We start from the raw sequence: 440827 nt of genomic DNA, 5'->3' as shown, positions 1-440827 counted from the left end.
CTCGAATTCGACGCCGACGGCACCATCCAGGTGCAGTTCACAACAATCCGACCAGGCATCTACACATGGTCCGTCCCAGACCTCGCCGACAAAGGCATGAAAGGTACAATCACAATCAAGTAAGTCGGGAGCAAATGGTCTGGCAGCAGTCCATCCCGGAAGGCGCCATCCTCGGCGACGCGATCCGGGAGAACTCGTTGAAGCAGGCCTGCGCGTTCCATTCGTGACAAGCTCTGGAGCAGCCATCTTGCGCGACAGCGAGCAGTCAAAGAAAGGGCGTTTCACCGGATGATGAAACGCCCTGAGTTGGGAAGCGCGGTCCTTGCTCGGACCAGATCAGTTGCCCATCTGCGTCAGCCAGTGGCGGGGCTTGTTGTCAGCCCGAAAGTCGACGCTTTTGACTTTGGCCTGCATCGCCCAGGCGATCGGCTGCTGGTGGAGCGGAATGAGGATCGTGTCGTCCTTCGCGATCTTGAGGGCCGCTTCTTCCAGCTGTAGACGCTTCGCGTTATCCGCTTCCTGAACCGCCTGCTCGACCGCTTTGTCCAGTTCTGGATAGGACCATCCGCCGTAGTTGGACACGCCGACTTTGCCGGTCTTGGTGGAGAGTACCTGGGCGAGCAGCGAATAGGCGTCCAGCGTGGGTTCATTCGCCCAGCTCAGGTTGAAAACATCCGCCTTGCCGTTTGTGCGCTTCGGCGATTGAACGGCTCGCGGCGCTATGTCGATCGCCGGATCGAATCCAGCCCGTTTCAGCATGTTGGCAATGCCTGTGCAGAAGTCTTCTTCGTTGATGCTCTCGTCGTTCATGCACATGTAGGTGAACTTGAGGCCTTCATGACCGGCCTCGGCGAGCAGCTTCTTCGAAAGTTCCGGATCAGCTGGACTGAAGGTGTCGAGCGCCTTCGCATAGCCGGCGATTTCCGGAGCGATCAGCGAGCCGGACGGACGGGCCAGTCCGCGCATGACCTTCTTGTTGATCAAGTCGCGGTCGATGGCTGCCTCGATCGCCTGGCGGACGCGAACATCGTTGAAGGGGTTGTCGCGCCCATCCTCGAGCTTCTCCTTGCGGTTGAACCCGATGAAGACGGTCCGCAGTTCGGCACGCTTCTTGACGACGATATCCGGCGAGGATTCGAGACGGGGAAGATCCTGGATCGGCGCGGAATCGACCAGATCGACTTCACCCGACAGCAGCGCCGCCACGCGGGTCGCCGGCGAGGCGATCGGCAGATATTCGATGCGGTCGATATTGTGCTTCTTCTCGTCCCACCAGCCATCGTTGACGACCAGAACGGTCTTGCTGTCCGGCATGCGGCTTTCCAGCTTGAATGGGCCTGTGCCGTTCGTGTTATGGGTCGCGTAGCCCTCAGCCTTCGTCGCAACGTCGGTCGGCTTTTCGGTGTTGTTGTCCTTCAGCCATTTCGCGTTGAACATGAAGATATTCGTCATGTCGTTGAGGAAGAGCGACGTAGGCGCCGACACTTCTACATCGACGGTATAGTCGTCGACCTTCTTGCTGCTCACATAGAGCGGAATGTTTCCCCGCAGCGGCGAGGTGGGATCGCTGACGCGAGCGAGCGAGGCAACCACATCGTCGGCGGTGAAGTCCGCCCCGTTGTGGAACTTGACGCCTTTACGCAGGGTGAAGCGCCAGATCTTGTTATCGATCAGCTTCCACTCGGTTGCCAGCGCCGGCTCGATCTTGAAGTTCGCGTCGTAGCGGACCAACCCCTCATAGATGTGATTGAGGAAGGCGAGATTGGATGTCGAGGCGACCGAGTCCGGGTCGAGCGAATAGATGTCGGCACGGCTGCCCCATCGCAGGGTCTCCGCGCTGGCTGGCACGGTAAGCGCGATCGCCGCCGTCGCACCGAGAACAATCCGTTTCAAGCGAGACATGTAACCTCCCAATATCCTATCTCTGCTTTTTCAACATCATGATGATCGATCATATTGTCAACAATATTGTTGACGCAAATTGCTCATATCGATAGCAAATTGTTGTGCGCGCCTTGATCCGCCACCGGACGCTCATTGCTCTGGGCGATGCGGATCGCAGCTCAACAGATTGACTCGAATGGAGAAAATCGCTTGGACGATCTGCTGCTACTCCATGGAACCATCGTGACTGTCGATGCCGAGCGGCGTATCATCGAGGACGGTGCGATTGCCATTTCGGGCGACAGGATTGTCGACATCGGCTCCGCCAGCGACCTCGAACCCAGGCACCAACGCAAGAAGATTGTCGACTGCCGCGGCAAGCTCATCATCCCCGGCCTGATCGACGCGCATGGCCATGCCGGTCACGCGCTGATCCGCAGCATCGCGACCGACACCAATTCCCTGTGGATGCGCATCGTCACGCCAATGTACTACCACTACGCCACCCGAGACTATTGGTACGCTGACGGGCTGGTCGGCGGCCTGGAGCGGCTACGTGCCGGCGTGACGACGGGCGTCAGCATCATCTCGTCCATGCCGCGTAGCGACGACCCCGTCTTCGCGATCAACCATGCGAAGGCCTATGGCGAGATCGGGCTGCGGGAGATCATCTGCGTCGGGCCAGCGGGCTTGCCTTGGCCGCATCGGGTCACCCGCTGGGAAACCGGCCAGCCGGTGCGCCACGACGTCACTTTCGAGGAGATGATCGAGGGCGCCGAAGCGACGATCGAGGCGATCAACGGCAGCGCAGATGGACGCATCAATGTGTTCCTCACGCCCTTCACCATCGTGCCGTCGCTCGATCCCTCCAATCCGACGACGCCCGACCTGGCGGTCAATCTGACCGAGAACGACCGCATGCAGGCCCGGCGCGTGCGCGAGACGGCGCGCAAATGGGGCGTGCGCATCCATTCGGACGCTTTCGCGGGCCAGATCCGCATGGCGTTTCAGGACAAGGAGAATGCGCTGCTCGGACCCGACATACACCTGCAACATTGCTGGGGAATCTCGCACGAGGAGGTCGACATCCTGGCCGAGACCGGCACCTACGTCACTCACGCCCCGCCCGGTCGGTCCACGCCGATCCTCGACATGATGTCGAAGGGAGTACCGGTGGCGATCACCACCGACGGCGTCTCCCCCAGCCGTCATTTCGATCTCCTGCAGACGGCGCGCCTTGCCCAGTTCACGCAGCATCTGCTGCACAACCATGACCGCTATTTGCTGCCTCCCGGCAAGGTGTTCGAGATGATCACCATCGACGCCGCCAAGGCGCTTGGCATGGATCACGAGATCGGCTCGCTGGAGACCGGCAAGAAGGCCGACATCGCCATCATCAACATGCGCCAGCCCCACCTGGTGCCCAACTGGATGGTTGTCCACCGCCTCGTCCATCAGGTGCTGGGCAGCGACGTCGATACTGTCATCGTCGACGGTAAGATCCTGATGGAAGCCGGCAAGGTGCTGACGACCGACGTCGAACAGGCGCTCGAGTTCGGCGAACGCGAAGCGCGGGCAATGGCCGACCGCGCCGGCCTGAAGGCCCATATGCACGACCCGGGCTGGGGCCAGATTAGCCGGACCTTCCGCGAGCCGGTGGTGCCGCCTGCCCCACCGGTCTGATATGCCCTAGCCGCTGACCCGCAAGCGCTCGACGTTCGCGTCGGGTGCCCCCTTCTGGCGCGGATAGTCGTAGGCGCTGACCTTCGAAGTAGCGTAGCCGGCGCCGACCAGCGCTTCCGCAATCTTCAGTGCGGCGGTGACGCCATCGATCACGAGCACGCCGGTCGCGGCGGACAGCCGCTCGCACAGCTTCGACATGCCCGCGCAGCCCAGAATGATCGCTTCCGCCTGATCCTCGATCTTGGCGCGCTGGATCATGTCGAGCAGCAGGCGCTCCGCCGTTTCCGGATCCTCTTCCAGGCCAAGCACCGGCAGGTCGATGGCACGCACGGCGCGACAATGATTGCCCGCGCCGTAGGCTTCCACGATGTCCTCTATGATAGGCACGGAGCGCGGCAGCGTGGTTACCACCGAAAAGCGGCGGCTGATGGTCATCGCCACCTGCACGGCCGCCTGGCAGATGCCGATCACGGGACCCTTCGCCACTTCCCGGGCTGCGTGGAGACCGGGATCGTCGAAGCAGGCGATGACATAGGCGTCGACGCCTTGCGCCTCGCCCGCCCGTATTTCCAAAAGCATGGCCGGCACGGCCATCGCTTCGTCGGCATAGCCTTCGATGCTGACCGGCGTTCCGATCGGATTGACGGCTGTTACGCGAGTTCCGGCACTGGCGACGCGCAACGCGCTTTCGAGCGCCTGTGCCGTCATCGAAGCCGTCGAGTTTGGATTGATGAGACGAATATGCACTCTGGATGATCCCTATTCCATATTTTCCGATGCCTTAAGGACATCGGCGATCGCGGGTGCCTTGAGCACGAACTGGCGATCGGAGGTGATGTAGTTGTCGGCGTGAAGACGTGCGATCGGTTGGTAAGCGTGCGCATCGACGTAGCGGCCGTCCGCATCGAGGCAGTCGCGGCGCACGTGCATGTGAACGACTTCTCCCAGCACCAGCACCCGGCGCGGATACTCGATCAGCCGTTCTACGCGGCACTCGAAGGTGCAAGGCGAGCTGGTGACGTGATCGACATCGATCTGGCTGCACCGCGCAGTCGGCAACTTGGCTATTTCGAGTTCGTCAACATCGCTGTCGAAGGCGAGACCACAGACGAGCATCTGTTGCGACAGCGCCATGTCGACCATGTTCACAGCGAACTCGCCAGTCCGGCGGATATTGACGACAGTGTCCTTTTCCTCGCCGGAGAGCCGAGGCTGGATGCCGAGCACGACGATCGGTGGCTCGTGTGAGAACACGTTGAAGAAACTCATCGGCGCTGCGTTGCTACGCCCGGTCGTGGAGCGGGTCGTGACAAGCGCGATCGGGCGCGGGCCGACGAAATTGGTCAGCAGGCGATAGCGGCTCTCCGCCTCCAGCGCTGTGAAATCAAATTCCATTGTATCCTCTGCTTGAAAATTCATCAGGATGCCTACAATATTCGCCGAGATTGTCGGCAAACTGAGCTGATGTTGAGCGGCCTGGAGTTGACTTTTAGTGGGTGGCGGCGATTGTCCGTCGCGGTGGCAGGGACAAGAGCATGGTCGAACAAGCAGGCATCTCGATCCAGCAGATCGTTGAAAAGGTATGGCTCTCGATCGCCGAGCGCAGGCTGCGGCCGGGCGTCCAGCTCAAGGAAGGCCAGATGGCCGAGATCTTCGAGGTCAGCCGCGCTCGGATTCGCCAGGCGCTCACAGCTTTGGAGCGTGAGGGCCTGGTGACGATCGTTCCGAATCGCGGCGCATTCGTGTGCCAGCCGTCGGTCGACGAGGCCCGGGACGTATTCTTCGTGCGCCGCTCGGTCGAGCGCTGCGTTGTCGAGCGCATCGGCAAGTCGATGTCGAATGCCGACATCGCACGGCTGCGCAGCCATGTCGCACGCGAGAGGGTGGCGAACGCGAATGACGCGACCACCGACATCATAAAGCTGTCCGGCGGCTTCCACCTCTTGCTTGCCGAACTCTCCGGCTCGGACTTCCTCTTCGGCATGATGCGCGACCTGATCTCGCGCACGTCGCTGATCACCGCAGTCTATCGCAACACGGCGCGCTTCAACTGCGGGCCGGACGAACATGACGAAATCGTTGAGGCTATCACCGCCGGCGATATCGAAAAGGCTTCGCGGCTGATGCAACATCATCTCGAGCATGTGGAGTCCGAACTGGATCTGAGGGAGGTCCGCGACATGTCGCACGACCTGAAGGCCGCCTTGGCGTGATACCGCCCCGACATAGTCATTGCTCCGTTACGAAGTGACAGGCGACACGCGTTCCGCTCGCGAGCGTGCGTACTGGCGGGATCTCCTCCGAACAGCGCGCGGTGGCGATCGGGCATCTTGGATGAAACGGGCAGCCTGACGGCGGCTTGAGCGGGCTCGGCACCTCTCCCCCGGCGACGACGCGATCACGATGCGGATGCTTGACGTTCGGAATCGTCTCGAGCAGCAATTGCGTGTAGGGGTGGCGCGGCTTGGCGAACAGATCCTCGGTGTCGCCTTCCTCGACGATGCGACCGAGATACATGACCGCTATGCGATCGGACATGTGCCTGACCACGCTCAAGTCATGGCTGATGAACAGATAGGTCAGTCCGAATTCATCCTGCAGCCGCCGCATCAGATTGAGCACCTGGGCCTGCACCGACACATCCAGCGCTGAGGTTGGCTCGTCGCACACCAGGAAGCGCGGTTCTCCCGCCAAGGCGCGCGCGATGGAGATTCGCTGCCGCTGCCCGCCGGAGAATTCATGCGGGAACTTCTCGCCATCCGAAGCTGACAGGCCGACCGTCTTGAGCAATTCCTCGACCCGCTCGGTGATCTCGGCCTTGGAGTTTCGCAGCTTCAACTCGCGCAGCGGCTCGGCGATGATGTTCTTCACGCGCCAGCGTGGATTGAGCGACGCATACGGGTCCTGGAAGATCATCTGCGCGGACAACGGCTTGCCGTCCTGGCCAGGGGCGAAGCGAATGTCGCCGGTGTCGGGCTTGTAGAGCCCGGTTACCAGGCGGGCGACGGTGGACTTGCCGCAGCCGCTTTCCCCGACCAGGCTCAGGCATCCGCCCATCGGCACGTGGAACGTGATGTCGTTGACAGCCTGCAGAACCTGTCGGGGCTTGCGTTCGATCAGCCGATTGAGCCACGGCGCCGATACGTCGAATGTCTTGACGAGTCGGTCGACGCTGAGTGCCGGCATCTTCTGAATTGACATGACGGTCATGCCGTTCCTCCCGCATTCAGCCAGCAGGCGCTGGCGGCCGCGCCCGCCGCCAGCAGAACCGGTCGCTCTCGCGTGCAACGCGGCCCGGCCTCGTTGCAGCGTGGATTGAATGCGCAGCCTGCCGGGATGGCATCGAGCCGTGGCATCGAGCCATCGATCTGGTTCAGCCGCTGGACGCGCGCGCCAAGCGCCGGTATCGAAGCCATGAGCCCGCGTGTGTAAGGATGCGTGGGTGCGCTCAGCACCTGGTCCACCGGCCCGATCTCGACAAGGCGGCCGGCATACATCACGGCAATCCGGTCAGCCGTCTCGGCAATGACGCCCATGTCGTGCGTGACCAGCATCACAGCGGTCTGCTTCTCCTTGCACAGGCGGCGCAGCAATGACGTGATCTGGGCCTGGATCGAGACATCGAGGGCGGTGGTGGGTTCGTCAGCGATGATCAGCCTGGGTGACGCCGCGAGCGCCAAGGCGATGACCACGCGTTGGCGCATGCCGCCGGAGAACTGATGCGGATACTGATCGAAGCGTTCCTCGGGCGAGGGAATACCGACATCGTTCAGCAGGGAAATTGCGCGCGCCCTCGCCTCGCCCTTCTTTAAGGTGAGATGCTGCCGTATCGTTTCGGTCAGCTGCGCGCCGACCGTGAAGAGCGGATTGAGCGAGGTCAACGGGTCCTGAAAGATGGCGCCGATCTCACGGCCGCGAATCTTCTCCATGGAGCGGTCGTCGAGATTGTCGATACGACGACCGGCAAGCCATATCTCGCCCTCGGCGATGCGCCCCGGCTGTTCGAGCAGGCCCTGGATTGCCAGCCCGGTCATCGACTTGCCGGCGCCGGACTCGCCGACAACCCCAAGAATTTCGCCCGGCCGTATCGACAGGCTTATATCGGAAAGCACCGTGGCAACGGCTCGGCGACCCGGGAACTCAACCCTGAGGTTATGCACCTCAAGCACGGGTTTCTCGATTTCAGCCATCAGCTTTGACCTCGACTGGATAGCTTGGCGGGAACAATTTGGACACCGGCGGATGACCCCAGCTACGATCCGGGTATTTCGCAACGAGGCCTTCGAACTGGCGTTGTGCGCGTTGGCGTGCAGCCTTCATGTCGATCCCGGCGACCTCGCCGAAGCGCATGGACAGCCGCCCGTCCACGAAGACGGCCTGCGTGACCTTGCCCGACCCACCGGTGACCAGCGTGGTGATCGGATCGACACCCGGGGCCATGATCGGGTCGTCAAGACTGAACACCGCGATGTCGGCGCGCGCGCCTGCGATCAGCCGGCCGAGGTCGTCGCGCCCGAGCGCTTGGGCGCCACCAAGTGTGGCAGCATCATACAGGTCGGCGCACCTAACGCGGTCAGGTGCGCGATCGTTGATGCGGCACGCAATCAGGCCAACCAGCAGATTCATCAGCATGTCGGCGGGCGTGGTGTCCGTGCCCATTGCGATGTTGATGCCACGCTCCCGGCACTTCGAGAACGAATTCAGCGTGCTGCCGCTCCGCGCCGAAACCAGCGGACAATGGACGATCGAGACGCCGTTGGCGGCATAGAGATCGAGGTCTTCGTCGGTGGCGTTGGTGGCGTGCGGCGCGATCAGCCGGTCGTCGAGCAGGCCAGCACGCGCCAGCCAGACGGGAGCAGTCGTATCATGCAGCTTGCGCACGGTCTCGACCTCCATCGAGCCCTGCGCCATGTGGAGGCGAATTTTGCAACCGAGATCGCCCGCCGCCGCCTGGGTCTGGCGCAGCAGTTCCTCGGTGCAGGTCTCGACGCGATCCGGCGCCAGCAGGCCGCGCACCAGATCGCCGTAGCGGCCCGTCTGGCGGCCGATGTAGTCAACGGCGTCCCGCAACCCTTCCAGTCCGCGTTGCTCGTCGAACACCGGCTCCATCCGGCCAGGCGCTTCCAGCACCATACCGCCGGAGCGGTAGGCAGGGCTGAGGTAGACCCGCAAGCCCATTTCGCCGGCGGCATCCGCCGCGGCATCGAATTCGGCGACCGTTTCGCCCCACTGGCGGTAGAACAGCGAGGCAATGGGCGCGGCCGTCGTGATGCCATTCAGCAGGAGCTGGCCGAAGGCAAAGCGCTTCTGCAGCGCCAGCTCTTCCTGCGAATACATTTCGTAAGGGCCGGCCTCGACATAGGAACGCGGCCACACCCGGCCCTTGGCCCAGCCGGGATGATTGTCGATGCTGAGGATCGTGGTGTCGAGATCCGACAGCGCATCGAGGTCGATCAACCCTGGACTGACCAGCGCATTGCCGAAGTCGATCCGGCGCGCTACCTCGCCGGCAAAACCGCTGCCGACGAACACCACTTCGCCGCCGTCAATGACGACTTCGCCATCGGGAACAAGCCGGTGGCCGCCATCGCGATGACCGAGCACCCATGCGGCGGTGATCAGCGTGCGCCCTTCCGGGCGCTTGCCGAGTTCAAGCGTGTCCAGTGTTTGGCGGGTCATGGCATGTCCACCACTGGAACGCCGGCGCGCGCCGTGACGCGCCCCCCTTTGACGACCAGCGGACGCGGCGCGACATCGACGACGGCATGAGCCAGCGTCTCGCCGGTCAGCAACGTCAGGTCTGCGTTGCAGCCTTCGGCGAGGCCGTAGCCGTCGATGCGCATGACGTCCGCGCCGCCTTGCGAGACGATATGGAGCAGGTGCTCAAGCTCATTGTCGGACCGCAGGCCATTCTTCATGCCGACGATCTTGGCGCGGTCGAGCATGTCGGGCTGGCCCCAGGGCCCCCAGGTGTCGCGAATGCCGTCGCAGCCTGCGCCGACGCGCACGCCGGCCTGCTTCAGCCGCATGATCGACGGCACGGTCGCGGATGGCGCACCCGTCGTGACGATCGCCACGTCTAGGTCGGCGATCTGCTCGATGAGCTGGCCGACGCGCAGATAGTCATTCATGCCGAGCGCGAAAGCATGACTGATGGCGACCTTGCCCTGCATGCCATTCGCCCGGATGCGCTCGAACATCAGCTCCATCGTGAAGGCGCCGAGGTCGCCTGTCTCATGCAGATGGATGTCAATCGGTCGCTGGTGTTTTACCGCCAGCGCGAAGATGGCGTCGAGTTGACCCTTGGGGTCGCGGTCGATGCCGCACGGGTCGATGCCGCCAAGAACCTCGCAGCCTTTGCTCAGCGCCTCGTCGAGTAGTTCCAGCGTGCCAGGCATCACCATGACCCCGGACTGGGGGAAGGCGACGATCTCGATGTCGATGATCCCCTTCAGCTTTTCCCGCGTCTCCATCACGCCCTCGACGATGGAAAGGCCATGAACCGGGTCGATGTCGACATGGCTGCGGATATGGGTTGCCCCGTGGGCTGCAAGCCCGATCGCGTGGCGCATCGACTGGCGGTGCGGGTCGATGCCGATGGCAAGCCGGTTCTCACGCTCGAAGTCGATGCGATCACGCAACACCGCGCGCCGGTTGTTCTCGTGCCAAGGCATGCCCCAGGTCGTCTTGTCGAGGTGGGTGTGCGCATCGATGAGGCCAGGAATGGCAATGGCGCCGCCGCCGTTCTCGACCGGCATGCCGGCGTCCGGATCGAAATGTCCGATCCCGGCAATCCGCCCGTCGCGGATCAGCAGGTCGCTTGCCGCGCCTCCATAGGGCCGGACGTCGCGGAGCAATAGGTCGGTCATGCTTACCTCAGTTTCGGATTGAGTACGTCGCGCAGCCAGTCACCCAGGAGATTGACGACGACGACGAGCAGGCAGAGCTGGATCACCGGAAAGAGGACGATCCACCACGAGCCCGAGAACAGGAACTGGTTGCCGATACGGATCAGAGTTCCCAGTGACGGCTGTCCCGGCGGCATGCCAATGCCAAGGAATGATAGCGTCGCCTCGGTGAGGATCGCCATGCCGAAATTCAGCGTTGCGGCGACCAGCACCGGCGTCAGCGTGTTGGGCAGGATATGGTGCGCTAGGATGCGGCGGGCGGGCACCTTCAGCAGGCGGGCCGCCTGAACATATTCCTTGTTGCGCTCAACAATGGTCTGCGCTCGCACAGTGCGCGCATATTGCACCCACGACGACAGCGAAATCGCGAAGATGAGGACAGCCGAAGCGCCGATCTCGCGCAGGTCGGCGGGCAGCAGCTGTCGCACAACGGTCGAGACGAGAATGGCTATCAGGATTGTCGGGATCGACAGAGTGATGTCGCCGATGCGCATCAGAATGTTGTCGATCATGCCACCGAAGAAGCCGGCGACCAGCCCGGCAGTCATGCCGATCAGCAGCGACAGCGCAACCGAGGCGAGGCCGATCACGATCGATATGCGGGTGCCGTAGAGGATCGCCGACAGCAGGTCGCGGCCTTGCGTGTCAGTGCCGAGCAAGAACGGCCACTCGCCGCCCTCCTGCCAGACCGGCGGCAGCTCCGCCTTCCACATGTCGAGTTGCGCCGCGTCATAGGGGTCTTGCGGCGCAATGAAGGGCGCGAAGACGGCCGCCAGGATCAGCACGGCCAAAACCGTAGCGGCGAACATCGCCGACTTGCTGTGCGTGAACGACCACCAGATATCGCTGTCGCGCACGCGCTGCAGCATGGTTGGGGGCGGTATCGCGCCCGGCTTTGAAGTATCGCTCGTCATCGAGGCGCCCTTCCGTGGTCAGTGCGCGTTGCGCAGGCGCGGATCGATCACCGCGTAGGTGATATCGACCAGCGTGTTCAGCGCGACGAAAATGAAGGAGATGATGCAGAGGTACGCCGCCATCACCGGGATATCCAGGAAGGTGACCGCCTGGATGAACAGCATGCCCATGCCTGGCCACTGGAAGACGGTCTCGGTGATGAGGGCGAAGGCGATCAGCGAGCCGACATTCATCGCTGTCATCGTCACCACCGGCATCAAGCAGTTTCTCAGCGCGTGACGGAAATAGATGCGCCAGCGCGGTATGCCTCTTGCACGCGCGAACTTCACATAGTCGGAGCGCAGCACTTCCAGCATCTCGGCGCGAACGAGGCGCATGATGAGGGTGATCTGATAGAGCGAAAGCGCCACGGCAGGCAGAAGCAGGGCTGCGCGGCCGGATGGCGTCAACAGGCCTGTCGACCACCAGCCGATCTGGACGACCTCACCGCGACCAAAGGCTGGCAGCCAACCCAGGATGACTGAGAATACCAGGATGAGCAGGATGCCGACCACGAAGCTCGGCAGCGAGACTCCAACAATAGACAGGAATTGCAGCGACTCCGTGTACCACTTGCCGCGTTTGATCGCCGTGAGCACGCCCAACGGTATGCCGAATATCAATGAGATCAGCGTGGCTACGAGCACCAGTTCCAGTGTTGCCGGGAAGCGCTCGCCAATCAGCGTCAGCACGTCCTGGCCATTCCGGTAGGAGATGCCGAAATCGCCCTGCGCGGCACTGGCGACAAACCGCACGAACTGCGTCGCGGTGCTGTCATTGAGGCCGAGCCGCTCGCGCAAATTGTCGCGATCCTCCTGTGTCATCTGTTCATTGGCCATCAGTTCGACCGGATCTCCCGCAAGGCGGAAGATCAGGAACGCGAGCATGGCCACGGCGAGCATGACCATGATGGCGTTGGCGATGCGGCTTATAGTGAAGACCAGCATGTGAACCCCTGCAGGATGAATGGAGCCGGAGCGCTTGCCGCGCTTGCTCCACGGAGGTGTTTACTGCGCGAAATGGGTCAGCCAGTGCCGCACCTTGTTGTCGGCGAGCTGCGCGATTCCATCGATCTTGTCGCTCATCACCCAGGCCATCGGCTGCTGGTGCAACGGCAACATGATGATATCATCTTTCGCCATCTCTAGCGCCTTGGTCTGCAATTCGAGACGCTTCGTTCTGTCCATCTCGGTCGACGCCTCTTCGATCAGCTTATCGATCTCCGGATAGCTCCAGCCGCCCCAGTTGAAGACGCCGGCCTTGTCGGTCTTGGTCTTTATCATCTGGAGGAGGATCGAGTAGCTGTCGAGCATCGGCTCATTCGCCCAGCCGATCAGGTAGACGTCGGCAAGGCCGCCGGTGCGCTTGGGCGCCTGCGCAGCGGACGGCGCGATATCCAACTGCGGCTTGAAGCCGGCGCGGCTCAGCATGTTGACCAAGCCCTGGCACAGCTCCTCCTCGCTCACATAGGCATCGTTGGTGCAGACGAGCGTGAAGGGCAGATCGCTGGCGCCGGCTTCCGCGAGCAGCTTCTTGGGCAGTTCCGGATCGTAGGGAAGCACGGCATCCAGCGCCTCCGTGTAGCCTGGGATCTCAGGTGCGATGATCGCGCCTGCCGTCCTCGACTTTCCGCGCATGACGCGCTGCTGGATGAGATCGCGATCCAGCGCATGTGCCACAGCCTGACGCACACGCAGGTCGTTGAACTTGTTGTCGGCGCCAGACGCCAGCTTCGGCTTGCGGTTGAATCCGATCATGACCGTTCGCAGGTCGGTGCGTTGCATCACCTTGAGTTCAGGCACCGCGGCGAGCCGCGGCAAGTCCTGGGACGGCGCATTCTCGGTAAAGTTGATCTCGCCGGACAGAAGTGCTGCGACACGCGTCGCCGCCGAGGTGATCGGCGTGAACTCGATGCGGTCTATGTTGGATTTCGATGCATCCCACCAACCGGGGTTCTTGACCAGCACCGTCTTGGTGTCGGGGACGCGGCTTTCCACCGTGAACGGCCCGGTGCCGTTGGCGTTGTAGGTCGCATAGCCCTCGATCTTGGCGCCGACGTCGGTCGGCTTCAGCGAATTGTTGTCAGTCAGCCAGGTCAGGTCGAAGATGTGAATGTTCGTCAGGTCGTTGAGCAGCAGCGGATAGGGACCGACCAACTCGATGTCGATGGTGTAATCATCGACCTTCTTCGCGGCCTTGTAGGCCGGAAGGTTGCCGCGCAGCGGAGAAACCGGATCGCTGACACGGGTAAGCGAGGCGATCACGTCATCCGCGGTGAAGTCCGCGCCGTTGTGGAACTTTACGCCCTCGCGCAAATGGAACCGCCAAATCGTGTCGGATACCGTTTCCCAGGACGTCGCCAGCGCCGGCTCGATCTTCAGATTGGCGTCGTAGCGGACGAGGCCTTCATAGACGTGGTTGAGGAAGGACAGTGTGTAGCTGTCCCCATAGGAATACGGGTCGAGCGAATAGATGTCGCGCGAAGAACCCCATTTGAGGGTCTCCGCAAGGGCGGGCATCGACAGGCCTGCCGACATGACGACCGCAAGGGTCAGCTTTCTGAGCATGTAAGTTCTCCCATTTTGGTACGCAGTGTCCCCTTTGCGGGGATCTTCCTGAAGCACGGCGGTCCGAAGACTGCCGATTCGTTCGCCGCATCATCAATCAACGGCGTCGTCTGCATCGGCGCGGTCCACACTTCGAAGCTTTGTCGACTGGCACCTACATTCCAGAAGCTACAGAAGTCGTCACCTCAATGTCAACGATATTGTCGACAATATTTGAGATTTTTGCTGACAAGCGTTGAAAGCTCAGCCTCACGGGACTAGCGCCGGGCGAAAGCTAGGCTCGCTATCAAACCTGATCAAAGCCCTTCAGACGAAGTACTGAGGTTGCGGGGACGCCGGACAGGATTGCCCCGAATGACGCACAAGTTCATGACGCACGCCGCCATGTGTCTCCCAACGGTGCTACCGGGTGACGAGCTCGGCGGAGTACAACGAGGCTCTTCGCCGTCGTGGAGGTCTGACGATCTGGTTTGAGGTAGGCGTAGCCGATTTAGGTCAGCGCCATGCGGCCTGACGCCGGGCGATCAGGCGCGGTATTCGGATCTGGCGATCGAGCTTTGCATGACCTGCGGCTCCCGGTGCGGTTCAACCGGCATTGTGGGTGCCGCTGACTACGCTAGCGGTTCTTCCAGACTGGCTTGCGCTTTTCGGCAAAGGCTCTTGGACCCTCTATGAAGTCTTCGGTGCTGCTCAGGGTCGAATGGATCGGATAGGTCGCCCTGATGGCGTCTTCGAGTGTTGGCTTGTCCAAGGAAGCATAGACCGCCTCCTTGGCAGCGCGGACTGCTACCGGAGCCAGTTCGAGAATTTGGTTCGCCCAGGCCAGAGCCGCGTCGAGCGCCTTCGATGTCGGAACCACCTCGTTGACAAAGCCGAGCCTGCGTCCCTCCTCCGCCGTCACGCGGCGGCCGGTCAGGATAATGCCGAGCGCCTCCTTCTGGGGAATGACGCGAGGCAGGCGCTGTACGCCGCCACCGGCGGCCATCATGCCGACCTTGCCTTCCGGCAGACCGAAATAGGCGTTTTCGGAGGCGATGATCAGGTCGCACGCCAGTGCCAGTTCGAACCCTCCGCCGAGGGCCAGGCCGTTCACCGCGGCAATGACCGGCTTGGTCAAGTCGCAGCGCATCGCCAGCCCGCCGAAGCCGGTGTGCGGACGCGGGCCGCGCTTGCCGGCTGCCTGAGCCTTGAGGTCGTTCCCTGCCGAGAAGGCACGGTCGCCTTCGCCTGTTACAATGCCCACCCAGAGATCGTCGTTGGCGGCAAAATCGTTCCACACCGCTTCGAGTTCGTGGCTCGCTTCACGGTTGAGCGCGTTTGCCACTTCCGGCCGGTTGATGGTCACGATCCGGATACGTCCCCGATCCTCGACCTTGCTGTAGAGCAACCCGTCCATCTCTTTCCTCTCCCTCGGCAATCGAACCCGTCAGGCGCCGTTATCAGCCGGTGACCAGTGAATGAGCGTCATTTCCTCGTCCGGTCCGGCAGTCACGAACCGTCCCTCAAGCGCCATACCGATTTTCACCGCCGACGGATCGATATCGACGATATTGCCGATGATCCGCACATGCGGCACCTCGTCGAGCGCAACGAAGCCGACGGCATAGGGCACGGAAGAGAACCCCTTCGCCGTTGGGCGACCAACGACCGTGTAGGTGTAAAGCGTTCCCCGCGGTTCGACGGCCACCCATTCGACATTGGTCGACCGGCAGCTTCGACAGGCGATGCGCGGCGGCCAACGATAGGTTCCACAGTCGCTGCATCTCTGGATCTTCAGCTTGTGTTCGCGGGTTCCCTCCCAGAACGGAACGAAATTCGGATCGCTGAGGTCCGGCACCGGAATCTGGTCGAGATCAAACATTGTGTCCTCCCAGAACGGCGAAGCTTCCGTCACCAAGTTGTCCCCAACCGGTCACTGCGATGAGGCGGGCGTTCTCGACCTGGCGCGCGCCGCATTCCCCACGCAATTGGCGGACGGCCTCGACGACATGGTTGAGGCCGGCCTGATGCGCCTCGGACAACATCCCGCCATGGGTGTTGATTGGCAGCTTTCCACCCAGCCGGATGCCTCCATCGGCAATCAATGCGGCAGCCTCGCCATGCCTGGCGAAGCCCGCTTCCTCGATCTGATGCAAAACCTCGAAGGTAAAGCAGTCGTAGATCATCGCCGCGTCCATATCGTCAGGCCCCATGCCGAGATCGTTCCAGACGCGATCGGCTGCCTGCGTAAGGCCGATGTCCAGAAAAGGGTCGCGGTTGGACGTATCGTCGGGGGAAATTCCCTGCGCTTCGGCAACCGAAAGGATACGGACATCACGCGTCTCGTTGCGGGCGGAGACGATGACGGCACTGGCTCCATCGGTTTCCAGGCAACAATCAAAGAGCGTGTATGGATCGGCGATCATGCGGCCTGCGAGGTAGTCTTCCATCGTCAGGTCACGCCCATGCATCTGGGCATTCGGGTTGAGATTGGCGTGGGTGCGCGCTGCAAGCGCGATTTCGCCGAGGGTGCGACGGTCGAGGCCGTATTCGTGCTTGTAGCGCTGACACAACACCGCATAGCGCTGAGCCGGCGTATTCATTCCGTGCACGTATTCAAGGTGGCGACGGAAAGGCTGTCCGGGCAGGAAGGAAGGACGGTCGGCCTTGCGTACACCGGAACTGCCCTTGAGGCCACGGAAGAGCAGCACGTGATTGGCTGCTCCACTCAGCACCGCCAACGAGGCGACCCGGAGAGCCGAAACCGCGCCGCAACCGCCCATGTCGATGGTAACGCGAAAACGCGGATTTAAGCCAAGCTCGGCCTGGATGACGTCATCACCGATATGACCCGGATAGGGAATTATCCCATCGATCTGCCTGGGATCGATCCCGGCATCTGCGGCCGCTGCCAGCGCTGCCTCGATCGCCAGCACTTCGGCAGGACGGTCTATCTTCTTGCGATATTCGGTGTTGCCGACCCCTGTAATGCAGGCTTGATACTTTCCGCCGAGCACTGGCTGTTCTCCCCGTGTCCTTGCTTGCTTTCAGTTCCATATGGCCCGTGCGTCGACGATCGATATCTTCCCGCCGGATACCATGACGGGGTTCAGATCGACCTCCTGCAGTGCCTCGCCCTTGCCGAGCGCCCAGCGGGCGAAATCCGCAAGGAACGATACCAGCGCTTCGCGGTCTGCGGCGGGCTGGCCCCGATAGCCATCGAGAAGCATGTTCAGCCGGCTGTTTCGCGACAAGAGGTTGCGCAGCATGAAGGGCGTGGTCGGCAAGACCGTCGCGGCGACCTCGCTGTGTAACTCGGCGAGCGTGCCGCCAAGTCCGACAACTAAGACCAGACCGAAGGACGGGTCGCGCTTGATCCCGACAAGGAGCTCGACGCCATGTTCCATCTTCTGGACCAGAGCGGAAGTGTCGGTCAGCCTCTTGCGCGAGGCGATCGCCTTGAATGTCTCGACAGCAGCCTCGACGGCTGGCCCGTCGGCCAGACGGATGGCCACGCCGCCGTCGTCGGACTTGTGATTCAAATCGGGCGAACTAAGCTTCAGCGCGACCGGAAAGCCGATCTTCGCGGCGCGCGCAGCGACCTCTTTTGGATCAAGCTCGTCCACGACATCGAAAGCTGCACAGGGCAGGCCGGCCTTGCGCAGGTCGCCAAGCGCTTCGGCTACGGTCCAGATCGATGGTTCGGCTATTGGCGCCGCCGGCGGCTGCGTCGGCATCTCGGACAAGACCTGCAGCAGCACCGCTGCCTCCGTCAGGTCCGCCTGGCTCTCACTGAATGTCGCGCAGGCTTCGGCGGCGCGCACCGCCAGCGGAAAGTCGGCGAATGCCGGAATGTCGGCGTCGTCGAAGATTTTCCTGACAATATCCGACATGCCCACCCAGGCCACGAACACATCTTGCGTGATTGCCTTGGCGGCTTTCACGATTGCCTGCGCGACGCCTTCCGCGAAGACGCCTCCGGCACCCATCGAAAGGAAGATCGTGTCGATGCCGTCGTCCTTGGCGATCGCGCGGATCGCGTGCGTCATCTTCTCCGGGTTTCGCCAGGTACCGCCGATATCGGCGGGATTGCGGACGCCTGCCTGTCCCGTGGCATCGGCGATAGCCGCGACCATTGATGGCGAGAACTCGGGCAACTCCCAGCCGAGCGAATAGATCTGATCGGCGCTGAGCGAGGCGGCGCCGCCGGAAACCGACACAACCGCGGCCCGCCGGTTGCGGGGCAGGGCGCCCGGTCGCCGGGGGCGCTGCGCCATCGTCCGCGCTGTTCCGAAAAATTCGACAAAACTCTCGGTTTCGATGATGCCGGTCTCGTGTGCAATCGCGGCGAAGACTTCGCGTGTTCCGGCCACGCGCCCGGTGTGAGATTTGACGGCCTCGCGCCCCTTTTCGGACTTGCCGACCTGCAGCATCGTCACAGGTTTGCCCGCCATCCTGGCCGCCAGCGCCGCCCGACGGAAGGCGGCACCATCACCGATCCCTTCCAGGAACAGCATGATCGATCGGACTTCCGCATCGTCGACCATCGCCTGCATGAGCTGCTCGATTCCCGTCGCGCTCTCATCGCCGGTGCTGATCAGCCACGAGAAGCCGACCTTGGAGTCGCCGAACCACTGCAACATGGCAGAGAGTGTCGCGCCGCTCTGGGAGAGGCATGCGATGTTGCCGGGTGGAACACGCCCGCCGATCGTGCCCGACGCGAAGCTCCCGTTCAGACTGAGCGTGCCATTCATGAGCCCCATCGAATTCGGCCCGATGACCCTCATCCCGGATGTTCGACCGATTTCGGAAATCCGGTCGCGAAACCTGCCCCGCTCGCGTTCGCTGCCGCCTTCGGCCGTCACCACGACACTCGTGGCCACACCCAATTCAGCAGCTTCTTCCAGTGTGGGGATGACGAATTTGATGGGTATCACCACGAACACCATGTCCGGTGGCGAAGGCAGATCGGAAAGAGATGCATAGACCGGCAGATCGTATAGCCTGGAACCTGCCAATCTTGGATTGATCGGATAGATCGTCGCCCTTGTTCCACCTTCGACGAGATTGGCCAGCACCCGAGCGCCGTAGTAGTTGCCTCCTTCGATATCGGAGGCTCCCGCGACCGCGATCGACTTCGGAGAAGACAGCGTATCGTTCGCCGCAGGTGCGTCCGCAAGGGAGGATTTCAAAGACATTTCCGATGGAATACCGATATAGACAACGTTGTCTTGTCAATTAGCCCGGGAATTCGGGACTGTCAAGAATTCAGGAAATCGTGACGCCCACGTGCTGGGTATCTTCAGCGCCCGGCTCCGCCGGGCCGTTGAGCCGGGCGAAGGAATCACGGACGACCAACGAATGAGAGATGACTTCTCCCGGCATGCTGACGGCCGAGGCGTCGTGGGACGTAATGAAATCCAGGGCTGCGCTGCCTGCGCGATCGAAGTTCATTTCGACCGTCGTCAGCGCCGGCGTACACAGTGTGGCAAGCCGCGTGTTGCCCAGTCCCATGACGGAGATCCGGCCCGGGATATCGATCCCTTCGCCGCGAAGGTAGCTTATCGCTCCGAAGGCGATTGCATCGGATCCGCAGATCAACGCACTGAAATCCGGATTGCGGGCCAACATTTCGGCGGCCCCGAGCGCCCCGGCCTCCGGGGTCGAATCGATGTTGGCAATCGCGTAGTCCACCATGTAGCCCGACAGGTGGCTTGTCATCGCCTGCATTCGCTGCTTGGTCATGTCGTTGCGCGCCGGGCCAAGCAGGATGCCGATCTTGGTGTGTCCGTTCTGTACGATGAAATTCGCCTTGGTTATCCCGATCGCCTCATTATCTGCTGAGAAAACAGGCACTTCGATGTTCCTGGGCATAAGGGACGCGACAATCGTGCCTGCCCGGTTCAGTTCGTCCACGGTCTCGGCCAATGCGTCGCGATGCGTCCATTGGTCGAAGCCGCCGCCGGCGAGTATGATGCCGTCCACCCGATACTCGAGCAGCTTACGCAGATATTTGATTTCGAGCAGCGGGTCGCGCTGCATGTTGCAGACGATGGCAAAGGTGGAGTGTGCGGTTTCCGCCCGTTTCGTCACGCTTTCCGCGATGATGCCGTAATGCGAGTCGAGCATGTCGCCGATGACGAGGCCGACCACGCCTTGTTTGCCGCCGCGCAGCCGCCTCGCCACCAGGTTGGGTACGTAGCCAACGGCTTTCGCCGCCGCATTGACTCTCTCCTTGAGCTTCTGATCGACTGGATAGCCGGAATTGCGCAGGACGCGTGCAGCCGTACTGACGGAAACCCCCGCTGTCTTTGCCACGTCGACCAGCGTGGCGTTCTTCGTGTCTTTCTCTTCCGTCGCTTTGCTCAATTTATTATCCATGCTGTGGGCGTAGGCCGTTCCGGCCGAAATGGCCTGCGCCGTTCCGCAGTATGACGTAACATAGCGTACCGAAATAGCATAGACAACGTTGTCTCAGTTCGCTAGTGTCTCCTGGCTGCTCGTTGCGATGCCGTGATGAGCATGAGGGAGGCTGCGGCGGCATCCATCACGCCATCGGCGTGTGGCCTTGCCGCTTGGCCCGCAGAAATAACGCACGTCCATAAGCTGGGAGGAGTGAATGGGACAGATTATCCGCACCTTGACGCTGGCCGCGACCCTGGTCGTGGCTTCTGCCGTGTCGATCGGAACCGCCATTGCGCAGAGCGCGGACTATCCGACGAAACCGATCAAGTTCATCATTCCATATGCTCCGGGGGGCGGGACGGATGCTGTCGCCGCAGTCTTCTCGGACAAGCTGGCGCAGAAGCTTGGCCAGCCGATCATCAAAGAGAACCATCCGGGCAGCAACTCCGTCATAGGCACGGCATTGCTCGCGAATTCCGCGCCTGACGGCCAGACGCTGCTGGTCGTGACCGGAGCCATCGCCAACAACCCCTTCCTCTATGCCAATCTGCCTTATCAAACGGAGGCCTTGACCCCGGTTTCGATTCTGACCGCTTATCCCTTCGTGCTGGGTGTTCGCAGCGACCTGCCGTTCAAGGACGTGAAGGAACTTGTTGAATATGCCAAGGCCAATCCAGGCAAGCTGACCGCCGGCACCTCGGGGCGTGGCGCTGGTGCCCAGCTCGCGCTTGGCCTCCTCAACAAGAGCGCTGGTATCCAGATCCGCGAAATTCCGTTCAAAGGAGCCGGAGAAAGCCTGAACAATGTGGCGGGCGGGTTCGTCGACATGGTGTTTTCCGGTTACGAGACCGTACGTCCGTTCGTCGAGGCCGGAAAGATGAAGTTCTTCGCCCACACCGGCACCGAGCCGATGGGAACCGAGAAGATCCCGCCGATTGCCGCGACCATTCCGGGGTTCGAATATCAGAACTGGCTGGCACTCATCGGCCCCGAAGGCACGCCGGCCGCGGTCACAGACAAGCTCAACAGCGCACTCACGGAAATCTTTGCGGAGCAGGAGGTCAAGGACAGGCTTGCTGGCCAGAACATCGAGGCAATCGCAAGCACATCGGCCGAAGCAAAGGACTACCTGGCAAAGGAGATGGCGACCAGCAAGACCATCATCGAGAGCATCGGACTGAAGCCTGAGTGAGTTTCCGATAGTAGACCGGCATCGAGCGACTTGCGCATTCGATGCCGGCTTGTGCAGGCTATTCCAGTGGATGCGAGGTGAGGTCGGTAAGGTGATTTTCAAACTGGACAAGCAGGCTGATGTCGAGGCCGGTTTATTTTTCACACTATTCGGAGGGCTTACAGCGGGGCTGTCGCTGCAGTACCGGCTAGGCACAATTGCCGAGATGGGCCCCGGAATGTTCCCGCTGATCCTGGGAATCATATTGGCAATCCTCGGGCTGGTGATCCTGACCAAAGGCTTGCTGGGAAGTGGTGAAAAGGCCAAGAGCCTGCCGCTAGGGCCGGCGATCCTGATCACGGCATCGCTTCTGGTGTTCGCGTTCCTCCTGCTGTCGGTGGGTCTCGTTGCGGCCATCCCGGCGCAGGTTGTCGTTGCGCTGTGGGCGTCCGAGCATTTTACCTGGAAGCGGGCGGCTGTGCTGAGCGCGGGGTTGCTCGCCTTCTGCTACGTGGTCTTCGTCCATTTCCTCGGCATCGCGGTGCCGATGATCGCGGTCTGACCAGATGGAATTCCTGCACAATCTTGACGTCGGTTTCGAAGCGGCGCTCTCGCTCACCAATCTGACTTTCTGCTTCATCGGCGTGCTGGTCGGAACCGCCATCGGCATCCTGCCTGGCCTCGGCCCGCTGGCCACGATTGCCATGCTGCTGCCCCTTACCTATTCGCTGGAGCCGGTCTCCGGCCTGATCATGATCTCCGGGATCTACTATGGCGCGCAATATGGCGGCTCGACCACCGCCATCCTCGTCAATCTGCCGGGCGAATCGTCGGCGGTCGTGTCCTGCCTCGACGGGCACCAGATGGCGCGTAAGGGACGCGCCGGTTCCGCCCTCGCCATAGCGGCGTTGGGATCATTTTTTGCCGGCACAGTCGCCACGGTGCTGATTGCGGCGTTCTCGCCAGTGCTGGCGGAGGTGGCCTTCCTGTTTGGACCGGTCGAGTATTTCGCCATGATGGTACTGGGGCTGACCGCGGCGACGCTGCTTGCCCACGGTTCGTTCATCAAAGGCGTGGCAATGGTCCTGACCGGGCTGATTCTCGGTCTTGTCGGCGGCGACGTGAACAGCGGAACTTACCGCTTCACCTTCGGCTCCTTCGCCCTGACCGAAGGAATCGAATTCGTTGCGGTGGCCATGGGCCTTTTCGCATTCACCGATATCGTGGCCAACATCCGCAATGACCAGGCCCGCGAGGTGACCGCACCATCATTCGGCAATCTCTGGATGACCGGAAAGGAGTTCAAGGAGGCCGCACTTCCAGTGGTGAGGGGCACGGCGGTCGGATCGGTGCTTGGCCTGCTGCCCGGCGGTGGCGCCATGATCTCGTCCTTCGCGGCCTACGCAATCGAAAAGCGCGTGTCGAGGCGACCCGAGGAATTCGGACATGGCGCCGTGGCGGGGCTTGCCGGACCTGAGGCCGCGAACAATGCCGGGGCCCAAACCTCCTTCATCCCGATGCTGACCCTGGGCATTCCCAGCAACGGTGTGATGGCCCTGATGATCGGTGCGCTGATGGTGCACAATATCGCACCCGGACCTTACGTCATGGTCTCGAACCCGGAAATCTTCTGGGGCCTGATCGCGTCGATGTGGATCGGCAACGCGATGCTGGTGGTGCTGAACCTGCCGCTCATTCCGTTATGGGTCCGGCTGATCCGCGTAAACTACTGGATACTCTACCCGATCATACTCGCGGTATGCTGTGTCGGCCTCTACAGCATAGAGAACCGTGTGCTGCCGATATACTTCGCCGCCGGATTCACGCTGGTAGGTTGCCTGTTCTGGCGCATGCGCGCCGAAGCGGCGCCACTGCTACTTGGCTTCATCCTGGGGCCGTTGATGGAGGAACACTTTCGTCGGGCGCTTCTCCTGTCGAATGGCGATCTGGCCATCTTTTACCAGAGCCCACTCTCGATCGCGATGCTATCCATTGCGGCTGTGATGTGTCTGGTCGTTCTATTGCCGCAGATCCGTCGTGGCCGCCGAGCGGCCTTCGGCGAGGAGGCCTGATAGAGGCCATAAAGCGCAAACGGATCCAGCCTTACTGGCGCGTCGCCGGCGGCGAAGATTAGATGATGGCCTCAGCAGTCAGACGGCAGAGATCCTCTTCGCTGTAGCCAAGCTCCGTCAGAACGGCATGGGTATCAGCCCCGAGTTCCGGCGGAGCGATACCCGGCGCGATCACCTCGCGATCAACCTTGAAGCCCAGCGTCGGCAGGTGGATATCGCGCGGCTCACGGCCCCATTGCAAGGTCTGGGTGAAAGCGCGGGTGCGCGCGTGGCTCTCCGCCAGCGTCTCGTCCAGCGATCGCACCTTCGCGGCGGGAACGCCGGCGGCGTCGAGTGTCTCTTCCCATTTCAGCGCGCTGCCGGAGCGGAAGATACTCACGAGCTCCGTCCTAAGTGCGCCAGCGTTCTCACGGCGCGATCCCGGATTGCTCCATCGCTCATCTTCCAGGATATCGGCTCGCCCCAGCCCGACGCAGAGCGCCCGGAATTGTTTGTCATTGTTGGCGGCCACCATTAGCAACCCGTCCTTGGTCTCGAAGGCGCCGGACGACGGGCTCTGGCTCCAGGCCTCGTTGCCGGAAGGTTGCGGCGACCAGCCACCGGTCAAATGGCTGGTGACGAGCGACGCCATCAGCAACATCGAGGTGTCCAGCATCGCCACGTCGAGATGGACGGCTTTGCCGGTTCGCTTCGTCTCGTGCAGGGCGGAGACGATGGCAAAGGCTGCATTGAGGCCGGTGGCGTAGTCGACGTAAGGCGCTCCGACCTTCTGCGGACCCGTGTCGAGCGTGCCGGTGGTCTTCATGATGCCACTCATGCCCTGGATGACATGGTCGTAGGCGGGACGATGGCTCAGTTCTCCATCCTGCCCGAATGCAGAGATCGAGCAATAGACGATCCGGGAGTTGATCTCGTGCACCACCTCGAAGGGCAGGCCGAGCCTGGCGACCGCGCCGGGTCGGAAATTCTCGATGAAGACGTCCGCGCCTTTGATCAGGCGCTTCATGATGGCGAGACCTTCTTCGGACTTGAGGTTCAGCGTGACCGATTTCTTGTTGGCGTTCTGGGTCAGGTAGGCCAGCCCCATGCCTTCGGCATTCAGCTCGGGCAACACGCCGTTCGTGCGCGACCAGTCGCCTGTGCCGGGCGTTTCGATCTTGAGCACCTCCGCACCCATGAGACCAAGCTGATAGGCGGCGTACGGACCGGCAAGCACCTGTGTGAGGTCGATGACACGAATGCCGGCGAGAGGTTGGAACATCAGGCTGGTCCTACTTGCGTTTGAACAGGAGGCGGCAATCGCCGACTTCATTGTCGATCGACCCGAGCCAGTCGCGCGCCGCCTTGCGGTCGCGCAGATGGGCGTCGAGGAAGGCGAGCGTGATTTGCTTCACCGCCTGCTGTTGGACAGGCACGTGCCGCTGCGCATCGCAGTCGGTGAAGCCGCCGAGATAGTGGTCGCCGTCTTCAAGCACCGCGAGATATTTTCCGCCCACAGGCGCCAACTCGAAGGGCTCCGACTTCCAATGCCAGTCGCCACCCTTGGCGCCCCGGTCAAGGGTGCCGGTCACGGTCAGCGCCGGACCAGTCATCGCGTCCCACGAGCCGTCGCTAAGACCCTGCTGGTCGCGCCCCTGGGCGCTGAGCAGCACCGCCGCCTTGAACCGTTCGTCGCCAAACTGGCGGGCCGGATCATCGGGCATGTCGATTTCGGCGCCGGCGAGAAGCTGTGCCGTGTAGGCGCCGAATGAATGGCCCGCGATGGCGCTAGGGATCGTTCCCTTCGGCCTGCCGCACGTGGCATCGAATATCGCCGGAAGCGCGTCCATCACTGCATGAACGACCGCCACGCGCTCCAGCCACCGTTCCGGCGAGTGGAGTATTTCGTGCAGGCGAGCCCGGATCGCCGGCAGGCCGGTCCACGCCGACAGGTCGGCGTCTGGATCAAGCCCGAGCTGGCGCTCCTCCCGCGCGACGATGCCGATCGCATCGCGGAAAGTCGGATGTATCACCAGATAGCCATGCGCGGCCCAGTGCGCCGACAGCGCGGCATATTCTCGACCGTTGGAGCCTAGGCCATGGCAGAACACCGCCACCCCCTCCGGTGCGCGGTCCTGCGGCCAGCGGCAAACGAGCGCTCGCGCGCCGACGGAGGGATGGCCCGCCAGAACATTGCCATCCTCGGCCACGGCTGTTGCTGCGATGTCTGGCTGATAGGCAGGATATCTCATGCCGTCTCCCCGATCGCAGGTGCGTGCCGGACGGCGCCGCCATCGAACAGGAAACAGCTCGCCGTGCCGCCGCCGTTGACGGGATAGGCGGGCGGCATCGCGTCCTGGCAGCGCGGCATCACGCTCGGGCAGCGGTTCTGGTAGGGACAGCCGGTGGTCGACACGCGCGGCGCATCGATCGCAGGCGCGGACTTGCGGGCGGCGCGCCGCCTGCGTTGCGCCTCGGGATCGAGCAGCGGCACCGCATCCAGCAACGCCTTTGTGTAAGGGTGGGCCGGCGCCTTGTAGACGCGGTCCGACGGTCCTTCTTCAACGATATGGCCCAGATACATGACCGCGATCCGATCCGAGATGTGATGGACCAGCGCGAGATCGTGGGCGATCAGCAGATAGGCTATGCCGAGCGCGTCACGGCGTTCGTAGAGCAGGTTGATGATCTGGTTCTGGGTCGATACGTCCAGCGCGCTCACCGGCTCGTCAAGCACGATCAGCTTCGGCTCCAGCGCCAGCGCCGAGGCGATGGCGATGCGTTGCCGCTGGCCGCCGGAGAACTGATGCGGATGCCGGCCGAGGTGCTCCTCGGACAGCGACACCAGTTCGAGGAGTTCGACCGCCCGCGTCCGCCGCTCGCTCCGGTTCATGCCGGTGTGCACCCGAAGCGGCTCGGTGACGATGTCCTCGACGGTCATCGACGGGTTGAGCGAGGAATAGGGATCCTGGAAGACCGCCTGGATCTGGTTTCGCACCGCTGGGGGATAGTGCGTCCTCATCGACGTAAGTTCGACGTCGCCGAAGCGGATCGAGCCGCTGGTGGCCGGAACCAAGCCGAGCACGGTGTTGGCAATCGACGACTTGCCCGAGCCGGACTCTCCCACCAGACCCAGCGTTTCGCCCGGACGGATCGACAGGTTCGCCCCCTTGACCGCGTGGAACGGCTTGCCCTTCAGGCCGAGAAGCGAACGCCTCCAATAGGTGACCCACAGATCATTGATCTCAAGGAGGATGTTTTCGCTCATGACGCGACTTCCATGGCGAGTTCGCCGGCCCGGACGCAGCGGGCGAGGCGGTCGGTTCCGACGAGCGGGACGCGCGTATCGCAGGCCGCGATCCTGAAATCGCAACGGTTGGAGAAGCGGCATCCGGCCGGCCAGAAGCCTGGCCGGGGAACGTTGCCGCGAATGGTCGGCAGCGGCGGATTGCGGTCCGACGCATGCGGCATCGCCCGCAGCAGGCCGCGCGTGTAGGGATGGCGCGGGTTGGCAAAAAGTGCATCGACCGGCGCCATCTCCACCATCTCGCCCGCATACATGACGCTGATCCGGTCACAGACGTCGGCAGCCACGGCCAGATCGTGCGTGACGAACAGCATCGCCATGCCGAACTCCTCCTGAAGGTCGCGGAAGAGGTCGAGAATCTCCTGCTGCACGGTCACGTCGAGCGCCGTGGTCGGCTCGTCGGCAATCAGGAGCGAAGGGTTGCAGCTCAAAGCGCGGGCGATGGCCACACGCTGGGCCATGCCGCCTGAAAGCTCGTGCGGATAGGCGCGTGCGCGCTCCTCCGGCCGGGGAATGCCGACGCGATGGATCAGTTCGACCACGCGCTCCCATGCCTCCTTTTTCGAAACACCTTTCTTGGTCAGCAGAACCTCGGCGATCTGGCTGCCCACGGTGAAGGCGGGATTGAGGCTTGTCGTCGGGTCCTGGAAGACCATGGCCACCTCGTTGCCGCGCACCTTCTCCATCTGCTTCTCCGTGAGAGAACTGAGTTCCCTGCCGTTCAGCGTGATGGAGCCATGCGTCGTGCGCACCCCCGCACCCATCAGGCCGAGGATCGCAAGCCCTGTCAGGGTCTTGCCGCTTCCCGATTCGCCTACCAGTCCAAGCGTCTCACCCTTCGCGATAGCGAGCGACAGGTCGGTGATGATGGGAACCTCGTTCCCTTCGCGCGAGGAGACCATCACCTGCAGGCCTTCCACACGCAGCACCTCGTCCTCGCGTCTCGGCGGCAATGGACTGTCCGCGGCGACGGAAGCGAAGGTCTCGAAACGTGCCGCGGGTGTTTGCGGCTTGACCCCGACCACGATTCCGCGTCCAACCGCATCGCGAATGACGTCGCCCAGCAGATTGACTGACAGCACGGTGACGATGATGGCAATGCCGGGCGGGATGGCCAGAAACCAGTTCAGGTCCATGAAAGCCGCGGCCGTGTTGAGCATCGTGCCCCAGCTCGCGTCGGGCGGCTGGACGCCGAGGCCGATGAAGCTGAGCCCGGCCTCCGACAACAGCACCGCGCCCACCGTCAGCGTGACCTGCACGATCAACGGCGGCGCGATGTTGGGGAATATGTGGCGCAGCAGGATACGGCCGTCGGAAGCGCCGATGACACGCGCCGACCGCACATAGACTTCCTCGCGCTCAGCCAGAACCACGCCACGCGCGAGGCGCAGGAACGATGTCGAGTACAGAATGCCCAGCGCGATCATCGCCTTGTGCAGGCCCGCGCCAAGTATGGCGATAATGACGATCGCCACCATGATGCCGGGGATAGAGACAATCGCCTCGACGGTGCGCATGACAACCCAGTCCCACCACCCCCCGCGATAGCCGATGAACAGGCCAATCGGGACGCCCAGCAGTACGGCGATTGTAGTCGCTTCGGCGGCGGCGATGACGGCGATGCGGCAGCCGTGGATCAGACGGGAGAGCACATCGCGGCCGAGATCGTCGGTGCCGAGCCAATGCGCGGCGGACGGCGACTGCAAGGCTTCGATCAGGTTCTGCTTCAAAGGGTCGTACGGCGCGATCCAGTCCGCGAAAATGGCGAGGATGGCGAGTAGTACCAGCACGGAGGTGGCAATGACCGTGATCACGAGCGATGCGCTCAGCCGCCTGCGGGGACGCCGCGCGGTTTTGAATTCCTTGGCGGATTGAACAGTCACGAGGGTCGTGCCTTTGGATTGAGCAGGCCATACATGACGTCGGTGGCAAGCTGAACGATGACGACGAGCGCGACCATGACGAGCACAAGGCCCTGGATCATGGGGATGTCCTGCTGCCGGACCGCCGTGATCGCAAGCGTGCCGAGCCCGTTGATGGCGAAGACCTGTTCCACGATCAGCGAACCGCCGAGAAGCACCGTGATCTGGAAGGAGAGCACCGCGACCACCGGCACCATGGCGTTGGTCAGGGCATGCCTGAAGAGCACGCGCCGCGCCGGAAGGCCCTGGGCGCGGGCCGCGCGGATATAGTCCTGCTGGAGCACGCCAACCATGGCGGAACGGACCTGACGGGCAATGGCTGCGCTGGCGGAAAGGCCGAGCGCCACCGCCGGAAGGGTGACACTGCGCAGCCATTCCCACGGCGACGCCGAAATCGGCGTGAGGCCCGTGGCCGGGAACCAGCGCAGGTTGACCGCGAAAAAGGCGACCAGGATCAGTCCGAACCAGAAGTTTGGCACGGCCTGGCCGAAGGTGGCGCCCAGGGTCGCGAAGCGGTCGACCCAGGACCGGGGCCGCAGTGCCGCCGCTATGCCGGCGGCGATGCCGACGACGATCGCGATGAGCGCCGAAACGGCCGTCAACGAGAGCGTGACCGGCAGCCGCTGCATGACGGCTCCCGTGACGCTCACGCTGTTGAAGAAGGACGTGCCGAGATCCCCCTGCACCGCCCTGCCCAGCCATTGGAAATAGCGGACGACGACAGGCTCGTTCATGCCAAGCCGCTCGCGCACAATTTCGTACTGCTCCTGCGTGCCCGTGTCGCCGATGATGAGGTCGACAGGATCACTCGGCAGCAGAGACGTGAACGAGAACGTCAGCACCGAAACGATGAACAGCAAAGGCACCAGGGCGAGAAGCCGCTGGAAGATGAGCCGAAGCATGGGGACCGGGTATCAGTCGTTGGCCTTCAGGCCACGCAGATTGATCGAGTCCTCGCCGAAGCGATAGACTACGGTCGGATTGTTCGCGGTCTTCTCGCTGACGCCGATCAGGATCGGTGTGTTGGTAACGAAGATCAGGAACGCATCCTCTGCGAGCCGGGCCGCCATCTTCTTGTAGATGGGACCGCGCACCTCCGTATCCACCGACTCCAGCCCTTGCTGCGCAAGTGCCAGCAATTCCTCGGTTGGCTTTGCCTTGAAGGGATTATAGGCCGCATCCGCGTAGATGTAGCGGAGCGCCAGGAACTTCGGATCGGTATTGGTCGCCCAGACGAGGTTGGTGGCCGGGAAGTTCGTCGTGCGGCTGATACGGGCGAGCGTGCCCGGCTCCTGCGGCACGATGTTCATGGTGATGCCGATTTCCTTGAAGAACCCGGCCAGCGCCTCCAGACGCGACTGGTAGATCGGGATGGACGGCATGTCGAAGGTGAAGCCGTCGGGGAACTTCGACTGCGCCATCAGTTCACGGGCCTTGTCGAGGTTGAACTCGTAGATGCCCTCGAGCGCCGGATCATAGGCCCAGTCATCCTTCCCATAAGGCTGGAACGATTTCTCGGCGAGACCGAACTGGACCGCCTTGCCGAAGGCTTCGCGATCGATGGCGTGCGCCATCGCCTTGCGCACATTGAGATCCGCAAAGGCGGGAACGACCGTGCCTTCCCGATCGGAAAGGATCACATGATAGTTCAAGCCGCCGGTGCCACGGATGAGCTTCAGCCCAGGCGTGCGGTCGATGATCGCCGACTGCGGGTTTGCCAGCCAGTTGCCGGCGTCGATCTGGCCGGTCTTCAGCGCGTTCAGGCGGGCGGTGTCGTCGGGAAGCTCCCACACCTCGTAGCGGGCGAGCCCGATCTTATCCTTGTCCCAGTAGGTCGGATTCGGCGTGTAGATGCGGACTTCGCCTTCGCGTGACGCGGCCTTGTCGTAGACGTAGGGCCCGGTGCCGATCGGATTGCGGTCCAGTGCGGGGTCGGCGATCGCCGCCGGCGCAAGCATCATGCCGCCTGTGTGGCAAAGACTGTCGATGATGGCCGGGTCAGGCTCCTTGAGCTTGATCCGGAGAGTGAACTCGTCGACGGCCTCGGCGCTGGCGACGGTCTTCAGGCCTTCGATGATGGCGAGCTTGACGCCGCGGTTGATGTTGGCGGCTGCGACCTCGGCGTTGAACGCCTCGCCATTGCTGAAGGTTACGCCCTGGCGCAGCTTGATCGTGACATTGAGCCCGTCGACCTCATAGCCGGCCGCCAGCAGCGGCACGGGCTTGCCGTCGGGACCTCTCTCGAACAGCGATTCGTAGACCGGCCGCAAATAGGGAACGCCGCTGCCGCTCTGCTGCTGCGGGTCCATGGTGATGAGCTTTACCTGCTCGGCATACTTGAACGTACCGCTCCCCTGCGCCGACGCCGAGGCGAGCCCCAGCGCCATTGCAACTAAAAATGCCGATCCTGCGGTCCACTTGGTCATCTCGGCCCTCCCAGCCTGAATCTGTAGCGCGATCACTCACCGCGCCGTAACCTGGTCTCTCCCCCTCTCAATCGAATAGACCCGATTGTGATTTAATGATAGCACTTTATCACTATGCTGGTATGACCACAAACAAATTTTGTCCATTTTGGACGCGTTCGTGGCCATTGCATGCTCTCAAGGGAATGCAATAACGAAAGCAAAGAGACGTTTGAGAAAGCCCTGCCATTGCCGCTTGCTGACGAACAGAAACAGACGCTTCGGGAAGACGGGACGCCCTATTACGTCCAGCTTGCGGCGATCATCCGCCGGCAGATCGCCGACGACACCTGGAACATCGGCGACAGGCTCCCGACGCTCAAGCAGTTGGTGGCAGCCTTCGGCGTGTCACCGATGACCGTGAGGCATGCATTGGCCGGGCTTGAAACGGAAGGACTGATCAGCGCCGAACGCGGGCGCGGTACTTTCGTGACCGCCAAACCGGAGACGACGGGAACGGTGCCTTACCTTCTCACCCGCTCGCCGTCGCAACGCGGGGGCGAACTCAGTTTCCGGGTCGTCGCCTCGCGGCCGGCTCAAGGCGAACTGCGCATCGTGCCGGAGGATGGTGGGCCGCTCGACAGCTATCGCTACATGAAGCGGATTTTTTCCCGCAACGGCGCACCGTTCACCGTGGGCGAGTATTTCGTCGCGACGGACATTTATAATTTCATTCCCGAGAAGCTCTGGGCCAGCGAACTCATCAGCACCCTGCTCTACGACACCAAGGAAAGCGGCCTCGCCAACGTCCGCCAAACATTTCGCGTGGTATCGTCCATGCCGCAGGAAGCTGCCGAGTTGGGCATCCGCGTGCACGACCCGGTTGTGCGGGTCCGCCGCATCTTCCAGAACACGCATAAGGAGGTCATCTGCTTGGCGCAGTTGGTCTACCGCACTGATGGCGTCGTCTTCGACATCAACATCGATCTCGAAGACCGCAACCGCCTGCTCGAACTGGGTGGCTTCCCCGAGTCCTGATCCGGCCGCTCCGCGTTGTGGCTCGCGCGCAGCACCGTCGCCCCGGATGGAGTTCGGCAGCACGCCGGTCACACCATCGCGCTTATGCCGCAAATCGCTGACCCCGCAACTGTAATGCTAGGTCCAAATGCCTTCGCTGTGCTTTTCAACATAGGCGGCCAGACCGAGCGTATGATCCCGGCACAGCTTTTCGGCAGCTTCGGTATCGCGCTTTTCCAGCGCATCAATAATCGCTAGATGATCTTTGATCGACCGGGAGGCGCGATCGTCACGGCCTATCGTGATTTTTCGGATCCCGCGGACGTGAAGCAGAATGTTCTCGGTCATTTCCGCCAGAATTTTCGACCCGGTCATCTGAATTAGGGCTTGGTGGAACTGGATGTTGGCGTCCGAATATTCGCCCAGATAATCCGCCGGCTTGTGGCCGTCATTGAACTTGTCGAAAATGGCCCTGAGGCCGTCGATATCACGACGGCTCGCGTTGCTCGAAATCAGCCGTGCCGCCATCGCTTCCAGCGCCGCCCAGACCTGGATCATCTCGATCACTTCGCGTTTTGTCTTGCGCAAGACGATGATGCCCCGCCGGGGGATCGACTTCACGAACCCTTGCTGTTCCAGCATGGCGATCGCCTCGCGGATCGGCGTGCGGCTGACGCCTAGTCGCTCCGCAAGCTGGCGTTCATCAAGCCAGGTGTCTTCGGATATCCCGTAGATGTCCATATTCGTGATCGCGTGTTTCAGCGTCTCGTAGATACGGGTCTTGAAGTTCGGCTCCGCTGCGAACGGCTCCAAGACAAGCTCAGGAGTTTCCGCATTTGGTTGCGGCCAGCGTGCCTGGGTTCTTGGGCTCAAAACAAGTTGCCTTCCGTAGTTGGTATGAACAATGCCATACAAAAACTTCCCGGCCAATTCCAGTAAGCGCCCTAGTTCTTTGGCCCAACGTTGCCGTTCGGGAAGAGTTCCGGGTCCATGAACTCACATCCGCGGAAAACGCAGCGCCCGAGCTTCCGGATACATATCTCAAGTCCGGCCGCTGATGGTGGACCGGCCGGGCTCCATTCTTGCGTTTTACGGAGGGAGCCGAAACGCTTCACCGTTCAGCAAATCGCGCTTCGGGCCTCCTCGTTACCCTATGGGTTACAGGAGGCCTGCGCCTCGCGCCCATTTGTATTTCGCGCCCAGCACTTCGACGGGAAGCTCCGTCGAATAGGCATAGGCCGGGATGCCATGCTGGTAAAGATATTCCGCGGCTTCCTCGACCTCGACGTCACCGGCGAGCGAGGCAACCATCGGCTTTTCGATACCCTTGGCTGCCATCTCTTCCTTCACCTCGACCATCAGTTTCGCAAAAACCATCGGCGGCGTCACGATCGTGTGCCAATAGCCAAGGATGAGGGCGTGGATGCGCTCGTCCTCAAGTCCCAGCTTCACGGTGTTTTTGTAGGTTTGCGGCGGTTCACCACCGGTGATGTCCACAGGGTTGCCCGCTGCGCCAAAGGGCGGAATGAATTTGCGGAAAGCAGCATCGAGATCGGACGGCATTGCCATCAGGTTCAGCCCGTTGTCCACGCAAGAATCCGACAGCAGCACGCCCGACCCACCCGCACCGGTAATGATGACGACATTCTCGCCCTTGGGAGTCGGCAGCACCGGTATTCCGCGTGCAAATTCGAGCAATTGCCGCAGCGAGCGGGCACGGATGACACCGGACTGCTTCAGGACATCCTCATAGATCTTGTCGTTGCCCGCCAGCGCCCCGGTATGGGACGACGCCGCCTTCGCGCCAGCCGACGTACGACCCGCCTTCAGGACGACGACAGGCTTCTTCTTGGACACCCGCTTGGCCGCTTCAGCAAAGGCGCGACCGTCCTTCAGGTCCTCGCAGTGCTGGGCGATGATGCTGGTGTTGTCGTCCTGCTCGAAGAAGGCGAGTAGGTCGTCCTCGTCAATGTCCGACTTGTTGCCGAGACCGACGATTGCCGAAACGCCCATCTTTGCCGAACGGGAGAAGCCGATGATGGCCATGCCGATGCCGCCCGACTGCGAGGAGAGCGCTGCAGACCCCTTCACGTCATAGGCCGTGCAGAAGGTGGCGCACAGATTGGCGGGCGTGTAGTAGAAGCCGTAGATGTTCGGCCCCATCAGGCGGACGTTGTATTTCTGACCGATCTTGACGATCTCTTCCTGCAGTTCCGGCGCGCCGGCTTCCGCAAAGCCGGACGGGATCAGCACCGCGCCTGGAATACCTTTCTCGCCGCATTCAGTGAGCGCGCCGGCGACGAACTTGGCCGGAATGGCGAAGATTGCCGTGTCGATTGTGCCGGGCACGTCCTTGACGCTGCGATAGGCCTTGTAGCCGAGGATTTCGTCGGCCTTCGGGTGAATCGGATAAATTTCGCCCTTGTAGCCGCCATTGATGAGGTTCTTCATCACGGAATTGCCGATCTTGCCGTCCTCTGCGGAGGCGCCGATGACGGCAACGGCCTTCGGCTTCATGATGCGATTCATCGCGGTGACGATGTCTTCCTGGCTTGGACGCGGGCGCGGCGCGGGCTGGTTGTAGTCGACCACGATGCGGACATCCGCGGCGATCGCACCATCCTTGGTGGCGAAGACCGGATTGAGATCGAGCTCGGAGATCTCCGGATAATCGTTCACAAGCTGCGAAACGCGCACGATCATATCGGCGAGCGCGGCGCGGTCGACCGGATCGCCGCCGCGCACGCCCTTCAGCATCTCGGCCGCCTGGATGCCGTCAAGCATCGAGAGCGCCTCCTCCTCCGTGACCGGGGCGAGGCGGAAGGTCACATCCTTCAGGACTTCGACGAGAACGCCACCCAGGCCGAAAGCGACGAGCTTGCCGAAGGAACCGTCGGTTACGGCGCCGATGATGACTTCCTGGCCGCCGGTCAGCATCTGCTGGACCTGCACGCCGGTGATGTTGGCGTCGGCCTTGTAGGACTTCGCGCTGGCAATGATCTTCTCGTAGGCGGCCTGCGCATCCTCGGCCGATTTGACGCCGACAATGACGCCGCCCGCCTCGGTCTTGTGAAGGATGTCCGGAGAGACGATCTTCATGACCACCGGAAAGCCCATGCCTGAGGCCAGCTTGGCTGCCTCTTCAGCGTTGCCGGCGACACCTTCCTTCGGAACCTTTATGCCATAGACATCGCAGAGCACCTTGCCTTCCGGCGCGGTGAGCGCCTGGCGTCCTTCCGCCTTCACCTTGTCCAGCACGTTGCGGGCGGCCGTTCTGTCCAGCATGTCTTCCTCCATGAATGTCACGCGCCCTTCTATGGCAGCGGTCTCGCATAGGCTCCCCGGGCGGTTCTGTTTCGGATCCCGCTTATGCCGGCATTGGCATTTTGTATACCAGGGCAATCGTTGTCAACCAAGGAAAGGAGTACTCGATCACCCTTCCGAAATTTCGCCTTTCGCGGCAAGTTCAGAGCGGAACAATGCTTCCGACGCAACCACCCTTACGCCACCGGAGCTTCGGTCCGGCTAATGCAATTTCCGCGGCCGCCGGTCGACGCCGCCGCGAGCGGCATGATCTCGACGCCCAGATCTCCAGCCGATCTGCCCAGGAGGCCGAGGAGCCGAATTCCACAGTTACACTCTCCCCGTCTCGCCATGCGTTCCGAGCTTGCCGTTGCGCGCCTTGTCAATGAAGAACGCGATCAGCGGCCAGAAGAGCATGACCATCGCCAATGCGCAGATCGAGCCCACGAGCCAGTTGGACCAGAAGATGGAAATGTTCCCTTGCGACAGAAGCATTGATTGCCGGAACGAGCTTTCCGCCATGTCACCCAGTACGAGCGCTAAAACCAGCGGAGCCAGCGGGTAATGAAGCTTCTTGAACACGTAGCCGACGACGCCGAAGAACAGCATGATGACGACATCGAGGAAGGCGTTGTGGACGGTGTAGGCGCCGATGCAGCAGAGCACGATGATGATCGGTGCGATGATCGAGAAGGGAATACGCAGGATCGACGCCCAGAGGGGCACAGTGGTCAAGACGATCAGGAAGCCGACCACATTGGAAAGATACATCGAGGCGATGAGACCCCATACGAAGTCCTTTTGCTCGATGAAGAGCATGGGGCCTGGCTGCAGACCCCAGATAAGCAGACCGCCGAGCATGACCGCCGCCGTGGGCGAGCCGGGGATGCCGAGCGTCAGCATCGGCAGCAGCGCACTTGTGCCAGCCGCATGTGCGGCCGTTTCCGGCGCAACCACGCCCTCGATCTCGCCCTTGCCAAAGCCGGCGCGATTCTTCGAGAAGCGTTGGGCGAGACCGTAGCTCATGAACGAAGCCGGCGTTGCGCCACCCGGAGTAATGCCAAGCCAACAGCCCACGGCCGCCGAACGGAGATAGGTGATCCAGAAGCGCGGCAAGCGAACCCAGGTATTCATCACCGAGCGCAGCGTGATCTTCGTGCTCTTGCCCCGGAACGACAGCCCCTCCTCCATGGTGAGCAGTATCTCGCCGATGCCGAAGAGGCCGATGACGGCAATCAGGAAGTCGAAGCCGCGCATGAGTTCGACCGTGCCGAAGGTCATGCGCAGTTGTCCGGTGACCGAGTCCATTCCCACAGCCGCGAGCGCAAACCCGAGCATCATGGCGGCCAGCACCTTGAATGGCGACTCGCGACCCATGCCGACGAAACTGCAGAATGTAAGAAGTTGCACGGCGAAGAACTCGGCAGGTCCGAAACGCAGCGCGAAACCCGCTACCACCGGTGCGAGGAAGGTGATGACCGCAACGGCAAGCAGCGCGCCGATGAAAGATGAGGTAAAGGCGGCGGTCAGCGCCTGGTCGGCCTTGCCTTGCTGCGCCATGGGGTGTCCATCGAAGGTGGTGGCTACCGACCACGGCTCCCCCGGAATGTTGAAGAGGACCGAGGTGATCGCGCCACCGAACAGCGCGCCCCAGTAGATCGAGGATAGCATGATGATCGCCGCGGTGGGCGACATCGAGAAGGTGAGCGGCAGAAGGATGGCAATGCCGTTTGCACCGCCAAGTCCCGGCAACACGCCGATCAGCACGCCGAGCACGACGCCAACGCACATATAGACGATATTCATAGGGTCGGCGAGAACGCCAAAGCCGTGAATGAGCGAAAGCAGTGCATCCATGGGGATTTCGTCCTCGAAATTGGCCTAGGAGTCTTGAACCTCAGTAACCGAACGCTGCTTCCAGCGGTCCCTTGGGTAGCGGGATCAGGAACGCGATTTCGAACAGCCAGAAGAGAATGAGGGGAATCACGATCGCGACGGGCGCGGCCTTGCGGATCGAATACTTGCCCAGCCACATCATGAAGAAACAGATATAGATCGCGGAGGCGACGTAGATGCCGAGGAAATACATCACTCCTGCATAGACAACGGTAGGCACCAGAACTTTGATCACCAGCCGGAGGGCAGAACGCTCCACGAAATTGGACGTATCGGCATTGCGCCCTATCAGGTTGACCCCGAATGTCACCGCGCTCGCCAGGAACATGATGAGACCGATATAGAAGGGGAAATAGCCTGCCTCCGGACCGTCGAACGCCCAGCCGATGCCGACGCGCACGCTGTCGAGCATAACGACGCCGGCAAGCACCATGAGGACGGCCGCAACCACTAATTCCATGACCCTGGTGGTGACGGTGGACTGGTCTTCGCCAGGCACAGCCTCAGGCATCACATCATGTTCGGGTGCCATGATGATCTCGCTTTCATGAATTTGTTGCAAAGGGAAGTGGCATCCGGAGCCGGGCCCCGGATGCCACTGAGGGTCACTCGGCGAGGAACCCCGCCTTGGTCATCAGATCCTTGTGCTGAGTCTCGGCATTCGCCACCCACGCCTTGAATTCGTCACCGGACATGAAGGACTGTGAAAAGGCGCCTTTGGCCATGAAGTCCTTCCACTCGGGTGTCTCCCGCACCTTCTGGAACAGCGCGACGTAGTAGTCGACCGCCTCCTGGCTCACGCCCGGCGACGTGAATATGCCGCGCAGCATCTGGTACTCGGTATCGACACCGGCCTCCTTGCAGGTCGGAACATCGCCCCATTTCGCCGCGCCCTGCGTCTCCATGCGCTCGGCTGCGAACACGCAGAGTGCGCGCGTGTTGCCGGCCTGCCAGAAGGAGACCTGCTCGATCGGGTTGTTGACGGAAGAGTCGATATGGCCGCCGACGAGCTGCTTGGCGACATCACCGCCGCCCTTGAAGGGCACGTAGGTGAATTTCTTGCCGGTCACCTGTTCCAGCGCGACCGTGACGATCTGATCCTCCTGCTTGGAGCCCGTTCCGCCCATCTTGAACTGGTTGTCGGCGCCGGCCTTGATGGCACCCACATAGTCCTGCGCCGTCTTGTAAGGCGAATCCGCGTTCACCCAGAGGACGAAATTGTCGAGCGCCAGCATGGCGACCGGCGTGAGATCCTTCCAGCTGAAGGGCACGCCTGTCGCGAGCGGCGTGGTGAAGAGGTTCGACAAGGTGATGATGATCTTGTGTTCGTTGCCGTCCGATTCCTTCACGTCCATGAAGCCTTCGGCGCCGGCGCCGCCGGACTTGTTGATGACCACCATGGACTGATCGGCAAGCCCATGCTTCTGGATAATGCCCTGGATCATTCGCGCCATCTGATCGGCGCCGCCGCCTGTACCGGCGGGAACAATAAATTCGATTGTCTTGCTGGGTTTCCATTCGGCCAAGGCCGGCCCTGCCGCTGCAAAACCAAAAATAGCCACCGTTGTAAGCGCCGTTGCCAACGTCCTTGCAAGTTTCATGATAGCTTCCTCCCAGGTTGCTGATTGGCCACGGCCGCCCGTTGTTTTTTCCGTGCCGCTGTTAGTCGTGCCTCCCGTTGCTCAAAGCCCGACTCTCCACGGGGCTAAATTTCCTCCTCGGTTCTTGGTATACTAAATGCCAAGACGACGGACTGTAACAGACATCAGCCGCGAATCAAGCCCAGTTTTTGGTCGATTTCGTATGTTTGACTTTTGGCATTTATTATGCCAGTGCTGAGAAAGATGCCGCGACCTGCTGAAAGCGGTTGGGCATTTTTCGTTGAGTGAACCTTCATCAGACGCGGAGAAGGTTCAGGGAGGAGACCACAATGGTCGTCGCAGAAGCTGTACGCATTGGGTTGGCAGCCGACGACGCCACGCTGGGGTGACGGACGCGCTGTCGACATCCACGGGGATTGCTCCGATCTGAGAAGTGGGGTTGTCCGGGTGCAATAGACCGCCATCCGCGCTCCAGGAATGAGAGCCGAAAAATCGATACCGCGAAGAATTGGGAGAAGCGGAATGTCCGCGATGGTACAAAGCCTAGATGCAAATCAAGCTGGCGCAGAGCCGGAACTGACGGACGGCTTTCACCTCATCATCGATGCGCTGAAGCTCAATGGCCTTGACACTATCTATGGCGTGCCCGGTATTCCGATCACGGATTTCGGCCGCATGGCGCAGGCGGCTGGCATTCGTGTGCTTTCCTTCCGCCACGAGCAGAATGCCGGCTATGCCGCCTCGATCGCCGGCTATCTCACGCAGAAGCCCGGCATCTGCCTAACTGTCTCGGCGCCCGGTTTCCTGAACGGCCTGACGGCACTCGCCCACGCCACCACCAACTGTTTTCCGATGATCCTGATCTCCGGCTCCTCCGAGCGGGAGATCGTCGACCTGCAGCAGGGCGATTACGAGGAGATGGATCAGCTGGCGGTTGCAAAGCCACTCTGCAAGGCGGCATTCCGTGTCTTGCATGCACAGGACATCGGCATCGGTCTGGCGCGCGCGATCCGCGCCGCCGTGTCGGGACGTCCGGGCGGTGTCTATCTCGATCTGCCTGCCAAACTCTTCGGTCAGGTGATGGACGCGGAAGCCGGAGCGAAATCGCTCGTCAAGGTTATCGATGCAGCGCCCGCCCAGCTTCCTGCTCCAGCCGCTGTCAAGCGCGCTCTTGACGTCCTGAAAGATGCCAAGCGGCCGCTCATCATCCTCGGCAAGGGCGCTGCCTATGCACAGGCAGACGACGCGATCCGCCAGCTTGTCGAAAAGAGCGGCATTCCGTTCTTGCCGATGAGCATGGCCAAGGGCCTGTTGCCGGACACGCATCCGCAATGCGCTGGAGCAGCGCGCTCGACTGTGCTGAAGGATTCGGACGTCGTCATGCTGATCGGCGCGAGGCTCAACTGGCTGCTCTCGCATGGCAAGGGCAAGAACTGGGGCGACGCTCCGAAGAAGTTCGTCCAGATCGACATCGAGCCCAAGGAGATGGACTCGAATGTCGAGATCGTCGCGCCCGTGGTCGGCGACATCGGCTCCTGCGTGGCGGCCCTGGTCGCCGGCATCGACGGCGCATGGCCGGCGCCGCCGGCGGACTGGACCGACGCGGTCGCGAAAAAGCGCGAAGAGAACGTCGCCAAGATGGCGCCACGCCTTATGAACAACAACGTGCCGATGGATTACCACGGCGCGCTCGGTGTGCTGCGCACGATCATAGCCGAACGGCCCGACGCCATCCTCATCAATGAAGGCGCCAACACGCTCGATCTCGCGCGCGGCGTCATCGACATGTATCAGCCGCGCAAGCGTCTCGACGTCGGCACCTGGGGCGTCATGGGCATCGGCATGGGCTATGCCATCGCCGCCGCGATCGAGACCGGCAAGCCGGTGCTCGCGGTCGAAGGCGATTCTGCCTTCGGCTTCTCCGGCATGGAGGTGGAAACAATCTGCCGCTACGATTTGCCGGTCTGCATCGTCGTCTTCAACAACAACGGCATCTATCGCGGTACCGACGTCAACAATGCGGGCGCGGATCCAGCCACGACTGTCTTCGTCAAGGATGCGCGTTATGACCGCATGATGGAGGCCTTCGGCGGCGTTGGTGTCAATGCGACCTCGCCGGACGAGCTAAAGCGCGCCGTCAACGCGGCCATGGACAGCCGCAAGCCGACCTTGATCAATGCGGTGATCGACCCGACCGCCGGCAGTGAAAGCGGCCGCATCGGCAATCTCAATCCGCAAAGCGCACTGAAAAAGAAATAGGGGAGCATGCCCATGAAAGCGCTCGAAGGCGTCAAGATTCTCGACTTCACTCATGTGCAATCGGGGCCGACCTGCACGCAATTGCTCGCCTGGTTCGGCGCCGACGTGATCAAGATCGAACGACCCGGAACCGGCGACATCACGCGCGGGCAATTGCAGGACATTCCGAAGGTGGACAGCCTCTATTTCACCATGCTGAACCACAACAAACGCTCGGTTACGCTCGACACCAAGAACCCCAAAGGCAAGGAAGTTCTCGAGCGGCTCATCAAGGAGTGCGACGTACTGGTCGAGAATTTCGGGCCAGGGGTTCTCGATCGCATGGGCTTTCCGTGGGAAACGATCAACAAGCTGAACCCCAAGATGATCGTTGCTTCGATCAAAGGCTTCGGTCCCGGACCCTATGAGGACTGCAAAGTCTATGAGAATGTCGCGCAATGCACCGGCGGCGCGGCATCAACCACCGGCTTCCGCGACGGCCCGCCCTTGGTCACCGGCGCGCAGATCGGCGATTCCGGCACCGGGCTGCATCTCGCGCTCGGCATCGTCACCGCACTTTATCAGCGTACCCATTCCGGCCGGGGCCAGCGTGTCACCTGTGCCATGCAGGACGGCGTGTTGAACCTCGCACGCGTCAAACTGCGCGACCAGCAGCGCCTCGCGCACGGACCGCTGAAGGAATATAGCCAGTTCGGCGAAGGGGTTCCCTTCGGCGAGGCGGTCCCACGTGCCGGTAACGATTCAGGCGGCGGCCAACCCGGGCGCATCCTGAAATGCAATGGTTGGGAGCAGGATCCTGACGCCTACATATATTTCATCACGCAGGCGCCGGTGTGGGAGAAAATCTGCGACATCATCGGTGAGCCGACCTGGAAAACCGACCCGGACTACGCGACGCCGCCGGCCCGCCTGCCAAAGCTGAACGCGATCTTCGCGCGCATCGAACAATGGACGATGACCAAGACCAAGTTCGAGGTGATGGAGATCTGCAACGCCGTCGATATTCCGGTAGGCCCGATCCTCTCCATGAAGGAACTCGCCGAGGATCAATCTCTGCGCGCCACCGGGACGGTGGTCGAGGTCGACCATCCGGCACGGGGAAAATATCTTTCCGTAGGCAATCCGATCAAGCTGTCGGACAGCCCTTCGGAGGTGAAACGTTCGCCGCTGCTCGGAGAGCACACCGAGGAAATACTCAGCCAGGTCCTCGGTTATGACGACCAGGGGATTGCCGAATTGAACGCTTCCGGAGCTCTCGGCGTCCCCAAGCAGATCGCCGCTGAGTAGTTTTGATGGCCAACCCGAAAAGCCGGACGGCAGAAATGCCGTCCGGCTTTGCCTGTTTGTAGCTCCCCTCATCGAGGCGGGCCGCGCCGGTCGCATGCCGGCGAAGCGATTGACAGTTTCGAGCGGTATTGGCATTATGTATGCCAGAATGATCCAAAGGAGGCGGTGAAGTCAGCCTGAGGCTCGATTTCCTCGCTTCGACGGCAGGAGGAGGCGAGCGTGAACCTGCACGAGTTCCAGTCCAAGATGCTGTTGTCGCCGCGCGGCGTAAACGTGCCCGAGGGACAAGTCGCTTCCACGAAGGAGGAGGCACGGGATATTGCCGGCAACCTCAAGGCGACCGGGTTTGCGGTCAAGGCGCAAATCCAGGCCGGCGCGCGGGGCCGCGCCGGCGGCGTACGTATCGTCTCCTCACCGGAAGAGGTAATGGCCGCGGCAGGCGATTTGCTTGGTCGGCGTCTCGCAACGGAACAGACCGCGCCAACCGGCCATCTTGTCAGCAGGGTCTTGGTCGAGGCCGCCGTCAGGCCACAGCAAAGCCTCTATCTTTCACTGTTCGTCGCGCCTTCGACTGCCGAAATCGTCGCTCTCGCCGCGGCGGAGGGGGGAGACGATATCGAGCGGCGCGTTCTGAGCGGGCAAGCCCGGTTCGAGCAACTCCCCCTCGGCACCGAGCGTTCGTTCGACAGATCCGCAGCTGCGGGGCTCGGCGCGAGGCTCGGTCTTGCCAACGGCCTGATACCATCGTTCGTCGCGCTTCTCGAAAGGCTGCGGCAAGCTTTTTTGGAACTCGATGCCACGCTGATCGAGATCAATCCCCTGGCTGTCACCGCGCCGGGAGATTTCGTGGCCGTCGACGCCAAGATCACCATCGACGATAACGCTCTATTCCGGCAGCCGGAATTGCTGGCGTTGCGGGAGCCGTCAGAAAGCGACGCGATCGAGATCGCGGTACAGAACCGCAACCTCAACTATGTCGCGCTGGATGGCGATATCGGGTTGGTGGCGAACGGCGCGGGACTGGGCCTGGCGACGCTCGACATGGTGCGCGTCGCCAATGGCAGACCAGCCAATTTCATGGATATCCGCACCACCGCCACGAGCCTCGACGTGGCGCATGGTTTTGCCCTGCTGCTCGACAATCCGGCGGTACGGTCTGTCCTCGTGAATGTTCACGGTGGCGGCATGCAGCCTTGCGACACGATCGCCGATGGCCTCGGCATCGCCATGCGCAGAAACAAGCGGACATTACCCATCGTGGTGCGCCTGGCAGGCAACAACGCCGAATACGCACGGTTCCGTTTCGCCAACTTCGGCTGCAAGGTGATCGACTGCCCCGACATGTGGACTGCGGTGACTCGTGCCGTTAGCGCCGCACAATCCGGAGAAGGCCAGCCATGACCATTCTCGTCGACCACGATACACGGGTGATCTGCCAGGGCATGACCGGCTGGGCCGGGACGCACTATTCCGCCGCGATGCTCGAATATGGCACGCGCATTGTCGGTGGCGTTACTCCGGGCAAGGCCGGCACCCGTCATTTGAACCTGCCGATCTTTGGCACGGTGGCCGAAGCGATGGCCGAAACCGGCGCGAATGCCAGCATGGTGTTCGTGCCGCCGGGCAATGCGGCGGCGGCCATGATCGAGGCGATCGAGGCGGGCATGCCGCTGGTCGTGGCGCTGACGGAGCGCGTTCCGGTACGGGATATGATCCGCGTGCGCGATGCCCTGAAGCAAAGTTTGACCATTCTGGTCGGGCCGAACTCGCAAGGGATTCTAGCGCCCGAAGTGTGCAAGATCGGTGTGATGACGACCGGCCAGGCCCGTAGCGGCAGCATCGGCATCATGTCGCGCTCGGCGTCGCTGACCAGCGAGGTGATTGCCCAGGTGAGCGACGCCGGCCTTGGCCAGTCGACCACCGTCGGCATCGGCGGCGACGCCATCCATGGTCTGGGAATGCGCCGATGCCTGGAACTTTTCCTGGCGGATCGAGACACGCGCGGCGTCATCGCCATTGGCGAGATCGGCGGTTCGGACGAAGAGGAACTGGCGGATTTCGTGGCGGCCGTGAAGCCTAAAATTCCGGTGGTCGCGCTCATCGTCGGCCGTTATGCGCCGATCGAACATCGCATGGGGCATGCAGGCGCCATCGCGCAAAACCTGGCCGGTGACGCGGAGAGCAAGATACGCGCGCTTCAGGCGGCGGGCGTCATCATAGCTGAGCGTCCGCATCTGGTCGGGGCGACGATGCGTGAAGCACTGCTCGTCACCGCCTGAAATCCCCGAGCACGCCCGGGCCTTCGCTCCGGGCGCTTCGTTCAGTGGGTTTCTTGCTTCGACCGCTTCAGGATCTGGCGCGGTTGAGCCACCTTGGATCAATGCCAAGCCGGTGCAGATCGCGCGGACGCGGCTGGCGACCAGCCTCGACGGCCGCCGCGGTGTTGATCGCGCTGCCCATCATGTTGAAGAACTCGCCGATACCGAGATTGCGGATCATCCTGCTCATCGCATTATCCTCTAATTGTGCGTTGCAGCATATATGGCGATTCCTTGAGCTTTCAGGGAGAGGGATTGGTGCATGTGAGCCATGCACTGGTTGCAAAGCTTACCCGAGACCCTTGGTCACGCGTCTGGCGAATAGCGAACGCGATATCGCGCCTATCCTTGGCGGGAGTTGGTGCGGAAGCAGTCAATGACGACTTCTGGCGGAAGGTGAGAGCGGGAAACTCCGCGGACTAATTCGCAGGCTAGTCTAGTTCGCCTTTTAGTCTGCGGTGCCCTGCTAAGTCCTTGAAATAAATGGCGCGCCCGAAGAGATTCGAACTCCTGACCCCCAGATTCGTAGTCTGGTGCTCTATCCAGCTGAGCTACGGGCGCGCAACGGGCCATACATTACAGCCCTCGCATGCCGGTCTTTCGACCCGGCCGCGAATGTGAGGTGCTACCTAGCGATTGACGGTTCGAAAAGCAAGCTGCCTGAACCGAAAACTTTTGCGGCAAAGAAACGCGTCCATATCCGCAACCAAACTCGTCCGCAGCCGGCCTATGCAATGTCCGACGCCGCTGTCTAGGCGGGGCGACGCAATACCGTCCGCGCCTCGTCGAGCCGCACGGGCTGATCGGGAATGGTTATGGCGAACACGGTGCGGCCGCCGATGCTCTCCACCAGTTCCAGCGAACCACCGTGCGCACGCACCAGTTCATGGGCAATTGCCAGTCCCAACCCGGTGCCGCCGCTTCGTGCCGAACCACGAAAGGCGGCAAACAGGTTTTCACGCGCCTTCTGCGGCAGGCCCGGCCCGGTGTCGCTGACCAGGATGCGGCAAACGCTGCCGGTACGCTCGGCCGACACGGCAAGCCGGCGGACAAGGGCTGCCTCGCGGTCGGCCGCCATCGCCTCGATGGCGTTTCGGCAGAGATTGGTCAGCACGCGAAACAGCTGGTCGGAATCGGCATCGATCTCGAAGCCCGGGTCGACGCCATTTTCGAACTCGATGCTGCCATCCGGATCGTATCCAAGCAGCCCGTGCACTTCGTCGACCAGTTGCCGCAGACGCAGGCGGCGGCGAACCGGCGCGGCCTCCTGCGTCCTGCCATAGGCAAGAACGCCCTCCGTATAGGCGACGGCACGGTCCAGCGTGCGCACCAGCTTGGGCGCAAACGACTGCACCGAAGGATCCTTCACCATGGCGAGCCGGTCGGACATCAATTGCGCCGAGGCCAGGACGTTGCGCATGTCGTGATTGATCTTGGAAACGGCGAGCCCGAGGTCGGCGAGATGCTTCTGCTCGGCCAGGGTCTTCTGCAGCCGCGTCTGCATGTCGGCGAGTTCGCGTTCGGCGACGCCGATCTCGTCACTGCGGTCTTCCGGCCGGATGATCCTGCCCGGATCGTCGGGTGCTTCGGAAAAAGCCAGCATCGAACGCGTCATGTCGCGCACCGGGCGGATCATGATCCAGTTGATCGCCAGGAACACCAGCGCCGCGGTGATCAGTGAGATCAGCAGCGACAGGAGCGCCACATTGCGGGAATAGATCAGCATCGCGCCGCGCAGCTTCTTGTCGGGGATGATCACCTCGAATTCCTTGGCGCTGTCGCCGACCTTGCCGAAGACGCGCAACATGCGGCCGCCTCCGAACAGGGCGGTATCCAGCGCACCCATCATCGCCCTCAGCGGTCCGGCGTGGGCGAGATCGATGTGTTCATCGACATGCAGCGGCATGTCGGCAACGACGAGCAGCCGGGAAATGTCGCCGTCGCGCACAGCCACCGCCTTCACCCCGAGAGACATCAGAACATCGTCCTGCGCCGCGCGCGGCAGGCTAGCCGGGTTGCCTTGCATCAGTACCGCGCTCACCGTCGCAGCGGTACCCAGTCGCTCCTCCAGCCAGCGCAGCCGGAAATTAGCGATCGATGGAATGAAGATCAGCACTTCGGCAAGCAGCACGAACAGGATCGTCAGCAGCAGCAACTTGGTCGAGAGCCCGCGCGACAACGGCACCACGCGCCGGTCGCTGTCGCTCGCCTTTCCCGCAGCCGGCGCAAGTTGATCGGTCATTGCATGATCTCGGGCCAAATCTTTCGCCAATCCACAGCCGCGGCTGTTGCTAGCCGAAAACGCGCAGCCAGCGAACCACCCGGCGAACCAGCGGCTTGCGGGTTGCTTCCATAAAATAGGTGATTGCGGCGCGTCTGCCAATTTCGCCCATGGTCGGATAGGGCGGCACGTAGGCCGCCACATCCTTAACTGTCATGTCCTTGGTGAGCGCCAGTGCCCACATGTTGATCATCTCGCCGGCATTGGCACCGACAATGGAGACGCCGAGTATCCTTCCGCGCTTGCCCGCCACCAGCTTCACATGGCCTTCCGTCCGGCGCTCGGCCTGGGCCCGGTCGTTCTCGGCGTAAGGCCAGCGCAGGATGCGGATGGCGCCGTGTTTTGTCGCTGCCTCGGCCTCGCCGAGGCCGACGTCGGCAAGTTCGGGATCGGTAAAGGTCACCCGCGGGATGATCTGGCGATTCTCACGCGCCGGCAGGCGGAACAGCAGCGCACGGACGACCAGGCCGGCGTGGTAGCCGGCAACGTGTGTGAACTGCAGCGAGCCGGTCACGTCGCCGACGGCGTAGACGCGGCGGTTGGTCGTCCTCAGCTTTGCCGTTACCTTGATACCTTGACGGTCGCAGGCGATGCCGGCCTTCTTAAGGTCCAGCCCGGCGACATTGCCGGTGCGGCCGGTGGCGACCAGCAGATGCGTGCCGTCGACGATCTCCGCGCCGGCACGGCTTTCGATGTGAACGCGAACCCCCGACCTGCCGCGGCGTTCGACGCTTTTCACCAGTGTTTCTTCGTGGATCTCCACGCCCTCGGCGCGAAGCTCCTTCACCACGATCGCCACCATTTCGGGATCATGCTTGCCGAGCGCCGCAGCGGCCTCGATCACGGTCACGGCGGAACCCAGCCGCCGATGCGCCTGCGCCATCTCCAGGCCGACCGGGCCTCCGCCAATGACAACCAGATGTCTTGGCCTGCTGGTTTGTTCGAACAAGGTTTCGTTGGTCAGGTAACCGATGCCGTCGAGGCCCGGTATGGGCGGTATGGCTGGAGATGAGCCAGTTGCGATAACGAAGCGCCGGGCGCGGATTTCGACATCGCCCGCAACCACCGTGCGCGCGTCCTTGAACCTGGCTTCCGCCTTGATCACCTGGACACCGAGTGCGGTGAACCGCTCGACGGAATCGTTGGGAGCAATCGCCGAAACGACGGCTTGGATGTGCTGGTTGACCTTGCTGAAATCGATGTCCGGCTCGACATCGGCGATGCCGAACTGCGCGCCGTGCCTCAACGCATGGGCGTGCCTGGCCGCGGCAAGCATGGCCTTTGAAGGCACGCAGCCATAGTTCAGGCAGTCGCCGCCCATCTTGCCCTTCTCGATCAGCACGACCGGTACGCCGAACGCGGCGGCCGCCGCCGCGACAGACAAGCCGCCGGATCCGGCGCCGATAACGCAGATGTCGGGCGTAAGGAGCTTCGCCATCAGTTACTTTCTGAAAACGGGGCTATGAAGAACTGTCCCTGTCCGCGACATCGGCACAATGGCCGCGTTTCCAGCGCTTCTTTACGACGGCGGCGATCAGCGCCACAAGCGCAAGCGCGACAAAGGCGATGGTGATCTGCGGTGTCACCAGATCCTTCACGGTGGCATAACGACCGGCTGCCTTGGCCGCAGCGAGCACGCTGTCGACCCCCTCACCCAGCCAGGCGTAGGCGATCGCCCCCGGGATGATGCCGATCGCCGTTGCCGCGACGAATGTGCGCAGCCGCACGTGGAAGAGCGCCGGCGCTACGTTGACGACGACGAATGGGATGAAGGGGGCAAGTCGGAGCACAAGCAGGAAGCTGAACGCATCCTTCTCGAAACCATCGGCGAGACGGGCCGAAACGCCACCCAGACGGCGCTTGAGATAGCCACCGACAGCGGTGCGGGCGGCAAGAAACAACAGCGTCGCACCACAGGTGGCGGAAATCACCGCGAGCACGGCGCCCAGCGCCCAACCGAACAGGAAGCCGCCGAAAATCGTAAGCACGGAAGCCGCCGGAAACGACGCCGCGACCACGAACGTGTAACAGGCCACGAAACCGAGCGGCGCCAGCACCGGGTGCTCCGCCACGAAGGCTTTCAGCATGTCCTGGCTTTTGCCGAGATAGCCGAGTGTCAGATAATGATGCCAGCCCATGGCATAGCCGAGCAGCAGGCAGGCCATGACCAGGACGATGGGCGCAAAACGCCAGAGAGGAGATTTCGGCGCTCCATCCTGGTCACGATCGGTCGTTGCGGCCGGAACCGCGCCCTTGGTCATTATTTCCGCCCCAACGGACGGGATATCGCCATCGGTCGATGACACACCCGCTTTTCCGATCAAATGACCCCATGGGAGTTGCCGCGGCAAGTGCTTTAGCCAGGCTCTCACCGGGTTTTGACCGTCCGACACAATTCGCTCACCCTTGCGTGACGCGAGCAGGGCAGACGATGCACAGTATCGCCTGTCGATCCGCCGGCCGAAAGGCTACGGTTGCTTCATCCAGCCCCGGCCACTGCTTCGCAGCCGGGAATTGACTTCCCCAAACCTTCTTTCTATAAGCCCGCTCACGCTCGGGCCGTCGGTCCGGCGCAGTTTCGATTGCGCCACGCCATGCCCGGCACAGCTCCTGTTCATAGCGACAGTACCAAGAAGGGCCGCACGCCGCGGTATCAAAACAAATGAAGCGCACCTATCAACCCTCAAAGCTCGTCCGCAAGCGCCGGCACGGTTTCCGTGCGCGCATGGCCACCAAGGGTGGTCGCGGAGTGGTCGCCGCACGCCGCAACCGCGGCCGCAAGCGGCTGTCCGCCTGAGCGGAAGCGTAAAACCTTGCCGGAAACCGGCAAGCCCGGGAGCGTTGCTCCACAAAGGCTTCGCAAACGCGCGGAGTTCCTGGCCGTCCGGCGTGGTGAAAAGCGCCGCGGGCGGCTTTTCCTGTTGGAAGTGATGGACCGCAATGATGACGGGCAGCCGCGTGTCGGCTTCACCGTCACCAGGAAAGCCGGCAATGCCGTGCAGCGCAACCGCATCAAACGCCGGCTCAGGGAAGCCGTCCGTCTCCATGCCGCAGGTGACATGGCACCGGGCAATGATTATGTCATCGTCGGACGGCCGGAGATCCTGACCGCCCCTTTCGGAATGTTGACGTCCGAACTCTCACGACGAATTCGCGGAACGCGTTAGGACGACTTTATGGAAAACAACCGCAATTTCTTCATCACCATTGCGCTTTCCGTGCTGATCCTAACGCTTTGGCAGGTCTTCTACATGAATCCGCGCATCGAGACGCAGCGCGAAGCCGCGCGCATCGAAGCCGAGCGGGTGGAAGCGGAGAAGAAAGCGGCAGCTCCTGCCACGCCTGGCGAGGGAGTGGCGCTGCCCGGGGCAACGACGCCCGGCGCTGTTCCCGGCGCAAGCGTGCCCGGCACCGACGGCGCCCTTGCGCTGGACCGTGAGTCGGCGATCAACGCCACCGCCCGCATCAAGATCGACACACCCAGCCTTTCCGGCTCGATCAACCTCACCGGCGCCCGCATCGATGACGTGCGGCTGAAGGATTACCATCTGACGGTGGATGACGATTCACCGACAATCGAATTGCTCAGTCCATCGGCGCTGCCAAACGGGCAGTATGCCGAAATCGGCTTTGTCGGCAGTGAAGCGACCGGCGCGGTGCCGGGCCCGGATACCGTGTGGACCGTCGAAGGCAACCAGACCCTGACGCCCTCGACCCCGGTGACGCTGGTCTTCACCAACGACAAGGGCCTGACCTTCAGGCGCAGCATCGCCATCGACAACAATTACATGTTCACCATTTCCGATACGGTGACCAATGACGGAGGCGAGCCTGTCTCGCTGTCCAATTATGGCCGCGTGACCCGTTTCGACAAGCCGACGCACGCCAGCACCTATGTCCTGCACGAGGGCCTGATCGGTGTCACCGGCGAGGAAGGTCTGAAGGAGGTCGACTACTCGGAAGTCGAGGAGGACAAGCAGATCACGCCTGGCAAATCGAAAGACGGTTGGCTCGGCATCACCGACAAATATTGGGCGGTCGCGCTGGTGCCTTCCGGGCAGCAGGAATTCCAGCCGCGCTATGCCTACTTCCAGGACGGCCGGCCTCGCTACCAATCCGACTATCTGAGCGATCCGATCACGGTGGCGCCCGGTCAGTCCTCGACAGTCGAGACATTGGTTTTTGCCGGCGCCAAGGAAGTCGCCAAGATCCAGGCGTACGAGTCCGAGCGCAACATCCGCCAGTTCGACCTTTTGATCGACTGGGGCTGGTTCTATTTCATCACCAAGCCGATGTTCTGGCTGATCGATACGCTCTATCGCTTCCTCGGCAATTTCGGCCTCGCCATCCTGGCGACCACCGTCATCGTCAAGGGCATCTTCTTCCCGCTCGCCAACAAGTCCTACAAATCCATGGCGAACATGAAGATGGTGCAGCCGGCCATGCTGGAAATCCGCGAAAAATACGCGGACGACAAGATGAAGCAGCAACAGGCGATGATGGAGCTCTACAAGAAGGAGAAGATCAATCCGCTGGCGGGCTGCTGGCCGATCCTGATCCAGATCCCTGTGTTCTTCGCGCTTTACAAGGTGCTCTACGTCACCATCGAGATGCGGCACGCGCCGTTCTTCGGCTGGATCCAGGACCTTGCCGCGCCTGATCCGACCTCACTGTTCAACCTGTTCGGACTGCTGCCGTTCACGCCACCGGCCTTCCTGCCGCATCTCGGCGTCTGGGCGCTGGTCATGGGCCTCACCATGTTCCTGCAGATGCGCATGAACCCGGCGCCGCCGGATCCGACGCAGGCGATGATCTTCAACTGGATGCCCGTGGTGTTCACCGTGATGATGGGCAGCTTCCCGGCCGGCCTCGTCATCTACTGGGCGTGGAACAACTTCCTGTCGATCCTGCAGCAGGGCGTCATCATGAAGCGCCAGGGCGCCAAGATCGAGCTCTGGGACAACCTGGTCGGGCTGTTCAAGAAGAAACCCAGTCCGGCGGAATAGGCCGGGCAGCATCGAAAAGGCCCCGGCAAGTCCGGGGCTTTTTTCATGGACGCTACCGGTTTGGGATTCTATAACCCATTCATCCAACAGGAGTTTTCGATGGTCATCTAAGCAAGATCCGTTCCATCGGGTGTCGACGCACCAGAGCGGATCGCATTTCAATTTGCGAACCTTTCTCACAACGGAACTTGCCATGACCGAACACGACCAGGGTCCCAATCCCTCAATCAAGCATCCCATCCCGATGCATCCGCGCGTCGGCTTCCTGAAATCGCTCGTTACCGCTCCCAACATCGAGATCGGCGACTTCACTTATTACGACGATCCCGACGGACCGGACCGCTTCGCCGAGAAATGCGTGCTGCACCATTATCCGTTCATCGGCGACCGGCTGATCATCGGGCGGTTCTGTGCCATCGCGGAAGGGGCACGGTTCATCATGAACGGCGCCAATCATGCGATGTCCGGGTTTTCGACCTACCCGTTCAACATTTTCGGCCATGGCTGGGAAAAGGGCTTCGACGTCAGGACCTGGGAAGCGGAGAACCGCGGCGACACGATCGTCGGCAACGACGTCTGGATCGGCATGGAGGCTGTCGTCATGCCCGGCGTGACGATCGGTGACGGAGCCGTGGTCGGCGCCAAATGTGTCGTCACCCACGACGTGCCGCCCTATGCTATCTTCGCCGGCAACCCCGGCAAGGTGGTGAAGACGCGGTTCGACCGGCACACCGTGCAGCGGCTGCTGGATATCGCCTGGTGGAACTGGCCGGTGGACAAGATCACCCGCAATCTCGACGCGATCCGCGGCGCGGACATCACCCGCCTGGAGGCTGCCGCCTGACCCGCCAGCAACTCGCCGGTTGACAAGGTGGCGCGGAATGCCGATGCCATCCGCGGAACGGACATCGGCAAGGCTGGGCGGGCAGAGTGAGCGAAATCGACAAAGCAGCGGGACGTTCCGAGCAATTGGACCCCGCATTGTTCACCCGGACCTGGATCTTCATCCGAGGCGTGCCGGCAATGAAGTTCCTGCCGCCCGAAGGGCCGCCGGAGATCGCGTTCGCCGGCCGCTCGAATGTCGGCAAGTCGTCGCTGATCAACGCTCTGGTCGGCCAGAAAGGCCTCGCCCGAACCTCGAACACGCCGGGGCGCACCCAGGAGCTCAACTACTTCGTTCCCGACGGCTATACCGGCACCGATGGCGACCTGCCGCCAATGGCCATGGTCGACATGCCGGGCTACGGCTATGCGACGGCTCCGAAAGAAAAGGTCGACGAGTGGACGAAACTCGTCTTCGACTATCTGAAGGGCCGGGTGACGCTGAAACGTGTCTATGTGCTGATCGATGCGCGCCACGGCATCAAGAAAAACGACGATGAGGTGCTCGCCCTGCTCGACAAGGCCGCCGTCTCCTATCAGATCGTGCTGACCAAGACCGACAAGATCAAGGCCGCGGGCGTACCGCGGCTGATCGAGGACACCCTCGCCAAGATCAAGAAGCGTCCAGCGGCCTTTCCCGGCGTTATTGCCACCTCGTCGGAAAAGAGCGACGGCATGGACGAGCTTCGCGACGCCATCGTGCTCGCCGCGCGCGGCGGCTGAGAAGAAGACCACCGTCCAAATGCGGAAAGTCCGCTAAGCGGTCGCCGGCTTGAAGGTCAGCGCCAGGCCGTTCAGGCAATGGCGCTTGCCGGTGGGCTGCGGACCATCGTCGAAAATGTGTCCGAAATGCCCACCGCAGCGGCGGCAATGGCATTCGACGCGTGTCATGAACAGCGAATTGTCCTGCTTGGTGCCGATGGCGTCGGGCAGCGAATCCCAGAAGCTCGGCCAGCCGGTGCCGGACTCGTATTTCGTTTCCGACGGATAGACGGCAAGATCACAGCCGGCGCAATGGAAGGTGCCCTTGCGCTTTTCATCGAGCAGCGGGCTGGTGCCGGGGCGTTCGGTGTCTTCCTGGCGCAGCACCGCGAACTGCGGCTCGGACAGGGTGGCGCGCCATTCGGCGTCCGTCTTGGTCACTTCGAAGACCTCTTCCTCCGCCTCCGCGACCGCACCCATGTGGCGGAAGGCCGTCGAAATGGCGAGAACCGCAACAGCGGCCCCGCTTGCAAGCAGAAATTGACGGCGTTTCATCCTGGCATTCTCCCTTGGCCGACACCTTAGCCGGCCCGCGGCTCACGGTGAAATCAACTCCGATTGAGCAGCACTTCTCTGCATACGCAATTACGCCCCGTACGCGCCACGGTTTGCTGATGGCGGGTACGGGGGCGCTTGTGTGATCGCACCCAGGTTTCACGGGAGCGAACGTTGGCGCAATCTCAGCCTGAGACGGCTCACATCTTGGGCAACAGCACCTTGTCGATCACATGGATGACACCGTTCGACTGCTCGACATTGGCGATGGTCACATTGGCGACGTTGCCGTTCTCGTCTTCGACCGTGATCTTGTCGCCTTCGTATTTGGCGGTCCAGGTGCAGCCGCCGACGGTCTTGACCGGATGCGCGCCCTTGTCGTCGTCCACCATCTTCATGATGTCGGCGGACATCGCCTTGGCGCCCACCACGTGACAGGTCAGGATCTTGGTGAGCTGATCCTTGTTTTCCGGCTTCAGAAGCGTCTCGACAGTGCCGGCGGGCAGCGCCTCGAAAGCCGCGTTGGTCGGTGCGAACACGGTGAACGGCCCGGCGCCCTGCAGCGTTTCGACCAGGCCGGCGGCCTTGACGGCGGCGACCAGCGTGGTGTGGTCCTTCGAGTTCACGGCGTTCTCGATGATGTTCTTGTCAGCCGGCATCGCCGCGCCGCCGACCATCGGGTTTTCCGCATATGCAACAGTCGCGAATGCGGAAAGCGCGAGCGCGCCGGCAAAAAGCGAAGAAGTGAATTTACGCATCGTCAAACTCCTTGGTTATTTCCCTTCTTGAGGGGGCACAAGGAGTTACGAGGATGTATTTTTAAAGTTTCCAGTCTCACAAAAACGTTATTCTTCCTTAAAATCTTTCAGAAAAATTTCAAAAAGAAAATTTATTGAAACTCTCCAGGCGATATATTCGTTTTTTTCCCCCTTATCCATCAGATATCTTTCAAATCGCCCGCCGCCACAACAGGCCCGGTCGGCTGGCCGGTCGGCGAACCGCCGGTCGGCTCGAGGCTGATCGCCAGCACCGCGCCGGATGCCAGTTTCTCGCGGATTTCAGGAGTGATCACGATATGCGACGTTGCCCCCACGGGGACAACGCCCATTGAGACCGGCGGATTCTGGCCTTCGATCATCCAGAGTTCGAAGTCGCGGTCGGATGCCCTCTCGCCGGAAACATGCGACAGGGATACCTGGCCATGAGCCGCATCGTAGACAGCAAGGTATTTTACATCGCTGTTGTCGGCGGCAAGCGAGGCGACCAATCGCATCTGCGGCGCTTCGGCGGGCGGATTGATGAACGGGACAGCGGCATAAATCACCATCGCGGCAATCGCCGCGGTGGTGAGGCCGCGCCAGAAAGCGAGGCTCGCCCACAAGCCGCCAGTCGGCGCCACAGCACCTGCACCTCCGGTAAAAAGCCGCCTGTCGATGGCCGGCTTCACCGTGGCCGGCGGCTCGACTGGTTGATATGCATTCGCCATCGGCGCCAGATGCACTTCCCACTGGTCGACGAGACGCGCAAAAGCGGCCTCGCTGTCGATGCGCCTGCTCGCGGCCTGCCGTTCGTCAGCCGGCAGGACACCGACAACGTATTCGGCGGCGAGAATCTCGTCGCCTCCACGTTCCGGTCCGTTGTCTTCCGCCAGGCTCATCGCTCCAGGCATTCCCTGAGTTTCATCAGGCTGCGGCGCAGCCAGGTACGCATCGTGTTGAGCGGCACACCGTGACGCTCCGCCAATTCCGAATAACTTTCGCCCTTGAGATAGGCACCCCGAACCGCTGCGGCCCGATCCTGTTCGAGCTCATCGAGGCAGCGGTAAATTCTCTCGTTTTCACCACCCGCTACGGCCATTGCTTCCGGACCGGGCGCCGGATCGGCTATGTCCAGCGCGGCATCTATGTCGGACGCCGGCTGACGGCGCGCGCGGACGCGATCGATCGCATGATTGCGGGCAATCGCCACCAGCCAGGAAATCGGGCTGAGATCGGAGACCGCAAAACGATCGGCCTTCGTCCATATCTTGACGAAAACCTCCTGCAATGCCTCTTCCGCCTCTGCGCGATCGCTCAAGACACGAAGGCAGACACCAAAGAGTTTCGCGCTGGTCTGGCGGTACAGCATATCGAAAGCGGCCCGATCCTTCATCGAGACCCTTACGATCAGCTTGGTGATATCCTGCGGCGTCATTGCAGCCAACCTAGGGCGCTTCACCGCCGATTTGCAACTGATGAAATGGGCGAGCGTTGCGGCTTGCCACCCGCGTTGCGTGTCCACACCCGTCCGGATAGGCTGCCGCCCTCAGGGCGGAGAAAAGTATGTCGGTCGAAAAAGTTCTTTGGCAACAGGACGCAACCGGCCTTGCCGGGCTGGTGAAGAAGGGCGACGTTTCGCCGGTGGAACTTGTCGATGCCGCCATTTCGCGAGCCGAGAAGACGGCGCACGATATCAACGCCATCGCTGAAAAGCTTTTCGATCAAGCCCGGGAACGGGCAGACGGCATCGATCGTGCGTTGCCTCTGGCTGGCGTGCCGTTCGCAATCAAGGATCTCGGCATCGCCATGAAAGGGGTGCCTATCCATTCCGGCAGCAGGGTGCCCGTTCTCGTTACAGATTTCGATTCCGTGCTGATGGAACGCTATCTCGCCGCCGGGCTGGTCCCGATCGCCACCAGCACCTCGCCGGAACAGGGGCTGCGTCTGGTCACCGAATCCGCCGCCTTCGGCATTACCCGCAATCCGTGGAATACCGGACACGTCACCGGCGGTTCCTCGGGCGGCGCAGCCGCGCTGGTGGCGGCCGGCGTCATACCGGTAGCGCACGCCTCGGATGGCGGCGGCTCGATCCGCGTGCCGGCCGCCTGCACTGGGCTCGTCGGCTTGAAAACCTCGCGAGGTCGCATTCCGATGTCGCCACTCGCTTCGGAGCCCTGGTATGGTTTCGTCGTCAATCATGCAGTGACGCGCTCGGTGCGGGATTCGGCACTGCTGCTCGACCTGACCCACGGTCCGGACAGCCTGGCGCCTTACGCGGCGCGACCGCCGCAAGGCAGTTTTGCCGCCGCAGCGGCACGCGATCCGGGCAAGCTCAAGCTCACGGTCTATCGCAAATCACCGCTCGGCCTGGACATTTCCGCCGAAACTTTGAAGGCGCTCGACACCGCAATTGCCCTGGCGCGCGAAGGCGGCCATTCGGTCGAGGAAATCGATCTGCCATTCATCGGTCGCGACTTCATGATGGATTTCGTCACTTGCGTGGCCTCGGCGGTCGCCGGTTCGCTGCGTTATGAGGCCGAGCGCGTCGGACGTCCTGTCGGTGGCGACGTGGAGCGCGCCACGCGTGTCATCGGCCGCTTCGGCGAACTCATATCGGGTGGCGCCATTTATGCGGCACTCGAACGCCTGCAGATGGCATCGCGCCAGTTGCTTGCCCATACCGCCGCCTATGACGCGGTGCTGATGCCCCTGATCGCGCATCCGCCGTTGAAATGCGGTGCGATGGACCCGGCCGGCGCCGACGATTTCATCGAGAACATGCTCGACAGATTGCATCTGACCCATCTTCTCAAGATGAAATCGCTGCTCGGCCAGTTCATCGACAAGAGCCTCTGGTTCACCCACTGGCCGGCCATCCAGAATGTTTCCGGCCAGCCGTCGATCGCCCTGCCCGTCCACGTCACGGCGGAAGGTCTGCCGCTCGGCATTCAGGCGGCCGGCCGCCACGGCGACGAAGAGACGCTGCTCTCTCTCGCCGCGCAGATGGAAAAGCTCTCCGGCTGGAACGAGCGGCGAGCGCCGCTGCAAGTGCCAGCCTGACGTCGCTTATCATTTGCCCGTCACAATCTTTGCGGCTAAGTAACCGCCGATTCTTCCCACAGAGGTCTTCCATGACGACGGACATCGCCGCCACCGCCGAAATGCAGGCCGCCCTGCTCTCCCGGGCGCTGCCTTACATGCAGCGATACGAGAACAAGACCGTGGTCGTGAAATATGGCGGCCATGCCATGGGCGACGCCGCACTCGGACAGGCCTTCGCCCGCGACATCGCGCTTCTGAAGCAGTCCGGCGTCAACCCGATCGTCGTGCATGGCGGTGGGCCGCAGATCGCTGCCATGCTTGCCAGGATGGGTATTGAATCGCGTTTCGAAGGCGGCCTGCGCGTCACCGACGAAAAGACCGTCGAGATCGTCGAGATGGTTCTTGCCGGCTCGATCAACAAGGAGATCGTCGCGCTGATCAATGCGGAGGGCGAATGGGCGATTGGCCTTTGCGGCAAGGACGGCAACATGGTCTTCGCCGAAAAGGCGCACAAGACCGTCAAGGATCCCGATTCCAACATCGAGCGCGTCCTCGATCTCGGTTTCGTCGGCGAGCCGGTCGAGGTCGACCGCACCCTGCTCGATCTTCTCGCACGCTCGGAAATGATTCCGGTGCTGGCTCCGGTCGCACCCGGCCGCGACGGCCATACCTACAACATCAACGCCGATACCTTTGCCGGCGCCATCGCCGGCGCGGTCAAGGCCAAGCGCCTTTTGTTCCTGACCGACGTGCCCGGCGTGCTCGACAGCAACAAGAAGCTGATCGACGAACTGACGGTGGCCGAAGCCAAGGCGCTGATCGCCGACGGCACGGTGTCTGGCGGCATGATCCCCAAGGTCGAGACCTGCATCGAGGCGATCGAGCGTGGCGTCGAGGGCGTCGTCATCCTCAACGGCAAGACGCCGCATTCGGTCCTGCTTGAACTGTTCACCGAACACGGCGCCGGCACACTGATCGTGCCCTGAGGGCTGGCGCTCGACATCGTTCTTCGGATGGGCTTTGATCGCACGTTGCGGCGATCGGGGACTTGGTCTCGGAGGACAAACGATGGCACGCATGAGTGTACGCTACATCGTCGACGATATCGACGCGGCGGTCTCGTTCTATACGGAGAAGCTGGGCTTCACTGTCGAGATACGGCCCGGTCCGGGCTTCGCGGCATTGTCGAAGGATGGCATGCGCCTGCTCCTCAATCAGCCCGGTTCGGGCGGTGCCGGACAGGCGGTCGCGGGGCGGGAACCGCAACCCGGTGGCTGGAACCGCATTCAGATCGAGGTCGAGGACCTTGCCGGTCTGGCTAAGAAGCTGAAGCATGCCGGCTGCCGTTTCCGCGGCGAGATCGTGCTTGGCCGCGGCGGCAAGCAAATGCTGATCGAGGACCCGTCGGGCAACGCGGTCGAACTTTTCGAACCGACACCGCGGGCGTAGCGGCGGACCGCTACGCGTTTCGGCCTCAAGCCACGATCTTGTGGCTCAGGTGATCACCCAGTCGGCAGGCAAGCGCGGTGATCGTCGTCGTCGGGTTGCATTGGCCTGATGTGGCGAACACCGACGAACCGCCGACATAGAGGTTCGCCATGCCGTGGACCTTGCAGTTGCGGTCGACGACACCCTTCAGCGGATCGTCGTTCATGCGGGTGCCGCCCATATGATGATGCCCGGCCAGTTCCTGGTCGGTCGGATAGTCGTCGCCGTTCAGGACCCAATCGGCTATGCGGACACGGCCGAGATTTTTCGCGGCGAAAGTTTCGCCGAACAGCCGCAGTCCTTCGAGCAAGGTGCGGTGTTCCAGTTCCGACTTCTTCCAATGCAGTTCGAGGCGCGGGATTCCCGCGTGATCCTTTTCGGTTGTCGAAAGCTGGATATGATTGGATGCGACTGGAGCCTGTTCCCAGCCCACATAAAGCTGCGCGGCGCAGCGCAGGTTCTGGCCAAGCTTCTCCGCCACCCACTCGGCGGCATCCGGCGCGGTGCAGGCAAGGTTGGCGATCAACTGCTTGACGCCGCCGTAGGGCATCTCGATCAGGCGTACGCCGAAGTTCATGATCTGGCGGCGTGCCATGGCCTCGGGCGACGGCGAGAAGAAGACTTCCTTGCTGTCGTCCGTCTCGAACTCGTCATAGTCCGCAAGGATGGCGTTGCCGCCTTCGAACTGCGGATGCTCCATCCAATAGCGCCCCAACGCTGCGGCATTCGGAACCACGCCGCCGTTCGACTGCTGGTTCGACCACAGGAGAAGCCGCGAATTCTCGAGCCCGCCCGTGCAGGGGACGTAGTACTCTGCCTCGATGGTGCCGGCGTCCTGGTTTTCCGACCACAGCCGGGCGCCGGTGATCTTCGTGCCATCGCCGACCAATTCAGTCACGTAGGTGTTGAGGACGACCGCGATATTGGAACTCTTTTCGAGCTCGTCATGGAATTTTTCCCCGAAGCGGACGGCGGGGCTCTTGATCAGTTGGACCCATCGGATGTCGTCCGAAATCGGCACATCAGGGCGGAACTGAACCAGATCAAGAATATCGTGCACTTCGTCGAGATAAGGATCGATATCGCCACGACCAATCGGCCAACCGGTATCCGGAACCCACGGCTTCGCCGCAAAGTCGTGGGCGTCCATCACGCGGCACCAACCCGCCCAGTGGTTCGAGGAGCCGCCCAAATACCTCAAGCGGGTTATGTCGAGATCGAAATAGGGATCACCGATCGTCGTGCCGCGATAGAAATCCTGCGATTCCTCGCTCCAGTCGCCACCGCCGGCTTCCAAGACGACTACCGGGATGCCCGCGGAACCGAGCTTGCGGGCGATGGTGATGCCGGCCGGCCCCGAGCCGACGATGCAGACCTTCGGTTTGAAACCGGCATTGCGAAACGCCGTCACGTTCTCGAAAATCATGCCAGATCACTCCGCCTGAGGATCCAACCGTCGATTTCGACGATCTGGTCGCCGGGAGCCGAGGCAAGCTGATGCCGGGCGACGAGCGCCAGCACCGAAACGGTCGTCAATGCCTGAATGAAGCTTCGCCGGGTAAGGTTTGTGTCGGTTTTGCCCGCCATGATCGCGATCCTCTTGCAACAGTTCGTTGCGCGCCGGTTCATTTCGGCACACGCACCCTTCCCCCGAAATCTTCGAAGCGAGATCCGTGCCATGTATCGCGGATTGGTTTGCCGTCAGTTGACAATCAGCAGGATGAGGATGCCGCCGACGATCAAGATGCAGCCGATGGTTTCCAACCAGTTAATGCGCTCGCGGAAGAAGAACACCGACGAGGCGAAGGTAAAGATCATCTCGATCTGCGCCAGCGATTTGACGATTGCCGCCTGTTGCAGGGTCATCGCCATGAACCAGCCAAAAGACGCGCAGGCGCCGGCCAGGCCGACCAGCAGGGACGGCTTCCAAGCCTTGGCGATGCGGCCGATCTCGGCCCGGTCCTTCCACAGCATCCATGCACCCATCACGACGGTCTGGAAGACAATGACGAAGGCCAGGGTGACGGCGGCCTGCATCATGAAGTTCGGCCCTCCGAGCGCCAGCGATGCGGCGCGATAGGCGACCGCCGATACGCCGAACAAGGTGCCCGACGCCAGCCCGATCAGCGCGGTGCGGCTGCCGACGGACGTCAGCAGCGCCCGCCAGCTGAACTCGGTGCGGGCAACCGATATCAGCATCACGCCGAACATCGAGACGACGATCGCCAGGATGACGCCGGGCGTCACCGTTTCACTCAGGAACAGCAGGCCGAAGAGCGCGGCCTGAGCGGGTTCGGTGCGCGAATAGGCGGTGCCGACGGCGAAATTGCGAAACGAGAACAGATGAACCAGGAGAAATGTCGCGGCGATCTGGCCCAGACCGCCGATCACCGCCCAGACGAAGAAACCCGCATTGAGGGCGGGCAGTTGGTAGCCGACCACCTGGTTGAGTATCCAGACGAAGAACAGCGCGAACGGGAAACCGAAGCCGAAGCGGACGAAGGTCGCACCGGTCGTGCCCATCACCGCCTTGAGATGCTTCTGCATCGCCGACCGGACGTTCTGCAAAAACGCAGCGGCAACGGTGATCGGGATCCAGAGTTCCATGAATGGTGATGTCCGGCTGAAGACGCCCGTCGAACTGCCTGGCGCCAGGCCGCGTTTAAGCGAACCTACGCGGGAATGGCAAGGTCATGTTGGCAACGCTGGATGGGCCAATGTCCGTTCCGGGCACCGATCCGCCGGGAATAGCGCTCAGGCCGCGGCCTGAAAGGGTTCGAGCACCGCCCGGTTGCGGCCGCGCCGCTTGGCCTCGTAGAGCCGCCGGTCCGCGACCCGCATCAGGTCGGAAACAGTGGCGCCGGCTTCGCAGTCGATCCCGCCGATGCTTACGGTCAAAGGCACCGTCCGTTCGTCCGGCCGGAAGCGTATCTGCTCCACTTCCTTCCTGATCCGCTCGGCGACCTGCAGCGCTTCTTCGTCGGTCGCGCCGCTCAGAAGCGCCGCGAATTCCTCGCCACCGATGCGGCCCAGTATGTCGCCGGCGCGGACACCACGACGGATCGCGGCGGCGATTTCCAAAAGGGCCTTGTCGCCGGTCAGGTGACCGTAACTGTCGTTGATACTCTTGAAATGGTCGGCATCGATGATGAGCAAGGCGCCACGACTCGCATGCTGGCGCGTGCCATCGAGCACGGCGAAGAAACTTTCGCGGTTGAGCATGCCGGTCATGTCGTCGCGGCGCGCCTTTTCCGCCAGTTTCCTGTGGGTGGTGGCAAGCTCGGCGTGCGTGGTTTCCAGTTCGCCCAGCGCTTTGGCCAGCTTCTCTTTCTGCAAGAAAGTATAAGCGCTGCACGGCAAGACGATCGCAAGGATCAGCCAGGCATTGCCGTCCACCATCCCACCAAGCGTCGGGGCGATCGACGCGGCGACCGAAGAATATGCGAAAATTGCAAAGAGGGCGACCAAGGTAGACTTTAGAATTACACGAATCATCTGCTACTCCCATGCCCCGCGCGGAACATGGCCGAGAGCCTTGAACGTCTCCTTTCGGCGGCCGTTAAAATTTGAATCTTCTTCCGGTTTTCCACAGCTGCCTCGACGAACAACAGCAAGGAAGGCCGTTCACATAGCGCCGTTCCATGCGATAAGACGCCCATGACCGAGCACGCAAATCCGGACCGCTTCGCCCACGTCACCGACTGGGTATTCGATCTCGACAATACGCTTTATCCGCATCACTCGAACCTGTTCTCGCAGATCGATGTGAAGATGACGTCATATGTGTCGGAGCTGTTGCAATTGCCGCGCGAAGAGGCGCGCAAGCTGCAGAAGGAACTCTATCTGGAGTACGGCACCACGCTGAATGGACTGATGGAGCGCCATCAGATCGATCCGGACGATTTTCTCGAGAAGGTCCACGATATCGATTATTCGTGGCTGGTGCCCGATCCGGTTCTCGGCGTGGCGATCCGCCAATTGCCCGGCCGCAAGTTCATCTTCACCAATGGCGACCGTGGCCATGCCGAACGCACAGCGCGGCAGCTTGGCATCCTCGATGATTTCGACGACATCTTCGATATTGTCGCGGCCGGCCTGACGCCGAAACCGGCGCGCCAGACCTATGAGAAATTCGCCGAGCTTCATGCCATCACCGGGCCGAACGCGGTGATGTTCGAAGACCTGGCGCGCAATCTCAGCGTCCCCAAGGCGCTGGGCATGACGACCGTGCTCATCGTGCCACGCAATTTCGAGCCGACATTCTCGGAAATCTGGGAACGCGACCCGAAATTCGACGACGATGTCGATTTCGTCACAGACGATCTGGCGACTTTCCTGACGAGCATCGTCAAGGCTCCTACCGTTTGAGACGATTTACCTCTCTCGAAGCTCGCATCGACGCAGCCGCGCATGGCGTGCTCGATCGCCTACCCGCTGGCGGTCTGTATGGCGGGCTTATCGAATTCCTCGTGTTCGGGCTGAAGCAAGCCTGGGCCTGCCTGTTCGGCGGCGTCATCCTGGCCTTGATGATAGCGACCAGACTACTGTGGCCCGACGGCATCGCTTTAGCGCGCTATGATTTTCTGTTCCTGGCGATTTTGGCGATCCAAATCGCCATGCTGGCGTTCCGGCTTGAAACATTGTCGGAGGCCAAGGTCATACTGATCTTCCACGTCGTCGGCACGGCGATGGAATTGTTCAAAACTTCGGCCGGCTCGTGGATATACCCGGAGGAGAGCCTCTTTCACATCGGCGGCGTGCCACTTTTCTCCGGCTTCATGTATGCGGCCGTAGGCTCCTATCTTGCCCGGATTAGCCGCATCTTCGACATGCGCTACTCGAACTATCCGCCTCTATGGGTGACGATCCTTCTGTGCGTCGCCGTCTATGTCAATTTCTTCGCTCATCATTTCGTCATCGATATCCGCTACGGCTTGTTCGTGGCAACGGCATTCATCTATCTGCGCACCACGGTACACTACCGCGTCTTCCGCTTCCGCCACAAAATGCCGTTGCTGCTCGGTTTCCTGCTGATCGCGTTGTTCATCTGGTTCGCCGAGAACATCGGCACGTGGTCGCGCGCCTGGATTTATCCCAGCCAGGACGAAAGCTGGACGCCGGTATCGATCCAGAAACTCGGCGCATGGTATCTCCTGATGATCATTTCCTTCGTGCTGGTAACGTTGGTGCACCGGCCAAGGCCCCTGGCAGAGGGCGAGGACCCAGCCGGCACCGAACGCCTTAGCTCTCAGGCGCGCGAGATAAATTGACGGCCGACACAGGACCGGCCGTCAATACGGCCGTGTCAATGCTGCGAATGGTCCTCGCCGCCTGGTTTGGCCTGCACCGGCAACATGACGTCGACCTTGCCGGCCTTCTCGAACTCGAGCGTCACCGGCACCGAACCGCCTTCCTTGAAAGGCTCCTTCACCGCCATGAACATCAGGTGCAGGCCGCCGGGCTTCAGTTCCACCGTCGCCCCGGCGGGAATGTCGAGGCCACCCTCGACCGGCCGCATCACCATGACGTCGTTGACGACCTCCATCGTGTGAACCTCGACCTTGCCGGCGTTCGCAGACGCCGCCGAAACGAGCTTGTCGGCGGTCTGGCCGTTGTTGGTGACGGTCAGGTAGCCGCCGCCGGTCGGTTGTCCCGGAAGCATGGCGCGCGCCCACCCGCTGGTGATGGCCAGGTCGCCGGCCGTCACCGCTTGCGGCGCGGCCCCGTGACCTTCGTGACCGCCACTCTCGGCAGCCAGGATGGTGAGCGACGGCGCCGGATGCTCCAGCGAATGCGGGTTCTGTCCCTCGGCAGGTTCCTCGGTCCAGGCGACCTCGGCACCATCGCATTGCTGAAGCGTCTTGAAGAACAGCGTCTGGCCCGCTTCCACTCCGGCGAGCGTGCCGCTCAGCGCGAATTCGTCGTAGAATTCGTCCGGCAGGGAACCGCCGCTCCAGGTGACCAAGGTCACGCCAGAGGCCACCTCCTCGCCGTGAAGATCGTATTTCTTGGCATAGTCGCCCTTCTTGGTTTCCAGCGTCCAGCCTGCCTTGGGCATCGGCTTCACGCCGATATAGCCTTCCGGAATTTCCACCCGCACCAGATTGGTGGCCTTGCCGTCGCAGCCGTGCGGAATCTTGAGTACGGCCTTGTAGGAACCAGCGGCGGTTTCGCCCGTCTCAAGCGAAGCGTGGGCAAAGGCCGTGACGATCGAAGCAGCCGTCAGCACAGAGGCCGCGGCAAATTGCAGAAAAAGTCGGCGCATGGTTTTTCCTTTCAGCGTCCGAAACAGAATTCAGGCCCCGCGTGGCAGGACCGGTCCGGTTCAGGCGATGAAGGGCGGCGCGCGTATTGCCGGCGGCGGCTCGTTCAGCCGACCGGGGGGTATGTCGTCACTGAAGACCGAAGCGATCGTGTGGCGAAAGGCGACCGGCGCCGGAAACGCGAACTCGATCGCCGACGGCAGCTTTTGCTTGACGGCAATTCCGCCGCAGGCGCCGATGCATTGCGGGCAATGATCGGCGGTTCCGGGTGCCGGCAGGTTCTTGCCGTCCGGCGAAACCGTCTCCATGCCAAGCGTGGTGCAGATCACCCAGCCGTTCGCGGTGCTTGCGGCGTGTGCGGCAGCCAAGGGCTGGAAAGCATGGGAGAGCAGGACAAATGCACAGACGAACGCGAACAGCACGCGGTCACGCCGCAGCGCCGCAAACCATCCTTTTGCTTTCTGCCGATGTCCCATGGGTAAAGCGTTAGCCCAAACGGCGCGCTCTTTCCAGCTTCGTGGCCTGCGGCATCGGCGACCGCCGGCCATCAGGCCCTGGCGTGGGCTGGGCTCATATGTCGTAGAAACGGCTGATGATGCCCCACGCTTCGTCGGCGGTTTCGGCATAGTCGATGATGTCCTGGTCGCCTGGCGATATGGTGCCCTGCTCGGCCAGGAAATCGAGATCTATTGCGCGTTCCCAGAACGCCTTGCCGAAAAGAATGATAGGCACCCGTTCCATGCGGCCGGTCTGGATCAGCGTCAGCGTCTCGAAGAACTCGTCCATGGTGCCGAAGCCGCCGGGAAACACCGCGACCGCCTTGGCGCGCATGACGAAATGCATCTTGCGGATCGCGAAATAGTGGAAATTGAAGCACAGCTCCGGCGTCACATAGGCGTTCGGCGCCTGTTCGTGCGGCAGGACGATGTTGAGGCCGATCGACGGGGCTCCGACGTCGTCGGCACCTCGGTTTCCGGCCTCCATGACACCCGGCCCGCCGCCGGTCACCACGACATATTCGCGGTAATAGGATGCCGCCGACTGCTGCGAGCAGAGCCGCGCGAACTTGCGTGCTTCCTCGTAATATTTGCTGTTTTTCTCGAGGTTCTTCTTTTGTGTTTCGTCCTTCGCGGCCCAGGCTTCACCGCCCGGCTCTGGTATGCGCGCGCCGCCGAACATCACCACCGTCGAGCGGATGCCCCGCTCGGCAAGAATCATCTCCGGTTTCAGAAGTTCGAGTTGCAGGCGCACCGCGCGCAGTTCGCGCCGGGTCATGAACTCGTCGTCGGTCCAGGCAAGCCGATAGGTCGGCGCGCGCGTCTGCGGCGTATCCGGCGCGTTTTTCGCCCTTTCCAGATCCTCGTCCGAATGCGGCAGCGGGGACCAACCCGCCTTCTCCATGGGATTCATATTCAGGTCCCGTCCGATCTTGTCTCATGCGGCGTCCCGTGACGCATGGCGCGATTGACCCCCACCAAGCCTTGACATAGGGTCCGCGCGATTTTCCAACAGCCTAAGGCCCTCGGCCTTAACAGCACGTGTAGCGGAGCCTCTTGCCATGCCGAAGACCGATCTGACCAGCCTTGAAAAGACGGTCGAGAAGGCATTCGACGAGCGCGATAGCATTTCCACGTCGACCCGCGGCGAAGTGCGCGAAGCCATAGAGGCTGCGCTCGATCTTCTCGACCGCGGTCAGGCACGTGTCGCCGAACGCCAGCCGGATGGCAAATGGCAGGTGAACCAGTGGCTGAAGAAGGCCGTCCTTCTGTCCTTCCGGCTCAATCCGATGGAAATCATCAAGGGCGGCCCCGGCGACGCTGTCTGGTGGGACAAAGTGCCGTCGAAATTCGACGGCTGGAGCGCCAACGAGTTCGAAAAAGCCGGCTTTCGCGCCGTGCCTTCATCGATCGTGCGGCGCTCGGCCTATGTCGCGCCGGGCGCCGTGTTGATGCCGTCCTTCGTCAATGTCGGAGCCTATGTCGATAGCGGCACCATGGTCGACACCTGGGCTTCGGTCGGCTCCTGCGCTCAGATTGGCAAGAACGTGCATCTTTCCGGCGGTGTCGGCATCGGCGGCGTGCTGGAGCCGATGCAGGCCGGACCGACCATCATCGAGGACAATTGTTTCATCGGCGCGCGCTCGGAAGTCGTCGAAGGCTGCATCGTCCGCGAAGGTTCGGTACTTGGCATGGGCGTCTTCATCGGCCAGTCGACCAAGATCGTCGACCGCGCCACCGGCGAGGTTTTCTACGGCGAGGTTCCGCCGCATTCGGTGGTGGTCGCCGGTTCGCTGCCCGGAAAGCTTAATCCAAACAACGAACCAAGTCCGAGCCTGTATTGTGCGGTGATCGTAAAACGTGTCGATGAAAAAACCCGGTCGAAAACCTCGATCAATGAACTCCTCAGAGATTGATCTTTGGGTGAATCGGTCGCACCTTCCCACACGCGCGGCGGGAACCGCGCAATATTTCAACGGAGGGGTGACATGGACTGGAAATATCTCTTCACGAGTTTCGACGGTCGTATCAATCGTGCCAAGTTCTGGGCCGGCGTCGGCGTTCTTTTCGCGATCGGTATCGTCGCTCAGATCATCGACGCCTTGCTCGGAACCACGGGTGAGAGCGGATTGGGCATCGTCGGGGTCATCGTCATGCTCGCATCGATCTATCCGGCGCTTGCACTCTACGCAAAACGCTGGCACGACCGCGACAAGTCGGGCTGGTGGAGCCTGATTGCATTGATACCGCTGATCGGGGCTGTCTGGCTGCTCGTCGAACTCGGCATTCTCGAAGGCACCAGGGGTGCCAATCAATACGGACCGGATCCTCTTGCCTGACAGTTCACAATTAACATGGCTTTTCTTCAGTCTTTCTGGCCGCGTCAGCCGCGCGGCCTATTTTCTTGCCGGGCTGCTTCTGGCAATTGCGCAGGCGCTGCCGCTCTACCGCTTCATGCTGGTGCCGGAGGACAGTCCGCAGGGTCAGATGTGGGCGGTCATCTTCGGCCTGGTCTTCTTCGCGTCGTTGTGGTGCAACGTGGCGCTCGCCGTGAAGCGCCTGCACGATTTCGGCAAGCCAGGCATCCTCGCCCTCTCCTTGTTCATACCGGTCGTTTCGATGGTCGCGTTTCTGGTCCTGTGCTTCCTTCCCGGCGACAGGGGCGCCAATCAGTACGGCGCCAGGACCAACGCCCCTTCGTCTGATTAGACCATGACGAGCACGGCGCGTGATGAAAGGATGATGCATTACCGGGCGCTGAACCCGGAGCTCATCCTGGCCACGGCCGAACTGCTGCAGCAGCGGGTGTCGGAGCGTTTTCCGGATTCAGGACTGCGCAAGGTCGCTACCGAGCTGGTCAGCCTCGCGCACGACATGGCGAAATCGGCCAAGGCGCTGGAAACGCCGATCTGGTGGCTCCGCATCCTCATCGGCATCGTGATCGCCGGCGGCGGAGCGGTCTTCTTGTTTGTCGGCACCCTGCTTTCCTTCGATCGCATCTCGACCGGCGCGTTTGATTTCGTGCAGGGCATCGAGGCGTCGCTCAACACATTCCTGCTTGCCGGGCTTGGCTTCCTGGCCCTGGTGCGCGCCGAAGAACGGATCAAGCGCAAGCGGGTCTTCGAGGAACTGCATAGCCTGCGCTCGCTCATCCATGTCATCGACATGCATCAGCTGACCAAGGATCCGGCGGCTCTGTCCACTAACTTCAAGCCGACCAGGAATTCGCCGCAGCGCATCACCAACAGCGCCGATCTCGCCCGCTATCTCGATTATTGTTCGGAGATGCTGTCGATAACTGGCAAGCTTGCCGCGCTCTTTGCCCAATCGGTCAACGACGATGTCGTCGTCGACGCCGTCAACAGCGTCGAGGAACTCGGCTCGAACCTGTCGCGGAAGATCTGGCAGAAAATCACCATGATCGAGACGTCGGGGCGGCTCAGGTCCAACCCGAAGACGGGATGACGATCCCGACCTCACCTGGCCCAGTGCGAACGGACTGTTAAGCCTGTCGCTCATTTACCAAAAGTGCTTCTCTCCGAACGCCGCATCCCGGTGACAGTCCTTTCGCTTTCCGATAATTCTCCGCTCCATGAGTCTGCCCACCGATCCTGCCGCCAATCTGGCCACCCTGATCCGCTGCCCGTCGGTCACGCCCGCCGAAGGCGGTGCCCTTTCGGCTCTCGAGGACATGTTGAAGCCGGCGGGCTTCGCGGTCGAACGCCCTGTCTTCTCCGAAGACGGCACGCCGGATATCGAGAACCTCTATGCGCGCCTGTCGGGCAACGGCCCGCACCTGATGTTCGCCGGGCACACCGACGTGGTACCGGTCGGCGATGCAGCCTCCTGGACGCATCCGCCCTTTGCGGCGGAGATCGCCAACGGCGAAATGTACGGGCGCGGCGCCGTCGACATGAAGGGCGGCATAGCCTGCTTTGTCGCGGCCGTGGCCCGCCACATCGAAAAGCACGGCAAGCTGAAGGGCTCGGTTTCTTTCCTCATCACCGGCGACGAGGAGGGACCGGCGATCAACGGCACGGTGAAACTGCTCGAATGGGCTGCCGGTAAGGGCGAGAAATGGGACGCCTCGATCGTCGGCGAACCGACAAATCCCGAAAAGCTCGGCGACATGATCAAGATCGGCCGGCGCGGCTCTATCTCGGGCATTGTCACCGTCAATGGCCGCCAGGGCCATGTGGCCTATCCGCATCTGGCCGACAATCCGGCGCGCGGCATCGTCACGCTGGTCGAGGCGCTGCTGTCGCCGGCCTTCGACAAGGGCACCGGGGATTTCCAACCGACCAATCTCGAGGTGACGTCGATCGACATCGGCAACCCGGCAACCAACGTCATTGCGGCGAAGGCAACCGCAGCGTTCAACATCCGCTTCAACGACACGTGGACCGCCGAGACCGTCCAGGCCGAAATTCACAATCGTCTCGACCGCGCCGCCGGCCGCCGCAAGTTGAGGCCCGGCCGCAAGCAACCGATCGACTATGAGATCGTCTGGCGCGACCGGCCGAGCCATGTCTTCCTGACACGTGACGACCGGCTGATCGAGACGCTTACCGGCTCGGTCGAGGCAGTCATCGGCAGGACGCCGGCGCTCTCCACCTCCGGCGGCACTTCCGACGCGCGCTTCATCAAGGATTATTGCCCGGTGGTGGAATTCGGTCTGGTCGGGCAGACCATGCATATGGTCGACGAACGGGTAGCACTCGCCGACCTCGAAACCCTGACGCAGATCTACGAGCGCTTTCTCGAAGACTGGTTCGGCTGAGCAACCAGATGCCGCCCGCCGAAGATATCCAGCAATATCTGACCGGCGCCTGGCGCCTAATGATGGGCAAGCCCGACGGCATCCGGCTGCTCGACATCTCCGCCGACGGCTTCTGGAACTCGTTCTTCGCGATCGTCGTCTCGCTGCCGGCCCTTGTCGTGGGCTGGGTCGCGGTCGCCAACGAACTCAGCCAGGACCCGGACATCGCCGGCGGGCGCTTTTCGATCTTCCTGCGGCTCGGCCTGGTCGACATCGGCGCATGGGTGCTGCCGCTCGCCGCACTTGCTCTGGTGGCAAAACCTGCCGGCATCGGCGGCCGCTTCGTCCATTATGTGGTGGCCACCAACTGGGGTTCGGCGCTGATCGTCTGGTCGATGCTGCCGCCGGCATTGCTGCGGCTGTTTTTCCCGTCCGCAAGCGACACGGCATCGGTCATTTCACTGGTGCTCTTCGTGCTTTCACTGGTGCTGTCGTGGCGGCTCACCAACATGGCATTGGGCCGGGGACCGGCGATCGCCTCCGCCGTGTTCGCCGGCATGTTTGCCGTATCGCTCGCCGTGCTGTTCGGGCTGCAGGCGATGTTTGGCCTCGCCGGTTAGCGAAAAGCACCCGCCAGCGCTGCAACCAGGGTCAGCGCCATGGCTACGAAAGCAACCGCGGCAAAGCCATGGTTGGCATAAAGCGGGCCAAAGGAACTGGTCCCGACGAACACCGCCAAATAGGTGACGGCGCTGTTCAGGCCCATGATCGTGCCGCGCTGCGACGGATCGATTGCCGTCAGCCGCATGATCAGCAGGTTGAGGCCGAAATGGTTGAACAAGCCCCACAGGAAAACCATCACCAGAACCGCCGCGAAACTGTCGCCGGTCAGCGCGAAGAGAAGATAGACGGCCGCCACGGCCATAAAGGCGATCGGCATCAGGCGACGCGCCCCCACCCGGTCGGCGAAGCCGTCCAGAAAAGCCGCACCGCCAAAACCCAGGCCGTAGACGAGGGCGACCAGCCCGTTGGCGCTGACCGGCTCGCCCAGGTCGTTGTGGAGATGGGCGCCAAGATATCCGTAGACACCGTAGAACGCCGCCATGAAGGCGCCGCACGCCAGCAGCAGCGGCTTCACCCCGGTTATCGCCAATGCCGCGAAGGGGGACGGCGCCGCTCCGGCGGCCTGCTCCCTTCCATGCGGCAGCAGTGACAACCCGGCAATCGCGACAACCGACAGCAGCGCGACGGCGACATAAACGGCGCGCCAATGGATGAAGTCGGCGAGCACCGCCGACAGCGATACGCCGGCGATCATGCTCAAGGTCCAACCAGTCAGCACCACGCCGATGGTGCGGCTTTCGCGGCCGGGCGGCGCGATGGCGGCAGCGCTGGCATAAATCGCCGGCAAGGCGACGCCCGAGGCGATGCCGGCGACGAGCTGTGCGGCAATCAGTGCCGACACAACCGGAGCCGCGGCGCTGAGCAGCATCGCGGCAGCCAGCAATGCCATGACGAGCCGCAAGACACGGCGCGCGCCGAGGCGGTCGACATGGCGGGCAAGAAACAGCGCGCTTGCCGCCGTGCCGAGGCCGAAGGCTGCCGACGCCATCATCACGGCTGGGACTCCCGCGCCAAGCGATTGCGCCACTTCCGGCGCGATCGGCCCGAGCACCAGTGAGTTCGAGCCGATGACGCCGATACAGCCGGTCAGCACATAGGCAGCGCGGGGGATGCCGCCCTGTTCCGCGGCATAGTTGTCGAATGGTTGATCTATCTTCGCCATATCTGCATGATGGCAGAATGACATTCGGCGACAAGAAGGAATCCGACTATGGATCAAGAAACAGATAGCATTCGGCAGAGCAGGCTTCCGAGCCGGGAACTCGACGCCGCCGACCGAAGATTGTTAGGCGTTCTGGTCGAGGACGCGACCGTCAGCTATGCCGAGCTCGGCGAGCGGGCCGGACTTTCCGCACCCGCCGCGCATGAACGTGTTAAGCGTCTGCGCCGCTCCGGCGCCATCCGTCGCACCGCCGCGATCATCGATCCGAAGGCGATCCACAAGCCGCTGCTCGCCTTCGTCCACGTCGATACGCGGGGCTGGGGCAAGACGCCCGAACTGATGGCGATCTCGGAATGTCCGGAAGTCGAGGAGATCCATTCGGTCGCCGGCGACACCTGCATGCTGCTCAAGGTACGCACCGAAGACACCCGCGCACTCGAGGGTCTGCTGTCGCGTCTTTACGAAACGCCGGGCGTGGTGACGACCCGCAGCTATGTCGTGCTGTCGACCTATCTCGAGCGCACGGTACAACCCGGAAGCACGAAGGAATGGCCGGCGCCGCGTCACATGGCGCAGCCGATCTATTGATTTGCTTCTCAGGCTTCCGGGTAGTCGACCTTGACCAGGTAGAGCCCGTCGGGCGGCGCTACCTGGCCGCAGGCCGCGCGGTCGCGCGCCGCCAGCGCCTTTTCCAGGTCCGCGGCCGTCCAGCCGCCTTCACCTACCCGCTTCAGCGAGCCGACCATCGAGCGGACCTGGTTGTGCAGGAAGGAGCGCGCCGACGCCCGCACCTCGATCGCATCGCCGGAGCGTGTCACGTCGAGCCGGTCGAGCGTCCTCACCGGAGAAACTGCCTGGCATTGCGTCGAACGGAACGTAGTGAAATCGTGCTTGCCGATCAGCAATTGCGCGGCGTCATGCATGGCTGCGTGGTCGAGCCGCTTCGGCACCCACCAGGCCTTCTTCTGCTCCAACGTGAGCGGCGCGCGGCGGTTGACGATGCGATAGAGATAATGACGTCCGGTTGCTGAAAACCGCGCATCGAAATCGTCGGCCGCGAGCGAAACGGCGGTGATCGCCACAGTCTCCTTCGCAACCTGCAAATGCGCGTTGACGGCATCGCGCACCTTCTGCGCCGGCCACTCCTTTGCGAGGTCGACATGCGCGACCTGGCCCGTCGCATGCACGCCGGCATCGGTGCGGCCGGCACCACGCAGCGACACCTGCTCGCCGCAAAAGCTCAGGAATGCCCGCTCGATCGCCGCCTGCACGGAGGGCTGGTCGGCCTGCCACTGCCAGCCGGCATAGGCGCTGCCGTCATATTCGATGTCGAGACGATAGCGCGGCATTCCGGAGCCAGTGTGCCGATCAGGCTGCGAGCGCGGAACCGAAGGCCGGGGCGTAGTCGAGCCGGCCGGTCTCAGGTGCCTCGCCCCAGGCCAGCGCTTGCAGCGCTTCGCCCTGATAGTCGCTCTGGAATTTTCCCGCACGCTGATGCGTGTAGCCGAAGCGGCCATAATAGGCGGGATCACCAAGCACGACCGACAGTGTCTCGCCGGCATCCTTCAGCTTGAGATGTGCCTCGCGGATCAGCGCGCCGCCAATGCCCGTGCCGTGAAACGACGGCTCGACCGCCAGCGGCGCCAGCGCGACCGCTGCGAACTTCTTGCGACCCTCAGCCACGTAGAGCCGCGAGAACAGGATGTGGCCGACGACCTGGCCTTCTTCTTCGGCCACCAGTTCGACGACCGCGTCGCCATCTGTGATCAGCGCATCGACCAGCCCGGCTTCCGACTTTTGCCCGAACGCATGCTCTTCGACGAGGCGGATCGCAGCGCGATCCCTGGGCGTTGCCGCCCTTATCGACATCATGCTCATGACAGTTTCATTCCTTTTTCCAGTTTCGTACCGCGCAGGAATTCTTCCGCGCCCGCAGGCTTTCCGCCTGCCCGTTGAACTTCGACCAGCCTGACCGCACCGTCTCCACAGGCGATTGTCAGCCGGTCGTCGAGTATCCTCCCGGGATTCCCGTTCCCATCGGCCAGCGCGGAACGCAGCAGCTTCAACCGTTCCATTTTGCCGCCGGCTTCCATTTCAGACCACGCGCCGGGAAAGGGCGACAGCCCGCGGATATGGTTATGCACATCCTTTGATGGAAGGCTCCAGTCGATCCGCGTCTCCGCTTTGTCGATCTTTTTGGCGTAGGTAAGGCCATCGGCCTTTTGTGGTGCCAGCGTCACCTCGCCTCCCTCCAGCGCTTTCAACGCCTCGACCATCAAGGGCGCACCCGTCTCCATCAGCGCGTCGTGCAACTCGCCGGCCGTCATGTCCGGTCCGATGGCGACGCGGCTGGTCAGTGCCACCGGCCCGGTATCGAGGCCTTTCTCCATCTTCATGATCATCATGCCGGTCTCGGTATCGCCCGCCATGATCGCCCGCTGGATGGGTGCGGCACCACGCCAGCGCGGCAGCAGCGAGGCATGGCCGTTGTAACAGCCAAGCCGCGTGCCTTCGAGAATGGCTTTTGGCAGCAGCAGTCCGTAAGCCACCACCACCGCGACGTCGGCATTCAACTCGCGGAACGCCGCCTGTTCTGCCTCACCCTTCAGCGAGATCGGCGTCCGCACCTCCACGCCCAGCCTTTCGGCCTCGCGCTGCACCGGCGACGGCGTCAGCTCAAGCCCGCGCCGTCCTGCCGGCCGTGGCGGCTGCGTGTAGACGGCAACGATCTCGTGACCCGCGTCGGCAACGGCGCGCAGCATCGGCACCGAAAAGTCCGGCGTTCCCATGAAGATGACGCGCAGGGGCATTTTCCCTTATCCCACCATGCGCGTGGGCGGCTTGTCCTTGGCGAGCTTCTTGAACTTCTTCATCACCATGTCGCGTTTCAGCTTCGAGATATGGTCGATGAACAGCACGCCGTTGAGGTGGTCGATCTCGTGCTGCAGGCAGGTCGCTAGCAGACCTTCCGCCGCTACTTCCTGCTGTTTGCCATCGCGGTCGAGATATTTCACCCGCACCGACGCCGGGCGCTCGACTTCGGCATAATAGTCGGGGATCGACAGGCAGCCTTCCTCGTAGACCGAACGCTCGTCCGAGCTTGCGAGGACTTCCGGGTTGATGAATACCTGAGGTGCCGGCTCCTCGCCCTCCTTGGCGAGATCGATCACCAGCATACGCAAGGGTTCGCCGACCTGGATCGCGGCCAGCCCGATGCCGGGCGCGTCGTACATCGTATCCAGCATGTCGCCGGCGAATTTTCGCAATTGCGCATCGACCCGCTCCACCGGCTTGGAAACCTGGCGCAGGATCGGATCGGGAAGAATGATGAGCGGCTTGATCGACATCACGCTCACCTAAGGTTTCTCGGCAAAAGCGTCAACCGGAACGGATGTTCACTGTTCTCGTTTTGATCTGTCACGGCAGGCCGAATCGGCTATGCTCGCGCGATGAACGATCTTTTCACGATCCTCGCCGAACCCGTCGCCCGCCTCGGCGCCACCACGATAACACTCGGCCAGGTGCTGAGCTTTATCGCGGTGCTTTTTGTCGCGCTTCTCATCGCGCTGGTCGTGTCGCTCTGGCGCTCGGCCAAGGCGCGCGCGGTCGCGGCGGCGGAGGCAGCCGATCACGCCCGCGACACCGAAGCGCGCATGGCGGGCATCCTGCAGTCGCAGGCGGAAATGCAGGGCAGGCTCGGCGCGGTCGCCGACGTCTTCGGCGCGCGGCAGGCGGAACTGACGCAGTCGATCGGTCAGCGCCTCGACGCGATGACTGGACGGCTCGGCCAGACGATGACCGAGCAGACCCGCTCGACCCACGAGAGCCTGGCCAAGCTGCAGGAGCGGCTGGCCGTCATCGACACAGCGCAGACCAACATCCAGTCGCTCGCCGGCCAGGTGGTGCAATTGCAGGCGATCCTCTCCAACAAGCAGACGCGCGGCGCCTTCGGCCAGTCGCGCATGGAGGCGATCGTCGCCGACGGGCTGCCGCACGGCGCCTACGAATTCCAGGCGACGTTGTCGAACGGCAGCCGACCCGATTGCCTGGTCCGGATGCCGAACGACACGCCTTCGCTGGTGGTTGACGCCAAGTTTCCCTTGGAAGCGTGGAATGCTATCCGCGCGGCGGAAGGCGAGGCTGCGCAGAAGTTCGCCGCGCAATCCTTCCGGCGCGATATCGAAGTTCACATTCGCGACATCGCCGACAAGTACCTCATCTCCGGCGAGACGCAGGACACCGCCTTCATGTTCGTGCCGTCGGAATCGGTGTTCGCCGAGATCCACGAGAATTTCGAGGCGCTGGTCCAGCGCGCCCACCGCGCCCGCATCGTCATCGTCTCGCCATCGCTGTTGATGCTGTCGATCCAGGTCATCCAGTCGATCCTGAAGGACGCCCGCATGCGCGAACAGGCGCACCTGATCCAGGGCGAAGTCATCCGCCTGATGGAAGATGTCACCCGCCTCGATGAACGGGTACGGAAACTGCAGAACCATTTCGGCCAGGCGACACGCGACATCGACGACATCCTCGTCTCGTCGTCCAAGGTCACAAAGCGCGGCCAGAAGATTGAAGCGCTCGAGTTCGGCGCCGCGCCGGCGGAGGCCGAGGGCGACACGGCGGGGCGAAACAACGCAAAGCCGGATGCCGTCCGCATCGCCGATTCCAAGACAGGCCAACTGCGCTTGCGCGTGGTGGAAGAAGGCGACGCCTGACCGGCGCGATCAGACGTCGGCTCCGGACGGCGGCGCCACGACCTTCATCTTGCGCTTTTGCCATGTCCCGGTCGTCTGCGGCTTGATGAACAGCGCGGAGATTTCCGGCCTGGCCGCGCGTATCCCGGCCTCCAGCCGCTCGACGCAGGTTTCGATTTCCGGCGCGGTAAGCCTATCCTCGAATTCTATGCTCAGCGCCGCGACGATTTCTTCGGGACCCATATGGACGGTCAGGATGCCGTTCGCCCGCTGCACATCCGGATCGCCTTGCACGATCGCCAGCACCGCGGCCTCAACCTCCGGCAGGGCCGGCTCGCCCATCAGCAGGCCCTTGCTCTCTCGTGCCAGGAAGATGGCCGTCGAAGCGAGGATCAGGCTGATGCCGATCGATGCGATGCCGTCGAATTCCGGCATTGCCAGCAGGTCGGCTGCGAGAATGCCTGCAAAGGCGATGAAGAGACCAAGCAATGCGGCGCTGTCTTCGAACAGCACCGTGTAGACGCTTGGATCCTTGCTCCGGCGCACCGCCGCGAAATAGCCGAGCCCGCCCTTGGACTTGCGGAATTCCTTCAGCGCCACCCACCAGGAACCGCCCTCGAAAAGCATGGAAAGCCCGAGCACGACATAGTTCACCATCGGATTGGTGACCGGCTCAGGTTCCAGGATATGAAGAACGCCCTCGTAGAAAGAAACGCCGGCGCCGAGCGCGAACACCAGCAGCGCGACGATGAAGCTCCAGAAGTACAGTTCGCGACCGTGGCCGAGCGGATGCGTCCGGTCGGCGGGGCGTGCCGCGCGGCGCAGACCGTAGAGCAGCAGCAGCCCGTTGCCGGTGTCGACGAGCGAGTGAACGCCTTCGGACAGCATGGCGGAGCTGCCCGTGAAGAAGGCCGCGGCGAACTTCGTCGCCGCGATCAGCAGGTTGCCCGCCACTGCAGCATAGATGACCTTTTTGGAACCTGAATGTGCGGCCACTGGCGTCTCCGAGCTCTCCGGAACTTAATCTTCCGCCACTGGTAGTCCAGCAACTTGCCGACGGCCAGGCTGCGGTTCGCCGCCGTCATTTCTCCCCTTTTGGGGGATGGCCGGTAAAGCCTCTTGAACCGGCGAATATATTCGGCATGATTCGCGTCGCCAATCGGAGGACGAATCATGGCAAAAGGTGCGATGAGACCGAACAAGGAAGCCAAGAAGCCGAAGAAGGACGCCAAGAAGCCGGCAGCGGCGAAAGCGGCTCCTGCAGCGGCTGCCAAGAAGGCGAAGTAGAGCCGGGCATCCAAACGGAAAACAGTCTCGTCCGGTCGCGAGACCCGCGACCGGACTTTTGTTGAACGGCCGGAGACAAAGCCTATATATCAGACGCGCAAGGACGGCCTTGCGTTTGCCATAGCCCCGGCCGGGACGACCCGCCAAGAAAGCGAGTCCTGATCATGGCTTGGATTTATCTGTTCTTCGCAGGCATCTTCGAAATCGGCTGGGCCATCGGTCTCAAATACACGGTCGGCTTCACCCGCCTCATGCCCACATTGCTCACCGTCGCCAGCATGATCGTGAGCCTCGGCCTGCTCGGCTTGGCGCTGAAGACACTTCCTGTCGGCACCGCCTACGCGATATGGACCGGCATCGGTACGGTGGGCACCGCCCTGCTCGGCATCTGGCTGCTCGGCGAGCCGGCGACCGCGGCGCGCCTCGCCTGCATCGCGCTCATCGTTTCCGGTATCGTCGGATTGAAACTGGTCGCGTGACGCAGCAAACACCGCGGCCGAACGGGTCGCGGTGTTTCATCCTGCATAAGGAATGCCCGGCGATGCCGGACAACTTTACTTGCCGCCGAAACCCGGAGGGACGCGGCCGACACGCGACTTGCGTGCCGCGTAACGCGCGTCGCGCTTGGCCTTGCGTTCGGCCTCGTCGGCCAGCAGGCGCGCGATGCGCTCGTTTTCCTCGGCTTCGCGCTGCTTGGCCTCGGCCTGGGCGGCCTCTTCGGCGGCAAGGCGTGCTGCCTCGGCAGCCGCCTCACGCTCGGCGCGTTCCTTTGCCTCGCGAGCCAGTCGTTCCTGCTTCTGCTTTTCCCTCTCGGCCTCGCGGATGGCGCGTGCCTCGAGGATCGCCTTGCGCTCGGCCTGCCTTGCCAGTACCGCCGGATCGTCGGCTGCCGGCTTGGCCTTGAATTTTTCGAGCATTGCCCGCTTCGCTTCGTTCGCCGCACCACGGCGTTCGAAAATGTCTTTTTCTCGGTAGATAGCCAAATCTCACTTCCCTGGAGTCATGTCGCGACGCTTACATACGCGTGGAAATCGAGAGTTCAAGCGCCAAATCAGCACAGCTGCCATGATTTCCGACCGTGTTGCCGTAAGGAAACGCAGGTGGCAGCGCAACAGGCCATAAGTCGAAATACACTGTTCACTCGCTTGCCTCTGGCGGCTTGACCCCACCGTCGCTACCTGTAGTGGCAACAACCATTTCAGGATGATCCCATGGAACTCGGCCTCTACACCTTCGCCGATGTCAGTCCGGTGCCCGGCCCGGGCGCGATCGGCCCGCATCAGCGCTTGCGCAACCTGATCGAGGAGATCGAACTCGCCGACCAGGTCGGCCTCGACGTGTTCGGCCTCGGCGAGCATCACCGCCCGGACTATTCCGCCTCGGCGCCTGTCGTGGCTCTCGCCGCGGCGGCTGAACGCACCAAGCGCATCAAGCTCACCAGCGCCGTCACCGTGCTTTCCTCCGACGACCCGGTGCGTGTCTTCCAGCAGTTCGCGACGCTGGACCTCCTGTCCGGCGGCCGCGCCGAGATCATGGCTGGTCGCGGCTCGTTCATCGAATCGTTCCCGTTGTTCGGCTACAATCTGGAAGACTACGACGAGCTTTTCGCCGAGAAGCTGGACCTGCTTCTCGGCCTCAACGAAAGCGAACGTGTCACCTGGTCGGGCACGCATCGTGCGCCAATCAACGACCGTGGCGTCTATCCCCGCCCCCATAACGGCACCCTGCCGATCTGGATCGCCGTCGGCGGCACGCCGCAGTCCGTTGCGCGCGCAGGCGCCCTCGGCCTGCCCTTGGCACTTGCCATCATCGGCGGCGAGCCGGCACGTTTCGCGCCGTTGTTCGATCTCTACCGCGAAGCCGCCAGACGCGCCGGGCAGGATCCGCAAAAGCTGGCGACCAGCATCAACGTGCACGGCTTCGTCGCCGAAACCACCGACAAGGCGGCCGACGATTTCTACGGACCGCAGGCCGAGGTGATGAACCGCATCGGCCGCGAACGTGGCTGGGGTCCGACCAACCGCGCACATTTCGACCAGGCGCGGTCGCCCGCCGGCGCGCTGTTCGTCGGCGACCCGGAGACGGTGGCCGAGAAGATCGTGGCACAGCACAAGATCTTCAAGAACGATCGCTTCCTGCTGCAGATGGCGATCGGCATCATGCCGCACGACAAGGTCATGAAGGCGATCGAACTCTATGGCACCAAGGTTGCGCCGATCGTCCGCAAGGCGACGGCAGGTATGCCAGCCGTCGCCGCGCAATAAGTCTTCGTCAGGCTGGAGTGCATTGTACCGCTTCGTTGCGGAGGCGGTGACCCGTCCCTATATCGGACGGGTCACCCTTCGGATAATCCACGCATGACTGACGCTTCCTTCGACCTCGACGTCTATTGCGCCCGCATCGGCTACGACGGTCCGCGCGAAGCATCGCTGGAGGTGTTGCAAGCGCTTCATCTGCTGCATCCGCAGGCTATCCCGTTCGAAAATCTAAACCCGTTTCTCGGGCTGCCGGTAAAGCTCGACATTGCTTCGCTCCAGGCGAAACTGGTCGATAGCCGGCGCGGCGGCTACTGCTTCGAGCACAATCTTTTGTTCATGCGCGCACTGGAGGCGCTGGGGTTTTCGGTAACCGGCCTCGCCGCGCGTGTGTTGTGGGGGCAGCCGGATGACGCGATCACGCCGCGCGGCCACATGCTGCTGCGCATCGAACTCGACGGCAGAACCTATCTCGCCGACGCCGGCTTCGGTGCGCTGACGCAGACAGGCCCGCTGCTCCTGGTGCCAGATCTCGAGCAGGAAACCCCGCACGAGCCGTTCCGCATCGCGGAGACCGGCGATCATTTCCGGATCCAGGCCAGCGCCGGCGGCGAATGGCGCACGCTCTATCGCTTCGACCTGCAACGGCAATACGAAGTCGACTATATCGCGGCCAACTATTTCCTGTCGAGCAGCCCGGACTCGCATTTCCGATCGTCTGTCGCCGCCGCCCGCGCGGTCCCCGGCAAGCGCTATGCGCTGCGCAACAACCGGCTTTCAGTCCATCACACCGGCAGCCGCTCCGAACAGCGCGAGATCGAAACTGCCGCGGAACTCGCCGAAACGCTGGAAACCCTGTTCGACATCGAAATTCCCGACCGCGCCGCCTTCGAAGCGAAGGTTCAGGCCGCCAACATCTTGGAGACCAGGATATGATCCCCCTTTCCGTTCTCGATCTGTCACCGGTCGGCGAAGGCAGCGATGTCAGCCAATCACTGAAGAACACGCTCGACCTCGCCCGTCATGCCGAGCGTCTCGGCTACAAGCGCTACTGGCTCGCCGAACACCACAATATGCCCGGCATCGCAAGTGCGGCCACCTCCGTTGTCATCGGGCATGTCGCTGGCGGCACCTCGACCATCCGCGTCGGCGCCGGCGGCATCATGCTGCCCAATCATGCGCCGTTGGTGATCGCCGAGCAGTTCGGTACGCTCAACGCCCTCCATCCCGGCCGCATCGACCTCGGCCTCGGCCGCGCACCCGGTACGGACATGGGCACGGCGCGCGCTCTTCGCCGCAACATGGACGCCGGCGTCGACAGCTTCCCGCAGGATGTCGTCGAACTGATCGACTATTTCCGCCCGGCCGAACCCGGCCAGCGGCTGCGCGCCGTTCCTGGCGAGGGCCAGAACGTGCCGGTCTGGATACTCGGCTCGTCGACCTACGGCGCCCAGCTCGCCGCCATTCTCGGCCTGCCCTATGCCTTCGCCTCGCATTTCGCGCCGGCCGAACTGGAGCACGCGATCGACATCTACCGCTCGCGTTTCCAGCCGTCTGAACATCTCGACAAGCCTTACCTGATGCTCGGCCTCAACGTCTTCGCCGCCGCGACGGACGCCGAGGCGAAGCTGCTGTTCACGTCGCTGCAACAGGCCTTCGTCAACCTGCGCACCGGGCGCCCCGGCAAGCTGCCGCCGCCGGTGGAAGGTTATGACACGCAGATTGATACCGCCGCCAAGGTCATGCTCGAGTACGCTCTCTCCTGCGCCATCATCGGCTCGCCGGAAACCGTGCGCAGCGGCCTCGACGCCTTCATCCGCCGCACCGGCGCCGACGAGCTGATGGTCACCGCGCAGATACACGACCACGCGGCCCGGGTTCGCTCGTTCGAAATTCTCGCCGATGTGCATCGGGAGTTGGCCAAGGCGGCTTGAGGCGCCGCCTCTTCCCTTCTCCCCTTGTGGGAGAAGGTGGATTGGCGCGCAGCGCCAAGACGGATGAGGGGTTTGCCGCAGATACCCCTCACCCGGATTGCCATCGACTTGCTTCGCAAGTTCGGGCAATCCGACCTCTCCCACAAGGGGAGAGGCAAAAGCTACCGCACCGCCTCCACCAAACCCTTGTCCGGAAAACACGTCGCCGCCTTACCGTTCTTCGCCTGCCATGCGCCGATCGAGCGGCGGGTCTTGAAGCCGGGCAGACCGTCGGCGCCGCCGACATCGTAGCCGAGCTTTTCCAGCCCCCGTTGCAGGGCCGCGACATCCGACCGGTAAAGCCCGCCGACCTTGCCCCACGAGCCGGCAAAATTCCTGTCGCCATGCGCAATACGGTCGGCGCCGTGGCCGATGAACAGCGCGTAGAGATCGCTCTCGTTGTACTCCTTCAGCACGTAGAAATTCGGCGTCACGATGAAGGCGGGACCGCTGCGTCCGGCCGGCATCAGCAGGAACCCCTCGGCGCGTGCCTCGTTGGCCGGAAACGGCTTGCCGTTGACGCGCGAGATGCCCATCGCCGCCCATTCCGAGATCCGCTTGCCCTGGTCCGGACCTTCCAGCGCACAGGAAACGTTCTCCGGCACCGCCACCTCGAAACCCCAGTCGCGGCCTTTCACCCAGCCATAGTCGACCAGATAATTGGCGATCGAGGCCAGTGTGTCGGGTGTGGAGTTCCAGATGTCGGCGCGGCCGTCTCCGTCGAAATCGACGGCGTGTTTCAGGAATGAGGTCGGCAAGAACTGCGGCTGGCCAAGCGCACCCGCCCATGACGACTTCATCGCCTTGGGGCTCGCCAGCCCGCGTTCCACCATCTCCAGTGCAGCCAACACCTCGGTCCGGAACATGTCCTTGCGCGTGGCGAGAAACGCCTTGGTGCCGAGCACCTCGAATGCGTCGTAGGGGATCTTCGCGGCGCCGAAGCCGGATTCGCGACCCCAGATCGCCAGCACCACGCTGCCCGGTACGCCGTATCTTTTCTCGATCGCCGCGAGTGTCCTCGCATTCTGCCCCGCCCGTGCCCTGCCGCCGCCGGTGACGCCGCCGATCTTGCCGAAATAACTGCCGGGCGAACCGAACTCCGCCTGATGCTGCTTCTTCGGCGTCGTCGGCTTGGCGCCCGGCATCACCAGGTCCGGCAGTTTCAAATTGGGCTTCACGCCGGCGAATGCCGTGTCGAACGTGGCCTTGGAAATTCCCTTGGTCTTCGCCTCCGGCCACAAATCGTTGGCAAGCCAGGCGCGGAACTGGTCGTCGATTTTTGCTGCCGAGGCGGGATAGGCGAAAACCAGCGACAGGCACGCGAGCATGATCAGCGGCAGTACCCCACGTTGCCCCCCTCTGTCCTGCCGGACATCTCCCCCACAAGGGGGGAGACTGGCTCGAAATTTCGCTTTCGCCAATCGCCAAGATCGCAGAAAGGGCGGCAACGCCGAAGCTGCCAATCTCCCCCCTTGTGGGGGAGATGTCCGGCAGGACAGAGGGGGGCGCCGTAGAGTGCTGTTCATGAAGGCCTCTTTGCCCATGAAATACGTCAAAACGCCGTCCGCGACCGCAGCGCTGCCGCCAAGGTTCCTTCGTCGAGGTAATCCAGTTCGCCACCCACAGGCACGCCATGCGCCAGTCGCGTCACCTTGATCTCGAAACCTTCCAGCTGGTCTGTCAGGTAATGCGCCGTGGTCTGGCCCTCGACGGTGGCATTGACGGCGAGGATCACTTCCGCGACATCGCCCTCGGCGGCCCGCGCCACCAGTTGCTTGATGTTGAGCTGGTCGGGACCGATCCCGTCGAGCGGCGACAGCGTGCCGCCGAGCACATGATACCGGACATTCATGGTGCCTGCGCGTTCCAGCGCCCACAGGTCGGAAACGTCCTCGACGACGATCAGGATAGTGCTGTCGCGACGCGGATCGGTGCAGATGGTGCAAGGGTCGATCGTATCGACATTGCCGCAGGTTGAGCACACCCGCACCTTGTCCACCGCCTCGGCCATGGCGCCGGCGAGCGGCACCATGAGTTGGTCCTTCTTCTTGATCATGTGCAATGCTGCGCGCCGCGCCGAGCGCGGCCCGAGCCCCGGCACCTTGGCCAGCAGCTGGATCAGACGTTCGATTTCGGGACCGGCGACTCGCTTCGACATCGGTCCGGTTTATGATTTTTCCGGCACGAAGGGAATTGCCCGCCGCTCGTGCATTCAGGCGGCAGGCTTCGCCTGTTCGAGTATCCAATGCCTGAATGCGCGAATCTGTGCCTCCTCCCGGCGGCTTGGCATGATGACCAGTTGATATTGCAAATCGGAAACGACGCTCTCCGTGAAGCATCTCACCAGCCGGCCGGCCGCCAGGTCGTCCGTGACCAGCGAGCTTCGCACAAGAGCGAAGCCGGCACCGCTACGGCAGGCATCCAGCATTTCCGGGAACGTACGGTATGAGGGACCGCCATCGAAATCGTGCTTGTCGCTGTCACCGTAGATCTGGCCATGCCAGCGGCGCCAGTCGAGCACCGTATAGCGGGCACCCTCATAGCGCAGCAGCGGTGCCGTTCGCATCCCTTCCCTGCGCGGCAGCTCGCGCGCAAGTTCCGGCGCGCAGACAGCGAACTCCTCGTCCGCCGTCAGTCGCTCGGCGCCCCGTTCCAGCATTCCGCCCGACAGCCATATGGCAACGTCGATATCGTCGTTGACGACAAGGGCGCGCCGATACTGCACCGTCACGCTGACATCAACCTCCGGATGCGCATCGCAAAAGCCGGTCAGTCGTGGCGTCAGCCACTGCGTCGCAAACTCCGGAGACGTCGAGATACGGAGCTTCGGACTGCCCAGCGACCGGCGCGCGCGGCCCAGTGCCTGTTCCAGGTTTTCAAGAGCCCCCACAACATCCGGAAGAAGCCCCTGCCCGAGCGGCGTCAGTTCAACGCCACGCCGGTCGCGTACGAACAGCCGTCCGCCGATCCAGTCCTCGAGCTGCGCGATCTGATGGCTGACCGCCGTTTGGGTGACAGCCAGGTCGTCGGCGGCCATCGTGAAACTTTTCAGGCGCGCGACAGCCGTGAAGGCGCGCAGCGTCTGCAATGGCGGCAATCCCGAAGGCAAGGTCTGCATGAATTTTCCTCATGCATTAGGTGACGAACGTTCGTTTTACGCCGCTCAAGCTTGCCAGCAAACTGCCTTCCATGAAAGGACGCCGGTCAACATTCATGAAGAAAATCGCTAGAGCCTGGAGGATTGCGCGAACAAGCCTCGGATCGCGTGCAAGCGAGCGGTGTAGAACACCACCTGCATTTCTGCACGACGATCTCGGCCTACTTCGCAAGCCGGAACGGCGGCCGTGGCAAGACTACTTATGAGATTGCCGGCCCAAGAGCATTTCGGCCAGCCGTCAGGCGCAGAGATCTATTCGAACGGCCGGTCCTGCGTCATGAGCAAGGCGCCGATGGCGTCTGCCGACTCGGCGCTGGCTTCATAGGACATCACCGGCTCCTGCGGCGCCGACAGGCTGCTTGCCTGGAAGTCCGCCGGCAGCGTTGCCCGCATGGGCGCGGCTGCAAACCGGTCGCTGTTCGGCTCGGCCGAGGCAAGCTGGGTCGATTGCGATTCCGCCGAAGGCTTCGCCGATGCCGGCAGGGGTGCCGCTTTCGGCAATTTCTGCGGCGCCTGCTCGGCCGACGCAACCATCGTCTCGGCGGCTTCCGGCGCCGTCGGCTGCGTTACCTTGCGACGGCTGCGCTTCTCGTAGAAGGCGTTGCCGCCGGCGACCGTCACGTAATGCATGTTCTTGTAGGGGAATTTCAGCCCGGCGGTGTGGAAGAACATGACTTCTTCCTTCACCTTGGGATGGCGCTCGCCCTTGAGCACCGCGTCGGCGGCCGCGGTCACGTCAGGCAACGCCTTGGAATTCATCTTGCGGGTCATAACGCCCGGCGCGAACTGGCCCTTGGCGCCGACGACATCGCACACGTCGTCGCCGTATTTGCCGGACTTCAGCCGGTTCATCACCACCGAGCCGACAGCAACCAGCCCGTCGCGGCTCGAGCGGTTGGATTCGAAGAACATCGCCCGCGCCATGCACTCCTTGTCCTTGGTCGTAGCGGCGTAGGGTTTCGTGGTGCTGCTGGAAAGGGAAATCGCATCCGTCAGCTTGCCGGTGCTCTGAGTGCAGCCGGCCAGCAGGAACGGGGAGGCAGCGACGACGAGCAAAAGCGGCGTCTTCCATCTCCCGGCGATCACGAACAACCCCTCATCATCTCTCCGGTGGCAGTTTCCGTTGCGGCGAGAATGGGACACTTTCAGGCGAAAAGATGGCCAAAACAATCCCTCTGCCAGTCTAGATAGAAAGCGTTTACCAACCTTTACCTCCCTGGATTGCGGGCCTTGCCACACCGGAAAAGCCGAAGCGAAGCGTTTTCCCCCCGCCGCGGCCACACAAACCGCTTTGGCGGCATGCCATTTTCGGCACCAGTGCTGAAAATCCAGCAGGATCAACTTTGATTAACGCTGGAGACAAATACGCAAAAGACCGCGGCGTTCTCTCGAGTGCCCGATCCAAAGAAGCCGACTCGCGCAAATGGCTCAGCGTCCACGCGCAACGCGTTGGCCCAGGGTCACTTCCGGCGGCTGCTCTCCGTGAGGATTGTGGTATGGATGGCAGGAAAGCCTTGCCCACCCCGACGTCAGGAAAATCCGTGAAAGCCGTTCTGTTCGAAGAATTCCGCCAGCCGCCTGCCGTTCAGAACGTCGCCGATCCCGCCCCGTCCCCAGATGGTGTCGTCATCAAGGTGGAGGCGACCGGCCTCTGCCGCAGCGACTGGCATGGCTGGATGGGCCACGACGCCGACATCCGGCTGCCGCATGTGCCCGGTCACGAACTCGCCGGCACCATCCGGGCCGTCGGCAGCCGGGTGACGCGCTGGCGGGAAGGAGACCGGGTCACGGTGCCGTTCGTCGGCGGCTGCGGCCACTGCGCGGAATGCAACTCCGGCAACCACCAGGTTTGCGAGCGCCAGTTCCAGCCCGGCTTCACCGCCTGGGGTTCGTTCGCCGAATATGTCGCCATCGACTTCGCCGACACCAATCTGGTGCGCCTGCCCGAAACGCTCGACTTCACCACGGCGGCGAGCCTAGGCTGCCGCTTCGTCACTTCGTTCCGCGCCATCGTGGACCAGGCCCGCGTGCTGCCTGGCGAATGGGTCGCCGTCCACGGTTGCGGCGGCGTCGGCCTCTCGGCCATCATGATCGCTTCGGCGATGGGCGCCAATGTCGTGGCAATCGACATCGCCGACGACAAGCTGGACTTCGCCCGGCAGATTGGCGCCGTCGCCACGGTCAACGCATCCGGCAACCGTGACGTCGTGGAGGCGGTCAGGGACATCACCAAAGGCGGCGCGCACGTGTCGATCGATGCCCTCGGTCATCCCGCGACCTGTTTCAACTCCATCGCCAATCTGCGCCGGCGCGGCCGCCATGCGCAGGTCGGACTGATGCTCGGCGACCACAGCCATCCCAAAATTCCGATGGACAGGGTGATCGCCTGGGAACTGGCGATCCTCGGCAGCCACGGCATGCAGGCGTTCCGCTACGGCGCCATGATGGACATGATCGCAACCGGCAAGCTTTCGCCGCAAAAGCTGGTCGGCAAAAAGCTCAGCCTCGACGAAGCGCCCGCCGCGCTGATGGCGATGGATACATTCGACGGCATCGGCATCGGCGTGGTGACACGGTTTTAGAGAGTAGAGAGTAGAGAGTAGAGAGTAGACTGATCTATCGCAGCTGCCTCGGACGCAAGCCTCTCCGACTGCCTCCCCTATTTCCCTATTCCCTCAACTCAGAACGGCAACTTCATCCCGGGCGGGATCGGCAGGCCGGCGGTCAGCGCCTTGGTCTTCTCCTGCATGACCGTCTCGACCTTGACCTTGGCGTCGTTGTGGGCGGCGAGCAGCAGGTCCTCGAGGATCTCGACATCGTCTTCCTTGAACAGCGACGGGTCGATCTTCAGCGATTTCATTTCGAACTTGCCGGTAAGCGTCACCTGCACCAGGCCGCCACCCGCCTGCCCGGTCGCCTCGAGCGTCGCGATTTCTTCCTGCATGGCCTGAAACTTGGCCTGCATCTCTTTCGCCTTGCCCATCAGGCCGAGCAGATCTTTCATGGTCGTCTCCTACGCGGGAACAATCTTAAATTTCGTCGTCATCGTCGGTGGCCGGCTCGACCGGCACCTGCTGGTCTTCCTCAACCGCTTCCGGCGCGTCGGGAATGCGCACGTCGATGATCTTGGAACCGGGGAAGCGGGCGAGGATCGCCGCCACCGTCGGGTCGTTGCGCGCATCGCTGAAAGCCGTCTCGCGGCGGCTCGTCTCCATCTCGGACAGCGTCTGGCCGCCCTCCTCGCGCGACACCGAAACGATCCAGCGGCGACCGGTCCATTTCTGCAGATTGGCGTTGAGATCAGTGATCAGCGTCTTCGGCGCCTCGGCCGTCAGGCTGATGTCGATGCGGCCGTTCTCGATCTTCACCGGCCGCACGCAGCGCTTGAGCAGCACCTTGAATGCCATGTCGCGATGCTGGTCGGCGAGTGCCGCGATGTCGGCCAGCGAGCGTATCGCCACCTCAGGCGCCTCGGCGACCGGCTCCGGCTGCGCAATCATTTCCGGCGCAGGTTGCGTTTCCACCAGCCGCATCGTCTGGCCGCCGGCCGAACTCGCCGCGACGCGCGTCTGCGCCACAGCACTGGCGCCGCCGCCATTACCGGCAGGCGCGGAGACGGACGGACGCGCCGGGGCGCGTGAGCCCTGCCCGTTGCCGGACTGGTCGAGCGACTTCAGCGCCTCGTCCAGCGTCGGCAGGTCGGCGGCGTGGGCGATGCGGATCAGCACCATCTCGCCGGCGCTGACCGGCCGGTTCGAAGCCTGCACCTCGGGAATGCCTTTCAGCAGCATCTGCCAGGTGCGCGACAGCACACGGACCGACAATGATTGCGCAAACTCGAGCCCGCGGCGGCGCTCGTCTTCCGACAGCGACGCATCGTCGGCGGCCGACGGCACGAAGCGCAGCCTGGTCACCAGATGGTTGAATTCGGCGAGATCGGTAAGCACCGTTGCCGGGTCGGCGCCGGTGTCGTACTGCGCCCGGAATTCGTCGAGCGCGGCCCCGACTTCGCCCTTCATCAGGTTTTCGAACAGGTCGATGATGCGGGCGCGGTCGGCAAGGCCGAGCATGGCGCGCACGGCTTCCGCCGTCACCGTGCCGGCGCCGTGGGCGATCGACTGGTCGAAGATCGACTGGGCGTCGCGCATCGAGCCTTCGGCGGCGCGCGCAATCATTGCCAGCGCTTCATCCTCGACGTCGATGCCTTCCAGCCCGGCTATGCGTGCGAGATCTCCCTTGATGACCGCAGCATCGATGCGACGCAGGTCGAAGCGCTGGCAGCGCGACAGGACGGTGATCGGCACCTTGCGAATTTCGGTGGTGGCGAAGATGAACTTCACATGCGGCGGCGGCTCTTCCAGCGTCTTCAGCAGGCCGTTGAAGGCCTGCGTGGAAAGCATGTGCACCTCGTCGATGATATAGACCTTGTAGCGGGCCGATACGGGCGCGTAACGCACCTGCTCAATGATGTCGCGGATGTCGTCGATGCCGGTGTGCGAGGCAGCATCCATCTCGATAACGTCGGGATGGCGACCTTCCATGATGGCACGGCAGTGCTCACCTTCGATCGACAGATCGACGGAAGGCTGGTTCACTTCGGCAGTCCTGTAGTTCAGCGCACGAGCAAGGATGCGGGCGGTCGTCGTCTTGCCGACGCCGCGCACGCCGGTCAGCATCCAGGCCTGTGCGATCCGGCCTGCGGCAAAGGCGTTGGTCAATGTGCGGACCATCGGCTCCTGGCCGATCAGTCCGGAAAAGTCGGAGGGGCGGTATTTGCGGGCGAGCACCCGGTAGGCGCCGCCAGCTTTGCCCTTCTCGGAATTTCCGGCTTCGCTCATCCGCCCGTCTGCTCCAGTGGCCGCGTCGGTGGCCGATTCCTCGAAAAGAGTTTCACCCGCATCGTCCGGCCCCGTCAATGACGCGGCGGGCTGTCGGGGCGAATGGGAAGAGGTGGGAGGCTGGAACAATGACCCGTTCCGGGCTCGTTAGGGCTGCTTCCTTCCGGACCTGACCCGGTTGGCGAGTGGATCGTCCACCACCAACCTCCCGGTTTTCATATCGGCAATTGCGCCGGGAATTGCAAGTCCCGTCACCGAAACCGCGCGACCGTCCCGCCGCTTCCAATGATTCCCTTGCAGGCAAAGGGCCGGCACTCTAGCCTCAATCAAAATTCGAGAGGAAACGCCATGCTGCCGGGCCAGAAGGCCGGATTCGAGCTCGACCGCAGGCTGGAAGCCGACAGCGAGCAGGTCATGTGGCTGGGTCTTTGCGAGCTGCGCGTCATGAACGACCGCCGCTGGCCGTGGCTGATGCTGGTGCCGCAGCGGCCGGGCGCGGAAGAAATCCACGACCTCACCCCGCTCGACCAGGCCATGCTCACCTTCGAAACCAACATGGTCGCCCAGGGCCTGAAAAAAGTCACCGGCTGCACCAAGATCAATTCGGCCGCCCTTGGCAATATCGTGCGCCAGCTGCATGTCCACGTCATCGCGCGCAACGAGGGCGATGCAGGCTGGCCGGGCCCTGTGTGGGGGCACGGCATCCGCGAACCCTACCGCCGCGAGGACCTGCACCGCTTTGCCGACCAGGTTCGCAAGGCGCTGTAAACTGCCAGATTTTCAGATTGAGAAACCGTGAGAATGGTTTCCGAGAGGATTGCATGAGTTTTTCCCTATTCGATGCGCCGCCGCACGAGCCCAGCCAGTTCGTCGGCTTCGCCGGCAATCCGATCGACCGGCAGTCCGAGCAGCGGGCCGACGATTCCGTCGAAAAAGCGCTCGCCGATCCCAGCGCGCGCGTTCTTCTCGTGCGCGCTGGGCGCGTCTACCTGAAAGCCAACGGCACGGGCTTCAGTTCTTATTATACCGTCACCGCCACCTCGGCTCTGGCGGCCCGGCTCGAACACGCCGTCCTGCTCGGCTTCACGCCGCAGGGTCCGGTGCTTGCCGCACCCGCCGGGCTCGACCCTGAAGAACTGCCGGAAGGCATCAAGGCGATCGACTATCGCTCCGTCTATATACAGGGTCTGCTCGAAGCGCCGGACCTCGGCATTCTGGCGCAAGGCGCATCGTTGCTCGCCTGGCACAGTTCGCACCGCTTCTGCAGCAAATGCGGGCAGCAGTCGGAAATGCGCGCCGGCGGCTACAAGCGCCTGTGCCCGGGCTGCGGTACCCTGCATTTTCCACGCACCGACCCGGTCGCCATCATGCTGACGGTGACGAAGGATCGATGCCTGCTCGGCCGCGGTCCGCATTTCGGCCCCGGCATGTATTCCGCGCTCGCCGGCTTCATCGAGCCCGGCGAGACCATCGAGAATGCGGTGCGCCGCGAGACATTCGAGGAAGCCGGCATCCGCCTCGGCCGCGTCGTCTATCATGCCAGCCAGCCCTGGCCGTTTCCCTATTCGCTGATGATCGGCTGCTTCGGCGAGGCGCTGAACGAGGACATCACCATCGACGCCGAGTTGGAAGCCTGCCGCTGGTTCTCGCGCGACGAGGTGCTGGCGGCGCTCGCCGGCACGCATCCGGACGGCATCTTCACGCCGCCGAAGGGCGCCATCGCCCACACGCTCATCCGCGCCTGGGCCGAAAGCGCCTGACACCGTATATTCCAGCGAGAGAAACCATGATCCGCCACACCGTCGTTTTCACGCTCAAACACCCGGAAGGCTCGCCGGAGGAAGCCGCTTTCCTCGACAAAGCGAAAATCCTGGCAAAAATCCCCGGCGTCGAAAAGTTCGAGCAGCTGCGCCAGGTCAGCCCCAAGAACGACTATCGTTTCGGCTTCTCGATGGAATTCGCCGACCAGGCCGCCTATTCCGGCTACAACGACCATCCCGACCACGTCGCCTTCGTGCGCGACCGCTGGGTGCCGGAAGTCGCAGCCTTCATGGAAATCGACTACGCGCCGCTCGGCTAGGATCAGGGATGGCAAGCGCCGACCTCTCCTCCCGCCTGGCCGCCATCGTCGATGCCTTGCCGTTGCGCGACGGGCTGCGCGTACTGGAGATCGGCTGTGGTCCCGGTGCTGCTGCCCGCGCCGTCGCGGAGAGGATCGGCAATGGCCATGTCCTGGCCATCGACCGCTCCGCCAAGGCCATCGCCCAGGCGCGCGAAGGATCGGCCGGACTCATTGCCGCCGGCAAGCTCAGCTTGCGGTGCGTGGCCGCGGAAGATTTCGTCCTTGAAGCCGGCGAAGCGCCGTTCGACATCGCCTTCGCGGTCAGGGTGGGCGCGCTCGACGGACGCCACCCCGCCGCCGGCGCCCTGGCACTCAAACGTATTGCCGCCGCGCTGGTGCCCGGCGGCAGGCTGTTCATCGACGGCGGTTCACCTTTGAAAGAGCTGCGGCTGCCAGCCGAGCATGCGCCTCGATGATCCATCTAAACCATCGTCGAGCCACTGGAAATTTTGATTATCGGGAGGTGGTCGAATCATGGCGAGAAGCGAACTTCGTGTCGTTGTGGTTGGCGCAGGCATCATGGGCGCCTCGATCGCATGGCACCTTGCGCGGACGGGCGCCCGCGTCACGGTTCTCGAGAAGCTGTCCGCGCCTGCCGGCGGCGTCACCCACTGGTCTTTCGGATGGGTGGGCACCGGCGGTTCGCTGCCGTCGGGAGACGCCTCGTATTTCGCGCTGGAAACCGAAGCCGTGGCCGAGTTCGCACGCTTGCGAAGCCAGCTTGGTTCCCTGCCCATCGCGGCGCGGGGCGCTCTCGTCTGGCTGGACACGGAGGAAGAAACCTCGACGCTGATCTCTGAGCAGCAAACGGCAGGCGTGCGCATCGAGGCCTTGAGCTCCACGCGGTTTGCCGAAAAGGAGCCGCGTGTTGCCGTGCCGCCCGCATTGGCTGCTTTCGCACTGGATGACTTCGCCGTCGAGCCGGTCGACTTGACCCTTCAACTTCTAGCAGGTGCGCAAGCCGCCGGAGTCGAGGTCGTCTGCAACACCACCGTGGATGCCATTGAAACGCGGGGTGGCCGTGTCGTGGGAGTGCGCGCCGGCGAGAACAGATTTGCGGCCGACACGGTGGTCCTCGCCAGCGGGGCGTCGGCGCTTCCGCTCGCGGCGGCTCTCGGAATTAGCCTTCCCATCAGGGAAGAGCCCGCCGTGCTGATGCGTTTTGCAGCCGAGCCAGGGCTTGTACATCATCTGCTCTGCGGGCGCGGGCTGGAGCTTCGCCCCGGCCTGTCGGGCGGCCTGGTTTCGGCTGCCAGCTTCCCGGACGAGGGAGAGAGCGGGCTCACAGGGCTTGCCGAGCGCACCACCGGGAAAATCGCGGGACAGTTCGCGCCGGTTCCAGACCTGTCCCTGCTTTCGGTCAACGCGGCGTATCGTCCGTTGACAGGCGACGGACTGCCGCTGCGGACGTTTTTGCCGGGCATAGCCGGGCTCTACACCGTCGTTGCCCATCCCGGAGTGATCCTGGCGCCATATCTCGGCAGGCTTGCCGCACACGATATCGTCGAAGCCTAGCGGAAGCCTTGTGCAGCGCCGTTCAGTTTCCTAATCCGCGACCTTCCACTCGTCGCGCGAGTCGCTTGCTGGATACACACCGAGGATGCGCACTTCCTTGGAGAAGAAGCGCAACTCTTCCAGTGCATTCCTGACGCCGGGATCGTCGGGATGGCCTTCGATGTCGGCGTAAAACAGCGTCGCGGTGAAGGCGCCGAGTTGGTAGCTCTCCAACTTGGTCATGTTGACGCCATTGGTAGCGAAGCCGCCCATCGCCTTGTAGAGCGCCGCCGGCACGTTGCGCACGCGGAAGATGAAGGTCGTCATCATCTTCGTCTCCGCGCTCGGCCGCGCGATCCACTCCTTATTCTTGGTCAAGACGACGAAGCGGGTGACGTTGCTGTCGGTGTCCTCGACATTCTCCTCGAGGATGTCGAGGCCGTAGAGCGAGGCGGCCAGGCGCGGCGCCAGCGCCGCCATCGTCCGGTCGTTCAGCTCGGCGACGAGCTTCGCGGCACCGGCGGTATCGCCGGCCACGATCGGCTTCCAGCCGTTCTTGCGGATGTATTTGCGGCACTGGCCGAGCGCGTGGATGTGGCTGTGGACGGTCTTTATCTCCTTCCGGTCCACGCCCGGCAGCACCATCAGGTGAAAATGGATCGGCAGGAAATATTCGCCGATGATGTGCAGCTTCGATTCCGGCAGCAAATGGTGGATGTCGGCGACGCGGCCGGCAATCGTGTTCTCGATCGGGATCATGGCAAGATCGGCCTTGCCGGTCTCCACCGCGTTGAAGGCATCCTCGAAGGTCGCGCAGGGCAGCGGCTCCATGTCGGGAAACATGTTGCGGCAGGCGGTGTCGGAATTGGCGCCCGGCTCGCCCTGGTAGGAAATCCTGTTGGTGTTCGATGCCATGTCGTTTGTCCTGTCAGGCTTTGTCGAGCAGGGTCCACGCCCGCTCCAGATCTTCCGGCGTGTCGACGCCAAGCGGCACCGCCGCGACGATTTCGGCGTCGATGCGCATGCCGGCCTCCAGTGCCCGCAACTGTTCCAGCCGTTCGCGCTTCTCCAGCGGCGATGGCCGCAGCGAGACGAAGCGCTCGAGCGCTGCCCGGCGATAGGCATAAAGCCCGATATGATGATAGAGCGGCCCGTCGCCCCAAGGCGCCGTCGCCCGCGTGAAATAGAGCGCCCGCAGCCGGACCTGCGAGAGCGGCGAGCCGACGATCTTCACCACGTTCGGATTTTTCTTTTCGTCCTCGCGGGTGATTTCCACCCCGAGCGTCGCGATATCGACCGCGGCATCGTCGAGCGGCCGCAGAGCGGCGCGGATGGTCTCCGGGTCGATCGTCGGCAGGTCGCCCTGCACATTGACCACGACCTCCACCTCGCCGCGCGGATCGAGCTTCTCCAATGCCTCGAAAATGCGGTCCGAGCCCGATTCGTGGTCGGCCCGCGTCATCACCGCCTCGAAGCCGTTGGAACGCACCGCATCCGCGACCGCTTCCGTGTCGGTCGCCACGACGACACGGCCGAGCCCGCTTTCCGCTGCGCGGGCGGCGACATGGACGATCATCGGCTTGCCGGCGATATCGGCCAGCGGCTTGCCCGGGAGCCGGGTAGAGGCCATGCGGGCGGGGATCAGGACAAGGGTCGACATGAGCGGTGAAAACAGGCTGAAATGGGTGGCTGGAAAGTGTCAAAAGGTCTCACTGGAACCGCCCTTATATGTGTTGCAACCGGATAGCAAAAGACCTAGTTTCCGCGCGATTTGACCGGCACTGTCCGGGGATGGGACAGTGGACGCGGTTTGATGAAGCGTTGCTTCCTCAAGCCAGCCGATAGGGAGCCTCAGGCGTATGGACTCTTTTGAATTCAACAAGTTGATCGGTGCGCTGCTTGGCGTGGTTTTTGTCGTGTTCTCGGTCAACCTCATCGGCGACGCGATATTTGCCGCTCCCGTCCCCGAAAAGCCGGGCTTCATCATCGAGGCCGCGGAAGAGGAAGGCGCGGAAGGTGGCGCCGAGGCGCCGGCCGCGGTTCCGATCGCGACGCTGCTTGCCACGGCCGACGCAACCGCCGGCGAAGCCGTGTTCAAGAAGTGCGCCACCTGCCACACCCATGACAATGGCGGCGCCAACAAGACCGGCCCGAATCTCTGGAACATCGTCAACCGCCCCATCGCCTCGCATGAGGGCTTCTCCTATTCCGGCCCGATGAAGGAGTTCGCGCAGGGCGGCTCGGTGGTCTGGGATTTCGATCACCTCAACCACTTCCTTGCCGGCCCCAAGGCCTACATCAAGGGTACCGCGATGGGTTTCGCCGGCGTCAAGAAGGACGACGAGCGCGCCAACCTGATCGCCTATCTGCGCACCCTGTCCGACAGCCCGGCGCCGTTGCCGGAAGCCGCCGCACCCGCTCCGGAAAATGCTTCGGCTCCGGCCGATGGTGCTGCCAAGCCCGCCGATGGTGCCGCTCCCGCGGCTGCCCCCGCAGGCGAAGAAAAGCCGGCTGAGGGCGGTGCTGCCGCACCTGCGACGGAAGGTGCCGCTCCGGCAGGCGAGGCAAAGCCCGCCGAACCGGCCCCAGCGCCCGCTCAATGACAAAATTGTAATCGTCACGATCACGAAAAAGCCGGGTTCTACCCGGCTTTTTTGTTAGAACTGATGCATATGAGGCTGGAAATCGGCGGCGACCGGTTTCCATGCCGGGCGAATGAACTACATTGGCCGGGCAGAACGGCAACGAGGTTTGGATGACGGTGCGCTTCAGCAGGTTTTTTGGAATTGCAGGCCTTGCCGCGGTTTTTCTCTCGGCGGCAACCCTCACCATCCGCGCCGAGGACAAATGGCACACGACATCCTCGTTGATGGGCGAATCCAAATACGGCGAGGACTTCAAACATTACGACTACGTCAATCCCGACGCACCGAAAGGCGGCACGTTGAATTCCACGGTCGTCGGCACCTTCGACAGTTTCAACCCCTATATCGTCCGCGGCACGCCGGCAGCCGGCCTGGTGGGATTCGGCGGCGGCCACCTCTACGACACGCTGATGGAACAGGCGTTCGACGAGTCGGGCGTCAGCCATCCGCTGGTCGCCGACGCGTACAAATATCCGGACGACTATTCCTCGGCCACCTACCGGCTCAACCCCAACGCCCGGTGGCATGACGGCAAGCCGATCACCGTGGATGATGTGATCTGGACGTTCAATACCCTGAAAGCCAACAGTCCGATGTACGGGCGCTATTACGCCAATGTCACCGAGGCGGTCGCCGTCAACGACCGTGAAGTGGAGTTCCGCTTCAACCAGAAAGGCAACCGCGAACTGCCGCAGATCATCGGCGACATGGCCGTGCTGCCGAAACACTGGTGGGAAGGCACCGACGCCTCGGGCAACAAGCGTGACATCACTCAGCCGACGCTGGAGCCGCCGCTGGGTTCGGCCGCCTACAAGATCAAGAGCTTCAAACCTGGCTCCGAAATCGTCTGGGAACGCGTGCCCGACTACTGGGGCGCCAAGCTGCCTGTTAAAATCGGACGCGAGAACGTCGACACACGCCGCTATCTCTATTTCCTCGATAACAACGCCGCCTGGCAGGCCTTCACCAAAGGTGGGTTCCAGGACATCGAATCGGAGGCCAGTGCCCGCGACTGGATGACCAAATACAAGTTTCCGGCGCTGGATGCCGGGGATGTCATCAAGAAGGAATTCAAGGCGACCGGCCGTGCCAACTTTCAGGGCTGGATCATGAACTCGCGGCGTCCGATCTTCGCCGACCGCAACGTCCGCCGTGCGCTGACGCTGGCCTATGACTTCGAAACCATCAATCGCACGATGTCGTTTGGCCTCAACAAACGCGTCAACAGCTACTTCGTGGGAGGCGATCTCGCCTCACGCGGTTTGCCGGAAGGCAAGGAACTGGAACTCCTGACGCCGTTCAAGGACCAGTTGCCGCCCGAACTGTTCACCCAGGAATTCAAGCTGCCGGTCTACGCAACGCCGCAGGACGAACGCGTGCATCTGCGCGAGGTGGTGAAGCTGTTCAGCGAGGCCGGCTGGCACCTCAAGGACGGCAAGATGACCAACGACAAGACCGGTCGGCCACTCGAGTTCGAGATTCTCAGCAACAGTGACTCGATCGAGACGATGGCGAATTCCTACATCAACTCGCTGCGCAAGATCGGCGTGACGGTGCGGCTGCGCGTCGTCGACCCCAGCCAATATGTCGAGCGCGTCAACAACTTCGACTACGACATGATCATGCTCTCATTGGCGCAGTCGGAATCGCCCGGTAACGAACAGCGCGACTTCTGGAGTTCGAAGGCCGCCGACTCGCCTGGTTCCCGCAACTATTCCGGCATCAAGAATCCGGTCGTCGATGCTTTGGTGGAGCGAGTCATCTTCACCACCGACCGCGAGGATCTCGTGGTGGCGACACGCGCGCTCGACCGGGTTCTGTTGTGGAATTTCTATGTCGTGCCCCAGTTCACCCGCGATGTGGAATGGCTCGCCTACTGGAACAAGTTCGGCATCCCGGAAAAGCAGCCTGACTATATCGGCGCGGACACCGAGTCCTGGTGGATCGATCCGGAAAAGGAAAAGGCGCTGGCCGCCAAATACAAGAGCGTCAATTGAGTACGCGTCTTCCGCGACGTGACTTCCTGGCGCTGGCCGGCGCGGCGGCGGCTGCACCGCTGCTGCCTGCCTTCGCCGCCAGCCCCACCGGCAAGCCGCTGCACGGCCTCTCGGCTTTCGGCGACCTGAAATACCCGGCCGGCTTCAAGCATTTCGACTATGTGAACCCGGACGCACCGAAGGGCGGCACGTTCAATCTTTCGGTGCCGAGCTGGGTGTACAACCAGAGCCCGCTCACCTTCAACACATTGAATTCCTTCACGCCCAAGAGCGATGCGCCGCCGCGCATGGAGATGTGTTTCGATGCATTGATGATGGACGCCTTGGACGAGCCGGACGCCGTCTACGGCCTTCTGGCTGAAACCGTCACCATTTCCGAGGACCGAAACAGCTTCGAGTTCAGGCTGCGGCCGGAGGCACGGTTCCATGACGGCAGCCCCGTTACCGCCGCCGACGTCGCCTTCACATTTTTGACCTACAAGGAAAAGGGTCACTACGATCTGCAGTTGCCGCTGCTGGAGCTTGTTTCGGCCGAAGCCGTCAACCCGCAGACAGTCAAGCTGACATTCACCGGCAAGCATTCGGAACGCACGATCTTGTCGGTGGTAGAATTCCCGATCGTCTCGAAGGCGTTTTTCGAGGCGCATCCCTTCGAGGACGCGATCATGACACCGCCGCTCGGGTCAGGCCCCTACAAGGTCGGACGCGTGGTCGCCGGGCAGACGATCGAATATGAACGCGTCGCCGACTATTGGGCCCATGATCTCGGCGTCAGCCGCGGCCTCTACAATTTCGACCGCATCCGCATCGAATTCTACCGCGAACGGCAGGCCAGCTTCGAGGCCTTCAAGAAGGGCGACATAACCTTCCGGCAGGAGGCCGTCTCCAAAACCTGGGCGACCGGTTATGATTTCCCGGCGGTGAATGAGAAGAAGGTCGTCAAGCGCACCTTTCCCGGAGACAAGCGCCCCACTATGCAGGCGATGACGCTCAACCAGCGCCGCGAGCGCTTCCGCGATCCGCGTGTTCGCCGAGCCATCGCGCTCTGCTTCGACTTCGAATGGACCAACCGCAATCTGTTCTACGGCGTCTATGTGCGCTCGCATTCGACCTTCGAAAAATCCGACTATCGGGCCGAAGGCCTGCCGTCGCCGGATGAACTGGCCATTCTCGAACCGTTGCGCGGCAAGATACCTGACGAAGCATTCGGCGAGGCGGCACTTCAGCCATCCTCCGACGGCTCCGGCCGCGACCGCAAGCTGCTCGGAGCGGCTACGAAACTGCTGGCCGAGGCAGGCTGGAAGCGTGTCGGCAACACCCTGCAAAACGAGAAGGGCGAAAAGCTTTCGCTGGAGATTCTCGCCGAAGAGGACGCGCTGGTTCGCGTTTTCAGCCCTTTCGTCGAAAACATGCGCGTCATCGGCATCGACGCTACCATCCGCCAGGTCGATTCCGCCCAGTATAATTTGCGCCAGAACGAGTTCGACTTCGACCTGGTCTCGGCAGCGTTCTCCTTCGAGGCGACGCCGACACGCGACACGATGGAGCTTTTCTTCCACTCCCGCGCCGCGGCGAGCCCCAGCGCGCGAAATTACCCGGGTATCAAGGATCCCGGGGTCGATGCGCTCATTGACGCGGTCGGGCGGGCACAGGACCGCCCGGCGCTTATTGCGGCCATGCGCGCGCTCGATCGGGTCTTGCGTGCGCGCATGGACTGGATTCCAAATTGGCATTCCGCGAATCACTTGGCGGCGTTCTGGGACATGTTCGGTTTCAAGGAGCCCAAGCCCGATTACGGTTTCCCCGTCGAGGCGCTGTGGTGGTTCGACAAAGACAAGGCGAAGGCAATTGGCAAGGGGTGAAGCAGCTTTCCTCTCCCGGCTCGCGGTGAGAGGATGCCGGCAGGTAGGTGAGGGGCAGCGCGAACTGGCCCGGGTTGAATGCTGCCCCTCATCCCCCCTTCGGGCACCTTCTTCCCGTTCACGGGGAGAAGGGAGAGTCTGATGGGCGCCTATATCCTCCGCCGCATCCTTTTGATGATCCCGACGCTGTTCGGCATCATGGCGGTGTCCTTCGCGGTGATCCAATTCGCTCCGGGCGGTCCGGTGGAGCAGATCATCTCCAGGCTGCAAAATCCAGGTGGCGGCGGGGATGTGCTTTCAGGCGGTGGTAGCGATGTGGCCGCCAACTTCGATGCAGGTGGCGGCGCTTCGTCCAGGTACCGCGGCGCGCAGGGCCTGGACCCGGAATTCATCGCCAAGCTCGAAAAGCAGTTCGGCTTCGACAAGCCGCCGCTGCAGCGCTTTTTCGGCATGCTCTGGGATTATGTGCGCTTCGACTTCGGCGAGAGCTTCTTCCGCAAGATCTCGGTGCTCGACCTGATCATAGAAAAGATGCCAGTCTCCATCTCGATCGGTCTCTGGATCACGCTGCTTTCCTACCTGATCTCGATTCCGCTCGGCATCCGCAAGGCGGTACGGGACGGCTCATCCTTCGACGTCTGGACCAGCGGTGTCGTCATCGTCGGCTACGCCATCCCCGGCTTCCTGTTCGCCATCATGCTGATGGTGCTGTTCGCCGGCGGCTCCTTCTACGACTGGTTCCCGTTGCGCGGCCTCGTCTCGGAGAACTTCAGCCAGCTTTCCTGGTATGAGAAGATCATCGACTATTTCTGGCACCTGGCATTGCCGCTGACGGCCATGGTGCTGTCAGCCTTCGCCACCACCACCCTGCTCACCAAGAATTCGTTTCTCGACGAGATCCGCAAACAGTATGTGGTGACGGCGCGTGCGAAAGGCCTGTCGGAACGGCGCGTGCTCTACGGCCACGTCTTCCGCAACGCCATGCTGATCGTCATCGCCGGCTTCCCGGCCGCCTTCATCTCCGCGTTCTTCACCGGCTCGCTGCTGATCGAGAACATCTTCTCTCTCGATGGACTGGGCCTCCTCGGCTACAAGTCTATCCTCGATCGCGACTATCCGGTTGTATTTGCCACACTCTTCATCTTCTCCCTGATGGGGTTGATCGTCAGCCTGATCTCCGACCTCATCTATACCTGGATCGATCCGCGCATCGATTTCGAGCGGAGAGACGTCTGATGCCCGACATGCAGACGGCCTCGGAAGTCGAAGCGGCGCGCAACACAGCAGCGCGGCCGTGGCTGTCGCCGATCAACCAGCGGCGGTGGCAGAATTTCAAGGCGAACCGGCGCGGCTACTGGTCCCTGTGGATATTCCTTGTCCTGTTCGTCCTGTCGCTCGGCTCCGAACTCGTCGCCAACGACAAGCCGCTGCTGATCCGCTTCAACGGCAATTTCTATTCGCCCATCGTCACCGACTATGACGAGGCGACCTTCCTGGGCGACGAAGGCTTCCTGCCGGTCGCCGACTACCGCATGCCGATCATCCAGGATGCGATCGCCGCAAACGGATGGATGATCTGGCCGCCGATACGCTATTCCTACCGCACCACCAACAACGAGATTCCCGACGCCGCGCCCGCAAAACCCTCCTGGCTCTACGACAGGGCGAAGCGTTGCGAGCGTTATCCGCAGGGCGCCGACGATCCCAACTGCGTCGTCGGCAACTGGAACTGGCTCGGCACCGACGACCAGGCGCGCGACGTGCTCGCCCGCGTCATCTACGGTTTCCGCATCTCGGTGCTGTTCGGGCTGATCCTGACGCTCGCCTCGACGGTCATCGGCGTCGCCGCCGGCGCCGTGCAAGGCTATTTCGGCGGCTGGACCGACCTTCTCTTCCAGCGCTTCATCGAGATCTGGTCGGCGATCCCCGTGCTCTACCTGATCCTCATTATTTCGGCCGTGCTGCCGCCCGGTTTCTTCATCCTGCTCGGCATCATGCTGGCCTTCTCCTGGGTGGCGCTTGTCGGCGTCGTGCGGGCCGAATTCCTGCGCGCCCGCAACTTCGAGTACGTCAACGCCGCCCGTGCGCTGGGCGTGCCCAACCGCACCATCATGCTGCGCCATCTGCTGCCCAACGCCATGGTGGCGACGCTCACCTTCCTGCCGTTTATCCTCAACGGCTCGATCTCGACGCTGACGGCGCTGGATTTCCTCGGTTTCGGCCTTCCGCCCGGTTCCGCCTCGCTCGGCGAACTCCTGAAGCAGGGCCAGCGCAACCTCAACGCGCCATGGCTCGCCATGACCGGCTTCTTCACGCTGTCGATCATGCTGTCGCTGCTGATCTTCATCGGCGAGGCGACCCGCGACGCCTTCGATCCGCGGAAGACGTTCAAATGAGCGACACCCCCCTCCTCTCGGTCCGCGATCTTTCCGTCGCCTTCGAACAGGGCGGCAAGCTCTCCACCGCCGTCGACCACATCTCCTTCGACATCGCCAAGGGCGAGACGGTGGCGCTGGTCGGCGAGTCCGGCTCCGGCAAGTCGGTGTCGGCGCTGTCGGTGCTCAAGCTGTTGCCCTACCCGCCGGCCAGCCACCCGTCCGGCCAGATCCTGTTCAAGGGGGACGACCTGCTCGCCAAGAGCGAGAAGGAGTTGCGCAAGGTGCGCGGCAACAGGATCACCATGATCTTCCAGGAGCCGATGACCTCGCTCAATCCGCTGCACACGATCGAGCAGCAGGTCGGCGAGGTGCTCAAGCTGCACCAGGGCCTGCGCGATGCGGCGGCGCGCAAGCGCACGCTCGAACTCCTGAATGAAGTCGGTATCCGCGAGCCGGAGAAGCGCCTGCAGGCCTATCCGCACCAGCTTTCCGGCGGCCAGCGCCAGCGCGTCATGATCGCCATGGCGCTCGCCAACGAGCCCGAGCTTCTGATCGCCGACGAGCCGACCACCGCGCTCGACGTCACCGTGCAGGCGCAGATCCTCGAGCTCTTGGCCAACCTCAAGACGAAGAACGGCATGTCGATGCTGTTCATCACCCATGACCTCGGCATTGTCCGCAAGATCGCCGACCGGGTCTGCGTGATGACCAAGGGCAAGATCGTCGAAACCGGCCCGACGAAGGAGATATTCGCCAACCCGCAGCATGAATACACGCGCCACCTGCTTGCGGCCGAGCCCAAGGGCAAGCCGCCGAGGGCCGATCTGTCGGCTGCAACCGTGATGCAGGGCGAGGACATCAAGGTCTGGTTCCCGATCAAACAGGGTTTCTTCCGCACCACCGTCGACCATGTGAAGGCGGTCGACGGCATCGACGTCACCGTGCGCGCCGGCCAGACGCTGGGCGTCGTCGGCGAATCCGGCTCGGGCAAGACGACGCTCGGCTTGGCGCTGTCGCGCATGATTTCGTCGGAGGGGAAAATCCATTTCAACGGCCGCGACATCGACCGTCTCTCCTTTAACGAGATGCGGCCGCTCCGGCGCGAATTGCAGATCGTCTTTCAGGATCCGTTCGGCTCGCTCTCACCACGTATGTCGATCAGCGAAATCATCGCCGAGGGGCTCGGCATCCACGAGCCCAACCTGTCCGCCACCGAGCGCGACAAGCGCGTCGTCGACGTGTTGCGCGAAGTCGGGCTCGACGCGGAAACCCGCCACCGCTATCCGCATGAATTCTCCGGCGGCCAGCGCCAGCGCATCGCGATTGCCCGCGCCATGGTGCTCAACCCCCGCTTCGTCATGCTGGACGAGCCCACCTCGGCGCTCGACATGAGCGTGCAGGCGCAGGTGGTCGACCTGCTGCGCGGCCTGCAGGCCAAGCATAACCTCGCCTATCTCTTCATCAGCCACGACCTGAAGGTCGTCCGCGCGCTGGCCAACGACGTCATCGTCATGCGCAACGGCAAGATCGTCGAATACGGTCCTTCCGAACAGATTTTCGAACGGCCCGAGAGCGACTACACCAAGGCGCTGCTCTCGGCTGCCTTCCGCATCGAGACGGCGCCGGCAAACGTCGTCAGCCAGTAATCCGGGAAAATCATCATGGACAAAGGCCGTATCCTCCTGGCGGTGACCGGATTTCACCCGCAGCGCTGGCACGAGCTTCTGTCGGCCGAGCGCGACGTCGTGCTCGAACCCGACGGGCCGAACGATCCTTCGATCAACTACGCGGTGGTGTGGAAACAGCGCCCCAATCTGCTGACCGGCCTGCCGAACCTGCGCGCCATCTTCTCGATCGGCGCCGGGGTCGATCACCTGTTCCAGGACCCGAGCGTGCCGGACGTGCCGATCGTGCGCGTCGTCGCCGACAATTTGTCCCGCCACATGACCGAGTATGTCGTCTGGCGTGTGCTCGACCACCATCGCCAAGGCGCTCTCTACCGGGCGCAGCAGGCCAGGAAAGTCTGGCACGAGCCGCAGCAGCGCGTCGCCCACGATATTTCCGTCGGCATCATGGGCCTCGGCCAGCTTGGCCGGGCCGCGGCAAATGCCCTGCTTGGGCTCGGCTTCTGCGTCAACGGCTGGACCCGGCGCGAGACCCGCGTTGAAGGAGTTTCGACCTTCCACGGCGAAGCCGGCCTGATCCCGTTCCTCAACGCCACCGACATTCTCGTCGTGCTTTTGCCGCTGACGCCCGATACGCAGGGCATCGTCAGCTACGACCTCCTGCGCGAGTTGCGCCGCCGCAACGGGCTCGGCGGCGCGGTGCTCATCAACGCCGGTCGCGGAAAACTGCAGCGCGACGCCGACATTCTGCGTGCACTGGACGACGGCACGCTGAAGGAGGCGAGCCTCGATGTGTTCGAGACCGAGCCGCTGCCCGAGACCAGCCCGCTGTGGAACCACCCGAAGGTGTTCGTCACCCCGCACGCCGCCGCGACCTCGGATCCGGCGCACCTGGTCAAGCCGATGCTCGACCAGATGAGCGCGTTCGAGCGCGGTGAGCCGCTGCTGAACCTGGTCGACAGGGCGGCTGGTTACTAGCGCTTCCGCCCTGGCAGGAACTTGATGCTACGCTGACGCCCCCTCTCCCCGTTCACGGGGAGAGGGTAAGGGTGAGGGGCAGCTTGGGCCACGTCGATACCTAGGAAGGAAACGAACGATGCCCATCGAGATCAGGCAAGTCGGCCCTCGAGACGAGGCGCTTTTCGAACGCATCGCCGTCGAGGTCTTCGACGAGCCTGTCGACCCGCCGCGCCTTGCTGCCTATCTCGCCGAGCCCGGTCACCTCATGCTGGTCGCCATCGATAACGGCCAGATCGTTGCGCAATGCGCCGCCGTCATCCACCGTCATCCCGACAAGGCGACCGAACTCTATATTGACGAGGTTGGCGTCTCGCCAAAATGGCAACGCCAGGGCATCGCCCGGACGATGCTGGATGAAATGTTCGCGCTCGGCCGCTCGCTGGGCTGCGGCGAGGCTTGGGTCGGCACGGAGATTGACAATGATCCGGCCCGCCACCTCTACGAAGGTCTCGGGAGCGAGGCGGAAACCTTCGTCATGTACGAATACCAGTTGTAGGCACCGCACGGGCCGATTGGCCGCAACATCCTTCCCTTCGTCATCCTCGGGCGAAGCAGGCCGTAGGCCGTCGCGGAGACCCGAGGATCCATGCCGTGACTGTCCAGCAGCGCAGTTGCGGTGCAATACATGGTCCTTGGGTCGTCTCACCGAACGGTTTCCTGGTCCGTCTCTGCTCTCATCGACCTCACGGTGCGGAAGCGCAAGGCAGTGCAGGCGCGGCCCCTCACCTCCCCGTTGAGGGGAGGTCGGCGGTCGAAGGCCGCCGGGTGGGGGTACTTCGGAGATATTCAAACGTGACCTGTCAGGCGTTCGCCCTGCTGGGATGTGAACAGATCCCCCGGTTTCGCGCCATTTTCCTCCGCCATCGAAGATTCTTCCGCAGCGATTTCAATTGCTTGTACGATTCCTGCAAAAATCTCATCCTTTTTTTGTCCACGCCCCTCCGGCCCCGCTTTACCCTTTTGCCTATTCTCATTTTTCGAGGCGAGGCGTGGTGGAAAAGCAGGATTGGCAGGACAGGGAGACGGAACGCCATCGCGCAACACTGATGCGCCTTCTCGCCTTTATCTTCGTCTATGCCGGGCTGGCCGACGACACGCATTCCGCCGCCGCCGACACAGGCCGCGCCGGCCGCGCCGGCCGCGCTTTTGAAGCAAGCCGCGAGGCCTGGACGCTGTCGCGCCGGGCCTGCCGCAGGCTGCTTCTGCTGCTGAGGCCCGTCGAGGCCGCGACGCGCCGCCTGATCGTCGTTCTGGCGAGCGGCCTGCCCATCCTGAACCCGCGCGCCGCAGCCGCCGAACGCCCGGCGCCGGGCGCCGGCGAGGCGCCGATCCAGGTGCAACGCGTCGCCGAGCCAACCGCTCCGCCCGGCGACAGCAAAACTTCCGATGCACGTCTGCCGGTCTTCGCGCTGGCCGACCGGCCCAAGCGCTACGAGTGGTTCTTTTCGGGAAAACCGCATGGCGCGGGCTGGAAAGGTCCGTCGCCGGCCCTGCCCGGTAACGACGAACTCGACGCCGCCGGCATCTTGCGCCGCATCGCAGCGCTGGCGCGGGCGCTCGACGATTTGCCGGCACAGGCCGATCGTCTGGCGCGCTGGCGGCTCCGGCGCATGGCTGCCCGCGCTGCGGGCAAGGCCAGAGCCCTGTCGCCGCTCAGGCCCGGAATTCCGCCGGGCTCGCTGCCGCGCCGGGCTCCGAAACGGGAGCGCCGCGAAGAGCACGACCTTTTGTCCGAAACCCACGCGCTCGCCCGGGACGCTCTGGCGCGCCTCGACACGTCATGACCTGGCGCTGCCTGTCTCAAAATCCGCAATATCGAGCCAGGCCGGCGAAAAAGTCCGGGCGTGGCGACGATGGCGCGAGCGCCTTTGTTTTGCAGGGCAGACTTGACGTTACGGTCTGCGAAATCCTGTCGGCTTGCCGTAGAGATAGCCGATACGCTCGACCGCCGCATCGAGCGGCTCGCGCGAGACCAGCATGGTGTGGCCGTTGGCGTGAACCATGTTTGCGGCATCGGTCATGATCGCCACATGGCCCTTCCAGAACACCAGGTCGCCCCGCTGCAGGTTCTCGTAGGCCGGCCCGGCGTCGATCGCGACCCCGGCGGTTTCGCCCTGCTGGTCGGCGTCGCGCAGCACCGCGCGGCCCGCCATGCGCAGGGCAAGCTGCACCAGGCCGGAACAGTCGATGCCGAAGCCGCTGCTGCCGCCCCACAGATAAGGCGTGTTCAGCAGCGTTTCGGCCACCGCCACGTAATCCCCCGCGAAGACATCCTTCGCCGCCAGATGTCGTGCAACGATCGCTTCGCCCGAAGCCAGGACCGCATATTTCGTGCCGCGCGTTTCGGCATGGCCGGTCACGGTGATCCGCGATCCCATCGACAATTCACCGCTGCGAGGCAATTTCATGTCGGGACCGGGGTAGATGAAGGTCCGCGGTGCGCTGACCACATGTGTCGCGTCGGTGGCGATCGGCGCAACCGCCGTGCCGGCGACGTAACCGACATAGCCGTCGCGCTCGGCCTGCACCCAGGCCCAGCCTTCGCTCTCCTCGAAAACGCGAATGCCTTCGCCAAAAAGCAATTGCGAATCCATCTCGGCGTCCGGGCGAGGTGCCCTGCGCAGATCGGCGATGGAAGCCGCGATGCGGGCCGGGCGTCCCGGCACGAAACGCTCGGCTTCAACGCTGCCGCGCAACCGCTCGTCCGCGAGATCGGCGCGGAAGGCATGCAGCCGGCTGTCGTGAACACTCATATCGGCAATTCTCCACCTTTGGCGATGATAGCATCGCCAAAGCGCTCGACAAACAGGGCGCCTTCGACCGTGCGCTTGACCAGCACGTTGCGCTTGTCGCGCTCGTCGCGATGCCGCGAGACAAGCTTCAAGGCGCCCATCGTGTCCAGCGCCCGCGTGATCACCGGCTTCGTCACCCCCAGTTTCTCAGCAAGGCCGCGGACAGTATGAGGCGGAGGGTCGAGATAGATGATCAGGAGGATCGCCATCTGGCGCATGGTGAGATCGGGCACGTCGCTGCGCACCTCGCTCAGGGCTACCTGTTGCCAAAGCCGCAAGGCCTGGCTGGGACGCATGTGAACCGCCATGGGTCCCATGATCTCCGAAAATTGTTTCGGTTCCGTTTCATCCACTGTGGAATGGTAGAACACGGCAATCTCCTAGACGTAGCGCTTTGACAAGACCCGCTCGATGGCGCGGATCGCCTGGGCTTCGCCGCCCACGGGGCAATGCGGCCGCTCGGCGGGGCTCCAGGCAAAAATGTCGAAATGCGCCCAGGCGGATGTCTTTTCCACAAAGCGCTTCAGGAAAAGCGCCGCCGTGATCGACCCGGCAAAGCCGTCCGTGGTGACATTGTTCACGTCGGCGATCTTGGACGAGAGCTTGGCGTCATAGGGTTTCCACAGCGGCATGCGCCACAGCGGATCGGCGGTCGCCAGCGCTGCGTCGGCCAGTTCGGCGGCGAAATTGTCGTCGTCAGTGTAGAAGGGCGGCAGGTCCGGTCCGAGCGCCACCCGCGCGGCGCCGGTCAGCGTCGCCATGTCGATCAGCAATTGCGGCTGCTCGTCATCGGCCAGCGCCAGCGCATCGGCCAGCACCAGCCGGCCCTCGGCATCGGTATTGCCGATTTCAACCGTGATGCCCTTGCGGCTCTGCAGCACGTCGCCCGGCCGGAAGGCATTTGCCGAAATGGCGTTCTCAACCGCCGGGACGAGGACCCGCAGCCTCACCGGCAATTTTGCCGCCATGATCATCGAGGCAAGCCCAAGCACGTTGGCCGCGCCGCCCATGTCCTTCTTCATCAAAAGCATGCCCGATGCCGGCTTGATATCGAGGCCGCCGGTGTCGAAGCAGACGCCCTTGCCGACCAGCGTGATCCGCGGCGCATCCTTCGGCCCCCAGGCCATGTCGATCAGCCGCGGCGCCTCTGCCGATGCCCGGCCAACCGCGTGGATCATCGGGAAGTTGTTAGCGAGAAGGTCGTCGCCCTTGGTGACAGTGATTTCCGCGTTGTGAAGCTTGCCGAGCGCCCGAACCGCGGCTTCCAGCCCATCCGGCCCCAGGTCGTTGGTTGGCGTGTTGACGAGATCCCGGGTCAGGAAAACGCCTTCGGCGATGCGGTTCACACGGGCGCCGTCGGCGCCTTCCGGCAGCGTGAAACGCAGTTTCGTGCCGGGCTTCTTGCCGTAGCGCGTGAAACTGTAGCCGCCGAGCGCCAGCCCGATCGCCGCCTGGTCCGCATCACCGGGCCGGGTTGCGAAGAACCAGTCGCCCTCGGGCAATTTGCGGGCAAGCGTGCCGGTCGCCAGGGTTCCGTAGCCTTCATCGCCGGCGCCGGTACCGAGCAAGGCACCCGCAACGACGCCGTTCTCCCCCGGCACGATCAGGACCCGGTCAGCCTGCCCCTTGAAGTCGTTGGCGCTCGCCCACGCCTTTGTGGCGTCGTCGACGCCCGCGTCGTTCAGCCCATCCTTGGCAACCAGATAAACAGGCTTGGCGTTGCCGGGTTTCTTATCGGTGAATTCGACAGGCATGCGACGTCATTTCCTATGGCGACTGGGAGGTATCGAGAATCGCTTCTTAACCATCCGTTAGGGTTAACAGAATATTTCTCCGGGTGGGTAGATGGCTGCAAAAGCCGCTTGGGGAAATTGGAGACCCGGTTCCGATGTTGACCAACCGTCATGTGAACGCAACCGGAAAACGCCTGCTCACGGTATCGCTGGCACTCCTGCTCGCAGCAAGCGTTGCCGGCTGCGCGAAGGACCGCATGACCACAGGGTCGCTTTCGCGCGCGGACGGCAAGCGGATCGACCAGATGTCGAGTGGCGAACTGCACAGCGCGGCGAATTCGCTCGGCGAAGCCTACACGCGCAACCCCAACGACAAGCTGACGGCACTTCGCTACGCCAACGTGCTGCAGATGAACGGCAATTCGGACCAGGCACTCGCCGTGATGCGCAAGCTTGCGATCGCGCAACCCAAGGACCGCTCAGTGCTCGCAGCCTACGGCAAGGCACTTGCCGCGACGGGCCAGTTCGAACCGGCTCTCGACGCGGTCCGCCGCGCCCAGACACCGGAATACCCGGATTGGAAGCTGCTTTCCGCGGAGGGCGCTATCCTCGACCAGCTCAACCAGGCGCCGCAGGCCCGCGAGCTTTATCGCAAGGCCCTCGACCTGAAGCCCAACGAACCGTCGGTGCTGTCCAATCTCGGCATGTCCTATGTGCTCGAAGGCGACCTGAAGACTGCCGAGACCTACATGCGCTCGGCCGCGCAGCAGCCCGGCGCCGACAGCCGCGTGCGCCAGAATCTGGCGCTTGTCGTGGGATTGCAGGGCCGTTTCCCGGAAGCTGAACAGATTGCCAGCCAGGAACTCGCGCCCGAACAGGCGGGGGCCAACGTCGCCTATCTGCGCTCGATGCTTTCCCAGCAGAACGCATGGAACCAGCTCAAGGACGACGACAAGAAGAAGAAGAATTAACGCGCAAGCGCCAAGGACGTTTCGAATTAAGCGCCGCTCCCGCGGCGCTTTTCCATTTTCGGCTTGAGCCTGTCAGCCGTTCTTGAGCGCCAGGGCCTGCATGATGGCCGGTCCGAGAATAACCGCGAACAGCACAGGCAGGAAGAACAGGATCATCGGAACGGTGAGCTTCGGCGGCAATGCGGCAGCCTTCTTCTCGGCCTCGTTCATGCGCATTTCACGGCTTTCATCGGCCAACACGCGTAACGCCGTGGCGACCGGCGTTCCGTAGCGCTCGGCCTGGATCAACGCCTGGGTGACCGACTTGACCGTTTCCAGCCCGGTCCGGCTGGCGAGATTTTCGTAGGCTGCCTTGCGTTCCTGCAGGAAGGACAGTTCGGCATTGGTCAGCACGAATTCTTCCGCCAGTTCCGCCGACTGAGACCCGATCTCTTCGGAGACCTTGCGAAACGCCGCCTCCACCGACATGCCGGATTCCACGCAGATCAGTAAAAGGTCGAGTGCATCCGGCCAGGCCAGCTGGATCGACTTCTTCCGCTTCGTCGCGCGGTTGGTGACATAGAGAATAGGCGCGTAGAATCCCGCGTAGGCGGCAAAGATGCATACAAGCAGCTTCACGAACGACGATTGCTCGGGCAATCCTCCCAGCACAAAGAGGTAGGCTACGGCGAGTGCAAACCCCACGAACGGCAGCACCAATCGAAAGAAAAGAAACTTCGTCAGTGGATTCTGGCCACGGAAGCCCGCCGTTTTCAACTTGTTGAGCGTACCCTCGTCAACGAGCGCACGACGCAGGTCGAGCTTGTCGACGATGCTGCGCATGCCGACCGACTCCTCTTCCCGCAATCCTTTTCGGCGGCGGTCGGATTCCGCGGCCAGACGCGCGCGCTGCTTGGCGCGCAACTCGTCGCGCTCGATCGCCACCGCCTTCATACGCGCCTTCATCGGATCTCCGCTCAGGGCAGGCAGCACCGTGAAAACCGTTGCGAAGACGGCAATGGCGACAAGCATCGCTATCAGGAAAGACGGATCTATGAGCGAGTTTACAACCTGGTCGGTCATTCCGAATTCCTAAACTTCGAAGTTCATCATCTTGCGCATCACGAGGACGCCTATCAGCATCCACACCCCGGAGCAGCCGAGGATCAGGTTGCCCGTACTCGTCGTGAAGAGAGGCATGATGTAGTTCGGGCTCGACAAATAGACGAGGCACGCCACGATGAACGGCAATGCGCCGATGATTACCGCCGAAGCCTTTGCTTCCATCGACAGCGCCTGCACCCTTGCCTTCATCTTCTTACGATCACGAATGACGCGGGAAAGATTGCCGAGCGCTTCGGAAAGATTGCCGCCCGCCTGCTGCTGAATCTGGATGACGATGCCGAAGAAACTTGCCTCCGGACATGGCATTGTTTCGCCCATGCGCAGCGCGGCTTCGGGGATCGATAGACCCAGCTGCTGAGCTTCGACTATGCGGCGAAATTCCGAGCGAACCGGCTCGGCGGACTCTACAGCGATGAGGCGGATGCCATCATTCAGCGGCAAGCCTGACTTGACGGCGCGCACGATGACATCGAGCGCGTTGGGAAACTCGTTCAGAAATGCCTTTACCCGTCGCGATCGCATGAAGCTGATGATCCAGCGCGGCAAGCCGACAGTGCCGGCGATCAGTGCACCCGGAAGCACAAGCAGCGGCGCGCCACCGAAATAAGCGAGCACGGTCACCAGTATCCCGCAGATCACCGAATAAACGTAGAACCGCTCGACCGAAATCTGAAGGCCTGCCTGGCGGATCTGCATCCGGAGTGGCGGTTTCTTGATGTTGCGGTCCTTGGACTTCTGCTTCTCGTCCAGTTCCTTCAACGTGTCCTGAACGGATTTACGGCGCTTGGCGACTTCGGCAACCTTGTCCCGAGAGGACTTTATCAATGCCCGGTCGGCTTCGGATCTCTTGACTACTTCCAGCCGTTTTCCGACATTTTTTTCGTCGGCGATGGTGTTGAACAAGAATGCATAAGCGACCGCGCCGGCGCTGCCGCCTGCCAGCAGAATGAATGCCAAAATCGAATTATCGATACCGAACATGCCCGCAAACCCCTAGAGCGCGACGAATTTTTCGCCGGGTCGTCATCTCGCTCCAATTCCCGTTTCCAATGCCCAAAACGTTGTTCTACTGGACGCGTTTCTCCATCGCTTCGAGTGCAGCGGCGAGCCGCTGCTCCTCGCCGTAGTAGCGGGCACGGTCCCAGAATTGCGGACGTCCAATGCCTGTCGAAATGTGCTCGCCAATCAGTCGGCCCGAGGCGTCCTCGCCCTTGATATTGTAAAGAACGAGGTCCTGGGTGATGACCACATCGCCTTCCATGCCGATCACTTCGGTTATGTGCGTGATGCGACGCGAGCCGTCACGAAGACGGGCCGCCTGGATGATGATATCGACAGATCCGACGACAATTTCGCGAACGGTTTTCTGCGGTAGCGAATAGCCGCCCATGGCGATCATCGATTCAATGCGGTTGAGGCATTCGCGCGGCGAATTCGAGTGGATCGTGCCCATCGAGCCGTCATGGCCTGTATTCATCGCCTGCAATAGATCGAACACCTCAGGTCCGCGAACTTCGCCGACGATGATGCGCTCGGGACGCATACGCAGGCAGTTCTTGACCAGATCCCGCATCGTGACCTCGCCCTCACCTTCGAGGTTCGGCGGACGGGTTTCCAGACGCACCACGTGCGGTTGCTGCAGCTGCAGTTCCGCGGAATCCTCGCAGGTGATGACGCGTTCGTCGCGATCGATGTAGTTGGTCAGGCAGTTCAGCAAGGTGGTCTTGCCGGAGCCCGTGCCGCCGGAAATGACGATGTTGCAGCGGACGCGGCCGATGATCTTCAGTATCTCGGCACCTTCAGGGGAAATCGCGCCGAATTTGACGATCTGGTCGAGCGTGAGCTTGTCCTTCTTGAACTTTCTGATGGTGAGTGCCGTTCCATCGATTGCGAGCGGCGGCGCAATCACGTTGACACGCGAGCCGTCCGGCAGACGCGCGTCGCAGATCGGACTTGATTCGTCGACACGCCGGCCGACCTGGCTGACAATTCTCTGGCAGATGTTCAAAAGCTGCTGGTTGTCCCGGAAGCGGATTCCGGTCTGCTCGACCTTGCCGTTGACCTCGATGAAGACCTGCCTCGACCCATTCACCATGATATCGGCGATGTCGTCGCGCGCCAGCAGCGGTTCCAATGGGCCGTAGCCAAGAACGTCGTTGCAGATATCCTCGAGAAGCTCTTCCTGCTCGGCAATCGACATCGCGAAGTTCTTGATCGCGATGATGTCGTTGACGATGTCGCGGATTTCCTCCCGAGCACTTTCCGGCTCGAGCTTGGCGAGTTGCGAGAGATCGATCGTGTCGATCAGCGCGGAGAAAACCTGCGACTTGGTATCGTAGTAGGTTTCGCTGCGTTCGCGCTGCGCCGTGCGGGGCTCGGGCGCCAAAGGCGGGGATGAAACCGCCTTGCGCGGTTGAACAGGAGCCTGGGACGGTGGCGGACTTGCGGTTCGCGACAGAGTCGCTGTTTCGGCGGGCGCCGGATCGATCGGCGCCGATGGCGTCGGTGGCCGGAACTCCGGCGTACCCCGGCTTCCGCTGTCGTTGCCTCGTTTGCCAAACATGCTCGATTACCCGCCCCGGAACCGTTATTTCTTTTTCAGCTTCAGCTTGCCGAGGAGGCTTCCCAGGCCCGGCTTTTTCTTCACCTTGATCTCGCTTCGGCCCGTCAATACGTGCGCCATCTCGTTGACCATCTGCACGATGGGATGTTTGGCATCCATCTCGCCGAGCATGCGTCCATTGTTCGAGGAATTTCCGAACAGCTGGGGATCGAAAGGGATCACGGCCATCGGCTGAATTCCGAGCGGTTCTGCGAAATCGACCGCGGTGATTTCAGGGCGCTTGGGAATACCCGCCTGATTGATGACCAGTTTTGGAGGACCGTCGTTCGGCCGCAGCTTTTTGAGCATATCGACCAAATTCTTCGTATTGCGCAGATTGGCGAGTTCCGGTGTCGCGGTGATGACGATTTCATCGGCTCGCGTCAGCGTGCTCTTCGTCCAGCCGTTCCAGGCATGAGGAACGTCAAGGACCAGCAATGGCGCGCTGCGTTGTGCCGTGTCGATAAGATGGGCAAACGCATCGGCGTCAAAGTCGTAAACGCGGTCGAGTGTCGATGGCGCGGCGAGCAGTGACAGATGCTGAGCGCATTGAGCGAGCAACCGGTCGAGATAGACTTCATCGATCCGCTCGGGTGCAAAAACTGCTTCGGCTATGCCTTGCGCCGGATCCTGGTCGAAATTGATATTGGCAGTGCCGAACGGAAGGTCGAGATCTGCAACGACCACCTCGGATCCGAACAGTGTCGACATGCTCCATGCCAAATTGTGAGCGATCGTCGAGGAGCCGACGCCGCCCTTCGCTCCTATGAAAGCGATGGAGCGGCCGATCGGTTCAGCTTCGGGATCTATGAAGATGGAGGAGATGACACCGACGATGTCGGCCATCGATATCGGCGCCACGACATATTCGGAAATGCCCGACCGGATAAGTTCCCGGTAGAGCCAGACGTCATTGTAGTGGCCGATGACCACCACTTTGGTGCTTGGATCGCAATACTCGGCCAGTTGGCGGAGCGCCTCGATCAGTTCCCGCGGCTCGCGGCGCGATTCCAGAATGATCAGATTGGGCGTCGGCGCGGTCTGATAGAACTCCAGCGCGGTCACAACGCCGCCCATGTGCACCTTGAGGTGAGCCTTTGCCATGCGGCGGTCTTCGCCAGCGCGTTCGATCGGATTGGCAACGCTTTCCGTCTCGCAGAAGGCCTGTATGGAGATCCGGGGAATCGGCCGCAGGGCATTCATCGCGGCAACGTCCTGCTGCCGCGCGGCCTCGCCGTTTTCCGGATCGGTATCGTAAGCCAGGTTCGTCATGTTCATTTACCCCCCGTGAGGCGGCGGTTAGTAATCAACTTCTTGGCTCGGTACCGCCACGAACACCGGTGCATTCCGGTATTCGTCGATGACCTGTCCACGCCGTTCGGCATCGATGGTCGTCTCCTTGCGCGGACCAAGCAGATCCGCCGGATTGGCTATCTGGGCGGCAAGGTTGTTCTGATAGGAGCAGCCGAAATTGGCGTAGTGCTTGTTGTCTGCGCTGTTGTTGAGGATGTCTTCCGGCCAGCGGCCGCACTTGTCGGTCTGCGCCTTCATTGCGGTGAACGATACCCTGACCGGCGCCGACACGTCGGGCGAACCCGCCTGGTACGAGGTGATCATCACCCTGGATGCGGGAACGCCGGCCCGCTTTGCCATCCGGGCAAAATCATCGGCGGCGTAGGATGCCGCTACTTCATTTGCCGCCCCGGACGGCGTCATGATCCTGAGCACCGGCGACGCGCTCCTGTCGTAACCGGAAAGAAAGCCCTCGAGCGTCTCCCGCTGCTGCTTGGTCATGCCGCGATCGCTGGCGCTCACCGGCAGATCGAGTACTTCCTCTTTCTCGGCGATGACGATCGGGTGGTTCGTGCGGTAATCGTCGGGAACAGATCCCACCGTGATGCTGTCGCGCTTCGCGCACCCCGCCAGGAGGGCGGCCGCTACGATCGCGAGCACCGAGACGGTGCGCAAAGAGGGCTGGCGGCCAGAGCTGGAGGCTCCCGCAGCATTCTTGAAAAGGTCGAACATGCCACCACCCTCGATCATTTGTAGATGTAGCCGACCACACCGTGGTAGCGGCCGTTTGGTTTGTCAGTCTGCATGGTGCCGTAGACGCGGTTGACCCGGCCAAGGAACATTCCGGCGCCATCGCTGGCCGCGTTGAAATTGTCATCGGGCTTGGCCAGCGCATTGCGCGCCACCGGCTTGGATAGATACGGCGTCACGATGATGACGAGTTCCGTCTCGTTGCGCACGAAGTCACGGCTGCGGAAAAGCGTCCCGAGCACGGGAACCTTGGACAGGCCTGGAAGTCCGTTGACGGCCTGCCTGATGTCATCCCTGACAAGCCCGGCAATCATCATGGAGCCGCCGGACGGCAGTTCCACGGTGGTGTCGGCCAGGCGCTTGCGTATGGACAGCATGTTGGTGTTACCGATGGCGACCGAGCCCTCGGTGGTCGGTTCGGAAACGGACGTCCTGACCTTGAGGCTGATGCGTCCGGGCGAAAGCACCACAGGTTGAAACTCCAGGCCGATGCCGTACTCGAGCTTGGTCATCTCGTACGTTCTTAGACCGGTCTGGTTTTCGTCGGAGACGGCTTCCGAAACCCCGGTGATGAGGTTGAATTCGCCGCCTACCTTGAATGTCGCCTTTTCGCCCGAAACCGCCGTCAGCGTCGGCTCGGCGAGCGTCTTCATGACCCCTGACTGCTCCATCGCATTGAGGTAGGTGTCGAGCATGGAGGTGCCTATGTGCCCGCCGGAGCCTGATATCGGCTTGCCGAGGCCTGCGAACGTTTCGCTGATAGCGCTCCAGCTGATGCCGTTGCTGTCGCCCGATGCGATCATGCTGACGCCGAGCTGTTTCATGACCGAGCGGCTCACCTCGGCCACCGTCACTTTCAGTGTAACCTGATCCTCGCCGATGATTTGTATCAGGTTGATGATCGCGCTTTGCTGCCGCACCTGGTCAGGGTTGTCGATAGCGACGCCGCTGTCGCTGGAACCGCCGGCGGCGGTCTGTGAATACTGGCCGGTGGTCGCTTCGCCGCCCGTCACGAAGGCGGTTGCCAGTTGAGCGGCACGCGACGCATCGAGCGGCGTCTCGACCGTGCCGGTCAGGACGACGTTGTCGTTCAGAAGTTCGACGGTGATGTCGGAATTCGGTATGAACCGCTTCAGGTAATCTTCGAGACCGGCGACATCCCGCTCGATGGCAAGGTCGAGACTGGCCACCTGCTCGCCGTTTGGACCGAAGACGAAGATGTTGGTTTCGCCCACCTGTTTGCCGAACAGATAGATACGTCGCGCCGAGCGGGTGACGGCATCGGCTACACCGGGGTTTGCAACCAGGATGTCGTAGGCGTCGCTTGGCAGGTCGATGACCACGGATTTGTTGAGGCCGAGCTTGATGCGTTGCGCTCCCGCCGTCGTCCCGATCTGTGTGGTGCCTGCTGCGGCAGCACCATTGCCACCAACAACGGTCGTCAGTGCGAGAAAGGCCGCGGTCGCGAGTGCGGTCGTCCAGCGAAACGCACGGCGTTGTTCCCTGTCGTCTGACGTAACCGCGTCCTGGCGGGTCTTTGACATCATTTCCTTGCCCCCACTTCGGAAACTTCGCCGGATTTGATCAGCCGAACAGTGCCCCGGCGACCATTACCTGAAACCAGATAGTCGGCTTCACCGTCGGACTTCTCCTGGGCGTCGGCGATCGGGCGAAGGGCGAGTGTCAACCGGTCAGCCATTTGCTGCGCAACCGTGATGATCTCGGCCTGCTGCGGTGTAAGTTCCAACGTGGCCGTTTCGCCCACCTTGACCTTGCGACCTTCTTCGTCTTCCTGGATCGCCTGGTCGATCGCCAGGACCCGTATGTTCTTCAGTATGGTTTCGGTGATGAAACCTTCACCGCCACCCGTCGCCTGCGAGCGGCGCGTCATGATCACGTCGACATAGTCGTTGGGAAGGATGAAGCCGCCCGCGGAGGTGTCGGCCGCTATCTGGGTGGCAATAGCCCGTTTGCCGGACGGCAGAATGGACGACATGAAACTTTGGCCGTCACCAATCAGCTTCGAGCGACGAAGCGGCTCACCTTTGAACATCGCGATGCGGGCAATGGATCCCTTGAGCTTGTCCATCGCGTCAGCTTCGCCGTCGCGTGTTATGAAATTCTCGCCGACCGCGTCGGTGGGCCACTGCTGCCAGCGGATCTGGCCGTCGACCGTCGCCCCCAGCGGTACGTCGCCAGACAGGACGAGGACTTCCGTCAGAGCAAGCGCCGGTTCCGCCGCGACGACGGATGCCTCCTGCTGAGGCGTGCCTGCCATGTTCTTTGCGATGTAGCCGGCCCCGCCGGCCGCAGCCACCGCAACACTCAAGATTATCAGTCGTGACGCCGCCATCCCCGGATCCTTGCTCCGACCACCTAGCCCAGGGGGAGATTGCAGCGCCAATCGTCAAATTACGGTTAATGCAATCCTTACGATCGTGATTAATTTAAAGTTTATGCAAATACGTTCGACTTAACGATCGGCATTGCTGCCGGCTGCCGCATTAACAGAACTTGATGAGTAGGAGATCAGTCGACTGATAAGCGGCTGACGGCCCAGAGCATCATCGGAGAGTTCGGATACGCCATCAACCCGCCAATACCCAAGGCAATCCCATAGGGGACGCCCGACTTTTCATCTGCGAAGTGCCGAAGGAATATGTTTCCTCCCGTACGGGCCGACAAGGGCGACCAGCGGTACAAGAGGATGAAAAGCGTCAGCAGCCCTCCCAGGAAGGCTGAATTGATCAGGTACCCCAGGAGCTGTTGATCGAAACCCATCCAGACGGAGGTGGCGGCAAGCAATTTCGCGTCTCCGCCTCCCATGCCGCCTAGAGCAAAAAGGCCGAACGCTACCAGGAGCACGACACCGCCTGCCGCGAAATGCCAGGCATAAGTTGACCATTCCATTCCGGTGAAAGGGGCGACAACCGCAAATGTCAGCAACAAAATTGCCGAAATCCGGTTGGCGATCGTCATCGACACTATGTCGGAGAGTGCCGCGTAAACCATGCAGAACGGAAAGACGACGAAGATGAGCGCTTCAAGCATGATTTGTCCTGTAGCAATGCTGAACAACCGCATCCTAAGGCGCCACGCTTAAGCAACGGTGAAGCATTTATCGTTCTAGAAAATTGAAAAAGGCCGCCCAAACTGAGCGGCCTTTTTCGTTCCGGACTAACCGGAATCTACATCGTTAATTAGCCTCGTTTGCGGTGTCGAGCGTCGAACCAATACTCGTAAAGGTCAGGTCGAGCGCGCTACCGATCTGAGTTGCACCAGCCATGATCGCCAAGGCGATGAGGGCGGCGATGAGGCCGTATTCGATGGCGGTGGCGCCGGATTCGTCTTTCAGAAAACGTGCGAAAAGCTTAGTCATACGAGAGCTCCTTACTCCACATGTTAACAGCACTTCCGTCGACTGTTCTGCATGCGCCGATCGGATGTGGCCAATTTATGAGAGAGCTCTTTCATTCGGCTTAAGAAATAGCCTTACCGAATTCTTTCCAGAATGTTCGACGACTGTTGGTTAAGCGTATCCTAAAATGCCAATCGTTTGCGAGTTTCAGTTCTCGGTCTCCCACATGGACCGAATGGAGATTGAATCCAGCGACCGACAATTCCGTGCTTAACCGTTGGTTCACCAATATCGTTCATTTTCCCTGAACACTTTCTGCGGGGAAAAGTAGTATGCGCCTGACCCAATCTTTCAAAGTCTTCTTTCTGCATGCCGCGATTTCCGTTGCTGCATTGGCTGCGGCTACCGGCGCCCAGGCGGAGCCGGGCATCGAAGTGATCATGAACCAGGCAAGGATCGTGAAGCTCGCGCGCGCTGCGGACACGATCGTCGTGGGTAATCCGGCCATCGCCGATGCTTCGGTGCAGGATGCCAACACTATCATCCTCACGGGCAGGGGTTTTGGCGTTACCAACCTCGTCGTCCTGGACAGCGATGGAGCAGCCGTCATAGATGAACAGGTGACGGTCGTGCGGCAAACGGCCCAATCCGTGCGCATCTATAGACGCGCGGATATTCAGACATTGTCCTGCACGCCTTATTGCGAAGGCTCATACAAGAGCGATGCCGAGAGGATGTCCGAAGCCGAAATCGGCCAGTGACACGATGCTCTATATATACGGATATCTTTGGTCAGCTTTTTGGTTAGTCGCCAGTAAATCTGACGGCTAATCTTTTAGAGATCATCCAAACCGGAACGCAACAGGTTTGCGATATCGTCCTGGCCTTACTGCTCGATGTTGGCTGGGGCTGAAAATGGGCACTGAACGCAGACCCGATCGTAAGCGGCAAAACGCTGCGAGGCGACGTTTTCGTATTTTCTCGCGATTTTACCGCGACCGCGACGGCACCACCGCAATCGAGTTCAGCATGCTGGCGCTGCCGTTTCTGCTTCTGCTTTTCGCTATTCTTGAGACCTGCATTTCCTTTGCGGCTCAGCAAGTGATGGCGAATGCCGTCGATGATATCTCGCGGCAGATACGAACTGGCCAGCTCAAGGGCGACGACTTGAAGACCGACACAAAGGTACGCGACTTCATCTGTGGAAGGCTGGAGGTAATGGTCGCAAGCAATTGCCCCGGTCTGGTGATCGATCTCAGGCATGCGGACACTTTTGACGAACTGGCAGAATTCAAAATGCCTCTCAAGGGCACCAATCGTCTCGACAGGGAGATCGATGACAGTTTGGCTGATTTCGACCCGGGTAAAAATACGCAAAAGAACAGGCTGCGCGTGCTCTACCCATGGCCGATCATGACCAACCTCATGCAGAAAAGCCTGTCGACCTTGAAGGACAACAAAATACTGCTTCTCGCCACCGCCATTTGGCAAAACGAACCGTTTAACGAATGAACGGGGAGCGAACGGATATGGTTCAGGTATTGTCTAATCTGGTGAAGGCAGTGGCTATGCGGGTCCGTGTCCTGGCACACAACCGCATCGGGCGCCTTGTTCACGACCGACAAGGTGTCGCCGCGATTGAATTCGCGCTGGTCGTTCCCTTGATGCTGGCGATGTGCCTTGTCACCTGGGAACTGGCACTCGCTATCGATACCAGCAGGAAAGTTGGGCGCGCGGGAAGCACGATCGGCGATCTGATCGCCCAGCAGCCAAAGATGAGCCCAACCGAGCTCGAAGGCATTACGGAGATGGGCGGCGGGATCATTCAACCCTACAACAGATCAGATCCGACAATCGTCGTCACAGCGCTCGAAACAGTGGAGGACGCAGGGGCAATAAAAACCAACGTCGCCTGGTCGTACAAATATGGTTCCGGCACGCTGGAGGGAGACCCGACAATCATCCCCGAAAAACTCAGAACCCCTGGCAGCTTTATTATTCGCGTGGATAGCATACTGGACTATCTGCCGGTCATTTCCTGGGAGGGTGGCAAGGAAGCCGTGCTCGGCTTGAAGGCGTCTCGTCCGGTGTACTCAATGGGGGAAACCTACTACCTCCGGCCACGCGTGAGCCAAACGATCCCCTGTGACGACTGCGCCAAGTGAGGCGCGGATACTTCTCGTCCTCGTGCCTCGATCTGCGCCAGTGAGATGTCAGCTCTCATTGCAGAGTGCCGGCTTTCGAATTGCCAATCACATCGATCAATCCTATGTCTGGAGGTCTCCAAATAGCCCGACCCGGACATATGACACGCGCTTTTATTTTTGTTCTGGATTCATTCGGCATTGGCGGAGCCGCTGATGCGGCGCGTTTTGGCGACCAGGGCTCAAATACTTTCGGCCACATCGTGAAAGCGTGCAGCAGCGGTGAGGCGGACAGGGACGGCGTGCGGTCGGGTCCGCTGAAAGTGCCAAACATGATGGCCCTGGGCCTTGCAAAGGCCGCCAGCATTGCGGACGGAAACATTTCTGGAAACCTAGATGAGATCTCGGTAGCCAAATCAGCGTTCTTTGGAGCGGCGGATGAAATATCGAGTGGGAAAGATACGCCATCCGGCCATTGGGAAATCGCCGCGGTACCAGTCCGGTTCGATTGGGGCTATTTTCCGCAAACCATACCGACTTTCCCCGCATCCCTGACCTCCGCTATCGTGGAGCAGGCCGGACTGCCGGGAATTCTCGGGGACCGCCACGCCTCCGGAACGGAGGTCATTGCGGGGTTCGGGGAAGAACACATCGGGACGGGGAAGCCGATCTGCTATACGTCCGCCGATTCCGTGTTTCAGATCGCCGCGCATGAAACCCGTTTCGGCCTCGAGCGGCTTTACGAGCTCTGCAGGATCGTGCGCAAGCTGGTCGATCCGCTGAATATTGGCCGGGTCATCGCGCGGCCATTTATCGGCGAAACGGCAGCAACCTTCGAACGTACCGCCAATCGGCGTGATTTTGCCGTGCCACCGCCCGAGCCGACGCTGCTCGACCGGCTGGTCGAACGTGGAAGCCGGGTGATCGGTATCGGCAAGATCGGTGACATATTCGCCCATCGCGGGGTTTCCGAAGTGCGCAAGGCCGCTGGAAACATGGCGATGTTCGATGCCGCGCTTGGTGGTATCGACGATGCCGAAGATGGCGATCTGGTATTCGCGAATTTTGTCGATTTCGACACGCTTTTCGGCCATCGCCGGGATATTGCCGGATACGCCGCCGCACTTGAGGCCTTCGACCAGCGGCTACCGGAGGCGATTTCCAGGCTTCGCAAAGGCGACATCCTTCTGCTGACGGCAGATCACGGCTGCGATCCTTCCTGGAAAGGCACGGATCACACACGGGAGCGCGTTCCGGTCATAGGTATTGGGCCAGGCCTGCGCGGTGGAGATATCGGGGTGCGCTCTACCTTCGCCGACATCGGTGAAACGGTCGCCCAGCATCTGGTGCTTGCCCCCGGCCCCCACGGCACTTCCTTCTATCAGGCCATCGCTGCAAATGCCTGAGCTTCCCGAGGTGGAAACCGTCCGGCGCGGCCTGCAACCGGTCCTCGAGAACGCTTTTATCGAGCGCGTCGAAATGAGGCGCCCTGATCTGCGCTTTCCGTTTCCGGAGCGGTTTGCCGAGCGATTGACCGGGCGTACGGTCACGGCACTTGGCCGCCGGGCCAAATATCTGGCTGCTCATACCAATGAAGGACCTATCCTCATCTGCCACCTCGGCATGTCCGGATCCTTTCGCATCGAGAACGATAACCACTCGGATACACCGGGCGTCTTTCATCACGAGCGCTCCAAGGATGCCGCGCATGATCATGTGGTGTTCCATGTGCGCTCTTCCGGTGGAGAGGAATCTCGGGTTGTCTTCAACGATCCGAGACGCTTCGGGTTCATGCTCTTTGCGGAGAATGGAGAACTCGATCAGCACCCCATGCTTGCCAATCTCGGCGTCGAACCAACGGGAAACACGCTCGATGGCGCACTGCTGGCCGATTTGATGCGCGGCAGGAAAGCGCCGCTGAAGGCCGCGCTCCTGGACCAGACCATTATCGCCGGGCTCGGCAACATCTACGTCGCCGAAGCTCTATGGCGCGCCGGCCTGTCGCCGCGCCGCATAGCCGGAACGATCGCCGCTACGCCTGGCAAGATGTCGGAACGCAGCAACAGGCTTGCCGAGGCAATCCGCAATGTGATCGCGGATGCGATCGACGCGGGCGGCTCGTCACTCAGGGATCACATCAGGACGGACGGGTCGCTTGGCTATTTCCAGCATTCCTTCTCCGTCTACGACCGCGAAGGCCAACCTTGCCTCAAGCCGGGCTGCGGTGGGACGATCCACCGCTTCGTGCAAAGCGGCCGTTCCACTTTTCATTGCCCGACCTGCCAGCACTAGGCTAAGCGACTGGCATCCAGTTTGCCCGGAGATTTGCCATGACTTATGAAACGATCATCGTTGAAACGCGCGGTAAGGTCGGCCTGATTACATTGAACAGGCCCAAAGCACTCAACGCCCTCAATTCACAGGTGCTTGGAGAAGTTGTCGGCGCGCTGCAGGCGTTCGACGCCAACACGGAAGTCGGCGCAATCGTCATAACCGGCTCTGAGAAGGCGTTTGCAGCAGGCGCCGACATTAGAGAGATGCAAGCCAAGAGCTATATCGAAGCCTATCTGGAGGATTTTTTCGCGGGCTGGGAAGGTCTCACCCGGACCCGCAAACCAATCATCGCTGCAGTTGCAGGCTATGCGCTCGGCGGCGGTTGCGAACTGGCGATGATGTGCGATTTCATCATTGCAGGCGAAAACGCGAAATTCGGTCAACCCGAGATCACGCTGGGCGTCATGCCGGGCATGGGTGGCTCGCAGCGGTTGACGCGCTTTGTCGGCAAGTCGAAGGCGATGGACATGTGTCTGACCGGACGCATGATGGATGCGGCGGAAGCCGAACGTTCTGGCCTCGTCTCCCGGGTGGTTCCGACGGCCGATATCGTCGACGAGGCGCTCAAGGCGGCATCCAAGATCGCGGACTTCTCGCTACCGTCCGTCATGATGACGAAGGAAGCCGTCAACCGCTCCTACGAGACGACGCTGGCGGAAGGCCTGCGCTTCGAACGCCGCGTCTTCCACTCGATGTTCGCGCTGGAAGACCAGAAAGAAGGCATGACGGCATTCACCGAAAAACGCGCAGCGAAATTCGAGAACCGATGATCCGTGGCAGGCCGAAAAAGAAGATGAGGCGGCGTTGACGCCCCGCAAAAGCTACACTATAAGCCGCCTCAACTGAGGTGGCCCTCCGGCTGCCCATTTGTTTTTTTGTGCTTTGCGGCTAATCGCAGCACAGTTCTAATATAGACAGATAGAGAGGCACCATGGCCAACACCTCTTCGGCCAAAAAGGCAACGCGCAAGATCGCCCGCCGTGCGGCGACTAACAAGACCCGCCGCTCGCGCGTGCGCACCTATGTCCGCAAAGTCGAGGAGGCTCTTGCAGCCGGTGACAAGTCTGCAGCCGAGGCTGCCTTCCTGGCCGCTCAGCCTGAATTGATGCGCGCGGCCACCAAGGGCGTCATCCACAAGAACACAGCCTCGCGCAAGGTTTCTCGCCTCGCGCAACGGCTGAAGACGCTGAGCGTCTAAACGTCCTTTTTGCATTTTCCATTTCAGGAACCCGGCCTAACCCGCCGGGTTTTTTCGTTTGCCGGACAACACTTACAAAACTGACCCAACGGCAGCCGGTCCGGGCGGAAAAATCCTTTGCCGGCACATGCGCGATTTCTGATATTTGAGGCCGTCACACAGGATCGTCGTCCAAATGACGCTTGGCACTATTTATTCAATATCTTCAGGCGCTTACACGTGGTTATCCACATGTTGTTCATGTCATCCACCGGCCGTGTAGAGTGCGGATGTGTCAAGCACTTTTTTTAAATTTATTTCGCCGCCAGCGGCCTGAAAAATTGCACCGCGAAAAGGTTTTGAATCAAAACGGTTTATTGGATTTCTACCCAAGATCGATCCGTCTAGGCCTAAGCAGATTCGTTAAAAATCCGTTAGCCGTGGCCTTGCCCTTTCCACAACGTTTTTTGTAGTGTTCAAGCATCGAGAGGGACGGGCCGACGGCCTGAAGACCTAGCTAAAAATGGCTGAATTTGCAGCGCGGATCAATTCCGCGGGTGGCTATGTTTTGCTCTTTCGATGCGACTGAGTGATGCGGTTATCTGGATCGGAGTTCGACACATCGCTCCGGCGTTCTCGCCGGAGCGTGGGTAAATCTTTGTCCTGAGACACCCATTGCGAGAGGGGAGTTCCCGGCTCAAGCCAAATATGGCGTTCGGGAATGAGAGGCTAACAGCTGCCGGCAAGTGTCTTTCCGGCGGCAAGGAAATGTTGCCGATCGGCTGCCTGGCGGAGGGCAGAAGCGGCGGCTTAAAACAAAGGACAGGGACGAAATCATGCAGAGTGCAATCGAAAGGGAAGCGGGGGTCAACTTTCCTTTTCACAACATTGTCGAGGGACAGGGCATGGCGGCTACCATCTCGGGGGGCGAAGACAAGACTTTTGAACGCGTAAAGGCACAATTGAAGGCACGGCTGGGCAGCGATGTCTATTCCAGCTGGTTTGGCCGGATGAAATTGACGGAGGCGTCTAAAGGGGTAGCGCGCATCTCCGTTCCGACCGCATTCCTGCGGTCGTGGATCAATGGTCACTATCTGGATCTGATCAATGAGCTCTGGAGACAGGAAGAACCGGACATCCTGAAGATAGAGATCATCGTCCGCAGCGCGACCCGGCACGGGCGCGCCGTTCCGGAGTTGGAGCAGCCGCTCGTGCGCAAGGCACCACGACCTGTGCAGACTGCTCTCGGGTCTGGGACACTCACCGCCCAACGTCCTGATCGGGCCAACGTCCAACGAAACAGCGCGGTGCTGGAGACCGATTCCCGTCAGCCGGTGCTCGGTTCGCCTTTGGACGCACGCTATACATTCCAGTCCTTCATTGATGGACCCTCGAACCGGGTGGCGTTCGCGGCGGCCAAGGCGGTTGCCGAATCCCAGTCGAATGCCGTTCGTTTCAATCCGCTTTTCCTGCATGCCACGGTCGGGCTCGGCAAGACCCATCTCCTGCAGGCCATCGCCGCTGAATCGCTCAAGCAGAATCCGCAGTCGCGGGTGGTCTACCTCACTGCCGAGTATTTCATGTGGCGCTTCGCCACCGCCATACGCGACAACAACGCATTGACCCTCAAGGAGCAGTTGCGCGACATCGATCTGCTGATCATCGACGATATGCAGTTCCTGCAGGGCAAGTCGATCCAGCACGAGTTCTGCCATCTGATCAACATGCTGCTGGACAGTGCAAAGCAGGTCGTGGTTGCCGCCGACAGGCCGCCTGCGGAACTGGAATCGCTGGAACCGCGCGTGCGCTCGCGGCTGAATGGCGGCGTGGCACTGGAAATGTCGGCGCCTGATTTCGGCATGCGCCTGGGCATGCTGAAGCTTCGGCTGGCGAGTGCCAAGACCGAAGATCAGTCGCTCAACATCCCCGACGAAATTCTCAATCATGTGGCGAAGACTGTTACCGGCAGCGGCCGCGAACTCGAAGGGGCGTTCAACCAGTTGCTGTTCAGGCACTCCTTCGAGCCGCAAATCACCATCGACCGCATCGACGAGATCTTGGGGCACATCTATCGCTCGGGCGAGCCGAAGCGCGTGCGCATCGAGGACATCCAGCGCATTGTCGCCCGGCACTACAATGTCTCGAAGACCGAACTCCTGTCCAACCGGAGGACCCGAACGATCGTCAAGCCGAGACAGGTCGCAATGTATCTTTCGAAGGTGATGACGCCGCGATCGCTTCCGGAGATTGGACGTCGTTTCGGCGGTCGCGACCACACGACGGTGCTGCACGCGGTACGCAAGATCGAGGACCTTTCGGGATCGGACAACACACTTGCGCAAGAACTCGAACTGCTCAGAAGACTGATCTCCGATCAGGCCTGAAAACTGCTTCTAAACGGGGATGCGGCGAACCTCCCGCCTGCAATGCAGGCATTATCCCCAGAAAGCCCGCGGAAGCGCCTATGAAGCCTTCCGCGGGCTTGCCTTTGCAGGCGTTTTCCTGTCAGTTTGCTTCGATTCTGACCCTTTTGCGGTCCTTCGCGACACAGCAGCTCGCGGATTGCCGCTCCTTCATTGAAGCGAGATAAACTCGACATGCGTGTAGTCATCGAACGCTCCAATCTTCTGAAGTCGCTGAACCATGTGCATCGTGTTGTCGAGCGCCGGAATACCATTCCCATTCTGTCCAACGTGCTGCTGTCGGCTACGGGCGCGAGCCTCGAGATGAAGGCCACCGATCTGGACCTGGAAGTTACGGAAGCAACCGCTGCAAAGGTCGAACAGGCCGGTGCCACCACCGTTCCGGCGCACCTTCTCTATGACATCGTCCGCAAGTTGCCGGATGGCGCCGAAGTCATGCTGAAGATGGACGAGGAAGGCCATGCCATGTCGGTGATTTCCGGCCGGTCGAGCTTCCGCCTGCAATGCCTGCCGCAGTCGGACTTCCCGGAACTGACGGCAGGATCGTTCTCGCATATTTTCCGCGTGGAATCGGCGGCGATAAAGGGCCTGATCGAAAAGACCCAATTCGCCATCTCGACGGAAGAGACCCGCTACTATCTGAACGGCATCTACCTGCACGCACATGAAACGAACGGAAAGCTGAAGCTGCGTTCGGTGGCGACCGATGGCCACAGATTGGCGCGCGCCGAAGTCGATGCGCCTGCCGGTTCTGAAGGAATGCCCGGCATCATCATCCCGCGCAAGACGGTCAGCGAATTGCAGAAGCTTGTCGACGATCCGGATGTCGCCGTGACCATCGAATTATCGGACACCAAGATCCGTTTCACCATCGGCAGCGTTGTCCTGACCTCGAAGCTGATCGACGGCACGTTTCCGGACTATCAGCGGGTCATTCCTACCGGCAACGACAAGAAGCTCGTCATCGACAGGCAGAGTTTCGCCGCCGCGGTCGACCGCGTTTCCACGATCTCTTCAGAGCGCGGACGCGCCGTGAAACTGTCGATTGCCGAAGGCCAGGTGACGCTTGCTGTCAACAATCCGGATTCCGGCAGTGCAACCGAGGAACTCGCGGCCGCCTATTCCTCCGATCCGATCGAAATCGGCTTCAACGCCAAGTACCTGCTGGACGTCGCCGCTCAACTCTCCGGCAGCGAGGCCGAATTCATGCTGGCGGATGCCGGATCACCGACCCTGATCCATGACACTGCCGACGAACACGCGCTTTATGTGCTCATGCCGATGCGTGTCTAGAAGATAGAACGGCAATGCCGGATTCAGCGCTGGCGGACCGTCAAGGCGGCGGGCCACCGCCCCATGTGAGCAGGCTTGTGCTCACGGAGTTCCGCAACTATTCGAGCCTTTCGCTCGACCTGGAGCCCGGCGCGGTTGTTTTTACCGGAGAAAACGGCGCCGGAAAAACCAACCTGCTGGAAGCCCTCTCCTTCCTGACGCCAGGGCGCGGGCTGCGTCGCGCAAACTACGGCGAAGTGGCGCGCGAGGGCAGTGATGGCGGTTTTGCAGTCCATGCCGAGGTTACCGGCCCAATGGGCGACTGCACCATCGGCACCGGCACAGCCGGCACCGCCGTCGATGGTGAAGCAGGGCGCCGAATTCGCATCAACGGAGCGCCTGCCAGATCGGCCGAAGCCTTGCTGGAGTGGCTGCGCGTCACCTGGATCACACCATCAATGGATGGGCTTTTCACCGGACCTGCCGGGGATCGCAGGCGTTTCTTGGACCGCCTCGTGCTCGCCATCGATCCAAGCCACGGCCAGCGGGCGCTCGATTATGAAAAGGCGATGCGCGGCAGGAACCGGCTGCTCGCCGAAAATTCCCGCGACAGCGCGTGGTTCGATGCTATCGAAACGCAAATGGCCGAAACCGGAACCGCGATCGCTGCCGCGCGCGCGGAACTTGTCGGCTTGCTGACATCCATGATCGCGCGTTTGCCGGAGGGCAGCCCGTTTCCCAAGGCCGTAGTCGCGTTGGCGGGCTCGCTTGAGGAGGCGGTCGGCCATCGAGCCGCAGTCGATATCGAGGAAGGCTTCCGCAATCGCCTGGCCGACGGGCGCGACCGCGACCGCGCCGCCGGTCGCACGCTCGATGGCCCGCACCGGTCCGATCTGCTGATCCGCCACCTGCCCAAGGACATGCCGGCCGAACAATGCTCGACCGGTGAGCAGAAGGCGCTGCTTGTCGGCCTCATCCTCTCGCATGCGCGGCTTTGCGGCGAGATTTCCGGGCTGGTTCCGATCCTCCTGCTCGACGAAATCGCCGCTCATCTGGATGCAGGCCGGCGAGCTGCATTGTTTTCCATCCTGGACGAACTCGGCTGCCAGGTCTTCATGACGGGGACTGAAGCGGCATTGTTCACGGCGCTACAGGGGCGGGCACAATTCCTTGCTGTCGACCACGGGCGGGTTTTTGCCGCCGATGACGCCTGACAAGGGCGGCCAGGGTCACTATGTTCCGGTAATGAACCGACACGAGGCCACCGCCCTTTCGAGCGAAGAACTGGAGCGATACGCAAGGCACATCATCCTGCCGGAGATCGGCGGGAGCGGCCAGCAGAAGCTCAAGCGTGCCCGCGTGCTGGTGATCGGAGCGGGTGGTCTCGGCGCGCCCGTGCTGCAATATCTGGCCGCCGCCGGTGTCGGCACCCTCGGAATAGTCGACGACGACGCTGTTTCGCTGTCCAACCTGCAGCGGCAGATTGTTCATGCAACGCCTTCCATCGGTACCGCCAAGACGGATAGCGCTGCCCAGACCATCAAACAGCTGAACCCAAATGTGCATGTCGAAACCCACAAGACCAGGCTCGACGCCACGAATGCGCGCAAACTGGTTGCGGAGTTCGACATCGTCGTCGACGGTTCGGACAATTTCGATACCCGCTATGCCGTTGCGGATGCGTGTGAAGCCGAGGGGCGGCCTCTGGTGCACGCGGCGGTAGGGCGGTTCGACGGCTCGCTTACAGTTCTGAAACCTTTCGAACGCGGCCCGACCGGAGAACCCAACCCATCGTATCGCGATCTCTTTCCCGAAGCCCCGCCCGAGGGATTGGTTCCTTCGTGCGCCGAGGCTGGGATTGTCGGCGCCTTGACCGGCGTCCTGGGAACCTTGCAAGCTATGGAAGTGATCAAGCTGATCACCGGTATCGGCGAACCTCTGGTTGGCCGCCTGCTGCTCTATGACGGGCTGGCCGCGCGGTTCGACACCGTTCGCTACAAGAAACTCAAATGAGTGCCGCTGCGCGCGAAAATATCCGTACCGAACGGATCGACCAGCGGTTCGAACGTTGGGAGGAGTTGCTCGATCTCATCCTGCGCTCGTTCGCCTACATGGATGGTGTGATCGACCCACCCTCCTCGGCACGCCGTCTCACGGTACCTGCGCTGAAAGAAAAGGCGTTGCGAGAAATCGGCTTCGTCGCCGTTGAGGAAGACCGCCTGCTCGGCTGCGTTTTCGTCAACGAGCGCGTTGACGACTTCTACCTCGGCAAGCTGGCGGTCGAGCCACAAGCGCAGGGTTCGGGAATTGGCCGAAAACTTCTGGAGATCGCTGAATTTCAAGCAAGAAAATCCGGAAAACCGGCCATAGAATTGCAAACAAGGGTCGAGCTTTCGGCGAACCAGGACACGTTTCGGCATTTTGGCTTCACGGAGGTCGCCCGTACAGCCCATCAGGGATACGACCGTCCAACTTCGGTAACCATGCGGAAGGCCCTTTCTTGAGCCTGGAGCTGTCACCGAACCAGCGTAGCGTCGCCGCCGGACGTGACGGCGATGGCGCAGCGATGGCAATGCGCATTGTTGCCGAAGCGGGTCGGCTGCTGGCAGCGCGGTACCTCATACCGATCCAGTCAGCGCATATCGATGGAGCGCTCTATCACGGCGATTCAGGCACGCTTTTCGCCGAAAAGCTGGTCGCCGGGGGTGCCAGGGTTTCCATTCGTTCCACCCTGAACGTCGGCGCCCTCGATTTGACGGGCTGTTCGCGCGTTCTTCTTGAAGAACCACAGCGAACGATGGCGCGGCGCATGATGGATGCCTATCGCAAGCTCGGCTGCGAGCCGACATGGACCTGCGCGCCCTATCAGGCCGGGCATCGCCCTCAAAAAGGCACCGATGTCGCATGGGGCGAATCCAACGCAGTCGTCTTCTGCAACTCGGTGCTTGGCGCCCGCACCAACCGTTACGGCGATTTCCTCGACATTGCCTGCGCAATCAGCGGGCTGGCTCCTGACGTCGGATTGCATCGATCGGAGAACCGCCATGCAAAGCTGGTCTTCGACGTCAGTGGACTTTCAAGGGCATTTCTCCAATCCGAGATCGCCTGGCCGATCCTGGGGACGCTCTACGGGCGCGAAACGGGCAGCACGGTCGGCGTAGTCCTAGGAATACCCCAACACCCGGGTGAGGACCGGTTGAAAGCTTTCGGAGCGGCAGCCGCCTCATCCGGAGCGGTTGGCCTGTTCCATATTGCGGGCGTCACTCCGGAGGCGCCGGATCTCGACGCCGCGCTGGGCGGCCAGCCTCCCGAAACGACCATCCACGTAACACCCGACATGGTCAGAGACGCCAGGGCGCATTTGTCGACTGCCACCAAACCCGACGAGGTCGACGCAGTTGCCATAGGCAGTCCACATTTATCGGCCGAGGAATTCAAGCAGCTCGAACACTTGATCGCCGGACGCAAATTGCGCGTCCCCATTCATGCCTGCACCGGGCGCCACACCATCACCGGGTTGCAGGAGAGCGGCGCACGCAAACGGTTGGAGGAATGCGGCGTCGTCATCGTCGCGGATACCTGCGTGGTCGTCACCCCGATCCTGCCCAACAGGGCTGAGGGCGTGCTGATGACCAACTCCGGCAAGTTTGCGCAATATGCGCCGGGCAACACAGGCTACGGCGTCCTCTACGGTTCGCTGGCCGATTGTGTGGAGAGCGCCGTGTCCGGCAAGCCGACAGTTACGGGCATGGCCATATGACCGCGCTGCAGGCCAAAGTGCTGATCCCAGGCGGCCCCGCAAGCGGGAGAGCCCTGGTGCTCGACGCGCCAATCAGCTTCTGGGGCGGTGTCGACCCTCGGTCCGGGAGCATCGCCGATGTCCGCCATCCGCAGCATGGTGTAGCCATCGGCAACCAGGTGCTGTTCCTGCCGGGTACGATCGGTTCGTCGTCGGCGTCCGCCGTGCTCATGGAACTCGTGCACAATGGCAACGCCCCGGCGGCGATCATCCTGCATGAGCCTGATGCGATCCTGCTGCTGGGCCTTATCGTCGCGCGCGAAATGGGGTGGCCGACACCCCCCGCCCTGCAACTGGATCGCATGCGGCATGCCGAATTTTCCGGATTTGAGGTCGTGGTTTCCGACGAAGGGGGCGTTTCAGTACGCCGGTAGGCGTATCTGCCTCAAACCCGATTCGGCAAAACCCGGTCTGGCGGCCGGTGGCCATCGAAAAATGTGCGGATGTTGATGATGACCTTCTCGCCCATGTCGATACGGCCCTCGATGGTCGCCGAACCCATGTGAGGCAGGAGCACGACCTTGCCTTTGTCGACCAGCTTGACAAGCTTCGGATTGACCGCCGGTTCGTGTTCGAAGACGTCAAGGCCGGCGCCGGCGAGCTTGCCGTCCTGCAGCATCTGGATCAGCGCATCCTCGTCGATGATATCGCCACGGGCAGTGTTGACGATGTATGCGGAAGGCTGCATCAGCGCCAGCCGTCGCGCTGACAGAAGATGGAATGTGGCGGGGGTGGACGGGCAGTTGACCGAGATGATGTCCATGCGGGCCAGCATCTGGTCAAGGCTCTCCCAATAGGTTGCCTCCAATTCATCTTCGATGACCGGCGCCACGCGGTTGCGGTTGTGGTAGTGGATCGACAAGCCGAAGGCTTTTGCCCGTCGTGCCACCGCTGTGCCTATGCGTCCCATGCCGACGATGCCCAGGCGTTTGCCCCAGATGCGGCGCCCAAGCATCCAGGTCGGCGACCAGCCTACCCATTTGCCATCCGATTTGAGGATATTGGCGCCTTCGGTGAGCCGGCGTGGCACCGTCAGCAGCAACCCCATCGTCATGTCGGCGGTGTCCTCGGTCAACACGTTCGGCGTGTTGGTGACGGTCATGCCTTTCTTGGCGGCCGCCCCGACATCGATGTGGTCGACACCGTTACCGAAATTGGCGATCAGCTTCAGATTCGGCCCGGCCTGGGCGATCAATGCGGCATCGATGCGGTCGGTGATCGTCGGCACGAGAACATCGGCCTCTTTGACCGCCGCGACCAACTCGGGCTGGCTCATCGGACGATCTTCAACGACCAGCCGGGCATCGAAAAGCTCGCGCATCCGCGTTTCCACCTGATCCGGCAGCTTGCGCGTGATGACGACGAGGGGCTTTTTCCTGCCGGCCATTGTTTCCTCGAAATCCGGGTCTTGTTGAGACCTCTTTAACCAAGACAGGCGAAACTTGAAACCATCTCCGGCTTCCCTTTCTCATGTAACAAGCGGTGCGGCCGAAGACAAAGAAAAAGGCTTCCGAGCCGGACCGGCAGAACCCGGTCAGGCGTGAGTAGAGGAATGAAGGTGTCTGGTTTCGCGTCGCTTTGCCGGGTCGTCAGCGCGGCCATGTTCGGTCTTGTCGTCATTTCTACGGGCACGCTCACAAGTGCAATCGCGGCGGCACCCGCCGCGCCGGAGGTCACCCGCGGGCCAAGCGGGCTGCAACTGCCACGTTTCGTCAGCCTGAAATCCGGGCGCGTGAACTCGCGTATCGGACCGGGCGTAAATTATGCGGTCGGCTGGATGTACATGAAGTCCGGCCTGCCGATGGAGATAATCCAGGAATACGACAACTGGCGCCGCGTCCGCGATTCGGACGGCGTGGAGGGCTGGATAAACCAGTCGCTGCTGTCTGGCCGCAGGACAGGCATTGTTGCGCCATGGCAAAAAGGCAAGCAGACCCAGATTTCGCTGATGGCAGAACCTGGCAGCGGCGCGGGCGTCGCGGCCATCCTCGAACCGGGCGTTATCGGCACGATCAAAACCTGCAACGGCGAATGGTGCGAAATGACCTTCGACGGCCATACGGGTTGGGTCAGCCAGTCGCTGGTCTGGGGTGCTTACCCGGGCGAAACCGTCAAGGACTGACGCGGGCCGTCAATCAGCCTCGTCCGATCCGGCCGAGATGTGTGTCGCGAAAATCCGATAAATGCTTCAAGCCGTAACCCATCGCGCGATCGATGCCGATATGCGCGAGCCAGATCAACCCGATGCCGATCAAGGTCGGCGCCGCTGAAAAATAACCCGCCACGACAATGGCAAGCGGCCAGACCGTAATGTGGGCAGCGTTGTAGCAATGTGCGCCGATTCGCGGCCCTGCGAGATAACCCAGCATCGAAATATCCGGCACGAGAACAAGAGCGGCGAACAGCAGCCAGCTTTGTCCGCTCATTGCATAAGCCACGATCGCGGCTGCAAGAAGCGCGGCACCCTCAATTCTAAGCAGGATTATCGGCATCAGGCGGATACCGAAAAGAAGCGCTACCGCTTCGGCCGCAGCCGCACGATGATATCCACATTGGCAATCTCCATCCCTTCCGGCGGCTCGGGGAGGTTGATCACCTTCACCGGCCCGCTGGCGATGTCGAATACCTTGTTCTCGCCTTCGACGAAGAAGTGATGATGGTCGCTGGTATTGGTGTCGAAATAGGTCTTTGACCCCTCGACAGCCAGAATGCGCAGCAAACCAGCGTCCGTGAACTGGTGAAGCGCGTTGTAGACAGTTGCTAGCGAAACGGGAACGCCGGCGGCTAGCGCCTCCTCATGCAATTCCTCGGCCGACAGATGTCGGTCACCCTTGGCGAACAGCAGATCGGCCAGGGCGACGCGCTGGCGCGTCGGACGCAAACCCGCGTCGCGCACCCGCCTGTCTACGGCAATTCTGTCTTTTGGATTGACCGATACCATCAAGCCGAACTGTTTCCCGCTGCCTCATAAAAATACGCAAAGCATATATTTTCATCCTGACATATATTCGGTCGCCGTCCAGCGATCAATAGCGGCACATTGACCCCAGCAGGCGGGCACGTTAAGCGCAGACGGCGGTTTCCGGCGGGAAACGGACTGTGGTAGTGAATTACCGAAACGATAACAGGGTGCGGTTTCCGAGCACCGACGGGATGGGAAAATTCTGATGGCGGAACAGAAGTCCAGCTACGGCTATGAGGATCTGCTCGCGTGCGGCCGTGGTGAACTTTTCGGCCCCGGCAACGCGCAGTTGCCCGCCCCGCCGATGCTGATGTTCGACCGTATCACCGAAATTTCGGAGACCGGGGGCGAATTCGACAAGGGCTTCATTCGCGCCGAGTTGGATATCAAGCCGGATCTTTGGTTCTTCCCGTGCCATTTCATCGGCAATCCGGTTATGCCTGGCTGCCTCGGCCTTGACGCCCTCTGGCAGATGACCGGCTTCTTCCTCGGCTGGCTCGGCGAGCCAGGCAAGGGCATGGCGCTGTCGACCGGCGAAGTCAAATTCAAGGGCATGGTGACGCCGAATACCAAAAAGGTGGAGTACGGCGTCGATTTCAAACGCGTGATGCGCGGCAGGCTGGTGCTGGGCATCGCGGACGGCTGGCTTAAGGCCGATGGCGAGACCATATACAGAGCCACGGACCTCCGGGTCGGCCTCGCCAAGCAGGAAGCAGCCTGACCGCAGGCACGTGTAGCCACGAAGGAGCACTTATGAGACGCGTCGTTGTCACGGGCCTGGGTATTGTATCATCCATTGGGAATAGCGCGGCCGACGTCACCGCTTCGCTGCATGATGCCAAGTCGGGCATCAGCTTCTCCAGCGATTTCGCGGAGCACGGCTTCAGGTGCCAGGTGTGGGGCGCGCCAAACCTCGACATGACCGAACTCGTTGACCGCCGGGCAGCCCGCTTCCTGTCACAGGGCGGCATGTGGAACCATGTCGCGATGAAGCAGGCCATCGCCGACAGCGGACTGGAAGAGAGCGATATTTCCGGCAACCCGCGCACCGGCATCATCATGGGTTCGGGTGGCCCTTCCACGCGCACCATCGTGGAAGCCTCCGAAATCACGCTGAAAAACAACAGCCCCAAGCGCATCGGGCCTTTCGCGGTGCCTAAGGCGATGTCTTCCACAGCCTCGGCAACGCTCGCCACCTGGTTCAAGATCCACGGCGTCAACTATTCCATCTCGTCGGCTTGCTCGACATCGGCGCACTGCATCGGCAACGCCGCCGAGATGATCCAGTGGGGCAAGCAGGACGTGATGTTCGCCGGCGGTCACGAGGATCTTGACTGGACGATGTCCAACCTGTTCGACGCCATGGGCGCCATGTCATCGAAATACAACGACACACCCGCGACCGCTTCGCGCGCCTATGATGCGACGCGGGACGGTTTTGTCATTGCCGGCGGCGCTGGCGTGCTGGTTCTCGAAGAACTCGAGCACGCAAAGGCACGCGGCGCTAAGATCTATGCAGAAATCGTCGGATACGGCGCCACGTCGGACGGTTACGACATGGTAGCGCCATCAGGCGAAGGTGCGGTGCGCTGCATGCGCCAGGCGCTGGCGACGGTGAAGGACGATGTCGACTATATCAACACGCACGGCACCTCGACGCCGGTTGGCGATTCAAAAGAAATCGCCGCCATCAGTGAAGTCTTTGGCAACAAGATACCGCACATCCAATCCACCAAATCCTTGACCGGCCACTCGCTCGGCGGTGCTGGCGTGCAGGAATCGATCTATTCTATCCTTATGATGCAGGCGGGCTTCATCGGCGAGAGCGCCCACATCACCGAACTCGACCCCGAATTCGAAGGCATGCCGATCGTGCGTAAGCGCATCGACAACGCCAAGATCGATACGGCCCTGTCGAACTCCTTCGGCTTTGGCGGCACCAACGCCACGCTCGTCTTCCAGCGATACAACGGCTAAGGCTTTCTTCATGGACGGATTGATGAAAGGCAAGCGCGGCCTGATCATGGGAGTCGCCAACGATCATTCGATTGCCTGGGGCATCGCACGCAAGCTTGCCGAGCATGGCGCTGAAATGGCTTTCACCTATCAGGGCGACGCATTCGGGCGGCGTGTGAAACCACTGGCCGAGAAGGTCGGCGCATCGCTGGTGTTGCCCTGCGACGTGGAAGACAGCGCATCGATCAACTCGGTTTTCGATACACTCGCCGGCGAATGGGGCAAGCTCGATTTCATCGTTCACGCTATCGGCTTTTCGGACAAGAACGAGTTGAAGGGGCTTTACGCCGACACCACCCGCGAAAACTTCATCCGCACGATGGTGATCTCCTGCTATTCGTTCACCGAAATCGCCCGCAAGGCGGCAGCGATGATGAATGATGGCGGGTCCATGGTTACGCTCACCTATGCCGGCTCGGTGCGGGTGATGCCTAACTATAATGTCATGGGCGTTGCCAAGGCAGGGCTGGAAGCAAGCGTGCGCTATCTTGCCAACGATTATGGTCCGCGCGGCATCCGTGTGAACGGTATTTCAGCGGGTCCGGTGAGAACATTGGCCGGCGCCGGCATTTCCGATGCGCGCTACATGTTCTCCTATCAGCAGCGCAACGCACCGCTCAGGAAAACCGTCTCGCTCGACGACGTCGGCGGGTCGGCGCTTTATCTTTTGTCGGAACTTTCGGGCGGCGTCACCGGCGAAATCCACTATGTGGATTCGGGCTATCACATCGTGTCGATGCCGACCCTGGAAGAGCTGAAGCGTACCGACGACGGCAAGGAATAGCACGCGTCGCGTCGCAAGCGCTTTAACGCGTTGCCGACAACACCTTGAAGCCGCCGTCGCGGGCAATTTCCTTGTGGCCACCGAACTGCCCATTGAGCACCGCCTCGTAGGGCAGCGCAGTGTTTGCCACCATCAGCAGCCTCCCGCCACGCCGCAGCGCGGCTGCCGCGGCCTTGATCATGCCTTGCCCGATTAGCGGATCGGCCGCACGAGCCTTGTGGAAGGGCGGGTTCATGACGATGGCGTCGTAGTGTTCGGCGACCTTCTCGCCGAGAAGGTCGTGCCAGAAGAAGTTTCTTGCAGCCGAATGACCCGCTTCGGCGAGGTTGAGCTTCGCGGCCTCCAGCGAGGCGAAATCCGCCTCGTAAAGATCGATCTGCTTCACGCCAGGCGCCCGCCGCAGCACTTCGGCGGCCAGATATCCCCAGCCCGCGCAGAAATCCGCGACTTTGCCGGAAAGGTCGGCAGGCAGGTTTTCCGCAAGCAACTCCGATCCGGTGTCGATACGGTCATGCGAGAACATCCCGGGCATGGTGCGGAAGCGGCCCTCGACAAGCGTCTCGCCATTGCCCTCGCGAAGCGCAGCCAGGATTTGGGCAGCATCCTCCGGACGGCGGAGCCAGAATGCGATGCCATGATATTTTGGCATCTGGCCTTCGAGTTCCATCAGACCCGCAACGCGTTTGCGCAAGGAGGCGATGCCATCCTCCTTGCTTCCGGCGACGACGATCAGGCCATCTGAGTTCACCCGCTCGATTGCATCCGCGATGCGGTTTTCATTTTGCCCGCGATGCCTGCCGACGAGAACCAGGGCAGCGTCGAACCCATCCCCTTCGGGCGTCGGTGTGACACGGAAGCCGGAGGCCAGAAGCGAGCGGTAATCGGGCCGAAAACCCTGGACAAGCGCCAGATCGGCTTGGAAGCCGGTAGTCAGCCGAAATCCAGGTTCGGTCCCCAGGAAAAGCACCCGGTCACCGGGATTCGGCAAGGCGATCTCACCCGTCTCGAGCGGATGAAACAGTGTCTTGAGTGCTTCGTGCGTCATCGCGGAAACCGTACCCGGTCAGGAATTCGAAGTGAACGCCGCAAAGAAAACGGGCGCCGCCTCGCGGCAGCGCCCGTCGATCTCATGCAGTCCGGATCAGGCGGCGTCTTCTTCGCCTTCGGTCTTCTTCTCGCGGACGAGTTCCTTGCCGGTGGTCTGGTCGACAACCTTCATCGAAAGGCGGACCTTGCCGCGCTCGTCGAAGCCCATCAGCTTGACGAATACCTTGTCGCCTTCCTTGACAACGTCGGTGGTCTTGCCGACGCGCTCGTTGGACAGCTGCGAGATGTGGACGAGGCCGTCCTTGGGACCGAAGAAGTTCACGAAAGCGCCGAAGTCGGCGGTCTTGACGACCGTGCCTTCGTAGATCTCGCCGACCTCCGGCTCAGCCACGATGGTGTGGATCCACTTCTTGGCCGCCTCGATCTCCTTGGCGTTGGACGAAGCGATCTTGATGGTGCCGTCATCCTCGATGTTGATCTTGGCGCCGGTCTTTTCGACGATCTCGCGGATGACCTTGCCACCGGTGCCGATGACGTCGCGGATCTTGTCGGTCGGGATGTGCATGACCTCGATGCGCGGCGCGAATTCACCCAGTTCGGCGCGGGCACCGGAGAGGGCCTTGCCCATTTCGCCCAGGATGTGCAGACGCCCATCCTTGGCCTGGCCGAGCGCGACCTTCATGATCTCTTCGGTGATGCCGTCGATCTTAATGTCCATCTGCAGCGCGGTGATGCCGTTGACAGTACCGGCCACCTTGAAGTCCATGTCGCCGAGATGATCCTCGTCGCCGAGAATGTCGGAGAGCACAGCGAAGCGTTCGCCTTCCTTGATCAGGCCCATGGCGATGCCGGCAACCGGCTTCTGCAGCGGAACGCCGGCATCCATCAGCGCCAGCGAGGTGCCGCAAACGGTCGCCATCGAGGACGAGCCGTTGGACTCGGTGATCTCGGAGACGACACGCAGCGTGTAGGGAAACTGTTCGGCAGCCGGCAGCATCGGCCGGATGGCGCGCCAGGCGAGCTTGCCGTGACCGATCTCGCGGCGGCCCGGCGAACCCATGCGGCCGGTCTCGCCAACCGAATAGGGCGGGAAGTTGTAGTGGAGGAGGAACTTCTCCTTGTACATGCCGGTCAGCGAATCCACGTACTGCTCGTCCTCGCCGGTGCCCAGGGTGGCGACGACGATCGCCTGGGTCTCGCCGCGGGTGAACAGCGCCGAGCCGTGCGTGCGTGGCAGGATGCCGACTTCCGACTCGATGCGGCGCACGGTCGAAAGGTCGCGACCATCGATGCGGGAAGAAGTGTCGAGGATGTTCCAGCGAACGATCTTGGCCTGGAGTTCCTTGAACACCGAGCTGACCTGCTCGCTGGTCCATGCCGGATTTTCGGCGCCTTCCGGCAGCAAGGTTGCCTTGACCTTGGCCTTGGCGGCGTCGACGGCCTTGTAGCGGGCCTGCTTGTCGACATTCTTGTAGGCGGCGCGCAGCTCGTCCTCGATCAGGCCGAGCATCGTTGCTTCAAGTTCAGAATAGTCGGGTGCCTTGAAGTCGCGCGGATCCTTGGCGGCGACTTCGGCAAGCTTGATGATCGCGTCGATAACCGGCTGGAAGCCCTTGTGACCGAACATGACGGCGCCGAGCATGACATCCTCGGGCAGCTCTTTCGCCTCGGATTCCACCATCAGGACGGCTGCGTCGGTACCGGCGACCACCAGGTCGAGCTTCGATTCCGGCAGCTCGTCGACATGCGGGTTCAGAACATATTCACCGTTGATGTAGCCGACGCGAGCACCACCGATCGGGCCCATGAAAGGAACGCCGGAAAGCGTCAGCGCAGCAGAGGTGGCGACGATCGCCAGGATGTCGGGGTCGTTTTCAAGGTCGTGTTGGACGACGGTGACGACGATCTGCGTGTCATTCTTGTAGCCGTCGGCGAAAAGCGGGCGGATCGGGCGGTCGATCAGGCGGGAAACCAGCGTTTCCTTTTCGCTCGGACGGCCCTCGCGCTTGAAATAGCCGCCCGGGATCTTGCCGGCAGCGTAGGTCTTTTCCTGGTAGTTGACGGTCAGCGGAAAGAAATCGAGGCCGGGCTTGGGCTCCTTCATCGAAACGACGGTCGCCAGAACGACGGTTTCGCCGTAGGTGGCGAGCACTGCGCCATCAGCCTGGCGGGCGATCTTGCCGGTTTCGAGAATGAGCGGACGTCCGCCCCATTCGATTTCCACTTTGTGGTGGTTGAACATGTCTTGTCCTTCATATGCGGGAAGGCCGCGCCGTATTCCACCGCGCGGATACCCCTTCCCTCAGCTTCGTTGTCGGACGAGCCACGGGCAAGACAGCGGGAAACTTGACTGGCACGGCGCGGTTCGGCCCCAAGTGTCCTGCAATCCTGCCCCATGACCTGCCCATGGGCGGCTCCGGCTGCCATCATGGACAGGACGGAACCTCGTCTGGCACGACCCCTTCGGAATTTGTTCGGGGCGATGCCGTGTGGACCGCTCGAACGAGCCTGTCCGGAAGTACAATCGGCGGGCCTCCCGAAAGAGACCCACCGATCAAGTCTTAGCGGCGCAGGCCGAGCTTTTCGATCAGCGTCGAGTAGCGGCCTTCGTCTTTGCCCTTGAGGTAGTCAAGGAGACGGCGGCGCTGCGAAACGAGTGCCAGAAGACCACGACGGGAATGGTTGTCCTTCTTGTGGTCCTTGAAGTGCTCGGTCAGGTTCTTGATGCGTTCGGAAAGAATAGCCACCTGGACTTCCGGAGATCCGGTATCACCCTTGGCGGTTGCAAATTCGGTCATCAGCGCCTGTTTACGCTCTGCAGTAATCGACATCGTGCTTTTCCTTTCTGCTTTTTCTAGGAAACGGGACGCCCACGGCCGGGATGTCGTCCAGCGGGGGCCGGTGTACATGGCGCAGCTTTGCGCGATGCTGCGGCGCATATAGTGGAATTCAGAGGAAAAAGCCAGCTGCAATTCACAACAGGAATTTATCCGGCTTCAGCCCACAGCATAGGCGGTTCGGAAGCTTCTCGCGACATTTCGAATACCGGTCATTCTACAGCCATTTCTTCCAGCGGAAAAACATCACCATGGCAAGCGCGACCACCGCCATGAAGCCGAGTGCGACAGGATAGCCGTAATAAGAGAGCAGTTCCGGCATGTTCCACGGTGAGGCGCCCGGATCGAAATTCATGCCCCAGATGCCGGCCAGGAAGGTCAGCGGAATGAAGATCGCCGAGACGATCGTCAGCACCCCGATGATCTCGTTGGTGCGCGACTGCGACAGCGACAGGTGCATCTCGATCAGGCCGATCATCATTTCCCGCTGCGACTCCACAGTCTCGGTCAATCGGATCGAGTGATCGAGGGTATCGTTGAAATAGACCTTGGTTTCCGCCGAGATGAACGACGCATCGGAGCGGACCAGCGTGGTCAGCGCATCGCGCAGCGGCCATAGAGTGCGTTTGAGCAGATTGGTAGCCCGCCTCAGGCCATGAAGCTGCCCGATCTGGTGCTTCCGCGGCGAAGCGAGCAATTCGTCTTCGATGCGGTCGACCGTATCGCCGGTCGCATCGACGATGGGGAAATAGCTATCCACCACCGCGTCGATCAGCGCGTAAGCGAGATAGTCGGCCTTGCGATGGCGCAGACGGCTTGGATTGGATTCGCGAATACGCCGCCGCACCGGCTCGAAGGGATCACCCTCGCGCTCCTGGAACGTGACGACGAAGTTCTCGCCAAAGAAAAAGGATATCTGTTCGTAACGAGCGCTTTTTGCGTCATCGATCATGCTGAGCACGAAGAAGGCATGATCGTCGAAGAAATCAGCCTTGGAGCGCTGGCCCGTGTTGACGGCATCCTCGAGCGCCAGTGGGTGCAGGCCGAAGATCTTTCCAATCTCTTCGATCAGGCCGATATTGGCGAGACCGACACAGTCGAGCCAGATCAGCGGCCATTTCTTGCAGGCAGCTGACACATCGTCGAGGCTGGCATTGTCGACAAACTTGCACTCGTCGGGCGAAATCAGGGTGAGGTTGAGCGCGGACTGGCGGGCCGAAGGGTCAGCGATCAGGGTGCCGGGCGATGAGCCCACCGGCGAGCGCTTGCGGTGCGGCCTGGCCCGGTTGCCCTTGGTTTCAGCCTCTGCCATCGCTTTTCGCCAGTTGGATCATCGGCGTCGATCCAATCGGAAACGTCGCGCGCCGGCAAGTCTCAAGCGGCAAACACACGTTTCGGTTTAAACATGCCGGCCTCGATCGCGCCGATCGCCACCAGCTTGCCACGTGCGGTGGCGCAAGCTTCATCGGCTTCCACCGGTGCATCGCGGCCGCGAATGATCACCGGATTGCCGAGCCTGATCTTCGCAGCCGCATCGTCGGTGAGCGCCACTTGCGGCAAACATTCCAGTGCCGCGCCCGTATCGATCAGCAGGGCATCCAGATCCGCATAACGGGTTCTGAAATCCTGAACGGGAGGAGCTTCGGCCTCACCTTCTCCGGCACTGACGATCGGAGCCGGCGCGGCCGCTTCCAACTCATCGAGCGTCACGAAGTCCTCAGCGGTAAAAGGTTCGACCTCGGTACGGCGCAATTCGGCGATATGGCCGAAGCAGCCGAGATCACGGCCCATATCACGCGCCAGCGAACGGACGTAAGTCCCCTTGCCGCACTCCACCTCGAAGATCGCATGGCCTTCGACGGTCGTTCCGACGAGGTCGAGCCGGCCGATTTCGACCTCACGCGCAGGAATGTCGACCGTCTCGCCCTCGCGGGCCAGGTCATAGGCGCGCTCGCCGCCGATCTTGATCGCCGAGAACTGCGGCGGCGTCTGCATGATGACACCGGTATATTTCGGCATCAGGGCGCGAATCTCCACTTCGGCCGGCCGCCGGTCCGAACTCCTGGTCACCGGCCCTTCGAGGTCGTCGGTCGAGCGCTCCTCGCCCCACGCGACGGTGAAGCGATAGACCTTGGCGCCGTCCATCACGTAAGGCACGGTCTTGGTCGCTTCGCCAAGCGCGATCGGCAGCATTCCCGATGCCAGCGGATCGAGCGTTCCGGCATGGCCGGCCTTCTCGGCATTGAACAGCCATTTGATCTTGGAGACAGCCTCGGTCGACCCCATGCCGACGGGCTTGTCGAACACCAGCCAACCGGAAACCGGCCGGCCCCTCTTCTTGCCGCGGCGCGCCATTATCCGGCATCCTTGTCGTCATCGGCATCCAGATCACGCGCCACTTCGGGCGAGCGCAGCAATTCGTCGATCCTGGCCATGTTGTCGTAGCTGGTATCCAGCCTGAACCTGAAGTCGGGCATGTATTTCATCTGTCGCAGAGCACCCGAAACCCGGCCGCGAATGAATTTGGCGTTGTTCGCCAAGGCCTTGATGACGGCATCATTGTCTTTGGCGCCGAGCGGCGAGACGTAGGCCGTGGCGATCTTGAGATCCGGCGACATGCGCACTTCGGAGACTGAAATCACCGCCGCCTCGATCACATCGTCACGCACCTCGCCGCGCGCAAGCACGTCGGACAGTGCATGGCGCACCTGCTCCCCGACGCGCAACTGGCGCTGGGATGGACCGGAAGATGATGTTCGAGGCATGGTTGGAAATCCTGAAATCGTGGAGCGAGGGATAGGACCGCGCCCACGTCTCGTGGTTGCGGACGGCGACAGGAGCCGCCGTCCATGATCGTGCGAAAAGGCCGACTAGAGCGTACGCGTCACCATCTCGACGCGGAAACATTCGATGATGTCGCCGACCCGCATGTCTTCGTAGTTCTGGAAGGCCATGCCGCATTCCTGGCCGCCCGGCACCTCCGCAACTTCGTCCTTGAACCGCTTCAGCGTCTTCAAGGTACCTTCGTGGATGACCACGTTGTCGCGGATCAGGCGAACGCCGGCACCACGTTCGACCTTGCCCTCGGTAACGCGGCAACCCGCGACCTTGCCGGTCTTGGTGATGTTAAACACTTCGAGAATCTCGGCATTGCCGATGAAGGTCTCGCGACGTTCCGGCGAAAGCAGACCCGACATCGCTGCCTTCACGTCATCCACAAGGTTGTAGATGATGTTGTAGTAGCGGATATCGATGCCTGCGGCTTCCGCCGCGGCGCGTGCCTGCGGATTGGCGCGCACATTGAAGCCGATCATGGCGGCGCCGGACGTCTCGGCGAGCGAAACATCGCTTTCGGTGATGCCGCCGGCGCCAGAATGGACGATCCGCGCCCGTACCTCGTCGGTGCCGAGCTTGTCGAGCGCCGAGATAATGGCTTCGACCGAGCCCTGGACATCGCCCTTGATGAGCAATGGGAACTCTTTCAGCCCGCTGGCCTGCAACTGCGACATCATCTGTTCGAGCGAACCGCGCTGCCCGGCATGCTTCGCCACCGCCTTGTCGTGGGACAGGCGCTGACGATACTCGGTGATTTCGCGGGCCCGAGCCTCGTTGTTGACAACGGCGAACCGGTCACCCGCCTGCGGCGTTCCCTGCAGACCCAGAACCTCGATCGGCATGGCCGGAGGCGCCTCCTTGATCTGCGCGCCCCGGTCGGTGATCAGGGCGCGGACACGGCCCCACTCGTTGCCGGCGACAAGAATGTCGCCGGGCATCAGCGTGCCAGTCTGCACCAGCACCGTTGCGACCGGGCCGCGGCCTTTGTCCAGCTTGGCTTCGATCACGACGCCTTCCGCGGTACGATCCGGATTGGCCTTGAGGTCGAGCAGTTCGGCCTGCAGCAGGATCGCTTCGAGAAGCTTGTCCAGGTTGGTGCCCTTGGTCGCCGAAACCTCGACGTCCAGCACTTCGCCGCCCATCGATTCGACGAACACCTCATGCTGGAGGAGCTGGGTGCGCACCTTCTGCGCATCCGCCGACGGCTTGTCGATCTTGTTGATGGCCACGATGATCGGAACACTAGCAGCCTTGGCATGGCTGATCGATTCGATCGTCTGCGGCATCACGCTGTCGTCAGCCGCCACCACCAGGATTGCGATATCGGTGGCCTGCGCGCCGCGGGCTCGCATTGCGGTGAATGCGGCGTGGCCGGGCGTGTCGATGAAGGTGATCTTCTGGCCGTTCTTCTCGACCTGATAGGCGCCGATATGCTGGGTGATGCCACCGGCTTCGCCCGACACCACATTGGCGTTGCGGATAGCGTCGAGCAGCGAGGTCTTGCCGTGGTCGACGTGGCCCATGATGGTGACCACCGGCGGCCGCGCGACAAGATCTTCCGGCCGGTCGGCGATGTTGAACAGGCCTTCCTCGATGTCGGACTCGGCGACGCGGCGAACCGTATGGCCGAATTCGGACGCCACCAACTCAGCGGTGTCGGCATCGATCACGTCGCCGGGCTTCATGATCTGTCCCTGCTTCATGAAGTATTTGACGACATCCACAGCACGCTCAGACATGCGCTGTGCGAGTTCCTGGATGGTGATCGTTTCGGGCAGGATCACTTCGCGCATCACCTTTTCACGCGGCTCATTATGCATCGCGCGCTTGAATTTCTCTTGGCGGCGGCGCATCGCCGAGAGCGAACGAGCACGCGCGTCGCCGTCTTCCGAAGACAGCGCGCTGTTGAGCGTCAGCTTGCCGCGGCGACGGTCTTCCTCGCCCTTGGTCTTCGTCGGACGCGTCACCTCCGGAGTGACGATGCGGCGCACAGGCGCCCCGGCACCGCTCCGTTTTGGCTTGGCGTCGTCTTCATCGGCAACCGCCAGGTCGGCGGCCAACGGTGCGCGGCGGCGCGCTTCTTCCTCGGCCCGGCGGCGGGCTTCGGCCTCGGTCTGCAGGCGCGCTTCTTCCTCGGCCTGGCGACGTGCGGAGTCGTCGCGTTCGCGACGGCGGCGTTCGTCTTCCTCGGCCCGGCGCTTGGCGTCTTCGGCTGCCCGCTTGCGCTCTTCGACCTCGCGTATCTTCGATCCCTCGAGCGCGCGGCGCCGAGCTTCCATCTCTCCCGTCGAGAGTTCATTCAGCACGACAACAGGGCCCTTGGCCACTTCCGGGACCGGAGGCTTGGGTGCTTCCACAACTGCTGGCGCAACCGGTGGCTTCGGCTTGAAGACGGTTACAGCAGGGGCTGCCTCAGGCTTCTCGCCAGGTATGGAAAACTTGCGCTTCTTGGTTTCGACGACGACCTGCTTGGTGCGCCCGTGCGAGAAGTTCTGACGTACCGTACCCTGCGTCACGCCGGCCGGCTTCAGGCTCAAGGTCTTCTTCACGTTGACGCTCAGCGTCTTGTCGTCGTCGGATTTCGTATCGCTCATTCCGTATCCTCTGCGGCGGTCGCCGCAACCGTCAACCGGTTCTCCGGGGTGCCGCCCCGGTATCGGTCAAGCGCAACCATGCGCTTCAGCGCCGCCTTTCCCGCGTCTCCCGCGAGAACGGCAGCATGTATCACATTTGTACCGCCCAATGCCAAACCCAATTCGGCCTCCGAAAAAAGTTTGTAGGCGGGTATTTCCGGGCCTTCCGCATGCAGTACGGCCCGACGCGCCTGTGCGATCTTGCGAACGCCGTCTTCGGATGCCTCGTCGGCGTGAAGCACTGCCGCAGCCTTGCCGCTGCGCACCGTGCTCTCGACCTTGGCGGCACCCAGGGCGATGGCACCGCCCTTTCGTGCAAGCCCCAGCGCTCCAAGCGCCGATCTGGCGAGAAGCGCGTCGACCATCGCGCCAAGTTCCGGAGGAACGCTGACTTTCGTCTTCAGCGCGCGTTCGAAATGGTTCTTCGAGGCGGCCCGATCGACATGCGCCCGATCCGCCAGCACCCAGCAGCCGCGGCCGGGAAGATTTCTCTTCAAGTCAGGAACGATGGCCGAATCCGGCCCGACAACGAACCGGATCAGTTCATCCGGCGAAGCCGCCTTGCGCGTTACAATACATGTGCGCTCGTTCATGTCTTTCAAGAGCGTCTCCGGTTCGATGCGCGCTCACGTCACGCACCGACAACCTCTTCGGCGGCAGCCTCTTCCTCGGCTGCAAGATCTTCCTCGGTGATCCAGCCGGCCTTCAGCCGCGCCGTCATGACCATCTGCTCGGCGTCGGCGCGCGACACGGAATGCGCTGCGAAAACGCCCGGAAATACCTTGGTCTCGCCGTCCTTGCGTTCTTTCCAGCCGGTGAGGTCGTCGACGGCGTAGCCGGCAAAATCCTCGATCGTCTTCACGCCGTCTTCGCCGAGCGTAACCAGCATCGCGGTGGTGATGCCGGGGAGTTCACGCAATTCGTCGGCGACACCGAGTTCGTTGCGCTTGGCATCCTGCTCCGCCTCGATCTTCTCCAGATATTCGCGGGCGCGCTGCTGAATTTCGCTTGCCGTGTCCTCATCGAAGCCATCGATCGAGGCGATCTCTTCGGCGTCGACGTAGGCCACTTCCTCAACGCTGGTGAATCCTTCGGAAGCCAGCACCTGGCCGACCATCTCGTCGACGTTCAGCGCCTCCATGAACAGCGTCGAACGCTCGACAAATTCCTTCTGGCGGCGCTCGGATTCTTCCTGCTCGGTCAGAATGTCGATGTCCCAACCGGTCAGCTGCGAGGCGAGGCGGACATTCTGGCCGCGGCGACCGATGGCCAGCGAAAGCTGGTCGTCGGGAACCACGACCTCGATCCGCTCGGCATCCTCGTCGAGCACGACCTTGGCGACTTCCGCCGGCTGCAAAGCATTGACGATGAAAGATGCAGCATCCTGCGACCAGGGGATGATATCGATCTTTTCACCCTGCAACTCGCCGACAACGGCCTGAACGCGGCTGCCGCGCATGCCGACGCAGGCGCCGACGGGGTCGATCGAGGAATCGCGGGAAATCACGGCGATCTTGGCGCGCGAGCCCGGGTCGCGGGCGACCGACTTGATCTCGATGATGCCGTCGTAGATTTCCGGCACTTCCATGGTGAACAGTTTCGCCATGAACTGCGGATGCGTGCGCGACAGGAAAATCTGCGGGCCACGCTGTTCGCGCCGCACGTCGTAGACATAGGCGCGGACGCGATCGCCGTATTTGTAGTTTTCACGCGGGATCAGTTCGTCGCGACGGATGATCGCTTCGCCGCGGCCGAGATCGACGATGACGTTGCCGTATTCGACACGCTTGACGGTGCCGTTGACGATCTCGCCGATGCGGTCCTTGTACTCGTCGTACTGCCGGTCGCGTTCAGCCTCGCGCACCTTCTGCACGATCACCTGCTTGGCGGATTGCGCGGCGATGCGGCCAAAATCCATCGGCGGCAGCTGCTCGGCGATGAAGTCGCCAAGCTGCGCATCCGGATTGCGTTCACGCGCCGAAGTCAGCGCGATCTGGCGCGCGTAATCCTCGACATCGTCGACCACTTCCATCAGCCGCTGGAGCTTCATCTCGCCGGTGTTCGGATTGATGTCGGCACGGATGTTGGTCTCCTGACCGTAGCGCGACCGCGCGGCCTTCTGGATCGCATCGGCCATCGCCGCGATCACGATCGACTTGTCGATAGCCTTCTCGCGAGCCACCGCGTCGGCGATCTGCAAGAGTTCCAGTCTGTTTGCACTGACTGCCATTGTCGTCTCCCTGATGCTCGGATGGCCATCATGCGGCCGCGGCATCTATTCAAATTTCGGTTTCGGTTCGTCTTCTTCGATCGTATCCGGCTCGCCGCGGCGCTTGCGCGCTTCCTGACGTGCCTTCTTGTCCTTCGTCAGCGCCTCGCGAACGAGGTCGTCCGTCAGGATCAGCCGGGCTTCGGCGATCGCCTCATAAGGCACGCGCACTGTCGGTTCGTCGCCATAGGCGGGCTGGTCCCGTTCGATCAGAACATCGTCGGTGCCAGCCTCGGCAATCTTGCCGCGAAAGCGCTTGCGCTCCGCGACGAGGATAGAGGTTTCCATCTTCACCAGGTGACCGGTCCACGTCACGAAATCCGATTTGCGGACCAGCGGGCGGTCGATCCCCGGCGAGGACACCTCCAGGTGGTACGCCTTTTCGATCGGATCCTCGACGTCGAGAACTGGCGAAAGGGCGCGGCTCACCGTCTCGCAATCCTCGACAGTCATGGTGCCGTCTTCACGCTCAGTCATGATCTGAAGGGTCAGTCCATTCTGTCCGGAGAGCCTGACCCGAACCAGCCTGAAATCGATGGCGCGAAGCACAGGTTCGACGATCATGGCGACACGCGCATCGACACCGCTCTCGCGGATGATGCGGTCGTCGCCGATTTCGCCTGCTGGCGCCATTGAGGTCATTCCGTCTCCAAACCTGCGGCAGGTAACAAAAAAGAGCGGGACCGGGTGGACCCACTCTTCGTCATACCGACCAAGAATTTGAGCCAGATATAGACGAAGCCATGGTTTCTTTCAAGCCCTTGGCGCAGCCGGCCTGCCGGCGCGGTTAGTATCGTGACTGATGCGTATAGCGCATGGCACCGATGCAACAACCCCACTGTTTGTAACCCCACGAACTTACTATCTTTGCTGCAATGCAGCAGGCGACTAGTGCGCCGCACAATGCGCAAAGGAGAATTCCATGACCACTCGCAAAACTTTTTCGGCGATCGGCGGCTTTTTCAGCACGTTCGGCAGCGCCGTAGCGGTATCGAGGGCTGTGAATGCCGGTCGCAAGCCGCATAGCCGCGACCTGCGCATTCTTGGCATCGACCCGGCCCAGTTCGATACGATTCGTCGATTCTAAGTCGGCCACGCCGCAGGAATTTCCGCGGCCGAAGGAAGGGCGCGCTATTTCCTCACGAATGTGAGGTATGCCGGCGTACGCCCTTCACGCAGGGCCTTCGCTTCATAGCGGGTCCCCGGCCAGCCGGTATAAGGCTGGTGCCAGTTGTTCGCTTCCACCGCCTGCCATTCGAATGCCCGATGGGCGCGGCAATGAAGCAACGTCCAGTTCACATAGGTATCGATGTCCGAGGCAAAGCGGAAAACGCCGCCGGGCTTCAACGCGCGCGCGAAACGGTCGAGATTGGTCGAACTGACGAATCGGCGCTTCCAGTGCTTTTTCTTCGGCCAGGGGTCGGGATAAAGCAGCGCCAGGCCGTCGAGCGAAGCATCCGGCAGCCAATCGAGCAGGCGGGTCGCGTCGTCGTCAAAAATCCTGACATTTCCGCGTGGGTGACCCGCGAGAGCCATCATCAGCTTCGCCATGCCGTTGACGAAGGGCTCGACGCCGATCAGCCCCGTCCGCGGATTGGTCTCGGCGTCGTGCAGGAGGTGTTCGCCACCACCAAAGCCGATTTCGAGGCGTACTTCGGATACATCAGCCTGGAAAAGCGCACTGAGGTTTCCCGGCGCGGGAACAGACAGATCTATCCGATATCGCGGTAGAATTGTTTCGAGCGCTTCGGCCTGCATTGGCCGAAGCGTCTTGCCGTGCCGGCGACCGTAAAACGCTTCCGTGGATCGGCTGCGCCGCTCGCCGGTCGTCATCAAGTTCAGGCCGCTGCGCGTTCCTTGCCGTTCACCGCATCCTTGAGGGCTTTTGCGAGATCGGTCTTTTCCCAGGAGAAGGAACCATCGCGGCCAGCCTTGCGGCCGAAATGGCCGTAAGACGATGTCTTGGCATAAATCGGCTTGTTGAGATCGAGATGCTTGCGGATGCCGGACGGCGAAAGGTCCATGACCGTCCGCAGAGCGTCTTCCAGCTTGCCCTCGTCGACCTTGCCGGTGCCGTGAAGGTCGACATAGACCGACAGGGGCTGGGCGACGCCGATGGCGTAGGAGAGCTGGATGGTGCAGCGGTCGGCGAGGCCGGCCGCCACGACGTTCTTGGCAAGGTAGCGCGCGGCATAGGCCGCCGACCGGTCGACCTTGGTCGTGTCCTTGCCGGAAAACGCGCCGCCGCCATGGGGCGCCGCGCCACCGTAGGTATCGACGATGATCTTGCGGCCCGTGAGGCCCGCATCGCCGTCGGGGCCGCCGATGACAAACTTGCCGGTCGGGTTGATGAACCAGTTGCAATCCTTGGCGATCTCGAGGTCTCCAAGCGCTTCGAGAATGTAAGGCTCGACGACCTTGCGCACCTTCTTCGAATCCCAGCTTCCATCGAGGTGCTGGGTCGAGAGCACGATTTGGGTAACTTCCTTGGCCTTGCCGTCGACATAACGGACGGTCACCTGGCTCTTGGCGTCGGGACCGAGCTTGCCGGCTTCGCCCTTGCCTTCGTGGCGGGCGGCGGCGAGCAATTCGAGGATCTTGTGGGCGTAGTAGATCGGCGCCGGCATCAGGTCAGGCGTCTCGCGGCAAGCATAGCCGAACATGATGCCCTGGTCACCCGCGCCCTCCTCGCCCTGCTTGTCGGCGGCGTTGTCGACGCCCTGGGCGATATCGGCGGACTGGCCGTGCAGCAGCACGTCGATCTTAGCGGTCTTCCAGTGGAAACCGCTCTGCTCGTAGCCGATGGCGCGGATCGCTTTGCGGGCGACCGACTTGAACTTCGACGGGTTGATGATCGGAAATTCCTTGGCATCCTCGAGGATGTTGCCGTTCTTGTCCTGCTTGAGCAGAGACTTCGGGACGCGAACCTCGCCGGCGATCACCACGCGGTTGGTGGTGGCCAGCGTCTCGCAGGCGACGCGGACGTCCCAGGCGTCCATGCCTGACTTCTTGGCCTCACGGTAGACCAGATCGACGATCTCGTCGGAGATGCGATCGCAAACCTTGTCGGGATGGCCTTCGGAAACGGATTCACTGGTGAAAAGGTAATTCTGGCGCGCCACGGGTGTCCCCTCTTGAAAAAATGCCGGCAGCAGCGCCGGATCAGGCGGAGACCGTGTAGCGAACGCGGATCGAACTCGTCAAGCCATCTTTGGGGAACATGCATCATACCGCCGGCACCAACCGGCGGTAAACCGCGTCAACATCGAGCGCCTCCGGCCCTCGACGAATCCTGATTCACTCTTCGTCGTCGGCAGCCAACGCCTTTACCAGATCAACGACCTTTCGCCGAACCTTGGCATCGTTGATCCGTACAAAAGCCCGGTTGAGCTGGAGGCCCTCCGGGCTGTTGAGGAAATCAACGACATATGTTGTCGAACTGTCTTCGGCCAAACCTCCAGCAGGACCCGCTTCGTGCCCGGGCGCATCTTCGAAAAAGAAGGCTACCGGCACGTTGAGTATCGAAGCGATCGCTTGCAACCGGCTCGCCCCGACCCGGTTGGTCCCTTTTTCGTATTTCTGGATCTGCTGGAATGTTATGCCGAGGCTTTCGCCAAGTTTTTCCTGGCTCATCCCCAGCATGTTTCGACGAAGCCGTATACGGCTGCCCACGTGAATATCAATCGGATTCGGTTTCTTCTTGTTTTCTGCCATTTTTTCCTCGCCGTTCGGACGGCTTTTTTATTTGCTTATTCCCGGCTTCCGGGCTGGTCGATCCAAAAGCCCCTGGTTATTAGATGGATACCAAACCGAAAGTTCCCAGAACAATACAATATGAGTTTCTAATATACATCCTGTCAATTCGGTCGTAGGCGCTGCCGCAAGCGCATTCCACAGGCAAAACCGAACAGGACGAGCAAAACGAGCGGGCCAACGAATCGCTGATCCGCGAAACTCATGCTGGACTGGTTGGGAAACGACACCGTCACATCCAGCACGCCCGCGGTGTTGATCGCCAAAGCGTCAACGACGCGCCCTCGATCGTCGATGAACCCCGAGATGCCGGTATTGGCGGCGCGGACCAATGGCTGGCTGGTTTCGACCGCCCTGATCTGAGCCTGCCGGAAATGCTGGTAGGGTCCTGGCGTATCCCCGAACCAGGCGTCGTTGGTGACGTTCACGATGAGGTCCGACATCGCGGTATCGTGTTTCACCATGTCGGGAAAAATGATCTCGTAGCAGATGAAGGGCACCGCGCGAATGGCGCCGGCAAGCGTTACGGCATGGCGCTGGTTGCCAGCCGAAAAGGTCATCGGGAATTGTACGATCTTCTCGATGCCGATGCTCGCAAGCATATCTTCGAACGGCAGATATTCGCCGAACGGAACAAGATGCACCTTGTCGACCGCATCGACGATCTCGCCGGCATCGTTGATAGCGACGACGGAGTTGTAGTAGCGCGCATTCGCGTTGGAACCAGAACTTCCCTCCGCCCGCACGGCGCCTGCCATTAATATCTGACCGTCCCCGAGCAGTTCCCCGATCGCCACCAGTGCGTCCGGGCGTTCGGTGAAGAGAAAAGGTACCGACGTTTCCGGCCAAAGGATCAATTGCGGCTTCTTGCCATCTGCGAGCGCTGGCTGTGCCGACAGGTCGAGCATCGTCCTGAAGATGCGGTCGCGGACCTCGCCATCCCATTTCTCGGTCTGCAGGATCGAGGGCTGGACAATTCTCACCGCCAGCGAACGTGCCGACGCACCCTCCGGTCCGGAAAGGCGCCAATAACCGAATCCGACGTGAGCGATGGCCAACGCCGCCGCCAGAACGAGGCCGGTTCGAAGATGCCTGTTCGATGCGAGCAGCGCCGGCATCGAAAAAACGAAAACGGCGAGTGCGTTCATGCCGATGACGCCGACCACGGAAACCGATTGCATCAGTAGCGGGATCGGCATGGCCGCATAGCCAATCGGGTTCCACGGAAAGCCGGTAAAAACAACGGAGCGCAGCCATTCCGCCACCCCGAACCCGACCGCGAGCGATGCGATCCGGCCAATATCGCCAGTCCAGAACAGTCGTGCCAGAACAGCCGCCAGGCCGTAAAAAACAGCCAGCAGCGCCGGCAAAGCAAGGACTGCGAGCGGCAGTGCCCAGGCAAAATCGTCCGCCTCGACCAGCAGCGCGCCGCCGACCCACCACAATCCGGTGACGAAATAACCAAAGCCGAACCACCAGCCGACCGCGAAGGCCGGGACGAGCCGCTTCAGGAAGCGGGCGGGCGGTTCGGCGGTGGCCCCGTCCAGCAGCCAGACGAGCACCGGAAAGGAGACGAAGCAGACGGCAAAAAAATCATAGGGTGCCTGGGCGAGGACTGCCAGCGCGCCAGCGGCGAATGCGACAAGCGCCCGGCGCCAGCCCCACAGCAATATTATCCTGCCGGCAAGCCGGTCCATGCCCATATCCCGTAGAATCAACCCCCGAGAGATGTATCAGGCGGGGGCCAAGGTTCCAAACTCGTGGTGATTTGTTTTGCGGTTCAGGCTTGCTGTTCGCGAACCCGGCGGCGGCGCTCGCCCTTGGGATCATGGACGATACGCACACGTTTGACCCGTCGCGGATCGGCGTCGAGGACATGGAACTCGAAACCCGGAATGGCCTGAACAACTTCACCCCGTGCCGGGACACGGCCCAGCGTGTTGAAGATCATGCCGCCGATCGTGTCGACATACTCGCCATGCTCGCCGGGCTTGAAGTCCTCGCCGATCTTGGCGGCGACATCGTCGATCTCGGCCTTGGCGTCGACGATGAACACGCCATCGCCGGTCTGGGTGATCAGCGGCTCGTCGTCATCGTGCTCGTCTTCGATGTCGCCAACCACCATTTCGACGATGTCTTCAAGCGAGACGAGGCCGTCGGTGCCGCCATATTCATCGATCACAAGCGCCATCTGAGTTCGCGCCGCCTGCATGCGCGCCATCAGGTCGGAGGCCAGCATCGACGGCGGCACGAACAGCACGCTGCGGATCAGGTTCAACTCGCCGATCGATTTGGTGAGATCGACATTGGCAAGGTCGAGCGCCGCGGGCCGCGCCGCGGCCGCCTTGGTCGCACGTCCCTTCTTCACCCGTGCAAGCCGGGTGATATGGCCCATGATATCGCGAATATGGATCATGCCGCGCGGATCATCGAGCGTTTCGGCGTAAACCGGCATGCGCGAATGTCCCGATTGCTCGAAAACGTTCAACAGCGCGCCAAGCGTTGTCGATATCTCCACCGCCTCGACATCGGCGCGCGGCACCATCACGTCCTCGACCCGGACCTCGCGCAGCCGCAGGATGTTGTTGAGCATGGCCCGTTCGCCGGGCGAGAACGCAGCTTCGTCCGCCGCACTCTCGGCCAGGGCATCAGCCAGATCCTCACGCAGGTTGGAGCCGTTGCGCGGCTTGAAAAGGCCGGCTAGCCGCTCGAATAAGGAAGGACGCTCGGGGGAAGGCTGGTCGGCCGGACTCGGACCGTCGTCAGACTGGCCGGAGGCCCGGGATTCCTCGCCCTTCTCGGATTCGGGGGCAGATTTGATGATGTCGTTCATCTTCGTCCGTGAATTACCATTTCCTGTTACGCGTAGGGATCGGGAATGGCAAGCCGCGCAAGCGCCCGCCTCTCGACCAATTCCATCGCCTCCGCGTCCACCTCGACCTCATGATCGTACCCGAGAAGATGCAGAAGGCCATGCGTAATAAGATGTGTCAGATGGTGCTCGAACGGCTTCTCTTCCAGAGCCGCCTCCCGTGAAATGGTCTCCGATGCCAGGACGATGTCGCCCAGCATCGGCGGCAATGCGCCCCCAAGCTTCGGCGGGAATGCCGGAAAGGACAGCACGTTGGTCGGCTTGTCCTTCTCCCGCCAGCCGGCATTGAGCGCGCGGATGCTGGCGTCGTCGGTGAAGACGAGGCTCAGTTCGGTAGCCGGAGCCTCGATCCCGGCTTCGGCAAAGACGGCTGCGATCGCGCGCCGCGCCAATCCGAGGAGATTGGCTTCGACGGGCCAGTCGCCCGCCTCGATCAGGATATCGATCTCGACGGCCGCGATGAGTGACAGGTCGATTTCCGGCGCCAGCGGTCGGCCAAGGGTATTCTTCATGGCATTCCGCCGGTCAGCCCTTGCTCATCCTGCTCCGCGTGCCTTTTTACCATCACGATCGTAAGCCTGCACGATTTCGGCGACGAGCGGATGACGGACCACGTCGGTCTCGTTGAAGCGCACGGTGACGATGCCCGGCACACCTTCGAGGATGCGCAGCGCCTCGACGAGCCCGGACTTCGTGTTGGGCGGCAGGTCGATCTGCGACGGGTCGCCGGTGACGATCATGCGGGCATTCTCGCCGAGGCGAGTCAGGAACATCTTCATCTGCATCGGCGTGGTGTTCTGCGCCTCGTCGAGGATGACGGCAGCATGCGCCAGCGTGCGGCCACGCATGAAGGCCAGCGGCGCGATCTCGATGACCTCGGCGGCGATCGCCCGCTCGACCTTGTCGGCCGGCATCATGTCGTAGAGCGCGTCGTAGAGTGGGCGGAGATAAGGATCGACCTTTTCCTTCATGTCTCCCGGCAGGAAACCCAGCCGCTCGCCGGCCTCTACCGCCGGTCGCGACAGCACAATGCGCTCGACCAGCCCGCGCTCGAGCAGCATCGCCGCATAGGCAACCGCGAGATAGGTCTTGCCGGTGCCGGCAGGGCCGACGCCAAATACCATTTCCGACCGTTCGAGCGCCCGCATATAGGCGTCCTGGTTGAGCGAGCGGGCATAGATGGTGCGCTTGCGGGTGGCGATCTGCGCCGCCGCCATCTTGCCCTTGCGCTCCAGCGTCGGCAGAGTCAGCTGGTCGTCGGCAGCGATCGCCATGCGCACCGCCCCGTCGACGTCGGACTGGGCGATCTCGGCGCCCTTCTGCAGGATGCTGTAGAGATGGTCGAGCGCCCGGCGGGCCTGTTCGGCGGCGGCGGCGTTTCCCTTTATGGTCAGCTGGTTGCCGCGCGAACGGATGTCCACGCCGAGCTTCTGTTCCAGCCGGGCCAGGTTTTCGTCGAACTGACCGTAGAGCGAACTTGCAAGCTTGTTGTTGTCGAAGGTCAGAACGATGTGCGCCATGTCAGATGCCCCGGAGGGCACGTTCTTCAATTCCGTGGTGGCGCTCAACCGTCTCTCCTCATTGGCCGGCATCACACCGGCTCGGCGAACAGGCTGGCGGGACCTGCCTTGGTGATTCGCACCTGGATAATGTCACCGATTTCACCGGCCTTTTCATCAACAATCACCGGCTGCAGCCAAGGCGACCGCCCGACCCGCTGGCCTGCCTGACGGCCCGGCTTTTCGATCAGCAAATCCATCGTCTTGCCGACCGATCCAACGGTGAAATCGCGCAGTTGTTCCGCGAGCAGCGCCTGCAGACGCTGCAGCCGCTCGTCCTTCACATCCTCGGGCACATGATCCGCCATGTCGGCGCCCGGCGTACCGGGACGCGGCGAATATTTGAACGAGAAGGCCTGCGCGTAACGAACCTGCCGCACCAGGGCCAGCGTCGCTTCGAAATCCTGCTCCGTCTCGCCGGGGAAGCCGACGATAAAATCACCCGACATGGCGATGTCCGGCCGCACTGTCCGGATACGATTGATCAGCCGGAGATAATCGGCGCCGGTGTGCCGGCGGTTCATCGCCTTCAGGATGCGATCGGAGCCGGACTGAACCGGCAGATGCAGGTAGGGCATGACGGCGGAAAGGTCGCGATGCGCCGCGATCAGTTCGTCGTCCATGTCGCGCGGGTGGCTGGTGGTGTAGCGCAACCGGGCAAGGCCGGGGATTTCGGCGAGGCGGAACAGCAGGCGGCCGAGACCCCATTCGCTGCCGTCAGGCCCCTCACCATGCCAGGCATTGACGTTCTGGCCGAGCAGGGTCAGTTCGCGCACGCCGGCTTCGGCAAGCTTTTCCGCCTCGGCAACAATCTGCGCCACCGGGCGGGAGACCTCGGAACCGCGCGTATAAGGCACCACGCAGAAGGTGCAGAACTTGTCACAGCCTTCCTGTACGGTGAGAAACGCAGTCACGCCGCGGCCGATGATCTCGTTGCGCCTGGGCTGGGGCAGGTGCTCGAACTTGTCCTCGATCGCGTATTCCGTCTCGACGACCTTTTCACCGCCGCGCACTTTTCTCAAAGCGTCAGGCAGCCGGTGATAGGTCTGCGGGCCGATGACAAGATCGACCACTGGTGCGCGCCTGAGGATTTCCCGGCCTTCTGCCTGCGCCACGCAACCGGCGACGCCGATCATCATCTCGCGGCCGTGTTCGGCGCGCTCGGCCTTGATCTTGCGCAGCCGTCCGAGTTGCGAATAGACCTTTTCCGCAGCCTTCTCCCGGATATGGCAGGTGTTGATCAAGACCAGATCGGCATCCTCGACCGTTTCGGTTGCCACATAGCCGTCGGCCGACAACGCATCGCTCATGCGCTGCGAGTCGTAGACATTCATCTGGCAGCCATAGGTCTTGAGGAAGACCTTCTTCGGCGCCACGGGCTTTTCCAAATGGGCAACCGGCACGGCCGGCGCCATCTCTTCGGTGATTTCGTTCAAATCCATGCGGCGGCTTTTAACGCTTCCCGATGACAAAAAACAGACGATTCTGCCGCCTCGCGCATCATCGTGCCCGCTGCCGCGTCCGCAGCGCCTCGAGCATCATGGTACGCACCTCGCCTTCGACGCGCCGGGTGACCTGTTTGCGATCGCTGCCTGCCTTGAACTCCAGCGGCTCGCCGAACTGCACCTCGACATCCATGGCGCGCTCGCGCAACACGTCCAGCAGGTGCGGCACGAGATCGGCATCGCCGATCCACGACGCCGCGACCCGGTGCTGGCGACCCATCGGCATGCCCTGCAGTTTCGTATAGGCGATCGCCACCGGCTGTATGTAGACCGTTTCCGCATTGCTGTTGCCCAGCGCCAGGCGTGCGGCGCCGAACAGCGTGCTCTTGAACGGCAGCAGATGATTACCGTCGCCGGTGCTGCCCTCGGCAAACAGCACGACCGCGTCGTTGCCGGCCAGACGGCCGGCGATCTCGCCGGCCTGGTCGCCTGATCTGCCCTTGCGCTCACGCTCGACGAACACCGTGCGCTGCAAGCGGGCCAGCGAGCCGAACACCGGCCAGCCGGCGACGTCCGACTTGGCGATGAACGCGACGTCGGCCAGCGAGCCGATGACCATGATGTCGGTCCAGGAAATGTGGTTCGAGGCGATGAGCAAGGGGCGCTGCGGGGCGATCGTCCCCCGAACGTGAACGCGCAGACCCAAGGCCTTGAGGACTATTCGGTGCCAGAACCGGGGGACCGTCCCCGGGTTGAAAAGCCCGGTTTTCAACACCAGCATCTGCAAGGGCGCCATGACCAGCGTGGCGATGCAGATCAAAAGCAGGGCGAGCCCAATCCGGATCGAACCGATCATCCCGCCGCCACGCTCCGTCTCCCCGGGGATTCCGCTAACGAAGATCACGCCGCATGACAAGCGCATTGGACTTCCGGTTGTCCTCACCCTGATAATAGGCCGGGCGCTTGCCGACCTCGCGAAAACCCAGGCGGCGGTAGAGCGCGATCGCCGGCGCGTTGGTCTCGTCGACTTCGAGGAACAGCGCCTCGGCGCGCTGTGCATGCAGCCGGCGCAGCACGGCATCCATCAATTGCCGGCCAAGGCCCTGCCGGCGATGCGCGCGCGACACTGCGACCGTCAGGATTTCCGCTTCGCCGACAGCCAACCGCGCCAGAACGAACCCCACCGGTCCCGCCCTGCCCTTGCCGGTCTCAAAGGCGGCGAAGCCGAAGACGGTGTTCTGGGCGAGCAGGTCTGAAAACTCGTTTCCCGTCCACGGCCTTGCGAAATCCTCGCGATGCAGCACCGAAAGCGCCGCGCTGTGGCTGCGCGCCAGTGGCAGGATCGAATAGTCGCGCATCCGTGGCTGGATGAAAGGCAGCCGCATTATCCAGCGCTCCTCGGCAGGATGAGGCCAGCTTGAGGTTTCGCATCCGGCTCGCGCAAATAGACCGGCTTCGGCTTTTCGGCGTCTGGGTCTCTTGCTGCGGCCAGGCTCGCGTAGACGCCGATATCGGCAGTCGCGGCGAGCGACCCGACATCGAAGATATCGGATGCGGCGGCTTCGGCGGCCATGGCAGCGGCGGACCCGGCAAGCACGGGGCGATATTCCCTGGCCAGCAAGGCCGCATCCTGCAAGTTGATCACCGCCGGAGCGTACAGGATGTTCCCGAATTCATCGTAAATTGCCGCATAGAGTTCCTCGCGCCGGGCATCGATGGCGACCATGACGGGCCGTGCGGGAAATTGCCGGCGCGTTTCCGCGGCTATGGCTTCAAGGGTGGTGATCCCGGTTGCCGGTATCCTGAGCGCAAGTGCGAGGCCCCGCGCGGTCGCGACACCGACGCGGACGCCGGTGAACGAGCCCGGACCGGTGGAGACCGCGATGCGGCCGAGAGAGGGGTAACCGACATCGGCCGCCTTCAAAGTTTCCTCGATCACGCCCATCAGCAATTCGGCGTGGCCCTTGCCGATATCGCGCACGACCCGGCCGCGTTCGCGGCCGGTGTCAATGTCGAGGACGCAGGCAGCGCAGAGATTAGCTGATGTGTCGATGGCAATGAGGTTCATGGGAGGGCGCGCTCGAGGGCAGCGCGGAAGGCAAGCGCCCTACGTTGCCCCCCTCTGTCCTGCCGGACATCTCCCCCGCAAGGGGGGAGATCAGCCGTCCGCTTGGTCGCATTTTTCTTTGCAACGTTCGAGATTGTTGAATTCGAGAATGAAGGCCAATCTCCCCCCTTGCGGGGGAGACGTCCGGCAGGACAGAGGGGGGCAACGTAGGGTGCCATCTATCGCATCCGGGTTCCTGCGCGACCCTATCCCGCCGCCTTCAGCTCCAGCCGCCGTTTATGCAACACCGGCTCGGTGTAGCCGTTCGGCTGGGCGCGGCCCTGGAGCACAAGGTCGCAGGCGGCTTGGAAGGCGATCGAATTGTCGAAATCCGGCGCCATCGGCCGGTAGAGCGGATCGCCCTCGTTCTGCCGGTCGACGACCGCCGCCATGCGCTTCATCGTCTCCATCACCTGGTCGCGCGAACAGACGCCGTGATGCAGCCAGTTGGCGATGTGCTGCGAGGAGATGCGCAGCGTGGCGCGGTCTTCCATCAGGCCTACATCGTTGATGTCGGGCACTTTCGAGCAGCCGACGCCCTGGTCGATCCAGCGCACGACATAGCCCAGAATGCCCTGGGCGTTGTTGTCGAGTTCCTTCTGGATCTCTTCCGGCGTCCAGTTGGGGCGCACCGCGACCGGAACGGACAGGATGTCATCGAGTTTCGCCTTCGGGCGGTTCTTGAAACCTTCCTGCACGGCGTGCACATCGACCTTGTGGTAGTGCGTAGCGTGCAGCGTAGCTGCGGTCGGCGACGGCACCCAGGCCGTGTTGGCGCCGGCTTTCGGATGGGCGATCTTCTCAACCAGCATCGCCGCCATCAGGTCGGGCATCGCCCACATGCCCTTGCCGATCTGGGCATGACCGGCAAGCCCGCATTCCAGGCCGGTGTCGACATTCCAGGCCTCGTAGGCGGAAATCCATGCCGCCTGCTTCATGTCGCCCTTGCGGATCATCGGGCCGGCTTCCATCGAGGTGTGGATCTCGTCGCCGGTGCGATCGAGGAAGCCGGTGTTGATGAAGACGACGCGCTCCCTGGCGGCGCGGATACATTCCTTAAGGTTGACCGTGGTGCGGCGCTCCTCGTCCATGATGCCCATTTTCAGGGTGTTCGGCTGCATGCCCAGTGCCTGTTCGACACGGCCGAAGAGTTCGACGGCGAAAGCCACCTCCTCCGGCCCATGCATCTTCGGCTTGACGATATAGACCGAGCCCGCCCGCGAATTGGCGCGGCGACCGTTCGGCCCGACATCATGCAGCGCGATCAGGCTGGTCAGCATGGCGTCCATGATGCCTTCCGGCACCTCGTTGCCGTCACGGTCGAGGATCGCCGGGTTGGTCATCAGGTGGCCGACGTTGCGCACCAGCATCAGGGAGCGGCATTTCGCAACGAAGGTGGAGCCGTCGGGGGCGTTGTAGTCGAGGTCCGGATTGAGCTTGCGGGTAAAGGTCTTGCCGCCCTTGCTAACCTCTTCCTCGAGATCGCCCTTCATCAGGCCGAGCCAGTTGCGGTAGACGGCGACCTTGTCTTCCGCGTCGACAGCGGCGACGGAGTCCTCGCAATCCTGGATGGTGGTCAGCGCCGCTTCCAGCCAGACATCCGAGATGTGGGCGGGGTCGTCCTTACCGATCGTGGAGTCGGGATCGATGAGGATTTCGATGTGCAAACCGTTGTTCTCAAGCAGGAACTGGGTCGGCGATGCCGCATCTTCCAGGTAGCCTGCGAACTGCGCGGGACGTTTCAGGCCGGTTGCGCGTCCGCCATCAAGGGTGACGGCAAGCGCGCCATCCTTTATCGAAAAACCTCTGGCGTCCTGCCATTTCGCACCGTCGAGCGGTGCGGCTTCGTCAAGGAAGTCCTTCGCCCAGGCAATGACCTTGGCGCCGCGCTTCGGGTTGTAGCTCTTGCCCTTTTCCGCGCCGCCGGTCTCGGGAATGGCGTCGGTGCCGTAGAGCGCATCATAAAGCGAACCCCAGCGCGCATTGGCGGCGTTCAGCGCATAACGCGCATTCATGACCGGCACGACGAGTTGCGGGCCGGCGATGGTGGCGATCTCGGGATCGACATTCTCCGTGGTGACGGTGAAGGCGGGACCTTCTTCGAGCAGATAGCCGATCTTCTTCAGGAACGCCTTGTAGGCCGCCATGTCGGAGGGTGCGCCGTTGGCGCGGTGCCAGGCGTCGATTTTTTCCTGCAGTTCATCGCGTTTGGCCAGCAATGCGCGATTTTTGGGAGACAGATCGTGGACTATCGCCGAAAAGCCTTGCCAGAAGGCGGTTTCGTCGACTCCAGTGCCGGGAAGCGCTTCCTTCGACACGAAGTCGGCGAGCTGCCTTGCCACCTGCAAACCAGCCCGGTCAATGCGATCCGTCATCCGTTCGTCTCCAAGAAATCCAGCCAAAGGACCTAGTTTCCCCGGGCGTTTGGCATGTCGCGCCGCAAGGGTCAATTCATCGGAAGTTTCAGAAGATCGTTCCATCCCCTCAATATAGGCCCACGGAAGGCGACGTGGATGGATTGCCCGAATTTACACGGCGATGCGTGGCCGCCCCGATGCAACGGCAACCACATGCGCCTCGACGAAGGTGCGCTGGCCCTCGACGGTGGCGGTGCGCAGGTCGCGCGTCACCTCGATCTCGGCCGCATCGGTGCCGGCGGCAAGCGCCCGGCCGGAGGCGATCGCGCGGACATCCTTCTCCGCGTAGGCAAGCGCCTCGTCCTCGTCGAGGAAATCGCGCACGGTCTCGCCGACCGACACCCGGAACAGCCCCTGCTTGGGCTGGGCGACCTGCGCCTCGGCGGTCACCCGCACCTGGCCGACGACCGCACCCAGCGCGTTGGCCACATCGGTGTCGTCCGGGACGACGCAGCGATTGCCGACCAGCGGCGGCAGGCCGGCATAATGCAGCGGCGCCGAGGCGCCGAGGCCGATCACCGGACGGTCGAGCGCCACCGACAGGCGGGCGATGCCGGCGTGGGCGTCGACAGCGCGCTGCACCAGCGCATGGGCGACGGTGGCGGCGCCGTCGAGGCCGTCCTCGGCAAAGGCGGTCTCGAGGATGACTTCCGCCGACCAGCGGGTGAGTGCCGCAAGCACGCGCTCCGAGAACGCCTCCGGGTTCGCCGCGATTGGCTGGCCGCGGCCGTCGCGCTTGCGGGCGAACAGCTCGGCGCCGAGGCGGGCGGTCTCGGTGTTCCAGTTCGCCTGCCTGCCGAGCGCATGGGCGGCGTCGGAGGGCGTGAAGCCGGCGATATGAACCAGCCCGCGCGAGACCAGCCGGTTGAGCGTGGCGTTCTGCGCGGTGGAGGAAAGCAGCGCGTCGAGCGGCAACGGCACCGGGCCGATGAGATCGTAGAGCTTTGCCTCGGGGCCGGTGAGGCCGGCGGCAAGGCGTTCCGGCACGCCGGTGCGCAAGGCGAAGCGGCCGTCCATGCGGCCGGTGTTGGGCGCGCGGAGCTGGCGCTCCAACTGCTCGACGACCGCGTCGCGGTGGGCGACGCCGGCAAGCGCCAGCGGCACCAGCCGGCGCGGGCCGAGCACGAGGCGCGGATTGAGGCCGCCGTCCTGCAGGGCGACCTCGGAGTCGCCGCCGAGGCCGAAGGTGCGCATGGCGACCGCCTCGACCATGGTGCGATAACCACCGACGGTGGCGCCTTCGGGGTCGAGGCGCGGGCGGCCGTTGTCGAGCACGGCGACGTCGGTGGTGGTGCCACCGATGTCGGAGACGACGGCATTGTCGAGGCCGGTCATGTGGCGGGCGCCGACGAGGCTGGCGGCGGGGCCGGAGAGGATCGTCTCGATCGGCCGCGCGCGGGCGAAGGCGGCGGAGACCAGCGCGCCGTCGCCGCGCACCACCATCAGGGGCGCTGCGATCTTTCGCTTCTCCAGGAAACCTTCGGTGGCGGCGACGAGGCGGTCTATCATCGAGATGAGGCGGGCGTTGAGCAGCGTGGTGAGTGCACGGCGCGGGCCGCCGAGTTTTGCCGACAGCTCGTGGCTGGCGGTGACCGGCAGGCCGGTCCGCTCGCGGATCAAGTCGCGGGCGGCGATCTCGTGCGCCGGATTGCGGACGGCGAAATAGGCGCAGACGGCGAAGCCGGAAACGGACTTCTCCAGCTCGGGCAGCGCCGCTTCCAACCCGTCCAGTATAAGCGGGTGGGCGTTGCCGTGGACGTCGTGGCCGCCGGGAAGAAAAATGACCGGGTCGGTGCCGAGCGCGGCGCGCAGGCCGTCGCGGGAAAGGTCGGCCTCGGAGAAGCCGATCATCACCAGCGCGACGCGGCCGCCCTGCCCCTCGACCAGCGCGTTGGTGGCGAGCGTCGTCGACATCGAGGCGAGCTTGATCGCCGCCGGGTCGACGCCGGCCTTGTCCAGCACCGCGTCGACGGCGCCGGCGATGCCGACCGCCAGATCGTGGCGGGTGGTCAGCGCCTTGGCCTTGGCCGCGACACCGCCCGCCTCCGACCACAGCACGGCGTCGGTGTAGGTGCCGCCGGTGTCGATGCCGAGGAAGAGCGGGGCGGGTTTTTTCTGTCCGGGGGAGTTTGTCATGCGGGGCTTCGTTGCTTCGACCCCGCCCCATAGAGCATCGCGGCGCGAGGGGGAAGCGCCGAGCGCCTAGCCCGCCTGCTCTTCCTGCTCCTGGACCAGCGGTTTTATTGAGGGGTCGAGCGGTTCGGCCTCGGCGCCCACGTCGCCCTGCGGCAACGGCCGCGGCGCGGTGGCGCAGGCGGCGAGCAGGAGAAGCAGAATCAGGGCGGAACGGCGGAGCATGGCGCGGCAGCAATAGCGCACGGATTTGGGCGGGAGAAAGGCGGTTTTCCGCCATCCCCGGCAAACGGCGCGAAACGGAGCGCGACCCGGCTAGCTTTTTCCTGGTGACGGGCGCGCCGTCAGGACGTGTCGTTTCGCAACTCCAGCGCCCAGAAGGCCAGGCCGTGCAGGTCGTTCAGGGTCTCGTGTACCGCGCTGGCATGCCGGGAGCCCGGTGCGCGCCAGCCCGGCGGACGGCCGGGACGCATGGGCCACAGGCGGTGGAGCTTTCTGCCTTGCACGCCGGCGCCGGGATCCTGGACCGATGCTGCGTCGCGACAGGCCCGCCAGCGCGCGAAGCGGCGGGCGGCGCGCGGCAAATCATCGAGTGCGGCGGCCAGTGCCGCGAGCCGGCGGTGAAGGCGGCCGGCGTCGAGCGGGTCGCCGGGCGACAGCGGACGCCGCGCCGCCACGGGAAAAGGCACACTGATGCCGGGCGCCAGGATGCGCGGCACGCTGTTGGCGGCCGGCGGCCGTGGACGAATATTCCAGCGCGGCAGCCGGTCGAACAGCGGCAGGGCAAGCGCGCGGGGCGCCGGGCGCGCGGCCGGCAGCCGCATGCCGCGCGGCAACAGGATGCCGGTGCCGCCGGGTTTTCTGAGGAAGGCGGAAGTGGGCTTGCGCTTGCCGGGCCGCCGCCGGCGCGGCGCGGAAAGCTCGACCACCAGAGAGCGCGCGGCCACGATGACCAACCGCCGCACAGCTGACTCGGCCGGCCGCAGCAGGCGGAGCACCGCGCGGTGGAGATGGCGCGGAAGGGTGGCGGGGGAGGTGAAGGCGGTTCCGCCGCCGGCCATGGCGACGAGCATGGCAAGCACGCTTTTCAGCGCCTCACGGTGTTTCTCGATCGCGAAATTCCAGTCCATTCCCGCCTCCTCGGGGTTAACCGGGAGATTATCGCGCGGGCTGAGAGGGAGGTGGATGGAATTTTTTGCGGGGGGAGGTGGCGTCGGCTCGGGCTCGGCGGCCTGAAGCGGGCGGTGCATTACTGGCTCGCCTGGCACAACAAGGACCATGCCGAACGGCTGTCCAAACGCACCGGCAGGTCGGCAGGCCACTCGCTGCGGCCGGCGTTTGTAGGGCTGGCGATGCTGCTGGTAGGCGTGGTCGGGGCGGTTAGATTCTTGAGCCGAGATAGCCGAATTGACTAATTTGGTAAGGATAGCAGAGTAGTCTCTCGACGTATTCCTTGTTTTTCTCCACTTTCTAAATCTTATTCTAGGATGACTGGGCGACTTCGCCAATTTCTATTGACTCCAGAATACCTCCAAACGTTCGACTACTCGACGCAATGGAAGCAAATCTCCCCTCGCATCGTATACTCGCCCTACGGTTTCTGAGAGCAACATCGGATCCTTATCCATACGCACCAGTTGCCATCCCCACTGTTGAGCAATTTGCTGCTTTATGGCATCCCAGTTATCTATTTCAGAGGCAAGCGTTGATTGGATGTTGCCATACCAACCAAAAAACAGATTTCCATGAAATTCTGCGTCAATAATATTAGGTATCTCATCTCCAACATCCGCTGCGTAAGTCCGCATCTCGTCGTTAGCCTGGTTCTCAGCCGGCTTATCCATGTCCAAATCGAATAACGAGAATATCTCTATTGAGAACCCTCGACATAGGGCGATAAGCATAGGCATCTTCGTCTTTCCGCCGGCAGCTACAAAGTGGCATCCAGATCTGTAAAACGCCGAAAGCATCCCTCGTTTTGCAAGGTAAGACTCTATTATTGCCGTATCTTCGACGCCTTCGACTAATACTACTTTTCCAGCAAAAAATAACTCTGCCACAGATCCTTGCAAAGACCGGTCCATACCCGAAAGAGCGGCTCCCGCACCAATCGGCGCAACTCCTTTTCGTTGCGCACAATAGTCGCGCTGTTGATCGATAGTCCAACAACTAACTTGGGTGATATTTTCCCTTTTTCTCAATGATCGGATACTTTCAAAGGTGCGACCACTTACAAAGTGCGGACTATGAGTGGTGACTATCACCTGGCAGTTACCTGCCGACAGATCAGCTAGCGCACTGGATAGGAACTTCCCTTGAGGAGGATGTTGGTAAAGCTCGGGCTCTTCTATCCCTAATAAAAGCTGAAAGTTGACATCAGCCTTTTGGACTCGTGAGGCCAGACTTAAAAGTGCCATAAGGTACGTTCGCTGAAGCCCATGCCCAAACACTTCAGGTGGGCCGAAAACCCTCCCGTCTTTGAAGACGGAATTGATTACTGGCTCTCGTACAGAAATTCCCTCAATTGGGCCCCATTCGATAGCGACATCAATGGGCGTTGTAGTAAGGTTCTTGAACTCGCGATCTATTTCACCTCCCACTTCAGTCATAATTTCACGGGAGCCTGCCAGGACCTTTTGCAATGCAACTGACGCGTGATCTCTTATTTCGTTCAATTGTTCAGCGAAATTGCACCGATTGCGAACCGCAAAAAGTATAAGCTTCGAGAATGCCGACTCACGCTGCTCAGACGCTTCGGTAGACGCATCTTTTACCGCTGGGACATAAATCCAATCAATATACTTACGAAGAATTGGAACGGGTCCCGTTGCGCCATAGGCGTTTTCCTCACTAGGAATTTCAATATGTTGATCAGGTCGAGCCGCTTCAAAGGCGCGAACTGCGGCCTCGGCATCTGCCATGTTTCGCCAAACAGGCAACTCATCGCCGTTTTCCGCACGGAGCTGATCGTAAATCGGCCTTCGATCACCCGCTCTAGTCGCTGCGAAAAATTGGGCTAACGCAGGGATGCCATGTCGAATTCCTTTGCACTGCACGGAAATGATTCCGCTATTCCTCTGTGCTTTCAGTTCAAACGTGACGCGACCATTACGCACATAGTGACCAAGTTCGTTCGCGGCTTCCCCTTCAACGCCCGAGAATTGAAATTTCAGAGAAAGCTCTTCTTCTTCTTCCGTTCCAATGTAGAAATCGGCAGAGGAAATTGTGTTTGATTTTGCGCTCCCACCGAAGAATATGCTGAGCGCCCTGAGAGCTGTAGATTTTCCGCAATTATTGGGACCTACAAGAGAGGTATAGCGCCCAAATTCAAGGACTTCAGACCGAAAACACCGAAAATTTGTGAACTCAACCTTATCAAGGCGCATTATCGTTCCGAATAATTATCTTTGATATGATCGTTAAAAAAACCGCCTTTCGATGATGAAGCAAGAAAATCCTCATAAACCTCTCTCGGAACGTCGTAGTAATTATAAATACGGCCGGACTTAAATGTAATTTCCATCGTTCGTGAAATATCATGATATTCGACGAATGAAATGGCTGAGGATCGAATCGGCGGCATGGTGAATATTATAGCCAGAAATAACACTTTAATATAAAAAAAATTCGCTCTGAATACAGCATCGCTTATTGAATCATCACCTCGAATTCGCCTATCCTCTACATTCGGCGTTTCGATGAAGGCGACTCAAAAAATATCGACCTCGCCGAATGGCAATGCGTGCCTTCGTAAAGGTTCTCCCGCTACTCGAGTGTGACTCGGCGCCCTCTCTTGGATTTTCTACGACTTAAGCGGCTTGAAGATCAGCCCTTCGACCGTTCGACAAGCTCACGACTCAGGACTGAACGCCGCCAAGATCGTGAAAATCCTTTCTCCCCCACAAAGGGGGAGATGGGGGTGGTGCGCTGCCGAGACGACCCCACCCGGCCGGCTTCGCCCGCCACCCTCCCCCTCGAGGGGGAGCGGGACGTCGCGCGCTGGCTCGAAGAACCCCCTCTCCGTCACGCTTCGCGTGACACCTCTCCCCCGCTTTGCGGGGGCGAGGAAATCCGCGTTCAGCCTTGCACCGCGATCACCGCGCGGCGAACCGGCGTTCGCCGGGCTGCTCCCGTTCGCGGCAGAAGAACAGCAGCATGCAACAGGCGGCGATCAGGACGATCGCGGCGTAAAGCGTGAAGGAGACCACGCCTTCGGCCTGTTCCAGCGTCGCCGGCAGGCCCTGGTTGACGCGGCGCGTCATCGCGGCAGTCACCATGGCTTCGCGGCTGAACAGCATGTTGACCGCGAAGGCGGCCATGGCGAAGACGAGCAGAGCTGCGTTGAAGAGTTTTGCCCCGCGCATGAACAGCAGGAGCATGATGCCGGCCAGCGCGACGGCCGCGCCGAAGAGCATGAGCGCCGCGATCTTGAGCGGCGTTTCCTCGACCATCAGCAGGAACGGCAGGCCGTTGCCGGGCTCGACCCAGCGCACCATCTCCTTGAGGCCCGACAGGAAGGCGAGCGTGCCGAGCACGAGGTTGGGCCACTGGCGCAGCGTGACGCCGGCCTCGCGCTCGTCGGCCGCCCAGGACAGGAGCCAGCCGCCGACCGACACGCCGAGCAGGCGGCCGAGGCCGAGCAGCAGCAGCGAAACGGCGATCGAGGCTGCCCACGGCAAAGGCTGCCCAAACAGCGCCTGCGACAGCCACGGCAGCACATGGTCGGCAAGGCCGACCAGCGCGTTGATCCAGATGAAATCGAGATAGAGCGAAAGAAGCGGCAGAACAGATTTGCGCATGAGACCCCCCGGTGCCCGGCGGCAGGATAGCGGGGACGGGGCGGAGTGCAAGGTGGGGATTTTGAGGGGGAGCGGCGGCCAATTGGGAGATGGAGGCGGGACAGCGCCCCCCTCTGGCCTGCCGGCCATCTCCCCCACGGGTGGGGAGATCAGTCGCTTCGCCGGCTTCGCTCGATCGCCAACCTTGCAGAAGGCGCGCCGCCCTTAGTGACAGCCAATCTCCCCACCTGTGGGGGAGATAGCCGGCAGGCCAGAGGGGGGCGCGAAGGAATACGGACGGGGCAATGCCAAGTGAGAGGCAGTTTCGAGCGCTGCAGAGCCCCTCTCTTGGATTTTCTACGACTTGGGCGGCGTAAAGATCAGCCTTCGGCTGAACGCCGCCAAGATCGTGAAAATCCTTTCTCCCCCACAAGGGGGGAGATAGAGGCGCTGCGCTTTTCCAGCCTGGGTTCCTCGCCCCCATGAAATGGGGGAGAGGTGGCGGGGCCCGGAGGGCCGCGACGGAGAGGGTGTTGGTGGAGGAATGCGGACAGGGCGGGGTATTGGTGGCCCCCTCTCCGTCACGCTTCGCGTGACACCTCCCCCCGCTTTGCGGGGCGAGGAACAGCGGCTCAGTTATCCCCCATCTTCAGCGCCTGGATGAAGGCTTCCTGGGGGATGTCGACCTTGCCGAACTGGCGCATGCGCTTTTTGCCCTCTTTCTGCTTGTCCAAGAGCTTGCGCTTGCGGGTGACGTCGCCGCCGTAGCACTTGGCGGTGACGTCCTTGCGGAGCGCCGAGATGGTCTCGCGGGCGATGACCTTGCCGCCGATCGCCGCCTGGATCGGGATCTTGAACAGATGGTGCGGGATCAGCTCCTTGAGCTTCTCGCACATGACGCGACCGCGCTTTTCGGCGGCCGTGCGGTGGACGAGCATGGAGAGCGCGTCGACCGGCTCCTCGTTGACCAGGATCGACATCTTGACCAGATCGCCCTCGCGGTAGTCGGTGAGCGCGTAGTCGAAGGAGGCGTAGCCCTTGGAGATCGACTTCAGCCGGTCGTAGAAATCGAATACGACCTCGTTGAGCGGCAGGTCGTAGACCAGCATGGCGCGTTTTCCCACATAGGAGAGGTCGGCCTGGATGCCGCGGCGGTCCTGGCAGAGCTTCAGGATCGAGCCGAGATAATCGTCGGGCGTCAGGATGGTGGCGCGGATCCACGGCTCCTCGATCGAGGCGATCTTCATCACGTCGGGCATGTCGGCCGGGTTATGCAGCTCCTTGCTGGTGCCGTCGGAGAGGTTGAGCCGGTAGACGACGGAGGGCGCGGTGGCGATGAGGTCGAGGTTGAACTCGCGCTCCAGCCGCTCCTGGATGATTTCGAGGTGCAAGAGGCCGAGGAAGCCGCAGCGGAAGCCGAAACCCAAGGCAGCACTGGTTTCCATCTCGAAGGAGAAGGAGGCGTCGTTGAGGCGCAGCTTGCCCATGGCGGCGCGCAGTTCCTCGAACTCGGCGGCGTCGACCGGGAACAGGCCGCAGAACACTACCGGCTGCGCCGGCTTGAAGCCGGGGAGTGCTGCGGCGGTCGGGCGGCGGTCCTCGGTGATGGTGTCGCCGACGCGGGTGTCGGCCACTTCCTTGATCGAGCCGGTGAAGAAGCCGAGCTCGCCCGGGCCGAGCTCGTCGACGGCGAGCTTGTTGGGGGTGAAGACGCCCGTGCGCTCGACCGAATAGCGGGCGCCGGTGCCCATCATGCGGATGGTCTGGCCCTTCCTGAGGCGGCCGTCGATGACGCGCACCAGCACGATGACGCCGAGATAGGCGTCGTACCAGCTGTCGACCAGCATCGCCTTCAGCGGCGCGTCGATGTCGCCCTGGCGCGGCGGCGGCAGCTGGTTGACGATCGCCTCCAGCACGTCGGGAATACCGAGGCCGGTCTTGGCGGAGATGTGGACGGCCTGGCTGGCGTCCAGCCCGATGACCTCCTCGATCTGCTCCTTGATGCGCTCGGGCTCGGCGGCGGGCAGGTCGATCTTGTTGAGCACCACGACGATCTCGTGGTTGGCGTCGATGGCCTGGTAGACGTTGGCCAGCGTCTGCGCCTCGACGCCCTGCGAGGCGTCGACGACCAGCAGCGAGCCCTCGCAGGCGCGGAGCGAGCGCGACACCTCGTAGGCGAAGTCGACATGGCCTGGCGTGTCGATGAGGTTGAGGACGTAGTCCTCGCCGTTGTTGGCGCGGTAGTTGAGGCGCACGGTCTGCGCCTTGATGGTGATGCCGCGCTCGCGCTCGATGTCCATCGAGTCCAGAACCTGCTCCTTCATGTCGCGCTCGGCCAGCCCGCCGGTCATCTGGATGAGGCGGTCGGCGAGCGTCGATTTGCCATGGTCGATATGGGCGACGATGGAGAAATTGCGGATGTGGGAAAGCGGCGTTGTCATGGTGCGCGGCCTTTAGCAGGGCGGCCGTGCGGCGGCAAGGCTTGGCGCGGGGCTGCGGTGCCGCACGCCGACGGAGGACGGCGAATGCCGGTCCGAACAGGGCAAAACTGGCTTTCGGGCCGAAAATGCCTATCTAAAGAGGAATGGCATTTTCATTCTTCGTTTGAAACACAAGGAATAGATCAATTGGCTGACGACAGACAGAACATCATCGACAAGGCCGAGACGCGCTTCCTGGAGACGCAGAAGAAGAACGCCGACAAGGCGCGGGCCATGACCGAATACCAGACCCAAGCGAAGCTGCGGGCGCAGAAGACCGCAAAACTGCGCGAGCTGCGGCTCGCCAGGGACGAAGCCGACCGCGCCGCCGAGGCGGCGAAGCCGGCTCCCGTCAAGAAGAAGCGCGCGGCAGCCAAGGCCGTCAGCGCCTGACGCCAGAGCCTTTCCGGCCTAGCCCAGCCGCCTCTCCCGGCTGACCGCATCAATCAGCAACTTCGCGGCGACCATTGCCCCGTCGGCGCGCATCGTGCCGGCCACGCCGGCCGCCCGCGCGCGGGTTTCGGGCGCCAGCGCCGTATTCAACGCGACTGACAGGGACTCGAAGGTCGGCGCCGGACCGTCGTGGGCGACGCCGATGCCGAGGCCGGCCACGCGCGCCGCCCAGAAGGGCTGGTCCACGATCTGCGGCACGACCACCTGCGGCGCGCCGGCCCGCGCGGCGGTTGTCGTAGTGCCCGCGCCGCCATGGTGGACGACCGCGGCAACCCGGCGAAACAGCGCCTGCTGGTTGACCTCGCCGACGAGCAGGCAGTCGTCCCGGTCGTCTATCGGGGACGCGTCGACCCAGCCGCGAGCCAGAACCACGCGGCGCCCCCGTGCCCGGATCGCCTCGATCGCCGTCCGGGCGGCGTCCTTCGTGCTCTGCAAGGCGATGCTGCCGAAACCGACATAGACCGGCGGGGCGCCGGCTTCGAGAAACGCTTCGAGTTCGGCGGGGAGCGGGCGTTCGTCAGGCAAGATCCACGCGCCGGTCTGTACGGCGTCGCAAAGCTCCGTCCTTTCCCACGGCCACAGGACCGGGTCCGACGCCAGCAAGGGACGATCGGTGAAGACATGGTCGCGGACATTCTCCACGGCGGGCAATCCGATCGATGCGCGGTGGGCGTTAACTGCCCCACCGAACAGCGCGTTCATGTGTTGGGCGTTCAGATCCCACAAAGCACGGGGGTCGGTCACCTCCGGCGGCAGCGGATGGCCGGGATACGGGTACGGCCGGTGATGATGCGACGGCAGGAACAGCGGACAGAAGGTTGCATGCGAATAGGGGACGCCCAGTTTCTCGGCCACGCACTGCGCGGCGGCGGCGGACGGCATCAGGCCGGTCCCTACGATCGCATCGCACCCCCCGGCGGCCGCGCCGATTGCTTCGTATTGCGCGGCGATCATTTCGGCCGTGAGCATGGAAAAGTCCGCCGGTGCCGACGGCTTCGCCTTCTCGCTTATCCACTGGCGAATGGGCATGAAGGAAGGCGCCAGTTCCGCGCCGGCGCGCTCCAGCAGCTCGACGAATTCCTGATCCGCCGGCGCGCTTACCACCGCCTCGGCGCCGAGCGATTGCAACGCCGCCGCGAGCCCAGCCATCGGCTCGACGTCTCCGCGGGATCCGTAGGTCGACAACACTATGCGCATCTGGTGATTTCCTTTCCGTGCCTCGAGCTTAGGCCGGCGGTTCTACGGCAGCGGCAGGGTCTTGCCGCAAGTCCCTTGTGCGCCATATGTATAACCAGAGAGGGAGCGGTTACCCCCCTTCCCCTTCATTGTCCGCATTGAACGAACAGCCTCCCGAAGCCGGGCGGAACCCACCAAACGCATGCACGACACCGGGCGGCGGCGGAACGCGGCGTCCGTTTTTCATTTTCCCACGACGGATTTTCACTGACCCCGGCGATGCGACCAGCCAGCGCCACGATAAGGGGCGCACGGGCAGTTCCGGCAAGATTGAAGCAGTGCAGTTGCTGGACGATATGGATCATCCACACCGATTGTTTCTCCTCTAAGTTGTATTCAGCTCATTTTTACACAATCTATAGTTGACAACAAATACAACTCGGGGACATTATCGCGGCTCCACTTCATGCGCTGATGCAGCGTCCAAGCTTGGAAGGCGATTGCGTGAACCAGGCCCGAATGCTTGCCACTTTGGACACGGCGCTGCCGGGCGGCGGCGACCGACGCGTGTGCATCGCAGTGCTCGACGGGCCGGTCGACCAGGCGCATCCCTGCTTCGCGGGCGCCGACCTGACCGTGCTGCCGACGCTGGCGGCGCAGAGCATCGGCGAAGGACGCGCGCTGGCGCACGGAACGCATGTCGCCAGCATCATCTTCGGCCAGCCCGGCGGGCCGGTGCGCGGCATCGCGCCGAATTGCCGGGGGCTGATCGTGCCTATATTCTCGGACGCGGGCCAAGGCCTCGCCTGCTCGCAGCTCGACCTGGCACGGGCGATCTCGATAGCACTCGATCACGGCGCCGATGTCATCAATATCAGCGGCGGACAGTTCGTCACCGAATGCGCCGCCGAAGCCGACCTCGCCAAGGCGCTTGCCGCCTGCGAGGAACGGCGCGTCCTCGTCATCGCCGCTGCAGGCAATGATGGCTGCGACTGCAATCATGTGCCCGCCTGTGTCTCGACAGTACTTGCTGTCGGCGCCATCGGCCTTGACGGACAACCTCTGGCGGCGGGCAACTGGGGGCTCGCTTACGCGATGCACGGCGTGATCGCGCCGGGCGAGGCGATCATTGGCGCCATACCAGGTGGTGGGGTTGCGGCGCGGACAGGCACCAGCTTCGCAACGGCCATCACCAGCGGCGTGGCCGCGCGGACGCTTGAGGCAAGCAGAACCAATGGCGGGGCGAACGACCCGCTGACCGTACGCGCCAAGCTTGCAGGGACCGTGATCGGGGGTGACCGGCGAGGTGCACAGCCCCGGGCACCGGTCGCGTTGCGCCCACCCATTTATCCCAACCAGACAGGCAATAGAGGGAGAGCAATCATGACCTTGTCAGGCAACGAACATCCATCAGGAGGCTTTTCAATCGACGATACGCAGGGGGTTCCATTGCCGCCCGAGGGCGAACGAGGCCGCGCCATCGGGCTGTCGGAAGTCTTGCCGTCCACATCCGAAAGCGACGTAACGGCTTCCTGCGCGGATGGGAAATGCGGATGCGGCGGAGCCCCGAAGGACTGTGGCTGTGGATGCGGTGGCGCCAAAAAAGCGGCCGCAAGTCCACCTCAACTGGTCTACGCGCTGGGGCAGATCGGCTACGATTTCGGCTCGGTTACCCGACGCGATTCGATCGCCCAGTTCAACCAAGGGGTCTGGCCGGAAACCGACGAAGCGCTGATCGAATATCTGCGGAACGAGGGCGCAGAAGATGTCGAGCGGCTCATCTGGGTGTTGAAGCTGGACGGCACGCCGATCTACGCGCTGAAGCCGGTTGGCGCGTTTGCTCCTCACGTCTACACGCGCATCCTCAACGCGTTTGCGGGACAAATCGGCATCGAGCCGGTTGAAGAGCCGACACCAAAAAAAAGGATGGGAAGAAGAAAAAGACCGAAAGGGTGCTGCTCACCGCGGTGCCGGGCTACATCGCCGGGAGTGTCCAGCTGATCTCGGGAGAGACCGTTCCGATCCTGGTTCCGGTTGCGCGCGGCATCATGCCTTGGAACATCAAAAAGGCGATCGACGATTTCTTCATCGAGGCCAAGAAACGCGCTGAAGGCGACGAGGCAATCAGAGCGCGCCTGACAGATATCCTGAACGACGAAAAACGGCTGCGTGACTTCCTGGAGGATTTCCGGAACCTGGCGACGCGCAAATACCGGAACCTCGGCATCACCGGGCGCGACCGGGCGCTCAACTACGCCACCACCTCGACCTTCCGCGTGTTCGAGGCGCTCAACCACATCGCGCTGACCCACTTCCTTCTCGACGACATCGAAATCACGAGGAGCGCGGCATGCCGGTCCGGCTCGGAATGCTACGACGTGCGTCTCCGGCTGTTCATCGCCTCCGGCATCAATGCCGCACTGCGGATCCTGCAGTTCACCGTCGATGTGAGCGACACGATACCGGTCAACATCGGCGAGGTTTCCGCCTGGAACGAGCGTCCGACCTGACATCCAGCAAACCCAGAACGTCGGCGAGAGCGTTCTGTGGAGAGATCGGGGCTCTCGCAACAGGAAAAGGAGAAAACATGTCACTTCTACCGACTGTCAGAACCAACAGCACACGGAACCTGGGACCTGTGAGCCGAGCAAGCTCGCATTCGTCGGGCAGCAACAGGGTAACCGCTTCGGGCGGCCTCGAATGCTCCCTTTGCCATCTTGCCTGCGAGGCAATCGGCGATCCGGTCGGCAAGCAGGCGTGCCACATCGCCTGCGATCAACTCGCCTGCTGAGCTGGACTCGGGCGGGCGGCCTCGGCCTCCCGCCCGATCGTCTTTTAGCGGGCGTTAATCGTAGCGCAGGTCCGCCGCCTTGCCGCCGAAGACGCGGTAGACGTAGATGGTGGCGCCGATCATCACCGGCAGCACGAAGGCGGTGCCGACAAGGATGAGGCCGAGGCTGCCGGTGGCCGACGCCGCCTGCCAGATGGTCAGCCTTTCCGGCACCACGAACGGATAGAACGACCAGGCGAGGCCTAGAAAGCCCAGCGTGAAGATGGCGGCGAGCGCCAGGAACGGCTTCAGGCTGTGGGTGTCGCCGGTTTCCGCGAGGCGGAAGGTGAGCCGCCACAGCCACAGGAACAGCAGCGCCGAGAGTATCGGTAGCGGCGCCAGGTAAAGCATCTCCGGAAACACGAACCAGCGGGCGAAGATGCGCGGCGAGGCGAGCGGCGTGGCAAGCGAGACGGCGCCCATGCCGAGCACGGTGAACACCAGCGCCGAGCGCAGCCACAGGATGGCTTTTTGCTGCAACTCGCCCTCGGTCTTGTAGATCAGCCAGGCGGCGCCCATCGCGGCATAGGCGGCGGCGAGACATACCGCCACCAAAAGGCCGAAGGCAAATGCCGCAAGGCCGGTCTGCAGGCCGAGCACATAGACGCCGAGCATGTAGCCCTGCGCCAATGCCGCGAGCAGCGAGCCGGCGAGGAAGGCAAAATCCCAGCGCGCCTTGCGGTGCGTCGGCACCTTGGCGCGGAAATCGAAGGCGACGCCGCGCAGGATGAGGCCGACCAGCAGCAGGAACACCGGAATGTAGAGCGCGGTGAGAATGACGCCATGCGCCATCGGGAAGGCGACCAGCAGCAGGCCGACAGCCAGCACCAGCCAGGTCTCGTTGGCGTCCCAGAACGGACCGATCGCGGCGATCATAGTGTCCTTCTCGTGATCGCCGGCGGCGGCGAACAGGATGCCGATGCCGAGATCGAAACCATCGAGCACCACATAGACCAGGATGGCGATGCCCATCAGGCCGGCGAAGATCAACGGAAGGAGTGTCGGCCAGTCGAGGGTCATGTTTTTCTCCCCGCAATAGTCGGGAAGGCTCGTGCTCTATGTTGCCCCCCTCTGTCCTGCCGGACATCTCCCCCACAAGGGGGGAGATTGGCTATCATCTCGGCTTTCGCTGATCGCAAACGTTGCAAAATGAAGCGCCGCGAAAGCGGCAAGCCTGATCTCCCCCCTTGTGGGGGAGATGTCCGGCAGGACAGAGGGGGGCGCGAAGGAACGCCAGCACTTTTAATCAAGACACCTACCGCCAGCATCACCTCACTCCTCAGTTCTGCGCCGGCTGTGACAGCGGCGTGTCGAGCACGGCCGGCAGCGGCGAGGTGTCGCCATCCTTGGCCGCCTTCATCGCGAGATAGTAGAGCACGCTGAGATAGGCCAGGAGCAACACCGCATAGAGCACCAGGTAAACGGCAAGGGTGAAGGCCACCTGACCGCCGGCGACCGGGCCGACGGCATCGGCGGTCTTGAGGACGCCGGTGACAAGCCAGGGCTGGCGGCCGATCTCGGTGGTGTACCAGCCGGCAAGCACGGCGACCCAGCCCGACAGCGCCATCGGCACCATGAGCAAGGCAAGCGGTTTCGGCAGCGTCTGCCGCCGCCACAGGAAGAAGCCGGCAGTCCACGACACGACAAGCATCATCACCCCGACGCCGACCATGATGCGGAAGCCCCAGAAGACCGGGAACACCGGCGGGTGGTTGCCCGGATAGTCGTTGAGGCCGGGCACGATGCCGTCGGTGCTGTGGCGCAGGATGAGGCTGGCGCCGTTGGGGATGGCGAGTTCGAACCGGTTCTCGCGGGCCTTCTCGTCCGGGATGGCAAACAGCACCAATGGCACGTTGGCGCGCGTCTCCCAGTTGGCTTCCATCGCCGCTACCTTCTGCGGCTGGTGCTCGAGCGTGTTCAGGCCATGCTGGTCGCCGACGAAGATCTGCACCGGGATGAGGATGGCGCCGGCGAAGACGCCGGTGCGCAACGCCCGCCACATGGAATCGGAACGGTCGCCGGCCAGGAAGCGCAGCGCCGAAAACCCGGCGATGAGGAACGAGACCGTAAGCCCGGATGCCAGCAGCATGTGGATGAGGCGGTACGGGAAGGACGGGTTGAAGACGATCGCCCACCAGTCGACGGCATGGGCGACGCCGTCGCGCATCTCGAAGCCGGTCGGCGTCTGCATCCAGGAATTGAGCGCCAGGATCCAGAAGGCCGAAAGCGTGGTGCCGAAGGCGACGAGGAAGGTGGCCAGCGTGTGCACGCCGTTGGAGACCCGGCTGAAGCCGAACAGCATGATGCCGAGGAACACCGCCTCGAGGAAGAACGCGGTCAGCACCTCATAGGCGAGCAGCGGGCCGGCGATGTTGCCGACGGTTTCCATGTAGCCCGGCCAGTTGGTGCCGAACTGGAAGCTCATGGTGATGCCGGAGACGACACCCATGGCAAACGACAGCGCGAAAATCTTCACCCAGGTGAAATAGGCGCGCATCCACGCGGTGTCGCCGGTGCGGTTGTAGCGCCATTTGAAGAAGAGCAGCACCCAGCCGAGCGCAATGGTGATCGACGGAAACAGGATGTGGAACGAAATGTTCGCTGCAAACTGAATGCGTGACAGGATAAGCGGATCCATGGTCGGCTGCTCCGGCTTCTCTGATTGGCAAGATAGGCCGCAAGGGCGGGCTGGTCAAAGCGGCGCAGCGCCGCGCGGGGCGCAGTGTCGCAGGCCAGCCGGAATTTGCGTCGCAACCCTGTTTCGGTGAACATACAGTCGCCGTTTGAGGCCTTCGCCGGCCGCCGGTGCATACCGATATGTGGCGCAACATCCCATACGGACAGGAGCCGACCATGACCTTGCAGCTTACCGGCATTCACCATCTGACCGCGATCACCGCCGAAGCACCGGCCAATGTGGCGTTCTACACGAAGACGCTGGGGCTGCGGCTGGTCAAGAAGACCGTCAACCAGGACGACACCAGCGCCTACCACCTGTTCTACGCCGACGGCGAAGCAACGCCGGGCAGCGACCTGACCTTCTTCGACTGGCCCACAGCGCGCGAGAACCGGGGCACGCACAGCATCGCCCGCACCGGCCTCAGGGTTTCGGGCGAGAAAACGCTCGGCTGGTGGCAGGACCATCTGAAGGCGGCCAAGGTGACCACCGGCGAGATCGCCGACATCGCCGGCTACCGCTCGCTCGACTTCGAGGACGCCGAGGGCCAGCGCTTCCGGCTGATCGACGACGGCGGCAGCGGCGCTTCGCACCCATGGGCGAAAAGCCCGGTGCCGGCCGAACACCAGATCCGCGGCCTCGGGCCGATCACGCTGAGCGTGCCGGACCTCGCGCCCACCGAGAGCGTGCTGACGCAGGTGATGAACATGCGCAAGGCGCGCGACCACGCCTCGCCGGACGGCAACGGCCATGTGCATGTGTTCGAGATGGGCGACGGCGGCCCGGCGGCCGAACTGCATGTCACGGTCCAGCCCGGGCTGCCGCCGGCACGGCAGGGCGCCGGCGCGGTGCACCATGTGGCGTTCCGCACCCCCGACCTGGAACAGATGCACGAATGGACCGAGCGGCTGACAAAACTGCGGGTGCCGTCGAGCGGCGAGGTGGAGCGCTATTATTTCCGCTCGCTCTATTTCCGCGAGCCGAACGGCATCCTGTTCGAGATCGCCACCGACGGTCCCGGCTTCACCGCCGACGAGCCGCTGGAAAGCCTCGGCGAAAGGCTGGCGCTGCCGCCGTTCCTCGAGCCGAGGCGGGCGCAGATCGAGGCCGGCCTGAAGCCGCTCGCCTGAGCCGCTCGTGAAAATAACGCGAGGCCGCCCCGAATATCCGGCGGTCTCGCATCCATGCGTGTCATTTGGCTGTCATATATATCCATTAGTCTGGATTTATGGATACCAACGACGCGATAGCCGCATTTTCCGCGCTCGCCCAGCCGACGCGGCTCGAGACATTCAAGCTTCTGGTGGGCGAGCAGCCCGAAGGCGTCGCGGCGGGTGAACTGGCGCGACTGATCGGCGTGCCGCAGAACACGATGTCTGCCCACCTCGCCGTGCTGACGCGGGCGGGGCTGATCGAGGGCGAGCGTGACGGCCGGTCGATTGCCTACAAAGCCGATTTCGCGGGACTGCAGCGGCTGATGCTGTTCCTGCTCAAGAATTGCTGCAACGGCAGGCCGGAAATCTGCGCGCCGCTGATCGCCGAACTTTCACCGTGCTGCAAACCCCTCCAGGAGATTCCGTCATGAGCGCCCCTGTCTTCAACGTGCTGTTTCTATGCACCGGCAATTCCGCACGTTCGATCATGGCGGAGGGCATCCTGAAGCAGGACGGCGCCGGACGGTTCAACGCCTTTTCGGCAGGCAGCCAGGCCAGCGGCGAGATCAGCCCGATCGCGCTGAAGGTGCTCGAAAGCTACGGCTACGCGGCGGACGGGTTCCGCTCGAAAAACTGGGATGAATTCGCCAAGCCCGGGGCGCCGCAGATGGATTTCATCTTCACCGTCTGCGACACCGCTGCCGGCGAGGCCTGCCCGGTATGGCCCGGGCATCCGGCGACGGCGCATTGGGGAATAGAGGATCCCAAAGCGGTGGAAGGCACCGAGATCGAGAAGGAAACCGCATTCGTCGAGGCGTTCCGCTTCCTGAAGAACCGGATTTCGGCCTTCATGGCGTTGCCGCTCGACAGCATCGACCGCATGGCGATGACGCACCATCTTTCCGAGATCGGCAAGCAGGAAGGCGCCTCGCCGCACGCCAGGGGTTGACGGCATTGGTACAAGGGGGATTGGCGCGACGCCTTTGCGGCGAGGGGCTGGGCACGATGTTGCTGCTGGCGGCGATCGTCGGCTCCGGCATCATGGCGGAACGGCTTGCGGGCGGAAACGATGCCCTCGCGCTGCTCGGCAACACGCTGCCGACGGGCGCCATGCTCGCGGTGCTGATCCTGATCTTCGCACCGGTTTCGGGCGCGCACTTCAACCCGGCGGTCAGCCTGTGCCTGGCGTTGCGCGGCGATTTTCCGTGGCGCCTGCTCATTCCCTACACCGCCGTGCAGATAGCGGGGGCGATAGCAGGCGCGTGGATCGCGCACCTGATGTTCGAATTGCCGGTGCTGCAACTGTCGGTGACGGCGCGCACCGGCAGCGGGCAATGGATCGCCGAAGCGGTGGCGACCTTCGGCCTGGTGCTGACCATTCTTGGAGCCTCGGCGCGGCGGCCCGATGCGGTGCCGTTCCTCGTCGGTCTCTACATCGCCGCCGCCTACTGGTTCACCGCGTCGACATCGTTCGCCAACCCGGCGGTAACCGTTGCGCGAATGCTTTCGGATACGTTCGCGGGCATCCGCCCCATCGATGCGCCGGCATTCATCGCCGCGCAATTGCTGGGCGCACTGGCCGGCCTGGCGGCGAGCCGACTGCTGTTTTCGCCGGACGCAAAGCCTGTGGCTGGCTGAAGCCACGACAGATGCAGACTGGCCCAGCGACAACACCTTGACGCCCGCGCGGCTTTCTCCGAGAACTCGCGGAAGGCGGCTCGCCATTTCGGCGGGCGCGGGGGCTGCGAACGTGAACACATCAGGCATGATGCAACTCGGCATTTCGACCGTGGTCTTCCTGGCCGCGGCCAGCGCGGCAAAGGCCTGGACGCTGGCGCCGAATTTCTGGCGGCTGGCGCTGGTGCTGGCGCTCTATTCGCTCGGCAATTTGATCATGCTGCGGCTAATCCGCGAGTTCGGCATGGGCGTGGCGCTCAGCCTCTCCGGCGTCATCCAATTGCTGGCGGTGAACCTGATCGCGTTTTCGGTGTTCGGCGAAAAAGTGACGGCAGTGCAAGGCGCCGGACTGACGCTGGCCGTGCTCGCTGTTGCGCTGATCACCATCGGGCCCTATTTCACGGCGCGATGACCGACCCTGCTTCGAACGACCGGCCGATCTGGCGCCGCATCGAATTCAACGTGCTTCTGGCCGGGCTGGTGATTGCCGGCGGCCTGTGGGGCTTCGTCGAACTCCTGGAAGTGGCGCGGGCGACGACACCGCACAGCTTCGATACGGATATCCTGCTTGCCTTCCGCGTGGCGGGCAATCCCAACGACCCGATCGGGCCGCTGTGGGTCGAGGAAGCGATGCGCGACCTGACTGCGCTTGGCTCGACCAGCGTGCTGGTGTTGATCGTCCTGTCGGTGATCGTTTACCTGCTGCTCGCCGGCAAGGCCAAGACAGCGCTGTTCATCTTCGTTTCGATCACAGGCGGGCAGTTGCTCTCTAGTCTCCTGAAGCTCGGCGTCGACCGGCCGCGCCCCGATCTCGTCTCGCATCTGGCAGAAGTCTATACGCTGAGCTTCCCGAGCGGCCACGCCATGCTTTCGGCGGTGACCTATCTGACGCTCGGCTCGCTGCTGGCGCGGGTGCTGCCCGGACGGCTGCTCAAGAGTTACGTGCTGGCGGTGGCGGTCATCGCCACGCTGCTGGTCGGCATCAGCCGGGTCTATCTCGGCGTGCACTGGCCGTCGGACGTGCTCGCCGGCTGGTGCGCCGGATCGGCCTGGGCGATGCTGTGCTGGCTGGTCTCGCGCCGAGTGCTGCCGCGGGCGCAAACGGACGAGGCGAACGGCTAAGCGATCTGGCCCAAACATTCATGCTTGAAACATCAATATGAATGAATGATACATTCATATTGCAGACTGAGACGGGGTTATTCCGATTATCACAGCCGCACAAATGCGCGCCGCCAGGGCACTCGCAGGCATCGACCAGAAGACGCTGGCCGAACGCGCCGGCGTCTCGGTGCCGACGATCCAGCGCATGGAGGCCAGCGAGGGCGTGGTCCGAGGCGTGGTCGACACGCTGATGAAGGTCATCCAGGCGCTCGACGAGTGTGGTGTTGAACTGATCGCGGACAACCAGGCAAGCGAGCGCGGTGGCAGGGGCGTACGCCTCAAGCTGACCGCACAGGGCGGCTGAACGCCACAATCTGCACCGAGTCGCGACGGCGACCGCCGACAATTCTGCCGACGATCCCGCCGCATTGGAGCGCCGTGCGTGCCCGACGCGCACAAGGATGCTCCATGACCTGAGGTCCAGGCATCGTGCTTTGCGAAAAGCCGATGCCGCAGCGGGGCGGAAGTGCGAGCATGAAATCCAGCAGGAACCCGGTCCGCGGGCATTCCAAACCGACATTCGCCGAACTGTTCACACCGAAACTCGTCACCGTGCTGCGCGAGGGCTATCGCCTGCCGCAGTTCCAGGCAGACCTGATCGCCGGACTGACGGTGGCGATCGTCGCCCTGCCCTTGTCGATGGCGGTCGCCATCTCGTCCGGGGTTTCGCCCGACCGCGGCCTCTTCACGGCGGTCATCGGCGGCTTCCTGGTTTCGGCGCTCGGTGGCAGCCGCTTCCAGATCGGCGGGCCGGCCGGGGCCTTCATCGTGCTGGTCGCCGCCACGGCGGAACGTCACGGCATCGACGGGCTGCTTCTCGCCACGATGATGGCCGGCATATTCCTGGTCGCTATCGGGTATCTGAGGGTCGGCACCTACATCAAATTCATCCCCTATCCGGTGACCGTCGGCTTCACCGCCGGCATCGCCGTCATCATCTTCGCCAGCCAGATCAAGGAGCTGTTCGGTCTGACCCTGACCGGCAAAGAGCCCGGCGAACTGCTGCCCAAGCTCGACGCGCTGGCGAGTGCGGCAGGCAGCGTCAATCCATCGGCAGTCCTGGTCGCAGCGCTGACGATAGGCATCATCATCGGGCTGAAGCACATCAGGCCGAGCTGGCCGGGTATGCTGATCGCGGTCGGGGCGGCTGCGCTGGCCACGGCGCTGCTGACCTTGCCGGTCGAGACGATCGGCACGCGCTACGGCGGCATTCCGCGCATCCTGCCGGCCCCTGCGCTGCCCGCTTTCAGCCTGGAGATGGCCGAGGCGGTGCTGCCCGACGCCATCGCGTTCGCGCTGCTCGGTGCAATCGAATCGCTGCTCTCGGCGGTGGTCGCCGACGGCATGACCGGGCGCCGCCACCGCTCCAATTGCGAGCTGGTCGCGCAAGGCTTCGCCAATATCGGCTCGGCGGTGTTCGGCGGCATCTGCGTCACGGGCACCATAGCGCGCACCGCGACCAATGTGCGGGCGGGCGCGCACGGGCCAGTATCAGGCATGCTGCACGCGCTGTTCCTGCTTCTGTTCATGCTGATAGCTGCGCCGCTGGCGAGCTACATCCCGCTGGCGGCACTGGCCGGCGTGCTGGCCGTCGTGGCGTGGAACATGGTGGAGAAGAACGCCTTCGCGTCGCTGCTCAGATCGTCGCGCGGCGACGCGGTGGTGCTGCTCGTCACCTTCGGGCTGGTGGTCTTCCGCGACCTGACCGAAGGCATCGTCGTCGGCTTCGCACTCGGTTCGGTGCTGTTCATCGACCGCATGGCAAAATCGATCGCAGTGGAGACCGACGTGCCGCTGGTCGGGGAAGACGTCGCGGATACGGAAAACGGCGGACGCACAGCCTACGATCCGGACCAGGCCGGCAACGCCGAGACCGTGGTCTACCGCATCTCCGGCGCCTTCTTCTTCGGCGCCGCCTCGACGGTCGGCACCGTGCTCGACCGCATCGCCGACCAGCGCAGGAACTTCATCCTCGACTGCTCCGCGGTGCCCTTCCTCGATTCGACGGCGGCGAACGTGCTGGAGGGAGCGGCGCGCAAGGCGCAGCGCAGCGGGGTGCGCTTCATCATCACCGGCGCCTCGCCGCAGGTCAGGCGCACGCTCATCAACCACGGGGTGAAACGGCCGCTGGTCACCTATGCATCCTCCGTCAAGGACGCGCTGGCGCAACTCGGCAAACGGGAACACTGAAACCGCTTGCCACGGAAAGAGCGCAAGCCGATGTCACACTTCCACCTGCCATCTCGTCGAGAGGCAAAGAGGTGATCTCATGCGACCACGCCCTGTGGCATGGACGCGCGGCGATCGAGAAAGTGTTGTGAAACATGCCTGAAGCTACCGACCAAATGAAAGAGCAGCGGCTCGCCGCCTATCTCGGCGAACGCAAGCGGCTGGTCCGGCTCGCCTATCGCTATCTCGGTTCGGTGAGTGAAGCGGAAGACGCCGTGCAGGACGCCTGGCTGCGCTTTGCTGATGCGGAGGCACCGGACGATGCCGGCCGCTACCTGTCGCGCATCGTCACCAATCTCTGCCTCGACCGGCTGAAATCGGCCTCGCGGCGGCGCGAGACCTATGTCGGGCCATGGCTGCCGGAACCGATCGTAGCGCAGGCCGGCACCACCGATCCGGAAGCCGGCGACGCCGCTCTGGACATCTCGTTCGGCATCATGCGGGCGCTGGAACTGCTGTCGCCGCTGGAGCGCGCGGCGCTGTTCCTGCACGACCTCTACGACGTGCCTTTCGAGGAGATCGCGGAGACGCTGAAACGGTCGCCGGCGGCATGCCGCCAGCTGGCGTCGCGGGCACGCAAGACGCTGCAGCAGGCCAATCCGCGCTTCCACCCGACGGAAAGCGATGTCAGCCGTTATGTCGCCGGCTTCACCGAGACGGCGCGGACAGGCAGCATCGAGCCGCTGAAGCAAATTCTGGCCGCCGACGTCGAATTCATCTCCGATGGCGGCGGCAAGGTGCCGGCTGCCCGCGACGTGCTGTCGGGGTTCGACATGGTCGCCGGCTTCCTCGTCGTCATCGCACAGAAGTTCCAGCCACCGGAGCGGACGCGGTTCCAGCCGGTCAGCGTCAATGGAGAACCGGGACTGGTGCTGGTCGTCGATGGAAAGATCGAGCAGACGATGAGTTTTGCGCTCGACGAGCACGGCGCCATCAACGGCATCTACATCGTGCGCAACCCGGACAAGCTTTCAGGAATTGGCCTATCGCCCAAGGGTTAACGGCCAATCGCCACCGCTTCATATCTTCACCAGCATCGCCGTCAGGAACATGAACCCGATACCGGCTGCGAACCCCGCCATCGCCGCCGGTTCGACGAGTGCCCGGGATCCCGCTCCGTTCGAGCGGATGAGAAGCATGCTCACCTCGACAATGACCTGCAATATGGCGCCGGCCCCGATCGCCAGCGCCAGGGCTGACCATTGCGGGGCGAAAGCAAGGCTGCCGATCCACAGGCCGATGACGGCGGGACCGCCGGCGAGCAAAGCGAGACCAACGAAGGCCAGAAGCGGCGGGCGCTTTTTCAGGATCGGCGCGGCGATGCCGATGCCTTCGGTGATGTTGTGCAAGGTGAAGCCGACAACGAGGAAGGTACCGAGGCCCGCGGCGCCGGAGGCGAACGCCGCGCCGATGGCCAACCCTTCGCCGAGATTGTGCAGGCCGATGCCAAGCGCGATGAAGGTCGCCAGGGCCAGGCCAGCCGGTGCGCCATGGCGGCGGCCGACAGCGATCAGAAGGAGGAAGGTGGCCGCTGCCGCCAGCACCACCATGACATGACCCTGGAAAAGTGCCGCAGCCTCGCCGGCCAGCTCGAGCGCGTCTTCCAGCGCATCGACCAACAGGTAGGCGAGCAAGCCGACGGTCAATGCCAGGAGAAAATTCATCCCACTTTGGCCGACGCCACGAAGCGCGGGATAGAACATCAGCCCGATCGCGACGGGGACAATGCCGACGAAAACTCCGAGCAGGCCCTGGTGAAACAGGTCGCCTGCCCCGTGCGTCGGCGTGGATACGGCAACCGCGATCTCGTGATCGAAGGTGGCTCCCGTATTGGTGACGATCCTGATCGCATGCGCTTCGCCGACGACCCAGGGAAAAGGCAACCGAATCCAGGCCGTTGCGCCACGGGCAATCGGACCGGGCGGATCCTGCGTGAACTGCCAATAGGCATCGTCGACTTGAACCTGGGCGACAGTCAGCGGCTCGGAGCCACCGGCGCGGACGAGGACACTGATGCCGTCAGCAGCGAGGATTGTCCGCTCGAAGGTGAGGTTCTCGACCGGCGGAGCGCCATTGTTGAAACTCCGCAAGGGATTGGTGGCCAGCAGCCAGGCGATCGCCAGCGCCAGGACAGCAAGCGGGAGCACCAGCCACAACAGGTTCCATGGCGACTTTTGCGCTCCGACGAGTGCCATCCGGCCAGCCTCGGCGACGGGATTCGGCGTGTCGTTCATGCGACGGCCTCCACCACATCGAACATCCCGGCCCAACCCAGTTCGGTGAATTCCGACTGGTGAGGGTGAAACATGTAAAGACCGGTCTCATGGTCCCTGTAAGTGAATTCGAGGATGCCGCGCTGCGCCTGCACCTGGGTGATCAGGTCCACGGTCCTCAACGTCGGAACAAGCGTGGTTCCCTGCTCGTAATAGTCGAAAAAATTGGCGTGCAGATGGAATGAATTGATCGGATCGAACTCGACGACGTTGACGAGGTAGATGCGGACGGGCCTGTCGCGGACAATCTTGATCGGACGCTTCATGAACGCATGCGCGACCGTGTTGACGGCGTAGACCTCGTTCTCGTTGTCGAAGTTCGTGTCGAAGGCGTTCATCACCATCACGAATTCCTGCCAGCCGGCATTCTCCAGCGTGCCAAAAAGGCGGGAGCGGGCAATTTCGGCCTGATCCGGATGCCGGGCAGGATCCGGGTCGATGACGAACGCGCCATACATCCCCTTGTGGATGTGCCGCTTCAGCGGCAGCGCGTGGCAGTGGTAGAGGTGGCAGCCGAACGGCCTCGCATCGAACTCATAGACGAACTCGTCGCCAGGATCGATCAGCCCTGCCCCGGGAACCCCATCCATGCGCGCGGCATGGATGCCGTGGAAATGCATGGAATGCGGGTGCGAGCCGGAATTCTTGAATACGATCCTGAGGTGGTCGCCTTCCGTCGCTCGCAGTGACGGCCCGGGGACCCGCCCGTTGTAGGTCCAGGCCGGGAACATGATGCCCGGCGCAATCTCGATCTCCTTGTCTTCGGCGGTGACCTCGAAGGTGCGCAGCGTACGCCCGTCCGGCAGCCGGGAGACCGTCCCAATGTCCCATTCGGTCAAAAGCACGGAGGGGTCGAAGCCGTTCCGGGCGTCATCCACCTCGCCGACGGTGATCATGGCGCCGTGAGCACCAGCATGATCAGGGGGAGGCCCCGCAGCTGCCGCCTTGTGCTGCCCATGCGTCGATTGTCCAAGCGCGACACTCGTCGCGCAAATGGTGGTTCCACCTGCCGCGGCAAGGCCTCCCGAAAGCAGGCCGCGCCGACTGATCCGGTCCCGCAGCCAGATTGAAATATCACCCATGGCTACTTCCTGCAAATGAGAATGATTTGCAGTATGCGCCAAGACGGTATCGTTCTCAATCGATTTTTTAACGAGGCTATGTTGGCATTCACCCGGAGGCGAGCCGCTGGAGCCGGACGTCACTGAAAGCAAAGGTCCCGAAAACCGGTCAGCCGGCGTGTGGCTTTTCCACCGTGATCGGTACGGGCTCCGGCGCCGGCGCGTTCGCCGGTTCATCGGCGCCGGCACTCCAGATGAGCGTCTTGTAGTCGAAGCCGTACTGCAGCGTCGGCTTGACGATCTCGAAATAGGGCGACAGGTCGAAATCGCGCGGCGTGTAGAGCGAATGATGGCGGATGTGCAGGATCTCCTGCCGTGAATAGTGGGATTGCGCCGAGGCACGGCCGGGCGCGCGGGTGATCTCGGGCAGGATCGGATAGCGGATGCCCTCGTAGGCTTCGGCGATCAGCGTCGAGCAGATCGAGCGGGTCGGATCGCCGGAGCCGAAGGCGATCAGGCGACGGCGCCAGCGCACCGGGATCGGCGGCGCGGGAAAGAAATAGCGCAGCATGTCGAAGATGTTCTTCATGTCGTATTTCAGACCGAGCCTGCCTATCATGAAGTCGACCACCGCCGAGCGGTCCTCAGGGGTCAGGCCTCGTGCCCGGCAGATGCGGGTGTTGTAGGTGCGGTATTTCGACAACGGCACGGCGATGCACCCCTCGCCGAGATTGACCTCGATGAGCCGGGGGTGCTCCGAGCCGTCATCGGGTTCCGGCAAGGCATCGCCGACATAGAGAGCGGCATGCGACCAGGTCGACTGCGTGAGATATTTGATGACCGCGGAAACCCGCTGGTTGCCCTCGATCAGCAGGATATCGCCCGGCTCCAGCGCGCGGCGCAAGGTGACCGGATCGGACGGCGTATAGGGTTCGTAGCCTGACGATTCCGTCTTCAGTCGGCCTGCGATCCATCGGCCGAAACGGTCGAGGGGCGTGTCGTCAGGCTGGGACATTGGCCGGCTTCGCCTTCCCGGTATCGGCATCCGCCCGGTAATTGCCGACGATCTTCCTGACGGTCGGCTTGCGCTTTTCGCGGAACAGTTTCCCCGCTTCCTTGAGGCAATCCTTGCGCAACGGCCTTTCGCTGCGTTTGAGCAGCCGCCGCATCAGGGCGATTGCCTTCTTGCCGCCGAGCGCCTTGCCTTCCGCCTCGATCAAGGCGCGCATGACAAAAATATCGTTGAGATCACCCAGACGCTCGGCGAGCGTCTCGACCGCCTTGCGGCGTGATTTCAGAGGGCGCGGCCAGACCCCGCGCAACAAAGACAGATGCATCCAGTGGGCCTTCACCGCCTTGCGCAGAGTGTGGAAATCGTCCGGCTTGCCGCGCTTCGCAGCCGTGCCGAGAGCCCGAGCCGCGTGGCGCATGGTCTTGCGGGCGCCGTCGGCAAGCACATCGGCCGGCAGTTGCGGGTCGTCGGGCAAGGCGATGCCAGCGAGCGCGATGCGGCCACTGCCGCACGCGGCGATCGCAGTGTCGATGACGGGGCCGAGGTCGGCGCGGTCGTGGGCGATGCGCTCGCGACGCGCCTCAAGGGCAGCCCGGATACCGTCGAGTTCGCCCGCGGAACAGGCCTTCGGGAATTCCTTGACCAGCCGGTCGAGGGTTTCGATCAGGGCGGTCGCCTCGCGGGCGCCGGCTATGGTACGAGCGATGTCGCGGTAGCGAATTCCCTCCTTGCGGGAGAAAGCACGGTCGCCGGAACGCACAAGCCGAAAGAGCGCGCGCAATTCCTTGAAGCGCTTGCGGGCGTCGTGCAGGCCCTTCTCGGGCGTGGTGCGGGAGGTTTCGAGGCTGTCGACCGCCTTGCCGATGCGGCCGCCCGCGATACGGCGGATTTCTCCGGTGAGCGGCAGGTGGGGATCGATGCGGTAGTTCATGCAGCCGCCACCGGCAGGCCATGACGCGCGAGCGAGGCATTGTAGAAGGCGCTGTTGCCGGTCACCTCGCGACCGAGCCAGGCCGGCAGTGCGGCGTACGGCACGGTGTCCGGCGTTTCGAGTTCGGCGATGACCAGGCCCGCCAGAGCGCCCCCGAAAACATCGACCTCGTAGAGATAGCCGCCGTGCCTGATGTGGTGGCGGGTCTTCTCGATGACGCGGCCAACCGCGAACTCGACCAGTTCTTCCGCGTCCTCGAGGGGGATCGGATATTCGAACTCGTCGCGTTCCCGTCCATGGCTGCCGAACTTCAGCGTCAGCACGGCCGATCTGCCGTCGTTCACCCGCACCCGCACCGAACGGCCGGTGTTTGCGGCGAGATAGAATTGCCGGATCGGAACCGCCGCCTCCGAAAGGCTGCGCCAGCCATCTCCCTCCACCAGAAACTTGCGTTCCACTTCCTTGGCCATGGGCGTGAATAAAGCGCAGGCTTGACGGCAGGGCAAGGCATCACTTGACTTTAATCATTCGATTGATTAAATACCGTCTCATGATCAAGAAACTCGATCCCGCGCCCACCGTCCAGACCCCGCCGTCCTCGGCGGACATGACCCGCCTCGCACTGATCCGCGCGGCCCTGACGCTGTTCGGATCCAAGGGGTTCGACGGCACCTCGACGCGCGACATCGCGGCGCTCGCCAATGCCAACATCGGCAGCATCGCTTATCATTTCCGGGGCAAGGACGGACTGCGGCTCGCCGCTGCCGACCACATCGTGCAGACCATCCAGGCGATCGCCGGCCAGGCGATGGGCAATCTCGACGCGACAATTCCGGCGCGGCTCGAGCCGGACGCCGCGCGGGCACAACTCATCGGCGCACTGGAGCGGATGATCACCTTCATCGTGGCTTCGCCCGAGGCGGGCGAGGTTGTCCAGTTCGTGTTGCGCGAACTCTCGCAGCCGACAGCAGCGCTCGACCGCATCTACAGCGGCGTGTTCGAGCCAGTGCACAAGCGCCTCTGCATGCTGTGGGAGCAGGCGACGGGCGAGCCGGCCGAAAGCGACCGCACCAAACTCACCGTGTTCACACTGATCGGACAGGTCGTCTATTTCCGTATCGGCCGCGAAGCGGTGCGGCGACGCATGGGCTGGACCGAGATCGGTCCGCAACAGGCGTCGGACATTCTCGATGTCGCCAGAAGCAACCTCGTCGCGGTTCTCGAAGGCCGGAAGGGCCAACCATCATGAGCATGTTCTGCGCCATCCCGTTCGCCGCCTGGCTGTTTTCGGCCTGCGGACCCGCCGCGCCGCTGGCCGTGGGTTATGTCGAGGGCGAATATGTGCTTCTGGCGCCGATCGAGGTGGCACAGGTCGAAACCGTATCGGTGCGGCGCGGTGATCGCGTCGAAGCCGGCCAGCCGTTGGTGACGCTGGAGACGGCCGACGCGCGGATTGCCGTCGCCCAGGCGAAATCGGCGGTGGCGCAGGCAGAGGCGCAACTCGCCGACCTGAAGATCGGCAAGCGCCCGGAAGAGATCGCGGTGCTGGAGGCGGCGCTGAAATCGGCGATGGCACAGAAGACCGAGGCCGACCGCGTGCAGAGCCGGCTAAACGATCTGCTCATCAAGGGAACGTCGACCCAGGCCGAATACGACAAAGCGGCGACCGCCGCCGAACAGGCGGATGCTTCTGTCGGCCAGGCGAAAGCAAACCTTGCCGTGGCCCGGCTGCCGGCGCGCGCCGAAACCATCAAGGCGGCCGAAAACCAGGTCGAGCAGGCGAAGGCCGCGCTCGAAAAGGCGGAATGGCAGCTTTCCAAGCGGGTGCTCACGGCGCCCTCGCCCGGCCGTATCGACGACGTCATCCGCGATCCCGGCGATATCGCCGGTCCGTCCGCGCCCGTGATCTCGATGCTGCCAGACGGCGCGGTGAAGCTGAAGGTCTATGTACCGGAAGCCAGCTTCTCGGCGGTGAAGGTCGGGGCGCTGCTCGACGTGCGCTGCGACGGCTGCCCTCCGGGCCTGACAGCGCGGGTCAGCTATGTTTCGCCAGATCCCGAGTTCACGCCGCCGGTGATCTACTCGCTGGAGACGCGCCAGAAGCTCGTCTACCTCGTCGAGGCGCGACCGGAAGGCGACGCGACGCCACTGCAGCCGGGGCAGATCGTGGATGTGGATTTGGCAGTAGTGAGTAGTGAGTAGTGAGTAGTGAGTAGTGAGTAGTGGCTATGTACCGGACGAACGACATGTCAACGGCATCCTCCCCTATTCACTATTCACTACTCACTACTCACTCGCGAGCCGAAGGCGCAGCGTCATGAACGCGATCGACGTCAAAAACCTGGTGAAGCGTTTCGGCACCAAAACTGTCGTCGACCATGTGACGATGACGGTCGCCGAGGGCGAGATCGTCGGTTTCCTCGGGCCGAACGGCTCCGGCAAGACGACGACGATCCGCATCATGTGCGGGCTTCTGACACCCGACGAGGGCGACGGCGAGGTGCTGGGCTACAACCTTCGCACCGAGAGCCTGAAGATCAAGCGCGAAGTCGGCTACATGACGCAGAAGTTCTCGTTCTACGAGGATCTGACGATCGAGGAGAACCTCGAATTCGTGGCGCGCCTCTACCGGCTGAAGCCGGTTGGCGAGCATGTCGCACGCACCCTGGAGGAACTCGGCCTGACGACGCGCAAGGACCAGCTTGCCGGTACGCTTTCGGGCGGCTGGAAGCAGCGGCTGGCGCTCGCCGCCTGCATCATGCACAAGCCGAAACTGCTGCTGCTCGACGAGCCGACGGCAGGCGTCGACCCCAAGGCGCGGCGCGAGTTCTGGGACGAGATCCACCGGCTGGCACGCGGCGGGCTGACGGTGCTGGTGTCGACCCACTACATGGACGAGGCGGAGCGCTGCCACCGCATCAGCTACATCTCCTACGGCAAGATGCTGGCGTCCGGGACCGTCGACGAGGTGATCAGGAACGCCGGGCTGACCACCTTCGTGATCAGCGGCCCGAAGCTGAACGAGATCGCCGACGAACTGGAGGGCAAGCCCGGCGTCGAGCAGGTGGCGCCGTTCGGCACCACCTTGCATGTGGTCGGCTCGGACAAGAAGGCCCTGACCGCCTCGCTGGCAGAACTGAAGAAACGCAAGGACATCACCGTGCAGCCCGGCGAAACCAGCCTGGAGGACGTCTTCATCCAGTTCATGGCCGGCTCGAAGGACAACATGGCATGAACACGGTGTTTTCCTTTGCCCGGCTCGGCGCGCTCCTGATGAAGGAATTTATCCAGATGCGGCGCGACCGCATCACCTTCGCCATGATGCTGGGGGTGCCGCTGATGCAATTGCTGCTGTTCGGCTATGCCATCAACAGCGACCCGAAGAGCCTGCCGGCGGCGCTCGTCGCCACCAGCAACGACCACTACACGCGCGCCATCGTGTCGGCGCTGCAGATGACCGACTACTACCGTTTCGACCACGTGGCGGTGAGCGCCGAGGAAGCCGAAAAACTGATGGCCAACGGCACCGTCGCCTTCGTGGTGACCATACCTTCCGATTTCGCCCGCCGCGTGGAACGCGGCGACAACCCGCAGATCCTGATCGAAGCCGACGCAACCGACCCTTCGGCCTCCAGCGGCGCCGTGTCGACGCTGGGAACGGTCGCGAGCCAGGCGCTGCTGCGCGAACAAGGCATGCAGCAGGCGGCGGCCGAGGCGGCCAAGAGCCAGTTGCAGGTGGTCGTGCACCGCCGCTACAACCCGGAGGGCATTTCGCAATACAACATCGTGCCCGGCCTGCTCGGCGTCATCCTGCAGATGACGATGGTGATGATGACCTCGATCGCGCTGACGCGGGAAACCGAGCGCGGCACGATGGAGAACCTGCTCGCCATGCCGGCCAGCCCTCTGGAGATCATGATGGGCAAGGTGCTGCCCTACCTCGTGGTCGGCGCGGTGCAGGTGGCGGTCGTGCTGGTCGCGGCGAAGGGTCTGTTCGCCGTGCCGTTCACCGGTTCGCTGTCGTTGCTTTTGTCGGCGATCCTGATCTTCGTGCTGGCGCTCGTGCTGCTCGGCTACACGATCTCGACTATGGCACGCACCCAGATGCAGGCGTTGCAACTCACCTTCTTCTTCTTCCTGCCGTCGATCCTGCTGTCGGGTTTCATGTTCCCCTACCGCGGTATGCCGGGCTGGGCGCAAATCTTCGGTGAAATCCTGCCGCTGACACATTTCCTGCGCATCATCCGGGCCGTGATGCTGAAGGGCGCGGAATTTTCCGCGGTTGCCGTGGAAATCGGCTGGCTGGTGCTGTTCGTGGCGTTGTTTGCGGGCCTGGCGCTGCTGCGGTTCAGGCGCACACTGGATTAGCTTCCCGGTAGCCTGTCGTGCTGATAGCTTCCAGCGGCCAGTCGAAAGGGTACGGTGTGATCCAGAATTCCAGGCTTTTCCGGCCGATCGTCCAGATCGTGCTGTTGCTGCTTTTCGGCCTCGGCACCGCACATGCGGCACGCATCGACCATCTGTACCGCGCGCAGGTGGTGGTCAGCGGGCAAGGAGAAGCGAACAGGAAGGCCGGCTTCGCGATCTGCCTGGAGGACGTGCTGGTCAAGCTGTCGGGCGACCCGCGCCTGATCGGCGATCCGAAAGTCGCCGAGATCGCCGCAAAGGCCGGGGATCTGGTCGCCGGTTACCAGTATCGCGACCGGATGAGCGGCGTGCCGATCCACGACGAGCAAGGTTCCTACGACCGGCCGCACGACCTCACCGTCGATTTCGACCAGGTCAAGACCGATGCGGTGCTGGAGAAGCTTGGCCGGGAGCCGTGGCTGTCGCAGCGGCCGCCCGTCGTCGTTTTCCTCGATGTCACGCCGCGAAAAGGAACCGCATTCAGGCTTGTTCGCGCAGGCGATGATCGCGGCGAGGCCGATATGCGCGTTTCGCTGGCCGCCGCGGCGGAGAGAGCCGGCATGGTGATAGCCCTGCCGGTGCAAAACACGGCAAAAAGCATGATCCAGGATGCAACCGATCTCCCCGGCCTCGATGCGGAAGCGCGAAACAATGGCGGAAATCTCGCCCTTGCCGGCAGGCTGACATGGAGCGATGAGGCGAAGGGCTGGATCGCCGACTGGTGGATGGCTGCCGAAGGCAAAAACCATGAGTGGCAGGTGCGCGGTGTCGGCTTCGACGAAGCATTCCGCAACGGAATGCGCGGCGCCGCACAAATACTCTCCGGCAACGGACAGCCGGAGTAGACAATTTTTCTTTCGGGCTGTCACCGGCTAACCCATTGTTCGAACATGGATCCTTCCAGGAAGCCATCTCGCGCCACAGGATCGTGCCGGGCACGCAAGCCCGGCTGATCCCGCCCTGCCCAAGAAACGACACGGTCTCTTGAAACCCGGGGCCTCTCAAATCGTTGTGTTCCCGAATGGAGGATTGTTATGCGCAATTTCCTGATCAACTCCGCCCTTGCGCTGGCCATGGGCGTAACCGGCATGCCGCTTTTTGCCGCCCCGTCGCTGGCGCAGGATACCCTCGAACTCCAGATCGGGCCCGACGGCGCGCGTGTCAGAACCCGGGATCGATGCAACCCCGATTTCGAGGATTGCTACCGTCGCGACCGCTACGAGCGAGACCGCTATGACGACGACTTCGACGAAGAGAGAACAGCTGTTTATCGGCGGCGTGGGTGCAGCGAGGACCGCGCGCTAGACAAGGCGGAGCGGATGGGCATTCGCCGTGCGCGCGTCGTTTCAGCCGGCCGCCGCACCATCGAGGTGCGCGGACGCGCACGTGGTGGCGACAGGGTTTCCGTCGTCTTCGGTCGCGAGCGCGGCTGCCCGGTCTACAACTAAGCCGCTTCGACCGAGCCATTGTCACCGCGCGTTAAGACGTTACGCGTGGTGACACGCTTCAGTGAGAAGAGATGATCTCGGCGTATGCGCCGAGATCGGCGTTGCCGCCGGACAGAACGACGGCCACGCATTTACCGGCCAGATCGATCTCGCCCGAACTCAGCGCGGCGAAGGCCACCGCGCCGCCCGGCTCCACCACCAGCTTGAGATAGGCCGCTGCGTCGCGCATGGCGGCAGCGGTCGCCTTGTCGGAAACGGCGATGCCGCCGGCCAGCGTCCTGCGGTTGATCTGGAAGGTCAGTTCCCCCGGTTCGGCGGTCAGGATGGCGTCGCAGATGGAGCGATGACCCGCTTCATTCGCCACCCGCGACCCGCTCTCCAGCGAGCGGCGGGTGTCGTCGAAGTTCTCGGGCTCGGCGACCCACACATCGGTATCCGGCGAGCCGGCCTTCACGGCGAGCGAAATGCCGCTGGAAAGCCCGCCGCCACCGCAGGGGATAATGACCGCGTCGAGATGCACGCCGAGGCTTTTCGCTTCGGCGACGAGTTCCAGACCGATGGTGCCCTGCCCGGCGATGATAGCCGGATCGTCGAACGGCGGCACCAGCACCATGCCGCGATCCCTGTAAGGCTTCACAACAGTCGCGCGATCCTCGCCGAACCGATCGAAGAGGATGACTTCGGCGCCCATGCGCCGGACATTGTCCACCTTGATCGCCGGCGCGTCGGACGGCATCGCGATGACCGCCTTGACGCCGAACATCGCCGCCGACGCCGCCACCCCCTGCGCATGATTGCCCGAGGAATAGGCAACGACGCCACGGCTGCGCTGTTCGGCGGGTATCGAGGAAATCTTGTTGTAGGCGCCGCGGAACTTGAAGGAACCGGTGCGCTGCAGGATTTCCGGCTTGAACAGGATGCGGCCGCCGAATTTTTCGTTGAGGGCGGGCGACTCGACCAGTTTCGTGTCGACGATCAGTCCGCGAAGCCGCGCCGCCGCGGCGCGGACATCCTCAATTCCGGGGAGCGATTGGCTGGCGTCGGGCATGACAGGGCCTCGTGAAAAACTCTTTCCTCTGGTTAGGCGCGCGCGCGGCCAGGAGGCAAGCGCTATTTTGTCCGGGAAACAATGCTGGATGGGTAGCCCCCCTTGCCGCATTGACGCTTCGGCACCGAATCCTTAGTTTAGAATAATTCTAAACTGGATCACTGCCATGCTTTCGCGCTTCTTCGGCGGCCGCCGCGCCTTCGATTCCCTGTCGGAACAGGAAATCCTCGCCCTCGCCATCTCGTCGGAGGAGGACGACGGCCGCATCTACCGTGCCTACGCGGACGGACTGCGCGACGGCTTTCCGCAATCGGCGAAGGTCTTCGACGCGATGGCGGACGAGGAGGACGGGCATCGCGCGGCGCTGATCGAATTGCATCGCGCGCGGTTCGGCGAACGCATCCCGCTGATCCGCCGCGAGCATGTGCGCGGCTACTTTGACCGCAAGCCCGACTGGCTGGTGCGGCCGCTCGGCATCGACCATGTGCGCAACCAGGCCGAGGCGATGGAACGGCAGGCGCAGCGCTTCTACGAAGAAGCCGCCAAGCGGACCGGCGATGCATCGACACGCAAGCTGCTTGGCGACCTCGCCGCGGCCGAGCAGAGCCATGAATCGCTCGCCCACCGGCTGGAGCAGAAATTCGTGCCGGACAATGTGCGGCAGGAGGAGCGGCTGAGTGAAAAGAGGCAGTTCATCCTGACCTACGTGCAGCCGGGACTGGCCGGACTGATGGACGGCTCGGTGTCGACGCTGGCGCCGATCTTCGCCGCCGCATTTGCCACGCACGACACCTGGCAGACTTTTCTCGTCGGCCTCGCCGCCTCGATCGGTGCCGGCATCTCGATGGGTTTCACCGAAGTGGCTTCCGACGACGGCAAGCTCTCCGGGCGCGGCTCGCCCGTCAAGCGCGGCTTCACCACCGGCATCATGACGACGGTCGGCGGGCTCGGCCACGCGCTGCCTTATCTCATCCCGCATTTCTGGACCGCGACCGGGCTGGCGGCGGCGATCGTCTTCGTCGAGTTGTGGGCGATCGCCTGGATCCAGAACCGCTACATGGAAACGCCGTTCTGGCGCGCTGCCTTCCAGGTGGTGCTCGGCGGAGCGCTGGTGTTCGGCGCGGGCGTGCTGATTGGCAATGCCTGACCCGTTCCAGCGATCACGACCGGATCAAAGGCGCGTGGGGGCCGGATGCCAGCTTCAGGAAGATGCGATCCTCCTTCAGGATGAATTTTTCGCGCTTCGAGAATTCATAGTTTTCCCGGCCGAGCGGGTGGTCCCTCAGACGTTCCCGGTAGGCCTCGTAGGCGGCGAGGCTGTCGACGGTGTAGACGCCGTAGGCAGTGGTCGCGGAGCCTTCATGCGGCGCGAAATAGCCGATCAGGTCGGCGCCGCAGGCCGGTATCGCCTGCCCCCAGGTGCGGGCATAGCGCTCGAACTCCGGCTTCTTGAACGGGTCGATCCGGTAGCGGATGAAGCAGGTGATGGCCAAGGTCGTCTCCTTTGTTCTTGAAAGACGGGACGGTTCGATCCCGATCGAAACATCCGAGGAGGCGGACGCGCTAGACAGATGCATGTCAGGAGCCTGGCGCCGTCTCCTTGAACTGCCGCCAGAATAGTAATTGTCTGCCGATAATGCTTCGATGAGGATCGAACTATGAAAGACGGACCCGACATTGCGAGAATAGCCAATCTGGTCGGCGACCCCGCCCGCGCCAACATGCTGACGGCGCTGATGGCCGGCGGCGCGCTGACGGCGAGCGAGCTGGCACTGGAGGCGGGCGTGACCGTGCAGACGGCGAGTTCGCATCTCGCCAAGCTGATGGAGGGCGGCCTGCTCAGCCTCGCGGCACAAGGCCGCCACCGCTATTACGGGCTGGCCAGCCCGCAGATCGCCGGCATGCTGGAAGCGATCATGGGTGTCGCCGCTTCGGTCGGCCCGAAACGCGCCCGGCCCGGTCCGCGCGAAGCGACCATGCGCGAAGCACGGATCTGCTACGACCATCTCGCCGGCGACCATGCGGTGGCGATGCTCGACGGCTTCCTGGCCCGGGACATCCTGGTGAAGTCCGGCGACAGCATCCGGATCGGCAAGGCAGGGCCGCGCTATTTCGAGGCGGTGGGCATCGACGCGGAAGGACTGACGACGAACCGCCGGCCGGTATGCCGCGCCTGCCTCGACTGGAGTGTGCGGCGTTCGCATCTCGCCGGCACGCTTGGCGCTGCCATCTACGACAAGATCCTTGCCGAGAAATGGGCGCGGCGCGATGCCGAAAGCCGCGCGGTGATCTTTTCGCCGAAAGGCAAGCAAGCTTTCGCCAAGGCTTTCCTGCCAGCGGCCTGACGGGCGGGCGGCACGAAAAACCCACGCCGGAGCGCGGGTTTTTGGTCGATCAATGCGAAAATTATTCGGCGGCCTGCAGGTTGATCTTGCTCTCCGCAAGCACCGTCAGCTTCTTGTCGGTCGCCTTTTCCTCGTCGAGGTTCTGCTTGAGAACCGCCGCGCAGTCGTCGCGGCCGAGTTGTTTCGCCCACTCGATCAGCGTGCCGTAGCGGGTGATCTCGTAGTGCTCGACCGCCTGTGCGGCAGCGATCAGCGCGGAATCAAGCACCTGCTTGTCATCGACCTCGCCGACAACCTCTTTGGCCTCCTCGAGAATGCCGTCGATCGCCGGGCAGTTGACAGCCTTGGCCTTGACGCCGTGCATCTCGAATACCTCCTCGACACGATCGATGTGGCCCTCGGTCTGCTTCAGATGCAATTCGAAACCCTTCCGCAATTCCGGGTTCGTCGCCTTGTCGATCATGTCGGGCAGCGCCTTCTTGATCTCCATCTCGGCGTAATAGATATCGCGCAGCGTGTGCACGAAGAGATCGTCCAAAGATTTGATGTCCTTCGAAAAGAAGCCCATGATTCTCGTCCTTCCTGATGATGCGCGGCGACGTCATTGCCGCCGTGGCCGGCGTGTAGCTCCACCTTGCCCAACCAACGTGTCCGCGCGGCCACGGTTCCAGAAAAACCCGCGGCGCGGAAATTCGCATTCGGCGTGATCCAGTCCGCTGCCCGAGCCACTGCCGGCTGACGGGAATGTGGCCGAAAAGCCACAATCGGAAAAGAGATGAGCGGGGGCATCGAAAGACCGCGAATCAGCCCGATTTCGGACATGGTTTCAAGGACTTTTGGGGAAAGATTAACATCGCGTTCACGGAGTATTCACTCCTCGTCGCTATGGTACGCCCACATTCGGAAGGGACATCCGAAGGGACAGGGACTGGGAAAATGACATTCTGGAATCAGATCACATTCTATGCATCGGCGTTGCGCGAGTTCGTCGCGCCGACCTACCGCCCGGAGCGGCACTACATGCGCGGGCCTGGCCCGGCTTACGCGCGCCGCCACAGGGGGTCGTTCGAAACACCGGCCACGTTTCACTGACGTGACGACAGACGCGTTCGCGCCGACGCGGACGCGTATCCGCCGCAAACGGCGTTAGCTGAACAACCGCCCGCATTCGCGCATCCTGCTGTGACAAGATGCGGCTCGTTTGCCGGCCCTGGAGCCGCTAATCTGCGGCACATGAGCGGCCAGGATCATAAAGCCACCACTCGCGACGCCGACAGCCGGATCCCGAGGGATCTCGACGGCAGCCACCCGCTCATCGTTTTCGACGGCGTCTGCGTGCTTTGCTCCGGCTTCGCGCGCCTGGTGGTGCGGCTCGACCGCGAAAAACACTTCCGTTTCGCCACCGCCCAATCGCCGCTCGGCCAGGCACTGTACCGCCGTCACGGGCTGCGGACGGACTTCTACGAAACCAATCTGGTCATCATCGACGGCGTTGCCTTCACGCGGATGGACAGCCTGCTTGCCGTGTGCGACGCGCTCGGCTGGCCATGGCGGGCGGCGCGGCTGATCAGATTGCTGCCGCGCCGGGCGCGCGACCGGCTCTACGCGTGGATCGCCAACAACCGCTACGCCTGGTTCGGCCAGAAGGACCGCTGCGAAATTCCGGCCCGCGAACTGCGCGAGCGCATCATTGGCTGAGCGCGTCCTGATCCTTGGCGGCTATGGCGTGTTCGGCGGCAGGCTGGCGCGCCGGCTGGTACGCGAGACGGCAGCCGAGGTGCTGGTGGCCGGACGCTCACAGCAACGCGCCGAGGCGCATTGCCGGAAATTCGGCGGCACACCTTTGCGGCTGGACCGCGATGCCGGCTTGGTTGAAGCGCTCACGGGCCTGAAGCCGGCGATCGTCGTCGATGCGGCTGGGCCATTTCAGAATTATGGCGACGACCCCTACCGCGTTGCCAAGGCGGCGATCGCGGCCGGCGCGCACTACATCGACCTTGCCGACGACGCGTCTTTCGTCGCGGGCATCGGCGAACTCGACGCCGTGGCGCGGACCGCCGGCCTGTCGGTACTCTCCGGAGCGAGCAGCATACCGGCGATTTCCGCCGCAGCACTCGACGAACTGGTCCGGCCGCTCGTCTCAGTGAGCAGCGTGGACTCGACGATCCTGCCCGGCAACCGGGCGCCGCGCGGCCTTTCTGTGGTTCGCGGCATCGTCGCGCAGGTCGGCCGGCCACTCAACATCTGGCGCGGCGGACGATGGATGAGTGAACCAGCCTGGGGCGACATCAAACGATTGACGCTGTCGGTCCATGGCGCGGCTCCGGTGAGCGCGCGGCTGGCGAGCCCGATCGGCGCTCCGGACCTCCTGATCTTTCCCGAGCGCTACAAGGCACGCTCGGTGCAGTTCCATGCCGGACTGGAGCTTAAAATCATGCATATAGGGCTGTGGCTGCTGTCGTGGCCGGTGCGGTTCGGCCTGGCACGCTCCGTCGGCGGACTGGCGCCCTTGCTGAAATGGATCGCCGACCGGCTGGAACCCTTCGGCTCCGATCGCGGCGGCATGGTGGTGATCGCCGCGGGCCGCGACCAGGAAGGGCGCGCCGTCGAGCGGTCATGGACAGTCATCGCGGAAGCCGGCGACGGCCCGGAAATCCCGCCGACTCCGGCCTTCCTGCTGGCGAGGCGTCTGCTGGGCGGCAATTCCGGCATCGCGCCGGGTGCGGCACCAGCCGTCGGCGTGCTGAGCCTGGCGGAGATCGAGGCCGGATTTTCGCCGTTCGCCATCCACTGCGGACAGGAGGAGACCGCCGCGCCGCCACTGATGGAACGGGTGCTGGTTCAGGATTTCGGCCGCCTGCCCGAAGCCTGGCGGCGATTGGCCGAAATCCACGACATCGATCATTTCGCAGGCACGGCATCGGTCGAACGCGGTCAGGGCTTTTTATCGCAGCTGGTGGGGGCGCTGTTCGGGTTTCCGCCGGCTGCCAATGCCGTGGCCGTCGAGGTGACCAAGGAAAGAACCGTCGCAGGCGAGCGCTGGACGCGGTGCTTCGGCCGCCGCCGCTTCGTTTCGCATCTGTCGCGCCGCGACGGCGACGCGGCAGGCGTGCTGCGCGAACGGTTCGGGCCGTTCAGCTTCATGCTGCGGATCAACGCCCACGAGGGCAAGGTATTCTGGCCGGTCGAAAGCTGGACGGCGCTTGGCGTTCCGATGCCACGTTGGCTGATGCCGAAAAGCGAAACCGTCGAGTTCGTCGACGCGAAAGGACGGTTCAATTTCGATGTGGCGATATCGATGCCGGGGATCGGCCGCGTGGTGCGTTATCGCGGCTGGCTGGAGCCCGGCAACGGTCAGCCGTCGCAGGCGCGCAGCACGACCGGATCGGAGGATTCCTCGCCGACGGTGACGCAGGATCCGCCGCCGCAGACCGACCAGCCGGCTCCGGTGGCGCCGGACGCGGCAAGCGTCAGCGACGGGCGCGGCGGGATTTTGGGCACATAGGTCCACCAACCGTCCCTGAGCACTGCATCCTCGGGTGGCTCCATGCCGGCTCCCGAACCCTTGACGCGTGCCTCGACTATTTGAAGACCGGCCGGCGTGATGCGCCAATCCTCCTCCCAGCGGGTCTTCTCGACCGAATGCGTCCACGACAGCGTGAACGCGGCTGCCGCAAGCACGGTCGTCTTGCCGGCGGCAAGAATGCAGAGCGGCATCAGGCCGCCCCCTCCACCACGCTTCGCGTGGTCCCCCTCCCCCGTGAACGGGGGAGGATCCAGGTCGCAGCAACGGCACCGCAGCCGATCCTCCCCTGCGATGCGGGGGAGGGGGACCGCCGAAGGCGCTGGAGGGGGCGGCCTGCGTAGGACGAGCGCTTCATCCTTGCGCCAACGGAGCAGTCGCCCGCGACTTCCACCAGTGGAAGCCGATCCACAGAACCGCGAGCGCGAAGCCGGCCTCATCTGTCAGCGGCAGGGCCATGACCAGGAGCACGCCCGCGGCGAAAGCAATGATGCGCTCCCACAACGCCATGCGGGCGAACAGGAAGCCGACGACCGCCGCCCCCCACAGGACGATGCCGAGGCAGGCCTTCAGCACGATATAGACCACCTCAACCGGATAACCGTAGGCAGCCGCCATCGGGCCGGCATCCTGCAGCATCAGGGCCGGCGTGTAGACGGCCATGAACGGCACGACGAAGCCCGCGATGGCGAGCTTGGACGCCTGAATGCCGATCTTCAGCCCGCTTTCCTTGGCCATGGGCGCGGCGGCGAAAGCGGCCAGCGCCACCGGCGGCGTCAGGTCGGCCATGATGCCGAAGTAGAATACGAACATGTGGCTGACGATCAGCGGCACGCCGAGGTCGAGCAACGCCGGGCCGGCGAGCGACGAGGTGATGATGTAGTTGGGGATCGTAGGGATGCCCATGCCCAGCACCAGGCAGGTGAGCATGGTGAGCACCAGCGACAGGAACAGATTGTTCTCGCCGATCGAGATGATGAAGCCGATGAAGGTGGAAGCGATGCCGGTGAGCGTCAACGTGCCGATGACGATGCCGACGATCGCGCAGGCAATGCCGACCGGCAGCGCATTCTTAGCGCCTTCGGCCAGGGAGTCGATGCAGATCCGGATGGTTTCGCGACCGCCCTTGAACATGGCGCATGCGATAACCAGCGCGATGATGACAAGGCCAAGGATGTCGACACCGTATTCCACGAACGATGCCGCGGCGAGGCCGAGCGCGATCCAGAACACGATGCGGAACGCCAGCGGGCCGATGAGCGCGGCGAGCGGCGTACCGAGGATCAGAACGATGGTCAGCGCCAGGCCCATGGTGCCGGCGAAGATCGGCGTATAGCCGGCAAACAGCAGATAGACGAGCGCCGCCAGGGGCAGCACCAGCGGCCAGTGCAGGCGCACAGCCTCCCACGGGTTGGGCAGCGTTGCTTTGTCCATGCCGCGCAGGTTGGCCTTGCCGGCCTCGAGATGGACCTGCCAGAAGCAGGCGCCGAAATAGAGCAAGGCGGGAATGATCGCCGCCTTGACGATGTCGGCATAGGGCACGTTGAGCGTCTCGGCCATAATGAAGGCGACAGCGCCCATCACCGGCGGCATGATCTGGCCGCCCATCGACGACGTCGCCTCGACGCCGCCGGCGAAGGCCGAACGGAAGCCGAACTTCTTCATCAGCGGGATGGTGAACTGGCCGCTCGCCACGACATTGGCAACGCCGGACCCGGAAATGGTGCCCATCAGCGCCGACGACAGCACGCAGACCTGCGCCGGACCGCCGCGCCAGGACCCTACAAGGCCCAGCGCGAAATCGTTGAACAACGCGATCATGCCGGCCTTTTCGAGAAAGGCGGCGAACACCACGAAGATGAAGATATAGGCAGCGGACACGTAGATCGGCGTGCCGTAGATGCCTTCGGTGCCGTAGGCGAACGTCTCGATGATCTGGACGAAATCGTAGCCGCGATGGATGAAGGGCGGCGGCAGATGGTTGCCGAAAAAACAGTAGGCAAGGAAGATGCCGGCGATGATTGTCAGCGGCAGGCCCATCAAACGGCGCGCACCCTCGAAGACAAGCAGGATAACGATGGTGCCGACGACGATGTCGGGCGTCGTCAGAAACCCGGTGCGGCGCAGGAGCGCCTCGTAGAAGACCCAGTTGTAGACGCCGGTGAGAAAGCCCAGCACGCCAAGGGCCCAGAACCAGGTTTTCGCTGCCGCCGAGGACGTCTTTAGATTGGCGATCAGTGCGAATCCGAGCAGCAGCAGGAATCCGACATGCATGGCCCGCACCACCTGGCTCGGCAGGTTGCCGTAGGCGGCGGTGTAGAGCTGGAAGGCGGAGAACGCGACGGCGATCGAGAACGCCGCACGACCCGCAAAACCATCGCCCCAGCCCGGCGGCAGACCTTCAGTCGGAATTTCGTCTGACGGCGCGGGGGAAGAAGCGGATTGCAAGTCGGTGGCGGTCATTCGAAAAGCAAGCCTTTCTCGATTCAATTCCCCCTCTGGCCGTTGGGCAAGAGGGGGCGCATGACGGGTTCAACCTGTGAAAGAGGTGGAAATCCGCCTATTTCAGAATGCCGGCTTCCTTGTAGTACCGCTCGGCGCCCGGATGCAGCGGGATCGGCATGCCGTCGAGTGCCTTGGCCGGGTCGATCGCCTTGGCCGCCGCGTGGGCGGCCGCAAGTGCCGGCAGGTTTTCGAACAGCAACTTGGTCATCTGGTAGGCTGCTTCTTCGGAAACGCCGTCGTGGGTGATCAGGAAATTGCCGACCGCGGCGGTCTGGACGTCCTCGGCCTGGCCGTCATAGGTGTTTGCGGGGATGACGACCGAAACATAGGGCGAGCCGATCTTCTCGACGTCGGCCGCGGGCACCGCGACAACGTTGATCTTGAGCGATGTCGCCAGGTCGCGGATCGAGGCGACGCCAAGGCCGGCCGACTGCAGGGTCGCGTCAAGCTGGCGGTTCTTGATGAGCTCGACAGACTCCGCGAAAGGCAGGTACTCGATCTTGCCGAGATCCTCGTACTTCATGCCGGCGGCGGCGAAGATGGCGCGCGCGTTGAGCTCGGTCCCGGAGGCCGGCGCGCCGACCGACAGGCTCTTGCCCTTCAGGTCCGCGAGGGTCTTGATGCCGGACTCCTGGCTGGCAACGATCTGGATGTAGTTGGGGTAAATTGCGGCAATGCCGCGCAGCTTGTCCAGCTTGCCGGGGAAACCGGCCTCGGTGTTGCCCTTCCACGCCTCCTGCACCGAATCGCCGAGAGCGAAGGCGATTTCGCCCTTGCCCTGCTGCAGGAGATTGAGGTTTTCGACCGAAGCCTTGGTCGCCTGCACCTGGGTGCGCGCGCCTTCGATACCCTTGCCGTAGATTTCCGACAGCGCGACGCCGAGCGGGTAGTAGACGCCCGAGGTGCCGCCGGTCAGCACATTGATGAACTCCTGCGCCACGGCCGGGGCACTGCCCAGGCTCAGCGACAGCGCCATCGCGCCCGCGGCAAGAATTTTCGACTTGAAATTGAACATTCCGTATTTCCTCCCTGAGAACTCTTTGCCGCGCCGACCCCACCTGCGGCGAGCCGCGCGAGTTTAGTCGGCAGGCGTCAAATGCCAACCCGCAATCGTTTCGACTAGACAAAGGATTTATGCAAGGGCTTGCGGAAGGCTCCGGCCGGGTAAAAGATTTTTCGACGGCCTGTCGAATTGCGGCATGCTCGCGCGACATTCGTCCGGCACGCAGCAAGCGGCCGACCAAGCGATGGAGACGACCATGCAGTACATGCTCTTGATCTACGGCACCGAGACCACCACGACGCCGGTGCCGAAGGAGGCAATCACCCAGATGTCGGCGGGCTATGCCGCGTATACGCAGGCGATGAAGAAGGCCGGCGTCTGGCTCGGCGGCGAAAGGCTGAAACCGACGCAACTGGCGACTTCGGTGCGCGTGTCCGACGGCAAGACCAACGTGCTCGACGGTCCCTATGCCGACACCAAGGAGCAACTCGGTGGCTATTACCTGATCGAAGCGCCCGATATGGACGCCGCGATCGCCTGGGCCGCACGCTGTCCGGCCGCCAGCACCGGCACGATGGAAGTGCGGCCGATCTGGCCGACGGAAATGTAGGCAGGAATGCAGCCCTCGGACGATCTGGCGCGGGCGGCGGCCGAGGCCACCGCCCGCCAGAGCTACGGCAAGCTGATCGCCTTTCTCGCGGCGCGCACGCGTGACGTCGCCGGCGCCGAGGATGCCTTGTCCGAAGCCTTCGCGGCGGCGCTCGCCACATGGCCAAAAACCGGCGTTCCGCGACATCCGGAAGCCTGGCTGCTGACCGCGGCGCGCCGGCGCGGCATCGATGCGGGTCGCCGTCTGCGCACGAGCGCGGAAGCCGCACCGCAGCTCAGGCTGATGGCGGAAGAGGCTGCAGCGGCAATGGACAGCGAAACACTACCCGACGAACGGCTCAGCCTGATGTTTGCCTGCGCGCATCCCGCCATCGACGCCGGCGTGCGGGCACCGCTGATGCTGCAGACCATCCTCGGCTTCGATGCGGCGACGATTGCCTCGGCCTTCCTGGTGGCGCCGGCCACCATGGGACAGCGGCTGGTGCGCGCCAAGGCCCGCATCCGCGATACCGGCATTCCTTTCCGCATTCCCGAACGCGCCGACCTCGGCGAACGGCTCGGTGCCGTGCTGGAAGCGATCTACGCCGCCTTCGCGGAAGGCTGGACCGATCCGGCCGGAACGGAGACCCGGCGGCGCAACCTTGCGACAGAGGGCATCTGGCTCGGGAGGCTGGTGGCATCGCTGATGCCGGACGAGCCGGAAGCGCTCGGCCTTCTGGCGCTGATGCTGTTTGCCGAGGCGAGGCGAGGCGCCCGGCGCAACGCGACGGGCGACTATGTACCGCTGGCGGACCAGGACACAAAGCTCTGGGATGCGGCGTTGATTGGCGAGGCGGAAGCGTTGCTGGGCAGGGCGAGTTCGCTGGAAGGTGTTGGCCGCTACCAGCTCGAAGCGGCCGTTCAGTCGGCGCATGTCGCGCGGCGGCTCTGCGGCCAAACCGACTGGGCCGCCATCGCCATGCTTTACGAGGCGCTATCGGCGATTTCAGGTTCGCCCGTGGTGGCCATCAATCGGGCCGTGGCGATCGCCGAGGCCGAGGGCGCCGAGAAGGGTTTGCGGGAACTCGATGCCATCGCCGGCGATCCGCGGCTGGCCGACTACCAGCCCTACTGGGCAGCCCGTGCGGATCTGTCGGCCCGGCTGGGCGATACGGCGGCTGCCGATGCGGCCTATGAGCGGTCGATCGGCCTGGAACGCGATCCCGCCGTGCGGCGGTTCCTGAAGCAGCGCCGTGCCGCCCTCGGCCTGTTGTCCTGAGGCCGGCCTCATGGTCCAACAGGAAGTCGCCTGCGGCTCTCGACGGAAACGCCACCCGGCGGGAAGCTGGCGGACCCATTCCGGAAGGGAGACACCGTGAGCAGCCTCGACCAGGACGCGCTCGTCCGTGAAATGACCGCTTGGCGGCATGACCTGCACGCACATCCGGAATTCGGCTTCGAGGAAAGCCGCACGAGTGCCTTCGTGGCGCAGAAGCTGCGCGAGTTCGGGCTGGACGAGATCGCCGAAGGCGTCGGCGGGACGGGCGTGGTCGGCACGCTGCGGCGCGGATCGGGCAACCGCGCCATTGCACTGCGCGCCGACATGGACGCGCTGCGCATCACTGAGCAGGGCACGCCGGCCTATCGTTCGTTGAACTCCGGCGTGATGCATGCCTGCGGCCATGACGGGCACACGGCGATGCTGCTGGGCGCCGCCAAGCTGCTTGCCGCCGAAGGCGGTTTCGACGGCACCGTGCGGTTCATCTTCCAGCCGGCGGAGGAGTGGGGCAAGGGAGCGCTGGCGATGCTCGAGGACGGGCTGATGCGGCGCTTTCCCTTCGACGAGATCTACGGCCTGCACAACATGCCGGGGGTGCCGGTCGGGCAGTTCGAGACCCGACCCGGGCCGATCATGTCGGCCGAGGACAATTTCGAGGTCGCCTTTCGCGGTGTCGGCGGCCACGCGTCGCGCCCGCATGAGGGCCGCGAGGTGCTGATCGCTGCGGCAGCGTTCGTCGTCAACCTGCAGACGATCGTGTCGCGGCGGCTTTCGCCCGCCGACATAGCGGTGGTCTCTGTGACCGAGCTGTTGACCGACGGCACCCGCAACGCATTGCCGGGGTTCGCTCGCGTGCTTGGCGATGCGCGCAGTTTCAGGCCGGAGGTCAGCGCCGCAATCGAGCGCGAAATGCGTGTCATCGCCGAGGGCACCGCGCGCACCTATAATTGCGATGTCGAGATGACCTACACGCGCGAATTCGTGCCGCTGGTCAACGACGCCGAGGCGACGCGGGCAGCGCTCGCGGCGGCGGCGACGGTGTTCGAGCCGGAGGCGATCAAGGCGGAACGCGAGCCGATGACGGCGTCGGAGGATTTCGCGCGGTTCCTCGACCATGTGCCCGGCTGCTTCGCCTTCATCGGCAATGGCGAGAATTCGCCACCGCTGCACAATCCCGAGTTCGACTTCAACGACGCCGCGCTGGTGCATGGCACCCGCTTCCACGTGGCGATCGCGCGCCAGCGCCTGCCACAGGCCTGAGCCGGAAAGCGGTTACCCGCCGAGCCCTTCGAACAGCGCGGTCGACAGATAGCGCTCTGCAAAGGACGGGATGATGACAACGAGGTTCTTGCCGGCATTTTCCGGCCGCGCACCGACGACGGCCGCGGCCTGCAAGGCTGCACCTGACGAGATGCCGACCGGGACCCCTTCCAGTCGGGCGACGAGACGGGCATTGGCGAAGGAATCGTCGTTGGAGACGGTGACGATCTCATTGTAGATCGAGGTGTCGAGGATCTTCGGGGCGAAGCCGGCGCCGATGCCCTGGATTTTGTGCGGTCCCGGCTGGCCGCCCGACAGGATGGGCGAGGCCTCCGGTTCCACCGCGATGATCTGGATATCCGGATTACGGCTTTTCAGCACCTGGCCGGCGCCGGTGATGGTGCCGCCGGTGCCGATGCCCGAGACGAAGATGTCGACCTTGCCCTGCGTATCGTTCCAGATCTCCTCGGCGGTGGTGCGGCGATGGATTTCCGGATTGGCCGGGTTCTCGAACTGCTGCGGGATGATCGCGTCGGGCAGTGTCGAGACCAGTTCCTCGGCCTTGGCGATGGCGCCCTTCATGCCCTTGGCGCCCTCGGTCAGCACCAGTTCGGCGCCGAGCAGCAGCAACATCTTGCGGCGCTCGACCGACATGGTCTCCGGCATCGTGAGGATCAGCTTGTAGCCCTTGGCCGCAGCGGCGAAGGCCAGCGCGATGCCGGTGTTGCCCGAGGTCGGCTCGACCAGCGTCGTCTTGCCCGGCTTGATGCGGCCCGAGGCTTCCAGCGCTTCGATCATGGCGACGCCGATGCGGTCCTTCACCGAGGCGATGGGATTGAAGAATTCGAGCTTGGCCATAAGGTTGGCGACGATGCCCTTTTCGCGCGCAAACTTGTCGAGCCGCACCAACGGCGTATCGCCGATGGTCTCCGTGATCGAATTGTAGATGCGGCCGCGACCCGGCTTGGATGTGCTCATCGCTTCACTCCCTGATGCTGCCTGCCAGTTAGCATACAGCGCCGCCGGAAGAAAACAGGCTGCGGGCGGTCACGCAAGCGCAAGGACGGCATCGGCGAAAGCTTCTGGCGCCTCTTGAGGGATGTTGTGGCCGACGCCGGCGACGGTGCGCTTTTCGTATTTTGTGAAGTGCACTGCATCGGTGTCCGGTTCCAACGGCGGGTCGACGCCATCGTCCGCGCCTTGCAGCACGATGCTGGGAACGACAATGTCGGGCTGTGCCTCGAGCTGCTTTTCGATCGCGTCGAGCATTGGATCGCCCGGTATGCCGCCAAAGCGATGGCGGTATGAATGGATGACCACGTCGACGAAATCGGGATTGTCGAACGACGCGGCGGTGCGCGCAAAGGTTTCCTCATCGAACGCCCATGTCGGCGACCAGAGCTTCCAGAGGAGACGGCAGAGGTCGCCGCGGTTCTGTGCCAGCCCGGCGCGGCCACGCTCGGAGTGGAAATAATATTGATACCAGAAACGGTGTTCATCCTCCGGCGCGGCAGGATTCCCCGCTTGCGGAATGTTCTGGATGTTGTAGCCACTGCCGGAACTCACCAGCCCATGCGCCCGCTGCGGCCAGAGTGCCGCGACGATGCAAGCCGCCCGGCCGCCCCAATCGTAACCGGCAAGCACGGCGCTGGAGATGGCCAAGGCGTCCATGAGCGCGAGCAAGTCGGCAGCCAGCGCCGCCTGCTGGCCGGAACGTGGCGTCGCCGGGTCGAGAAACCGCGTCGGTCCATATCCACGCAGGAACGGGACGATGCAACGCCGGCCGGCAGCAGCAAGAATTTCCGAAGCCGCAGTGTAAGCATGGACGTCGTAGGGAAAACCGTGAAGCAGGATGACCGGTGGCCCGTCTTCGGGACCTGTCTCCAGATAGGCGATGTCGAGAACGCCGGCGACGATGCGCTTCATGTCTACTCCCATTGCGCGAGGCCGACACCGAGGTAGTACCTTGCAACGGCTTCAGCCAGTCTTCAATACGAAGCCTATTGCCACCTACTGCCGCGCGGCGATGGCGGCGGCCGCACCGGCCATGAAAGCCGCCGCGGTGCGGTTCAGTGCCTTCAGGCGCGCGGCGTCTGCAGGAACCAGCGCGCCTTGGCCGCCAGCGCCAGATACGGCACCAGGACGACGAGCAGCACGACGATGGTGCAGAGCGCGAGGATGCCGTAGTCGGCCATGGTAATGGTGCGCAGGTCGACCAGCGTCGGGGTCAGCGCCAGATAGAAGATCATGGTCTTCGGGTTGCCGAGCGTAACGGTAAGGCCGGCGAGGAAGCTGGAGATCGCGCCGCCCTTGCCTTTCTTCGCCTCGACCGTCTCGGCGGTGATGCCGGAGTTCCAGAAGCTCCAGGCCAGCCAGGCGAGATAGGCGACGCCCAGCCATTTGATGACCAGGAACACCATGCCGAAGGTCTGCGCGACGAAGGCAAGGCCGAGCACGACAGCCGTGAGATAGGTCAGGTCGCCGACCACCAGCCCAAGCGCCATGAACAGCGACGAGCGGAAGCCGGAGCCGAGTGCGCGGGCGACAAGCGCGGTGACGCCAGGTCCTGGAATCGCCGCGGCCAGCGCCAGCGCGCCGCTGTAGGTGATGAAACCGGCAAGGGTCATGGGTGAAAACTCCGAACGGACGGCCTTGTATCCCAGTTGGGCCGCGGTGAGGAGTTCGATTTTGCGATGCGAACCATCAACGATTTTGATCGATGGCGCTGCCAGAAGGATCTATCGCACCAGAAACCCGCCGCCGAGCGGATCGTCGCTTTCGACCCGGAACTCAGCTTTGCCGGAGTAGAAGGCGCGGCCGCCGACGCGGGCGACAATGGCGGGGTTGCCGTCCGCGAGCTTGGCCTGGCGCGCCACCTGGCCGGTGAATTGCGAGCCGACGATACTCTCGAAAAGCCGCGTCTCGCCTTCCGCGACCAGACCCTTGGCGTGCATGGCCGCAAGCCGCGCGGTGACGCCTGAACCGGTCGGCGAGCGGTCGACCTCGGCGTCTGCGAAGACGCAGACGTTTTTCGTCGGCAGGCCGTCCGAACCATCGCCGCCATCGTCGAGAATGGTGCCATAGAGAAAGGCCAGGTCGGCGGAATCCGGGTGCGACAGCGGTAGTTCCGCCTTGAGCTTTTCGGTCAGCGCGGTGGCGGCGTCGACGAAATCACGCGCCCTGTCGCGGCCGAATTCGAGGCCGAACTGGCGGCAGTCGGCAAGCGCGTAGAAGGCGCCGCCATAGGCGACGTCGAAGGCGACGGCGCCATATCCGGCAAGATCGGTTTCCGCGTTGCGCGCAAACAGGAACGCCGGCATGCTTTCGAACGAAACGGCACCTGCCTTGCCTTTCGTCACTTCAACTGAGGCGACGACCATGCCGCACGGGCATTCGATGTTGACCGTTGTCAGCGGTTCCTTTGCCACCACGATGCCCTGATCGACGGCGTAGCGGCCAAGCGCGATCACGGCGTGGCCGCACATGGTCGAATAACCCTCATTGTGCATGAACAGAACGGCAAGGTCGGCGCCCGGCAGGTCAGGTTCGACGAGAAGCGCACCGTACATATCGTAGTGGCCGCGCGGCTCGAACATCAGGATTCTGCGCAGATGGTCGAGGTTGTCGCGCACCCAGGCGCGTTTTTCGAGGATGGTGCCCGGGGGAACAGCCGGATAGCCGGCGGTGACGATCCTGACCGGTTCGCCGCCGGTATGCATGTCGATGACGGAAAGTGCTTGCATCGCGGCCTTCTCCAATGGAGCCGGAATGCACAGGCAGCGCGCAAAATTGTCAAGCAGAAGCGGCGCGTCTGCACCGCTTCCGCTTGGCGTGTCAGGCTTTCGTGAACATGCCCTGGAGCTTTGCGAACGGCATGCCGTCGCGAGCGAAGTCGAACGTGCCCTTCTCCAGCATCTCCTGCGATGCCTTCTGCAGCATGCCGAAAGCGTAGGTGGTCAGCTTGGAGCCGAGCGAAATGCGCTTGGCGCCGGCTTCGGCAAGGTTTGCCAGCGTAAAACCCGGCACCACCAGCACGTTGACCGGCTTCGATACGGCCGAACAGATCGTGCGCACCGTCTCGACGTCGGTGAGGCCCGGCGCGTAGAGCACGTCGGCGCCGGCCTTTTCGAAGGCCTGCAACCGCTTGATCGTGTCGTCGAGATCAGGGCGGTTCCAGAGGAAGTTCTCGGCCCGGGCGGTGAAGACGAAGTCGCGCTTCAGGGCGCGCGCGGCTTCGACCGCCGCCGCGACGCGCTCGACCGCATGCGAGAACTCGTAGATCGGCTTGTCGGGATCGCCGGTGTGGTCTTCGATCGAGCAACCGGCAAGGCCGGCCGCTTCCGCGGCGAAGATCGTCTCGCCGGCGCTGGCCGGGCTGTCGCCCTTGCCCTTTTCCAGATCGGCCGAGACCGGCACGCCGACTGCGCCCGCCAGTTCACGGCAATGCTGGATCATCGCCTCGAAACCGACGCCGCCATCCGGCAGTCCGCGCGAAAAGGCATAACCGGCGCTGGTGGTGGCGAGCGCCTTGAAGCCCGAGGATTCCAGCAGCCTGGCGGTGCCGATGTCCCACGGATTGGGAATGATGAAGGTGGAGGCGTGAAGGTCGCGGAAAATCTTGCCCTTGTCCATCGGACGGCCCTCGTTAATGGGAGTGAAGATGGAATGAGCCTAACGGCGCGTATGGGGCGCTGCAAACCTCGTGGGTTGGTCCAGACCGATCACTCCTGACAATTGCCGCACATCATCGAACAGGACGCCGCCGGCAGCGGCGCCATCAGGCGGTGCCGGTGGAACCGAACCCGCCAGCGCCGCGCGCGGTGGCGCCGGCGAGGCTGCGCTCATCGGTCGCCATGCGGCTGACCGCGGCAAAGACGATCTGGGCTATGCGCATGCCGCGGATGACGGCAAAATCCTCGTCGCCGAGATTGATCAGCAGCACCTTCACCTCGCCGCGATAGTCGCTGTCGATGGTACCCGGCGTGTTGAGACAGGTGATGCCGTGTTTGAACGCGAGACCGGAGCGCGGACGGACCTGGCCTTCGAAACCCTCCGGGATTTCAAGCACGAGGCCGGTCGGCACCAGTGCACGCTTGCCCGGCAGGATCAGGATCGGGCGGTCATCGGCGACCGCCGCCCGCAGATCCATGCCCGCCGCACCCGCCGTCTCATAGGCCGGCAAAGGCAGGTCCTCGCCGTGCGGCAGGCGGACGAAACCGACGGCCGGTTCGGAAACGGGCGAAGTGTAGGACGGAGCGAGTCGCATGGCGACGATCCTATCTAGGCTGCGGCCGGCGCGGTCAATTGGCAGCCGGTTCTTTCAACGGGATTCTTTCAGCATGGTTCCCGCGCGCCATGTACGGCGGCGCAAACGTCACTGCACCTCACAGGCCTCGGGCAGCTTTCCAGCCGGCCAGTCCGCAAACTTCACCGGCGTGAATTTGCCTTCGATCGGGGTTTCCTCCTCGTCCAGCCCTTGCGACGCGACCGCTTTGCCGGTCAGGAAGTCGATGTCGCAGCCGCCAATGGCCGTCTCAACGTCCAACGTTCCGTCTGCCTTGCGGACTTCGTTGGCCCACTCCCAGTCCTTTGCATAGCCGCCGACCAGAAAATCGCCGCCACGATGGACGATCGTCAGGCTCTCGCCCCATGATTTGCGGGCACCCCAGCCATAAACGGAGGTGAGGACAAGCGACCCATCGTCGTTCTTTTCGAGCGGCTGGACCCAGTTGGTTTCATCACGATCGATAATCGCCTTCTTCATGAAGGTCGGCGCGCGCGACAGATCGAGCTTGTCGTCGCCGGTGCCCAGATAGATGTGGAGGTCGACGTTCTCCTCCTCGCTCAGCCCGTAGCGCTCCTGGGTCAAGGGGTTGAAATCGGTGCGGCCGGGGCCGACGAGCACCAGCACGGCCCGATCGCTCTTGCCGTCCTTGTCGATGTCGAGCGTGATCTCGTATAGCGCCTCGGACTTGTCCCCGGCGAACGCCGGCGCCGGGATTATGGCGGCAACCATCCACGGCAACACCACATGGCGAAACACAGTTTTCATGAGCAATCGCCTGTCCAGAGTTCATCAAGGATAGCACCGGGCGGCTAAAGAGCAACCGGCGGTGGCAGGCTCAGCGCAGTTCCACCGGCACCACCGTCGTTTCCTTGATCTCCTCCATGACGAACGAGGCGGAAACGTCCGACAGCGGCACCTTGGCGATCAGGCGCTGGTAGAGCCTGTCATAGGCCTTCACGTCGGCAACACGGGCCCGCAGCACGTAGTCGAGGTCGCCGGACATGCGGTAGACGCCAGTGATCTCCGGAAAGGCGATGACGGCGCCGCGGAACTTCGCCAGCCATTCGGGATCGTGGCTGGAGGTGCGCACGATGATGAACACCGACAGGCCAAGGCCGAGCTTTTCCGCATCGACCAGCGCCACGCGGCCGGTGATGACGCCGTTTTCCTCCAGGATCTTCACCCGCCGCCAGCAGGCATTGCGCGACAGGCCGACCCGTTCGGACAGGTGATCGACCGAGAGCGTGCCGTCGCGCTGCAGCTCCGCGAGGATTCTTCGGTCAATCGTATCGATTTCGCCACTCATTTGGGATAAATGTCCCAATTTGTTGCCATTGGCAAGGACAGATTGGGACCAATGAACCGGTCTTTCGGTGCATCATACCCATACTGGACGGCAGGTCCGGGCGAATCATCCGAGGAGGGACACCCATGGCCACCACCCGCATCGCGAAACTGTTCACCGAGCATCCGGCCTCGGTCGACGAGACCTATTTCGGCCACATGGCTTTTGCCGCCTGGTTCTCCTCGCGCCTGTTCATGGCGGCGGGTGCCGCCCTCATTCACGCTTTATTGCCGTTTCTGTTCGAAACTACCGCCAGCAGGATCGTCCGCGAACTCTACGAACGGACGCATAACAGAGGTAGATAGAAGCCAATGTGCCGGTGGGCGGCTTATCTGGGGCAGGACGTATTCCTCGAAGACGTCGTCACCGCGCCATGCCATTCGCTGATCGCCCAGAGCCACCACGCGCTTGAAGCGAAGTCGCCGACCAATGGCGACGGTTTCGGCATCGCCTGGTACGGCGACCGGCCCGAGCCCGGCCTCTACCGCGACATCCTGCCGGCATGGTCGGATCCCAATTTGAAGAGCCTGTGCCGGCAGATCAGGTCCAGCCTGTTCCTCGCGCATGTGCGCGCATCGACCGGCGGCGCCACCAGCCGCGCCAACTGCCATCCCTTCGTATCCGGCCGCTGGGCGTTCATGCACAACGGCCAGATCGGCGGTTTCGAAAAGATCCGCCGCACGCTGGAAAACTCGATCGGCGACACGTTGTATGACGAACGCCAAGGCACCACCGATTCCGAGCTTTTCTTCCTGCTCATGCTGGAAGAGGGCCTTGCCGCCGATCCATACGGGGCGGCTTCCCGCGCCACAGCCCGGGTGATCGCCGCATCGGAGCGTGCCGGCATCGAACCATCGTTGCGCCTGACCGCCGCCCTCACCGACGGCGAAACGCTGTACGGCATCCGTTATGCCACCGACGCCTTCGCGCCGACGCTCTATACGGCGGAGTTCTGTGGCTCGGCGGGCCGCTGCCTGGTTTCCGAACCGCTCGACCGGGAGGGCGCGGCATGGCAAGCGGTGCCGCCCGGCAGCTTCGTCGCGATGACACGCGACGCCGTCACGATCCGGCTGTTTGCGCCGGAAGCTGCAAAGCTTGCCCTGGCAGGCTGACATCGGGCCGCTTTCGGACGCCTCCTACAAAAGCGTGATGGTAAAAAGTCTATACCGAAGGCGCGTGTGGCTCTACATATCCCCGCAGCAAGCGATGCCTGTTGCGGCAACGAGGATGCATGACCATGGACAATTCCGTATTCCGGTCTTTCCGGGGAAGAACCCGCGCCGCCGGCGCTTCGATCGCCATCGCGGCGCTGCTGGCACTCACGGCCGGGCCGGCCCTCGCGTCCGATTGCGACGCCTATGCCGCTGCCGGCGTCGACTGGCAGGAATGCAGCAAGAACAACCTGATGCTGGGCGGCAGCGATTTCAGCGGGGCCAACCTTTCCGGCACCAATTTCAGCGGGACGGATCTGCGGAACACCAATCTCGAAGGCGCAAACCTTGAAAAGGCAGTCCTGGTGCGTTCCTCGCTTGCCGGCGCCAAGGCGGGCAAGGCCAATTTCGCCAGGATCGAGGCCTACCGTACAAGCTTTGCCGGCATTGCGGCCGAAGGCGCCTCGTTCGCCAGCGCCGAACTGCAGCGCGCCGATTTCAGCGCCGCGCAACTGACCGGCGCCGATTTCGAAAAGGCCGAACTCGCCCGGGCCAATTTCGGCAAGGCGGTGATAACCGGCAGTAGGTTCCCGCTGGCCAATCTCTCGCGCGCCGATTTCAGCGGCGCCAGTTTCGAAGGTCCTCTCGACTTTGCCGGCGCCTTCCTTTTCCTGACCAGGATCGAGGGGCTTGACCTCAGCGCGGCGACCGGGCTCGAGCAATGGCAGATCGAACTGGCCTGCGGCAACGACCAGACGAAGCTGCCGGCCGGATTGGCTGTCCCGGCAACATGGCCTTGCAAGTTCGACTGATTTTTTGAACTTCGCGACGTCGCCGTAAGCGGTTCCTGACAGTTTTGGCTGCGGGCATCCTGTATAAATCCGACCATGTGATTCTAACCCAGGAACCCCGATGGCGGACAGTTCGGCGCAAGCCGCACCGGCACTGAAGGAAATCTTCGACCGGACGCGGCTCGCCCACATCGCGGCCGAAACGGCCGCCCTCGCGCCGGCCTTCGATGCCGGGCGCTTCATGGCGCTCGCCACCGACAATCTCGATGCGCTCGGCATCATGCAGCGCATGCGGCAGACGGCGACCAGCCTGCACGCGACATTGCCGGCGGACTTCGGCAAGGCAGTCGACATCCTTTCGGCGCTGGCGCCGCGCATCAACCACGGCTTCGCGTCGATCACGCTGCCGGAATATGTGGCGCTCTACGGGCAGGACCATTTCGACCGCTCGATGCAGGCGCTGGCGTTCTTCACGCGTTTCGGTTCGGCGGAATTCGCCATCCGGCCTTTCCTGGCGCGCGATTTCGACCGCACGCTCGGTGTGATGCGCGGCTGGGCCGAGGACGAAAACGAGCACGTGCGCCGGCTGGCCAGCGAAGGTTCGCGGCCGCGGCTGCCGTGGTCGTTCAACCTCAAGAACCTGATTGCCGATCCCTCGCCCACCGCACCTATCCTCGAAGCGCTGAAGGGCGACCCGAGCCTTTACGTGCGCAAATCGGTCGCCAACCACCTCAACGACATCACCAAGGACCATCCCGACCGGGCGATCGAGCGGGTATCTGCATGGGACATGGACGACAAGCACACCGCCTGGATCGTGCGCCATGCGCTTAGGACCCTCATCAAGAAAGGCGAACCGCGGGCGCTGGCGCTGATCGGCACCACCGGCAAGGCCCAGGTGACCGTCGAAGCATTTTCGGTGACGCCGGCGGCGCTCGATCTGGGCGATAGGCTCACCCTCAAGGCGGGCATCGTGTCCACCGGCGAGACGTCGCAAAAACTGGTCGTCGACTACGCCATCCACTACGTCAAGAAAAGCGGCGCGGCATCGCGCAAGGTGTTCAAGCTGAAGGAGATCGCGCTTGAACCGCGAGGCCGCACCGATCTGTCGATCAGCCAGACCATCCGCGACTTCACCACGCGCAAGCACAATGCCGGGTTTCACCGCGTCGAGCTGATCGTCAATGGCGAGGTTCTGGTGGACGGCGGGTTTGAGTTGAAATCATAGCGTCAAAGAATTGCCTTCACCTCGGTGTCGCCAGCCAGCGAGCCCCGGCGTGTCGGTGCTCAGTAGATGGCTGCCCAGCCAGTCACGAAGATAAGAATTACAGTAACCAGCGCCCCTGAGACGTAGAGAATGGTTCTGATACTACCGCCCTTGGCCGCGTTGCCACCGCGCAGATAGATCACCATGTGCATCAGCCGGATCGCTGTGTAGGCCCATACCAGCACTGCCAGCGTGGTCGGCCCGACGCCCACCATCATTGCCAGCACCGCCGGTACGACGAAGGGCGCCAGTGCCTCCACGGAGTTCATGTGCACGCGGTCGATGCGGTAGAGCAGGTTCTCGTCATCGGCGGGCACTACCGGGCCGGAGAGCTTTCCGGCACGGCCTTTGGACGATCCCGAATGGATCGCCAAAACGATGGACAAGAGACAGAGCACGAGCACGCCGATGATGCTGAGGGTATAGGCTTCCATACTGATCTCCGCTCATGGGTCGCGACGACAACGGACGGGGCAATCTCAGCGGGTGATCTGTTTCCGTCTCAAGCGTGCCAACCTTGCAACCGTCAGCCCTGGCGGGTCAACAGGTCGGCGAAGCGTTTGAGATAAAGCGGCCAGCCCTGATCGCCGGCAACACCGTCGCGCTCGCTTTCCCAGCCATCGCCGTGGCGTTCCAGCTTCCGATGCTCGAGCTCGACGCGAGTCCGGTTCGCCGTTTCGGCGGTGAACCGGACCTCCCACTCGCTGGTCTTGTCGGGGTCGGTTTCGATCTGCCATCGTGGCGAGATGTCCCAACTGAGCAGCACCCGATTGGGCGGCTCGTAGGCCAGCACGCGCGCCCAGCGGCACTCGCTCCCGTCAACGCCGCGATCATAGATGGAACCGCCGACCCGCGGCTCGAACACGGTCTCGGCGATCTCGACGGGGAGCAGGTTGTGCTCGCGTGGCTTGAAACTGCCGAAATCCTCGGTGAAGACCTTGAATGCGCGCTCGATCGGGGCCTCGACCACGATGGACTGCTTCACGGACGCAACCGGCATATGGGTGGTCATCTTGGTTCCTCCGGCGCCTGCTCGACGGCCACCTTGTAGGCCGCTAGCGTCTTGCCCCAGAATCGGTCGAGCCAGGCGCGCATCTGGCCAAGCCCATCGGGATCGATGTGGTAGACATTGCTGGCGCCCTTCGGCTCGGCGCGAACGAGACGGGACTCGCGCAATATTTTCAGATGCTGGGAGACGGCGGACTGAGATACGGACACCTGCCCCGTAATCTCGACGACCGAGCGCGGACGGTCGGCTATCAGCCCGAAGATCGTGCGGCGGGTTGGATCGCCAAGGGCGGCGAGTTGAGGGCTATCAGCAGTCATGACTAATGATTAGTGTGGACTGATGATAGAGTCAAGCGTGCGAAACACCTCCAGCATTTCCATTCGACAGACGAGGTTGCCGCCGCTATAAGCCGGCGCATTCGAGAGATACCCCTGACATGGCTGAAACGATAAAACAGGCGGTGGCGCGCCGCCGCACCTTCGCGATCATCGCCCACCCCGACGCCGGCAAGACGACGCTGACCGAAAAGCTGCTTTTGTTCGGCGGCGCCATCCAGCTCGCCGGCGAGGTAAAGGCCAAGAAGGACCGCATCCAGACACGTTCCGACTGGATGAAGATCGAGCGCGAGCGCGGCATCTCGGTGGTCACCTCGGTGATGACCTTCGAATATGGCGACAACGTCTTCAACCTGCTCGACACGCCCGGCCACGAGGACTTCGCCGACGACACCTACCGCACGCTGTCCGCGGTGGACTCGGCCGTGATGGTCATCGACGGGGCGAAGGGCATCGAGCCGCGCACGCTGAAGCTGTTCGAGGTCTGCCGGCTGCGCGATATCCCGATCATCACCTTCGTCAACAAGATGGACCGCGAGGCGCGCGACACATTCGAGATCCTGGACGAGATCGAGCAGAAGCTGGCGCTCGACACCGCACCGATCACCTGGCCAATCGGCCGCGGCAAGACATTCTCCGGTACCTATCACCTGGCCCAGAACGCCATCCGCCATGGCGACGCGGAAAAGGAGCGGACGCCCGTCAACGGGCCTGATTCCAACCGCGTTGCCGGGCTGTTACCCGAGAACGAGCGCGAGGCCTTCATCGAGGAACTGGAGCTGGCGCGCGAAGCCTGCCGCCCGTTCGACCGCGAAGCGTTCCTCGAAGGCCACATGACGCCGGTCTATTTCGGTTCGGCGCTGCGCAATTACGGCGTGCGCGATCTGATCGAGGCGCTCGGCGCCTTCGGGCCGCCGCCGCGCGCGCAGGAAGCCGACACCCGCAAGGTCGAGGCGACGGAGGAGAAGATGACCTCCTTCGTCTTCAAGATCCAGGCCAACATGGACCCCAACCACCGCGACCGCATCGCCTTCGTGCGGGTCTGCTCGGGTGAGCTCAAGCGCGGCATGAAGGCCAAGCTGGTGCGAACCGGCAAGCCGATGAGCCTGTCGGCGCCGCAGTTCTTCTTCGCCCGTTCGCGCATCACCGCCGACGAAGCCTATGCCGGCGATGTCGTCGGCATTCCCAACCACGGCACATTGCGCATCGGCGACACGCTGACCGAAGGCGAGGAGCTGCTGTTTCGCGGCGTCCCCAACTTCGCGCCGGAAATCCTGCGCCGCGTCCGTCTCGGCGACGCCATGAAGGCGAAAAAGCTGAAGGAAGCGCTGCACCAGATGGCCGAGGAGGGCGTCGTGCAGCTGTTCTCGCCCGAAGACGGCTCTCCGGCGATCGTCGGCGTGGTCGGCGCGCTGCAGCTCGACGTGCTGAAGGAGCGGCTGTCAGTCGAATACACGCTGCCGGTCGATTTCGAAATGGCGCGCTTTTCGGTCTGCCGCTGGATCGACGCCGACAGCCCCGCCGAAGTCCACCGCTTCATCGAGGCGCATCGCGGGGACATCGCCCGCGACCTCGACAACGATCCGGTGTTCCTCGCCCAGCATGAGTTCTCGCTGAATTACGAGGCCGAGCGCTGGAAGGCAATCCGCTTCACCGCAGTGAAGGATTACCAAGTGCGGGAAGCCGCCTGAGGCTTGCCTGCCGCACGCTGATCGCGCAGGCTTCACGCCATGATCGACGAAGCGGCAATCGACGCGCTATTTGCCTGGATGCTCGAAGGCGCGCGGCCGTGTGCCAGCGCCAACGATCTGGCGGATGGCGTCTGCCGCCAACTGGTCGCGGCCGGTGTGCCGGTCGACCGCTTCGCCTTGTTCACAACCGTCCTCGATCCGAACCTGGTGGGCTGGCGCTTCGGCTGGACTCCCGAAGAGGGCGCCATTGCCCGGCTCGGCGAATTGGGGCTGTTTGCGACCGATGAATACACCGCCAATCCGGTGCCGGTCGTCAGCGAGAGCCAGAAGCCTTTGCGCCGCAGGCTCGGTCCTGACACGGTGGACGAATACAAGCTGTTCGGCGATCTCGTGGCTGAAGGATTTACCGACTATCTGATGCAGCCGGTGATCTACACCACGGGCGAAGCGGACGCGGTCAGCTGGGCGACGAAGGCGCCGGACGGCTTCTCCGACCGGGCGGTCGCCGCACTCCAGCGCATCAACGCGCCGCTGGCGCGGCTCGCTGAAATCCATGTCCTGCGCCTTAACGCGGCGAATCTGCTCTCGGCCTATGTCGGCCGCGACAGCGGCGACCAGATCCTCAAGGGCAAGATCCATCGCGGCGACGGCGAAGAGATCGAGGCTGCGATATTGTTCGTCGACGTCGTCGACTTCACGCGAGTGTCCGGCGCAATGAGCGGGCCTGAGGCCGTTGCCATGCTGAATGCCGTGTTCGACCTGGTCGTGCCGCCGGTCGAGGCCAATGGCGGGGAGATCCTGAAATTCCTGGGCGACGGTTTCCTGGCGATCTTTCCCTATGCCGACGAGGACGGGCTCGCCAAGGCTGTCCTCGGGGCTGTGGAAGCCGTCAGAAGCGGGGAGGCGATGCTTGCCGCTTCAACTGTGGCGGCCGATGCAAAAATCCGCTCCGCCCTGCATGCCGGACGCTTCCATTTCGGCAACGTCGGTGGTTCCGGGCGGCTCGATTTCACCGCGATCGGCCAGCCCGTCAACTTTGCCGCGCGGCTGCTGCAGGCAGCGTCGACGCTCGGCTGCTCGCGGGTAGCCTCGGGCCTCGCCGCCGGACATCTCGGCAGCGGGACCAGGCTGACCGCTGAAGTCGAATTCAAGGGCTTCGAAGGCGTGCAGCAGGTGTTCGCCTACTGACCGCGTTCACGCCGGGCGACCCCGATCCGAACCCCGAATGTCAGGGATTCAGTCATTCAAAGAAAGAGCCGGGGCAGGATTTGCCCCGGCTCTTTTTCGTGAATGATCGCGCCGATTATTCGGCCGGCACTTCCTCGGCGGGAAGCTGCTTGACCCGCAGCGGGAACAGCCGCCGCAGCGCGACATAGAACACCGGCGTCAGCACCAGTCCGACGAGGGTGACGCCGAGCATGCCGGAGAACACCGTGGTGCCGAGCGACTGGCGCATTTCCGCGCCGGGACCTTCAGCCAGCATCAGCGGCACGACGCCGAGGATGAAGGCGAAGGCCGTCATCAGGATCGGCCGCAGGCGCAAGCGGCAAGCCTCCACCGCGGCGTCGACCGGCGACAGGCCCCGGTCCTGTGCTTGCCTGGCGAACTCGACGATCAGGATGGCGTTCTTCGCCGCCAGGCCGATCAGCACGATGAGGCCGACCTGCACCAGGATGTTGTTGTCGAGCCCGCGCATGAACACGCCGATCATCGCCGCCAGCACGCCGAGCGGCACGATCAGCACGATGGCGAACGGCATGATCCAGCTTTCATACTGTGCCGCCAGCGCCAGGAAGACGAACAGCACCGACAGGCCGAAGATGAAGACCGCCTGGTTGCCGGTCTGGCTCTCCTGCAACGCAAGCTCCGTCCATTCGAAGGAGGTTCCGTCGGGCAGCGTCGTGTTGGCGAGTTCCTCCATCTTCTTCAACGCGTCGCCGGTCGAGACGCCGGGCGCTGCATTGCCCTGCAGCGGCACCGACACGTACATGTTGTAGCGTTGCACCAGCGACGGACCAGTCGAATCCTGGATTTCGACCAGCGTGCCCAGCGGCACCAGTTCGCCCGACTGCGACCTGACCTTGAGCTTCAATATGTCGTCGCGGTCGATGCGGAAGGCCTGATCGGCCTGCGCGCGCACCTGGTAGACCCGGCCGAACGCATTGAAGTCGTTGACGTAGGCGGTGCCGAGATTCATCGACAGCGTTTCGAAGATCGCCGGTATGGCGACGTTCAGGATGCGTGCCTTGTCGCGGTCGATGGCAAGGTAGTATTGCGGGCTCGACGCCGAGAAGGTGGTGAACACGCCGGTCAGGCCAGGCGTCTGGTTCGCCTGCCCGGCCAGTTGCTGGGCAAGCGCCAGTATCTGCCGCATATCGGCGCTATTACGTTCTTGCAGTTGCATCTTGAAGCCGCCGGAATTGCCGATGCCGGGCACCGGCGGCGGCGGCAGCGCGATGATGAAGGCCTCCTGGATGCCTTGCAGGCTGCCGAACAGCGTGCCGATGATCTTGTCGGCCGTTTCGCCATTCTTGAGCCGTTCCTCGAACGGCTGGAACGGGGCGAAGATCACGCCGGCATTGCTGGCGTTGGTGAAGGTGGCGCCGGAGAAGCCGGAGAACGCCACGGCATTGCGCACGCCCGGCGTCGCGCGGACAATCTCCGTCGCCCGCTGGATGACGGCATCGGTGCGTTCGAGCGACGACCCGTCGGGCAGTTGCACGACGACGATCGCATATCCCTGGTCCATGCTCGGGATGAAGCCGCGCGGTACCGTCTGCACCATGAAGATTGTCGCATAGATCAGCAGGGCGAAGACGGCGAGCATGGCCAGCAGCGCCGCCGTCGAGCCGACGAGCGCCTTGACCAGCCGGCCATAACCTTCCGAAACGCGATCGAAGCCCCGGTTGAAACCATTGGCCATGCGTCGCCCGAACCGCCCTATGGCCGTGCGTGGCTCCTTCTGGGACTCGTGGTGCGGCTTGAGCAGCAGCGCGGCAAGTGCCGGCGACAGCGTCAGGGAGATGAACGCCGAGATCGCCGTCGACACCGCGATGGTGATGGCGAACTGCAGGTAGAACTGCCCGGTAATGCCGGGGATGAACGCCGCCGGCACGAAGACGGAAATCAGCACCAGCGAGATCGCCATGACAGCGGTGCCGACCTCGTCCATGGTCCGGTGCGCCGCCGGATTGGGATCGAGCCCCTCGGCGATGTTGCGTTCGACGTTCTCGACCACGACGATGGCATCGTCGACGACGATGCCGATCGCCAGCACCAGGCCGAACAGCGTCAGCATGTTCAGCGAGAAGCCGAATGCATAAAGGACCGCGAGCGTGCCGATCAGCGAGACCGGTATGGCGACGATCGGGATGATCGCTGTGCGCCACGATTGCAGGAAGATCAGGATGACGATGACGACCAGCGCCATCGCTTCGAGGATCGTCTTGTACACCTCGTTGATCGATTGCTGAATGAATTCAGTCGGATTGTAGACGATGTCGTAGCTCAGCCCTTTGGGGAAGTCCTTCGACAGTTCGGCGATCGTCGCCTGGATTTCCTCGGCCGAGGCAAGGGCGTTGGAACCCGGCCGCTGGAAGATGCCAAGCGCCACCGCCGGCTTGCCGTCCAGATAGGAGTTGGTGACGTAGTCCTTGGCGCCGAGTTCGATGCGGGCGACGTCCTGCAGCGAGATCAGCCGGCCGTCCTCGGTCGATTTGACGATGACATAACGGAAGTCGCGCGCGTCGTCGAAGCGCCCTTGCGTGGTCACCGTATATTCGAAAGCGGTACCGTTGTTCATCGGCGGCGCGCCGACGGAACCGCCGGAAACCTGCACGTTCTGGTCGCGCAGCGCCTGCACGATGTCGGCGGCGGTCATGCCGTAGGCCGACAGCTTTTCCGGGTCGAGCCAGATGCGCAGCGAGAATTCGCGCTCGCCGAAGATGATCAGGTCGCCGACGCCGTCGAGGCGCAGGAGCACGTCGCGCACCCGCGAACGGGCGTAGTTGGACACATAGAGCTGGTCGTAGGTGTCGTCCGGCGACAGCATGTGGATGACCATCATCAGGTCGGGCGAACTCTTGGCCGTAGTGACGCCGAGACGGCGGACATCCTCCGGCAAGCGCGGCTCGGCGACCGCGACCCTGTTCTGCACCAGCACCTGCGCCTGGTTGAGATCGGTGCCCGGCCTGAAGGTGACCGTCAGCGCCATCGCCCCGTCGTTCGACGAATAGGACGACATATAGAGCATGTTCTCGACGCCGTTGATCTCTTGCTCGATCGGCGTCGCCACGGTGGCGGCGACCGTCTCGGCGTCGGCGCCGGGATAGGCGGCGCGCACGACGATGGTCGGCGGGGCGATCTCCGGATACTGGGAGACGGGAAGCTGGGTGTAGGCGATGGCGCCGACAATCAGCACGACGATGGACACGACCGAGGCGAAGATCGGCCGGTCGACGAAGAAATGAGCGAAGCGCATCGGATTATTCCGCCGTTTCGGCCTTGGGAGGCAAGGTCACCATTTCAGCCTTCACCTTGACGCCGGGCCGCACCCGCATCAGCCCGTTGACGACGATGGTTTCGTCGCCGGTCAGGCCTTCGCGGATGACGCGGTAGCCGTCGAGATTGGGGCCGGTGCGCACGGGCTTGGTCGAGACCGTACCGGTGTCATCGAGCACGAAGACGATGCGACGGTCCTGGTCGGCGCCAATCGCGGCGTCGGGAACCAGGATGCCGCGATGCGGCAGCGATCCGGGGACGTTGATACGGCCGAACATGCCCGGCTGCAGGACGCCGTCCTTGTTGTCGAACCTCGCCCGCACGCGCATCGTGCCGCTGGCGTTGTCGAGACGGTTCTCGGCGAAATCGAGCTTGCCTTTGAACACCGCCTCGTTGCGGTCGGCGACGCGGACGACGACGTCGAGATTGTTGGAGCCTTCCTGCATGGTGCCGCCACGCTCGCGGGCATCACGCGCATAGCTGAAATAGGTGCGCTCATCGATGTCGAAATAGAAATCGATCGGGTCCCAGGCGACGACCGTGGTCAGCAAGGTGGAATCCGGCTGCACCAGATTGCCCGCCGAAACTAGCCGGCGGCCGATGCGGCCCGAAATCGGCGCCCGTATCTCGGTGAACTCGAGGTCGAGGCTGGCGTTGCGAAGGGCGGCATTGGCGCCTTGCAGTTGCGCCTGCGCCGAAAGGCTTTCACGCCTGCGGTCATCAAGCACCGAGGCGGCGAGATTGCCGGAGCTGGCAAGGGATTCCGCACGTTCGAGCTGGGACGTAGCAAACTGGGTCAGGCTACTGGCAACGTCGACCTGCGACTTGGCAGCGTCATATGCCGCCTGGTAGGGACGCTGGTCGATGGTGAACAAGAGGTCGCCCTTGTTGACGACGGCACCGTCGCGAAAATGGACCTCGGCGAGGTAACCGCTGACACGCGAGCGGATCGCCACTTCGTCGACAGCCTCGAACCGGCCGACGAATTCGTCGTCCTCGACGATGTCGCGCACCACCGGCTTGGCGGCGGAGACGACCGGCAGCTCCGGCTGCTGGGCCCAGGCATGGTGTGAAGAGGTGGCGGCAAGAGCCCAGAAAAGCACCAGCAGGCCGGTTCGAAGGCTCATGCCCCGGCTGCTGCCGCGGGTGACCGCAAGTCGGCTGACCGTCTCGTTCATGTTGGTTCCCCTCGTGGGATGAATGTCCGTATCGCAGTGATCGACAGGCAATTTGCGAGACGCACATGTAGGTTCGGTGTGCTGCGCCGCAATATGGTCACATTCGAAATTCGCCAAAATCTAGCCGATGCTGACAAAAATGGTACCCCGGACCGGCAACTTTCAGGAGTAGGCCTTGGCGCGTTTTGAATATCTTCCGCAACGTGCATGTTGCGCCGACGGCAAACGCCGCAAGAAACGACCCGAAGCAGGCCAGTTTCGCCAAATTGCATTTTTTATTGCCAAAAATCGTCACTGGACTTCCCGAAGCCGCCGGTCTTTGCGCTATGATGGCTCCCAAACCAGGAAAGCCGGGAGACCCCAATGAGCATCCGCATCAACGACACCGCGCCGGATTTCACCGCCGACACGACGCAAGGCACCATCAATTTTCACGACTGGATCGGCGACAGCTATGCCGTGCTGTTTTCGCATCCGAAGAATTTCACGCCGGTCTGCACGACGGAACTCGGCGCGATGGCAGGGCTTGCGGGAGAGTTCAAGAAGCGCAACGCCAAGATCATCGGCATTTCGGTCGATCCGGTCGAGAGCCATGACAAATGGAAGGCCGACATCAAGACAGCGACCGGCCAATCGGTGGAATACCCGCTGATCGGCGACAAAGACCTGAAGGTCGCCAAGCTCTACGACATGCTGCCGGCCGGCGCCGGCGACAGTTCGGAAGGCCGCACGCCCGCCGACAACGCGACCGTCCGCTCGGTGTTTGTCGTCGGGCCGGACAAGAAGGTGAAATTGACCCTCACCTATCCGATGACGACCGGCCGCAACTTCGACGAGATCCTGCGCGCCATCGATTCCATCCAGCTGACCGCCAAACACAAGGTGGCGACGCCCGCCAACTGGAAGCAGGGCGAGGACGTGATCATCACAGCCGCGGTGCCGGACGACGAGGCCAAGGAGAAATTCGGCGAGTTCGAGCGCGTGCTGCCTTATCTCCGTAAGGCCAAGCAACCAAAGGATTGATCCGCGCGGGCGCACCCGTAGGCCCGGCCACGCGGCCGATATCTACCTGTGCCGCTCGAACAGGATCACGGTGTCGTCGTGATAGGTGGTCCGGGTCACTTCGGCATAGCCGCATTTCTCGGCGACTCGGATCGAGGCCAGGTTTTCGGGGCTTATGATGCACACTGATTTTTCCGCCTGGAGGTAACTGTCACCCCAGGCGTGCAATGCCTTGACTATTTCGGTGGCAAACCCTTTTCCATGCACGGAGGGGCTCAGTACCCAGCCCGCCTCCGGTATCCCTTCGATGGAAGGAAGCATGTCGCGCCTAGCATCGTGAAAGCCGGCGTCGCCGAGATAGGCGCCCGTCGACTTCTCCTCCACGGCGAAGAAACCGAAGCCAAGCACACTCCACGAGCCGGCGGTGCGCAGGTATCGCCCCCAGCTTTCCTCGCGCGTGGAGGGCTTGCCGGTGATGAAGCGCACGACCTTGGGGGTCGCCCATAGCGCCACAAACGCTTCGAAATCATCGATACGGTGGCGGCGGAGACGGAGCCTCTGCGTCTCGATGACCGGCTGCGGCGATTGGCCAAACGTATCCAATGCAATCCTCCTCGTCACACCAGCCGCCGCCCTATCACGGGCCGGCAGCATTGCGAAAAGTCCACAGGTGAGAAGAACGTAGGCTCAGCCGGTGGCGGCTCCGGCCAACCTTTCGAAGAGGATGGTCGGCTCGCCGCGGTAGGTCGTCTTCAAGACCTCGCGATAACCGCATTTCTCGGCGACGCGACGTGAGGCGATATTCTTTGGATCGATGATGCAAACCGTCTTGCCGCCGTCGAAAAACGCGTCGCCCCATTGGTGCATGGCGACGACCACCTCCGTGGCGAGGCCCTTGCCGTGCGACGTCGATACAAGCCCCCAGCCGGCTTCCGGGATGCCTTCGAGTGAAGGCTCGATGTCGCGCCGCAGTTCATGGAAGCCGGCGCTGCCGATCAGTCTGCGCGTGGTCCTGTCCTCGACCGCCCAGAAACCGAAGCCGAGTACACTCCAAAGCCCGGCATAGCGCAGATAGCGGGCCCAGGACTCTTCGCGGGTGAAGGGCTTGCCGCCGAGGAAGCGCGTTACCACCGGGTCTGCCCACATGGCCGCGTGTGCATCGAAATCATCCAGCCTGTGGCCGCGAAGAATGACCCGTTCCGTCTCGACAACGGGGATCGCGGCCGAATGGGCGATGTTCATCAGAAAGCGTCCTCAATACTCAAGCAACAATTTTTCGCTTCCGGCTGATCTCAAACAGTCGGCCAAAATAAGGCATGCAGCGAAAAACAGAATGACTCGCCTGTTGCGAACTCTATACCACGCCCAACGCTTTCCGTAGAGTAAGCAAAAATAAAAATGAGATAAATTTCATCATCTCCAGGTAGAAAACTAGACTTCCACTGTCTTCAAATTTTCGGTGATCAGCAACGCGAGCCGTTCTGCAACTGCGTCCTTGGACATTTCGGGCCACTCGTCGACGCCTGATTTCGAGACGATTTTGACCCGATTGCGGTCGCCCCCCATAACCCCGCCGGCGTGACTGACATCGTTGGCGACGATGAAATCCGCGCCCTTCTTCTTCAATTTCGCCTCGGCGTTTTTCAGCACGTCCTGGGTTTCGGCGGCAAAACCGACCACCAGATATGGACGTTGCCGGTGGTGCCCGATGCCGGCGAGGATATCCGGGTTTTCGACCATCTGCAGCGCCGGGGGGCCTTCGCCAGCCACCTTCTTGATCTTTTCGCCCACCGAACTTTCGGTGCGCCAGTCGGCGACAGCGGCAACGAAGACGGCGGCATCGGCGGGAAGCAGTCGGGTAACCGCATCCTGCATCTGGCGTGCGCTCTCGACATGGACGGTGGAGACCCCGCCCGGATCCGCAATGGCGACCGGTCCGGACACCAGCCGCACATCGGCACCGAGCCTCGCTAGGGCGGCCGCGATCGCGTGTCCCTGCTTGCCCGAAGAGCGGTTGGCGATGTAACGCACCGGATCGATCGGCTCGTGGGTGGGGCCTGAGGTGACAATGATACGGCGGCCCGAAAGGGGTTTCGGCGCCGCGTCGAAAAATCCTTCGACGGCCGCCACGATGTCGAGCGGTTCAGCCATGCGGCCTTCGCCGGCCTCGTTGCTTTCCGCCATCTCGCCCTTCGCCGGGCCGATGAAACGGATCCCGTCCTTTTCCAGCGTTGCGCGGTTGCGGCGGGTGGCGGGATGCGCCCACATCCTCGGGTTCATCGCCGGCGCCATCAACACCTGCTTGTCGGTGGCCAGCAGCACGGTCGAGGCGAGATCGTTGGCGAGGCCGCCGGCGAGTTTTGCCATCAGATCGGCGGTCGACGGCGCGACGACCAGCAGGTCGGCTTCCCGCGACAGGCGGATATGGCCGACGTCATGTTCGGCGTGCCGGTCGAAAAGCGCGGTAAACACGTGATCGGCCGACAGCGCACCGACCGACAGCGGCGTAACAAATTGCTGCGCCGCCTCCGTCATCACGCACCGCACCAACGCTCCCCGCTCGCGTAGCCGGCGGATGAGGTCGAGGCATTTATAGGCCGCGATGCCGCCGCCGATGATGAGCAGGATGCGCTTGCCGGAAAGGGTCATGCCTGGACTTTCCATGGATTTATGATGTCGATCCCGCAATGCTCGAAATCCGCGACGTTTCTGGTGACGACCGCAAAACCACGAGTTGCGGCGGACGCGGCAATCTGGGCGTCCAACTCCTTGATCGGTCTGCCGGCGTGCTGTCGTCGCGCCACGATGCGGGCAAACTGCCGCGCGTCCACTTCGCCGAATGCAACGATTCTGGCTGCCGCCACCTGCGTGACAAATCCGTCGATGGTTGCCGTGAGTTGATCCCGCCGCTGGCCTTCCGGCAGCAATTCCAGGCCAAGTTGCAATTCGGCTATCACGATCGCGGACAGGAATATCTTCGTTGGATCGGTGGCTTTCAACCAGTCGACAACGCCGGCGTCTGGAACCGGTCGCGTGATTTCGGAGACAAGGTTCGTATCGACCAGATACATTGGTCAGTCTTGGAGATCGTCAAATATGGAAATAGTAGACGCGACGTCGCGGCGTTCGGGTACCTCCAGTTCGAAAGTCCCGTACTCTTCCCGAAGACGTGCGACGATGTCCCAGGCACTTCCGCCCTGTCGAATCTTTCGGCCTTCCAGGTCGTTCAGGCTCAACCCTTCGCGAACGACGACACGAATAATCGACCTTGCCTCCTCCTCCATGGATTTGCCGAGTTCAGCCGCCCGTATGCGAAGGTCGCGTTTGAGATCGTCTTCCACGTTCCTGATCGTCAAAGTGCCCATGACAGTCTCCACCATCTGGGATAAATGTAAGCATTGCTAGCATTGCAGTCAACGCTAGCAGATCATCCAATCTGCCACGCAATCCATATCAGCGTCAGTGCGATCACCCACAACGCGATGCGGCCCGAGCGCGTGTGTCGTGCTTCGGCCTTGCCTATCGCCTTCGCCGTCTCGGGATCGAAACGAAGGCCGTGTTCGGCCATCGCGTCGATTTCGCGCGACAGGCGTTCGGTACGGGCGGCGAGATCGGGCGCCTGGCGGGCGAGCGCCATCAGCGCATGCACGCCGTCGCGGGCGTCGGCCATCATGCCGCGCGGGCCGAGATTGCCGGCGATCCAGCCACCGACGACCGGCTCGGCCGTCTTCCACATATTGAAGGCGGGATCCAGGGTGCGGGCGACGCCTTCGACGACAACCATGGTTTTCTGCAGCAGCACCAGTTCGGTACGTGTTTCCATGTCGAAAAGCTCGGTCACTTCGAACAGCAGCGTCAGAAGCCGCGCCATCGAGATGGTCTCGGCCGGCTGGCCATGGATCGGCTCGCCAATGGCGCGGATGGCCTGGGCGAAAGCCGAGACATCGTGCCTGGAGGGGACATAACCCGCCTCGAAATGCACCTCGGCCACGCGGGTATAGTCGCGGGTTATGAAACCGTAGAGGATTTCGGCCAGAAAACGCCGCTCCTTCTTGCCAAGCCTACCGGAAATGCCGAGATCGACCGCGACGATGGTGCCGTCGGCATCGACGAACAGATTGCCGGGATGCATGTCGGCATGGAAGAAGCCGTCGCGTAGCGTATGGCGCAGGAACGACTGCACGAGGTTTGCGGCAATCGCCTTGAGATCGTGGCCGGCAGCGCGCAGCGCCTCGACATCCGACATCTTGATGCCGTCGATCCACTCCATGGTCAGCACGTCGCCGCCGGTGCGTTCCCAGTCGACCAGCGGGACGCGAAAGCCCGGATCGTCGGCAGTATTTTCGGCGAGGATCGAAAGCGCCGCCGCCTCGAGCCGCAGGTCCATCTCGATGCGGGTGGTCTGCGCCAGCGTCTCGGTCACTTCGACGGGACGCAGCCGCCGTGTCGACGGGAAATACTTTTCCTGCAGCCGCGCGGCGAGAAAATAGCTCTGCAGATCCTGGTGGAAGCGGCGGCGGACACCCGGCCGGATCACCTTGACCGCCACCTTCGCGGGCACGCCGTCGCGCAAAACTTCGGCCGGATGCACCTGGGCGATCGACGCGGCGGCGACCGGGTCGCCGAATTCGGTGTAGAGATCGCCTACAGGGCGGCCGAGCGAGCCCTCGATCAGCTTTGCCGCTTCCTCCTTCGGAAAGGTCTCCATCTTGTCCTGGAGCATGGCGAGGTCGACGGCGATGTCGTTGCCGACGACATCGGGCCTGGTCGCCAGGAACTGGCCGAGCTTCACATAAGACGGCCCGAGGCGGGCGACGGCATTGGCCAGCCGCTCGGAGCGGCCGCTGCGGCGCGAACGCGGCCGCGCCAAAAGCCTGGCGACGCGCCAGGCGAACCGCGGCACGCCCGGCAACTGGTCGCCGGGCAGCGCTGCGATCACGCCTTCGCGAACCAGCACCCAGCCCGCGCGAACCAGCCGGAAACCGGCGCCTATGGTGGTCATCCGGTCAGGACCCTCAAAGCTTCCAGCCCGAATGCAATGCGGCGATGCCGCCGGAATAGTTTCTGTAGGCGACGCGCTCGAACCCGGCACCGCGGATCATCGCGGCGAAATTCTCCTGGTTGGGGAATTTGCGGATCGATTCCACCAGATAGGCGTAGGGCTCGCCGTCGCCGGTCACCGCCTGGCCGATGCGTGGGATGGCATTGAACGACCAGGCCTCATAGGCCTTGTCGAGCAGCGGCATGTCGACCTCGGAAAACTCGAGGCAGAGGAAACGGCCACCCGGCTTGAGCACGCGACAAGCCTCGGCAAGCGCTGCCTCGATGCGCGGCACGTTGCGGATGCCGAAGGCGATCGTATAGGCGTCGAATGTCTCGTCGGCGAAGGGCAGTTCCTCCGCATTGGCCTCGACGAAATCGGTGCCGGCCGCCAGCCCCTGCTTTTCGGCGCGCTCACGGCCGACGGCAAGCATGGAGCCGTTGATGTCGAGCACCGTGGCATGCGCCTGGCCGCCGGATGCCTCGATGATGCGGAAGGCGATGTCGCCGGTGCCGCCGGCAACGTCGAGCACCTTCCAGCCCGCCCGCTTCGGCGGGTTGAGCCAGGCGACCAGCGCGTCCTTCCACAGGCGGTGGAGGCCACCCGACATCAGGTCATTCATCAGGTCGTAGCGATTGGCGACGCGATGAAAGACATCATTGACCAGCGACTGCTTGTCGCCGGCGCCGACCCGCCTGTAGCCGTAGGACGTTTCCATGCCGCCCGCGGCCGTCGTGCGCTGTTCTGACATTCTTGTGACCTGCCTAATTTCGGCGGGACCATAGCCGATCGGCATAGCCGGCGCTATTGTTTAAGGCGCGGTGAAGAGCCGCGCTCCAGATGCGCATGACGAGGATCTTTAATGGTTTTGAAAGCGGAGTTGCACTGCCACATCGAGGGTGCGGCAGCGCCGGACCTCGTCGTCAGACAGGCACAGAAATACGGCAAGGACGTCTCGTCCTTCATCAAGGACGGTGCTTTCGTCTGGCACGATTTCACCTCGTTCCTGGCCGCCTACGACGCGGCTTCCGACCTTTTCCGCACCGAGGAGGACTATGCGCGGCTGTCCGAGCACTATCTCACCAGCCTTGCGCGTGACGGCTGCATCTATTCGGAATTCTTCACGTCGCCCGACCATGCCTTGAAGGCAGGCCTCTCGCCCGCCGCCTACACCAACGCGCTCGGCGAAGGCATGCAACGCGCCAAGGCCAAGACCGGCATCGAAAGCCGCATGATCGTCACCGGCGTCCGCCACATCGGGGTCGAATCGATCGAGGCATCGGCGCGTTTCGCGGCAAAGTGCGGACACCCGCTGGTCACCGGCTTCGGCGTCGCCGGCGACGAGCGGATGGGCAACTTCGAAGATTATGTGCGGGCCTTCGAGATCGCGCGCGAGGCGGGGCTCGGCATCACCATCCATGCCGGAGAGCTCTGCGGCTGGGAAAGCGTGCAGGGCGCGCTCGATCACATAAGGCCGTCGCGCATCGGTCACGGCGTGCGGGCGATCGAGAACCCCGACCTGGTCAGGCGCATCGCCGACGAGGGCGTCGTGCTCGAATGCTGCCCCGGCTCCAACATCGCGCTCAGCGTGTTCGACAGTTTTGAAAACCACCCCTTCGTGAAACTCAGGGACGCCGGCTGCAAGGTGACGCTCAATTCGGACGACCCGCCTTATTTCTGGACGTCGCTGAAGCGTGAATACGAGATCGCGCGCGAGCACTTCCGCATGGACGACAAGGCTGCGACAGCCGTCACCCGCACGGCGATCGAGGCGGCTTTCGTCGACAGGAAGACCAAGGCTTCGCTGCTGGCGCGGCTGAACGGACCGGTGCAAGGACGCTGAGCCGACAAAGCTGTGGTTCCAGCACGCAGGCCGTTCCTAGCTTGCCGCGCAACCGCTACTATTGCGGCCAACCAGCGGCAGAAAATTCCAGGAGCAACATCATGAAGGGCGTGACCGTCGTCGACCATCCGCTTGTCCAGCACAAGCTCACCATCATGCGCGACAAGGAAACCTCGACGGCGAGCTTCCGGCGGCTGCTGCGCGAAATCTCGCTGCTGCTCGGCTACGAGGTTACCCGTGATCTCGAACTGACCACCAAGACCATCGAAACGCCGATCGAGACCATGGAAGCGCCGATCCTGGAAGGCAAGAAGCTGGTTTTCGCCTCGGTGCTGCGTGCCGGCAACGGCCTGCTGGAAGGATTGCTTGACCTAGTGCCGGCGGCGCGCGTCGCCCATATCGGCCTCTATCGCGATCATGAGACGCTGGAGGCGGTGGAATATTTCTTCAAGGCGCCGAGCGACCTTGCCGACCGGCTGGTGATCGTCGTCGACCCGATGCTGGCAACCGCCAATTCGGCGATCGCGGCGATCGACAAGCTGAAGGGCCGCGGCGCCACCAACATGCGCTATCTCTGCCTGCTGGCGGCACCCGAAGGCATCGAGCGCTTCACGAAAGCCCACCCCGACGTGCCGGTCTATACGGCGGCGATCGACAGGCAGCTCAATGAAAAGGGCTACATCGTGCCCGGTCTCGGCGACGCCGGCGACCGGTTGTACGGAACCAAGTGATGCGCCTGTGGGTTGCCTGTCTCCCCGTCCCGCGTTAGCGTTGCCGTGACGGGGAATGGAGAAATGCTCATGAAGATCATGGTTCCCTTTGTTCTGGCAGCCGGATTGTTCGCCGTTCTGCCGGCCCACGCCGACGACGCTTACGACAAATGCATGAAAGCCAGCGACGGCTCCAATACATCATGGGGCCAGTGTGGCGGCGATTGGATGGCGCGCGCGGACAAGGCGCTCAACGATACCTGGAAGAAGGTGCATTCCGAGATAGACGACGATGCGACCTCCAAAGCCCTGCTCGACGAGCAACGTGCCTGGAATTCCTACAAGGAAAAGTCCTGTCTCTTCTACGCCGGCGGCTATTTTGGCCGTGAGGGAGAGGTGCTGAGCTATCCGACCTGCCGGGCCGCGGTGATCGAGGCGCGAACCGCCGACCTCAAATCGTACTTCGAAGACACAGAGCCGAAATAACGACCGTTCACCGCTCGTTAACGCAACAGCACGGTTTCGGCCCGCCGAACTACGCCGGACGTTCGCGTTAAGCCGCCGGATAGGACAAAGCGCTACGATCCGGCCCGCTACCAGGGCGGGTCTGTGATGCGCAATTTTGTTATTCTCGGCATGGCTGTCGCCGCATCGGTGGCAATCCCGATGGCCTACCAGTCCGATCCCAAGGCTTTTCACCGCCTGCTGGCCCCGTCAGAGGAAGCCGCGACCGAAGCGGCCGAACCAGCGCCCACGCTGAAGGTTGTCGCAACGCCGGTGCCAGCCGCGCCGGAAGTGCTGCTCGGCAGGAAGGTAAAGGTGTCGGCCGATGAACGGGGCCATTTCGTCGCGGATTTCAAGCTGAACGGCCGCGCGGTCGAAGCGCTGGTCGACACGGGCGCCACGACGGTCGCGATCAACCGGTCGACGGCACGCCGCATCGGCATTTCGCTCGACAGGGACGACTTCAAATACGAGGTGCGGACGGCGAACGGCGTCACGCGTGCCGCGGGCATCGTCATCGAACGCATCCAGATCGGCCGCATCATGGTGGAGGATGTCCAGGCCGCGGTGCTGGAGGACACCGCGCTCGACGGCACGCTGGTCGGCATGAGCTTCCTCAACCGCCTGTCGAAATTCCACGTCGAGAACGGCGCACTGCTTCTGGTGCAGTAATGCAGTCGGCTCTCTCTTCTTGAGAAGCGGAACATCGCGTCCGCGCGCTGCGGAGACGTGGAAAGATTCTTCCCATTTCTCCACCTTTCTTGACAGAATCAAAGATTCTTCTCCATGATTTCAATGGCTTGTACGATTTTTGCAAAAATCGTCCATCCACACCCTTCGCCGCCTCCCGCATAATGACCGTGTTGTTCTCTGTGGGGGTCTGGGTGGCCACCGGGTTGACCAGGGAGAACGGCGGCGTCGGGACTGGCCTCGCTCCGGGTGCGAGGTTGGGGACGGTCAGGCGGCACCAAGGTGTTGCCGGATCGGGCTCCAAGGTTCCGGCTCACGTGGCACGGTGAGCTTACGGCCTTCGGGCACAGGGCGAGCCGGGCGGGGCAGCAACGCCGGCGGTGCGCGTCTTTCGGGCATCGTTACTGAAAACAGCGCTGTCGGTCCGTCCGGCAGGCGCGCACCGCCTCCCCCACACTTTTCACACGGGAGGCACGACAGCCTCCCAATGGCCAGGCCGGCAAAAACCGGAGCGTGGCAACGACGAAGCGCGTCTTGAGGAAATCGTGCCTGTCTGCCTCTCAAGGGAGGGCGATCAAGCACCCCGCAACCCAATCCTGCGGACAACCGATTTCTGTGGCGACGGGCGGGCGGGGCCGATCGTGTAGGCGGCCTGTATCGCGGCGACGGCAGCATCGGCATCGTTCTGCGTGCGTGCATGGATCAGTGCGAGCACATCGCCGCGGCGAACTTCGGCGCCGACCGGCAGCAGCCTGGTGACGCCAACCGCGTGATCGACCATATCGTCGGGCCGGGTGCGGCCACCGCCGAGCGCGACGACGGCGAGGCCGACCTCGCGCGTTGCGATGCCGGTGACGAAGCCGTGGCGGGCGGCGATGACCGGCCGTTCTTCCTGCGCGATCGCAAGATAGGTTCCGGCGTTCTCGACGAAATCCGTCGGGCCGCCAAGGGCGGCAACCATGCGGCCGAAATTTTCAGCCGCCTTGCCGTTTTCCAGCACCTCGGTGGCACGGGCAATGCCTTCCTGGTTGGAGCCGGCAATGCCGGTCGACTGCAGCATCTCCGCGGCCAGCGCCAAGGTGACTGCGAGCAGGCGCCGGTCCCGGTAGCGGCCGGTGAGGAAGTCGACGGCGTTCCTGACCTCGACCGCGTTGCCGGCGGCGGACGCCAGCGGCTCGTTCATGCCGGTGATCAACGCGGTCGTGTTCAGCCCCGCGCCGTTGGCAACCTCGACCAGGCTGGTCGCCAGTTCGGTGGCGTCGCGGCTCCTCGCCATGAAGGCGCCGTTGCCGAGCTTCACGTCCAGCACCAACGAACTGAGGCCGGCGGCGAGTTTCTTGGACAGGATCGAGGCGGTTATCAGCGGCACGGATTCGACCGTCGCGGTGACGTCGCGGATCGCATAGAAACGCTTGTCGGCCGGCGCCAGATCGGCCGTCTGGCCGATGATGGCGCAGCCCGCGTCGAGCACCGCCCTGCGAAACAGCGCATTGTCTGGCTGGCTGACATAGCCCGGTATGGAGTCCATCTTGTCTAGCGTGCCGCCGGTGTGGCCGAGGCCGCGGCCTGAGATCATCGGCACGTAGGCGCCACAGGCAGCCACGATCGGCGCCAGCATCAGCGAGACATTGTCGCCGACGCCACCGGTCGAGTGCTTGTCGGTGACCGGCCCGGGAAGCTCCGACCAATCGAGCACGTCGCCCGAATCGCGCATGGCTAGCGTCAGCGCAACCGCCTCGGCGCGGCTCATGCCATTGAAGAAGATCGCCATGGCGAGCGCCGAAATCTGGCCTTCGGTGACATCGCCGGACGTGATGCCGCGGACGAAAGTTCCGATCTCCTCCGCCGACAGCGGCAGGCTGTCACGCTTGCGGCGGATGATCTCCTGGGGGAGCATCGTCAGCCGGCACCTTTCGCCACGACGCTACCCATCCAGCAGCCCCTTGCCGAGCACCTCGCGCAGGATCGTCGCCAGTCGCCTGCCGCCAAGCGGCGCCATGTCCTTGGTTTCCTGGTGCGAAAGCTCCCCGCCGGTCATGCCGGCGGCGAGGTTGGTGATCACCGAACAGGCGGCGACGCGCAACCCATAGAAGCGCGCCAGGATGACTTCCGGCACCGTCGACATGCCGACGGCATTGGCGCCAAGGACACGCGCCATGCGGATCTCGGCCGGGGTCTCGAAGGACGGGCCGGAAAACCACATGTAGACGCCCTTGTGCAGGGAAGTCCCCGTGGCGCTTGCCGCCGTCTCGATCGCGGTACGGATACCGGCGTCGTAGGCCTCGGTCAGGCCGACGAAACGGCGGTCGGTCGGTTCGCCGAACAGCGGGTTCGAGCCTGAAAAATTGATATGGTCGGTGATCAGCATCACCGAACCGGGCGGCATGTCTGCCTCCAGCGAGCCTGCGGCGTTGGTCAGGATCAGGTGGGTAATGCCGATGCCCGCCAGGGTCTCGATCACCGGGCGCATGGCAGCGGCATTGCCATGTTCGTAATAATGGGCGCGACCGGCCAGCATCAGCACCGGCGTGCCGGCAAAGTGTCCGGCGACGACTTCGCCCGCGTGGCCGGTGACGCCGCTTTTCGGGAAACCCGGCAGGTCGGCGTAGGAAATGCGCACCGCGTTCTCGACCTCGTCGACGAGCCCGCCAAGGCCTGAACCCAGCACGAGGCCCACCGTGGGCGCCAATCCGTCGAGCCGCTCGACCAGATGATCGATTGCTTCCTTCATTTCAGCATCTCGCCCTGGAATCCGTAGGGCAGCATCTCGCCCATGGTGACGGTCTCGACGATGCCGTCATTGTCGCAAAGATGCAGCCTGGCTTCAGGCCGCGCGAATTCGGCCAATCGCTGGCGGCAACCGCCACAGGGCGTGATCCGCGCCATGCGTTCGGCAACGACGGCGATCTCGGCGATCTTGCCGCCGCCGGCCATGATGTAGTGGCCGAGAGCCGTGGTTTCGGCGCACCAGCCTTCCGGGTAGGAAGCAATTTCGATATTGGCGCCAGTGAAAATACGGCCGTCCTCGGTGCGGATCGCTGCACCCACCGGGAATTTCGAATAGGGCGCATAGGATTTCGCCATGGCCTCTCGAGCCGCGAGGAAGAGATCATGGGACATGGGGGACTCCGGCAGTCGGCAATCGGCAGTCGGCAGTCGGGAAATGCGAGCGACGTCTCGTTAACGTCGGTTTTCGTAGACGGACAACTTCATCCGACTGCCGACTGCCGACTGCCGACTGCCGCATCTCACCGTTCCTTCACGTAAGGCACGCCGCCGGCGCGCGGCGGGATCGCCTTGCCGATGAAACCGGCGAGAAGGATGATGGTCAGGATGAACGGCAGCGCGTTGATCAGCTGCACCGGCACCTTGCCGATGACCGGCCACGGCATGCCCTGGAAGCGGATCGAAGCCGCGTCGAGGAAGCCGAACAACAGGCAGGCGAACATCGCCGGCACCGGTTTCCACTTGGCAAAGATCAGGGCGGCGAGCGCGATATACCCCTTGCCGGCGGTCATGTCCTTGACGAAGCCCGCGTTCTGGGCGACCGACAGGTATGCCCCGGCAAGGCCGGTCAGGATGCCGGTACAGATTACGGCGCGATAGCGCAGCCAGGTCACCGAGATGCCGGCGGTGTCGACGGCGGCTGGGTTTTCTCCGACGGCGCGAAGCCGCAGGCCAAAGCGGGTGCGGAACAGCACCCACCAGGTGAACGGCACCATCAGGAAGGCGACGTAGACCAGCAGCGAATGGCCGGAGATGAGGTCGGAATAGATGGTGCCGATGACCGGCACATCGCGCAGCGCTTCGGCGCCGGGCAATTCGATGGCGCTGAAACGCGCATCGCCGGAAAGGGCCGGGGTACGGCCGCCCTGGCGGAACCACGCCTGGCCAAGGATGATCGTCGAGCCTGCGGCGATGAAATTGATGGCGACGCCCGAAACGATCTGGTTGCCGCGATGGGTGATGGAGGCGAAACCGTGCACCAGCGCCAGCAAGACGGCAATCGCCACGGCGGCGAGAAGCCCCACCCATGCCGAGCCGCTGACCGCAGCGGCCGAGGCGCCGGCAAAGGCGCCAGCCAGCATCTTACCTTCGAGGCCGATGTCGAAGATGCCGGCGCGCTCCGAATAGAGGCCGGCGAGGCAGGCAAGCAGCAACGGCACCGATACGCGGATGGTGGCATCGAGAAGCTGGACGAGCAGATCCATCTCAAGCGCCTCCGGTCTTGGCGGCCGGGATCCCCATGGAGCGCGGGCTGAGCGAGGCAAACAATGTCTGGATTGTCGGGCGGAACATATGCTCGAGCGCCCCGGCGAACAGGATGACCAGTCCCTGGATGATGACGATCATGTCGCGGCTGATGTTGGGCATCTCGAAGGCGAGTTCGGCGCCGCCCTGGTAGAGCATGCCGAACAGGATCGCGGCGGGCACGATGCCGATCGGGTGCGAACGGCCCATCAGCGCCACCGCGATGCCGACGAAGCCGGCGCCGGCGACGAAGTCGAGCGCCATGTGGTGCTGGTCGCCCATGATGGGATTGAGCGCCATCATGCCGGCAAGGCCGCCGGAGATCATCATGGCAATGATGGTGATGCGGCTTTCCGAAATGCCGGCATAGCGCGCCGCCTTCGGGCTGAAGCCGAAGGTGCGGATCTCGTAGCCGAGCCTGGTGCGCCAGATCAGCGCCCAGACGAACACCGCCATCACCAGCGCAAGCAGGAAGGAGATGTTGAGCGGCGCCGAACGCACCGACAGGCCGAGCGCCTCCAGAATGAAATTGAGCTTCGGCAGTTGGCCGCCATCGAGGAACTGCCGGGTCTGCGGGGCCTGCTCGGCAGCGGGCTTCAGCACGTTGACCAGCATGTAGACCATCACCGAGGCGGCGATGAAGTTGAACATGATGGTAGTGATGACGATGTGCGAGCCGCGCTTGGCCTGCAGATAGGCCGGAATCAGCGCCCACAACGCGCCGACAAGAGCGGCGCCGGCGATTGCTAATGGAAAGGTCAACCACCACGGCAGCACGCTGTCGAAGGCGAGCGCCACCAGCGAGACGCCGAGGCCGGCAATATAGGCCTGCCCCTCCCCGCCGATGTTGAAGAGGCCAGCATGAAACGCCACCGCGACGGCAAGGCCGGTGAAGATGAAGTTGGTCGCGTAGTAGAGCGTGTAGGCTATGTTCTGGCCGCTGCCGAAAGCGCCGTCGACCAGGATGACGGCGGCACGCAGCGGATTTTCTCCGACCAGAAGCACCACCAGGCCGGCCATGATGAAGGCGACCAGCAGATTGATGAGCGGGATCAGCCCGTAGTCGGCCCAGCCCGGCAGTTTTGCGTAGGGGGTGCTCACTCCGCGGCCTCCTTGTGCTCGACGCCGGCCATCAGCAGGCCGAGCTCGCCCTCGGTGGCGTCGGGGCCGCGTTCGCCGACGACGCGGCCGGCAAACATCACCAGGATGCGATCGGAAAGCGAGCGTATCTCGTCGAGTTCGACCGAGATCAACAGCACCGCCTTGCCTGCGTCGCGCATGGCGATCAGCCGCTTGTGGATGAACTCGATGGCGCCGACATCGACGCCGCGCGTCGGCTGGCCGACGATCAGCACGCCGGGATCCTGCTCCATCTCGCGGGCGAGCACGATCTTCTGCTGGTTGCCGCCGGAAAAATTGGCGGTCTTCAGCTTCGGGTTCCCCGGCCGGATATCGTATTTTTCGATCTTCTCTTTGGCATCGGCCATGATCGCGTCGATGTCGAGGAACGGGCCCTTAAGGTATTTCGGGTCGTCGTGATAACCGAGGATCGAGTTCTCGTTCTCCTCGAAGGCGAGCACCAGCCCGACATGGTGGCGGTCTTCCGGCACATGCGCCAGGCCGCGGTCGCGCAGTTCGCCAGGGTCGGCCACGCCGACGACGTCGATCGGCTTGCCGTCGAGCATGACGCTGCCCGACACGGCGCGGCGAACGCCCGATATGGCCTCGATCAGTTCCGACTGGCCGTTGCCGGCAACGCCGGCGATGCCGACGATCTCGCCGGCACGCACGTCGAAGGAGACGTCGTCGACCATGGTGACGCCGCGCGAATCCTTGACGGTCAGGTTCTTGACCGACAGCTTGAACCCACCGGACTTCGTCTCGCCCTTCTCGACGCGCAGCAGCACGCGGCGGCCGACCATCAGCTCGGCCAGTTCCTCGACGGTGGTCTCCGAGGTCTTGCGGGTGGCAACCATGGTGCCTTGGCGCATCACCGAGACGTTGTCGGTGATCGCCATGATCTCGCGCAGCTTGTGGGTGATGAGAACGATCGTCTTGCCCTGTTCCTTCAACTGCTTGAGGATGCGGAACAGATGGTCAGCCTCGGCCGGTGTCAGCACGCCGGTCGGCTCGTCGAGGATCAGGATCTCGGCGCCGCGGTAGAGCGCCTTGAGGATTTCCACGCGCTGCTGCAGCCCGACCGGCAGTTCCTCGATGACAGCGTCGGGATCGACCTCCAGGCCGTATTCGCGTTCCAGGCGCTCCAGTTCGGAGCGCGCCTTGGCGATCGAGGTCTTCAGCAAGGCCTCGCCCTCGGCGCCCAGGATGATGTTCTCGATCACCGTGAAATTCTGCACCAGCATGAAATGCTGATGCACCATGCCGATGCCGACCGCGATGGCGTCGTTGGGCGTCTTGATCAGCGTCGGCTTGCCGCCGACCTGGATCTCGCCGCTGTCGGCCTGGTAGAAACCGTAGAGGATCGACATCAGCGTCGACTTGCCGGCGCCGTTCTCGCCGATGATGCCGTGGATGGTGCCGCGCGGGATTTCCAGATGGATGTCGCGATTGGCATGCACCGCGCCGAAACTCTTGTTGATGCCGATGAGCTCGATTGCAGCTTCCGCCATACGCGGGCCCCACCTCTCCATTTTATTTTTATCGTTCGGTCAAATTTTTAACATGCCGGTGTTCCCTTGCCAATCGGCCCGGCCGCGCGACCACTCTCGACAAATCCCCGCCCGCTTGTCAATTTCGAAGCCATGACCAACCAGACAAATCACCCATCCGCGGCGACGCGCGACGCCTACAGGACCTTCCGCACCATCACAACCCGCTGGATGGACAATGACTGCTACGGCCACATGAACAATGTCGTGCATTATTCGCTGTTCGACACGGCGGTGAACGGCTGGCTGATCGAAAACGGCGCGCTCGACATCCATAAGGGCGAGCAGATCGGCTTCGTCGTCGAAACCGGCTGCCGGTATTTCGGCGAACTCGCCTTCCCGGACGTGGTGACTGCGGGCATCAGGGTCGCGAAACTCGGCTCATCCTCGGTGCGCTACGAAGTCGGGCTGTTCCGCAACGACGAGCAAGCGGCGGCCGCCGAAGGTTTCTTCGTGCATGTCTATGTCGACCGGACGACGCGGCGGCCAAAACCGCTCGACGACAGGCTGCGCGCCGCCTTGCAGGAGATCCAGTCATGATCATGCCCGCCGACCGGCTGACGACACTGGAAATCCGCCATACGGAACAGGAAAAGACCATCGAGGAACTTTCCGCGCAGATCGCCGAGCAGTGGAAGACGATCGAACGGCTGCAGAAGAAACTCGATACACTGGCCGAGCGGTTCCTGGCGCTGGAGGAGCAGAGCGCCCCGGAAACCCCAATCACCAAGCCGCCGCACTGGTGAACCCGCCGGCCAGACCCTCTTAACTCTTTATTGCAGAGGCGCTAATATAATACAAAGCGCCAGGGTGGCTTGCTGGGATGACGACGGAACCGGACCGCATTGCACGCGCAGGCAATTATGTGCTCGGCCTGATGGACGACGCAGAGCGCGACCGCGCCGAACGCGACCTCGAGATAGACCCGGACTTTCGGGATGCGGTAATCGACATCGCCGAACGCATGCACATGTTCGACGTAGCCGTGCCGCCGGGAGACACTGCTGACGCATCGTGGAATGCGATCGCCACGCGGATCGCCGACATGCCGCAGATGCGGCCGGCTTTCGAAACCGGCGATTGGTCGCGGCGAGCCGCGGAAACCAGACCGATAGGAGCCAACCGCAAGGCTTCGCAGCCTGTCGGGACCATTGCCGGCCCTTTGCCCCGCCGGCTTGCCGCATTCATGGTAGCGGGATTGCTCGCCGCTTTCGCCGCCGGCTATCTCACCGGCACAGGCTGGCTGTTCTGATCCAGCCAATTCCTGCATCCGATGCCTGGATCGACCACAGGGCGGCCGCCTGGCCCCGTCCTGGTCAAGGACCTTGGCGAAACGGCCGGCGGCCTGAACCGACCTCGTTAACCGATCGTCAATCATACGTTCGCGTGGGCGCCGACAGTCGTGCCAATTTGATTCGGATTCAGTCTTTGTTGGTAATTTCTCGTTAGTAAATCGGGCCGGTGCGGTCCGGTGGATTTGGGTATCTGTCCGCGGTCGCTTTGTTCTGCGTACGGGTTCAGATGCGTTCACTAGCCTTCCTTCTTTTCGCCTGCCTCGCGTTGAGCGGCTGCACCTCAAGTTCCGGCCTGGAAGAGGCTCTGCAGGTCCAGCGCCCGTCGACGGAAGTGACGAGTTCGATCGGCAGCGTCCCAGACGGGCCGGTGCCTCCCGTCGAGGTTGGCGCCGCCGTCACGCGCGACTTGGCCGCCCCGCGGGAGATACCCAGCCGGCAGGCGATGGCTGTCGTGGCTCCGGAAATCGAGACGGCGCCGCAGGTCGAGCCGATCGCATTGGTGCCGCCGGAAAAGCCTTCGGTCCGCACACGGCCCTTCGTCCCCGGTGAAATCTACAGCCGCCGTTTTCGCGACGCCAAGCCGATCAACTTCGGCAAGTCCTCACCCAAGCAGCTTGCGGTCCACGGCGTCGACGTCTCGCGCTGGCAAGGCGACATAGACTGGGCCAGGCTTCGCACCCAGGGGGCCAATTTCGCCTATATCAAGGCCACCGACGGCGGCGACCATCTCGACCCGATGTTCAAGAAAAACTGGCGCGCCGCGGGCCAGGCCGGCCTGAGGCGGGGAGCCTATCACTTCTTCTACTGGTGCCGCACGGCCGGCGAGCAGGCCGACTGGTTCATCCGCAACGTCCCGAAGGCCGAAAACGCGCTACCGCCCGTCATCGACGTGGAATGGAATGGCGAGTCGCGCTGCAGGAAACGCCCTTCACGCGAGCGCGTGCTGGAGAAAATGCAGGTTTTCATGGACAAGCTGGAGCGGCACTACGGCCAGCGCCCCATCATCTACACCGCTCCCGATTTCTATCGCGACAATCTGAAGGGTGCGTTCCTCGACTACCCGTTCTGGCTGCGCTCGGTCGCGGCGCATCCATCGAAGGTCTATCCGGGCCGCAAGTGGGTGTTCTGGCAGTACTCCGGGTCCGGCCTCTCACATGGCGTGAAAGGCCAGATCGACCTCAACGTCTTCCACGGAAGCGAAAAGACCTGGCACAACTGGCTTGCCACAAATTCGGGCTGACGCGTAGCGCCTCGGCCTGCCGGCGTATCGCAAAAGTTCTGCCCAGCGCGACGGCTTCGTGTATAAGCAGCGGCCGAGCGTCTGGTTCGGGACAGGAGCAGAACATGCCGCCGATCGAGTTGTTCATCGCATTTCTCGCCACGACGGCGATCTTCGCCTTCATTCCTGGCCCAGCCATGCTCTATGCCGCGGCCCAGACTCTGGCACGTGGCCGATGGTCCGGCCTGATGGCGTCGTTGGGCATCCATCTCGGTTGCTATGTGCACGTTATAGCAGCGGCAGCCGGCCTCTCGGTGCTTTTCCACGCCGTGCCGGTGCTTTATATGGTCGTGAAGTTTGCCGGCGCCGCCTATCTGGTATGGTTGGGCATATCGATGTTCCGCACCCGGGCACAAGGCGATGTGGCGATGCCGGGTTTCGAATCTAAATCCGGCCGCCGCGCCTTCTTCGAAAGTATCACCGTTGAGGTCCTCAATCCCAAGACGGCAATTTTCTTCGTTGCCTTCCTGCCGCAATTCATCGACGCCTCGGCGGACTTTCCCGTCTGGATCCAACTCATCGTTCTTGGCACGATCGTCAACTTCATGTTCTCGTCGGCCGACGTGATTGGCGTGCTACTGGCGGGCGCGTTGATGACACAGCTGCGGCGCTCAAGTCGCGCCCAACGCCTCACGCAGCGCGCAGGCGGTGCGATGCTTGTCGGACTGGGCGTCAATCTCGCCCTTCAGAAAAGCTGATTTCGCGGGCGCCAATCTGACGGGCATCGCTGCGAGTGCTGCTGGCAGAACCGCGACACCGCCGGCCTTTAGTTCACCGGCTCATGCATCTGCGACTGCCTGACCCGCGCCTCCTTGGCCTCCTGGATCATCGGCCACCACTGGTCAAGCAGCTTGCGGCCGGTCTCCTTGAGGTCGATCCCCTCGAAGGCGGCACGCGCCTCGACGGCGACGATCGGCCGGCCTAGTTGCCGCGCGATCGCGGTCACCCGTACATGTTCGCCTGCCAGGCGCCTGAGTTCCGAAATATCCCGTTGAGTCCAACGACGAGACGAACGTTGCCGCATTTTCTTGGCTCCAAAGCTCCGCACGCGGCGTCGCCGCGTTTCCAGAGCCCAGGCCGGATGAACTGCCCCTAAGGGCCCACGTACATCTGAGCGTTCCTCATTGTGCTACAGACCCCCCATAAGAGGCAACACATTTGATGATGTTCTTCCGAATGTTTTTTCAAACGTGATGAATGTCAGTCTCCTTGGGGTCGCCGGGTGCTTCCGGAAAGGGCGCCGGGACTGACGGTGGCGCATGTCCAGCAGGCTGTCGTCGCGCACCTGCCCGGGGATCTGTTTCCCGGCGACGCAAAATCAGGCTGGTGGATGAAAGCGGTGCAGCTCGACCTCGAAGCCAAGGGCCTCATCGCCCGCGAGACGGTCTCGCCGTTGCGGCTGCACAAGGCGTAGGACAGCGGCACGCCGGTGCCGGGAGCGGATAATTTCACAGCTCCGCAAGGAAACGTTCAAGAACGTGTCACAGACGCATTCTAGATGGAGAGAGCCCCTTTCGTTCTCAAGGACAGGTCGATGCGAATGATTCAACGGCGCGGTTTTCTGTTTGGCAGCGCAGCCGCGGCAGCAGGCGCGCTCGCAATGAAATCGGCACTGGCCGAAACCGTCACCTTGCCGGCGGCAAACGCCGCGGCGCCGGCAAGCGACGCGAATTACTGGGCCACCGTGCAGGATCTCTATGAAGTCGACCGCTCGATCGCCAATCTCGAGAACGGCTATTGGGGCATCATGGCGCGGCCGGTGATGGAAACCTACATCGAGCAGACACAGCGCGTGAACCGGCAGAATTCCGTCTATGCGCGCAGCGGGTTCGGCAAGGATTTCGACGACGTCCGCAACCGTCTGGCCGCCGCCGCAGGCGTGCTGCCGGAAGAGATCGCGCTGACGCGCGGCGCCACCGAGGCGTTGCAGATCCTGATCTCCGGCTACAACAAGCTGCAGCCCGGCGACACCATCCTCTATTCCGACCTAGACTACGATTCGATGCAATACGCCATGAAGGCGTTGCAGGGCCGCCGCGGCGTCGAGCTGAAGACATTCTCGATCCCCGAGCCGGCAACCCGCGAGGCCGTGCTTGCGGCCTACGAGAGCGTGCTCGATGAAACGCCCAAGGCAAAGCTGCTCTTGCTGACACATCTATCGCACCGCACCGGGCTGGTCATGCCGGTCCGTGAGATCGCCGACATGGCGCGCGCCAAGGGCGTCGACGTGATCGTCGACGCGGCCCACTCCTGGGGGCAGATTCCCTTCGGCGCGGGTGACCTGGGTGCGGATTTCGTCGGCTTCAACCTGCACAAATGGATCGGCGCGCCGGTCGGCATGGGTTTCTTCTATATCCGCAAGGGCCGACTCGCCGACATCGACGTGCATATGGGCGACGAGGACTGGCCGGCCGACGACATCCGCTCACGCGCCCACACCGGCACCCTCAATTTCGCCGCGGCACTCAGCGTTCCGGCGGCGCTCGACCTGCATGAACAGATCGGCTCGCCGGCAAAACATGCGCGGCTTTCCTATCTGCGCGACTATTGGGTCGGCAAGGTCCGCTCGATCGGGACATTGGAGATCCTGACGCCGGACGATGCCAGCATGCATGCCGGCATCACCTCGTTCCGCGTCAAGGGCAAGACCGGCAAGGATGACAACAACGCCATCGTTGCCAGGCTGCGCGACGAATTCAAGGTGCTCACGGTCCGCCGGGCCGGCGTGGCCAACGGCCAGTGCATCCGGGTATCGCCGGCGCTCTATACGACGGAAACGGAACTCGACCGCCTCGTCGCGGCGTTGACGACAGTGGCCGCTTCCTGAAAGAACGCGTGGCGGGCTATTCCTTTTGCCGTGGATCGCGAAGGAAGCTGGCTCCGCCGGCGAGGCGGCTATCCGATCGCCTTGTCCATCAGGATCAGCGGGTCGCCCTCCACGATCATGCGTTCGGTCACATTCCAGCCCAGCGCGTGATAGAACGGCTCGGCATCTTCCGTGTAGAGATGGAGCTTGCCGCAGCCGACCTTTGCCGCGTGATGCTCCACCGCCCCCACCAGCGACCGGCCAATTCCGAGCCTGCGATAAGGCGATGCTACGACCAGCCCGGCGAGCCACGGGGTGACGTCGTGAAGTGCTGCAATCTCCCGCCGCACAAACAGGCAGGTGCCGATCGGCCGGCCGTCCGCTTCCGCCACGAATGCCGCCTCATAGCCGTCGCCGCGCAAAAGGTCGAAGAGGCCGGCGGCATCCTCGTCCAGCGAGCGCTTTCCGTCGGAGAAGAACGCCGCATAGCGGAGCGCGGCGATCACCGCGATGTCGGTGGCGAGAAGTGGGCGGACGGAATGCTGCAAGGCGAACCTCATCCAGGGTGAGGCTCGATGTTAACCGGTCCGTGTTAAAAAAAGAAACCGCCGGGCTTTCACCCGGCGGTCTGTCATTCAGCCGAAGCCGCCGATCAGTACGGGCAGGCGTTGTCCGACATGTAGTCGTGCACCTGGACCGTGCCGGCGATGATATCGGCCTTGGCCTTTTCGGCCGCCGCTTTCATCTCCTCGGTGACGAGGTCCTTGTTGTTGTCGTCCATCGCATAGCCGACACCGTCTTCCTTAAGGCCGAGATTGTTGATGCCGGCCGTGAACTTGCCGTCCTTGGCATCCATGAAGGCGTTGTAGACGGCGACGTCGACCCGCTTGACCATCGAGGTCAGGATCTTGCCGGGCTGCAGGCCGTTCTGGTTGGAATCGACGCCGATGCCGAGCTTGCCGGCATCCGCAGCGGCCTGCAGGACGCCGACACCGGTGCCGCCGGCCGCCGCGTAGACGACATCGGCGCCCTGGTCGATCTGCGACTTGGCGATTTCGCCGCCCTTGGTCGGGTCGTTCCAGGCCGCCGGCGTATCGCCGGTCATGTTCTGGATGACGTCGGTCGCGCCGGCCGCCTTGGCGCCGCCGACATAACCGCAGCCGAACTTGCGGATCAGCGGAATGTCCATGCCGCCGACGAAGCCAACCTTCTTGGATTTCGAAGCCATCGCCGCAAGCACGCCGACGACATAGGAGCCCTCATGCTCCTTGTAGACGACCGAGCGGACGTTCGGCTTGTCGACGACCATGTCGATGATGGCGAACTGCAGGTCCGGGAACTCGACTGCAACCTTCTCCAGCGCCGCGGCCCAGGAGAAACCGGCCATGATGATCGGGTTATTGCCGTCCTCGGCAAACTTGCGCAGCGCCTGTTCGCGCTGGGCGTCGTTCTGGATCTCGAAATCGCGATAGGCGATGCCGGTTTCGGTCTTGAACTTCTCGGCGCCGTTGTAGGCGGCCTCGTTGAAGGATTTGTCGAACTTGCCGCCGAGATCATAGATGATCGCCGGCTTGATGTCCGCGGCGAAGGCCGAGGCGGACAGTGCAGTGGCGGCCAGAAGGCCGAGTACGATACGCTTCATGTGATCCACACCCTGTTGGTTATTTTTCCAATTGGGTGCCGCCCCCGCGACCACGCTCCCCGGTTGCTCGGCGGCACATGGCGGAAGTCGCTCCTCCCGCTCATTGGACCAATCTTGCACGGCCAAAAAGAAAATTCACGTGGAATTTTGACCTTTTGGAAAACAGCGATGCTGTTCCGGGAGGCGCGGTTAACGGCGTTTTCTCAGGCCGAGGCGGTTGCCGGAATGGCGCATTCGACGCCGGTGCCCTTCAGGTTGCAATAACCGTACGGATTCTTCGACAGATATTGCTGGTGATCCTCCTCGGCGAAGTAAAGGACGGGCGCCGGGGCGATCTCGGTGGTGATCTTGCCGCGGCCGGCCTTCTTCAGTTCCGCTTCGTAGGCGTCGCGGGAGGCGATCGCCGCATTCAGCTGCTCGTCGCCATAGGTATAGATGGCCGACCGGTAGGTCGTGCCGACGTCGTTGCCCTGGCGCATCCCTTGCGTCGGGTCATGCGCCTCCCAGAAGATCTTCAGCAGGTCGTTGTAGGACACAATCTTCGGATCGAAGACGACCAGCACCACCTCGGCGTGGCCGGTCAGGCCGGTGCAGGTCTCCTGGTAGGTCGGATTCGGCGTCACGCCGCCGGCATAACCGACCGCGGTCACCCAGACGCCTTCGGTCTGCCAGAACAGGCGCTCCGCCCCCCAGAAGCAACCAAGGCCGAACAATGCCTTTTCCATGCCTTCCGGATAAGGCCCTTGCAGTGGACGCTTGGATACATGGTGTTTGTTCGCGGTCGGGATCGCGGTGGCGCGGCCGGGCAGCGCTTCCTCGCGTTTCGGCAGATTGAGCTTCTTGTTCAGCATGTCGCTCAGGAAAAACATCGAATTCTCCCTTGGTTTTTCGAATTTGGGCCTGGATTCAACGAAAAATCCGGCGTTTGGCGGATATCAGGCTTGTATCGCGAAGCGTCCGGCGCGGCGTTCTGGCCTGCGTCCGATCGCATAGAAAAGCAGCGCCAGGGCTCCGAAGACGGCAAATCCCGGCAGCCCGAGGACAAACAGCGCAACCGGATCCCAGGCCAGGGGATGTATATAGTGACGCACGTTCTGTTCGGCGAGCATCAGCAGGTCTGGCAGGGTTTCTGCCCAGCTTTCGCCGAGCGGCGTGGTGACCAGCGCCGACGCCGCGATCGAGCGCGTCGCATCGAGCACCGCCATTATCGCCGCCACCGAAAGCGCTATCATCGCCAGAAGGCGGAACAGGAAACGGATCATGCTGACCTGGCCAGGTTTCCGGAATTGCCGGGTTTTCCGACCGCAGACATAGGACTGGCGACGGTCATGCGCAATCGTCACACGGGAATTTGACGGCGTGTTGACCCGTCAGGCTGCCGAGCGACGCCTGCGAAGTCCACGCCACAGAGCGAAGATGCCACCGCCGACCGCTCCCGCCACCAGGCCCGCAAACCCGAGGAAGAAGGCGAAATAGCCGCAGGCGCCTTCGAAGCAGCTGATGTTGTTGATTTCCACGAGGCCGATGCCTGCCAGCAAGCCGGCGCCGAAGCCGAGCACGCCACCCAGAACGACGCCGAGCAATGCGAGGGCCGCCAGCACCAGAAACGACGGCCTTGTCCCCGCCACCGGCCCGGTCTGGACGGCGGCGGCACTCAAGGCGTCACCGGCAACGCTTCTCGAAGCGCCTCGCGCCAGTTGGATGCAGAACAGGCCGATGGCGACCTCGACGCCTACCCTGGCCAGGGCTTCGAAGCTGAAACCGAAATCCGGAACGATCAACACATAGGCCTGTATCAGGAGCGACCAGGCGATATCGGCGATCTGCCAAAAGATGAAGTTGCGGGGAAAGTGCGGCGAACGGCGCAGCGCGAGCGCCAGAACATAAGATCCCCACAGGATCGTTACGGCCGACGCGGCAATGGTCGCATAGATGAAATAAGCAATGCTTGCGGGCAACTGGTTGTCGAAGATCACCGGCCAGGACGACCAGATGCCATAGGCGCAGAGCGCCATGACGACCGCCACCCACCCGGCCGGCAGGTAAAGCAGCCACGGATCGCCGCCGCCAGGCCCACGGCGGCCATCTGCCGGTCCGTCGATCGTCGTCATTCGCCAGCGCCCCCAAACCCTGACGAAGGAACCGCCGCGCCAAACCGATGTCAAGCGGGCACAGCCCCGGATATCTGCGGCTCGCAGGCTTTGCTGGCAAAAGATGCGCCCGCGGCGGGCTTGGCATTTGGCGAACTATCGACTAGATGAGCCCGGCGCGCTGCCAGCGATGGCGTCGCGTCCGCGGAGAGGTGGCCGAGTGGTTGAAGGCGCACGCCTGGAAAGTGTGTTTACGGGAGACCGTAACGCGGGTTCGAATCCCGCTCTCTCCGCCAGATATATCTGAAATCGTTAGACAATCCGGCTTCCTCCCTCCCTTGCGTACAAATTGGCGCACAACGCCACCCTCGCCGGGAGATTTCAGTGATAGCATCAACAAAACGCGGTAGCATGTCGGCAAAGCGCCGGCAGCACATTTTCAGCGAGCGCTGCACCAGCCACAACGTTGCACCGTGCATCACTTGTGGCCGGCCGATCCACCGGCACACCGACCGCTGGATAATCGAGCACGTCCGCGCCCTTGGCCTGTTGGGGTCGGACACAAACCCGAACTGCGGGCCGGCGCATTACGAATGCGGTCTGGAGAAAACCGCCAAGCAGGACTTGCCCAGGATAGCCAAAGCAAAGCGCCAGGGCGCGAAAATGTCCCGTCACCAGCCTTTGCCCCCGGCGCGTCTCTATCATCTCGCTTCTCCTCGGATCGTGCGCTAGAAACCATCCGAGGTAAGGGAGGGGTCGATGAAACAGGATTGGGATAACATCCGCAGGCATAAATATGCCCCGGATGAAACTCCGGATTATTGGCCGGAAGGTGTGAAGGGCATTAGCCAAAACGGCTTGTCGCTTCTAGGCGTCCATACAGCAACAAACCAACTCTACTGGGACGGCCAGCCGCTCGTAACTGAAAGACGGCTTGCAACATTTGAAAGGGCAATGGCGCTAGCAGTCACCATTGCCACCGTGATTGTGGCTGTTGTCGAGGTGGCACGGACGTTCGGGTGGAGCGCGTGACTCGACCGTTACGGCTGGAACCAGAGACGATTATACAATGAACGCTGGGAGTTAAGTAGGATGAACGAGTCCTATGAGCTTATAGGTCGCATACTTAGCCACCTCCAAGCGCGCGGTTTGCGGCGGACTGATCTGTGGCTAGTGGATTTGTACGGAGGCACGCTTCCAGACGGCGACGCCGAGGAGCATGAACTGCTATTTGGCGATGTCATGAATTGGCTTATCAAAGAGGGAGCGGTCACGATTATCGAGGAAATCCCCGGAACCACTGACGAGAGCGGTTTCATGGGCACACAACTAACTTCCCGTGGCCTCGCCATGATGCAGACGCCTACTGGTGGCGAGTTGCCAAAACCCACGATCCAAGAGACAATTGCCACCCCGGACGCGTCACTCGGTGCCTCGACATACGTTAAGATCGGTTCGCTGTTTGGCGGCCTGCTAGGCGGGTTCACAAAATCCATCTCATAGAAAAGCCCGTCAGGGCGAACCGTGGCGGGCTTTCAAATAAGGCTTCAGGCTAGGCGCTCACTTGGTTAGGCCGCGAAGGGCGACCTAGGCGCTCATCAAACTTTGCGACCTCAACATCGCGCACAGCCGCCGCTGCCATCGCGGCTAAGTCCGCCAGGCACATATCATCACACATGTCTGCCTCGAACGCTAAGACCGTCCACGCGCGTTTAGCAACATCCTGCGGCGCCGTTGGCGTAGCCGCCTTAGCCACGTTCACCGCAGCTTGCTCATAGGCACTTATCCAGGAAGAAATATCTTCCAGCATACAGCCAGCATCATTGTAGCTATACGATTCATCCATGAAGAAGCGCGGTTGCGAGCAGAACCCGGAGATCACGTCTCCCAGCGTGTGCATCACATCCCGGATGTCAAAGAGTTCCTTCATGCTCAGGCCGCGAAGTGCGGCCATATCAATTGAACTAGTCAATGGCCCGTTGGGTGCTAGTGGGTCCCGCACTATGCTAGCGTCGTTAAAAGCTGCATTGCTGGCGATCATGTTCATTTCTGTTTTCCCTCCAGAAAACGAATCACCCGCCGCCTTTTTCTGATTCTGCGGCTTGCGGCTCTCATTATGGTTAACGGATTTCTTGGGCATGCCTTCGGCGGCTGCCCGAACAGGTTTGTTCGGCATTTCTGCGTCTCCTTGTAATGAATTCGTAACACTGATACGATAATCAGTGGAAACACATAGTCAAGAAAAATCGTAACGGTGTTCTGAAATGCTAGCAGTGCAATGCAAAATGGCTAGGGTGGCGCTTAGCCTCGGCATCCGGGATTTGGCCGAACTGGCCAAAGTTTCTCCAGACACAATCGCTCGTCTGGAGCGGGGCGAGGAACTCAAGGAGCGGACCGTCGAGGCCATTCGCGCGGCGCTAGAGGCCGCAGGCGTCCAGTTCATCCCTGAGAATGGCGGCGGGCCAGGTGTGCGTCTCAAGGGCGCGTGACACGACCGTTACAGAGCCCCTGAAAGCCCGAGGGCGCCGTCTATGACTGGAAGCCCGGACGGTATATTCTGCCGTTTCCTAAAACGGGGGGTGGGTAATGGTCGGCATTCTAGGCTTTGTCTATGCGATTGCGCTCATATTACTTGGGGCGAATAACTTCACTTGGTGGACGATATTTATTGGCGCGATAGGTGGGACGGTCCTTTATCTAATGATGCGCCCCACCATCATTATGCAGGATATTCAACAGGGAAGCGCGGTTGGAAGCCTCACAATGTACTACGTGGCCCAAGTCGCGACCGCTGCAATTTTGTTCGGGATCGGGCGCGCGGCTAGTCAGGTATTCTAACGGTGACCGCTTCAACTTCCCTGAAGCCAGAGACGTATTGGCATTTGACGGATCGCAGCGCATTCCTCCTGAACAATGTCCATCTTGGAAAGGGCTGGACTGCGAGCCATTCATTTACTGCGCGATTCGACGGCTTGGCTGAGATCGGGACACCCTATGCGTTTCACGCGAGCAGGGATGACAAAGAGCAACAGTGGGAGTCCGTTCGGAACGAGCGGTTCAGTCATCTGCCGAGCCGCCAGAAGGCTCTTTTCTTATTCACCTCCAAGGACGACGGAGAGCGCGCTATGGAGGAGTGGTTTCCTGGCTGCGAAAAGCTCCTGCTTGAGGCGAGAATTACCAGCGCAACCGCCGTTCACGTGGCAGACGCACGCCACTTAGAAACCACCCAGCCGCTATGGCCCGAGGCCGCACTCCTCTACTGGGAAGGAATTCTCACGCCAGATCCACGACTGGAGGTAGTGGTTGATGGACCCATCTATTTTCCTAACTGGCAACATCCTCCATTCGGCTTGTTATCTCTAGGAGAGTGATGTTCCGCCATCTCCGCCCTCAGTTCATCGCCATGTGGCTAATCTTCACCTATCTCGTCGCCTATGCGCTGCTGCGTCCGTTCGCCGGCTATCTCGGCTTTGAATGAAGGTGGCCCCTTCGGTCCCCACGACGCAGGTGTTGGCTTAACCCACGGAAGCTCGTCGCCGCTGATCTCTCGGATTGCCTTCAGAAGCGGCTCGTGGACAGCCAGCAGCAGTTTTGCATGCGGGCAGCCGGAATCGATTTGGCCAACGTACCTCATCAACGTGCGATGGATCGCGGTGGCGTCCTCAACGAACTGATCGACGAACACGATCCGTTTGGGTTGCTTGCGACGGGCCATATTCCATTCTCCTAAAAGAGAACAAAATAGGAACAGATGACTGTCGTGGTCAAGATTGGCCGCAAGATGGCAAGTTCATCCCGTCTCGCCAAGTTGGCGACACGGCGGATAGGTTCACCTTAGCTCCGCTTGCGACGGCTACTGTGATCTCAACATCCTGACCTGCGCTTTACGCTCAGCCGCGCAAGCCTTCCACGTAAACCTGCCCGGACGCGATATTCCCCGACGCGAAAAGAAGCTGGAACGCATCCCGTGCGGTAGCGTCGAGCCTTTGCCCGCCCCACGTTGATACGGCAGTTGTACCTGTGTCATTGAGCATGAAAGACCTGCCGTTGACAAAGCAGCGGGTGGCCTGATTGAAGTTGTCGATTGTGAACTCAAAGTTGATCCCCTCCTCGGCCGCGTTGCCGACTGTGGTAGGGGAAACGACAATTCGAGTCGTGCCAGCGCTGTTGATCGCCGCTGCCGTGGTCGTTACGCCCCGGACATGCTGATAACTGTAGTCGGAGGCGCCCGCATCGTAGGATGCGCCATTGTTCGTATCAGTCCTGAGATACAAATCTTGCGCGTCCGTGGCGGGGACCAGGAAGCCGGTGACGCGAAGGCGACGATAGGCGCTCAGGCCGGTGACGGATACCGATGCCGCCGCCGATGGCGTGAACGTCGCGACATGCTCCCATCGATCAACGCGCCCCCCGACCACCGTTGAAGACCGCGTCCAGTTTGTCTGCACCGTCCCGGAGAAAATCCCGCCGATGGTAACCAGCATGTCCGTCACATTGGAGGTATTGGTGATGCCGCTTGTGCCGAGCAGACCGACATTGATGTTGCCGTAGGAAACGTAATCCCCAAGCGTGATGCCGTCCGCGATGATACCAATGTTGATGTTCGTGTAGAGGGCAACGACCGTCGAAACGCCCGACAACTCAAGAATACCGGTAACGCCGCCGCCAAAAATACCGCCGCCTTCCCACGTGAGGGAAATCACACCAGCGAAGTATGCCCGTCCGAAAACGGTCATGTTGGTCAGGATGACATCGCGAATACCGACAGTGCCGGTGTTCTTTGGCGTGCCGTCGAAATAGAGCGCCCTGTTGCTGGCCCACGTTCCGCCTATGGCATTCTGATGCGTCAAGAGAAGGTCGTCGAAGTGAACATTTTGCGGCTGCGTTGAAGACGTAGCAACGACCGAAATCGCGTGGCCGCCTGTTGTCGTGTGCGCTGGCAAAATGCAGAAATTCGAGAAAACACCCTCGCCACCAAAATCGCCAGTCAACTCAATCAAACCGACCGTAGATACCTCATCATAGGCGCGGACCAGCACGGACGTTTGGCGACCGGCTCCCTTGATATCCCAAGGAAAATCCTTTGCGTCGGGCTTTGACTTAAAGAAGAAAGTCCCGCGCGGGATATAGAGGCCAGGGAAGTTTTCGGTCTTGCAAAAGTTCCGAGCCGCATTGAAATTTGCCACGCAATCGGCATAGCCCGCATAGGTGGCCGGTGGCGCAGAGGAAGACGGCGATTCCACTGCCTCGAAGTCATCCACGAAATTGACATAGTTCGGGTCTTCCGGCGCCAGCACCCAACAGCCGGCGGTGAGCGCGATTGCGTCAGCCTTGATGTAACCGCAGTCCAGCCCTTCATCGCCCGCGTGGGCCGTGGTATAGTTTCCAGAACGGAACTCATAGCGGCGATAGCCCTTGTGAGTGCCGGGGCAGACCAGAAACGCCACGATGTCTTTTGTGGTGTCGAGCGCCTTCAGGACGGTTCGCGTAGGCACGTAGGGAGCGACATCGAGCAAATCGCGAATGCTGCTCTCGATGCCAGCAATAACGTCTAGGCCGTCCTTGTTTGCAAGCTGCCTGCCGGTGATATCCCAGCCGACAAACTTGTTCGGTACATTCGGCGGCCACTGCCAGGCCGTTCCACTCTTGACACCACCGCTCATGGGTAGGCTCCTTCTAAGGGACGGGACGCCATCCGGCGTTCCATGAGGCCTTGCCTAAGGGCCGTTTTCGGCAGGCAGCCGAAGCCGCCTTATCTGGTCAAAACTGGCCCTCGCTATGGCTCAGACGGATGAACGTTCCTCGATTTCGTGTCGCCCGCATGTGCGCGGCCTCGCTCGCTTCACACACACAGGCTTCAGCGTAGCAATCATGGTGTCCCAGTTCCGGCGCCCTGCCGTGAGGCGATGGGCAGGCGAAGACTTTGAGCAACTCCGTTGTCTTGCTTTCCAGCTTTTGAAGCCGCGCCTCGTACTTGCTCATTTCGCAATTTCCCCGTTGGGCTGAAGGACGCCGTTGATGAACGTTCGAACCCAGGGCCCGAACAGATCGGTCGATGGAGTGATTGTGAAGGTGATCCGCACAGGATCGACGCCCAGCTTGGCTTCAAGCTTCCGCAACCGTTCTTCGTATTTTTTCATCTTGCTACCCTTTCCTTCAGTTCTGGAATCACCATGCCGTCGAGAAACCAGCGCCAATATGGGAGGCTGGCATAGGGAGTGAGGCGCCGAAGTGAGGCTATGTCGCCCTCGCTCAACACCCCTTCCTCGCCATTCGCGGCGCGGCGCATGTTTTCAAATCCGAGAGCCAGAAGGCCGGCAGAATCCGTTGCCGCCTCGAACGATGGGCCGAGGAACGATCCGACGCGCGAGCGCACGGCAAAGCGGCTCGCTGGCTGGCGTTTGTCACTTCCAGGCACCAACATGCCGCCTGCGAGAGAAGCCGCTGTAAAGGCCCCGGGACCGCCGATCTTTTCGAAAGCGTTGTTGACCTCAAACGCCATGGAGAAGATCCCCGAGCGATCAACACCCTCGGCAATCCATGTGCCGGGATTGTTCGAAATCTCCCGGCCCGATTCCATCTGCTTCAGCCAGTAGACAAACATGCCGACCAGCGACATGCCGACCACGCCGCTGACAAAGCGCGTTGTGTCCTCCTGCAAGCCCCGGATAAGCACCCGCTGGTTCGAGGCGATGGCAAAGCTGCGGAACTGAAGCAGTGCGCGGCCAATAGGTGTGTTGGCCATGAGAGGCACGTCACCGACGCCTTTCGTCACGATGATGGAATCCACGTCCTTGTTGATTGCCGCCCGGTAGGAGCGCCGCAGGGCAGCTATAGCCTGATCGTCCCCCCATGCCTCACTGCCGGCGATGCGAACCCCGTCCAGCGTTTCCCCATGCGCTGCAAACAGCTTGCCGATATCTTCGGCGCGGCCCTGTCCTATGCCGAGGAAACCCATATAGGCCTGTTCCTTGGCAGGCAGCGCATCGAAGCCTTTCGCTGCGGCCAGTTCCGCGTTCTTCAATATCCTGTTTTGCGTGAGCGTCGCGGCGATGCCCTTCTGGAAATCGTTCCAGTGCAGGAGCCCGGTCATCTTGGTGAAGCCGACAGCCGCATTCTCGAGAAAGCGCTCGAAAGGCGAGTGCACCGAATAGGGATCGGTGATTTCCGCCATGGTCGCGAGACGGCTTGCAAGCCAGCGCTCGGAAATGGCGCCGGCAAGCTTTGCCTCCTTCATCGACATTTTCACAGCCGACATGTTCCTGATCATCGGCTTGATCGCGCCCTCGGTATATGCGGCCAGGCCGTGAACCATGGCAGGGCGAACAGCATCAGTCAGTGACGACACAACCACACCGCCGAGAGCGCGCACATAGTTGAACGTGTTGGCAGCCCTTCCAATTCGCGCCCAGGTCGTATGCTGGATTTCAGGCCGGTAGTGGCCGCGCAGCAGATCGCGCACGCCCTCGATATCGCGAATGTCCGCCTTCTCACGCGCCAGAAGCTTGTCGGTCTTTGCCTTGTCCGTGACGCCCTTGCGAAGTTCGGCGTAGTCCTCCCGGATCGCACCTATGGCGCTTTTCATGTCCGGCGAGCCGAAGCGGGCTGTAAGCTCGACATCAGCCGCCATTACCCGCGCATAGCGGCGCCCGATCAGCTCCGCATCGCTTTCCAGATACCGTTCAATCAGGTGGTCAGGAATGTTGAACGTGCGTTCCTTGAGCGGCCCGCGCTTCGAAACCACGATATTCGCCGGCACGTCGCCATCGTGGACGCGGCCCGTCACCTTGTCGAAAATGTCGGCAACAATCTCATCGAGATATGCGTCTCGGTCGGCATCGGACACGAAGTCCAGCGGCCCGCGCTGCTTCATGTCCTTCATCGACACATCCAGGCGGGCCATCTTTTCCCTGTCCAGATCATCGAGAACCCGGTTGACCGTGGCGGCAATATCCTTGAGCGATTCAGAGGTGGCGAACTTCGGCCCGTTGATATCGACGCCAGCCCGATCCATCGCTGCAATTACGCGGTCGAAGTCATCGGCAGCCCGAGCGGCCTCCTCGTCACCTATGCGCACAACCCTTTGACCGCGAACATCGCTGTCCAGTGCATCGAGAAAATCGCGGATCGTCGGACGTTCAGAGGCAGCACCAGGCCGAAGCCCAGCCCTGACGGTCGCAGCCCCGTTGAAGAAACCTTCCTCCCAGGCGCGCTGGACGATGTTATCCAGACCTTCGCCGCCCTTCTGGTTCGCACGGCTCTTGAGCGATTTGCGCAGCAGGCCGGGAACCGAGCGGGCATCCGAGAACACAGCCGCGATTTCGCCGTTCGGGTCGTAGATGCCGCCCTTCTGGCGCTTGAGCCATTGTGACAGGCTTTCCGGCTGTTGAGGCTGCTCACCAGACTTCACGCGTCGCACGAAGGAAACAATATCCTCCTCGCTCATCTCGTCCGGCAGTATCTCCCCGTCCTGCTCGCGGGCACGTCGCGCCTCGTTCCGGCGCTCGATACCAAGCCCGAGTTCGTTCTTCTCCCGCTGGAGGTTCATCAGGCGGCTGTCAGCCTTACGCACCATCCCGGCAATCTCCTTGTCGAGAGAGCCCGAGAGCCATTGCCGCACGGTCTTTTTGAAATCTGCTTCGTTCGCTTCGATGGCGGGCCGGTTATAGAGCCGGGAAAGGTAGCTATCCGCCGTCGAGACATGCACGTCATGCGGTAGCATGCCCTCCTGGATCGCCCGCTGTTTCAGCGGCTCGATGACCTTGGAGCGCCACGCTTTCGCGGCCTCAGACACGCCGGGAATGTCGCTGACATCGTTGCGGCGCATTGCCTTGCCGACTTCCTCACGGAATGCTTTCTCGGAAATGACCGTCCCGCCCTTACGGGCCTTCATGAAGGCGTCCCGCTGGATTTCCATCGCCTGGACTACGCCACCGCGCGCAAACTCATGGACGGCGGTTTCCGCCGCCGTATCGCCCGCACCGCGCATGTTCTTGCGGAGGTAGACCGGAGCATCCATCATCTGCGAAGCAATGCCCCTGACAGCCAGAGACGGGCTTTGGAGCGTACGCAGTAGCGGGTTCAGTTGTGCGGTAGCAGCGGCCACCTTGGAAGCGGCGCCGCCGGCTATCGTCAGATCGTCCAGCGTGTCCTTGGCAGCCGCAGCAGCGCCGACGCTTTGGCGAGCCAGCAGTTGCAGATCGTTGTGCAGCACATCGGTGGCGGCATCGAACTCAACACGTCCAGCATCCTGCATCAGCGCCGACAGGCGCCGTGTTTCCGATATGTCGAGAAGCTTTGCAGCCCCGCCGCCAAGGAATCCACCAAGGACGATACTCATCGGCCAGCCTCCCGAATCCTCACAGGGTCGAGAACGCTCTCCCATCGCAGCGCATAGGCAACCAGATCATCGCGCGCAGCGAGCTTCTGAAGCGTGTCCTGCTCATCTGCCGAGCGCTCAGCAGCATGAAAGCGAATGTACCTGCTGTCGCGGTTCACCTTGGGACGATCAAACGGCATCCGCTGCCTCCCACGGGCGCCATTCCGGATTGATAGGATGGATCGCATCCCCAACCAGGCCGGCGTCAATGAATTGCTCCAGTGAATCGATGAACCCCAGGCCAACACCATCGACAGCGACAATCCTGTGAAGGGCTGCAATTTGCGGTATGGGAACGAACATGACCGCTGGAGGGTTGGTCTGTGCCAGCAGAACGCCGGCCTCCCGCTCGCCATCTCGAATTTCAGCGTTCCCCACATAGCCGAGGAAAATCTTGGCCATCGTGAAATCGCTGCCCTTGAGAACGAGGTGACAAAGCCCGAACGGTTCTAGGGGAGCATCAAGCCGCGCATCGGCCATTGCGCCGTCTGCGAACCCCGTCAGACATCCACCGACAACCCGGCAAAGATATGCGTTCTGGCGCGGGTTCTCAGGCCGTACAGGCCTCGTGCCGATTGCAGCAACCAACGCATCAGCGCCACCCGGATAATGCGTCAGCGTGTCGCCAACTGGCGCCAGGTCGCCCGCATTGTTGCCGAGGTAGACGATGGGGATATCCATCACTCGCCACGCCCCATCATGAGCTTGTTTAAGGGCGGGATTAGATCGGCAATCCCGAGCTTGGTGCCACTCGCTTCGCTGATGAGCAGGCGCCGGGCGTTCAGGTAGTCCCGAATGCTGCGATCCCCATGGTTCTTGAAGTTCGCAAACACTTGGGAAACCCAACGGCGGCCCTTCAGCGTGCCGAGGAGGTTTCGATCCATGTTCAGGGGCCGGTGCGCCTCGATGTAGCTGTCACACGCCGAGCCAAGGTCAGTAAGCGCGCGATTGAACGCCTCCCAAGCCTCATCGGCTGCCTGGGCACGGTCCACGATTGCCTTGTGTTCATCACGCGCCGATTGCAGGAGCCGCTTCAGTTCGGCCTGCTTGGCCTTCTCCTCTCGATCCAGAGCCACGCGGGCAGCCCTTGCATTGGCAGCTTCCAGCGCCTCAATAGCCTGCCGCTCTTCCTCGACCTTGGCCCGAGCCTTGGCGAGCTTCGTTTTCAGCGTAGCGGGTGCACTTCCTGATTTCAGAGCCTCCCCGAGTTCTTCGGAGATAGCCGAATATTCAGCTTCAGCAGCGGCCAACGCCGCCTGTAGATCGGTGTTGGTCATTGCACTGTCCTTTTGAAGTAGCCGCGTTTCTCGGCGGCTTTGGCTAAGCTGTCGATAACCCTGGCGTGGTTGATGAGTCCGCTGCCTTCCAGGAAGTCCTGCAAGCCAGGAGTTTCGCTCACGACACGCATGACCGCAGTCCCGAGAGCGGGAGCATCCGGCCCGTATTTCCTGCGCAGATCACGTTCTGTCTGTTCGCCCATGCGGGCAACCTGATCTGGCGACCATGAAAGGGATTCTGCGTAGACGCTCGCTAGCGCAGCTCCTTCGGCTGGAGACACTTGACCCGACAGAAGCCATTCGCGGGAATAGGCCTCTAGCTGGGCATCTTCCTGCACTTCGATACCGACAGGCAGCCTGTCCTGAAGCTTGCTGAAATCGTAGTCGCTCGGCTTCTGTGCCGGCTCGGCCAGCCGCGCCAGATCATCACCCGGTTGATTGCCGCCGACGACATCAGCAGGCGTCACTGCCGGGGTTTCTGGAGTGGCAGACTTTGCCACACCAGCGCCGGGAGCAGGTTCACCGTCGCCGAATTTGCGCTCGAACAGGGCGGTGAGCTGAGCAGCCCGCACCTTATGCTCATGGTGTGCCCGCGACGATAGAGCCTCGTCATGCTGGTTGCGGAAGTCTGCAATCTCAACGTCGATGTTGTTGTCCACGTGTCAGTCTCCCCGACACACTTCGAGCAGGAGACGGGTCAGCACACGCGCATAGTGGTGATCCTCGACCTTCTCACCGCGACCGAGAATGTCAAAGACATCCGCAACAGCCTTTTTGCATTCGCTGATACGAGACGCTCGGTCTGCCGAAACAGTGTTGACAGCAAAAGCTAGGTCCGCGAGTTCATTGATGTTCATGTTTACTTTCCTTTCGCTTCCAAATCCTGCAAGCGCCGCTCAACGTCCGAGTCCATCATGCCCAAACGGATCGAAGTGAGGGCATCGACAAGACGCTTGCCTTCCAGCGTATCGAGAGAGCCACGGCGCATTTCGCGATAGACGCGTTTCATCTCATCGATGACGCCCCCCACATCGTGCATTTTGCCAATTCTGACTTTGCTTTTGTCGGTCAAGCGCTTAGCTCCTTCGAACCATGCGCCGGAACGCCATCACGCAGCCGTTTGTATGCAGGAACCCAGGAGGCGACCGCAGCGACTTTGCCGTTCAGCCTTGCCATCAGCACATCACGCCAATCGGTATCGAACGGGGAAGAATCCATGTCGATTTCAACTGATGCTCTAATGCTCCAGACGCGGCGCTCGAAATCGCTCATCTTGGCGCGCAGCGCATCCACGGCTGCATCGAGAGCGGCCCCGCAGGCCACCAGATCGGCCAGGCTGTGATGCAAGGCGCCATGACGTGCCCGTGCTGCCTGTAGAGCCTTCTGACGGGCGACAAACGCCTCATTCGCATCGAGGCCAGTTGCCATCAGGGCGCGGAACAGATTGTCCATCGCCGTTTGGCTGAGAGGATTGCCGGCAGCCTTGGCGCGCTCATTGGCGCTCACCAGCCTGCCGGCTTCCCTGTCGAGATTGATTGCTGCTTCGTTCATGGAAACAGCCTATGCGGCCCGCGCGATGCATAGAATCCCGCTCCACGAATTTCCACGAAGTTCCACATTTCAGGCCAGCGCGACGATCATATCCGGCGCTATGCTGAATTGATCCAGCAGGCGGAGGTGGAGGATGCCGAGACAGCTAAAGTGTCGCAAACTGCGCCACTTTCTCCCAAGCCCAAGACGGGACGCGGCAACAATTGTTACGCAAAAAAGCGGAACAAAGACCCAAAAGCAAGGGCGGCAGTAACATTTCAGGCCGCAACCCGATGGAGGTATCCGGCGACAATCTCGCTGGATCGGTCGCCATCACGGAAGGCTTCAAGAGCGTCCCAATCCTCTGCGACAACCATTCGCAACGCCGGCAGGGAGACTTGCCAGCGATTGCCGCTCCAGGCATTTGCCCGATACTGGCGGCCTATACCGTAGCGCCTGCTCCAGCGATAAACGGTTTCATCCGAGACACCTGCATAAGCCGTCGCATCTTGAACGCTGATGATGTCTCCGAAGGGCATGGGAACGACTGGAACCTCAGTCATGGGCGCTGACCTCTCTGGTTAGCTTCCCTTCCAAAGCCCAAGGACGGTGACGCATCGAGAACGTTTCGCGATTTGCGGAGTGCCGGTAAAAAATCTCCTTTTCGGTAAAAGGTCCAAGTTACAGTCTCGTCTCCGTCTCGTGTAAACGTCTCCGTCTCACTCTCGGTATGTCGAGACCGTCTCGACACTGTGTCGACACTGTCCATTAACGCCTCCCCCCGGTCATCATTGAAGCCAAGCGGGGGGACGCCAACGTTTCTACCGTGCTTGAGATCATGACAGGCTGTAATTCTGCCTCAGCCCGCTCGCGAACAGGGTCGCTCTCCAACTCCGATATGAGCCGCACGATTGCCTTTTGGTGGCTGGCGTTCATCGGTCGATTGTGGCCGAACCATCCAGGAACGAAGTACTCATCAGTAGTGGGGTCGAAGGCGAGCAAGCCGCCTTCAACTAGATGGCTGCGCGCCACGTTGAGCCTATCGGTGGTCCAGCCCATATCGGTTGCCCCGTAGGCATCAGGCATCCGAAAGCAGCCAGCAGAGGTCTGGTGCGAACAGGTGAGTAGAAACATAAGCAGGTAACGTGCGTCATCGCTCGGCAGGTTCATGAACCGCTTTGAACGCCAGACCTTAGGGCTGATCTTCGAGAAATCCCGGCTCATAGCGCGCCGCCGATCTGCGCCATGCGGCACACTTCACGGGCGACCGGCAACGAAAGCCGGAAGCGACGGGCCACCAAGACCGTTGCGTATTCTGTTGCGGTAGGGTAATTTCTGGTTGTCACACCCGATGAAAGTTCCCTTCCGCCGTTCCCGATGCCAGTCGGGGCGGCGGTTCGCTTTTCAGGACGTTGCATCGCCGCGCCCTCCGTAGAGATCGAGCCGGTTTGCTTCCGCCAGCGCCATGCAGGCTTCCAAGGGCGTCAGGTTGAACCGCTTGCGGATAGTGGGGATAAGCGGGCGCCCGCACTCATTGCGGTGTTCCGCGTACCAGCGAGCGGCGATAGACACCGCCTCCGTGGTTTCGTGGCAGAGGCCGGTCATTTGCACAGCCCCTTTGCCCTTGCGGTTTCGGTCGCCTTGATAACGGCGTTTTCGAAGCCCCGGAGCTTTGCAGCCCGAATCTGCAAGGCGGTAGAGGCATATGCGAAATCGCCCCCTCGCTTGCGCCAATGTTCAATTCGGAAAACATCGAGGCCTTCGTGTTCCGTCACGTAAAGCCGGTATTCTTCGTAGGCATTGCGGTCCACAGCCGCGATGAAGTTGGGAGAGCCGGTCATGCCGCCACCCCGTCACGCTCAGCAATGCGAGCCTTCTGCCAGTCAAGAATTTCGGCAGCCGACCAGCGCACCGACTTCGCCCCCAGAGGGACAGGCTTTGGGAATTTACCTTCTGCGATGAGGGCGTAGAGCGAGGAGTGCTTAAGCCCGACCGCTTTTTCGACCTCCTCCCGCCTCAAAAATATGTCTGTCATTTCGCTTCCTTCCGTTGTTGTCCAATCGGACAAGCGGAAGATGAGCGAGAGCAGAGGGTAACTGGACGGGGGTCGCTACTCTTTCTTTGTCGCCAATGGCGCGAGACGGGCGATCAGCTTTTTCACCGGTTGGGCTCTGAACTCTAACCGCCAGTGCACGTAGGTTTCGAACTCCTGTGCGGATATCTTCCGCGACAGCAAGTTTTTCCGATAGTTGAGGAGCTTTTGCGTGTCCTGATTGAACCTGGATGCCACGTAGCGCGCAGCCTCGCCAAGAGCCATACCTTCCTCTTTCGCCAGAGTCACAAGCGCAGCGACCAACGGCATATGTTGCTGTTCAAATATCGGACGGGATGAGGTGCCCGATTCGAACGCAGCTTTCTCAAGAATTGGGTTGGTGCGCCCTTCGCTTATATCGGCAAGCGCAGCCTGAAGCTCCAGCAGCGGTAATCGCGCTTTCATATCAATACCCGCAGCCAGCAGAAAACTATTGACGACATCAAGCGCCACAGCGGGCGATGGCGCGGCCAAGAGCGCCTTTTCCAGTTCCTCCATCAAATCAGCCATTTCCAGTTCCCCGGATCGGAACAGGCGAGCCTTCGCCAACTTGGCGAACCCTGTCGCAATAGTCCGCCCAATCCTGCATGAGCCGGCGCCGCTTCTCCATCATGTCGCCCCGCCGATACGCAGCTTCGGTTTTGTCACTGACCGTGTGCGCCAATGCCATTTCGAGCATTTCATTCGGATAGGCTGTCTGCTCCGCGCCCCAGTCGCGGAAGGTCGAGCGGAAGCCATGAACCGTCAGGTCGGCGCGCTCCATCCGGCGCAAGGTCATCAGCATCGCCATGTTCGACAGCGGCTTGCCCGCCTTCTCTCCGATGAACACGAAGTGCGAATCCTTTTCCCTTGGTAGAGCCCGCAGGAGAGCCACAGCGCGCTTAGAAAGCGGGACCCGGTGTTCCTTGCCCGCCTTCATCCGCGCCCCTGGAATGACCCACAGCGCCCCGTCTAGGTCTATTTCTGACCATTCCGCCCCGACAATCTCCCCGGTGCGCGTGGCGGTCAGGATTGCGAACTCCAAAGCCTTTGCGCCGAGGCCATCCATCGCTCGCAAAACAGCCATGAATTGCCCAATTTCGGCATATGGCAAAGCCGCATGATGCTTCACCTTGGCAACCTTGCCGCGAGCCGGTAGCAGGCTGTCGAGATGCCCGCGCCACCGTGCTGGATTTTCACCCTTCCGCAATCCCCGAGCCGCAGCCCAATCAAGCACTTTCTCGATGCGGCCCCGGACACGGGACGCCGTTTCCGGCTTGGTTGTCCAAATCGGCTCCAGAGCCTTCAACACCAGCGCTACATCAACCGCACCGATCCCAAGGTGACCGAACACCGGGTAAACGTATGTCTCCAGCGTGGCTGTCCACTGGTCCGCGTGTTTCAGGTTCTTCCAGCCCGCTCGATGAGATTTGATGTACTTCCCGGCAGCGTCCTTGAAGGTCATGATGCCGGCAGCTTCCGCAAGCTTGACTAGACGTTCCTGTTGCCGCTGTTCAATCGGGTCAACCGCATCCAATAGAGTGCGTCGACAGTCTGTGGCCTTCTCTCTCGCCATTGCTAGCGTGACGGTGTTGACCGAACCGAGGCCCATCTTGCGAGCCGTACCGTTGAGCATGAAACGGAAAAGCCACGACTTGGAACCTCCCTTGGCAACCTGGAGGTAAAGCCCGAGTCCATCAGCGTATAGCCCCGGCTTAGCGAGCTTATCGACCTTCAACGCCGACAGTTTGTTGATTGTGCGAACCAAACGAGAACTTTCAACGGCCAAATTTACGTACAAATATACGCCGGATTTAGCCGGAAGGGAATGGACGGAAGCGGAATAATTAGGTAGGATTTACCGGCACTCGTAAGGGAGTTATGGACGGAAGCGGAAAACTGCGGATTAGGCGGAGGCGGACGCTCTCTCCGCCAGATAACTTTTCAACCCTTTCGGGCCGCGATAAGCCCTCGCTCCGCCGCTCTTCTATTCAGAATTTCCCGGTAATGTCGAAGAAAATCGCGTCGCCTTTCATGCGATTTTCGACCTCGACCTCGTGCGACCATTTGAGACCGAAGTCGACCTCGGTCTTCTCGCCGAACTTTGCCTTGTACTTGACGAACGGGCCGACCGCGATGGAGCGGCCCTTGAATCCGTCACGAGCGTCGGCGAACACGCTATCGTCGTCCTCGATCTGGTAAAGAAATCCCGCCATCGCGCCGATGGCGAAGTTCTCGGTCACGCTCTTGGTCACGGCGAGGTCGAGATGCGCCATGGCGCCACTGTAGTAATCCGTGGTCGGATTGCGCGTATTGATGTCGACGCCGAGCTTGGCCGAGAGGTCTAGACCATGCTCGGGAATGAGGCGCGTGAAGCCTATGGCCGGAGTAAACGTCCAGTAGTTCAGGCCGATGAAGGCGATTTCGCCTTCCTCCCATTCCCCGGTTGGCGCAGTCACCGTCAAGGATGTCGAGACCCACGTGTTCATGGCGTCGTTGTGCCAGCCGAGCACAACAGGCGCGAACGCGATGTCGCCCAGTCCGGCGACTTCCTCCCTCGTCCCGAGCGGGCCGACTGTTGCCTCGGCTCCGGTCCAGCCCAGCGGGACAGCGGCTTGAACGGCGTAGGTCCAGTTCCCCGGCAGATCCAGCTTGGGCACGTACACGCCTGCCAGAACCGTCGCCCATATGTCACCCGTCAGGCCAACGGCGATTGAGTTGTTGCCGAACGGCACCTCGCCGCTTGCTTCGCCATGATAATAGACGTTCGAAATCGCCCAGTACGCGCCCGGCATAGGAGGCACGATGCCCGCGCCCGGTCCGGCGAAGGCCCCCGGTATGTAGCGTCCGGCAACCGCTTCGGTGGCCCCCGCCTCCTGCGCCCAGAACAAGGCCACAATCGCCGGGAATGCCGTTCCCAAAAGGCGCGCGATCGTTCTTAAGTTCATTTCCCTCTCCCCTCCAGGAGTTCACGAGAGACAGGCCGAGTTCGGCATCGAAGTCAATGGCCGGGCGTGCCGCTCACCTTCCTTTTTTGTCGAGACGCTACTTCTCCGGAAACAGGAAGGTCAGCGTGGTGCGGATGCCCCACTCGGGCCCGCCCTCCGGCGCCTCGACGAAATATTTGCCGCCGAGCTGAAAGCTCATGGCTTGATCGCCGATCTTGAAGACCTGCGAGACGCCGAGATTGATCGGCACCGTCCATTGTTCGGCGACCCAGTCGTAGCTCGCCTCCGTATTGAGGCTGATGGTCGTGCCGTGGCCGAGCCCATAGGAGACGAACGGCTGCAGGAATGTCGAATTGACCTCCTGGCGGCCGTCGTCTCCCGCTACGGACCAGATGTGATTGGCAAGCGCGCCGACGCCCCATGGGCCGGTCTGCTTGAGCACGACGGCGGTTGGTCCCATGCCGAACTTGCCGGCGCCGAGGAAGTCGTCGGTGGCGGTTGGAATGAGGAACACCGGCCCGGCGCCCCAGATGATGCCGCTCGGCCCCGGATGCTTTGGCGAGAAGAACAGGCTCTGGGTGATGTCGCCAAGGCCGAACGTGTTGCCATTAGGCGGCGGCAGATAGTCGCGATAGGCGATCGGCAGGATGGTGCGCGAGATGACGTTCCAGTCGTCGTTGATCGAGATCGGAACGACCGGCTGGATGTTCATGGTATAGGCGAAGCCGTCGCCGCCGGCGCCGCCGCCGAAGTCGAAATTGCTCTGCTACGGCACGCTGATCATGGCGGCGACCGGGTTGGACAGCCTCTTCGCCAGCTCGTCGGCATCCTGTGCCACGGCACCCGCGGTTCCGGCCAGCATGCCAACCGGCAAGGCCAGTATTCTCGCCGCCGCCATCAGCATTCCCAGTTGCCGTTTTTTTCTCATCCGACGGCCGCCTGCAAGATCGGGAAATTGGTTCATCGTGCAAATCCCTCCGGTTGGCTCTCGCCGGCGAACCCGGCTGGCCCATACACCTTTATCGGCCAGCGGGCGCCTTTCAGCCTGTTGCAAGGCACCTGCCGCCATCAAGTCATTGCCGCGTCACCGCCGGCGGTGCCCAGTTGCCTTCGAGGAACTCCTCGCGCGGCGAATAGAGGCGCATGAGGAGCGTGAACGGCGCTTTGGCGACCGGAAGCCAGTTGGGCTCCTTCTCCTTCCCTGGGGAATCGGCCTGGATGTAGAGATCGACCGAACCGTCGGCATTGGCGACGAGCTTGTCGCGGTCGCCGATTGCCTGGCGTTTCAGCACGTTCGGGATCATGTAGCCTTCCGCGTCATAAGCGGTCACCGACCAGAACGCGTCGACCGGCGGTAGCTTGCCCTTGTCGAAATGCAGCACGTAGTTGCCGTTGCCATCCAGCGGCTGGCCTTCGCTGTCGCTCGACAGTGCCGGATAAACAGCATCCTGCGGCAGGTTCTCGCCAACGCAGCATTGGGCGATCGCCGCGCGGTAGAGGTAGTCCACGCCGTAAGCGCCGCTGCGGGTAGTGTAGACCCAGCCCTTGCCCCCTATGCCGGCAGCCTTGTTGCCTTCGGCTGCCACCAGCGCCTTGCCGTCGCCATAGGCGCGCTCGAAGGCTTGCCGGATGGCTTCAGGGGCGGCCGCCAGGTCGAAGCTCTCGCCAACCTTGAAACCAACCCGCTCGAGGCGGTGGGTCATGGGATAGTCGACCTGATTTGGCGGATTGTCCTTCACGAGCTCGGCGAAGCGGCCGAAAAAGGTCGCCGCGTCCATCTTGTCGACGATTTCCGGCGGCGGGGTCCTCATGTCGACGCTGGGGTCAACTTGGCCCTTGGCAGGCACGTAGTCACCCTTGCCCCAAGCCGAAAGCGGGGTCAGCTTGTAGCCGTCCTGGACTTTGTGGACGTTTTCGTAGTCGGTCGCGCCGTTTGTCTGGGTGCGGCCGATGATCCACACATAGCGGGTCGGGCTTTTGATCACCTCAAGTCGCGCGGGCACGTCGCCGCTCCATTGCGGCCCCGCGACGAGGAAATCCCGCGCCATGTTCTTGCCGGTCGTGCGCGTCCCTGGCACGGCAAACACGTCCGTCCACAGGCTGAGCATAGGCAGCATGAAATAGCGGTCGGTCGCCGGCACGGTCAGCACCACTGGCTCCGCCTTCAGGTCGAGCGTGGCGGCCGAGTAGAGCGTGTCGACATTCTCGCGGATGACGATCTTGTCGTCGGGATTCGGGAAGGCCCGGGCGTGATTGAACTGGTTGGGCGGGCCGAAAGCGTCGCCTTCTTTCGGCTCGGCGAAATTCGACAGCTTCTGCAAGGTGGTGTGTGTCAGCATCAGCGGGTAGGCGTAGACGTACGCCTCCTTGGCGATCTCGTAGGCCTCCTCGTCGGAGACATCCTGGGCGGATGCGGCTCCCGCCAGCAATAGAAATGCAAGCGGAACCAATTTAAGAGCGGCCCTGATCATTCTGGATATCCTTTGCCGTTCCAAGATCACTATGGCTCCGTTCATACCATTTTCTACTGCACCGGGTGACCGCGGGCGGCACCCAGATCTGGCCGGTGTTCGGCGGCTTCGCAGGCAACATCCCCGAAGCGACAAAAATAGTTCTTTGGGGGCTAATACTATGCAATTTGTGCCACGTTGGCGCGCTCCTCGAACGGCCCCGTCACACCAGCGGGTCGGCCCTGCCCGCAACAAAGCGTAACAAATCGTGGGCTGTGGAACCTATTGCCCAGTGGCGCGTAATTGAGCAACGTGAACGTTCAACGGAGAGGGAATATGAAACGTCACACCATGACTATCGCCGCAACCCTGATGGCGCTTGCCGGTTGCGCGACGAGCGAACAGGAGCAGCGTGCCGGCACCGGCGCGCTCATCGGTGCCGGCGCAGGCGCGCTGGCGGGCCAGGCAATCGGCAGGGATACCAGGAGCACCGTCGTTGGTGCCGGCGCAGGCGCGCTTCTCGGCGCGGTGGTCGGAACAGCGACAACGCCGCAGCGTCGCGGCGAAGAGATGTGCCGTTATCGCGGCTCCGACGGCAGGGTCTATGTCGCACGCTGCGACGACCGCTACTACGACGGCAATTACTGACGAAACTGGCTGCCCGTCCGGCCTGCGACAATTGTGCACAACGAACGCGCACCTTTGACGATTGCCGAATCGATAGGCAGTTCCTAGATTGAGTGTGCGATCTACCTCCTCCCAGATCGCACAACATATAGCCCGCCGAACCTCCTCCCTCGGCGGGCTTTTTCTTTTCAACGTCCGGCATGCCTGCCAGCCAGTCGCCATCAGCGTTTGGCGCGGGCCAATCGTATTCGCGGATTGCCCGATGCCCGGTCAGCCCCGGACAAGCGGATCGAGCGTGCTGCCGAAGTTGCGGGGGCCGGTGCAGGCGCCAGCGTCCTGTGCCAACTGCGAACATGGCCCGTAATATGTAGGCGGCCCTGACTGGCAACCAGCCACCAGAGCGAGTGTGAAAAGGGATGTGACAACAAGATATTTGCGCATCGAAATTCCCTCAAATGCAGAACTTTCCATCACAATCCTTGATTACCATACAGTCCGTGGCTCTTCCATCCTGCCCGCCGAAAGTAGAACGGCGCCGGCAGGAGGGCGTTACAACGGAATTCTGCTGTGCCAAGTTCGGTCGAGACTGCTGGGCCAAGCGACGGAGGCTTGCTGGCCCTGCGAACCCTCGTCTAGCCTGATGGCAACAAACCGATCCACAGGCACAGCATGACCTCACCCGCGGACCTGATTGTCACCAATGCGCGCGTTCTTACCATGGACGCCGAGCGGCCCAGCGCCGAAGCGGTCGCGGTCAAGGATGGGCTGATCGTCGCGGTCGGCGGTGCCGGCGAGGTCGCCGAATGGCAAGGGGCGGGTACGAGGGTCATCGACGCCGCTGGCGGGTCCGTGCTGCCAGGTTTCATCGAAGCGCATATGCACCTGTTTCCGGGAGCCGCCGAACTCGTCCACCTGCAACTCTCCGGCGTGGCGGGCTTCGAAGCCTTGCGCGACGCGATCCGCGGCTATGCCGCCGCGCACCCGGACGCGGCCATGCTGGTCGGACAAGGCGTGGATTACACGGTTCTGGGCAGCCAGCGCGTGACCCGCCATCATCTCGATGCGATCCTGCCCGACCGCGCCTTCTGCATGGCGGCGCCCGACCATCACACGATGTGGGCGAATACCCGGGCACTGGAGATGGCCGGCGTCCTGCACGGCAGGAAACTCGGCCCCGGCAACGAGATCGTCATGGGCGCCGACGGGTTGGCGGAAGGCGAATTGCGCGAGGGCGAGGCATTCGGCCCGGTGCTCGACCTCGCCGGCGAGAGCCGGGTGCGGCTGGGCTTGGCGACCGGCGAAGAGCCGGATCCCATGCCGACGCCGGCTGAGCGGGCGGCGGATCGCGACATCATGCGGCGCGGCCTTGCATGGTGCGCCAGGCACGGCGTCACCTCGATCCAGAACATGGACGGAAATCTCTATCAGCTCGAGTTGCTGTCGGAGATCGAGGCGGAGGGCGGCCTTTCCTGCCGCGTGCAGGTGCCCTTCCACTATCGCAACCACATGACGCTCGACATGCTGGAGAAGGCTTCGGCCATGGCCCGGCGCTATGACAGCGAATGGCTTTCGTCGGGCATCGTCAAGGTATTCTACGACGGCGTGCTCGATTCGTGGACGGCGGTGATGATCGAGCCTTATGCCGATCGGCCGGACTGGGTCGGCGAGCCGCTTTTCACGCCGCAAGAGTTCATCGATCTCGCGGTGGCGATCGACAGGCGCGGACTGCAAATCGCGGTGCACTCGATCGGCGACGGCGCGGTCCGCGCCGTACTCGACGGCTACGCGGCGGCGCAGACGGCCAACGGCAGGCGCGACAGCCGTCACCGGGTCGAGCATATCGAGGTCATTGCCGAGGCGGACGTGCCGCGCTTCGCCGAACTCGGCGTCATCGCCTCGATGCAGCCGCCGCATCCGCCAGGCGCCATGGACTTTCCGCTGGAGCCGACCGTTTCGCGCATCGGCGCCAAGCGCTGGCCGCTGAGTTATGCCTGGCGGACGCTGAAGGACGCCGGCGCGCATGTCGTCTTCGCATCCGACTGGCCGGTGTCGCCGATCGATCCTATCCTGGGCATTCGGGCGGCAATGCTGCGCAAGCCTTGGGCAGAAGGCGATGCGGACCAGAGCTTTTCGCTGCACGAAGCGCTCGCCGCATACACGGTCGAAGGCGCCTACGCCGAATTCGCCGAAGACCGCAAAGGCCGGCTGAAACCCGGTTATCTGGCGGATCTGGTGGTGCTTTCCGGCGATATCGAGGCGACGGCGGCCGAAGCGCTGCACACGCTTCACCCCGTCACCACGATCTGCGGCGGCAAGATAAGCTACGAGGCGTGACGATGGCATGCGGCTTGCTTTCTGAATCACGGTTCAGTCGGCTTGCCAAGCCGCGCGGCATGTGGTGACAATTGCCGAAAAACAAACCCGCCACGGGGACGGCGGCCAAAATCGTGGGGCGTATGCGTGCCGGATCTGCCGGATAAGAATGCGATCGAGGTTCATGGCGTCCGCAAGGTCTTCGGGACCGGAGAAACGCAAGTCGCGGCGCTGGACACCGTTTCGGTCTCTATCCGCGAGAACGAGTTCTTCACGCTTCTCGGCCCCTCCGGGTGCGGAAAAACCACGCTTCTCAGGCTGATCGCCGGCTTCGATTTTCCAACCGAAGGCGAAATCCTGCTTTACGGCGACGACATTGCGCCGCTGCCGCCGTTCAAGCGGCCGGTGAACACGGTGTTCCAGTCCTACGCGCTATTTCCGCACATGACCGTGGCGCAGAATATCGGCTTCGGGCTCGAGATGCTGGGTAAGCCGAAAGCCGAAATCGACGCCCGCGTCACCGCGATGCTGAAGCTGGTCAAGATGGAGCAGCTTGCCAGGCGGCGCACCAGCCAGATCTCCGGCGGCCAGCAGCAGCGTGTCGCGCTGGCGCGGGCGCTGGCGCCGCAGCCGAAAGTGCTGCTGCTCGACGAGCCGCTTTCGGCGCTCGACTACAAACTGCGCAAGGAGATGCAGATCGAGCTGAAGCGCCTGCAGCACGAGACGGGCATCACCTTCATCTTCGTCACCCACGACCAGGAGGAGGCGCTCGCCATGTCGGATCGCATAGCGGTGATGTCGACGGGCAAGATCCTGCAGGTCGGTTCGCCCTGGGACATCTATGACCGGCCGGCCGAGCGCTTCGTCGCCGACTTCATCGGCGAGACGAACTTCATGGACGCCGAGGTGATTTCAGTCGCCGGCGACCGCGCCACGGTAAAGCTATTGTCGGGCACCGACATCTCGGCAACCTTTCCTGCCGGCACCACGCCAGACGGCAAGGTCACCATAGTGGTCAGGCCGGAACACGCGCGGGTGGTCGCGGCCAGCACAAAGTCCGCGCTTTCCGGCGTCATCGAGAACATCGTCTACCTCGGCACCGACACGCATTTTCACGTCAAGCTCGCCGACGGCTCGCCGTTCATCGTGCGCCAGCAGAACAGCAGAAGCGGGCCGTGCGGCTTCGACAAGGGCGAGAGCGTCGGCGTCGATATCGCCAGCGACGTCGCGCAGATCCTGAAGGACTGAACCGATGGCGGATGCGGCCGAAGCAGCCAAGAACCGGGAGCGCCGCGACCTGCGCAACCGCTGGCTGCTTTCGACCCCGGCGCTGCTCATCATCCTCGTTGCGGCGACCGGCCCGCTGCTGATCGTGCTCCTCTATTCGTTCCTGGCCCCCGGCCCCTATGGCGACGTGAAGTGGCAATTCTCAACCGATGCGTGGGTTTCGGTGCTGCTCGAACGCGACATCTTCGACGACACACTGTCGATCGCCGACGCCCACCTGACGATCTTCTTGCGGTCGGTGAAGCTCGCGCTCGGAACCACCCTGCTGACCCTGCTGTTCGGCTTTCCGACAGCCTATTTCATCGCAACCCGGCCGGAGCGGATGCGCGAAGTCTGGCTGTTCCTGATCACGATTCCGTTCTGGACCAACCTTCTGATCCGTACCTTCGCCGTGCTCGAGATCATCCGCAACGAAGGGATGGTGAATTCGCTGCTCCTCGATCTCGGGCTGATCGAACGGCCGATCCAGATGCTGTTCACCGATTTCGCCATCATGGTCGGCATGGTCTACGTCTACCTGCCGCTGATGGTGCTGCCGCTCTACGCCAGCATGGAAAAACTCGATTTCCGGCTGATCGAGGCGGGCTACGATCTCTACGCCACACGTTTCAAGGTGCTGCGCCGCATCATCTTCCCGCTGGTCAAGCCCGGCGTCATCGCCGGCTCGATCCTCGTCTTCATTCCCGCGCTCGGCGCCTATGTGACGCCTTCGGTGCTGGGCGGCGGCAAGAACCTGATGCTCGGCAACCTGATCGAATTGCAGTTCGGCCAGGGCCGCAACTGGCCGCTGGGGGCAGCACTTTCGATCACGCTGATGGCAATCGTCATGGTGGCGCTGCTCGCCTATGTCCGCAATGCCGGTTCGTCCGAGGTCCGGCATGGCTAGGAACTTCTCGATCCAGCGCCAGACGGGCTTCACCACAATCGCGGTCATCTGCTTCGTGGCGCTCTACGCGCCGATCGTCATCCTCGTCGTCTATGCCTTCAACTCGGGGAGTTCGATCGCCAACTGGGAAGGCTTCTCGCTGCGCTGGTTCGCGCAGGCATGGAACAACAACCAGGTCATCGAGGCCTCGTGGCGGTCGCTGCGCATTGCCTCGGCAGCGGCGGTGCTGGCAACGATCGCGGCGACGATGGCGGCGCTGGCGACCACGCGCACGGCGCCCTATCGCGGCCTGACCTTCAAATACGCCTTCATCAACCAGCCGCTTATGGTGCCGGAAATCGTAACCGCGGTGGCGCTGCTAATCTTCTTCTCACGCATCAAGGTGGCGACCGGCTATTCCGGGCTCGGCTACCTGATCCTTGCGCACACCGCCTTCTGCATCCCGTTCGCCTACCTGCCGATCCGGGCGCGGCTGGAAGGCATGGACCTGACGCTCGAACGGGCGGCGGCCGATCTCTATGCCACGCCCTGGCAGACCTTCCGCCGCATCACGCTGCCACTGCTCTGGCCGGGCATCCTGGCCGGACTGATGCTCGCCTTCGTGATTTCGCTCGACGACGTCGTCATCACCAATTTCGTCAAATCCGGCGGCCAGGACACGCTACCCACCTACATGCTCGGGCAACTCAGACGCGCCATCACGCCCGAGATGAACGCGATTTCGACCGTCTTCCTGCTCCTGTCGGTCGGCATCGTGACGCTGTTCTTTTTCATCAGCAGGAAGCAAGATTAACGGGAAATGGGAGACCGATCATGAACTGGAAATACGCCGCGACGGCCGCCGGCATCGCGCTGCTCGCCTCGACGGGCATGGCAAGCGCCGAAGGCGAACTCAACATCTACAACTGGGGCAACTACACGAGCCCCGAAATGATCAAGAAGTTCGAGGACACCTACAAGGTCAAGGTGACCATCACAGACTACGATTCCAACGACACCGCGCTGGCCAAGATCCGCCAGGGCGGCCACGGCTTCGACATCGTGGTGCCTTCGCAGAACTATGTGCCGATCTGGATATCGGAGGGCCTGCTGCAGGAGACGCGTCCCGACCAGATGGAAAACTTCAAGAACGTCGCCGAGGAATGGAAAGGCACCGACTTCGATCCGGGCCGCCACTACACCGTGCCGTGGGCGATGGGCACCGTCGGCGTCGTCGTCAACACCGACGTCTACAAGGGCGACATCAACACCTGGGGCATCATTTTCGACACGCCGGACGAACTGAAAGGCAAGGTCAACGTCGTGCCGGAGATGACCGACGTGATCGATGCCGCCGTGCTCTACAATGGCGGCAAGAAGTGCACCGGCGACCTCGAGGTACTGAAAAAAGTCCGCGACACGCTGATCGCCGCCAAGCCAAACTGGGTGGCGATGGAATACGGCACTATCGAGAAGATGCTGGCCGGCGATTTCGCCGCCGGCAGCGACTGGAACGGCTCGGCCCTGCGCCAGCGGCTGCAGAACCCTGCCATCCACTACGGTTATCCCAAGGAGGGATTCGTCAACTGGAGCGACAATGTCGGTGTGCTGAAGGACGCCAAGAACGTCGAAAACGCCAAGCTGTTCCAGAATTTCATGATGGACCCGGAGAATGCCGGCATGAACTCCGGCTTCCACCGCTACGCCAACGGCATTGCCGGCTCCGACAAGTTCATGCCCGACGACATGAAGGGCGCGCCGGAAGTCGAGGTGCCGGCCGAATTCAAATCGCTGGGCGTGCCGTCGCAGACCTGCCCGCCCGAGGTCCAGGAACTCTACACCAGGATCTGGACTGAACTGCAGAAATAGCCTTCCAACGGCCCCGACGGAGAACCGCCGGGGCCGTTGATGATTGGTGTCGCGGCGATTTATCGGGGCGGGGGTTCAGGCTCGGAAGAGGTGCGGGCTCACGTCGGCAGGCCGACAAAGGCGGTCACCACGCAAGCCACCGCCGCAAGCAGGCATAAAGCGATCATGGACCGTTTGCGCCATGAAGGCGGCGGGGCGTCCCAATTGTATGAACTCATTTTCATCCTCGGTCGCCTCATGCGAACGGTATGCGGAATGGCCGAATGACCGAATCGGACCGGATAAGTCATCACGGCATGTAATGGTTAGAGCGATATGGTGAACAAAAGCTTAGTCATAGAGTAATCACAGGTCTCTATGAGATTTGCGCCGGCTGTGCTACATGGTGCAATCGTTTGCATGGGAGTATACCGGAAGCATGAGCCAACATTCGGTCGTTGCCAGGAATGTCGCCGTAGCCGCCGATATCGTGGCGGCGTATGTCTCGCACAATGCGGTTCCGCTGCCCATGCTCACCAGCCTGATCGCCGAAGTCCATCAAGCTCTGCTGGGACTGCGAGGGACCCAGGAGCCGGTTGCCATCCCGCTGGTGCCGGCGGTGCCGGTGAAGAGGTCGATCTACCCAGACTATGTCATCTGCCTTGAGGACGGCAAGAAATTCAAATCCCTGAAACGGCATCTCAGAAGCCGCTATGACATGACCCCCGATGAGTATCGCCGGAAATGGAACCTGCCGGCGGACTATCCGATGGTGTCGCCGAACTATGCCGCAAGGCGGTCCGAGCTTGCCAGGGGAATGGGTCTCGGCCAGGCGGCAAGCGAACCTGCTCCGGTAAGCAAACCTGCCCCGGCGCGCGGCAGAAAGACGCGGGCGACTGCGAAGTAAGCGCCTGCATCCCGCGGAGCCAGGCGTAAGAAGGCGGTACTGCCAGGTTTTGCGCCGGCTCGATCAAAGTTGAGCGGACCAGTTTAGAATAATTCTAACCTATTGATTTAAAGTACATTTCCATCCAATCCAGTTGACTTTGATCGGCGTAGGCGTTTTATGACGAAGCGCTCATGGAGCGCATCCCTTTGATGTTTGGGCCTTGAACCCTTTCGATTGGAGGACGTCATGTCTCAATCACGCGAGCCGCGCTGCCGCGCGGCGCTCCTGCCTTCCTGCCGGCTTTCAGACCGGTTCGCATCGACCTCCGAGTCCGGCGGACTGCTTGCGCAGCGTTGCCCGCCGACGCCGTTGGTCCGGGAGCAGGCATGAGGTCCAGCGTTCCCGATCACCATGAAGGCTGCTATTTCGAGCGCCCGCCGGAGAAGCTGGTGCTCGAAGGCTACCGCCGCTGGATGGCGGGGTTCGAGACCGGCTCGGTGACGCCGTGGGAAATGACCTTTTCGCTGTACACCGGCATGCTCGGGGCGGCAGAAGGCCGGCGGGCGCTTTCGGAACTGTCGCATTTCGTACGCACGCTGCGCCAATGCGCCGCCTGCCCGCTCAGAAGTTTTCCCTTCGGCGCCCACCATATCTGCCGCGACGAATGCCTGACGCTCGGTCTCATCGCCGGCCTGCAGCATGGCGATGAAGCGACCACGCTGACCTGCCTGCGCGGCGTGTCGTGCCCGGGCCGCAGCCGCGAGATCGGTGAGGCCGCTGCCGGCTTTGCGGACATCCTGGCCGGCCTGCAACAGATCCTGCTGCCGATCCCGCAACATGCGATCGAAGATGTTTTATCGCGCGCTGCGCGCGCGACCGTTCACTGAGGAGACGACAATGAGCATCGGCCTGACCAGATATTCCGGAAGACTGGCGGCGATTGCCGCAACAGGGGCGCTGACCGCGGCCATTTTCGTGCTGCCGGCCAAGGCCGATACAGACCCGAAGGCGGTGCTGACCACCTATTCCGACATCGCACTGGCGAAATTCGAGGACTCGCTGACCACGGCCAAGGCGCTCGACGGCGCCGTGGACGCGCTGATCGCGACGCCGTCCGAAGAGACGCTGAAGGCGGCGCGCGAGGCCTGGAAGGCGGCACGCATTCCCTACCAGCAGACCGAGGTCTACCGGTTCGGCAACGCCATCGTCGACGATTGGGAAGGCCGGGTGAATGCCTGGCCGCTGGACGAAGGCCTGATCGACTATGTCGACAAGGGCTACGGCACCGAATCCGACGAGAACACGCTCTACACGGCCAATGTGATCGCCAATCCGGCGATCGAGATCAACGGCGAGAAAGTCGACGCTGCGAAGATCACGCCCGAACTTATCGCGGGCACCCTGCAGGAAGCCGGCGACATCGAGGCGAATGTCGCCTCGGGCTACCATGCGATCGAATTCCTGCTCTGGGGCCAGGACCTCAACGGCACCGAGGCCGGCGCCGGCAGCCGGCCCTACACCGACTATGACACCAAAAACTGCACGGGCGGCAATTGCGAACGGCGCGCCGAGTATCTGGCCGCAGCCTCCGACCTGCTGGTCGCCGACCTCGAGGAGATGGTCGCCAATTGGGGGCCGGAAGGTGCGGCCCGCAAGGGCCTGCTCGAAGGCGACCCGAAAGCCGGCATCTCGACCATCCTCACCGGCATGGGCTCGCTGTCCTACGGCGAACTCGCGGGCGAGCGCATGAAACTCGGCCTTCTGCTGCACGACCCGGAAGAAGAGCATGACTGCTTCTCCGACAATACCCATATCTCGCATCTCTATGATGCCGTCGGCATCCGCGACGCCTACCGCGGCAGCTACAAGCGGGTCGACGGCAGCGTCGTCGCGGGGCCTTCGGTTTCGGCCATGGTCAAGGAAACCGATGCGGCGATCGACACCGAGCTTTCCGGCAAGCTCGACGCGACGGTCGCCAAGATGGAAGCCATCCAGGCGCGCGCCGTCGGCGGCGAGGCCTACGACCAGCAGATCGGCGAAGGCAATGCCGAGGGCAACGCCGCCGTGCAGGCCGCCATCGACGCGCTGGTCGACCAGACCAAGTCGATCGAACGGGCGGTTGCGGCGCTGAAGCTCGATACGATCGCCTTCGAAGGATCGGACAGCCTCGACGCGCCGGACAAGGTCTTCCAGTAAGGCCCCGGATCGCCAAACACCCAGCCAAACGGCGCACGTCGCCGTCAGCCATTCCCGAGTACGAAATGCTGATCTGCCATTGCAATATCATTACCGAAAAGGAGATCGAACAGACGATCATCCAGTTGCTCGATGAGGATCCCTGGACCCTCATCGTACCCGCGAAAGTCTACCATACGCTGCAAAAGCGAGGACGCTGTTGCGGCTGCTTCCCAAATGTGGTCGAAACGATCATTCGGGTCACCGAGAACTACCACTCGCGTTCGGAGGCGAACGGAGCGGATATCGTTTCACACTTGGACCGCGTCCGCGGACTGCGGATCCAATACGGGAGCACTACCCATGAAAGGCGAAAAACAGATCATCGAGCGGCTTAACGAGGCTCTCTTTCTGGAGCTCGGAGCCGTCAATCAATATTGGCTGCATTACCGCCTTCTCGAAGACTGGGGCTACATCAAGCTGGCCAAGAAGGAGCGCGCGGAATCGATCGAGGAAATGCACCATGCCGACCGGATCGTGGCGCGCATCATCTTCCTCGAAGGCCATCCGAACCTGCAATCGGTGGCGCCGCTGCGCATTGGGCAGAATGTGAAGGAAGTGTTGGAATCCGATCTTGCCGGCGAATACGACGCGCGCACCTCGTACAAGAAATCGCGCGAGATCTGCCAGGAACTGGGCGACTACGTGACCATGCAACTGTTCGAGGAACTGCTGAAGGACGAGGAGGGCCATATCGACTTCCTCGAAACGCAGCTCGACCTGCTCGCCTCGATCGGCGACGCCAAGTACGGCCAGCTCAACGCGGCTTCCGCGGACGAGGCGGAAGGACACTAAGGACATGCGGGCATGCGGCGCGCCCTGAGTTTTCTGCGCCGCGGGCCGCATATTTGGTTGGCTCCAAGAGCGATCCAACCGCGTTGCGAATTTGTACCCCCACCCCTAACCCCTCCCCTCAAGGGGGAGGGGGACAAACGTTCCACCGTTCCGGCTAAGACCATTTTGGTTTGGCTTCGAGCGGCATACAGTGGAGCTTTCCCCTCCCCCTTGAGGGGAGGGGTTAGGGGTGGGGGTACTCTGATAGCCCGTCAGCTTACCAGCCTCGCCCTGATCCTTGGATTTTCAGTGGCACCGACTTTTGCCGGCTCGCCGGAACCGGCTCCCCTCCCCACCTCCCGCACCGACCTGTCCGCCAAAGACCTGGCGCGCGTGACCGCCATTACAAAGCCGACCACCGATTTCTCCAAGCCGGAACAGTTCGAGCCGATGCAGGGCGGGGCCGGAACCTCGCGCAAGCGCGTCAACCAGGATGCGTTCTCGCATTCGTCCGCCAACCTGACTTTCGAGGAGGAAGGCACGTTCAAGCTCGGCAACGGGCTGTTCCGCAAGCTCTGGGTTTCCTCGCCGTCGTCGACCCAGGCCTCGGACGGGCTGGGGCCGCTGTTCAACGCGCGCGCCTGCCAGAGCTGCCACCTGAAGGATGGGCGCGGACACCCGCCGGAAGGCAATACCGACGCAACCTCGATGTTTCTCAGGCTGGCGCGCGAAGCAACAACCGCCGAGGAACAGGCGGCTCGCGCCGACGGCAACGCGCTCAATTTTCCCGATCCGGTCTACGGCACGCAGTTGCAGGATCTCGCCGTGCCCGGCCTTGCCGGCGAAGGCAAGATGAAGATCTCCTATGAGGAGACCCCCGTCACGCTCGGCGACGGCACCACGCTTTCGCTGCGCAAGCCAACCTACGGCATCGAGAACCTGGCCTACGGTCCACTGGCGCCCGGCACCACGCTGTCGCCCAGGGTGACGCCGCAGATGATCGGCCTCGGGCTGGTCGAGCAGATCCATCCGGCCGATATCCTTGCCATGGCCGACCCCGGCGACAGGGACGGCGACGGGATTTCCGGCAAGCCGTCGATCATGCGCGACGCGCGGAGCGGCGAGCCGGTGCTCGGACGCTTCGGCTGGAAGGCACAGACGCCGTCGATCCGCCAGCAGACGGCAGACGCGTTCGCCGGCGACATCGGCATTTCGACGCCGGAGGTGCCACGCCACTGGGGCGATTGTACCGAAGCCGAGAAGGACTGCCGCGCCCTGCCCAACGGCGTGCAGGAGCGGCTCGGACCGGTCGAAGCACCGCCGCCGGTGATGGACCTCGTCACCTTCTATTCGCAGAATCTCGCGGTTCCGGTCCGCCGTGACGTCGGCAATGCCGACGTGCTGGCCGGCAAGAAGGTCTTTTACGCGCTCGGCTGCGTTTCCTGCCACACGCCGAAATTCGTCACCCGGCGCGACGCCCCGAACAAGGCGCAGGCCTTTCAGCTGATCTGGCCGTATTCCGACTTCCTGCTGCACGACATGGGTGGCGGGCTGGCCGACGGACAACAGGTCGGCGACGCGACCGGCACCGAATGGCGTACGCCGCCGCTGTGGGGCATCGGACTGACCAAACGGGTCAACGGACACACGTTCTTCCTGCATGACGGCCGCGCCCGCAACCTGACCGAGGCGATCCTCTGGCACGGCGGCGAGGCGCAGAAGGCGCGGGACGGGTTTGCGGCGCTGGCCAAGCAGGAGCGCGATGCGCTCGTCAAATTCCTGGAGTCGCTCTGATGCCTTCCTTTCTTCGAGTCGCTTTGATTGGCCTTCTGCTCTGCGTCACCGGTGCGGCAAATGCCGCAGAGATCGACGTCAAGACGGTGGTCACCAGAAGCATCGGCGACTTCGTGCGGCCCGGCTATGTCCGCCTGCATGACACCACCGCTTCGCTCAGCCAAGCAGTCGGCGGCCTGTGCAAAACGCCGTCCGACGCCTCGCTCGAAGCGGCCCGCGACGCCTTCTCGGCGACGGTCGATTCCTGGTCGTCGATCGAGATGATCCGCTTCGGGCCGGTGACGGAGAAGAACCGGCTGGAGCGCATCCTGTTCTGGCCGGACCGCAAGAGCATCGGGTTGAAGCAGGTGCAGGCCGCGCTCGCCGACAAGGACCCGACGGCCATCGACTCCACGCAGCTTGCCCGCAAGAGCGTCGCCATGCAGGGGCTCGGCGCGCTCGAATTCGTGCTTTATGGCACCGGCGCGGAGGAATTGTCCGGCGAGGCCGGCGCTTTCCGCTGTGCCTATGGCCTAGCGATCTCGAAAAACCTCGAGACCATTGCCGGCGAACTCGTGGCCGAATGGGCCGATCCGGTAGGGTTTTCGCAGAAATGGCAGGAGTTCGGGCCGCGGAACCCACTCTATCGCGACGACAGCGAAGCTCTGACCGAACTGCTCGAAGTCTTCGTCAACGGACTGGAACTGATCCGCGACCAGCGGCTCGGAGGCTTCCTCGGTGCCGACGAAAAGGCCGACAAGCCCAAGCAGGCGGTGCTCTGGCGCTCCGGCAAGACGGCGGACACGCTTGCCGCCAATATGGAGGGGCTGAAGGCGCTGCTGGACGCCTCCGGCATCGGACCTGCGCTGCCCGAGACCGCGCGCTGGATCGGCCAGTCGGCCGATTTCGAGTTCAACAATGCGATCACCGCGGCCAAGGCAGCCAGGGGTCCGGTCGCTGATGTTCTGGCCGACCCGGCCAAACGAGGCAAGCTGGCCTATTTCGGCGTGGTGACGTCGAGCCTCACGGAAATCTTCGGCACACGGCTCTCGGCCGAACTCGGATTGACGGCCGGCTTCTCCTCGCTGGATGGAGACTGACAATGCGCCTGATCGATCGCCGCGTCTTCCTGAAGGCCGCCGGCGCCAGCTTCATGGCGTCGCTGTCGCCGCAATCGCTCCACGCTGTCGAGGCCGCGGATGCCGTCTTCGCCACCGCCTACCAGCGGCGTGACGGCGCCTATGGCGTCGCGGTGCTGTCGGAAGACCGCAAGATCGTTTTCTCCGCCGACCTGCCGGAGCGTGGCCATGACGTGACCTTCGATCCCGTATCGCAGCGCGCGGTGGTGTTCGCGCGGCGGCCGGGAACCTTCGCGGTTGTCTTCGATCACACAGAGCGTAAGCAGCCACTAACCATCCCCAGTATCGACGGCCGGCATTTCTTCGGCCATGGCGTCTTTTCGCCGGACGGCAAACTGCTTTATGCGACGGAAAACGACTTCGAGAACGCGGCAGGAATGATCGGTGTCTACGACGCATCCGACGGCTTCCGGCGCGTCGGAGAGTTTCCGACGCACGGCATGGATCCACATGAATTGCTGCTGATGCCCGACGGCCGGACGCTGGTGATCGCCAATGGCGGCATCGAAACACATCCGGATTTCGGCCGTGCCAAGCTCAACCTGACGACCATGAAGCCGTCGCTGGTGTTTATCGACCGGATCAGCGGCGACCTGATCGAGGAACATCTGCTGCCCCCGGCGCTGCATCAGTTGTCGATCCGCCACATGGATATCGACGCTGGCGGCGCCGTCTGGTTCGGCTGCCAGTATGAAGGCCCGGCAAGCGACCGGCCGTTGCTCGTCGGCAAGGCAAAGCCCGGTTCCGATCTGACGCTGATCGACATGCCGCAGGACGTGCTCGGCGGTCTGCGCAACTATGTCGGTTCGGTCGCCGCCAATCCGGGCGCCGGCACGGTCGCGGTGTCGTCGCCGCAGGGCAACAGCATGGCGATCATCGATGTCGCCACTAGCGAGATACGCTCATCCCTGTCGCTGAAAGAAGTCTGCGGCCTGGCGCCGGACCAGTCAGCCTTCATGGCCACGACCGGCACCGGCGAGATCGTCGACCCAAAAGGGGAAGCCGTCGACATGCAGGACTATGTCTGGGATAATCACCTGCTGCGGATAATGTAAGCCTTAGCTTACACCAATATTCGAACAGTTAAACGGAACCGTCGAGATCCGCGTGTGCGATCGCCTTCCGGACGATTTCCAGAAAACGTTCGCCGGCCTCGTCGCGCGCGCCGCTGTTGTCGATGGTGATGACGTCGGCGCTGCGGTCGACCGGTGCCGTACGGGCCAGCCGCGCCAGCACCTCGCCGCGGGATTCGCGGCCGCGCGCGGACAGGCGCTCGGCCAGGATATCGTGCCGTGCGGTGATTTCAACCACGGCGACATTGGCATAGCGCTGGCGAAGCGCTGCAAGCGCGCCACGCGACAGATTGGCGATGGCGACGCGACCGTCGGCAATAGTCCTGTCGACGCTGGCGGGCAGGCCGTATTTCAACCCGTGTGCAGGCCAGGAAAGCGCGAAGGCGCCGTGCTTTTCTGCCTCGTCGAAGGCAGCGTCGGCCAGCGTGTCGTGGTCTTCGGACCCGGCGTCGCTCGGCCGGGTGATGACGCGGCGGACAAATTCGACGCCGCTGTCGTCATCCAGCCGTTCGCGGGCGTAATCGATGATCGTGTCCTTGCCGGCGCCGCTAGGCCCGACAACGGCGATGAAGACGCCGCCGCGGAGCGGAAACGCGGCGCTGGTCAGCTCGCGCTCGATCAGAGCCGAAACCATCACGCGACGCGGCGCCCTTCACGCCACACGGTGCGGACGACCGGCACATGCTCGTCGACGCGGACGCGCACGAGATCGGCCCGGCGGCCGATTTCGATGACGCCGCGATCTTCGAGCCCGACCGCCTCGGCCGGGTTCTTCGACACCATGGCAACCGCCTGCGGCAAGGAGATACCGTCGACGACGTCGCCCAGGAAGAAGGCCGACTGGATCAGGCTGAACGGAATGTAGTCGGATGACAGGATGTCGAGCATGCCGCCTTCGGCCAGCGTGCGGGCCGAGACGTTGCCGGAATGCGAGCCGCCGCGCATAACGTTGGGCGCGCCCATCAGCACACCGAGGCCGGCATCCTTGGAGGCACGGGCAGCGGCCTCCGTGGTCGGGAACTCGGCAACGCGGATGCCCTGCTGCACGGCTTCGTCGACATGGGCGACGGTGGCGTCGTCGTGGCTGGCGAGCACGATGCCACGCGCCTTGCAGGCAGCAGCGATCGCGGCCCGGTTGGGTGAGGAATTGACTGCCGATTGCGCCATGCGGCGCTCGCAGAATATCCGGAACGCCTCGTCCGACATCTTCAGCTTGCCCTTGTAGTAGATGGCGTAGGTTTCGAGTTTGGCGAACTGGCGCTGTCCGGGCGCATGGTCCATCAGCGACGCGAGTTTCACGCGTTCGTCGCCATCGAAATAGCTGAAGCCCTGCTGGCAGTCGGGAGCCGAGACCTCGCAGCGCAGGTGGATGAAATGATCGGCGCGCACGCGGTCGTGGCGAACGCTGTCCTCGATAGCATCGGCGAGCTTGCGCATTTCCTGCGCGGTCATGTCGGAGTCCTCGTCGATGCCGACGCGCAAGGCGTCGAACACCGTGGTGATGCCGGCCGTCGCCACCTGCGCGTCGTGGGCAAGCACGGCGGCGATCGGGTTCCAGCGCACTTTCGGACGCGGCGCGTAGTGGCCTTCGAGGTGGTCAGTATGGAGTTCGACGAGACCCGGGATGATGTAGTCGCCGCCCATGTCCTCGCCGGCATCGCCGCCGGTGGAAACATCGGCGATCTTGTCGTCGCGGATTAGGACCGATCCGGTAAGCACCTCGTCGGCGAGTACGATGCGCGCATTGCTCAAAATGGTTTCAGTGGTCATTTCAGGCAGTCTTTCTTTCCCGCCGGCGACCCAGCGGATGGTACGATTGCACGTGGAACGGCGCGCCAGGCTCCGGTTCGACGAAAAGCGCCACGCCGTCGACCGCCACCGGTTCGTCGAGCACCGCGCCGAAAAACTCCTCGATGGCGCCGCGGATTCGCGGCGCCTCGCCGTCGTTCACCCGGCCGGTCACTGTCATGTGGAAACGGAACGCCTCGAAAACGTAGGGATAGCCCCACTGATAGAGGTTGCGGAATTCGAGCGGGCTCAGCGAATCGGGGCTGCGCCGTTCGATCTCAGTCTCGGAAAGCGGCGCACGGAACCGCTCGAAGGCAACCACCACATCGTCGGCAAAACGGTTCAGTTCGGGCAACGGCGCCTCGGGAACGAGCGCGAAAAAGCTGTCGATCTGCCGAATCGCCAGTTGGGGGATGACCACCGGCGCCATGCCTTCGGCAAACACTTCCATCGCCTTGATCAACGATGCCTCGGTTTCGGTTCCGGCCAGACGGAACGGTGCCTTCAACGTGGCGTGGAATCCGTAACGGCGCGCCGCGGCAGTGTGGAAGGCGATTTCGGCAGGGGAAAGGCGGCCGATCGCCGGAGCCGGCGCGGCGGTACCGGTAAACGGATCGCGGCCGAGCCAGTTCGCCGCCACGCGGGTCAGCGGGTCGTCTCGTTCCGGGGTGAAATAAATCGCGTAGCGCATGAAGCATTTCCTCGCCAGGCCGATGCCATAGGCGATTTGCGTGACAGAATAACGAAGCAGTGGCGCTTTTTCGCTGATACCAGAATTGCCCGCTCAAATCATCAGTCGATGACCGTCCGTCCGATCAGGCGCCGGCGTAGCACGTTGGAAATGTTGTCGAAGACGAAGACGACGATCAGGATCAGCAGCACCATGTAGGCGACGTTCTCCCAGTCGGAATTGGTGCGCATGGCTTCCCAGAGCTTCAGGCCGATACCGCCAGCGCCGACGGCGCCGATGATTGTGGCCGAGCGCGTGTTCGATTCCCAGAAATAGAGCGACTGGCTGAGGAACACCGGCAGCACCTGCGGCACGACGCCGTAGCGCTGCACCAGCGACGGCGCCGCGCCGACCGAGCGAATGCCCTCGCGCTGCTTGTCGTCGATGTTTTCCAGGGCTTCGGAATAGAGCTTTCCGAATGTGCCGGTGTCGGTGAAGAAGATCGCCGAAATGCCGGCAAGCGGTCCCGGCCCGAAGGCGCGGGTGAAGAACAGCGCCCAGATCAGCATGTCGACGGAACGCAGAAAATCGAAGAAACGCTTGAACAATTGGTTGGCGAAGCGGTTCGGCGTGATGTTGCGGGCGGCGACGAACGCCAGCGGGAAGGCCAGGGCCGAGGCGAAGACTGTGCCGACGAACGCCATGACGATGGTCTGCAGCAGCTTCGTCCAGACATCGCCATGCTGCCACTCGGAATTGTTCCAGATGTTGTCCCAGGCAAGCGCTGCATTCGACATTTCGGGCTTCAGGCGCGGTCCGGACAGGAGCAGCGACAGCACCTCGCCCGCCGATTTTCCCCAGAACGGCGAATTGCCGTCGAAGACGAAGTTTTCCCAGCCGAAGAAGCGGTGGCGGATCTTGACCTCGTCGGCCTCGATCTCGGCCCTGCCGGCAAATCCGAACGAGACGATGAGCTTCTCGCCCGGTGTCTTCTGCTCGGCCCATTGCGGCAACGCGCCTCGCGCCGTGACGCGCTCGTCCGGCACGATGTCGATCACCAGCGTCTCGTTGCCACGCACGACGGTCACCAGCCGCGGCGTGATGTCGAGACTGTTGTCCCTTCCGATGCCGATGACGGCACGCTCGGCGACGCCCTCGACGCCGGGCGGCGGCGCACCGGCGGGCTCGAGCGTTACCCAATCCGGCTGCCTGTCCGCCTGGTAGGTGGAAAAGCGCGCATAGGTGACGTCGAGCCGGTCACCGCGAAACTCCACGGTCGGACGGATTTCATAGCTTACCCAGTCGGCGAGATAGATGCCGGCGATGCCCCAGTTGCCGCCGGCGAGCACGCTGCCCACGGCGAAGAACCACCATGCGAAAACCAGATAGGAGGCGATGCCGAGGCCGACCAGCCAGCCGGTCCGGCGTTTGCGCTGCGAACCGGCAAAGACCTCGGGGTAGCGCGCGGAAATGTCGTCGATCTCGGCTGCGGACAAGGTTGCCATGGCATCAGTCTCCGCGGCCGAAAGCAAAGGCCTGTTCGCCGACCAGCTTCTTGCGCAACCATGCGGAAAGCTGGTCGACGCCGATGATGGTCAAAAGCAAGAGTAGGATGATCGCCAGCGTCTTGGCCTCGTGGGTGCGGCTGATCGAGAGCCGCAGTACCTCGCCGATGCCGCCGCCGCCGACCGCGCCGATGATGGTCGAAGCGCGCACATTGATCTCGAGGCGCAGCAGCCCATAGCTCAGGAAGTTGGGCATCACTTGCGGGACGATGCCGAACCATACGCGCTCCGGCCAGTTGGCGCCGGCCGCCCGCAGGCCCTCGTCGGGCTTCATGTCGGCGTTTTCGACGACTTCGAAGAACATCTTGCCGAGCGCGCCGACCGTGTGAATGGAGACCGCCAGTATCGCCGGGATCGGCCCGATCGAAAGCACGGCGAGGAAGAAGCCTGCGATGACGATCTCGGGAAAGGCGCGCAGTATTTCCATGAAACGGCGCACGAAGAAGCGGAGCCAGCGCTGCGTGACCAAGTTGGAGGCGGCAAGGAAGCACAGGCAGAAGCCCAACGCGAAACCAACCAGGGTCGAAACGAGCGCGATGTTGATCGTTTCGAGCATCTTGTAGATGTATTCGGGCACGTAAAGCGTGCTGGTCAGGTACACCCGGCCTTCGGGATAATCGTATTTCAGGCTGCCGTCCGCATAGGGCGACGGCAGGTCGAACAGCGCGCGCCATACTTCCCAGCCGTCGCGCGGCATCAGCTGGTCGATGAAATCGAAGACATGCGGCAGCCGGTCCCAGAATTTGCCGGCGTTGCTCTCATTGGCGAACCACAGCGACGCGGACATCGCGACGATCATGAACAGCACGCCACCAATCGTGTAGAGGCGGCGGCGGCTCGCAAGTTCCTGCCAGTGGCGCTCGACGGCAAGTCCGGTGTCGGAAAGGGTTACGCTCATGGATACTCCGGGCATTCCGCGCACATGATCCTTCTGCGGATCATGCCAGGCAGGAACGCGCCGCGGCGGGGCCGCGACGCGTTCGGGTTGCCTGATCGCTTACGAGCCGATCTGCGCCTTGCGGGCGTCGATGATGGGCTGGTAGAATTCCGGGGTCACTTCGGTAAAGCCGGTGAAATCGCCACCCTGGATGGCGGAGAAGCAGGCCGCGTCGGTCTTCGGCAGGTCGACCATGAACTGCTTGAACTTCGACTTGATGCCGGCATCGAGCGAGGTGCGCACGACGACCGGGCCATTCGGGATCAGCGGCGACTTCCAGACCTCGACGAGGTCGTCCATGTCGAGGATGCCCTTCTCGACCATCTTGGCGAGATTGCCCGAGGTATAGCCCTTATCCCAGTCGCCGACGCCCGAGCCGAAGGTGGTGCCGACATCGAAGGTGCCCTTGAGTACTTCGAGGACGAGGTTCTCGTGGCCGCCGCCGAAGCCAGTTTCAGCGACGTAATCCTTGACTGCGGTGCCGCCGAGATCCTTCGGCAGCGATGTGACCGGGATCAGGTAGCCCGAGGTCGAATCCGGATCGGCGAAACCGAGCTTCTTGCCCTTGATGTCTTCGAGTTTGGTGATGCCCGAATCCTTCTTGGCGACCATGATCGAATAGTAGCCGGTCGAGCCGTCGGTCTGCACGGTGGTCAGGATCGGCTCGACGGCATCCTTGTTCTCGAGATAGATCTTGGCGTAGCCCGAGGCGCCGAGTTCGGCGTAGTCGAGCGTGCCGCCGAGCAGGCCCTGGATGGTGCCGTCATAATCGGCGGCCGGGAACAGCGAGACCTTCTCGACGCCGAGCACGGCGGGAAGCTTGTCGACAAGGCACTGGAAGTTGCGCAGGCGGTCGGCTTCGTTCTCGCCGCCGATCAGGCCGATGCGGAAATCCTTGAGGTCTTCGGCCTGGGCGGCGCCGACCATGAGGGCGGTCAGCGCGACAGCGCTGTAAAGTGCTTTCCTGAGCATGGATATCTCTCCTGTTGGACCGGCCATCCGCCGGCGTTCTGCTTCATCGATGACAAGGCCCATGACGCGGGCAAGGCGATCCCGGAGGCTCAGAGCTACGCCAGGGCGGGCTGCAAGGGTCCGGCGGATACTGTCGGCTTCTGCGAACGAATGCTGGTCGAGGTGATGGCCTCGGAGATCTCCGAGCCGTCGCCGTCGGCGCCGTAGACCATGCGCACGGCGTCGCGGGTAAGGTCTTCGGGGGCGCCGTCGAAGACCACCTGGCCGCCCGCCATGCCGATGATGCGGTTGCAATAGGCGCGCGCCGTGTCGAGCGTGTGGAGGTTGGTGATGACCGTGATGCCTTCGCGCAGGTTGATATCCTGCAGGGCGTCCATGACCACCTTAGCGTTGAGCGGATCGAGCGAGGCGATCGGCTCGTCGGCGAGGACCATCTTGGGCTGCTGCATCAAGGCGCGCGCGATGGCCACCCGCTGCTGCTGGCCGCCGGACAACGTGCCCGCCGGCTGCAAGGCGGTGCGTGCGATGTCGAGACGCTCCAGCGCCGAGATCGCCTGCGCGCGCTCCTCGCGGGAAAAGATGCTGAGCAGGTTCAGCGCGGTCGAGCGATGATTGAGGCGGCCGAGCAGCACATTGGTCAAGACGTCGAGGCGCGGCACCAGGTTGAACTGCTGGAAGATCATGGCGCAGTCGCGCTGCCAGCGGCGCAGCGTCGCACCACGCAAGGCGGACACCTCCGAGCCGTCAAAAAAAATCGACCCCTTGCTGGGATCGATAAGACGGTTGATCATTCTGAGCAGGGTCGATTTGCCGGCGCCGGAGCGGCCGATGATGCCGACCATCTGGCCTTGCGGGATTTCAAGCGCAACGCCATTGACGGCAATGTTCTTGCCGAAGCGGCGCGTGACATCGCGAATTTCAAGCATGACGACTTCCCTGTCCAGCGCGGTTTTCCGCGTCTCCCGGGAATGGCCTAGACCAGCGGCATGAAGCCGCGATGTCGGTTCGATGTCAGTTTTGTTACGCTCCACAGATCCGGCGGTAAGCCTTCGCCACAGCGCGGAACCAACGGGCACGAGGCCTCAACAGCACCGGCCGGGTTCAGGCCGCTCCAGTCTGATTCGGTGATTGCATATCTTTCGCTGGCACTACGGTTGTTAGTGATTATATGAGGTCCGACGTAACCGCTTCACGAGGATCATCGATGCGACTGCCGAATGCCGCCCGGATTGCCACGCTGTTTGCAGGCCTGTTCCTTGCATTCTCCATGGTCGCCATCGACCATGCCGAGGCGCGCCGGGGCGGCAGCTTCGGCAGCCGGGGCACCCGCACCTTCCAGTCGGCGCCGCCGACCCGCACGGCGCCGCAGCAGGCCGCACCGGTCGAACGCTCGATGACGCCCAACACGGGCCAGAACGCCAACCAACCCGGTGCTGCGGCCCGGCAGACGCAGCTTTCGCCGCAGCGTCCCGGTTTCATGAACGGCTTCGGTGGCTCCATGCTGCGCGGGCTGATGCTCGGCGGCCTCATCGGCCTGCTGCTCGGCCAGGGTTTCGGTGGCCTCGCCGGCATGTTCGGCTTCCTGCTGCAGGCGTTGCTGATCGGCGGCGCGATCTGGCTCGTCATCCGCCTGTTCCGCTCGCAGCAGGCGCGTTCGCCCGAACCCGCAATGGCCGGCAATTCCGGCGGCTTTTCCTACCGCGACGCGGCACCGCGCGAGGCCGGCAATTCCCGCGGCTTCAGCATTCCGAGCATTGGCGGCGGTTCGGGCAGCGCGCCGATCGAGGCCGCCGGCGAGGACATCAACCTGACCCAGGCCGACCTCGACACGTTCGAGCGCCAATTGACGGAGGTGCAGGAAGCGTTCGGCCGCGAGGACCACAAGGCGCTGCGCCGGCTGGTGACGCCGGAAATGGTGTCATATCTTTCGGAAGAACTGGCCGACAACGCCCAGAATGGCGTCCGCAACGACGTCTCCGATATCCAGCTGCATCAGGCAGACATTGCCGAAAGCTGGCGTGAAGGCGATCGCGACTACGCGACGGCAGCGCTGCAATATTCGTCGATCGACGTGACCCGCAACCGCGTGACCGGCGAGATCGTCGAGGGTGATGCCGACGAGCCGACCGAAACGACCGAACTGTGGACGTTCGTGCGCCCGAAAGGCGGCGACTGGCAGCTCTCGGCCATCCAGCAAGCCTGAGCCGCAAGCCGACAAAAAAGGGCCGCGCAACAGCGCGGCCTTTTGCATTCGGGCAGCGGCTATCCGCCGTGCTTTCCAGGAACGCTTCCGCTTCGAGCGCGTGGAAGCCGCCAAGCGCGGCGCGCAATCTCGCGTTGCCCGGGAACCGCCGATGGTGAACATTCGGCTCAATTGCGGCCATGCCGGATGTCAGGTCGCAAGCCACGCCGTACCTCTGCGGCCCTTTCATCGATCCGATTCGCTGTTTCATCGAACAGGCGTTGCCTCTGAACGACCTCCACGGCTACCACCGTCGTCGCCATGGGTCGGGATGGTGCGCAGCAACGGCGCGGCGGAAACCATCAACCATGTAGACAGCAGAGGTGGGTTGATGACGATCGAATCTATATTGTCGAAGCAAAGCCGTGGCGTCTCTGCGACCGGGGCGCTTTTCGCCCGGCTGCTTCTGTCGTCGACATCTTGCGCCGCACTGCTGGTGGCGACGCCCGCCTTTGCGCAGTCGACGGATTGCAGTGGGCCGTCCTCCTCGCACGACTCCTGTACCATTTCAGCCGGAAATTACTCGTCGAGCGATGCGTATATCGGCGAGGGCGATGATGGTGACGACGATGACAACGGCGAGGACGGGCCGGAGTACACTCTCACCAACTACGGCACGATCATTGTCAACTCGGGGCAATCCTGGGGCCTGGCTATCGGCAGCAATGGCGGTAATGGCTCCGACGACGATCGGACGGATGCTGGTGACGGCGGCTATCTCGGTTTCTATAACTATGGCGATGTGACGGTCGGCGGCTCAAGCAATGGAACCGTCTACGGACTTTATGCCCGCTCGGCAGGCGGCGACGGCGGCGGCGACAGCGAAGACACCGGCGTCGGCGGCTCGGATGGCGGTCGCGGCGGCGATGGCGGCTACATCGACCTCTCCAACCAGGCGACGGTGACGATCAACCGCCCGCTCTCCGACGGCGGCATGGGCATCTATGTGGAAAGCCGCGCCGGCGAAGGCGGCGATCAGGATTCCACGGTCGGCGACCAGCGCGGCGGCAATAGCGGCGACGCCAAGGACATCACGGTCTACAATTCCGGCATTGTCCAACTCGGCACCAGTTCCAGCTATCTGAGTGGGCGCGGCTTCGCCTGGGGTATCGGCGTCGAGGCCCGCGGCAACGAAGGCGGCAAGGACAACGGCCAGGGTGGCACTGGCGGCAATATCTCCATCACCAATGACGGCACCATCGGCGTATATTGGTCCGGCGATGACAGCACCCAAAACGGCGTGCGCGGCATTTATGGTTTTAGCGAGGGCGGCGATGGCCGCCACTCCGACGACAACAGCAATGCCGGCGGCGACGGCCAGGCGGGTTACCAGGTCCAGATCGGATCGTCCGGCAATATCACGGTTCACGCATCGAGCGACGTCCAGGGAGACTCGGGCGGCATCGTCGCTGTCAGCAAGGGCGGCGACGGCGGGGGGGCGCCTGGGAACGACAAAGGCGGTGACGGCGCCAATGCCGGCGACACGACTGGTGGCGATGAAGGCGTCACGCGGGTGGACCTTTACGGCAGCAGCCATATCGACACGCAGGGCGCTAACATCGCCGGCGCCATTGTCCGCAGCAAGGGCGGCGACGGCGGTGATGGCGAAGACGGGTCCCACGACAGTTCGGGTGGTGACGGCGGCAAGGGCGGCGCGGTCGCGGTGACGATGGCGGATCAGGCCGCCGTCAAGACCAGCGGTGCGGCCGGCTATGGCGTGCTCGCCCAGTCGATCGGCGGCGCCGGTGGCGATGGTGGCAACGACACGGCTCTGGTCGGCACCACTGGTGGCGGCGGTTATGGTGGCGACGGAGGGAGCGTGACCTTCTCGTCCGGCAGCGACACCGAGATCACCACGTCCGGCGACACCAGTACGGCGGTCGTTGTCCAGTCGGTTGGCGGCAGCGGTGGTGACGGCGGTGATTTCGTCGCGATCCTCGGCGGCGAGGCCGGCAAGGGCGGGCGCGGCGGCGACGGCAGCGATGTGTCCGCAACCAATGCCGGCTTGCTGCAAACCTTTGGCGATGATTCTCACGGCATCGTCGCGCAGTCGATCGCCGGCGCCGGCGGAACCGGCGACGTGCCGTCCGGCATCCTGCTGGAACTGGGCGGTGACGGCGGCAATGGTGGCAACGCCGGCCGCACGGATGTCCGCAATGCGGGAACCATCCTCACCTGGGGCATGGGCTCCAAGGGCATCGTTGCCCAGTCCATCAGCGGCGGCGGTGGAACTGCGGGAACTCTCGGCGGCGGAAAGATCACCATCGGCGGCTCGGGCGGTGGCGCGGGAACGGCTAACCTGGTGACGGTGGGAAGCACCGGCACCATCCAGACCACGGGAGACGCGGCGACCGGCATCCTTGCCCAGTCGATGGGCGGCGGCGGCGGCACCGCCGCCAACACGCTCGGCATCTGGTCGGTCGGCGGCAGCGGCGGCGACGGCGGCGACGCCGGAGCGGTGACGGTCGGTGCGGCTGGCTACATCGGCACTTCCGGTGCCTGGGCCAACGGCATCACCGCCCAGTCGATCGGCGGCGGCGGTGGCGATGGCGGCTTCGCACTCGACTTCAGCGTCGTCATTCCCAATGTCGGCGTTGGTGGACAGGGCGGCGCGAGCGGCGAGAGCAGCGATGTCGATGTCGGCAATGTCGATCCAGACACAGGCGGCGGACTCGGCGCGCTGGATATCGAGACGTGGGGCGAGCATTCCTACGGAATCCTGGCGCAATCCATCGGCGGCGGCGGCGGCAGCGGCGGCAATGCGGTGGGCGCCGGCGTGTTCGAGTTTGTGTCGTTCCAAATCGGCGGCGAGAGCGGCGATGGCAGCGGCGGGGACGATGTGCGCGTGCGCTTCGACGATCTGTCGATCACCACCCATGCCGAGGATTCCATCGGCATCGCCGCCCAGTCGATCGGCGGCGGCGGCGGTGTCGGCGGCTCGGCCTACGGCGCCGATGCCAATCTCGTGTTCTCCTACGGAGCCGCGATCGGCGGTCTCGGCGGTAAGGGTGGCGATGCGGACACCGTCACCATCGATCTCACGAACAGTTCTGTCTTCACCGGCCAGGCGTCGGATCCGTCGACAGTCTCAGACGCGGTCGGCATTCTGGCGCAGTCGGTTGGCGGTGGCGGTGGCATCGGCGGGCGCGCCATGCAAGCGACGATCGCTCAGGTGATCCCGGTCTACCTGCCGATCGCCGTCGCGGGGGCTGCCGCCGTCGGTGGCACTGGCGGGGACGGCGGCAATGGTGACAATGTCACCGCCGATCTGCGCGGTTCCACGGTGGTCGCGACCAACGGCGACGGCTCGCACGGCATTCTCGCGCAGTCGATCGGCGGCGGCGGCGGTTACGCGAAAAATGCGTGGACGTATGCCATGACGTCTGGTGCCGGCGGCGGCGTTTTTGCGGGCGATGTTTCGGCAGCCGTAGGCGGGTTCGGCGGCGGCGGCGGCGATGGCGCCGAGGTGGCGGTGAACTTGCGCGATGCCGGCCAGATCGTGACCAATGGCGGCGACGCGCATGCCATCATCGCCCAGTCTGTCGGCGGCGGCGGCGGCGCGGCGGGCGTCGCCAAGGCGAAGGCGTCCGGCTCGTTCGGCTTCTCGGCCATCACCGGGAAGGTAGGAATCGGTGGCTTTGGCGGAGATGGCGGCGATGGCGGCGGCGTCAGCGTCGCGACCGACGCCGGAACATTGATCTCGACGAGTGGCCAGCACGCTTATGGCATCATCGCACAATCGATCGGCGGCGGGGGCGGCACTTCGACCGGCGTGACGGTCGGTGCGACCGAGAAAGGTGGCGCCGGCGAAACCTTCACCATCTCCGCATCGGAAACCTTGTCGGTCGGCCTGACGGGTGGTGGCGGCGGCGACGGCGGCAAGACCAGCGTCAGTACCGCCGGTGCGATCGAGACCTTCGGAGCCGGCTCGATCGGCGTGGTCGCGCAATCGGTCGGCGGCGGCGGCGGCATCGGCGGTTCGGTCGTGGGCAACGCCATTGCCGGCAGCAACATCCTCTCGGCGCTCGACGTCATCTGGCAGAATTACGACCTCACCCTCAGCGTCGGCGGAACTGGTGGCGAGGGCGGCAATGGCGGGGAGGTGGAACTGACTCATAGCGGCTCGATCGCCACCGCCGGCCATCGCGCCATTGGCATCCTCGCCCAGTCGGTGGGCGGCGGCGGCGGCCTGGGCGGCACCTCGACGGTGACGGACGCCAAGACCACCGGCGAACTCAACCTGGTGGTGGGCGGCGATGGCGGGTCGGGTGGTACCGGCGGCAACGTGTCGGCGAATTTCGACGGCAACAACGCCGATTCGATCGAAACCGGCGGCCGCCAGGCGCACGGCGTCGTGCTCCAGTCCATCGGCGGTGGCGGAGGCCTCGGCGGCGACGGCTCATCGAGCGCCAGCGGGCGCATCGTCGTCGGCGCCTATGCAGGCGGCGACTCCGGCGACGGCAACAAGGGCGGCGCGGTATCAACCGACGGCTGGCTGAAGGTGACGACCCACGGCGCCGATGCAGTCGGCCTGATCGCCCAGTCGGTCGGCGGCGGCGGCGGCGTCGCCGGCCAGGGCAGCTCCAGTGACGTCGACAACCAGCTCGGCGTTTCGCTGGCGCTCGCGGTCGGCGGCGGCGGCGGAGCCGGCGGCGATGGCGGCGACGTCTCGATCACTTCAGGCTTCGAGGCAGCAACCTATGGCCGGCGCGCGCACGGCATCGTCGCGCAGTCGGTCGGCGGCGGCGGCGGCATCGGCATCGCCGGCGACCGCGGCAACATCCTCTCCTTGTCCCTGGGCGGCAGCGGGAGCGTCTCCGGTGACGGTGGCAATGTGACGGTCGCGCCGGTCGCAGGCTCCTCCATCACCACCGGCGGCGCCGGCGCCTATGGCATTCTCGCCCAGTCGGTGGGCGGCGGCGGCGGTCTCGCCGGCGATGTCAGCGACGGGCCGCTGACCTTCGGCGCCGATCGCGGCGGCGCCGCCTCCGGCAGCGGCGGTACGGTGGCGGTGGCCTTCGACGGCGCCATCCAGGCTACTGGGCAATACGCACACGGCATCTTCGCGCAGTCGGTCGGCGGCGGCGGTGGCCTCGGCGGCGACAGCGGCGGTTCCTTTGCCGGCTCGACCGGGGTCGGCAGCTCGGGCGCGGGCGGTGATGTCAGCGTGACCCAGAGCGGCACGCTGATTGCCGCGGGCGTGGGATCACATGGCATCTTTGCCCAGAGCCAGGGGCCGAGCGGCAACGGAAACGTGCAGGTCGACGTGCATGGCACGGTCGTCGGCGGCAATGACACCGGCACCGGCGTCACCGTGGCCGGTGGACGCGGCAACGTACTCACCGTCGCGTCGGGCGGCCTCGTCAGCGCCGATTCCGGCGTGGCGATCCGCTTTGAAGGCGACCGGTCGTCGGACTATGGCAGCACGCTCGACATCTACAATTACGGCACCATTACCGGCGACATCCTCCTCGACAATGCCGATCACGGCTATGCCGGCACGGTGTACAACAACAGCTACAACACCCTGCAGTCGAACTATATCCAGGCCGACGTCGTCAATTCCGGGCGTATGGTGGTCAGCCGCGATGGCATCGGCGAGACCCAACTGACCGGAAACTTCACCCAATCCGATGCGGGCATCCTCCAGGTGGACGCAGACTTCGCGGCGGGTAAGGCGGATCGTCTGACGATCGAGGGCGACGCCACGCTCGACGGCCAGGTCAAAGTTTCGGCGCTGACCCTGCTGCCGCGCTCGCTCCGTTTCCTGGATGTTGAGGGCAATGTGAGCGGCACCCTGCAGGGCAGCCGGGTCAACATGTTTGACTTCATGGTTTCGCGTGCCAGTGGTAACAGCTATGAGATCTCGGCGAAGGCGGACTTCACCCGCGCCGATCTTGGGTTGGACATGCGGCAATCCGAAGCCGCCAACTATCTCCAAGGCATCTGGGACGCCGGCGGAGGCCTGTTCGGGCCGCTGTTCGCGGCTCTGGCCGACAGTGATCCCGGCTCCTATCGCCAGGGGCTGTCGAGCCTGCGCGCCGACATTGCCAACGCGCCGGCAGCTCAGAACATCGCGCTGACCCAGCAGCGCCTCGATCGTACAATGGGCTGCCCTGCATTCCAGATCGGCGGTGCGTGGACCCAACAGGACGAATGCGCGTGGGCGCAGGTCGGAGGCCAGTATTTGGACCAGGGTTCCATCGGCGGTGCCGGCGGCTACAGCGACACCGTCTACACTTACGCGCTGGGCGGCCAGAAGGAGATCGCGCCCGACTGGTTCCTCGGCGTGGCGGGCTCTTATGAGAGCAGCGATATTTCCGCATCCGAACAGCAGCTCGACATCGACGGCCAGATCTTCTCGGCCGGCCTCAGCCTGCGGCACGATATCGGCAACTGGCAGTTCGGCGCGGCGCTTAATGGCAGCATCGGCAGCTTCGACAGCCGCCGCGGCGTCGGCTTCGGCACTTTGGGAGGCATCTCCAGGGGCAATCAGGACGTCTACGGCTTCGGCGGGCGTTTGCGCGCGGCCTATCTGCAGCCGTTCGACCAATCCTACCTGAAGCCCTATGTGGATCTCGACCTCATCTACACCGATGCCGGCGGCTATGTGGAGAATGGTGCAGAATTGCTTGATCGGCGGATCGCCGGAAGCTCGCAATGGGCGGCGCTGGCCTCGCCAACCCTGGAGCTAGGTACCCGGTTCGACCTCAATGATACCTATACGCTGAACGGCTATGCCCGGGTGGGCCTGACGGTTTCCAGCGTCGATCAATGGTCCAGCGACGCCCGGCTGGCGGCTGCCCCTGCCGGCGCCGCGGGTTTCACCACCATGCTGCCGGTCGACAATTTCTACGGCCGTGTAGGTGCCGGACTGAACCTCGCCTCGTCGTCGAACACGGTAAGCCTGCGCGCCGAATATGAGGCCGCTTTCTCCAGCGACACGACGCGCCAGACGGGATCGCTGCGCCTGTCTATCGGCTTTTGAGCCAGGCAGGTCCGGCGTGGGGGCTGACTGCAACGGGGCAGGATGAGTTGGCCAGTCGGCCCCGATCGCACTCTATGGGATGATAGCGCGCATCCTGGGTGCCGGTGGGTATTCAGCAGTCCAGCGCTCAGGACATACTAAATGCCGCAAGGCCCTCATCCGTCGCTGGTCGCGACATTCTGGCGTGCCAACCTTGCCGGTTGGGGTCTCATCGCCTGTTTCGGAATCTTCGCGCGGCTAGCCTTCTTCGGTGACTGGCGCCAAGCCGTCGTCATGACGGCAATTCTGGATACGTCTGGGTTTCTACTCACCTGCGGCGTCCACCTGGCGGCCCGACACTGGCTCGTCTGGCCCGTATCCGCGGTGAAGGTGGTGCCGTTGACTGTTGTCCTGGCATTCGCCGGCGGCCTGCTGCAACTGGCGGTTTCGCGTACGATATTGGTGCATGTTCTCATCGGGGCGGAAGACCAGCCCACCGTATACTGGTCTCTAATCCCCCTCATCTACTACACCGCGATCTTCCTCGGCTGGTCGTTGGCCTATCTCTGGCTCACCACGGATTACGCGGCGCGCGCCGAACGCGAACGCGGGCGCGAGGCGCAGTCGACCGCGGTACGGGCCGAGCTTCAACAGCTGCGCACACAGCTCGATCCCCACTTCCTGTTCAATGCCCTGACTGCCGTCACCGCCGACATCCATGACAGGCCGGACATCGCGCTCGAGATGACGCACCGGATCGCCGGTTATCTGCGCTATCTTCTCGACCGTCAGGGACCACCGGTTTCCTTGTTAGCCGAGGAGATCGAGGCCGTTTCAGCTTATCTGCGCATCCAGCAACTTCGCTATGATCGCCTTATCGAATTTACCGTCACCATGGATGAGCAGGCCGGACGCTTCCAGGTGCCGCATCTGATCCTCCAGGGATTGGTCGAGAACGCCGTGAAGCATGGGCTCCGACTTTCAACGCCCTCGCGGCTTCGCATCGAGGTGCGGGCGATGCTCGACCGTGACCAGCTCGTGGTGACGGTGGCCAATCAGGGCCAGATGCTCCCCGGCAGCGATCGAAAGGGACTTGGCCTCGCCAACATCCGCCGTCGGCTCCAGCTGCATTTTCCCCAGAGGCACAGCCTGACCGTTGGGCAGGAGGGAGAATTGGTCGTGGCTCGTCTGACCATGCAGGAGCCGATACACTTCGCATGATGCGGCGCACTGCTACGGTGCGGAGATTCCGACGCTGTTGCCCTTCGCCCGCCGGCATATCCTCGGACCCGGCGCGGCCCCGTGCCGCACGCCTTTTTCAAGCACGCAGGATTTGAGCCCGAAGCCGGACAACGAAAGCGGCCCCCGGTTTCGTCGTATCCGCACAGTAGATCTGCCCTCCAAATCGCTCGATGATCTGCCGGCTGATGGCGAGCCCGAGGCCGGCGCCACTCTGGCGCGGTGCCGGGCCGCGCGCGAACTTCACGAAGATGCGCTCGCGTTCGTTGTGCGGAATGCCCGGCCCGTTGTCGGCGACGCGTGCCTCGTAGACGCCCTTACGCAGAGCTGACGACACGATCACCTCGGGCACGGCGTTGGTGTTGTATTTGATGGCGTTCGAGATGAGGTTGATGAAAACCTGCGCGAAGCGGTCGCGGTCGCCGACGATCAGCGCCTTGCGCGCTCGGGCGGGCCGTTTGAGGGCCACGCCGGCCGCGCGTGCCAGCGCCTCGCAGCTTTCGATGGCCTGATCAAGCGCCGTTTCGGGGTCGAAGGACGTCTCTTCCCATGCGGGTTCTCCACCCTCCATCCGGTTGAGGTCGAGAATGCCGTCAAGCAGCCTGGTCAGGCGCAGGCTCTCGTTCTGGATGATGCCGAGGAAGCGCAACTTCTCCGTTTCATGGATATCGCGGTTGTTCAGCAGAATGTCGCTGAAGGAGCGGATGGAAGTCATCGGCGTGCGCACCTCGTGGCTCACCTGGCTCAGGAACTCGTCCTTCTGCGTGTCGACCTCGCGCAAGCGCTGGTTCGCTTGCGCTAGCTCGGCGGCCGTCGCCTCGACTTGCCGCGACTTGCGCTCGAGTTCGGCGGAATAGGCGCGAATCTGTTCCGCCTCGCCGGCCAGCCGCTTCAGTTCCTCGACGCCGATCGTCTCGCTGGTGACGACTTGCGACACCAGCGAACGGGCCGAGGCTGCGCCGATGTTGGCCGCCAGCCGTTGCTCGACCAGGGTGATGAGCTGGTCACTGGCGACGACGGTGCGCTCCGCCCCGCCCCGGTCGAACAGCTGGACCGCCTCGACCGGGCCGAGGATGCGGTCGGCGATCTGGCGCAGTTCCGAGACGCGCGCGGTGCGGCGAATGACGCCCAGTTCCCGCTCGGTCTGGCGCCGGAAGATGTCGATGAACAGCGTCGCCTGGAACCTGGTGAGTGGCGTCGGCTCGCGCAGCAGCGAAACCCCGACCAGAAGCACGACGTTCACCGTCATGCTCCACAACAAGGCATGGACCAGCGGATCGTAGGCGTCGTGCCCGAACAGCGCATAGGGTTTCAGCCATGTCAGACCAAACGGACCGTTCGCGATCACGTCCGCAGACATGAGGAAGGCGCCCTCGAAGCTCGGCAGGAACAGCGTGTAGCCCCAGACGAGGAAACCGGCGGCGAGCCCGGCAAGCGCGCCACGGTGCGTGGCGCGATGCCAGTAGAGCCCGGCGACCAGGCTCGGCAGGGGCTGGATCAGGCCGCAAAAGGAGATCAGGCCGATCGAGGCCAGCGCGTCGGACGTGCGGCTCACCCAGAAGTAGATGAAGCCGAGGAAGATGATGAAGACGATGCTGACGCGCCGGGTGGTCAGGATGAATTTTCGGGCGCTCTGACCGCTGCCTGTCGGCACCAGCGAGAAGCGCATCGCCAGCGGCATGATGATGTGATTGGAGATCATCGTCGACAGCGCGATCGACGATACGATAACCATCGACGTGGCGGACGAAAAGCCGCCGATGAAGGCGAGCAGGCCGATCGTCTCCTGCCCATTGGTCATCGGCAGGGTCAGTACGAAAAGATCGGGATCGGAGCCTGCCGGCAAATAGTTCAGGCCGGCCATCGCGATCGGGATCACGAACAGGTTCATCAGGAGGAGATAAAGCGGAAACAGCCACGAAGCGGTGCGTATCTGTTCATCGCTGGAATTCTCGACGACGGTGACCTGGAACTGCCGAGGCAGGCAGATGGCGGCCGCACCGGCAAGAAAGCACAACGCCACCCAGCGCGCGCCAAAACCCTGGTCCGGATTGATCAGGCTGACAGGTGCGTTGCGGAACATCTCTTCGGGCGTTCCCGAAAGCGCGACGAAGACCCAGATGCCGACGGCCAGGAAAGCGACGAGCTTGACCAGGGCCTCGACGGCGATGGCGGCGATCACGCCGTGGTGGCGCTCGTTGACGTCGATGTTGCGCACACCGAAAATGATCGAGAAAAGACACAGGCCTGCCGCCAGCCAGAATGCGACGGCGAAATCGGGTTCCAGGCGCTGGGAGGCCGCCACGAGGGCGCCGGCCGGATAGGTCGTGACCTGGAAACTCGCGGTGATCGCCTTCAGCTGAAGGGCGATGTAGGGGGTGATGGCGACAAGGGCCAGGATGGTGATCAGCGCGCCGAGCGCGGGGCTCTTTCCGAACCGCGCCGAGATGAAGTCGGCAATCGACGTGGTGTGGTGGATGCGCCCGATCGTGATCAGCTTGCGCAGGAAGAGCCACCAGCCAACGAACACGATGGTAGGCCCGAGATAGATGGTCAGGAACTCGAGCCCGTTCTTGGCGGCCGAACCGACCGAGCCGAAAAAGGTCCACGAGCTGCAGTAGATCGAGATCGACAGCGTGTAGATGAGCGGCGAGGAAAGCCAGCCGCTCGGGTCCCTGCGTGCCCTGCGGTCGCCGGCGAAGGCGACGCCGAACAATATGGCGACATAGGCCAGGCAGACGAGGACGACGAGATTGACGTGCAGCATCAGCGCGCGTCCGCCGGCGGCGGCTCCCCGACATCCGGGGGGCCGTCCGGACTGTCGAGTTCGACGCGGCGCGCCACCAGCCAGGCCGCCAGGACGATGACCGCCCAGGCAGCGAACACGTAGACGACGATGAGCGGCACTCCCGCGATGGTGGCCGGAGTGGCGAACACCAGGATGAAAGGCGGCAGGAGCAGAACGGCTGCCGCTATGGGTAGAATCTTGGCGGCATCATGCGCGGCGCGGGCGTCGGCCGACGGGCGCCTCATCGCGGGACGTTGGCCTGCGCAAGCCGCGAAACCCGCTCGACCACGTCGGCGTTCGAGAAAGGCTTGGTGATGAAGGCGTTGGCGCCGATCGCCTCTGCCGTTCGCCGGTCATTGGCCTGACCCTTGGCGGTCAGAACAATGACCGGCAGGGATGAAAGTGCCTGGTCGGAGCGGATCGCCTTCAGCACGTCGAGCCCGTTCATGCCGGGCAGCATGATGTCGAGCACGAGGACTTCGAAGGCCTGCCGGCGGACGCGGTCGAGCGCCTCGGCGCCGTCGGTCACCGTGTCGACCTCGAAGCCAGCCCGTCTGAGGATGAAACTCAGCGATTCGACGATATTGGGCTCATCCTCGACAATGAGTATGCGCGCCTTGGCCATTTCGATCCGATCCCCCCCTCGGTCTCTGGTCTTTTTCGCAAGCTTATACAACTCGCGCCGCATGACCCATAGGCATTTTGAATTATGCGATCAGCGGCGCTTCCTGCCGGTGTCCGCAGCCGGTGCGCGGGCACAGCCGGCAGATCGTGCCGACAGGGACCGTGGCGGTTGTGCGGTCGATGCCGTCGCCATAGACGACCCGTCCTGCCTCTGCGGCGGCGCAGACGAGCATCACCGACATGAGATGTCGCGGCAACGCGGCGGATGGCGGCCGCTTCTCGACGGCGCGGGCAAAGAACAGGAACTGCTCGCCCGACGGCAATTCGCCAAACCCTCGCGCGGTCACGCCCGGCATCTGGAAGGCGGCATGGATTGCCCATAGCGGGCAGGCGTTGCCGTAGCGCGGCAACGGCAGGCGCGGCAGCGGCAGCCGCTTGGTGACGTAACCCGAGGCATCGGAGCGCATGAACGCGAAGCGCACGCCCTCGGCGCCCGGACGCCTCAGCGTCGCCAGCCGGTGCGCCGCCTGCTCGTAGGACACGCCGAACAGCCGCGACAGCGCGTCGAGATCGTAGCGGTGCCGACCGGCAGCCTCGAGGAACGCCTCGTAAGGCATCAGCACGGCGGCGGCGGCATAGGCGTCGAGCGCGGACGCGGCGAGCGCACGGGATTCCTCGGAGACGAGCGCAGGATGGGTTTCGACAAGTTCTCTCGTCGCTTCCCGGGCGTCGTCGCGCAAGGCCTCGCGCAGCAGGCCGAAGCGCCGCGCCTCGGCGGTCTGGGCAAAAGGCGGTTCAGGCCGATGCCGGCCGCGCGCGCGAAGCAGCCTTTCAGCGGCGGTTTCCGGTGTCTCGCCGGGGAGCCGGGATTCAAGGAAACCTTCCGCCAGTTCTTCAAGAACCGGAAAATAGTTGTCGATGGCGAGGACAAAAGCGTCGACATGCTCGGCCGGTGTGGCCGAGCGTACGCGCATGTGGGCACTGTCGAAGAAGTCGAGCAGCGACGTTGCCGCTGCTGATAGTTTGTGCGCGTCGCCGGCTACGATCGAGAGGAAGCGCCGGCGGTCGACGGGCGCAAGCCCGTTGTCATCTACCAGGATTTCGGCTGCGGCGCGGATCGAGGCGGCGTTGGTCAGCATGCGGTGGACGCTGTCGCCCAGGAATGGGTCGCGGTTCAGTCGGTCGGCGAGCGCGAGCACGGCCTCGCTCTTGTCGAGCCAGGCCCGGTGAAGCCTCAGCACCAGGTCTGCCCATTCCGGATTGCGGCCGACCAGTTCCGCCGCCGAGCCTGGATGTCCCGCCGGGCTGGCGATCTCCGGATCGGCGGCGATCTCGTCGAGGTTGGCGACGACGCGGCGCTCGGCCTCGCCATCGAGTTCGGAACGGTCGACGACCAGGCCAGCGGCGATGCGGTCCACCAGCGCGCCGCCGACCGCTCGTTTGTTGAGCTCGATGAGGTTGAGGTAGGACGGCGAGATTCCGGCACGCCTGGCCAGTTCACCCTGCGTCAGGCCAGACTTGCGGCGCAATGCCCGTATCTTCAGTCCCGCCAAATTCTGGCTCACGCTCGCTCCGCCTCCATGACCAGATGTAAATTACTGACAAAATCCTCCAGTTTCAATGACAAGAATTTACAAAAAATATGTGTTAAACCAATGGCTTATTGCTACAGTGACAAAATGGGTGAACAATAATTCCAGGCGTCAACCGCCTTGATCGCACCAGCCGGGGGCTGGTGCGGCATCCACGGGAGGAATTCACATGAAATTCGAACCAATGAACCGTCGTTTGTTCCTGAAAACCAGTGCAATCGCTGGCGTCGGCCTCGCCGCGCCGATGCATTTCATCCGCAACGCCTATGCCGACGACATGTCCTGCAACGTGCCAACGGGTGACACCGTGACATTCGGCTGGAACGTGCCGTTGACGGGTGCCTATGCGGACGAAGGCAAGGACGAGCTCAAGGCCTTCCAGCTTGCCGTCAAGCACCTCAACGGCGAAGGCGACGGCGGCCTGATCTCGGTGCTCAAGCCGACCGCACTCAAGGGCAACGGCATCCTCGGCAAGAAGGTCGCCTATGTGCACGGCGATTCGCAGACCAAATCGGACGCGGCGCGCGACGGCGCCAAGCGCATGATCGAGCGCGACGGCGCGATCATGATCTCGGGCGGCTCGTCTTCGGGCGTCGCGGTGGCCGTGCAGGGCCTGTGCCAGGAACTCGGCGTCATCTTCATGGCCGGCCTGACCCACTCCAACGACACCACCGGCAAGGACAAGAAGCGCTACGGGTTCCGCCACTTCTTCAACGCCTACCAGTCCGGCGTCGCGCTGGCGCCAGTGATCGGCGAGGCCTACGGCAAGGACCGCCGAGCCTATCACCTCACCGCCGACTACACCTGGGGCTGGACCCAGGAAGAGTCGATCAAGAACGCCACGGAGGCGCTCGGCTGGCAGACAGTCGCGGCCGTCCGCACACCGCTCGGCGCCGCCGACTTCTCGCAATACATCACGCCGGTGCTGAATTCCGGCGCTGACGTGCTCATCTTGAACCACTACGGCAAGGACATGGTCAACTCGCTGACCCAGTCGGTGCAGTTCGGCCTGCGCGATAAGCAGGTCAACGGCAAGAACTTCGAGATCGTCGTTCCGCTGTTCTCCGAACTGATGGCGCAGGGCGCTGGCGATGCCGTGAAGGGCATCTACGGCACCTCGAACTGGGACTGGAAGCTGGAAGACGACGCAACCAAGGCCTTCACCAAGTCGTTCGGCGCGGAATATTCCACGCCGCCGTCGCAGGCCGCGCACACCTGCTACGTCCAGGCGCTGCTCTATGCCGACGCCTGCGAGCGCGCCGGTACGTTCTACGCGCCGGAAGTCATCAAGGCGTTGGAGGGCTTCGAGTTCGACGGCATGGGCAACGGCAAGACGCTCTACCGCGCCGAAGACCACCAGTGCATGAAGTCCTGCCTGGTCGTCCAGGGCAAGGAAGACCCGAAGGACAAGTTCGACCTGATGCAGGTCGTCAAGGTCGTACCGCGCGAGGAAACCACCTACGACGCGGCGATGTTCGGCGGCGAACTCGGGCCTTCGGATCCGAAGCAGTGCTGATCTGATGGCCTGTTTGGCCGGCCGCCCTCCTCGGCGGCCGGTCCTTTCATTCTGAGATCAGGAAAATTCCGCAGGCGAAAATGGACGCGATTCTGCTGCAAATATTGAACGGCCTCGACAAGGGTGGCGCCTATGCGCTGATCGCGCTCGGGCTGACGCTCGTCTTCGGCACGCTCGGCGTGGTGAATTTCGCGCATGGCGCACTGTTCATGCTGGGTGCCTTCTGCGCCGTCACCTTCAACAAGCTGCTCAACCTCGAGAGCGTCGTCGTCGACCCGGAGAAGACGACCGCCTGGGGCAGCCCGCTCGAGACCCGTACGCCCTATGTCGAGGCCTGGCTCGGCGACTTCGGCGTCTTCCTCAACGATTATTCGGTTCCAGCGTCGATCATGCTCGCCATTCCGGTGATGCTTCTCCTCGGCATCGCCATGGAACGCGGGCTGATCCGCCACTTCTACAAGCGCCCGCACGCCGACCAGATCCTGGTGACGTTCGGACTGGCGATCGTCATCCAGGAGATCATCAAGCACTTCTTCGGCGCCAATCCGATCCCGCAGCCGGCGCCCGACGCCTTCGCCGGCACGGTCTATGTCGGCCAGATCCTCGGCATGGGCCAGACGCTCGCCTATCCCTGGTGGCGCATCGTCTATCTGCTGTTCTCGCTTGGCGTGATCGGCGCGGTGTTCGCCTTCCTGCAATTCACCACCTACGGCATGGTCGTGCGCGCCGGCATGCATGATCGCCAGACGGTCGGCTTTCTCGGCATCGACATCGAGCGTCGCTTCACGGTGGTGTTCGGGCTGGCGGCGGTGGTCGCCGGCGTCGCCGGCGTGATGTACACGCCGATCCTGCCGCCCGACTACCACATGGGCATGGAGTTCCTGGTGCTGTCCTTCGTCGTGGTTGTCGTCGGCGGCATGGGCTCGCTCGGCGGCGCGGTGGCGGCGGGCTTCCTGCTCGGCATATTGCAGTCGTTCGCCTCGATGAACGAGATCAAGTCGCTGGTGCCGGGCATCGACCACGTCATCATCTACCTCGTCGCGGTGGTGATCCTGCTGACGCTGCCGCGCGGACTGCTCGGCCGCAAGGGCGTGATGGAGGACTGACCGGTGTTCAACAATCCCGCCCGCAACGACTGGATGCTCCTGGCCGGGTTCTCGGCCGTCATCCTCTGCCTGCCGATCCTGCTCGAGCCGATCGGCGCGGCCTATCCGGCGCTGATGCAGAAGTTCTGCATCTTCGGCATCTTCGCCATCGGCTTCAACATCCTGTTCGGTCTGACAGGCTATCTGTCGTTCGGCCACGCCGCCTTCCTCGGCGTCGGCTCCTACGCCGCGGTCTGGTCGTTCAAGCTGTTCACCATGAACGCCATTCCGGCGATCGTCATGGCGGTGTTCTTCGCCGCCGCCTTCGCGGTCGTCGTCGGCTATGTCTGCCTCAGGCGCTCGGGCATCTATTTCTCGATCCTGACCCTCGCCTTCGCCCAGATGTGCTACAATCTCGCCTATTCGGTACTGACGCCGCTGACCAATGGCGAGACCGGCCTGCAACTCACACTCAACGACCCTCGCGTCGTCGACGGACTGTTTTTCGAGCCGTCCGCCGGTCTGCCCCGCGTCGATCTGTTCGGCCTCCCCATCAGCGGCGGCGGCTATGCCGGCTTCTATCTCTGCGCAATAACGCTGATCGTCTGCTTCTACATCGCCATGCGCATCTTCCGCTCGCCCTTCGGCATGATGCTGCGGGCGATCAAGTCGAACCAGAACCGGATGCGCTATACCGGCTTCAACACGCGACCCTACCTGCTTGCAGCCTTCGTCATTTCCGGAATGTATGCGGGCCTGGCAGGCGGCCTGATGGCGGCAACCGACCCGCTGGTCGGCGCCGAGCGGATGCAGTGGACGGCCTCGGGCGAGGTCGTGTTGATGACCATCCTCGGCGGCGTCGGCACGCTGGTCGGGCCGGTGCTCGGGGCTGCGGTGATCAAATATTTCGAGAACATCTTCTCGTCCTTCGACGATCACGCGCTGCACGGCGTCCTGGGCTTCCTGCCGAATTCGATCGAGAACCCCATCGTATCCTTCCTGTCACTCTTCGTCGGCGACGGCTGGAACCTGACGCTCGGCGTCGTCTTCATGCTGATCGTCATTTTCCTGCCAGGCGGCATCATGGAAGGCCTGCGCCGCATCTGGAACCTGTTTAACCGCCGGCCCGGCAATCGCGACGCGATGCCGGTCGCGCAAACCCAACCGGCGGAGTAGAGCCATGCCGACACGCAACGTCGTCCTCCACGTTGCCGACGTGCACAAGAGCTTCGGCGGGCTGCACGCGCTCTCCGACGTCGACCTGCAGGTCGAGGAAGGCACCATCCACGCCATCATCGGTCCGAATGGCGCCGGCAAGTCGACGCTCCTGAATGTCTGCATCGGGCGGCTGGCGCCGGACACCGGCGCGGTGGTCTTCGACGGCCAGGTCATCACCGGCAAGCAGCCGCACGAGATCAACCAGATGGGCGTCGTCCGCGTCTTCCAGACGCCGGAGATATTTCCCGACCTGACGCTGTTGCAGAACGTCATGGTGCCGGCCTTCGCCAAGCGCGACGGGGCATTCCGGCTGAACGCCATGCAGTCGGTCGAGAAGCGCACCGACATCCGCGACATGGCGCTGCACTGGCTCGAGGATGTCGGCCTCGCCGGCCAGAAGGACGCCATCGCCGCCAGCCTGTCGCGCGGCGACAAGCGGCGGCTGGAGCTGGCCATGGGTCTGGTGCAGAACCCGCGCCTGCTGTTGCTCGACGAGCCGACAGCCGGCATGTCGCGCCACGACACCAATTCGACCATCGACCTCCTGAAGAAATTCAAGGGACGCGGCATGACCAAGGTCATCATCGAGCACGATATGCATGTGGTGTTCTCGCTCGCCGACCGCATCACCGTGCTTGCACAAGGCCGCATCATTGCCGATGGTCCTCCCGACGAGGTGAGGGGCAATCCGAAGGTGCAGGAAGCCTATCTGGGGGGAGCGCATTGATGAACGCGATGGCCATGCCCGACGTGAAGGCCGCGGAGGCGGCTCCGGCCTATTTCAGCGTGCGCGACATCCATGCCTTCTACGGCGAGAGCTACATAGTTCAGGGCGTCTCTTTCGACGTCGCCGAGGGTGACGTCGTTGCGCTGCTGGGCCGCAACGGCGCCGGCAAGACCTCGACGCTGCGCACGCTGGCGCGCGCGCTCGATCCCGAACTGAAGCGCGGCGAAATCTGGCTCAATGGCGAGCCGATCCACAAGCTCAAGGATTTCCAGGCGGCGCAGAAAGGCATCCAGCTCGTGCAGGAGGACCGCCGCATCATACCCGGGCTGACGGTCGAGGAAAACCTCCAGCTGGCGCGGATCGCCGAGCCGAAGGGCTGGGGCCTGGAGCAGATCTATGCGCATTTCCCCAGGCTTGCCGAACGACGCAAGCAGGAAGGCGTGACGCTGTCAGGGGGCGAGCAGCAGATGCTTGCGGTGGCGCGTGCTCTGGCGCGCGACATCAAGCTTCTGCTGCTCGACGAACCCTATGAGGGACTGGCGCCGGTGATCGTGCAGGAAATCGAGCGCATCGTGCGCGAGATCAAACAACTCGGCATCACGACGATCATCGTCGAGCAGAACGCGGTGGCGGCACTGCAACTGGCGAACCGCGCGCTGATCCTCGACATGGGTCATATCGTCTTCGACGGGCCTGCTAGCGCCGTCCTGGAGGACGTCGAACTGCGAAATCAATATCTGGCCATCTGACTGGCTCGTTCTGGAGACGGAGTCAGCTGCCAAGCGCTGCCTGCTCGCCTTGCTCGGCGGCCTTTTGCATTCACGTTCAGCCGCCGTGCTTTTCCAGGAACGCTTCCGCCTCGAGAGCACGGAAGTCTTCAAGCGCGGCGCGCAGCCTGGCGTGGTCCCAGTCCCACCAGGCCAATGCCTGGTAACGCTCCGCCGTGCGGCGGTCGAAGCGCTCGCGGATCGGTTTTGCCGGCACGCCGCCGACGATCGTGTAGGGCGCCACATCCTTCGACACCACCGCTCCCGCTCCGACCGCCGCGCCATCGCCGACGGTGACGCCGGGCAGGATCGTGGAGCCGTGGCCGAGCCAGGTATCGTGGCCGATGGTCACCTTGTTGCCGCGACGCCACTCGAAGAACTCGGTCTCGTGCTCGGCGTCGTCCCAGTAGTCCGACGCGCGATAGGTGAAATGGTGCAGCGTCGGCCGCCAGGTCGGGTGGTTGGTGGCGTTGATGCGGACGCTTGCCGCGATATTGGCGAACTTGCCGATGTCGACGCACCAGACGCCGCAATCCTGCATCATGTAGGAATAGTCGCCGAGCACCGTCTCGTGCACGCGGCAGCGGTCGGCGATCTCGGTATAACGGCCGAGCGTCGATCCGCTCACTTCGGCGGTCGAGTGGATAAATGGCTGTTCCGAAAGTTGCCGGCTCATGCGGCGAGCTTTCCGGCGGCGAATTCGGTGACGTCGATGATGCGGTCGGCGACCGCTTCGCGCACGTCGGCATCGTGGAAGATGCCGAGCAGCGCGACGCCCGCCTGTTTTTTCTCGGCGATCAGGCCGATCACCACCTCGCGGTTCTTGGCGTCGAGCGAGGCAGTCGGCTCATCGAGCAGCAGGACCGGGTGCTCGGTGATGAAGCCGCGCGCGATGTTGACGCGCTGCTGCTCGCCACCGGAGAAGGTCGCCGGCGGCAGCGACCAGAGCTTTTCAGGCAGATTGAGCCGGCTCAGCAATTCTCCGGCGCGGTCGCGTGCGGAATTGCGCGCCTCGCCCCGCGCCACCAGCGGTTCGGCGACGACATCGAGCGCGGACACTCGCGGCACGGTACGCAGGAACTGGCTGACATAGCCGATGGTGTCGCGGCGGATCTGCAGCACCGTGCGCGGACTGGCGCTGGCGAGGTCGATGAGCTGTTCGCCATGCTCGACGATGATCTGGCCTTGGTCGACGGCATAATTGCCGTAGACCATCTTCAGGATCGAGCTCTTGCCGGCACCCGACGGTCCGCCGAGCACCGCGCATTCGCCAGCCTTGACCGAGAATGACACGCCGGCGACCACCGGCAGCCGGATGCCGTCGCGCAGATGCATGGTGAAGCTTTTCTCGACTTCCGAGACGACAAGGGGGGTGGGCATCATCACACCTGCAAGATCGAAGAAACGAGAAGCTGCGTGTACGGCGCGCGCGGATCGTCGAGCACGCGGTCGGTAAGGCCGGTCTCGACGACGCGGCCGTCCTTCATCACCATCATCCGCTGCGACAGCAACCGCGCCACGGCGAGGTCGTGGGTGACGACGATCGCGGCTAGGCCGAGGTCGGTGACCAGCCCGCGCAGCAGGTCGAGCAGGCGCGCCTGCACCGAAACGTCGAGGCCGCCGGTCGGCTCGTCCATGAAGACGAGGCGCGGACTGGTAACCAGGTTGCGGGCGATCTGCAGGCGCTGGCGCATGCCGCCGGAAAAGGCGCGCGGCTCATCATCGATCCGGTCCTCGTCGATCTCGACGCGGCCGAGCCAATCGACAGCCGAGGCGCGGATGTTGCCGTAGTGACGGTCGCCGATGGCCATCAGCCGCTCGCCGACATTGGCGCCGGCCGACACCGTCATGCGCAGGCCGTCGGCAGGGTTCTGGTGGACGAAACCCCAGTCGGTGCGCATCAGGAAGCGGCGCTCGGCCTCGCTCATGCGGTAGAGGTCGCGCCAGGTTTCGTCGCGCATGCGATACGAAGCGGTGCCGGAGGTCGGCAAAAGCCGCGTCGACAGGCAGTTGAGCAGCGTCGTCTTGCCGGAGCCGGATTCGCCCACCACCGCCAGCACTTCGCCCGGCCACAGATCGAACGAGATCTCCTCGCAGCCGACGCGGGAGCCGTAGAATTTCGACAGCGAGGAGACGCGGAGGAGAGGTTCGTCGCTCATCATTTTCCCTCGCTGCCAGAATTCCCCTCCTCCTTGAGGGGAGGGGTTAGGGGTGGGGGTGAATCGGAGGGCGGGTTACCCCCACCCGCGCCTTCGGCGCGACCTCCCCTCAAGGGGGAGGTGGGCGCTTCCGCCGCCAGATACCCAACATGCCCATCTTCCCGCCGTTTCTCGCAATGGTCGGTGTCGGAGCAGACGAACATGTGGCCGCCATGGTCGTCGAGGATGACCTCGTCGAGATAGACCTGCTCGGCGCCGCAGAGCGCGCAGGGCTGGTCGAAGGTCTGCACCTCGAAGGGATGATCCTCGAAATCGAGGCTGACCACCTCGGTGAACGGCGGCACCGCGTAGATGCGCTTTTCGCGGCCGGCCCCGAACAATTGCAAGGCCGGCGACATATGCATCTTCGGATTGTCGAATTTCGGCGTCGGCGACGGGTCCATCACGTAGCGCCCCTCGACCTTCACCGGATAGGCATAGGTGGTGGCGATGCGGCCGTGCCTGGCAATGTCCTCGTAGAGCTTCACATGCATCAGGCCGTATTCCTCCAGCGCATGCATCTTGCGCGTTTCGGTCTCGCGCGGCTCGAGGAAGCGCAGCGGCTCGGGGATCGGCACCTGGTAAACCAGCGTCTGGCCCTCGGTCAGCGGATGCTCCGGAATGCGGTGGCGGGTCTGGATGATCGTTGCCTTGGCGGTCTCGGTCGTCACCGCGACATCGGCGACCTTTTTGAAGAAGGCTCGGATGGAGACGGCGTTGGTGGTGTCGTCGGCGCCCTGGTCGATGACCTTCAGCACGTCGTTCGGGCCGATGATCGATGCGGTGACCTGCACGCCGCCCGTCCCCCAGCCATAGGGCATCGGCATTTCGCGGCTCGCAAACGGCACCTGGTAGCCGGGTATGGCGATGCCCTTCAGGATCGCCCGGCGGATCATGCGCTTGGTCTGCTCGTCGAGATAGGCGAAGTTGTAGGTGGCGATGTCTTTTGCCTGGATGTTCATTCCGCAGCCTCCCGCGTTTCCGCCGCGCCGGCATTCTCCCGCGCGTCGTGCTCGGCGCGCATGCGGCGCACCAGGTCCAATTCGGCCTGGAAGTCGACGTAATGCGGCAGCTTCAGGTGCTCGACGAAACCGGTCGCCTGGACGTTGTCGGCGTGCGAGATGACGAACTCCTCGTCCTGCGCGGCGGCGGTGATGTCCCCACCCATTTCACGGGTGCGCAGCGCCCGGTCGCACAGCGACATCGCCATCGCCTTGCGCTCCGACTGGCCGAACACCAGCCCGTAGCCGCGGGTGAATTGCGGCGGCACCTTGGCCGAGCCCTTGAACTGGTTGACCATCTGGCATTCGGTGACGCGGATGCGGCCGAGCGGCACCGCGAATGGCAGCTCCGGCACGTCGAGTTCCAGCTCGACCTCGCCGATCCTGACCTCACCGACGAAAGGGTGGCTGCGGCCGTAGCCGCGCTGGGTCGAATAGCCGAGCGCCAGCAGGAACCCCTCGTCGCCGCGCGACAGCGCCTGCAGGCGGATGTCGCGCGCAAGCGGAAACTCCAGCGGCTCGCGGGTTATGTCGCCGGTGACGTGATCGTCCGGCAGTTCGCCATCGGCCTCGATCAGCCCTTCATGGGCGAGAATTTCGGAGACGCGCGCCATACGTTCGGATGGCGCTTCCCGCTGCGCCGGTTCGTCGGCGTCACCGCCGTTCGCGAGTTCCGGGTCGAGCAGGCGGTGCGTGTAGTCGAAGGTTGGCCCAAGCAGTTGCCCGCCGGGCAGGTCCTTGTAGGTGGCCGAAACGCGGCGCTCGACCTGCATTGCGGCGGTATCGATCGGTTTGGTGTAGCCGAAACGCGGCAGCGTGGTGCGATAGGCACGGACCAGGAAGATCGCTTCGATGAGGTCGCCGCGTGACTGCACGATGGCCAATGCCGCCAGTTCCCTGTCGTAGAGCGAGCCTTCCGCCATGACGCGGTCGACGCCGAGCGCCAGTTGCTCGACGATCTGGTCGATGCGCAAGGCCGGCACGCTGCGGTCGCCACGGCGTCGGTCGGCAAGCAGCCGGTGGGCATTTTCGATGGCGGCTTCGCCGCCTTTGACGGCCACATACATGTCAGGCCTCCATGGTCTTGATGCGGGTGGTGCGCGGCAGGCAGGCGATGCCTTCGGGCGCCGCCAGGATGACGTCGACGCCGCGCGGAAAACGGCCGCGATTCTGCTTCCACTGCTCGACGAAATGACGCGGCAGCGGCGTCGGCGCCGCCATCGCCATCTTCTCGATACCGGGACCTTCGAGCAAAAGGTCGGAACCGGAAACCAGGCTGTCGAGCTGCAGTATCAAGGTCGTGGAGCGGTCCGGATATTCCTGCGTGCCCTGTGCAAAATTTTCGAGCGCGATGAGTTCCGCCGGTTTCGAGACGAGGGCAAAATGTGCGTCGGCTGGTGTACCGGCCCACGGCGAACCGGTGTGGAAGCCAAGCCAGGATTTCGCCGCCGGCGAGGCCTGCAACGCGGGATCGAGCCACAGCGGCGTGTCATGATCGCACAGCGTCAGGGCGACGGCGCCGGCCACCGGCGAAAGCGGCGCCGGCGGGCGGGCGAGGCCGTCGATGGGTTGGATCGTACCGGGTCGCGCCATCGCATCCATGATGGCGCGGAACACAGACTGCGCGTCGAACACCGGATTGGCGAAACTGCCGTCGATCGTTTCTGCCTCAACCATCAGTCCTCTCCGCGTACCAGGGTGAAGAAATCGACCCTGGTGGCCGCCGTCTCGGCGCGCTTCCTGGCGTCGGCTTCGCGTTGCGCAACCCGCAGCGGCTCGATGATCTTTTCTTCGATCTCGCTGCGGCGGACGGGATCCTGCCAGAGCGCGTCGGCGATCGCCGAAAGCCGCGCCTTTTCGCGGTCGCGTCCGAGCGCATAGGAATGACCGACTTCGCCGGTTGTGAGCCGGACAGTGGCGCGCGTCACCGTCGCTTCGCCGAAGTTGAATGGGGCGCCGCCCCCGCCGATGCGGCCGCGCACAGTCACCAGGCCCGTCTCTGGCCCGCGCAACAACTGTGCATCGCCCGGCAGACCCGCTTCGTCGCAAAGCCGCTTCAGTGCGTCAGCCGGTGCCGCCGCCAGCGCAGCCATGGCCGATCTGCGTGCCGCTTCAACGTCCTTTTCCTGTCGTCGATCCATTTTCATCGGGGCACCTGCGCATTCGCTAATATTTGTCTATTGCTCTATACAACTAAACAAATTATAGTCGCTTTCTAACGCGTGTCCATGACGGGTCGATGACAGGGGGGCTGGAAATGATCGACGCTGGGCTGAAATCTCCCGTCACCCGAAAGAGCGGCGTCGCGCTGTGGCGGCAGATTGCCGACCAGATGCGGCAGGCGATCGGCACCGGCGTACTTGGCGCCGACGGCCGGCTGCCGCCGGAAATCGCCCTCTCAGAGCGCTTCGGCGTCAACCGGCACACGGTGCGCAGTGCCATTGCCGCGCTCGTGCAGGAAGGCGTCCTGCGCGCCGAACAGGGCCGCGGCACCTTCGTCGAGAGCCGCAAGCGGCTGTCTTATCCCATCTCCGCCCGCACCCGGTTTTCCACCGGCCTGCGCGACCAGACCAGGGACCGCCGCAGTACCCTGCTCGCGGATATGGTCGAGCCGGCGAGCAGCCGCGTTGCCGAAGCGTTGAAGCTCACCGCCGGCGCCGACGTTATCCGCCTGGAAACGCTGAGCGAGGCCGACGGCCGGCCGGTGTCGCGCGCGACAAGCTGGTTCGAGGCGCAAAGATTTGCTGGCTTCGCAAAAGCCTATGCCAAGACATCATCGATCACCGCGAGCTTCAAGCAATTCGGCATTGACGACTATTTCCGCCACTCGACGCTGGTGTCGGCGCGCCATGCCGACGCCGCCGACCTCGCCGATCTGAAACTCTCGCCCGGCGCCATCGTGCTGGTCGCGGTCGCTATCAACGTCGATCCAGAGGGCAAGCCGATCCAGTTCGCCGAGACGCGGTTCGCAGCAGACCGGGTGGAACTGACGGTGTCGACTGAGGCGTGAACCTCACGCCTTCATCAGCCACTCATGCTCCGTGGCATTGTGGAACTTCCACGTCCGCTTCGGCCCGGCCATGACGTTGAGATAATAAAGGTCGTAGCCGTGGCAGGCCGCGCAGGGGTGGTACCCCTTCGGCACCAGCACCACATCGCCATCCTCCACTGCCATCGCTTCGTCCAGCGAGCGGTCATCCGTATAGACGCGCTGGAAGGCGAAGCCCTGCGGCGGGTTGAGGCGGTGGTAGTAGGTTTCCTCCAGGTAGGATTCGGCCGGCAGATTGTCCTGGTCGTGCTTGTGCGGCGGGTAGCTCGATGTGTGGCCGCCGGGCGTGATGACCTCGACGACGAGCAGCGAGTCAGCCGGCTCGCCTTCCGGCAGGATATTGGTCACATAACGTGTGTTGGTGCCTTTGCCGCGCACTTCCTGGCCGAGGCTGTCGGGCGCGATCACCCGGACCGGCAGACCGCCGCCGAGGCCGGGGGCCGAACATACCGCAAGCTCGAGATCGGTTTCAGCGGTCACCGACCAGTTAGAGGTATCCGGCACGTAGACGGACCACGGTTTTCCCTCGAACGGCGACATGCGCTCGCCGAGCACGCCCAGATTCTCGCCGGCAGCTGTCGCCTTGCCCTTGCCGGTGACGAAGACCAGGCAGACCTCGTTGCCGCCTGTCTCGCCAGAAACTGCCTGACCTGCCTGCAGCCGGTGCAGGTCGAAGCCGACATAGGTCCATCCGGCGGTTTCCGGCGTCACATGGCTGACCCGGCCGGAGCGGCCTTGCGGTTTCACCAGCAGTTTCGACATCGGCTTACTCCTTCGGCGTGCTTGGCTTGTAGTTGATCAGGAACAGCCAGGCGCCGTACGCCGTCATGCCGATCGCCAGCGTGGCCCAGAACGAATCGCCCCAGATCAGTTCGAAAACCGACCAGCCGGCACAGAAGGCGACCAGCGCAATACGCCGCCAGAGCGGATCGAGAAACGGTGAGGGAGCCTGCGCCATCAGACCGGACCTGTCACACCGGGATCGCCGGGAATGCTGTGCTCAGGCATTGGGAAAGCCCTTCGTCTCGACCGTGTAGCCGGCCGCCGACATCACTCGCATCAGTTCCTTGTGGCCGACTTGCGCCATCCTGAGCGGCGGATTTTTCTTCGGATCCTGTTCCGCCTCGACCACGAACCAGCCCTCATATCCGTAGTCGGCGAATTTCCGCACTATCTGGCCGAAATCCAGCGAACCGTCGCCCGGCACCGTGAAGGCGCCAAGCGCGACAGCATCCAGGAAGGATTGCCGGGAACGGTCGAGCTTGTCGATGACATCCATCCGCACGTCCTTCACATGGACGTGGTTGATACGCTTGTGGTGCTTGTCGATGGCACGCAGCACGTCGCCGCCGGCAAAGGCGAGATGGCCGGCATCAAGCAGCAGCGGAATGCCTTCGCCGGACTGTCTCACGAAGACATCGAGCTCGTGTTCGAACTGCACAACCGCCGCCATATGATGGTGGTAAGAGAGCGGCATGCCTTGATCGGCGCACCATTCGCCGAATTCCGTCACCTTGCGCGCATAGGTTTTCATCTCGTCGTCCGAAAGCACCGCCTTGGTGGCCAGTGGTTTCGAGCGATCGCCCTGGATCGACCGACCCACCTCCCCATAGACAATGCAGGGCGCGTTCACCGCCTTGAACAGGTCGATCATCGGCTGGATGCGATCCTTGTTCACCGACAGGTCATTGTCCACCAGCGTCCCTGAGAACCAGCCGCCGCACAGCGTGACGTCGGCTTTTTTCAGGATCGGCAACATCACCTCCGGATCGTCCGGGAATCGGCGACCTTTTTCCATGCCGGTGAACCCCGCCGAACGCGACTGCGCCAGGCATTCTTCCAGCGATACGTCGTCGCTGAGTTCCAAGAGATCGTCGTTCCACCATGCGATGGGGGACATGCCCAGTCTGGCTTTCAAGTCCTTGCTCCAGTTTCTTTCGCATTCACCGCACGCCGCCCCTCACCTGCCTGCCGGCATCCTCTCCCCGTAAGAACGGGGAGAGGAGAGCTGGGTGCAACGTCGCCGCCCCTCTCCCCGTCCTTACGGGGAGAGGGTAAGGGTGAGGGGCAATTTCAGTTTACCACTCGCTGCATCTTGCGTTTTTCGTCATAATCCTTGCGCGCCTTGTTGACGCTCGGCCGCACCGAGACTTCCGGCACGGCGACATCCCACCAATGGCCGCCGGCGTCGGTCGAAATCAGCGGGTCGGTGTCGATCACCAGCACCGTCGTCCGCTCGATCCCGGCCGCTTCGTTCAGCGCCGTTTCGAGTTCGCCCACCGAACCCACCTTTTTCGTCCACGCGCCCATCGAGGCGGCGTGCGCGGCGAAGTCGATCTCGGGCAGCACCTCGTGTCTGGCGTCCTTCAGCAGATTGTTGAAGTTGGCGCCGCCGGTCGCCATCTGCAGCCGGTTGATGCAGCCGAAGCCGCGGTTATCGAGCACCACGATGGTAAGCTTCCGGCCGAGCATCACCGAGGTGGCGATCTCGGAATTCATCATCATGTAGCTGCCGTCGCCGAGCATAACGATCACGTCGTGTTCGGGCTTGGCGAGTTTGACGCCGAGGCCGCCGGCGATCTCGTAGCCCATGGTGGAATAGCCGTATTCCATGTGGTAGCTGCCCGGCGCGCCGGCCGGCCAGAGCTTGTGCAGTTCTCCCGGCAGCCCGCCGGAAGCACAGACCAGCGTCGCCTTGGAGCCCCGCGCTCGGTGCACCGCGCCGATCACCTGGGCGTCCGACGGCAGCGCGTTGGTCGGGTCGGTCACCGCCTTCGCCGCCTTCAGCCATTCCGTCTTCGCCGACTTGGCCGTCGCGACCCAGGCGTCGGGCGACTTCCATTCCGACAGCCGCGCCTCCAGCGCTTCGAGCCCGGCTTTCGCGTCAGCCACCAGCGGCAACGCACGGTGCTTTCCCGCATCGAAGAGCTGCGCATTGAGCCCGACGATCTTCACGCCGTCCGCCTTGAACAGCGCCCATGATCCAGTGGTGAAATCCTGCAGCCGCGAGCCGACGGCAAGCACGACGTCCGCCTGTTCGGCGAGCAGGTTCGAGGCCGAGGATCCGGTGACGCCGACCGACCCCATGTTGAGCGGATGGTCGTGCGGCAGGCTCGACTTGCCGGCATTGGTCTCCATCACCGGAATGCCGTGCCTCTCGGCGAAAGCCTTCAACGCCGCTGCCGCCTCCGAATAGAGCACGCCGCCGCCGGCGATGATCACCGGCTTCTTCGAAGCCTTCAGCACCGCCACGGCGGCATCCAGTTCACCGGCGTCGGGTTGCGGCCGGCGCGGCATCCACACCCGCTCGGCAAAGAAGCTCTCGGGATAGTCGAAGGCCTCCGCCTGCACGTCCTGGCAGAGCGAAAGCGTCACCGGCCCGCATTCGGCCGGGTCGGTCAGCACCTGCATGGCGCGGGCCAGCGCCGGAATGATCTGCTCGGGCCGCGTGATGCGGTCGAAATAGCGCGACACCGGCCGGAACGCGTCATTGGCGCTGACCGTGCCGTCGCCGAAACTCTCCACCTGCTGCAGCACCGGGTCCGGCGCGCGGTTGGCGAAGACGTCGCCGGGGAGAAACAGCACCGGCAGACGGTTGACATGGGCAAGTGCTGCGGCGGTCACCATGTTGGTGGCGCCCGGCCCGATCGACGAGGTCGCAGCCATGAAGCGGCGGCGGAAGCTGGCCTTGGCAAACGCGATCGCCGCATGCGCCATGCCCTGCTCGTTGTGCGCGCGGAAGGTCGGCAGCTCTTCACGGACCTGATATAGCGCCTCGCCGATGCCGGCGACATTGCCGTGGCCGAAGATCGCCCAGACGCCGCCGAAGATCGGCAGTTTCTCGCCGTCGATCACCGTCATCTGGTGCGACATGAAGCGGGTCAGTGCCTGCGCCATGGTCAGGCGGATCGTTTTGGTCATCGTCTCTCTCCCGGCGATCCTTATGCCGCCTTGCGGCCCCGCGCGGCAAGCCACGCCTTGGTGAGTTTTTCGAAACGGTCGGCCATGTCGGCGACCGCCTCGTCGTCCGTCATCCTGCCGGCCAGCCATTTTTCCGCGGCGTCGGCGAAAATCGTGCGACCGACGGCGAAACCCTTGACGATCGGCGCATTCGCGGTAGCCGCGAAAGCTGCCTCCAGTTCGTCCTGTGGCGCCTCGAGTCCAAGCAGCACGACACCGCGGCACCACGGATCGTTCCTGTCGATCACCTTGCCGATCGCATTCCAGGCCGACGCTGAAGCCTGCGGCTCGAGCTTCCACCAGTCCGGCTTGATGCCGAGGTCGTAAAGCTCCTGCAACGCGCGCGGAATGGTGTCCTCGGCAAGCGTTCCGTGCTTGCCGGCGATGATCTCGATGAGAAGCTCCCGCCCCACTTTCCGCGCGGCCTCGAACAGCGTGCGCAGCTTTTCCTGCTGTTCCTGCTTCAGCGCCGGAGGATCGTCGGGATGGTAGAAGCAGAGGCACTTGATGCAATGGCCGACCGGCCACTCTGTTAGCTGCGAGCCGATATCCTGCGAAAACTCGAAGCGCAGCGGCCGCGATCCCGGCAGTTCGATGGGACGCCCCATCCAGGCGAAGGGATGGCGCGCGAATTCGAACATCGCCTCGCGGCCGTGTTTCTCGTCGATCAGCATGCCGTAGCCGTCGCGACCGGCCGCGACCCTGGCCGCTGCCTTGACGGCGAGCACCTTGAAATCGCGGATACGCGCCTCGTCGGCGCCGGCGCGCGCCGCGGCATCTTCAAGCTGGGCGCGATGGTCGATGGCCAGCGCCATCAGCGACGGTATCTCGCGGCGCCGCGTCGTCGCCCAGTGGATATGATTGATCGCCGCGTCCTTGCGCAGCGCATGGTGCGGGCTGCCGTGCTTGAGGAAGAACTGCAATTCCTCCCAGGTCGGATATTCCGGCGAGCAGAGCAGCCGCGACACGGCGAAGGCGCCGCAGGCATTGGCCCAGGTCGCCGCCGTCTCGAGGCTTTCGCCGCCGAGCCAGCCGCACAGCAGGCCCGACATGAAGGCGTCACCGGCGCCGAGCACATTGAACACCTCGATCGGAAAACCCTTTCCGACGATGCCATCCTCGAGATCGTCGCTGATTTCTCCGTCATAGACGATGCAGCCCATGGCGCCGCGCTTCAGCACAATGGTAGCCGGCGAAAGGCCGCGGATCGTCTTCAGCGCGCCGAGAACGTCATCGGCGCCCGAGGCGATCATGATCTCTTCCTCGGTGCCGACGATCAGGTCGCAATCCGGCAGCACCGTCTTCAGCTTTCCCGAAACCTTGTCGGATTTCACGTAGCGCTCGAACCCCTCGGCATGGCCGGCGAGACCCCAGAGGTTCGGCCGATAGTCGATGTCGAACACGACCTTGCCGCCATTGGCCTTGGCGATGCGGATCGCCTTGCGCTGCGCGGCATCGCTGTTGGCTCGGGAAAAATGCGTGCCGGTGACCACCACGGCCCGCGCCGAAGCGATGAATGCCTCGTCGATATCCTCCTCCGAAAGCGCCATGTCGGCGCAATCGGAACGGTAGAAGATCATCGGCGAAACGCCCTCCTCCTCGACCGCCAGCAGCACCAGTGCGGTCAGCCGCTCCGGGTCGGTGGCGATGCCGGCGGTCGCGACGCCTTCGCGCGCCAGCTGTTCGCGGATGAAACGGCCCATCTGCTCGTTGCCGACCCGGGTGATCAGCGCCGACTTCAGCCCCAACCGCCCGGTGCCGATGGCGATGTTGGCCGGGCAACCGCCGACCGACTTGGCGAAGGTGCCAATGTCCTCCAGCCGCGAACCGATCTGCTGACCATAGAGATCGACGGAAGCCCGGCCTATGGTGATGACATCGAGAGCCTCGGCATTCGCGCGCGGCATGGGCCGGGTCCTTCCAAAAACACGCGGCCATGTCCTAGTTTCCTGTGGACTGCGGCCGCCAACCGGACTATGAGATGCCGATATGAAACAGAAATTCCGTTTAATAGTCAATTCGGAATATTTGTTCTGTTTTTGATTTCCATCGATGGAGGAGTGAAATGCTGCGTTTCGGAGTGCTGGGTGCGGGGAGAATCGGCAATGTGCATGCCAGGGCGCTGCGCGATTCAGGGCGCGCGCAGGTCGCCTATGTCGCCGATGCGATGCCCGACGCGGCCAGGGCGCTCGCCGGTGAGGTCGGGGCGAAGACGGGCTCCGTCGACGACGTCATCGCCTCGAACGATGTCGACGCGATCCTGATCGCGACGCCGACCGATACGCATGCCGACCTGATCGAGCAGGCGGCGAAAGCCGGCAAAATGATTCTCTGCGAAAAGCCGGTCAGCCTCTCCGTTGAACGCATCGAGCAGTGCCTGAAGGTCGTCGAGAAGGCCGGTGTGCCCTTGATGATCGGTTTTCACCGCCGCTACGATCCCAATTATTCGGTATTGGAAAAGCGGCTCAGGGCCGGCGAGATCGGCGATGTCGAGATCGTCACCATCATCTGCCGCGACCCGACCCCGCCGCCGGTGTCCTATATCGAGCGCTCGGGCGGGCTTTACCGGGACATGATGATCCACGACTTCGACATGGCGCGCTTCCTGCTCGGCGAAGATCCGGTCACCGTGCACGCGCTCGGCGCCTCGCTGGTCGATCCGGCGATCGGCAAGGCCGGCGACATCGACACCGCCGCCGTGCACATGCAGACGGCGTCGGGCAAGATGTGCGTCATCACCAATTCGCGCCGCGCCACCTACGGCCACGACCAGCGCATCGAGGTGCACGGCTCGAAGGGCATGCTGCGCGCCGGCAATATGCACCTGACCACGCTCGAAAAGGCTGACGGCGGCGGCTTCACCAGCGACCTGATCCCGTTCTCCTTCATCGAACGCTACGCGGATGCCTACCGCATCGAGATCAACGCCTTCCTCACCGCGATCGAAAAAGGCGTGGCGCCGACGGCATCCGGCCATGACGGGCTGATGGCGCAGAAGCTTGCCGAGGCTGCCGCCGAATCGCTGAAGACAGGGCAGGCGGTGGCAGTGGGTTAGTTTCGGGTTCGAAACAAATCGCCCCTGACCCTCCCTCTCCCCGTAAGGACGGGGAGAGGAGGCGTCATCGCGGATGCTAGTCTCCGACGCTGGCGATTAGCAGCAATGCCGGTGTCCCCCCTCTCCCCGTCCTTACGGGGAGAGGGTAAGGGTGAGGGGCATGCATGAGGCGCCAAACTCGAGGTAATGAAATGATCGATGCATCGTCGCTGAAGAACCTCTCGCTCGAAGGCAAGGTCGCGGTAGTCACCGGCTCGACCCAAGGGCTGGGTGAGGCCATTGCCACTTTGTTCGCCGAACGCGGCGTGGCCGGCCTTGTCATCACCGGCCGCAATGAAAAGAACGGCGAGCGCGTGAGGGCGGCCCTCGAAGCGAAGGGCATCAAGACAATCTTCGTCGCCGCCGATCTCGCCAGGGTCGAGGACGCGGAGAAGATCATCGCCGCCGCCAACAAGGCATTCGGCCGCGTCGACATCCTGGTCAACGCGGCTGGCATCACCGATCGCGGTTCGATCTGGGACACCGAGCCGGAACTCTTCGACGCCATGTTCGCGGTCAATGTGCGGGCGCCGTTCTTCCTGATGCAGCATGCGCTGAAAATCATGAAACGCGAGAAGATCGAGGGTTCGATCGTCAACATCATCTCGATGTCTGGCCATGGCGGCCAGAGCTTCATCACCGCCTACAGCGCCTCCAAGGGCGCGCTGGTGACGCTAACGAAGAACGTCGCCTACAGCGTCATGAACCACCGCATCCGCGTCAACGGGCTGACCATCGGCTGGATGGACACGCCGGGCGAAGACCGCATCATGAAGACCTATCACGGCGCCGAGGATGGCTGGCTCAAGGAAGCGGAGAAGAACCGTCCGTTCGGCCGGCTGCTCAAAGCCGACGAGGTGGCGCGATCGGTGGCATTTCTGGCCAGCGCGGAGAGCGGCTTGATGACCGGCTCGATCATCGACTTCGACCAGCAGGTTCTGGGCGCGGGCGACGCTCCGGCGACACCGCCGACGGCTGGGTAAATGCCCCTTCCTCTCCCCTTGTGGGAGAGGATAGCAAGGCCCGGCGAGCGCATTGGCGCGAGCCGCCGGCCGCGCTTGGTGAGCGGTGAGTTCCGCGCAAATACCCCTCACCAAGATCGACCAGCCACTCGCGCAAGCGCTCGCAGGGTCGATCTATCCTCTCCCACAAGGGGAGAGGAAGGTCCCTCACCCCTCGCCCCGCCTTCCCGCCACGGCAACCGCCAGCGTCATCGCCAGGGCCAGCGTCGCCGCCATCGAACGGAAACCCTCGAAGTTCGCCTCGACGATTTCGAGCAGCACGTCGGCTGACGGCGCGATCGGCGAGAACACGGAATCGGTGATCGACACGATCTTCGCGTCGCGCGCCTTGGCGGCATTGGTGAGCGTCACCGTCTCGCTGGCATAGGGAGTGAAGCTGGTCGACAGCACCGCATCACGCGCGGTGATGAAACGCGCCTGCTCGGCGCCGAGGCCGGCCAAACCGTCGACCAGGATGTTGCGGATGCCGAGCTTGCCCATCGCGTAGCTCATATAGGAGGTGATCGGGAACGAGCGCCGCAACCCGATCAGGTAGATCGTCTCGGCGCCGGCCAGGATGTCGACGGCGCGCTCGATCGCCTCATGATCGACCTTGTCGCGCAGATCGGCAACCGAGCGCTCCGCTGCCGTCAGGAATCCATCCAGCACGATGCCGGACTTGCTGCTGGCGATGCCGTGCTCGCGCATCTGTGCCAGCCGCTCGTCATAGTTCAGCACGCGCTCCCTGAGCCGCGAACGGAACACCTCCTGCAGTTCGGAAAAGCCCTGATAGCCCAGCGCCCGCGAAAAGCGCACCAGCGCGGAGGGCTGCACCTCCGCATGACCAGCGATCGAGGCGACGGTGCCGAAGGCGACCTCGTCGGGATTTTCCAGCGCATAGGCGGCGATCTGCGTCAACCGCTTGGGAAGTTGCTCCGCCTTCTGCGCAATCAAGGCGCGCAGCGACTGGTAGTCTTTCGGAGCCAGGCCCTGTTCGTCCATGCCGTTCACGTTCTTGTTGCCGCCGATCGCTAATTAGGGCTTGACGGAGAAAATCAGAAATGGAATAAAAATTCCACATAAAAATTCTAATGCACTATTTGTTCCAAATCCGGAACAGGGGAAGTGGCCGGGAGGAAACCAAAGCCATGTCCGAAGTGACCGGTCAAGCGACCGAGGCGCTGCTCGAAGCACGCGGCATCAAAAAATATTTTGGCGCCATCACCGCGCTGGACGGCGTCAGCTTCCATGTTTCGCCCGGCGAGGCGCTCGGCGTCGTCGGCGACAATGGCGCCGGCAAGTCGACGCTGATGAAAATCCTCTCCGGTCTCTACAAACCGAGCGAAGGCTCGCTGTTCTACCAGGGCGAACAGGTCAGGTTCGATTCGCCGCGCGACGCACGCCGCGTCGGCATCGAGATGGTCTACCAGGACTTCGCGCTGGCCGGGAACATGGCGATCTACGAGAACATCTATCTCGGCCGCGAACCGGGCCGCAAGTTCGCCGGCCTCACCATCGTCGACCGCGAAAAGGCACGGCAGATGGCCAAGGACCATCTCGACCAGCTGAAGATCCATGTGAAATCGATCGACCAGCCCGTCGAGGAACTGTCCGGCGGACAGCGGCAGGCAGTGGCGATCGCCCGCGCCACCGCTTTCAACGCCAAGGTGGTGATCATGGACGAGCCGACCGCGGCACTTGCCATCAAGGAGGTCGGCAAGGTGCTCGACCTGATCAAGACACTGAAGGAGCATGGCGTCGCCGTGATCATCATCTCGCACCGCATGGACGACATCTTCTATGCCTGCGACCGCGTGATGGCGCTCTACCAGGGCACGAATTTCGCCGAGGCGCCGCTCGACCGGACCCACCGCAACGAGGTGATCGGCTGGATCATGGGCACCAAGGGCCACACCGAAGCGCTGGCGCACGACAAGGTTCACTGAACGATGATCCGCAACAACCCGAAGCTCGCCAGTTTCCTCGAGCATTACGGCATCGTCATCATCGTCGTCGTGATGATGGTGCTGCTGTACATTTCGCGGCCGGACGTATTCCTGTCGCTCGCCAACCTCACCAACATCATCAAGCAGAACGCCTCGCTGGCGCTGCTGGCGCTCGGCATGTTCGTGGTCATCGTGACCGCTGGCATCGACCTCTCCGTCGGCTCGGTGATGGCGCTTGCCATGATGTGCCTGGCGGTCGCCGCCAAGGCCGGCGTGCCGTGGCCGATCGTCATCCTGATCGGACCGCTGGTCGGCATCGCCTGCGGACTGGTCAACGGCTTCGGCCTCACCATCCTTCGGCTGCCGCATCCCTTCATCATGACGCTCGGCACGCTGAACATCGCGCGCGGCCTGTCCAGCCTGATCACCAACGGCGCGCCGGTTTCCGGCCTCGGCCCGCAGGTCCGCTATCTCGGCCAGGCCAACTACGATTTCGGCATCTTTCCGCCGCCGACCGGCCTGCCGGCCAGCCTGTTCGTCGTCGTCGTCTGCGCCATCGGCCTGTGGTTCTTCCTCAACCGTACCTCGCTCGGCCGCCACATCTTCGCCATCGGCGGCAACCCGCACGCCGCCCGCGTCTCCGGCATCAATGTCGACCGCGTGCTGGTCTACGTCTACGCGATCAGCGGCTTCTTCGCCGGGCTGGCCGGCCTGCTGCTCGCCGGCCGCACCGATTCGGGCTTTCCGCTGGCCGGACAGAACGCCGAACTCGACGCCATCGCGGCGGTGATCATCGGCGGCGCCTCGTTCTTCGGCGGCCGCGGCACCATCCTCGGCGTGCTGGCCGGCGTCTTGATCATGGGGCTGATGCGCAACGGCCTCAACCTCAACAACATCAGTCCGTTCTGGCAGCAGATCCTGATCGGCCTGGTCATCATCCTGGCTGTCTACATCGACGTCATCCGCCGCCGCGCGGCGGTCCGGAGCTAGTTCGCTTAAGTTGTGTCCGGCGCCGTCTCCGCGCCGGGCACGATCCCTTCACCGGAGACGAGTACAGTTCCACGGGAGGAACCCATGAAAAGATTGATTTTGGTCAGCACCGCACTCGCGCTGATGACTGGCAGCGCGCTCGCCGACAAGTTCCTGGTCGACATGAAGGGTCCGGGCGCCGGCAACCCATTCTGGGCGGCGGTGGAAGCCGGCGCCATGGAAAAGGGCAAGGAACTCGGCGTCGAGGTGATGGTGATGTCGCCGCCGGCCGAATCCGACGTCGCCGCGCAGATCGCCCAGATCGAGGACATGATCGCCCAGGGCCTCGACGGCATCGCGCTCGCCCCGACCGATCCGAACGCGCTCGCGCCCGTCGTCGACGCCGCCAAGGCCAAGAACATCCCGGTCGTGTTCGTCGACACAAAGGGCACTAATGAAGGCATCACCTTCATCGGCACCGACAACGCGGCCGGCGCCAAGCTTGCCGCCGACTACATCTGCGGCAAGATCGAGAAAGGCTCGGAAGTCGCCATCCTGCAGGGCATCATCACGCAGTCGACCGGCCAGGCCCGCGCCACCGGCTCCAAGGCCGGGCTTGAAGCCTGCGGCCTGAAGGTGGTCGCCGAGCAGACCGGCGAATGGGACCGCGCCAAGGGCCAGGCGGCGATGGAAAACATCATCACCGGCAACCCGAACATCAAGGCCGTGTTCGCCTCCAACGACAACATGGCGCTCGGTGCGGTCGAAGCCCTGAAGTCGGCCGGCAAGCTGGCCGACGTCATGGTCGTCGGCTTCGACGCCAACCCCGACGCAGCAGCCTCGGTCCTGGCCGGCGAGATGACCGCAACGGTCGCGCAGGCGCCGAAGAACATGGGCGGCTTCGGTATCCAGGCGCTGGTCGACCTGAAGGCCGGCAAGACCATCGAACCGGTCATCGATACCGGCACCGTGCTGGTCGATAAGAGCAACGCCGAACAGTACAAATAAGGCGTAAGCTTTCCAGGAACGGCCGGAGCCGTGCCGGGCTCTGGCCGTTCCTTTTCTCTTCGCGAAGGACGCATGGCATGGAAACGATCGGCGTCGGGCTTATCGGCACCGGCTTCATGGGCAAGGCGCATGCGATTGCCTGGAGCGCCGTCAAACCGGTCTTCGGCGACGTGCCGGCGATCCGCCTGGTCCATCTCGGCGAAACCGACGACGAACTCGCGAGCCTGAAGGCCGTCGAGTTCGGTTTCGCCAGATCGTCGGGCGACTGGCGCAAGGTGATCGCCGACCCGCAGGTCGACGTCGTCTCCATCACCACGCCCAACAAGTTTCACGCCGAGATGGCGATCGCCGCGCTCGACGCCGGCAAGCATGTCTGGTGCGAGAAGCCGATGGCGCCGAGGCTCGACGAGGCCGAAGCGATGCTCGCCGCGCAGCGCCGCTCCGGCAAGGTCGCGGTGCTCGGCTACAACTACATCCAGAACCCGGCGATCCGCCACATCAGGAAACTGCTCGACGAAGATGCCATCGGCGCCGTCAACCACGTCCGCATCGAGATGGACGAGGACTTCATGGCCGATCCGGGTGCACCCTTCCAGCAGCGCCACGAGGCGGTGAACGGCTGGGGCGCCATCGACGATTTCGGCGTGCACCCCCTGTCGCTGATCCGCACTTTGTTCGGCGGCGTTGCCCGTGTCATGTGCGACATGGCGAAACCCTACCCGACCCGCCGGAGCGATGGCGGCGAACGCGATGTTGAGGTCTACGACATCGCCACCATCCTGATGCGGCTGGAAAACGGCGCGTCGGGCCATATCGCGCTCAGCCGCACCGCCTGGGGCCGCAAGGGCCGCATCGCCGTGCAGATCGTCGGCTCGAAGGGCGCGATCCTCTACGACCAGGAGCGGATGAACGAGTTGCAACTCTACGTCACCTCGGACCGCGCCACCGAACAGGGTTTTCGCACGGTGCTGACCGCGCCGCACCACAAGCCCTACGACCGCTTCGTTCCGGCAGCCGGCCATTCGCTCGGTTTCAACGATTTGAAGATCATCGAATGCCGCCAGTTGATCGGTAAGATGCGCGGCGAAAACGCCGTCGCCGTCACCTTCGAGGACGGCATCCTGATCGAACGCACCGTCGCCGCGATGGCGCGCTCGTTCGAGGAAGGCCGCTGGGTCGAAGTCGGCTGATCCCCCCGACCCGAAGTCACACCGAAGTGACCGCCGGCTCCGCAGTGTGCATTGACCGGCTTTCGCCCGCCATGCTCAATCCGGCTCTCACCAAAAGCCGGATGGGAGGCTTCATTGCGGAAATTTTTACTCGGCGCAGTGGCGCTGGTGGCATCTGCGTTTCATGCACTCGCTGCCGATCCCGATCCGGCGAAATGGGATGAAGTGCTCAGGCAAGCCAGGGGCGAAACCGTCTATTTCAACGCTTGGGGCGGCGCCGAGAACATCAATTCCTACCTCGAATGGGCCGGCGGCGAACTGCAAAAGCGCTACGGCGTCAAGCTCGTTCATGTGAAGCTGGACGACACCGCCAACGCGGTCGCCAAGGTCGTCGCCGAAAAGGCGGCCGGCCGGAACGACGGCGGCACCGTCGACCTGATCTGGATCAATGGCGAGAATTTCTCCTCCATGAAGCGGGAGAACCTGCTGCTGTCGCCGGGCTGGGCCGAAAAGCTGCCAAACTGGAAGTTTGTCGACGCCGACGAAAAGCCGACAATCCGCACCGACTTCACGGTTCCGGTCGAGGGTCTCGAAAGCCCATGGGGCATGGCCAAGCTGGTCTTTTTTCACGATTCGGCCAGGACAAATGCCGCGGACCTGCCGAAATCCGCTGGGGATCTGCTCGAATGGGCCAAGAAAAACCCCGGCCGCTTTTCCTATCCGCAGCCGCCGGACTTCGTCGGCTCATCCTTCCTGAAGCAGGTGCTTTCAGAACTGGTCGCCGATCGTTCAGTGCTGCAGAAACCGGTGGACGAAGCCTCGTTCGAACAGGTCGCGGCGCCGCTGTTCGCCTATCTTGATGAACTCAACCCGCTGCTGTGGCGCGGCGGCAAGGCGTTTCCGCAGAACTATCCGGCGATGAAGCAGCTTCTCGCCGACGGCGAGGTCGACATCATCTTCGCCTTCAACCCGTCGGAGGCTTCGAGCGCCATCGCGAACGGCGAACTGCCGGACACGGTGCGTTCGTTCACCTTCCCGGCGGGCACGCTCGCCAACACGCATTTCGTCGCCATTCCCTACAACGCAGCGGCCAAGGCAGGCGCGCTTGTCGCCGCGGACTTCCTGCTCTCGCCGGAAGCGCAGGCACGCAAGCAGGACCCCAAGGTCTGGGGCGATCCGACCGTGCTTGCCGTCTCCAGGCTCGACGCGGCCGACCGCGCGCGCTTCGACGCACTCGACCTCGGCATCGCCACGTTGAAACCCGACGAACTCGGCCCAGCCATCGACGAGCCGCATCCAAGCTGGATGGAGCGGCTGGATACAGAGTGGAAACGGCGCTATGGGGCGGCGAACTAGATTGCCCATAACTTTGGAAGCATGAGCTCTTTCGCGCCCCCCTCTGTCCTGCCGGACATCTCCCCCACAAGGGGGGAGATCAGCTTTCGCAAGCGCAGCCGCTTATCCTGCGGCGTCGACGACTGGCCGCCACTCTCCGTGAAGGCCAATCTCCCCCCTTGTGGGGGAGATGTCCGGCAGGACAGAGGGGGGCAACATAGAGCGCAGGCCTCTCAAAGTTCGCCATGCTGACCCGCCTCGGCCCGCCGCTGGCGATGGCGCTTCTAGCCGGTCCCATCCTGCTCGGCCTGGCGGGCACCATGCTGCCCGCCTTCGGCTATCTGCCGGCGCTCGGCGGCGCCGAATTCACGCTCGCGCCGACGCGGCAACTCTTCGCCGAACCAGGCATCTGGATGTCATCGATCATCAGCCTCGCTTCAGGGCTGGTGACGACGGCCGTGGCCCTCATTGTCGTCATCCTGTTCGTTGCCGGCTGGTCGGGCACGCGCATATTCGCCCGCGTCCAGCACCTCATCTCGCCGCTGCTTTCGGTGCCGCATGCGGCAGCGGCGTTCGGCCTTGCCTTCCTGATCGCGCCGTCGGGCATGATTGCGCGGCTGATCTCGCCCGGACTCACCGGCTGGCAGCGCCCGCCGGACCTGTTGATCGTCAACGATCCCATGGGCTTCTCGATGATGGCCGGACTGATCGTCAAGGAAATCCCGTTCCTGCTGCTGATCACACTCGCCGCCCTTCCTCAGGTCGATGCGACCCGCACCCGCGCGCTGACAACCTCGCTGGGCTACGGAAAAATAGCCGGCTTCCTGTTCGGCTCGTGGCCGCTGGTCTACCGGCAGATCCGGCTGGCGGTCTTCGCCGTCATCGCCTTTGCCACATCGGTGGTCGACGTCGCCGCGATCCTCGGGCCGACCGCGCCCGCCCCGCTTGCGGTGCGGCTGACCCAATGGATGCAGGATCCGGACCTGTCGATGCGCTTCTTCGCCTCGGCCGGCGCGGTCCTGCAGCTTGCCGTCACCGCCGCCGCCCTGCTGATCTGGATCGGCTTCGAGCGCCTCGGCGCCGCGATCCGGGACCGTGCCTGCGGCGCCGGCTGGCGATGGCGCCGCGATGCATGGCTGCGCCGTATCGGGCTCACCGCGATGCTGCTCGCCGCCGCGATCATCTTCGCCGGCCTGGCGACGCTCTGCCTGTGGTCGTTCGCCGGCCTGTGGCCGTTTCCCGATGTCTTGCCCGAAACGCTGAGCGCGAAGACCTGGATGAAAACCGCGCCGCGCATCGGCGAACCGCTCGTCACGACATTCATCGTCGCCGGGATTGCAACATTGCTCGCGGTGCTGCTCTCGACGCTTTGCTTGATGCGCGAGAACGAGACCGGCCGCACGGGCAGGCGCTGGGCGCTGCTGTTCATATACCTGCCGCTGATCGTGCCGCAGGTCGCGTTCCTGTTCGGCCTGCAGCTGCTTTTCGTCTTGACCGGCACCATCGCCAGCCTGCCGGCGCTGGTCTTCGTGCATCTGATCTTCGTCATGCCCTATGTCTTCCTGTCGCTGTCCGATCCCTGGCGCGCCTACGACCGGCGTTATGAGGCGATCGCCGCGGGCCTTGGTAAACGTCGCTGGACAACGCTCCTTGGCGTCCGCCTGCCGATGTTGATGCGGGCAGTCCTCACCGCCGCCGCCGTCGGCTTCGCGGTTTCGGTCGGGCTGTACCTGCCGACGGTGCTGATCGGCGCCGGGCGGCTCGACACCATCACCACCGACGCGGTGGCGCTGGCTTCGGGCGGCAACCGGCGGGTCATCGGCGTCTACGCCTTCCTGCAGATGCTGCTGCCGGCCCTCGGCTTTCTGGTTGCCACGCTCTTGCCCGCGCTGATATTCCGGCATCGCCGCGCCATGCACGCCTGAGCAGCCAACGGAAAGAATGACGGACAAGGGCCTTTTCCTCGACACCGTGTCGATCGCGCTGAACGGCCGCGTCCTGCTGGCGCTGACGCATCATGTCCTGCCCGGCGGCGTGCTCACCGTCATGGGGCCTTCGGGCTCCGGCAAGTCGACCCTGCTCGCCTATATTGGCGGCTTCCTCGACCCGGCATTCCAGGCAAGCGGCAGGGTTCTGGCCGACGGCGTCGATCTCACCGTGCTGCCGGCCGAGGAGCGCCATGCCGGCATCCTGTTCCAGGACCCGCTGCTCTTTCCGCACATGTCGGTAGCCGGCAACCTCGTCTTCGCGATCCCGTCGCATGTGAAAGGCAAGGCAGCCCGTCTGGCGCGGGCCGATGCAGCCCTCGCCGGCGTCGGCCTCGACGGTATGGGCAACCGCGACCCGGATACGCTGTCGGGCGGCCAGAAGGCCCGCGTCGCACTGGCCCGCGTGCTGCTCTCGGCGCCGCGCGCGCTGCTGCTCGACGAACCGTTCTCGAAGCTCGACCAGGATCTGCGCCGGCAGATGCGCGAACTGGTCTTCGTTAGGGCGCGCGAGGCCGGCCTGCCGGTCATCCTCGTCACCCATGACGAGGCGGACGCCGAGGCAGCGCTTGGGCCGGTGATCCGGATCGGCGAATGACAATGGCCGACCTGCCCGAACTCCCGGTCACTGCCGTCCTGCCGGCGCTCGCCAGCGCGTTGGAAAGCAACAGCAGCGCCGTGCTGGTGGCGCCGCCCGGCGCCGGCAAGACGACGCTGGTGCCGCTGGCGCTGCTCGACGCGGCATGGCTCGGCAGCGGCCGCATCGTCCTTCTGGAGCCGCGCCGCCTGGCGGCCCGTGCCGCCGCCCGCCGCATGGCTTCGCTGCTCGGCGAGGAGCCGGGCGGCACCGTCGGCTACGCCATGCGCATGGAAAACCGCGTCTCGGCCAAGACCCGCATCATGGTCGTCACCGAAGGCGTCCTGGCCCGCATGATCCTCGACGATCCCGAACTCGCCGGCGTCTCGGCGGTCATTTTCGACGAGTTCCACGAACGGTCGCTCGACGGCGATTTCGGGCTGGCGTTGGCGCTCGACGTGCAAAGCGCGCTGCGGCCCGATCTCCGCTTGCTCGTGATGTCGGCGACGCTCGACGGCGCCCGCGTGGCAAGGCTGCTTGGTGCGGCACCCGTCATCGAAAGCGAGGGCCGCAGCTTCCCGGTCGAGCTGCGTTATGCCGAGCGCGCCGCCGGCACGCCGATCGAAGACGCCATGGCAAAAGCTATCCGCGATGTGCTGGCCGATGAAACCGGCAGCGTGCTCGCCTTCCTGCCCGGCCAGCGCGAGATCGAGCGCACCGCCGAGCGGCTCGAGGGTCGGATCGGCGCGGACACCGATGTCGTGCGGCTCTACGGCATGCTGGACGGCAAGGCACAGGATGCGGCGATCAGGCCGGCGCCGGCCGGGCGACGCAAGGTGGTGCTGGCCACCTCGATCGCCGAGACCTCGATCACCATCGACGGCGTGCGCGTCGTCATCGATTCCGGCCTGTCGCGGCTGCCGAAATACGAGCCGGCGACGGGCCTCACCCGCCTCGAAACCGTGCGCGTGTCGCGCGCCTCCGCCGAACAGCGCGCCGGCCGCGCCGGGCGCACGCAGCCGGGCGTTGCGATAAGGTTGTGGCGCGCGGAACAGACCGCCGCACTACCCGCCTTCACCCCGCCGGAAATCCTGGAGGCCGACCTTTCCGGCCTCGTGCTCGATTGCGCCGCCTTCGGCGTCGCCGATCCGTCCGCGCTCGCCTTCCTCGACCCGCCGCCGGCCGCCGCGCTTGCCGAGGCAAGATCGCTCCTCATCGAACTCGGCGCCGTCGGCGCGGACGGACGGCTGACCGAAACGGGCGCGGCGATGCGCAAGCTCGCTTTGCCCGTTCGCCTTGCCCACATGGTCGCCGAGGCGGCCAAATCCGGCCACGCCGCCGACGCCGCGATGCTGGCGGTGCTTCTGACCGAGCGCGGTCTGGGCGGCGACAGCGCCGACCTCGAGCGACGGCTGATGCGGTTTCGCGCCGAAAGGGCTCCGCGTGCGGTGGCGGCGCGGCAGTTGGCGGAGAGATTGGCGCGTCAGGCCACCTCCCCCTTGAGGGGAGGTCGTGCCGAAGGCGCGGGTGGGGGTAATCTAGAACCCCCACCCCGCTCCGCTGCGCGGATCGACCCTCCCCTCAAGGGGGAGGGTGAAGGTGCCGGCGCCCTCCTCCTCCACGCCTTCCCCGACCGCGTCGCCAAGGCGCGCGGCGAGCGCGGGCGCTTCGTTCTCGCCAATGGTCGCGGCGCGACGGTCGACGCCGCCGATCCGCTGGCGGGCGCTGCGTTCCTCGTCGTCGCCGACCTGCAAGGCAAGGCGCAGAACGCGCGCATCGCTTCCGCCGCCATGGTCGGCGAGGAGGAAATCCGCACCGCGCTCGCGGCCCATCTCGAACGCCGCACCGAAACCGCCTTCGACGCGGAGAAGCGTGCCGTGCGCGTGCGCGAAACCGTGCGGCTCGGCACCATCGTCCTGTCCGAGCGCATGCTGCCGGCACCGAAAGGTCCGGAGGTGGACCGCGCCATTCTCGACGCCCTTCGCCAGCACGGCCTTTCCCTGCTGCCCTGGAGCAAGGACACGGAAACGCTGCGCCGGCGCCTGTCCTGGCTGCATCGCGGCCTCGGCGCGCCATGGCCGGATGTCTCCGACGATGCGCTGGTCGCCAGCCTGGACAACTGGCTGCTGCCGTTCCTCTCCGGTGAAGCCAGCTTCGCACGGATCGATGCCGGCGCCCTGCACGCCGCGCTGATGTCGCTTGTGCCGCATGACCTGCAGCGCCGGATCGGCCAGCTGGCGCCCACCCATTTCGACGCGCCGTCGGGCAGCCACGTGCCGATCCGCTACGACGGCGAATGGCCGGTGCTGGCGATCCGCGTGCAGGAACTGTTCGGACTGACCAGCCATCCCGCGATCGTCAACGGCACCGTGCCGCTGACGCTCGAACTTTTGTCGCCGGCGCATCGGCCGATCCAGACGACGCGCGACCTGCCCGGGTTCTGGCGCGGCTCGTGGGCCGACGTGCGGTCCGACATGCGCGGGCGCTACCCGAAACATGTCTGGCCCGAAGACCCTGCCTTGGCCGAGGCGACCAGCCGGGCAAAACCGCGCGTCAAATAGCGCTTGGCGCAAGGCGCAACGTCGGCGCATAAATCGATCATGCTCGAACTCCGAACGTCCGACCCGCAACAGAGCCACCGGCTGCGCCTCAACACGCTGATCAAGCTGCGGTGGCTGGCGATCATCGGCCAGAGCGCGGCGGTGCTCATCGTCGCCTACGGCTTCGACTTTCCGCTGCCGGTGTCGATCTGCTTCGCGCTGATCGCGCTTTCGGCCTGGCTCAACCTGTTCCTCGCCTTCCGCTACCCGGCCACGCACCGGCTGCGGCCGTTCGCGGCGCTTGGCATCATGGTGTTCGACGCCATCCAGCTCGCCGGGCTTTTGTTCCTGACCGGCGGCCTGACCAACCCTTTCTCCCTGCTGATGATCGTGCCGGTCGTCGTCTCGGCGACGTCGCTGCCGCTGCGCATGACCATCTTCCTCGGCACGCTGGTCATTGCCATGGCGACGCTGCTGGTCCTCTACCATTTGCCGCTGCCGTGGTTTTCCGGCACCGAACTGCCGATGCCCTTCGTTTATGTCTCCGGCATGTGGGTGGCAGTCGTGTCGAGCATCGCCTTCACCGGCATCTATGCCTGGCGGGTGGCGGAAGAGGCGCGCATGCTCGCCAACGCGCTCGCCGCCACCGAACTGGTGCTGCAGCGCGAGCAGCACCTCTCCGCGCTCGACGGGCTGGCCGCCGCCGCGGCGCACGAACTCGGCACGCCGCTCGCAACCATCGCGCTGGTCGCCAAGGAGATGGAGCGCGAACTCGCCGACGATCCGCGCTGGCACGAGGACGTGACGTTATTGCGCACGCAGAGCGAACGCTGCCGCGAGATCCTGAAGCGTCTGACCAGCCTGTCGACCGAGAGCGAGGTGCACCTGGCGCAATTGCCTCTCACCTCGCTGATCGAGGAGGTGATCGCGCCGCATCGCGATTTCGGCATCTCGATCAGGCTAGAGCCGGGGGAGCGCACCGGCCCGGAGCCGGTCGGCCGCCGCAACCCGGGTGTCATCTACGGGCTCGGCAACCTCGTCGAAAACGCGGTCGACTTCGCCCGCGAAAGCGTCACCGTGCGCTGGCGATGGAACGAAGCCAGCGTCATGCTCGACGTGGTCGACGACGGCCGCGGTTTTCCGCCGGAAATCATCGACCGCATCGGCGAGCCTTACATGTCGACCCGGCAGGGCGCGGAGCCGGGCGGCGGGCTTGGCCTCGGCCTGTTCATCGCCAAGACGCTGCTCGAACGCTCGGGTGCTTCGCTGTCGTTCCGCAATGCGATGGAACCCGGCAAGGGCGCCATGGTGCAGGTAACCTGGCCGCGCGAGATGTTCGTCGATCCGGGAACCGTCCCGGACCTCATGTTCGACAGGGTGTAGGTTGGTTTTATTGCTTTAATCGGCTTATATGATGCTCAGAAATTAAGCAGGAACGGAATACGCGATGACCGCCGAGAACGACACTCCCGCCAGCGACCTTGGCGACGACACGACGCTGTTGATCGTCGATGACGACAAGCCGTTCCTCACCCGGCTGGCGCGAGCGATGGAAGGCCGCGGCTTCCAGGTCGACACGGCGGAAAGCGTCGAAGAGGCGGTCGGCAAGGCACGCGACAACCCGCCGGCCTACGCCGTGGTCGACATGCGGCTCGGCGACGGCAACGGCCTCGACGTGGTCAAGGCGATCCGCGAAAAGCGCGAGGATTCGCGCACCGTCATTCTCACCGGCTACGGCAACATCGCGACGGCGGTGACGGCGGTGAAGCTCGGCGCCATCGACTACCTGTCGAAGCCGGCCGACGCCGACGACATCTACGCCGCGCTGACCCGGACCGGCGGCGAACGGATGGCGCCGCCGGAAAACCCGATGTCGGCCGACCGCGTGCGCTGGGAGCACATTCAGCGCGTCTACGAAATGTGCGACCGCAATGTTTCCGAGACGGCGCGCCGCCTCAACATGCACCGCCGCACCTTGCAGCGGATTTTGGCGAAACGCGCGCCGAGGTAGCCCACGATGGTCCGTATCGCAGCTGTCCTGCTGGGTATGGTGCTTTGGCCGCAATCGACGACAGCCGCGGAGGTCGCCGGCACCTTGATGCATGCCGGCAAGGAGCGCACGTTCCTGCTTGCCCTCCCCGAACAAACCTCCGGCGATCCGTTGCCGCTGGTCATCGTCATGCATCCCTATCCGGGCAGCGGCCGCGGAATCGCGGAACTCAGCGGATTTTCCGCGATCGGCGAACGCGAAGGTTTCATTGTCGCCTACCCCGACGGCATCAATGGCGGCTACAATGCGATCATGTGCTGCGGCGCGGAGGATGATGTCGGCTTCATCAAGTCGCTGATCGAAAAGGTCAGCGCCGAGCACAAGGTCGACCCGTCCAGGATTTACGCGACCGGCATCTCGAACGGTGGCGACATGAGCTACCGGCTTGCCGCCGAGCTGCCCGGTGTTCTGGCTGCGATCGCCCCGGTGAGCGGCGGCATGACGGAAGAATGGATGGACCAGCCATCCGGAGCCTGCCGCAGCATCCAGTTTCGCTGATTACCTTCCATGGCAAAAAAGACAAATACTATGAGCTGTTCCGGACCAGCTCGGATTACTGGCTGAGCATGGGCGATTGCAAGGCATCGCTGTCGCCTGTCGAAAACACCGATATTGAACTGGCGCTCGCCGATTGCGCCAACGGCAGTGCCGCCGCGGTGTACACGCTGCCAGATATGGGGCACGCTTGGCCTGGCGGCGCCGGAAACGGCCAGCTCTCCTACCCGGCTGCGCAAATCAACGCCAGCGAACTGATCTGGGAATTCTTTCGCCAGCACCCGAAACGTTGACCGCCAGCGAGCGGCAGCCGCCTACTCGCTCTCGCCTTCCAGTGCCGGCACCGAAACGCCGGCCAGTTCGGCGGCAAGCAGCCGGGCGGCGCCGGCCCGCGCGATCCTCAGCATCAGCGACTTGCGGGTCGCCGGCGGCATCCGGTGTTCAGGCGCGTCGCGCAGGATTTCGGCGCCGTAGCCGTCGGACAGGATGAAGCCGCATTCTTCCGGAAAGATGCCGGCCGGCACCTCCGGATGGGTGGCGAAGAAGAAGCGGTCGGAATGCAGCCGGTAGTCAGGCCATTTGCGGTCGACACGAAAATCCTCGATCGACGACTTGATCTCGATGATCCAGATGTCGCCCTGCCGGGTCAGCGCGACGAGATCGGCGCGCCGGCCGGTCGCCAGCGACAGTTCGGGAAGCACATGCGCGCCCATTTCGCGCAGCAGGCGCTGCACGCCGCGGCGGATGACCATGGCGCGCTCGGATTGCCTGCCGTCAACCAAAGGGTTGGAGAGAATCGGTGAAATGATCGGCATGGTCGAACCATGCCATCATTTCGATGTTCTATCAATGTTCCGTCAATTCGCGACAACGCCGCGGTTTCGCTTCGCGGATGACGCGGCGCTCCCCGCGATGTCCTCGAGGATCGGGCAGTCCGGCCGCTCGTCGCCATGGCAGGCGTGGATCAGTTTCTGCAGCGTCGCCCGCATCGATTCCAGTTCGGCGATCTTGTCGGTGATGGCGTCGACATGGGCCGAGGCGATCTCGCGCACGTCGTGGCTGGCGCGCTCGCGGTCGCGGTAAAGCGCCATCAACTGGCGGCAGTCGTCGATGGAAAAGCCCAGCCCGCGCGCCCGGCGCAGGAATGCCAGCCGGTGGACATCGTCCTCGCAATAGTCGCGGTAGCCGTTGGCGGCGCGGGCCGGCGCGATCAGCCCGATGTCCTCGTAGTAGCGGATGGTCTTCGACGGCAGGCCGGAGCGGCGTGCCGCATCACCGACATTCATGACGGAATCTCCTGTTTGCAGGACAGGTAGTCATCAAACGCCGCCGAAACAATCGGTGCGATGAAGGCGGGAAGCTGTTGCCGAAATACCATATCTAGGGGATTACGCACATCGGGCGCATCTGGATGCCGGCCGAAGCGCTTGGCAAGCAAAAGAAATAAGCCTTAAGAAATAGTGATGAAATTGTGGCTCGAATCGGGCGAATACCTTACTGGCGGGGCGGATCGATCCTTTGATGCGAATGAAAACACTGACAATTTCGGCGGCATTGGCTCTGGCGACTGCACTGGCAGGTTGCAGCACCGACGGCGCGGTACGGCTTTTCTCCAACGACTACGGCGCCAGGAGCGACGCCGGTTATAGTCTTCCAGCCATCCCGATTTACAAGGTCGACCGCAAGTACCACCGCCAGGTCGTCCGCTACCCGAGCGACGAAAAGCCCGGCACCATCATCGTCGACACCGGCGAAAAGCATCTTTATCTGATCATGGAAGACGGCAAGGCGATGCGCTACGGCATCGGTGTCGGCCGTGAAGGCTTCGAGTGGAAGGGCACCGCCCGCGTCGCAGCGAAGCGCGAATGGCCGGTCTGGACGCCGCCGGCGGAAATGATCAAGCGCCAGCCCGAACTCGCCAAATATCGCAACGGCATGGATCCGGGTCTCGGCAACGCGCTCGGCGCACGCGCGCTCTACCTCTACAACAAGGGCGGCGACACCGGATACCGCCTGCACGGCACCCCGGAATGGGCTTCGATCGGCAAGGCGATGTCGTCCGGCTGCATCCGCCTGATGAACCAGGACATCATCGATCTCTACAGCCGCGCCGAGATCGGCGCCAAGGTGATCGTCAGATAGCTTTTTTGGCGAGCCGTCTCGGCAACAAGGACGTCGCAAACAAAAAACCGGGCTCCAAGGCCCGGTTTTTTGTTGTGGAGTCGTTCCTTCTCCCCTTGTGGGAGAAGGTGGATCGGCGCACAGCGCCGAGACGGATGAGGGGTAAATGGGAGAAAAGAGGCGCTGAGGTGTTGTGGACGGGCGACGTAGCGATCCTGCCCGCACCCCTCATCCGCCTTCGCTGCGCTCAGGCACCTTCTCCCACAAGGGGAGAAGGAAAGAGGCCTCTCAGCCGACCTGTTCGACCTGCTGTACTTCCGGCACGAAATGGCGAAGCAGGTTCTGGATGCCGTGCTTCAGCGTGGCGGTCGACGACGGACAGCCTGCGCAGGCGCCCTTCATGTGCAGGAAGACGGTACCGTTCTCGTAGCCGCGGAAGGTGATGTCGCCGCCGTCCTGCGCCACCGCCGGGCGAACCCGGGTGTCGAGCAGTTCCTTGATCGTCACCACGATCTCTTCGTCGGCCTTGGCGTAGAATTCCGCGGCGGTCTCGCCGTCGTCGGCCGCGGCCTGGGCTCCCGTGCCCATCACCGGCGCGCCGGACATGAAATGCTCCATGATGGCGCCGAGGATCGCCGGCTTCAGGTGCTGCCAGTCCGGGCCGTCCTTGGACACCGTCACGAAATCATAGCCGAAGAACACGCCGGTCACGCCGGGAATGTCGAACAGCCGTCCGGCCAGCGGCGAAGCCTCGCGCGCTGAATCGGCATCGCGGAAGTCGGCGGTGCCGGCGGCCAGCACTTCCTTGCCAGGCAGGAACTTGAGAGTCGCGGGATTGGGTGTTGCCTCGGTCTGGATGAACATTGTCGTCTCCTGCCTCTCGCGAGGCCAACTTTAGAATAGTTCTAATTAGACCTGAACCTGTGCTGGCGCAACCCTTTGCTGGCCGGTTCGGTGATGCTGTCTAACGTCTGGCGACAGATGTGGGAATAGCGGCCACTGTTTCCAAGATCGAATCCGCCGCGGCCGGAGCGAAAAGCCTCGCTTTCCAGCCGGAGCCGTCGTTACGCTAGGCTCTCGATGTCCTCGTCCGACAGATTCTGCGGCACCACCGTGACCGGAACGGGGAACGCCGCCGCCTTTCCGGCGATCGAGGCAACCAGGGGACCCGGCCCCTCCTTGCCGGCGCCGGCGGCCAGCACCAGGATCGCGATATCCTGGTCCTCTTCGATCAGCTTGTGAATTTCCTCGGTCGGATGCCCCTCGCGCACCACCAGTTCCGGCTCGATGCCGAGCTGCTCGCGCACCGCCACGGCATAGCTGTCGAGCGCCGAATTGGCGGTGGCGGTGGCTTCCTCGCGCATGATCTTCTCGACGCCCAGCCAATGCTGGAAGTCGCCCGGTTCGATCACGTAGAGCAGCACCAGCACGCCGCCGGTCGACTTGGAGCGGCGCGAGGCGTAGGCGACGGCGCGCTCGCATTCCGGCGTATCGTCGATGATCGCTAGGAATTTGCGCCGGTGCCCGGCTTCCCGGCTCAGTCGTTTCGAGACCATTCAGTGCCCCTGAGGGAGTAAGGATTCGCCGGCAATCTGCCACCAGCCGCGGCGGCGGGCAAGCCGCCGCCCTTGGGCCAGGTCAGCCCTGCAGCAGTCCGATGATGTCGCGCACGTCCTTCATGGTCGCCTCGGCGAGCACGCCGGCGCGTTCGCCGCCATTACGCAGCACGCCGTCGACATAGGCCGTATCGGCCGAAATGCGACGCATTTCGCCGGCAACCGGCGCCATCTTTTCGACGGCAAGGTCGGCCAGCGCCGGCTTGAACACCGAAAACTGCTGGCCGCCATACTGTTGCAACACGGCCTCCTTGGAGATTTCGGCAAGCCCGGCATAGATGCCGACCAGGTTTTCCGCTTCCGGCCGCCCGGCCAGGCCGTCGGGCTCGCTCGGCAGGGCATCCGGGTCGGTCTTCGCTTTCCTGATCTTCTTCGAGATGGTGTCGGCGTCGTCCGTGAGGTTGATGCGCGACAGGTCGGACGGGTCGGATTTCGACATCTTCTTCGAGCCGTCGCGCAGCGACATGATGCGCGCGGCCGGACCCCCGATCACCGGCTCGGTGATCGGGAAATAGCCGTTGACCGTCTCGTCACCGACCTTCATCTCGACGCCGAGGCTACGCGCCGCGATGCGCGCGGAGAAGTCGTTGTTGAATTTCTGGGCGATGTCGCGCGTCAGTTCGAGGTGCTGCTTCTGGTCCTCGCCGACCGGCACGTGCGTTGCCCGGTAGACCAGGATGTCGGCCGCCATCAGGCTCGGATAGGCGAGCAAGCCGAGCGAGGCGTTCTCGCGGTCCTTGCCGGCCTTGTCCTTGAACTGCGTCATGCGGTTCATCCAGCCGATGCGCGCCACGCAGTTGAAGATCCAGGCAAGCTCGGCGTGCTGTTTCACTCGGCTCTGGTTGAAGACGATGTGCTTGTTCGGGTCGATGCCGGAAGCGAGGAACGCAGCGGTGATCTGCCGCGTCTGGTCTTCCAGGTCGTCATGGACGAGCTGGGCCGTCAGCGAGTGCAGGTCGACGACGCAATAGATGCAATCGTAGCTGTCCTGCAGGGCGACGAACTTCTTGATCGCGCCGAGATAGTTGCCGAGATGGAGATTGCCGGTCGGCTGGACGCCGGAAAAGACGAGCTGCTTGAAGCTGGACATTGTGTTCCTCGTGGCTTGTGGAGGGCCGTCAGAGCGTGATCCCGAACCGAAGGTCAGCGCAGCAAAAAGTTGCAGACTTTTCGGACAAGATCACGTGGCTAAGGGAATCCCGCGCGGCGAAAATCGATGCGCGCTGATAGACGAGGACGAGACGATGATCAAGCCGCCCGCGGACGATGTGTCAGAACCGGACCGGTTGTGTCGGTGCCTTGGCGAGGTCGCGTGCGCCCATCGGCTGTTCTGGCAGGCCGACCAGCGCGCGCAGTGGCCATGGCAGCCGTTCCGCCAGAACACAGAACACCAGCGAAACCCCGAGCGTGAGCGACAGCACAAGCATGTACTTGGCCGCGACGCTGAGCTGCAGCGGCAGGACGTAGAACAATGCGGCGAGAATGACCGTCTGATGGACGATGTAGAGCGGGAAGATCTTGCGGTTGAGCCAGCTCAGGACCTCGCTCTTGCGGTTGAGATGCAGCGCCGCGAATCCGGTCAGCGTGAGGATCATGCTCCAGGCCAGCGCAAAGATCGCCGCCTTGTAGAGCGGCGTCATGTCGTCATAGCTGCCGATCGATGCATCTGCGGCTGCACTCCATGAATAGACGTAGAGCAGCACCGTCAGCAGCAGCGCGAACGACGCGCTCAGCCAGCGGCGGGCGACGATCGTTCCGATAAGCGCGCTGTGATGGCGGGCGACGAGGAAGCCGAAGCCGAACCAGCACGCCCACACGGCAAACCAGGCGCCGTCATTGTAGAGCGCGTTGGTCTGGCGCGGAAAGATCGGCGTCAGCGCAAGGTTCAGGACAAGCGGCAGCAGAAAGAACAGGTAGATCGCGTTGGAGCGCGCGACCGCTTCGAAGCGGCTGGTCAGCCAGCGCATCTTCGGGTCGATGATCATCCGGAAGATCGGATAGCACAGCACCGTCATGACGAGGAGATAGGCAACGAACCACATATGCGCCCAGGTGAAATTGCCTTCCGGGTACTTGCCTTCGCTGAAGTAGCGGGTGACCCAGAAGGTGAGCAGCGAGCCGTGGTAGCCGTCCTCGTACATGCGCTCGTACCAGACCTGCGGCACGATGATGACGCACATGGCGAAGATGAGCGGCACGAACAGCCGTACGAAGCGGTCCTTGAGGAAGGTGAAGCCGGCATTCGAGCGGAAGGCGAACCAGGTGCCCATGCCGGATACGAAAAACAGGAGCGCCAGGCGCCAGGCGCGCGGGAACTTCATCACGTCCGACAGCAACGCGCTGCCCTCGGCGCTCTCGATGAGCCACGACATGTCGGGGAAAAACGCCACCGAAGAATGGTAGAAGATGAGCATGACGAAGGCGGCTACCCTGAGCGCATCAACGTAGTAGAGCCTGCCCATCGACTGCATCGAACCCGCCCATGCGCGAGGCGGCAGGTGAAGCGGTCACCGCCGTCGCCCTGCCGTTCTGCGCCTGTTTCGTTAAGAAACCGAAAGCCGGCACACGAATCTTGTCTGGAATCCCGTGAATCGGGCATCAGGCGGTTCAAGTAACGATGCCTTGAGCTGTATAACGTTATGCGTTATGGTCTTGCATGATCCGAAGCTTCGCCGACCGGGAGGCCGAGAAAATCTGGTCCGGACTGCGGAGCCGCAGACTTCCGCCGGACATGCAGGACAAGGCATTGGTCAAGCTGAGGATGCTCAATCAGGCGCGACGGCTGGATGACCTGCGTGTGCCGCCCGGAAACAAACTCGAAGCGTTGAAGGGGAACCGCAAAGGCCAACATTCGATCAGGATCAATGATCAATGGCGTGTCTGCTTCCAATGGACCGAAGGAGGCCCATCCGATGTCGAAATCACCGACTACCACTGAAGAATTTCTGCATAATCCGCATGCGGGCGAAATCCTGCTGGAGGAATTCCTCCAGCCGATGGATTTGAGCCAGAATGCCCTCGCGCGCGCTATCGGCGTTTCGCCTCGCAGGATCAACGAAATCGTCCTCGGGAAGCGGGCCGTAACAGCCGATACCGATCTGCGCCTTGCACGCTATTTCGGTGTCTCGGAGGGCTTTTTTCTTGGTCTTCAAGGCGATTTCGAGATCATGAAGCGCAAACGCGAGTTGGGAAACACGCTGAGTTCGATCGAACCCTGGGCTGCCTAGCCGTTCGAATCGATATCGCCACCTGCTGCTTTCGCGCCGCCGCGCCGGATGCTGCGCCTCAGCATGCCGAAATCGGCGCCGCCGGTGCCGAAAGCTACCGCGAAATAGACGATCGCCGCGCCGCCGATCAGCACGGCCAGCGCCGCGGCCTGGACGGGAAGCGGCGAGGCAGCTGCAAGATAGGGCGACAGCCAGTCCGCCGCGAAATAGGCCGCTCCCGCCATCACCCCTGCTGCCAGCACCAGGCGCGGGATGCGCGTCAAAAGCGGCACGTCGGTGCCCCAGTGTCCGCGGCGGATCAGGAAGCCGAGTAGCAGCAGCGCATTGACCCAGCCGGCAATTGCCGATGCAACGGCGATGCCGGGCGCGCCCATGCCGGGAAACAGCGTCAGCGCGACGGAGATGTTCACCGCCACCGAGATCGCCGCGAAGATCATCGGCGTGCGCGTGTCCTCGCGGGCGAAATAGCCGGGCGTGAACGCCTTGATGAGAACGAAAGCCGGCAGTCCGAGGCCGAAGATCGCCAGGATCGCCGCGACGGTCGGCGTGCTGTTGCCGGCGGCAAACGCGCCGCGTTCATAGAGCACGCGCACGATCGGCTCCGACATCACCAGCAGGGCGGCCGCCGCCGGCAAGGTCAGGAACAGCGTGAACTCGACCGAACGGTTCTGCAGGTTCGCCGCCTCGTCGAGGTTCCCGGCCTTCAGCGCACGCGCCAGTTCCGGCAAAAGCACGATGGCGACCGCGATGCCGACGACGCCGAGCGGCAGCTGGTAGACGCGGTCGGCCAGCGACAGCGCCGAGACCGCGCCATCCTGGCCGGACGCGATGGCCGTGCCGATCAGCGTGTTGATCTGGGTGATGCCGCCGGTGATCGCCGCCGGAAACGCCAGCCACAGCAGGCGCTTCACGTTCGGCGTCAGGCGCGGCCGCCGGAAGCCGATCGAGATGCCGGCGTGACGCACGGCGATCCAGACGATAGCCAGTTGCACCAGCCCCGCCGCCAGAACGCCCCAGGCGAGCGCATAACCCACGGCGCGCCCGTCATGGCCTTCGTACCAGGCATAGCCGAGCACGCCGATCAGGATGACATTGAGGAAGACCGGGGCTATGGCCGCGGCGAAATAGCGGCGCAGCGAATTCAGCATGCCGCTCATCATCGCCGCCAGCGACATGCAGATCAGATAGGGGAACATGATCGTGGCCAGCGCCACCGTCAGGTCGAATTTCTGCGGATCGTCGCCGAAGCCCGGCGCGACGATGGTCGACACCAGCAGCGGCATCGACAGCTCCATCAGGATGGTGAGCCCGAGCAGCACCGTGAAGAGGACGCCGAACACCTCTTCGGAGAATTTCCTGGCACCATCGACGCCACCGGCCTCGATCTCCTTGGCGAACAGCGGCACGAAAGCGGCGTTGAAAGCGCCTTCCGCGAACAGCCGCCGGAACGTGTTGGGAAACTGGAAGGCCGCATAGAACGCGTCGGCGATCGGGCCTGTACCGAGTGCCGCCGCCATCAGCATCTCGCGCATGAAACCGAGAATCCGGCTCATCAGCGTTCCCGACGCAACCGTGGCGAACTTCTTGACCAGGCTCATGGGGTACAACGCGTCCTTGAGGCGAGGGCAATCGGATATGGAGTTTTCGAAACCCTTGCTCGACTTATACCCCCACCCCTAACCCCTCCCCTCAAGGGGGAGGGGGACTTTACCGCAATGCGTTCGACGCGAGCCTTCCACGGGTTGGCTGAAGCACCGCCCAAGCAGTCCCCCTCCCCCTTGAGGGGAGGGGTTAGGGATGGGGGTAACTCCATAAGCGATTGTCCATTCCTTGAGGAAAGGGAGAATATCCACGCCATCCTCATTCCGCTGCCGCCTTCGCCTTGCCGTTGCGATGCGACCCGCCTTCGAGCGTCGCGAGCAGGTTGGCCCGGATGCCGTCGAGCCGCGTCGGGCTCTCGATCTTCGCACCGGTCAGGTCGGTGACGTAAAACGTATCGATGACCTTTTCGCCGAACGTGGTGATGTGCGCCGAGGCGATGTCGAGCGACAGGTCGGACAGCGCCCCGGTGATCTCCGACAGCAGGCCGGGTCGGTCGAGACCCGATACCTCGATCACCGAGAACCGGTTCGACAGCGTGTTGCGGATGTCGGCCCGTGGCACGATGCGGAACGTCTTCGAACCGCGCTTCGGCTTGGTGCGTTTCTCGATCATCTCGGGCAGCCATGAACGTCCCGACAGCACGTCCTCGATCAATTTGCCGACCCGCTCCGCGCGGCGGCGCTCATCCTCGTCGCGGTCGAACTCGCGGTTGATCAGGATCGTATCCAGCGCCCGCCCGTCAGACGTCGTGAAAATCTGCGCGTCGACGATGTTGCCGCCCGCCCCCGCGCAGGCGCCGGCGATCACCGACAGCAGGCGCGGGTGATCCTGCGCGAGCACGGTGATCTCGGTGACCGCCTCGAATTCATGCGTCTTGACCATCGTGGCGAGGCGCTTGCCGGCGGCATCGGCCTCGCGGACGAAAGCGGCATGGCGCACCTGGTCCTTCAGGTCGACCGTCAGCAGGTAATTTTCATAATGCAGGCCGACATAGCGCTCGCGCTCCTTCACCGGCCAATCCGCCAGCGCCTCGGACAACTGCTCGCGCGCCGCCGCGGTGCGCTCGGCGCGCGACACTTCGGAGAAGCCGCCGGTCAGAAGCAGCTCCGTCTCGTAATAAAGCGTGCGCAGCAGCTGGCCCTTCCAGCCGTTCCAGACGCCGGGGCCGACGCCGCGGATATCGCATACCGTCAGGATCAGCAGCAGCTTCAGCCGCTCGACCGATTGCACGATGTCGGCAAAGTCCTCGATCGTCTTGCGGTCGTTGAGGTCCCGGGTCTGCGCCGTCATCGACATCACCAGATGATTCTCGACCAGCCAGGCGACCAGTTCGGTGTCGGAGGCCGAAAGGCCCATATGCGGGCAGATGCGGCGGGCGATCTTTGCGCCGGCCTCGGAATGATCGTCGGGCCGCCCCTTGGCGATATCGTGCAGCAGCACGGCGACGTAAAGCACCTCGCGGCGGTTCTTCAGTCCGGCGATCAGCTTGTGCGAGAGCGGATGGATCTTCTCGCCGTCGCCGCGTTCGATCTCCGACAACACGTCGATGCAGCGCAGCAGATGCTCGTCCACCGTGTAGTGGTGGTACATGTTGAACTGCATCATGGCGACGATCTTGCCGAAATCAGGGATCAGCTTGCCGAGCAGGCCGGCCTCGTTCATGCGCCTGAGGTTCAGCTCAGGCTTGCGGTCCGACGTCAGGACATCGAGAAACAGCCGGTTGGCCTCCTTGTTGCGCCGCAGATTGCGGTCGACCAGCTTCAGCGAGCGGGTAACCAGCTTCAGCGCATCGGGATGGTATTCCAGCCCGTGCCGGTCGGCGAACCAGAACAGCCGCAAAAGGTTGACCGGGTCGCGCTCGAACACGCGGTCGTCGGCAATGTTGATGCGGTCGTTGTCGACGATGAAGTCGCTTGTGCCTGCCAGTTTGCGCCGCCGCCGCGAGAAGGTCAGGAAAAGCCGGTTGAAGCCTGAGACGTGACTTGCCTGCTCCTCCTCGAGGGCCGCGCAGAAGATGCGGGTAAGGTCGCCGACGTCCTTGGCCACCAGGAAATAGTGCTTCATGAAACGCTCGACCGCCGACAGGCCGGGATGGCTCTTGTAGCCGAGCCGTTCGGCGATCTCGCGCTGGATGTCGAAATGCAGCCGTTCCTCGGGCTTGCCGGTGAGGAAATGCATGTGGCAGCGCACCGCCCACAGGAAATCGTCGGCCTTGAGGAATTCGGCAAATTCGGCGCGGGTGAACACGCCCTGCTCCACCAGTTCGGCGACGGTGCGCTCACGATAGAAATACTTGCCGATCCAGAACAGGGTCTGCAGGTCGCGCAAGCCGCCCTTGCCGTCCTTGACGTTGGGTTCGACGAGGTAGCGGCTTTCGCCCACCTTGCGATGACGTTCGTCGCGCTCGGCGAGCTTGGCCTGCGCGTATTCGGCACCGGTGCCTTTCACCACTTCCTTGTCGAAGCGGGTCATGAGTTCGTCGCAGAGCTTCTTCTCGCCCCAGACGTAGCGGGCCTCCAGCACCGCCGTGCGGATGGTCATGTCGGCGCGCGACAGGCGCAGGCATTCCTCGATGTTGCGGGTGGCATGGCCGACCTTCAGCCCCAGGTCCCACAGCATGTAGAGCATGTATTCGACGATCTGCTCGCCCCACGGCGTCTGCTTGTAGGGCAGCAGGAACAACAGGTCGATGTCGGAGCCGGGCGCGAGCGTGCCGCGCCCGTAGCCGCCCACCGCGACGATCGCCATCCGTTCGGCCGAGGACGGATTTTTCGACCGGTAGACGTGGGTGACGGCGAAGTCGTAGAGCGCACGGATGATCTCGTCCATCAGATGCGACAGGCGTTCGGCGCAAGCGATGCCGCCGCCGTCCTGCATCAGCATCTTTTCGGCGATCGTTCGCCCGGCGGCGATGCGGTCCTTGAGGGTCTGCAGCACCGCGGCGCGCGTCTCGGCGGACGAGCCGTCGCCGCCGGATTTTTCCGTCAGCGCGGTAAGCTCGCGGCGCAACGCGACGCCGTCGATCAAATCATCCAGCTTGAGGGGAATCTTCGCCATATGCTCAGAGAATCTCGCTTTCCGGGCGGCGTCTATAGCGCGTTTTGTCTTGCGTGGGTATGGTGCGGTCGAAGTTTGCGCCAACCACCGGGACGGCACCGATATCGGGAGCTGACCATCATGGAACCGGCCCTCCCGCCGAGCCGTTGTCCGGCATGAACGATCCCGCCGATCAGCTGCTCCTGCCCGATTCCGAAAAGCTGCGTCGGCGCATGGTCGAGCGCCAGCTTGTTCGCCGCGGCATTGCCGACGAGCGCGTGCTTGAAGCAATGCTTTCAGTGCCGCGCGAGGCCTTCGTACCGCCGTATTTGGCGCGCCACGCCTATGACGATTGCGCGCTGCCCATCGAGGCCGAGCAGACAATATCGCAACCCTACATCGTCGCGCTGATGGCCGAGGCGGCGGAGCTCAAGGCCGGTGACCGCGTGCTGGAAATCGGCACCGGCTCCGGTTACGCGGCTGCGGTGCTTGGCCGGATCGCCGGGCAAGTCCATACGATCGAACGGCACGCATTGCTTGCGCAAACCGCGCAGGCACGTCTTGCCGCGCTCGGCTACGGCAACATCGAGGTGCGCTGCGGCGACGGCATGCAGGGCTGGCCGGAGGCCACACCCTTCGACGCCATCCTTTCAGCGGCGAGCGGTCCCGGCATTCCCGTGGCATGGAAGCGTCAACTGGCGCCCGGCGGGCGCCTTGTGATGCCGCGCGGCGGCATGACCAGGGTGCAGAACCTGATCAAGCTGAAGCGCACCGGCGAAGAGGACTTCGTCGAGGAAAACCTCGGCAAGGTGATGTTCGTGCCGCTGGTCGAGGGTACAACCTAGCCAAAAACGCCGCCGCAGGCTCGACATCGGCGCTGGGATTGTGTACCCGCACCCTCCCGCAAGGCGGAACCCCATCAACCAGTTCGAGGACGAACCATGCGACCGGTCAGCGGCGGTATCGACTTTGGCACGTCCAATTCGACGGTCGGGTTCATCGAAAACGGCAAGCCGCGGCTGGTGCGTCTCGAAGACGGCCAGGTGACGCTGCCGAGCGCGGTGTTCTTCAACTTCGAGGACAACCGCACCTGGTTTGGCCGCCGGGCGATTGCCGACTACACAGAGAATGTCGAGGGCCGCCTGCTGCGGGCGCTGAAGAGCGTGCTCGGCACCTCGCTGATCGGCGAAAAGACGCGCATCAAGGCGCACTCGATCGCCTTTTCCGACATCATCGGCTCGTTCCTGCTCTATCTCAAGGAATCGCTGGAAACCGAAGTCGGCCAGCCGGTCGATAACATCGTGCTCGGCCGCCCGGTGCATTTCGTCGATGACGACGAGGAGGCCGACCGTCGCGCGCAGAACGAACTGGAAAAGGCCGCCCACAAGCGCGGCTTCAGGAATATCGCCTTCCAGTTCGAGCCGATCGCCGCCGCGCTCGATTACGAGCAGACCGTGACGCGGGAGGAACTGGCGCTGATCATCGACATCGGCGGCGGTACTTCGGATTTTTCGATCGTGCGGGTGTCGCCGGAACGCGCCCGCGCCGAAGACCGCAAGGACGACATCCTCGCCTCGAGCGGAGTCCACATCGGCGGCACCGATTTCGACCGGTTGCTGTCGATCGCGCACGTTATGCCGGAACTCGGCTATTTGACGCCGACCAAGGACGGCAAGCGCAACCTGCCGGCCGGCTATTTCATCGACCTCGCCACCTGGCAGCGCATCAACATGCTCTACACCAACAAGGCGATGACCGACCTCAAGCAGATCCGCTACGAGGCAGCGCGGCCAGACCTCGTCGGGCGGATGATCGACCTCGTTCAGCATCGACAGGGTCACGCGCTGGCGGCCAAGGTCGAAGGCGCCAAGATCGAATTGACCGACATGGCCGAAACGAAAATCGCACTGGCGCTCACCGATGAAACCCTGAGCATGCCGCTGACCCGCACCGGCCTCGACGAAGCCATCGAGAGCGCCGTCGGCCGGGTAACCGCGGTGATTGCGAAAACGCTCGCCGATGCGGGGCTATCGCCGTCGCGCATCACCACGCTGTTCCTCACCGGCGGCTCGACAGCCATCCCGTTGATGAAGCAGAGTGTGCTTGAGATGTTCCCCTCGGCGATCGTGGTGGAAGGCGACATGTTTGGCAGCGTCGGGCTCGGCCTGGCGCTCGACGCAAGGCGAAAATTCGGCGCCTGAGTTCAGGCGCCCCTAACAAGGGCCATCGGATGGAACTTCCGCCCGCGCTGCGGCAGGCTGTCGACCAGGCGCTGCACGGCGTCGCGCTCGCCGACTTGAAGCGCGCCGCAGACATCCTGTCGCGCCGCTACCGCGGCGAGGTGCGCGACGGGCGCCTGCATCTCTCCGACAGGCTCGCCGCGCAGGCCTATCTGGCGACCCGGCTGCCCGCCACCTATGCGGCGATCCGCGCCAGCCTCGCGGCGATCACCGACGTCCGCCCGGATTTCGCGCCCGCGACCCTGCTTGACATCGGCGCCGGACCGGGTTCGGCGCTGTGGGCGGCGCGCGATTGCTGGGAAAGCCTCGAAGAGGCCACGCTGGTCGAAACCAGCGATGCCATCCGCAAGGTCGGCGCCGATCTGGCCACCCATGCCGCCCCGACCCGCGTCTCCTGGGTGCCAGGCAACATCGAGACCGGCCTGCCCGAACTGCCCAGAGCCGATGTCGTGACGCTTGCCTACGTGCTCGACGAACTGCCGCCGGTGCTGATCGGCCGGGTCACCGACCAACTCTGGGCGTTGACCTGCGACACGCTGGTTGTCGTCGAGCCGGGAACGCCGGCCGGCTGGCGGCGCATCCTGGAGGTGCGCGGCCGCCTCATCGCAGCCGGCGCCCATCTCGTCGCGCCCTGCCCGCACCAGGCCGAATGCCCGATCGCCGCGCCCGACTGGTGCCACTTCTCGCGCCGCGTCGCCCGCTCGCGCCTGCACCGCCTCGCCAAGAATGCCGAGGTACCCTGGGAAGACGAGAAGTACATCTTCATCGCCGCCTCGCGCACGCCCGGCGAAAGTCCCGCCGCCCGCGTGCTTTCGCCGCCGCAATCGGCAAGCGGCACCGTCCGCCTGAAGCTCTGCCGTCACGACGGCTCCGCCGCCGAGCGTCTGGTCAGCAAGCGCGAGGGCACAGCGTTCAAGACCGCGCGGCGGCTCGACTGGGGCGACGCGGTGTGGCGCGACCTCGGCTAGACCGGTCGCGTTACGTCAGCATGTCGGTAAAACTGTCAGGCCGCGCCTTTTCGGCGAGCCTGTGCGGCACATAGTGCAGCGCGATCACGCCGTTCTCGAATTTTTCGGTGCCGAGCAACTGCAGGTCGAGCTTGCCGGGCAGCCGGTCGAACCAGGCCATCCCCGGCGAGAAGGCCGGATAGACGAAGAAGTGGAATTCGTCGACCAGCCCGAGAGCGATCACCGACTGGGCGAAGCTGGCGCCGCCGGAGAGATGAATGTCGCCGCCGGGCTGCGCCTTCAGCCCTGAAATGAAACTCGCCAGTTCGCCGTCGTCAGCGGCGACAACCTGTTCGGTGTTGTTCCACGCGGTCAGCGCATGGCCGCCCGAGCGCGAGAAGACCAGCTTCCTGCAGTCCCTCATGCGGCGCGCCATTGTTCGATTGGTCTCGGTGCCTTCCGAAATCGCGCCGGGCCAATACGCCGCCATCTCTTCATAGGTGGTCCGCCCGACCAGAACCGTGTCGTAGCTGGCGTAGAGCTTGTCGATCGCCCGGTACTGCTCGTCGCTGACGCCATAGAGCCAGGCCATCGGATCGTCGAGGCGGCCGTTCAGCGTGGTCATCATCTGCAACACGACTTTGCGCATTTTCTTCTCCGCTACGTCTCGACCAGTTTTGCGAGTTGCCCGATGACGGTGCCCCAGCCATCGTGGAAGCCCATTTCCTCGTGCGAGGTCCGGTCGGCCGGGTTCTTGTGCATGGCGGTGGCGACATAGTCGGTGCCTTGCGGGTGGTCCTTCAGCGTGATCACCGCCGTCATGAAGGCCTGCTCGGTGGGCCGCCATCCGCCGGCAAGCGCATCGGTGAAGACGATCCTTTCGCCCTCGTCGACAGCGAGGAAGCAGGCGTTGAGGTGCGGCGCGAAAGCCCCGCCATCCTCGCTGATCTCGGTGATGAACGCACCGCCGGGACGCAGGTCCATCTGCGCGACCCTGCATCTGGCAGGCGCCGGGACCCACCATTGCTCGAAGCTCGCCGGGTCGGTCCAGGCGCTCCACACCACCTGCCGCGGCGCCTTGATGACCCGCGATATCGTCAGGTCGAGTTCGGGATTGGGTGATTGGGTCATTCCGGCTTGTCCTTGTTTCGCATGACGAATTTTTCGAGCCTGTCGGTGCGGCCTTCCCAGATGGCGCGCTGCGCATCGAGCCATGTTTCGACCCTGGCGAACTGCTTCTTCTCGATCGCGCAGGTGCGCACCCGGCCGTGCTTTTCTGTCCGGATCAGGCCGCTGTCCTCGAGGAAATGGATGTGTTTCATGAATGACGGCAGCGCCATGTCGAACGGCCTGGCGAGGTCGCTGATCGATGCCGGCCCGCTGCCCAGCCGCCCCAGCACCGCGCGGCGCGTCGGGTCGGCAAGCGCCTGGAAAATGCCGTTCAACTGCTCCTGATACTGTTCCATAAGGCTAAGTATCACCTCAAAACACTTAGCGCAACAGCTAAGTGTTTTGATATGACCCGCTGCTCTCGATTGCTCGCCGGAAAACCTGATTGTCGGTCAGAGCCGGTTGCGGGAAAACGGGTTCCAGCGCACGGTGCCGAGCCGGATCCTTTCGCGCACCAGCGTCAGCAGGCCGGAGCCGACGACGACGGCAAGGCCGATCAGGGCGATGAAATCCGGATATTCGGCGAAGAACGCGGCGCCGATGACCACCGCCCAGACGATCTGCGAATAGTGGGTCGGGGCGATCTGGTTTGCCGGGCTGAGCCGCGTGGCCAGAAGTTGCAGGCGATGGCCGCCGGCCGTGCAGGCTCCGGTCAGCACCAGCATCAGGAGCAGCTTCCAGTCAGGGATGGCGAAGGACGACGTCGCCAGCATGGCGGCGCCATTGAAGAGCAGGCCGTAGCCGACCAGCACGCCGAGCATCGTCGTCTGCTTCTCCCCGGCCAGCGAGCGCATGAGGATGATGGTGGCGGCGGCGAGGAAGGCGACGATCAATGCCGCGAAGTGGCCGAGTTCCAGTTCTCGGAACCCCGGCCGCACCACGAGCAGGATGCCGACCAGGCCGGCGAATATGGCCAACCAGCGCCATGGGCCGACCTGCTCCTTGAGGACGACGATCGACAGCAGCGTGACGAAAAGCGGCGCCAGGAAGATCAGCGCGTAGACCTCGGCCAGCGGGATGGTCGTGAAGGCGTAGATGCCGAGCACGCCGGCGACGAGACCCGAGATCGCGCGCGCATGCACGGCCCAGGGCCGCTGCATATGCCAGAAACCGTGCCATCGCTCGCCGTCCGGCTTCAGGAAAAACAGGAAGATGCTGGCAAACAGGATGTTGAAGAAGCCGATCTCGAAGACCGAGAGCTGGCTGCCGATGGCCTTGATGAGGCCGTCGCCCCACGCGTAGACCGCATAGGCGCAGAGGGCCAGGAAGATACCGCCATTCACGCGCGTGGCTTTCTCAGAGAATCAGGCGCCGAAGCGCGTTGGCAGGTGCCGAAAGGCTCGGTAGCCGCGCCGCCTGCCTTGCGCAAGTCGGGGATTCGCACCGGACACGAATCGGGATCGAACATGGCAGGCCGGCAACAGTTGGCGCGACATTGCAGCGACGCTGGCCGCCTCGTTATCGCCGCGGAGGTCGCGTCCCTCGCGAAACCATCCCGCCAAACCGCCGTCGGCCTAGCCCAGGTCGAACCGGATCACATCGTCGGCATTGGCGGACGAGACCCGGCCGAGGCTGATCGTGCCGGCCTTGCGCATGTGCAGTTCGTCGCGGTGCAGATGCAATTCGTCGTCCTGGCCGAACTTTACATAGGTGCCGTTGGTCGAGCGGTCGTAAACCACGAAATGACCGCGCTTGAACTCGATCAGGGCATGAGTGCGGCTGACCCAGTCAGCCTCTATCTGCAGCGCGTTGATCGGGCTGCGTCCGATCGTGAAGGAGGCCGAGGCACCGTCCAGCGTCACCACCTTGCCGCGATGGGAAAGCTGGAGTGTCGGCCCGACGATTTCCGTTGCTTTTGGCCACGCGCCGCCACCGACGCCTTGCACCGTCGTCATGCTCGACATGTCCTCATGCCAGATCACGTCGACGATCTCGATCGGCTGCAGCTTGCCGTCGACATGGATGCGCCCAAGGCTGCGAAACGCCGGCACCCGGCCCCCATCCAGCCCCTGCACGCTACCCGCCGAAGCGATGATCTGCTCACGTTTGGCCAGGGCGACCATGCGGGCGGCCGTGTTGACTGCGTCGCCATAGACATCGTCGTTTTCTTCCAGTGCGTCGCCATGGTGAAGGCCGATGTGCACGGCGAGACGGTCGCGCGCGAAGTCGGCGTTGCACGCCATCTTGCGCTGCATCTCGCACGCCGCCAGCACGCCTTCGCGCGCATCCGGCAGGGAGCACATGATTTCGTCGCCGATGGTCTTGATGACCCGACCGCCATGCTCACGGCAGATGAGCGCATGCACATCGAGCACGGCGGCGATAAGCCGCCGCGCCTCCAGGTCGCCTCTGGTTTCGAACAGACGAGTGCTGCCGCTGACATCGGCAAACAGGATGGTCTGCGTCCGAGAACTGCTCATGCATTCACCCGCCGCGAAGTTCCCCCGCCACGATCGGTGAGCCCCATTTGCTCTTACTTGGTAGTCGTACGTCGTTCCCATCTAATGATAAAGAAATTTATCGTCGTGCTGCTCTATTTGAATTTTAGGTGAAGGATCAATTCATGACCTCAGAAGTCTTTCGGCCTGACCGAGATTCATAACAACGTCTCATCAATGACTTTCGGCTCCGCTGAAACCGAAGTTCGAATCGAGACATACCGGGCTTCAATTCCGGCATGAGGCGGCGGGCATGATGCCCCGTTGAAAAAACAATCCGTAGCTAGGACTTCAGCCGAATCGCTACTGAAACAACCGGCTTGCGCAAAACTTCCTGGCTACCGTCCACATCGCAACCATTGTCAGCTATTGGTTATGATGAAGTAGCCAGATCGCTCTCAACCGATGGTAACATGGAAGAAGCCAACATGCCTGCTGTGACCTCCTCGCCGGCGGCGCCTAATCATTATGCTACGGTGATCTTTGTCTTCCTGTGGCTCGGTGCGTTGGTGTGGATAGGCGTCAACACCTTTCTCAACCGTCAAGCTGCAGGCACTGTGATCTACGAGAGCCCTGAATACCGATGCATTACCGCCGTCGCTGGCAAAAAGGCAACGGTTCGTTGGAGCAACCTTCGCAACTTACGAACCCCCAACACAGGCTTCACTGTCGGAACGATCATCGAAAAACCAGACAAGAACTGTATTTCTGACGGAGATGCAGTTTCCTATGCCATGCTTCCATTAAGCGGCGGTACATCACTCTCTGCCATTCGCATAAAGGGCAAAGAGGTGAAGGCTGAGTTCCGGCAATCCGGCCAATGGGCCGATATCACGGACGCGACTGGGACGGAGCGATGGCGCAATGACGGGAACGGTTATCGCAAGATCAGCCCCTAAAGACCGCCCAGGTGGCGTCCAGACCTGACGCCGGGCTGGCCTCGCTGGTCGGTCCGAGCGAAGAAACTGTCGGTGTCCTCGAACTCGCGGATCTTGTCGGAGTCGACCTTCACGGTGCCGTCTACTTCCCCACCAACCCCTTCAGTCGGTAGAGCGCGTCGAGCGCCTCGCGCGGCGTCATCTCGTCAGGGCTGAGTGCCGCCAGCGCCTCGCCAAGCACATCGCTTTTGGTCGGCTTCGGCGGCTCTTTTTTTATCACGGCGCTGAACAGCGGCAGGTCGTCGACCAGGCGGTCGACCTTGCCCGACTGCTCGCCCTGTTCGAGTTGATGCAGCACGTCCTTGGCACGGGCGACGACGGCGTCGGGGAGGCCGGCGAGCCGCGCCACCTGCACGCCGTAGCTGCGGTCGGCGGCGCCCTTGCCGACCTCGTGCAGGAAGACCACGTCGCCCTCCCATTCCTTCACCCGCATGGTGACGTTGTGGAGGCGTTCCAGCTTGGTCGACAGCGCCGTCATCTCATGGAAATGCGTGGCGAAGATCGCCCGGCAGCGGTTCTTCTCGTGCAGATATTCGACCGCCGCCCAGGCGATCGACAGGCCGTCGAAGGTGGCGGTGCCGCGGCCGATCTCGTCGAGGATGACCAGTGCCTTTTCGCCGGCCTGGTTGAGGATCGCCGCCGTCTCCACCATCTCGACCATGAAGGTCGAGCGGCCCCGCGCCAGGTCGTCGGAGGCGCCGACGCGGGAAAACAGCCTGTCCACGACGCCGATGTGGGCACTGGCGGCAGGAACAAAAGAACCCATCTGCGCCAGGATGGCGATCAGCGCGTTCTGGCGCAGGAAGGTCGACTTGCCGCCCATATTGGGGCCGGTGAGCAGCCAGATGGCGCCGTGCCGGCCGTTTTCGGCGGGCGACAGGTCGCTGTCATTGGCCACGAACGGGCTTTCGGCGGAACGGCGCAGCGCCTGCTCGACAACGGGATGGCGGCCGCCCTCGATCCTGAACGCCAGGCTGCCGTCGACCAGCGGCCGGTTGTAGTCTTCCGAAGCCGCGAGCAGCGCCAGCGCCGAAGAAACGTCGAGCACGGCAAGCGCCGCAGCGCCCGCCCGGATCGCATCGGCATGGCTCACCGCCTCGGCGACCAGCCTGTCGAATACGCCGAGTTCGATCGCCAGCGCGCGGTCGGCAGCGTTGGCGATTTTGGTCTCCAGCCCGGCCAGTTCGGTGGTGGTGAAGCGCATGGCGTTGGCCATGGTCTGGCGGTGGATGAAGCGTCCCTTCGCCTCATCCGAGCCCATCATGATGTCCTGATGGTTGGCGGTCACCTCGATGTAATAGCCGAGCACATTGTTGTGCCGGATCTTCAGCGAGCGGATGCCGGTCTCGTCGATCAGGCTGCGCTCCAGCCCGGCGATGACTTTTCGCGATTCGTCGCGCAGCGCCCGCATCTCGTCGAGCTCGGCGTCATAGAGCGCGCGCACGAAACCGCCGTCGCGCTTCAACAGGGGCAGTTCGTCGCCGAGCGCGCTTTCGATATGGCGGGCGAAATCCGCCGGCAGGGCGGCAATCGCTGCGAATGCGGCCTGCAATTCGGCAGGCAGGATCGCGCCTTCAAAAATCCGGCCGATCTCCGTCGCCGCCTCGAAGCCGGCCTTGAGCCCGCCGAGGTCGCGCGGGCCGCCGCGGTTGAGCGCCAGCCTGGACAGCGCCCGCGGCATGTCGGCGACGCCCTTCAATGCAGCGCGCAGGCCCTCGCAAAGCCGCGGCTCCGCCTGGAAGAACGACACCGAATCGAGCCGCGCGCCGATCGCTTGCGGGTCGGTCAGCGGCGCCATCAGCCGGTCGGCCAGCAGCCTGGCGCCGGCGCCGGTTACGGTCCTGTCGATCGCCCGGAACAAAGAACCGTCGCGGCCGCCCGACATGGTGCGCAACAGTTCCAGGTTGGCGCGCGTCGCCGGGTCGATGAACAGCGACGAGCCGGCCTGCTCGCGCTCCGGCCGGTCGAGCGGCGGCCGCTCCGCCTTCTGCGTCTTCTCGACATAGGCGATGGCGCCCGAGATCGCCGACAGTTCGGCCCTCGAGAACGTGCCAAAACTGTCCGGCGTCGCGACGTCGTAGAAGCGGGCGATGCGCATCGTCGCCGAGGCCGAATCGAACAGGCTCGCCGGCTGCGGGCTGGCGACGCGGCCGATCAGGTCGAACACCGGCCTGAGTTCGGCATCGTGGAACACCGGTTCGGCGACGATCAGCTCCTTCGGGTCGACGCGGAATATGTCGGCCGCCAGCCGCTCGGCGGTGGTTTCGGAAACCCGGAAGGCGCCGGTCGAGATGTCGATCCAGGCGAGCGCATAGCTTCCCTGGTTCCCGGTCGCGCTGCCGCGCTCCCCGCCTCTTGTGTCGCCCGCGCCCTTCACCCGCCCCAGTGACATCAAAAAATTCGATTCCGACGGCGCCAGCAGCTTTTCCTCGGTGATGGTGCCGGGCGTCACCAGGCGGATGACGTCGCGCTTCACCACCGACTTGCCGCCGCGCTTTTTCGCCTCGGCCGGGTCCTCGATCTGCTCGCACACGGCGACGCGGTGGCCGAGCCCGATCAGCTTCTGCAGATAGTCGTCCGCCGCATGCACCGGCACGCCGCACATCGGGATGTCTAAGCCATTGTGCTTGCCGCGCTTGGTCAGCGTGATGCCGAGCGCCCGGCTCGCCACTTCGGCGTCGCCGAAGAACATCTCGTAGAAGTCGCCCATGCGGTAAAACAGCAGCGAATCCGGGTTCGCCGCCTTGATCTCGATGAACTGCTCCATCATCGGCGTGGCGCCGCCGGCCGGCAGCGTGGTCGGCGTGCCTTCGATGCGCATTGGCGTTACGTCGTTCACGAGCCCTTCCGCGAAAAGAGTTTTGTCCTGCTTGGCGGTTTACAGCGGCGAAGTGTAGCCTTAATCCCGAATGCTCCACAAAAAGAAGTGCCTATCCGGGAGGGAACCGCGCGCATCATGGCTTCAGGCAAGAAAAACGACAATGCCGGTCCTTCCGTCAGTGCACAGGAAGCGCTGGAATTCCACTCCATGGGCCGGCCCGGCAAGCTGGAGATTTCTCCGACCAAGCCGATGGCGACGCAGCGCGACCTGTCGCTCGCCTATTCGCCCGGCGTCGCGGTCCCGGTGAAGGCGATCGCCGAGGATCCCTCCCGCGCCTTCGACTACACGACGCGCGGCAACATGGTGGCGGTCATAACCAACGGAACCGCCATCCTCGGCCTCGGCAATCTCGGCGCGCTCGCCGCCAAGCCGGTGATGGAAGGCAAGGCGGTGCTGTTCAAGCGCTTCGCCGACGTCGATAGCATCGACCTCGAGGTCGACACCGAAGACGCCGACGAGTTCATCAACTGCGTGCGCTATCTCGGCCCCTCCTTCGGCGGCATCAACCTCGAGGACATCAAGGCGCCGGAGTGCTTCATCATCGAGCAGAAGCTGCGCGAGCTGATGGACATCCCGGTCTTCCACGACGACCAGCACGGCACCGCCATCATCGCCATCGCCGGCCTGATCAACGCGCTGGAGATCACCGGCCGCGACATGGCGACGACGAAGCTGGTCTGCAACGGCGCCGGCGCGGCCGGCATCGCCTGCATCGAGCTGGCCAAGTCGCTCGGCTTCGCGCCAGAGAACGTCATCCTGTGCGACACCAAGGGCGTCGTCTACCAGGGCCGCACCGAAGGCATGAACCAGTGGAAGTCGGCGCACGCGGTCAAGACCGACAAGCGCACGCTGGCCGACGCCATGGACGGCGCCGACGTGGTGTTCGGTCTCTCCGCCCGCGGCGCCTTCACCAACGCCATGATCCAGTCGATGGCCAAGAATCCGATCATCTTCGCCATGGCCAATCCCGACCCGGAGATCACGCCCGAGGAGGTGGCGGAAATCCGCACCGACGCCATCATGGCGACCGGCCGCTCCGACTATCCCAACCAGGTCAACAACGTGCTCGGCTTCCCCTATATCTTCCGGGGAGCGCTCGATGTCCGTGCCACCACCATCAACGACGAGATGAAGGTCGCCGCGGCGCGTGCGCTGGCCGCGCTCGCCCGCCAGGACGTGCCCGACGACGTCGCCGCCGCCTACCAGGGCAACCGGCCGAAGTTCGGCCCCAACTACATCATCCCGGTGCCGTTCGACCCGCGCCTCATCTCGGCCATCCCGGTGGCGGTGGCGCAGGCGGCGATGGACAGCGGCGTCGCTCGCCGGCCGATCCTCGACCTCGTCAAATATTCCAACGAGCTGTCGGCACGCCGCGACCCGATCGCCTCGACGCTGCAGCGCATCTACGACCGCGTGCGCCGCCAGCCCAAGCGCGTCGTCTTCGCCGAGGGTGAGGAGGAGCAGGTCATGCGCGCCGCCGTCTCCTATGTGAACCAGAAGCTCGGCACCGCCATCCTGGTCGGCCGCGACGAGGTCATCAAGGAGAACGCCCGCCACGCCGGCGTCGACCTGGACAAGCCGGGCATCGAGATCATCAACGCCCGCCTGTCGCGCCGCAACGCCGTCTATGCCGACCATCTCTACGAGCGTATGCAGCGCAAGGGCTACCTGTTCCGCGACTGCCAGCGCCTCATCAACAACGACCGCAACCATTTCGCCGCCACCATGGTGGCGATGGGCGACGCCGACGCGGTGGTCACCGGCGTGACGCGCAACTATTCGACCGCGCTGGAGGACATCCGCCGCGTCATCGACGCCAAGCCCGGCCACCGCGTCATCGGCGCCTCGATCGTGCTGGCGCGCGGCCGCACCGTGGTCGTCGCCGACACCGCCGTGCACGACATGCCCAACGCCGTCGAGATCGCCGACATCGCCGAGGAAGCCGCCGGCTTCGCGCGCCGCATGGGCTACGAGCCGCGCGTCGCCATGCTCGCCTACTCCACCTTCGGCCACCCGGCCGGCGAGCGCTCGGAGCGCGTGCAGGAGGCGGTGAAGATCCTCGACAAGCGCCGCGTCGATTTCGAATATGACGGCGAGATGGCCGCCGACGTGGCGCTCAACGCCCGCGCCATGGCGCAATACCCGTTCATCCGCCTGTCCGGCCCGGCCAATGTGCTGGTCATGCCCGCCTTCCACTCGGCCTCGATCTCGACCAAGATGCTGCAGGAACTCGGCGGCTCCACCGTCATCGGCCCGCTGCTGGTCGGCCTCAACAAACCGGTGCAGATCGTGCCGCTCAACGCCAAGGACAGCGATATCGTGAATATGGCGGCGATCGCGGCGTATAGCGCTGGAAATTGAGGGGCGTTCGTGGCTGCCGCGTGCGCCGCGTTCACTAATTGTTCTTGATTTTGTCTCCAATATGTCGTTCAAGTTGTGGAAACGAAGCAATAGTGGTTGCCAATTGCGAGTCCGCGCCGAAATCTGCGCGCTCAGGGGAAGAATCTGTGCGTAGTGTCGAGCTGTTTAGTGGATGCGGAGGTCTTGCCTTGGGGCTTGCCCAGGCGGGATTTGAGCACTTGTTGCTTGTCGAACGAGACAGACACTCGGTCGAGAATGTCCAGCACAATATCGGTCGCGGCATAGAACATGTTGGCCATTGGGAGGTCCATTCCAAGGACGTCCGCGCGGTCAACTGGAGAATATTTAAGGATCTTGTGGAGTTCGTAGCTGGCGGTCCGCCCTGTCAGCCGTTTTCCATAGGTGGGCTGCACCGAGGCGAAGAAGATGCCCGAGACATGTGGCCTGAGGCCGTCCGTGCAATACGCGAAATTACCCCGAAAGGATTTCTGTTCGAAAACGTGCGGGGACTTCTTCGTCTGAAATTTGCAGATCACCTTGACTGGATAAAACTCTCATTGACGGAGCCCTATCTCGCCCAACGCGACAATGAGGATCGCGGAAGCCATCTTAGACGTCTGCGCAATCGCGAGACCGAAGGCGCCTACAAGGTGATGGTGATCAAGGTGAATGCAGCTGACTATGGTGCGCCCCAGAAGCGCCATCGTGTGCTCTTTTTGGGTGTTCACAAAAGTGCTGCCTCTTCCATCGAGGCTCCCCGGCCGACCCATTCACGCGAACGGCTCCTTTGGGATCAGTATGTGACTGGAGAGTACTGGCGGAGGCACTGCGTGCGTAAGCCGCCTATTTCGCCGAACAATGCGATGGACTGCTTGACCGTAGAATCGCTCCGCATAGAAGGCCGTGAGCCTGAGGAGCTACCGTGGGTGACAGTTCGCGACGCCATCGCCGACCTCGGCGAGCCTGGCTCACAGGTCAAGATTGCAAACCATGTTCTACAGCTGGGCGCGCGAGCATATCCTGGCCATACGGGCAGCCCGATTGACGAGCCAGCCAAGGCGCTCAAAGCAGGAGTGCACGGTGTGCCCGGCGGGGAAAACATGATTGCTTTCGCGGACGGCAGCGTCCGATATTTCACGGTGCGCGAAGCCGCCCGCCTGCAGGGGTTGCCTGACGACTATGAATTCGTCGGCAGTTGGACAGAGAACATGCGCCAGCTTGGCAACGCCGCGCCCGTGCAGCTTGCCGCTTCTTTTGGCCGTCACATCCGGGGTATCCTTTGTAAGGCTCATAGGCCATCCCGCAAGGCAGCGTAGAAAATGAGTTACGCGGAGTTCGAACTCGACATCCCGGCGGTGATGCGATCTGAACTGCCCAAATACTTCGACTCCTTGCAAGAGACGCCACTTACAGAAGCAAACGTCCGCAGTGCCATTCCGGACGGTGCCCAAGGAGCATACCTTCTCTTCCTGAAGGGCGCGCTGGTCTACATCGGGAAGACGGACTCGAAAGCTGGCTTCCGCAACAGGCTGGTCAGGCACCTGAACTTTGTGCGCCACCGTCGCAATATCGATCCCGCCGACGTCACCTTCAAGGCCGTCCGCATCTTCGTGTTCTCCAACTTCGATCTCGAAGCCATGTTGATCGAGGAGTATACCAAAAAGCGGGAAGTTCGCCCGGTGTGGAACTACTCTGGCTTTGGCTCGAACGATCCTGGGCGTCGACGCGAAGGGCAAGACCCGGCAGTCTACGATCTCGAGTACCCTGTTGAGATCGACGAGGAGATTCCCTTCCTAGATCCCGGTGAGCATAAGCTGCTGTCGGCGGTGCTCATCCTCAAGAACAATCTGCCTTACATCTTTCGCTACGATACGAACGGAGCCCATTGGTCGAAGGGACACGAACTGATGCGGGACTTGACCATCGTCGTTCCCGATGGCCCGATGACCACCAGGAAGGCGCTGAGGCTCTTCCTTGATGCCCTGCCGGGGGGCTGGCGGGCTACGGTCCTTCCGAACAGGGTCATCCTCTACCCGGAGAAAGAGGGCGTGTCCTACCCTGGCCAGGTGGAAGCGCTCTCGAAGAGCGCGTGACGGACAAGGCCCGGAGCGCTCAGATGGCGCTTGTGAAGGGCAAGGACACGAAACCTGAGTTAGTCGTCCGTCGTCTCGTCCATTCCCTTGGCTACCGCTTTCGCCTGCACCGCGGGGACCTGCCTGGGAAGCCCGACATCGTGTTGCCGCGGAGGAGGAAGGCGATCGAGGTTCGCGGGTGCTTCTGGCACCAGCATCCCGATACTTCCTGCTGGCGCGCCAGACTGCCGAAAACGAGGCGGGAGTTCTGGATCCCGAAGCTGGAGCGCAACGTCTCCCGCGACGCGGCAAATAGCGCAGCGCTACACGAACTCGGCTGGGATTTACTGGTCGTATGGGAATGCGAGACGATCCCACGCCGCCGCCAGGAACTAGCCAACAAGTTGCGAGCGTTTCTGCTTAAGTCTCGACCTAGCTAGATCTGCCCACGCGAATGCCGGCCTTTACGGGAACTGAGCAGTAATCTTCCTTACCCGTACCACTTCCCCATCACCACCTTCGTCTCTCCCCCCAACTTGCCGGCAAACAGCTGCGGGTCGCTGCCCTTGTAGTGGTAGGGATAAACGAAGGCCGGCTTGAATTCCGCCACCGCCGAGCCCGCTTGGGTCTCGTCCATCGTATAGGGCAGGTTCATCGGCACGAAGGCGACGAAAATATCCTTCAGCGCGCGCATCTCGGGGATGTCCTCGGTGTCGCCGGCGATGTAGACGCGGCGGCCGTCGACGGTCAGCACATAGCCGTTGTCGCGGCCCTGCGGATGGTATTTCTTGCGGTCCTCGGTGGTGTTGTAGGCGGGGATCGCCTCGATCTCGACCGGGCCCACGGTGGCCTTCTCGCCATTGGCGATGGCGGTGGCCTTCGCCTTCAGGTTCTCGGGCAGTTTTTCCATCACCGCCGGGTTGACCACCAGCTTCGTATCGGTGCCGACGATCGCCGCAAGCGTCTCAGGCTCGAAATGGTCGCCATGCTCATGCGTGATCAGCACCAGGCCGGGCGCCGGCTGGCCTTCATACAGCGCCTTGCCGCCGACCGGATCGTTGTAGATGACGAGGCCGGGCACGCTCATGACGAAGCTCGCATGTGAAATCGGGCTGACCAGGATTTCGCCGCCGTCCGTCTTGTAGCTGTCGCCCTTGCCTTGCGCGCGGGCGGCAAACGGCACGATGGTGGTGAGGCCAAGCCCGGCCATGCCGCCGAGAGCCAGTTGCATCGTGTCGCGTCGCGTGAATTTCATCGAAACCTCCCTCGGTGCGCCGCCGGCCAAAATCCGCGGCACCCGGCACAATAGACCGGAGCAATCGCCGGGCAAGCGGCCTCGCGCGATTGTGAACTCGGGCGCGCCCCTCCTTGCTGCTCGATAAGCCAAACCGCCGCCGCCAAGTGGGGATTGAATCACCGCTTTTCCGGCTTCTTTCGATCCGATCCGAAGATACTTTACCGCGATTTCAATCGCTTGCACGATTCCTGAAAATATTTCCGCTTTCGTCTTTTCCACGCCCCTGCGGCCCCGCTTTAACCTTTTGCCTGTTCTCATTTTCGAGGCGAGGCGTGGTGGAAAGGCAGGATCGGCAGGACAGCGAGACGGAGCGCCATCACGCGACGCTGATGCGCCTGCTCGCTTTCATCTTCGTTTATGCCGGGCTTGCCGACGACACCGGCTCCGCCGCCGTCGACAGCGGGCGCGCCCGCCGCGCTTTTGAGGCAAGCCGCGAGGCCTGGACGCTGTCGCGCCGGATCTGCCGCAGGCTGCTCTTGCTGATCCGGCCGGTCGAGGCCGCGACGCGCCGCCTGATCGTCGTTCTGGCGAGCGGCCTTCCCATCCCGGAGCCGCGGGCCCCGAACGCCCGGCGACACTGCCGGCGCCGACCCGGTCCCCCTCCCCCTTGAGGGGAGGGGTTAGGGGTGGGGGTAGTTCCATAGCCGCTCCGTCCGGCGACGGCAAAACTTCCGATGCACGTCCGCCGCTTTTCGCACTGGCCGACCGCGACAAGCGCTACGAATGGTTCTTTTCGGGAAGACCGCACGGCGCGGGCTGGAAAGGTCCGGCGCCGGCCTTGCCCGGTGACGATCAGCTCGACGCCGCCGGCATCCTGCGCCGCATCGCCGCGCTGGCGCTGGCGCTCGACGATTTGCCGGCACAGGCCCGCCGTTTGGCACGCTGGCGGCTCCGGCGCATGGCCGCCCGCGCGGCGGGCAAAGCCAGAGCCCTGTCGCCGCTCCGGCCCGGAATTCCGTCGGGTTCGCTGCCGCGCAGGGCGCCGAAAAAAGTGCTGCGCGAGGAGCACCACCTTTTGTCCGAAACCCACGCACTCGCCCGGGACGCTCTGGTGCGCTTCGACACGTCATGACCGGGCGGCGTCCCTCCCAGCATTCAAAGCCGGCAAAAGATCGTTCCGTGACCGAAAAAATCACGCGGCGAAGCGCTCCGCCTCGGCGCCGTAATAATTCATGTAGCGGGCGCCGATCTCGGCCACCGGCATGACGATGAACACGTCGGTGGTGCCGAAATCATGATCGATGACGCAGCCGTCGCCGATGCGGGCGCCGACCCTGAGATATCCCTTGATCAGCGGCGGCAGCGCGGCGATGGCCGACTTGGCGTTGACCGCCTCGCGCGGCATCAGGTCCATGGCGCAGTAGCGGTGCCTGACCGCGCGCACGTCCCATTGCGGCTCGGTGCGGCAATGATGCGCCAGGTAGGACAGCGCCTCGGCATGCGCGGCGGGTTCGGTGCCGTGGAAGGAGGCGCAGCCGGTCATGACGCCGATCGCATGGTGGTTGATGTAGGCGAAGATGCCTTGCCACAGGATCTCGATGGTGCGCTTGGAGCGGTATTCCTTCAAGACACACGAGCGGCCGAGTTCGAGGAAACGCTGGCCCGGATGGCGCGCCACCAGCGATTGCAGCTCGAATTCGTCGTTGGAATAGAAGCCGCCGGCCTTCGCCGCGATCTCCTGGCGCAGCAGCCGGTAGGTGCCGACGATGCGGCGATGGTCGGGACCCGGCAAGGCGGTGTCGACGACCAGCAAATGGTCGCACAGCGCGTCGAAACGGTCGGCATCGCGCGTTTCGAGCGAATGGAAGGCGGTCCGCCTGGCGCCGAGTTCCTCGTAGAAGACGCGGAAGCGCACCTCCTGCACGGCGGCGATCTCGGCCTCGTCGCGGGCGAGCCGGACTTCGAGCGAACCGATGCGGCCGAGGGCTTCCCCCGCCATCACGGCATCGTGGCTGCGGGCCATGCGTGGCGGCTTGTTGGCGGCGGGATGATCGTCACGCTCCTGCAGTACCGTTTGCACGGGTGATTCTCCTTACGAACCATCTGGCGCGGGGATAAGAGGGCTGTGCAACAGGAGGATGACAGTACCGTGAAGCGGCCGGACCGGCAATAGTTGCCGGTTTTGTGAACAGGCCGGAGGCTAGGTTACGGCGACCTGTTCCTCTACCGCCCGCACCAGCAGGTCGGGGTCGAGCGGCTTGGTGACGAAGCCGCTGGCGCCGTGGGCCAGCACGGAGTGCCGGGTCTTTTCCTGGCTGTCGGCGGACAGTACCATGATCGGCACGGGTGCTACGCCTTTCTCCTCCTCGAAGCGCCTAATCACCGAGATCGCGTCGAGGCCGTCCAGGACCGGCATGTGCAGATCCATCAGGATCACGTCGTAGCGATGACCGGCGGTGCCGGTCAGAAGATCGACCGCCGCCTTGCCGTTGCCGACCACGTCGACCTGGTGGCCGGCCTTGGTCAGCGTCGCCTGCGCCAGAAGCGCGTTGATGTCGTTGTCCTCGGCGATCAGGATCGACAGGCCGCGCTGCCGCAGCGGGCCGGAGCCGGCCGGCCGGCCGAGGTGCGAACGCTCCGCCGCCGGCGCGGCGGGGATGTTGGCCATGGTGGTCAGGAGCACGCGGATCAGAGTTTCGCCGCGAACTGGTCGCGCGAGGAAGGTCGTGTAGCCACTGGCGCGGAATTCGGCCAGCATGCCGCGATCGGTCGGCGCGATCAGCGTCACCGCCTCGGTGGCGGTCATGCCGGCGGCACGCAGGCGCTTCAGGAGCCGCCCGTCGGCCTTTTCGAGCATCGCGTCGACCAGCAGCGTATCGCAATGCTCGGCATGGGTCGCTGCCAGCGCCGCCGTGGCGGCGATCTCCGCCGTGCCGCCATAGGCCCGGATGGTGCGGGCGATCGCCTCGGCCTCGACACCGTTCTGCGAAACCACGACGATATGGCGCCCCTCGAGCGCAAGGGCGTGTTCGCCGGCGGCATCCCTGGCGCCGGTCGCCGGGATTTCGAGGACGAATTCCGATCCCTTGCCGGGCTCGCTGGTCACCGAGATCGTGCCGCCGACCGAATCGATGATGCGCTTCGATATCGCCAGCCCAAGGCCGGCGCCGCCGTGCCTGCGTGTCGACGTGCCGTCGGCCTGTTCGAATTCCTGGAAAATCCGGTCGAGGCTTTCCTTCTCCATGCCGGGACCCGTGTCGGCGATCGAAAACCTGATCGTCGGTGCTTCCTCCGTTCCGGCCCTGGTCACCGCAACCAGCACGCCACCGGCCTCGGTGAATTTGACCGCGTTGCCGACCAGATTGATCAGCACCTGGCGCAGACGGCCGGGATCGACGACGATGGTCGCCGGCACATCCGGCGCGATATGGCAGCCGAGCCCGATATCCTTGGCGAAGGCCCTGGAGGAGAGCAGTTCGACGACACTCTCGGCGATATCGCGCGGCGAAACCGGCTGCGGCTCCAGTTCGATACGGCCTGCCTCGATCTTGGAATAGTCGAGCAGATCCTCGATCAGCGCCAGCAGCGCTGAAGCAGAGGTCGACACGGCTCCGACATAGGTACGCTGTTCGGGCGAAAGCTGCGTGTCGGCCAGCAGTTTCGCCATGCCCATGATGCCGTTCATCGGCGTGCGGATTTCGTGGCTGACGGTGGCCAGAAAGCGCGATTTCGCCTGGCTGGCAAACTCGGCCCGCTCGCGCGCGTTGATCAGCGCGGTTTCGGCGCGCTTGCGGCCGGTGATATCGCGCGCGATCGCGCGGTGGGAGACGGTGTCGCTCAGCTTGTCGCGAACCGAAAGCTCGATCCAGGAGAACCAGCGGGGACCTTGCGGCGTACGGATGGCCACGTCCGTGGAGCTCAGGCATTCGCCATCCGAAAAAGCCGCATCGGGAACCACGCCGACATCGACGCCAAGCTCGGCGAGCGTGCGCCCGAACAGGCGCTTCTGCTCGAAGCCGACAAGTTCCGCGAAGATGCGGTTGGCATAGATGATGCGGCCTTCGCGATCGCGATGAACCACAAGGTCGCCGAGCGCATCGATCAGGCCGCGAAAGCGCTCTTCGCTTTCCTGCAACTCCCACATGCGGTCGGCAAGCGATTCGAACTCGGCCCGGCTTCTGGCGGCGCTTTCATCCACCAATGCGGCGGTTCTCGCCTCGATGGCCAACGACCGCACCACCATCGCAAGACCGGCCATGCCGATCAACGTCAGGGCCGCCCCGATGAATGCGGGCGCTCCAGTCAGATGCGCAACGCCGGCAACGATGAAAAGAGCGCCGATCAGCACCCCGTGCATGATGCGCGGATTGCCGCGCGGCATATCGGGAACCAGCGGCGGCGGCGTGACGGACATGCGTTCGAGCGCATCCGGAACGCTGCCGGGCGCGTGATCCTCAAGCACTTTCTGTCTGCCCGATGCAGGGTCCGCCAACATGTGAGGACCCATAACCCGGCAAGCCTTAGAGAAGCTTTCGGCGCATCGCTACAATTTTAAGGGTCGGTCGAAATCACCACCAGGCCCGGAAAATCCGGACGGAAGCTACTGCTCCATCCTGTCTTACCCCATTTCGACCACCAGCCGGCCGCGAACCTTGCCCTCGACGATATCGTGAGCGGCGTTGATGATGGCATCGAACGGCATAGTCGTCGAAAGAGCCGACAGCTTCGCGTGGTCGAGGTCGGTGCCGATCCGCTTCCAGGCTTCAAGCCGCAGTTCCCTTGGCGCCATCACCGAGTCGATGCCGAGCAGCGACACGCCGCGCAGGATGAACGGCGCGACGCTCGACGGCAGGTCCATGCCCTGCGCCAGGCCACACGCCGTGACGGCACCACCGTAGGAGGTCATCGACAATACGTTGGCAAGCGTATGGCTGCCGACGGCATCGACGCCGCCGGCCCAGCGCTCCTTGGCGAGCGGCTTGGCCGGAGCGGATAGCTCGTCGCGCGAGATGATTTCGGCTGCGCCCAGTTCCTTGAGGTAATCGGCCTCGGCGGGCCTGCCGGTGGAGGCGACGACATGATAGCCGAGCTTCGACAGGATCGAGACCGCGACCGATCCGACGCCGCCGGCGGCACCCGTCACGACCACGGGGCCGCGATCGGGCGTGATGCCGTGGCGTTCAAGTGCCATCACCGAAAGCATCGCGGTGTAGCCCGCGGTTCCCACGGCCATGGCGTCGCGGGGGCTCATGCCTTCCGGCAGCGGCACCAGCCAGTCGCCCTTGACGCGAGCCCTCTCGGCGAAGCCGCCATGGTGCGTCTCGCCGACACCCCAGCCGTTGAGCACGACCTTGTCGCCGGCCTTCCAGTTCGAATTCGACGAAGCGGTCACGGTACCGGCAAAGTCGATGCCGGGGACCAGCGGAAACCGCCGGACGACGGGGGCCTTGCCGGTGATCGCCAGCCCGTCCTTGTAGTTCACCGTGGTCGCCTCGACGGCAATCGTGACATCGCCTTCCATCAGATCGGCCTCGGCCAGTTCGGCGACTGCCACCGACTGCTTCTTTTCTTCGTCGCGGGAAACGAGGATGGCTTTGAAGGTTTCGGTCATTTTGTTCTCCAGTTTCTCGAATTGTCGGACCGTTCGTTCCGACGGCCATTTGTTCGACGACTTCAGTCGTTCGACGATTTGACCCGCTCGCGGCGCCACCCGATCAGTTCCTCGAGGATCACCAGCCCGGCGCCGATGGTGATGAACGTGTCTGCCAGGTTGAACACCGCAAACGACCAGGCCGGCGTATGGAAAAGGATATAATCGATGACGTGGCCGTGGATCGCGCGGTCGATCAGGTTGCCGATGGCGCCGCCGACGATAAGAACGAAGCCTATTCGCGCAAAGACCTGCCGCTCCGTCGTGCGCGAGGCCAGATAGAGCACGAAGGCCACGACCAGCAACGACAGCACGATCAGCCCCTTGTCGCCCAACCCCGAAAACATCGAGAAGGCAATTCCCGTATTGTAGGTGCGGTACAATGCCAGGAATGGCAGCACGTCGACCTGCACATGCATCTCGAGCGAGGTTTCAACGAGATACTTGATCCACTGGTCGGCGGCGACGGCCAGCGCCAGAAGCGCTCCCATCCAGGCCCATGTACTTGCCTTCACGCCTTGGCCTCCGGATCGAGCTTCAGCGCAGCCCGCCTTATCTCGAACAGCATAATCCCTGTCGCGACCGCGAGGTTGAGCGAATCGGCGCGGCCGGCCTGGGGGATGCGCAGAAGCCTGTCACAGCTTTCGGCCAGATTGTCCGGCAGGCCCTGCTGCTCGTTACCCATCAGGAGCAAAACCGGACGGTCTGAAAAATCGACCGAGCGATAGTCGACGGCGCCCTTCAGATGCGTTCCGGCGACGATGCCGGGGAAATTCCTGCGCCAGGCCAGGAAAGCCTCGGGCGTCGCCCTGGCAACGGGTACGGCGAAGATCGAGCCCATCGTCGCCCGCACGGTTTCGAGGGAGAACGGATCCGTGGTTTCGCCGACGAGGATGATGCCTTTTGCCCCGACCGCATCGACGGTGCGGATCACGGTGCCGAGATTGCCTGGATCCCGCACGCGGTCGAGCGCTACCCAGACATCGTTCTTTTCCGGGCGGATGTCCTTCAGCGGCACATAGCGTTGCGTGAAGACACCAACCACGGCCTGCGGGTTGTCGCGGCGGGTGATCGCCGTCAGCACTTTTTCCGAGACCTCGAGCACCAGTCCGCCCAAGGCGACGGTGCGCGCCGCCACCTTTTCGACGGCCGCGTTGCCGATCGCCGTTTTCGCGAAAACCAGCGTCTTGATCGACCAGCCGAGGTCGAGCGCGTCGATGACCAGTTTCAGGCCCTCGGCAAGGAAAGCGTTCTGGCTGTCGCGGAATTTCTTCAGAGACAGCGCCTTGATGTCCTTGACCAGCGGATTCGCGAGGCTGGTGATCTCCTTGACCTGGCCCGGCGCCCCGAAGCGATGCTCGCTCATTCAGGCCACCCAGCGCGCGAAAAGCGAGGTGGAGAGAGCGCGGCCCGCCGATTTCTCGCGGATAATCAATTCTCCCGATTCGACGGTGCCACCCATGCCGGCAAAGGTATCGCGCATCAGCGCGTGAATGGCGAAGAACGAGGAGCGGATCGAATAGGCGGTAAGCACCACCGCCAAGGGCTTCGGCGTCAGGATGGCGCGGCAGATGTCGGCCAGTGCCGGCAGGTCTTCGAAAAGCTGCCAGACTTCGCCCTTCGGGCCTCTCCCGTAGGCCGGCGGGTCGAACAGGATGATGTCGTAGCCGTTGCCGCGGCGCTCCTGGCGTTCGGCAAATTTCATGGCGTCCTCGCAGATCCAGCGGATCGGCTTGCTGCCGAGCCCGGCCATTTCCTGATTTTCGCGGGCCCAGCCGATCGCCTTCTTCGAGGCATCGACATGGGTTACCTCGGCGCCGGAGCGCGCCGCCACCAGCGACGCCAGCCCGGTGTAGCCGAACAGGTTGAGCACCTTCACCGGCCGCCCGGCGCGTTCGATCAGCCCGGCCATGTGGTCCCAGTGCGAAGCCTGTTCGGGAAACACACCGACATGGCGGAACGACGTGAAGCGGCCGAGATAATCGATGCCGTCATGTTTCATCGGCCAGGTCTCGCCGAGCGGTGTCCTGGGGAAGCGCCAGCGGCCGAGGCCTTCCTCGTCGGTGTCGCCGGTGAATACCGCGTCGACCGAATTCCATTCCCACAGCGGCAACGCACGCTGCCAGATAGCCTGGCCTTCCGGCCGCACGATGCGGTACGGGCCGTATTGCTCGAGTTTTTCGCCGTTGCCGCTGTCGATCAGCGCATAGTCCTCGTTCGGCGCCACTTCAAGTATCAGCGGCAGCCGTTCGGCCGGCAAAATTCCTTCACGGCGTCGGAGTTCGCGTGCCTTGACCGGAGGTTCGGCGACGCGGGTGACCGCGCTCGGCTCGTCGGGACGTTTGCCGCGCGGGACGGTCGAAGCCCGTCGATCGGGCTGCGCACGATGGTCGCGGCGTTTGTCACGCGTGGGTTTCAAGAGCAGGCGATCTCCGGCGGTGCAGGCCGCTTCTGCCACAGCCTATCCGGCCGCGCAACAAAGTGCGGTGCGGTGCTTTGCGCGCTCGCGATCGCTGGCTAGCGGTTCGGGTGGGCGCGTCCGATCGAGAGCAGCGAGCAGATCAAAGCGACGAAGCCCATCAATTTCATCGCGGCGACGACCATATGACCGCTTTCCCAGCGCAGCCGGATCGAATCGAAGTTGCCGGCGACAGGCCCCGCCGTCCAGGTCGCGAGCACGCTGTTTGCCGGCGCTACGAGGACGAACCATGCGGCGAGCGAAAGCGCGTAGAGGACTGCAGCCGCAACGGCGAAACGGAAGGCCAGCCTGTCGTCGTAAAGCATCAGCGCGAGTATCGCCGGAAATGCGATGGCGCAAAGGTCGAGCGGCGCGCCGATCGCTGCGAAAAGCCAGAACTGGCTGTTGAAGACGGTCGTTTCGCGCCAGAGTTCAGGCGACCATTGGGAAAGACGGGGCAGCGATTCCAGCACATGGGCAAAGGAAGGTCCGAGGCTCAAGGCTGCGATTGTTGCGGTCAGCACCGCCCACAGAAACAGGGATACGCGCATTTCCATGCCAAGAAACGGCTGCCGGCTGGATACGTTCCAGTTGCTGGATCGACCTCATCGCCGCCGTCGCCCCTTGCGGAGCGGCGCGAATTCCGTATGGAGGAGGCCTGCTCAACCGCCGCCGCGTCGGCGACATTCAACGAATTCGAGATTCACACTTTCCATGAAACTGATCATATTTGATTGCGACGGCGTGCTGGTGAACAGCGAGGAAATCTATATCGCCGCGGAGCTGGAGTTTCTGGCCGAAATCGGCGCCGTTTTCGAGCAGGCGACCTACATGCAGTCCTTCATGGGACTTTCCCCGAGCATGTGGCGAGAAAAGCTTCGGCCGGCAGTCGAGCAGAACCTCGGCAAGACCCTTCCGGCAGACTTTTTCGACCGAATGCAGACCTCAGCCGCATCAAGGATCGAAACCGATCTTGCTGCGCTGCCCGACGCTTACGGCACAATCGGCAAAATCGGCGCGCTTCGCTGCGTTGCTTCCAGCACGCCTTCGGTGCGGTTGCACTGGAAATTGCAACGCGCCGGACTGATCGACCTGTTCGCACCCCACATCTTTTCCTCGGACATGGTGAAAAACGGCAAGCCGGCGCCCGATCTTTTCCTCCATGCGGCAGCGACAATGGGCATCGAACCCGCCGACTGCCTTGTGGTGGAGGACAGTGCCAACGGCGTGCTGGCAGGCAAGGCCGCGGGCATGAAGGTCGTCGGTCTCACCGCCGGCAGACATTGTCTCGCCGGCCATGCCAATATCTTGTCCGACTGCGGAGCCGACGTGATCGTCGAGAGCTACGCAACCTTGCCGGCGGCGCTCGCGGCTTTCGAGAAACCGACGGTTTGAAGATGGGGCTCAGGCGCGTGAGCGCCTGTACACCTCTATCCCCGCCGCCAGATCTTCGAGCGCAGCGCCTACCGACTTGAACAGCGTGATCTCGTCCGCGCTTCCGCGACCCTTCTTCTCGCCGCGCGCCAGTTCGTGCAGGTCGGCGACAATGTTCTCCGGTTTGAGTACGCCTGACGCCAGGGGCTGGACGATATCGCCGGCCTCCTTGGTGGCGCCGGCGCGCGTGTCGACATAGACACGGGCGCGGCGGATCGCGTCGTCGTCGCTCTCGCGCATGCCGGGGGCAAAACCGCCGACCAGATCGACGTGGGTGCCCGGCTTCAGCAATGCACCCTTGACCAGCGGCGTGGTCGCGATGGTGGCCGAAGAGACGATATCGGTGTCACCCAGCGCGGAGTCGAGGTCGTCGACAGCTTCGGCATCCATGCCCTCGACCTTCAGCGAAGCGGCCACCTTTTCGGCATTGGCGAAGGTCCGGTTCCAGATCCGGATCCGGCGGATCGGGCGGACCGCCGAATGCGCCCTGGCGAGGAAAGGCGACAGCGCGCCGGCGCCGATGATCAGCAGCCGCGAGGCATCCTCGCGGGCAAGGTAGGACGCGGCCAGCGCGGAAGCACACGCCGTGCGCCACTGCGTCAGCCGTTGGCCGTCGATCAGCGCCTGCAGTTCTCCGGTCTTGCCGTCGAGCAGCAGATAAAGGCCCATCACCGCCGGCTTGGCGATCGCGTTGTTGTCGGGCGACACGGTCACGACCTTTACCCCGACATGGCCATTCGCCGAAGTTCCCGCCGCATTGAAATCGGTCCAGGCCGGCATCAACAGAAGCGTCGAGGCGGCCCCGTCCGGCCGTTCGATGGTGTGGTGGTGGCGTACCGGCTGCACGGCGCCGTCGCGGAACGCCGTCCGCAAGGTTTCAACGAGACCGCCAAAGGTGAGCGCGCGGTCGACGGCTTCGGCCGAAATCATGAGCATCGTCGTCCCCCAAGGAAGTCCGGCCGGACGCCGGTATCAGGCATTCTGCCTGGTCAATGCCTGCGATTGCGCAGCAGCGCGCGATGCATCCTGCTGCACCGAATCGCGCAGGATCTGTGCTTCCTGCCCGCGCTGACGCGCCAGCTTGCGGTAGCGGCCCTGCTTCAGCCAGGTGGCGATGCTGCCGACGATCAGGCCTATGGCGAGCGCCGCGAACAACAGCACGAACAGCGGCAGTTGCAGCGTCAGCGCCGGGTTCCCTGGATTGAACGGATCGAGCGTGAAGGCGGCGAGACCGCGATTGGCGACCGCGAGCGCGATCAGCACGACAGCCAGCGGCACGAACACCACGATGAGCAGGAAACGGTTGTACATTTCAAATTCCAGAGCAGGCCGGCGATCATTTCGCCGTTAAATCTCAGCTGTCGGTATTCAGCCTCTCGCGCAGTTCCTTGCCGGTCTTGAAAAACGGCACCCATTTCTCCTCGACCTCGACCGATTCGCCGGTGCGCGGATTGCGGCCGGTGCGGGCCGGGCGGTTCTTCACCGAAAAAGCACCGAAGCCACGCAATTCGACTCGGTTCCCCTCGGCGAGGGCCTCGGTGATCTCTTCAAATATCGCATTGACGATATTCTCCACGTCGCGGAGGAAGAGATGCGGATTGCGATTGGCAATGATCTGCACAAGCTCTGACTTGATCATCTTCTCGTCCCCTGCGAACGTCTTATTTTCAATATGCGGATGATTTTATTCGATTTTCAGTCGCTGAAAATTGCTGAGTCAGGGTGCCAGACCGACAGCAGACCGTCAAGAAAGATACGATCCGCGCCGAGTTCCTTCAAAAGATCGGAGCCATATTCCGGCATGCCGAGCGACTTTGCCAGCGCATTGGCGAAAAAGAAGCCATAGCCCGATTCCTTCGGCATCCATTCGATGACCTTGAGCTTGCTGTCCACCCCCTTCGTGGCCAACCAGTCGATCGCCTCGCGCTCGCCGCCAAGTGAATCGACGAGTTTCCTGTCCAGGGCCTGCCTTCCCGTGAACACCGAACCGTCGGCCAGCGCAGTCACTTCGCTGCGCGACAGCGGCCGACGCTCGTCGACGATGCCGACAAACCAGTCATAGCTGTCAAGGATCATCCTGCGGATCATCGCTCGCTCTTCCTCGGTCGTCGGGTTGAATGGCGAGGGTTCCGCCTTGAGCGGCGACGATTTTATCTCTTCCAGCTTGATGCCGACCTTGTCCATCAGGCCGGTCAGGTCCGGAAACTGCACCAGAACACCGATCGAGCCGACGATCGAGGATTTGCGGGCGACGATATGATCTGTCGCACTGGCGATCATATAGCCGGCCGACGCAGCGAGTGTACCGACCTGTGCGACCACCGGTTTTTCCCCGGCGAGCAGGCGAACCTCATCGAATATCGCTTCGCCGCCCGCCGTGGTGCCGCCAGGCGAGTCGATGGACAGGATGACGCCCTTGACGGCCGGCGACTTGCGGATGCGCTCCAGCCTGGCCAGCAACTCCTCGTTTTCGGTGATGGTGCCCTCGATCTTGACCTTGGCGATATGGCTTGTGGTGGCGCTGCCGAATTCCTGGCCGAAGAGCCACGTCGCCGCCGCCCCCACGGCCAACCCGGCAACAAGCACCGTGGCAACGCGCCAGAACGTGAGTTTTCGCCTGAGACGGCGGCGATCGATGATGTCGTCAGCGCGGATGGCCATGGCTGCCTCTCGAGAAAGCGAAGCAGCGGTTTTAAACCATGATCGCCGCATATTGAAGCCGTCCCATGCAACCAAGAGCATGGAAGGCGTCCATATCCGGCGGCAGGAAGCCGAGTAAAAAACGGACCGCCGCAGGACTTGGGATTTATCCAAAAATAACCATATTGCGGTGTAAGTCCTGCCGTCGGGCAAACGCCGCATTGCCATGCGATATCCAATATCAGACGGGCGCCGGCTATGCGGGACGGCGGGAATTATAACCGGAAGGCGTGGCGACCTCCCCCGGAAAATAGGAATTTGACTTTCCGAACACCCCTGTTTCGGGCGGGCCGGGATTTCTATATGCTGTACGACCTTGAAGTTTCAGTTCTCAGCGCGGCGTAGGCGGCCGCAGCAAGCCGGGTTTATGATGGCGTTGGCCGCAACACGACCAGAAGAGAGCGCTCGCAAAGCACCGAAAGGGCCTGCGAAAGCCCAAGCCGCGTCCCGTGTGGCGGAATTCCACCACGCGCAGCACCATTCACGCCGGGTAAGATGGCTGAAGCTGATACTGCCTTCCCTGGCTGCGATCATGGCTCTCGGCTTCTTCGGCTATTCCTACATTGCGAGCCCGATCCGCGGCGTCGATGTGGACATTTCCAGTTCGGCGGTCTCCGACGGCAAGCTGGTGATGGCCAGTCCGAAGCTGGAAGGCTTCACCAAGGACAATCTTCCGTATTCCATGACGGCGTCGCGCGCATTGCAGAACCTCGACACCACCGGGATCATCGAACTCGAGGATATCGATGCGAAGCTGCCGGTCGATGCAAAGAACATCGCGACCATCGATGCGTCGAAAGGCACCTATGACCGCGAAAAGAACACGCTCGACATTTCCAGCGACATAACCGTGACGACGACCGACGGCATGGTCGCCAAGCTGAAATCAGCGTTCATCGACCTGGGCAAAGGCGATTTGAAAACCGACGACGCCATCGATATTGCCCTCGACGGTACCAATATCACGGCCGATTCGATGACTATCCTTGAAAACGGGAAGGTTTTGGTATTCGAGAAGCGCGTGCGGATGCAACTAAGCCCCGACAAGTTCAAGACCGGGCAACAGGCGAACGGAGACACCGATGCCGCGAATTGATCGACACTGGGCGAGGACCGCGTTCCTCGGACTTGCACTGGCGACGTTGGCGGCGGGTTCGGCCCTGGCGCAAGACGCGCAGAGCCGCCTCTCCGGCCTCAAGCTTTCCGGAGACCAGCCCATCCAGATCGAGAGCGACAAGCTCGAAGTCCGTGAGGCCGACAGCGTTGCGATCTTCAGCGGCAATGTCAGCGTCGTGCAGGGCCCGACCTTGCTCAAGGCCGGCAAGATGACCGTCTACTATGCCAAGGGCGGCGGCTCGGCGACGACCGGCTCGGCCAATATCGACCGTCTCGAGGTCGAAGGGAAGATTTTCGTGAAGTCCGAGACCCAGACCGCCACCGGCGACAAGGGTACCTTCGACATGAAGACCGAGATCATGACGCTCACCGGCGAGAAAGTGGTTCTGACCGAAGGCGAGAATATTCTTACCGGCTGCAGCCTCACCGCCAACATGAAGACCGGCCTGGCCGAACTCGGCGGCTGCGGCGGTCGTGTCAAAACATTGCTGACGCCAAGTTCACAGCAGAGCCAGTAATGGCGGCAGACATACCTCTTCTTTCGCGCATCGGCTCAGCGAGAAGGCCGGTTGCGCACTCCGAACACGCTGACAAGCTCAAGGGCACGCTGATCGCGCGCGGCCTGACCAAGAGCTACAAGGGCCGGCAGGTGGTGAGCGGCGTATCGTTCGGCGTTCGCGCCGGTGAGGCCGTCGGCCTGCTCGGCCCCAATGGCGCCGGCAAGACCACGTGTTTCTACATGGTCACGGGGCTGGTTCCTGTCGACCAGGGCAAGGTCGAAATCGACGGTTTCGACGTTACCGCCATGCCGATGTATCGGCGGGCAAGGCTAGGTGTCGGCTACCTGCCTCAGGAAGCCTCGATTTTTCGCGGCCTGACGGTCGAGGACAACATCCGCGCCGTCCTCGAGGTGGTCGAGAAAAGCCGCAAGGAGCGCGAGCGCCATCTCGATGCACTGCTCGAGGAATTCCACATCACGCATTTGCGAAAATCGCCGGCCATCGCGCTCTCCGGCGGCGAACGGCGGCGCCTTGAAATCGCCCGCGCCCTGGCGACCCGCCCGAGCTATATGCTGCTCGATGAGCCGTTTGCCGGCATCGATCCGATCGCCGTGGCCGACATCCAGCAATTGGTGCGCCATCTGACCCAGCGCGGTATCGGCGTCCTGGTCACCGACCACAATGTCCGCGAAACCCTTGGCCTGATCGATCGTGCCTACATCATCCATGCCGGCGAGGTGCTGGCACATGGCCTGCCGGCCGAAATCGTTGCAAACCCGGATGTCCGCCGGCTCTATCTCGGTGAAGGTTTCACCCTTTAGAAAGTCGGGGCGATTTCAATAAACCGAATTCGTCCATAATCCAGGCATTCTGAATCCGGATATTTAGCAAAATTCTCGGGAAAATAACGTTCCGGCAAGTCTCCGCTTGCTAAAGGTCAACTTGACAAGCAAAAGCCGGGCCAGTTTGAATGGGTCGGCTAAAATTGTGCGCGAGGGTCCGCGCAGCGTATCGGATCGGGGACTACGGGTAAAAATGGCGCTTGCGGCCAAACTGCAGCTACGCCAGTCGCAATCGCTGGTGATGACACCACAATTGCTGCAGTCGATCCGGCTGTTGCAGTTCACTCATGTCGAACTCGAGCGGTTCGTCGACGAGGAGATCGAGCGCAACCCGCTCCTGGAACGCGCTGAACCGCGCGACGACGGCCCCGCTGAGCCGGGCGCCGATGCAGCTCAGTCGTCCGGTAACGGCGAAAGCGACTGGTTCACCGAAACCGAGACGCCGTGGAGCGCCGAGACCATGTCGGAAAAGCTCGACACCTCGCTGGAAAACGTCTTCCCTGACGATCCCGGCACCAGCGAGCGGCTTGGCCCGGATCTTTCCGCGCAATGGAAATCCGCGGGCAGCGGCAATTCCAGCACTTCGAACGACGCTTTCGACTTCGAAGACATGGCGGCTTCGGTGGTTACGCTGCGCGACCACGTCGCCGAGCAGATCGCACTGACCTTTGCCGATCCCGCATCACGGCTGATTGCCGGCGAACTTGCCGACGCACTCGACGAGGCCGGCTACATGCGCGCTGAGATCGGTGAGATCGCCGACAGGCTGGTAATCGATGAAACGGCCGTTCAAGACGTGCTGGCGGCATGCCAGGGCTTCGACCCGGCCGGACTTTTCGCCCGCGATCTCGCCGAGTGCCTGGCGTTGCAGCTTGCCTCGCGGGACCGGCTCGACCCGGCTATGCGCGCACTTGTCGACAATCTCGAACTCCTGGCGCGCCGCGACTTTCACACGCTGAAGAGGATTTGCGGCGTCGACGAGGAAGACCTGCTCGACATGCTGGCCGAAATCCGGGCGCTCGATCCGCGGCCCGGCATGGCGTTTTCCGGCGGCAATACCGACACGATCGTGCCCGACGTGGTGGTGCGGGCGGCGAGCGACGGCAGTTGGGCGGTCGAACTCAACCCCGATACGCTGCCGCGGGTGCTGGTCGACCAGATCTATTTCGCCAACGTCTCGAGCCATGCCAAGGACCAGGCCGAGAAGGATTTCCTTGCCGAATGTCTGCAGAATGCCAACTGGCTGACCCGCAGCCTGGACCAGCGCGCCAGGACCATCCTCAAGGTGGCGTCCGAGATCGTCCGGCAGCAGGACGCCTTCCTCGTTCACGGCATCAGGCAGTTGCGGCCGCTCAATCTGCGCACGGTTGCCGATGCCATCGGCATGCATGAATCGACCGTCAGCCGTGTCACCGCCAACAAATATATGCTGACGCCGCGCGGATCCTTCGAACTGCGTTATTTCTTCACCGCGTCGATCGCCTCGGCGGAAGGTGGCGATGCGCACTCATCGGAAGCGGTTCGCGACCGCATCCGCGAGATGATCGACGCGGAAAAACCGGCTGACGTTCTCTCCGACGATGCCATTGTGGATATGCTGAGGAAAAACGGCGTCGATATCGCCCGCCGCACCGTAGCCAAGTATCGGGAAGGAATGAACATTCCCTCCTCGGTGCAGCGACGGCGCGAAAAACGCGCCATGGCATCGGCAGGACGGTAGCTCATCTGTCCCGATTGCCGACCGGGCAGCTTCATTGACAACCACCGCCGAAGTGACTAGAAGCCCGCCCGCATGAGACGGGGCTCTGGCTCCATGCAGGGAACCGTCCTGGAGACGGGATTGTTATCAACCGGAAAGTTCGGACTTAAATCGGCGCTTAAACCGCCGCGAACCTTGTGCGCTTCGGCCACGGGTATAAACTCCAAACAGTTTGAAGTCTGAACAGGGAAGGTCAGTTTTCAGATGAGCCTGCGCATATCGGGAAAACATATGGAAATCGGCGACGCTTTCCGGACCCGCATCGAAAGCCGGATCGGCGAGGCGATCGACAAATATTTCGACGGCGGCTTCTCCGGCCGCGTCAACGTGGTCAAATCCGGATCCCGCTTCACCGCCGATTGCATGATCCATCTCGATTCCGGGATGGCGTTGCAGGCAACCGGCGACGCCCAGGAGCCTACGGCTGCCTTCGAGGCTGCGGCCGACCGCTTCGAGAAGCGGCTGCGACGCTACAAGCGACGGCTGAAGTCGCACGGCCCAGGCGGCAACGGCAACTCGACGGACATCGCCTATACGGTTATGGCGCCCATCGCGGACGACGACGAGGAAGTCCCGGAGGATTATGCGCCGGCCATCGTCGCCGAGTCGACGGTCGCGCTGCGAACCATGTCGGTCGCTTCCGCTGTCATAGAACTCGACACCAAGGACAGTCCCGTTTTCGTGTTCCGCAATGCCGGAAGCGATCACGTCAACATCGTCTATCGCCGGGCCGACGGAAATATCGGCTGGATCGATCCGTCTACGGCGGCGGCCAAGGGATAGGCAGAACTCTCGACCGGACCGCAGGGCGGTGGGGCCTGGCGGCGGGTACGGACAGAGCTAAAGGATACATAGAAAATGGATCTTAACGATCTGATCGAGGTTCCGGCGATCATGCCGACCTTGAAGGCCAACTCCAAGAAGCAGCTTCTGCAATTGCTTTCCGAAAAAGCCGCCGCGATCACCGGCATCCCGGAGCGGGAAATCTTCGACACGATCCTGCAGCGCGAGCGCCTCGGTTCGACCGGCGTTGGCAACGGCATCGCCATTCCGCACGGCAAGCTGGCCGGGGTTCGCCGCATCACCGGGGTTTTCGCGCGGCTCGACCAGCCCGTGGACTTCGAAGCGCTGGACGACCAGCCAGTCGACCTGGTCTTCCTGCTGTTGGCGCCGGAGGGTGCGGGCGCCGATCACCTCAAGGCGCTATCGCGGATTGCGCGGGTTCTGCGCGACGCGGATACGGTGGCAAAGATACGTGGGACCAAGGATTCCGCGGCTATCCATGCCTTCCTGGCATCGACGCCGGCGTCTCACGCGGCCTGATCGGCTTCACACGGCCGGGGACGGTCTCAAGGGCGGCACATGCCGCCCTTTGCATTTCAGGGGCACCGGTCAGTGAATGGCGACCGGAGTCAGGTCGTTTTCGAAAGCACCGGCAAGTGCGCGGTCGCGTTCGTCCGACAAAAGAATCGGCTGGCCATTGGCAGCAAACAGCGCCCAGAGCTTGGTGCCGGGCTCGATCTGCGGAAGGCCGGGGAACTTGCCCATCAGCTCGTCGCTGCCCATTTCACGCAGGTAAGCAACGGTGCCTTCGCCGAGATGGGCGAGCTGGGCCGGAGTAACTGCAATTCTCACGTCGTTCTGTGTCATTTGAGCCTCCTTTGTCGGGGCCGTCCTATTGACCAACCCACCACAGAGCCTTTGGTTCCGGAGGGGTCCGGAGTTCAGTCTTTCACCGAGATGTTTATTTTTCGTACCAGGCGTTCGGGCTGCGGACGGTCGAGATCGATCGACAAAAGCCCGTTCTTCAACTCCGCCGCCGCCACCTTCATGCCATCGGCGAGCACAAAAGTGCGCTGGAACTGGCGGGATGCAATGCCGCGATGCAAGAATTCGCGGCCACTGTTCTCTTCGCCCTGGCGGCCACGCACGACCAACTGGTTCTCTTCCGTGGTGACTTCCAGGTCCGCGTCGCAGAAGCCGGCGACAGCCAGCGTGATGCGCAGCCTTTCACCTTGGCCATCGGCACCGCGCAGGCGTTCGATGTTGTAAGGCGGATAGGTGTCGCCGGTTTTGGCAAGCCTTTCGAGCGTTTTTTCCATGGCATCGAAGCCAAGCAGAAGCGGGCTCGAAAAGGGCGTCATACGAGACATCTTTGTCCTCCAGGGAGCGACGAAAAAGGGAAAAACCCGGATGGCATTTCTCCCGATGATGCTGATATGGTCCGCGCCGCAAACAAGTTCAAGACTGAAAAAGAAGAGCAAAGGCGAGGGGAAAAGATGCCGAAGGCACAGAAGATCATCATCGACACGGATCCCGGCCAGGACGATGCCGTGGCGATCCTTCTGGCCCTGGCCAGCCCGGAACTCGACATCCTCGGCATCACCGCGGTCGCCGGCAACGTTCCGTTGAAACTGACCGAGAAGAATGCGCGCAAGATCTGCGAACTCGCCGGCAAGCCGGACACCAAGGTTTTTTCCGGCGCCATCCGCCCGCTGGTGCGCGAACTGGTCACCGCCGAGGAGGTGCACGGCAAGACCGGGCTTGACGGTCCGGACCTGCCGGAACCGAAGATGAAGCTGCAGGATCAGCATGCGGTCGACTTCATCGTCGAGACGCTGATGGCGGAGGAAAGCGGCACGGTGACGCTGTGCCCGCTCGGCCCGCTCACCAACATCGCGCTGGCGCTGATCCGCGAGCCGAAAATCGCCAAGCGCATCGAAAAGATCGTGCTGATGGGCGGCGGCTTCTTCGAGGGCGGCAACGTGACGCCGATCGCCGAGTTCAACATCTATGTCGATCCGCATGCCGCCGACGTCGTGTTCCGCTCCGGAGTGCCGATCGTGGTGATGCCGCTCGACGTCACCCACAAGGCACTCACCACATCGAAGCGCGTCGCCGCCTTCCGCAAGCTCGGCACCAGGGTCGGCATCGCGACCGCGCAGATGCTGGAGTTCTTCGAGCGCTTCGACGAAGAGAAGTACGGCACCGACGGCGGCCCGCTGCATGATCCCTGCGTCATCGCCTACCTGCTCAAGCCCGAGCTTTTCAAGGGGCGTGAATGCAACGTCAGCGTCGAAACCGCCTCGGAACTCACCATGGGCATGACCGTGATCGACTGGTGGGGCGTTACCAAGCGGCCGAAAAACGCCACCGTGATGCGCGACATCGACCATGACGGCTTCTTCGCGCTGCTGGTGGAGCGGCTGGGGAGGTTGTAGCGAGTTACCCTCCCCTTTGAGGGGAAGGTTGGAGCATCACTTCGCCCGCGAAAACGCCAGCCACAGGCCACCGCCGATCAGGAAACCGCCGCTGAGCCGCGACAAAAGCTTCACACGGCGGGCGGACAGCGCCTTGCCGGCGCGTCCGGCGACGATGGCATAGGCCGAGTCCGAAAACGCCGCGAAAACCAGCGCCGTGACACCCATGATGACAATCTGCGGCATGTATTCGAGGCTCTGGTCGATGAACTGCGGGATGAAGGCGCCGAAGAAGATCAGTGTTTTCGGGTTGCTGACGGCGACCAGGAAACCCTGCAGGAAAAAGCCGCCACGGGGCGCGACCGGGACCTCGCCTTCGGCCAGCTTGCCGCTCGAACGGATCATTTGCCAGCCGATATAGATCAGGTAGGCAGCACCGAGCAGTCGCACCCATTCGAACCAGTGGCCCATCGCCTCGATCATCGAGGTGAGGCCGATGCCGACGATGGCGATCATCACGGCAATGCCGGCCTGGGTTCCGGCTACGTTGAGCAGACCAGCACGGGTGCCGTGCCGCATGCTCGATGCGATCACCAGCGTGACCGTCGGCCCCGGCACGAGGATGATGACGATGCAGGCGAGTGTATAGGCGATGTAGACTTCGAGCGACATTGTTCGTCCTCTGGCGGTTCAGCCATCAGGCTGCATTTTGCAATGCGTTCGTCAAGAGTGGCAGGTCAGAACCGATGCAGCGCGGCAGCGACTTCCGAAGCCAGCGGTACTGACGGTTGCGCGCCGGGTTTCAGGCAGGCCAGCGAACCGGCAGCCGCGGCCCGCTGCAAAGCGTCTTCCAACGCAAGGCCGGAGGCCAGGCTGGCGGCGAGGTAGCCGCAGAACGTATCGCCGGCGCCGACGGTGTCGACCGGCGTGATGCGCAGCGCCCCAACCTTCAGGAACTCGTCCGGTGTTGCCGCCAGAACGCCCTCGCCGCCCAATGTGACGATGATGGTGCGGCCGGTCTTCTCCGCAAAACTCTTCATGCGGGATGGGCGGTCGCGGCCACGCAATGCCAGCTCTTCTCCATAGAGATCGAACTCGGTTTCGTTGGCGACGACATAGTCTGCTTTTTCGAGAAAATTGGCCGCCTCGGCGTAGAATGGCGCGGTGTTGAGCAGCGTTAAAGCACCCGCCGCACGGGCCGCCTCAAGAGCGGCCTCGACTGTCTGCAACGGGATCTCGTGCTGCAGCAGGACCAGATCTCCCGCCGCCAAGTCGAGCCTCGCGAGATCTCCCGGCAGCACGGAGCCGTTGGCGCCGGGCACCACGGCAATGATGTTCTCGCCATCGGCGGCGACGAGGATCAGCGCTGTGCCGGTGGACGCGTGCGTTTCGCGCACGCCACTCAGGTCGACACCACCGGCATCGAGAAGCGCAAGCGCCTCCCGGGAGAAGGCGTCCTTGCCGACCGCGCCGACCATCCGGGTCTTCTCGCCGGCCCGCGCTGCGGCCAACGCCTGGTTGGCGCCCTTGCCGCCCGGCGCTGTCTTGAAGCTGTCCCCGGGCACGGTCTCGCCGGCGGCGGGCAGCCGGTCGACGGTGGCAATCAGGTCGAGGTTGATGGAACCGATGACGATGATCACGAAGGCCTCCCGCTGTTAGGCGGGAGGCTAGCGCGACGGCCGCGCGGAGGCCAGCGCCAATCAGGCGTTTCCGGTCAGTTGTCCCGCTTCCCAGCCGAGGATAGCCCGCTTGCGGGTAAGGCCCCAGTGATAGCCGGTCAGGGCGCCCGACTTGCCGAGTGCTCGGTGGCAAGGCACGACGAAGGACAACGGGTTGGCGCCGACTGCCGCACCGACCGCGCGGCTGGCCGCCGGCGAACCGATTTCGGAGGCGATCGCCGAATAGCTGCACGCCTTGCCCATCGGGATTTTCAGCAATGCCTGCCAGACGCGAACCTGGAAATCGGTGCCGATCATGACGACGCGCAGCGGCTCCTCCGAACGCCAATGCGTGGGATCGAAGACGCGGGCCGCGTAGGGTGCCGTCGCCGACATGTCCTCCACGTAAGTCGCGTTCGGCCAGCGGCTCGACATATCGGCGAACGCGGCGCGCTCGCTGCCGGCATCGTTGAAGGCAAGGCCGGCAAGGCCGCGGTCGGTGACCATGATCAGTGCAACGCCGAACGGCGAGATGTGGAAGCCGTAACGGATGGTCAGGCCATCGCCACGTGTCTTGTAGTCGCCGGGCGACATTGCTTCGTGCGTAACGAACAGGTCGTGCAGGCGTCCCGGACCGGACATGCCTACCTCGTAGGAGGCCTCGAGCAGTGGCATGCCGTCATCGAGCAGCCGTCTCGCGTGGTCGAGCGTCACGGCCTGCAGGAAGCCCTTGGGCGACAATCCAGCCCAGCGGGTGAAGAGCTTCTGCAGCCCGGTCGGGGTTTCGCCGACCTCCTCGGCCAGCGTCTCCAGTGAGGGCTGGTCGCGATAGTCGAGGCTGATCTTCTCGATGACACGCCGCACGGTTTCGTAATCGCCGCCTTGCGGGGTGATTTCACGTTGCAGGACGGCGGAGGGTTTCATCGACATCTGGGTATTAACGGACATGTGAGCGTTCATGGCAATCTCTCCTTGGCGCCGAATATCGTCCTTCGTGCCTGGTACAACCACCCGAAACTTGCCTTGCCGGCGCTGCAACCCAAATAAAAAGGCCCGCATGAAGAGGACGGAGCCATGGCCGGCGAGAAGGTGCACTTCACCAAGGAAAAGGAGACCTTGCTGATCACGCTCTACGGCAAGGCACTGGAAAGCCGACGGCCCGGTTCGTTGCTGAACGATCGCTACGCCAACGAGGCAATCGGCAAGATCGACTATGACTTTTCCCGGCTCAAGGTGGATGAAAACCTCGGCGTAGGACTTGCGATCCGGGCAAGGAGACTGGACGATTGGGTCCGCGATTTCCTCGCGCATAACCCCGGCGCCACGGTGCTTCATCTCGGCTGCGGCCTCGATACGCGGATATTCCGGATTGATCCGCCGGCCGATGTGAGATGGTTCGACATCGACTATCCCGAGGTCGTCGCTCTCAGGCGAAAACTCTATCCCGCGCGCGAAAACTATCTCCTTGTGCCATCATCCGTGACCGAACAGGACTGGCTCGCGCAAATTCCAGCCGGCCCGGCAATGATCGTGGCGGAGGGATTGACGCCTTATCTTCATGCCGAAGACGGAGAGCGGTTGTTTTCCGCGCTGGTGAAGCATTTCGATCGTGGCGAACTCATTCTCGACGCCTATAGCAATCTCGGCCTCAAACTTGTGCGGCTGAGCCCGTCCTTGCGGGCGACAGGGGCCGAGCTTCACTGGGCGATCAACGATCCGCATGACCTCGAACGGTCGGTCCCCGGCCTGCACCTGATCGAGGAGACCACCGCCTACGAGCCAAAGCACGCTGCACATATGAGCTCCGCGGCCAAGGCGATCATATTCCTGTGGCGTTTCATCCCGCCGCTGCGGCGGATCGGGCGGCTCCTGCGCTATCGGTTTTAGTCCGAGTTTCAGCCGCGCTTGGCCTTTGCCAACGCGCCTGAAAATGCAGTGGCGAAGCTTTCGCGGTCGTCCGGATTGAGGAAGCCGCCGATCGGCACATTGCGACCTTGTCCCTCGACGGCCATGTTGGTGATGCCGATTTCGCTGTGGCGGGCAACCTGGAAACGCGCCCAGAACGGATTGAAATGATGCGCCTCGGCCTTGCCGGAAGGCGTCACCTTGCGGATGTCGAGGCTGGTTCGCGAGACCGATACTTCCTCGCGGGCGCGGGCGGCGCGGTAATTGAGCTTGAAAGCGCCATAGACCAGAAGCACGTCGAGCCCGAAGAAGCCGAACACCGGCCAGGCGCCATTGGCAAGAAAGATGGCGCCGGTGGCAAGCCAGCCAAAAAGCAGCGCGCCCATCAAGATCGCAAAACCGGTGCGGCCAAGCGACCGGTGCGGCATGAGCAGCGCCTTGAAAAACGGTTCGTCGGCCGCGAAGCCGGCATTGTTCTCGCTCATCGCCTCAGAATATAGAAGGACCATGAAAAAGCCCAAGGAGAAAGTTGCCGCGCCCGGCGGCCACCGCGATGGTGCCAAACTGAAGCCAAGGCCGCGACCGGCGCGGCCTGCTTCGCTCTATTCGCCGGAGGAGGTCGAGGAGATATTCCGCCGTTTCTCGGTGCAGCGGCCGGAGCCGAAGGGCGAACTGGAACATGTCAATGCCTACACACTGCTTGTGGCGGTGGTTTTGTCGGCACAAGCAACCGACGCAGGTGTCAACAAGGCAACCCGGCCGCTGTTCAAGATCGTCGATACGCCAGAGAAGATGCTGGCGCTCGGCGAGGAGAAACTCGGCAACTACATCCGCACCATCGGCCTCTGGCGCGGCAAGGCAAAAAACGTGATCGCGCTGTCCGAGGCGCTGATCCGCGACCATGGCGGCCAGGTACCTGGCGACCGCGAGGCGCTGGTCAAGCTGCCCGGCGTCGGCCGCAAGACTGCCAATGTGGTGCTCAACATGGCGTTCGGGCAACCGACCATGGCGGTCGACACACACATTCTGCGGCTCGGCAACCGGCTTGGGCTGGCGCCCGGCAAGACGCCGGAGGAAGTCGAACGCGGGCTCCTCAGGATCATTCCGGAGAAATATATGCGCCATGCGCATCACTGGCTGATCCTGCATGGCCGCTATGTCTGCAAGGCGCGGACTCCCGAATGCTGGCGCTGCATCATCGCCGATCTCTGCAAGGCGGCAGTGAAGACCAACAGCATCCCGGCGCCGCTGGTCGAGATCGGCTCCGAAACGGTCTAGACGCCGTAGCCGCGCGCCATGGCGGCGGCGAAAATCGGGATCAGCAGGAAAACCGCGCCTTCGGTCCGCAACCGGGTCGCAACCACGCCAATCTCGCTGTCGGAAACCACATGGGCAGGGTCCTCGCGCAACGCCCTGTTCCATCGTGCAATGCGGGCGGTGGGCATGGCTGAAAGCGCTCCGGCGGTCAGGAACGCGATGATCTTCGCCCAGAATACCCAATTATAGATGTAGAATTCCCAGCCCTTGAGTCCGAAAAAGACGCGGCAGAAACCGACGATCAGGATCAAGCCGGCAAGCCCGCCATAAACAGCATCAAGCCTGCCGAGGCGCTGAAGAGTGGCACCGCCGAGACCGGGACGCACCAGCACCGTCTCCGCCGCAAGGATGGCGATCAGCCCGAAGAACAGCAGATGATGCACAATCGCCAGCAACAGATCGGTCGCCATGATTTCTCCTTCCGGGTGCAGCTTCCGTTGCACTTTGGACATTTGCCGTAGTGCGCGTCAATGTTTACAACGTAAAGATTGGATATCATCTGTTCTGACGTTGTCAACATCGACCGCGAATGCAGGAAATCCGGTGACGAACCCGACTTCACGTGACCTGGCCGCCCGCTTGGCCTCGGGTCGTAGGCAAGTACCGAAATTATTTGACCCTCGCACTTCCCTGTCTATCTTCCCGTCATGGTACTCAGGCGCGACCTCAACCCGATGCCCGATTTCGTCCGCGATGCACTCGGCGAGCGCAAGCTGATCGGTGTGTTTGAGGCAAGACCAGACTACCAGCGCAACGACTACCTCGGGTGGATCGCCAGCCCGAAGCGTGAGGAGACGCGGCAGAAGCGCCTCGCGCAGATGCTCGACGAACTCGAGCGCGGCGACGTCTACATGCGCATGGCGTGGCGGGCAGGCGAAAAGTAGCGAACCTTCCGCTCAGGCGGCGCGCCGCATCGCCATCGACGTGGAGAATTCCGGATCGCTGGCCGAGACCATCTTGTGCAGATGCACCATCATGGCCGCTGCAAACAACGGCGTCAGCAGGTTGAGCAGCGGTACGGCGAGAAACGCAGCGATGACCAGGCCGGCGAGGAAGACGGTGCCTGCATGCCTGCGTCGCAGTGCCTTGGCTTCCACCTCCGGCCGGAAGCGCATCGCCGCGAACTCGAAGAATTCCCGACCGAGCAGATAGCCGTTGACCAGGAAAAAAGCGGCGATATTGACGCCCGGGATCAGCAGGAGCAGCAACGCGACAATGTTGCCGAGGATGATCACACCGAAGAATTTCAACGACAGGATGATTGCCCGAGCGGCAGGAACAGCGCGGCCGGGCGGATCGTTGGCGTAGTCGGTTCTTTCCACCACCTCGGCCACATCGTCGAGGAAAAGCCCCGCGACAATGGCCGTCACCGGCCCGATCAGCAGCGCCAGCCCGAGCGCCAGGCCGATGCCGGCGACAATCGCGGCAAGGAGGCCGAGCCAACCGGCCCAACCAGGCAGGCCGGGTAGCAAGACATCGATCCATGGCAGCGCCAGAATATCGAACAGTTCCTTCAGCCCGAACCACAGCGCGATCAGTGCGAGCAGGGTCAGGCCGAGAGTCTTGAAGAAGACACCACGGAATTCCGGCGTGAACAGGCTCCCGGCGGCGGCACGTGCTGCCTCAAGGATCATCGGCAAGGTCTCCTTCCGTGTTCCTTGCGAGATAGGAACAGGCTGACGATGTCACAAGAATGGCGGCAAATAATGGGTTGCAATTGCCGGATGAACCCCGCTAAACCCACCCGCGACCGGCATTTCACTGCAGCCGGGAATGCCTGCCCTGCGGAGAACTTCATGAGCCAGTACGACGTGCTTTGCATTGGCAATGCCATCGTTGACATCATTGCCCAGTGCGACGACGCCTTCCTGGTCGACAATGGCATCATCAAGGGCGCAATGAACCTGATCGACGGTGACCGCGCCGAGCTTCTCTACAGCCGCATGGGTCCGGCAATCGAGGCTTCGGGCGGCAGTGCGGGCAATACTGCTGCCGGCATAGCAAGTTTCGGCGGCCGTGCTGCCTTTTTCGGCAAGGTGTCGTCCGACAAGCTTGGCGAAATCTATGCGCACGACATCCATGCGCAAGGCGTCGCCTTCGACACCAAGCCACTGACCGGCGAACCGCCAACCGCCCGTTCGATGATCTTCGTCACGCCGGACGGCGAGCGCTCGATGAACACCTATCTCGGCGCCTGTGTCGAACTCGGGCCCGAGGATGTCGAGGACGACAAGGCCGCCGGTGCCAAAGTGACCTATTTCGAAGGCTATCTCTGGGACCCGCCGCGCGCCAAGGAAGCGATCCGCATGACGGCCAAATTGGCGCATGCCGCCGGGCGGGAGGTCTCGATGACGCTTTCCGACCCGTTCTGCGTCGGCCGCTATCGCGATGAATTCCTGGATCTCATGCGGTCCGGCACTGTCGATATCGTCTTTGCCAACGAGAGCGAGGTCAAGTCGCTGTACGAAACCTCCTCCTTCGAGGCGGCCCTCGAGGCCATTCGCAAGGATTGCAAGGTTGCCGCCGTGACGCGCTCGGAACATGGTTCCGTCATCGTACGAGGCGACGAAACCGTCACCGTCCGGGCGATCGAGATCGAGCAGTTGGTCGATACGACCGGGGCGGGCGATCTTTATGCGGCTGGCTTTCTCCATGGCTACACCAGCGGCCGCAGCCTCGAAGTGTGCGGCAATCTGGGTTCGCTCGCCGCCGGGCTCTGCATCCAGCAGATCGGCCCGCGTCCAAGGCAGAACCTGCGCGTCGAGGCTGAACAGGCCGGACTGATCTAAGCTTACGGAATGTCTTCGGGCCTGCGTCCCGGCCGGCTCTTGTAGGCCGGGAAACTCCAGCCGAATTTCAGCGCGCCGCCGCGTACGGCGAAAGCAGTGACAAAGGCGACGACCGCCGAGGCAAGCGTCGGAACACCGGCGATGTCGAGAACAGTGAAGGTTGTCGCGCCCGCAAGCGCGGCAGTCACATAGATCTCCGGCTTCAGCAGAACCGACGGCTCGCCGGCCAGCATATCGCGCAGGATTCCGCCGAATGTGGCGGTGAGCATGCCCATGACGACGGCGACCGGCGCCGAGCCCGTAACGATCAGTCCCTTGGCTGCACCCATCACCGAGAATGCGGCGAGCCCAAAGGCGTCGAGCCAAAGCAGCAGTTTGTAGCGCGACTCGACCCGGTGCGCGGTGAAAAACACGCCGACAGCGACCAATGCGCAGATCGCCACGTAGTCCGGGTTGATCACCCAGAAAACCGGGACAGCCAGGATCAGGTCCCGAAAGGTGCCGCCGCCAATGCCGGTGACGCTGGCCAGGAACAGGAAGCCGATGATGTCCAGTTGCTTGCGCGAAGCGGCAAGCGCGCCGGTGGCGGCAAACACGGCGACGCCGGCATAGTCCAGGAGCAGGATAGGGTTCATCAGCGAATAGTCGTACACTACTCGCCTCTATCCGCTACTCCCTGCTTGCTATTCGTTTCAAGCATCCTTCTCGGCCTGCTCGTTGACCGGCCCCGGCTCGACCGGACCGTCATTGACCGCCGCCTGCTTGGGGCCGCCCTTGGAGACGCCGACCATGGCCGGGCGCAGCACCCGCTCGCCGATCGAATAGCCCGGCTGCACCACCTGCACGACCGTATTGGCCGGAACGTTCGGGTTGGGCACCTCGAACATCGCCTGATGGAAGTTCGGGTCGAACTTTTCACCTTCGGGCGCAAGCTTCTTGACGCCGTGGCGCTCAAGCGCCGACAGCATGGCGCGCTCCGTCATTTCGACACCCTCGATCAGCGCCATGAAGCCGGCATCGCCGGCTGCCTTAGCCTCGGCCGGAATCGCATCGAGAGCGCGGCGCAGATTATCCGACACCGACAGCATGTCGCGGGCGAAGTTGGAGACCGCGTAGGACCGCGCGTCGTGCACGTCGCGGGCGGTGCGACGGCGCAAATTTTCCATTTCGGCCGCGACGCGCAGCGCGCGATCCTTCAGTTCCTCGTTTTCCTTGACGAGGCGCACCACTACCTCGTAGTCGCCATCGGCGCCCGGCGCCTCTGCAGCCGCATCGGAGGCTGCCTGCTCCATTTCGTTCAATTCATTCTCTTCGGGCGCGCGTTCGTTTTTCGCCTGGTCGCTCATCGCCATTTCCCGTCAGTCGGATTGGTTTGGAATTGCGCCCGATATCGAGGTTCGGGCGGCAAAAATCAAGGGTAAACGGGTATTTCGGATTAACGCAGCATGCGGCTGATCAGTTGCGCGGTGTAATCCACCATCGGCACGATGCGCGCATAATTGAGCCTGGTCGGGCCTATGACGCCGAGCGCTCCGACGACACGGGAATCCTTGTCGCGATAAGGCGCCACCACCAGCGACGAACCCGACAGCGAGAACAGCCGGTTCTCGGAGCCTATGAAGATGCGCACGCCGGAGCCTTCTTCAGCCAGGTCGAGCAGCTGCATCAGCCCGTCCTTGGTCTCCAGATCCTCGAACAGATGTTTCAACAGCTCGATATCGGCCTGGGCGGTGACGTTTTCCAGGAGATTGGCGCGGCCGCGCACGATCAGCCGGGCAGGCAGGTCGCTTTCGGTGCCGGCCCACACCGCAAGTCCCTTCTCCACCAGATCCTGCGACAGCGTGTCGAGCGCTGCCTTGGTTTCTTCCCGCAATCTGGCGATCTCTGTCTTGGCTTCGGCCAGTGTGCGGCCCCTGATATGGGCGTTGAGGTAGTTCGACGCCTCATGAAGTTGGGACGTGGTGACGCCGGCCGGCAGGTCGACGACTCGGTTTTCGACGTCGCCGTTCTGCGACACCATCACCGCCAGCGCCTTGGTCGGTTCCAACTGAATGAACTCGATGTGCTTGAGCGCCGCTTCACTCTTGTTCGCCAGCACCAGACCGGCGCCGCGCGACATGCCGGAGAGCATTTGGCTCGCCTCGGTCAGCATCTGCTCCAGCGTTGCACCGCTGCCCGAGGCTTTGACCTGCGCCTCGATGACCCGCCGTTCATCGTCGGACAGGTCGCCGACTTCCATGAACGCATCGATGAAAAGCCTGAGGCCTTTCTGGGTCGGCAGCCGGCCTGCAGAAATATGCGGCGCGTAGACGAGGCCGAGATGCTCCAGGTCGCTCATCACGTTGCGTACCGTCGCCGGCGACAGCGAATGCGGCAGCATGCGCGACAGATTGCGCGAGCCCAGCGGCTCGCCTTCCTTCAGGTAGGTGTCGACGATCAGCCGGAAGATATCGCGCGACCGTACGTCGAGCGATTGCACTGTCTGGTCGATGACGGGCTTCGTCACTCTGCGCCTACCTCCGTGGCTGAAGATATAGACTGCCTGCGGGGGAACACAACATGGGCCATGCCAGGGCATTTTCCTTTGCGTGGTCGTCCGCATGTGGTTACAAGCCGCCAGGATCTGAAAAGCGAAAGAAAACGAATGCGCCCTTCCAAACGCCAGCCCGACGAAATGCGTGCGATCTCCTTCGAGCGCGGCGTCTCCAAACATGCGGAGGGCTCCTGCCTGGTTAAGTTCGGCGACACCCATGTGCTGTGCACGGCAAGCCTTGAAGAGCGGGTGCCGGGCTGGATGCGTAATTCCGGCAAGGGCTGGGTAACCGCGGAATACGGCATGCTGCCGCGCGCCACCGGCGAGCGCATGCGCCGCGAGGCTTCGGCCGGCAAGCAGGGCGGCCGCACGCTGGAGATCCAGCGGCTGATCGGCCGCTCCCTGCGCGCCGTGGTCGACCTGCAGGCGCTCGGTGAAATGCAGATCACCGTCGATTGCGACGTGATCCAGGCCGATGGCGGCACCCGTACCGCCTCGATCACCGGCGGCTGGGTGGCGCTGTATGACTGCCTGCGCTGGATGGAGACCCGCCAGATGGTCAGCGTCCAGAAGGTGCTGAGGGACCATGTGGCGGCAATTTCGTGCGGCATCTGCGACGGGCAGCCGGTCATCGACCTGGACTACGTCGAGGATTCCGCCGCCGGCACGGACGCCAATTTCGTGATGACCGGCAAGGGCGGCATCGTCGAGATACAGGGCACCGCCGAAGGCGTTCCGTTCTCGGAAGATGAATTTTCAGCGCTGATGGGCCTTGCCAAGAAGGGTATTTCCCGGCTGGTCAGCCTGCAGCAGATGGCGGTGGCTTGAGGAGCCCAGATGCGGCCTTCCGCGATCCTCGAATCCGCGCTCTACGTGACCGATCTCGCGGAGGCGGAAACATTTTACCGTGAGACGATTGGCCTTGAGCTGGTCGGCAAGGTCGAAGGCCGGCATGCCTTCTTTCGCTGCGGCCAAGGCGTGCTTTTGCTGTTCAACGCGGATGCAACGCGAAATCCGCCCCCGCCCGATGCAAAACTCCCGGTGCCGCCACACGGCACGCACGGGCCAGGCCATCTTTGCTTTTCAGCGAGCGGCGATGAAATCGACCGGTGGAAACAGCATCTGAGCGCGAAGGGCGTCGCCATCGAGGCAGGCTTCGAATGGCCGCAGGGCGGCCGCTCGATCTATTTCCGCGATCCGTCCGGCAATTCCATCGAATTTGCCGAACCTCGTATCTGGGGACTGTAATGGACATGCTCGGCCGCAAAATCGTCGTCGCCAGCCATAATGAAGGCAAGCTTCGCGAATTCGCCGACCTGATGGCGCCATTCGGCTTCGAAGCAAAGTCGGCCAAGGAATATGGCCTGCCTGAGCCGGACGAGACCGGCACGACCTTCGAGGAAAATGCCTATATCAAGGCGTTTGCGGCAGCCCAGGCGACCGGCTTGCCGGCGCTTTCGGACGATTCCGGCCTCGTCGTCGACGCGCTCGACGGCCAGCCCGGCGTCTACACCGCCAACTGGGCGGAAAAGCCCGAGGGCGGCCGCGATTTCATGATGGCTATGCGGAAGACCGAAGACCTGTTGCAGGCCAAAGGTGCCACGTCACCGAAAGATCGCACCGGCCGTTTCGTTGCCGTCATCTGCCTTGCCCAACCGGACGGCAGCGCCGAATATTTCCGTGGCGAAGCGGAGGGTACGCTGATCTGGCCGCCGCGCGGCGACAAAGGATTCGGCTACGACCCGGTGTTCCTGCCGGTTGGTTTTTCGCAGACGTTCGGCGAGATGACGGCCGAAGAAAAGCATGGCTGGAAACCAGGCCAGCCGACGGCGCTGTCGCATCGCGCCCGCGCCTTCCAGAAATTCGCTCGCGCCAGACTGGGATCGGAATGATCGCGCCCGACGACCGGACGCCGGGTTTCGGCGTCTATGTCCATTGGCCGTTCTGCGCGGCCAAATGCCCTTACTGCGACTTCAATTCTCATGTCCGCCACCAGCCGGTCGACCAGGAACGGTTTTCCCGCGCCTTTGCCACCGAACTGGCTCATATGCGCGCCCGCACCGGGCCGCGCGGCGTTACCAGCATTTTCCTTGGCGGCGGTACGCCATCGCTGATGAAGCCGGAGACGGTCGGCGCAGTGCTAGACGCGATCGCGAAAAACTGGACGGTCCCCGAAGGCATTGAGGTGACGCTTGAAGCCAACCCATCCTCAGTCGAAGCCGAACGGTTCCGCGGCTATCGTGCCGCCGGCGTCAACCGGGTGTCGCTCGGGGTGCAGGCACTCAACGACACCGACCTGAAATTCCTCGGCCGGCTGCACAATGTCGCAGAAGCGCTGCAGGCGATCGGGCTGGCACGCGAAATCTTTCCGCGGCTGTCCTTCGACCTGATCTATGCGCGGCCGAAGCAGACGCCGGAAGCCTGGGAAAAGGAATTGGAGGAGGCGATCGGTCACGCAGCCGACCATTTGTCGCTCTACCAGCTGACCATCGAGGAAGGCACGCCTTTCCACGCCCTGCACGCGGCGCGCAAATTTGCCATTCCCGACAACGATCACGCGGCTGAACTCTACGCGCTCACCCAGGAAGTGACGGCAGCGCATGGTTTGCCGGCCTATGAAATCTCCAATCACGCCAGGCCGGGTGCCGAAAGCCGCCATAACCTGACCTACTGGCGCTACGGCGAGTATGTCGGCGTCGGTCCGGGAGCGCATGGCCGCTTCGTCGAGGACGGGCGGCGGATCGTGACCGTGACGGAGCGCATGCCGGAAACCTGGGCCAATCTTGTCGAGGCAAAAGGCCACGGTGTCGTCGACGGCGAGCTTTTGTCACGCTCGGAAGAGGCCGACGAGTTCCTGCTTATGGGCCTGCGGCTCGCCGAAGGCATCGACCTGGCGCGCTACGAGGCCCTTTCAGGCCGCGCGCTGGCTTCCGACCGCCTGTCGGTTCTGCAAGGCGAAGGACTGGTCGCGCCGGTCGGCAATTCGCGGCTGCGCGCCACGGCGCAAGGCATGATCGTGCTTGATGCAGTGGTGGCGGACCTGGCGCGGTAGCTCAGCCTTTGCGGTCGGAAACTGCTTTACGTTTACCGGCTTTCTTCGCAGCCGGAAGTACCGGAGCATCCGCTGGCTTCGGATCAGGTTTCTTGCCCGGAAGCTCTACTGAAGCGAACTTGTTCTTCCGCCCCGCATAATAAGGGTCGAAAGAACCGCAAAGTTGCAGCGTGTTCATCGATTTCCTCCCGAGAACCGAAAGAACTCATGGGTGGCTGATTTTGTTCCCGACTGAGGAATCCCGACGCGAATTCTCCGTTTTGCAACAGCTCCGCCTCCATGCGAAGAAAGGCCAATGAGCGAAAATCCGGATCAGCGCAGAACATACATGATCGGGCAGACCGAGATTGTCGCGCGGCCGCTCGAGCAGGCGCTCTATCTGGTGGCGACGCCGATCGGCAATCTCGCCGACATCACGCTCAGAGCGCTGGAAACACTGGCCGGCGCCGACATCGTCGCCTGCGAGGATACACGCGTTACCCGGGTGCTGCTCGACCGCTACGGCATCCGCCAACGCAGCACCGCCTATCACGAACACAATGCCGCCGAGGCCGGGCCACGACTGATCGAGGCGCTGTCGTCAGGCAGAAGCGTGGCTCTGGTTTCCGACGCCGGCACGCCGCTGGTCTCCGACCCCGGCTTCAGGCTTGTCGGCCAGGCACTGGAGGCCGGTATCAGGGTGGTGCCGATCCCTGGTCCGTCCGCAGTGCTGGCGGCGCTGACAGCATCAGGGCTGCCGTCCGACGCCTTTCTGTTTGCCGGCTTCCTGCCGGTGAAGGACGGGCAGAAACGGACGCGGCTCGAAGCGCTGAAATCGATACCGGCAACACTGATCTTCTTCGAATCGCCGCGCCGTGTCGCCGACACATTAGCCGCGATGGCTGACGTGCTGGGGGTTGCACGACCCGCCGCGATCGGCCGCGAACTGACGAAAACCTTCGAGGAAATGCGCACCGGCACGCTTTCGGCGCTTGCTGCACACTACGCCGAAGCCGACACGCCGAGGGGCGAGATCGTCGTCTGTGTCGGTCCGCCGGGAGAAGCCCCGGCTGCCGAACCGGAAGAAGTCGACCGGCTGCTTCTGTCATTGGCGAGCGAACTGCCGGCGTCGAAAGCCGCCGCCGAAGCGGCACGCATGACCGGCGGCCACAAGCCGGCGCTCTACCGGCGCCTGATGGAGCTCAAGGGCGCCGCCGGTGGCTGATTTCAAGGCCAGGCGCTTGAAAGCCTATCGCCGCGGCCACCGCGGCGAATGGCTGGCCGCCCTTGCCCTGATGCTGAAAGGCTATCGCATCGTCGCCCGCCGCTACCGCACCAAACTTGGCGAGATCGACCTGATCGCCCGGCGCGGCGACCTCGTGTTGATCGTCGAGGTCAAGGTCCGCGCCACGCTGATCGAGGCTATGGATGCCATCGCCCGGCAATCCGAGCGTCGCATCGAAGCCGCCACCGATCTCTGGCTGTCGCGCCAGCCGGATCATGGCCGCCTGTCGATCCGCTTCGACATGGTGGCGGTGCTGCCGCGCCGCTGGCCGGTGCACGTCGAAAACGTGTTCTACGGCCGCAACTGATTGCGAAACACCAGCCTCTTGCGCGGCGCCTTACCTAGCGTCATCCTGCCCGCTGCTAGAATTCATTCCCAGCGAGGTAATCGAAATGTGCCATCATTGCGTTATCGAAAACGTCAAATCGGGCATGCTGTCGCGCCGCGACTTCTTCAAGGGAACCGCTGCCGCCGGGGTCGCGGCGGTTGCCGTTGCAGCTTCCCCGACGCCGCTATTCGCCCAGACGCCGGCCAAGGCGGAGGATCTGACCCACGAGATCTGGGACAAGTTCCCGACCTATTTCGGCGGCCAGCAGCTCTTCATCGAGCAGAAATTCAGCCACGCCAAGGACACCTTCAATCTCAATGAATGGCGGATCAGCGAGCACACCGGCACCCATATCGACGCACCGCTGCATTTTACCGCCGACGGCAAATCGGTCGCCGAACTGCCGGTCGAAGATCTGATCGCGCCACTGGTGGTGATCGATATCCGCGCCAAGGCGGCCGAGAACGAGGATTCGCAGGTAACCCCCGACGACATCAAGGCGTGGACGGACGCCAATGGCGACCTGCCGGACGGTGCGGTGATCGCCATGCTGTCGGGCTGGGATGCGCATGTGGCGACCGACAAGTTCCGCAATCTCGGCGACGACGGCAAGACCATGCATTTCCCAGGCTTCCATGTCGAAGCGGTCAAACAACTGCTCGAAGGAACCTCCAAGGCGATCGCCGTCGACACGCTTTCACTGGATTTCGGCGCGTCACCGGATTTCATCGTGCACAACACCTGGCTGCCGTCAGGGCGTTACGGCATTGAAGGCGTCGCCAACCTCGGCAGCGTGCCGGCTAAGGGCGCTACCATCGTGGTCGGCGCACCCAAGATAAAAGGCGCCACCGGCGGCCCAGCGCGCATTTTTGCTTTTGTGTGAGCAGTCGAGTGAGGCCGTAACCGACCCCCGGATGACGCTGACAGAAGGCGGTGTCGGCGTCCCGTCGCGCGAAATTTGCACGTAACCGTTGCACTGGCTATCCTCCTCCCCATCGAGGAAGCGGATGGTCGGCCTATTGGCGTGCATCCGCGCTGAGTCATTTGTTACAGACAACCGCACCAATAGGCTGTGCCGTAAGTCAAACAACAAAGAACAGAACCATGAAAGCGTTGATCGCCGGCGGCGGCATCGGCGGACTGACCACCGCCCTGTTCCTGCATAGTGCCGGCATAGAAGTCGAAGTGTTCGAGCGAGCCGAAGAGATCCGGGAACTCGGTGTCGGCATCAACATGCTGCCTCACGCCGTCAAGGAGCTGGCGAGCCTGGGATTGCTTGAAGCCCTCAGCACCCAGGGGATCCGAACCCGAGAACTGATCTACGCCAACCGCCTCGGCCAGACTGTTTGGCAGGAATTGCGGGGCATCGATGCAGGACTCGATTTCCCGCAGATCAGCGTTCACCGGGGCAAGCTGCTTGGCCTTCTCCATAAGGCAGTTGTCGAGAGGCTGGGGCCGGGCGCAATCCGCACCGGTTGGCAGGTTGAGAGTTTCCGGCAGGCCGAAGGCAGCGCCTCCGTCGAGATCAGCGGGCAAGGCGGCACGCATACGATGGCATCCGGCGACTTGCTGATCGGCGCGGATGGTATTCATTCCACCGTGCGACGGCGGCTCTTTCCCGATGAAGGTCCGCCGATCTGGAACGGCGTGATGCTCTGGCGCGGTTGCACCGACTGGCCGACATGGCGGGACGGCCGCACCATGGCGATCGCTGGCGGCAACCAGGCGAAGTTCGTTTTCTATCCGATCGAGGCGGACCCGGCACGGCCGGATATGCGGCTCACCAATTGGGCGGTGATGGCCAAAACCGGCATCCCTGGCAGCTCACCGTTGCGCCGCGAAGACTGGAGTCGACGCGGCGCCCTGACGGAAGCGCTTCCCTTCGTGCGCAATCGCTTTCGTCTCGACTTCGTCGAACCGGCGGACATCATCAACGCGACCGGTGAATTCTATGAATATCCCAACTGCGATCGAGATCCGCTGCCGCGATGGTCGTTCGGCTGCGTCACTCTTCTGGGGGACGCAGCCCATCCGATGTATCCAGTCGGTTCGAATGGCGCGAGCCAGGCCATTCTTGATGCACGCAGCTTGATGACACATCTGCGTTCTGCAAATTCCGTCGAGGCGGCATTAGGCGCTTACGATGTCGAACGGAGGGGGCAGACGGCACAGATCGTCCTCGCCAATCGCCAGGGCGGCCCCGAAGGTGTGATTGATATGGTCGAGGCGCGCGCGCCGGACGGTTTCGAGGACCTGGAAAAGATCGCCTCCTATGACGAACGCGAAGCGGTGGTTCGAGGTTATGCCAGCCTCACCAGATTAGCGAAACGCTAGCTGCACTTGCCCGGTGATCCGTGCCGTCAAAGCTGCATAACGTCCTTCATCCGTCTCCCCGAACCGTCCGCCGCCGCGTCACCCGCATCGGCAGGCCGCCTTGCGGCTGTGTCGTCAGCTTCTGCACAGGCCAGGGCTTCGTCGCGGGTGTCGTGTCGAACCGGTAGCGCGACAGAAGCACGCCGAGCGCGATCACCGCTTCCTGCATGGCGAAGCTGGCGCCGATGCAGACACGCGGGCCGGCGCCGAACGGCAGGTATTGGTAGCGGTCGATCTTGTCGCGGTTTTCCGGGTGGAAGCGCTCCGGCATGAAGGCGTCCGGCTGATCCCACAATTTGCGATGCCGATGCACCGTCCACGGCATCATCAGGACGGCCGCGCGCTTCGGGATTTTCAGGCCCTTGTAGGTTTCCGGCTCGATCGGCTCACGGTTGATCGATGGCGCCGGCGGATAGAGCCGCAGCGCTTCCTCGAAAGCGGCGCGGGTGAACGGCATGGCATCCAGCCACTTCGCCGGGTTCGGCTCGCGTGCCAGCACCGCGTCGATCTCGCTCTCGACGCGGTCGCGTTCCCACGGCGCCTCCGCCAGGCAATAGAGCGTCCAGCCCAGCGCACGCGCCGTGGTCTCGTGGCCGGCGCCGATGAAGGTGATGATGTTGTCCTCTATCTCGCCGCGGGTCAGACCGTCTGGACCTTCGGCACGCAACAGCAATGTCAGGAAATCCTCGGGCGCACACTTCGGATCGCGCTTGATGCACTCCTCGCGCATCGCCACCGTGTCGGCGACGATCTTGCGGAAATAGGCCATCGTCTTGCGGCCGCGCAGCCGGGTGAGGCGCGGCAGCCATTCCGGCGCGCGCAAGAGGTCGAGCGGGTCGACGCGGCCCATGGTTTCGAACAGATGGTCGATCTCGCGGGCAAAGGTGCCCTGGCCGCCCGCGATCTCGCCCGAAAACAGCGTTTCAGCGAGGATGTCGTAGGTGAGCATGGTCATGTCATGCGCGATGTCGACCGGCTCGGGCGCATTTTCGTATTTGGCGACGAACTCTTCGGTGCGCTTCAGCATCGGCGCGGCGAAACCGAAAATGTGGCGCGGCGTGAACACTGGCGCCATCGCCTTGCGCGAGCGCTTCCAGACGTCGCCCTCGGCGGTCAACAACCCGTCGCGCAGGATCGGCCGCAGGATCATCTGGCGCACCGTCGCCATCTTGTAGTTCTTGGCGTTGTCGACCAGTACGTGGCGAATGAGGCCGGGATCGTTGGCGATCACCAAAGGCCCGCCGATGCCGTTCACCGAGATCCACGGCTCGTTGTAGGAAGGTTCGCCCCACAGTTCGAGCGGATTCCGGTAGACGATGCGGATCATCTCCAGTGTCGAAGGCGGGCTGGTGCGCGGCTTTGGCGCCGGCGGCACGAAGGGGGCGGGTTTGCTGTCCATCGAGGCTCCGCTGATCGTACCAATGTAGTAAGCCCGGAAGCGGGCGTCCATGTGACCGAACTGCAAGCCGGCTCCGCGACGCCGTATTCAATCCGGCTGAATGCCGTGTTGCCTAAAGGTGCAGCTTGCAGGGCGCCGCCGCCTGCCATAGGTGCAGTCACCAAAAGGTACCACAGCGCAGGAGCATCGAGTGACCCTTCGACTGAACGTCATCATCGCCAGCACGCGGCCGGGCCGCGTCGGCCCGGTCTTCGGCAAATGGTTCGACAATTTCGCCCGCCAGCACGGCAGGTTCGATCCAGTGCTGGTCGACCTGGCTGACTTCAACCTGCCGGTCTACGACGAGCCCCGCCATCCGCGCCTCGCCCAGTACGAGCACGAACACACGAAAGCCTGGGCGGCGTCGGTCAAATCGGCGGATGCGTTCGTCTTGGTCACGCCGGAGTACAATTATTTCGCGGCGCCCTCGCTGGTGAACGCGCTCAATTTCGTGCTCTCCGAATGGCACTATAAGCCGGCCGGCTTCCTGAGCTACGGCGGCGTGTCCGGCGGCCTGCGGGCGGTGCAATCGGCAAAACCGCTGCTGACGTCCCTGAAGATCATGCCGATTCCCGAAGGCGTGCCGATCTTCAGCTATCAACAGCATCTCGATGCCGACGGCGTCTTCAAGCCGACCGAAATCATCGAGAAGAGCGCCACCACGATGCTCGACGAACTGCATCGCTGGGCGGAGGCGCTGAAACCGCTGCGTGGAGCGGCATAACGCTAGGCCAAGCCGCCCAGTGGCTTGCCGACCGGCAGAAAGCCCTGCCTATTTCATCGAAACAGTAGCCGCGCCGGCAAGCCATTCGCCGACCAGCCTGGCATCTTCGTCGTCAAGGCCATGGCCCGCCGGGATCATATGCGCGATAACGTGGGCGCCATTCCTGGCAAGCACTTTTTCCAGCGCCGGCGCGTAACGGGCGTAAAGTCCATCGTTCTTGCCGGCGACGACCAGGAAATTCGCGGCCGCAAGATCGGCGACTGGAGGCTTGTCCAGCACTGGCATCGAACGCAGAAGCGCCGCGCGCTGGACGAGGCCGGGATGCAGCAGCGACAGCGCCGCCACCAGGTTGGCGCCATTCGAATAGCCGACGAACGTGGTGCGCATCAGATCGAAACCATAGGCTTTCGACGCAGCCCTCAGGAATATCGCGAAGGCGTCGGCCTCGGCACGGATGTCGTTCTGGTCGAAGCGTACCGGCGTCACCCGGCGATACCAGCGCGTCACGCCGTCCTGAACAACGCGGCCGCGCACGGCAAGCAATGTCGCGTTGGGCGCGATCTGCTGCGCCAACGGCAGCAGGGTCGATTCGTCGCCGCCGGAACCATGCAGCAGTACCAGCGTCTCGCCGCTCGGCCGTTCCGGCCGGTAGAGCCTGTGAACGAAGCCCAGTTCCGGATGGATTTCCTTGCCGCTCACTGCCACCCCGACACTGTTTTCCTGTTTTGGCTTTGCCGCGTCCTTGACCACGGTGCTAACGCCGCGCTTGCCTCGCACACGGGGCAGAACCAGCTTCGCCTCGTTGCCGATGCAGGCGGCGGGGATTTCACCTTCGAAGGTCGAACCGAGAGCCTCGCTGCGATCCACCTTCTTGGCAGCGGCGCAGCCGGAGTTTTCGGCTGCATAGCCGCTTCCCGTCAATCCCAACATTATCGCAAGCGCGAGCGCGCCCCATCGATGCTTTGTCGCCATGAGAGCCCAAGCTGACGGTGGAAGGTTAACGGGACCTTTCGCCCAGGAGGTCCGCATCATGCTGGCGACCATCCTCCTCCCGGTGTTGCGCCGAAAGCTTCGATACGCGCTGGCTCCACCATCGCCTGCCGCATCGGAAGGCCGGTCTCTAGTCGATCAGGACCCACCTGTCACCCATAAATGTTTCAAGTCGAAATTTTTCGCGAGGAGGTGTTGTGGCGAGGGCACAATTCGCTGCCGGCGGGTGCCTGAGGCAGGATTTCCGACAAGCATCTGTCAAAGTTCCATCGGATTTGCGAGTTTCCTCGTTTTTTGCCGGAAACAGCCGCAAAAACGCCTCCAAAATTTGGAAAACGACCCTCGAACGCCTATATCTCCAAAGACTACAGGCGCGTGATTCGGGGACTGATCGACGCGCCTTTTCTACGGCAGAACCACGAAAGCATTTCATGAGCGATACGCCCGACATCACACCCGGCGAAACCCCCGAATATGGCGCGGATTCCATCAAGGTTTTGAAGGGGCTGGACGCAGTCCGCAAACGGCCGGGCATGTATATCGGCGACACCGATGACGGTTCCGGCCTGCACCACATGGTCTACGAAGTGGTCGACAACGCCATCGACGAGGCGCTGGCCGGCCACGCGGACCTTGTGACGGTGACGCTTAATCCCGACGGCTCCTGCACGGTCATCGACAATGGGCGCGGCATCCCGACCGACATCCACACCGGCGAAGGCATTTCGGCCGCCGAGGTCATCATGACCCAGCTGCATGCCGGCGGAAAGTTCGACCAGAATTCCTACAAGGTCTCCGGCGGTCTGCATGGTGTCGGTGTCTCGGTCGTCAACGCGCTGTCTGTGTGGCTGAAGCTGAAGATCCGCCGCGACGGCAAGATCCACGAGATGAGCTTCACGCACGGCAACTCCGACGCGCCGCTGAAGGTGACCGGGACCTACGAGCCCGACAAGCAGCCTGGCACCTATGAGGGACGCAGCGGCAGCGAGATCTCCTTCATGCCGTCGACCGAGACCTTCACCATGGTCGAGTTCGACTACGGCACGCTGGAACACAGGCTGCGCGAACTGGCCTTCCTGAATTCCGGCGTGCGCATCGTCTTGACCGACAAGCGCCATGCCGACGTCGTGCGGCAGGAATTGCATTACGACGGCGGGCTGGAAGAATTCGTCAAATACCTCGACCGCGCCAAGAAGCCGCTGATCGGCGCCCCGATCGCCATCAAGGCGGAGCGCGACGGCATCACCGTCGAAGTCGCCATGTGGTGGAACGACAGCTACCACGAGAACGTGCTCGCCTTCACCAACAACATTCCCCAGCGTGACGGCGGCACTCATCTTGCCGGCTTCCGCGGCGCGCTGACGCGTCAGGTCACCGGCTATGCCGAGAGTTCCGGCATCGCCAAGAAGGAAAAGGTCACCATTACCGGCGACGATTCCCGAGAGGGGCTGACTGCCGTGCTCTCGGTAAAGGTTCCGGACCCAAAATTCTCCTCGCAGACCAAGGACAAACTGGTCTCGTCGGAAGTCCGCCCGGTCGTCGAAAGCCTGGTCAACGAGGCGCTCGGCACCTGGTTTGAGGAACATCCCTCCGAAGCGAAGACCCTGATCGCCAAGGTAGTGGAGGCGGCCGCGGCGCGCGAAGCCGCCCGCAAGGCGCGTGAACTCACCCGCCGCAAGGGTGTGCTCGACATCACCTCGCTGCCCGGCAAACTCGCCGACTGCCAGGAGCGCGATCCGGCCAAGTCCGAGATATTCATCGTCGAGGGCGACTCCGCAGGCGGCTCCGCCAAGGGTGGGCGTTCACGCCAGAACCAGGCGATCCTGCCCTTGCGCGGCAAGATCCTCAATGTCGAGCGCGCCCGCTTCGACCGGATGCTCGGCTCCGAGATGATCGGGACGCTGATCACCGCGCTCGGCACGTCGATCGGCAAGGATGAGTTCAACGCCGACAAGCTGCGCTATCACAAGATCATCATCATGACCGACGCCGACGTCGACGGCGCCCACATCAGGACGCTGCTGTTGACGTTCTTCTTCCGGCAGATGCCGGAGCTGATCGAACGCGGCCACCTCTATATCGCGCAGCCGCCGCTCTACAAGGTCACCAAGGGCAAGAGCGCCCAGTACATCAAGGATGAGAGCGCCTTCGAGGATTTCCTCATCGGCTCCGGCCTCGAGGAAGCATCGCTCAGCCTGTCGTCCGGCGAAGTCAGGACCGGACAGGACCTGCGCGCCGCCGTCGACGACGCGCTCGCCATCCGCACCCTGATCAACGGGCTGCATTCGCGCTACAGCCGCACGGTGGTCGAGCAGGCGGCGATCGCCGGCGCGCTCAATCCCGACCTGTTCGGCGATCTCGGCCGCGCCAACGCCATGGCGGAGAGCATCGCCCGCCGCCTCGACCTGGTGGCGGAGGATACCGAGCGCGGCTGGCAGGGTCGCACCTCGACCTCCAACGAGGGCCCCGGCGGCTATGTCTTCGAGCGCACGGTGCGCAGCGTCAAGGAATCCGCCACGCTCGACATGGGACTGCTCGGCTCCGCCGACGCGCGCGCCCTCGACCGTTATGCGACCCGTCTCGGCGAGGTCTACGCAGCTCCGCCGGTACTGCGCCGCAAGGAGGTTTCGGAAACGCTCGCGGGCCCGCTGGCGCTTCTCGATGCGGTGTTCGCCACCGGCCGCAAGGGCCTTACGATGCAGCGCTACAAGGGCCTGGGCGAAATGAACGCCGAACAGCTGTGGGAGACGACGCTCGATCCGAACGTCCGCTCGCTGCTGCAGGTGAAGGTGAACGATGCCACCGATGCCGACATGCTGTTCTCCCGGCTGATGGGCGACGAGGTCGAGCCGCGCCGCGATTTCATCCAGGAGAACGCGCTGAGCGTCGCCAATCTGGATGTTTGATGCCTAGGGGCTATAAGCCGGCTTCATTCCTCGTTCTGGCAGCCGCCATGATCGTCTCACCTGCGGCTGCCGCCTGCGATGGCCCGCTCCTGAAACGGCTGATGGACGCGCCATTGCCCGAAAAGGCGAGCGACACCATCGACGTTATGGAACAACAGAGCGCCGAGGGCGGTGTCTGGGAAATCCACATCGATGAAACGTCGGGAAAACCGCGCTATCTGGTCCGCACCGATTTCGGCGAAACCGGACGGCAACAAACAAGATTGACGATCGCAGCGCCGGACTCGTTCGCGATAGCCCGTACCCGTTTCATCTACTCCGCCCCGATCTACATCGCTGGTTCGGACGTCATTCGCCAGGAGACCGATTTCTATGTCTATTGCGACGGCAAGCTCGCGCTGCCGTCACCAGAAGACGCTGGCGACCGCCCGGATTATCGCCGGGCTGCCGACGAAGCGTGGAAGACGTTCGAGGCCGGCGAAATCTCGATCCACGTCGCGGGGCTGAAGCGCCCGAAATCCTGACGCATCGCCCGCGTCGCCATGATCGGCAGCAGCCCAGCACCTGTCAGACGCTTTCCTTGGCCTTCGTCTTCGGCTTTGCCGGTTTACGCCGCTTCTGAACCCGCCGCGGCGCCGGCTTGATCGCCACCGCGACCTCATCCGACAGCGCGCCGGCGACGGCTTCAGTCAGCTTGTGGGCAACGAAATCGCAATTGATGGAGGCGGTCAGCTTGGCGTCGCTGAAGTGATCCTCGGGCGGAAGCCAGAACGCCACGCCAACGCGCAACGTCTTGTGGGCCCGCTTGATCCGGCGGACCATGTAGCGCGCATGAGCAACGGAATCGCCGTTCAGATAGGCGATCGCCACTGAATGCAGCCCCTCGAAGTCGAGCCGGGCGATGCTGCCGGAGGCAATTGCCCTGGTCTCGGCGAGGCGTGCCGTGGCGCCGTGCGCGGTCAGCACCTGCGCGAGCATCGCAGCCGACGCTTCGTCGAGTTCGCCGCGTCCGCCGATGCAAAGCACCGTCTTGCCTTCGCCGTCGGGCAGGTCGACATCATCATCGTCCTCCTCTTCATCAGCTTCTTCGTCGTCCTCCTCCGCCGCTTCCTCCTCGGCGTACTCTTCGAGATTGTCGACCAGCGTCATCGCGCCTTCGGCAACGCGCTGGCGGCGGGCCTCGTCCATGACGCCCCGGGCGCGGTCAAGTTCACCGAGCGCCAGGGCCGGAATGGCGACTTTTTCGTAGAAATCGAACAGATCGTTGTCGACCAGAAACTCTTCGGCGCGGTCGGTCGCCTCGTCCGGGTCGCCGGCCAGCAGACGCTGGTAGAGCGCTTCGTGCGGTTCCAGGACCGGCTCGCTGCCGAACAGCACGTCGAGGAATTCGAACTGCGGCACATGCCGCCCGAGCACCACCAGGCAGACGGTCAGCGGCGTCGACAAGAGCAGGCCGAGCGGTCCCCATAGCCAGGTCCAGAAGATCGCCGCGACAATCACCGCCAGCGGCGACAATCCCGTACGCGACCCGTAAAGCCACGGTTCGATCGCATTGTTGCTGATGAGTTCCACGACGATGAACAGTGCCGCGGTCCAGAGTACCATCGTCCAGCCGGGATCGACGGCGAGCGCCAGCACCAGCGGGAAGATCGCAGCGATGATCGGCCCGATATAGGGTACGAAGCGCAGCACCAGCGCCAGCAGTCCCCACAACAGCGCGTTGGGTACGCCGATGATCCACAGCCCGATGCCGATCGGGATTGCGTAGGTGACGTTGACGATCAACTGCATCAAAAGGTATTGCCCGACCCGCTTGCCGGCGTCCTGCAGCGCCTCGGTGGTGCGGTGGAGATCGCTGGCGCCGACCAGCCTGATGAAGCGGTCGCGCAGGTCCTCGCGCTTAACCAGCATGAAGATCACCACAACGATGATTATGCCGCCCGTGGCGAGCGGCTCGAGCAGCGGCCCGATGATGGTCTGCAACACCTGAAGAGGCTGCAATTCCGGCTCGATCACCTCGACCGGCAACGGCTTGACCTGCGGCTGCTCGTTCACCCCCGCCGGGTTGGTGCCTGCCGGCGGATCGTTCCGCCTGATCTCGGCGCCCAGCCGCTCCAGCAGGCGCGACACCCGGTTGACGATGCCCTCGCCGACATTGGCGTCCTTGACGACGCGAACCTTGGCCTCGATGTTGGACTGGTAGAGCGGCAGGTTTCCCGCCAGCACGCCGAGCTGTGTCGCCACGATGGCGCCGAACAGCGTAATCGCCGCAAAGGCCGCTATGACCGTTGCGATGACAGCGGCAATGCGCGGCAGGCGGAACTTCCTCAGCCAGGAAACCACCGGCGCCAGCGCGAAGGTCAACAGCACGGCGACGGCCAGCGGCAGGAAGATGTCCTTGCCGAAATAAAGGGCCGCCACGGTAGCCGCCACGGTGATCAAAGTGGGATAGGTAACAGCCGGCGCATGCGCTTGTGGAACGAGCGTGTCGATCTTCACCCGCGGCGAAGGCGCGGGACCATTGGCTGTCGTATTCATTCCCGCGGCTTTCCTGGCATGCGCCGCATTGGTTGCGGCGTCACGCGGCTATAACCACCGAGCACGCTTCCGGTTCCAATGCACCGGCGACGCCTCGGATGCCTACCGTAGAACGGGAAAGTTCACGCCACCAGACGGCCCGCCGGTTCCGATTGCGCATAGGCGCGGCCGAAACGGTTGGCGAGAAACGCATCGAGCGCGATATCCTCCTGCTTGACGAAGCCTTTCGCCGGCAAACTGCCGTCCGCCAGCATGTCGAGCACCGCGCAGATGCCCGATGCCGTGGTAATCTGGATGGCACTGCGGACCACCTCGCCGTCGCGGCGGCTGTAGATCTTGTTGGCGTAGGTCTCCTGGAGCAGCCGGCCGTTCTTGCGGCCGCTGACCGTGACGAAGACAATGACGACGTCCTGCAGGGTCGCCGGCAGCGCACTTTCGAAAATGTCCTTCAGCACATCGCGGCGGTGGCGCAGGCCGAGATCGTTGAGCAGCGCCTTCATGATCGCCGCATGGCCCGGGTAGCGGATGGTGCGGTAGTTCAGCGTGCGTACCTTGCCCCTGAGCGTTTCGGCCAGCGTGCCCAGTCCGCCGGAGGTGTTGAATGCCTCATAGGTGACGCCATCGAGCGAGAATTCCTCGCGCTCCTCAAGTGGCGGCACCTCGACCAGCTGGCCCTCGACGATCGCCTCGCACGGCTCGCAATATTCGTTGATGACGCCGTCCGTACTCCAGGTCAGATTGTAATTCAGCGCGTTGGACGGATATTGCGGCAGCGCGCCGACCCGCATGCGAACGCTTTCCAGGCTGTCGAAGCGACCGGCGAGATCGTTGGCAACGATCGAAATGAAGCCCGGCGCCAGGCCGCATTGCGGAATAAAGGCACTGTTGCCGACGCGCGCCAGTTCCTTGACGCGTCGCGTGCTGACGACGTCCTCCGTCAGGTCGAGATAATGGATGCCGGTGCTGGCAGCGGCCTCGGCGATCCGCGTGGTGAGGTGGAACGGTGCGGCGCTCAGCACCGCGAATTTGCCGGCCAGCACCGCTTCGAGCGCCGCGGCATCCTCGATATCAAGCTCCTGCGTCGCCACGGGATGCGACACTTCGAGCGCCTGCAACTGGGCGGCGGATCGGTCGACCACCGTCATCCGATAGTCCCCGCTTCCGGCCAGCATGTCGGCGATCGTCGCGCCGATCTTGCCCGCGCCCACCACCACAATGTCCTTCATCGATGCGTCCTTCCGCCTGCACGAGATTTAACGCAGGATCGCAGATCGCCCGTCGAAAAGGAGCATGCATTTTGCGCATATTGAAGTATATGATTGGACATTTCGACGATGGATGATTGCTGAATGACGACAGAAGCCGATCAGGCGCTGCTTTCACTGCTGCGCGAAAACGCTCGCGCCTCGACTGCCGACCTCGCCCGCCGGCTCGGCGTCTCGCGAACCACGGTACAGAGCCGCATCGAACGCCTGGAGAAACGCGGCATCATCGTCGGTTACGGGGTGCGGCTCGCGCCGGATTACGAACAGAAGCTGGTCCGCGCGCATGTGCTGGTCACCGTGACGCCCAAACTCGCCGACAAGGTGGTTGCCGCCCTCCGCGCCATCGCTGCCGTGCGGACGCTGCATTCCGTCAGCGGCAATTTCGACATGATCGTCATCGTTGAATCGCCATCGATCGGTGACCTCGACAGGCTGATCGATACGGTCGGTTCGCTGGATGGCGTGGAGCGCACCCTGTCGTCGATCATCTTGTCTACCCGGATCGACCGATAGTTCGCGGCAGCACGTTGACGCTAGTCGTTCACAAGCACGCCAGCATGGGCGGCTAGCCCCGCAAACGCTTCCCGGGCTTCAGCTGGTGTCGCCTTGCCGGCGGCAGCCGCCTCGACCACCTCGCGGGTCGATTGATAAACAGGCCCACGTCGGGCATGCGGCCAGTCGATCAGCACTTCACATGCACCCTCGACCGTCTTGACGGTACGCAACGTCTTGTCGCTGCCAACCTGCAGCTTGACCGGGCTTTCGAAGGCGATGCGGTCTGTCATCTTCGTCTCCATTCAGCGATGGGCCTGGCCCTGTTCGAGGATATCGGCTTCGCGTGCCGCTTCGGTGAAGGCTTTTTCCGCGTCGATGGTCGACCGGTGCCCGTCGATTACCTTCAGGCAGGCATCGAGCGCGTCGCGGTGACGCGGACCGCGATCCGCCGGCCAGCAATACATCAGGCAGTCGAGCGCCTGGTGCGCATCGGCAACGGTACGGGCCTGGCCGAACTGCTTGAAGCGGACCTTGATCGCATGAGAAAAACGCTTGTCTTCCATGACGGGAGAAACGCGCGGCGGGTTTCGCAGTTCCGCGCCGCGCCGGGACATTTGTCGCCGACTGCACCCTAAACATTGAAGTGGCTGCGCCCGTATCGTCGGCGCAACCACTTCCAGTTGCATGATGAAGCCGGGGGCCGCCCCGCCTACTCCGCCGGCACGCGATCGAGGAAGCCCGTGATCCTGGCAAGCCGGCCGGCTTCGACGACAGCGAAGTCGGTACCCTGGATGGGTGCCTCCGTCCCTTCGGGTCCAAGTTCCCATGAAAAGCGCAGATAATCGGCGTGGCCGTCAACGCCGTCCATCAGCTTGAAGCGGAAGCCCGGAAACCGCTGGTGAACGCCGGCGATCAACGCATCGACGCCGTCATGGCCGTCGCCATTCATGATCGGGTCGACATAGCTGACATCGCGGGTAAACGCCTTTTCGATCAGCGACCGGCGTTGCACGGCGTCGGTTTCGTTCCAGGCTTCGATATAGGCGACGGCAAGTTCGGTTGCGGCGTTCATTGATGAATCTCCTTGTTGAACGCCATGTTTTCTCCCGACCGGCGGATGGAGGCGATTACGCGCCGGGTAATACATTTAGTTTTTGCCCCCGAAAATTTAATTCAAATTTTACTCTGTTCGAGCTTTGCACTTGCGTCATTGCTGCATTGCGGGAACCATTCGGAAGCGGGTGTGTTGGTCCAGTAACAGGCAACAGGATAGGAAAAATGTCCCGCAGCAACGGCGATAAGTCGAACACACTACCGGCAAGCATCCGGCGCCAGGCCGGCACCGAAGCGAACAGGCGATATTTGCGCGCGCTGCCGGAATTTCGCGTCGATTCCGAACTGCCCCTGGATTTGCACAGGATGCTTGGCGAAATGGAACGCGCCGAAGCGCGTTCCACACGCGGCGATCGCTAACCGCCCACGGATATCTACGCGGCCAGCGGCGATTCCCGCATCAAGATCTCGCCATGCTTCACATCGGTACCGAGCACCTTCAGGCATTCGCGCATGAAAGCGGCGAGACCTGGCCAACCCTTCGCCGAGACCAGATTGCCGTCGACATGAGCGCCGTTCGGCGCGACATCAATGTAGATGCCGCCGGCCAGGGTCACTTCCGGTTCGCAGTAATGCAGTGCGGCGACTTGCCTGCCGCGCACCACGCCATCTACGGCGATCAGGATCTGGACGCCATGACAGATCGTGAAAATCGGCTTGCCGGTGTCGTGAAAGTGGCGAACCATCGCCTGCACCCGCTTGTCGATGCGAATGTATTCCGGCCCCCGCCCGCCCGCGCAATACACGGCGTCGTAGTCCTCCAGCCGCACCTCTGAAAACGTCTTGTTGAGAATGTAGTCGTGGCCCAGTTTCTCGGTGTAGGTCTGGTGCCCTTCGAAGTCGTGCAGCGACGTCTTCAGCACGTCGCCCGCCTTCTTGTCGGGGCATACCACATGCACGGTGTGGCCGACCGCGTGCATCGCCTGCTCGAAGACGAAAATCTCGTATTCCTCGCTGAACTCGCCGACCAGCATCAGGATTTTCTTGCCTGCCATTTCTTCCTCCCTCGATGATTTATTTCACGGTCCGAAATAATCCGGAGCATCGTATGGCGGGAAAATGGAAAGGAAAAGCCCGAAAAGCGGATTTGGTCGGACCAGATTCAAGGATGAAGAATTCGGATATGAGCTACCGAGTGCGGCGCCAGGAGTAATTAGCGCCCTTGGCGGGAGTTCCCGCCGGCTTGGCCGTCGGTTGGTAATAGAGCGGAATGCCGCCGGTATCGCCGGCTTCGAGACGCTCGATCAGCACCGGATGCGAGATTTCGAATTCATCGAACCCAAGCCGCAGCATGTGCGGCAACTGGTCGATCAGCACCTGGCCGGTGGCACGCACCGCTCCGGTGAAACTGTGCCGGCTCCGCAACAATTCCGCCTTGGAAAAGGAACGGCCGTCAGTGAAGGCCGGAAAAGCCAGGGCCACCAGCGACAGCACGTCGAGAAACGGCACGATCTTCTCCAACTGGTCGCCCGGCAGCAGCAGCACGCCGAGGCGCTCCGCCGCCGACTTGCGGACTTCCGGATCAAGCTCGACGAAGGCCTGCAGCGGCAGGATGAAACGGCCATTGCCCACGAGTGCGTCTTCGCTTTCGGCGTGGCTCCACTCGTCCTCGCGAAAGCCCTGCGTGGTCCACAGGCGCGATGCCGTCTGCGCGGTCGGTTCGGTCATGAAATGTCTTTCCGTGCGGCGGTCTACTGCGCCGAGCCGCCAAGTGTGTGCTCAAGCTCCGGCAGATGAATGCCGCATTCGGTCTTGGCTTGTCCAGCCCAACGTCCGCTGCGTGCATCCTCGCCCGGTTTGACGACCTGCGTACACGGAAAACAGCCGATCGACAGATAACCGTAGGCGACAAGCGGATTCTCGCGCAGATCGTGGGCGCGCATATAGTCGGCGAGATCGGACGTCGTCCAGCGCGCCAGTGGGTTGATGCGGGCGCGTGGGCCAACGGCCTCGAACACCGGCAGGGCCTCGCGCGTCGCCGCCTGGAAACGCTTGCGGCCGGTGAACCAGGCGCGGAACGGCTCGACGCCCCTTGCCATCGGCTCAACCTTGCGGATGGCGCAGCAGGCATCGGTATCGCGGCTGTGCAGCGTGCCGTCCGGATCGTCGCGGTCGAGAGCCGCCTCCAGCGGCGTCACCACACGGATATCGGTCAGCCCGAAATCGGCGGCGAGCGCGTCGCGATAATGCAGCGTTTCCTCGAAGTGCTTGCCGGTGTCGAGGAAGACCACCGGCAGATTGCGGTCGACCTCGGAAATCATGTGCAGCAGCACCGCCGAATCCGCGCCGAACGAAGAAACGGCGGCGATCTCGCCGTGGAAATAACGTTCCGCCGCGCGCTCGATCACCTCGACGGGCGTCAGGTCGCCATAGCGCTGGTCCAAAAGCGCCGCCTGTTCGGCCATGGCCAGATCGGCATCCGACGCCATGTCAGGCTGCCTTGGCTTCGCCGCCATAAAGCGCCTCCTTGAACGGGGCGGGACCGACGCGGCGGTAGGCGTCGAGGAATTTCTCCGAACGGTCCACCCGCAGCGCCAGATAGGTCTGGACCACCGTCTCGATGGCGTCGGTGATCTCTTCGGGACCGAAGCCGCGGCCGATGATGTCGCCGACCGAGGTGTTCTCGTCGCCGGAGCCGCCAAGCGTCACCTGGTAGAGTTCCGCGCCCTTCTTCTCGACGCCCAGAATGCCGATGTGACCAACATGGTGATGCCCACAGGCATTGATGCAGCCGGAAATCTTCAGCTTCAATTCGCCGATGTCGCGCTGCCGCTCCAGCGAGGCGAAGCGCTTCGAGATGTTCTGGGCGACGATGATCGAGCGGGCGTTGGCCAGTGCGCAATAATCGAGGCCGGGACACGCGATGATGTCGCTGATCAGCCCTGAGTTGGCGGTCGCCAGTTCGATCTCGACCAGCGCATCATAGACGGCCTTGAGATCGGCCCGCGCGACATGCGGCAGGATCAGGTTCTGCTCGTGGCTGACGCGGATTTCGTCGAACGCATACTTCTCGGCGAGATCCGCAACGGCCTCCATCTGGCTGTCGGAAGCGTCGCCGGGCACCTCGCCAATACCTTTCAGCGAAATGGTGACGGCGGCATAGTCCGGATGCCGGTGCGTCGTCACGTTCTGGTCGAGCCATTCGGAAAAGCTCTTCGAATCGAGCCGCGCCAGCCGGATCGCCTCGTCGCCCTCCGGCCGAGCGGTCAGCGCCGGCGGTGCGAAATAGGCCTCGATGGCGCGGATATCGGCTTCTGGCAGTGTCAGCTGGCTGTCCTTGAGCTCGGCCCACTCGGTCTCGACCTGGCGCGCGAATTCTTCCGTGCCGGTCTCGTGTACCAGGATCTTGATGCGCGCCTTGTACTTGTTGTCGCGACGGCCGTGCAGATTGTAGACGCGCAGGATCGCGGTGCAATAGGACAGCAGGTCTTCCTCGGGCAGGAAGTCGCGGATCTTCTTGGCGATCAGCGGGGTGCGGCCCTGGCCGCCGCCAACATAAACGGCGAAGCCCAACTCGCCGGCCTCGTTCTTCTTCAGATGCAGGCCGATGTCGTGCGTCTGTATGGCGGCGCGGTCACGCTCGGCACCGGTCACCGCGATCTTGAACTTGCGTGGCAGGTACGAGAATTCCGGGTGCACCGACGACCACTGACGCAAAATCTCGGCATAGGGACGCGGGTCGGCAACCTCGTCGGCGGCGGCGCCGGCGAAATGATCCGCCGTGACGTTGCGGATGCAATTGCCGCTGGTCTGGATCGCGTGCATCTCGACCGAGGCAAGGTCGGCGAGGATCGCCGGCACATCCGACAGCGCCGGCCAGTTGTATTGGATGTTCTGCCGGGTGGTGAAGTGCCCGTAGCCCTTGTCGTATTTGCGGGCGATGTGGCCGAGCATGCGCAACTGTTTCGAGTTCAGCGTCCCGTAAGGAACGGCGACGCGCAGCATGTAGGCATGAAGCTGCAGATAGACGCCGTTCATCAGCCGCAGCGGCCGGAACTGGTCCTCGGTGATCTCACCGGCCAGCCGCCGGTCGACCTGGTCGGTGAACTCGGCGACGCGGGCCTTTACGAAATCATGGTCGAACTCGTCGTAACGGTACATTTTCGTCTTTCAGGGCGCGTCCGCCCGTTTCTCTATGCCGCCTGCGGGCGAGCCTGCTTGCCAAGGTCGTTGCGATTGGTCGGCCCGGAGGCGCGGATGCGCTCGCGCAACCGGTTCGGCACGATCGCGCCTTCGATCACCTCGACGTCGACCAGATTCACGTCGACCACCAGATTGTCGTCGTAGGCGGCCTTGCCAACGGCCTCGAGCGCTGCCTCGGCCGCCTTGTCCTGCGCGAGTTCGGCCCTGTCGATTATCTCGGCCCAGGAATGATCCGTGGAATACCAGACGGCTTCGCCGTCGGTCAGCCGGTTCGCCGTCAGGATCTTCATGCGTCCGTTTCCTGGATTTCAATTGCCGCGACGCCGCGCTCAAGGGCAGCCAGCGGTTCGGATTTGGCGAAATTGGCGCCGGCAACGGCGTCACCGATGAGCGTCATCACGGGGCCGGTCAGTTCGTCGCGGCTGCCCAATGCCGGCAGGTCGGCGATGGTACCGTGGAACAGCCGGCGATCGCCGAGGCTGGCATTCTCCACCACCGCTACAGCGGTGTCGGGGGACAGCCCTGCCTCGATCAGTCGCGCGGCAACTTCCGCGGCAACCGAGCGGCCCATATAGACGGCGACGGTGGCCCCGGAGATGGCAAGCTTGCCCCAGTCGGGCAGCGTACCGCCCTTGAGGTCGTGGCCCGTGGTGAACACCATCGACGAGGCGACGCCCCGCAAGGTCAGCGGCAGTTCGAAATCAGCGGCAGCGGCGAAGGCGGCGGTAACGCCCGGTACCACCTCGTAGGAGATTTCCGCGTCGCGCAAGGCCTGCATTTCCTCGCCGGCGCGGCCGAAGACCAGCGGGTCGCCCGACTTCAGGCGCACCACCTTCTTGCCTTGGCGACCGAGCCCGACCAGAAGATCGTTGATCTCCGCCTGGCTTTTCGAATGGCAGCCCTTGCGCTTGCCGACCGCCAGGCGTTCGGCGTCGCGGCGACCCATGGCAACCACCGCTTCCGGTACCAATGCATCATGGACGATCACGTCGGCCTGCATCAAAAGACGCTGCGCCCGCAATGTCAGAAGGTCTTCGGCACCCGGCCCGGCGCCGACCAGCGCGACATGGCCATCGGCAGCGCTCCGGCGCAGCAGCAATTCAGCCGCCGCTTCCTGTGCTTCCGCAAAATGCCCGATTTCCAGCTCACGAGCCGGTGCGCCCTCGAAGAACTCGTTCCAAAACCGCCGCCGCGCATGGCCTTTCGGTAAAAGCCGTTCGGCAGCTTCACGGAACGTGTTCGCCAGCGTCGCCAGTGCACCCAGCGACGGCGCCAGCATTCTGTCGATCTTAGCGCGGATCAGTTGGGAGAGGACCGGTCCAGCGCCTTCCGTGCCGATCGCGACGCAAACCGGTGCGCGGTTGACGATCGCCGGCGTGAAGAAATCGCAAAGTTCGGGACGGTCCACTGCGTTGACCGGAATGTTTTTGGCGCGTGCATCTTCGGACACACGACGGTCGAAGGCCTCGTCGCCGCTGGCGGCAAACACCAGCACCGCGCCTTCAAGGTGGCGTGGCGCATAGGCTTCCTCGACATGTGTCGCGGAATGGCTGGAGATCCACGATGCAAGCGCAGCTTCCGGGGCATCGGCGACGATCTTCAACGACGCGCTCGACTGCGACAACAGCCGCGCCTTGGCGAGCGCCTCGTCGCCATTGCCGACGACAACCACCAACGCATTTTCCACCCGCATGAAGACGGGGAAGGCGTTGAGTTTGGTTGTTTCGGACATCATGCGGGCGGTCTCCGGGACAGACCACATTCTAACTTTCGGCAGGAAAAAGCAGAAGGAATGCCGTCGCGTGACCAACGCAGCGGTGCAATCGCTTTTCTGAGAAGCCGGTAGGCGGGAGAATAATTTTCTACACCGCTGAAGAGGACCATGCCGGCAGGCAACCGCTTGCCCAACGCATGGCCAGCGGGACCGCCACCGGAGGCCCGCAAAGGAAGTTCGTTTCAACGTATTACAGCGCCTCTCCGGACGGGCAAAGAACGTTTTTTCCAAATTCTACCAAACCAGTAGAATTAAGACGGGCCAGCATGCGTCGAGCCATGATTTCCCACCGAGGTACCTGCCGGAACCAGGTCTTCGGCGCGGCGTTACCAATACAGCCAGGACGAAGAGCGCGGCATCCGCCTCGATTGTCCCGCTGGCAAAGCAAGGGAGTTTTTCATGTCGCACATCAAGCTTGAACACAAAATCTGGGTGCTGGTCGCCGACGGCGAAAAGGCCCTGTTCCTGAAGAACGACGGCGACACGAAATTTCCCAACCTTACCGTTTTCCGCGAGATGCAGGAGGACAACCCGCCGACGCGCGAGCAAGGCACGGACCGCCCGGGCCGTTTCAACGACGGACCAAGCATCCACAAAAGCGCAGTCGCCGAGACCGACTGGCACCGCATCGCCAAGGATCGGTTCGCCGACGAGATCGCGCAACGCCTCTACAAATTCGCCCACCGCGGCGATTTCAAGAAAATCATCCTTGTCGCGCCGCCGGTCGTACTCGGCGAGATTCGCAAGCAGCTCCACAAGGAAGTCTCCGACCGCATAACGGCGGAAGTGCCAAAGACACTGACCAACCACCCGGTGCCCGAGATCGAGAAACTGCTGATGGCGGCGTAAGGTTCGGTCTTCCGGCCCGTCAGTTCCGGTATGCCGGTTCCTGCTCGTCGAGGATGGCCTTGAGTTCGGCAAGGTGGCGTTCGGCCTGTCCGGGATAATTGTCCAGTTCGTCCGCGGTCTTTTCGGCGATCGCGTCCGACAGCGTTCGCAACGGCCGACCGGTCCACAGCGCCTTGATGTAGGTCTCGGCAGCACGCTCGAAATAGAACATGCGGTTGAACGCCTCGGCGACCGTATTGCCTATGACCAGGATGCCGTGATTGCCCATGATCATCACCTGCGTTCTGGGATCCGCGAGCAGCGCGGAGCAGCGTTCACCCTCTTCCTCGAAGGCCAGGCCGCCGTAGTTCTCGTCGATAACCTGGCGCGGCCCGTAGAACATGGTCGAGTTCTGGTCGACCGGCGGCAGGCGAGAGTCGGCGAGCGACGCCAGCACTGTCGCGTGGATGGAATGCACATGCATGACACAGCGTGCATGCGGCACATTGCGGTGGATCGCGCCATGCAGGCCCCAGGCGGTCGGGTCCGGCGCGTTCGGACCGGTAAGCGTCTCCGGATCGTTGGCGTCGATCAGCAGCAGATCGCTCGCCTTGATGCGCGAGAAATGCACCTGGTTGGGATTCATCAGGAACTGCGAACCGTCGTCGTTGACCGCCAGCGAAAAATGATTGGCTACCGCCTCGTGCATGTTGAGCCGCGCCGTCCAGCGAAAGGCGCAGGCGAGATCGACGCGCTCTTCATAAAAAGGCAGGTTGGTCAGCGTGTCCTGCTTGAGATGGGTGACGCTCATCGGCCGGTTCCTCCTGTCTGCAACGCAAGAATGCAGCGTTGGGAGGGGATCGACAACCCGACAACCGGCGCCTCAGGCGGATTTCCGCTGGTCCAGCCCCAGACCGCCATTATCGACGATGAAGTCGACGATCTCCTGCAAGCCCTTGCCGCGCGAAAGATCGGTAAAGCCGAACGGCCGCTTGCCGCGCATTTTTCCCGCGTCGCTCTCCATGACGTCGAGATTGACGTTCACATAAGGCGCGAGGTCGCTTTTGTTGATGACCAGGAAATCGGAACGCGTGATGCCGGGGCCGCCCTTGCGCGGGATTTCCTCGCCCTGGCAGACCGAGATGACGTAAAGCGTCAGGTCCGCGAGATCAGGCGAAAAGGTGGCTGCGAGATTGTCGCCGCCGGATTCGATGAAGACGATGTCGAGATCCGGAAACTTGCGGTTCATCTCGGCGATCGCCTGGAGGTTGATCGAGGCATCCTCGCGGATCGCCGTATGCGGGCAGCCGCCGGTCTCGACGCCCATGATGCGCTCCTCCGGCAACGCCTGCAGCCGCGCCAGCATCAGGGCGTCCTCCCTGGTGTAGATGTCGTTGGTGACCACCGCGATCGAAAACTCGTCGCGCATCGCCTTGCAGAGCTTTTCGGTAAGCGTCGTCTTGCCGGAACCGACGGGACCGCCGATGCCGATGCGCAGTGGACCGTTTGCGGAACGCATCAAACAAACCCTTTCAAGGCGAGAAGCAGCAAGGCCAAGCCGATCAGCAGGCAGAGCGGCGAATAATAACGGACGTCGAGCCTGGCAAACGGCTGCTCGGGAGTAAGACGCCGCCACGCCGGCGTAAAACCGGCGATGCCGCGCCCCAGAAAGACCAATGCGGCGCCGATCGCGGCGAGCGTGAATAGAGCACCCGGCAGGGGAGGCAGAATCCAGCCGCCTTGAACCAGCACGATCAACGCGGCCGCCGCAAGCGCGGCGGTCACCGCGAAGCTGGCACCAGGTCCAGGCATCGTGTCCACGCCCCGAAAGCCGGCGACGGTCCTGGCGCAGGAGGCGGCGTCGGTACCAGGCCAGACACCGCCGAAGCCCCAATAGGCATGAAGCGCGGCAATCGCGAAAAGCGCCACGGCCACAATCGCCGACAACGCCATCATGAACGAAACAGCCTCGAATATTGTGCCTCGTGTTTCATCGCCACGATCTCCGACATAACGGTTGCCGAACCGAGATCGTCCAGTGTCGACCGGCTGGCGCGCGACGCCGTTTCGAGCAGCAGCGGTTCGAGACTTGCCAATATGGTAACCGCGCCGCTCTGGCCGGTCACGCCGAGCCTGATCGCCGCCTGGATGAGGTTCGAGGCAAAACCCTGCAGGAACACCGACAGCGCGTCACGAAGGTCAATGCCATGCGCGCCGGCAGTCGCGCCCACCGCCACGCAATACGGGCAGACGGGTGGCAGATCCGCCGAGCCCGGCTGCGGCCACGCGGCGACGGATTTGAGGAATGCCGCGCCGAGCAGCGTCGTTTCGGCATGGCGCTCCCGCGATCCCGCCAAGGCCACCGCGAGTTCAGCGACCGATGTCGGATCACTGCCGTCGCGCGCCCGCCGCCAGCTCTCGGCGAACAACACGGCGTCGTTCCAGCCCGATCCGATCTCGATGAGTTGGACCAGCCAGTCTTCGAGACCTTCGGGATCGCTGACCAGTCCATCATGGACGGCGCGTTCGAGTCCGTGGCTGTAGCTGAAGGCGCCGACCGGAAATGCCGGAGAAAGCCAGGCTATAAGCCGCAGCAGGCGCGGATCGGGCCGGCTGTCAGTCATGGTTGTGACCATAATGCGGATCGCCCGGCAAGCGCCCGAACCGGTCGCGCTCGCCATGCCCATGACCGTCGCTATGATCGTGACCATGGCTGTGGCCGTGGTCGTGCCCGGAATAGGCCCCGCGCGCTGGCGAAAAGGGCTCGACAACATCGGTCACCGTCGCGCCCAACCCTTGCAGCATCGCCTTGATCACATGATCGCGCAGGATGACGAGGCGGTTCTCCTCGATCTGCGCGGCAAGATGGCGGTTGCCGATGTGCCAGGCGAGTTCGACAAGATGCACGGGGTTGCGGGCGCGCACCGCGTAAAGCTCTTCCTCGGCGGCAACGATCTCGACCTGCCGGCCATCCTCAAGCAACAGCCTGTCCCGATTGTTCAAGGCGACGGGCTCAGGCAGGTCGACCAGCACCTTGCCTCCATCGGCCAACTCGACGACGCGGCGGCGCAGATGACGCTCGTCATGAGCAAGCACGGCTCTGCCATCGGGGGCCGCCGTTCCAGCCTCGCCTGCGGGTGCGATCGACGTGGCGCGTGCCAGCTTGGTGAAGTCGGTCTGCAGGTTGAGTTTCATATGCGCGCCTCCACGCCATTTTGTACCGCTGAACTCAGCGAGGGCATCATTTCGCGCCCTTTGCTTCCGCCCTGATGCGCGTCGGGCGCGACAGGACACGGTCGAAATAGGCGTTCACCTTGTCCGATTCGATCTTGAACTTGCCGGCGCGGGCCCAGGCGCCCATGTCGCCGAGCAGGACGTCGACCGCGCTGAAGCGGTTGCCGAGCGCGAATTCCTTGTCGCCGAGGCGCCGTTCCAGGGTGCCGACCTCGCCGGCGAAATCATGCGCGGCGGCCGGCCCGACATCGACCCGCACGTCCTTGGGGAGCAGGAAGCGGTGCCGGAGCTTGTTCCACAGCGGCGCTTCTAGTTCGGACTGGGCAAAATGCATCCAGCCGTCCATCTCGGCGCGGCCGGCACAACCGGGTGCCGCGCCCATAGCTTTTTCGGGGTGTTTGTCGGCCAGATAGACGCAGATCGCCGCCGAGTCAGTCACCACCACGTCGCCATCGACCAGCGCCGGCGACTTGCCCGACGGATTGAGGGCATACATTTCCGGCGACCGCAGTCCGACCTTCACGAACTCATAGGGCGCGCCCAATTCCTCCAGCATCCACAAAACACGGCTGACACGCGAACCCGGTGAACCGACTGCTTGGTACATCATTCCTCCTAGAACTCTTCCACTTTCTCGGGATGGACGATCTCGATGCTGCGCGATACCAGATGCGGCCCGCTGGCGTCACGCCATGCCTTGAGATGAGGCTGCTTCGAATGCGCGGTCAGCGCTTCCCGCGTTTCCCATTTCTCGATGAAGACCAGTCTTTCCGGATCGGCGAGACTGGCGAACAGTTCGTAGGAGATGCAACCAGCCTCCTTGCGCGTTTCGGCAATGCAGGCGGCGGCGGGTTCGCGCAGGTGATCCAGCGTTCCCGGCTTGATGGTGAGCGTAGCGACGACGTAGATCATGGGCCTCACGAATTCACAGGGTTCGGACTCTTCCCGTCGCTAGGCCAGATCGGAATGGAAAACCACTCTGCCGCTCGGTTCTACGACCAGATCCTAGTGGTCAGCAGGATGACGCCACCGGCGATCATCAGGACGCCCAGCCAGTTGGCCATCGACAATTTCTCGCCCAGGAACATCACGCCGAACACCGCGACCAGGACCACGCTCAGCTTGTCGAGCGGCGCCAAGCGTGCGGCATCGCCAAGCTTCAGCGCGCGGAAATAGCAGATCCAGGACGCTCCGGTGGCAAGGCCCGACAGGACGAGGAACAGATAGGTGCGGCCGGACACCGACGCCGGCGGCTGCCATTGCCCGGTGGCGTACAGGATCGCACCGAGCGCGGCCAGGATGACGATGGTGCGGATGAAGGTGGCGAAATCCGAATTGACGTGCTCGACGCCGACCTTTGCGAATATCGCGGTGAGTGCGGCAAAACATGCGGAGAGCAAGGCCCAGAACTGCCAGGATGCGGTCATCGGGATATCCGTCTGCTAGAACAGAAAATACCGCTGCGCCATCGGCAGCACGGTTGCCGGAGGGCAGGTCAGAAGTTCGCCGTCGGCGCGGACCGCGTAGGTTTCCGGGTCGACCTCGATATGCGGCATGGCGTCGTTCAGTATCATCGAGCGCTTGCCGATGCCGCCGCGGGTGTTCTCGACCGCCAGCATCTGCTTGTCGACCCCGATCTTCTCCCGCAGCCCGGCATCGAGCGCTGCCCTGGAGACGAAGGTGACGGACGAATTGGTCACCGCCTTGCCATAGGCGCCGAACATCGGGCGGTAATGCACCGGCTGCGGCGTCGGGATCGAGGCGTTGGGGTCGCCCATCGGAGCGGCGGCTATCATGCCGCCGATCAGCACCATGTCCGGCTTCACGCCGAAGAATGCCGGGCTCCACAGCACCAGGTCGGCCCGCTTGCCAACCTCGACCGAACCGATCTCCTTCGACAGCCCGTGGGCGATCGCCGGATTGATCGTGTATTTCGCGATGTAGCGTCGGACACGGAAATTGTCGTTGTCGCCGGTTTCTTCAGGAAGCGAACCGCGCTGTCGCTTCATCTTGTCGGCGGTCTGCCAGGTGCGGATCGCCACTTCGCCGACACGGCCCATCGCCTGGCTGTCCGACGATATTATCGAGAAGGCGCCGATGTCGTGCAGGATGTCTTCCGCCGCGATCGTCTCCTTGCGGATACGGCTTTCGGCAAACGCGATGTCTTCCGGGATCGACGGCGACAGATGGTGGCAGACCATCAGCATGTCGAGATGCTCGGCAATGGTGTTGACCGTGTAGGGCCGCGTCGGGTTGGTCGATGACGGAATGATGTTGGGCAAGCCGCAGACCCTGATGATGTCCGGCGCGTGGCCGCCACCGGCCCCCTCGGTATGGAAGGCGTGGATGGTGCGGCCCTTCAAGGCCTTCACCGTGTCCTCGACGAAACCGCTTTCGTTCAGCGTGTCGGTATGGATCATCACCTGCACGTCGTATTCGTCGGCGACCGACAGGCAGCAGTCGATCGCCGCCGGCGTGGTGCCCCAATCCTCGTGCAGCTTCAGCGAGCAGGCGCCGCCGAGGATCATTTCCTCCAGTGCCGCCGGCAACGAGGCATTGCCCTTGCCCGACAGGCCGATATTCATGGGGAACGCGTCGAAGGACTGGATCATGCGCGCCATGTGCCATGGACCGGGCGTGCAGGTCGTCGCCAGCGTGCCGTGGGCCGGGCCGGTGCCGCCGCCGAGCATGGTGGTGATGCCGGCCATCAGCGCTTCCTCGATCTGCTGCGGGCAGATGAAATGGATGTGCGCGTCGAAACCGCCTGCGGTGAGGATCCTGCCTTCTCCGGCGATCACTTCCGTTCCCGGGCCGACGATGATCGTCACGTCCGATTGCGTATCGGGGTTGCCGGCCTTGCCGATGGCATGGATGCGGCCGTCCTTCAGCCCGACATCGGCCTTGTAGATGCCGGTGTGGTCGACGATCAGCGCGTTGGTGATCACCGTATCGACCGCACCCCGGGCGCGGGAAACCTGGCTTTGCCCCATGCCGTCGCGGATGACCTTGCCGCCGCCGAATTTCACTTCTTCGCCGTAGGTGGTGAAATCCTTCTCGACCTCGATGAAAAGCTCGGTGTCGGCCAGCCGCACCCGGTCGCCGGTGGTCGGGCCGAACATCTGCGCATAGGAGAAACGGGTGATCGTCGCCATCAGCAATTGCTCCCAAAATGCAGGTCGGTCGGGATCGTCTTCCACATTCCTGCCATCTTATGGTCACGGAATGACCCGATGAGCGGCAGCTTCTGATCCCATTTTCCGTATGAGGTGCCGCACGCGGCGGCCGGGGCGTTCCGAAATAACCGTTTCCCAAGCGACGGAAAGGAATATCCATGCGCAAATTGACGATTCTCGTGGCCGGTGCCGCGCTCACGCTCGCCACCGCTGCCAGCGCCCAGCAGCAACCGGCCGAACCGCCGGCGGCGCCGGCTCCGGCGGCGCCCAACGCACCGTCGGCCGCGCCGACGATCAACACCGTGAGCATTGTCGACATCAAGGATCTGCCTGAAGCCACCCAGGCGCAGGTCAATGATGTCGTCGCCAAGCGCAGCGATGAGGATCTGCAGAAATTGCGCAGTTCGATCGACGCAACGCCCGAGATCAAATCGGCGCTCGAAGCCAAGGGCCTCAGCTCGGCGCAGGTCATCGCCGCCAGCATGGGCAACAACGGCGCCCTGACGCTGATCACCAAGAAGGCAAGCTGACCAAGCTTCCCGGCGGGTCGGCCTCAGGCCGGCCCGTTTTTCCGACGAGGGAACCCCGGCCGGGCCGCAATCGTTACGCTCCAGCGGTGCTGGAGTGGGTTTTGAAACCGGCACTGCCAGGAGACCAAAATGTCCATGAAGGTTTGCGGCGCGAGATGGCGTCACGCGCTGGCAATGGCCGGCTTTTTCATCGTCCTCGCTTCGCCTGCCTTTGTCAGCGCGCAAGGCTTGGAGAGCAAGGAAGCTGTCGACAAGATCATCGGATCGGACGTCAAGGAGGAAGAATCGCGTGCCGCAACCGATGCGGGCAAGGTCATCGCCGCGATCGAAAAGACCCGGGAAAACATCAGCACCGTGCGAAAGACCTCGAAACTGGACAACGTCGACATCGTTTTCCTGTCCGATGCGGCGATAACCGAAGGCGGCCCGCCGCCTGAGATCGAGGCCAAGGTCAAGGAACATGAGGCCGAGGTTGTTGAACTCCGGCAGGAGATCGAGGGCAACGCGATGCTCTACCACGCGATCGATTCGCGGCAGGTCCTGATCCGCGACGTCCTGGCCGTCGACTTCGACGGCTCGAACGGCATCGTCATCTACGCCGCTGCCAAGCCGGCGCAATAGATCGCTCGGCGGCCATACGCCCACTCAGATTTTCCCCATGACCTTCTGCTGGAAGCCGTAGACTTCCCGCTTCCCGCCAATCGGCACCAACGTCACGTCGCGCTCTTGCCCGGGTTCGAACCGCACCGCCGTACCGGCGGCGATGTCGAGACGCATGCCCCGCGCCTTTTCGCGGTCGAAGCGCAGCCCTTCATTCGTTTCGAAGAAATGGTAGTGGCTGCCGACCTGTATCGGCCGGTCGCCGGTGTTCGCCACTTTCAACGTCACCGCGCGCGAGCCCGCATTGAGTTCGATGGTGCCGGGTGCAGGAATGACTTCTCCGGGGATCATCTCGGCAAACCTCAGGCGCCGAGCGCCAGCCAGAGGCCGCCCAGCGCCGTCGCGCCTCCGGCGATCCGCGTGGCCAGCCGTCCCGCCCCGTCACCGAAAATACGGCCCAGTCCGAAACCGATGCCGATGCCCGCTGCATGAAGCAGTGCCGTCGAAACGGCAAAGCCGATGCCGAAAGAGAGGGCGCCCGCCGAACCCAACTCGCCGCCATGCGCGTAACCATGGAAAAAAGCGAAAAACCCGACCATCGCCATGCAGGCCCAGACCGGGATCCGCAGCGCCACCGCGGCAAGCAGGCCGGTGATCACGACCGAGGCGAGGATCACCGGCTCGACGAAGGGCAGGGATAAACCCGACAACGCCGCCGCGAAGCCGATCGCCATCGTGCCGACAAAGGCCGACGGCACCAGCCACAGGGCGCGTCCGCCCAAAAGGGCCGCCCACAGGCCGACCGCCACCATTGCGAGGATATGGTCGACTCCGAACAGCGGATGCGAGAGGCCGGCGGCGAAGGAACCGTGCTCGTCGGGATTGAGATGCGCAAAGGCCGGAACCGAGCCTGCTCCAAGGATTACAAGGGCAATCGCCAGCCTTCCGATCATGGTTTCGAACTCCAATGCGTTGTTATCAGCTCAGGCAGCCTTGCCGACCGGCGTGCAGCCTTCGGCCTTCAGGACGCGTTTTGTCGATGCCGGATATTTCGCCAGCATGGCAGCCGGACGGATCGGGCGCCGCGAAAAGTCGCCACCGCAATTCGGGCAGACGCCGCCCAGCACCGTTTCCGCGCAATCCGCGCAAAAGGTGCATTCGAAGGTGCAGATCATCGCGTCCGGAGCACTCGCCGGCAGATCCCTGTCGCAGCATTCGCAGTTTGGCCTGAGTTCCAGCATGTCTGACCTCACCTGATCGGTTGATGAACGGTCACCAGCTTGGTGCCGTCCGGAAACGTCGCTTCGACCTGCACATCATGGATCATCTCGGCGATGCCTTCCATGACCTGGCTGCGCGACACGATGTGAGCGCCCGCCTCCATCAGGTCGGCCACCGAACGCCCGTCGCGGGCGCCTTCGACGACAAAATCGGTGATCAGGGCGATCGCCTCGGGATGGTTGAGCTTGACGCCGCGTTCGAGCCGCTTGCGGGCGACGATGGCGGCCATCGCGACCAGAAGTTTGTCTTTTTCCCGCGGAGTGAGGTTCATGCGTCTGCGATAATCCTAAAGTGACCATACTTTGGGCAGGCTTGCCTGCCCGTTGAGCAATTCGATCAACGGCACCAGCCGCTTTCGGAGCGAATAGCTGTCCGTGGCGAAGAGCCTCGCAAGAAGCTTGCCAGACTCCGTAACTTTCCAGGCGCTGACGCCGCCGTCTTCCCCGACGATTGTCCGCGCGGCTTCCAGCTGGTTCGCAGCGTCGTCGGAAACCATCAGGACTGTTGCGATTGCGATCTCACCGCCGGTGACCGCCGACCGGGACAAGGTGTCGGCGACATCGGGTCCGATCGAAAAGTCCTCTGCATGGATGAGCCGGCCATTGCGCCGGATCCTCCAGCGGTCGGCAAACATCGCCCGGCCGACGCTTTCGCCCATTGCCTTGCGTCCGAACACGGTCGCCTCGACGATCAGCGCCTCTGCCCCTTCGCCGAGATCGGCTTCGAGCCGGCGTGAGAACCCCGCGCGGTCGAAAACGATGGTTTCCTGCGGCAGCCAGGCAAGCCGCCCGCCGGCACCTACGGAGAAATTGCAGGAGACCTCCGCGCGGCCGGTCTCGGCGCGATAGACTTTCTCGCAAGCCTGCGTGGTGACCGTCGCCGAGGCCATTCGTCCGACATCGACTGTCCAGCGAAGGCGGTCGCCTCCGGTCAGGCCTCCCGCGGTGTTGATCAGCACGGCTTCCAGGGGGTCGCTGTCGGCACGCGGCAGCCGGATTTTGGCGGCGCCTTCCTGATACAGCCGGGAAAGCCGGGAGCGGCCTTCCAGATGCAGCACGGAAAGCTCGGCGCGTGCCGAGACCCTTTGCGGTTCGAGGTCTGCGAGCTGGTTATTCATGAATTCGGCTGCATGCTCCCTGCCGCCACGTTAAGGCTTCGGCCGGCTTTGTCGAGATATCGCTTGTTGCTTCGCTGCGTTTCAGTTTCTATAGAGTTTCAGCGTTCTTTGCCGTAGCGGCCATGTGGTTTGTGCTGGCAGCGAGTGTTCCGGGGGAAACAAGCGGACAACAACCGCGAAATTGGGGAAACGTCTTGCAGGAAACCAACGCGATGACGGACAAGCTCGCAAGCGAGATCATCGAGAAGATCAAGGCTCATGCCGACCCGGATGGCGGGGAGATCACCTTGGCCACGGAACTGACCGCGCTGGGCATCCATTCGCTGGAACTCACCGAGATCGTTTTCGACCTTGAGGAGGCCTATGGCATCGAGATCGAGATGAACACGGTCGAGGCCTGGAACAATTTGAAGGACGTGGGCGACATCGTCACCGCGGTTCGCAGCCTGATCGAAAAACAACCCTGACATGGCATCGCCGCGCATTGTCATCACCGGCATGGGTGGGCTTTGCGCACTCGGCACGGATGTTCCGGCAATCTGGGGTTCGATGCGCGCCGGCCTGTCCGGCATCGGTGAGATCACCACCACGCCCCTCCACGAGTTGAAGGTCCGGATCGGCGCCGAGATCAAGCAATTGCCCGAGCATGGGCTCGACCGCAAGCGGCTGGTGACGATGGACCGCTTCAGCCTGCTTGCCGTCATCGCTGCGAGCGAGGCGATCAGGCAAGCCGGGATCACCATCGACCAGACCAACACGGCGCGCGTCGGCGCCATCGTCGGCACCGGGATCTACGGAGGCAAGACCGCCGAGGACAATTATCGAGCGGTATTCCTCGAAGGGCGCCCACGCGTCGACGTCTTCACCGTTCCCCGCATCATGCCGGGGGCCGCGGCGAGCCAGGTTTCGATGGTGCATGGACTGCGCGGACCGGTGTTCGGCGTGACTTCCGCCTGCTCATCGTCGAACCATGCTTTGGCG

General features: G+C 63.0%; 449 protein-coding genes, 2 tRNA genes, 1 other RNA gene and 4 pseudogenes (1 of these 456 running past the window's edge). 198 read left to right on the top strand and 258 right to left on the bottom strand.

Features of this window, described 5'->3' with window-relative positions:
• Nucleotides 1-336: 336 nt before the first annotated feature.
• On the bottom strand, nt 337-1902 hold the full coding sequence (locus tag OHD58_RS08490; protein WP_263802678.1) for an ABC transporter substrate-binding protein: 1566 nt from the start codon (nt 1900-1902) through the stop codon (nt 337-339).
• Nucleotides 1903-2094: 192 nt separating this feature from the next.
• Here OHD58_RS08490 and OHD58_RS08485 point away from each other — a divergent pair, with 192 nt between their 5' ends.
• Complete coding sequence (locus tag OHD58_RS08485) at nt 2095-3567, top strand: amidohydrolase family protein (protein WP_263802677.1); 1473 nt, start codon at nt 2095-2097, stop codon at nt 3565-3567.
• Between the two features lie 6 nt (nt 3568-3573).
• Here OHD58_RS08485 and OHD58_RS08480 read toward each other — a convergent pair whose 3' ends face one another.
• Together OHD58_RS08480 and OHD58_RS08475 are read right to left on the bottom strand one after the other, a co-directional pair.
• Nucleotides 3574-4314 carry an aspartate/glutamate racemase family protein gene (locus OHD58_RS08480; protein ID WP_263802676.1) on the bottom strand — a complete coding sequence of 247 codons (741 nt, stop codon included), beginning with the start codon at nt 4312-4314 and terminating at the stop codon, nt 3574-3576.
• Between the two features lie 12 nt (nt 4315-4326).
• Nucleotides 4327-4962, bottom strand: a complete 636-nt coding sequence (locus OHD58_RS08475; protein WP_263802675.1) for a flavin reductase family protein — start codon at nt 4960-4962, stop codon at nt 4327-4329.
• A gap of 140 nt (nt 4963-5102) precedes the next feature.
• On the opposite strand from OHD58_RS08475, the gene OHD58_RS08470 reads away from it, so the two are divergent.
• A complete protein-coding gene (locus OHD58_RS08470) occupies nt 5103-5780 on the top strand; it encodes a GntR family transcriptional regulator (protein ID WP_263802674.1) in 678 nt (225 codons plus the stop codon).
• Between the two features lie 16 nt (nt 5781-5796).
• Here the strand turns inward: OHD58_RS08470 and OHD58_RS08465 are convergent, their stop codons facing one another.
• The 12 genes from OHD58_RS08465 to OHD58_RS08410 form a co-directional block, all read right to left on the bottom strand.
• Complete coding sequence (locus OHD58_RS08465; protein ID WP_318528243.1) at nt 5797-6777, bottom strand: ABC transporter ATP-binding protein; 981 nt, start codon at nt 6775-6777, stop codon at nt 5797-5799.
• On the bottom strand, nt 6774-7757 hold the full coding sequence (locus OHD58_RS08460; protein ID WP_263802673.1) for an ABC transporter ATP-binding protein: 984 nt from the start codon (nt 7755-7757) through the stop codon (nt 6774-6776). The genes OHD58_RS08465 and OHD58_RS08460 overlap by 4 nt, the downstream gene beginning before the upstream one ends.
• On the bottom strand, nt 7750-9246 hold the full coding sequence (locus tag OHD58_RS08455) for an amidohydrolase family protein (RefSeq protein WP_263802672.1): 1497 nt from the start codon (nt 9244-9246) through the stop codon (nt 7750-7752). The genes OHD58_RS08460 and OHD58_RS08455 overlap by 8 nt, the downstream gene beginning before the upstream one ends.
• Complete coding sequence (locus OHD58_RS08450; RefSeq protein ID WP_263802670.1) at nt 9243-10436, bottom strand: amidohydrolase family protein; 1194 nt, start codon at nt 10434-10436, stop codon at nt 9243-9245. Before OHD58_RS08450 ends, OHD58_RS08455 begins: the two co-directional genes overlap by 4 nt.
• 2 nt (nt 10437-10438) lie before the next feature.
• Entirely contained in the window at nt 10439-11389 is a 951-nt protein-coding gene (locus OHD58_RS08445; protein ID WP_263802669.1) for an ABC transporter permease, read from the bottom strand.
• Nucleotides 11390-11407: 18 nt separating this feature from the next.
• Complete coding sequence (locus OHD58_RS08440; RefSeq protein ID WP_263802668.1) at nt 11408-12376, bottom strand: ABC transporter permease; 969 nt, start codon at nt 12374-12376, stop codon at nt 11408-11410.
• A 60-nt stretch (nt 12377-12436) separates the two neighbouring features.
• Entirely contained in the window at nt 12437-13996 is a 1560-nt protein-coding gene (locus tag OHD58_RS08435) for an ABC transporter substrate-binding protein (RefSeq protein ID WP_263802667.1), read from the bottom strand.
• A gap of 616 nt (nt 13997-14612) precedes the next feature.
• Entirely contained in the window at nt 14613-15392 is a 780-nt protein-coding gene (locus tag OHD58_RS08430; protein ID WP_263802666.1) for an enoyl-CoA hydratase-related protein, read from the bottom strand.
• Nucleotides 15393-15422: 30 nt separating this feature from the next.
• Nucleotides 15423-15857, bottom strand: coding sequence for a Zn-ribbon domain-containing OB-fold protein (locus tag OHD58_RS08425; protein WP_263802664.1), 435 nt, complete (start codon nt 15855-15857; stop codon nt 15423-15425).
• Nucleotides 15850-16992, bottom strand: coding sequence for a thiolase family protein (locus OHD58_RS08420; RefSeq protein WP_263802663.1), 1143 nt, complete (start codon nt 16990-16992; stop codon nt 15850-15852). Before OHD58_RS08420 ends, OHD58_RS08425 begins: the two co-directional genes overlap by 8 nt.
• Nucleotides 16993-17022: 30 nt before the next feature.
• Nucleotides 17023-19167 (bottom strand): acetate--CoA ligase family protein, encoded by a 2145-nt coding sequence (locus OHD58_RS08415; RefSeq protein ID WP_263802662.1) that lies wholly within the window; start codon nt 19165-19167, stop codon nt 17023-17025.
• 76 nt (nt 19168-19243) lie between these two features.
• Entirely contained in the window at nt 19244-20344 is a 1101-nt protein-coding gene (locus OHD58_RS08410) for a LacI family DNA-binding transcriptional regulator (protein ID WP_263802661.1), read from the bottom strand.
• A 250-nt stretch (nt 20345-20594) separates the two neighbouring features.
• On the opposite strand from OHD58_RS08410, the gene OHD58_RS08405 reads away from it, so the two are divergent.
• The 3 genes from OHD58_RS08405 to OHD58_RS08395 all read left to right on the top strand — a co-directional run bounded on the left by OHD58_RS08405 (nt 20595) and on the right by OHD58_RS08395 (nt 23623).
• The gene (locus OHD58_RS08405) at nt 20595-21572 is read left to right on the top strand and encodes a Bug family tripartite tricarboxylate transporter substrate binding protein (protein WP_263802659.1); all 978 of its coding nucleotides are present in this window, start codon (nt 20595-20597) and stop codon (nt 21570-21572) included.
• 91 nt (nt 21573-21663) lie between these two features.
• Nucleotides 21664-22113, top strand: coding sequence for a tripartite tricarboxylate transporter TctB family protein (locus OHD58_RS08400; protein ID WP_263802658.1), 450 nt, complete (start codon nt 21664-21666; stop codon nt 22111-22113).
• Between the two features lie 4 nt (nt 22114-22117).
• Complete coding sequence (locus OHD58_RS08395) at nt 22118-23623, top strand: tripartite tricarboxylate transporter permease (protein WP_263802657.1); 1506 nt, start codon at nt 22118-22120, stop codon at nt 23621-23623.
• Nucleotides 23624-23681: 58 nt separating this feature from the next.
• On the opposite strand, the gene OHD58_RS08390 is transcribed toward OHD58_RS08395, so the two are convergent.
• Genes OHD58_RS08390 through OHD58_RS08365 form a run of 6 tightly spaced genes read right to left on the bottom strand, consistent with a single transcriptional unit; the run spans nt 23682 to nt 31257 of the window.
• On the bottom strand, nt 23682-24884 hold the full coding sequence (locus OHD58_RS08390; RefSeq protein WP_263802656.1) for a CaiB/BaiF CoA transferase family protein: 1203 nt from the start codon (nt 24882-24884) through the stop codon (nt 23682-23684).
• Between the two features lie 10 nt (nt 24885-24894).
• Nucleotides 24895-25854, bottom strand: coding sequence for an alpha/beta hydrolase family protein (locus OHD58_RS08385; protein ID WP_263802655.1), 960 nt, complete (start codon nt 25852-25854; stop codon nt 24895-24897).
• On the bottom strand, nt 25851-26870 hold the full coding sequence (locus OHD58_RS08380) for an ABC transporter ATP-binding protein (protein WP_263802653.1): 1020 nt from the start codon (nt 26868-26870) through the stop codon (nt 25851-25853). The genes OHD58_RS08385 and OHD58_RS08380 overlap by 4 nt, the downstream gene beginning before the upstream one ends.
• Nucleotides 26867-28792: a dipeptide/oligopeptide/nickel ABC transporter permease/ATP-binding protein gene (locus tag OHD58_RS08375; protein WP_263802652.1), complete on the bottom strand. Its 1926-nt coding sequence runs from the start codon at nt 28790-28792 to the stop codon at nt 26867-26869. The genes OHD58_RS08380 and OHD58_RS08375 overlap by 4 nt, the downstream gene beginning before the upstream one ends.
• A complete protein-coding gene (locus tag OHD58_RS08370; RefSeq protein WP_263802651.1) occupies nt 28789-29733 on the bottom strand; it encodes an ABC transporter permease in 945 nt (314 codons plus the stop codon). Before OHD58_RS08370 ends, OHD58_RS08375 begins: the two co-directional genes overlap by 4 nt.
• A 12-nt stretch (nt 29734-29745) precedes the next feature.
• Nucleotides 29746-31257, bottom strand: a complete 1512-nt coding sequence (locus OHD58_RS08365) for an ABC transporter substrate-binding protein (protein ID WP_263802650.1) — start codon at nt 31255-31257, stop codon at nt 29746-29748.
• A 228-nt stretch (nt 31258-31485) separates the two neighbouring features.
• Here OHD58_RS08365 and OHD58_RS08360 point away from each other — a divergent pair, with 228 nt between their 5' ends.
• The gene (locus tag OHD58_RS08360) at nt 31486-32274 is read left to right on the top strand and encodes a GntR family transcriptional regulator (protein WP_263802649.1); all 789 of its coding nucleotides are present in this window, start codon (nt 31486-31488) and stop codon (nt 32272-32274) included.
• Nucleotides 32275-32391: 117 nt separating this feature from the next.
• On the opposite strand, the gene OHD58_RS08355 is transcribed toward OHD58_RS08360, so the two are convergent.
• The 5 genes from OHD58_RS08355 to OHD58_RS08335 form a co-directional block, all read right to left on the bottom strand.
• Nucleotides 32392-33126 carry a GntR family transcriptional regulator gene (locus tag OHD58_RS08355; protein WP_263802758.1) on the bottom strand — a complete coding sequence of 245 codons (735 nt, stop codon included), beginning with the start codon at nt 33124-33126 and terminating at the stop codon, nt 32392-32394.
• Between the two features lie 285 nt (nt 33127-33411).
• The gene (locus OHD58_RS08350; protein WP_263802648.1) at nt 33412-35538 is read right to left on the bottom strand and encodes an acetate--CoA ligase family protein; all 2127 of its coding nucleotides are present in this window, start codon (nt 35536-35538) and stop codon (nt 33412-33414) included.
• Between the two features lie 348 nt (nt 35539-35886).
• Nucleotides 35887-37413 (bottom strand): tripartite tricarboxylate transporter permease, encoded by a 1527-nt coding sequence (locus tag OHD58_RS08345; protein ID WP_263802646.1) that lies wholly within the window; start codon nt 37411-37413, stop codon nt 35887-35889.
• 40 nt (nt 37414-37453) lie between these two features.
• The gene (locus OHD58_RS08340) at nt 37454-37984 is read right to left on the bottom strand and encodes a tripartite tricarboxylate transporter TctB family protein (protein ID WP_263802644.1); all 531 of its coding nucleotides are present in this window, start codon (nt 37982-37984) and stop codon (nt 37454-37456) included.
• A gap of 73 nt (nt 37985-38057) precedes the next feature.
• Nucleotides 38058-39053 carry a Bug family tripartite tricarboxylate transporter substrate binding protein gene (locus OHD58_RS08335; protein WP_263802643.1) on the bottom strand — a complete coding sequence of 332 codons (996 nt, stop codon included), beginning with the start codon at nt 39051-39053 and terminating at the stop codon, nt 38058-38060.
• Between the two features lie 531 nt (nt 39054-39584).
• Between OHD58_RS08335 and oxc the strand changes: the two genes are divergently transcribed.
• The 4 genes from oxc to sucD all read left to right on the top strand — a co-directional run bounded on the left by oxc (nt 39585) and on the right by sucD (nt 44878).
• The gene (oxc, locus tag OHD58_RS08330; protein WP_263802757.1) at nt 39585-41312 is read left to right on the top strand and encodes an oxalyl-CoA decarboxylase; all 1728 of its coding nucleotides are present in this window, start codon (nt 39585-39587) and stop codon (nt 41310-41312) included.
• A gap of 12 nt (nt 41313-41324) precedes the next feature.
• Nucleotides 41325-42599, top strand: a complete 1275-nt coding sequence (gene frc / locus OHD58_RS08325; protein ID WP_263802642.1) for a formyl-CoA transferase — start codon at nt 41325-41327, stop codon at nt 42597-42599.
• 219 nt (nt 42600-42818) lie between these two features.
• Nucleotides 42819-44000 carry an ADP-forming succinate--CoA ligase subunit beta gene (gene sucC / locus OHD58_RS08320; RefSeq protein WP_263802641.1) on the top strand — a complete coding sequence of 394 codons (1182 nt, stop codon included), beginning with the start codon at nt 42819-42821 and terminating at the stop codon, nt 43998-44000.
• Nucleotides 43997-44878, top strand: coding sequence for a succinate--CoA ligase subunit alpha (sucD, locus tag OHD58_RS08315; protein WP_263802640.1), 882 nt, complete (start codon nt 43997-43999; stop codon nt 44876-44878). The genes sucC and sucD overlap by 4 nt, the downstream gene beginning before the upstream one ends.
• Nucleotides 44879-44945: 67 nt before the next feature.
• Here sucD and OHD58_RS08310 read toward each other — a convergent pair whose 3' ends face one another.
• The 5 genes from OHD58_RS08310 to OHD58_RS08290 form a co-directional block, all read right to left on the bottom strand.
• Entirely contained in the window at nt 44946-45107 is a 162-nt protein-coding gene (locus OHD58_RS08310) for a hypothetical protein (protein ID WP_263802639.1), read from the bottom strand.
• A 294-nt stretch (nt 45108-45401) separates the two neighbouring features.
• Nucleotides 45402-45478: transfer RNA gene (locus tag OHD58_RS08305), tRNA-Arg, on the bottom strand.
• A 190-nt stretch (nt 45479-45668) separates the two neighbouring features.
• Nucleotides 45669-47159, bottom strand: a complete 1491-nt coding sequence (locus OHD58_RS08300) for a sensor histidine kinase (RefSeq protein WP_263802638.1) — start codon at nt 47157-47159, stop codon at nt 45669-45671.
• A gap of 49 nt (nt 47160-47208) precedes the next feature.
• Nucleotides 47209-48636, bottom strand: a complete 1428-nt coding sequence (locus OHD58_RS08295; RefSeq protein ID WP_263802636.1) for a dihydrolipoyl dehydrogenase family protein — start codon at nt 48634-48636, stop codon at nt 47209-47211.
• 22 nt (nt 48637-48658) lie between these two features.
• Nucleotides 48659-49459, bottom strand: coding sequence for a TVP38/TMEM64 family protein (locus OHD58_RS08290; protein WP_412177185.1), 801 nt, complete (start codon nt 49457-49459; stop codon nt 48659-48661).
• Nucleotides 49460-49860: 401 nt separating this feature from the next.
• Between OHD58_RS08290 and rpmH the strand changes: the two genes are divergently transcribed.
• The 5 genes from rpmH (at nt 49861) to yihA (ending at nt 53809) form a co-directional block, all read left to right on the top strand.
• Nucleotides 49861-49995 (top strand): 50S ribosomal protein L34, encoded by a 135-nt coding sequence (rpmH, locus tag OHD58_RS08285; RefSeq protein WP_008833937.1) that lies wholly within the window; start codon nt 49861-49863, stop codon nt 49993-49995.
• A 16-nt stretch (nt 49996-50011) separates the two neighbouring features.
• Complete coding sequence (gene rnpA, locus OHD58_RS08280; RefSeq protein WP_263802633.1) at nt 50012-50365, top strand: ribonuclease P protein component; 354 nt, start codon at nt 50012-50014, stop codon at nt 50363-50365.
• A 9-nt stretch (nt 50366-50374) separates the two neighbouring features.
• Complete coding sequence (gene yidC, locus OHD58_RS08275; protein ID WP_263802630.1) at nt 50375-52204, top strand: membrane protein insertase YidC; 1830 nt, start codon at nt 50375-50377, stop codon at nt 52202-52204.
• Nucleotides 52205-52397: 193 nt separating this feature from the next.
• Nucleotides 52398-53048: a CatB-related O-acetyltransferase gene (locus OHD58_RS08270; protein ID WP_263802629.1), complete on the top strand. Its 651-nt coding sequence runs from the start codon at nt 52398-52400 to the stop codon at nt 53046-53048.
• 95 nt (nt 53049-53143) lie between these two features.
• A complete protein-coding gene (yihA, locus tag OHD58_RS08265; RefSeq protein ID WP_263802756.1) occupies nt 53144-53809 on the top strand; it encodes a ribosome biogenesis GTP-binding protein YihA/YsxC in 666 nt (221 codons plus the stop codon).
• A gap of 33 nt (nt 53810-53842) precedes the next feature.
• On the opposite strand, the gene msrB is transcribed toward yihA, so the two are convergent.
• From msrB to OHD58_RS08245, 4 genes are all read right to left on the bottom strand, one after another.
• Nucleotides 53843-54343 carry a peptide-methionine (R)-S-oxide reductase MsrB gene (gene msrB, locus OHD58_RS08260; protein WP_263802627.1) on the bottom strand — a complete coding sequence of 167 codons (501 nt, stop codon included), beginning with the start codon at nt 54341-54343 and terminating at the stop codon, nt 53843-53845.
• A 200-nt stretch (nt 54344-54543) separates the two neighbouring features.
• Nucleotides 54544-55101 (bottom strand): fasciclin domain-containing protein, encoded by a 558-nt coding sequence (locus tag OHD58_RS08255; RefSeq protein WP_263802626.1) that lies wholly within the window; start codon nt 55099-55101, stop codon nt 54544-54546.
• 179 nt (nt 55102-55280) lie between these two features.
• Complete coding sequence (locus tag OHD58_RS08250; RefSeq protein WP_263802625.1) at nt 55281-56000, bottom strand: anti-sigma factor domain-containing protein; 720 nt, start codon at nt 55998-56000, stop codon at nt 55281-55283.
• Nucleotides 55997-56536, bottom strand: a complete 540-nt coding sequence (locus tag OHD58_RS08245; RefSeq protein WP_263802624.1) for a sigma-70 family RNA polymerase sigma factor — start codon at nt 56534-56536, stop codon at nt 55997-55999. The genes OHD58_RS08250 and OHD58_RS08245 overlap by 4 nt, the downstream gene beginning before the upstream one ends.
• A 128-nt stretch (nt 56537-56664) precedes the next feature.
• On the opposite strand from OHD58_RS08245, the gene OHD58_RS08240 reads away from it, so the two are divergent.
• The 3 genes from OHD58_RS08240 (at nt 56665) to OHD58_RS08230 (ending at nt 59592) form a co-directional block, all read left to right on the top strand.
• On the top strand, nt 56665-58161 hold the full coding sequence (locus OHD58_RS08240) for an amidase (protein ID WP_263802623.1): 1497 nt from the start codon (nt 56665-56667) through the stop codon (nt 58159-58161).
• 71 nt (nt 58162-58232) lie between these two features.
• Nucleotides 58233-59129, top strand: coding sequence for an acetylglutamate kinase (gene argB / locus OHD58_RS08235; protein ID WP_263802622.1), 897 nt, complete (start codon nt 58233-58235; stop codon nt 59127-59129).
• A gap of 82 nt (nt 59130-59211) precedes the next feature.
• Nucleotides 59212-59592 carry a VOC family protein gene (locus OHD58_RS08230; RefSeq protein ID WP_263802620.1) on the top strand — a complete coding sequence of 127 codons (381 nt, stop codon included), beginning with the start codon at nt 59212-59214 and terminating at the stop codon, nt 59590-59592.
• A gap of 25 nt (nt 59593-59617) precedes the next feature.
• Here OHD58_RS08230 and OHD58_RS08225 read toward each other — a convergent pair whose 3' ends face one another.
• The 4 genes from OHD58_RS08225 to OHD58_RS08210 form a co-directional block, all read right to left on the bottom strand.
• Complete coding sequence (locus OHD58_RS08225; protein WP_263802619.1) at nt 59618-61057, bottom strand: GMC oxidoreductase; 1440 nt, start codon at nt 61055-61057, stop codon at nt 59618-59620.
• The gene (locus OHD58_RS08220; RefSeq protein ID WP_263802618.1) at nt 61054-61218 is read right to left on the bottom strand and encodes a twin-arginine translocation signal domain-containing protein; all 165 of its coding nucleotides are present in this window, start codon (nt 61216-61218) and stop codon (nt 61054-61056) included. Before OHD58_RS08220 ends, OHD58_RS08225 begins: the two co-directional genes overlap by 4 nt.
• Nucleotides 61219-61332: 114 nt before the next feature.
• Nucleotides 61333-62238 carry a DMT family transporter gene (locus OHD58_RS08215; protein WP_263802617.1) on the bottom strand — a complete coding sequence of 302 codons (906 nt, stop codon included), beginning with the start codon at nt 62236-62238 and terminating at the stop codon, nt 61333-61335.
• 147 nt (nt 62239-62385) lie between these two features.
• The gene (locus OHD58_RS08210) at nt 62386-63126 is read right to left on the bottom strand and encodes a GGDEF domain-containing protein (RefSeq protein ID WP_263802616.1); all 741 of its coding nucleotides are present in this window, start codon (nt 63124-63126) and stop codon (nt 62386-62388) included.
• 162 nt (nt 63127-63288) lie between these two features.
• Here OHD58_RS08210 and OHD58_RS08205 point away from each other — a divergent pair, with 162 nt between their 5' ends.
• Nucleotides 63289-63999 (top strand): pyrimidine 5'-nucleotidase, encoded by a 711-nt coding sequence (locus OHD58_RS08205; RefSeq protein WP_263802615.1) that lies wholly within the window; start codon nt 63289-63291, stop codon nt 63997-63999.
• Nucleotides 63996-64901 (top strand): DUF817 domain-containing protein, encoded by a 906-nt coding sequence (locus OHD58_RS08200; RefSeq protein WP_263802614.1) that lies wholly within the window; start codon nt 63996-63998, stop codon nt 64899-64901. The genes OHD58_RS08205 and OHD58_RS08200 overlap by 4 nt, the downstream gene beginning before the upstream one ends.
• Nucleotides 64902-64936: 35 nt before the next feature.
• Here OHD58_RS08200 and OHD58_RS08195 read toward each other — a convergent pair whose 3' ends face one another.
• The 3 genes from OHD58_RS08195 to OHD58_RS08185 all read right to left on the bottom strand — a co-directional run bounded on the left by OHD58_RS08195 (nt 64937) and on the right by OHD58_RS08185 (nt 67304).
• The gene (locus tag OHD58_RS08195) at nt 64937-65896 is read right to left on the bottom strand and encodes a DUF1775 domain-containing protein (protein WP_263802613.1); all 960 of its coding nucleotides are present in this window, start codon (nt 65894-65896) and stop codon (nt 64937-64939) included.
• 60 nt (nt 65897-65956) lie between these two features.
• Nucleotides 65957-66370: a hypothetical protein gene (locus OHD58_RS08190; RefSeq protein WP_263802612.1), complete on the bottom strand. Its 414-nt coding sequence runs from the start codon at nt 66368-66370 to the stop codon at nt 65957-65959.
• A 94-nt stretch (nt 66371-66464) separates the two neighbouring features.
• Nucleotides 66465-67304 carry an LOG family protein gene (locus OHD58_RS08185; protein WP_263802611.1) on the bottom strand — a complete coding sequence of 280 codons (840 nt, stop codon included), beginning with the start codon at nt 67302-67304 and terminating at the stop codon, nt 66465-66467.
• Between the two features lie 148 nt (nt 67305-67452).
• On the opposite strand from OHD58_RS08185, the gene dapD reads away from it, so the two are divergent.
• The 6 genes from dapD to OHD58_RS08155 all read left to right on the top strand — a co-directional run bounded on the left by dapD (nt 67453) and on the right by OHD58_RS08155 (nt 71770).
• Nucleotides 67453-68307: a 2,3,4,5-tetrahydropyridine-2,6-dicarboxylate N-succinyltransferase gene (dapD, locus tag OHD58_RS08180; protein ID WP_263802610.1), complete on the top strand. Its 855-nt coding sequence runs from the start codon at nt 67453-67455 to the stop codon at nt 68305-68307.
• 72 nt (nt 68308-68379) lie between these two features.
• The gene (locus OHD58_RS08175) at nt 68380-68730 is read left to right on the top strand and encodes a DUF805 domain-containing protein (protein WP_263802609.1); all 351 of its coding nucleotides are present in this window, start codon (nt 68380-68382) and stop codon (nt 68728-68730) included.
• The gene (locus OHD58_RS08170) at nt 68723-69100 is read left to right on the top strand and encodes a DUF805 domain-containing protein (protein ID WP_263802608.1); all 378 of its coding nucleotides are present in this window, start codon (nt 68723-68725) and stop codon (nt 69098-69100) included. The genes OHD58_RS08175 and OHD58_RS08170 overlap by 8 nt, the downstream gene beginning before the upstream one ends.
• Nucleotides 69101-69133: 33 nt before the next feature.
• Nucleotides 69134-69856, top strand: coding sequence for a hypothetical protein (locus OHD58_RS08165; RefSeq protein ID WP_263802755.1), 723 nt, complete (start codon nt 69134-69136; stop codon nt 69854-69856).
• A gap of 127 nt (nt 69857-69983) precedes the next feature.
• Complete coding sequence (dapE, locus tag OHD58_RS08160; RefSeq protein ID WP_263802607.1) at nt 69984-71171, top strand: succinyl-diaminopimelate desuccinylase; 1188 nt, start codon at nt 69984-69986, stop codon at nt 71169-71171.
• 8 nt (nt 71172-71179) lie between these two features.
• Nucleotides 71180-71770, top strand: coding sequence for a transporter (locus tag OHD58_RS08155; protein WP_263802606.1), 591 nt, complete (start codon nt 71180-71182; stop codon nt 71768-71770).
• On the opposite strand, the gene OHD58_RS08150 is transcribed toward OHD58_RS08155, so the two are convergent.
• Entirely contained in the window at nt 71767-72936 is a 1170-nt protein-coding gene (locus OHD58_RS08150; RefSeq protein ID WP_263802605.1) for an MFS transporter, read from the bottom strand. The genes OHD58_RS08155 and OHD58_RS08150 overlap by 4 nt on opposite strands.
• A 48-nt stretch (nt 72937-72984) precedes the next feature.
• On the opposite strand from OHD58_RS08150, the gene OHD58_RS08145 reads away from it, so the two are divergent.
• Nucleotides 72985-73524 carry an Lrp/AsnC family transcriptional regulator gene (locus tag OHD58_RS08145; protein ID WP_263802603.1) on the top strand — a complete coding sequence of 180 codons (540 nt, stop codon included), beginning with the start codon at nt 72985-72987 and terminating at the stop codon, nt 73522-73524.
• A gap of 8 nt (nt 73525-73532) precedes the next feature.
• On the opposite strand, the gene truA is transcribed toward OHD58_RS08145, so the two are convergent.
• The 4 genes from truA to def are packed head-to-tail and all read right to left on the bottom strand — an operon-like array spanning nt 73533 to nt 76283.
• Entirely contained in the window at nt 73533-74285 is a 753-nt protein-coding gene (gene truA, locus OHD58_RS08140; protein WP_263802602.1) for a tRNA pseudouridine(38-40) synthase TruA, read from the bottom strand.
• Nucleotides 74286-74304: 19 nt separating this feature from the next.
• Complete coding sequence (locus OHD58_RS08135; protein WP_263802601.1) at nt 74305-74814, bottom strand: GNAT family N-acetyltransferase; 510 nt, start codon at nt 74812-74814, stop codon at nt 74305-74307.
• Nucleotides 74811-75746, bottom strand: coding sequence for a methionyl-tRNA formyltransferase (gene fmt, locus OHD58_RS08130; RefSeq protein ID WP_263802600.1), 936 nt, complete (start codon nt 75744-75746; stop codon nt 74811-74813). The genes OHD58_RS08135 and fmt overlap by 4 nt, the downstream gene beginning before the upstream one ends.
• Nucleotides 75747-75752: 6 nt before the next feature.
• Complete coding sequence (def, locus tag OHD58_RS08125; RefSeq protein ID WP_263802599.1) at nt 75753-76283, bottom strand: peptide deformylase; 531 nt, start codon at nt 76281-76283, stop codon at nt 75753-75755.
• Between the two features lie 102 nt (nt 76284-76385).
• Here def and OHD58_RS08120 point away from each other — a divergent pair, with 102 nt between their 5' ends.
• Nucleotides 76386-77651 carry a DNA recombination protein RmuC gene (locus OHD58_RS08120; RefSeq protein WP_263802598.1) on the top strand — a complete coding sequence of 422 codons (1266 nt, stop codon included), beginning with the start codon at nt 76386-76388 and terminating at the stop codon, nt 77649-77651.
• Between the two features lie 9 nt (nt 77652-77660).
• Here OHD58_RS08120 and OHD58_RS08115 read toward each other — a convergent pair whose 3' ends face one another.
• Nucleotides 77661-78626, bottom strand: a complete 966-nt coding sequence (locus tag OHD58_RS08115) for a cation diffusion facilitator family transporter (RefSeq protein WP_263802597.1) — start codon at nt 78624-78626, stop codon at nt 77661-77663.
• Between the two features lie 455 nt (nt 78627-79081).
• Between OHD58_RS08115 and sugE the strand changes: the two genes are divergently transcribed.
• A complete protein-coding gene (gene sugE, locus OHD58_RS08110; protein WP_263802596.1) occupies nt 79082-79396 on the top strand; it encodes a quaternary ammonium compound efflux SMR transporter SugE in 315 nt (104 codons plus the stop codon).
• A gap of 75 nt (nt 79397-79471) precedes the next feature.
• Here sugE and OHD58_RS08105 read toward each other — a convergent pair whose 3' ends face one another.
• Nucleotides 79472-79900: a DUF6481 family protein gene (locus OHD58_RS08105; protein WP_263802595.1), complete on the bottom strand. Its 429-nt coding sequence runs from the start codon at nt 79898-79900 to the stop codon at nt 79472-79474.
• Between the two features lie 228 nt (nt 79901-80128).
• Between OHD58_RS08105 and OHD58_RS08100 the strand changes: the two genes are divergently transcribed.
• From OHD58_RS08100 to OHD58_RS08090, 3 genes are all read left to right on the top strand, one after another.
• The gene (locus OHD58_RS08100; protein WP_263802594.1) at nt 80129-81181 is read left to right on the top strand and encodes an LLM class flavin-dependent oxidoreductase; all 1053 of its coding nucleotides are present in this window, start codon (nt 80129-80131) and stop codon (nt 81179-81181) included.
• Nucleotides 81182-81274: 93 nt separating this feature from the next.
• The gene (locus tag OHD58_RS08095) at nt 81275-82108 is read left to right on the top strand and encodes an arylamine N-acetyltransferase family protein (protein WP_263802593.1); all 834 of its coding nucleotides are present in this window, start codon (nt 81275-81277) and stop codon (nt 82106-82108) included.
• Nucleotides 82105-83106 carry an LLM class flavin-dependent oxidoreductase gene (locus OHD58_RS08090; RefSeq protein ID WP_263802592.1) on the top strand — a complete coding sequence of 334 codons (1002 nt, stop codon included), beginning with the start codon at nt 82105-82107 and terminating at the stop codon, nt 83104-83106. The genes OHD58_RS08095 and OHD58_RS08090 overlap by 4 nt, the downstream gene beginning before the upstream one ends.
• 161 nt (nt 83107-83267) lie before the next feature.
• Here the strand turns inward: OHD58_RS08090 and OHD58_RS08085 are convergent, their stop codons facing one another.
• The 4 genes from OHD58_RS08085 to OHD58_RS08070 form a co-directional block, all read right to left on the bottom strand.
• On the bottom strand, nt 83268-84473 hold the full coding sequence (locus OHD58_RS08085; RefSeq protein ID WP_263802591.1) for a lytic murein transglycosylase: 1206 nt from the start codon (nt 84471-84473) through the stop codon (nt 83268-83270).
• Nucleotides 84474-84697: 224 nt separating this feature from the next.
• A complete protein-coding gene (recR, locus tag OHD58_RS08080) occupies nt 84698-85303 on the bottom strand; it encodes a recombination mediator RecR (RefSeq protein WP_263802590.1) in 606 nt (201 codons plus the stop codon).
• A gap of 54 nt (nt 85304-85357) precedes the next feature.
• Nucleotides 85358-86263, bottom strand: coding sequence for a LysR substrate-binding domain-containing protein (locus tag OHD58_RS08075; RefSeq protein WP_263802589.1), 906 nt, complete (start codon nt 86261-86263; stop codon nt 85358-85360).
• A 291-nt stretch (nt 86264-86554) separates the two neighbouring features.
• On the bottom strand, nt 86555-87388 hold the full coding sequence (locus tag OHD58_RS08070; RefSeq protein ID WP_263802588.1) for a cell wall hydrolase: 834 nt from the start codon (nt 87386-87388) through the stop codon (nt 86555-86557).
• A 455-nt stretch (nt 87389-87843) separates the two neighbouring features.
• On the opposite strand from OHD58_RS08070, the gene OHD58_RS08065 reads away from it, so the two are divergent.
• Nucleotides 87844-88884, top strand: a complete 1041-nt coding sequence (locus tag OHD58_RS08065) for a zinc-dependent alcohol dehydrogenase family protein (protein WP_263802587.1) — start codon at nt 87844-87846, stop codon at nt 88882-88884.
• 98 nt (nt 88885-88982) lie between these two features.
• On the opposite strand, the gene OHD58_RS08060 is transcribed toward OHD58_RS08065, so the two are convergent.
• From OHD58_RS08060 to ffs, 3 genes are all read right to left on the bottom strand, one after another.
• Nucleotides 88983-89306, bottom strand: coding sequence for a YbaB/EbfC family nucleoid-associated protein (locus tag OHD58_RS08060; RefSeq protein ID WP_263802586.1), 324 nt, complete (start codon nt 89304-89306; stop codon nt 88983-88985).
• A gap of 25 nt (nt 89307-89331) precedes the next feature.
• The gene (locus tag OHD58_RS08055; RefSeq protein WP_263802585.1) at nt 89332-91140 is read right to left on the bottom strand and encodes a DNA polymerase III subunit gamma/tau; all 1809 of its coding nucleotides are present in this window, start codon (nt 91138-91140) and stop codon (nt 89332-89334) included.
• A 112-nt stretch (nt 91141-91252) separates the two neighbouring features.
• An RNA gene (gene ffs, locus OHD58_RS08050) (signal recognition particle sRNA small type) lies at nt 91253-91349 on the bottom strand.
• Between the two features lie 139 nt (nt 91350-91488).
• On the opposite strand from ffs, the gene OHD58_RS08045 reads away from it, so the two are divergent.
• From OHD58_RS08045 to OHD58_RS08025, 5 genes are read left to right on the top strand one after another with little or no spacing between them, the layout of a single operon-like run.
• On the top strand, nt 91489-91908 hold the full coding sequence (locus OHD58_RS08045) for an HIT domain-containing protein (protein WP_263802583.1): 420 nt from the start codon (nt 91489-91491) through the stop codon (nt 91906-91908).
• Between the two features lie 53 nt (nt 91909-91961).
• Nucleotides 91962-92900, top strand: a complete 939-nt coding sequence (nudC, locus tag OHD58_RS08040; RefSeq protein WP_263802582.1) for an NAD(+) diphosphatase — start codon at nt 91962-91964, stop codon at nt 92898-92900.
• 26 nt (nt 92901-92926) lie between these two features.
• On the top strand, nt 92927-93220 hold the full coding sequence (locus tag OHD58_RS08035) for a Dabb family protein (RefSeq protein WP_263802581.1): 294 nt from the start codon (nt 92927-92929) through the stop codon (nt 93218-93220).
• 8 nt (nt 93221-93228) lie between these two features.
• Nucleotides 93229-93678, top strand: coding sequence for an SAM-dependent methyltransferase (locus OHD58_RS08030; RefSeq protein ID WP_263802580.1), 450 nt, complete (start codon nt 93229-93231; stop codon nt 93676-93678).
• Nucleotides 93679-93736: 58 nt separating this feature from the next.
• The gene (locus OHD58_RS08025) at nt 93737-94777 is read left to right on the top strand and encodes an NAD(P)/FAD-dependent oxidoreductase (RefSeq protein WP_263802579.1); all 1041 of its coding nucleotides are present in this window, start codon (nt 93737-93739) and stop codon (nt 94775-94777) included.
• A gap of 30 nt (nt 94778-94807) precedes the next feature.
• On the opposite strand, the gene OHD58_RS08020 is transcribed toward OHD58_RS08025, so the two are convergent.
• Both OHD58_RS08020 and OHD58_RS08015 read right to left on the bottom strand, forming a co-directional pair.
• Nucleotides 94808-95671 (bottom strand): prephenate dehydratase, encoded by an 864-nt coding sequence (locus OHD58_RS08020; protein WP_263802577.1) that lies wholly within the window; start codon nt 95669-95671, stop codon nt 94808-94810.
• A gap of 13 nt (nt 95672-95684) precedes the next feature.
• On the bottom strand, nt 95685-96416 hold the full coding sequence (locus OHD58_RS08015) for a 3-deoxy-manno-octulosonate cytidylyltransferase (RefSeq protein ID WP_263802575.1): 732 nt from the start codon (nt 96414-96416) through the stop codon (nt 95685-95687).
• Between the two features lie 199 nt (nt 96417-96615).
• Between OHD58_RS08015 and OHD58_RS08010 the strand changes: the two genes are divergently transcribed.
• The 9 genes from OHD58_RS08010 (at nt 96616) to OHD58_RS07970 (ending at nt 108067) form a co-directional block, all read left to right on the top strand.
• Nucleotides 96616-97359, top strand: a complete 744-nt coding sequence (locus OHD58_RS08010) for a c-type cytochrome (protein ID WP_263802574.1) — start codon at nt 96616-96618, stop codon at nt 97357-97359.
• A 152-nt stretch (nt 97360-97511) separates the two neighbouring features.
• Entirely contained in the window at nt 97512-99398 is a 1887-nt protein-coding gene (locus tag OHD58_RS08005) for an extracellular solute-binding protein (RefSeq protein ID WP_263802573.1), read from the top strand.
• Nucleotides 99395-101260: an extracellular solute-binding protein gene (locus tag OHD58_RS08000; protein ID WP_263802572.1), complete on the top strand. Its 1866-nt coding sequence runs from the start codon at nt 99395-99397 to the stop codon at nt 101258-101260. The genes OHD58_RS08005 and OHD58_RS08000 overlap by 4 nt, the downstream gene beginning before the upstream one ends.
• A gap of 141 nt (nt 101261-101401) precedes the next feature.
• The gene (locus OHD58_RS07995; RefSeq protein ID WP_263802571.1) at nt 101402-102496 is read left to right on the top strand and encodes a microcin C ABC transporter permease YejB; all 1095 of its coding nucleotides are present in this window, start codon (nt 101402-101404) and stop codon (nt 102494-102496) included.
• On the top strand, nt 102496-103656 hold the full coding sequence (locus tag OHD58_RS07990) for an ABC transporter permease (protein WP_263802570.1): 1161 nt from the start codon (nt 102496-102498) through the stop codon (nt 103654-103656). The genes OHD58_RS07995 and OHD58_RS07990 overlap by 1 nt, the downstream gene beginning before the upstream one ends.
• Nucleotides 103653-105284, top strand: coding sequence for an ABC transporter ATP-binding protein (locus tag OHD58_RS07985; protein WP_263802569.1), 1632 nt, complete (start codon nt 103653-103655; stop codon nt 105282-105284). Before OHD58_RS07990 ends, OHD58_RS07985 begins: the two co-directional genes overlap by 4 nt.
• A 15-nt stretch (nt 105285-105299) precedes the next feature.
• Nucleotides 105300-106241: a 2-hydroxyacid dehydrogenase gene (locus OHD58_RS07980; RefSeq protein ID WP_263802568.1), complete on the top strand. Its 942-nt coding sequence runs from the start codon at nt 105300-105302 to the stop codon at nt 106239-106241.
• 118 nt (nt 106242-106359) lie between these two features.
• Nucleotides 106360-106779, top strand: a complete 420-nt coding sequence (locus OHD58_RS07975; protein WP_263802567.1) for a GNAT family N-acetyltransferase — start codon at nt 106360-106362, stop codon at nt 106777-106779.
• A gap of 496 nt (nt 106780-107275) precedes the next feature.
• Nucleotides 107276-108067: a hypothetical protein gene (locus OHD58_RS07970; protein ID WP_263802566.1), complete on the top strand. Its 792-nt coding sequence runs from the start codon at nt 107276-107278 to the stop codon at nt 108065-108067.
• Between the two features lie 108 nt (nt 108068-108175).
• Here the strand turns inward: OHD58_RS07970 and OHD58_RS07965 are convergent, their stop codons facing one another.
• The 3 genes from OHD58_RS07965 to OHD58_RS07955 form a co-directional block, all read right to left on the bottom strand.
• On the bottom strand, nt 108176-109036 hold the full coding sequence (locus OHD58_RS07965) for a C40 family peptidase (RefSeq protein WP_263802565.1): 861 nt from the start codon (nt 109034-109036) through the stop codon (nt 108176-108178).
• Nucleotides 109033-109383, bottom strand: a complete 351-nt coding sequence (locus tag OHD58_RS07960; RefSeq protein ID WP_263802754.1) for a MarR family transcriptional regulator — start codon at nt 109381-109383, stop codon at nt 109033-109035. Before OHD58_RS07960 ends, OHD58_RS07965 begins: the two co-directional genes overlap by 4 nt.
• Before the next feature lie 72 nt (nt 109384-109455).
• Nucleotides 109456-110829, bottom strand: a complete 1374-nt coding sequence (locus OHD58_RS07955) for a leucyl aminopeptidase family protein (protein WP_263802563.1) — start codon at nt 110827-110829, stop codon at nt 109456-109458.
• 134 nt (nt 110830-110963) lie between these two features.
• Between OHD58_RS07955 and OHD58_RS07950 the strand changes: the two genes are divergently transcribed.
• A complete protein-coding gene (locus OHD58_RS07950; protein ID WP_263802562.1) occupies nt 110964-111779 on the top strand; it encodes a tetratricopeptide repeat protein in 816 nt (271 codons plus the stop codon).
• A gap of 72 nt (nt 111780-111851) precedes the next feature.
• Here OHD58_RS07950 and OHD58_RS07945 read toward each other — a convergent pair whose 3' ends face one another.
• From OHD58_RS07945 to OHD58_RS07905, 9 genes are all read right to left on the bottom strand, one after another.
• On the bottom strand, nt 111852-112841 hold the full coding sequence (locus OHD58_RS07945) for a type II secretion system F family protein (protein ID WP_263802560.1): 990 nt from the start codon (nt 112839-112841) through the stop codon (nt 111852-111854).
• A gap of 9 nt (nt 112842-112850) precedes the next feature.
• Nucleotides 112851-113864: a type II secretion system F family protein gene (locus OHD58_RS07940; RefSeq protein ID WP_263802559.1), complete on the bottom strand. Its 1014-nt coding sequence runs from the start codon at nt 113862-113864 to the stop codon at nt 112851-112853.
• 85 nt (nt 113865-113949) lie between these two features.
• Complete coding sequence (locus tag OHD58_RS07935) at nt 113950-115446, bottom strand: ATPase, T2SS/T4P/T4SS family (RefSeq protein ID WP_263802558.1); 1497 nt, start codon at nt 115444-115446, stop codon at nt 113950-113952.
• 24 nt (nt 115447-115470) lie between these two features.
• Nucleotides 115471-116757 (bottom strand): AAA family ATPase, encoded by a 1287-nt coding sequence (locus tag OHD58_RS07930; protein ID WP_263802752.1) that lies wholly within the window; start codon nt 116755-116757, stop codon nt 115471-115473.
• A gap of 27 nt (nt 116758-116784) precedes the next feature.
• Nucleotides 116785-117510: a CpaD family pilus assembly protein gene (locus OHD58_RS07925; RefSeq protein WP_263802556.1), complete on the bottom strand. Its 726-nt coding sequence runs from the start codon at nt 117508-117510 to the stop codon at nt 116785-116787.
• A gap of 14 nt (nt 117511-117524) precedes the next feature.
• Nucleotides 117525-119072 (bottom strand): type II and III secretion system protein family protein, encoded by a 1548-nt coding sequence (locus tag OHD58_RS07920; RefSeq protein ID WP_263802555.1) that lies wholly within the window; start codon nt 119070-119072, stop codon nt 117525-117527.
• Nucleotides 119072-119881 carry a Flp pilus assembly protein CpaB gene (cpaB, locus tag OHD58_RS07915; protein WP_263802554.1) on the bottom strand — a complete coding sequence of 270 codons (810 nt, stop codon included), beginning with the start codon at nt 119879-119881 and terminating at the stop codon, nt 119072-119074. The genes OHD58_RS07920 and cpaB overlap by 1 nt, the downstream gene beginning before the upstream one ends.
• 176 nt (nt 119882-120057) lie before the next feature.
• On the bottom strand, nt 120058-120579 hold the full coding sequence (locus OHD58_RS07910) for a prepilin peptidase (RefSeq protein ID WP_263802553.1): 522 nt from the start codon (nt 120577-120579) through the stop codon (nt 120058-120060).
• Between the two features lie 145 nt (nt 120580-120724).
• The gene (locus OHD58_RS07905) at nt 120725-120907 is read right to left on the bottom strand and encodes a Flp family type IVb pilin (RefSeq protein ID WP_263802552.1); all 183 of its coding nucleotides are present in this window, start codon (nt 120905-120907) and stop codon (nt 120725-120727) included.
• A 311-nt stretch (nt 120908-121218) separates the two neighbouring features.
• Between OHD58_RS07905 and OHD58_RS07900 the strand changes: the two genes are divergently transcribed.
• The 14 genes from OHD58_RS07900 to OHD58_RS07835 all read left to right on the top strand — a co-directional run bounded on the left by OHD58_RS07900 (nt 121219) and on the right by OHD58_RS07835 (nt 134409).
• Nucleotides 121219-121647 (top strand): pilus assembly protein N-terminal domain-containing protein, encoded by a 429-nt coding sequence (locus OHD58_RS07900; RefSeq protein WP_263802551.1) that lies wholly within the window; start codon nt 121219-121221, stop codon nt 121645-121647.
• A gap of 154 nt (nt 121648-121801) precedes the next feature.
• Complete coding sequence (locus tag OHD58_RS07895) at nt 121802-122398, top strand: TadE/TadG family type IV pilus assembly protein (protein WP_263802549.1); 597 nt, start codon at nt 121802-121804, stop codon at nt 122396-122398.
• 17 nt (nt 122399-122415) lie between these two features.
• On the top strand, nt 122416-123051 hold the full coding sequence (locus tag OHD58_RS07890; protein ID WP_263802548.1) for a TadE/TadG family type IV pilus assembly protein: 636 nt from the start codon (nt 122416-122418) through the stop codon (nt 123049-123051).
• A gap of 140 nt (nt 123052-123191) precedes the next feature.
• Nucleotides 123192-124436: a phosphopentomutase gene (locus OHD58_RS07885; RefSeq protein WP_263802751.1), complete on the top strand. Its 1245-nt coding sequence runs from the start codon at nt 123192-123194 to the stop codon at nt 124434-124436.
• The gene (gene mutM, locus OHD58_RS07880) at nt 124429-125322 is read left to right on the top strand and encodes a bifunctional DNA-formamidopyrimidine glycosylase/DNA-(apurinic or apyrimidinic site) lyase (RefSeq protein WP_263802547.1); all 894 of its coding nucleotides are present in this window, start codon (nt 124429-124431) and stop codon (nt 125320-125322) included. The genes OHD58_RS07885 and mutM overlap by 8 nt, the downstream gene beginning before the upstream one ends.
• Before the next feature lie 38 nt (nt 125323-125360).
• Nucleotides 125361-126134, top strand: a complete 774-nt coding sequence (locus OHD58_RS07875; protein WP_263802546.1) for an enoyl-CoA hydratase — start codon at nt 125361-125363, stop codon at nt 126132-126134.
• A gap of 161 nt (nt 126135-126295) precedes the next feature.
• Entirely contained in the window at nt 126296-126562 is a 267-nt protein-coding gene (gene rpsT / locus OHD58_RS07870; protein ID WP_263802545.1) for a 30S ribosomal protein S20, read from the top strand.
• Between the two features lie 815 nt (nt 126563-127377).
• A complete protein-coding gene (gene dnaA / locus OHD58_RS07865; protein ID WP_263802544.1) occupies nt 127378-128925 on the top strand; it encodes a chromosomal replication initiator protein DnaA in 1548 nt (515 codons plus the stop codon).
• A 213-nt stretch (nt 128926-129138) separates the two neighbouring features.
• The gene (gene dnaN, locus OHD58_RS07860; RefSeq protein WP_263802543.1) at nt 129139-130257 is read left to right on the top strand and encodes a DNA polymerase III subunit beta; all 1119 of its coding nucleotides are present in this window, start codon (nt 129139-129141) and stop codon (nt 130255-130257) included.
• Nucleotides 130258-130271: 14 nt separating this feature from the next.
• Entirely contained in the window at nt 130272-131450 is a 1179-nt protein-coding gene (gene recF / locus OHD58_RS07855; RefSeq protein WP_263802542.1) for a DNA replication/repair protein RecF, read from the top strand.
• A gap of 31 nt (nt 131451-131481) precedes the next feature.
• Complete coding sequence (locus tag OHD58_RS07850; RefSeq protein WP_263802750.1) at nt 131482-132249, top strand: molybdopterin-synthase adenylyltransferase MoeB; 768 nt, start codon at nt 131482-131484, stop codon at nt 132247-132249.
• Entirely contained in the window at nt 132246-132740 is a 495-nt protein-coding gene (locus OHD58_RS07845) for a GNAT family N-acetyltransferase (RefSeq protein WP_263802541.1), read from the top strand. Before OHD58_RS07850 ends, OHD58_RS07845 begins: the two co-directional genes overlap by 4 nt.
• Entirely contained in the window at nt 132737-133996 is a 1260-nt protein-coding gene (locus tag OHD58_RS07840) for an aconitase X catalytic domain-containing protein (protein WP_263802539.1), read from the top strand. Before OHD58_RS07845 ends, OHD58_RS07840 begins: the two co-directional genes overlap by 4 nt.
• Nucleotides 133993-134409, top strand: a complete 417-nt coding sequence (locus OHD58_RS07835; protein ID WP_263802538.1) for an aconitase X swivel domain-containing protein — start codon at nt 133993-133995, stop codon at nt 134407-134409. Before OHD58_RS07840 ends, OHD58_RS07835 begins: the two co-directional genes overlap by 4 nt.
• An 11-nt stretch (nt 134410-134420) precedes the next feature.
• Here OHD58_RS07835 and OHD58_RS07830 read toward each other — a convergent pair whose 3' ends face one another.
• Nucleotides 134421-135422: a 2-hydroxyacid dehydrogenase gene (locus OHD58_RS07830; RefSeq protein WP_263802537.1), complete on the bottom strand. Its 1002-nt coding sequence runs from the start codon at nt 135420-135422 to the stop codon at nt 134421-134423.
• A 171-nt stretch (nt 135423-135593) separates the two neighbouring features.
• Between OHD58_RS07830 and OHD58_RS07825 the strand changes: the two genes are divergently transcribed.
• Entirely contained in the window at nt 135594-136157 is a 564-nt protein-coding gene (locus OHD58_RS07825) for an SH3 domain-containing protein (protein ID WP_263802536.1), read from the top strand.
• A gap of 13 nt (nt 136158-136170) precedes the next feature.
• Here OHD58_RS07825 and OHD58_RS07820 read toward each other — a convergent pair whose 3' ends face one another.
• Both OHD58_RS07820 and irrA read right to left on the bottom strand, forming a co-directional pair.
• Nucleotides 136171-136527 (bottom strand): DUF4260 domain-containing protein, encoded by a 357-nt coding sequence (locus tag OHD58_RS07820; protein ID WP_263802534.1) that lies wholly within the window; start codon nt 136525-136527, stop codon nt 136171-136173.
• 23 nt (nt 136528-136550) lie between these two features.
• Nucleotides 136551-136976 (bottom strand): iron response transcriptional regulator IrrA, encoded by a 426-nt coding sequence (gene irrA, locus OHD58_RS07815; RefSeq protein ID WP_263802533.1) that lies wholly within the window; start codon nt 136974-136976, stop codon nt 136551-136553.
• A gap of 226 nt (nt 136977-137202) precedes the next feature.
• Between irrA and fabA the strand changes: the two genes are divergently transcribed.
• Genes fabA through fabI form a run of 3 tightly spaced genes read left to right on the top strand, consistent with a single transcriptional unit; the run spans nt 137203 to nt 139797 of the window.
• A complete protein-coding gene (gene fabA, locus OHD58_RS07810) occupies nt 137203-137718 on the top strand; it encodes a 3-hydroxyacyl-[acyl-carrier-protein] dehydratase FabA (RefSeq protein ID WP_263802532.1) in 516 nt (171 codons plus the stop codon).
• A 32-nt stretch (nt 137719-137750) separates the two neighbouring features.
• Nucleotides 137751-138974 carry a beta-ketoacyl-ACP synthase I gene (fabB, locus tag OHD58_RS07805; RefSeq protein ID WP_263802531.1) on the top strand — a complete coding sequence of 408 codons (1224 nt, stop codon included), beginning with the start codon at nt 137751-137753 and terminating at the stop codon, nt 138972-138974.
• Between the two features lie 10 nt (nt 138975-138984).
• A complete protein-coding gene (gene fabI, locus OHD58_RS07800; RefSeq protein WP_263802530.1) occupies nt 138985-139797 on the top strand; it encodes an enoyl-ACP reductase FabI in 813 nt (270 codons plus the stop codon).
• 22 nt (nt 139798-139819) lie between these two features.
• Here fabI and OHD58_RS07795 read toward each other — a convergent pair whose 3' ends face one another.
• The 10 genes from OHD58_RS07795 to rimP all read right to left on the bottom strand — a co-directional run bounded on the left by OHD58_RS07795 (nt 139820) and on the right by rimP (nt 152051).
• Nucleotides 139820-140842 (bottom strand): class I SAM-dependent methyltransferase, encoded by a 1023-nt coding sequence (locus OHD58_RS07795; protein ID WP_263802528.1) that lies wholly within the window; start codon nt 140840-140842, stop codon nt 139820-139822.
• Between the two features lie 96 nt (nt 140843-140938).
• The gene (gene pnp, locus OHD58_RS07790; RefSeq protein WP_263802527.1) at nt 140939-143086 is read right to left on the bottom strand and encodes a polyribonucleotide nucleotidyltransferase; all 2148 of its coding nucleotides are present in this window, start codon (nt 143084-143086) and stop codon (nt 140939-140941) included.
• A gap of 319 nt (nt 143087-143405) precedes the next feature.
• Complete coding sequence (gene rpsO, locus OHD58_RS07785) at nt 143406-143783, bottom strand: 30S ribosomal protein S15 (RefSeq protein WP_318528242.1); 378 nt, start codon at nt 143781-143783, stop codon at nt 143406-143408.
• A 115-nt stretch (nt 143784-143898) separates the two neighbouring features.
• Nucleotides 143899-144993 carry a magnesium/cobalt transporter CorA gene (gene corA / locus OHD58_RS07780; RefSeq protein ID WP_263802526.1) on the bottom strand — a complete coding sequence of 365 codons (1095 nt, stop codon included), beginning with the start codon at nt 144991-144993 and terminating at the stop codon, nt 143899-143901.
• 62 nt (nt 144994-145055) lie between these two features.
• Nucleotides 145056-146036, bottom strand: coding sequence for a tRNA pseudouridine(55) synthase TruB (gene truB, locus OHD58_RS07775; protein ID WP_263802525.1), 981 nt, complete (start codon nt 146034-146036; stop codon nt 145056-145058).
• The gene (gene rbfA, locus OHD58_RS07770) at nt 146036-146446 is read right to left on the bottom strand and encodes a 30S ribosome-binding factor RbfA (protein ID WP_263802524.1); all 411 of its coding nucleotides are present in this window, start codon (nt 146444-146446) and stop codon (nt 146036-146038) included. The genes truB and rbfA overlap by 1 nt, the downstream gene beginning before the upstream one ends.
• Nucleotides 146447-146551: 105 nt before the next feature.
• Complete coding sequence (infB, locus tag OHD58_RS07765; RefSeq protein ID WP_263802523.1) at nt 146552-149110, bottom strand: translation initiation factor IF-2; 2559 nt, start codon at nt 149108-149110, stop codon at nt 146552-146554.
• Nucleotides 149107-149742: an RNA-binding protein gene (locus tag OHD58_RS07760; protein ID WP_263802747.1), complete on the bottom strand. Its 636-nt coding sequence runs from the start codon at nt 149740-149742 to the stop codon at nt 149107-149109. The genes infB and OHD58_RS07760 overlap by 4 nt, the downstream gene beginning before the upstream one ends.
• A 38-nt stretch (nt 149743-149780) precedes the next feature.
• Nucleotides 149781-151379, bottom strand: a complete 1599-nt coding sequence (gene nusA / locus OHD58_RS07755; RefSeq protein WP_263802522.1) for a transcription termination factor NusA — start codon at nt 151377-151379, stop codon at nt 149781-149783.
• Between the two features lie 45 nt (nt 151380-151424).
• A complete protein-coding gene (gene rimP / locus OHD58_RS07750) occupies nt 151425-152051 on the bottom strand; it encodes a ribosome maturation factor RimP (RefSeq protein WP_263802745.1) in 627 nt (208 codons plus the stop codon).
• Between the two features lie 289 nt (nt 152052-152340).
• Here rimP and OHD58_RS07745 point away from each other — a divergent pair, with 289 nt between their 5' ends.
• On the top strand, nt 152341-152505 hold the full coding sequence (locus OHD58_RS07745) for a hypothetical protein (protein WP_263802521.1): 165 nt from the start codon (nt 152341-152343) through the stop codon (nt 152503-152505).
• Nucleotides 152506-152549: 44 nt separating this feature from the next.
• Here the strand turns inward: OHD58_RS07745 and trmB are convergent, their stop codons facing one another.
• The 19 genes from trmB to lepA all read right to left on the bottom strand — a co-directional run bounded on the left by trmB (nt 152550) and on the right by lepA (nt 174923).
• Complete coding sequence (gene trmB, locus OHD58_RS07740) at nt 152550-153251, bottom strand: tRNA (guanine(46)-N(7))-methyltransferase TrmB (RefSeq protein ID WP_263802520.1); 702 nt, start codon at nt 153249-153251, stop codon at nt 152550-152552.
• 5 nt (nt 153252-153256) lie between these two features.
• Nucleotides 153257-154540, bottom strand: coding sequence for a methionine adenosyltransferase (gene metK, locus OHD58_RS07735; protein ID WP_318528241.1), 1284 nt, complete (start codon nt 154538-154540; stop codon nt 153257-153259).
• Between the two features lie 175 nt (nt 154541-154715).
• Complete coding sequence (locus OHD58_RS07730) at nt 154716-155132, bottom strand: helix-turn-helix domain-containing protein (RefSeq protein WP_263802518.1); 417 nt, start codon at nt 155130-155132, stop codon at nt 154716-154718.
• A gap of 143 nt (nt 155133-155275) precedes the next feature.
• Nucleotides 155276-156868, bottom strand: a complete 1593-nt coding sequence (gene lnt / locus OHD58_RS07725; RefSeq protein ID WP_263802517.1) for an apolipoprotein N-acyltransferase — start codon at nt 156866-156868, stop codon at nt 155276-155278.
• An 83-nt stretch (nt 156869-156951) separates the two neighbouring features.
• Complete coding sequence (locus OHD58_RS07720) at nt 156952-158004, bottom strand: hemolysin family protein (protein ID WP_263802516.1); 1053 nt, start codon at nt 158002-158004, stop codon at nt 156952-156954.
• Between the two features lie 26 nt (nt 158005-158030).
• The gene (gene ybeY, locus OHD58_RS07715; protein WP_263802514.1) at nt 158031-158555 is read right to left on the bottom strand and encodes an rRNA maturation RNase YbeY; all 525 of its coding nucleotides are present in this window, start codon (nt 158553-158555) and stop codon (nt 158031-158033) included.
• A gap of 24 nt (nt 158556-158579) precedes the next feature.
• On the bottom strand, nt 158580-159635 hold the full coding sequence (locus OHD58_RS07710; protein WP_263802513.1) for a PhoH family protein: 1056 nt from the start codon (nt 159633-159635) through the stop codon (nt 158580-158582).
• Complete coding sequence (gene miaB, locus OHD58_RS07705) at nt 159635-161017, bottom strand: tRNA (N6-isopentenyl adenosine(37)-C2)-methylthiotransferase MiaB (protein ID WP_412177184.1); 1383 nt, start codon at nt 161015-161017, stop codon at nt 159635-159637. The genes OHD58_RS07710 and miaB overlap by 1 nt, the downstream gene beginning before the upstream one ends.
• A gap of 85 nt (nt 161018-161102) precedes the next feature.
• Nucleotides 161103-161903 (bottom strand): lysophospholipid acyltransferase family protein, encoded by an 801-nt coding sequence (locus tag OHD58_RS07700; RefSeq protein ID WP_263802512.1) that lies wholly within the window; start codon nt 161901-161903, stop codon nt 161103-161105.
• A 34-nt stretch (nt 161904-161937) separates the two neighbouring features.
• Nucleotides 161938-162432: a ribosomal protein S18-alanine N-acetyltransferase gene (gene rimI / locus OHD58_RS07695; protein WP_263802511.1), complete on the bottom strand. Its 495-nt coding sequence runs from the start codon at nt 162430-162432 to the stop codon at nt 161938-161940.
• Nucleotides 162432-163115 carry a tRNA (adenosine(37)-N6)-threonylcarbamoyltransferase complex dimerization subunit type 1 TsaB gene (tsaB, locus tag OHD58_RS07690; RefSeq protein ID WP_263802510.1) on the bottom strand — a complete coding sequence of 228 codons (684 nt, stop codon included), beginning with the start codon at nt 163113-163115 and terminating at the stop codon, nt 162432-162434. The genes rimI and tsaB overlap by 1 nt, the downstream gene beginning before the upstream one ends.
• A gap of 245 nt (nt 163116-163360) precedes the next feature.
• A complete protein-coding gene (locus OHD58_RS07685) occupies nt 163361-165529 on the bottom strand; it encodes a malate synthase G (protein WP_263802509.1) in 2169 nt (722 codons plus the stop codon).
• 153 nt (nt 165530-165682) lie between these two features.
• Nucleotides 165683-167707, bottom strand: a complete 2025-nt coding sequence (locus OHD58_RS07680) for a hydantoinase/oxoprolinase family protein (protein ID WP_263802508.1) — start codon at nt 167705-167707, stop codon at nt 165683-165685.
• Nucleotides 167708-167773: 66 nt separating this feature from the next.
• Nucleotides 167774-167929 (bottom strand): hypothetical protein, encoded by a 156-nt coding sequence (locus OHD58_RS07675; protein ID WP_263802507.1) that lies wholly within the window; start codon nt 167927-167929, stop codon nt 167774-167776.
• 119 nt (nt 167930-168048) lie between these two features.
• Nucleotides 168049-168834 carry a hypothetical protein gene (locus OHD58_RS07670; protein WP_263802506.1) on the bottom strand — a complete coding sequence of 262 codons (786 nt, stop codon included), beginning with the start codon at nt 168832-168834 and terminating at the stop codon, nt 168049-168051.
• A 381-nt stretch (nt 168835-169215) separates the two neighbouring features.
• Nucleotides 169216-171090, bottom strand: a complete 1875-nt coding sequence (locus tag OHD58_RS07665; RefSeq protein ID WP_263802505.1) for an ATP-dependent nuclease — start codon at nt 171088-171090, stop codon at nt 169216-169218.
• Nucleotides 171090-171287, bottom strand: coding sequence for a KTSC domain-containing protein (locus OHD58_RS07660; protein WP_263802503.1), 198 nt, complete (start codon nt 171285-171287; stop codon nt 171090-171092). Before OHD58_RS07660 ends, OHD58_RS07665 begins: the two co-directional genes overlap by 1 nt.
• 511 nt (nt 171288-171798) lie before the next feature.
• Nucleotides 171799-172503, bottom strand: a complete 705-nt coding sequence (locus OHD58_RS07655) for a hypothetical protein (RefSeq protein WP_263802501.1) — start codon at nt 172501-172503, stop codon at nt 171799-171801.
• Nucleotides 172504-173114: 611 nt separating this feature from the next.
• Nucleotides 173115-174923, bottom strand: coding sequence for a translation elongation factor 4 (gene lepA / locus OHD58_RS07650; RefSeq protein ID WP_263802499.1), 1809 nt, complete (start codon nt 174921-174923; stop codon nt 173115-173117).
• A gap of 186 nt (nt 174924-175109) precedes the next feature.
• Between lepA and OHD58_RS07645 the strand changes: the two genes are divergently transcribed.
• Nucleotides 175110-175355 (top strand): hypothetical protein, encoded by a 246-nt coding sequence (locus OHD58_RS07645; RefSeq protein ID WP_263802498.1) that lies wholly within the window; start codon nt 175110-175112, stop codon nt 175353-175355.
• 18 nt (nt 175356-175373) lie between these two features.
• Here the strand turns inward: OHD58_RS07645 and OHD58_RS07640 are convergent, their stop codons facing one another.
• Nucleotides 175374-176564 carry a glycosyltransferase gene (locus OHD58_RS07640; protein WP_412177175.1) on the bottom strand — a complete coding sequence of 397 codons (1191 nt, stop codon included), beginning with the start codon at nt 176562-176564 and terminating at the stop codon, nt 175374-175376.
• Between the two features lie 531 nt (nt 176565-177095).
• Between OHD58_RS07640 and OHD58_RS07635 the strand changes: the two genes are divergently transcribed.
• Entirely contained in the window at nt 177096-178592 is a 1497-nt protein-coding gene (locus OHD58_RS07635; protein ID WP_263802496.1) for a S8 family serine peptidase, read from the top strand.
• Nucleotides 178544-179101, top strand: a complete 558-nt coding sequence (locus OHD58_RS07630; protein ID WP_263802495.1) for a hypothetical protein — start codon at nt 178544-178546, stop codon at nt 179099-179101. The genes OHD58_RS07635 and OHD58_RS07630 overlap by 49 nt, the downstream gene beginning before the upstream one ends.
• Before the next feature lie 335 nt (nt 179102-179436).
• Here OHD58_RS07630 and OHD58_RS07625 read toward each other — a convergent pair whose 3' ends face one another.
• Both OHD58_RS07625 and OHD58_RS07620 read right to left on the bottom strand, forming a co-directional pair.
• Nucleotides 179437-180441: a cytochrome d ubiquinol oxidase subunit II gene (locus OHD58_RS07625; protein WP_263802494.1), complete on the bottom strand. Its 1005-nt coding sequence runs from the start codon at nt 180439-180441 to the stop codon at nt 179437-179439.
• 259 nt (nt 180442-180700) lie between these two features.
• Nucleotides 180701-182059: a cytochrome ubiquinol oxidase subunit I gene (locus OHD58_RS07620; protein ID WP_263802493.1), complete on the bottom strand. Its 1359-nt coding sequence runs from the start codon at nt 182057-182059 to the stop codon at nt 180701-180703.
• A gap of 215 nt (nt 182060-182274) precedes the next feature.
• Between OHD58_RS07620 and OHD58_RS07615 the strand changes: the two genes are divergently transcribed.
• The 9 genes from OHD58_RS07615 (at nt 182275) to sigJ (ending at nt 189323) form a co-directional block, all read left to right on the top strand.
• Entirely contained in the window at nt 182275-183228 is a 954-nt protein-coding gene (locus tag OHD58_RS07615; protein WP_263802491.1) for a ring-cleaving dioxygenase, read from the top strand.
• A 98-nt stretch (nt 183229-183326) separates the two neighbouring features.
• A complete protein-coding gene (locus OHD58_RS07610; protein ID WP_263802490.1) occupies nt 183327-183683 on the top strand; it encodes an ArsR/SmtB family transcription factor in 357 nt (118 codons plus the stop codon).
• A complete protein-coding gene (locus tag OHD58_RS07605; protein ID WP_263802489.1) occupies nt 183680-184201 on the top strand; it encodes an arsenate reductase ArsC in 522 nt (173 codons plus the stop codon). Before OHD58_RS07610 ends, OHD58_RS07605 begins: the two co-directional genes overlap by 4 nt.
• Before the next feature lie 20 nt (nt 184202-184221).
• Nucleotides 184222-184890, top strand: a complete 669-nt coding sequence (locus OHD58_RS07600; RefSeq protein ID WP_263802488.1) for an aquaporin — start codon at nt 184222-184224, stop codon at nt 184888-184890.
• Nucleotides 184891-185002: 112 nt separating this feature from the next.
• A complete protein-coding gene (locus OHD58_RS07595; RefSeq protein ID WP_263802487.1) occupies nt 185003-185341 on the top strand; it encodes a hypothetical protein in 339 nt (112 codons plus the stop codon).
• On the top strand, nt 185338-186051 hold the full coding sequence (locus tag OHD58_RS07590) for a phosphatase PAP2 family protein (RefSeq protein ID WP_263802486.1): 714 nt from the start codon (nt 185338-185340) through the stop codon (nt 186049-186051). The genes OHD58_RS07595 and OHD58_RS07590 overlap by 4 nt, the downstream gene beginning before the upstream one ends.
• An 85-nt stretch (nt 186052-186136) precedes the next feature.
• Nucleotides 186137-186397: a helix-turn-helix domain-containing protein gene (locus OHD58_RS07585; protein WP_263802741.1), complete on the top strand. Its 261-nt coding sequence runs from the start codon at nt 186137-186139 to the stop codon at nt 186395-186397.
• Between the two features lie 170 nt (nt 186398-186567).
• The gene (locus tag OHD58_RS07580) at nt 186568-188283 is read left to right on the top strand and encodes a SulP family inorganic anion transporter (RefSeq protein WP_263802485.1); all 1716 of its coding nucleotides are present in this window, start codon (nt 186568-186570) and stop codon (nt 188281-188283) included.
• A 155-nt stretch (nt 188284-188438) separates the two neighbouring features.
• Nucleotides 188439-189323, top strand: coding sequence for an RNA polymerase sigma factor SigJ (gene sigJ, locus OHD58_RS07575; protein WP_263802484.1), 885 nt, complete (start codon nt 188439-188441; stop codon nt 189321-189323).
• Between the two features lie 18 nt (nt 189324-189341).
• On the opposite strand, the gene OHD58_RS07570 is transcribed toward sigJ, so the two are convergent.
• From OHD58_RS07570 to OHD58_RS07550, 5 genes are all read right to left on the bottom strand, one after another.
• Nucleotides 189342-190556 carry a metal transporter gene (locus OHD58_RS07570; protein ID WP_412177174.1) on the bottom strand — a complete coding sequence of 405 codons (1215 nt, stop codon included), beginning with the start codon at nt 190554-190556 and terminating at the stop codon, nt 189342-189344.
• Entirely contained in the window at nt 190553-191677 is a 1125-nt protein-coding gene (locus tag OHD58_RS07565) for a multicopper oxidase domain-containing protein (RefSeq protein ID WP_263802482.1), read from the bottom strand. The genes OHD58_RS07570 and OHD58_RS07565 overlap by 4 nt, the downstream gene beginning before the upstream one ends.
• Before the next feature lie 148 nt (nt 191678-191825).
• Entirely contained in the window at nt 191826-192671 is an 846-nt protein-coding gene (locus OHD58_RS07560) for a YiiX/YebB-like N1pC/P60 family cysteine hydrolase (protein ID WP_263802480.1), read from the bottom strand.
• On the bottom strand, nt 192658-193599 hold the full coding sequence (locus tag OHD58_RS07555; protein ID WP_263802479.1) for a CHAD domain-containing protein: 942 nt from the start codon (nt 193597-193599) through the stop codon (nt 192658-192660). The genes OHD58_RS07560 and OHD58_RS07555 overlap by 14 nt, the downstream gene beginning before the upstream one ends.
• Nucleotides 193596-194069, bottom strand: a complete 474-nt coding sequence (locus OHD58_RS07550) for a CYTH domain-containing protein (protein ID WP_263802478.1) — start codon at nt 194067-194069, stop codon at nt 193596-193598. Before OHD58_RS07550 ends, OHD58_RS07555 begins: the two co-directional genes overlap by 4 nt.
• A gap of 80 nt (nt 194070-194149) precedes the next feature.
• Here OHD58_RS07550 and OHD58_RS07545 point away from each other — a divergent pair, with 80 nt between their 5' ends.
• The 6 genes from OHD58_RS07545 to OHD58_RS07520 all read left to right on the top strand — a co-directional run bounded on the left by OHD58_RS07545 (nt 194150) and on the right by OHD58_RS07520 (nt 199454).
• Nucleotides 194150-194848 (top strand): CerR family C-terminal domain-containing protein, encoded by a 699-nt coding sequence (locus OHD58_RS07545; RefSeq protein ID WP_263802477.1) that lies wholly within the window; start codon nt 194150-194152, stop codon nt 194846-194848.
• Nucleotides 194845-195801 carry an HlyD family secretion protein gene (locus OHD58_RS07540; RefSeq protein WP_263802476.1) on the top strand — a complete coding sequence of 319 codons (957 nt, stop codon included), beginning with the start codon at nt 194845-194847 and terminating at the stop codon, nt 195799-195801. Before OHD58_RS07545 ends, OHD58_RS07540 begins: the two co-directional genes overlap by 4 nt.
• Nucleotides 195802-195916: 115 nt before the next feature.
• Entirely contained in the window at nt 195917-196834 is a 918-nt protein-coding gene (locus tag OHD58_RS07535) for an ATP-binding cassette domain-containing protein (RefSeq protein WP_263802475.1), read from the top strand.
• Nucleotides 196831-197967, top strand: coding sequence for an ABC transporter permease (locus tag OHD58_RS07530; RefSeq protein WP_263802474.1), 1137 nt, complete (start codon nt 196831-196833; stop codon nt 197965-197967). Before OHD58_RS07535 ends, OHD58_RS07530 begins: the two co-directional genes overlap by 4 nt.
• A 17-nt stretch (nt 197968-197984) precedes the next feature.
• Complete coding sequence (locus tag OHD58_RS07525; protein ID WP_263802473.1) at nt 197985-198851, top strand: DUF2066 domain-containing protein; 867 nt, start codon at nt 197985-197987, stop codon at nt 198849-198851.
• A 189-nt stretch (nt 198852-199040) separates the two neighbouring features.
• Nucleotides 199041-199454: a hypothetical protein gene (locus tag OHD58_RS07520; protein ID WP_263802472.1), complete on the top strand. Its 414-nt coding sequence runs from the start codon at nt 199041-199043 to the stop codon at nt 199452-199454.
• 58 nt (nt 199455-199512) lie between these two features.
• On the opposite strand, the gene OHD58_RS07515 is transcribed toward OHD58_RS07520, so the two are convergent.
• Nucleotides 199513-200502 (bottom strand): threonine/serine dehydratase, encoded by a 990-nt coding sequence (locus OHD58_RS07515; protein ID WP_263802471.1) that lies wholly within the window; start codon nt 200500-200502, stop codon nt 199513-199515.
• A gap of 166 nt (nt 200503-200668) precedes the next feature.
• On the opposite strand from OHD58_RS07515, the gene mbfA reads away from it, so the two are divergent.
• Nucleotides 200669-201649 carry an iron exporter MbfA gene (gene mbfA / locus OHD58_RS07510; RefSeq protein WP_263802470.1) on the top strand — a complete coding sequence of 327 codons (981 nt, stop codon included), beginning with the start codon at nt 200669-200671 and terminating at the stop codon, nt 201647-201649.
• Between the two features lie 13 nt (nt 201650-201662).
• On the opposite strand, the gene OHD58_RS07505 is transcribed toward mbfA, so the two are convergent.
• The gene (locus OHD58_RS07505) at nt 201663-201995 is read right to left on the bottom strand and encodes an NIPSNAP family protein (RefSeq protein WP_263802469.1); all 333 of its coding nucleotides are present in this window, start codon (nt 201993-201995) and stop codon (nt 201663-201665) included.
• A 165-nt stretch (nt 201996-202160) separates the two neighbouring features.
• On the opposite strand from OHD58_RS07505, the gene OHD58_RS07500 reads away from it, so the two are divergent.
• The gene (locus OHD58_RS07500) at nt 202161-202847 is read left to right on the top strand and encodes an ArsR/SmtB family transcription factor (RefSeq protein ID WP_263802468.1); all 687 of its coding nucleotides are present in this window, start codon (nt 202161-202163) and stop codon (nt 202845-202847) included.
• 61 nt (nt 202848-202908) lie between these two features.
• Here the strand turns inward: OHD58_RS07500 and OHD58_RS07495 are convergent, their stop codons facing one another.
• On the bottom strand, nt 202909-203415 hold the full coding sequence (locus OHD58_RS07495) for a ferritin-like domain-containing protein (protein ID WP_263802467.1): 507 nt from the start codon (nt 203413-203415) through the stop codon (nt 202909-202911).
• 368 nt (nt 203416-203783) lie between these two features.
• Between OHD58_RS07495 and OHD58_RS07490 the strand changes: the two genes are divergently transcribed.
• The 3 genes and pseudogenes from OHD58_RS07490 to OHD58_RS07480 form a co-directional block, all read left to right on the top strand.
• Complete coding sequence (locus tag OHD58_RS07490; RefSeq protein WP_263802465.1) at nt 203784-203939, top strand: hypothetical protein; 156 nt, start codon at nt 203784-203786, stop codon at nt 203937-203939.
• A gap of 141 nt (nt 203940-204080) precedes the next feature.
• Nucleotides 204081-204545, top strand: a complete 465-nt coding sequence (locus OHD58_RS07485; RefSeq protein ID WP_263802464.1) for a thiol-disulfide oxidoreductase DCC family protein — start codon at nt 204081-204083, stop codon at nt 204543-204545.
• Nucleotides 204538-206175 (top strand): annotated as a pseudogene (locus tag OHD58_RS07480) (DUF4166 domain-containing protein); the annotation flags it as partial. The gene OHD58_RS07485 and the pseudogene OHD58_RS07480, both read left to right, overlap by 8 nt.
• 26 nt (nt 206176-206201) lie before the next feature.
• On the opposite strand, the gene OHD58_RS07475 reads toward OHD58_RS07480, so the two are convergent.
• The 3 genes from OHD58_RS07475 to OHD58_RS07465 form a co-directional block, all read right to left on the bottom strand.
• Nucleotides 206202-206564, bottom strand: coding sequence for a DUF1850 domain-containing protein (locus tag OHD58_RS07475; protein ID WP_263802463.1), 363 nt, complete (start codon nt 206562-206564; stop codon nt 206202-206204).
• Between the two features lie 160 nt (nt 206565-206724).
• A complete protein-coding gene (locus OHD58_RS07470; protein ID WP_263802462.1) occupies nt 206725-208833 on the bottom strand; it encodes a TRAP transporter permease in 2109 nt (702 codons plus the stop codon).
• Nucleotides 208834-208930: 97 nt separating this feature from the next.
• Nucleotides 208931-209890, bottom strand: a complete 960-nt coding sequence (locus OHD58_RS07465; RefSeq protein WP_263802461.1) for a TAXI family TRAP transporter solute-binding subunit — start codon at nt 209888-209890, stop codon at nt 208931-208933.
• A 244-nt stretch (nt 209891-210134) separates the two neighbouring features.
• On the opposite strand from OHD58_RS07465, the gene OHD58_RS07460 reads away from it, so the two are divergent.
• The 3 genes from OHD58_RS07460 (at nt 210135) to OHD58_RS07450 (ending at nt 213005) form a co-directional block, all read left to right on the top strand.
• Nucleotides 210135-210488: a YciI family protein gene (locus tag OHD58_RS07460; RefSeq protein WP_263802460.1), complete on the top strand. Its 354-nt coding sequence runs from the start codon at nt 210135-210137 to the stop codon at nt 210486-210488.
• A gap of 6 nt (nt 210489-210494) precedes the next feature.
• The gene (locus OHD58_RS07455) at nt 210495-211745 is read left to right on the top strand and encodes an RNA polymerase sigma factor (RefSeq protein ID WP_263802458.1); all 1251 of its coding nucleotides are present in this window, start codon (nt 210495-210497) and stop codon (nt 211743-211745) included.
• 132 nt (nt 211746-211877) lie between these two features.
• Nucleotides 211878-213005 carry an amidohydrolase gene (locus OHD58_RS07450; RefSeq protein WP_412177183.1) on the top strand — a complete coding sequence of 376 codons (1128 nt, stop codon included), beginning with the start codon at nt 211878-211880 and terminating at the stop codon, nt 213003-213005.
• 12 nt (nt 213006-213017) lie between these two features.
• On the opposite strand, the gene cysK is transcribed toward OHD58_RS07450, so the two are convergent.
• The 8 genes and pseudogenes from cysK to OHD58_RS07410 form a co-directional block, all read right to left on the bottom strand.
• Nucleotides 213018-213983 carry a cysteine synthase A gene (gene cysK, locus OHD58_RS07445; RefSeq protein WP_263802456.1) on the bottom strand — a complete coding sequence of 322 codons (966 nt, stop codon included), beginning with the start codon at nt 213981-213983 and terminating at the stop codon, nt 213018-213020.
• A gap of 69 nt (nt 213984-214052) precedes the next feature.
• The gene (locus OHD58_RS07440; RefSeq protein ID WP_263802455.1) at nt 214053-214931 is read right to left on the bottom strand and encodes an alpha/beta fold hydrolase; all 879 of its coding nucleotides are present in this window, start codon (nt 214929-214931) and stop codon (nt 214053-214055) included.
• 84 nt (nt 214932-215015) lie between these two features.
• Nucleotides 215016-215632: pseudogene (locus OHD58_RS07435) on the bottom strand (LysE family translocator).
• A 111-nt stretch (nt 215633-215743) separates the two neighbouring features.
• Nucleotides 215744-216748, bottom strand: a complete 1005-nt coding sequence (locus OHD58_RS07430; protein WP_263802453.1) for a proline racemase family protein — start codon at nt 216746-216748, stop codon at nt 215744-215746.
• Between the two features lie 91 nt (nt 216749-216839).
• Nucleotides 216840-217637 carry an isocitrate lyase/PEP mutase family protein gene (locus tag OHD58_RS07425; protein WP_263802452.1) on the bottom strand — a complete coding sequence of 266 codons (798 nt, stop codon included), beginning with the start codon at nt 217635-217637 and terminating at the stop codon, nt 216840-216842.
• A 145-nt stretch (nt 217638-217782) separates the two neighbouring features.
• Nucleotides 217783-218271, bottom strand: coding sequence for a dUTP diphosphatase (gene dut / locus OHD58_RS07420; protein ID WP_263802450.1), 489 nt, complete (start codon nt 218269-218271; stop codon nt 217783-217785).
• 108 nt (nt 218272-218379) lie between these two features.
• Nucleotides 218380-219057 carry a hypothetical protein gene (locus OHD58_RS07415; protein WP_263802449.1) on the bottom strand — a complete coding sequence of 226 codons (678 nt, stop codon included), beginning with the start codon at nt 219055-219057 and terminating at the stop codon, nt 218380-218382.
• A 70-nt stretch (nt 219058-219127) separates the two neighbouring features.
• A complete protein-coding gene (locus OHD58_RS07410) occupies nt 219128-219598 on the bottom strand; it encodes an Lrp/AsnC family transcriptional regulator (RefSeq protein WP_263802448.1) in 471 nt (156 codons plus the stop codon).
• A 125-nt stretch (nt 219599-219723) separates the two neighbouring features.
• Between OHD58_RS07410 and OHD58_RS07405 the strand changes: the two genes are divergently transcribed.
• The 4 genes from OHD58_RS07405 to OHD58_RS07390 all read left to right on the top strand — a co-directional run bounded on the left by OHD58_RS07405 (nt 219724) and on the right by OHD58_RS07390 (nt 222807).
• Nucleotides 219724-219942, top strand: coding sequence for a DUF6356 family protein (locus OHD58_RS07405; RefSeq protein ID WP_263802447.1), 219 nt, complete (start codon nt 219724-219726; stop codon nt 219940-219942).
• 6 nt (nt 219943-219948) lie between these two features.
• Complete coding sequence (locus OHD58_RS07400; RefSeq protein WP_263802446.1) at nt 219949-220749, top strand: class II glutamine amidotransferase; 801 nt, start codon at nt 219949-219951, stop codon at nt 220747-220749.
• A 125-nt stretch (nt 220750-220874) separates the two neighbouring features.
• Nucleotides 220875-221600 carry a pentapeptide repeat-containing protein gene (locus OHD58_RS07395; RefSeq protein WP_412177182.1) on the top strand — a complete coding sequence of 242 codons (726 nt, stop codon included), beginning with the start codon at nt 220875-220877 and terminating at the stop codon, nt 221598-221600.
• Nucleotides 221601-221700: 100 nt separating this feature from the next.
• A complete protein-coding gene (locus OHD58_RS07390; protein WP_263802443.1) occupies nt 221701-222807 on the top strand; it encodes a DNA alkylation repair protein in 1107 nt (368 codons plus the stop codon).
• Between the two features lie 59 nt (nt 222808-222866).
• Here the strand turns inward: OHD58_RS07390 and OHD58_RS07385 are convergent, their stop codons facing one another.
• The 3 genes from OHD58_RS07385 to OHD58_RS07375 all read right to left on the bottom strand — a co-directional run bounded on the left by OHD58_RS07385 (nt 222867) and on the right by OHD58_RS07375 (nt 224172).
• A complete protein-coding gene (locus OHD58_RS07385) occupies nt 222867-223280 on the bottom strand; it encodes an MAPEG family protein (protein ID WP_263802442.1) in 414 nt (137 codons plus the stop codon).
• Between the two features lie 92 nt (nt 223281-223372).
• Nucleotides 223373-223858 (bottom strand): SRPBCC family protein, encoded by a 486-nt coding sequence (locus OHD58_RS07380; protein WP_263802441.1) that lies wholly within the window; start codon nt 223856-223858, stop codon nt 223373-223375.
• Nucleotides 223855-224172 (bottom strand): ArsR/SmtB family transcription factor, encoded by a 318-nt coding sequence (locus OHD58_RS07375; RefSeq protein ID WP_263802440.1) that lies wholly within the window; start codon nt 224170-224172, stop codon nt 223855-223857. Before OHD58_RS07375 ends, OHD58_RS07380 begins: the two co-directional genes overlap by 4 nt.
• Nucleotides 224173-224291: 119 nt before the next feature.
• On the opposite strand from OHD58_RS07375, the gene OHD58_RS07370 reads away from it, so the two are divergent.
• Nucleotides 224292-225881 (top strand): peptide chain release factor 3, encoded by a 1590-nt coding sequence (locus OHD58_RS07370; RefSeq protein ID WP_263802438.1) that lies wholly within the window; start codon nt 224292-224294, stop codon nt 225879-225881.
• Nucleotides 225882-225920: 39 nt separating this feature from the next.
• Nucleotides 225921-227069 carry an adenylate/guanylate cyclase domain-containing protein gene (locus OHD58_RS07365; RefSeq protein WP_263802437.1) on the top strand — a complete coding sequence of 383 codons (1149 nt, stop codon included), beginning with the start codon at nt 225921-225923 and terminating at the stop codon, nt 227067-227069.
• A gap of 115 nt (nt 227070-227184) precedes the next feature.
• On the opposite strand, the gene OHD58_RS07360 is transcribed toward OHD58_RS07365, so the two are convergent.
• Nucleotides 227185-230361, bottom strand: a complete 3177-nt coding sequence (locus OHD58_RS07360) for an efflux RND transporter permease subunit (protein WP_263802435.1) — start codon at nt 230359-230361, stop codon at nt 227185-227187.
• 4 nt (nt 230362-230365) lie between these two features.
• Nucleotides 230366-231508, bottom strand: a complete 1143-nt coding sequence (locus OHD58_RS07355) for an efflux RND transporter periplasmic adaptor subunit (protein ID WP_412177181.1) — start codon at nt 231506-231508, stop codon at nt 230366-230368.
• Nucleotides 231509-231922: 414 nt separating this feature from the next.
• On the opposite strand from OHD58_RS07355, the gene OHD58_RS07350 reads away from it, so the two are divergent.
• On the top strand, nt 231923-232582 hold the full coding sequence (locus tag OHD58_RS07350; RefSeq protein WP_263802432.1) for a peroxiredoxin: 660 nt from the start codon (nt 231923-231925) through the stop codon (nt 232580-232582).
• A gap of 42 nt (nt 232583-232624) precedes the next feature.
• Here the strand turns inward: OHD58_RS07350 and OHD58_RS07345 are convergent, their stop codons facing one another.
• From OHD58_RS07345 to ubiE, 7 genes are all read right to left on the bottom strand, one after another.
• Complete coding sequence (locus OHD58_RS07345; protein ID WP_263802430.1) at nt 232625-233164, bottom strand: GNAT family N-acetyltransferase; 540 nt, start codon at nt 233162-233164, stop codon at nt 232625-232627.
• A gap of 84 nt (nt 233165-233248) precedes the next feature.
• Nucleotides 233249-233803: a GNAT family N-acetyltransferase gene (locus OHD58_RS07340; RefSeq protein ID WP_263802429.1), complete on the bottom strand. Its 555-nt coding sequence runs from the start codon at nt 233801-233803 to the stop codon at nt 233249-233251.
• Between the two features lie 189 nt (nt 233804-233992).
• On the bottom strand, nt 233993-235210 hold the full coding sequence (gene coaBC, locus OHD58_RS07335; protein WP_263802428.1) for a bifunctional phosphopantothenoylcysteine decarboxylase/phosphopantothenate--cysteine ligase CoaBC: 1218 nt from the start codon (nt 235208-235210) through the stop codon (nt 233993-233995).
• Nucleotides 235207-235632, bottom strand: coding sequence for a type II toxin-antitoxin system VapC family toxin (locus OHD58_RS07330; RefSeq protein ID WP_263802427.1), 426 nt, complete (start codon nt 235630-235632; stop codon nt 235207-235209). Before OHD58_RS07330 ends, coaBC begins: the two co-directional genes overlap by 4 nt.
• 3 nt (nt 235633-235635) lie before the next feature.
• On the bottom strand, nt 235636-235926 hold the full coding sequence (locus OHD58_RS07325) for a FitA-like ribbon-helix-helix domain-containing protein (RefSeq protein ID WP_263802426.1): 291 nt from the start codon (nt 235924-235926) through the stop codon (nt 235636-235638).
• 62 nt (nt 235927-235988) lie between these two features.
• Nucleotides 235989-237563: a 2-polyprenylphenol 6-hydroxylase gene (ubiB, locus tag OHD58_RS07320; protein ID WP_263802424.1), complete on the bottom strand. Its 1575-nt coding sequence runs from the start codon at nt 237561-237563 to the stop codon at nt 235989-235991.
• A gap of 13 nt (nt 237564-237576) precedes the next feature.
• Complete coding sequence (ubiE, locus tag OHD58_RS07315) at nt 237577-238353, bottom strand: bifunctional demethylmenaquinone methyltransferase/2-methoxy-6-polyprenyl-1,4-benzoquinol methylase UbiE (RefSeq protein WP_263802423.1); 777 nt, start codon at nt 238351-238353, stop codon at nt 237577-237579.
• A 111-nt stretch (nt 238354-238464) separates the two neighbouring features.
• Between ubiE and OHD58_RS07310 the strand changes: the two genes are divergently transcribed.
• From OHD58_RS07310 to OHD58_RS07295, 4 genes are all read left to right on the top strand, one after another.
• Entirely contained in the window at nt 238465-239445 is a 981-nt protein-coding gene (locus OHD58_RS07310; protein WP_263802422.1) for an adenosine deaminase, read from the top strand.
• A gap of 101 nt (nt 239446-239546) precedes the next feature.
• The gene (gene upp / locus OHD58_RS07305) at nt 239547-240176 is read left to right on the top strand and encodes a uracil phosphoribosyltransferase (protein ID WP_263802421.1); all 630 of its coding nucleotides are present in this window, start codon (nt 239547-239549) and stop codon (nt 240174-240176) included.
• A 69-nt stretch (nt 240177-240245) separates the two neighbouring features.
• Nucleotides 240246-240641, top strand: coding sequence for a lysozyme inhibitor LprI family protein (locus OHD58_RS07300; protein WP_263802419.1), 396 nt, complete (start codon nt 240246-240248; stop codon nt 240639-240641).
• Nucleotides 240642-240767: 126 nt separating this feature from the next.
• The gene (locus OHD58_RS07295) at nt 240768-241331 is read left to right on the top strand and encodes a TIGR02281 family clan AA aspartic protease (RefSeq protein ID WP_318528240.1); all 564 of its coding nucleotides are present in this window, start codon (nt 240768-240770) and stop codon (nt 241329-241331) included.
• A 592-nt stretch (nt 241332-241923) separates the two neighbouring features.
• On the opposite strand, the gene deoA is transcribed toward OHD58_RS07295, so the two are convergent.
• The 6 genes from deoA to OHD58_RS07265 form a co-directional block, all read right to left on the bottom strand.
• On the bottom strand, nt 241924-243246 hold the full coding sequence (gene deoA / locus OHD58_RS07290; protein WP_263802417.1) for a thymidine phosphorylase: 1323 nt from the start codon (nt 243244-243246) through the stop codon (nt 241924-241926).
• A 27-nt stretch (nt 243247-243273) separates the two neighbouring features.
• The gene (locus tag OHD58_RS07285) at nt 243274-244080 is read right to left on the bottom strand and encodes a purine-nucleoside phosphorylase (RefSeq protein WP_263802416.1); all 807 of its coding nucleotides are present in this window, start codon (nt 244078-244080) and stop codon (nt 243274-243276) included.
• The gene (gene cdd / locus OHD58_RS07280) at nt 244077-244469 is read right to left on the bottom strand and encodes a cytidine deaminase (protein WP_263802415.1); all 393 of its coding nucleotides are present in this window, start codon (nt 244467-244469) and stop codon (nt 244077-244079) included. Before cdd ends, OHD58_RS07285 begins: the two co-directional genes overlap by 4 nt.
• A gap of 128 nt (nt 244470-244597) precedes the next feature.
• Nucleotides 244598-245560 (bottom strand): ABC transporter permease, encoded by a 963-nt coding sequence (locus OHD58_RS07275; RefSeq protein ID WP_263802414.1) that lies wholly within the window; start codon nt 245558-245560, stop codon nt 244598-244600.
• 1 nt (nt 245561) lies between these two features.
• Nucleotides 245562-246701, bottom strand: a complete 1140-nt coding sequence (locus OHD58_RS07270) for an ABC transporter permease (RefSeq protein WP_263802413.1) — start codon at nt 246699-246701, stop codon at nt 245562-245564.
• On the bottom strand, nt 246698-248230 hold the full coding sequence (locus OHD58_RS07265) for an ABC transporter ATP-binding protein (protein ID WP_263802412.1): 1533 nt from the start codon (nt 248228-248230) through the stop codon (nt 246698-246700). The genes OHD58_RS07270 and OHD58_RS07265 overlap by 4 nt, the downstream gene beginning before the upstream one ends.
• Nucleotides 248231-248362: 132 nt before the next feature.
• Between OHD58_RS07265 and OHD58_RS07260 the strand changes: the two genes are divergently transcribed.
• From OHD58_RS07260 to OHD58_RS07240, 5 genes are all read left to right on the top strand, one after another.
• A complete protein-coding gene (locus tag OHD58_RS07260) occupies nt 248363-248809 on the top strand; it encodes an acyl-CoA thioesterase (protein ID WP_263802411.1) in 447 nt (148 codons plus the stop codon).
• The gene (locus OHD58_RS07255; RefSeq protein WP_412177173.1) at nt 248806-249015 is read left to right on the top strand and encodes a SlyX family protein; all 210 of its coding nucleotides are present in this window, start codon (nt 248806-248808) and stop codon (nt 249013-249015) included. The genes OHD58_RS07260 and OHD58_RS07255 overlap by 4 nt, the downstream gene beginning before the upstream one ends.
• Nucleotides 249016-249092: 77 nt before the next feature.
• A complete protein-coding gene (locus OHD58_RS07250; protein WP_263802410.1) occupies nt 249093-249521 on the top strand; it encodes a hypothetical protein in 429 nt (142 codons plus the stop codon).
• Between the two features lie 269 nt (nt 249522-249790).
• The gene (locus tag OHD58_RS07245; RefSeq protein ID WP_263802409.1) at nt 249791-250804 is read left to right on the top strand and encodes a glycoside hydrolase family 25 protein; all 1014 of its coding nucleotides are present in this window, start codon (nt 249791-249793) and stop codon (nt 250802-250804) included.
• Between the two features lie 104 nt (nt 250805-250908).
• The gene (locus OHD58_RS07240) at nt 250909-251541 is read left to right on the top strand and encodes a LysE family translocator (RefSeq protein ID WP_263802408.1); all 633 of its coding nucleotides are present in this window, start codon (nt 250909-250911) and stop codon (nt 251539-251541) included.
• A 68-nt stretch (nt 251542-251609) separates the two neighbouring features.
• Here the strand turns inward: OHD58_RS07240 and OHD58_RS07235 are convergent, their stop codons facing one another.
• Nucleotides 251610-251789 (bottom strand): hypothetical protein, encoded by a 180-nt coding sequence (locus OHD58_RS07235; protein ID WP_263802406.1) that lies wholly within the window; start codon nt 251787-251789, stop codon nt 251610-251612.
• Nucleotides 251790-252065: 276 nt separating this feature from the next.
• On the opposite strand from OHD58_RS07235, the gene OHD58_RS07230 reads away from it, so the two are divergent.
• Both OHD58_RS07230 and OHD58_RS07225 read left to right on the top strand, forming a co-directional pair.
• Nucleotides 252066-252257, top strand: a complete 192-nt coding sequence (locus OHD58_RS07230; RefSeq protein WP_263802405.1) for a DUF6958 family protein — start codon at nt 252066-252068, stop codon at nt 252255-252257.
• A 120-nt stretch (nt 252258-252377) separates the two neighbouring features.
• On the top strand, nt 252378-253670 hold the full coding sequence (locus OHD58_RS07225) for an aminotransferase class V-fold PLP-dependent enzyme (RefSeq protein WP_263802403.1): 1293 nt from the start codon (nt 252378-252380) through the stop codon (nt 253668-253670).
• Nucleotides 253671-253738: 68 nt separating this feature from the next.
• Here the strand turns inward: OHD58_RS07225 and OHD58_RS07220 are convergent, their stop codons facing one another.
• The 5 genes from OHD58_RS07220 to OHD58_RS07200 form a co-directional block, all read right to left on the bottom strand.
• Nucleotides 253739-254197: a GNAT family N-acetyltransferase gene (locus OHD58_RS07220; RefSeq protein ID WP_263802402.1), complete on the bottom strand. Its 459-nt coding sequence runs from the start codon at nt 254195-254197 to the stop codon at nt 253739-253741.
• 104 nt (nt 254198-254301) lie between these two features.
• Nucleotides 254302-255291, bottom strand: coding sequence for a BMP family lipoprotein (locus OHD58_RS07215; protein WP_263802401.1), 990 nt, complete (start codon nt 255289-255291; stop codon nt 254302-254304).
• A 203-nt stretch (nt 255292-255494) separates the two neighbouring features.
• Nucleotides 255495-256160 carry a peptide-methionine (S)-S-oxide reductase MsrA gene (gene msrA / locus OHD58_RS07210; RefSeq protein ID WP_263802400.1) on the bottom strand — a complete coding sequence of 222 codons (666 nt, stop codon included), beginning with the start codon at nt 256158-256160 and terminating at the stop codon, nt 255495-255497.
• A gap of 66 nt (nt 256161-256226) precedes the next feature.
• Complete coding sequence (locus OHD58_RS07205) at nt 256227-256553, bottom strand: hypothetical protein (protein WP_263802399.1); 327 nt, start codon at nt 256551-256553, stop codon at nt 256227-256229.
• Between the two features lie 108 nt (nt 256554-256661).
• On the bottom strand, nt 256662-257402 hold the full coding sequence (locus OHD58_RS07200) for a hypothetical protein (RefSeq protein WP_263802398.1): 741 nt from the start codon (nt 257400-257402) through the stop codon (nt 256662-256664).
• A gap of 185 nt (nt 257403-257587) precedes the next feature.
• Between OHD58_RS07200 and OHD58_RS07195 the strand changes: the two genes are divergently transcribed.
• The 3 genes from OHD58_RS07195 (at nt 257588) to OHD58_RS07185 (ending at nt 258884) form a co-directional block, all read left to right on the top strand.
• Nucleotides 257588-257677 (top strand) — tRNA-Ser (locus OHD58_RS07195).
• Between the two features lie 463 nt (nt 257678-258140).
• A complete protein-coding gene (locus OHD58_RS07190) occupies nt 258141-258413 on the top strand; it encodes a hypothetical protein (RefSeq protein WP_263802397.1) in 273 nt (90 codons plus the stop codon).
• Between the two features lie 60 nt (nt 258414-258473).
• Nucleotides 258474-258884 (top strand): hypothetical protein, encoded by a 411-nt coding sequence (locus OHD58_RS07185; RefSeq protein WP_263802396.1) that lies wholly within the window; start codon nt 258474-258476, stop codon nt 258882-258884.
• Between the two features lie 49 nt (nt 258885-258933).
• On the opposite strand, the gene OHD58_RS07180 is transcribed toward OHD58_RS07185, so the two are convergent.
• Nucleotides 258934-259557: a hypothetical protein gene (locus OHD58_RS07180; RefSeq protein WP_263802395.1), complete on the bottom strand. Its 624-nt coding sequence runs from the start codon at nt 259555-259557 to the stop codon at nt 258934-258936.
• 88 nt (nt 259558-259645) lie between these two features.
• Here OHD58_RS07180 and OHD58_RS07175 point away from each other — a divergent pair, with 88 nt between their 5' ends.
• The 4 genes from OHD58_RS07175 (at nt 259646) to OHD58_RS07160 (ending at nt 261111) form a co-directional block, all read left to right on the top strand.
• A complete protein-coding gene (locus OHD58_RS07175) occupies nt 259646-259870 on the top strand; it encodes a helix-turn-helix domain-containing protein (RefSeq protein ID WP_412177172.1) in 225 nt (74 codons plus the stop codon).
• A 97-nt stretch (nt 259871-259967) separates the two neighbouring features.
• Nucleotides 259968-260219 (top strand): hypothetical protein, encoded by a 252-nt coding sequence (locus OHD58_RS07170; RefSeq protein ID WP_263802393.1) that lies wholly within the window; start codon nt 259968-259970, stop codon nt 260217-260219.
• 2 nt (nt 260220-260221) lie between these two features.
• A complete protein-coding gene (locus OHD58_RS07165) occupies nt 260222-260752 on the top strand; it encodes a hypothetical protein (protein ID WP_263802392.1) in 531 nt (176 codons plus the stop codon).
• A gap of 200 nt (nt 260753-260952) precedes the next feature.
• The gene (locus OHD58_RS07160) at nt 260953-261111 is read left to right on the top strand and encodes a hypothetical protein (protein ID WP_263802391.1); all 159 of its coding nucleotides are present in this window, start codon (nt 260953-260955) and stop codon (nt 261109-261111) included.
• Between the two features lie 160 nt (nt 261112-261271).
• Here OHD58_RS07160 and OHD58_RS07155 read toward each other — a convergent pair whose 3' ends face one another.
• From OHD58_RS07155 to OHD58_RS07060, 20 genes and pseudogenes are all read right to left on the bottom strand, one after another.
• The gene (locus tag OHD58_RS07155; protein WP_263802390.1) at nt 261272-263044 is read right to left on the bottom strand and encodes a hypothetical protein; all 1773 of its coding nucleotides are present in this window, start codon (nt 263042-263044) and stop codon (nt 261272-261274) included.
• A 97-nt stretch (nt 263045-263141) separates the two neighbouring features.
• Nucleotides 263142-263363, bottom strand: a complete 222-nt coding sequence (locus OHD58_RS07150) for a hypothetical protein (RefSeq protein WP_263802389.1) — start codon at nt 263361-263363, stop codon at nt 263142-263144.
• Nucleotides 263360-263521, bottom strand: coding sequence for a hypothetical protein (locus OHD58_RS07145; RefSeq protein ID WP_263802388.1), 162 nt, complete (start codon nt 263519-263521; stop codon nt 263360-263362). Before OHD58_RS07145 ends, OHD58_RS07150 begins: the two co-directional genes overlap by 4 nt.
• A complete protein-coding gene (locus tag OHD58_RS07140) occupies nt 263518-266721 on the bottom strand; it encodes a hypothetical protein (RefSeq protein WP_263802387.1) in 3204 nt (1067 codons plus the stop codon). The genes OHD58_RS07145 and OHD58_RS07140 overlap by 4 nt, the downstream gene beginning before the upstream one ends.
• A gap of 168 nt (nt 266722-266889) precedes the next feature.
• Entirely contained in the window at nt 266890-267441 is a 552-nt protein-coding gene (locus OHD58_RS07135) for a hypothetical protein (RefSeq protein ID WP_263802386.1), read from the bottom strand.
• On the bottom strand, nt 267441-268037 hold the full coding sequence (locus OHD58_RS07130; RefSeq protein ID WP_263802385.1) for a hypothetical protein: 597 nt from the start codon (nt 268035-268037) through the stop codon (nt 267441-267443). The genes OHD58_RS07135 and OHD58_RS07130 overlap by 1 nt, the downstream gene beginning before the upstream one ends.
• Entirely contained in the window at nt 268034-268696 is a 663-nt protein-coding gene (locus tag OHD58_RS07125) for a hypothetical protein (protein WP_263802384.1), read from the bottom strand. The genes OHD58_RS07130 and OHD58_RS07125 overlap by 4 nt, the downstream gene beginning before the upstream one ends.
• A 3-nt stretch (nt 268697-268699) precedes the next feature.
• The gene (locus OHD58_RS07120; RefSeq protein WP_263802383.1) at nt 268700-268894 is read right to left on the bottom strand and encodes a hypothetical protein; all 195 of its coding nucleotides are present in this window, start codon (nt 268892-268894) and stop codon (nt 268700-268702) included.
• 2 nt (nt 268895-268896) lie between these two features.
• Nucleotides 268897-269109, bottom strand: a complete 213-nt coding sequence (locus tag OHD58_RS07115) for a hypothetical protein (protein ID WP_263802382.1) — start codon at nt 269107-269109, stop codon at nt 268897-268899.
• On the bottom strand, nt 269106-269588 hold the full coding sequence (locus OHD58_RS07110) for a hypothetical protein (protein ID WP_263802381.1): 483 nt from the start codon (nt 269586-269588) through the stop codon (nt 269106-269108). Before OHD58_RS07110 ends, OHD58_RS07115 begins: the two co-directional genes overlap by 4 nt.
• Before the next feature lie 257 nt (nt 269589-269845).
• Nucleotides 269846-270106 carry a helix-turn-helix domain-containing protein gene (locus OHD58_RS07105; RefSeq protein ID WP_263802380.1) on the bottom strand — a complete coding sequence of 87 codons (261 nt, stop codon included), beginning with the start codon at nt 270104-270106 and terminating at the stop codon, nt 269846-269848.
• A gap of 229 nt (nt 270107-270335) precedes the next feature.
• On the bottom strand, nt 270336-270791 hold the full coding sequence (locus tag OHD58_RS07100) for a hypothetical protein (protein WP_263802379.1): 456 nt from the start codon (nt 270789-270791) through the stop codon (nt 270336-270338).
• A 180-nt stretch (nt 270792-270971) separates the two neighbouring features.
• On the bottom strand, nt 270972-271172 hold the full coding sequence (locus tag OHD58_RS07095; protein WP_263802378.1) for a hypothetical protein: 201 nt from the start codon (nt 271170-271172) through the stop codon (nt 270972-270974).
• The gene (locus OHD58_RS07090; RefSeq protein WP_263802377.1) at nt 271169-271408 is read right to left on the bottom strand and encodes a hypothetical protein; all 240 of its coding nucleotides are present in this window, start codon (nt 271406-271408) and stop codon (nt 271169-271171) included. Before OHD58_RS07090 ends, OHD58_RS07095 begins: the two co-directional genes overlap by 4 nt.
• Nucleotides 271405-271602 carry a helix-turn-helix transcriptional regulator gene (locus OHD58_RS07085; protein ID WP_263802376.1) on the bottom strand — a complete coding sequence of 66 codons (198 nt, stop codon included), beginning with the start codon at nt 271600-271602 and terminating at the stop codon, nt 271405-271407. The genes OHD58_RS07090 and OHD58_RS07085 overlap by 4 nt, the downstream gene beginning before the upstream one ends.
• Nucleotides 271603-271677: 75 nt before the next feature.
• A complete protein-coding gene (locus OHD58_RS07080) occupies nt 271678-272169 on the bottom strand; it encodes a hypothetical protein (RefSeq protein ID WP_263802375.1) in 492 nt (163 codons plus the stop codon).
• A complete protein-coding gene (locus OHD58_RS07075) occupies nt 272162-273406 on the bottom strand; it encodes a tyrosine-type recombinase/integrase (RefSeq protein ID WP_263802374.1) in 1245 nt (414 codons plus the stop codon). The genes OHD58_RS07080 and OHD58_RS07075 overlap by 8 nt, the downstream gene beginning before the upstream one ends.
• A 223-nt stretch (nt 273407-273629) precedes the next feature.
• On the bottom strand, nt 273630-274586 hold the full coding sequence (locus OHD58_RS07070; RefSeq protein WP_263802373.1) for a transporter: 957 nt from the start codon (nt 274584-274586) through the stop codon (nt 273630-273632).
• Between the two features lie 97 nt (nt 274587-274683).
• A pseudogene (locus OHD58_RS07065) lies at nt 274684-275490 on the bottom strand (transporter).
• A gap of 169 nt (nt 275491-275659) precedes the next feature.
• Complete coding sequence (locus OHD58_RS07060) at nt 275660-277057, bottom strand: DUF1254 domain-containing protein (RefSeq protein WP_263802372.1); 1398 nt, start codon at nt 277055-277057, stop codon at nt 275660-275662.
• Nucleotides 277058-277372: 315 nt separating this feature from the next.
• Here OHD58_RS07060 and OHD58_RS07055 point away from each other — a divergent pair, with 315 nt between their 5' ends.
• The 14 genes from OHD58_RS07055 (at nt 277373) to OHD58_RS06990 (ending at nt 291841) form a co-directional block, all read left to right on the top strand.
• Nucleotides 277373-277684 carry a YMGG-like glycine zipper-containing protein gene (locus tag OHD58_RS07055; protein ID WP_263802371.1) on the top strand — a complete coding sequence of 104 codons (312 nt, stop codon included), beginning with the start codon at nt 277373-277375 and terminating at the stop codon, nt 277682-277684.
• Between the two features lie 648 nt (nt 277685-278332).
• On the top strand, nt 278333-279997 hold the full coding sequence (locus OHD58_RS07050; RefSeq protein ID WP_263802370.1) for an amidohydrolase: 1665 nt from the start codon (nt 278333-278335) through the stop codon (nt 279995-279997).
• 126 nt (nt 279998-280123) lie between these two features.
• Nucleotides 280124-281224, top strand: a complete 1101-nt coding sequence (locus tag OHD58_RS07045; RefSeq protein WP_263802369.1) for an ABC transporter ATP-binding protein — start codon at nt 280124-280126, stop codon at nt 281222-281224.
• Between the two features lie 4 nt (nt 281225-281228).
• Entirely contained in the window at nt 281229-282149 is a 921-nt protein-coding gene (locus tag OHD58_RS07040) for an ABC transporter permease (RefSeq protein WP_263802368.1), read from the top strand.
• Complete coding sequence (locus OHD58_RS07035; protein ID WP_263802367.1) at nt 282142-282942, top strand: ABC transporter permease; 801 nt, start codon at nt 282142-282144, stop codon at nt 282940-282942. The genes OHD58_RS07040 and OHD58_RS07035 overlap by 8 nt, the downstream gene beginning before the upstream one ends.
• A 20-nt stretch (nt 282943-282962) precedes the next feature.
• Complete coding sequence (locus tag OHD58_RS07030; RefSeq protein ID WP_263802366.1) at nt 282963-283997, top strand: extracellular solute-binding protein; 1035 nt, start codon at nt 282963-282965, stop codon at nt 283995-283997.
• 418 nt (nt 283998-284415) lie between these two features.
• Nucleotides 284416-284883 (top strand): MucR family transcriptional regulator, encoded by a 468-nt coding sequence (locus OHD58_RS07025; RefSeq protein ID WP_263802365.1) that lies wholly within the window; start codon nt 284416-284418, stop codon nt 284881-284883.
• Nucleotides 284884-285251: 368 nt separating this feature from the next.
• Nucleotides 285252-285752 (top strand): hypothetical protein, encoded by a 501-nt coding sequence (locus tag OHD58_RS07020; RefSeq protein ID WP_263802364.1) that lies wholly within the window; start codon nt 285252-285254, stop codon nt 285750-285752.
• A 10-nt stretch (nt 285753-285762) separates the two neighbouring features.
• Nucleotides 285763-287061: an imelysin family protein gene (locus tag OHD58_RS07015; RefSeq protein WP_412177171.1), complete on the top strand. Its 1299-nt coding sequence runs from the start codon at nt 285763-285765 to the stop codon at nt 287059-287061.
• 65 nt (nt 287062-287126) lie between these two features.
• Nucleotides 287127-287438 (top strand): (2Fe-2S)-binding protein, encoded by a 312-nt coding sequence (locus tag OHD58_RS07010; protein ID WP_263802363.1) that lies wholly within the window; start codon nt 287127-287129, stop codon nt 287436-287438.
• Nucleotides 287404-287895 (top strand): bacterioferritin, encoded by a 492-nt coding sequence (gene bfr / locus OHD58_RS07005; RefSeq protein WP_263802362.1) that lies wholly within the window; start codon nt 287404-287406, stop codon nt 287893-287895. Before OHD58_RS07010 ends, bfr begins: the two co-directional genes overlap by 35 nt.
• Before the next feature lie 288 nt (nt 287896-288183).
• Complete coding sequence (locus tag OHD58_RS07000) at nt 288184-289668, top strand: di-heme oxidoredictase family protein (protein WP_263802361.1); 1485 nt, start codon at nt 288184-288186, stop codon at nt 289666-289668.
• Complete coding sequence (locus tag OHD58_RS06995; protein WP_263802360.1) at nt 289668-290747, top strand: imelysin family protein; 1080 nt, start codon at nt 289668-289670, stop codon at nt 290745-290747. The genes OHD58_RS07000 and OHD58_RS06995 overlap by 1 nt, the downstream gene beginning before the upstream one ends.
• A complete protein-coding gene (locus OHD58_RS06990) occupies nt 290744-291841 on the top strand; it encodes a DUF1513 domain-containing protein (RefSeq protein ID WP_263802736.1) in 1098 nt (365 codons plus the stop codon). The genes OHD58_RS06995 and OHD58_RS06990 overlap by 4 nt, the downstream gene beginning before the upstream one ends.
• 28 nt (nt 291842-291869) lie before the next feature.
• Here OHD58_RS06990 and phnN read toward each other — a convergent pair whose 3' ends face one another.
• The 7 genes from phnN to phnC all read right to left on the bottom strand — a co-directional run bounded on the left by phnN (nt 291870) and on the right by phnC (nt 298717).
• Entirely contained in the window at nt 291870-292496 is a 627-nt protein-coding gene (gene phnN / locus OHD58_RS06985; protein ID WP_263802359.1) for a phosphonate metabolism protein/1,5-bisphosphokinase (PRPP-forming) PhnN, read from the bottom strand.
• Complete coding sequence (locus OHD58_RS06980) at nt 292493-293629, bottom strand: alpha-D-ribose 1-methylphosphonate 5-triphosphate diphosphatase (RefSeq protein ID WP_263802358.1); 1137 nt, start codon at nt 293627-293629, stop codon at nt 292493-292495. The genes phnN and OHD58_RS06980 overlap by 4 nt, the downstream gene beginning before the upstream one ends.
• Before the next feature lies 1 nt (nt 293630).
• Nucleotides 293631-294338, bottom strand: coding sequence for a DUF1045 domain-containing protein (locus OHD58_RS06975; protein WP_263802357.1), 708 nt, complete (start codon nt 294336-294338; stop codon nt 293631-293633).
• A gap of 101 nt (nt 294339-294439) precedes the next feature.
• The gene (phnE, locus tag OHD58_RS06970; RefSeq protein WP_263802356.1) at nt 294440-295822 is read right to left on the bottom strand and encodes a phosphonate ABC transporter, permease protein PhnE; all 1383 of its coding nucleotides are present in this window, start codon (nt 295820-295822) and stop codon (nt 294440-294442) included.
• A gap of 4 nt (nt 295823-295826) precedes the next feature.
• Nucleotides 295827-296780: a phosphonate ABC transporter, permease protein PhnE gene (phnE, locus tag OHD58_RS06965; protein WP_263802355.1), complete on the bottom strand. Its 954-nt coding sequence runs from the start codon at nt 296778-296780 to the stop codon at nt 295827-295829.
• A gap of 99 nt (nt 296781-296879) precedes the next feature.
• The gene (gene phnD / locus OHD58_RS06960) at nt 296880-297791 is read right to left on the bottom strand and encodes a phosphonate ABC transporter substrate-binding protein (protein WP_263802354.1); all 912 of its coding nucleotides are present in this window, start codon (nt 297789-297791) and stop codon (nt 296880-296882) included.
• Nucleotides 297792-297886: 95 nt separating this feature from the next.
• On the bottom strand, nt 297887-298717 hold the full coding sequence (gene phnC, locus OHD58_RS06955; RefSeq protein ID WP_263802353.1) for a phosphonate ABC transporter ATP-binding protein: 831 nt from the start codon (nt 298715-298717) through the stop codon (nt 297887-297889).
• A 278-nt stretch (nt 298718-298995) separates the two neighbouring features.
• Between phnC and OHD58_RS06950 the strand changes: the two genes are divergently transcribed.
• The 3 genes from OHD58_RS06950 (at nt 298996) to OHD58_RS06940 (ending at nt 308221) form a co-directional block, all read left to right on the top strand.
• Nucleotides 298996-299994: a Tim44 domain-containing protein gene (locus tag OHD58_RS06950; RefSeq protein WP_263802352.1), complete on the top strand. Its 999-nt coding sequence runs from the start codon at nt 298996-298998 to the stop codon at nt 299992-299994.
• 370 nt (nt 299995-300364) lie between these two features.
• Nucleotides 300365-307021 (top strand): autotransporter outer membrane beta-barrel domain-containing protein, encoded by a 6657-nt coding sequence (locus tag OHD58_RS06945; RefSeq protein WP_263802351.1) that lies wholly within the window; start codon nt 300365-300367, stop codon nt 307019-307021.
• A 273-nt stretch (nt 307022-307294) separates the two neighbouring features.
• Nucleotides 307295-308221, top strand: coding sequence for a sensor histidine kinase (locus tag OHD58_RS06940; RefSeq protein WP_263802350.1), 927 nt, complete (start codon nt 307295-307297; stop codon nt 308219-308221).
• A 97-nt stretch (nt 308222-308318) separates the two neighbouring features.
• Here OHD58_RS06940 and OHD58_RS06935 read toward each other — a convergent pair whose 3' ends face one another.
• The 4 genes from OHD58_RS06935 to OHD58_RS06920 all read right to left on the bottom strand — a co-directional run bounded on the left by OHD58_RS06935 (nt 308319) and on the right by OHD58_RS06920 (nt 313216).
• The gene (locus tag OHD58_RS06935; protein ID WP_263802349.1) at nt 308319-311006 is read right to left on the bottom strand and encodes a sensor histidine kinase; all 2688 of its coding nucleotides are present in this window, start codon (nt 311004-311006) and stop codon (nt 308319-308321) included.
• Nucleotides 311006-311272: a hypothetical protein gene (locus tag OHD58_RS06930; protein ID WP_263802348.1), complete on the bottom strand. Its 267-nt coding sequence runs from the start codon at nt 311270-311272 to the stop codon at nt 311006-311008. The genes OHD58_RS06935 and OHD58_RS06930 overlap by 1 nt, the downstream gene beginning before the upstream one ends.
• Complete coding sequence (locus OHD58_RS06925; protein WP_263802346.1) at nt 311269-311652, bottom strand: response regulator transcription factor; 384 nt, start codon at nt 311650-311652, stop codon at nt 311269-311271. The genes OHD58_RS06930 and OHD58_RS06925 overlap by 4 nt, the downstream gene beginning before the upstream one ends.
• Before the next feature lie 82 nt (nt 311653-311734).
• Nucleotides 311735-313216, bottom strand: coding sequence for a helix-turn-helix domain-containing protein (locus tag OHD58_RS06920; RefSeq protein WP_263802345.1), 1482 nt, complete (start codon nt 313214-313216; stop codon nt 311735-311737).
• A gap of 196 nt (nt 313217-313412) precedes the next feature.
• Between OHD58_RS06920 and OHD58_RS06915 the strand changes: the two genes are divergently transcribed.
• The 5 genes from OHD58_RS06915 to OHD58_RS06895 all read left to right on the top strand — a co-directional run bounded on the left by OHD58_RS06915 (nt 313413) and on the right by OHD58_RS06895 (nt 318538).
• Nucleotides 313413-314759, top strand: coding sequence for a substrate-binding protein (locus OHD58_RS06915; RefSeq protein WP_412177170.1), 1347 nt, complete (start codon nt 313413-313415; stop codon nt 314757-314759).
• Between the two features lie 80 nt (nt 314760-314839).
• The gene (locus OHD58_RS06910; protein ID WP_263802344.1) at nt 314840-315865 is read left to right on the top strand and encodes a branched-chain amino acid ABC transporter permease; all 1026 of its coding nucleotides are present in this window, start codon (nt 314840-314842) and stop codon (nt 315863-315865) included.
• Nucleotides 315866-315898: 33 nt separating this feature from the next.
• A complete protein-coding gene (locus OHD58_RS06905) occupies nt 315899-317020 on the top strand; it encodes a branched-chain amino acid ABC transporter permease (protein WP_263802734.1) in 1122 nt (373 codons plus the stop codon).
• Nucleotides 317021-317024: 4 nt separating this feature from the next.
• The gene (locus OHD58_RS06900; RefSeq protein WP_263802343.1) at nt 317025-317789 is read left to right on the top strand and encodes an ABC transporter ATP-binding protein; all 765 of its coding nucleotides are present in this window, start codon (nt 317025-317027) and stop codon (nt 317787-317789) included.
• Nucleotides 317789-318538, top strand: coding sequence for an ABC transporter ATP-binding protein (locus OHD58_RS06895; RefSeq protein ID WP_263802342.1), 750 nt, complete (start codon nt 317789-317791; stop codon nt 318536-318538). The genes OHD58_RS06900 and OHD58_RS06895 overlap by 1 nt, the downstream gene beginning before the upstream one ends.
• 76 nt (nt 318539-318614) lie before the next feature.
• Here OHD58_RS06895 and OHD58_RS06890 read toward each other — a convergent pair whose 3' ends face one another.
• The 7 genes and pseudogenes from OHD58_RS06890 to phnG form a co-directional block, all read right to left on the bottom strand.
• Nucleotides 318615-319232: a DapH/DapD/GlmU-related protein gene (locus tag OHD58_RS06890; RefSeq protein WP_263802341.1), complete on the bottom strand. Its 618-nt coding sequence runs from the start codon at nt 319230-319232 to the stop codon at nt 318615-318617.
• On the bottom strand, nt 319229-319936 hold the full coding sequence (phnL, locus tag OHD58_RS06885; protein ID WP_263802340.1) for a phosphonate C-P lyase system protein PhnL: 708 nt from the start codon (nt 319934-319936) through the stop codon (nt 319229-319231). Before phnL ends, OHD58_RS06890 begins: the two co-directional genes overlap by 4 nt.
• Before the next feature lie 2 nt (nt 319937-319938).
• Entirely contained in the window at nt 319939-320715 is a 777-nt protein-coding gene (phnK, locus tag OHD58_RS06880) for a phosphonate C-P lyase system protein PhnK (protein ID WP_263802338.1), read from the bottom strand.
• A 125-nt stretch (nt 320716-320840) separates the two neighbouring features.
• Nucleotides 320841-321716: pseudogene (locus OHD58_RS06875) on the bottom strand (alpha-D-ribose 1-methylphosphonate 5-phosphate C-P-lyase PhnJ); the annotation flags it as partial.
• Nucleotides 321713-322822 (bottom strand): carbon-phosphorus lyase complex subunit PhnI, encoded by a 1110-nt coding sequence (locus tag OHD58_RS06870; protein ID WP_263802337.1) that lies wholly within the window; start codon nt 322820-322822, stop codon nt 321713-321715. The gene OHD58_RS06870 and the pseudogene OHD58_RS06875, both read right to left, overlap by 4 nt.
• Nucleotide 322823: 1 nt before the next feature.
• The gene (gene phnH, locus OHD58_RS06865; protein WP_412177169.1) at nt 322824-323432 is read right to left on the bottom strand and encodes a phosphonate C-P lyase system protein PhnH; all 609 of its coding nucleotides are present in this window, start codon (nt 323430-323432) and stop codon (nt 322824-322826) included.
• Complete coding sequence (phnG, locus tag OHD58_RS06860; protein WP_263802336.1) at nt 323432-323902, bottom strand: phosphonate C-P lyase system protein PhnG; 471 nt, start codon at nt 323900-323902, stop codon at nt 323432-323434. The genes phnH and phnG overlap by 1 nt, the downstream gene beginning before the upstream one ends.
• A 110-nt stretch (nt 323903-324012) precedes the next feature.
• Here phnG and phnF point away from each other — a divergent pair, with 110 nt between their 5' ends.
• Complete coding sequence (phnF, locus tag OHD58_RS06855; RefSeq protein WP_263802335.1) at nt 324013-324765, top strand: phosphonate metabolism transcriptional regulator PhnF; 753 nt, start codon at nt 324013-324015, stop codon at nt 324763-324765.
• A 3-nt stretch (nt 324766-324768) separates the two neighbouring features.
• Here the strand turns inward: phnF and iolB are convergent, their stop codons facing one another.
• From iolB to OHD58_RS06830, 5 genes are all read right to left on the bottom strand, one after another.
• A complete protein-coding gene (iolB, locus tag OHD58_RS06850) occupies nt 324769-325566 on the bottom strand; it encodes a 5-deoxy-glucuronate isomerase (protein WP_263802334.1) in 798 nt (265 codons plus the stop codon).
• Nucleotides 325567-325570: 4 nt separating this feature from the next.
• Nucleotides 325571-325762 (bottom strand): DUF3329 domain-containing protein, encoded by a 192-nt coding sequence (locus OHD58_RS06845; RefSeq protein WP_263802333.1) that lies wholly within the window; start codon nt 325760-325762, stop codon nt 325571-325573.
• Nucleotides 325763-325804: 42 nt separating this feature from the next.
• Entirely contained in the window at nt 325805-326722 is a 918-nt protein-coding gene (gene iolE, locus OHD58_RS06840) for a myo-inosose-2 dehydratase (RefSeq protein ID WP_263802331.1), read from the bottom strand.
• A gap of 155 nt (nt 326723-326877) precedes the next feature.
• Nucleotides 326878-328725: a 3D-(3,5/4)-trihydroxycyclohexane-1,2-dione acylhydrolase (decyclizing) gene (gene iolD, locus OHD58_RS06835; protein WP_263802329.1), complete on the bottom strand. Its 1848-nt coding sequence runs from the start codon at nt 328723-328725 to the stop codon at nt 326878-326880.
• A gap of 20 nt (nt 328726-328745) precedes the next feature.
• Entirely contained in the window at nt 328746-330671 is a 1926-nt protein-coding gene (locus OHD58_RS06830) for a bifunctional 5-dehydro-2-deoxygluconokinase/5-dehydro-2-deoxyphosphogluconate aldolase (protein WP_263802327.1), read from the bottom strand.
• A 158-nt stretch (nt 330672-330829) separates the two neighbouring features.
• Between OHD58_RS06830 and iolG the strand changes: the two genes are divergently transcribed.
• Both iolG and OHD58_RS06820 read left to right on the top strand, forming a co-directional pair.
• Nucleotides 330830-331819 carry an inositol 2-dehydrogenase gene (gene iolG / locus OHD58_RS06825; protein WP_263802326.1) on the top strand — a complete coding sequence of 330 codons (990 nt, stop codon included), beginning with the start codon at nt 330830-330832 and terminating at the stop codon, nt 331817-331819.
• A gap of 191 nt (nt 331820-332010) precedes the next feature.
• A complete protein-coding gene (locus OHD58_RS06820) occupies nt 332011-332841 on the top strand; it encodes an SDR family oxidoreductase (protein WP_263802325.1) in 831 nt (276 codons plus the stop codon).
• A 186-nt stretch (nt 332842-333027) separates the two neighbouring features.
• Here OHD58_RS06820 and OHD58_RS06815 read toward each other — a convergent pair whose 3' ends face one another.
• Entirely contained in the window at nt 333028-333861 is an 834-nt protein-coding gene (locus OHD58_RS06815; RefSeq protein WP_263802324.1) for a MurR/RpiR family transcriptional regulator, read from the bottom strand.
• A gap of 146 nt (nt 333862-334007) precedes the next feature.
• Between OHD58_RS06815 and OHD58_RS06810 the strand changes: the two genes are divergently transcribed.
• From OHD58_RS06810 to OHD58_RS06755, 12 genes are all read left to right on the top strand, one after another.
• Nucleotides 334008-334805 carry an ATP-binding cassette domain-containing protein gene (locus tag OHD58_RS06810; protein ID WP_263802323.1) on the top strand — a complete coding sequence of 266 codons (798 nt, stop codon included), beginning with the start codon at nt 334008-334010 and terminating at the stop codon, nt 334803-334805.
• Between the two features lie 3 nt (nt 334806-334808).
• Nucleotides 334809-335795 (top strand): ABC transporter permease, encoded by a 987-nt coding sequence (locus OHD58_RS06805; protein ID WP_263802322.1) that lies wholly within the window; start codon nt 334809-334811, stop codon nt 335793-335795.
• Nucleotides 335796-335879: 84 nt separating this feature from the next.
• On the top strand, nt 335880-336782 hold the full coding sequence (locus OHD58_RS06800; protein WP_263802321.1) for a sugar ABC transporter substrate-binding protein: 903 nt from the start codon (nt 335880-335882) through the stop codon (nt 336780-336782).
• 77 nt (nt 336783-336859) lie between these two features.
• Nucleotides 336860-337972, top strand: a complete 1113-nt coding sequence (locus OHD58_RS06795) for a Gfo/Idh/MocA family protein (protein WP_263802320.1) — start codon at nt 336860-336862, stop codon at nt 337970-337972.
• Nucleotides 337973-338086: 114 nt separating this feature from the next.
• The gene (locus tag OHD58_RS06790) at nt 338087-339307 is read left to right on the top strand and encodes an ABC transporter substrate-binding protein (RefSeq protein WP_412177168.1); all 1221 of its coding nucleotides are present in this window, start codon (nt 338087-338089) and stop codon (nt 339305-339307) included.
• Between the two features lie 224 nt (nt 339308-339531).
• Nucleotides 339532-341211: an ABC transporter permease gene (locus tag OHD58_RS06785; RefSeq protein WP_263802319.1), complete on the top strand. Its 1680-nt coding sequence runs from the start codon at nt 339532-339534 to the stop codon at nt 341209-341211.
• Nucleotides 341212-341227: 16 nt separating this feature from the next.
• Nucleotides 341228-341869: an ATP-binding cassette domain-containing protein gene (locus OHD58_RS06780; RefSeq protein WP_263802318.1), complete on the top strand. Its 642-nt coding sequence runs from the start codon at nt 341228-341230 to the stop codon at nt 341867-341869.
• Nucleotides 341866-344409, top strand: a complete 2544-nt coding sequence (gene hrpB / locus OHD58_RS06775; RefSeq protein WP_263802316.1) for an ATP-dependent helicase HrpB — start codon at nt 341866-341868, stop codon at nt 344407-344409. The genes OHD58_RS06780 and hrpB overlap by 4 nt, the downstream gene beginning before the upstream one ends.
• 39 nt (nt 344410-344448) lie before the next feature.
• A complete protein-coding gene (locus tag OHD58_RS06770) occupies nt 344449-345771 on the top strand; it encodes an ActS/PrrB/RegB family redox-sensitive histidine kinase (RefSeq protein ID WP_263802314.1) in 1323 nt (440 codons plus the stop codon).
• A 64-nt stretch (nt 345772-345835) separates the two neighbouring features.
• Complete coding sequence (locus OHD58_RS06765; protein WP_263802313.1) at nt 345836-346399, top strand: ActR/PrrA/RegA family redox response regulator transcription factor; 564 nt, start codon at nt 345836-345838, stop codon at nt 346397-346399.
• Between the two features lie 6 nt (nt 346400-346405).
• Nucleotides 346406-346936: an alpha/beta hydrolase family esterase gene (locus OHD58_RS06760; protein WP_263802312.1), complete on the top strand. Its 531-nt coding sequence runs from the start codon at nt 346406-346408 to the stop codon at nt 346934-346936.
• On the top strand, nt 346888-347226 hold the full coding sequence (locus OHD58_RS06755) for a hypothetical protein (protein WP_263802311.1): 339 nt from the start codon (nt 346888-346890) through the stop codon (nt 347224-347226). The genes OHD58_RS06760 and OHD58_RS06755 overlap by 49 nt, the downstream gene beginning before the upstream one ends.
• A gap of 21 nt (nt 347227-347247) precedes the next feature.
• Here OHD58_RS06755 and OHD58_RS06750 read toward each other — a convergent pair whose 3' ends face one another.
• Nucleotides 347248-347748, bottom strand: coding sequence for an MmcB family DNA repair protein (locus OHD58_RS06750; RefSeq protein WP_263802310.1), 501 nt, complete (start codon nt 347746-347748; stop codon nt 347248-347250).
• Nucleotides 347749-347790: 42 nt separating this feature from the next.
• Nucleotides 347791-348219 carry a Cu(I)-responsive transcriptional regulator gene (gene cueR / locus OHD58_RS06745; protein ID WP_263802309.1) on the bottom strand — a complete coding sequence of 143 codons (429 nt, stop codon included), beginning with the start codon at nt 348217-348219 and terminating at the stop codon, nt 347791-347793.
• A 235-nt stretch (nt 348220-348454) separates the two neighbouring features.
• Between cueR and OHD58_RS06740 the strand changes: the two genes are divergently transcribed.
• A complete protein-coding gene (locus OHD58_RS06740) occupies nt 348455-349075 on the top strand; it encodes a L,D-transpeptidase (RefSeq protein ID WP_263802308.1) in 621 nt (206 codons plus the stop codon).
• 267 nt (nt 349076-349342) lie between these two features.
• Here OHD58_RS06740 and OHD58_RS06735 read toward each other — a convergent pair whose 3' ends face one another.
• The 4 genes from OHD58_RS06735 to OHD58_RS06720 form a co-directional block, all read right to left on the bottom strand.
• Complete coding sequence (locus OHD58_RS06735; RefSeq protein WP_263802306.1) at nt 349343-349918, bottom strand: NifU family protein; 576 nt, start codon at nt 349916-349918, stop codon at nt 349343-349345.
• A gap of 200 nt (nt 349919-350118) precedes the next feature.
• A complete protein-coding gene (locus tag OHD58_RS06730; protein ID WP_263802305.1) occupies nt 350119-350610 on the bottom strand; it encodes a universal stress protein in 492 nt (163 codons plus the stop codon).
• 82 nt (nt 350611-350692) lie between these two features.
• Complete coding sequence (gene trpS, locus OHD58_RS06725; protein WP_263802304.1) at nt 350693-351760, bottom strand: tryptophan--tRNA ligase; 1068 nt, start codon at nt 351758-351760, stop codon at nt 350693-350695.
• Between the two features lie 181 nt (nt 351761-351941).
• Nucleotides 351942-353141, bottom strand: coding sequence for an acyltransferase family protein (locus OHD58_RS06720; RefSeq protein ID WP_263802303.1), 1200 nt, complete (start codon nt 353139-353141; stop codon nt 351942-351944).
• Nucleotides 353142-353326: 185 nt separating this feature from the next.
• On the opposite strand from OHD58_RS06720, the gene OHD58_RS06715 reads away from it, so the two are divergent.
• Nucleotides 353327-353608 carry a type II toxin-antitoxin system RelE/ParE family toxin gene (locus OHD58_RS06715; RefSeq protein WP_263802301.1) on the top strand — a complete coding sequence of 94 codons (282 nt, stop codon included), beginning with the start codon at nt 353327-353329 and terminating at the stop codon, nt 353606-353608.
• Nucleotides 353583-353897, top strand: a complete 315-nt coding sequence (locus OHD58_RS06710; protein ID WP_263802731.1) for a HigA family addiction module antitoxin — start codon at nt 353583-353585, stop codon at nt 353895-353897. Before OHD58_RS06715 ends, OHD58_RS06710 begins: the two co-directional genes overlap by 26 nt.
• Here OHD58_RS06710 and murJ read toward each other — a convergent pair.
• Both murJ and OHD58_RS06700 read right to left on the bottom strand, forming a co-directional pair.
• Entirely contained in the window at nt 353894-355495 is a 1602-nt protein-coding gene (murJ, locus tag OHD58_RS06705; RefSeq protein WP_263802300.1) for a murein biosynthesis integral membrane protein MurJ, read from the bottom strand. The genes OHD58_RS06710 and murJ overlap by 4 nt on opposite strands.
• Nucleotides 355496-355757: 262 nt before the next feature.
• Entirely contained in the window at nt 355758-358556 is a 2799-nt protein-coding gene (locus tag OHD58_RS06700; protein ID WP_263802299.1) for a [protein-PII] uridylyltransferase, read from the bottom strand.
• 155 nt (nt 358557-358711) lie between these two features.
• Here OHD58_RS06700 and OHD58_RS06695 point away from each other — a divergent pair, with 155 nt between their 5' ends.
• The 3 genes from OHD58_RS06695 (at nt 358712) to OHD58_RS06685 (ending at nt 361743) form a co-directional block, all read left to right on the top strand.
• Nucleotides 358712-359380, top strand: a complete 669-nt coding sequence (locus OHD58_RS06695) for a protein-L-isoaspartate(D-aspartate) O-methyltransferase (protein ID WP_263802298.1) — start codon at nt 358712-358714, stop codon at nt 359378-359380.
• A 96-nt stretch (nt 359381-359476) separates the two neighbouring features.
• Nucleotides 359477-360736 (top strand): Hsp70 family protein, encoded by a 1260-nt coding sequence (locus tag OHD58_RS06690; RefSeq protein ID WP_263802297.1) that lies wholly within the window; start codon nt 359477-359479, stop codon nt 360734-360736.
• Nucleotides 360737-360765: 29 nt separating this feature from the next.
• Nucleotides 360766-361743, top strand: a complete 978-nt coding sequence (locus tag OHD58_RS06685) for a small ribosomal subunit Rsm22 family protein (protein ID WP_263802295.1) — start codon at nt 360766-360768, stop codon at nt 361741-361743.
• A 10-nt stretch (nt 361744-361753) separates the two neighbouring features.
• Here OHD58_RS06685 and OHD58_RS06680 read toward each other — a convergent pair whose 3' ends face one another.
• The 5 genes from OHD58_RS06680 to OHD58_RS06660 all read right to left on the bottom strand — a co-directional run bounded on the left by OHD58_RS06680 (nt 361754) and on the right by OHD58_RS06660 (nt 365312).
• Nucleotides 361754-362371, bottom strand: a complete 618-nt coding sequence (locus OHD58_RS06680) for a dihydrofolate reductase family protein (RefSeq protein ID WP_263802294.1) — start codon at nt 362369-362371, stop codon at nt 361754-361756.
• An 11-nt stretch (nt 362372-362382) separates the two neighbouring features.
• Nucleotides 362383-362853 carry an SRPBCC family protein gene (locus OHD58_RS06675; protein ID WP_263802293.1) on the bottom strand — a complete coding sequence of 157 codons (471 nt, stop codon included), beginning with the start codon at nt 362851-362853 and terminating at the stop codon, nt 362383-362385.
• The gene (locus OHD58_RS06670; protein ID WP_263802292.1) at nt 362850-363188 is read right to left on the bottom strand and encodes an ArsR/SmtB family transcription factor; all 339 of its coding nucleotides are present in this window, start codon (nt 363186-363188) and stop codon (nt 362850-362852) included. Before OHD58_RS06670 ends, OHD58_RS06675 begins: the two co-directional genes overlap by 4 nt.
• Before the next feature lie 96 nt (nt 363189-363284).
• A complete protein-coding gene (locus OHD58_RS06665) occupies nt 363285-364175 on the bottom strand; it encodes a DMT family transporter (RefSeq protein ID WP_263802290.1) in 891 nt (296 codons plus the stop codon).
• 231 nt (nt 364176-364406) lie between these two features.
• Nucleotides 364407-365312, bottom strand: a complete 906-nt coding sequence (locus OHD58_RS06660) for an adenylate/guanylate cyclase domain-containing protein (protein WP_263802289.1) — start codon at nt 365310-365312, stop codon at nt 364407-364409.
• Between the two features lie 431 nt (nt 365313-365743).
• On the opposite strand from OHD58_RS06660, the gene OHD58_RS06655 reads away from it, so the two are divergent.
• The gene (locus OHD58_RS06655) at nt 365744-366229 is read left to right on the top strand and encodes a hypothetical protein (RefSeq protein WP_263802288.1); all 486 of its coding nucleotides are present in this window, start codon (nt 365744-365746) and stop codon (nt 366227-366229) included.
• Nucleotides 366230-366350: 121 nt separating this feature from the next.
• On the opposite strand, the gene mutS is transcribed toward OHD58_RS06655, so the two are convergent.
• Entirely contained in the window at nt 366351-369089 is a 2739-nt protein-coding gene (mutS, locus tag OHD58_RS06650) for a DNA mismatch repair protein MutS (RefSeq protein WP_263802730.1), read from the bottom strand.
• Nucleotides 369090-369224: 135 nt separating this feature from the next.
• On the opposite strand from mutS, the gene OHD58_RS06645 reads away from it, so the two are divergent.
• The 4 genes from OHD58_RS06645 (at nt 369225) to OHD58_RS06630 (ending at nt 374022) form a co-directional block, all read left to right on the top strand.
• Nucleotides 369225-371510, top strand: coding sequence for an NADP-dependent malic enzyme (locus OHD58_RS06645; protein ID WP_263802287.1), 2286 nt, complete (start codon nt 369225-369227; stop codon nt 371508-371510).
• A gap of 92 nt (nt 371511-371602) precedes the next feature.
• On the top strand, nt 371603-372826 hold the full coding sequence (locus tag OHD58_RS06640) for a DNA (cytosine-5-)-methyltransferase (RefSeq protein WP_318528237.1): 1224 nt from the start codon (nt 371603-371605) through the stop codon (nt 372824-372826).
• Nucleotides 372827-372829: 3 nt separating this feature from the next.
• Nucleotides 372830-373603 carry a GIY-YIG nuclease family protein gene (locus OHD58_RS06635; RefSeq protein WP_263802285.1) on the top strand — a complete coding sequence of 258 codons (774 nt, stop codon included), beginning with the start codon at nt 372830-372832 and terminating at the stop codon, nt 373601-373603.
• Complete coding sequence (locus OHD58_RS06630; protein ID WP_263802283.1) at nt 373600-374022, top strand: very short patch repair endonuclease; 423 nt, start codon at nt 373600-373602, stop codon at nt 374020-374022. Before OHD58_RS06635 ends, OHD58_RS06630 begins: the two co-directional genes overlap by 4 nt.
• A 50-nt stretch (nt 374023-374072) precedes the next feature.
• Here the strand turns inward: OHD58_RS06630 and OHD58_RS06625 are convergent, their stop codons facing one another.
• A complete protein-coding gene (locus OHD58_RS06625; RefSeq protein WP_263802282.1) occupies nt 374073-374837 on the bottom strand; it encodes an MBL fold metallo-hydrolase in 765 nt (254 codons plus the stop codon).
• Nucleotides 374838-375154: 317 nt separating this feature from the next.
• Between OHD58_RS06625 and OHD58_RS06620 the strand changes: the two genes are divergently transcribed.
• Together OHD58_RS06620 and OHD58_RS06615 are read left to right on the top strand one after the other, a co-directional pair.
• The gene (locus tag OHD58_RS06620; RefSeq protein ID WP_263802281.1) at nt 375155-375490 is read left to right on the top strand and encodes a hypothetical protein; all 336 of its coding nucleotides are present in this window, start codon (nt 375155-375157) and stop codon (nt 375488-375490) included.
• A gap of 167 nt (nt 375491-375657) precedes the next feature.
• Nucleotides 375658-375951: a hypothetical protein gene (locus OHD58_RS06615; RefSeq protein WP_263802280.1), complete on the top strand. Its 294-nt coding sequence runs from the start codon at nt 375658-375660 to the stop codon at nt 375949-375951.
• Nucleotides 375952-376011: 60 nt separating this feature from the next.
• Here the strand turns inward: OHD58_RS06615 and OHD58_RS06610 are convergent, their stop codons facing one another.
• The 7 genes from OHD58_RS06610 to OHD58_RS06580 all read right to left on the bottom strand — a co-directional run bounded on the left by OHD58_RS06610 (nt 376012) and on the right by OHD58_RS06580 (nt 383478).
• A complete protein-coding gene (locus OHD58_RS06610; RefSeq protein ID WP_263802729.1) occupies nt 376012-376842 on the bottom strand; it encodes a GNAT family N-acetyltransferase in 831 nt (276 codons plus the stop codon).
• Between the two features lie 177 nt (nt 376843-377019).
• Nucleotides 377020-379314, bottom strand: a complete 2295-nt coding sequence (locus tag OHD58_RS06605) for an ATP-binding protein (RefSeq protein ID WP_412177167.1) — start codon at nt 379312-379314, stop codon at nt 377020-377022.
• 123 nt (nt 379315-379437) lie between these two features.
• Entirely contained in the window at nt 379438-380430 is a 993-nt protein-coding gene (locus tag OHD58_RS06600) for an MDR family oxidoreductase (protein WP_263802278.1), read from the bottom strand.
• 62 nt (nt 380431-380492) lie between these two features.
• Complete coding sequence (gene lspA / locus OHD58_RS06595; RefSeq protein WP_263802726.1) at nt 380493-380960, bottom strand: signal peptidase II; 468 nt, start codon at nt 380958-380960, stop codon at nt 380493-380495.
• Between the two features lie 20 nt (nt 380961-380980).
• The gene (locus OHD58_RS06590; protein ID WP_263802276.1) at nt 380981-381835 is read right to left on the bottom strand and encodes a TrmH family RNA methyltransferase; all 855 of its coding nucleotides are present in this window, start codon (nt 381833-381835) and stop codon (nt 380981-380983) included.
• Nucleotides 381836-382888: a class I SAM-dependent rRNA methyltransferase gene (locus OHD58_RS06585; protein ID WP_263802275.1), complete on the bottom strand. Its 1053-nt coding sequence runs from the start codon at nt 382886-382888 to the stop codon at nt 381836-381838. It lies immediately after the preceding gene.
• A 98-nt stretch (nt 382889-382986) separates the two neighbouring features.
• Nucleotides 382987-383478, bottom strand: a complete 492-nt coding sequence (locus OHD58_RS06580) for a DUF1772 domain-containing protein (protein ID WP_263802273.1) — start codon at nt 383476-383478, stop codon at nt 382987-382989.
• 163 nt (nt 383479-383641) lie between these two features.
• Between OHD58_RS06580 and OHD58_RS06575 the strand changes: the two genes are divergently transcribed.
• The gene (locus OHD58_RS06575) at nt 383642-384322 is read left to right on the top strand and encodes an HAD family hydrolase (RefSeq protein WP_263802272.1); all 681 of its coding nucleotides are present in this window, start codon (nt 383642-383644) and stop codon (nt 384320-384322) included.
• 9 nt (nt 384323-384331) lie between these two features.
• On the opposite strand, the gene OHD58_RS06570 is transcribed toward OHD58_RS06575, so the two are convergent.
• The 4 genes from OHD58_RS06570 to sppA are packed head-to-tail and all read right to left on the bottom strand — an operon-like array spanning nt 384332 to nt 387022.
• A complete protein-coding gene (locus OHD58_RS06570) occupies nt 384332-385297 on the bottom strand; it encodes an ornithine cyclodeaminase family protein (RefSeq protein WP_263802271.1) in 966 nt (321 codons plus the stop codon).
• A 36-nt stretch (nt 385298-385333) separates the two neighbouring features.
• The gene (locus tag OHD58_RS06565) at nt 385334-385672 is read right to left on the bottom strand and encodes a LapA family protein (RefSeq protein WP_263802270.1); all 339 of its coding nucleotides are present in this window, start codon (nt 385670-385672) and stop codon (nt 385334-385336) included.
• Nucleotides 385673-385715: 43 nt separating this feature from the next.
• The gene (locus OHD58_RS06560; protein WP_263802269.1) at nt 385716-386000 is read right to left on the bottom strand and encodes an integration host factor subunit beta; all 285 of its coding nucleotides are present in this window, start codon (nt 385998-386000) and stop codon (nt 385716-385718) included.
• 56 nt (nt 386001-386056) lie between these two features.
• A complete protein-coding gene (gene sppA, locus OHD58_RS06555; protein ID WP_263802268.1) occupies nt 386057-387022 on the bottom strand; it encodes a signal peptide peptidase SppA in 966 nt (321 codons plus the stop codon).
• A gap of 571 nt (nt 387023-387593) precedes the next feature.
• On the opposite strand from sppA, the gene lptC reads away from it, so the two are divergent.
• The 6 genes from lptC (at nt 387594) to ptsN (ending at nt 392601) form a co-directional block, all read left to right on the top strand.
• Nucleotides 387594-388157, top strand: coding sequence for an LPS export ABC transporter periplasmic protein LptC (gene lptC / locus OHD58_RS06550; RefSeq protein ID WP_263802267.1), 564 nt, complete (start codon nt 387594-387596; stop codon nt 388155-388157).
• A complete protein-coding gene (locus OHD58_RS06545) occupies nt 388144-388695 on the top strand; it encodes an LptA/OstA family protein (protein WP_263802266.1) in 552 nt (183 codons plus the stop codon). Before lptC ends, OHD58_RS06545 begins: the two co-directional genes overlap by 14 nt.
• The gene (gene lptB / locus OHD58_RS06540; RefSeq protein WP_263802265.1) at nt 388695-389498 is read left to right on the top strand and encodes an LPS export ABC transporter ATP-binding protein; all 804 of its coding nucleotides are present in this window, start codon (nt 388695-388697) and stop codon (nt 389496-389498) included. Before OHD58_RS06545 ends, lptB begins: the two co-directional genes overlap by 1 nt.
• A gap of 214 nt (nt 389499-389712) precedes the next feature.
• Nucleotides 389713-391239: an RNA polymerase factor sigma-54 gene (rpoN, locus tag OHD58_RS06535; protein WP_263802264.1), complete on the top strand. Its 1527-nt coding sequence runs from the start codon at nt 389713-389715 to the stop codon at nt 391237-391239.
• Nucleotides 391240-391482: 243 nt separating this feature from the next.
• Complete coding sequence (gene hpf, locus OHD58_RS06530; protein WP_263802263.1) at nt 391483-392061, top strand: ribosome hibernation-promoting factor, HPF/YfiA family; 579 nt, start codon at nt 391483-391485, stop codon at nt 392059-392061.
• 75 nt (nt 392062-392136) lie between these two features.
• Complete coding sequence (gene ptsN, locus OHD58_RS06525; protein ID WP_263802262.1) at nt 392137-392601, top strand: PTS IIA-like nitrogen regulatory protein PtsN; 465 nt, start codon at nt 392137-392139, stop codon at nt 392599-392601.
• 69 nt (nt 392602-392670) lie between these two features.
• On the opposite strand, the gene OHD58_RS06520 is transcribed toward ptsN, so the two are convergent.
• Entirely contained in the window at nt 392671-392928 is a 258-nt protein-coding gene (locus tag OHD58_RS06520) for a DUF1150 family protein (protein ID WP_263802260.1), read from the bottom strand.
• Nucleotides 392929-393002: 74 nt separating this feature from the next.
• Entirely contained in the window at nt 393003-393431 is a 429-nt protein-coding gene (locus OHD58_RS06515; RefSeq protein WP_263802259.1) for an Hsp20 family protein, read from the bottom strand.
• A gap of 126 nt (nt 393432-393557) precedes the next feature.
• Here OHD58_RS06515 and OHD58_RS06510 point away from each other — a divergent pair, with 126 nt between their 5' ends.
• Nucleotides 393558-394499, top strand: coding sequence for a nucleoside hydrolase (locus tag OHD58_RS06510; protein WP_263802258.1), 942 nt, complete (start codon nt 393558-393560; stop codon nt 394497-394499).
• 36 nt (nt 394500-394535) lie between these two features.
• On the opposite strand, the gene OHD58_RS06505 is transcribed toward OHD58_RS06510, so the two are convergent.
• The 3 genes from OHD58_RS06505 to OHD58_RS06495 all read right to left on the bottom strand — a co-directional run bounded on the left by OHD58_RS06505 (nt 394536) and on the right by OHD58_RS06495 (nt 397096).
• Nucleotides 394536-395150 (bottom strand): LysE family translocator, encoded by a 615-nt coding sequence (locus tag OHD58_RS06505; protein ID WP_263802257.1) that lies wholly within the window; start codon nt 395148-395150, stop codon nt 394536-394538.
• 65 nt (nt 395151-395215) lie between these two features.
• A complete protein-coding gene (locus tag OHD58_RS06500) occupies nt 395216-396118 on the bottom strand; it encodes a ribokinase (RefSeq protein ID WP_263802256.1) in 903 nt (300 codons plus the stop codon).
• Between the two features lie 60 nt (nt 396119-396178).
• Entirely contained in the window at nt 396179-397096 is a 918-nt protein-coding gene (locus OHD58_RS06495; RefSeq protein ID WP_263802255.1) for a bifunctional helix-turn-helix domain-containing protein/methylated-DNA--[protein]-cysteine S-methyltransferase, read from the bottom strand.
• 114 nt (nt 397097-397210) lie between these two features.
• Between OHD58_RS06495 and OHD58_RS06490 the strand changes: the two genes are divergently transcribed.
• A complete protein-coding gene (locus OHD58_RS06490) occupies nt 397211-398023 on the top strand; it encodes a class I SAM-dependent methyltransferase (RefSeq protein WP_263802254.1) in 813 nt (270 codons plus the stop codon).
• Nucleotides 398024-398031: 8 nt separating this feature from the next.
• On the opposite strand, the gene OHD58_RS06485 is transcribed toward OHD58_RS06490, so the two are convergent.
• Entirely contained in the window at nt 398032-398526 is a 495-nt protein-coding gene (locus tag OHD58_RS06485) for a DUF2244 domain-containing protein (RefSeq protein WP_263802253.1), read from the bottom strand.
• Between the two features lie 22 nt (nt 398527-398548).
• On the opposite strand from OHD58_RS06485, the gene nth reads away from it, so the two are divergent.
• On the top strand, nt 398549-399319 hold the full coding sequence (gene nth / locus OHD58_RS06480) for an endonuclease III (RefSeq protein ID WP_263802252.1): 771 nt from the start codon (nt 398549-398551) through the stop codon (nt 399317-399319).
• Here nth and OHD58_RS06475 read toward each other — a convergent pair.
• Nucleotides 399316-399768, bottom strand: coding sequence for a DUF2214 family protein (locus OHD58_RS06475; RefSeq protein ID WP_263802251.1), 453 nt, complete (start codon nt 399766-399768; stop codon nt 399316-399318). The two genes, nth and OHD58_RS06475, sit on opposite strands and share 4 nt — an antisense overlap.
• A gap of 264 nt (nt 399769-400032) precedes the next feature.
• On the opposite strand from OHD58_RS06475, the gene OHD58_RS06470 reads away from it, so the two are divergent.
• On the top strand, nt 400033-400242 hold the full coding sequence (locus OHD58_RS06470) for a YdeI/OmpD-associated family protein (RefSeq protein WP_263802250.1): 210 nt from the start codon (nt 400033-400035) through the stop codon (nt 400240-400242).
• Nucleotides 400243-400254: 12 nt separating this feature from the next.
• On the opposite strand, the gene OHD58_RS06465 is transcribed toward OHD58_RS06470, so the two are convergent.
• On the bottom strand, nt 400255-400992 hold the full coding sequence (locus OHD58_RS06465) for a sulfate transporter family protein (protein ID WP_263802249.1): 738 nt from the start codon (nt 400990-400992) through the stop codon (nt 400255-400257).
• A 162-nt stretch (nt 400993-401154) separates the two neighbouring features.
• Here OHD58_RS06465 and OHD58_RS06460 point away from each other — a divergent pair, with 162 nt between their 5' ends.
• Complete coding sequence (locus tag OHD58_RS06460) at nt 401155-402147, top strand: adenosine kinase (protein ID WP_263802248.1); 993 nt, start codon at nt 401155-401157, stop codon at nt 402145-402147.
• Between the two features lie 2 nt (nt 402148-402149).
• On the opposite strand, the gene OHD58_RS06455 is transcribed toward OHD58_RS06460, so the two are convergent.
• The 3 genes from OHD58_RS06455 to hrcA all read right to left on the bottom strand — a co-directional run bounded on the left by OHD58_RS06455 (nt 402150) and on the right by hrcA (nt 404653).
• Complete coding sequence (locus tag OHD58_RS06455; protein ID WP_263802725.1) at nt 402150-402782, bottom strand: trimeric intracellular cation channel family protein; 633 nt, start codon at nt 402780-402782, stop codon at nt 402150-402152.
• A 57-nt stretch (nt 402783-402839) separates the two neighbouring features.
• Nucleotides 402840-403493, bottom strand: coding sequence for a nucleotide exchange factor GrpE (gene grpE / locus OHD58_RS06450; RefSeq protein WP_263802247.1), 654 nt, complete (start codon nt 403491-403493; stop codon nt 402840-402842).
• 89 nt (nt 403494-403582) lie between these two features.
• Nucleotides 403583-404653, bottom strand: coding sequence for a heat-inducible transcriptional repressor HrcA (hrcA, locus tag OHD58_RS06445; protein WP_263802246.1), 1071 nt, complete (start codon nt 404651-404653; stop codon nt 403583-403585).
• Nucleotides 404654-404791: 138 nt separating this feature from the next.
• On the opposite strand from hrcA, the gene rph reads away from it, so the two are divergent.
• The 4 genes from rph to hemW are packed head-to-tail and all read left to right on the top strand — an operon-like array spanning nt 404792 to nt 407732.
• Entirely contained in the window at nt 404792-405508 is a 717-nt protein-coding gene (gene rph / locus OHD58_RS06440) for a ribonuclease PH (protein WP_263802245.1), read from the top strand.
• Between the two features lie 9 nt (nt 405509-405517).
• Nucleotides 405518-405928 (top strand): VOC family protein, encoded by a 411-nt coding sequence (locus OHD58_RS06435; RefSeq protein WP_263802244.1) that lies wholly within the window; start codon nt 405518-405520, stop codon nt 405926-405928.
• Nucleotides 405928-406572, top strand: a complete 645-nt coding sequence (gene rdgB, locus OHD58_RS06430) for an RdgB/HAM1 family non-canonical purine NTP pyrophosphatase (RefSeq protein ID WP_263802243.1) — start codon at nt 405928-405930, stop codon at nt 406570-406572. The genes OHD58_RS06435 and rdgB overlap by 1 nt, the downstream gene beginning before the upstream one ends.
• Entirely contained in the window at nt 406569-407732 is a 1164-nt protein-coding gene (gene hemW, locus OHD58_RS06425; RefSeq protein ID WP_263802242.1) for a radical SAM family heme chaperone HemW, read from the top strand. The genes rdgB and hemW overlap by 4 nt, the downstream gene beginning before the upstream one ends.
• A 1-nt stretch (nt 407733) precedes the next feature.
• On the opposite strand, the gene OHD58_RS06420 is transcribed toward hemW, so the two are convergent.
• A complete protein-coding gene (locus OHD58_RS06420) occupies nt 407734-407910 on the bottom strand; it encodes a hypothetical protein (protein ID WP_263802241.1) in 177 nt (58 codons plus the stop codon).
• Between the two features lie 117 nt (nt 407911-408027).
• Here OHD58_RS06420 and rsmI point away from each other — a divergent pair, with 117 nt between their 5' ends.
• The 4 genes from rsmI to OHD58_RS06400 all read left to right on the top strand — a co-directional run bounded on the left by rsmI (nt 408028) and on the right by OHD58_RS06400 (nt 411658).
• Complete coding sequence (gene rsmI / locus OHD58_RS06415; RefSeq protein WP_263802240.1) at nt 408028-408936, top strand: 16S rRNA (cytidine(1402)-2'-O)-methyltransferase; 909 nt, start codon at nt 408028-408030, stop codon at nt 408934-408936.
• Complete coding sequence (locus OHD58_RS06410) at nt 408929-409303, top strand: YraN family protein (protein ID WP_263802239.1); 375 nt, start codon at nt 408929-408931, stop codon at nt 409301-409303. Before rsmI ends, OHD58_RS06410 begins: the two co-directional genes overlap by 8 nt.
• Before the next feature lie 85 nt (nt 409304-409388).
• Nucleotides 409389-410207, top strand: a complete 819-nt coding sequence (locus OHD58_RS06405; RefSeq protein WP_263802238.1) for a cyclase family protein — start codon at nt 409389-409391, stop codon at nt 410205-410207.
• A 221-nt stretch (nt 410208-410428) separates the two neighbouring features.
• Nucleotides 410429-411658 carry a flavin-dependent oxidoreductase gene (locus OHD58_RS06400; protein ID WP_263802723.1) on the top strand — a complete coding sequence of 410 codons (1230 nt, stop codon included), beginning with the start codon at nt 410429-410431 and terminating at the stop codon, nt 411656-411658.
• A 46-nt stretch (nt 411659-411704) separates the two neighbouring features.
• Here OHD58_RS06400 and OHD58_RS06395 read toward each other — a convergent pair whose 3' ends face one another.
• Nucleotides 411705-413096 (bottom strand): cytochrome P450, encoded by a 1392-nt coding sequence (locus OHD58_RS06395; protein WP_263802237.1) that lies wholly within the window; start codon nt 413094-413096, stop codon nt 411705-411707.
• Nucleotides 413097-413286: 190 nt separating this feature from the next.
• Here OHD58_RS06395 and OHD58_RS06390 point away from each other — a divergent pair, with 190 nt between their 5' ends.
• Entirely contained in the window at nt 413287-413859 is a 573-nt protein-coding gene (locus OHD58_RS06390) for an NADPH-dependent FMN reductase (RefSeq protein ID WP_263802236.1), read from the top strand.
• A 48-nt stretch (nt 413860-413907) separates the two neighbouring features.
• Here the strand turns inward: OHD58_RS06390 and OHD58_RS06385 are convergent, their stop codons facing one another.
• On the bottom strand, nt 413908-414831 hold the full coding sequence (locus tag OHD58_RS06385) for an alpha/beta hydrolase (RefSeq protein WP_263802235.1): 924 nt from the start codon (nt 414829-414831) through the stop codon (nt 413908-413910).
• A 449-nt stretch (nt 414832-415280) separates the two neighbouring features.
• On the opposite strand from OHD58_RS06385, the gene gyrB reads away from it, so the two are divergent.
• Both gyrB and OHD58_RS06375 read left to right on the top strand, forming a co-directional pair.
• Entirely contained in the window at nt 415281-417755 is a 2475-nt protein-coding gene (gene gyrB, locus OHD58_RS06380) for a DNA topoisomerase (ATP-hydrolyzing) subunit B (protein ID WP_263802233.1), read from the top strand.
• Nucleotides 417755-418279, top strand: coding sequence for a hypothetical protein (locus tag OHD58_RS06375; protein WP_263802232.1), 525 nt, complete (start codon nt 417755-417757; stop codon nt 418277-418279). Before gyrB ends, OHD58_RS06375 begins: the two co-directional genes overlap by 1 nt.
• Nucleotides 418280-418322: 43 nt before the next feature.
• Here the strand turns inward: OHD58_RS06375 and OHD58_RS06370 are convergent, their stop codons facing one another.
• Nucleotides 418323-420293 (bottom strand): AI-2E family transporter, encoded by a 1971-nt coding sequence (locus OHD58_RS06370; RefSeq protein ID WP_263802231.1) that lies wholly within the window; start codon nt 420291-420293, stop codon nt 418323-418325.
• 122 nt (nt 420294-420415) lie between these two features.
• Nucleotides 420416-421519: a saccharopine dehydrogenase family protein gene (locus tag OHD58_RS06365; RefSeq protein ID WP_263802230.1), complete on the bottom strand. Its 1104-nt coding sequence runs from the start codon at nt 421517-421519 to the stop codon at nt 420416-420418.
• Between the two features lie 123 nt (nt 421520-421642).
• Here OHD58_RS06365 and OHD58_RS06360 point away from each other — a divergent pair, with 123 nt between their 5' ends.
• Nucleotides 421643-422071: an Lrp/AsnC family transcriptional regulator gene (locus OHD58_RS06360; RefSeq protein ID WP_263802228.1), complete on the top strand. Its 429-nt coding sequence runs from the start codon at nt 421643-421645 to the stop codon at nt 422069-422071.
• Between the two features lie 20 nt (nt 422072-422091).
• Here OHD58_RS06360 and OHD58_RS06355 read toward each other — a convergent pair whose 3' ends face one another.
• The 3 genes from OHD58_RS06355 to OHD58_RS06345 are packed head-to-tail and all read right to left on the bottom strand — an operon-like array spanning nt 422092 to nt 423125.
• The gene (locus OHD58_RS06355; protein WP_263802227.1) at nt 422092-422343 is read right to left on the bottom strand and encodes a DUF982 domain-containing protein; all 252 of its coding nucleotides are present in this window, start codon (nt 422341-422343) and stop codon (nt 422092-422094) included.
• A 12-nt stretch (nt 422344-422355) separates the two neighbouring features.
• Nucleotides 422356-422739 carry a DUF982 domain-containing protein gene (locus OHD58_RS06350; protein WP_263802225.1) on the bottom strand — a complete coding sequence of 128 codons (384 nt, stop codon included), beginning with the start codon at nt 422737-422739 and terminating at the stop codon, nt 422356-422358.
• A 23-nt stretch (nt 422740-422762) separates the two neighbouring features.
• Nucleotides 422763-423125, bottom strand: a complete 363-nt coding sequence (locus OHD58_RS06345) for a nuclear transport factor 2 family protein (RefSeq protein ID WP_263802224.1) — start codon at nt 423123-423125, stop codon at nt 422763-422765.
• A gap of 2 nt (nt 423126-423127) precedes the next feature.
• Here OHD58_RS06345 and OHD58_RS06340 point away from each other — a divergent pair, with 2 nt between their 5' ends.
• The gene (locus OHD58_RS06340) at nt 423128-423526 is read left to right on the top strand and encodes a hypothetical protein (RefSeq protein WP_263802223.1); all 399 of its coding nucleotides are present in this window, start codon (nt 423128-423130) and stop codon (nt 423524-423526) included.
• A gap of 14 nt (nt 423527-423540) precedes the next feature.
• On the opposite strand, the gene OHD58_RS06335 is transcribed toward OHD58_RS06340, so the two are convergent.
• The 6 genes from OHD58_RS06335 to cysG all read right to left on the bottom strand — a co-directional run bounded on the left by OHD58_RS06335 (nt 423541) and on the right by cysG (nt 429044).
• Nucleotides 423541-424161: a DJ-1/PfpI family protein gene (locus tag OHD58_RS06335; protein WP_263802222.1), complete on the bottom strand. Its 621-nt coding sequence runs from the start codon at nt 424159-424161 to the stop codon at nt 423541-423543.
• 133 nt (nt 424162-424294) lie between these two features.
• Entirely contained in the window at nt 424295-424834 is a 540-nt protein-coding gene (locus OHD58_RS06330) for a DUF934 domain-containing protein (protein WP_263802221.1), read from the bottom strand.
• 23 nt (nt 424835-424857) lie between these two features.
• Nucleotides 424858-425622: a phosphoadenylyl-sulfate reductase gene (locus OHD58_RS06325; protein ID WP_263802220.1), complete on the bottom strand. Its 765-nt coding sequence runs from the start codon at nt 425620-425622 to the stop codon at nt 424858-424860.
• A complete protein-coding gene (locus tag OHD58_RS06320; RefSeq protein ID WP_263802218.1) occupies nt 425597-427267 on the bottom strand; it encodes a nitrite/sulfite reductase in 1671 nt (556 codons plus the stop codon). The genes OHD58_RS06325 and OHD58_RS06320 overlap by 26 nt, the downstream gene beginning before the upstream one ends.
• A gap of 32 nt (nt 427268-427299) precedes the next feature.
• The gene (locus tag OHD58_RS06315) at nt 427300-427599 is read right to left on the bottom strand and encodes a DUF2849 domain-containing protein (RefSeq protein ID WP_263802217.1); all 300 of its coding nucleotides are present in this window, start codon (nt 427597-427599) and stop codon (nt 427300-427302) included.
• A complete protein-coding gene (gene cysG, locus OHD58_RS06310; protein ID WP_263802216.1) occupies nt 427596-429044 on the bottom strand; it encodes a siroheme synthase CysG in 1449 nt (482 codons plus the stop codon). Before cysG ends, OHD58_RS06315 begins: the two co-directional genes overlap by 4 nt.
• A gap of 438 nt (nt 429045-429482) precedes the next feature.
• Between cysG and OHD58_RS06305 the strand changes: the two genes are divergently transcribed.
• Complete coding sequence (locus OHD58_RS06305) at nt 429483-429932, top strand: host attachment family protein (protein ID WP_263802215.1); 450 nt, start codon at nt 429483-429485, stop codon at nt 429930-429932.
• A gap of 19 nt (nt 429933-429951) precedes the next feature.
• Here the strand turns inward: OHD58_RS06305 and OHD58_RS06300 are convergent, their stop codons facing one another.
• The 9 genes from OHD58_RS06300 to ureC form a co-directional block, all read right to left on the bottom strand.
• Nucleotides 429952-430722 carry a class II aldolase and adducin N-terminal domain-containing protein gene (locus OHD58_RS06300; RefSeq protein WP_263802214.1) on the bottom strand — a complete coding sequence of 257 codons (771 nt, stop codon included), beginning with the start codon at nt 430720-430722 and terminating at the stop codon, nt 429952-429954.
• A 72-nt stretch (nt 430723-430794) separates the two neighbouring features.
• A complete protein-coding gene (ureG, locus tag OHD58_RS06295; protein WP_263802213.1) occupies nt 430795-431430 on the bottom strand; it encodes an urease accessory protein UreG in 636 nt (211 codons plus the stop codon).
• The gene (locus tag OHD58_RS06290) at nt 431430-431867 is read right to left on the bottom strand and encodes a DUF3995 domain-containing protein (RefSeq protein WP_263802212.1); all 438 of its coding nucleotides are present in this window, start codon (nt 431865-431867) and stop codon (nt 431430-431432) included. The genes ureG and OHD58_RS06290 overlap by 1 nt, the downstream gene beginning before the upstream one ends.
• On the bottom strand, nt 431864-432535 hold the full coding sequence (locus tag OHD58_RS06285) for an urease accessory protein UreF (RefSeq protein ID WP_263802211.1): 672 nt from the start codon (nt 432533-432535) through the stop codon (nt 431864-431866). The genes OHD58_RS06290 and OHD58_RS06285 overlap by 4 nt, the downstream gene beginning before the upstream one ends.
• Nucleotides 432528-433106 carry an urease accessory protein UreE gene (ureE, locus tag OHD58_RS06280; RefSeq protein ID WP_263802210.1) on the bottom strand — a complete coding sequence of 193 codons (579 nt, stop codon included), beginning with the start codon at nt 433104-433106 and terminating at the stop codon, nt 432528-432530. The genes OHD58_RS06285 and ureE overlap by 8 nt, the downstream gene beginning before the upstream one ends.
• A 46-nt stretch (nt 433107-433152) precedes the next feature.
• Entirely contained in the window at nt 433153-433752 is a 600-nt protein-coding gene (locus OHD58_RS06275; RefSeq protein ID WP_263802209.1) for a glutathione S-transferase family protein, read from the bottom strand.
• 8 nt (nt 433753-433760) lie between these two features.
• Complete coding sequence (locus OHD58_RS06270; RefSeq protein WP_263802208.1) at nt 433761-434057, bottom strand: putative quinol monooxygenase; 297 nt, start codon at nt 434055-434057, stop codon at nt 433761-433763.
• Between the two features lie 80 nt (nt 434058-434137).
• Entirely contained in the window at nt 434138-434572 is a 435-nt protein-coding gene (locus OHD58_RS06265; RefSeq protein WP_263802206.1) for an EamA family transporter, read from the bottom strand.
• 15 nt (nt 434573-434587) lie between these two features.
• Nucleotides 434588-436297, bottom strand: a complete 1710-nt coding sequence (gene ureC / locus OHD58_RS06260) for an urease subunit alpha (RefSeq protein WP_412177166.1) — start codon at nt 436295-436297, stop codon at nt 434588-434590.
• Nucleotides 436298-436476: 179 nt separating this feature from the next.
• Here ureC and OHD58_RS06255 point away from each other — a divergent pair, with 179 nt between their 5' ends.
• Both OHD58_RS06255 and OHD58_RS06250 read left to right on the top strand, forming a co-directional pair.
• Nucleotides 436477-436848 (top strand): hypothetical protein, encoded by a 372-nt coding sequence (locus OHD58_RS06255; RefSeq protein ID WP_263802204.1) that lies wholly within the window; start codon nt 436477-436479, stop codon nt 436846-436848.
• Between the two features lie 129 nt (nt 436849-436977).
• Nucleotides 436978-437469: a hypothetical protein gene (locus OHD58_RS06250; protein ID WP_412177165.1), complete on the top strand. Its 492-nt coding sequence runs from the start codon at nt 436978-436980 to the stop codon at nt 437467-437469.
• Between the two features lie 24 nt (nt 437470-437493).
• Here OHD58_RS06250 and OHD58_RS06245 read toward each other — a convergent pair whose 3' ends face one another.
• The 5 genes from OHD58_RS06245 to OHD58_RS06225 are packed head-to-tail and all read right to left on the bottom strand — an operon-like array spanning nt 437494 to nt 439846.
• Nucleotides 437494-437799, bottom strand: coding sequence for an urease subunit beta (locus tag OHD58_RS06245; RefSeq protein WP_263802202.1), 306 nt, complete (start codon nt 437797-437799; stop codon nt 437494-437496).
• 11 nt (nt 437800-437810) lie between these two features.
• Nucleotides 437811-438401, bottom strand: a complete 591-nt coding sequence (locus OHD58_RS06240; RefSeq protein ID WP_263802201.1) for a HupE/UreJ family protein — start codon at nt 438399-438401, stop codon at nt 437811-437813.
• A 30-nt stretch (nt 438402-438431) separates the two neighbouring features.
• Nucleotides 438432-438689: a DUF1272 domain-containing protein gene (locus OHD58_RS06235; protein ID WP_263802199.1), complete on the bottom strand. Its 258-nt coding sequence runs from the start codon at nt 438687-438689 to the stop codon at nt 438432-438434.
• Nucleotides 438690-438697: 8 nt separating this feature from the next.
• Nucleotides 438698-439000 (bottom strand): urease subunit gamma, encoded by a 303-nt coding sequence (locus tag OHD58_RS06230; protein WP_263802198.1) that lies wholly within the window; start codon nt 438998-439000, stop codon nt 438698-438700.
• A gap of 15 nt (nt 439001-439015) precedes the next feature.
• Entirely contained in the window at nt 439016-439846 is an 831-nt protein-coding gene (locus tag OHD58_RS06225; protein ID WP_263802197.1) for an urease accessory protein UreD, read from the bottom strand.
• A 212-nt stretch (nt 439847-440058) separates the two neighbouring features.
• Between OHD58_RS06225 and OHD58_RS06220 the strand changes: the two genes are divergently transcribed.
• Together OHD58_RS06220 and OHD58_RS06215 are read left to right on the top strand one after the other, a co-directional pair.
• Nucleotides 440059-440313 (top strand): acyl carrier protein, encoded by a 255-nt coding sequence (locus OHD58_RS06220; protein ID WP_263802196.1) that lies wholly within the window; start codon nt 440059-440061, stop codon nt 440311-440313.
• A gap of 1 nt (nt 440314) precedes the next feature.
• A protein-coding gene (locus OHD58_RS06215; RefSeq protein ID WP_263802195.1) for a beta-ketoacyl-[acyl-carrier-protein] synthase family protein crosses the window boundary here: on the top strand, nt 440315-440827 show its 5' portion. It continues 699 nt past the right edge of the window; the window shows 513 of its 1212 coding nt (coding positions 1-513); its start codon is at nt 440315-440317; the stop codon falls past the right edge of the window.

The sequence above is a fragment of the Mesorhizobium sp. ZC-5 genome (assembly GCF_025753855.1).
Classification (GTDB): Bacteria; Pseudomonadota; Alphaproteobacteria; order Rhizobiales; family Rhizobiaceae; genus Neomesorhizobium.
This window is presented reverse-complemented; position numbering and strand designations above follow the sequence as displayed.

Coding starts and splice junctions, on each gene's coding strand:
- OHD58_RS07610 (WP_263802490.1), top strand. CDS start 183,327: ATGGATACCAACGACGCGATAGCCGCATTTTCCGCGCTCGCCCAGCCG.
- OHD58_RS07520 (WP_263802472.1), top strand. CDS start 199,041: ATGCGCAATTTCCTGATCAACTCCGCCCTTGCGCTGGCCATGGGCGTA.
- iolB (WP_263802334.1), bottom strand. CDS start 325,566: ATGTCGAAACTGCTGGTGAAACCGCAAGGCCGCTCCGGCCGGGTCAGC.
- OHD58_RS07930 (WP_263802752.1), bottom strand. CDS start 116,757: ATGACGAACCTGGCTTACGATACCGATCCGGAAAACGGCGAGGCCGCG.
- bfr (WP_263802362.1), top strand. CDS start 287,404: ATGAAAGGCGAAAAACAGATCATCGAGCGGCTTAACGAGGCTCTCTTT.
- OHD58_RS07295 (WP_318528240.1), top strand. CDS start 240,768: ATGCGCAATTTTGTTATTCTCGGCATGGCTGTCGCCGCATCGGTGGCA.
- OHD58_RS07430 (WP_263802453.1), bottom strand. CDS start 216,748: ATGCAAGCACTTTCCGTCATCGACATGCATACCGGCGGCGAACCGGTC.
- OHD58_RS06490 (WP_263802254.1), top strand. CDS start 397,211: ATGGCCGGCGAGAAGGTGCACTTCACCAAGGAAAAGGAGACCTTGCTG.
- OHD58_RS07260 (WP_263802411.1), top strand. CDS start 248,363: ATGACCAACCAGACAAATCACCCATCCGCGGCGACGCGCGACGCCTAC.
- OHD58_RS07620 (WP_263802493.1), bottom strand. CDS start 182,059: ATGGATCCGCTTATCCTGTCACGCATTCAGTTTGCAGCGAACATTTCG.
- OHD58_RS07275 (WP_263802414.1), bottom strand. CDS start 245,560: ATGGATCTGCTCGTCCAGCTTCTCGATGCCACCATCCGCGTATCGGTG.
- OHD58_RS06695 (WP_263802298.1), top strand. CDS start 358,712: ATGAACGATCCCGCCGATCAGCTGCTCCTGCCCGATTCCGAAAAGCTG.
- OHD58_RS06780 (WP_263802318.1), top strand. CDS start 341,228: ATGACGGACAAGGGCCTTTTCCTCGACACCGTGTCGATCGCGCTGAAC.
- OHD58_RS06240 (WP_263802201.1), bottom strand. CDS start 438,401: ATGATCGGAAGGCTGGCGATTGCCCTTGTAATCCTTGGAGCAGGCTCG.
- trmB (WP_263802520.1), bottom strand. CDS start 153,251: ATGACGACCGGCGAGCGGCGCAGCCGATCCACGGAAGCGTTTTACGGT.
- OHD58_RS07940 (WP_263802559.1), bottom strand. CDS start 113,864: ATGTTCGGTATCGATAATTCGATTTTGGCATTCATTCTGCTGGCAGGC.
- OHD58_RS07975 (WP_263802567.1), top strand. CDS start 106,360: ATGCCCATCGAGATCAGGCAAGTCGGCCCTCGAGACGAGGCGCTTTTC.
- OHD58_RS06930 (WP_263802348.1), bottom strand. CDS start 311,272: ATGAGGCGCCCGTCGGCCGACGCCCGCGCCGCGCATGATGCCGCCAAG.
- msrA (WP_263802400.1), bottom strand. CDS start 256,160: ATGTTTTTCCTGAGCGACATGCTGAACAAGAAGCTCAATCTGCCGAAA.
- OHD58_RS07680 (WP_263802508.1), bottom strand. CDS start 167,707: ATGACAAACTCCCCCGGACAGAAAAAACCCGCCCCGCTCTTCCTCGGC.
- OHD58_RS08270 (WP_263802629.1), top strand. CDS start 52,398: ATGACCGAACACGACCAGGGTCCCAATCCCTCAATCAAGCATCCCATC.
- OHD58_RS08370 (WP_263802651.1), bottom strand. CDS start 29,733: ATGCTTCGGCTCATCTTCCAGCGGCTTCTCGCCCTGGTGCCTTTGCTG.
- OHD58_RS07700 (WP_263802512.1), bottom strand. CDS start 161,903: ATGATCGGTTCGATCCGGATTGGGCTCGCCCTGCTTTTGATCTGCATC.
- OHD58_RS06890 (WP_263802341.1), bottom strand. CDS start 319,232: ATGAGCCGGCAACTTTCGGAACAGCCATTTATCCACTCGACCGCCGAA.
- OHD58_RS08450 (WP_263802670.1), bottom strand. CDS start 10,436: ATGACCGACCTATTGCTCCGCGACGTCCGGCCCTATGGAGGCGCGGCA.
- phnC (WP_263802353.1), bottom strand. CDS start 298,717: ATGCTTGAAATTCGCGATGTCACGCGCCGCTTCGGCAAGAACATTGCC.
- OHD58_RS06950 (WP_263802352.1), top strand. CDS start 298,996: ATGCGACTGCCGAATGCCGCCCGGATTGCCACGCTGTTTGCAGGCCTG.
- OHD58_RS07060 (WP_263802372.1), bottom strand. CDS start 277,057: ATGATCAGGGCCGCTCTTAAATTGGTTCCGCTTGCATTTCTATTGCTG.
- OHD58_RS07025 (WP_263802365.1), top strand. CDS start 284,416: ATGAGCCAACATTCGGTCGTTGCCAGGAATGTCGCCGTAGCCGCCGAT.
- OHD58_RS07640 (WP_412177175.1), bottom strand. CDS start 176,564: ATGGCTGGGCTCGCGGCGGCGTTGCAATCGCTCGGCGCCGAGGCGGTG.
- OHD58_RS06580 (WP_263802273.1), bottom strand. CDS start 383,478: ATGCGCGTATCCCTGTTTCTGTGGGCGGTGCTGACCGCAACAATCGCA.
- OHD58_RS08455 (WP_263802672.1), bottom strand. CDS start 9,246: ATGACCCGCCAAACACTGGACACGCTTGAACTCGGCAAGCGCCCGGAA.
- dapD (WP_263802610.1), top strand. CDS start 67,453: ATGCCGAAGACCGATCTGACCAGCCTTGAAAAGACGGTCGAGAAGGCA.
- OHD58_RS08310 (WP_263802639.1), bottom strand. CDS start 45,107: ATGAGCAGGATGATCCGCAATCTCGGTATCGGCGAGTTCTTCAACATG.
- ubiE (WP_263802423.1), bottom strand. CDS start 238,353: ATGTCAGAACAGCGCACGACGGCCGCGGGCGGCATGGAAACGTCCTAC.
- hpf (WP_263802263.1), top strand. CDS start 391,483: ATGAGCCTGCGCATATCGGGAAAACATATGGAAATCGGCGACGCTTTC.
- OHD58_RS08205 (WP_263802615.1), top strand. CDS start 63,289: ATGACCGAGCACGCAAATCCGGACCGCTTCGCCCACGTCACCGACTGG.
- OHD58_RS07035 (WP_263802367.1), top strand. CDS start 282,142: ATGGCTAGGAACTTCTCGATCCAGCGCCAGACGGGCTTCACCACAATC.
- OHD58_RS06800 (WP_263802321.1), top strand. CDS start 335,880: ATGAAAAGATTGATTTTGGTCAGCACCGCACTCGCGCTGATGACTGGC.
- OHD58_RS07935 (WP_263802558.1), bottom strand. CDS start 115,446: ATGTTTGGCAAACGAGGCAACGACAGCGGAAGCCGGGGTACGCCGGAG.
- OHD58_RS07530 (WP_263802474.1), top strand. CDS start 196,831: ATGAACACGGTGTTTTCCTTTGCCCGGCTCGGCGCGCTCCTGATGAAG.
- OHD58_RS06900 (WP_263802343.1), top strand. CDS start 317,025: ATGCCGACACGCAACGTCGTCCTCCACGTTGCCGACGTGCACAAGAGC.
- murJ (WP_263802300.1), bottom strand. CDS start 355,495: ATGAGCCTGGTCAAGAAGTTCGCCACGGTTGCGTCGGGAACGCTGATG.
- OHD58_RS08075 (WP_263802589.1), bottom strand. CDS start 86,263: ATGCAGACCTTGCCTTCGGGATTGCCGCCATTGCAGACGCTGCGCGCC.
- OHD58_RS06370 (WP_263802231.1), bottom strand. CDS start 420,293: ATGAATACGACAGCCAATGGTCCCGCGCCTTCGCCGCGGGTGAAGATC.
- OHD58_RS06675 (WP_263802293.1), bottom strand. CDS start 362,853: ATGACCCAATCACCCAATCCCGAACTCGACCTGACGATATCGCGGGTC.
- OHD58_RS07425 (WP_263802452.1), bottom strand. CDS start 217,637: ATGGACAAGGGCAAGATTTTCCGCGACCTTCACGCCTCCACCTTCATC.
- OHD58_RS06275 (WP_263802209.1), bottom strand. CDS start 433,752: ATGTACCAAGCAGTCGGTTCACCGGGTTCGCGTGTCAGCCGTGTTTTG.
- OHD58_RS06265 (WP_263802206.1), bottom strand. CDS start 434,572: ATGACCGCATCCTGGCAGTTCTGGGCCTTGCTCTCCGCATGTTTTGCC.
- OHD58_RS07120 (WP_263802383.1), bottom strand. CDS start 268,894: ATGAACATCAATGAACTCGCGGACCTAGCTTTTGCTGTCAACACTGTT.
- OHD58_RS06435 (WP_263802244.1), top strand. CDS start 405,518: ATGCGGCCTTCCGCGATCCTCGAATCCGCGCTCTACGTGACCGATCTC.
- OHD58_RS06610 (WP_263802729.1), bottom strand. CDS start 376,842: ATGGCCCGCAGCCACGATGCCGTGATGGCGGGGGAAGCCCTCGGCCGC.
- fmt (WP_263802600.1), bottom strand. CDS start 75,746: ATGCCCCTGCGCGTCATCTTCATGGGAACGCCGGACTTTTCGGTGCCG.
- frc (WP_263802642.1), top strand. CDS start 41,325: ATGAAAGCGCTCGAAGGCGTCAAGATTCTCGACTTCACTCATGTGCAA.
- OHD58_RS07890 (WP_263802548.1), top strand. CDS start 122,416: ATGGTTCAGGTATTGTCTAATCTGGTGAAGGCAGTGGCTATGCGGGTC.
- pnp (WP_263802527.1), bottom strand. CDS start 143,086: ATGTTCAACCACCACAAAGTGGAAATCGAATGGGGCGGACGTCCGCTC.
- rimP (WP_263802745.1), bottom strand. CDS start 152,051: ATGGCGCCAGCAGGCGAAATCGGCGACGACCGCATCATCCGCGAGAGC.
- OHD58_RS06285 (WP_263802211.1), bottom strand. CDS start 432,535: ATGACTGACAGCCGGCCCGATCCGCGCCTGCTGCGGCTTATAGCCTGG.
- OHD58_RS08005 (WP_263802573.1), top strand. CDS start 97,512: ATGACGGTGCGCTTCAGCAGGTTTTTTGGAATTGCAGGCCTTGCCGCG.
- OHD58_RS08055 (WP_263802585.1), bottom strand. CDS start 91,140: ATGAGCGAAGCCGGAAATTCCGAGAAGGGCAAAGCTGGCGGCGCCTAC.
- OHD58_RS07150 (WP_263802389.1), bottom strand. CDS start 263,363: ATGAGCAAGTACGAGGCGCGGCTTCAAAAGCTGGAAAGCAAGACAACG.
- OHD58_RS07685 (WP_263802509.1), bottom strand. CDS start 165,529: ATGACGGATCGCATTGACCGGGCTGGTTTGCAGGTGGCAAGGCAGCTC.
- OHD58_RS08255 (WP_263802626.1), bottom strand. CDS start 55,101: ATGCGTAAATTCACTTCTTCGCTTTTTGCCGGCGCGCTCGCGCTTTCC.
- ubiB (WP_263802424.1), bottom strand. CDS start 237,563: ATGACCACCATAGGCGCCGGTTTCCGGCTGGTTCGCGCGGGCTGGGTG.
- OHD58_RS06220 (WP_263802196.1), top strand. CDS start 440,059: ATGACGGACAAGCTCGCAAGCGAGATCATCGAGAAGATCAAGGCTCAT.
- OHD58_RS07500 (WP_263802468.1), top strand. CDS start 202,161: ATGAAAGACGGACCCGACATTGCGAGAATAGCCAATCTGGTCGGCGAC.
- OHD58_RS07660 (WP_263802503.1), bottom strand. CDS start 171,287: ATGCCGCCGATTCGATCCTCAGCCATTTCATTCGTCGAATATCATGAT.
- dapE (WP_263802607.1), top strand. CDS start 69,984: ATGAGTCTGCCCACCGATCCTGCCGCCAATCTGGCCACCCTGATCCGC.
- cysK (WP_263802456.1), bottom strand. CDS start 213,983: ATGAGCACATCCAAGCCGGGTCGCGGCCGCATCTACAATTCGATCACG.
- recR (WP_263802590.1), bottom strand. CDS start 85,303: ATGTCGAAGCGAGTCGCCGGTCCCGAAATCGAACGTCTGATCCAGCTG.
- mutM (WP_263802547.1), top strand. CDS start 124,429: ATGCCTGAGCTTCCCGAGGTGGAAACCGTCCGGCGCGGCCTGCAACCG.
- OHD58_RS06245 (WP_263802202.1), bottom strand. CDS start 437,799: ATGATCCCCGGAGAAGTCATTCCTGCACCCGGCACCATCGAACTCAAT.
- OHD58_RS07155 (WP_263802390.1), bottom strand. CDS start 263,044: ATGAGCGGTGGTGTCAAGAGTGGAACGGCCTGGCAGTGGCCGCCGAAT.
- OHD58_RS08460 (WP_263802673.1), bottom strand. CDS start 7,757: ATGGCTGAAATCGAGAAACCCGTGCTTGAGGTGCATAACCTCAGGGTT.
- lspA (WP_263802726.1), bottom strand. CDS start 380,960: ATGGGAGCGCTTCTGGCGCTGGCCGTCGCCGCCGACCAGTGGATCAAG.
- OHD58_RS07580 (WP_263802485.1), top strand. CDS start 186,568: ATGAAATCCAGCAGGAACCCGGTCCGCGGGCATTCCAAACCGACATTC.
- OHD58_RS06995 (WP_263802360.1), top strand. CDS start 289,668: ATGCCTTCCTTTCTTCGAGTCGCTTTGATTGGCCTTCTGCTCTGCGTC.
- ureE (WP_263802210.1), bottom strand. CDS start 433,106: ATGAAACTCAACCTGCAGACCGACTTCACCAAGCTGGCACGCGCCACG.
- OHD58_RS08020 (WP_263802577.1), bottom strand. CDS start 95,671: ATGGCATCGAACACCAACAGGATTTCCTACCAGGGCGAGCCGGGCGCC.
- OHD58_RS06915 (WP_412177170.1), top strand. CDS start 313,413: ATGAAATTCGAACCAATGAACCGTCGTTTGTTCCTGAAAACCAGTGCA.
- lepA (WP_263802499.1), bottom strand. CDS start 174,923: ATGACAACGCCGCTTTCCCACATCCGCAATTTCTCCATCGTCGCCCAT.
- OHD58_RS06270 (WP_263802208.1), bottom strand. CDS start 434,057: ATGATCTACGTCGTCGCTACGCTCACCATCAAGCCGGGAACGCTGGAT.
- OHD58_RS07285 (WP_263802416.1), bottom strand. CDS start 244,080: ATGAAGGAAGCAATCGATCATCTGGTCGAGCGGCTCGACGGATTGGCG.
- OHD58_RS06845 (WP_263802333.1), bottom strand. CDS start 325,762: ATGGCGCAGGCTCCCTCACCGTTTCTCGATCCGCTCTGGCGGCGTATT.
- OHD58_RS07350 (WP_263802432.1), top strand. CDS start 231,923: ATGAGCATCCGCATCAACGACACCGCGCCGGATTTCACCGCCGACACG.
- OHD58_RS06290 (WP_263802212.1), bottom strand. CDS start 431,867: ATGATGGCGTTGTCGGCGATTGTGGCCGTGGCGCTTTTCGCGATTGCC.
- sugE (WP_263802596.1), top strand. CDS start 79,082: ATGGCTTGGATTTATCTGTTCTTCGCAGGCATCTTCGAAATCGGCTGG.
- rdgB (WP_263802243.1), top strand. CDS start 405,928: ATGGACATGCTCGGCCGCAAAATCGTCGTCGCCAGCCATAATGAAGGC.
- OHD58_RS06510 (WP_263802258.1), top strand. CDS start 393,558: ATGCCGAAGGCACAGAAGATCATCATCGACACGGATCCCGGCCAGGAC.
- phnK (WP_263802338.1), bottom strand. CDS start 320,715: ATGAGCGACGAACCTCTCCTCCGCGTCTCCTCGCTGTCGAAATTCTAC.
- OHD58_RS07485 (WP_263802464.1), top strand. CDS start 204,081: ATGAGCGGCCAGGATCATAAAGCCACCACTCGCGACGCCGACAGCCGG.
- OHD58_RS07190 (WP_263802397.1), top strand. CDS start 258,141: ATGAAACAGGATTGGGATAACATCCGCAGGCATAAATATGCCCCGGAT.
- OHD58_RS07030 (WP_263802366.1), top strand. CDS start 282,963: ATGAACTGGAAATACGCCGCGACGGCCGCCGGCATCGCGCTGCTCGCC.
- OHD58_RS06735 (WP_263802306.1), bottom strand. CDS start 349,918: ATGTTCATCCAGACCGAGGCAACACCCAATCCCGCGACTCTCAAGTTC.
- OHD58_RS07470 (WP_263802462.1), bottom strand. CDS start 208,833: ATGACCGCCACCGACTTGCAATCCGCTTCTTCCCCCGCGCCGTCAGAC.
- OHD58_RS07895 (WP_263802549.1), top strand. CDS start 121,802: ATGGGCACTGAACGCAGACCCGATCGTAAGCGGCAAAACGCTGCGAGG.
- hemW (WP_263802242.1), top strand. CDS start 406,569: ATGATCGCGCCCGACGACCGGACGCCGGGTTTCGGCGTCTATGTCCAT.
- OHD58_RS07710 (WP_263802513.1), bottom strand. CDS start 159,635: ATGCCGGCCAATGAGGAGAGACGGTTGAGCGCCACCACGGAATTGAAG.
- OHD58_RS06670 (WP_263802292.1), bottom strand. CDS start 363,188: ATGGAACAGTATCAGGAGCAGTTGAACGGCATTTTCCAGGCGCTTGCC.
- OHD58_RS06625 (WP_263802282.1), bottom strand. CDS start 374,837: ATGAAATTCACGCGACGCGACACGATGCAACTGGCTCTCGGCGGCATG.
- OHD58_RS08165 (WP_263802755.1), top strand. CDS start 69,134: ATGCATTACCGGGCGCTGAACCCGGAGCTCATCCTGGCCACGGCCGAA.
- dut (WP_263802450.1), bottom strand. CDS start 218,271: ATGCGACTCGCTCCGTCCTACACTTCGCCCGTTTCCGAACCGGCCGTC.
- OHD58_RS08300 (WP_263802638.1), bottom strand. CDS start 47,159: ATGACCGATCAACTTGCGCCGGCTGCGGGAAAGGCGAGCGACAGCGAC.
- OHD58_RS08250 (WP_263802625.1), bottom strand. CDS start 56,000: ATGAGCCTGGCGGAAGACAACGGACCGGAACGTGGAGGCGACGAGATT.
- OHD58_RS08470 (WP_263802674.1), top strand. CDS start 5,103: ATGGTCGAACAAGCAGGCATCTCGATCCAGCAGATCGTTGAAAAGGTA.
- yidC (WP_263802630.1), top strand. CDS start 50,375: ATGGAAAACAACCGCAATTTCTTCATCACCATTGCGCTTTCCGTGCTG.
- OHD58_RS06355 (WP_263802227.1), bottom strand. CDS start 422,343: ATGACAGACCGCATCGCCTTCGAAAGCCCGGTCAAGCTGCAGGTTGGC.
- OHD58_RS07255 (WP_412177173.1), top strand. CDS start 248,806: ATGATCATGCCCGCCGACCGGCTGACGACACTGGAAATCCGCCATACG.
- OHD58_RS07130 (WP_263802385.1), bottom strand. CDS start 268,037: ATGACCAACACCGATCTACAGGCGGCGTTGGCCGCTGCTGAAGCTGAA.
- OHD58_RS07105 (WP_263802380.1), bottom strand. CDS start 270,106: ATGCCCTTCGGAGACATCATCAGCGTTCAAGATGCGACGGCTTATGCA.
- OHD58_RS08380 (WP_263802653.1), bottom strand. CDS start 26,870: ATGAGCGAAAACATCCTCCTTGAGATCAATGATCTGTGGGTCACCTAT.
- OHD58_RS06340 (WP_263802223.1), top strand. CDS start 423,128: ATGAATCTCCTTGTTGAACGCCATGTTTTCTCCCGACCGGCGGATGGA.
- OHD58_RS07455 (WP_263802458.1), top strand. CDS start 210,495: ATGCAGCCCTCGGACGATCTGGCGCGGGCGGCGGCCGAGGCCACCGCC.
- ureG (WP_263802213.1), bottom strand. CDS start 431,430: ATGCGTTCCGCAAACGGTCCACTGCGCATCGGCATCGGCGGTCCCGTC.
- iolG (WP_263802326.1), top strand. CDS start 330,830: ATGCTGCGTTTCGGAGTGCTGGGTGCGGGGAGAATCGGCAATGTGCAT.
- OHD58_RS06940 (WP_263802350.1), top strand. CDS start 307,295: ATGACGGCAATTCTGGATACGTCTGGGTTTCTACTCACCTGCGGCGTC.
- OHD58_RS07365 (WP_263802437.1), top strand. CDS start 225,921: ATGATCGACGAAGCGGCAATCGACGCGCTATTTGCCTGGATGCTCGAA.
- OHD58_RS08150 (WP_263802605.1), bottom strand. CDS start 72,936: ATGGCGAAGATAGATCAACCATTCGACAACTATGCCGCGGAACAGGGC.
- OHD58_RS07665 (WP_263802505.1), bottom strand. CDS start 171,090: ATGCGCCTTGATAAGGTTGAGTTCACAAATTTTCGGTGTTTTCGGTCT.
- OHD58_RS07955 (WP_263802563.1), bottom strand. CDS start 110,829: ATGCCTGTCGAATTCACCGATAAGAAACCCGGCAACGCCAAGCCTGTT.
- OHD58_RS07375 (WP_263802440.1), bottom strand. CDS start 224,172: ATGACTGCTGATAGCCCTCAACTCGCCGCCCTTGGCGATCCAACCCGC.
- OHD58_RS07240 (WP_263802408.1), top strand. CDS start 250,909: ATGCCGCCGATCGAGTTGTTCATCGCATTTCTCGCCACGACGGCGATC.
- OHD58_RS07950 (WP_263802562.1), top strand. CDS start 110,964: ATGTTGACCAACCGTCATGTGAACGCAACCGGAAAACGCCTGCTCACG.
- msrB (WP_263802627.1), bottom strand. CDS start 54,343: ATGAAACGCCGTCAATTTCTGCTTGCAAGCGGGGCCGCTGTTGCGGTT.
- OHD58_RS06795 (WP_263802320.1), top strand. CDS start 336,860: ATGGAAACGATCGGCGTCGGGCTTATCGGCACCGGCTTCATGGGCAAG.
- OHD58_RS06945 (WP_263802351.1), top strand. CDS start 300,365: ATGACGATCGAATCTATATTGTCGAAGCAAAGCCGTGGCGTCTCTGCG.
- phnL (WP_263802340.1), bottom strand. CDS start 319,936: ATGCCCACCCCCCTTGTCGTCTCGGAAGTCGAGAAAAGCTTCACCATG.
- OHD58_RS06375 (WP_263802232.1), top strand. CDS start 417,755: ATGCCTAGGGGCTATAAGCCGGCTTCATTCCTCGTTCTGGCAGCCGCC.
- coaBC (WP_263802428.1), bottom strand. CDS start 235,210: ATGACCCTTTCCGGCAAGCGCATCCTGCTCATCATCGGCGGCGGCATC.
- OHD58_RS06515 (WP_263802259.1), bottom strand. CDS start 393,431: ATGTCTCGTATGACGCCCTTTTCGAGCCCGCTTCTGCTTGGCTTCGAT.
- OHD58_RS08435 (WP_263802667.1), bottom strand. CDS start 13,996: ATGCTCAGAAAGCTGACCCTTGCGGTCGTCATGTCGGCAGGCCTGTCG.
- OHD58_RS08225 (WP_263802619.1), bottom strand. CDS start 61,057: ATGATTTTCGAGAACGTGACGGCGTTTCGCAATGCCGGTTTCAAACCG.
- gyrB (WP_263802233.1), top strand. CDS start 415,281: ATGAGCGATACGCCCGACATCACACCCGGCGAAACCCCCGAATATGGC.
- OHD58_RS06645 (WP_263802287.1), top strand. CDS start 369,225: ATGGCTTCAGGCAAGAAAAACGACAATGCCGGTCCTTCCGTCAGTGCA.
- cueR (WP_263802309.1), bottom strand. CDS start 348,219: ATGAATGTCGGTGATGCGGCACGCCGCTCCGGCCTGCCGTCGAAGACC.
- phnG (WP_263802336.1), bottom strand. CDS start 323,902: ATGAAAATGGATCGACGACAGGAAAAGGACGTTGAAGCGGCACGCAGA.
- OHD58_RS08220 (WP_263802618.1), bottom strand. CDS start 61,218: ATGGCGGGCAAAACCGACACAAACCTTACCCGGCGAAGCTTCATTCAG.
- OHD58_RS08035 (WP_263802581.1), top strand. CDS start 92,927: ATGATCCGCCACACCGTCGTTTTCACGCTCAAACACCCGGAAGGCTCG.
- OHD58_RS08350 (WP_263802648.1), bottom strand. CDS start 35,538: ATGCTGGACAGAACGGCCGCCCGCAACGTGCTGGACAAGGTGAAGGCG.
- nusA (WP_263802522.1), bottom strand. CDS start 151,379: ATGGCAGTCAGTGCAAACAGACTGGAACTCTTGCAGATCGCCGACGCG.
- OHD58_RS06485 (WP_263802253.1), bottom strand. CDS start 398,526: ATGAGCGAGAACAATGCCGGCTTCGCGGCCGACGAACCGTTTTTCAAG.
- OHD58_RS07920 (WP_263802555.1), bottom strand. CDS start 119,072: ATGTCAAAGACCCGCCAGGACGCGGTTACGTCAGACGACAGGGAACAA.
- OHD58_RS08295 (WP_263802636.1), bottom strand. CDS start 48,636: ATGGCGAAGCTCCTTACGCCCGACATCTGCGTTATCGGCGCCGGATCC.
- mutS (WP_263802730.1), bottom strand. CDS start 369,089: ATGCGCATCGAAGGCACGCCGACCACGCTGCCGGCCGGCGGCGCCACG.
- OHD58_RS07390 (WP_263802443.1), top strand. CDS start 221,701: ATGGCGGACAGTTCGGCGCAAGCCGCACCGGCACTGAAGGAAATCTTC.
- OHD58_RS06570 (WP_263802271.1), bottom strand. CDS start 385,297: ATGCTCATGATTTCGGCCGAAGCCGTCGACCGCGCGCTCACCTTTGGC.
- OHD58_RS06685 (WP_263802295.1), top strand. CDS start 360,766: ATGGAACTTCCGCCCGCGCTGCGGCAGGCTGTCGACCAGGCGCTGCAC.
- OHD58_RS07310 (WP_263802422.1), top strand. CDS start 238,465: ATGGTTTTGAAAGCGGAGTTGCACTGCCACATCGAGGGTGCGGCAGCG.
- OHD58_RS06600 (WP_263802278.1), bottom strand. CDS start 380,430: ATGACCGAAACCTTCAAAGCCATCCTCGTTTCCCGCGACGAAGAAAAG.
- OHD58_RS08210 (WP_263802616.1), bottom strand. CDS start 63,126: ATGATTCGTGTAATTCTAAAGTCTACCTTGGTCGCCCTCTTTGCAATT.
- OHD58_RS07925 (WP_263802556.1), bottom strand. CDS start 117,510: ATGTTCGACCTTTTCAAGAATGCTGCGGGAGCCTCCAGCTCTGGCCGC.
- OHD58_RS07070 (WP_263802373.1), bottom strand. CDS start 274,586: ATGAACTTAAGAACGATCGCGCGCCTTTTGGGAACGGCATTCCCGGCG.
- OHD58_RS06230 (WP_263802198.1), bottom strand. CDS start 439,000: ATGAACCTCACTCCGCGGGAAAAAGACAAACTTCTGGTCGCGATGGCC.
- lptC (WP_263802267.1), top strand. CDS start 387,594: ATGGCTCTCGGCTTCTTCGGCTATTCCTACATTGCGAGCCCGATCCGC.
- oxc (WP_263802757.1), top strand. CDS start 39,585: ATGGTACAAAGCCTAGATGCAAATCAAGCTGGCGCAGAGCCGGAACTG.
- OHD58_RS07055 (WP_263802371.1), top strand. CDS start 277,373: ATGAAACGTCACACCATGACTATCGCCGCAACCCTGATGGCGCTTGCC.
- OHD58_RS06785 (WP_263802319.1), top strand. CDS start 339,532: ATGCTGACCCGCCTCGGCCCGCCGCTGGCGATGGCGCTTCTAGCCGGT.
- rpoN (WP_263802264.1), top strand. CDS start 389,713: ATGGCGCTTGCGGCCAAACTGCAGCTACGCCAGTCGCAATCGCTGGTG.
- OHD58_RS07300 (WP_263802419.1), top strand. CDS start 240,246: ATGAAGATCATGGTTCCCTTTGTTCTGGCAGCCGGATTGTTCGCCGTT.
- OHD58_RS07050 (WP_263802370.1), top strand. CDS start 278,333: ATGACCTCACCCGCGGACCTGATTGTCACCAATGCGCGCGTTCTTACC.
- OHD58_RS07675 (WP_263802507.1), bottom strand. CDS start 167,929: ATGCTCCGCCGTTCCGCCCTGATTCTGCTTCTCCTGCTCGCCGCCTGC.
- OHD58_RS07850 (WP_263802750.1), top strand. CDS start 131,482: ATGAACCGACACGAGGCCACCGCCCTTTCGAGCGAAGAACTGGAGCGA.
- OHD58_RS08155 (WP_263802606.1), top strand. CDS start 71,180: ATGCCGCCCGCCGAAGATATCCAGCAATATCTGACCGGCGCCTGGCGC.
- OHD58_RS08085 (WP_263802591.1), bottom strand. CDS start 84,473: ATGCTCGCGTGCCTGTCGCTGGTTTTCGCCTATCCCGCCTCGGCAGCA.
- OHD58_RS08030 (WP_263802580.1), top strand. CDS start 93,229: ATGGCAAGCGCCGACCTCTCCTCCCGCCTGGCCGCCATCGTCGATGCC.
- OHD58_RS08215 (WP_263802617.1), bottom strand. CDS start 62,238: ATGGAACTCTGGATCCCGATCACCGTTGCCGCTGCGTTTTTGCAGAAC.
- OHD58_RS07625 (WP_263802494.1), bottom strand. CDS start 180,441: ATGACCCTCGACTGGCCGACACTCCTTCCGTTGATCTTCGCCGGCCTG.
- OHD58_RS07090 (WP_263802377.1), bottom strand. CDS start 271,408: ATGACCGGCTCTCCCAACTTCATCGCGGCTGTGGACCGCAATGCCTAC.
- OHD58_RS06770 (WP_263802314.1), top strand. CDS start 344,449: ATGCTCGAACTCCGAACGTCCGACCCGCAACAGAGCCACCGGCTGCGC.
- OHD58_RS06395 (WP_263802237.1), bottom strand. CDS start 413,096: ATGGACAGCAAACCCGCCCCCTTCGTGCCGCCGGCGCCAAAGCCGCGC.
- OHD58_RS06455 (WP_263802725.1), bottom strand. CDS start 402,782: ATGAACCCTATCCTGCTCCTGGACTATGCCGGCGTCGCCGTGTTTGCC.
- OHD58_RS08345 (WP_263802646.1), bottom strand. CDS start 37,413: ATGGATGCACTGCTTTCGCTCATTCACGGCTTTGGCGTTCTCGCCGAC.
- OHD58_RS07085 (WP_263802376.1), bottom strand. CDS start 271,602: ATGACAGACATATTTTTGAGGCGGGAGGAGGTCGAAAAAGCGGTCGGG.
- cpaB (WP_263802554.1), bottom strand. CDS start 119,881: ATGGCGGCGTCACGACTGATAATCTTGAGTGTTGCGGTGGCTGCGGCC.
- OHD58_RS07225 (WP_263802403.1), top strand. CDS start 252,378: ATGCGAATGATTCAACGGCGCGGTTTTCTGTTTGGCAGCGCAGCCGCG.
- OHD58_RS06460 (WP_263802248.1), top strand. CDS start 401,155: ATGAGCCAGTACGACGTGCTTTGCATTGGCAATGCCATCGTTGACATC.
- OHD58_RS08475 (WP_263802675.1), bottom strand. CDS start 4,962: ATGGAATTTGATTTCACAGCGCTGGAGGCGGAGAGCCGCTATCGCCTG.
- OHD58_RS07615 (WP_263802491.1), top strand. CDS start 182,275: ATGACCTTGCAGCTTACCGGCATTCACCATCTGACCGCGATCACCGCC.
- OHD58_RS06495 (WP_263802255.1), bottom strand. CDS start 397,096: ATGAACGCTCACATGTCCGTTAATACCCAGATGTCGATGAAACCCTCC.
- OHD58_RS07795 (WP_263802528.1), bottom strand. CDS start 140,842: ATGACGCACGAAGCACTCAAGACACTGTTTCATCCGCTCGAGACGGGT.
- OHD58_RS07395 (WP_412177182.1), top strand. CDS start 220,875: ATGGACAATTCCGTATTCCGGTCTTTCCGGGGAAGAACCCGCGCCGCC.
- OHD58_RS07495 (WP_263802467.1), bottom strand. CDS start 203,415: ATGGGCTTCTTTTCGAAGGACATCAAATCTTTGGACGATCTCTTCGTG.
- OHD58_RS06925 (WP_263802346.1), bottom strand. CDS start 311,652: ATGGCCAAGGCGCGCATACTCATTGTCGAGGATGAGCCCAATATCGTC.
- OHD58_RS07720 (WP_263802516.1), bottom strand. CDS start 158,004: ATGAACGACATCATCAAATCTGCCCCCGAATCCGAGAAGGGCGAGGAA.
- OHD58_RS06590 (WP_263802276.1), bottom strand. CDS start 381,835: ATGAGCGAGCATCGCTTCGGGGCGCCGGGCCAGGTCAAGGAGATCACC.
- truA (WP_263802602.1), bottom strand. CDS start 74,285: ATGCCGCGCTATCGTCTCGACATCGAATATGACGGCAGCGCCTATGCC.
- OHD58_RS06820 (WP_263802325.1), top strand. CDS start 332,011: ATGATCGATGCATCGTCGCTGAAGAACCTCTCGCTCGAAGGCAAGGTC.
- OHD58_RS07560 (WP_263802480.1), bottom strand. CDS start 192,671: ATGTCCCAGCCTGACGACACGCCCCTCGACCGTTTCGGCCGATGGATC.
- OHD58_RS08340 (WP_263802644.1), bottom strand. CDS start 37,984: ATGGCACCCGAACATGATGTGATGCCTGAGGCTGTGCCTGGCGAAGAC.
- OHD58_RS07820 (WP_263802534.1), bottom strand. CDS start 136,527: ATGCCGATAATCCTGCTTAGAATTGAGGGTGCCGCGCTTCTTGCAGCC.
- ybeY (WP_263802514.1), bottom strand. CDS start 158,555: ATGAAGAATACCCTTGGCCGACCGCTGGCGCCGGAAATCGACCTGTCA.
- OHD58_RS07020 (WP_263802364.1), top strand. CDS start 285,252: ATGAGGTCCAGCGTTCCCGATCACCATGAAGGCTGCTATTTCGAGCGC.
- OHD58_RS06975 (WP_263802357.1), bottom strand. CDS start 294,338: ATGCGCTACGCGATTTATTTCACCCCGGAACGAGACGACCCGCTGACC.
- OHD58_RS06755 (WP_263802311.1), top strand. CDS start 346,888: ATGGATGGACCAGCCATCCGGAGCCTGCCGCAGCATCCAGTTTCGCTG.
- OHD58_RS08445 (WP_263802669.1), bottom strand. CDS start 11,389: ATGACGAGCGATACTTCAAAGCCGGGCGCGATACCGCCCCCAACCATG.
- ptsN (WP_263802262.1), top strand. CDS start 392,137: ATGGATCTTAACGATCTGATCGAGGTTCCGGCGATCATGCCGACCTTG.
- OHD58_RS07140 (WP_263802387.1), bottom strand. CDS start 266,721: ATGAGTATCGTCCTTGGTGGATTCCTTGGCGGCGGGGCTGCAAAGCTT.
- OHD58_RS06315 (WP_263802217.1), bottom strand. CDS start 427,599: ATGAAGATCCTGACGGCGAACCGGCTGACCGACGGCGAAGCCGTCTGG.
- OHD58_RS07905 (WP_263802552.1), bottom strand. CDS start 120,907: ATGACTAAGCTTTTCGCACGTTTTCTGAAAGACGAATCCGGCGCCACC.
- OHD58_RS07985 (WP_263802569.1), top strand. CDS start 103,653: ATGAGCGACACCCCCCTCCTCTCGGTCCGCGATCTTTCCGTCGCCTTC.
- OHD58_RS08135 (WP_263802601.1), bottom strand. CDS start 74,814: ATGAGCATGATGTCGATAAGGGCGGCAACGCCCAGGGATCGCGCTGCG.
- OHD58_RS07570 (WP_412177174.1), bottom strand. CDS start 190,556: ATGAACGACACGCCGAATCCCGTCGCCGAGGCTGGCCGGATGGCACTC.
- phnF (WP_263802335.1), top strand. CDS start 324,013: ATGATCGACGCTGGGCTGAAATCTCCCGTCACCCGAAAGAGCGGCGTC.
- OHD58_RS06605 (WP_412177167.1), bottom strand. CDS start 379,314: ATGTTGGCGGACCCTGCATCGGGCAGACAGAAAGTGCTTGAGGATCAC.
- miaB (WP_412177184.1), bottom strand. CDS start 161,017: ATGGCGCCGGCCGTGCCGGTTGCCCATTTGGAAAAGCCCGTGGCGCCG.
- OHD58_RS08425 (WP_263802664.1), bottom strand. CDS start 15,857: ATGTTTGATCTCGACCAGATTCCGGTGCCGGACCTCAGCGATCCGAAT.
- OHD58_RS06300 (WP_263802214.1), bottom strand. CDS start 430,722: ATGAGCGTCACCCATCTCAAGCAGGACACGCTGACCAACCTGCCTTTT.
- OHD58_RS07415 (WP_263802449.1), bottom strand. CDS start 219,057: ATGAAAACTGTGTTTCGCCATGTGGTGTTGCCGTGGATGGTTGCCGCC.
- sigJ (WP_263802484.1), top strand. CDS start 188,439: ATGAAAGAGCAGCGGCTCGCCGCCTATCTCGGCGAACGCAAGCGGCTG.
- OHD58_RS07400 (WP_263802446.1), top strand. CDS start 219,949: ATGTGCCGGTGGGCGGCTTATCTGGGGCAGGACGTATTCCTCGAAGAC.
- OHD58_RS06320 (WP_263802218.1), bottom strand. CDS start 427,267: ATGTACCGTTACGACGAGTTCGACCATGATTTCGTAAAGGCCCGCGTC.
- ureC (WP_412177166.1), bottom strand. CDS start 436,297: ATGGCGACGATCACCCGTTTCTCCTATGCGCAGATGTTCGGCCCGACC.
- OHD58_RS06235 (WP_263802199.1), bottom strand. CDS start 438,689: ATGCTGGAACTCAGGCCAAACTGCGAATGCTGCGACAGGGATCTGCCG.
- rpsO (WP_318528242.1), bottom strand. CDS start 143,783: ATGCGCCGCAGCATCGCGCAAAGCTGCGCCATGTACACCGGCCCCCGC.
- OHD58_RS08195 (WP_263802613.1), bottom strand. CDS start 65,896: ATGCGCCGACTTTTTCTGCAATTTGCCGCGGCCTCTGTGCTGACGGCT.
- OHD58_RS06870 (WP_263802337.1), bottom strand. CDS start 322,822: ATGTATGTGGCCGTCAAAGGCGGCGAAGCCGCCATCGAAAATGCCCAC.
- OHD58_RS07845 (WP_263802541.1), top strand. CDS start 132,246: ATGAGTGCCGCTGCGCGCGAAAATATCCGTACCGAACGGATCGACCAG.
- nth (WP_263802252.1), top strand. CDS start 398,549: ATGAAAAAGCCCAAGGAGAAAGTTGCCGCGCCCGGCGGCCACCGCGAT.
- OHD58_RS07745 (WP_263802521.1), top strand. CDS start 152,341: ATGACCACTCGCAAAACTTTTTCGGCGATCGGCGGCTTTTTCAGCACG.
- mbfA (WP_263802470.1), top strand. CDS start 200,669: ATGCTTTCGCGCTTCTTCGGCGGCCGCCGCGCCTTCGATTCCCTGTCG.
- OHD58_RS07015 (WP_412177171.1), top strand. CDS start 285,763: ATGAGCATCGGCCTGACCAGATATTCCGGAAGACTGGCGGCGATTGCC.
- OHD58_RS08060 (WP_263802586.1), bottom strand. CDS start 89,306: ATGAAAGATCTGCTCGGCCTGATGGGCAAGGCGAAAGAGATGCAGGCC.
- fabI (WP_263802530.1), top strand. CDS start 138,985: ATGGACGGATTGATGAAAGGCAAGCGCGGCCTGATCATGGGAGTCGCC.
- OHD58_RS07145 (WP_263802388.1), bottom strand. CDS start 263,521: ATGAAAAAATACGAAGAACGGTTGCGGAAGCTTGAAGCCAAGCTGGGC.
- OHD58_RS07945 (WP_263802560.1), bottom strand. CDS start 112,841: ATGACCGACCAGGTTGTAAACTCGCTCATAGATCCGTCTTTCCTGATA.
- OHD58_RS07545 (WP_263802477.1), top strand. CDS start 194,150: ATGATCAAGAAACTCGATCCCGCGCCCACCGTCCAGACCCCGCCGTCC.
- cysG (WP_263802216.1), bottom strand. CDS start 429,044: ATGATGTCCGAAACAACCAAACTCAACGCCTTCCCCGTCTTCATGCGG.
- OHD58_RS06560 (WP_263802269.1), bottom strand. CDS start 386,000: ATGATCAAGTCAGAGCTTGTGCAGATCATTGCCAATCGCAATCCGCAT.
- OHD58_RS06710 (WP_263802731.1), top strand. CDS start 353,583: ATGTCGAAATCACCGACTACCACTGAAGAATTTCTGCATAATCCGCAT.
- OHD58_RS06470 (WP_263802250.1), top strand. CDS start 400,033: ATGCCCGATTTCGTCCGCGATGCACTCGGCGAGCGCAAGCTGATCGGT.
- OHD58_RS07215 (WP_263802401.1), bottom strand. CDS start 255,291: ATGAAGCGTATCGTACTCGGCCTTCTGGCCGCCACTGCACTGTCCGCC.
- sppA (WP_263802268.1), bottom strand. CDS start 387,022: ATGGCCATCCGCGCTGACGACATCATCGATCGCCGCCGTCTCAGGCGA.
- OHD58_RS08240 (WP_263802623.1), top strand. CDS start 56,665: ATGTCGGTCGAAAAAGTTCTTTGGCAACAGGACGCAACCGGCCTTGCC.
- OHD58_RS08465 (WP_318528243.1), bottom strand. CDS start 6,777: ATGACCGTCATGTCAATTCAGAAGATGCCGGCACTCAGCGTCGACCGA.
- OHD58_RS06635 (WP_263802285.1), top strand. CDS start 372,830: ATGAGTTACGCGGAGTTCGAACTCGACATCCCGGCGGTGATGCGATCT.
- OHD58_RS06365 (WP_263802230.1), bottom strand. CDS start 421,519: ATGAAGGACATTGTGGTGGTGGGCGCGGGCAAGATCGGCGCGACGATC.
- OHD58_RS07475 (WP_263802463.1), bottom strand. CDS start 206,564: ATGCCGCTCTGCATTCTTGCCGCCGGCAAGACGACCGTGCTTGCGGCA.
- OHD58_RS06255 (WP_263802204.1), top strand. CDS start 436,477: ATGCGCAAATTGACGATTCTCGTGGCCGGTGCCGCGCTCACGCTCGCC.
- OHD58_RS07440 (WP_263802455.1), bottom strand. CDS start 214,931: ATGAAGCGCATCGTCGCCGGCGTTCTCGACATCGCCTATCTGGAGACA.
- OHD58_RS07185 (WP_263802396.1), top strand. CDS start 258,474: ATGAACGAGTCCTATGAGCTTATAGGTCGCATACTTAGCCACCTCCAA.
- OHD58_RS06760 (WP_263802312.1), top strand. CDS start 346,406: ATGGTCCGTATCGCAGCTGTCCTGCTGGGTATGGTGCTTTGGCCGCAA.
- OHD58_RS07835 (WP_263802538.1), top strand. CDS start 133,993: ATGACCGCGCTGCAGGCCAAAGTGCTGATCCCAGGCGGCCCCGCAAGC.
- OHD58_RS07340 (WP_263802429.1), bottom strand. CDS start 233,803: ATGAACATCGCCCATTCGGCCGCGATCCCCGTTGTCGAGACGGAACGG.
- OHD58_RS06330 (WP_263802221.1), bottom strand. CDS start 424,834: ATGACCGAACCGACCGCGCAGACGGCATCGCGCCTGTGGACCACGCAG.
- fabB (WP_263802531.1), top strand. CDS start 137,751: ATGAGACGCGTCGTTGTCACGGGCCTGGGTATTGTATCATCCATTGGG.
- OHD58_RS06700 (WP_263802299.1), bottom strand. CDS start 358,556: ATGGCGAAGATTCCCCTCAAGCTGGATGATTTGATCGACGGCGTCGCG.
- OHD58_RS07590 (WP_263802486.1), top strand. CDS start 185,338: ATGACCGACCCTGCTTCGAACGACCGGCCGATCTGGCGCCGCATCGAA.
- OHD58_RS08230 (WP_263802620.1), top strand. CDS start 59,212: ATGGCACGCATGAGTGTACGCTACATCGTCGACGATATCGACGCGGCG.
- OHD58_RS06810 (WP_263802323.1), top strand. CDS start 334,008: ATGTCCGAAGTGACCGGTCAAGCGACCGAGGCGCTGCTCGAAGCACGC.
- OHD58_RS07515 (WP_263802471.1), bottom strand. CDS start 200,502: ATGCCCGACGCCAGCCAATCGCTCCCCGGAATTGAGGATGTCCGCGCC.
- dnaN (WP_263802543.1), top strand. CDS start 129,139: ATGCGTGTAGTCATCGAACGCTCCAATCTTCTGAAGTCGCTGAACCAT.
- OHD58_RS08290 (WP_412177185.1), bottom strand. CDS start 49,459: ATGACCAAGGGCGCGGTTCCGGCCGCAACGACCGATCGTGACCAGGAT.
- OHD58_RS07135 (WP_263802386.1), bottom strand. CDS start 267,441: ATGGATATCCCCATCGTCTACCTCGGCAACAATGCGGGCGACCTGGCG.
- OHD58_RS07170 (WP_263802393.1), top strand. CDS start 259,968: ATGGTCGGCATTCTAGGCTTTGTCTATGCGATTGCGCTCATATTACTT.
- rpsT (WP_263802545.1), top strand. CDS start 126,296: ATGGCCAACACCTCTTCGGCCAAAAAGGCAACGCGCAAGATCGCCCGC.
- nudC (WP_263802582.1), top strand. CDS start 91,962: ATGAGTTTTTCCCTATTCGATGCGCCGCCGCACGAGCCCAGCCAGTTC.
- infB (WP_263802523.1), bottom strand. CDS start 149,110: ATGAGCGATACGAAATCCGACGACGACAAGACGCTGAGCGTCAACGTG.
- OHD58_RS07080 (WP_263802375.1), bottom strand. CDS start 272,169: ATGGCTGATTTGATGGAGGAACTGGAAAAGGCGCTCTTGGCCGCGCCA.
- OHD58_RS07355 (WP_412177181.1), bottom strand. CDS start 231,508: ATGAGCCTTCGAACCGGCCTGCTGGTGCTTTTCTGGGCTCTTGCCGCC.
- OHD58_RS08045 (WP_263802583.1), top strand. CDS start 91,489: ATGCTGCCGGGCCAGAAGGCCGGATTCGAGCTCGACCGCAGGCTGGAA.
- OHD58_RS07900 (WP_263802551.1), top strand. CDS start 121,219: ATGCGCCTGACCCAATCTTTCAAAGTCTTCTTTCTGCATGCCGCGATT.
- OHD58_RS08095 (WP_263802593.1), top strand. CDS start 81,275: ATGACTGACGCTTCCTTCGACCTCGACGTCTATTGCGCCCGCATCGGC.
- OHD58_RS08390 (WP_263802656.1), bottom strand. CDS start 24,884: ATGTTCCAACCTCTCGCCGGCATTCGTGTCATCGACCTCACACAGGTG.
- OHD58_RS06655 (WP_263802288.1), top strand. CDS start 365,744: ATGGAAGAAGCCAACATGCCTGCTGTGACCTCCTCGCCGGCGGCGCCT.
- OHD58_RS07360 (WP_263802435.1), bottom strand. CDS start 230,361: ATGCGCTTCGCTCATTTCTTCGTCGACCGGCCGATCTTCGCCTCGGTC.
- OHD58_RS06660 (WP_263802289.1), bottom strand. CDS start 365,312: ATGAGCAGTTCTCGGACGCAGACCATCCTGTTTGCCGATGTCAGCGGC.
- OHD58_RS08440 (WP_263802668.1), bottom strand. CDS start 12,376: ATGCTGGTCTTCACTATAAGCCGCATCGCCAACGCCATCATGGTCATG.
- OHD58_RS07330 (WP_263802427.1), bottom strand. CDS start 235,632: ATGTATCTGGTCGATACGAACCTTGTCTCCGAAATCACGCGACCGGTT.
- OHD58_RS07980 (WP_263802568.1), top strand. CDS start 105,300: ATGGACAAAGGCCGTATCCTCCTGGCGGTGACCGGATTTCACCCGCAG.
- def (WP_263802599.1), bottom strand. CDS start 76,283: ATGTCGATCAAGCCGCTCATCATTCTTCCCGATCCGATCCTGCGCCAG.
- OHD58_RS06325 (WP_263802220.1), bottom strand. CDS start 425,622: ATGGCGGCGAAGCCAAGGCAGCCTGACATGGCGTCGGATGCCGATCTG.
- OHD58_RS06935 (WP_263802349.1), bottom strand. CDS start 311,006: ATGCTGCACGTCAATCTCGTCGTCCTCGTCTGCCTGGCCTATGTCGCC.
- OHD58_RS07885 (WP_263802751.1), top strand. CDS start 123,192: ATGACACGCGCTTTTATTTTTGTTCTGGATTCATTCGGCATTGGCGGA.
- OHD58_RS07200 (WP_263802398.1), bottom strand. CDS start 257,402: ATGACGACGATCGACGGACCGGCAGATGGCCGCCGTGGGCCTGGCGGC.
- OHD58_RS06980 (WP_263802358.1), bottom strand. CDS start 293,629: ATGACCACTGAAACCATTTTGAGCAATGCGCGCATCGTACTCGCCGAC.
- OHD58_RS08430 (WP_263802666.1), bottom strand. CDS start 15,392: ATGGACGGGTTGCTCTACAGCAAGGTCGAGGATCGGGGACGTATCCGG.
- OHD58_RS08335 (WP_263802643.1), bottom strand. CDS start 39,053: ATGAAACTTGCAAGGACGTTGGCAACGGCGCTTACAACGGTGGCTATT.
- OHD58_RS07325 (WP_263802426.1), bottom strand. CDS start 235,926: ATGGGCACTTTGACGATCAGGAACGTGGAAGACGATCTCAAACGCGAC.
- OHD58_RS06830 (WP_263802327.1), bottom strand. CDS start 330,671: ATGCCGCGCGCGAATGCCGAGGCTCTCGATGTCATCACCATAGGCCGG.
- OHD58_RS06545 (WP_263802266.1), top strand. CDS start 388,144: ATGCCGCGAATTGATCGACACTGGGCGAGGACCGCGTTCCTCGGACTT.
- OHD58_RS08395 (WP_263802657.1), top strand. CDS start 22,118: ATGGAATTCCTGCACAATCTTGACGTCGGTTTCGAAGCGGCGCTCTCG.
- OHD58_RS07180 (WP_263802395.1), bottom strand. CDS start 259,557: ATGCCGAACAAACCTGTTCGGGCAGCCGCCGAAGGCATGCCCAAGAAA.
- OHD58_RS07605 (WP_263802489.1), top strand. CDS start 183,680: ATGAGCGCCCCTGTCTTCAACGTGCTGTTTCTATGCACCGGCAATTCC.
- fabA (WP_263802532.1), top strand. CDS start 137,203: ATGGCGGAACAGAAGTCCAGCTACGGCTATGAGGATCTGCTCGCGTGC.
- OHD58_RS07380 (WP_263802441.1), bottom strand. CDS start 223,858: ATGACCACCCATATGCCGGTTGCGTCCGTGAAGCAGTCCATCGTGGTC.
- OHD58_RS08245 (WP_263802624.1), bottom strand. CDS start 56,536: ATGACGCCGCAGGATATCACCAAGCTGATCGTAAGGGTCTCGATGAAG.
- OHD58_RS08145 (WP_263802603.1), top strand. CDS start 72,985: ATGGATCAAGAAACAGATAGCATTCGGCAGAGCAGGCTTCCGAGCCGG.
- OHD58_RS06765 (WP_263802313.1), top strand. CDS start 345,836: ATGACCGCCGAGAACGACACTCCCGCCAGCGACCTTGGCGACGACACG.
- OHD58_RS07450 (WP_412177183.1), top strand. CDS start 211,878: ATGACCGCTTGGCGGCATGACCTGCACGCACATCCGGAATTCGGCTTC.
- OHD58_RS07830 (WP_263802537.1), bottom strand. CDS start 135,422: ATGGCCGGCAGGAAAAAGCCCCTCGTCGTCATCACGCGCAAGCTGCCG.
- OHD58_RS08405 (WP_263802659.1), top strand. CDS start 20,595: ATGGGACAGATTATCCGCACCTTGACGCTGGCCGCGACCCTGGTCGTG.
- OHD58_RS08090 (WP_263802592.1), top strand. CDS start 82,105: ATGATCCCCCTTTCCGTTCTCGATCTGTCACCGGTCGGCGAAGGCAGC.
- OHD58_RS07250 (WP_263802410.1), top strand. CDS start 249,093: ATGACGACGGAACCGGACCGCATTGCACGCGCAGGCAATTATGTGCTC.
- OHD58_RS08190 (WP_263802612.1), bottom strand. CDS start 66,370: ATGGGACATCGGCAGAAAGCAAAAGGATGGTTTGCGGCGCTGCGGCGT.
- OHD58_RS08385 (WP_263802655.1), bottom strand. CDS start 25,854: ATGAGATATCCTGCCTATCAGCCAGACATCGCAGCAACAGCCGTGGCC.
- phnD (WP_263802354.1), bottom strand. CDS start 297,791: ATGCTCAGGAAAGCACTTTACAGCGCTGTCGCGCTGACCGCCCTCATG.
- OHD58_RS07555 (WP_263802479.1), bottom strand. CDS start 193,599: ATGAACTACCGCATCGATCCCCACCTGCCGCTCACCGGAGAAATCCGC.
- OHD58_RS07990 (WP_263802570.1), top strand. CDS start 102,496: ATGCCCGACATGCAGACGGCCTCGGAAGTCGAAGCGGCGCGCAACACA.
- OHD58_RS06720 (WP_263802303.1), bottom strand. CDS start 353,141: ATGCAGTCGATGGGCAGGCTCTACTACGTTGATGCGCTCAGGGTAGCC.
- cdd (WP_263802415.1), bottom strand. CDS start 244,469: ATGTCCCATGATCTCTTCCTCGCGGCTCGAGAGGCCATGGCGAAATCC.
- OHD58_RS07175 (WP_412177172.1), top strand. CDS start 259,646: ATGCTAGCAGTGCAATGCAAAATGGCTAGGGTGGCGCTTAGCCTCGGC.
- sucD (WP_263802640.1), top strand. CDS start 43,997: ATGACCATTCTCGTCGACCACGATACACGGGTGATCTGCCAGGGCATG.
- OHD58_RS07465 (WP_263802461.1), bottom strand. CDS start 209,890: ATGTTCAATTTCAAGTCGAAAATTCTTGCCGCGGGCGCGATGGCGCTG.
- OHD58_RS06805 (WP_263802322.1), top strand. CDS start 334,809: ATGATCCGCAACAACCCGAAGCTCGCCAGTTTCCTCGAGCATTACGGC.
- OHD58_RS07535 (WP_263802475.1), top strand. CDS start 195,917: ATGAACGCGATCGACGTCAAAAACCTGGTGAAGCGTTTCGGCACCAAA.
- OHD58_RS06750 (WP_263802310.1), bottom strand. CDS start 347,748: ATGCCGATCATTTCACCGATTCTCTCCAACCCTTTGGTTGACGGCAGG.
- OHD58_RS07095 (WP_263802378.1), bottom strand. CDS start 271,172: ATGACCGGCCTCTGCCACGAAACCACGGAGGCGGTGTCTATCGCCGCT.
- OHD58_RS06475 (WP_263802251.1), bottom strand. CDS start 399,768: ATGGCGACCGATCTGTTGCTGGCGATTGTGCATCATCTGCTGTTCTTC.
- OHD58_RS06505 (WP_263802257.1), bottom strand. CDS start 395,150: ATGTCGCTCGAAGTCTACATCGCCTATACACTCGCCTGCATCGTCATC.
- OHD58_RS06740 (WP_263802308.1), top strand. CDS start 348,455: ATGCGAATGAAAACACTGACAATTTCGGCGGCATTGGCTCTGGCGACT.
- OHD58_RS07245 (WP_263802409.1), top strand. CDS start 249,791: ATGCGTTCACTAGCCTTCCTTCTTTTCGCCTGCCTCGCGTTGAGCGGC.
- OHD58_RS06360 (WP_263802228.1), top strand. CDS start 421,643: ATGACGACAGAAGCCGATCAGGCGCTGCTTTCACTGCTGCGCGAAAAC.
- truB (WP_263802525.1), bottom strand. CDS start 146,036: ATGGCGCGCCGCGGCAAGAAGAGGGGCCGGCCGGTTTCCGGTTGGCTG.
- lnt (WP_263802517.1), bottom strand. CDS start 156,868: ATGGACCGGCTTGCCGGCAGGATAATATTGCTGTGGGGCTGGCGCCGG.
- OHD58_RS08175 (WP_263802609.1), top strand. CDS start 68,380: ATGGACTGGAAATATCTCTTCACGAGTTTCGACGGTCGTATCAATCGT.
- OHD58_RS08100 (WP_263802594.1), top strand. CDS start 80,129: ATGGAACTCGGCCTCTACACCTTCGCCGATGTCAGTCCGGTGCCCGGC.
- OHD58_RS08120 (WP_263802598.1), top strand. CDS start 76,386: ATGAACGATCTTTTCACGATCCTCGCCGAACCCGTCGCCCGCCTCGGC.
- OHD58_RS06895 (WP_263802342.1), top strand. CDS start 317,789: ATGAACGCGATGGCCATGCCCGACGTGAAGGCCGCGGAGGCGGCTCCG.
- OHD58_RS07550 (WP_263802478.1), bottom strand. CDS start 194,069: ATGGCCAAGGAAGTGGAACGCAAGTTTCTGGTGGAGGGAGATGGCTGG.
- OHD58_RS08365 (WP_263802650.1), bottom strand. CDS start 31,257: ATGACCAAGTGGACCGCAGGATCGGCATTTTTAGTTGCAATGGCGCTG.
- phnH (WP_412177169.1), bottom strand. CDS start 323,432: ATGGTTGAGGCAGAAACGATCGACGGCAGTTTCGCCAATCCGGTGTTC.
- OHD58_RS06680 (WP_263802294.1), bottom strand. CDS start 362,371: ATGCGCAAAGTCGTGTTGCAGATGATGACCACGCTGAACGGCCGCCTC.
- OHD58_RS06465 (WP_263802249.1), bottom strand. CDS start 400,992: ATGATCCTTGAGGCAGCACGTGCCGCCGCCGGGAGCCTGTTCACGCCG.
- phnE (WP_263802356.1), bottom strand. CDS start 295,822: ATGGCAACCTTGTCCGCAGCCGAGATCGACGACATTTCCGCGCGCTAC.
- OHD58_RS06690 (WP_263802297.1), top strand. CDS start 359,477: ATGCGACCGGTCAGCGGCGGTATCGACTTTGGCACGTCCAATTCGACG.
- OHD58_RS07205 (WP_263802399.1), bottom strand. CDS start 256,553: ATGATCCGTTTCCTGTTCCGCCTTCTGGCGATGATAGCGCTTTCGGTG.
- OHD58_RS07385 (WP_263802442.1), bottom strand. CDS start 223,280: ATGGAAGCCTATACCCTCAGCATCATCGGCGTGCTCGTGCTCTGTCTC.
- OHD58_RS06225 (WP_263802197.1), bottom strand. CDS start 439,846: ATGAATAACCAGCTCGCAGACCTCGAACCGCAAAGGGTCTCGGCACGC.
- hrpB (WP_263802316.1), top strand. CDS start 341,866: ATGACAATGGCCGACCTGCCCGAACTCCCGGTCACTGCCGTCCTGCCG.
- lptB (WP_263802265.1), top strand. CDS start 388,695: ATGGCGGCAGACATACCTCTTCTTTCGCGCATCGGCTCAGCGAGAAGG.
- OHD58_RS07410 (WP_263802448.1), bottom strand. CDS start 219,598: ATGAGTGGCGAAATCGATACGATTGACCGAAGAATCCTCGCGGAGCTG.
- OHD58_RS06305 (WP_263802215.1), top strand. CDS start 429,483: ATGTCGCACATCAAGCTTGAACACAAAATCTGGGTGCTGGTCGCCGAC.
- grpE (WP_263802247.1), bottom strand. CDS start 403,493: ATGAGCGACCAGGCGAAAAACGAACGCGCGCCCGAAGAGAATGAATTG.
- OHD58_RS07995 (WP_263802571.1), top strand. CDS start 101,402: ATGGGCGCCTATATCCTCCGCCGCATCCTTTTGATGATCCCGACGCTG.
- OHD58_RS06730 (WP_263802305.1), bottom strand. CDS start 350,610: ATGGTCTCGAAACGACTGAGCCGGGAAGCCGGGCACCGGCGCAAATTC.
- rsmI (WP_263802240.1), top strand. CDS start 408,028: ATGAGCGAAAATCCGGATCAGCGCAGAACATACATGATCGGGCAGACC.
- rbfA (WP_263802524.1), bottom strand. CDS start 146,446: ATGCCTCGAACATCATCTTCCGGTCCATCCCAGCGCCAGTTGCGCGTC.
- OHD58_RS06420 (WP_263802241.1), bottom strand. CDS start 407,910: ATGAACACGCTGCAACTTTGCGGTTCTTTCGACCCTTATTATGCGGGG.
- phnE (WP_263802355.1), bottom strand. CDS start 296,780: ATGAGCGTAACCCTTTCCGACACCGGACTTGCCGTCGAGCGCCACTGG.
- OHD58_RS06345 (WP_263802224.1), bottom strand. CDS start 423,125: ATGAACGCCGCAACCGAACTTGCCGTCGCCTATATCGAAGCCTGGAAC.
- OHD58_RS07110 (WP_263802381.1), bottom strand. CDS start 269,588: ATGAACGAAGCAGCAATCAATCTCGACAGGGAAGCCGGCAGGCTGGTG.
- OHD58_RS07460 (WP_263802460.1), top strand. CDS start 210,135: ATGCAGTACATGCTCTTGATCTACGGCACCGAGACCACCACGACGCCG.
- argB (WP_263802622.1), top strand. CDS start 58,233: ATGACGACGGACATCGCCGCCACCGCCGAAATGCAGGCCGCCCTGCTC.
- OHD58_RS07910 (WP_263802553.1), bottom strand. CDS start 120,579: ATGCTTGAAGCGCTCATCTTCGTCGTCTTTCCGTTCTGCATGGTTTAC.
- tsaB (WP_263802510.1), bottom strand. CDS start 163,115: ATGAACCTCATTGCCATCGACACATCAGCTAATCTCTGCGCTGCCTGC.
- OHD58_RS07010 (WP_263802363.1), top strand. CDS start 287,127: ATGCTGATCTGCCATTGCAATATCATTACCGAAAAGGAGATCGAACAG.
- OHD58_RS06905 (WP_263802734.1), top strand. CDS start 315,899: ATGCTCCTGGCCGGGTTCTCGGCCGTCATCCTCTGCCTGCCGATCCTG.
- OHD58_RS06350 (WP_263802225.1), bottom strand. CDS start 422,739: ATGCAACTGGAAGTGGTTGCGCCGACGATACGGGCGCAGCCACTTCAA.
- OHD58_RS06400 (WP_263802723.1), top strand. CDS start 410,429: ATGAAAGCGTTGATCGCCGGCGGCGGCATCGGCGGACTGACCACCGCC.
- OHD58_RS07730 (WP_263802518.1), bottom strand. CDS start 155,132: ATGGCAGAAAACAAGAAGAAACCGAATCCGATTGATATTCACGTGGGC.
- OHD58_RS06520 (WP_263802260.1), bottom strand. CDS start 392,928: ATGACACAGAACGACGTGAGAATTGCAGTTACTCCGGCCCAGCTCGCC.
- corA (WP_263802526.1), bottom strand. CDS start 144,993: ATGGCAGAGGCTGAAACCAAGGGCAACCGGGCCAGGCCGCACCGCAAG.
- OHD58_RS06405 (WP_263802238.1), top strand. CDS start 409,389: ATGTGCCATCATTGCGTTATCGAAAACGTCAAATCGGGCATGCTGTCG.
- OHD58_RS06715 (WP_263802301.1), top strand. CDS start 353,327: ATGATCCGAAGCTTCGCCGACCGGGAGGCCGAGAAAATCTGGTCCGGA.
- OHD58_RS07670 (WP_263802506.1), bottom strand. CDS start 168,834: ATGGACTGGAATTTCGCGATCGAGAAACACCGTGAGGCGCTGAAAAGC.
- OHD58_RS08490 (WP_263802678.1), bottom strand. CDS start 1,902: ATGTCTCGCTTGAAACGGATTGTTCTCGGTGCGACGGCGGCGATCGCG.
- OHD58_RS07040 (WP_263802368.1), top strand. CDS start 281,229: ATGGCGGATGCGGCCGAAGCAGCCAAGAACCGGGAGCGCCGCGACCTG.
- OHD58_RS07760 (WP_263802747.1), bottom strand. CDS start 149,742: ATGAACGAGCGCACATGTATTGTAACGCGCAAGGCGGCTTCGCCGGAT.
- rimI (WP_263802511.1), bottom strand. CDS start 162,432: ATGCGGCTGCCTTTCATCCAGCCACGGATGCGCGACTATTCGATCCTG.
- OHD58_RS06910 (WP_263802344.1), top strand. CDS start 314,840: ATGGACGCGATTCTGCTGCAAATATTGAACGGCCTCGACAAGGGTGGC.
- iolD (WP_263802329.1), bottom strand. CDS start 328,725: ATGACCAAAACGATCCGCCTGACCATGGCGCAGGCACTGACCCGCTTC.
- OHD58_RS07100 (WP_263802379.1), bottom strand. CDS start 270,791: ATGAGCCGGGATTTCTCGAAGATCAGCCCTAAGGTCTGGCGTTCAAAG.
- rpmH (WP_008833937.1), top strand. CDS start 49,861: ATGAAGCGCACCTATCAACCCTCAAAGCTCGTCCGCAAGCGCCGGCAC.
- rph (WP_263802245.1), top strand. CDS start 404,792: ATGCGCCCTTCCAAACGCCAGCCCGACGAAATGCGTGCGATCTCCTTC.
- OHD58_RS07540 (WP_263802476.1), top strand. CDS start 194,845: ATGAGCATGTTCTGCGCCATCCCGTTCGCCGCCTGGCTGTTTTCGGCC.
- irrA (WP_263802533.1), bottom strand. CDS start 136,976: ATGGTATCGGTCAATCCAAAAGACAGAATTGCCGTAGACAGGCGGGTG.
- OHD58_RS07965 (WP_263802565.1), bottom strand. CDS start 109,036: ATGAGTGTTCACGACAGCCGGCTGCATGCCTTCCGCGCCGATCTCGCG.
- trpS (WP_263802304.1), bottom strand. CDS start 351,760: ATGTCCAGCTTCAAGCAGCTCGTCTTTTCCGGCGTCCAGCCGACCGGC.
- OHD58_RS07960 (WP_263802754.1), bottom strand. CDS start 109,383: ATGGCGGTTCACATGCGTCCCAGCCAGGCCTTGCGGCTTTGGCAACAG.
- OHD58_RS07405 (WP_263802447.1), top strand. CDS start 219,724: ATGGCCACCACCCGCATCGCGAAACTGTTCACCGAGCATCCGGCCTCG.
- dnaA (WP_263802544.1), top strand. CDS start 127,378: ATGCAGAGTGCAATCGAAAGGGAAGCGGGGGTCAACTTTCCTTTTCAC.
- OHD58_RS06815 (WP_263802324.1), bottom strand. CDS start 333,861: ATGGACGAACAGGGCCTGGCTCCGAAAGACTACCAGTCGCTGCGCGCC.
- OHD58_RS07875 (WP_263802546.1), top strand. CDS start 125,361: ATGACTTATGAAACGATCATCGTTGAAACGCGCGGTAAGGTCGGCCTG.
- OHD58_RS08015 (WP_263802575.1), bottom strand. CDS start 96,416: ATGTCGACCCTTGTCCTGATCCCCGCCCGCATGGCCTCTACCCGGCTC.
- upp (WP_263802421.1), top strand. CDS start 239,547: ATGAAGGGCGTGACCGTCGTCGACCATCCGCTTGTCCAGCACAAGCTC.
- OHD58_RS08185 (WP_263802611.1), bottom strand. CDS start 67,304: ATGAATCCCATGGAGAAGGCGGGTTGGTCCCCGCTGCCGCATTCGGAC.
- OHD58_RS06250 (WP_412177165.1), top strand. CDS start 436,978: ATGTCCATGAAGGTTTGCGGCGCGAGATGGCGTCACGCGCTGGCAATG.
- OHD58_RS06335 (WP_263802222.1), bottom strand. CDS start 424,161: ATGGCAGGCAAGAAAATCCTGATGCTGGTCGGCGAGTTCAGCGAGGAA.
- OHD58_RS08010 (WP_263802574.1), top strand. CDS start 96,616: ATGGACTCTTTTGAATTCAACAAGTTGATCGGTGCGCTGCTTGGCGTG.
- OHD58_RS07265 (WP_263802412.1), bottom strand. CDS start 248,230: ATGGCGGAAGCTGCAATCGAGCTCATCGGCATCAACAAGAGTTTCGGC.
- OHD58_RS08025 (WP_263802579.1), top strand. CDS start 93,737: ATGGCGAGAAGCGAACTTCGTGTCGTTGTGGTTGGCGCAGGCATCATG.
- OHD58_RS06385 (WP_263802235.1), bottom strand. CDS start 414,831: ATGGCGACAAAGCATCGATGGGGCGCGCTCGCGCTTGCGATAATGTTG.
- OHD58_RS07655 (WP_263802501.1), bottom strand. CDS start 172,503: ATGCGCAAATCTGTTCTGCCGCTTCTTTCGCTCTATCTCGATTTCATC.
- OHD58_RS07490 (WP_263802465.1), top strand. CDS start 203,784: ATGACATTCTGGAATCAGATCACATTCTATGCATCGGCGTTGCGCGAG.
- OHD58_RS06575 (WP_263802272.1), top strand. CDS start 383,642: ATGAAACTGATCATATTTGATTGCGACGGCGTGCTGGTGAACAGCGAG.
- deoA (WP_263802417.1), bottom strand. CDS start 243,246: ATGCTCCCCCAGGAGATCATCCGCCGCAAGCGTGACAGCCTGCCGCTG.
- OHD58_RS06565 (WP_263802270.1), bottom strand. CDS start 385,672: ATGTACAACCGTTTCCTGCTCATCGTGGTGTTCGTGCCGCTGGCTGTC.
- OHD58_RS07370 (WP_263802438.1), top strand. CDS start 224,292: ATGGCTGAAACGATAAAACAGGCGGTGGCGCGCCGCCGCACCTTCGCG.
- OHD58_RS07565 (WP_263802482.1), bottom strand. CDS start 191,677: ATGGGTGATATTTCAATCTGGCTGCGGGACCGGATCAGTCGGCGCGGC.
- recF (WP_263802542.1), top strand. CDS start 130,272: ATGCCGGATTCAGCGCTGGCGGACCGTCAAGGCGGCGGGCCACCGCCC.